Source organism: Bacillus atrophaeus, assembly GCF_039519175.1.
Lineage (GTDB): Bacteria > Bacillota > Bacilli > Bacillales > Bacillaceae > Bacillus > Bacillus atrophaeus.
Genome location: NZ_CP154443.1, coordinates 632,801 through 1,094,173 on the forward strand (window position 1 = coordinate 632,801; position 461,373 = coordinate 1,094,173).

442 protein-coding genes, 20 pseudogenes, 3 riboswitches and 1 other annotated feature (2 of these 466 only partly in view) are annotated in these 461,373 nt (G+C 43.2%); of the genes and pseudogenes, 146 read left to right on the top strand and 316 right to left on the bottom strand.

Features of this window, described 5'->3' with window-relative positions:
- Positions 1-202 carry the 5' portion of a DUF4097 family beta strand repeat-containing protein gene (locus tag AAHT65_RS03325; RefSeq protein ID WP_003326759.1) on the bottom strand. Its footprint begins 893 nt before the window's first position, so only the first 202 of its 1,095 coding nucleotides appear in the window; it begins with the start codon at positions 200-202; its stop codon lies beyond the left edge, outside the window.
- Between the two features lie 23 nt (positions 203-225).
- Complete coding sequence (locus tag AAHT65_RS03330) at positions 226-552, bottom strand: hypothetical protein (RefSeq protein WP_088118051.1); 327 nt, start codon at positions 550-552, stop codon at positions 226-228.
- Positions 553-769: 217 nt separating this feature from the next.
- On the opposite strand from AAHT65_RS03330, the gene AAHT65_RS03335 reads away from it, so the two are divergent.
- Entirely contained in the window at positions 770-1,021 is a 252-nt protein-coding gene (locus AAHT65_RS03335) for a hypothetical protein (protein ID WP_106360066.1), read from the top strand.
- 8 nt (positions 1,022-1,029) lie between these two features.
- Here AAHT65_RS03335 and uvrA read toward each other — a convergent pair whose 3' ends face one another.
- The 3 genes from uvrA to AAHT65_RS03350 all read right to left on the bottom strand — a co-directional run bounded on the left by uvrA (position 1,030) and on the right by AAHT65_RS03350 (position 6,309).
- The gene (gene uvrA / locus AAHT65_RS03340; RefSeq protein ID WP_094232850.1) at positions 1,030-3,903 is read right to left on the bottom strand and encodes an excinuclease ABC subunit UvrA; all 2,874 of its coding nucleotides are present in this window, start codon (positions 3,901-3,903) and stop codon (positions 1,030-1,032) included.
- Between the two features lie 7 nt (positions 3,904-3,910).
- A complete protein-coding gene (uvrB, locus tag AAHT65_RS03345) occupies positions 3,911-5,896 on the bottom strand; it encodes an excinuclease ABC subunit UvrB (protein ID WP_010790057.1) in 1,986 nt (661 codons plus the stop codon).
- 182 nt (positions 5,897-6,078) lie between these two features.
- Positions 6,079-6,309 carry a DUF2198 family protein gene (locus AAHT65_RS03350; protein WP_003326754.1) on the bottom strand — a complete coding sequence of 77 codons (231 nt, stop codon included), beginning with the start codon at positions 6,307-6,309 and terminating at the stop codon, positions 6,079-6,081.
- Positions 6,310-6,694: 385 nt separating this feature from the next.
- Between AAHT65_RS03350 and AAHT65_RS03355 the strand changes: the two genes are divergently transcribed.
- The 4 genes from AAHT65_RS03355 to AAHT65_RS03370 all read left to right on the top strand — a co-directional run bounded on the left by AAHT65_RS03355 (position 6,695) and on the right by AAHT65_RS03370 (position 12,679).
- On the top strand, positions 6,695-9,199 hold the full coding sequence (locus tag AAHT65_RS03355) for a PEP/pyruvate-binding domain-containing protein (RefSeq protein WP_343310979.1): 2,505 nt from the start codon (positions 6,695-6,697) through the stop codon (positions 9,197-9,199).
- A gap of 77 nt (positions 9,200-9,276) precedes the next feature.
- A complete protein-coding gene (locus AAHT65_RS03360; protein ID WP_061570790.1) occupies positions 9,277-9,846 on the top strand; it encodes a TetR/AcrR family transcriptional regulator in 570 nt (189 codons plus the stop codon).
- Between the two features lie 32 nt (positions 9,847-9,878).
- Positions 9,879-11,213, top strand: a complete 1,335-nt coding sequence (locus tag AAHT65_RS03365; protein ID WP_343310980.1) for an MFS transporter — start codon at positions 9,879-9,881, stop codon at positions 11,211-11,213.
- A 182-nt stretch (positions 11,214-11,395) separates the two neighbouring features.
- The gene (locus AAHT65_RS03370; protein WP_343310981.1) at positions 11,396-12,679 is read left to right on the top strand and encodes a BslA/BslB family hydrophobin; all 1,284 of its coding nucleotides are present in this window, start codon (positions 11,396-11,398) and stop codon (positions 12,677-12,679) included.
- A gap of 45 nt (positions 12,680-12,724) precedes the next feature.
- Here the strand turns inward: AAHT65_RS03370 and AAHT65_RS03375 are convergent, their stop codons facing one another.
- The 30 genes from AAHT65_RS03375 to degS form a co-directional block, all read right to left on the bottom strand.
- Entirely contained in the window at positions 12,725-13,924 is a 1,200-nt protein-coding gene (locus AAHT65_RS03375) for a S1C family serine protease (RefSeq protein WP_088118060.1), read from the bottom strand.
- A gap of 76 nt (positions 13,925-14,000) precedes the next feature.
- Positions 14,001-14,354, bottom strand: coding sequence for a swarming motility protein SwrAA (swrA, locus tag AAHT65_RS03380; RefSeq protein WP_042870672.1), 354 nt, complete (start codon positions 14,352-14,354; stop codon positions 14,001-14,003).
- Positions 14,355-14,742: 388 nt separating this feature from the next.
- Positions 14,743-16,194 carry a S41 family peptidase gene (locus AAHT65_RS03385; protein ID WP_343310982.1) on the bottom strand — a complete coding sequence of 484 codons (1,452 nt, stop codon included), beginning with the start codon at positions 16,192-16,194 and terminating at the stop codon, positions 14,743-14,745.
- A gap of 132 nt (positions 16,195-16,326) precedes the next feature.
- Positions 16,327-17,217, bottom strand: a complete 891-nt coding sequence (gene ftsX, locus AAHT65_RS03390) for a permease-like cell division protein FtsX (RefSeq protein WP_003326743.1) — start codon at positions 17,215-17,217, stop codon at positions 16,327-16,329.
- Positions 17,210-17,896: a cell division ATP-binding protein FtsE gene (gene ftsE / locus AAHT65_RS03395; RefSeq protein ID WP_003326742.1), complete on the bottom strand. Its 687-nt coding sequence runs from the start codon at positions 17,894-17,896 to the stop codon at positions 17,210-17,212. Before ftsE ends, ftsX begins: the two co-directional genes overlap by 8 nt.
- 224 nt (positions 17,897-18,120) lie before the next feature.
- Positions 18,121-18,459: a cytochrome c551 gene (gene cccB / locus AAHT65_RS03400; RefSeq protein WP_010790066.1), complete on the bottom strand. Its 339-nt coding sequence runs from the start codon at positions 18,457-18,459 to the stop codon at positions 18,121-18,123.
- Between the two features lie 47 nt (positions 18,460-18,506).
- The gene (locus tag AAHT65_RS03405; protein WP_003326739.1) at positions 18,507-19,355 is read right to left on the bottom strand and encodes a YitT family protein; all 849 of its coding nucleotides are present in this window, start codon (positions 19,353-19,355) and stop codon (positions 18,507-18,509) included.
- A 270-nt stretch (positions 19,356-19,625) separates the two neighbouring features.
- A protein-coding gene (prfB, locus tag AAHT65_RS03410) for a peptide chain release factor 2 (protein ID WP_099050626.1) occupies positions 19,626-20,727 on the bottom strand; the annotation gives its coding sequence in 2 pieces (ribosomal slippage) (positions 19,626-20,654 and positions 20,656-20,727; 1,101 coding nt in all).
- A gap of 78 nt (positions 20,728-20,805) precedes the next feature.
- Positions 20,806-23,331: a preprotein translocase subunit SecA gene (gene secA / locus AAHT65_RS03415; RefSeq protein ID WP_088118063.1), complete on the bottom strand. Its 2,526-nt coding sequence runs from the start codon at positions 23,329-23,331 to the stop codon at positions 20,806-20,808.
- Positions 23,332-23,503: 172 nt separating this feature from the next.
- Positions 23,504-24,070 (bottom strand): ribosome hibernation-promoting factor, HPF/YfiA family, encoded by a 567-nt coding sequence (hpf, locus tag AAHT65_RS03420; protein ID WP_003326736.1) that lies wholly within the window; start codon positions 24,068-24,070, stop codon positions 23,504-23,506.
- Positions 24,071-24,264: 194 nt separating this feature from the next.
- Positions 24,265-24,642 (bottom strand): hypothetical protein, encoded by a 378-nt coding sequence (locus AAHT65_RS03425; protein WP_343310983.1) that lies wholly within the window; start codon positions 24,640-24,642, stop codon positions 24,265-24,267.
- A 9-nt stretch (positions 24,643-24,651) separates the two neighbouring features.
- Positions 24,652-24,993 carry a flagellar protein FliT gene (locus AAHT65_RS03430; RefSeq protein ID WP_106047114.1) on the bottom strand — a complete coding sequence of 114 codons (342 nt, stop codon included), beginning with the start codon at positions 24,991-24,993 and terminating at the stop codon, positions 24,652-24,654.
- Positions 24,990-25,391, bottom strand: a complete 402-nt coding sequence (gene fliS / locus AAHT65_RS03435; protein WP_003326733.1) for a flagellar export chaperone FliS — start codon at positions 25,389-25,391, stop codon at positions 24,990-24,992. The genes AAHT65_RS03430 and fliS overlap by 4 nt, the downstream gene beginning before the upstream one ends.
- 15 nt (positions 25,392-25,406) lie before the next feature.
- Positions 25,407-26,909, bottom strand: a complete 1,503-nt coding sequence (locus tag AAHT65_RS03440; protein ID WP_258728217.1) for a flagellar hook-associated protein 2 — start codon at positions 26,907-26,909, stop codon at positions 25,407-25,409.
- Positions 26,910-26,927: 18 nt separating this feature from the next.
- Entirely contained in the window at positions 26,928-27,266 is a 339-nt protein-coding gene (gene flaG / locus AAHT65_RS03445; RefSeq protein ID WP_315915989.1) for a flagellar protein FlaG, read from the bottom strand.
- Positions 27,267-27,551: 285 nt separating this feature from the next.
- On the bottom strand, positions 27,552-28,502 hold the full coding sequence (gene hag / locus AAHT65_RS03450) for a flagellin Hag (protein WP_343310984.1): 951 nt from the start codon (positions 28,500-28,502) through the stop codon (positions 27,552-27,554).
- Positions 28,503-28,646: 144 nt separating this feature from the next.
- Positions 28,647-28,871, bottom strand: a complete 225-nt coding sequence (gene csrA / locus AAHT65_RS03455; protein ID WP_003326728.1) for a carbon storage regulator CsrA — start codon at positions 28,869-28,871, stop codon at positions 28,647-28,649.
- Positions 28,865-29,296, bottom strand: coding sequence for a flagellar assembly protein FliW (gene fliW, locus AAHT65_RS03460; protein WP_061570800.1), 432 nt, complete (start codon positions 29,294-29,296; stop codon positions 28,865-28,867). The genes csrA and fliW overlap by 7 nt, the downstream gene beginning before the upstream one ends.
- Before the next feature lie 34 nt (positions 29,297-29,330).
- The gene (locus tag AAHT65_RS03465) at positions 29,331-29,897 is read right to left on the bottom strand and encodes a DUF6470 family protein (protein ID WP_003326726.1); all 567 of its coding nucleotides are present in this window, start codon (positions 29,895-29,897) and stop codon (positions 29,331-29,333) included.
- Positions 29,898-29,944: 47 nt separating this feature from the next.
- The gene (gene flgL, locus AAHT65_RS03470; protein ID WP_088118067.1) at positions 29,945-30,841 is read right to left on the bottom strand and encodes a flagellar hook-associated protein FlgL; all 897 of its coding nucleotides are present in this window, start codon (positions 30,839-30,841) and stop codon (positions 29,945-29,947) included.
- Positions 30,842-30,852: 11 nt separating this feature from the next.
- Positions 30,853-32,376, bottom strand: coding sequence for a flagellar hook-associated protein FlgK (gene flgK / locus AAHT65_RS03475; RefSeq protein ID WP_010790079.1), 1,524 nt, complete (start codon positions 32,374-32,376; stop codon positions 30,853-30,855).
- 16 nt (positions 32,377-32,392) lie between these two features.
- A complete protein-coding gene (locus tag AAHT65_RS03480) occupies positions 32,393-32,875 on the bottom strand; it encodes a flagellar protein FlgN (protein ID WP_088118069.1) in 483 nt (160 codons plus the stop codon).
- 15 nt (positions 32,876-32,890) lie between these two features.
- Positions 32,891-33,151 (bottom strand): flagellar biosynthesis anti-sigma factor FlgM, encoded by a 261-nt coding sequence (gene flgM, locus AAHT65_RS03485; RefSeq protein WP_003326722.1) that lies wholly within the window; start codon positions 33,149-33,151, stop codon positions 32,891-32,893.
- A 79-nt stretch (positions 33,152-33,230) separates the two neighbouring features.
- Entirely contained in the window at positions 33,231-33,650 is a 420-nt protein-coding gene (locus AAHT65_RS03490) for a TIGR03826 family flagellar region protein (RefSeq protein WP_010790082.1), read from the bottom strand.
- Positions 33,651-33,721: 71 nt separating this feature from the next.
- Complete coding sequence (locus AAHT65_RS03495; RefSeq protein WP_343310985.1) at positions 33,722-34,444, bottom strand: double zinc ribbon domain-containing protein; 723 nt, start codon at positions 34,442-34,444, stop codon at positions 33,722-33,724.
- Positions 34,408-34,704 carry a late competence development ComFB family protein gene (locus tag AAHT65_RS03500; protein ID WP_010790084.1) on the bottom strand — a complete coding sequence of 99 codons (297 nt, stop codon included), beginning with the start codon at positions 34,702-34,704 and terminating at the stop codon, positions 34,408-34,410. The genes AAHT65_RS03495 and AAHT65_RS03500 overlap by 37 nt, the downstream gene beginning before the upstream one ends.
- A 56-nt stretch (positions 34,705-34,760) precedes the next feature.
- Entirely contained in the window at positions 34,761-36,158 is a 1,398-nt protein-coding gene (comFA, locus tag AAHT65_RS03505) for an ATP-dependent helicase ComFA (RefSeq protein ID WP_343310986.1), read from the bottom strand.
- 106 nt (positions 36,159-36,264) lie between these two features.
- Positions 36,265-37,107, bottom strand: a complete 843-nt coding sequence (locus tag AAHT65_RS03510) for a DegV family protein (protein ID WP_003326716.1) — start codon at positions 37,105-37,107, stop codon at positions 36,265-36,267.
- A 106-nt stretch (positions 37,108-37,213) separates the two neighbouring features.
- Complete coding sequence (gene degU / locus AAHT65_RS03515; protein ID WP_003219701.1) at positions 37,214-37,903, bottom strand: two-component system response regulator DegU; 690 nt, start codon at positions 37,901-37,903, stop codon at positions 37,214-37,216.
- A 76-nt stretch (positions 37,904-37,979) separates the two neighbouring features.
- Positions 37,980-39,143, bottom strand: a complete 1,164-nt coding sequence (gene degS, locus AAHT65_RS03520; protein WP_003326714.1) for a two-component sensor histidine kinase DegS — start codon at positions 39,141-39,143, stop codon at positions 37,980-37,982.
- 217 nt (positions 39,144-39,360) lie between these two features.
- Here degS and AAHT65_RS03525 point away from each other — a divergent pair, with 217 nt between their 5' ends.
- Positions 39,361-40,014 (top strand): YigZ family protein, encoded by a 654-nt coding sequence (locus tag AAHT65_RS03525; RefSeq protein ID WP_003326713.1) that lies wholly within the window; start codon positions 39,361-39,363, stop codon positions 40,012-40,014.
- The gene (locus tag AAHT65_RS03530) at positions 40,014-41,237 is read left to right on the top strand and encodes an LCP family protein (protein ID WP_088118072.1); all 1,224 of its coding nucleotides are present in this window, start codon (positions 40,014-40,016) and stop codon (positions 41,235-41,237) included. Before AAHT65_RS03525 ends, AAHT65_RS03530 begins: the two co-directional genes overlap by 1 nt.
- A gap of 90 nt (positions 41,238-41,327) precedes the next feature.
- Here the strand turns inward: AAHT65_RS03530 and AAHT65_RS03535 are convergent, their stop codons facing one another.
- The 12 genes from AAHT65_RS03535 to AAHT65_RS03590 form a co-directional block, all read right to left on the bottom strand.
- Positions 41,328-42,404 carry an MraY family glycosyltransferase gene (locus tag AAHT65_RS03535; RefSeq protein ID WP_063638078.1) on the bottom strand — a complete coding sequence of 359 codons (1,077 nt, stop codon included), beginning with the start codon at positions 42,402-42,404 and terminating at the stop codon, positions 41,328-41,330.
- 140 nt (positions 42,405-42,544) lie between these two features.
- On the bottom strand, positions 42,545-43,735 hold the full coding sequence (tuaH, locus tag AAHT65_RS03540) for a teichuronic acid biosynthesis protein TuaH (protein ID WP_277713963.1): 1,191 nt from the start codon (positions 43,733-43,735) through the stop codon (positions 42,545-42,547).
- A 27-nt stretch (positions 43,736-43,762) separates the two neighbouring features.
- Positions 43,763-44,521, bottom strand: coding sequence for a teichuronic acid biosynthesis protein TuaG (gene tuaG / locus AAHT65_RS03545; protein WP_063638080.1), 759 nt, complete (start codon positions 44,519-44,521; stop codon positions 43,763-43,765).
- Positions 44,522-44,544: 23 nt separating this feature from the next.
- A complete protein-coding gene (gene tuaF, locus AAHT65_RS03550; RefSeq protein WP_343310987.1) occupies positions 44,545-45,225 on the bottom strand; it encodes a teichuronic acid biosynthesis protein TuaF in 681 nt (226 codons plus the stop codon).
- Positions 45,226-45,255: 30 nt separating this feature from the next.
- Positions 45,256-46,725, bottom strand: coding sequence for a teichuronic acid biosynthesis protein TuaE (gene tuaE / locus AAHT65_RS03555; RefSeq protein WP_343310988.1), 1,470 nt, complete (start codon positions 46,723-46,725; stop codon positions 45,256-45,258).
- Between the two features lie 86 nt (positions 46,726-46,811).
- On the bottom strand, positions 46,812-48,197 hold the full coding sequence (tuaD, locus tag AAHT65_RS03560) for a UDP-glucose 6-dehydrogenase TuaD (RefSeq protein WP_343310989.1): 1,386 nt from the start codon (positions 48,195-48,197) through the stop codon (positions 46,812-46,814).
- 44 nt (positions 48,198-48,241) lie between these two features.
- The gene (tuaC, locus tag AAHT65_RS03565; protein ID WP_258728225.1) at positions 48,242-49,447 is read right to left on the bottom strand and encodes a teichuronic acid biosynthesis protein TuaC; all 1,206 of its coding nucleotides are present in this window, start codon (positions 49,445-49,447) and stop codon (positions 48,242-48,244) included.
- The gene (gene tuaB / locus AAHT65_RS03570; protein WP_343311501.1) at positions 49,444-50,892 is read right to left on the bottom strand and encodes a teichuronic acid biosynthesis protein TuaB; all 1,449 of its coding nucleotides are present in this window, start codon (positions 50,890-50,892) and stop codon (positions 49,444-49,446) included. Before tuaB ends, tuaC begins: the two co-directional genes overlap by 4 nt.
- A 51-nt stretch (positions 50,893-50,943) precedes the next feature.
- On the bottom strand, positions 50,944-51,603 hold the full coding sequence (locus AAHT65_RS03575; protein ID WP_151290141.1) for a sugar transferase: 660 nt from the start codon (positions 51,601-51,603) through the stop codon (positions 50,944-50,946).
- A gap of 220 nt (positions 51,604-51,823) precedes the next feature.
- The gene (locus tag AAHT65_RS03580; RefSeq protein ID WP_106033799.1) at positions 51,824-53,314 is read right to left on the bottom strand and encodes an N-acetylmuramoyl-L-alanine amidase; all 1,491 of its coding nucleotides are present in this window, start codon (positions 53,312-53,314) and stop codon (positions 51,824-51,826) included.
- A 43-nt stretch (positions 53,315-53,357) separates the two neighbouring features.
- Positions 53,358-55,475 carry a SpoIID/LytB domain-containing protein gene (locus AAHT65_RS03585; RefSeq protein WP_343310990.1) on the bottom strand — a complete coding sequence of 706 codons (2,118 nt, stop codon included), beginning with the start codon at positions 55,473-55,475 and terminating at the stop codon, positions 53,358-53,360.
- A gap of 31 nt (positions 55,476-55,506) precedes the next feature.
- Positions 55,507-55,806: a hypothetical protein gene (locus AAHT65_RS03590; protein WP_277713971.1), complete on the bottom strand. Its 300-nt coding sequence runs from the start codon at positions 55,804-55,806 to the stop codon at positions 55,507-55,509.
- Between the two features lie 187 nt (positions 55,807-55,993).
- On the opposite strand from AAHT65_RS03590, the gene AAHT65_RS03595 reads away from it, so the two are divergent.
- Complete coding sequence (locus AAHT65_RS03595; protein ID WP_343310991.1) at positions 55,994-56,920, top strand: LytR family transcriptional regulator; 927 nt, start codon at positions 55,994-55,996, stop codon at positions 56,918-56,920.
- Positions 56,921-56,965: 45 nt separating this feature from the next.
- Here AAHT65_RS03595 and wecB read toward each other — a convergent pair whose 3' ends face one another.
- Complete coding sequence (gene wecB / locus AAHT65_RS03600; RefSeq protein WP_315916041.1) at positions 56,966-58,108, bottom strand: non-hydrolyzing UDP-N-acetylglucosamine 2-epimerase; 1,143 nt, start codon at positions 58,106-58,108, stop codon at positions 56,966-56,968.
- A gap of 274 nt (positions 58,109-58,382) precedes the next feature.
- Between wecB and galU the strand changes: the two genes are divergently transcribed.
- Positions 58,383-59,261, top strand: coding sequence for a UTP--glucose-1-phosphate uridylyltransferase GalU (gene galU / locus AAHT65_RS03605; RefSeq protein WP_088118081.1), 879 nt, complete (start codon positions 58,383-58,385; stop codon positions 59,259-59,261).
- Between the two features lie 100 nt (positions 59,262-59,361).
- Here galU and tagH read toward each other — a convergent pair.
- The 5 genes and pseudogenes from tagH to tagD form a co-directional block, all read right to left on the bottom strand.
- A pseudogene (gene tagH, locus AAHT65_RS03610) lies at positions 59,362-60,570 on the bottom strand (teichoic acids export ABC transporter ATP-binding subunit TagH); the annotation flags it as partial.
- Positions 60,571-60,589: 19 nt separating this feature from the next.
- Positions 60,590-61,417, bottom strand: coding sequence for a teichoic acids export ABC transporter permease subunit TagG (gene tagG, locus AAHT65_RS03615; RefSeq protein WP_088118083.1), 828 nt, complete (start codon positions 61,415-61,417; stop codon positions 60,590-60,592).
- 240 nt (positions 61,418-61,657) lie between these two features.
- The gene (locus AAHT65_RS03620; protein WP_088118084.1) at positions 61,658-63,823 is read right to left on the bottom strand and encodes a CDP-glycerol glycerophosphotransferase family protein; all 2,166 of its coding nucleotides are present in this window, start codon (positions 63,821-63,823) and stop codon (positions 61,658-61,660) included.
- A gap of 103 nt (positions 63,824-63,926) precedes the next feature.
- On the bottom strand, positions 63,927-65,945 hold the full coding sequence (locus tag AAHT65_RS03625) for an alpha-glucosyltransferase N-terminal domain-containing protein (RefSeq protein WP_343310992.1): 2,019 nt from the start codon (positions 65,943-65,945) through the stop codon (positions 63,927-63,929).
- A gap of 163 nt (positions 65,946-66,108) precedes the next feature.
- Positions 66,109-66,498, bottom strand: a complete 390-nt coding sequence (gene tagD / locus AAHT65_RS03630; RefSeq protein WP_088118086.1) for a glycerol-3-phosphate cytidylyltransferase — start codon at positions 66,496-66,498, stop codon at positions 66,109-66,111.
- A 416-nt stretch (positions 66,499-66,914) separates the two neighbouring features.
- Here tagD and AAHT65_RS03635 point away from each other — a divergent pair, with 416 nt between their 5' ends.
- Positions 66,915-67,685 (top strand): WecB/TagA/CpsF family glycosyltransferase, encoded by a 771-nt coding sequence (locus AAHT65_RS03635; protein ID WP_088118087.1) that lies wholly within the window; start codon positions 66,915-66,917, stop codon positions 67,683-67,685.
- Between the two features lie 36 nt (positions 67,686-67,721).
- Positions 67,722-68,873: a CDP-glycerol glycerophosphotransferase family protein gene (locus AAHT65_RS03640; RefSeq protein ID WP_343310993.1), complete on the top strand. Its 1,152-nt coding sequence runs from the start codon at positions 67,722-67,724 to the stop codon at positions 68,871-68,873.
- A 185-nt stretch (positions 68,874-69,058) separates the two neighbouring features.
- On the opposite strand, the gene AAHT65_RS03645 is transcribed toward AAHT65_RS03640, so the two are convergent.
- A complete protein-coding gene (locus AAHT65_RS03645) occupies positions 69,059-71,701 on the bottom strand; it encodes a glucosaminidase domain-containing protein (protein ID WP_343310994.1) in 2,643 nt (880 codons plus the stop codon).
- Positions 71,702-71,846: 145 nt separating this feature from the next.
- Entirely contained in the window at positions 71,847-72,797 is a 951-nt protein-coding gene (manA, locus tag AAHT65_RS03650) for a mannose-6-phosphate isomerase, class I (protein ID WP_088118090.1), read from the bottom strand.
- 292 nt (positions 72,798-73,089) lie between these two features.
- On the opposite strand from manA, the gene AAHT65_RS03655 reads away from it, so the two are divergent.
- From AAHT65_RS03655 to AAHT65_RS03665, 3 genes are read left to right on the top strand one after another with little or no spacing between them, the layout of a single operon-like run.
- Positions 73,090-74,541: a spore germination protein gene (locus AAHT65_RS03655; RefSeq protein ID WP_343310995.1), complete on the top strand. Its 1,452-nt coding sequence runs from the start codon at positions 73,090-73,092 to the stop codon at positions 74,539-74,541.
- Positions 74,542-74,546: 5 nt separating this feature from the next.
- Entirely contained in the window at positions 74,547-75,665 is a 1,119-nt protein-coding gene (locus AAHT65_RS03660; RefSeq protein WP_088118091.1) for a spore germination protein, read from the top strand.
- Positions 75,649-76,773, top strand: a complete 1,125-nt coding sequence (locus AAHT65_RS03665; RefSeq protein WP_088118092.1) for a Ger(x)C family spore germination protein — start codon at positions 75,649-75,651, stop codon at positions 76,771-76,773. Before AAHT65_RS03660 ends, AAHT65_RS03665 begins: the two co-directional genes overlap by 17 nt.
- A 10-nt stretch (positions 76,774-76,783) precedes the next feature.
- Here the strand turns inward: AAHT65_RS03665 and AAHT65_RS03670 are convergent, their stop codons facing one another.
- Together AAHT65_RS03670 and AAHT65_RS03675 are read right to left on the bottom strand one after the other, a co-directional pair.
- A complete protein-coding gene (locus AAHT65_RS03670) occupies positions 76,784-78,187 on the bottom strand; it encodes a bifunctional glycosyltransferase family 2 protein/class I SAM-dependent methyltransferase (protein ID WP_343310996.1) in 1,404 nt (467 codons plus the stop codon).
- 135 nt (positions 78,188-78,322) lie between these two features.
- Entirely contained in the window at positions 78,323-79,699 is a 1,377-nt protein-coding gene (locus tag AAHT65_RS03675; RefSeq protein WP_088118094.1) for a sugar porter family MFS transporter, read from the bottom strand.
- A gap of 330 nt (positions 79,700-80,029) precedes the next feature.
- On the opposite strand from AAHT65_RS03675, the gene AAHT65_RS03680 reads away from it, so the two are divergent.
- Both AAHT65_RS03680 and AAHT65_RS03685 read left to right on the top strand, forming a co-directional pair.
- Positions 80,030-80,998: an LCP family protein gene (locus AAHT65_RS03680; RefSeq protein ID WP_088118095.1), complete on the top strand. Its 969-nt coding sequence runs from the start codon at positions 80,030-80,032 to the stop codon at positions 80,996-80,998.
- Between the two features lie 194 nt (positions 80,999-81,192).
- A complete protein-coding gene (locus AAHT65_RS03685; protein WP_088118096.1) occupies positions 81,193-82,050 on the top strand; it encodes a Cof-type HAD-IIB family hydrolase in 858 nt (285 codons plus the stop codon).
- 50 nt (positions 82,051-82,100) lie between these two features.
- On the opposite strand, the gene AAHT65_RS03690 is transcribed toward AAHT65_RS03685, so the two are convergent.
- From AAHT65_RS03690 to pgsB, 5 genes are all read right to left on the bottom strand, one after another.
- Entirely contained in the window at positions 82,101-83,336 is a 1,236-nt protein-coding gene (locus AAHT65_RS03690; RefSeq protein WP_088118097.1) for a C40 family peptidase, read from the bottom strand.
- Between the two features lie 179 nt (positions 83,337-83,515).
- Complete coding sequence (locus AAHT65_RS03695; RefSeq protein ID WP_003326672.1) at positions 83,516-83,680, bottom strand: hypothetical protein; 165 nt, start codon at positions 83,678-83,680, stop codon at positions 83,516-83,518.
- Between the two features lie 6 nt (positions 83,681-83,686).
- Complete coding sequence (gene pgsA, locus AAHT65_RS03700) at positions 83,687-84,835, bottom strand: capsular polyglutamate synthetase PgsA (protein WP_088118098.1); 1,149 nt, start codon at positions 84,833-84,835, stop codon at positions 83,687-83,689.
- Positions 84,836-84,853: 18 nt separating this feature from the next.
- Complete coding sequence (gene pgsC, locus AAHT65_RS03705; RefSeq protein WP_010790118.1) at positions 84,854-85,303, bottom strand: poly-gamma-glutamate biosynthesis protein PgsC; 450 nt, start codon at positions 85,301-85,303, stop codon at positions 84,854-84,856.
- Positions 85,304-85,317: 14 nt separating this feature from the next.
- Positions 85,318-86,499 carry a poly-gamma-glutamate synthase PgsB gene (pgsB, locus tag AAHT65_RS03710; protein WP_003326669.1) on the bottom strand — a complete coding sequence of 394 codons (1,182 nt, stop codon included), beginning with the start codon at positions 86,497-86,499 and terminating at the stop codon, positions 85,318-85,320.
- A gap of 753 nt (positions 86,500-87,252) precedes the next feature.
- Here pgsB and AAHT65_RS03715 point away from each other — a divergent pair.
- The 11 genes from AAHT65_RS03715 to AAHT65_RS03765 all read left to right on the top strand — a co-directional run bounded on the left by AAHT65_RS03715 (position 87,253) and on the right by AAHT65_RS03765 (position 97,909).
- Positions 87,253-88,734, top strand: coding sequence for a spore germination protein (locus AAHT65_RS03715; RefSeq protein WP_343310998.1), 1,482 nt, complete (start codon positions 87,253-87,255; stop codon positions 88,732-88,734).
- The gene (locus AAHT65_RS03720; protein WP_343310999.1) at positions 88,724-89,815 is read left to right on the top strand and encodes an endospore germination permease; all 1,092 of its coding nucleotides are present in this window, start codon (positions 88,724-88,726) and stop codon (positions 89,813-89,815) included. The genes AAHT65_RS03715 and AAHT65_RS03720 overlap by 11 nt, the downstream gene beginning before the upstream one ends.
- Positions 89,805-90,938: a Ger(x)C family spore germination protein gene (locus AAHT65_RS03725; protein WP_199679838.1), complete on the top strand. Its 1,134-nt coding sequence runs from the start codon at positions 89,805-89,807 to the stop codon at positions 90,936-90,938. Before AAHT65_RS03720 ends, AAHT65_RS03725 begins: the two co-directional genes overlap by 11 nt.
- A 109-nt stretch (positions 90,939-91,047) precedes the next feature.
- A complete protein-coding gene (locus tag AAHT65_RS03730; RefSeq protein WP_010790122.1) occupies positions 91,048-92,028 on the top strand; it encodes a LacI family DNA-binding transcriptional regulator in 981 nt (326 codons plus the stop codon).
- 3 nt (positions 92,029-92,031) lie between these two features.
- On the top strand, positions 92,032-92,913 hold the full coding sequence (gene rbsK / locus AAHT65_RS03735) for a ribokinase (protein WP_010790123.1): 882 nt from the start codon (positions 92,032-92,034) through the stop codon (positions 92,911-92,913).
- Positions 92,910-93,305 carry a D-ribose pyranase gene (rbsD, locus tag AAHT65_RS03740; RefSeq protein WP_010790124.1) on the top strand — a complete coding sequence of 132 codons (396 nt, stop codon included), beginning with the start codon at positions 92,910-92,912 and terminating at the stop codon, positions 93,303-93,305. Before rbsK ends, rbsD begins: the two co-directional genes overlap by 4 nt.
- Before the next feature lie 16 nt (positions 93,306-93,321).
- Positions 93,322-94,803, top strand: coding sequence for a sugar ABC transporter ATP-binding protein (locus AAHT65_RS03745; protein ID WP_277713983.1), 1,482 nt, complete (start codon positions 93,322-93,324; stop codon positions 94,801-94,803).
- 1 nt (position 94,804) lies between these two features.
- Positions 94,805-95,770, top strand: coding sequence for a ribose ABC transporter permease RbsC (rbsC, locus tag AAHT65_RS03750; RefSeq protein ID WP_010790126.1), 966 nt, complete (start codon positions 94,805-94,807; stop codon positions 95,768-95,770).
- An 11-nt stretch (positions 95,771-95,781) separates the two neighbouring features.
- Positions 95,782-96,699 carry a ribose ABC transporter substrate-binding protein RbsB gene (gene rbsB, locus AAHT65_RS03755; protein ID WP_343311001.1) on the top strand — a complete coding sequence of 306 codons (918 nt, stop codon included), beginning with the start codon at positions 95,782-95,784 and terminating at the stop codon, positions 96,697-96,699.
- 115 nt (positions 96,700-96,814) lie between these two features.
- On the top strand, positions 96,815-97,351 hold the full coding sequence (locus tag AAHT65_RS03760; RefSeq protein WP_343311002.1) for an SH3 domain-containing protein: 537 nt from the start codon (positions 96,815-96,817) through the stop codon (positions 97,349-97,351).
- 261 nt (positions 97,352-97,612) lie between these two features.
- Complete coding sequence (locus tag AAHT65_RS03765) at positions 97,613-97,909, top strand: DUF3892 domain-containing protein (protein ID WP_343311003.1); 297 nt, start codon at positions 97,613-97,615, stop codon at positions 97,907-97,909.
- A 39-nt stretch (positions 97,910-97,948) separates the two neighbouring features.
- Here AAHT65_RS03765 and AAHT65_RS03770 read toward each other — a convergent pair whose 3' ends face one another.
- The 3 genes from AAHT65_RS03770 to alsS all read right to left on the bottom strand — a co-directional run bounded on the left by AAHT65_RS03770 (position 97,949) and on the right by alsS (position 101,116).
- On the bottom strand, positions 97,949-98,476 hold the full coding sequence (locus AAHT65_RS03770) for an NAD(P)H-dependent oxidoreductase (RefSeq protein WP_003326655.1): 528 nt from the start codon (positions 98,474-98,476) through the stop codon (positions 97,949-97,951).
- Positions 98,477-98,571: 95 nt separating this feature from the next.
- Positions 98,572-99,339 carry an acetolactate decarboxylase gene (gene budA, locus AAHT65_RS03775; RefSeq protein ID WP_003326654.1) on the bottom strand — a complete coding sequence of 256 codons (768 nt, stop codon included), beginning with the start codon at positions 99,337-99,339 and terminating at the stop codon, positions 98,572-98,574.
- 64 nt (positions 99,340-99,403) lie between these two features.
- A complete protein-coding gene (gene alsS, locus AAHT65_RS03780) occupies positions 99,404-101,116 on the bottom strand; it encodes an acetolactate synthase AlsS (protein WP_343311004.1) in 1,713 nt (570 codons plus the stop codon).
- Positions 101,117-101,274: 158 nt separating this feature from the next.
- On the opposite strand from alsS, the gene alsR reads away from it, so the two are divergent.
- A complete protein-coding gene (gene alsR / locus AAHT65_RS03785; protein ID WP_003326652.1) occupies positions 101,275-102,171 on the top strand; it encodes an acetoin biosynthesis transcriptional regulator AlsR in 897 nt (298 codons plus the stop codon).
- Between the two features lie 70 nt (positions 102,172-102,241).
- On the opposite strand, the gene cotH is transcribed toward alsR, so the two are convergent.
- Entirely contained in the window at positions 102,242-103,333 is a 1,092-nt protein-coding gene (gene cotH, locus AAHT65_RS03790; RefSeq protein ID WP_010790132.1) for a spore coat protein CotH, read from the bottom strand.
- A gap of 140 nt (positions 103,334-103,473) precedes the next feature.
- Here cotH and cotG point away from each other — a divergent pair, with 140 nt between their 5' ends.
- The 7 genes from cotG (at position 103,474) to AAHT65_RS03825 (ending at position 109,986) form a co-directional block, all read left to right on the top strand.
- A complete protein-coding gene (cotG, locus tag AAHT65_RS03795; RefSeq protein ID WP_343311005.1) occupies positions 103,474-104,109 on the top strand; it encodes a spore coat protein CotG in 636 nt (211 codons plus the stop codon).
- A 199-nt stretch (positions 104,110-104,308) separates the two neighbouring features.
- Entirely contained in the window at positions 104,309-104,929 is a 621-nt protein-coding gene (locus AAHT65_RS03800; RefSeq protein WP_343311006.1) for a flavin reductase family protein, read from the top strand.
- Between the two features lie 259 nt (positions 104,930-105,188).
- On the top strand, positions 105,189-107,276 hold the full coding sequence (locus AAHT65_RS03805; protein ID WP_343311007.1) for a BglG family transcription antiterminator: 2,088 nt from the start codon (positions 105,189-105,191) through the stop codon (positions 107,274-107,276).
- 11 nt (positions 107,277-107,287) lie between these two features.
- Positions 107,288-107,554, top strand: coding sequence for a PTS sugar transporter subunit IIB (locus tag AAHT65_RS03810; protein ID WP_010790135.1), 267 nt, complete (start codon positions 107,288-107,290; stop codon positions 107,552-107,554).
- Positions 107,555-107,585: 31 nt separating this feature from the next.
- Positions 107,586-108,848, top strand: coding sequence for a PTS ascorbate transporter subunit IIC (locus AAHT65_RS03815; RefSeq protein ID WP_106360111.1), 1,263 nt, complete (start codon positions 107,586-107,588; stop codon positions 108,846-108,848).
- Positions 108,849-108,863: 15 nt separating this feature from the next.
- Positions 108,864-109,562, top strand: coding sequence for a D-allulose 6-phosphate 3-epimerase (gene alsE, locus AAHT65_RS03820; RefSeq protein ID WP_343311502.1), 699 nt, complete (start codon positions 108,864-108,866; stop codon positions 109,560-109,562).
- A gap of 79 nt (positions 109,563-109,641) precedes the next feature.
- Positions 109,642-109,986, top strand: coding sequence for a DUF4181 domain-containing protein (locus AAHT65_RS03825; protein ID WP_343311008.1), 345 nt, complete (start codon positions 109,642-109,644; stop codon positions 109,984-109,986).
- Positions 109,987-109,994: 8 nt separating this feature from the next.
- On the opposite strand, the gene ggt is transcribed toward AAHT65_RS03825, so the two are convergent.
- The gene (gene ggt / locus AAHT65_RS03830) at positions 109,995-111,572 is read right to left on the bottom strand and encodes a gamma-glutamyltransferase (RefSeq protein WP_343311009.1); all 1,578 of its coding nucleotides are present in this window, start codon (positions 111,570-111,572) and stop codon (positions 109,995-109,997) included.
- A 213-nt stretch (positions 111,573-111,785) separates the two neighbouring features.
- Between ggt and AAHT65_RS03835 the strand changes: the two genes are divergently transcribed.
- The 3 genes from AAHT65_RS03835 to AAHT65_RS03845 are packed head-to-tail and all read left to right on the top strand — an operon-like array spanning position 111,786 to position 113,402.
- Positions 111,786-112,262 carry an Lrp/AsnC family transcriptional regulator gene (locus AAHT65_RS03835; RefSeq protein ID WP_003326641.1) on the top strand — a complete coding sequence of 159 codons (477 nt, stop codon included), beginning with the start codon at positions 111,786-111,788 and terminating at the stop codon, positions 112,260-112,262.
- Positions 112,263-112,275: 13 nt separating this feature from the next.
- A complete protein-coding gene (locus AAHT65_RS03840) occupies positions 112,276-112,869 on the top strand; it encodes a chromate transporter (protein ID WP_061669135.1) in 594 nt (197 codons plus the stop codon).
- Positions 112,866-113,402 carry a chromate transporter gene (locus AAHT65_RS03845; protein ID WP_088118111.1) on the top strand — a complete coding sequence of 179 codons (537 nt, stop codon included), beginning with the start codon at positions 112,866-112,868 and terminating at the stop codon, positions 113,400-113,402. Before AAHT65_RS03840 ends, AAHT65_RS03845 begins: the two co-directional genes overlap by 4 nt.
- Before the next feature lie 24 nt (positions 113,403-113,426).
- On the opposite strand, the gene AAHT65_RS03850 is transcribed toward AAHT65_RS03845, so the two are convergent.
- Together AAHT65_RS03850 and AAHT65_RS03855 are read right to left on the bottom strand one after the other, a co-directional pair.
- Positions 113,427-113,660 carry a hypothetical protein gene (locus AAHT65_RS03850; protein ID WP_343311010.1) on the bottom strand — a complete coding sequence of 78 codons (234 nt, stop codon included), beginning with the start codon at positions 113,658-113,660 and terminating at the stop codon, positions 113,427-113,429.
- A complete protein-coding gene (locus AAHT65_RS03855; RefSeq protein WP_106272502.1) occupies positions 113,657-114,202 on the bottom strand; it encodes a flavodoxin family protein in 546 nt (181 codons plus the stop codon). The genes AAHT65_RS03850 and AAHT65_RS03855 overlap by 4 nt, the downstream gene beginning before the upstream one ends.
- A gap of 118 nt (positions 114,203-114,320) precedes the next feature.
- Between AAHT65_RS03855 and AAHT65_RS03860 the strand changes: the two genes are divergently transcribed.
- A complete protein-coding gene (locus tag AAHT65_RS03860; protein ID WP_106272500.1) occupies positions 114,321-115,211 on the top strand; it encodes a LysR family transcriptional regulator in 891 nt (296 codons plus the stop codon).
- An 80-nt stretch (positions 115,212-115,291) separates the two neighbouring features.
- On the opposite strand, the gene AAHT65_RS03865 is transcribed toward AAHT65_RS03860, so the two are convergent.
- Together AAHT65_RS03865 and AAHT65_RS03870 are read right to left on the bottom strand one after the other, a co-directional pair.
- Positions 115,292-115,528 carry a hypothetical protein gene (locus AAHT65_RS03865; RefSeq protein WP_327852676.1) on the bottom strand — a complete coding sequence of 79 codons (237 nt, stop codon included), beginning with the start codon at positions 115,526-115,528 and terminating at the stop codon, positions 115,292-115,294.
- A gap of 28 nt (positions 115,529-115,556) precedes the next feature.
- Positions 115,557-117,839, bottom strand: coding sequence for a beta-L-arabinofuranosidase domain-containing protein (locus tag AAHT65_RS03870; RefSeq protein WP_343311011.1), 2,283 nt, complete (start codon positions 117,837-117,839; stop codon positions 115,557-115,559).
- A 143-nt stretch (positions 117,840-117,982) separates the two neighbouring features.
- Here AAHT65_RS03870 and AAHT65_RS03875 point away from each other — a divergent pair, with 143 nt between their 5' ends.
- A complete protein-coding gene (locus AAHT65_RS03875) occupies positions 117,983-118,855 on the top strand; it encodes an AraC family transcriptional regulator (RefSeq protein WP_343311012.1) in 873 nt (290 codons plus the stop codon).
- A 227-nt stretch (positions 118,856-119,082) separates the two neighbouring features.
- Here AAHT65_RS03875 and AAHT65_RS03880 read toward each other — a convergent pair whose 3' ends face one another.
- The 7 genes and pseudogenes from AAHT65_RS03880 to AAHT65_RS03910 all read right to left on the bottom strand — a co-directional run bounded on the left by AAHT65_RS03880 (position 119,083) and on the right by AAHT65_RS03910 (position 124,372).
- A complete protein-coding gene (locus AAHT65_RS03880) occupies positions 119,083-119,436 on the bottom strand; it encodes a hypothetical protein (RefSeq protein ID WP_061669132.1) in 354 nt (117 codons plus the stop codon).
- Between the two features lie 12 nt (positions 119,437-119,448).
- Positions 119,449-120,462: pseudogene (locus AAHT65_RS03885) on the bottom strand (T7SS effector LXG polymorphic toxin); the annotation flags it as partial.
- Positions 120,463-120,670: 208 nt separating this feature from the next.
- Positions 120,671-121,207, bottom strand: coding sequence for a hypothetical protein (locus tag AAHT65_RS03890; protein ID WP_223254956.1), 537 nt, complete (start codon positions 121,205-121,207; stop codon positions 120,671-120,673).
- The gene (locus AAHT65_RS03895) at positions 121,200-121,751 is read right to left on the bottom strand and encodes an SUKH-4 family immunity protein (RefSeq protein ID WP_088118525.1); all 552 of its coding nucleotides are present in this window, start codon (positions 121,749-121,751) and stop codon (positions 121,200-121,202) included. Before AAHT65_RS03895 ends, AAHT65_RS03890 begins: the two co-directional genes overlap by 8 nt.
- A gap of 5 nt (positions 121,752-121,756) precedes the next feature.
- Positions 121,757-123,661, bottom strand: a complete 1,905-nt coding sequence (locus AAHT65_RS03900) for a T7SS effector LXG polymorphic toxin (RefSeq protein WP_343311013.1) — start codon at positions 123,659-123,661, stop codon at positions 121,757-121,759.
- Between the two features lie 18 nt (positions 123,662-123,679).
- Positions 123,680-123,940 (bottom strand): YwqI/YxiC family protein, encoded by a 261-nt coding sequence (locus AAHT65_RS03905; RefSeq protein WP_088118118.1) that lies wholly within the window; start codon positions 123,938-123,940, stop codon positions 123,680-123,682.
- Positions 123,941-123,949: 9 nt separating this feature from the next.
- Positions 123,950-124,372 (bottom strand): YwqH-like family protein, encoded by a 423-nt coding sequence (locus AAHT65_RS03910; RefSeq protein WP_035175555.1) that lies wholly within the window; start codon positions 124,370-124,372, stop codon positions 123,950-123,952.
- A 381-nt stretch (positions 124,373-124,753) separates the two neighbouring features.
- Between AAHT65_RS03910 and AAHT65_RS03915 the strand changes: the two genes are divergently transcribed.
- On the top strand, positions 124,754-125,017 hold the full coding sequence (locus AAHT65_RS03915; RefSeq protein WP_013390673.1) for a hypothetical protein: 264 nt from the start codon (positions 124,754-124,756) through the stop codon (positions 125,015-125,017).
- A gap of 87 nt (positions 125,018-125,104) precedes the next feature.
- On the opposite strand, the gene AAHT65_RS03920 is transcribed toward AAHT65_RS03915, so the two are convergent.
- The 6 genes from AAHT65_RS03920 to AAHT65_RS03945 form a co-directional block, all read right to left on the bottom strand.
- Positions 125,105-126,421: a UDP-glucose/GDP-mannose dehydrogenase family protein gene (locus AAHT65_RS03920; RefSeq protein ID WP_343311014.1), complete on the bottom strand. Its 1,317-nt coding sequence runs from the start codon at positions 126,419-126,421 to the stop codon at positions 125,105-125,107.
- A 136-nt stretch (positions 126,422-126,557) separates the two neighbouring features.
- The gene (locus AAHT65_RS03925) at positions 126,558-126,731 is read right to left on the bottom strand and encodes a hypothetical protein (protein WP_343311015.1); all 174 of its coding nucleotides are present in this window, start codon (positions 126,729-126,731) and stop codon (positions 126,558-126,560) included.
- A 90-nt stretch (positions 126,732-126,821) separates the two neighbouring features.
- Complete coding sequence (locus AAHT65_RS03930; protein WP_327853312.1) at positions 126,822-127,592, bottom strand: tyrosine-protein phosphatase; 771 nt, start codon at positions 127,590-127,592, stop codon at positions 126,822-126,824.
- 97 nt (positions 127,593-127,689) lie between these two features.
- Entirely contained in the window at positions 127,690-128,355 is a 666-nt protein-coding gene (locus tag AAHT65_RS03935) for a CpsD/CapB family tyrosine-protein kinase (RefSeq protein WP_034718218.1), read from the bottom strand.
- Between the two features lie 19 nt (positions 128,356-128,374).
- On the bottom strand, positions 128,375-129,121 hold the full coding sequence (locus AAHT65_RS03940) for a YveK family protein (protein ID WP_061669128.1): 747 nt from the start codon (positions 129,119-129,121) through the stop codon (positions 128,375-128,377).
- A 258-nt stretch (positions 129,122-129,379) separates the two neighbouring features.
- On the bottom strand, positions 129,380-129,523 hold the full coding sequence (locus AAHT65_RS03945) for a hypothetical protein (protein WP_003326621.1): 144 nt from the start codon (positions 129,521-129,523) through the stop codon (positions 129,380-129,382).
- Positions 129,524-129,728: 205 nt separating this feature from the next.
- Between AAHT65_RS03945 and AAHT65_RS03950 the strand changes: the two genes are divergently transcribed.
- Both AAHT65_RS03950 and AAHT65_RS03955 read left to right on the top strand, forming a co-directional pair.
- On the top strand, positions 129,729-131,339 hold the full coding sequence (locus AAHT65_RS03950; RefSeq protein ID WP_106272488.1) for an SWIM zinc finger family protein: 1,611 nt from the start codon (positions 129,729-129,731) through the stop codon (positions 131,337-131,339).
- Positions 131,326-134,100: a DEAD/DEAH box helicase gene (locus tag AAHT65_RS03955; protein ID WP_343311016.1), complete on the top strand. Its 2,775-nt coding sequence runs from the start codon at positions 131,326-131,328 to the stop codon at positions 134,098-134,100. Before AAHT65_RS03950 ends, AAHT65_RS03955 begins: the two co-directional genes overlap by 14 nt.
- A 122-nt stretch (positions 134,101-134,222) precedes the next feature.
- Here AAHT65_RS03955 and AAHT65_RS03960 read toward each other — a convergent pair whose 3' ends face one another.
- The 4 genes from AAHT65_RS03960 to AAHT65_RS03975 form a co-directional block, all read right to left on the bottom strand.
- Complete coding sequence (locus tag AAHT65_RS03960) at positions 134,223-135,080, bottom strand: Cof-type HAD-IIB family hydrolase (RefSeq protein ID WP_094232887.1); 858 nt, start codon at positions 135,078-135,080, stop codon at positions 134,223-134,225.
- A gap of 5 nt (positions 135,081-135,085) precedes the next feature.
- Positions 135,086-135,862, bottom strand: coding sequence for a DeoR/GlpR family DNA-binding transcription regulator (locus AAHT65_RS03965; protein WP_061570962.1), 777 nt, complete (start codon positions 135,860-135,862; stop codon positions 135,086-135,088).
- 226 nt (positions 135,863-136,088) lie between these two features.
- Entirely contained in the window at positions 136,089-136,430 is a 342-nt protein-coding gene (ssbB, locus tag AAHT65_RS03970) for a single-stranded DNA-binding protein SsbB (RefSeq protein ID WP_061570877.1), read from the bottom strand.
- Between the two features lie 77 nt (positions 136,431-136,507).
- Entirely contained in the window at positions 136,508-136,891 is a 384-nt protein-coding gene (locus AAHT65_RS03975) for a hypothetical protein (RefSeq protein WP_106044688.1), read from the bottom strand.
- 174 nt (positions 136,892-137,065) lie between these two features.
- Between AAHT65_RS03975 and AAHT65_RS03980 the strand changes: the two genes are divergently transcribed.
- Positions 137,066-137,476, top strand: a complete 411-nt coding sequence (locus AAHT65_RS03980) for a YwpF-like family protein (protein WP_061570879.1) — start codon at positions 137,066-137,068, stop codon at positions 137,474-137,476.
- 273 nt (positions 137,477-137,749) lie between these two features.
- On the opposite strand, the gene AAHT65_RS03985 is transcribed toward AAHT65_RS03980, so the two are convergent.
- The 3 genes from AAHT65_RS03985 to AAHT65_RS03995 all read right to left on the bottom strand — a co-directional run bounded on the left by AAHT65_RS03985 (position 137,750) and on the right by AAHT65_RS03995 (position 145,854).
- On the bottom strand, positions 137,750-138,409 hold the full coding sequence (locus AAHT65_RS03985; RefSeq protein ID WP_315916075.1) for a class A sortase: 660 nt from the start codon (positions 138,407-138,409) through the stop codon (positions 137,750-137,752).
- 82 nt (positions 138,410-138,491) lie between these two features.
- Positions 138,492-144,461, bottom strand: coding sequence for a SpaA isopeptide-forming pilin-related protein (locus tag AAHT65_RS03990; protein ID WP_343311018.1), 5,970 nt, complete (start codon positions 144,459-144,461; stop codon positions 138,492-138,494).
- Positions 144,462-144,777: 316 nt separating this feature from the next.
- The gene (locus AAHT65_RS03995) at positions 144,778-145,854 is read right to left on the bottom strand and encodes a response regulator (protein WP_088118127.1); all 1,077 of its coding nucleotides are present in this window, start codon (positions 145,852-145,854) and stop codon (positions 144,778-144,780) included.
- Between the two features lie 803 nt (positions 145,855-146,657).
- On the opposite strand from AAHT65_RS03995, the pseudogene AAHT65_RS04000 reads away from it, so the two are divergent.
- Together AAHT65_RS04000 and AAHT65_RS04005 are read left to right on the top strand one after the other, a co-directional pair.
- Positions 146,658-147,971: pseudogene (locus AAHT65_RS04000) on the top strand (ATP-binding protein); the annotation flags it as partial.
- Between the two features lie 177 nt (positions 147,972-148,148).
- Positions 148,149-149,126 (top strand): histidine kinase, encoded by a 978-nt coding sequence (locus AAHT65_RS04005; RefSeq protein ID WP_244205094.1) that lies wholly within the window; start codon positions 148,149-148,151, stop codon positions 149,124-149,126.
- Positions 149,127-149,186: 60 nt separating this feature from the next.
- On the opposite strand, the gene mscL is transcribed toward AAHT65_RS04005, so the two are convergent.
- Together mscL and fabZ are read right to left on the bottom strand one after the other, a co-directional pair.
- Positions 149,187-149,579, bottom strand: a complete 393-nt coding sequence (mscL, locus tag AAHT65_RS04010; RefSeq protein ID WP_088118128.1) for a large conductance mechanosensitive channel protein MscL — start codon at positions 149,577-149,579, stop codon at positions 149,187-149,189.
- A 71-nt stretch (positions 149,580-149,650) separates the two neighbouring features.
- Positions 149,651-150,076: a 3-hydroxyacyl-ACP dehydratase FabZ gene (gene fabZ / locus AAHT65_RS04015; protein ID WP_088118129.1), complete on the bottom strand. Its 426-nt coding sequence runs from the start codon at positions 150,074-150,076 to the stop codon at positions 149,651-149,653.
- 191 nt (positions 150,077-150,267) lie between these two features.
- Between fabZ and AAHT65_RS04020 the strand changes: the two genes are divergently transcribed.
- On the top strand, positions 150,268-151,332 hold the full coding sequence (locus tag AAHT65_RS04020) for a tetratricopeptide repeat protein (protein WP_003326611.1): 1,065 nt from the start codon (positions 150,268-150,270) through the stop codon (positions 151,330-151,332).
- Positions 151,333-151,358: 26 nt separating this feature from the next.
- On the opposite strand, the gene AAHT65_RS04025 is transcribed toward AAHT65_RS04020, so the two are convergent.
- From AAHT65_RS04025 to AAHT65_RS04045, 5 genes are all read right to left on the bottom strand, one after another.
- A complete protein-coding gene (locus AAHT65_RS04025; RefSeq protein ID WP_088118130.1) occupies positions 151,359-152,183 on the bottom strand; it encodes a flagellar hook-basal body protein in 825 nt (274 codons plus the stop codon).
- Between the two features lie 32 nt (positions 152,184-152,215).
- Entirely contained in the window at positions 152,216-153,031 is an 816-nt protein-coding gene (locus tag AAHT65_RS04030; RefSeq protein WP_003326609.1) for a flagellar hook-basal body protein, read from the bottom strand.
- Positions 153,032-153,188: 157 nt separating this feature from the next.
- Positions 153,189-154,190 (bottom strand): cell shape-determining protein Mbl, encoded by a 1,002-nt coding sequence (gene mbl, locus AAHT65_RS04035; protein WP_003326608.1) that lies wholly within the window; start codon positions 154,188-154,190, stop codon positions 153,189-153,191.
- A gap of 179 nt (positions 154,191-154,369) precedes the next feature.
- The gene (gene spoIIID / locus AAHT65_RS04040; protein ID WP_003221804.1) at positions 154,370-154,651 is read right to left on the bottom strand and encodes a sporulation transcriptional regulator SpoIIID; all 282 of its coding nucleotides are present in this window, start codon (positions 154,649-154,651) and stop codon (positions 154,370-154,372) included.
- A gap of 14 nt (positions 154,652-154,665) precedes the next feature.
- Positions 154,666-154,776: a protein usd gene (locus tag AAHT65_RS04045; protein ID WP_072053239.1), complete on the bottom strand. Its 111-nt coding sequence runs from the start codon at positions 154,774-154,776 to the stop codon at positions 154,666-154,668.
- Positions 154,777-155,002: 226 nt separating this feature from the next.
- Between AAHT65_RS04045 and AAHT65_RS04050 the strand changes: the two genes are divergently transcribed.
- Together AAHT65_RS04050 and AAHT65_RS04055 are read left to right on the top strand one after the other, a co-directional pair.
- Positions 155,003-155,419 carry a MarR family winged helix-turn-helix transcriptional regulator gene (locus AAHT65_RS04050; protein ID WP_003326607.1) on the top strand — a complete coding sequence of 139 codons (417 nt, stop codon included), beginning with the start codon at positions 155,003-155,005 and terminating at the stop codon, positions 155,417-155,419.
- A gap of 20 nt (positions 155,420-155,439) precedes the next feature.
- Positions 155,440-156,636 (top strand): MFS transporter, encoded by a 1,197-nt coding sequence (locus AAHT65_RS04055; RefSeq protein ID WP_003326606.1) that lies wholly within the window; start codon positions 155,440-155,442, stop codon positions 156,634-156,636.
- A 40-nt stretch (positions 156,637-156,676) separates the two neighbouring features.
- Here AAHT65_RS04055 and AAHT65_RS04060 read toward each other — a convergent pair whose 3' ends face one another.
- From AAHT65_RS04060 to AAHT65_RS04075, 4 genes are all read right to left on the bottom strand, one after another.
- Positions 156,677-158,152: an NCS1 family nucleobase:cation symporter-1 gene (locus AAHT65_RS04060; RefSeq protein ID WP_343311019.1), complete on the bottom strand. Its 1,476-nt coding sequence runs from the start codon at positions 158,150-158,152 to the stop codon at positions 156,677-156,679.
- Positions 158,153-158,311: 159 nt separating this feature from the next.
- Complete coding sequence (locus AAHT65_RS04065) at positions 158,312-159,673, bottom strand: MFS transporter (RefSeq protein WP_343311020.1); 1,362 nt, start codon at positions 159,671-159,673, stop codon at positions 158,312-158,314.
- Complete coding sequence (locus AAHT65_RS04070) at positions 159,673-160,194, bottom strand: isochorismatase family protein (RefSeq protein WP_343311021.1); 522 nt, start codon at positions 160,192-160,194, stop codon at positions 159,673-159,675. Before AAHT65_RS04070 ends, AAHT65_RS04065 begins: the two co-directional genes overlap by 1 nt.
- A gap of 219 nt (positions 160,195-160,413) precedes the next feature.
- Entirely contained in the window at positions 160,414-160,875 is a 462-nt protein-coding gene (locus tag AAHT65_RS04075; protein WP_010790174.1) for a hypothetical protein, read from the bottom strand.
- A 322-nt stretch (positions 160,876-161,197) separates the two neighbouring features.
- On the opposite strand from AAHT65_RS04075, the gene AAHT65_RS04080 reads away from it, so the two are divergent.
- Positions 161,198-162,406 carry an ammonium transporter gene (locus AAHT65_RS04080; protein ID WP_088118135.1) on the top strand — a complete coding sequence of 403 codons (1,209 nt, stop codon included), beginning with the start codon at positions 161,198-161,200 and terminating at the stop codon, positions 162,404-162,406.
- An 18-nt stretch (positions 162,407-162,424) separates the two neighbouring features.
- Complete coding sequence (locus AAHT65_RS04085; RefSeq protein ID WP_003326598.1) at positions 162,425-162,775, top strand: P-II family nitrogen regulator; 351 nt, start codon at positions 162,425-162,427, stop codon at positions 162,773-162,775.
- A gap of 45 nt (positions 162,776-162,820) precedes the next feature.
- Here AAHT65_RS04085 and ftsW read toward each other — a convergent pair whose 3' ends face one another.
- Positions 162,821-163,975: a putative lipid II flippase FtsW gene (ftsW, locus tag AAHT65_RS04090; RefSeq protein ID WP_199679864.1), complete on the bottom strand. Its 1,155-nt coding sequence runs from the start codon at positions 163,973-163,975 to the stop codon at positions 162,821-162,823.
- A 192-nt stretch (positions 163,976-164,167) separates the two neighbouring features.
- On the opposite strand from ftsW, the gene AAHT65_RS04095 reads away from it, so the two are divergent.
- Positions 164,168-164,749, top strand: a complete 582-nt coding sequence (locus tag AAHT65_RS04095; RefSeq protein ID WP_003326596.1) for an undecaprenyl-diphosphatase — start codon at positions 164,168-164,170, stop codon at positions 164,747-164,749.
- A gap of 39 nt (positions 164,750-164,788) precedes the next feature.
- Here AAHT65_RS04095 and AAHT65_RS04100 read toward each other — a convergent pair whose 3' ends face one another.
- Positions 164,789-165,211: a VanZ family protein gene (locus AAHT65_RS04100; protein ID WP_003326595.1), complete on the bottom strand. Its 423-nt coding sequence runs from the start codon at positions 165,209-165,211 to the stop codon at positions 164,789-164,791.
- 144 nt (positions 165,212-165,355) lie between these two features.
- A complete protein-coding gene (locus tag AAHT65_RS04105) occupies positions 165,356-166,261 on the bottom strand; it encodes a M23 family metallopeptidase (protein WP_094232897.1) in 906 nt (301 codons plus the stop codon).
- Between the two features lie 145 nt (positions 166,262-166,406).
- Between AAHT65_RS04105 and AAHT65_RS04110 the strand changes: the two genes are divergently transcribed.
- From AAHT65_RS04110 to pseI, 9 genes are all read left to right on the top strand, one after another.
- On the top strand, positions 166,407-166,898 hold the full coding sequence (locus tag AAHT65_RS04110) for a GNAT family N-acetyltransferase (RefSeq protein ID WP_094233227.1): 492 nt from the start codon (positions 166,407-166,409) through the stop codon (positions 166,896-166,898).
- Positions 166,895-167,425, top strand: a complete 531-nt coding sequence (locus AAHT65_RS04115) for a DUF5362 family protein (RefSeq protein ID WP_094232898.1) — start codon at positions 166,895-166,897, stop codon at positions 167,423-167,425. Before AAHT65_RS04110 ends, AAHT65_RS04115 begins: the two co-directional genes overlap by 4 nt.
- 443 nt (positions 167,426-167,868) lie before the next feature.
- Complete coding sequence (locus AAHT65_RS04120) at positions 167,869-168,873, top strand: SDR family NAD(P)-dependent oxidoreductase (RefSeq protein ID WP_094232899.1); 1,005 nt, start codon at positions 167,869-167,871, stop codon at positions 168,871-168,873.
- Positions 168,874-168,892: 19 nt separating this feature from the next.
- Positions 168,893-169,837, top strand: coding sequence for a dTDP-glucose 4,6-dehydratase (locus AAHT65_RS04125; RefSeq protein WP_063638133.1), 945 nt, complete (start codon positions 168,893-168,895; stop codon positions 169,835-169,837).
- A gap of 14 nt (positions 169,838-169,851) precedes the next feature.
- Positions 169,852-171,048 (top strand): UDP-4-amino-4,6-dideoxy-N-acetyl-beta-L-altrosamine transaminase, encoded by a 1,197-nt coding sequence (pseC, locus tag AAHT65_RS04130; RefSeq protein WP_094232900.1) that lies wholly within the window; start codon positions 169,852-169,854, stop codon positions 171,046-171,048.
- 11 nt (positions 171,049-171,059) lie between these two features.
- Positions 171,060-171,818 (top strand): cytidylyltransferase domain-containing protein, encoded by a 759-nt coding sequence (locus AAHT65_RS04135; protein WP_088118142.1) that lies wholly within the window; start codon positions 171,060-171,062, stop codon positions 171,816-171,818.
- A gap of 15 nt (positions 171,819-171,833) precedes the next feature.
- Positions 171,834-172,925 (top strand): UDP-2,4-diacetamido-2,4,6-trideoxy-beta-L-altropyranose hydrolase, encoded by a 1,092-nt coding sequence (gene pseG / locus AAHT65_RS04140; RefSeq protein WP_343311022.1) that lies wholly within the window; start codon positions 171,834-171,836, stop codon positions 172,923-172,925.
- Positions 172,926-172,940: 15 nt separating this feature from the next.
- Positions 172,941-173,531 carry a UDP-4-amino-4,6-dideoxy-N-acetyl-beta-L-altrosamine N-acetyltransferase gene (gene pseH, locus AAHT65_RS04145; protein ID WP_094232902.1) on the top strand — a complete coding sequence of 197 codons (591 nt, stop codon included), beginning with the start codon at positions 172,941-172,943 and terminating at the stop codon, positions 173,529-173,531.
- A gap of 72 nt (positions 173,532-173,603) precedes the next feature.
- Complete coding sequence (gene pseI, locus AAHT65_RS04150; RefSeq protein ID WP_088118144.1) at positions 173,604-174,653, top strand: pseudaminic acid synthase; 1,050 nt, start codon at positions 173,604-173,606, stop codon at positions 174,651-174,653.
- 373 nt (positions 174,654-175,026) lie between these two features.
- Here the strand turns inward: pseI and AAHT65_RS04155 are convergent, their stop codons facing one another.
- The gene (locus tag AAHT65_RS04155) at positions 175,027-175,473 is read right to left on the bottom strand and encodes a DUF5392 family protein (RefSeq protein ID WP_003326583.1); all 447 of its coding nucleotides are present in this window, start codon (positions 175,471-175,473) and stop codon (positions 175,027-175,029) included.
- Positions 175,474-175,716: 243 nt separating this feature from the next.
- On the opposite strand from AAHT65_RS04155, the gene cls (AAHT65_RS04160) reads away from it, so the two are divergent.
- A complete protein-coding gene (cls, locus tag AAHT65_RS04160; RefSeq protein WP_088118145.1) occupies positions 175,717-177,165 on the top strand; it encodes a cardiolipin synthase in 1,449 nt (482 codons plus the stop codon).
- Between the two features lie 54 nt (positions 177,166-177,219).
- Here cls (AAHT65_RS04160) and AAHT65_RS04165 read toward each other — a convergent pair whose 3' ends face one another.
- The gene (locus AAHT65_RS04165; RefSeq protein WP_010790188.1) at positions 177,220-177,984 is read right to left on the bottom strand and encodes a MerR family transcriptional regulator; all 765 of its coding nucleotides are present in this window, start codon (positions 177,982-177,984) and stop codon (positions 177,220-177,222) included.
- A 140-nt stretch (positions 177,985-178,124) separates the two neighbouring features.
- On the opposite strand from AAHT65_RS04165, the gene AAHT65_RS04170 reads away from it, so the two are divergent.
- Positions 178,125-178,514: a DUF5362 family protein gene (locus tag AAHT65_RS04170; RefSeq protein ID WP_010790189.1), complete on the top strand. Its 390-nt coding sequence runs from the start codon at positions 178,125-178,127 to the stop codon at positions 178,512-178,514.
- A gap of 48 nt (positions 178,515-178,562) precedes the next feature.
- Here AAHT65_RS04170 and AAHT65_RS04175 read toward each other — a convergent pair whose 3' ends face one another.
- The 17 genes from AAHT65_RS04175 to AAHT65_RS04260 all read right to left on the bottom strand — a co-directional run bounded on the left by AAHT65_RS04175 (position 178,563) and on the right by AAHT65_RS04260 (position 193,365).
- Positions 178,563-179,204, bottom strand: coding sequence for an NAD(P)-dependent oxidoreductase (locus AAHT65_RS04175; RefSeq protein ID WP_003326578.1), 642 nt, complete (start codon positions 179,202-179,204; stop codon positions 178,563-178,565).
- A gap of 68 nt (positions 179,205-179,272) precedes the next feature.
- The gene (locus tag AAHT65_RS04180; protein WP_010790190.1) at positions 179,273-179,677 is read right to left on the bottom strand and encodes an Rrf2 family transcriptional regulator; all 405 of its coding nucleotides are present in this window, start codon (positions 179,675-179,677) and stop codon (positions 179,273-179,275) included.
- Positions 179,678-179,818: 141 nt separating this feature from the next.
- Positions 179,819-181,528 carry an urease subunit alpha gene (gene ureC / locus AAHT65_RS04185; protein WP_094232903.1) on the bottom strand — a complete coding sequence of 570 codons (1,710 nt, stop codon included), beginning with the start codon at positions 181,526-181,528 and terminating at the stop codon, positions 179,819-179,821.
- The gene (gene ureB / locus AAHT65_RS04190; protein WP_094232904.1) at positions 181,525-181,899 is read right to left on the bottom strand and encodes an urease subunit beta; all 375 of its coding nucleotides are present in this window, start codon (positions 181,897-181,899) and stop codon (positions 181,525-181,527) included. Before ureB ends, ureC begins: the two co-directional genes overlap by 4 nt.
- On the bottom strand, positions 181,896-182,213 hold the full coding sequence (gene ureA / locus AAHT65_RS04195; RefSeq protein ID WP_010790192.1) for an urease subunit gamma: 318 nt from the start codon (positions 182,211-182,213) through the stop codon (positions 181,896-181,898). Before ureA ends, ureB begins: the two co-directional genes overlap by 4 nt.
- A gap of 734 nt (positions 182,214-182,947) precedes the next feature.
- Positions 182,948-183,139, bottom strand: coding sequence for a CsbD family protein (locus tag AAHT65_RS04200; RefSeq protein ID WP_003326574.1), 192 nt, complete (start codon positions 183,137-183,139; stop codon positions 182,948-182,950).
- Positions 183,140-183,211: 72 nt separating this feature from the next.
- A complete protein-coding gene (locus AAHT65_RS04205; protein ID WP_094232906.1) occupies positions 183,212-183,691 on the bottom strand; it encodes a hypothetical protein in 480 nt (159 codons plus the stop codon).
- A 239-nt stretch (positions 183,692-183,930) separates the two neighbouring features.
- A complete protein-coding gene (locus AAHT65_RS04210) occupies positions 183,931-185,064 on the bottom strand; it encodes a tetratricopeptide repeat protein (RefSeq protein WP_343311023.1) in 1,134 nt (377 codons plus the stop codon).
- A gap of 242 nt (positions 185,065-185,306) precedes the next feature.
- Positions 185,307-186,332 (bottom strand): GTP 3',8-cyclase MoaA, encoded by a 1,026-nt coding sequence (gene moaA, locus AAHT65_RS04215; RefSeq protein ID WP_094232907.1) that lies wholly within the window; start codon positions 186,330-186,332, stop codon positions 185,307-185,309.
- 15 nt (positions 186,333-186,347) lie between these two features.
- On the bottom strand, positions 186,348-187,136 hold the full coding sequence (fdhD, locus tag AAHT65_RS04220; RefSeq protein ID WP_061669104.1) for a formate dehydrogenase accessory sulfurtransferase FdhD: 789 nt from the start codon (positions 187,134-187,136) through the stop codon (positions 186,348-186,350).
- Positions 187,137-187,237: 101 nt separating this feature from the next.
- Positions 187,238-187,408, bottom strand: coding sequence for a hypothetical protein (locus tag AAHT65_RS04225; protein ID WP_003326568.1), 171 nt, complete (start codon positions 187,406-187,408; stop codon positions 187,238-187,240).
- A 111-nt stretch (positions 187,409-187,519) separates the two neighbouring features.
- On the bottom strand, positions 187,520-188,200 hold the full coding sequence (locus AAHT65_RS04230) for a vWA domain-containing protein (protein WP_061570917.1): 681 nt from the start codon (positions 188,198-188,200) through the stop codon (positions 187,520-187,522).
- A 329-nt stretch (positions 188,201-188,529) separates the two neighbouring features.
- The gene (locus AAHT65_RS04235) at positions 188,530-189,213 is read right to left on the bottom strand and encodes a vWA domain-containing protein (protein WP_003326566.1); all 684 of its coding nucleotides are present in this window, start codon (positions 189,211-189,213) and stop codon (positions 188,530-188,532) included.
- A gap of 456 nt (positions 189,214-189,669) precedes the next feature.
- Positions 189,670-190,701, bottom strand: coding sequence for a stage II sporulation protein D (gene spoIID / locus AAHT65_RS04245; protein ID WP_063638142.1), 1,032 nt, complete (start codon positions 190,699-190,701; stop codon positions 189,670-189,672).
- 213 nt (positions 190,702-190,914) lie between these two features.
- On the bottom strand, positions 190,915-192,225 hold the full coding sequence (gene murA, locus AAHT65_RS04250) for a UDP-N-acetylglucosamine 1-carboxyvinyltransferase (protein WP_003326563.1): 1,311 nt from the start codon (positions 192,223-192,225) through the stop codon (positions 190,915-190,917).
- Between the two features lie 33 nt (positions 192,226-192,258).
- Positions 192,259-192,999: a YwmB family TATA-box binding protein gene (locus tag AAHT65_RS04255; RefSeq protein WP_063638143.1), complete on the bottom strand. Its 741-nt coding sequence runs from the start codon at positions 192,997-192,999 to the stop codon at positions 192,259-192,261.
- 135 nt (positions 193,000-193,134) lie between these two features.
- On the bottom strand, positions 193,135-193,365 hold the full coding sequence (locus tag AAHT65_RS04260; protein WP_003326561.1) for a DUF1146 family protein: 231 nt from the start codon (positions 193,363-193,365) through the stop codon (positions 193,135-193,137).
- A gap of 193 nt (positions 193,366-193,558) precedes the next feature.
- On the opposite strand from AAHT65_RS04260, the gene AAHT65_RS04265 reads away from it, so the two are divergent.
- A complete protein-coding gene (locus AAHT65_RS04265; protein WP_343311024.1) occupies positions 193,559-194,029 on the top strand; it encodes a hypothetical protein in 471 nt (156 codons plus the stop codon).
- 37 nt (positions 194,030-194,066) lie between these two features.
- Here AAHT65_RS04265 and AAHT65_RS04270 read toward each other — a convergent pair whose 3' ends face one another.
- The 18 genes from AAHT65_RS04270 to spoIIR form a co-directional block, all read right to left on the bottom strand.
- Positions 194,067-194,465, bottom strand: coding sequence for a F0F1 ATP synthase subunit epsilon (locus AAHT65_RS04270; RefSeq protein WP_003326558.1), 399 nt, complete (start codon positions 194,463-194,465; stop codon positions 194,067-194,069).
- Between the two features lie 23 nt (positions 194,466-194,488).
- A complete protein-coding gene (gene atpD / locus AAHT65_RS04275) occupies positions 194,489-195,910 on the bottom strand; it encodes a F0F1 ATP synthase subunit beta (RefSeq protein ID WP_003326557.1) in 1,422 nt (473 codons plus the stop codon).
- A gap of 23 nt (positions 195,911-195,933) precedes the next feature.
- The gene (gene atpG / locus AAHT65_RS04280) at positions 195,934-196,794 is read right to left on the bottom strand and encodes an ATP synthase F1 subunit gamma (protein ID WP_003326556.1); all 861 of its coding nucleotides are present in this window, start codon (positions 196,792-196,794) and stop codon (positions 195,934-195,936) included.
- A gap of 76 nt (positions 196,795-196,870) precedes the next feature.
- Positions 196,871-198,379, bottom strand: coding sequence for a F0F1 ATP synthase subunit alpha (gene atpA, locus AAHT65_RS04285; RefSeq protein ID WP_003326555.1), 1,509 nt, complete (start codon positions 198,377-198,379; stop codon positions 196,871-196,873).
- A 16-nt stretch (positions 198,380-198,395) separates the two neighbouring features.
- A complete protein-coding gene (locus tag AAHT65_RS04290) occupies positions 198,396-198,941 on the bottom strand; it encodes a F0F1 ATP synthase subunit delta (protein WP_003326554.1) in 546 nt (181 codons plus the stop codon).
- Positions 198,938-199,456 carry a F0F1 ATP synthase subunit B gene (gene atpF / locus AAHT65_RS04295; RefSeq protein ID WP_003326553.1) on the bottom strand — a complete coding sequence of 173 codons (519 nt, stop codon included), beginning with the start codon at positions 199,454-199,456 and terminating at the stop codon, positions 198,938-198,940. Before atpF ends, AAHT65_RS04290 begins: the two co-directional genes overlap by 4 nt.
- 134 nt (positions 199,457-199,590) lie before the next feature.
- On the bottom strand, positions 199,591-199,803 hold the full coding sequence (atpE, locus tag AAHT65_RS04300; RefSeq protein ID WP_003151167.1) for a F0F1 ATP synthase subunit C: 213 nt from the start codon (positions 199,801-199,803) through the stop codon (positions 199,591-199,593).
- A gap of 45 nt (positions 199,804-199,848) precedes the next feature.
- Positions 199,849-200,583 (bottom strand): F0F1 ATP synthase subunit A, encoded by a 735-nt coding sequence (atpB, locus tag AAHT65_RS04305; RefSeq protein ID WP_010790202.1) that lies wholly within the window; start codon positions 200,581-200,583, stop codon positions 199,849-199,851.
- A gap of 7 nt (positions 200,584-200,590) precedes the next feature.
- On the bottom strand, positions 200,591-200,974 hold the full coding sequence (atpI, locus tag AAHT65_RS04310) for an ATP synthase subunit I (protein WP_003326551.1): 384 nt from the start codon (positions 200,972-200,974) through the stop codon (positions 200,591-200,593).
- A 431-nt stretch (positions 200,975-201,405) separates the two neighbouring features.
- Positions 201,406-202,035: a uracil phosphoribosyltransferase gene (gene upp, locus AAHT65_RS04315; protein ID WP_003326550.1), complete on the bottom strand. Its 630-nt coding sequence runs from the start codon at positions 202,033-202,035 to the stop codon at positions 201,406-201,408.
- A 134-nt stretch (positions 202,036-202,169) separates the two neighbouring features.
- The gene (glyA, locus tag AAHT65_RS04320; RefSeq protein ID WP_003326549.1) at positions 202,170-203,417 is read right to left on the bottom strand and encodes a serine hydroxymethyltransferase; all 1,248 of its coding nucleotides are present in this window, start codon (positions 203,415-203,417) and stop codon (positions 202,170-202,172) included.
- Positions 203,418-203,609: 192 nt separating this feature from the next.
- A complete protein-coding gene (locus tag AAHT65_RS04325; RefSeq protein WP_003326547.1) occupies positions 203,610-204,152 on the bottom strand; it encodes a TIGR01440 family protein in 543 nt (180 codons plus the stop codon).
- 12 nt (positions 204,153-204,164) lie between these two features.
- A complete protein-coding gene (rpiB, locus tag AAHT65_RS04330) occupies positions 204,165-204,614 on the bottom strand; it encodes a ribose 5-phosphate isomerase B (protein ID WP_003326546.1) in 450 nt (149 codons plus the stop codon).
- 89 nt (positions 204,615-204,703) lie between these two features.
- A complete protein-coding gene (locus AAHT65_RS04335; RefSeq protein ID WP_010790206.1) occupies positions 204,704-205,159 on the bottom strand; it encodes a low molecular weight protein arginine phosphatase in 456 nt (151 codons plus the stop codon).
- Between the two features lie 76 nt (positions 205,160-205,235).
- Positions 205,236-205,793, bottom strand: a complete 558-nt coding sequence (locus AAHT65_RS04340) for a manganese efflux pump MntP family protein (RefSeq protein ID WP_003326544.1) — start codon at positions 205,791-205,793, stop codon at positions 205,236-205,238.
- A gap of 77 nt (positions 205,794-205,870) precedes the next feature.
- A complete protein-coding gene (locus AAHT65_RS04345) occupies positions 205,871-206,911 on the bottom strand; it encodes an L-threonylcarbamoyladenylate synthase (protein WP_343311025.1) in 1,041 nt (346 codons plus the stop codon).
- Positions 206,912-207,066: 155 nt separating this feature from the next.
- The gene (locus tag AAHT65_RS04350; RefSeq protein ID WP_343311026.1) at positions 207,067-207,510 is read right to left on the bottom strand and encodes a hypothetical protein; all 444 of its coding nucleotides are present in this window, start codon (positions 207,508-207,510) and stop codon (positions 207,067-207,069) included.
- 69 nt (positions 207,511-207,579) lie between these two features.
- Positions 207,580-208,266, bottom strand: a complete 687-nt coding sequence (gene spoIIR, locus AAHT65_RS04355) for a stage II sporulation protein R (RefSeq protein WP_343311027.1) — start codon at positions 208,264-208,266, stop codon at positions 207,580-207,582.
- 165 nt (positions 208,267-208,431) lie between these two features.
- Between spoIIR and AAHT65_RS04360 the strand changes: the two genes are divergently transcribed.
- Positions 208,432-208,797 (top strand): UPF0715 family protein, encoded by a 366-nt coding sequence (locus tag AAHT65_RS04360; protein ID WP_003326540.1) that lies wholly within the window; start codon positions 208,432-208,434, stop codon positions 208,795-208,797.
- Between the two features lie 29 nt (positions 208,798-208,826).
- Here the strand turns inward: AAHT65_RS04360 and AAHT65_RS04365 are convergent, their stop codons facing one another.
- The 3 genes from AAHT65_RS04365 to prfA all read right to left on the bottom strand — a co-directional run bounded on the left by AAHT65_RS04365 (position 208,827) and on the right by prfA (position 211,236).
- Positions 208,827-209,114 carry a DUF5316 family protein gene (locus tag AAHT65_RS04365; protein WP_343311028.1) on the bottom strand — a complete coding sequence of 96 codons (288 nt, stop codon included), beginning with the start codon at positions 209,112-209,114 and terminating at the stop codon, positions 208,827-208,829.
- 183 nt (positions 209,115-209,297) lie between these two features.
- The gene (gene prmC / locus AAHT65_RS04370; RefSeq protein ID WP_343311029.1) at positions 209,298-210,164 is read right to left on the bottom strand and encodes a peptide chain release factor N(5)-glutamine methyltransferase; all 867 of its coding nucleotides are present in this window, start codon (positions 210,162-210,164) and stop codon (positions 209,298-209,300) included.
- Position 210,165: 1 nt separating this feature from the next.
- A complete protein-coding gene (gene prfA, locus AAHT65_RS04375) occupies positions 210,166-211,236 on the bottom strand; it encodes a peptide chain release factor 1 (RefSeq protein ID WP_010790211.1) in 1,071 nt (356 codons plus the stop codon).
- Between the two features lie 128 nt (positions 211,237-211,364).
- Between prfA and gloA2 the strand changes: the two genes are divergently transcribed.
- Positions 211,365-211,748: an SMU1112c/YaeR family gloxylase I-like metalloprotein gene (gloA2, locus tag AAHT65_RS04380; RefSeq protein ID WP_003326536.1), complete on the top strand. Its 384-nt coding sequence runs from the start codon at positions 211,365-211,367 to the stop codon at positions 211,746-211,748.
- A gap of 121 nt (positions 211,749-211,869) precedes the next feature.
- Complete coding sequence (racA, locus tag AAHT65_RS04385) at positions 211,870-212,430, top strand: chromosome-anchoring protein RacA (RefSeq protein ID WP_311186821.1); 561 nt, start codon at positions 211,870-211,872, stop codon at positions 212,428-212,430.
- A 34-nt stretch (positions 212,431-212,464) separates the two neighbouring features.
- Here the strand turns inward: racA and AAHT65_RS04390 are convergent, their stop codons facing one another.
- From AAHT65_RS04390 to spo0F, 11 genes and pseudogenes are all read right to left on the bottom strand, one after another.
- Positions 212,465-213,421: an AEC family transporter gene (locus AAHT65_RS04390; protein ID WP_258728291.1), complete on the bottom strand. Its 957-nt coding sequence runs from the start codon at positions 213,419-213,421 to the stop codon at positions 212,465-212,467.
- Positions 213,422-213,505: 84 nt separating this feature from the next.
- On the bottom strand, positions 213,506-215,203 hold the full coding sequence (gene malS, locus AAHT65_RS04395; RefSeq protein WP_003326532.1) for an oxaloacetate-decarboxylating malate dehydrogenase: 1,698 nt from the start codon (positions 215,201-215,203) through the stop codon (positions 213,506-213,508).
- Between the two features lie 278 nt (positions 215,204-215,481).
- The gene (locus AAHT65_RS04400; RefSeq protein ID WP_010790213.1) at positions 215,482-216,078 is read right to left on the bottom strand and encodes a thymidine kinase; all 597 of its coding nucleotides are present in this window, start codon (positions 216,076-216,078) and stop codon (positions 215,482-215,484) included.
- Between the two features lie 91 nt (positions 216,079-216,169).
- Complete coding sequence (gene rpmE, locus AAHT65_RS04405) at positions 216,170-216,370, bottom strand: 50S ribosomal protein L31 (protein WP_003326530.1); 201 nt, start codon at positions 216,368-216,370, stop codon at positions 216,170-216,172.
- Between the two features lie 128 nt (positions 216,371-216,498).
- The gene (gene rho / locus AAHT65_RS04410) at positions 216,499-217,782 is read right to left on the bottom strand and encodes a transcription termination factor Rho (RefSeq protein WP_003326529.1); all 1,284 of its coding nucleotides are present in this window, start codon (positions 217,780-217,782) and stop codon (positions 216,499-216,501) included.
- Between the two features lie 22 nt (positions 217,783-217,804).
- Positions 217,805-217,980 (bottom strand): annotated as a pseudogene (locus tag AAHT65_RS04415) (hypothetical protein).
- Positions 217,981-218,194: 214 nt separating this feature from the next.
- Positions 218,195-219,160: a class II fructose-bisphosphatase gene (gene glpX / locus AAHT65_RS04420; RefSeq protein ID WP_061572235.1), complete on the bottom strand. Its 966-nt coding sequence runs from the start codon at positions 219,158-219,160 to the stop codon at positions 218,195-218,197.
- Between the two features lie 32 nt (positions 219,161-219,192).
- Positions 219,193-220,482: a UDP-N-acetylglucosamine 1-carboxyvinyltransferase gene (locus AAHT65_RS04425; protein WP_003326527.1), complete on the bottom strand. Its 1,290-nt coding sequence runs from the start codon at positions 220,480-220,482 to the stop codon at positions 219,193-219,195.
- A gap of 356 nt (positions 220,483-220,838) precedes the next feature.
- Positions 220,839-221,477 carry a fructose-6-phosphate aldolase gene (gene fsa / locus AAHT65_RS04430; RefSeq protein WP_003326526.1) on the bottom strand — a complete coding sequence of 213 codons (639 nt, stop codon included), beginning with the start codon at positions 221,475-221,477 and terminating at the stop codon, positions 220,839-220,841.
- A 110-nt stretch (positions 221,478-221,587) separates the two neighbouring features.
- Positions 221,588-222,445, bottom strand: coding sequence for a class II fructose-bisphosphate aldolase (locus AAHT65_RS04435; RefSeq protein WP_003326525.1), 858 nt, complete (start codon positions 222,443-222,445; stop codon positions 221,588-221,590).
- Between the two features lie 180 nt (positions 222,446-222,625).
- Complete coding sequence (gene spo0F / locus AAHT65_RS04440; RefSeq protein ID WP_010790218.1) at positions 222,626-223,000, bottom strand: sporulation initiation phosphotransferase Spo0F; 375 nt, start codon at positions 222,998-223,000, stop codon at positions 222,626-222,628.
- Between the two features lie 164 nt (positions 223,001-223,164).
- Here spo0F and AAHT65_RS04445 point away from each other — a divergent pair, with 164 nt between their 5' ends.
- Positions 223,165-223,686, top strand: a complete 522-nt coding sequence (locus tag AAHT65_RS04445; RefSeq protein ID WP_010790219.1) for a DUF2529 domain-containing protein — start codon at positions 223,165-223,167, stop codon at positions 223,684-223,686.
- Between the two features lie 78 nt (positions 223,687-223,764).
- On the opposite strand, the gene pyrG is transcribed toward AAHT65_RS04445, so the two are convergent.
- The 4 genes from pyrG to AAHT65_RS04465 form a co-directional block, all read right to left on the bottom strand.
- Positions 223,765-225,372 (bottom strand): glutamine hydrolyzing CTP synthase, encoded by a 1,608-nt coding sequence (gene pyrG, locus AAHT65_RS04450; protein ID WP_106047178.1) that lies wholly within the window; start codon positions 225,370-225,372, stop codon positions 223,765-223,767.
- 274 nt (positions 225,373-225,646) lie between these two features.
- The gene (rpoE, locus tag AAHT65_RS04455; protein ID WP_010790221.1) at positions 225,647-226,180 is read right to left on the bottom strand and encodes a DNA-directed RNA polymerase subunit delta; all 534 of its coding nucleotides are present in this window, start codon (positions 226,178-226,180) and stop codon (positions 225,647-225,649) included.
- A gap of 199 nt (positions 226,181-226,379) precedes the next feature.
- Positions 226,380-227,519, bottom strand: coding sequence for an acyl-CoA dehydrogenase (locus AAHT65_RS04460; protein ID WP_003326521.1), 1,140 nt, complete (start codon positions 227,517-227,519; stop codon positions 226,380-226,382).
- On the bottom strand, positions 227,516-229,645 hold the full coding sequence (locus AAHT65_RS04465) for a (Fe-S)-binding protein (RefSeq protein WP_343311030.1): 2,130 nt from the start codon (positions 229,643-229,645) through the stop codon (positions 227,516-227,518). The genes AAHT65_RS04460 and AAHT65_RS04465 overlap by 4 nt, the downstream gene beginning before the upstream one ends.
- 150 nt (positions 229,646-229,795) lie before the next feature.
- Here AAHT65_RS04465 and cls (AAHT65_RS04470) point away from each other — a divergent pair, with 150 nt between their 5' ends.
- The 3 genes from cls (AAHT65_RS04470) (at position 229,796) to AAHT65_RS04480 (ending at position 232,350) form a co-directional block, all read left to right on the top strand.
- Positions 229,796-230,995: a cardiolipin synthase gene (gene cls / locus AAHT65_RS04470; RefSeq protein WP_343311031.1), complete on the top strand. Its 1,200-nt coding sequence runs from the start codon at positions 229,796-229,798 to the stop codon at positions 230,993-230,995.
- Positions 230,996-231,007: 12 nt separating this feature from the next.
- Positions 231,008-231,970, top strand: coding sequence for a UV DNA damage repair endonuclease UvsE (uvsE, locus tag AAHT65_RS04475; RefSeq protein WP_094232922.1), 963 nt, complete (start codon positions 231,008-231,010; stop codon positions 231,968-231,970).
- 107 nt (positions 231,971-232,077) lie between these two features.
- The gene (locus AAHT65_RS04480; protein ID WP_088118167.1) at positions 232,078-232,350 is read left to right on the top strand and encodes a hypothetical protein; all 273 of its coding nucleotides are present in this window, start codon (positions 232,078-232,080) and stop codon (positions 232,348-232,350) included.
- 65 nt (positions 232,351-232,415) lie between these two features.
- Here the strand turns inward: AAHT65_RS04480 and AAHT65_RS04485 are convergent, their stop codons facing one another.
- The 8 genes from AAHT65_RS04485 to AAHT65_RS04520 all read right to left on the bottom strand — a co-directional run bounded on the left by AAHT65_RS04485 (position 232,416) and on the right by AAHT65_RS04520 (position 243,717).
- Positions 232,416-232,940, bottom strand: coding sequence for a dihydrofolate reductase family protein (locus tag AAHT65_RS04485; RefSeq protein ID WP_343311032.1), 525 nt, complete (start codon positions 232,938-232,940; stop codon positions 232,416-232,418).
- A gap of 71 nt (positions 232,941-233,011) precedes the next feature.
- Positions 233,012-234,736 (bottom strand): ABC transporter ATP-binding protein, encoded by a 1,725-nt coding sequence (locus AAHT65_RS04490; protein WP_343311033.1) that lies wholly within the window; start codon positions 234,734-234,736, stop codon positions 233,012-233,014.
- Between the two features lie 90 nt (positions 234,737-234,826).
- Positions 234,827-236,329, bottom strand: coding sequence for a cardiolipin synthase (gene cls / locus AAHT65_RS04495; protein ID WP_343311034.1), 1,503 nt, complete (start codon positions 236,327-236,329; stop codon positions 234,827-234,829).
- Between the two features lie 363 nt (positions 236,330-236,692).
- Positions 236,693-237,385, bottom strand: coding sequence for a respiratory nitrate reductase subunit gamma (narI, locus tag AAHT65_RS04500; RefSeq protein WP_061669082.1), 693 nt, complete (start codon positions 237,383-237,385; stop codon positions 236,693-236,695).
- Positions 237,382-237,936, bottom strand: a complete 555-nt coding sequence (gene narJ, locus AAHT65_RS04505) for a nitrate reductase molybdenum cofactor assembly chaperone (RefSeq protein WP_151290083.1) — start codon at positions 237,934-237,936, stop codon at positions 237,382-237,384. The genes narI and narJ overlap by 4 nt, the downstream gene beginning before the upstream one ends.
- Positions 237,937-237,961: 25 nt before the next feature.
- Positions 237,962-239,425, bottom strand: coding sequence for a nitrate reductase subunit beta (narH, locus tag AAHT65_RS04510; protein WP_010790230.1), 1,464 nt, complete (start codon positions 239,423-239,425; stop codon positions 237,962-237,964).
- Positions 239,415-243,101 (bottom strand): nitrate reductase subunit alpha, encoded by a 3,687-nt coding sequence (locus tag AAHT65_RS04515; protein WP_343311035.1) that lies wholly within the window; start codon positions 243,099-243,101, stop codon positions 239,415-239,417. The genes narH and AAHT65_RS04515 overlap by 11 nt, the downstream gene beginning before the upstream one ends.
- A gap of 139 nt (positions 243,102-243,240) precedes the next feature.
- Complete coding sequence (locus tag AAHT65_RS04520) at positions 243,241-243,717, bottom strand: Crp/Fnr family transcriptional regulator (protein ID WP_010790232.1); 477 nt, start codon at positions 243,715-243,717, stop codon at positions 243,241-243,243.
- Between the two features lie 142 nt (positions 243,718-243,859).
- On the opposite strand from AAHT65_RS04520, the gene AAHT65_RS04525 reads away from it, so the two are divergent.
- Entirely contained in the window at positions 243,860-244,576 is a 717-nt protein-coding gene (locus AAHT65_RS04525; protein WP_343311036.1) for a YwiC-like family protein, read from the top strand.
- 42 nt (positions 244,577-244,618) lie between these two features.
- Here the strand turns inward: AAHT65_RS04525 and AAHT65_RS04530 are convergent, their stop codons facing one another.
- The 4 genes from AAHT65_RS04530 to AAHT65_RS04545 all read right to left on the bottom strand — a co-directional run bounded on the left by AAHT65_RS04530 (position 244,619) and on the right by AAHT65_RS04545 (position 248,858).
- Positions 244,619-245,335, bottom strand: coding sequence for a Crp/Fnr family transcriptional regulator (locus AAHT65_RS04530; RefSeq protein WP_003326506.1), 717 nt, complete (start codon positions 245,333-245,335; stop codon positions 244,619-244,621).
- Between the two features lie 111 nt (positions 245,336-245,446).
- Positions 245,447-246,634: a nitrate/nitrite transporter gene (locus AAHT65_RS04535; RefSeq protein WP_003326505.1), complete on the bottom strand. Its 1,188-nt coding sequence runs from the start codon at positions 246,632-246,634 to the stop codon at positions 245,447-245,449.
- 128 nt (positions 246,635-246,762) lie between these two features.
- Positions 246,763-248,433 (bottom strand): arginine--tRNA ligase, encoded by a 1,671-nt coding sequence (argS, locus tag AAHT65_RS04540; RefSeq protein WP_151290079.1) that lies wholly within the window; start codon positions 248,431-248,433, stop codon positions 246,763-246,765.
- Positions 248,430-248,858, bottom strand: a complete 429-nt coding sequence (locus AAHT65_RS04545) for a DUF1934 domain-containing protein (RefSeq protein ID WP_010790235.1) — start codon at positions 248,856-248,858, stop codon at positions 248,430-248,432. Before AAHT65_RS04545 ends, argS begins: the two co-directional genes overlap by 4 nt.
- A 312-nt stretch (positions 248,859-249,170) precedes the next feature.
- On the opposite strand from AAHT65_RS04545, the pseudogene AAHT65_RS04550 reads away from it, so the two are divergent.
- The 3 genes and pseudogenes from AAHT65_RS04550 to AAHT65_RS04560 form a co-directional block, all read left to right on the top strand.
- Positions 249,171-249,266, top strand: a pseudogene (locus AAHT65_RS04550) (subtilosin A family bacteriocin); the annotation flags it as partial.
- Positions 249,257-250,253 (top strand): annotated as a pseudogene (locus tag AAHT65_RS04555) (M16 family metallopeptidase); the annotation flags it as partial. The pseudogenes AAHT65_RS04550 and AAHT65_RS04555, both read left to right, overlap by 10 nt.
- A complete protein-coding gene (locus AAHT65_RS04560; RefSeq protein WP_343311503.1) occupies positions 250,250-250,951 on the top strand; it encodes a bacteriocin biosynthesis protein AlbG in 702 nt (233 codons plus the stop codon). The pseudogene AAHT65_RS04555 and the gene AAHT65_RS04560, both read left to right, overlap by 4 nt.
- 6 nt (positions 250,952-250,957) lie before the next feature.
- Here the strand turns inward: AAHT65_RS04560 and AAHT65_RS04565 are convergent, their stop codons facing one another.
- Together AAHT65_RS04565 and AAHT65_RS04570 are read right to left on the bottom strand one after the other, a co-directional pair.
- Positions 250,958-252,334: a YncE family protein gene (locus tag AAHT65_RS04565; RefSeq protein WP_343311037.1), complete on the bottom strand. Its 1,377-nt coding sequence runs from the start codon at positions 252,332-252,334 to the stop codon at positions 250,958-250,960.
- Positions 252,335-252,374: 40 nt separating this feature from the next.
- The gene (locus tag AAHT65_RS04570; protein WP_343311038.1) at positions 252,375-253,736 is read right to left on the bottom strand and encodes a YncE family protein; all 1,362 of its coding nucleotides are present in this window, start codon (positions 253,734-253,736) and stop codon (positions 252,375-252,377) included.
- A gap of 283 nt (positions 253,737-254,019) precedes the next feature.
- Between AAHT65_RS04570 and AAHT65_RS04575 the strand changes: the two genes are divergently transcribed.
- The 9 genes from AAHT65_RS04575 (at position 254,020) to AAHT65_RS04615 (ending at position 260,368) form a co-directional block, all read left to right on the top strand.
- The gene (locus AAHT65_RS04575; RefSeq protein ID WP_343311039.1) at positions 254,020-254,574 is read left to right on the top strand and encodes a YdhK family protein; all 555 of its coding nucleotides are present in this window, start codon (positions 254,020-254,022) and stop codon (positions 254,572-254,574) included.
- A 210-nt stretch (positions 254,575-254,784) separates the two neighbouring features.
- A complete protein-coding gene (locus AAHT65_RS04580) occupies positions 254,785-255,927 on the top strand; it encodes a tetratricopeptide repeat protein (RefSeq protein ID WP_106360166.1) in 1,143 nt (380 codons plus the stop codon).
- Entirely contained in the window at positions 255,911-256,030 is a 120-nt protein-coding gene (locus AAHT65_RS04585) for a PhrC/PhrF family phosphatase-inhibitory pheromone (protein WP_061572214.1), read from the top strand. The genes AAHT65_RS04580 and AAHT65_RS04585 overlap by 17 nt, the downstream gene beginning before the upstream one ends.
- 253 nt (positions 256,031-256,283) lie before the next feature.
- Positions 256,284-256,763 carry a hypothetical protein gene (locus AAHT65_RS04590; protein ID WP_343311040.1) on the top strand — a complete coding sequence of 160 codons (480 nt, stop codon included), beginning with the start codon at positions 256,284-256,286 and terminating at the stop codon, positions 256,761-256,763.
- A 148-nt stretch (positions 256,764-256,911) separates the two neighbouring features.
- Positions 256,912-257,700 carry a hypothetical protein gene (locus tag AAHT65_RS04595; RefSeq protein WP_088118184.1) on the top strand — a complete coding sequence of 263 codons (789 nt, stop codon included), beginning with the start codon at positions 256,912-256,914 and terminating at the stop codon, positions 257,698-257,700.
- Positions 257,687-258,361 carry a hypothetical protein gene (locus AAHT65_RS04600; protein WP_035175329.1) on the top strand — a complete coding sequence of 225 codons (675 nt, stop codon included), beginning with the start codon at positions 257,687-257,689 and terminating at the stop codon, positions 258,359-258,361. Before AAHT65_RS04595 ends, AAHT65_RS04600 begins: the two co-directional genes overlap by 14 nt.
- A gap of 9 nt (positions 258,362-258,370) precedes the next feature.
- Positions 258,371-259,168: a hypothetical protein gene (locus AAHT65_RS04605; protein ID WP_343311504.1), complete on the top strand. Its 798-nt coding sequence runs from the start codon at positions 258,371-258,373 to the stop codon at positions 259,166-259,168.
- 2 nt (positions 259,169-259,170) lie between these two features.
- Entirely contained in the window at positions 259,171-259,818 is a 648-nt protein-coding gene (locus AAHT65_RS04610; RefSeq protein WP_343311041.1) for an ABC transporter ATP-binding protein, read from the top strand.
- Positions 259,811-260,368 carry a hypothetical protein gene (locus AAHT65_RS04615; RefSeq protein ID WP_343311042.1) on the top strand — a complete coding sequence of 186 codons (558 nt, stop codon included), beginning with the start codon at positions 259,811-259,813 and terminating at the stop codon, positions 260,366-260,368. The genes AAHT65_RS04610 and AAHT65_RS04615 overlap by 8 nt, the downstream gene beginning before the upstream one ends.
- A gap of 44 nt (positions 260,369-260,412) precedes the next feature.
- On the opposite strand, the gene speB is transcribed toward AAHT65_RS04615, so the two are convergent.
- Together speB and speE are read right to left on the bottom strand one after the other, a co-directional pair.
- Positions 260,413-261,285: an agmatinase gene (gene speB / locus AAHT65_RS04620; protein ID WP_106272842.1), complete on the bottom strand. Its 873-nt coding sequence runs from the start codon at positions 261,283-261,285 to the stop codon at positions 260,413-260,415.
- A gap of 60 nt (positions 261,286-261,345) precedes the next feature.
- Positions 261,346-262,176, bottom strand: a complete 831-nt coding sequence (speE, locus tag AAHT65_RS04625) for a spermidine synthase (protein WP_003326486.1) — start codon at positions 262,174-262,176, stop codon at positions 261,346-261,348.
- Between the two features lie 204 nt (positions 262,177-262,380).
- Between speE and AAHT65_RS04630 the strand changes: the two genes are divergently transcribed.
- Positions 262,381-264,456 (top strand): transglycosylase domain-containing protein, encoded by a 2,076-nt coding sequence (locus AAHT65_RS04630; RefSeq protein ID WP_343311043.1) that lies wholly within the window; start codon positions 262,381-262,383, stop codon positions 264,454-264,456.
- Between the two features lie 71 nt (positions 264,457-264,527).
- On the opposite strand, the gene AAHT65_RS04635 is transcribed toward AAHT65_RS04630, so the two are convergent.
- From AAHT65_RS04635 to AAHT65_RS04645, 3 genes are all read right to left on the bottom strand, one after another.
- Complete coding sequence (locus tag AAHT65_RS04635; protein ID WP_343311044.1) at positions 264,528-264,674, bottom strand: hypothetical protein; 147 nt, start codon at positions 264,672-264,674, stop codon at positions 264,528-264,530.
- Between the two features lie 152 nt (positions 264,675-264,826).
- The gene (locus AAHT65_RS04640; RefSeq protein ID WP_063638171.1) at positions 264,827-265,348 is read right to left on the bottom strand and encodes a YwhD family protein; all 522 of its coding nucleotides are present in this window, start codon (positions 265,346-265,348) and stop codon (positions 264,827-264,829) included.
- A 12-nt stretch (positions 265,349-265,360) separates the two neighbouring features.
- On the bottom strand, positions 265,361-266,020 hold the full coding sequence (locus AAHT65_RS04645) for a site-2 protease family protein (RefSeq protein ID WP_003326482.1): 660 nt from the start codon (positions 266,018-266,020) through the stop codon (positions 265,361-265,363).
- A gap of 108 nt (positions 266,021-266,128) precedes the next feature.
- Between AAHT65_RS04645 and AAHT65_RS04650 the strand changes: the two genes are divergently transcribed.
- Positions 266,129-266,317 carry a 2-hydroxymuconate tautomerase gene (locus AAHT65_RS04650; protein WP_003326481.1) on the top strand — a complete coding sequence of 63 codons (189 nt, stop codon included), beginning with the start codon at positions 266,129-266,131 and terminating at the stop codon, positions 266,315-266,317.
- A gap of 49 nt (positions 266,318-266,366) precedes the next feature.
- On the opposite strand, the gene AAHT65_RS04655 is transcribed toward AAHT65_RS04650, so the two are convergent.
- Positions 266,367-266,786 (bottom strand): MarR family transcriptional regulator, encoded by a 420-nt coding sequence (locus tag AAHT65_RS04655; RefSeq protein ID WP_061669064.1) that lies wholly within the window; start codon positions 266,784-266,786, stop codon positions 266,367-266,369.
- 585 nt (positions 266,787-267,371) lie between these two features.
- On the opposite strand from AAHT65_RS04655, the gene AAHT65_RS04660 reads away from it, so the two are divergent.
- Positions 267,372-268,751 (top strand): amino acid permease, encoded by a 1,380-nt coding sequence (locus AAHT65_RS04660; protein ID WP_063638174.1) that lies wholly within the window; start codon positions 267,372-267,374, stop codon positions 268,749-268,751.
- Positions 268,752-268,853: 102 nt separating this feature from the next.
- Here the strand turns inward: AAHT65_RS04660 and AAHT65_RS04665 are convergent, their stop codons facing one another.
- The 3 genes from AAHT65_RS04665 to AAHT65_RS04675 all read right to left on the bottom strand — a co-directional run bounded on the left by AAHT65_RS04665 (position 268,854) and on the right by AAHT65_RS04675 (position 271,077).
- Positions 268,854-269,354 (bottom strand): YwgA family protein, encoded by a 501-nt coding sequence (locus AAHT65_RS04665; protein ID WP_003326477.1) that lies wholly within the window; start codon positions 269,352-269,354, stop codon positions 268,854-268,856.
- A 34-nt stretch (positions 269,355-269,388) separates the two neighbouring features.
- Positions 269,389-270,690, bottom strand: a complete 1,302-nt coding sequence (locus tag AAHT65_RS04670; protein WP_010790260.1) for an HD domain-containing protein — start codon at positions 270,688-270,690, stop codon at positions 269,389-269,391.
- 165 nt (positions 270,691-270,855) lie between these two features.
- On the bottom strand, positions 270,856-271,077 hold the full coding sequence (locus tag AAHT65_RS04675) for a DUF1450 domain-containing protein (protein WP_003326475.1): 222 nt from the start codon (positions 271,075-271,077) through the stop codon (positions 270,856-270,858).
- 237 nt (positions 271,078-271,314) lie between these two features.
- Here AAHT65_RS04675 and zapB point away from each other — a divergent pair, with 237 nt between their 5' ends.
- Complete coding sequence (zapB, locus tag AAHT65_RS04680; protein WP_268515587.1) at positions 271,315-272,088, top strand: cell division protein ZapB; 774 nt, start codon at positions 271,315-271,317, stop codon at positions 272,086-272,088.
- 78 nt (positions 272,089-272,166) lie between these two features.
- On the opposite strand, the gene AAHT65_RS04685 is transcribed toward zapB, so the two are convergent.
- The 3 genes from AAHT65_RS04685 to AAHT65_RS04695 form a co-directional block, all read right to left on the bottom strand.
- Positions 272,167-273,057, bottom strand: coding sequence for a DMT family transporter (locus AAHT65_RS04685; RefSeq protein ID WP_343311045.1), 891 nt, complete (start codon positions 273,055-273,057; stop codon positions 272,167-272,169).
- A 248-nt stretch (positions 273,058-273,305) separates the two neighbouring features.
- Positions 273,306-274,151 (bottom strand): lipoate--protein ligase family protein, encoded by an 846-nt coding sequence (locus tag AAHT65_RS04690; protein ID WP_106360175.1) that lies wholly within the window; start codon positions 274,149-274,151, stop codon positions 273,306-273,308.
- Positions 274,152-274,209: 58 nt separating this feature from the next.
- A complete protein-coding gene (locus tag AAHT65_RS04695; RefSeq protein ID WP_035175337.1) occupies positions 274,210-275,097 on the bottom strand; it encodes a LysR family transcriptional regulator in 888 nt (295 codons plus the stop codon).
- 112 nt (positions 275,098-275,209) lie between these two features.
- Here AAHT65_RS04695 and AAHT65_RS04700 point away from each other — a divergent pair, with 112 nt between their 5' ends.
- A complete protein-coding gene (locus AAHT65_RS04700) occupies positions 275,210-276,199 on the top strand; it encodes a YeiH family protein (protein ID WP_343311046.1) in 990 nt (329 codons plus the stop codon).
- A 195-nt stretch (positions 276,200-276,394) separates the two neighbouring features.
- Here the strand turns inward: AAHT65_RS04700 and pta are convergent, their stop codons facing one another.
- Positions 276,395-277,366 carry a phosphate acetyltransferase gene (gene pta / locus AAHT65_RS04705; protein ID WP_003326463.1) on the bottom strand — a complete coding sequence of 324 codons (972 nt, stop codon included), beginning with the start codon at positions 277,364-277,366 and terminating at the stop codon, positions 276,395-276,397.
- 266 nt (positions 277,367-277,632) lie between these two features.
- Here pta and hemQ point away from each other — a divergent pair, with 266 nt between their 5' ends.
- Positions 277,633-278,397 (top strand): hydrogen peroxide-dependent heme synthase, encoded by a 765-nt coding sequence (gene hemQ, locus AAHT65_RS04710; RefSeq protein WP_343311047.1) that lies wholly within the window; start codon positions 277,633-277,635, stop codon positions 278,395-278,397.
- Between the two features lie 30 nt (positions 278,398-278,427).
- On the opposite strand, the gene AAHT65_RS04715 is transcribed toward hemQ, so the two are convergent.
- The gene (locus tag AAHT65_RS04715) at positions 278,428-279,657 is read right to left on the bottom strand and encodes an MFS transporter (protein ID WP_343311048.1); all 1,230 of its coding nucleotides are present in this window, start codon (positions 279,655-279,657) and stop codon (positions 278,428-278,430) included.
- A gap of 236 nt (positions 279,658-279,893) precedes the next feature.
- Here AAHT65_RS04715 and AAHT65_RS04720 point away from each other — a divergent pair, with 236 nt between their 5' ends.
- A complete protein-coding gene (locus tag AAHT65_RS04720) occupies positions 279,894-281,099 on the top strand; it encodes a multidrug effflux MFS transporter (protein ID WP_343311049.1) in 1,206 nt (401 codons plus the stop codon).
- 37 nt (positions 281,100-281,136) lie between these two features.
- On the opposite strand, the gene bslB is transcribed toward AAHT65_RS04720, so the two are convergent.
- The 8 genes from bslB to AAHT65_RS04760 all read right to left on the bottom strand — a co-directional run bounded on the left by bslB (position 281,137) and on the right by AAHT65_RS04760 (position 288,159).
- Positions 281,137-281,598, bottom strand: coding sequence for a biofilm surface layer hydrophobin BslB (gene bslB / locus AAHT65_RS04725; RefSeq protein WP_343311050.1), 462 nt, complete (start codon positions 281,596-281,598; stop codon positions 281,137-281,139).
- A gap of 340 nt (positions 281,599-281,938) precedes the next feature.
- Complete coding sequence (locus AAHT65_RS04730; RefSeq protein WP_003326455.1) at positions 281,939-282,394, bottom strand: dTDP-4-dehydrorhamnose 3,5-epimerase family protein; 456 nt, start codon at positions 282,392-282,394, stop codon at positions 281,939-281,941.
- Positions 282,391-283,239, bottom strand: coding sequence for a dTDP-4-dehydrorhamnose reductase (rfbD, locus tag AAHT65_RS04735; protein ID WP_106360177.1), 849 nt, complete (start codon positions 283,237-283,239; stop codon positions 282,391-282,393). Before rfbD ends, AAHT65_RS04730 begins: the two co-directional genes overlap by 4 nt.
- A gap of 19 nt (positions 283,240-283,258) precedes the next feature.
- Positions 283,259-284,209 (bottom strand): dTDP-glucose 4,6-dehydratase, encoded by a 951-nt coding sequence (rfbB, locus tag AAHT65_RS04740; protein ID WP_094232949.1) that lies wholly within the window; start codon positions 284,207-284,209, stop codon positions 283,259-283,261.
- Positions 284,210-284,211: 2 nt separating this feature from the next.
- The gene (locus tag AAHT65_RS04745) at positions 284,212-284,949 is read right to left on the bottom strand and encodes a sugar phosphate nucleotidyltransferase (RefSeq protein WP_063638182.1); all 738 of its coding nucleotides are present in this window, start codon (positions 284,947-284,949) and stop codon (positions 284,212-284,214) included.
- Positions 284,950-285,034: 85 nt separating this feature from the next.
- A complete protein-coding gene (locus AAHT65_RS04750; protein ID WP_061669053.1) occupies positions 285,035-285,901 on the bottom strand; it encodes a GNAT family N-acetyltransferase in 867 nt (288 codons plus the stop codon).
- Between the two features lie 55 nt (positions 285,902-285,956).
- Positions 285,957-287,384: a CDP-glycerol glycerophosphotransferase family protein gene (locus AAHT65_RS04755; RefSeq protein ID WP_343311051.1), complete on the bottom strand. Its 1,428-nt coding sequence runs from the start codon at positions 287,382-287,384 to the stop codon at positions 285,957-285,959.
- A gap of 4 nt (positions 287,385-287,388) precedes the next feature.
- Entirely contained in the window at positions 287,389-288,159 is a 771-nt protein-coding gene (locus AAHT65_RS04760; RefSeq protein WP_088118200.1) for a glycosyltransferase family 2 protein, read from the bottom strand.
- A gap of 377 nt (positions 288,160-288,536) precedes the next feature.
- Here AAHT65_RS04760 and gerQ point away from each other — a divergent pair, with 377 nt between their 5' ends.
- Positions 288,537-289,085: a spore coat protein GerQ gene (gene gerQ, locus AAHT65_RS04765; protein ID WP_088118201.1), complete on the top strand. Its 549-nt coding sequence runs from the start codon at positions 288,537-288,539 to the stop codon at positions 289,083-289,085.
- Positions 289,086-289,129: 44 nt separating this feature from the next.
- Here gerQ and AAHT65_RS04770 read toward each other — a convergent pair whose 3' ends face one another.
- The 3 genes from AAHT65_RS04770 to AAHT65_RS04780 all read right to left on the bottom strand — a co-directional run bounded on the left by AAHT65_RS04770 (position 289,130) and on the right by AAHT65_RS04780 (position 291,219).
- Positions 289,130-289,501: a DUF423 domain-containing protein gene (locus AAHT65_RS04770; protein WP_003326444.1), complete on the bottom strand. Its 372-nt coding sequence runs from the start codon at positions 289,499-289,501 to the stop codon at positions 289,130-289,132.
- A 62-nt stretch (positions 289,502-289,563) separates the two neighbouring features.
- Positions 289,564-290,883 (bottom strand): purine/pyrimidine permease, encoded by a 1,320-nt coding sequence (locus tag AAHT65_RS04775; RefSeq protein ID WP_106272383.1) that lies wholly within the window; start codon positions 290,881-290,883, stop codon positions 289,564-289,566.
- A gap of 18 nt (positions 290,884-290,901) precedes the next feature.
- Positions 290,902-291,219, bottom strand: a complete 318-nt coding sequence (locus tag AAHT65_RS04780; RefSeq protein WP_003326442.1) for a YwdI family protein — start codon at positions 291,217-291,219, stop codon at positions 290,902-290,904.
- A 168-nt stretch (positions 291,220-291,387) separates the two neighbouring features.
- Between AAHT65_RS04780 and AAHT65_RS04785 the strand changes: the two genes are divergently transcribed.
- Positions 291,388-292,758, top strand: a complete 1,371-nt coding sequence (locus AAHT65_RS04785) for an aldehyde dehydrogenase (RefSeq protein ID WP_343311052.1) — start codon at positions 291,388-291,390, stop codon at positions 292,756-292,758.
- Positions 292,759-292,787: 29 nt separating this feature from the next.
- On the opposite strand, the gene AAHT65_RS04790 is transcribed toward AAHT65_RS04785, so the two are convergent.
- The 5 genes from AAHT65_RS04790 to AAHT65_RS04810 form a co-directional block, all read right to left on the bottom strand.
- Positions 292,788-293,468: a uracil-DNA glycosylase gene (locus AAHT65_RS04790; RefSeq protein WP_063638187.1), complete on the bottom strand. Its 681-nt coding sequence runs from the start codon at positions 293,466-293,468 to the stop codon at positions 292,788-292,790.
- A 15-nt stretch (positions 293,469-293,483) separates the two neighbouring features.
- Entirely contained in the window at positions 293,484-294,290 is an 807-nt protein-coding gene (locus tag AAHT65_RS04795; RefSeq protein WP_277714059.1) for a glycosyltransferase family 2 protein, read from the bottom strand.
- 72 nt (positions 294,291-294,362) lie between these two features.
- On the bottom strand, positions 294,363-294,899 hold the full coding sequence (locus AAHT65_RS04800; RefSeq protein WP_167375109.1) for a hypothetical protein: 537 nt from the start codon (positions 294,897-294,899) through the stop codon (positions 294,363-294,365).
- Between the two features lie 54 nt (positions 294,900-294,953).
- A complete protein-coding gene (locus AAHT65_RS04805; protein WP_343311053.1) occupies positions 294,954-295,589 on the bottom strand; it encodes a hypothetical protein in 636 nt (211 codons plus the stop codon).
- The gene (locus AAHT65_RS04810) at positions 295,582-295,920 is read right to left on the bottom strand and encodes a PadR family transcriptional regulator (protein WP_088118206.1); all 339 of its coding nucleotides are present in this window, start codon (positions 295,918-295,920) and stop codon (positions 295,582-295,584) included. Before AAHT65_RS04810 ends, AAHT65_RS04805 begins: the two co-directional genes overlap by 8 nt.
- 143 nt (positions 295,921-296,063) lie before the next feature.
- Here AAHT65_RS04810 and AAHT65_RS04815 point away from each other — a divergent pair, with 143 nt between their 5' ends.
- On the top strand, positions 296,064-296,876 hold the full coding sequence (locus AAHT65_RS04815; protein ID WP_343311054.1) for a bifunctional hydroxymethylpyrimidine kinase/phosphomethylpyrimidine kinase: 813 nt from the start codon (positions 296,064-296,066) through the stop codon (positions 296,874-296,876).
- 30 nt (positions 296,877-296,906) lie between these two features.
- On the opposite strand, the gene AAHT65_RS04820 is transcribed toward AAHT65_RS04815, so the two are convergent.
- The 4 genes from AAHT65_RS04820 to AAHT65_RS04835 form a co-directional block, all read right to left on the bottom strand.
- Positions 296,907-297,155, bottom strand: a complete 249-nt coding sequence (locus AAHT65_RS04820) for a hypothetical protein (RefSeq protein ID WP_003326431.1) — start codon at positions 297,153-297,155, stop codon at positions 296,907-296,909.
- A gap of 346 nt (positions 297,156-297,501) precedes the next feature.
- The gene (locus AAHT65_RS04825; RefSeq protein ID WP_343311055.1) at positions 297,502-298,062 is read right to left on the bottom strand and encodes a sugar O-acetyltransferase; all 561 of its coding nucleotides are present in this window, start codon (positions 298,060-298,062) and stop codon (positions 297,502-297,504) included.
- Positions 298,063-298,209: 147 nt separating this feature from the next.
- Complete coding sequence (locus AAHT65_RS04830) at positions 298,210-299,649, bottom strand: sucrose-6-phosphate hydrolase (RefSeq protein ID WP_343311057.1); 1,440 nt, start codon at positions 299,647-299,649, stop codon at positions 298,210-298,212.
- Positions 299,646-301,031, bottom strand: coding sequence for a sucrose-specific PTS transporter subunit IIBC (locus tag AAHT65_RS04835; RefSeq protein ID WP_268513959.1), 1,386 nt, complete (start codon positions 301,029-301,031; stop codon positions 299,646-299,648). The genes AAHT65_RS04830 and AAHT65_RS04835 overlap by 4 nt, the downstream gene beginning before the upstream one ends.
- Positions 301,032-301,286: 255 nt before the next feature.
- Here AAHT65_RS04835 and AAHT65_RS04840 point away from each other — a divergent pair.
- A pseudogene (locus AAHT65_RS04840) lies at positions 301,287-301,549 on the top strand (formate/nitrite transporter family protein); the annotation flags it as partial.
- Between the two features lie 44 nt (positions 301,550-301,593).
- Here the strand turns inward: AAHT65_RS04840 and AAHT65_RS04845 are convergent.
- Positions 301,594-302,424, bottom strand: a complete 831-nt coding sequence (locus AAHT65_RS04845) for a PRD domain-containing protein (RefSeq protein WP_106033709.1) — start codon at positions 302,422-302,424, stop codon at positions 301,594-301,596.
- 28 nt (positions 302,425-302,452) lie between these two features.
- Positions 302,453-302,773, bottom strand: a complete 321-nt coding sequence (locus AAHT65_RS04850; protein ID WP_010790290.1) for a hypothetical protein — start codon at positions 302,771-302,773, stop codon at positions 302,453-302,455.
- 520 nt (positions 302,774-303,293) lie between these two features.
- Between AAHT65_RS04850 and AAHT65_RS04855 the strand changes: the two genes are divergently transcribed.
- Both AAHT65_RS04855 and AAHT65_RS04860 read left to right on the top strand, forming a co-directional pair.
- Positions 303,294-305,714 carry a S8 family serine peptidase gene (locus AAHT65_RS04855; protein WP_343311059.1) on the top strand — a complete coding sequence of 807 codons (2,421 nt, stop codon included), beginning with the start codon at positions 303,294-303,296 and terminating at the stop codon, positions 305,712-305,714.
- A 103-nt stretch (positions 305,715-305,817) separates the two neighbouring features.
- Complete coding sequence (locus tag AAHT65_RS04860; protein ID WP_343311061.1) at positions 305,818-306,066, top strand: hypothetical protein; 249 nt, start codon at positions 305,818-305,820, stop codon at positions 306,064-306,066.
- Between the two features lie 3 nt (positions 306,067-306,069).
- On the opposite strand, the gene AAHT65_RS04865 is transcribed toward AAHT65_RS04860, so the two are convergent.
- From AAHT65_RS04865 to AAHT65_RS04880, 4 genes are all read right to left on the bottom strand, one after another.
- Positions 306,070-307,071 carry an LLM class flavin-dependent oxidoreductase gene (locus AAHT65_RS04865; protein ID WP_343311062.1) on the bottom strand — a complete coding sequence of 334 codons (1,002 nt, stop codon included), beginning with the start codon at positions 307,069-307,071 and terminating at the stop codon, positions 306,070-306,072.
- A gap of 344 nt (positions 307,072-307,415) precedes the next feature.
- Positions 307,416-308,165 carry an oxygen-insensitive NADPH nitroreductase gene (gene nfsA / locus AAHT65_RS04870; protein ID WP_088118214.1) on the bottom strand — a complete coding sequence of 250 codons (750 nt, stop codon included), beginning with the start codon at positions 308,163-308,165 and terminating at the stop codon, positions 307,416-307,418.
- Between the two features lie 102 nt (positions 308,166-308,267).
- Complete coding sequence (locus tag AAHT65_RS04875) at positions 308,268-309,452, bottom strand: FtsW/RodA/SpoVE family cell cycle protein (RefSeq protein ID WP_088118215.1); 1,185 nt, start codon at positions 309,450-309,452, stop codon at positions 308,268-308,270.
- A gap of 219 nt (positions 309,453-309,671) precedes the next feature.
- Positions 309,672-310,829 (bottom strand): GNAT family N-acetyltransferase, encoded by a 1,158-nt coding sequence (locus AAHT65_RS04880; RefSeq protein ID WP_343311063.1) that lies wholly within the window; start codon positions 310,827-310,829, stop codon positions 309,672-309,674.
- A gap of 253 nt (positions 310,830-311,082) precedes the next feature.
- Here AAHT65_RS04880 and ywcE point away from each other — a divergent pair, with 253 nt between their 5' ends.
- Positions 311,083-311,343 carry a spore morphogenesis/germination protein YwcE gene (gene ywcE, locus AAHT65_RS04885; RefSeq protein ID WP_010790298.1) on the top strand — a complete coding sequence of 87 codons (261 nt, stop codon included), beginning with the start codon at positions 311,083-311,085 and terminating at the stop codon, positions 311,341-311,343.
- Positions 311,344-311,392: 49 nt separating this feature from the next.
- On the opposite strand, the gene qoxD is transcribed toward ywcE, so the two are convergent.
- From qoxD to qoxA, 4 genes are read right to left on the bottom strand one after another with little or no spacing between them, the layout of a single operon-like run.
- The gene (gene qoxD / locus AAHT65_RS04890) at positions 311,393-311,761 is read right to left on the bottom strand and encodes a cytochrome aa3 quinol oxidase subunit IV (protein ID WP_010790299.1); all 369 of its coding nucleotides are present in this window, start codon (positions 311,759-311,761) and stop codon (positions 311,393-311,395) included.
- Position 311,762: 1 nt separating this feature from the next.
- Positions 311,763-312,377 (bottom strand): cytochrome aa3 quinol oxidase subunit III, encoded by a 615-nt coding sequence (qoxC, locus tag AAHT65_RS04895; RefSeq protein ID WP_003326411.1) that lies wholly within the window; start codon positions 312,375-312,377, stop codon positions 311,763-311,765.
- A 14-nt stretch (positions 312,378-312,391) separates the two neighbouring features.
- A complete protein-coding gene (gene qoxB, locus AAHT65_RS04900) occupies positions 312,392-314,341 on the bottom strand; it encodes a cytochrome aa3 quinol oxidase subunit I (RefSeq protein WP_010790300.1) in 1,950 nt (649 codons plus the stop codon).
- A gap of 27 nt (positions 314,342-314,368) precedes the next feature.
- Entirely contained in the window at positions 314,369-315,334 is a 966-nt protein-coding gene (gene qoxA / locus AAHT65_RS04905) for a cytochrome aa3 quinol oxidase subunit II (RefSeq protein ID WP_094233228.1), read from the bottom strand.
- 509 nt (positions 315,335-315,843) lie between these two features.
- Between qoxA and AAHT65_RS04910 the strand changes: the two genes are divergently transcribed.
- Entirely contained in the window at positions 315,844-316,089 is a 246-nt protein-coding gene (locus AAHT65_RS04910) for a GlsB/YeaQ/YmgE family stress response membrane protein (protein WP_003326408.1), read from the top strand.
- Positions 316,090-316,211: 122 nt separating this feature from the next.
- On the opposite strand, the gene galT is transcribed toward AAHT65_RS04910, so the two are convergent.
- The 4 genes from galT to AAHT65_RS04930 all read right to left on the bottom strand — a co-directional run bounded on the left by galT (position 316,212) and on the right by AAHT65_RS04930 (position 320,121).
- Positions 316,212-317,756, bottom strand: coding sequence for a UDP-glucose--hexose-1-phosphate uridylyltransferase (galT, locus tag AAHT65_RS04915; RefSeq protein WP_343311064.1), 1,545 nt, complete (start codon positions 317,754-317,756; stop codon positions 316,212-316,214).
- Positions 317,757-317,767: 11 nt separating this feature from the next.
- Complete coding sequence (locus tag AAHT65_RS04920) at positions 317,768-318,931, bottom strand: galactokinase (protein WP_343311065.1); 1,164 nt, start codon at positions 318,929-318,931, stop codon at positions 317,768-317,770.
- A gap of 77 nt (positions 318,932-319,008) precedes the next feature.
- Entirely contained in the window at positions 319,009-319,392 is a 384-nt protein-coding gene (locus tag AAHT65_RS04925) for a GtrA family protein (RefSeq protein WP_061572248.1), read from the bottom strand.
- Between the two features lie 84 nt (positions 319,393-319,476).
- Positions 319,477-320,121 carry a TetR/AcrR family transcriptional regulator gene (locus AAHT65_RS04930; protein WP_003326404.1) on the bottom strand — a complete coding sequence of 215 codons (645 nt, stop codon included), beginning with the start codon at positions 320,119-320,121 and terminating at the stop codon, positions 319,477-319,479.
- Between the two features lie 370 nt (positions 320,122-320,491).
- Between AAHT65_RS04930 and AAHT65_RS04935 the strand changes: the two genes are divergently transcribed.
- The 5 genes from AAHT65_RS04935 (at position 320,492) to AAHT65_RS04955 (ending at position 324,266) form a co-directional block, all read left to right on the top strand.
- Complete coding sequence (locus AAHT65_RS04935; RefSeq protein ID WP_003326403.1) at positions 320,492-320,653, top strand: anti-repressor SinI family protein; 162 nt, start codon at positions 320,492-320,494, stop codon at positions 320,651-320,653.
- 280 nt (positions 320,654-320,933) lie between these two features.
- Positions 320,934-321,623 carry a class I SAM-dependent methyltransferase gene (locus tag AAHT65_RS04940; protein WP_343311066.1) on the top strand — a complete coding sequence of 230 codons (690 nt, stop codon included), beginning with the start codon at positions 320,934-320,936 and terminating at the stop codon, positions 321,621-321,623.
- The gene (locus AAHT65_RS04945; protein WP_094232971.1) at positions 321,620-322,297 is read left to right on the top strand and encodes a glycosyltransferase family protein; all 678 of its coding nucleotides are present in this window, start codon (positions 321,620-321,622) and stop codon (positions 322,295-322,297) included. Before AAHT65_RS04940 ends, AAHT65_RS04945 begins: the two co-directional genes overlap by 4 nt.
- A gap of 116 nt (positions 322,298-322,413) precedes the next feature.
- Positions 322,414-322,728, top strand: a complete 315-nt coding sequence (locus AAHT65_RS04950) for a DUF485 domain-containing protein (protein WP_061669030.1) — start codon at positions 322,414-322,416, stop codon at positions 322,726-322,728.
- Positions 322,725-324,266 carry a solute symporter family protein gene (locus tag AAHT65_RS04955; protein ID WP_094232972.1) on the top strand — a complete coding sequence of 514 codons (1,542 nt, stop codon included), beginning with the start codon at positions 322,725-322,727 and terminating at the stop codon, positions 324,264-324,266. The genes AAHT65_RS04950 and AAHT65_RS04955 overlap by 4 nt, the downstream gene beginning before the upstream one ends.
- 50 nt (positions 324,267-324,316) lie before the next feature.
- On the opposite strand, the gene AAHT65_RS04960 is transcribed toward AAHT65_RS04955, so the two are convergent.
- From AAHT65_RS04960 to cidR, 4 genes are all read right to left on the bottom strand, one after another.
- Entirely contained in the window at positions 324,317-324,922 is a 606-nt protein-coding gene (locus AAHT65_RS04960) for a DsbA family oxidoreductase (protein WP_003326397.1), read from the bottom strand.
- 204 nt (positions 324,923-325,126) lie between these two features.
- Entirely contained in the window at positions 325,127-325,795 is a 669-nt protein-coding gene (gene thiE, locus AAHT65_RS04965; RefSeq protein WP_063638208.1) for a thiamine phosphate synthase, read from the bottom strand.
- Complete coding sequence (gene thiM / locus AAHT65_RS04970; protein WP_094232973.1) at positions 325,795-326,610, bottom strand: hydroxyethylthiazole kinase; 816 nt, start codon at positions 326,608-326,610, stop codon at positions 325,795-325,797. The genes thiE and thiM overlap by 1 nt, the downstream gene beginning before the upstream one ends.
- Before the next feature lie 6 nt (positions 326,611-326,616).
- Positions 326,617-327,522, bottom strand: a complete 906-nt coding sequence (cidR, locus tag AAHT65_RS04975; RefSeq protein ID WP_094232974.1) for a cidABC operon transcriptional activator CidR — start codon at positions 327,520-327,522, stop codon at positions 326,617-326,619.
- A gap of 107 nt (positions 327,523-327,629) precedes the next feature.
- Here cidR and AAHT65_RS04980 point away from each other — a divergent pair, with 107 nt between their 5' ends.
- Positions 327,630-328,016 carry a CidA/LrgA family holin-like protein gene (locus tag AAHT65_RS04980; protein ID WP_003326391.1) on the top strand — a complete coding sequence of 129 codons (387 nt, stop codon included), beginning with the start codon at positions 327,630-327,632 and terminating at the stop codon, positions 328,014-328,016.
- The gene (locus tag AAHT65_RS04985) at positions 327,998-328,675 is read left to right on the top strand and encodes a CidB/LrgB family autolysis modulator (protein WP_010790316.1); all 678 of its coding nucleotides are present in this window, start codon (positions 327,998-328,000) and stop codon (positions 328,673-328,675) included. The genes AAHT65_RS04980 and AAHT65_RS04985 overlap by 19 nt, the downstream gene beginning before the upstream one ends.
- Before the next feature lie 81 nt (positions 328,676-328,756).
- On the opposite strand, the gene AAHT65_RS04990 is transcribed toward AAHT65_RS04985, so the two are convergent.
- The 3 genes from AAHT65_RS04990 to AAHT65_RS05000 form a co-directional block, all read right to left on the bottom strand.
- Positions 328,757-329,398 (bottom strand): ATP-binding cassette domain-containing protein, encoded by a 642-nt coding sequence (locus AAHT65_RS04990; RefSeq protein WP_343311068.1) that lies wholly within the window; start codon positions 329,396-329,398, stop codon positions 328,757-328,759.
- Between the two features lie 12 nt (positions 329,399-329,410).
- On the bottom strand, positions 329,411-330,106 hold the full coding sequence (locus AAHT65_RS04995) for an ABC transporter permease (protein WP_343311069.1): 696 nt from the start codon (positions 330,104-330,106) through the stop codon (positions 329,411-329,413).
- A 709-nt stretch (positions 330,107-330,815) separates the two neighbouring features.
- Entirely contained in the window at positions 330,816-331,610 is a 795-nt protein-coding gene (locus AAHT65_RS05000) for an ABC transporter permease (protein ID WP_094232978.1), read from the bottom strand.
- Positions 331,611-332,086: 476 nt separating this feature from the next.
- Between AAHT65_RS05000 and AAHT65_RS05005 the strand changes: the two are divergent.
- Together AAHT65_RS05005 and AAHT65_RS05010 are read left to right on the top strand one after the other, a co-directional pair.
- A pseudogene (locus AAHT65_RS05005) lies at positions 332,087-332,293 on the top strand (LrgB family protein); the annotation flags it as partial.
- Between the two features lie 154 nt (positions 332,294-332,447).
- Complete coding sequence (locus AAHT65_RS05010; RefSeq protein WP_003326383.1) at positions 332,448-332,645, top strand: YwbE family protein; 198 nt, start codon at positions 332,448-332,450, stop codon at positions 332,643-332,645.
- Between the two features lie 36 nt (positions 332,646-332,681).
- On the opposite strand, the gene AAHT65_RS05015 is transcribed toward AAHT65_RS05010, so the two are convergent.
- Positions 332,682-333,869, bottom strand: a complete 1,188-nt coding sequence (locus AAHT65_RS05015; protein WP_094232979.1) for a class I SAM-dependent rRNA methyltransferase — start codon at positions 333,867-333,869, stop codon at positions 332,682-332,684.
- Between the two features lie 124 nt (positions 333,870-333,993).
- Between AAHT65_RS05015 and AAHT65_RS05020 the strand changes: the two genes are divergently transcribed.
- Complete coding sequence (locus AAHT65_RS05020; protein WP_003326381.1) at positions 333,994-334,377, top strand: VOC family protein; 384 nt, start codon at positions 333,994-333,996, stop codon at positions 334,375-334,377.
- 57 nt (positions 334,378-334,434) lie between these two features.
- On the opposite strand, the gene celB is transcribed toward AAHT65_RS05020, so the two are convergent.
- Positions 334,435-335,787, bottom strand: coding sequence for a PTS cellobiose transporter subunit IIC (gene celB / locus AAHT65_RS05025; protein ID WP_088118228.1), 1,353 nt, complete (start codon positions 335,785-335,787; stop codon positions 334,435-334,437).
- A 181-nt stretch (positions 335,788-335,968) separates the two neighbouring features.
- Between celB and AAHT65_RS05030 the strand changes: the two are divergent.
- The 3 genes and pseudogenes from AAHT65_RS05030 to AAHT65_RS05040 form a co-directional block, all read left to right on the top strand.
- A pseudogene (locus tag AAHT65_RS05030) lies at positions 335,969-336,066 on the top strand (hypothetical protein); the annotation flags it as partial.
- Positions 336,067-336,616: 550 nt separating this feature from the next.
- The gene (locus AAHT65_RS05035) at positions 336,617-337,987 is read left to right on the top strand and encodes a sucrose-specific PTS transporter subunit IIBC (protein ID WP_343311071.1); all 1,371 of its coding nucleotides are present in this window, start codon (positions 336,617-336,619) and stop codon (positions 337,985-337,987) included.
- Between the two features lie 51 nt (positions 337,988-338,038).
- Positions 338,039-338,881 carry a PRD domain-containing protein gene (locus tag AAHT65_RS05040; RefSeq protein WP_106033695.1) on the top strand — a complete coding sequence of 281 codons (843 nt, stop codon included), beginning with the start codon at positions 338,039-338,041 and terminating at the stop codon, positions 338,879-338,881.
- A 112-nt stretch (positions 338,882-338,993) separates the two neighbouring features.
- On the opposite strand, the gene AAHT65_RS05045 is transcribed toward AAHT65_RS05040, so the two are convergent.
- Positions 338,994-339,854, bottom strand: a complete 861-nt coding sequence (locus AAHT65_RS05045) for a glycosyltransferase family 8 protein (protein WP_010790322.1) — start codon at positions 339,852-339,854, stop codon at positions 338,994-338,996.
- Between the two features lie 115 nt (positions 339,855-339,969).
- Positions 339,970-340,689 carry a TIGR02206 family membrane protein gene (locus AAHT65_RS05050; RefSeq protein WP_343311072.1) on the bottom strand — a complete coding sequence of 240 codons (720 nt, stop codon included), beginning with the start codon at positions 340,687-340,689 and terminating at the stop codon, positions 339,970-339,972.
- A gap of 165 nt (positions 340,690-340,854) precedes the next feature.
- Here AAHT65_RS05050 and AAHT65_RS05055 point away from each other — a divergent pair, with 165 nt between their 5' ends.
- Positions 340,855-342,231: a M28 family peptidase gene (locus AAHT65_RS05055; RefSeq protein WP_343311073.1), complete on the top strand. Its 1,377-nt coding sequence runs from the start codon at positions 340,855-340,857 to the stop codon at positions 342,229-342,231.
- A 38-nt stretch (positions 342,232-342,269) separates the two neighbouring features.
- On the opposite strand, the gene AAHT65_RS05060 is transcribed toward AAHT65_RS05055, so the two are convergent.
- Complete coding sequence (locus AAHT65_RS05060; protein WP_343311074.1) at positions 342,270-343,409, bottom strand: RapJ protein; 1,140 nt, start codon at positions 343,407-343,409, stop codon at positions 342,270-342,272.
- 222 nt (positions 343,410-343,631) lie between these two features.
- Here AAHT65_RS05060 and AAHT65_RS05065 point away from each other — a divergent pair, with 222 nt between their 5' ends.
- Positions 343,632-344,075 carry a MarR family winged helix-turn-helix transcriptional regulator gene (locus AAHT65_RS05065; protein ID WP_373422334.1) on the top strand — a complete coding sequence of 148 codons (444 nt, stop codon included), beginning with the start codon at positions 343,632-343,634 and terminating at the stop codon, positions 344,073-344,075.
- Positions 344,072-344,286 (top strand) — a binding site (T-box leader). Its footprint overlaps the gene before it by 4 nt.
- A 47-nt stretch (positions 344,287-344,333) precedes the next feature.
- On the top strand, positions 344,334-345,578 hold the full coding sequence (gene tyrS, locus AAHT65_RS05070) for a tyrosine--tRNA ligase (RefSeq protein WP_343311075.1): 1,245 nt from the start codon (positions 344,334-344,336) through the stop codon (positions 345,576-345,578).
- A gap of 89 nt (positions 345,579-345,667) precedes the next feature.
- Here tyrS and AAHT65_RS05075 read toward each other — a convergent pair whose 3' ends face one another.
- From AAHT65_RS05075 to AAHT65_RS05085, 3 genes are all read right to left on the bottom strand, one after another.
- Positions 345,668-346,300 (bottom strand): GTP pyrophosphokinase, encoded by a 633-nt coding sequence (locus AAHT65_RS05075; RefSeq protein WP_003326366.1) that lies wholly within the window; start codon positions 346,298-346,300, stop codon positions 345,668-345,670.
- Positions 346,301-346,518: 218 nt separating this feature from the next.
- Positions 346,519-347,454, bottom strand: a complete 936-nt coding sequence (locus AAHT65_RS05080; RefSeq protein WP_003326364.1) for a 1,4-dihydroxy-2-naphthoate polyprenyltransferase — start codon at positions 347,452-347,454, stop codon at positions 346,519-346,521.
- A gap of 290 nt (positions 347,455-347,744) precedes the next feature.
- Positions 347,745-348,410, bottom strand: coding sequence for a potassium channel family protein (locus AAHT65_RS05085; protein WP_010790331.1), 666 nt, complete (start codon positions 348,408-348,410; stop codon positions 347,745-347,747).
- A gap of 244 nt (positions 348,411-348,654) precedes the next feature.
- Between AAHT65_RS05085 and AAHT65_RS05090 the strand changes: the two genes are divergently transcribed.
- The 6 genes from AAHT65_RS05090 to AAHT65_RS05115 all read left to right on the top strand — a co-directional run bounded on the left by AAHT65_RS05090 (position 348,655) and on the right by AAHT65_RS05115 (position 354,259).
- On the top strand, positions 348,655-348,804 hold the full coding sequence (locus AAHT65_RS05090) for a teichoic acid D-Ala incorporation-associated protein DltX (RefSeq protein ID WP_003326361.1): 150 nt from the start codon (positions 348,655-348,657) through the stop codon (positions 348,802-348,804).
- A gap of 15 nt (positions 348,805-348,819) precedes the next feature.
- Positions 348,820-350,331: a D-alanine--poly(phosphoribitol) ligase subunit DltA gene (gene dltA, locus AAHT65_RS05095; protein WP_088118237.1), complete on the top strand. Its 1,512-nt coding sequence runs from the start codon at positions 348,820-348,822 to the stop codon at positions 350,329-350,331.
- Positions 350,328-351,515: a D-alanyl-lipoteichoic acid biosynthesis protein DltB gene (gene dltB, locus AAHT65_RS05100; RefSeq protein WP_343311076.1), complete on the top strand. Its 1,188-nt coding sequence runs from the start codon at positions 350,328-350,330 to the stop codon at positions 351,513-351,515. The genes dltA and dltB overlap by 4 nt, the downstream gene beginning before the upstream one ends.
- 17 nt (positions 351,516-351,532) lie before the next feature.
- Positions 351,533-351,769 carry a D-alanine--poly(phosphoribitol) ligase subunit 2 gene (gene dltC, locus AAHT65_RS05105; RefSeq protein WP_010790335.1) on the top strand — a complete coding sequence of 79 codons (237 nt, stop codon included), beginning with the start codon at positions 351,533-351,535 and terminating at the stop codon, positions 351,767-351,769.
- A complete protein-coding gene (dltD, locus tag AAHT65_RS05110; protein ID WP_088118238.1) occupies positions 351,769-352,947 on the top strand; it encodes a D-alanyl-lipoteichoic acid biosynthesis protein DltD in 1,179 nt (392 codons plus the stop codon). The genes dltC and dltD overlap by 1 nt, the downstream gene beginning before the upstream one ends.
- Before the next feature lie 220 nt (positions 352,948-353,167).
- Positions 353,168-354,259, top strand: a complete 1,092-nt coding sequence (locus AAHT65_RS05115) for a branched-chain amino acid aminotransferase (protein WP_010790337.1) — start codon at positions 353,168-353,170, stop codon at positions 354,257-354,259.
- A 168-nt stretch (positions 354,260-354,427) separates the two neighbouring features.
- Here the strand turns inward: AAHT65_RS05115 and licH are convergent, their stop codons facing one another.
- From licH to AAHT65_RS05150, 7 genes and pseudogenes are all read right to left on the bottom strand, one after another.
- Entirely contained in the window at positions 354,428-355,756 is a 1,329-nt protein-coding gene (licH, locus tag AAHT65_RS05120) for a 6-phospho-beta-glucosidase LicH (RefSeq protein WP_003326353.1), read from the bottom strand.
- Positions 355,753-356,085 carry a PTS lichenan transporter subunit IIA gene (gene licA / locus AAHT65_RS05125; RefSeq protein WP_003326352.1) on the bottom strand — a complete coding sequence of 111 codons (333 nt, stop codon included), beginning with the start codon at positions 356,083-356,085 and terminating at the stop codon, positions 355,753-355,755. The genes licH and licA overlap by 4 nt, the downstream gene beginning before the upstream one ends.
- 18 nt (positions 356,086-356,103) lie before the next feature.
- Positions 356,104-357,462, bottom strand: a complete 1,359-nt coding sequence (gene licC, locus AAHT65_RS05130) for a PTS lichenan transporter subunit IIC (protein ID WP_003326350.1) — start codon at positions 357,460-357,462, stop codon at positions 356,104-356,106.
- Between the two features lie 15 nt (positions 357,463-357,477).
- Positions 357,478-357,786, bottom strand: coding sequence for a PTS lichenan transporter subunit IIB (gene licB / locus AAHT65_RS05135; RefSeq protein WP_003326349.1), 309 nt, complete (start codon positions 357,784-357,786; stop codon positions 357,478-357,480).
- 127 nt (positions 357,787-357,913) lie between these two features.
- Positions 357,914-359,845 carry a transcriptional regulator LicR gene (licR, locus tag AAHT65_RS05140; protein WP_343311077.1) on the bottom strand — a complete coding sequence of 644 codons (1,932 nt, stop codon included), beginning with the start codon at positions 359,843-359,845 and terminating at the stop codon, positions 357,914-357,916.
- Between the two features lie 174 nt (positions 359,846-360,019).
- A pseudogene (locus tag AAHT65_RS05145) lies at positions 360,020-360,177 on the bottom strand (hypothetical protein).
- Positions 360,178-360,208: 31 nt separating this feature from the next.
- A complete protein-coding gene (locus AAHT65_RS05150) occupies positions 360,209-360,799 on the bottom strand; it encodes a DNA-3-methyladenine glycosylase (RefSeq protein WP_343311078.1) in 591 nt (196 codons plus the stop codon).
- Between the two features lie 130 nt (positions 360,800-360,929).
- Between AAHT65_RS05150 and katX the strand changes: the two genes are divergently transcribed.
- Together katX and AAHT65_RS05160 are read left to right on the top strand one after the other, a co-directional pair.
- A complete protein-coding gene (gene katX, locus AAHT65_RS05155; protein ID WP_106360215.1) occupies positions 360,930-362,573 on the top strand; it encodes a catalase KatX in 1,644 nt (547 codons plus the stop codon).
- A gap of 111 nt (positions 362,574-362,684) precedes the next feature.
- The gene (locus AAHT65_RS05160; protein ID WP_343311079.1) at positions 362,685-363,887 is read left to right on the top strand and encodes an MFS transporter; all 1,203 of its coding nucleotides are present in this window, start codon (positions 362,685-362,687) and stop codon (positions 363,885-363,887) included.
- On the opposite strand, the gene AAHT65_RS05165 is transcribed toward AAHT65_RS05160, so the two are convergent.
- Genes AAHT65_RS05165 through sigY form a run of 6 tightly spaced genes read right to left on the bottom strand, consistent with a single transcriptional unit; the run spans position 363,884 to position 366,794 of the window.
- Entirely contained in the window at positions 363,884-364,660 is a 777-nt protein-coding gene (locus AAHT65_RS05165) for an ABC transporter permease (RefSeq protein ID WP_268485119.1), read from the bottom strand. The genes AAHT65_RS05160 and AAHT65_RS05165 overlap by 4 nt on opposite strands.
- Positions 364,657-365,547: an ABC transporter ATP-binding protein gene (locus AAHT65_RS05170; protein ID WP_268492843.1), complete on the bottom strand. Its 891-nt coding sequence runs from the start codon at positions 365,545-365,547 to the stop codon at positions 364,657-364,659. Before AAHT65_RS05170 ends, AAHT65_RS05165 begins: the two co-directional genes overlap by 4 nt.
- Positions 365,548-365,556: 9 nt before the next feature.
- Positions 365,557-365,745 (bottom strand): PLD nuclease N-terminal domain-containing protein, encoded by a 189-nt coding sequence (locus tag AAHT65_RS05175; RefSeq protein WP_003326337.1) that lies wholly within the window; start codon positions 365,743-365,745, stop codon positions 365,557-365,559.
- A gap of 2 nt (positions 365,746-365,747) precedes the next feature.
- Positions 365,748-365,948, bottom strand: a complete 201-nt coding sequence (locus AAHT65_RS05180) for a hypothetical protein (RefSeq protein WP_003326336.1) — start codon at positions 365,946-365,948, stop codon at positions 365,748-365,750.
- Positions 365,945-366,265, bottom strand: a complete 321-nt coding sequence (locus tag AAHT65_RS05185) for a YxlC family protein (RefSeq protein WP_343311080.1) — start codon at positions 366,263-366,265, stop codon at positions 365,945-365,947. The genes AAHT65_RS05180 and AAHT65_RS05185 overlap by 4 nt, the downstream gene beginning before the upstream one ends.
- Positions 366,258-366,794 (bottom strand): RNA polymerase sigma factor SigY, encoded by a 537-nt coding sequence (sigY, locus tag AAHT65_RS05190; RefSeq protein ID WP_010790349.1) that lies wholly within the window; start codon positions 366,792-366,794, stop codon positions 366,258-366,260. The genes AAHT65_RS05185 and sigY overlap by 8 nt, the downstream gene beginning before the upstream one ends.
- Before the next feature lie 243 nt (positions 366,795-367,037).
- On the opposite strand from sigY, the gene AAHT65_RS05195 reads away from it, so the two are divergent.
- The gene (locus tag AAHT65_RS05195; RefSeq protein ID WP_088118246.1) at positions 367,038-368,390 is read left to right on the top strand and encodes a purine-cytosine permease family protein; all 1,353 of its coding nucleotides are present in this window, start codon (positions 367,038-367,040) and stop codon (positions 368,388-368,390) included.
- A gap of 33 nt (positions 368,391-368,423) precedes the next feature.
- On the opposite strand, the gene AAHT65_RS05200 is transcribed toward AAHT65_RS05195, so the two are convergent.
- From AAHT65_RS05200 to cydA, 5 genes are all read right to left on the bottom strand, one after another.
- Positions 368,424-369,266 (bottom strand): NAD(P)H-hydrate dehydratase, encoded by an 843-nt coding sequence (locus AAHT65_RS05200; RefSeq protein WP_343311081.1) that lies wholly within the window; start codon positions 369,264-369,266, stop codon positions 368,424-368,426.
- A gap of 92 nt (positions 369,267-369,358) precedes the next feature.
- Positions 369,359-371,086, bottom strand: a complete 1,728-nt coding sequence (cydC, locus tag AAHT65_RS05205) for a thiol reductant ABC exporter subunit CydC (protein WP_327853379.1) — start codon at positions 371,084-371,086, stop codon at positions 369,359-369,361.
- On the bottom strand, positions 371,083-372,786 hold the full coding sequence (cydD, locus tag AAHT65_RS05210) for a thiol reductant ABC exporter subunit CydD (RefSeq protein ID WP_343311082.1): 1,704 nt from the start codon (positions 372,784-372,786) through the stop codon (positions 371,083-371,085). Before cydD ends, cydC begins: the two co-directional genes overlap by 4 nt.
- Complete coding sequence (cydB, locus tag AAHT65_RS05215) at positions 372,786-373,802, bottom strand: cytochrome d ubiquinol oxidase subunit II (RefSeq protein WP_343311083.1); 1,017 nt, start codon at positions 373,800-373,802, stop codon at positions 372,786-372,788. The genes cydD and cydB overlap by 1 nt, the downstream gene beginning before the upstream one ends.
- Complete coding sequence (cydA, locus tag AAHT65_RS05220; protein WP_088118250.1) at positions 373,786-375,192, bottom strand: cytochrome ubiquinol oxidase subunit I; 1,407 nt, start codon at positions 375,190-375,192, stop codon at positions 373,786-373,788. The genes cydB and cydA overlap by 17 nt, the downstream gene beginning before the upstream one ends.
- A 584-nt stretch (positions 375,193-375,776) precedes the next feature.
- Here cydA and AAHT65_RS05225 point away from each other — a divergent pair.
- The gene (locus AAHT65_RS05225) at positions 375,777-377,117 is read left to right on the top strand and encodes a 2-hydroxycarboxylate transporter family protein (protein WP_425524845.1); all 1,341 of its coding nucleotides are present in this window, start codon (positions 375,777-375,779) and stop codon (positions 377,115-377,117) included.
- Between the two features lie 131 nt (positions 377,118-377,248).
- Positions 377,249-377,449 (top strand): hypothetical protein, encoded by a 201-nt coding sequence (locus tag AAHT65_RS05230; RefSeq protein WP_343311085.1) that lies wholly within the window; start codon positions 377,249-377,251, stop codon positions 377,447-377,449.
- A 10-nt stretch (positions 377,450-377,459) separates the two neighbouring features.
- On the opposite strand, the gene AAHT65_RS05235 is transcribed toward AAHT65_RS05230, so the two are convergent.
- The 4 genes from AAHT65_RS05235 to AAHT65_RS05250 all read right to left on the bottom strand — a co-directional run bounded on the left by AAHT65_RS05235 (position 377,460) and on the right by AAHT65_RS05250 (position 381,592).
- Complete coding sequence (locus AAHT65_RS05235) at positions 377,460-378,308, bottom strand: polysaccharide deacetylase family protein (protein ID WP_151290043.1); 849 nt, start codon at positions 378,306-378,308, stop codon at positions 377,460-377,462.
- Between the two features lie 112 nt (positions 378,309-378,420).
- Positions 378,421-379,521: an ABC transporter ATP-binding protein gene (locus AAHT65_RS05240; RefSeq protein ID WP_010790359.1), complete on the bottom strand. Its 1,101-nt coding sequence runs from the start codon at positions 379,519-379,521 to the stop codon at positions 378,421-378,423.
- Positions 379,522-379,639: 118 nt separating this feature from the next.
- A complete protein-coding gene (locus AAHT65_RS05245) occupies positions 379,640-380,533 on the bottom strand; it encodes a PucR family transcriptional regulator (RefSeq protein WP_343311086.1) in 894 nt (297 codons plus the stop codon).
- A 222-nt stretch (positions 380,534-380,755) separates the two neighbouring features.
- Positions 380,756-381,592 carry a YitT family protein gene (locus AAHT65_RS05250; protein ID WP_003326319.1) on the bottom strand — a complete coding sequence of 279 codons (837 nt, stop codon included), beginning with the start codon at positions 381,590-381,592 and terminating at the stop codon, positions 380,756-380,758.
- Between the two features lie 69 nt (positions 381,593-381,661).
- Positions 381,662-381,764: riboswitch (guanidine-I (ykkC/yxkD leader) on the bottom strand.
- Between the two features lie 411 nt (positions 381,765-382,175).
- On the opposite strand from AAHT65_RS05250, the gene AAHT65_RS05255 reads away from it, so the two are divergent.
- Entirely contained in the window at positions 382,176-382,715 is a 540-nt protein-coding gene (locus tag AAHT65_RS05255; protein ID WP_343311505.1) for a DUF4352 domain-containing protein, read from the top strand.
- A 72-nt stretch (positions 382,716-382,787) separates the two neighbouring features.
- Here AAHT65_RS05255 and galE read toward each other — a convergent pair whose 3' ends face one another.
- Entirely contained in the window at positions 382,788-383,807 is a 1,020-nt protein-coding gene (gene galE, locus AAHT65_RS05260) for a UDP-glucose 4-epimerase GalE (protein WP_094233003.1), read from the bottom strand.
- 130 nt (positions 383,808-383,937) lie between these two features.
- Here galE and AAHT65_RS05265 point away from each other — a divergent pair.
- The 6 genes and pseudogenes from AAHT65_RS05265 to AAHT65_RS05290 form a co-directional block, all read left to right on the top strand.
- Positions 383,938-384,039: pseudogene (locus tag AAHT65_RS05265) on the top strand (DNA-binding response regulator); the annotation flags it as partial.
- A gap of 49 nt (positions 384,040-384,088) precedes the next feature.
- Entirely contained in the window at positions 384,089-385,321 is a 1,233-nt protein-coding gene (pepT, locus tag AAHT65_RS05270) for a peptidase T (RefSeq protein ID WP_061669003.1), read from the top strand.
- 364 nt (positions 385,322-385,685) lie between these two features.
- The gene (locus tag AAHT65_RS05275) at positions 385,686-385,892 is read left to right on the top strand and encodes a hypothetical protein (RefSeq protein ID WP_343311087.1); all 207 of its coding nucleotides are present in this window, start codon (positions 385,686-385,688) and stop codon (positions 385,890-385,892) included.
- Positions 385,893-386,429: 537 nt separating this feature from the next.
- Positions 386,430-386,615: a hypothetical protein gene (locus AAHT65_RS05280; protein WP_003326309.1), complete on the top strand. Its 186-nt coding sequence runs from the start codon at positions 386,430-386,432 to the stop codon at positions 386,613-386,615.
- A gap of 159 nt (positions 386,616-386,774) precedes the next feature.
- The gene (locus AAHT65_RS05285; RefSeq protein WP_208618331.1) at positions 386,775-387,251 is read left to right on the top strand and encodes an LURP-one-related/scramblase family protein; all 477 of its coding nucleotides are present in this window, start codon (positions 386,775-386,777) and stop codon (positions 387,249-387,251) included.
- An 80-nt stretch (positions 387,252-387,331) separates the two neighbouring features.
- Positions 387,332-387,418, top strand: a riboswitch (SAM riboswitch).
- A 74-nt stretch (positions 387,419-387,492) separates the two neighbouring features.
- On the top strand, positions 387,493-388,632 hold the full coding sequence (locus tag AAHT65_RS05290) for a 5-methyltetrahydropteroyltriglutamate--homocysteine S-methyltransferase (protein ID WP_343311088.1): 1,140 nt from the start codon (positions 387,493-387,495) through the stop codon (positions 388,630-388,632).
- 54 nt (positions 388,633-388,686) lie between these two features.
- Here AAHT65_RS05290 and AAHT65_RS05295 read toward each other — a convergent pair whose 3' ends face one another.
- The 6 genes and pseudogenes from AAHT65_RS05295 to AAHT65_RS05320 form a co-directional block, all read right to left on the bottom strand.
- The gene (locus AAHT65_RS05295; protein WP_063638243.1) at positions 388,687-390,084 is read right to left on the bottom strand and encodes a sigma-54 interaction domain-containing protein; all 1,398 of its coding nucleotides are present in this window, start codon (positions 390,082-390,084) and stop codon (positions 388,687-388,689) included.
- 131 nt (positions 390,085-390,215) lie between these two features.
- Entirely contained in the window at positions 390,216-391,001 is a 786-nt protein-coding gene (locus AAHT65_RS05300) for a 3-hydroxybutyrate dehydrogenase (RefSeq protein ID WP_094233007.1), read from the bottom strand.
- An 11-nt stretch (positions 391,002-391,012) separates the two neighbouring features.
- Positions 391,013-391,675 carry a 3-oxoacid CoA-transferase subunit B gene (locus tag AAHT65_RS05305; protein ID WP_010790371.1) on the bottom strand — a complete coding sequence of 221 codons (663 nt, stop codon included), beginning with the start codon at positions 391,673-391,675 and terminating at the stop codon, positions 391,013-391,015.
- Between the two features lie 17 nt (positions 391,676-391,692).
- Positions 391,693-392,397 carry a CoA transferase subunit A gene (locus AAHT65_RS05310; protein ID WP_315916154.1) on the bottom strand — a complete coding sequence of 235 codons (705 nt, stop codon included), beginning with the start codon at positions 392,395-392,397 and terminating at the stop codon, positions 391,693-391,695.
- Between the two features lie 24 nt (positions 392,398-392,421).
- On the bottom strand, positions 392,422-393,867 hold the full coding sequence (locus tag AAHT65_RS05315) for a GntP family permease (RefSeq protein WP_343311089.1): 1,446 nt from the start codon (positions 393,865-393,867) through the stop codon (positions 392,422-392,424).
- A 263-nt stretch (positions 393,868-394,130) separates the two neighbouring features.
- Positions 394,131-394,936 (bottom strand): annotated as a pseudogene (locus AAHT65_RS05320) (methyltransferase domain-containing protein).
- 629 nt (positions 394,937-395,565) lie between these two features.
- Positions 395,566-395,667, top strand: a riboswitch (purine riboswitch).
- Between the two features lie 127 nt (positions 395,668-395,794).
- On the opposite strand from AAHT65_RS05320, the gene AAHT65_RS05325 reads away from it, so the two are divergent.
- Positions 395,795-396,988 (top strand): NupC/NupG family nucleoside CNT transporter, encoded by a 1,194-nt coding sequence (locus AAHT65_RS05325; RefSeq protein ID WP_094233010.1) that lies wholly within the window; start codon positions 395,795-395,797, stop codon positions 396,986-396,988.
- A 53-nt stretch (positions 396,989-397,041) separates the two neighbouring features.
- On the opposite strand, the gene AAHT65_RS05330 is transcribed toward AAHT65_RS05325, so the two are convergent.
- The 3 genes from AAHT65_RS05330 to AAHT65_RS05340 all read right to left on the bottom strand — a co-directional run bounded on the left by AAHT65_RS05330 (position 397,042) and on the right by AAHT65_RS05340 (position 400,312).
- A complete protein-coding gene (locus AAHT65_RS05330; protein ID WP_061572099.1) occupies positions 397,042-397,719 on the bottom strand; it encodes a DUF3298 and DUF4163 domain-containing protein in 678 nt (225 codons plus the stop codon).
- Between the two features lie 149 nt (positions 397,720-397,868).
- Positions 397,869-398,156 carry a hypothetical protein gene (locus AAHT65_RS05335; RefSeq protein ID WP_315916157.1) on the bottom strand — a complete coding sequence of 96 codons (288 nt, stop codon included), beginning with the start codon at positions 398,154-398,156 and terminating at the stop codon, positions 397,869-397,871.
- A gap of 86 nt (positions 398,157-398,242) precedes the next feature.
- Positions 398,243-400,312, bottom strand: a complete 2,070-nt coding sequence (locus tag AAHT65_RS05340) for a catalase (RefSeq protein WP_343311090.1) — start codon at positions 400,310-400,312, stop codon at positions 398,243-398,245.
- Between the two features lie 276 nt (positions 400,313-400,588).
- On the opposite strand from AAHT65_RS05340, the gene citH reads away from it, so the two are divergent.
- Positions 400,589-401,875 carry a citrate transporter CitH gene (gene citH / locus AAHT65_RS05345; RefSeq protein WP_061668994.1) on the top strand — a complete coding sequence of 429 codons (1,287 nt, stop codon included), beginning with the start codon at positions 400,589-400,591 and terminating at the stop codon, positions 401,873-401,875.
- A gap of 62 nt (positions 401,876-401,937) precedes the next feature.
- On the opposite strand, the gene AAHT65_RS05350 is transcribed toward citH, so the two are convergent.
- The 3 genes from AAHT65_RS05350 to AAHT65_RS05360 all read right to left on the bottom strand — a co-directional run bounded on the left by AAHT65_RS05350 (position 401,938) and on the right by AAHT65_RS05360 (position 405,093).
- On the bottom strand, positions 401,938-403,047 hold the full coding sequence (locus AAHT65_RS05350) for a hypothetical protein (RefSeq protein ID WP_088118272.1): 1,110 nt from the start codon (positions 403,045-403,047) through the stop codon (positions 401,938-401,940).
- Between the two features lie 387 nt (positions 403,048-403,434).
- On the bottom strand, positions 403,435-404,268 hold the full coding sequence (gene licT, locus AAHT65_RS05355; protein ID WP_088118273.1) for a BglG family transcription antiterminator LicT: 834 nt from the start codon (positions 404,266-404,268) through the stop codon (positions 403,435-403,437).
- 147 nt (positions 404,269-404,415) lie between these two features.
- Positions 404,416-405,093, bottom strand: a complete 678-nt coding sequence (locus tag AAHT65_RS05360) for a hypothetical protein (protein WP_343311091.1) — start codon at positions 405,091-405,093, stop codon at positions 404,416-404,418.
- A gap of 249 nt (positions 405,094-405,342) precedes the next feature.
- Between AAHT65_RS05360 and AAHT65_RS05365 the strand changes: the two genes are divergently transcribed.
- A complete protein-coding gene (locus AAHT65_RS05365; RefSeq protein WP_343311092.1) occupies positions 405,343-406,587 on the top strand; it encodes an MFS transporter in 1,245 nt (414 codons plus the stop codon).
- Between the two features lie 165 nt (positions 406,588-406,752).
- Here the strand turns inward: AAHT65_RS05365 and AAHT65_RS05370 are convergent, their stop codons facing one another.
- Together AAHT65_RS05370 and mce are read right to left on the bottom strand one after the other, a co-directional pair.
- Positions 406,753-408,198 carry a DEAD/DEAH box helicase gene (locus tag AAHT65_RS05370; protein ID WP_061668989.1) on the bottom strand — a complete coding sequence of 482 codons (1,446 nt, stop codon included), beginning with the start codon at positions 408,196-408,198 and terminating at the stop codon, positions 406,753-406,755.
- 78 nt (positions 408,199-408,276) lie between these two features.
- Positions 408,277-408,693, bottom strand: coding sequence for a methylmalonyl-CoA epimerase (gene mce, locus AAHT65_RS05375; protein ID WP_010790387.1), 417 nt, complete (start codon positions 408,691-408,693; stop codon positions 408,277-408,279).
- A 208-nt stretch (positions 408,694-408,901) separates the two neighbouring features.
- Between mce and AAHT65_RS05380 the strand changes: the two genes are divergently transcribed.
- Positions 408,902-409,714, top strand: coding sequence for a pentapeptide repeat-containing protein (locus AAHT65_RS05380; protein WP_151290030.1), 813 nt, complete (start codon positions 408,902-408,904; stop codon positions 409,712-409,714).
- A gap of 5 nt (positions 409,715-409,719) precedes the next feature.
- Here AAHT65_RS05380 and AAHT65_RS05385 read toward each other — a convergent pair whose 3' ends face one another.
- On the bottom strand, positions 409,720-410,868 hold the full coding sequence (locus AAHT65_RS05385) for a rhamnogalacturonan acetylesterase (protein ID WP_343311093.1): 1,149 nt from the start codon (positions 410,866-410,868) through the stop codon (positions 409,720-409,722).
- Between the two features lie 164 nt (positions 410,869-411,032).
- On the opposite strand from AAHT65_RS05385, the gene AAHT65_RS05390 reads away from it, so the two are divergent.
- Both AAHT65_RS05390 and AAHT65_RS05395 read left to right on the top strand, forming a co-directional pair.
- Positions 411,033-411,368: a PadR family transcriptional regulator gene (locus AAHT65_RS05390; protein WP_268512987.1), complete on the top strand. Its 336-nt coding sequence runs from the start codon at positions 411,033-411,035 to the stop codon at positions 411,366-411,368.
- 2 nt (positions 411,369-411,370) lie between these two features.
- The gene (locus tag AAHT65_RS05395) at positions 411,371-411,892 is read left to right on the top strand and encodes a DUF2812 domain-containing protein (RefSeq protein WP_343311094.1); all 522 of its coding nucleotides are present in this window, start codon (positions 411,371-411,373) and stop codon (positions 411,890-411,892) included.
- Positions 411,893-412,105: 213 nt separating this feature from the next.
- Here AAHT65_RS05395 and AAHT65_RS05400 read toward each other — a convergent pair.
- The 19 genes and pseudogenes from AAHT65_RS05400 to AAHT65_RS05495 all read right to left on the bottom strand — a co-directional run.
- Positions 412,106-412,234, bottom strand: a pseudogene (locus AAHT65_RS05400) (hypothetical protein); the annotation flags it as partial.
- 17 nt (positions 412,235-412,251) lie between these two features.
- Positions 412,252-412,707 (bottom strand): hypothetical protein, encoded by a 456-nt coding sequence (locus AAHT65_RS05405; RefSeq protein ID WP_088118280.1) that lies wholly within the window; start codon positions 412,705-412,707, stop codon positions 412,252-412,254.
- Between the two features lie 13 nt (positions 412,708-412,720).
- The gene (locus AAHT65_RS05410) at positions 412,721-413,017 is read right to left on the bottom strand and encodes a YxiJ family protein (RefSeq protein ID WP_343311095.1); all 297 of its coding nucleotides are present in this window, start codon (positions 413,015-413,017) and stop codon (positions 412,721-412,723) included.
- A gap of 28 nt (positions 413,018-413,045) precedes the next feature.
- Positions 413,046-413,521, bottom strand: a pseudogene (locus AAHT65_RS05415) (DUF2716 domain-containing protein).
- Positions 413,522-413,543: 22 nt separating this feature from the next.
- On the bottom strand, positions 413,544-414,086 hold the full coding sequence (locus AAHT65_RS05420; protein ID WP_088118282.1) for a hypothetical protein: 543 nt from the start codon (positions 414,084-414,086) through the stop codon (positions 413,544-413,546).
- A gap of 50 nt (positions 414,087-414,136) precedes the next feature.
- Complete coding sequence (locus tag AAHT65_RS05425; RefSeq protein ID WP_088118283.1) at positions 414,137-415,021, bottom strand: hypothetical protein; 885 nt, start codon at positions 415,019-415,021, stop codon at positions 414,137-414,139.
- Between the two features lie 84 nt (positions 415,022-415,105).
- Positions 415,106-415,310, bottom strand: a pseudogene (locus tag AAHT65_RS05430) (hypothetical protein); the annotation flags it as partial.
- 147 nt (positions 415,311-415,457) lie between these two features.
- Positions 415,458-415,874: a YxiG family protein gene (locus AAHT65_RS05435; protein WP_088118284.1), complete on the bottom strand. Its 417-nt coding sequence runs from the start codon at positions 415,872-415,874 to the stop codon at positions 415,458-415,460.
- Positions 415,875-415,924: 50 nt separating this feature from the next.
- Positions 415,925-416,269 carry a hypothetical protein gene (locus AAHT65_RS05440; RefSeq protein ID WP_088118285.1) on the bottom strand — a complete coding sequence of 115 codons (345 nt, stop codon included), beginning with the start codon at positions 416,267-416,269 and terminating at the stop codon, positions 415,925-415,927.
- Between the two features lie 28 nt (positions 416,270-416,297).
- Positions 416,298-416,768 (bottom strand): YxiF family protein, encoded by a 471-nt coding sequence (locus AAHT65_RS05445; RefSeq protein WP_088118533.1) that lies wholly within the window; start codon positions 416,766-416,768, stop codon positions 416,298-416,300.
- Between the two features lie 196 nt (positions 416,769-416,964).
- Positions 416,965-417,457, bottom strand: a pseudogene (locus AAHT65_RS21590) (DUF4240 domain-containing protein).
- Between the two features lie 512 nt (positions 417,458-417,969).
- A pseudogene (locus AAHT65_RS05460) lies at positions 417,970-418,296 on the bottom strand (DNA-binding protein); the annotation flags it as partial.
- 40 nt (positions 418,297-418,336) lie between these two features.
- Positions 418,337-418,744 (bottom strand): YxiG family protein, encoded by a 408-nt coding sequence (locus AAHT65_RS05465; RefSeq protein ID WP_088118287.1) that lies wholly within the window; start codon positions 418,742-418,744, stop codon positions 418,337-418,339.
- Positions 418,745-418,885: 141 nt separating this feature from the next.
- A complete protein-coding gene (locus tag AAHT65_RS05470) occupies positions 418,886-419,287 on the bottom strand; it encodes a hypothetical protein (RefSeq protein WP_088118288.1) in 402 nt (133 codons plus the stop codon).
- Between the two features lie 11 nt (positions 419,288-419,298).
- Positions 419,299-419,703, bottom strand: a complete 405-nt coding sequence (locus AAHT65_RS05475; RefSeq protein WP_088118289.1) for a hypothetical protein — start codon at positions 419,701-419,703, stop codon at positions 419,299-419,301.
- Between the two features lie 14 nt (positions 419,704-419,717).
- A complete protein-coding gene (locus AAHT65_RS05480; protein WP_343311097.1) occupies positions 419,718-426,704 on the bottom strand; it encodes a DNRLRE domain-containing protein in 6,987 nt (2,328 codons plus the stop codon).
- Between the two features lie 198 nt (positions 426,705-426,902).
- Positions 426,903-427,985 (bottom strand): pectate lyase, encoded by a 1,083-nt coding sequence (locus tag AAHT65_RS05485; protein ID WP_343311506.1) that lies wholly within the window; start codon positions 427,983-427,985, stop codon positions 426,903-426,905.
- A gap of 170 nt (positions 427,986-428,155) precedes the next feature.
- Positions 428,156-429,085 carry a DMT family transporter gene (locus AAHT65_RS05490; RefSeq protein ID WP_061668979.1) on the bottom strand — a complete coding sequence of 310 codons (930 nt, stop codon included), beginning with the start codon at positions 429,083-429,085 and terminating at the stop codon, positions 428,156-428,158.
- A 66-nt stretch (positions 429,086-429,151) separates the two neighbouring features.
- Positions 429,152-429,895 carry an SDR family NAD(P)-dependent oxidoreductase gene (locus AAHT65_RS05495; RefSeq protein WP_277714119.1) on the bottom strand — a complete coding sequence of 248 codons (744 nt, stop codon included), beginning with the start codon at positions 429,893-429,895 and terminating at the stop codon, positions 429,152-429,154.
- 172 nt (positions 429,896-430,067) lie between these two features.
- Here AAHT65_RS05495 and AAHT65_RS05500 point away from each other — a divergent pair, with 172 nt between their 5' ends.
- The gene (locus AAHT65_RS05500) at positions 430,068-430,799 is read left to right on the top strand and encodes a 2OG-Fe dioxygenase family protein (protein ID WP_343311098.1); all 732 of its coding nucleotides are present in this window, start codon (positions 430,068-430,070) and stop codon (positions 430,797-430,799) included.
- 236 nt (positions 430,800-431,035) lie between these two features.
- Here AAHT65_RS05500 and AAHT65_RS05505 read toward each other — a convergent pair.
- The 21 genes and pseudogenes from AAHT65_RS05505 to AAHT65_RS05605 form a co-directional block, all read right to left on the bottom strand.
- Positions 431,036-431,215 (bottom strand): annotated as a pseudogene (locus AAHT65_RS05505) (EamA family transporter); the annotation flags it as partial.
- A 99-nt stretch (positions 431,216-431,314) separates the two neighbouring features.
- Complete coding sequence (locus AAHT65_RS05510) at positions 431,315-431,611, bottom strand: hypothetical protein (RefSeq protein ID WP_343311099.1); 297 nt, start codon at positions 431,609-431,611, stop codon at positions 431,315-431,317.
- Between the two features lie 659 nt (positions 431,612-432,270).
- The gene (locus AAHT65_RS05515; protein ID WP_343311100.1) at positions 432,271-432,717 is read right to left on the bottom strand and encodes a universal stress protein; all 447 of its coding nucleotides are present in this window, start codon (positions 432,715-432,717) and stop codon (positions 432,271-432,273) included.
- Between the two features lie 102 nt (positions 432,718-432,819).
- Positions 432,820-434,229: a 6-phospho-beta-glucosidase gene (locus tag AAHT65_RS05520; RefSeq protein ID WP_343311101.1), complete on the bottom strand. Its 1,410-nt coding sequence runs from the start codon at positions 434,227-434,229 to the stop codon at positions 432,820-432,822.
- 17 nt (positions 434,230-434,246) lie between these two features.
- Positions 434,247-435,329, bottom strand: a pseudogene (locus AAHT65_RS05525) (PTS glucose transporter subunit IIA).
- Between the two features lie 286 nt (positions 435,330-435,615).
- Positions 435,616-436,920, bottom strand: coding sequence for a valine--pyruvate transaminase (locus tag AAHT65_RS05530; protein WP_343311102.1), 1,305 nt, complete (start codon positions 436,918-436,920; stop codon positions 435,616-435,618).
- Between the two features lie 14 nt (positions 436,921-436,934).
- Positions 436,935-438,161, bottom strand: coding sequence for a DUF6421 family protein (locus AAHT65_RS05535; RefSeq protein ID WP_343311103.1), 1,227 nt, complete (start codon positions 438,159-438,161; stop codon positions 436,935-436,937).
- The gene (locus AAHT65_RS05540) at positions 438,142-438,738 is read right to left on the bottom strand and encodes a hypothetical protein (RefSeq protein WP_063638270.1); all 597 of its coding nucleotides are present in this window, start codon (positions 438,736-438,738) and stop codon (positions 438,142-438,144) included. The genes AAHT65_RS05535 and AAHT65_RS05540 overlap by 20 nt, the downstream gene beginning before the upstream one ends.
- A 9-nt stretch (positions 438,739-438,747) precedes the next feature.
- Positions 438,748-439,998, bottom strand: coding sequence for an ATP-grasp domain-containing protein (locus AAHT65_RS05545; RefSeq protein WP_010790417.1), 1,251 nt, complete (start codon positions 439,996-439,998; stop codon positions 438,748-438,750).
- Positions 439,955-440,887 (bottom strand): DMT family transporter, encoded by a 933-nt coding sequence (locus AAHT65_RS05550; RefSeq protein ID WP_034717682.1) that lies wholly within the window; start codon positions 440,885-440,887, stop codon positions 439,955-439,957. The genes AAHT65_RS05545 and AAHT65_RS05550 overlap by 44 nt, the downstream gene beginning before the upstream one ends.
- 791 nt (positions 440,888-441,678) lie before the next feature.
- Positions 441,679-443,100, bottom strand: a complete 1,422-nt coding sequence (locus AAHT65_RS05555) for a glycoside hydrolase family 43 protein (RefSeq protein ID WP_343311104.1) — start codon at positions 443,098-443,100, stop codon at positions 441,679-441,681.
- Positions 443,101-443,872: 772 nt separating this feature from the next.
- Positions 443,873-444,196, bottom strand: a complete 324-nt coding sequence (locus AAHT65_RS05560; RefSeq protein WP_106044516.1) for a hypothetical protein — start codon at positions 444,194-444,196, stop codon at positions 443,873-443,875.
- A 108-nt stretch (positions 444,197-444,304) separates the two neighbouring features.
- Positions 444,305-445,381 (bottom strand): serine hydrolase, encoded by a 1,077-nt coding sequence (locus AAHT65_RS05565; RefSeq protein ID WP_343311105.1) that lies wholly within the window; start codon positions 445,379-445,381, stop codon positions 444,305-444,307.
- A 61-nt stretch (positions 445,382-445,442) separates the two neighbouring features.
- Positions 445,443-445,730: a hypothetical protein gene (locus AAHT65_RS05570; protein ID WP_268507338.1), complete on the bottom strand. Its 288-nt coding sequence runs from the start codon at positions 445,728-445,730 to the stop codon at positions 445,443-445,445.
- A gap of 14 nt (positions 445,731-445,744) precedes the next feature.
- Positions 445,745-447,112 carry a DCC1-like thiol-disulfide oxidoreductase family protein gene (locus AAHT65_RS05575; RefSeq protein ID WP_343311106.1) on the bottom strand — a complete coding sequence of 456 codons (1,368 nt, stop codon included), beginning with the start codon at positions 447,110-447,112 and terminating at the stop codon, positions 445,745-445,747.
- Between the two features lie 13 nt (positions 447,113-447,125).
- Positions 447,126-447,782: a DUF5819 family protein gene (locus AAHT65_RS05580; RefSeq protein WP_088118304.1), complete on the bottom strand. Its 657-nt coding sequence runs from the start codon at positions 447,780-447,782 to the stop codon at positions 447,126-447,128.
- 141 nt (positions 447,783-447,923) lie between these two features.
- On the bottom strand, positions 447,924-449,009 hold the full coding sequence (locus AAHT65_RS05585) for a serine hydrolase (protein WP_343311107.1): 1,086 nt from the start codon (positions 449,007-449,009) through the stop codon (positions 447,924-447,926).
- Between the two features lie 257 nt (positions 449,010-449,266).
- Positions 449,267-450,547 (bottom strand): helix-turn-helix transcriptional regulator, encoded by a 1,281-nt coding sequence (locus AAHT65_RS05590; protein ID WP_343311108.1) that lies wholly within the window; start codon positions 450,545-450,547, stop codon positions 449,267-449,269.
- Positions 450,548-450,714: 167 nt separating this feature from the next.
- A complete protein-coding gene (locus AAHT65_RS05595; RefSeq protein ID WP_157763281.1) occupies positions 450,715-450,891 on the bottom strand; it encodes a hypothetical protein in 177 nt (58 codons plus the stop codon).
- 359 nt (positions 450,892-451,250) lie between these two features.
- Positions 451,251-451,439, bottom strand: coding sequence for a hypothetical protein (locus tag AAHT65_RS05600; protein WP_088118307.1), 189 nt, complete (start codon positions 451,437-451,439; stop codon positions 451,251-451,253).
- 139 nt (positions 451,440-451,578) lie between these two features.
- Positions 451,579-452,514, bottom strand: a pseudogene (locus tag AAHT65_RS05605) (thymidine phosphorylase); the annotation flags it as partial.
- Positions 452,515-452,789: 275 nt separating this feature from the next.
- Here AAHT65_RS05605 and hutP point away from each other — a divergent pair.
- The 6 genes from hutP to AAHT65_RS05635 all read left to right on the top strand — a co-directional run bounded on the left by hutP (position 452,790) and on the right by AAHT65_RS05635 (position 460,276).
- Entirely contained in the window at positions 452,790-453,236 is a 447-nt protein-coding gene (gene hutP / locus AAHT65_RS05610) for a hut operon transcriptional regulator HutP (protein ID WP_003326246.1), read from the top strand.
- A 112-nt stretch (positions 453,237-453,348) separates the two neighbouring features.
- Positions 453,349-454,869, top strand: coding sequence for a histidine ammonia-lyase (gene hutH / locus AAHT65_RS05615; RefSeq protein ID WP_268521073.1), 1,521 nt, complete (start codon positions 453,349-453,351; stop codon positions 454,867-454,869).
- 13 nt (positions 454,870-454,882) lie between these two features.
- Complete coding sequence (hutU, locus tag AAHT65_RS05620; RefSeq protein ID WP_343311109.1) at positions 454,883-456,541, top strand: urocanate hydratase; 1,659 nt, start codon at positions 454,883-454,885, stop codon at positions 456,539-456,541.
- Between the two features lie 12 nt (positions 456,542-456,553).
- A complete protein-coding gene (gene hutI, locus AAHT65_RS05625) occupies positions 456,554-457,819 on the top strand; it encodes an imidazolonepropionase (RefSeq protein ID WP_063638277.1) in 1,266 nt (421 codons plus the stop codon).
- Positions 457,812-458,786 (top strand): formimidoylglutamase, encoded by a 975-nt coding sequence (hutG, locus tag AAHT65_RS05630; RefSeq protein ID WP_106360252.1) that lies wholly within the window; start codon positions 457,812-457,814, stop codon positions 458,784-458,786. The genes hutI and hutG overlap by 8 nt, the downstream gene beginning before the upstream one ends.
- A 101-nt stretch (positions 458,787-458,887) precedes the next feature.
- A complete protein-coding gene (locus AAHT65_RS05635) occupies positions 458,888-460,276 on the top strand; it encodes an amino acid permease (protein WP_233529386.1) in 1,389 nt (462 codons plus the stop codon).
- A 46-nt stretch (positions 460,277-460,322) separates the two neighbouring features.
- Here AAHT65_RS05635 and AAHT65_RS05640 read toward each other — a convergent pair whose 3' ends face one another.
- On the bottom strand, positions 460,323-461,373 hold the 3' portion of the coding sequence (locus AAHT65_RS05640) for a pyrimidine-nucleoside phosphorylase (protein ID WP_343311110.1). 251 nt of this gene lie beyond the right edge of the window; 1,051 of the gene's 1,302 nt are visible here — the last part of the coding sequence; its start codon lies off the right edge, out of view; its stop codon occupies positions 460,323-460,325.

Below are 461,373 nucleotides of genomic sequence, written 5' to 3' on the forward strand. Positions count from 1 at the left end.
TGGCGCCGATGGATGGCTTTTGTCCTTCTTTATTTGCGGCAAATGACTCATCCGCTTCATGAACATCCGTTGATAACGAAGTGATTTTGTTTTCTTTTTCTTTATATTCGCTGTCCAGCTTTTCTATAAGGGTGAGTGCTTCCTGGGCCGTCAGTTTTCCTTCTTCCACGAGCTTCAATATTCGTTCTTTTTCTTGTTTCATATTGATCTCCTCCCCTAATTTTCTTATGCCTGGCGTAAAACCTTAATACCTTGGATGACATTCCAAATGATAATGCCGATCACAATTAAGAAATAAACAATCGCACCGCCGATCAAAAGAAATACCGGCATCATACTTTCTTCACCGGCGACAATCGCTCCGCCGATAAAAGCAGCAATGAGAAAGATCCATCCGAAAAAAGGGATAATATGAGAAACCAGAGAACGGACGGCGTGCCGCTTCGTCTCTTTCTCATCAACGACGAAATAAGCGACAATCGGCACAATAAGAGGTGCGATAAACACACTGAAATAACAAAGGGATGCTATCAATGCTTGATTACGATTCAATTCATTCACACTCCTATAATAATTGGCTGTCCGGGACCATTGGTCAGGGACCTTATCCTTAGTTATACGTATGAAAGATGTTTAGGTTTCATTTTCATTCTATGGGCATGCTTCCATTTACGCAAATTTGTTTTTACAAGTTCTGAATGTAGATTCTTTCACCTGTACCCTTTACAATATGTAAAAAAGCTGATCGTAATCAAGGAGGGTGAAAATAATGCAAAAGAAACCTGGTGATTATACAGTAACACAAGATTCACTTATAAAACTGATGCATGAACAAAAAAGAATGAACCGTGAAATGATCGCTGAGCTTGAACAAATTAACGCGCCTCTGCCCATCTCTCATGATATTCAATATATAAAAGTGCTTCTGGACAGCAGCAGCACACATATCCTTCATGATTTAATGGACTTGAGCCGGCAGCTTAAAGACGAAGACCGCCACCTGCATAAAAAAACCCTCTAAAAAGAGGGTTAAGGTGTAACGGTTTCTTTTGCTTTAATGAGCGCCTTCATCCGTTTTCTGTCACGCTCCACAACCGGTTTCAAATAATGGCCGGTATACGATTCTATTACTTCCATTACATCTTCGGGCGTTCCCGACGCTACGATCGTTCCGCCTCCCGCTCCGCCTTCCGGACCGAGATCCACAATGTAATCAGCCGTTTTGATAATATCAAGATTATGCTCGATCACAAGTACCGTATCCCCGTTGTCCACGAGACGCTGAAGCACAATCAAAAGCCGTGCGATATCATCGACATGCAGACCTGTTGTCGGCTCATCTAAAATGTACAGCGTGCGGCCGGTTGATCTCTTGTGCAGCTCGGATGCCAGCTTCACACGCTGCGCTTCTCCGCCGGATAAGGTAGTCGCGGGCTGGCCGAGTGTAATATAACCCAGTCCCACATCGAAAAGCGTCTGAAGCTTGCGTTTGATTTTCGGGATATTTTCAAAGAAAGAAAGAGCATATTCAACCGTCATATCCAGCACATCGGAAATGCTTTTCCCTTTGTAGGTGACCTCAAGTGTTTCCCGATTGTAGCGTTTTCCATGGCATACCTCGCACGGGACATACACATCCGGAAGGAAATGCATCTCAATCTTAATAATTCCGTCGCCGCGGCAGGCTTCACAGCGTCCGCCTTTTACATTAAAACTGAAACGCCCTTTTTTATAGCCGCGGACTTTCGCTTCATTCGTCTGCGCAAACACGTCGCGGATATCGTCAAACACACCGGTGTATGTTGCCGGGTTTGATCTCGGTGTCCGCCCGATCGGCGCCTGGTCAATATCAATGACCTTATCAAGATGGTCTAATCCCTTTATTTCTTTATGGCTTCCCGGCTTCGCTTTCGCTTTATGAAGCTTTTGCGCCAAAGCCTTGTGCAGAATTTCATTTACGAGTGTACTTTTTCCTGAACCGGAAACCCCCGTAACCGCTGTGAATGTTCCAAGCGGGAATTTCGCATTCGCTTTTTTCAGGTTGTTTTCCGATGCACCTTTAATTTCAATGAAGCGGCCGTCCGGTTTTCTTCTTTCAGGCGGCAGCGGGATAAATTTCTCCCCCGATAAATAACTTCCGGTTAATGAGTCTTTATCAGCCATAACCTCTTTCGGCGTGCCTGCCGAAATCACTTGCCCGCCATGAACGCCGGCGCCGGGGCCGATATCAATCAAATAATCGGCAGCCATCATCGTATCCTCATCGTGCTCAACGACAATCAGCGTGTTTCCGAGATCTCTCATATTTTTCAACGCGCTGATCAATCGGTCATTATCTCGCTGATGAAGGCCGATTGACGGCTCGTCCAAAATATAAAGCACTCCCGACAAACGCGAGCCAATTTGCGTCGCGAGCCTGATTCGCTGTGCTTCTCCTCCGGACAGCGTTCCCGCAGCACGGCTCAGCGTGAGATAATCCAGTCCGACTTTATCAAGAAAACTGAGCCGTTCGACGATTTCACGCAGAATCAAGTCCGCAATCTGCATATCTTTTTCCGAAAGGCTAAGACCTTTGAAAAATTGCAGCGCGTCTGCTATAGACAGCTCGGTAATCTTTCCGATATGCCGGCCGTCTACTAAAACGGCAAGCGCTTCTTTCTTTAAACGATAGCCTTTGCACGTCGGGCAAGGTTTTTGTGACATGTATTGCTCCATCTGTTCACGGATATAGTCTGAGCTCGTCTCTTTATAACGCCGCTCAATATTGCGCAATACACCTTCAAATTCAATATGATTTTCACGAACCTGGCCGAAGTCATTTTCGTATTTGAAATAAATCTGTTCATTGCCGCTTCCGTACAACACTTTATCCAGCAGGTGATCGGGCAATTCCTTCACCGGCACTTCCATATCAATCCCGTAGTGGCTGCATACCGCCTGAAGCAGCTGAGGATAATATTGTGAGCTGATCGGCGTCCATGGCGCGATCGCATTTTCCTTCAATGACAGGTCTTTATTCGGAATGACAAGGTCCGAATCGACCTCAAGCTTCATTCCCAGCCCGTCACAAGTAGGGCAAGCGCCAAACGGACTGTTAAACGAAAACAAGCGCGGCTCAAGCTCGCCGATTGAAAAACCGCAATGCGGGCAGGCGTGGTGCTCGCTGAACATCAGCTCTTCCTGGCCCATTACGTCTATCATGACACGGCCTTCGCCTAAACGAAGCGCTGTCTCTAATGAATCTGACAGCCGCGGGGCGACGCCTTCTTTCACTACAATCCGGTCAATGACAACTTCAATGGAGTGCTTTTTATTTTTTTCAAGCTCTATCTCTTCAGAAAGCTCGGCCATTTCGCCGTCAATCCGAACTCTGACATACCCTTGTTTTCGAATTTGCTCAAGCACTTTGACATGGGCGCCTTTTCTGCCGGACACAATCGGCGCAAGCACCTGAAGCTTCGTCCGCTCCGGATACTCCAAAATCCGGTCGACCATCTGCTCAATCGTCTGTGATGTAATTTCAATTCCATGCTCTGGGCAGTGCGGTTTTCCCACCCTTGCGTACAGCAGGCGCAGATAATCATAAATTTCTGTCACCGTCCCGACAGTTGATCTCGGGTTGCGGCTCGTGGTTTTTTGATCAATGCTGATAGCCGGGGATAAACCCTCAATCGCGTCGACATCCGGCTTATCCATCTGGCCTAAAAATTGGCGGGCATAGGCAGAAAGCGACTCCACATAGCGCCGCTGCCCCTCTGCATATATGGTGTCAAAAGCAAGGGAGGATTTACCGGAACCCGACAGTCCAGTCACCACTACGAGCTGATCTCTCGGAATGGTCACATCTATGTTTTTCAGGTTATGCGCCCTTGCTCCCTTCACCTCTATCCGGTCCATAGCCATTCTTTCATCATCCTTCCGCTTTTAGCTCTAAAAGTAAATCGCGAAGCTCCGCAGCTCTTTCAAAGTCAAGCGCCTTGGCTGCTTCCTTCATTTCAAGTTCCATTTGTTCAACGACTTTCTGGCGTTCTTTTTTCGTCATTTTCGCCAGTTTCGGCGCTGCTTTTGTTTTATATTCTTCTTTATCTTCAGCAGCCACTGTCGCGCGGATAACGTCGCGTATTTCTTTATTAATCGTTTGCGGCGTAATGCCGTGCTCCTCATTAAAACGCTCCTGCTGCTCACGGCGGCGTTTCGTTTCGTTTATAGCAATTTCCATTGATTTTGTCATTTTATCGGCATACATGATGACGCGGCCTTCCGCGTTTCTCGCCGCCCGCCCAATGGTCTGGATCAGTGAGCGTTCTGACCGGAGGAAACCTTCCTTATCCGCATCCAAAATAGCGACAAGGGATACCTCAGGAATATCAAGCCCTTCTCTCAGCAGGTTGATTCCGATAAGGACATCATGCTTGCCGAGCCGGAGATCCCGTATGATTTCAATCCGTTCCAGCGTCTTAATCTCGGAATGAAGATAATTGACCTTAATGCCGATCTCTTTCAGATAATCTGTCAGATCCTCAGACATTTTTTTCGTCAACGTGGTGATGAGCACTCTTTCATTCCGTTCGGTCCTGGCTTGAATTTCACCGATCAAATCATCAATCTGTCCTTCTATCGGACGCACCTCAATAATCGGATCAAGAAGCCCGGTCGGCCGGATAATCTGCTCGATCATTTCCGGTGTATGCTCTATTTCATAAGGGCCCGGCGTTGCTGAGACATAAACAATATTGTGCATATGCTTTTCAAATTCTTCGAAACGGAGCGGACGGTTGTCAAGCGCTGAAGGCAGACGGAATCCGTGATCCACCAGCACTTGCTTTCTCGCTTGGTCTCCGTTAAACATTCCGCGGACCTGGGGAATTGTTACGTGCGACTCATCTACAACGATCATAAAATCATCAGGGAAGTAGTCGAGAAGCGTATATGGCGTGGAACCTGCCGGACGAAGCGTCAAGTGCCTTGAATAGTTCTCGATGCCTGAGCAGAATCCCATTTCCCGCATCATTTCAAGATCATACCTTGTCCGCTGCTCCAATCGCTGCGCTTCAAGGAGTTTGCCGTTCTCATGCATGACTTTCAGCTGCTCCTCAAGCTCTTTCTCAATATTAAGAATGGCTTTTTCCATTTTTTCGGCTCGTGTGACGAAGTGGGAAGCCGGGAAAATAGCGACATGGTCGCGGTCGCCGAGGATCTCCCCGGTCAGCGCATCCACTTCTCTGATCCGTTCAATCTCATCTCCGAAAAATTCAACCCGTATACAATGCTCGTCGCGTGACGCCGGGAAAATTTCCACGACATCTCCGCGCACCCGGAACGTTCCCCGTTGGAAATCAATATCATTGCGGGCATATTGGATGTCAACAAGCTTTCTGAGCAGCTGGTTGCGTTCAATCTCCATTTCCGTCCTGAGCGAAAGCACCATTTCACGGTATTCTTCCGGTGAACCGAGACCGTATATACAAGAAACACTCGCAATGATAATGACGTCTCTGCGTTCAAAAAGAGACGATGTTGCGGAGTGTCTGAGCTTATCAATTTCATCATTAATGCTTGCGTCTTTTTCTATAAATGTATCCGTTTGAGGCACGTAAGCCTCCGGCTGATAGTAATCATAATAGCTGACAAAATACTCGACAGCGTTGTTCGGAAAAAACTCTTTGAACTCGCTGTAAAGCTGGCCTGCAAGCGTTTTGTTATGGGCAATTACAAGTGTCGGTTTGTTGACTTCTTTAATCAGGTTGGACACCGTAAATGTTTTACCCGTACCCGTCGCACCCAGAAGAGTCTGGTGTTTCTTTCCTTCTTGAATTCCTTTGACAAGCTTTTCTATAGCTTTCGGCTGATCTCCCTGGGGCTGGTATTTCGAGACTAACTCAAAGCGATCTTTCACAAATAAGCCTCCGTTTCTTTACGAAATCTTCCTATTGATATAGTAACACAATGAAGAGCAAAATCGCTAAAAATACGAACTAAAGTTCGATGGCTATTTATTTCCATCTTGATTTTCCGTATAAAAAACCTGCTTTCTTCAGGCAAAAGCAGGAATTCATCTCTTTATATATGATGGCCGTGTTATTCTTCCTTTTTTTCTGCGGCTTTTTTCGCCATGTATAACCCGCCGGCAACAAGTGACACCACATCTAACCCCACGATCAGATACGTTTCCGTATAGCCTTTTAAATAGGAGGCAAATAGCAGCGCGGCTGTAAGAGCAATTGCCACGTAATGATTAAATGTGACTCTCGTAAAAAGAACAACAAGCATAAAAGGAAAAACTAATGCAAAAACGGCTTTTGTTATCACAAAAACCCTCCTCCGATTCTTCATCTCATCTGATTATAGTAAAAAAAGAAGAATCGGACAATGATGCAATCGTTCCCTCTTTATACACCATACCCGTTTTTAGCATGCTTCAATCATCTTTTTGCAATGATTCTTCTAAACCTTCACATCAGCATAAGTGAGTCAAATAGCCCATCTTCACCTAAAACTATTATCACTCTAACCAACTTAATTATTAACTTTATTTAGGACTTATTGTGTTTGACAGCATTTTCCTTACCCTCTACAATTGGATGATAGTGCTCACTATCATTTTTGAAGACAGGCTCCAGAGTGCTTTTACTTTTTCAGGATATAAAAAAAGAAAAACATCCTGTATATCGACGGAAAGAGGGGGTTATGAAACATGTATTCAGTACTGTTTAACAAAGCTGAAGAATCCAGTCAATTGGCTGGCGCAAAGGGCATGAACCTGATTAAGATGACCAAAAACGGACTTCCCGTTCCAGACGGTTTCATCATTCAAACCAATGCCTTGGCGCGTTTTATGGAGGATAACCAGCTTCATGAAACAAAAGAAGACATTGAAAACAACATCATTAACGGCATATTCTCAGATGAACTGAAGAATGAGCTTACGGCTTCCTTTTATGAACTCAGGGAATCCTACGCGTCTGTTGCCGTCCGGTCCTCTTCCGCTTCAGAGGATTTAGAAGGCGCTTCTTTCGCAGGCCAGTATGAAACATACTTAAATGTCAAAACAGAAGATGAATTTCTCGGAAAAGTAAAGGAATGCTGGGCTTCTTTTTTCTCTGCCAGAGTCGGCCGCTATAAAGAAAAAATGAAAAATAATCATGGTAAACCGTTAATGGGCGTCGTGGTTCAAGGACTGATCGAATCTGAAGTATCAGGTGTCATTTTCAGCCGCAATCCGGTCACACACGATGACGGCGAATTATTAATCAGCGCAAGCTACGGTCTTGGTGAAGCGATTGTTTCCGGCAGCGTGACACCCGACACATTCATCGTGAATAAAGATTCATTCGCCATTCAAAAAGAGATGGGCTTAAAGGAATTGTATATGGTTTCTCAATCTGAAGGCATTGCTGAAAGAGAAACAAACGAAGAAATGCGGAATCGCTATTGCCTTAATGACGAGCACATACGGGAACTTGCTGCCTTAACGAAAAAGACCGAGGCATTGTATGGATTTCCGGTTGATCTGGAATTTGGAATCGCCGAAAACACATTATATCTTCTTCAAGCCCGCCCGATTACAACCATTGACCAAGATAAAGAAGCTGCTGAGGAAGAGCGTGATTTCATGATCACCAAGGAGGATATGAACGATTTCTGGCTGAACATGGAGTCAAACATTGAAGGACCGATCAGCCCGTTATTCTCTTCTCTTATTATTCCTGCAATGGAGCACGGGCTGAAAAAACGTTCCGAGCAATTTCCGATCGGGGTAACGATTGAAGAAGTGAAACAGTACCGGGGCCATATTTATTCGAAACAAAAAGGCGGAGACCCGACCGAAGCCGCAAAGGCTGCCGAAGCGGCTGAAGAATTGTTTCCTCATTTGGCTGAGCGGATGTACGACATTCTCAACAAAACCTTTCTGCCTTTTTATGAAACATTAGATGAACTGTCAGCAGCTTCACACACACCGGAAAGCGCGCTGAACGCCTTTAAGAAACTAAAGGCATTTTATATGGAAGCCTATGATGAACACTTCAATATCGTCTTCCCGCAATTACTCCTGAATACGAAGTTGGAAACCATGTATCAGCAAGTTCAGGGAGACACGGAGAATTCCCATTTTCATGAGATGCTGACAGGAAAAATGAACAAATCCTTGGAAACAGACCGGCATCTGTGGCTGCTTTCTAATGAAGTCAAAAAGAACGCAGCGCTGAAACAGGTATTTGAAACTCATCAAGCGGAAGAACTGCAAGAGACGCTGGCGCAAACAAGTGACGGAAAGCTTTTCTTGGATAAGGTAAATGAATTTTTGCAGGAGTATGGCTGGAGATCAGTGAAAAGCCATGATCTTATTGAACAGATCTGGGCTGAAAACCCTTATTACGCCCTGTCCCACATCCAAAATTATGTTCGCAATGGCTATCACTTTGACAATGAGTTTAACAAAACAATTGAAAAAAGAAAGCAGCTGTACAATGAATTTTTGCAGCAGATAGAAGATGAAGCCTTCCGAAAGGAATATGACCGTTATTATCAATGGATGCTGAATTCATCTGTCATCCGTGATGACCATCATTTTTATATTGATGCGATGCTTGATGCAAAGGCAAGAATCTTTCTGCTGAGAATCGGTGAAATACTCACAGACAGCGGTGTTATTGATGACAAAGAGGACCTGTGGTATTTATACGATGACGAAATCGAAAACGCCCTTTTACACCCTGTTCCGCTTCAGGCTAAAGCAGCAAAACGGAGAGAGGTATTTAAAGAGTATGAATTGGTTCACGCCCCTTCTTATCTCGGATCACCGACGGCAGAACAGCTGAAGGCTGCAGAAGACATCGTCGGCTCGGTTACCGAAGATGAAAAGAACACAGAGGATCATATTTACGGCGTTGCTGCTTCAAGCGGCATTGTAAGCGGTCCGGTTAAAGTGATCCGGGATGCCAATGAGTTTTCCCGCTTCTCACCGGGGGATGTGCTTGTTTGCAAAATGACCACACCGTTGTGGACCAGTCTGTTTCAAGATGCCAAAGCCGTCATAACAGACACAGGCGGAATTTTGTCTCATGCGGCGATTATTGCGAGAGAGTACGGATTACCTGCTGTTCTCGGCACGCGCGCAGCCACTGACAGGCTGCGGGACGGAGATGTTGTCACAGTGGACGGCACCAGCGGCAAGATCACCATCGTCAGCCACGCTTAAATGCCGGCTGCCTCTTTATTATACCGGCAGGACAGGTGTATACTTGTCCTGCCAGTATATTCGTGAGGTGAAACATATTGAGACCGACAAACCGCAGAATCCTTGATGCCGCGATGCAGCTGATTGTCAAAAATGGCTATCGCGCAACCACAACAAAAGAAATTGCAGAGAAGGCAAATGTGAGTGAAGCCACGATCTTCCGCAATTTCAAAAACAAGCAAGGATTAATGAAAGCACTCATTTCCCAGCATTCTCAAAGCATGAGCAGCATTATTGGAAAAACGACAGGTGACCCGCATAATGATTTGCTTCATATCGGAACTTGTTTGCTGGCAGAGCTTGAACGAAAAAAGGATATTTTTCATATCAGCTTTAGAGAACCGGCTATGTTTGAAGAAGTCATCAACCATGTAACACAATATCCCCAAGCCATGAAACATCTGCTTATGGACTACTTTAAGGAATTAGGGGAAAAAGGAATCATTCACAAAGGAAATGAAGAGGCGAATGCAGATGTTTTTATGTCTATCATTTTCGGCTATTTTATACACCGTCTCCAGTTAGGGCAAAGAGTGATTACACTGCCTCAGGATAAAATGATTAAACATAGCACCAATATTTTTATCGAAGGAATTTTAGCCCGTTAAACCTCTGGCAGACAAAGTAAAGGAGGATACCAATGGGTTCAAGGAAAGAATGGGCGCTGATCGTTTCTCTTTTGCTGGGAGCCATACTCGTTCCCATTAACTCAACGATGATTGCAGTTGCGCTTTCATCTATATCAAATACGTATGATGAATCACTCGCCAGCATCACGTGGGTGGTGACTGTCTATCTGATTGTCATGGCAGTTACCCAGCCGATTGCAGGAAAGCTCGGCGATATGTACGGAAACAAAACGATGTATTTATGGGGAGTCGGCCTTTTTCTCATCGCTTCCTTGGGATGCGCCCTCTCACCAAGCCTGTTATTATTAAATGTATTTCGTGCATTACAGGCTGTCGGCGGCGCGCTTCTGACGCCGAACAGCATTGCGATTATCCGGCACGTGGTCTCGGAAAAGCGTCTGCCGAAAGTATTTGGATTTTTCGGGCTCGGCGCGGGACTCGGTGCTGCTCTCGGCCCGTTTATCGGTTCGATCTTGATCGACAGCTTTAGCTGGCATTCAATCTTTTGGGTTAATATCCCGTTTCTGGCCATTGCATTATTTACGGCAATGACCATGTTTCCAAAATACAAAGAAAAAAAATCAGATGCGCCGCTGGACATTATTGGCTCTGCCTTGCTTGCCGTAAGCATTATCTCTATTATTCTGCTCACAAAGAACGCTGAATCATGGGGATATCTGATTTACGGTCTGCTGATTCTCTTGTTCGTCCCGCTTTTTTTCAGATGGGAGCTCCGAACGAAGCACCCGGTCATTGATTTGTCCTTATTTAAAAACTCAACATTCACCAATGCGAATCTATCAGTAATGTTAAGTAATTTGATGATGTATGCCGTATTGCTGATCATGCCTTTATTTATGACGAACCAGTTTGGGCTTGAAACTTCCAAAAGCGGTATGGCGCTGTCCGTGTTTTCTATTTTCATGTCGGCAAGCAACTGGGTCGGCGCTCAGCTGCATAATAAATGGGGCGCTCGAAAGGTCATCTTTCTCTCCTTTGCCATGATGGCGGGAGCCAATATTTTATTCTTATTGCTGAGTCAGTCCCATTCCATTGTATTTTTAATGGTTTCACTTATTTTAGGAGGACTCGCTTCAGGCGTCGGTTTAACAAGCATGCAGGTTTCTTCTCTATCAACAGTAGATGCTGGCATGTCCGGAACAGCCTCGGGTATCTTTTCAACCTTTCGATATTTCGGAAGCATTACTTCTTCCGCTCTTATCGGCCTGATTTCCGGATTTCATATCCTATTTATCATCTTAATCGGCGTTTCAGTCATCGGTATTTTTGTTTCTCTCGGAATTAAGCCTGCTGAAACATCCAGCGTTCAAAAAAATTCAGCGTAATCGTACGGGTTCTGAGATCATCTCAGACCCTTTTTTATTTTCTTTGTATAGTTTTTCTGCTTAATCTTTTCTATCAGAGTTGCTTTTCGATTTCCGTCTGCATAAGGTACTGTATCTGACTCGCATTCTGCCAAACTCTATTCCCAAGCTTTCAAATACGTAAAGAGAAAAGGGGAATTGATATGGTTCAGCCTCAAGAACAATTTCGGCCGCTCGCGCCTTCTTTAACAATCACTGCCGTCCAAAATGATGCGGAAGGGACAACTACCGATCTTATCCTCACGTATTCGCCTAATTCAGTGCTGTCTTTAGGCGGTGTCGTATTCAGACTACCTGAAGGGTTTACTGCGACAACAAATGATACAATCAATAATTCCGCTCTATCAGCTTCGCAAATTTCTGAAGGCGGCAGAAAAGTCACACTGCCTCTCACCCTAGATCTTCTCGGAATTGCACAGTTTATGCTGACACTTAAAAATAAAACCCTGCCGACTGAAGGGATCTATTCCTTTTCAGCAGAAAATACGGTTTTAATCATCGGCTCATTGCTTCCGGCAACGACTGAATTATATATTGAACCGGCAACCTTCGCATACGTGACCAACTTTTTAAGCAATCATATCTCCGCTATAAACCGAACCTCTAATACAGTTTCAGAATATATTCCGGCCGGCGCGGCTCCGCTTGGTATTGCCATTACCCCCAACGGAAACCTCATTTATATTTGCAACTCGGGAGAAAACAGCGTTTCCGTGATCAGAACGGTAAACAATAGCGAACTGACAAAAATACAAGTGGGTGCTGTACCGTATAGCATTGTGATCACCCCTAACGGAAACTTTGCCTATGTGGCAAACCAGCAAAGCAGCAATGTATATGTGATCAACACTCAGACTAACGCCGTCATTAAGATCATTCCCGTCGGGCTTTTGCCATCAAGCCTTGACGTATCACCTGACGGACAGTCCGTTTATGTCGTCAACACGAACAGCAACAACATCTCTGTGATCGATACGGCGACAAATACAGTAACAGCAACGATTTTAATAACAAGCAGCTCCCCGGCGGATGTCGCTTTTTCTCCTGACGGCAGCACTGCCTATGTGACAAATTTGAACAGCAACAACATCTCTATCATAGATACAAGCACAAAAACCATTTTGCAGAATGTTGGCACGGGCCAAAATCCCCTTGGGCTGACAGTTACTCCGGACGGTGAGAAAGTTTATATCTTGAATTCAAGCGGCAGTGATGTGTCTGTTTTCAATACAGCAACAAACACAATCACGGCGGCCATACCGGTGGGTTTATACCCATACAGCGCCGCATGTACGCCCGACGGCTCAAGAATCTACGTAACAAACCTGCTGAGCAACCTCATTTCCGTGATTGATACCGCCTCTGATACAGTGGTGAACACTATCACATCAGAAATTTATCCCGCAGGCATTGCCTTGCGGATCTAAAAAAACAGTCCGGCGTCAATGTTTTTCACATGACACCGGACTGTTTTATCCTTGCAAAGCAGTTATATTTTCTTCTTCTTCTTGGTTATCCTTTACGAAAAGAATTCCCAATTCGTGGTGCTCTCCTTCATAAGTCGCACGCTGATCGAAACGAATCTCCCCATTTAACCCGATGACTTCCAGCTTTACGAACGCCCTATTATTTTGGAGGGCTTCATAAAAATCAGACACGTGCTTGACGGGTGTACCATTCACCTTCGTAATAATCTCGCCGATTTTCAGCTCCAGATCCTCCGCAGGCGTATTCGGGATAATTCCGAGCACCATTAAGCCCTGATCCCGTTTGGAAAAATAAAAAGGGGCCGCATTGTCATTCACCCGCTGCTTCAGCGACAAGAATATCCGGCCGAACACCGCGGTCAGTACGGCCGCTCCCGCAAATGGCATCCACCAGATACTTGCCGCGCCAAAAGCCGTGATCACCAGACCCAGTATGGCGATCCGTTTCGCAGTAGTCTTAATGCTGATTGCCGGAAGTGATCCCTGTACCCTTTGTCCAAATCCTATGATATAAGGAATCCAGATAAAGTGGAAAGATCCTCCAGGAACTGAAAACACAGGCCACCAGGACAAATGTGATTCTAATCCGTTACCCGGTACCAGGATAAACAGCGGCAGCAGCCAAGCACGATTTGAAATCTGCTGTCCGATCGGCAGGCCCCGGCTGCTTACAACCAGAGCCGGCGATGTCTTCACATGCGCCGAACGATAAGCAGCCGCACCTTCCGTAATGACCAATAGCCCCAGCAAAACGGCTATAGCCGGCCAATTGATTTCGAAGCCTTGCGGAAACCGATTCAAAAAAGGCTCTGCCTGAAAATAGCTGAGGCCAAAGCCAATGATCATACTCACACCGACAATATAAGCAGCAGACAGCCAGTTTGCGCGTAAGACCAGCGCTGCGGCAGCCGTTACAACGGCAATGATCCCAAGCATGCCGAGCGGAACCGATATCCCGAGCCCAAACAGGATCACTGAAAGAATAATGCCGGGGATGAGCCCTTTTGTATATGTAAATTTCAGCTCATCGTAAATATCGGCAATTCTCGTATGAAATGTTTTTCGCTCCCGTTTAATCCTTGCATATCCGCAAGCAAGGCTTATGATCATGAAAAACCAGAAAAGCGGGTGTAAAAAAAACAGCCCCGCGCTTTTTAACAGTTCAATTGCCCATTCAACAGACACTTTCGTTCACCGCCTCAAGCCAAGCATTTTAATATTATTCTACCAAATTATAAATGGCTTGGATATCTTAAAAGGTTTATCTCTCCTGATTCATCCAGAGCGTCACATTAGACAGTGAGAAATCCTTTAAATAATGGTTTACCTCGACGTCCAACACACCGCCGATGAGGAGCATTGATCGTTTTATGTCTGTCAGATTGATTCCCAACCGTTTATGATTTTTCATTAAATAATTAAAATAATGCTCGGCGCATTCCTCATTAATATCGTTCACTGATTCTACATTTGTGTAATTGACTAAATATCTGCTAAAGAGCATTAGAAGACTTAGTGCTTTTGTAGCTGAAAATGTTACGTCTTGTGTTCGGTCTTTTAATTGTTCCACTAATTCATAGTATTTTTTTTCACGCACAATACTTGCCCTTTTCAATTGTGAACCCCCATTTTCTTCATACAGTTAAGCACGGACCAGTACAAACAGCGGCACTGGCGGTGCTACAAGCATTCTCGCTAACGTTATTCTTTTCAATACGATTAGTGCAGCTGTCCAAAACATGAAATAACTGTTCTTTTTAGAACCTTCTTCTATTGTAGGAATTAAACCATTAATAGACAACTTGCAAAAGTTTCATTTTAAATACATATTTTCTCGTTAGAAAGTCTCTCTCATATATTGATATCGGGCATTTGTTGTCCTTTATAAATGTTTATATGTGAAAAATTTTTAAATATCCTGTCAAAAACGCGAAAAATATGTGACTTTTTAATCATTTTCTTTTAAGTCCATAGGAATAGGAGACGGCATCTGCCGTCTCCCTTTATTTTACAAATAATGATTTTAGCGCCGTTTGCAGCTGCAAATCATTTTTTTCATCAGTTTTTTTCACGTCAATCAGCTGGTTCATTTTCTCCGCCGTTCTCTGATCAATCACTCCGGTTTTATTCAGCTTGTTTTGATCTTGAAAAGCAAGAACAGCCTTTTTCATTCCTTCACTGAAATAACCATCGTCCCTGCCCGGATCAAAGCTGAGGCCTTTTAACAGCACTTGCGCATGCTTCACGTCTTCATTGTTCATATCCAATTTGAGTGGCTGCTTTAGCTGCAGCGGGCCTGCCTCGAAGTAATCAGGCTGTTTGATAGCAATGGTCGGCTTGATTCCCTTTTTATGAATCCAGTTTCCGTTCGGTGTCAGCCATTTATAAAGCGTCAGCTTAATATTGCTGCCATCCCCCATCGGTACTGCCTGCTGAACGGTTCCTTTCCCAAATGACGTATCACCGACTACATCATAGTGCGCTGCTTCTTTTAACGCGCCGGCCAAGATTTCAGAAGCGGAAGCACTCCCTTTATCAGTAATCACATTCACGGGATATGGTTTTGTTTGCTTTAAAGTTGAGAAGTAACGTTTCTTATCGCCGTTCCGTTCCGCAATTTGAATGTAGGGCTGATCTTTAGTTACAAATTGTTTGAGAATCTCTTCAACGCTCTGTAAGTATCCGCCCGGATTACCGCGGACATCGAGGACAAGCCCTTCGATTCCTTTTTTCTCAAGCTTCTTCAGCGCCTCTGAAAAGTCCTCGGCTGTATGCTCAGAAAATGTAGAAATTGCGATATACCCAACCGAATGGCCCTGCGTTTTTTTGACGGAAGAAAAAACCGTTTCAAGCGGAATCTCTTCTCTCTTAATGTTGAAAGACAATTGCTTCTTCGTTCCCGGGCGCTGAATCTTAATAGAGACGCTGGAACCTTTCTTGCCTCTTATTTTCAGCACTGCGTCATTTAAATCCTTGCCCGACATCGCTTCCCCGTCAATGCTGATAATTTCATCATTCGGTTTCAGCCCAGCCTTTTCAGCAGGTGATTGTTTAAATGGAGAAACGATAATGATTTTGTTTTCGTCCATCCCTACTTCTGCGCCGATTCCTTCAAATGAGGAATCAAGCGAATCGGAAAACTGCTTAGCAGTCTGCTTGTCCATATAAACGGAATAAGGGTCATTTAACGTAGACAGCATGCCTTGTATGGCACCTTCCAGCAATTTTTGCCTATCAACCTTCTCTACGTATTCATTCGAAATTAAATCATACGCCTTTTCAATTTTATCCATTGCCTCGGTTCTATCAGAATCGGAGCGGTCTGACTGGGCTGCCGCTGTTACCGCTTGTGCTTGAGGCTTTTCTGCGTGAGGCATGTTCATTCCTGCGACAACGCCGGCTCCGCCAAACAGCAGACTCCCCGCTGCTATAAAAGCGATCATTTTTTGATTCATCCTTTACCTCCTCCTGTTGTGCCAGACTGTCTTTATGAAAACCTAGAGATAGTATATGTAAAGGATGGACATTTCATGTAAATCAGAGAAAAACAAAAAAGCCAGTCCGCAATTGGACTGACTTTACTATATTTATACTCGCAAGAATTTGCGGATAGAGGTCAAACTTCCCCATACTCCGATGACTGCGCCAATCAAGATCAGCACAATCGACACTTGAAACACAAACGGATTATACGGCAGAAGGGAAACAAACGAACCTTGAACCTTCGGAGCTACCCAGCTGATTAAGGATTGATACGTACTCAACACAAGGGCGATCGGAATCACCGAGCCGAATACGCCGAGCAGCAGTCCTTCAAGGAAAAACGGCCAGCGGATAAACCAGTTTGTGGCGCCTACAAGCTTCATGATTTCAATTTCTTTTCTTCTGGCGAAAATCGTAATTTTAATCGTATTGGAAATTAAGAACATAGCCGTAAACAGCAGACCGATAATAAGAGCGATCCCGATGTTTCGTGAGACGCCGACCACTTTAAACAAACGGCTGACTTCTTCTTTACCGTACGTCACCTTGTACACGTGGTCCAGTTTTTCTATTTTCTTTGCCACGTTAGGTGTATCATGCGGATCTGAAGTTTTCACGACAAACGCGTCATTCAGTGGGTTTTCCTGGTCCTGCATCGTTAAGGACTGTCCGCTGTCTCCAAAACTGTCGACCAAGCTATCAAGTTCTTTTTCCTTAGAAGAAAAACTGACGCTTTGAATACCTGAAATATCGTTGATTTGATCCTCCAGCGTGCCTTGCGCTTTCTTATCTGCTGTCAAATCTATCAACACTTTGATTTCCACTTCTTTTTCGGCGTTAGACGCCATATTGTTCAGATTAAGCATAATCACTAAAAACACGCCGACTAAAATCAGCGTTACGGTTACCGCACTGATAGACGCAAATGTCATCCACGTGTTTCTGCCGAGAGATTTAAAACTCTCACGCAAATGCCGCCCGAGAATTTTAATCATAAGAACCATACTCCCCTCTTGACTCATCACGCACAATGACACCGTCTTCGATTGCAATGACCCGTTTCTTCATGGTGTTCACGATTTCTTTATTATGTGTCGCCATTACGACAGTTGTTCCGCGGTTATTGACCTCTTCCAGCGTCTTCATGACTTCCCAAGACGTATCAGGGTCCAAGTTCCCCGTTGGTTCATCGGCAATGACAACGTCAGGATTGTTGACGATAGACCTTGCGATGGAAACACGCTGCTGCTCCCCGCCTGAGAGCTGATCCGGAAATTGTCTCGCTTTATGTTTCAGCTGCACAAGATCAAGCACCTCAAGCACCCGCTTTTTGATCACAGACGGCTGTTCGCCGATGACTTCCAAAGCAAACGCAACGTTCTCAAATACCGTCAGCTTCGGCAAAAGCTTAAAGTCCTGAAAGACTACGCCTATTTTTCGCCGCACGAAAGGAATCTCTTTTTCCTTTACAGAGGCGAGATCTTTATTGTTAATTAATATTTGGCCCTTTGTCGGCTTTTCTTCTCTGTATATCATTTTGATAAAAGTAGATTTGCCTGCTCCGCTCGGCCCTACTACATAAACAAATTCACCGGGGTGAATGGCGATTGTTATCCCGTTGATCGCTTTTACGCCGTTACGATACGCCTTATATACCTCTTTCATTTCTATCATGTAATCACCTAATCTTTTATGTCTTTTTATGCCATACGGTCATACACTTCGAATTATTTGACAGCTTTATGACCCGTTCATATGTAATAAGATGAAAAATCTGAAAGTTTCCTTTTTCAACACACTTCATTATACGTCAAATTTAGACATAATACTATTACAGTTTCTTTTCATCTGCCAAATAAAAAATCTTTGCCTCAAGATTCGGCAAAGATTTTTAGCCACTACTTTTTCTCTGACAGCCATTTGGCGATGGAAGCGGCTTCGGCATCATCAACTAGTCCGCCCGGCATATTGCCTCTTCCTTTTTCAATAATGCTTTGAATTTTGTCTTCATCGTATTTTCCGCCGACCTCTTGGAGATTAGGTCCTGAAACGCCTTCTAAATCCTTGCCGTGGCAGCCTATGCAGCTTTGCTGATAAAGCTCTTCCCCTTCAGAGGCAGAGGCTTCCGTGCTGCTGCCGGTATCTGACTTCTCTTCCTTTGAATCATTAGATCCGCAGGCAGCCAATAGAACTGACATGGTAAACACAATCATTAGTATCGCTAATTTTGATTTCATTTGTAAAAAGCAACTCCTTTACGAACTCAACCATATTATAACCCCGTTCACGCTCGTTTGAAACCCTCTCCAAGCACCTCGCTTGCATCTGTAACAATCACGAAAGCAGACTCATCAATTTGTTTGACGACTTGTTTCAGTTTTGTGAATTCGGTTTGGCCGGCTACACACATTAAAATCGGACGTTCATCATCTGTATAACCGCCGACCGCAGAAATTTTGGTGACCCCTCTGTCAATTTTCTTAAAAACCGCTTCTCTGACAGCTTCCTCATCCTTCGTAATGATCAGCGCCATTTTCGAACGGTTGAAGCCTACCTGCACCACATCAATCGTTTTACTTGATACATACACGCCAAGCATCGCAAATAGACCCTGTTCGATGTTAAACACAAGCATAGCGGCAACAACGATTAAACCGTCAATCGTCGCGAGGCATGTGCCCAAAGACAAGCCTGTATACTTATGGATGATTTGTGCGGCAAGAGCCGTGCCTCCTGTTGAGCCTTTTCCAAGATAAACAATGCCGATTCCCGTCCCGATTCCGACGCCTCCAAAAATAGCCGCCAACAATTCATTATTGGTGGCAGGCTGCAGATCCCTTGTTAAAAACACCACAAGCGGCAAAAAGATAGAACCCGCCAAAGTCTTCAGACCAAACTTTCCTCCAAGGATCACTACACCAGCGATAAATAAAGGAATGTTAAAAATCCACTGCACATAGGCAGCCTCAAAACCAAATGGCTGTAAAATCGTACTGATCCCGCTTACTCCGCCTGCCGCAATCCGGTTCGGAAGCAAGAATACGTTAAAACACACACCCGTAATAGCTGCCCCTATAAGAATATAGATATAATCACGAAAAATCTGTAATCCCTTGTTTGGCATTCCATTCATATAAATCCTCCGTTCTTTCAATTGCTTCGATAGCATTTTAATCCTTCCCGTGAAAGAAGTAAATAACACCCGAATACCGTATTAATATGCTAAAGCAGCAGCGGATCAAATGAAAAGAAGCAGGATTCTTCTAAATGCTGTCGTCCCACAATCAAAAAGCCTCCGGCTAATTTTTGAATTGGTTATATTTTCCTATTTTCATTTTCGGTGCAGCAGGCTGGTCTATTTATTCATCAAAAAAACACACCCGACTAACAGGTGTGTTTTTTCCTAAGAAAGCTTGGAGCGTAAATACGCATCTATAAATACGTCAATGTCTCCGTCCATGACCGCTTGAACGTTACCCATCTCTGTATTCGTACGATGGTCTTTTACAAGCGAATACGGATGGAAGACGTAAGAACGGATTTGGCTTCCCCAGCCGATTTCTTTTTGTTCACCGCGAATTTCGTCAAGTTCCGCCTGCTGTTCTTCAATTCTTCGCTGATAGAGCTTAGACTTTAGCATTTTCATTGCTCTGTCACGGTTTTTGATTTGTGAACGCTCAGTTTGACATGTGACAACCACATTCGTCGGCAAGTGAGTAATCCGAACGGCGGAATCCGTCGTATTGACGTGCTGGCCTCCGGCTCCGCTTGCACGATACGTATCGACTTTAATATCTTCCGTGCGGATATCAATATCAATTTCTTCGTTGAATTCCGGCATCACGTCACACGAAACAAAGGATGTGTGGCGGCGGCCGGATGAATCAAACGGAGAAATACGCACAAGACGGTGCACGCCTTTTTCCGCTTTTATATATCCATAAGCATTGTGCCCTTTAATCAGCAGCGTGACTGACTTAATTCCGGCTTCATCACCAGGGAGATAATCAAGGGTTTCAACTTTAAAACCTCTTCGCTCAGCCCATCTTGTGTACATTCGCAGAAGCATAGAACCCCAATCCTGGGACTCTGTACCGCCGGCACCCGGATGAAGTTCCAAGATGGCGTTATTTTTGTCGTACGGTTCGCTGAGAAGAAGCTGAAGTTCAAACTCATTGAATTCCTTGGCCAAAGTCTTTAATTCCTTCACCAGCTCAAGCTGAAGCTCTTCATCTGGCTCTTCCTTCAGAAGATCGTGAGTCATTTGAAGCTCTTCATGCGATTCACTCAATTTTTTATAAGAATTGACATAATCCTTCAATCCGTTTGCTTCATTAATAACCGTCTGAGCTTTTTGTTGGTCGTTCCAAAATTCCGGATCAGCCATTTGCTCATCTAGCTCAGCGATTCGAGTTTCCTTTGTTTCGAGGTCAAAGAGACCCCCTAAAGTCAGCTAAACGAGAAGCCATATTTTCAAGTTCTGCCCTGATTTCAGATAATTCCATTTCATTCACCTCATTAAAAGATCCGAGGGCGCCGGATGTGCCTCCGGCGCGCCCCGGTCATTACGCTCACGCGCGAACCTATTCAGTCCGTCCGCAGCAATTTTTATATTTTTTCCCGCTTCCGCAATGGCATGGCGCATTCCGGCCGATATCCACTACTTTACGAACAGGCGCTTTTTTTGCCTGTTTGGATTCGTCGCCGTCTTGCGGCTGGTGAGCCGTTGTTTGGCCTTGTACAACCTCTTCACGTTCAAGGTTGCTTTCAATTTCAGCTTTCATCACAAACTTCGCGACTTCATCTTCGATAGACGCGATCATATGCTCAAACATCGTAAAGCCTTCCATTTGATACTCACGAAGCGGGTTAGTCTGCGCATATGCCCGCAAATGAATACCTTGGCGAAGCTGATCCATAGCGTCAATATGATCCATCCATTTTGAATCAACCGCGCGAAGCACGATTACTTTTTCAAATTCACGCATTTGCTCAGCGCCGAAATTCTCTTCTTTTTCATTATATTTTGTCAGAATCCGATCCATAATCAGCTCATGCATCTCATCTGGCTCTTTTCCGAAAATGTCGCTCTTCTCAAGCGCGCCCTCATCAAGATAAGTGGTGTTCACCAGTTCAACAAGCCCGTCCAGCTTCCATTCCTCCGGAAGCTCTTCTTTTGGTGTGTAAGCGGCGATAGCCCGTTCAAGAGACGATTTAATCATATTCTCGACGATGTCGCGCAAGTTTTCTGAGTCAATCACTTCGAAGCGCTGCTTATAAATAACTTCACGCTGCTGGCGAAGAACATCATCGTATTGCAGGAGCTGTTTACGTGAATCAAAGTTATTTCCTTCGACACGTTTTTGTGATGATTCCACTGCGCGCGACACCATTTTGCTCTGAATCGGAGTGGAGTCGTCCATTCCGAATCGGTCAAGCATCGCCATCGTGCGTTCGGCACCGAACCTGCGCATTAATTCATCTTCCATAGAAAGATAAAATTGTGTAATACCAGGATCTCCCTGACGGCCTGAACGTCCTCGCAGCTGGTTATCAATCCGGCGCGATTCATGGCGTTCCGTACCGACGACAGCAAGTCCGCCAAGTTCCTTCACACCTTCGCCAAGTTTAATATCCGTACCGCGCCCCGCCATATTGGTGGCAATAGTGACAGCGCCTTTTTGTCCGGCTTCTTCAATAATTTGAGCTTCCCGTTCATGGTTTTTCGCGTTTAAGACTTGATGCGGAATGCCTTTGTTTTTCAAAAGCTTCGAAATTAATTCAGATGTTTCAACAGCAACAGTTCCGACCAGAACGGGCTGTCCGGTCATATAACGCTGGGCAACATCTTCTGCAACGGCCTTAAACTTTCCTTCCATTGAACGGTAAATTAAATCAGGACGGTCATCACGAACAACCGGCTGGTTTGTCGGAATCGTCACAACCTGCATATTGTATATGTTGCGGAATTCCTCTTCCTCTGTTTTTGCAGTACCGGTCATACCGGCAAGCTTTGCATACATCCGGAAGTAATTTTGGAATGTGATCGTAGCTAAGGTCATGCTTTCATTTTGGATCTCAAGCCCTTCCTTCGCTTCGATGGCCTGGTGAAGACCTTCACTATAACGGCGGCCTTTCATGAGACGGCCCGTAAAGGAATCGACGATCACAACCTGTCCGTCCTCTACCACATAGTCAACGTCCTTCTGCATGGCGGCATGCGCTTTTAAGGCTTGGTTGATATGATGGTTAAGCGCGACGTTTTTGACATCAAACAAGTTGTCAATGCCAAATGCTTTCTCGGCTTTGGTCATTCCTTCTTCAGTCAGCTGTACGCCTTTTGTTTTCACATCGTAGGTGTAATCCTTCTCAGCCTTCAGCGTACGGACAAAAGCATTAGCCTGCACATACAGCTTGGTTGATTTTGCAGCTTGTCCGGAAATAATAAGCGGTGTTCTGGCTTCATCGACAAGAATGGAATCGACCTCGTCAATTACGGCAAAGTGAAGCGGCCGCTGCACCATCTGTTCTTTGTAAAGCACCATGTTATCTCTTAAATAATCGAAACCGAGTTCATTATTTGTAGAGTACGTGATGTCAGCCGCATATGCTTCACGTTTTTCTTCTTTCGTCATGGAATTTAAATTCAAGCCGACGGACAAACCGAGAAATTCATAAATTTTTCCCATCTGCTCAGCGTCACGGCTTGCCAAGTATTCATTGACCGTCACGATGTGTACGCCTTTTCCTGATAACGCGTTTAAATAAACAGGCAGCGTGGAAGTTAATGTTTTCCCTTCCCCTGTTTTCATTTCCGCAATATTCCCGTCATGAAGAGCGACGCCCCCCATAAGCTGAACCTTAAACGGGAACATACCGGTTACGCGGCGGGAAGCTTCCCGTACGACCGCGAACGCTTCAACCAGAAGATCGTCCGGCGTCTCTCCTTTTTCAAGGCGCTCCTTAAATTCAATGGTTTTATGTTTCAATGCATCATCAGAAAGATTTTCATAATTTCCTCTGATCGCATCAATTTCATTCGCTTTTTTTTCGTATCTATTCAGCGTACGTTTTGTCGGATCAAACACTTTATTTAAAATTCCAAGCATCTATAACGCTCCTCTATCTTCACATGTCTTTTTCAGTGCATGTTTTAAATGATTTACTGGTCCATGTATACCTCTCATTATCATATCATACCTTCTGTTATTTCCAAAGAATTTGCAATTAATAATGAAGAAAAAAACCCTCCGCGAAAATCACGGAAGGCTGGTCTGCTTATTATTCGTTTGGTTCAATCAAGCCATATTTCCCATCATTTCTCCGGTATACTACGTTTGTCAGATTTGTTTCTGCATTCGTGAAAACAAAGAAACTATGGCCGAGCATGTTCATTTGTAAAATGGCTTCCTCACTGTCCATCGGTTTTAAATTAAACCGTTTTTGACGGACAATTTCCGGGCTGTCCTCGTCTATTTCATCCTGAACCGCAACGTCTGTTTCAGACGCGCTGCCGTTCGTGAATAAATGTTTTGGTGATCCTTGCTCGCGGAATTTGCGATTCACCTTTGTTTTATGCTTTCTTATTTGACGTTCCAGCTTGTTCGTTGCGAGATCAATTGCATTGTACATATCCTCGTTATGCACCTCAGACCGAAGCGCCAGATCAGTCATTGGAATGGTAACCTCAACCTTAGATTCTTTATCATTATAGAACTTCAAGTTGACGTTTACATCGGCATTCACGCTGTGTTCAAAATAACGCTCCAGCTTGCCGATCTTCTTCTCAACATGATCCTTTAACGCGGGTGTAACCTCAATATTTTCTCCTCTGATGTTATAGTTCATCAAAGAACGCCTCCCTTTTATATAAGGATATGTATCTATTTCTCTTTTACCCTTTACAATTCCTGCTGAAACGTAAATCTTGTGTGAAGATTCAGTGAACTTTGTCGAATTATAGGCGATTTGCCCGAATAGCAGCTGATCTGAGGTATATGTATATGCGGTTTAAAAGAGAAAAAGAACTGTCCTCATATCATCTAATTCATAATAAAGGGCTCCATGCATTGATGGATGGTAAGCATCCATTTTCTATAATGTATAAGAAAATGTTCTTTTAAATAAGTACAAAATTCCCGAGATGGGAAGGTGAAAGAAACCAAGTGATCAAAATCAGCGAAAACCTCGTCAAAAGCTCGAATGCATATTTCGGCGCACTTCGTCTTCAATATGCGGAGAAGAAGAGAATGCGTTGAGTCCAAATAGAAAAAAGCTTGGATCAGATCATGATAAATCCGATCCCCTTCTGTTTTCGCCAAATTTTGGTCAGCCTCAATCAAATAACAAAGTCCCTCATCAATTGTAAAAAGAAGATGGTAATAGGCTGATAAAAGCGTATAATCTTCAATTCTGTTCAAGGCACTCACCTATTTACGCTTGTCATAATAACGCCCGTCAACCGTGATGTTGTTATACGGATTTAAATACGTTGTATGTACGGCACGCTTTTTTTTCAGCTTATGCAGTTCACTTTTTAAAGACAGCTTAATTCTTTGCATTTCCTGAACAATCTGCTGATCCCACGTTAATACAAGTTTGATCTGATTTTTTTCTTCATCTGAAAGAGGAAGCGATATCTGTTTGATTAAACCTTCTCGTTTCGAAAGAAAATCTTCGATTTCTTTAACGAGTTCGTCACTTTCAGACGTCCCTTGTATATGTGTCAGCATGTTCTTCGTTTCACTGTATAACAGCTCCGTTTTCCTCATACAATTCCGCCTGATCCGTGCCGGTCTTTGCGCTCGATTTGAATCGCCTGTTTCCACGCATCACGAAAATCAGTAATGTAACCCTCAATTTCAGCCAAAATATCCTTATCACTTTGTATATTCGCTTCTACCAATTTACGGTGAATATATTCATACATCGCTCCCATTGAACCGGAAAGCTCAATGTCACGGTTAAGAGTAATATTTAATTCCTGAATAATGTTTTGTGCTTTGATGAGATTTACATTTTTGCTTTCCATATCACCCAAATGAATAGCCTGATTTGCAAGTTTTATAAATTTCAAACAGCCATTATACAACATAAGCGTCAATTCACCTGGAGTTGCGGTATTAATAGAATTTTGCTGATAAGCTGTATAAGGATTTTGGATTGCCATTTTTTACCCTCCGAATTACATAGATTGTGAAAGAAATTGCGTTAAATAGGTTGATTGCTCATTCATTTTTTGAATCGCCGTCTCCATTGCAGTGAATTTTGTATAATAGCGGTTTTCGATATTTGCGAGACGGTCCTTCAAACTTGTGATATCGGTACTGACCGTATTAAGACTTTTGCCGATTGAGAAGTTATTGTTAGTCATCGTTGAATTTCCGGCTTTGTTTTCTATGCTTTTGACTGTATTTTTTAATGAGTCATTCAAACGGTTAATAATCCCTTTTTCACCATAACTGCTGCTGCTCGAACCGCCCGCAAACAAATTAACCACACTTTGAGGATCTTCTTCTATTTTTGCTTTCAGCTTTTCTTCATTTATCTCTAAGTGTCCTCGTTTTAAATAAGTACTTGAAGTAGTAATGCCGAATTCGGTTAATTGATAGGATTTACCATCTACAGTGACGTTTGAATAGAAGTCAGTCCTCATTTGGTTTGTTCCGCCGCTTAAAATACTGTCATTTCTTAAAAGGCCGCTTTTTGCTTTTTCTTCCCACAGCTCAACCTCTTTATCTGACATCGCCTCTTTTTGATCAGATGTTAAAGGAGTATAATCTCTGTATTTTGTCTGTTGCAGCTTTTCATTGATGCCGTCAATTAATTCATTATATTTAGTAACGAAATCCTTAATTTTATTATAAATACCGTCTACATCTGTAGAAACGGAAGTTGTAATGGGACCGGTTTTTTCCGTTGTGCCCTTTAGTGTGTAAGTTACACCGTTTACAGCAAAGGTATTAGAGGTTTTTTCCATTGTAAAACCGTTGATTTTCACTTCTGCATTTTGCCCTTTTTGATCAGCAGTAAGTTTATTTTCAGCATCAAGTGTAAATCCGAGCTGATTGGACATAAAGCCCGCAGTCGTATCATCTGCTGCCTGAATACTGCCCCCTGCTCCGGTCGCTTTTGATGAGAAAGCAATGGTTTCAACATATTCAGAACCGTTATAAATTTTGTCTTTAAAAGCAGAAACCCCTAAATTTGATTTGTTAATCTTAGCAATCACCTTATCAATTGTGTCTGTACTGCTAATGCTGATATCTACAGTTTTTGCTTCAGTTTCACCTGGCGCGGTGACATTAAATGATAAACTGTAATCACCAGCCGTGTAACTTGTATAATTGGAAGATTTATATGTGGAAGAAGTCGCAAGTTTAGCTACTTCAACTGATGTTGATGTATTTTGAGCGCTGCTGGCCGCAGTAGCTGTCACAACTGCTTCATTTGAACTTGTAACTGTTTTACTATTATATACACTTGGATAAGTTAACGTATTTTGCGAAATATAATTTTGTAATTCACTTATTTTTGTATTGACTTCCCGATAGCTGTCACGCTGCCATTCAAGAAGCTGCTTTTTTTGTGTCAGTTTATCTAGCGGTACACGCTCTGTTTTCATTAAATTGCTGACGATTTCATCAACATCCATACCTGAAGCCAAACCTGTTATTCTTGTTACCATACCCAAACAACTCCTACCTTACATTGATTTATCAACTAGTAATCCTATAAACTCAGCCATAGCCGCATAAAAATCAAGCCATTGTTTTGGCGGGATTTCACGGATAACCGCTTCTGTTTTGCTGTCAACGACCTTCACATAATATTCATCTAACTTTTCATGAAGCTCGAACTTAAGATGAACTTGGGACGGCTCCAAAAGCTTGTTGGCTTTCTGTATCGTTTGTTCAACTTGTGAAGACACCCCTTGCTCCGAAGCTGCTCCGTTTATTACCGCCTCTTCATCTCGACCATTTACCATACGAGTATGATAAGCATCCCAAATAGATTCAAATGATGTAAAACGTTCAATATTCAATTTTAACCATCCCCCATTTGATGATCTACCGTTTATATCGACTAAGTTCAGTTAAATTACATGTTTTTTTGGAAAAAAACTCATGTTGATTCATAGTAAAATGATGAGTAAAAGAGTAAATAGTTCTACTCATTTTATGAAAAATTTCATTTTAACATAAGGATCGGTTTCAGAATAAAAATCATCTTAAATTGAAGACGCTGACGAAGAAGATTAATGAAAGGGGATATTTATTTCTACAAAGAAAAAGACCTTAGCAAAGCTAAGGTCTTTTTGAACGTGCTGTTATTGTAACAATTGAAGAACTGATTGCGGCTGTTGGTTCGCTTGAGCAAGCATAGCTTGAGAAGCTTGAGAAAGAATGTTGTTCTTAGTGAACTCGCTCATTTCTTTAGCCATGTCTACGTCACGGATACGAGACTCAGCAGCTGTTAAGTTTTCAGAAGAAGCACCAAGGTTATTGATTGTGTGCTCTAGACGGTTTTGAACCGCACCAAGTTTTGAACGTTGAGTTGAAACTTGTTTAGTAGCTGCGTCAATAGCAGAAAGTTGGTTCTCAAAAGAGAATTTTGCTTTGTCTTCGTCTGATAGATCAGTTCCATCTGCTGCTTTTCCAGTTAGTTTTGTAACGTCTAAGTCAGCAATTTTAAATCCTGCTACTGCGTTCCCACCAGCGTCTTTTGTATCTGCTGTTCCAAGAGATTTAACAGACATGTCCTCGATGTTTACTGTAAGAGTTTGTTGGTCGTTTGCGCCAATTTGGAATTGAAGCTGATTTCCGCTTGCAGAACTGAAATCACCATTAAGTAGGTTCTTGCCGTTAAATTGAGTACGGTCAGAGATACCTTTACTTGCTCCGTCAACGCCACCGATTTCTTCTAGTAAAGAACCGATCTCATCTTGAATTGCTCCAAGATCAGTAGTATCTTGAGTACCTGTGTTGTTAGCTTGAACAGCTAGTTCACGCACACGTTGAAGGATAGAGTGAGTTTCAGTTAATGCACCCTCTGCTGTTTGGATAAGAGAGATTCCGTCTTGAGAGTTTTTAGAAGCCATGTCCAGACCTCTGATTTGTCCTCTCATTTTTTCAGAAATCGCAAGACCAGCAGCGTCATCTCCAGCACGGTTGATGCGAAGACCTGAAGAAAGTTTCTCCATGTTTTTTTGTGAAGCATTGCTGTTTGCTGAAAGCTGGCGGTACGTGTTTAATGCCGCAATATTGTGATTAATTCTCATTTTATTGTTCCTCCCTGAATATGTTTTATAGCACGTCCTTGTGCTTATATTATGTAACGGCTGAAGCCCAATGTTCTTCCTGCCGGTTACATATTTAATATCGGACTGTACTTAAATTTATTAATACAAAAAAGAAAAAAATCCTCACTTTTTTTGTGAGGATAGCGCAGACAATAGATTGTTGGAAAAAGAAGCTGCCCGATTATTTTCTTCTTGGATCGTCAAATAGATTTCTTTTCTGTGAATATCAATATGCTTTGGAGCATCGATGCCCAATTTCACCTGATCTCCTTCAACAGCAATAATTTTCACTTCAATATCATCGCCGATTTGAATCGCTTCATTGATTTTCCGGGATAAAACTAACATGATTCTCCTCCGATCGGATGCTTTGTCGTGTATGAGGAGTTGTGTAATACTACTTGCTTTGCCAGCATATTTTTACGATTCACAATAATTGGAGCTAGCAAATTCGCTGTTGATTTCTCAAAAGGCTCTTCCATTGTTAAAATTGTCATGACTTCAACATCTTCAATATTTTCTATCTCCAAAAGCTCTGCTGCGGATTCACTAAGATCAAATTCGTAACCTTTAAAAAAGACGAACGGACTTACGACAATAAACGCAAGGTTCTCTGTTACGACTGACTGCAAGACAACGAACGGAGAGTCTTCTGAAAGCGGCAAAATGACAAACTGTTTTTCTTCTGAAAATCCAGGGAGCCCGCTTTCAAAAACAATCATTTGTTCTTCTTTAACGTTCGTTTGGCCATGGTATTTTGTTTTAATGAACATTGTTCACGATCCTTTTCATTTTTACTTTTCAACCTTACGCTTTTTTAGGATATACTACATCTATTTTTAAATCAGGATATTGCAGCATGTCAACCTTAACGTTTCCGGGCGTATAATCAATGATTGGTTTACGCGGCGCTGCCTGAATAACCGGTTTATGCGGCGTTACGTTTATATGAAGCTCCGATGGGGTGTAATCGACTTTTACTCTTGAAAGAGATGGAGTGAAATTTTTTCCCAATTCAATAGGATGATGGGCAGCGTTTCTTTTCGCCTGGGAAGCAATCGGGTTTCCTCCATTTTCAATCCTCATGAGCTCGTCTCCTTCATCTGCGGCTCTTGCTATTCCATCAAGTACATCTTGACGGCCTTTTTGTGCAGCTTCTTCTATCCTTTTAAATATATGTTTCCTGTCTAAGTCTTCCCAAGCTTTTGTTTGATCTATCGTAAGTTTTGAAGGTGTTACTGACATATCCAGTTCAGCCTCGGGCTGTTCGATTTTTAAATCCGCTTCAGGCTGCTCCATTTTTACGCTTGCCGGAATTGTTGTCAAACTAATTTTGGCAGGAATACTTTGCATGGCTAACATCGGTATCTCCATCATAATGCCTCCTAAATTGTAAAAAAAGCGGACTCATTAAGAGCCGCTTACTTTAAAAAATCAATCAATGTAGGCTGAACGATTTTCGCATTTACAGCCAGTGCTGCTCTGTGAACACTTGCCTGAGCAATAAAATCGGTTATCACTTTTTCAAGTTCTACGTCTTCATTATCAGATAATACTTTTGTAGCCGTCTCTTCCTGTGTCTCTAAGCGTGTATTGATTAATTCTAATCGGTTATATCGCGCACCAATATCAGAACGTTCGGCACTCATGCCGTCAGTAAACTGATCAATGTCTGATAAAGTTGATTTCAGATCGTCTACCGATCCTGAATTTAATGCATTTTCAAGCGATTCAAGCATTTCAAATACATTTTGACCGCTTGCTGATGTACCTCCGAAGGCCGATTTCGGATCTGAGTTCACCTTTAAAGTCATATTACTTGAAATATTGACATTGACATCATCTGCGTCAGGTATGGTATAGGTTCCATCACCATTATCCACTACCGGAGGGCTATCTGAATTAGTCCCATTAAATATATAGCGTCCATTTACCTGTGTATTGGCTATATTAAGAAGCTGTTCTTTTAGTTGATTAACTTCAACGCCTATAGATTTTAATTCAGCCTCGCCATTTTGGCCATTTTTAGCTTTAACGACCAGATCCCTTACTTTTGACAATACGTCAATACCTTCAGTAATGTTCGTTTCTGTATTTTCGAGCCAAGTGAAGGCTTGTGAAGCATTGCTTTGGTATTGTTTAACCTGGGATAACTGCGTATTATATTTTAAACTCTTCATAGCAACAATCGGATCATCAGAAGCCTTAGAGATTTTTTTACCTGATGAAACTTGAGATTGAAGTTTATCAAGCTTAGCGTAGCTTGAACCAATATAGCGCAAGGAGTTTTGCTGAATCATACCTTGTGTTACTCTCATTTACCCGTCACCTATCTTCCGCCGGCACCCATGCCGTTTATCACTTTATCAAGCATTTCATCTTGTAATGTAACCATTCGCGCGGCAGCATTGTATGCATGCTGAAATTGAATCATGTTGGTCATTTCTTCGTCTAATGAGACTGCACTCATTTGCTGGCGGTTTAAATCAGCAGCATTCAGCTGTGTTTCTGTGTTAGCCGCTAAACGGTTCGCCTCTTGTGTTTTGATGCCTAATTCGCCTATTAAACTTGCATAGTAATCTAAAACCGTGGTTTTTTTTCCGCTAATTGTTATATTACCGGTTAAAACACTTGCTAGTTTTGTGGCATTTGAATTATCGTTAGCTTCGCCGCTTAATGAAAAAGCAATGTTTTGGCCTTTTGAATTTTTAATGCTGTCAGTCACTTTAATCTTAGCGGCTGCTCCTTTTGCAGGATTAGCTTCCCCGCTGCTAAAGTCAAAGAAATCGCCGCCTTGTTCACCGCTGGCGGTTAAGCCATTTCTGTGCACCTCATTAAAAGCTTTAGCAAATTCAAGCGCCATGTTATCAAGATCAGAAAGCATTTCTGGATAAATGCCTTTTTCTTCTCCATCTGCTGTCACATACCCGTATGATTGGATAAAACCTAACAAAGAGCCGTTGCTGCTGAATGAATCTGCCTGTATCTCGGAATCCCCGATAGACACACTTTTTGCCAGACCGGTTTCTTCATCATAATTTACTTTTAACTCTGTGGCCTTGTAATCTTTCCCGTCCAAAACAGTTCCAAGAGACTGTTTGTTCTTATCAAGGATTTCGATTGATACAGTACCTTCAGATGAGGCAAGTGCATTTCCACCTGATTTATTGTAGCTGACCTTTATATCAACTAAAGATGACAATTTATCAAGAAGCACATCTCTTTGATCATACAAGCCGTTTGGAAGATTTCCCGATGGTTCGACCTGTGCAATCTGCTGATTTAAACTGTTTAATTGAGACAGCAGGGAGTTAACATCTAAGACACTGCTATCAAGTTCAGTTTTTAAATTTGACTGAACATTTGTAAGTGACTCAGAAATATGATTAAATGCACCAGCAACATCCTGTCCTTTTTGAGAAACAACAGAACGTGCGCTGTCTTCATTTGAATTGTTTGTTAATTCCTGTAATGACTTCCAAAAAGAATTAAGCACACTGCTTAAACCGCTGTCATCGGTTTCATTCATTACACCTTCCATTTGCCCGAGAGCGTTAGCCCTAGTATCATAATATCCCGAGTTGTTATTCTGTAACCGATATTGATAGTCAAGAAAGCTGTCTCTTATCCTTTCAACTGACTTCGCTTCTACACCGGTTCCTATTTGTCCCGCTACTTTTTCCGCGTTTTTTGAAACAGCAGGAAACGAGCTTGTTGCCTCTAATGAGACCCTTTGTCTTGTGTAGCCATCTGTATTTGCGTTGGCAACATTATTAGCAGTGGTGCTTAAAGCAGCCTGCTGAGCACTTAGCGCCCGCCTTGCTGTTTCAAGGCCCATAAAGGTCGATGACATGTTCAAATCCTCCGTTCTAAGCTTGTGAATCAAATAACTTTAATCGGCTTCCCGCCGGATGGTTTGCTTGAACTGATTGTCCGTAATTAATGTTATTCTCCTGGGGAACAAGCATATCAAACGTAAGGGAGATAAATTGCAATGCCTGTTTCGTAAGCTGTTTATTCAGCTCATTTATTTCCTTTAAGCCGTTAAGCTGTTCAGAAAGCGATTGAAATAACTGTTCAAGCTCGTTTTTTTCCTTACCGGAAGCCTTTTTTATGCATGCTGTAACTGTATTGTTTTTACCAAAACCCAGAAATTCAGAAGTTGCTTTCATCCGTTCTTCTTCTACTTGTCCAATTGCTTGTATATATTTTTGCTCTTTTGTCAAAATGTTAGAAAGCTCTTTTGTTTTGCCGGCCTTTAGCGCTTCGGTTTTCTCTTCAGAAAGCGTGAGCAAATGTTCATGCAGAACGCAAAGTCGCTTTAATTGTTCAATAATTGGCTTTGCTGACATCGGCTTTCTCCTTTTTTATTGCTTTTTATAAAAATTCACCATGTTTTCCGCAATGCTGTTTCCGTCCACTTTATAGGACCCGTTTTCAATCTCAGCTTTAAGCTGTGCTATTTTTTCCTGACGAGACTTAATGTCTGATGCATTTTGGAGTTCTTTTGCCTGTGAAGAAATTTCAACTTTATCTTTAGGCTGTGCAGATGTTTTTTGCACGGCTTGTTTATCGTAATTTTTTTGATATGGATTAACGGATTGTGTTCCAAATTGATTGATTTTCATAGGATTCCTCTCGCTTTCCGTTGCAGTCTTTAAACAATCTAACCCTTTTATCGACTGCGTTTTCAGTTAGTTTAGGGAATCAGCTGTTTTTGGTATTATAGGCATAGTATGTGTCTTTAGAACCATTTCCACCCTTTGATTTCGAAGCGATCTCTTGGTTCAAACGGTCCATTTGCCCCTCAATATCTGACTGGCAAGCCTTGCAGAATTTGCCTTCCCGTATTGATGTACCGCACCTTTCACAAGGATATGCCAAATTCGGAAGATGAGTGATTTGAATTCTTTTTTGTCTGATGAATTTTAAAATCAGCTCTTCTTCCACACCTGTTTTTTCGGTAATGCGGTTAAGTGTGGATTGTCGGTTTTCTTGTTTTCTTAAAAATTTATATACAGTTTCAAATGCTTTTTCTTCTTCCTTAATACACGCCTGACATACAGTTTGCAGCTTTGTTTTTAAAAATAAAGCATTGCACTTTGGACAATTCGCCAGTTCACCCATCGTTTTAACTCCTATTCTTTAATATGCCTGTTATATTTCTAAAAATTATATCGGCACAAATACAGAATGATTTAGCTTCTGATTAAAGTAAAAGAGGACACAGAGCCTGCTTTTCCTTTTTCTAATAAACAGCGGGCTGCATGGTGTAAGGTAGCGCCAGTGGTATAAAGATCATCGATTAATATGACATCCATATCTCCAACGGAATTGATTTCAGTATCAAAAACACGTTTGAAAAGGAGTCGTTCCGCTTTGTTTTTCTTGGATTGTTTTTCATTATCCAGACGGGTTAGGGAATGAATGATGGGCCGGCCTAAACATTTCGCCAGAAGCTCCGACTGGTTAAACCCGCGCTCTGCTTTCCGTTCCTCACTCAGCGGGATTGGAATGAGCACATAGCTTTTTTCAGGATAGATAGTTGAAAATTCCGATACAAAATCAGTCTTAAAAACATGCAAAAGCTCTGCGTCTCCTCTGAATTTAAAACGGGCCAGCGATTCTTTCATCATCTCATTATATAAATAAACAGAACGGTTTCGGCTTAAAAGGAAGCCTCTATCAATCCTTGATTCCCATTCGGTGCAATCGGGGCATTTTTCATTTGTGTTTTGAGGTCTGCCGCATGAAGGGCAAACCGTTCCTGCGATCCTTTGTAATTGTCTTTTGCACGGATGACAGACCTTTTCGTCCGGCTCTAATAAAAATAAAGATCTCCACGTAAGAGATTGAGAAAACTGCGAATCACACAATAAGCAGTTCAGCTTTTTTGCTCCTCCCTTTTTTTCGTCACACAATTATCGCCTGGGCCGGCTGACACGATAGCAGCCGATTCAGCCAATATAACAAGCATCGCCGTATTTTTCTGTTTATCAACAAGTTCGGCTTTGTTATACGCAATCTTTTTTTTATCTGTAACATAGCTTGGTTTCACTTGGTTTAAAGAAAGCGCCAGTACATCATTCTTGCATACTGGGCATGTGCATTTCATATGAAGCTGATCAATATAACGGTCAAGAAGCTCTTTCATCACGATTTCTTTTGAATTGACAAGCATTTTTACAGCTCCTCGTTGAATGTTTGAGTATACTGTAACATGTTTTTACAAATTAACTAGTCTATTAATTCGTTTTTTCTTGCCAATTTATTCATTTCGTTTATATGATTTCTGGCATCTATCATACTCTTTGTTTTTCCAAAGTGAAAATATATGACGTCACCCTGAGCATATTTTTTATGCCGCCCTGTCCTTCCGGCGATTTGGACGAGTGCACTCTCAGTAAATATAGGCGATTCAGCTCCCAATACGCCAGTCTGCACCATTGGAACAGTAACTCCTCTTTCTAATATGGTCGTTGTGATTAATACATCAAGCCGGCCGTCCCTGAATTGCTGCACTTTCTCTTTTCGGTTCTTATCTTCCGCATGCACACCCGCTGTCCGATATCTCATGCCGGCGAAACAGGCAGTAACCTTCTCTAAAACGGAAACAGACGGCACAAATAAAAAAACAGGTCTGCCTTCTTTCACATGCTGTTCTACCCATATTTTCACCTGTTTCGGAATTTTGCTTCCGGCTAATTTTTTTTGCCAGTTTCCGCACCAGCAAAAACGTGGTTCAGGCAATGGTTTCCGATGGTGTCTTGCGGGTATGCGAACCGATTTTAACTTCCCTATATGTGCTTTCTTTTTTAATTCTTTGGAAGGTGTTGCACTTAAATAAATGAGGGTGCTGTTTTTCTTTCTTGCTTTTTGAACAGCAAACTGGAGAGTTTGATCAGCAGAATAAGGAAAAGCATCAACTTCATCTATGATGATGACGTCAAATGCTTCTTTGTAACGTAATAGCTGATGTGTCGTTGAAATCATCAGCGGGGACAAGCTCCCTTTATCTTCACTCCCTCCGTAAAGGGCTGAGACCTTTGTGGTCTGAAAGGCGGTTTTCAGCCTTGGAGTAAGCTCTAGTACGACATCGGTGCGCGGTGTTGCAATACATACGCGAAATCCCTGATTTAACGCAAACTCAATGCCCGGGAATAATATTTCGGTTTTACCTGCGCCGCAAACAGCCCAAATAAGAAGCTCTTCCCTTTTAGTTATCGCGTCAATTAAAATATCCGCGGCTTTTTGCTGTCCAAGAGAGAGTTTACCTTCCCAAGTAAGCTTTATAGGCTGCCAGCTTGCTTCCACCTCCTTTATCCATGAATATAAGAAAATGTTCTCGCTTACTCTTCCCATCATGACACACGAACGGCAATACATTTGATTTTTTTCATCTGAGCATGACCAGTAGGAGGAAAAATACCGCTTATCATTTTGGCCGCACCTGTTACACAAATAACCCTTTTTATTTTTGATGATTGATTTTTCAGCGGAAATAAGACCATGCTCAATATGCCAGTTGATAAGTTCCTCAGAGAATGGGATTTCAGTTCTAAGCAAGTGGCGCTGATGAAGGAACTGCTGCAGATCAGCAGAGAATAAAGGTTTCTTTTTCAACTCAGTCTGCATAACGCACTGCCTCCTTGGGAAAAAGTATGCCTGACCGAAAATTCTCTGTCCAATCTAAAAAAACAGAATATAAAAAAACCTCCGCCTCTAAAACGGAGATTTCTGATTACATAAAACACCAGCCGATACCGATCGCGCCTTCGCCCAGATGCGTGCCGATAACCGCGCCAAAGTAACTGTTATAAAAATCGACGTGCGGATACTTTGCAGAAAGCTCTTTAATGATTTCATCAGCTTCTTCTTCCCTGTTGGCATGGATTACGGCCGCCTTCATCGGCAATCCTTTGCTTGCGTCTTCTTCCAAAAGCTCATATATCCGCAAAATCGCTTTTTTACGTGTTCGGATCTTTTCAAAAGGAACAATTAGCTTATTGTCAAAATGCAAAATAGGCTTTACCTTTAGAAGGCCCCCAATAAAAGCCTGTGCGCTGCTTAAACGCCCGCCTCTCTGAAGATGGGCTAAATCATCGACCATAAAATACGCCCGCTGTGTTTTTTTCATTTCATCCAGCTCTTTTATAATGTCTTCAGGAGCGTACCCGCTTTTAATCAACTGCGCTGCTTTAATTGCAAAAAAGCCTTGGACAAGACAGCTTATCTCAGAGTCAAACGGATAAACTTCAATATTATCCACCATTGCATTAGCAGAGGCCGCACTGTTGTATGTGCCGCTTATCCCGCTTGAAAGATGAATGCTAATAACGGCATCGTACGTTTTTCCAAGCTCTTCATACAAAGCAAGCAGCTCTCCAAAGGCCGGCTGTGATGTTGTGGGAAGCTCATCATGTTTTTTTACTTCCTTGTAAAAGCTACGCCAATCGATTTCTGTTTCCTCACGATAGGATTCGTTTCCGAATACAACATTAAGAGGAATCATATGTATATGATTCTGCTCTCTTATTTCTTTAGGAATATACGCGGTACTGTCTGTTACCACAGCAATCTTCATGTCTTTGTTACCTGCCTTATAGGTTACTTAATCTTTTTCGTATATAAGAATACAAATATTTTTCATTATAAAAAAGACCTGCCATAAAAGGCAAGTCTCGTTTATTCTATCTCATTTCTACCCAGCCATTTTTAATCGCGACCACAACTGCTTGCGTCCGATCGTTTACGTTCATTTTTTGCAAAATATTGCTGACATGATTTTTGACTGTTTTTTCACTGATAAATAGTGATTCGCCTATACCGCGGTTGCTTTTGCCGTCTGCAAGCATTTGCAGCACTTCACATTCCCGCCTGGTTAGAATATGTAATGGTCTCCGAATTTCCGGATAAACCTCATGCTGAGGATGGGCAGAAACTCCGCTTGTTGCAAGACGTCGAAACTCGTTTACAAGATTGTGAGTGACCTTCGGATGGAGATATGAACCGCCTTCCGCCACCACTTTAACTGCTTCGATTAAAGTATCAGCGTCCATTTCTTTCAGCAGATAACCTCTTGCGCCTGTTTTTAAGGCATGTGTCACATAATTTTCATCATCATGAATAGACAAGATAATTACTTTTGATTCTGGATACAGCTCTACAAGCTGCTTAGTAGCTTCCACACCATTTACATTCGGCATATTAATATCCATAATGACTACATCAGGATGATAGTGCTCAACAATACGAGCTGCCTCATCTCCATCGTCACCTTCTGCTACCACTTCAAAGGTAGGTTCAAAATCTAATATTCGCTTAACACCTTCACGAAATAATTGATGGTCGTCGATAATAACAATATTTACTTTAGTCACAAGCCACGCCTCCTTATGTTATTGTTCTATATAGTCTGCTATTCGGTCAATATGCCTTTTGGCTCTATTTTACAAATTATAGAGTAAGAGATAACGGAACCTTTATCATGATGAATGTCCCAAGACCTATTTTAGAGTCTATTGTAATAGTCCCCTCAAGCAAGTCTACTCTCTCTTTCATCCCAAGCAAACCAAATGATTTATTCTTTTTCTGTTTAGTATCCTTCACATCAAAGCCTTTTCCGTTATCCTTTATCATTAAGATAACAAAATCTTTTGTGACCTCAACTTTGACTGTTATTTCTTCTGATTCTGAATGCTTTAACGCGTTAGTCACTGCTTCCTGTGCGAGCCTGAAGAGCGCGACTTCAAACTGTGGCGCAATTCGCTTGTCTTCCGTATCACCAATGCACTGAAAATGTATTTTGACTTTTCCGTTGTACTCCTCGGTTGTATAAAGATATTTTCTCAGCGTGGGGATCAGACCCAAATCATCTAGAGCCATCGGTCTTAAATCATATATAATCCTTCTGACTTCGTAAAGGGCATTTCGCACATTTTGCCGCAGGTTTTTAATTTCCTGAAAACCGTCTTCAGTTCCCCGGTCGCGAAAGATCCGTTCGATTAATTCGGATCTCATCATCACATTTGCCAGCATCTGCGCGGGACCGTCATGAATTTCTCTGGAAACTCTTTTTCTTTCTTCTTCTTGGGCTTCAATAATCCTCAATCCAAAATCCTGTTTCGCCTGAGCGTCTGCAAGAAGCAACCCGACTTGCCGCAAATCTTGATTCAGATAGTTTAACACCACAGTAATTTGGCTGACTAACGATTCTGACCGTTCAATAATTTCCTGAAGGCCTAACAGCCTGCGTTCTAAATCATCCCTGCGCTCCCGCAGCTGCTTTTCACGCTGCTGAATCATTGTCAGTTCGACTTGAAGTTTATGTGCTTTTTCATAGGCATTGCGGATTTCCTCTTCACTGAATCTATGAAAATTGCGGCTGACTTCTGATAAACGGTTTCTGGCATGGCGGGTATGCACTTCTAGCTTATCACCAAGGTCAATCACTTCATATACCTGCTGTTTGATTTGTTTCAATTCTTCAACCAGCTGCTCATACTGCTGGCGGGACTGTTCCCCGATCTGAAAAACCTCGTCCTTGCTCCCGTCAACGGTCTTTAGCATCTTCATTAGAATAGAGTCCAGCACTTTGGAATCCATCTTTGTTTTATTCATAGATCTCCCTCCGTAACGGTGATGTCATATATTTTTATTATAAATGTAATTGATCTGCAATTTGTGTCGAATTATAATGAAAGAATGCGTATATTCTAGAAAAAAACATTTTTATATATTTTCTTATTCTAATAATAACAAAATACGCACAAAAATTCTAAAGCCTGTTCGAATTTGTAAAAGCAGGTATTTATGCCTGTCAGGAGGGTCAGCAAGCATGCTGCACAGCTATTTAACTGTGAAAGAAGCAGGTGAACACGAAATTGTGATTGAAAAATCACGGTTTATCTGCCATTTAAGCCGTGTTTCTTCTGAAAAAGAGGCACAGGAATTTATTCAGGATATAAAGAAACAGCACTGGAATGCCACCCATAACTGTTCTGCTTATATGATTGGCGAAACCGATCATATCCAAAAAGCGAATGACGACGGAGAGCCAAGCGGCACAGCCGGCGTGCCTATGCTTGAGGTATTGAAAAAACGCGGACTCAAGGATACTTGCGCTGTTGTAACACGGTACTTCGGAGGAATTAAGCTTGGTGCGGGCGGACTGATTCGCGCTTATGGAAAGTCAGTGTCTGAGGGTTTAAATCATATAGGAGTCGTTGAGCGGAAGCTGATGAGGATCATGCATACTTCTGTCGATTACACATGGCTCGGAAAAGTAGAAAATGAATTAAGAGAATCGCCTTATCAGCTAAAAGAAATCCATTATGCGGAACATGTCGAATTTGAGACATACGTAGAAGAGAAAGAGAAACAAGCCTTCTCTGAATGGATTACGGATTTAACAAATGGAAAAGGTGATAATACAGAAGGAGATTTGACGTATCTTGAAAAAGTCGTCAACCATCTAAAGGAGACAGAATAATGGCTGAACGTGTAAGAGTACGGGTACGTAAAAAGAAGAGTAAACGAAAGATAATTTTCAAGAGAATCTTAGTGCTGTTTGTCCTTGCCTTATTAGTTGTTGTCGGGCTGGGCGGATATAAATTATACAAAACCATCAGTGCCGCGGATGATTCGTACGACGCACTCTCACGGGGAGATAAATCAGATCTTCGGAGCGAAGTGGTTGATATGAAGAAAAAACCATTTTCCATCTTATTTATGGGAATTGAAGATTATTCGACAAAAGGCGAAAAAGGCAGATCCGATTCTCTTATCGTCGTCACTCTCGACCCAAAAAAGAAAACGATGAAAATGCTGAGTATTCCCCGGGATACACGGGTTCAGCTGCACGGTGATACGACAGGAAATAAAACGAAGATAAATGCAGCATACAGTAAAGGCGGAAAAGAAGAAACTGTTGAGACTGTTGAAGACTTCTTACAAATACCGATTGATAAATATGTAACAGTAGATTTTGACGGTTTTAAAGACGTAATTAATGAGGTTGGGGGAATTGATGTAGATGTTCCTTTCGATTTCAATGAAAAAAGTGACGTTGATAAGTCTAAAAAGATCTATTTTACTAAAGGCAAAATGCATTTAGACGGCGAGGAAGCACTTGCTTATGCACGTATGAGAAAACAAGATAAGCGCGGAGACTTTGGACGTAATGACAGACAAAAGCAGATCTTGAATGCCATCATCGATCAAATGTCTAAAGCAAGCAACATTGCAAAGATTGATAAAATTGCACAAACAGCGAGCAAAAACGTTGAAACAAATATTCGAATCACTGAAGGTTTAGCATTGCAGCAAATTTACAGCGGATTTTCCAGCAAAAACACAGAAACATTAAAAATCACCGGGTCTGATCTCTATTTAGGGGGCACGACCAGCACCAAAGGAACGTATTACTTTGAACCGGATGCAACCAACCTTGCCAATCTTCAGAAGGAGCTTCAAGATTATTTAGACTATACGCCGGAAAGCAGCAGTTCAACTGCTGACGGCACCGGCACTGATGATTCGGCCAGCTCGACATCCGGGAGTACAGGCACCGATAACTCCAGCGGCTCGACGTCCGGAACGACCGGTACTGATGATTCTACAAGCAGTTCAAGCTCAGACAGCTACAGCAATAGCAGCTCCGGCAGTTCAAGTTCCGATAGTACTACAAATTCAACAACTGGTTCTTCTTATTAAAATCATTCCCGGTCCTCTTTCGGATCGGGAATTTTTAAATCATTTACCTTTACACATTAAAAAAGCTCCGGCCTTTAGAGCCGGAGCTTTTTAATTTCTTTTGACAAGCCGTTTATAGAACTTTGTAAACGGCTTAAATTGTTCATTCACCAACCCTGTTACCTCTGCAATGATCTGCATAAATACAATCAAGGTGAAAATGATCAACAGCGAGAGCCAGATGGTGGCGCTCGTCAGTAATATCGCGCTGATGCTGAAGATAAACCCGATTAGGTATATGATGATAACCGTCATTCGGTGGGACAGCCCAAAGGCCATCAGCCGGTGATGGATATGTGATTTATCTGGCGCCGATATTGGCTGTTTATTTAAGATTCGTCTTATGATGGCAAATGTCGTGTCAAAAATCGGAACGCCTAATATAATAATCGGAATAACAATACTGAATAAGGTTACACTTTTATACAGGCCTAGCAGTGATAAGATTGAAATGACATATCCTAAAAAGAGTGATCCGGTATCTCCCATGAAAATTTTAGCCGGATGAAAGTTATAGAACAAAAATCCTAGTGTACTCGCTATAACGACGAGTGAAAGTGACAGAATCAGGATTTTTCCGCCGGACAGCGCCATAACCGCAATGGTTGACAGTCCGATAACGGATAAACCGGCTGCCAATCCGTCTAGTCCGTCAATAAGGTTCATCGCATTTGTAATGCCGACGATCCAAAATACGGTGAGCGGATATGCCATCCATCCTAATTCGAAACGCTCAGCTAGAAACGGCACTGAGAAAAACTCCATCTTCAGTCCGGTGCTCACAATCATAATTGCTACTATTATTTGAATTAAAAATTTAATTTTTGCGCTTAGTTGGTACTTATCGTCAAGAATGCCTAAAATGACAATCATAAACGCGCCGACGGTGATAGCCGTCATTCTCGTTTCATTGTATATGCCGGCTGCGGCAACACCTGCAATGACACCTATAAAGATTGCCAATCCGCCCATACGGGGCATAATTTTATCATGTACTTTTCGATTGCTGGGCTGGTCAACTGCACCTATTTTGATCGCAAGTTTTTTTACGATAGGGGTTATGATTAAAACCGTTAGCAGAGAGACAAAAAACGCAACAACAATGCGAACCATGCGTTCGTCAAGCATAAAGAAGTCTCCTTTGGTATTGAATGAAGTCTTTATTAATTGAACCGTTCTTTCCATTATACATTCTTACTAGTTATTATAACAAGCTTCATCAAAAAGAAACATGGATAATCAAAAAATGCGCATCCCCAAAAAAAGGGTTACGCATTCCTTTGAATCCCGGTGTATTGCATAATTTGTTTAAATAAACAATTCCAGTCTTGCCGGCGGGCGATTTGCCGGCGCAGCTCTTTGTATGATGCATCCCGCTCCTTTTCCAGCACTTTCTCACAAGCCTGTATAAAACTTTCGGGATCGCTGTCCTCTAGGTATTCATAAATATGAGGCTGCTGCATTTTGGACGTAGACGGGAGATTACAGCCGACTACTGCCTTGCCGGCAGCTAAAAATTCATAAAGCTTAAGCGGAAAAACCGCTTGATTATATGGCGATTTTTTGTATGGCATAATACCGATATCAACAAGCTCCATATATTCCGGCACCTTGTCAGGGTCAGCAGGTCCCGTCCAAATCACATTCGGCCGCTTCAGCAGCTCTTGGAATGCCGGATCGCCGTTTGTTGCATCCGGCCCGACAAATAAGAAAGTCCAATCCGGTTTTATAGCAGCCGTTTGCTCAATCAGCCTGAAATCAAGCTTCGGTTTAATTCCCCCTATAAAACCGAGAACCTCCCCATTTCTTCCTTTTAATATGTCTTGATCAGGCTTTTCTTTTTGCGCGGAAAACAAATCATATTCCACGCCGTTTTCCACAGTGTGGACCTTTTCACGGCGGTCTGAGAGCTTCTTATCTACTTCACGATGAAGGTAGTCAGATGAACATGTAATTGAATCAGCGCGCTGAATAATTCTCAATTCCGCTGTTTTAATGACTTTGCGTCTGAATTCCGAAAGTAAATTTGACCGGCCGCTGATAGGCGCGGCCCATAAGTCGCTGCAATCGTATATGACTTGATCCCACGAGTAAAGCTCTGACAGCAGCGGAAAACCAGGGAAGGTATACCATAAACAGCAGCGCTCTCCTTTACTTGAAGCAGAACGCAATTCTTCCAATAAAGGAGAAAGCTTGTGTTTATAAAACAAATCAGTATATCGGCCGAAGCGGAACATCTTTTTTTGGAGGAGATCTTTTACGGCAAATTGCCGGATGCCCCCTGCCAGACTTTTAAACGCCGGCTCTTGATTTTCCGGTGACGGACACACCCAAATGACTTCCTTTGTAGCGCTTTGGCCCGCTAAAAATTCAGCCAGTCTGTGCCGTCTGTATCTCAGATGATCCTGTCCCCATTCAGCCGTTGCGACGATGACATGAACTATAGATTTCGTTTCCACCTTCATCACCTTTTCTCTCTGTTACGATTACAGTCTTTTTTTCATGGCGTTTTTCGCGTACTGGACAAAACACCATGATGCCTTCATAAAGTGCAGCCGCTCGATTTCCCTGTAGACGAACCACGTTTTTTTGGCGGCTTTCCATTTGTTGCTTGAGATTGAATTATTGACAAGCCTGTATTCGGCCAGGCACTCATTCATTCCGTATGCGGTAAATCCTCTTTTCAGTAAAGAAAGCCATGTAGCCAAGTCTTGCCGCGTTCTGATGTTCGGCATTTGAATCTGTCCGGTTTGTTCCCTGTCAATCATCACCGTCAGACATCCGATAATGGTATTTTTCAAGGCATCATCATACGTCAGGCGTTCCGGCGCTTGAATATTTTTGTCAATCAGTGATCCGTCTTGCGTCATCAAGCCGTAGCCTGTAAACGAAAAGGCGCAAGAATGCTCAGACATAAAGTGAAGCTGCTTTTGCAGTTTTTCTTTCTTCCATCTGTCATCGCTGTCCAAAAACGCAACGTAACGTCCCTTTGCACGCTCTAATGCTTTGTTTCTCGCCACAGCGGCCCCGCTGTTTTCATCCAGATATATCACATGAATTCTTTCATCTTTCATTTCATATTGTTTTAGAATGTCCCGAGTTCCGTCTGTAGAGCAATCATCCGCAATGATCATTTCCCAATGCGGATGGCTTTGCTGCAATACAGATTGAATGGTGTCCTCAATATAATCACGGGCATTATAAGATGGCGTAATGACAGATACGAAAGGTTTCCAGTTGGTCATGATCACATCTCCATCGTATGATTTTAAAAGGACTCTCTGAAAAATTCAGGAATGACAATGAAAAAGAACGCAATGGTTACACCGATCAGCACACCTAGAACAGCTTTCTTTTTTGGGGACATTCCTTCACCTGATGCCTCATTTACTGTTTCAGAATCTACGATACTGGCAGCTTTTACATTAAGCTTTGTGTTTTTCAGCTCATATAAAAATCTTTCTTTATCCACCTTAGAATCTTCGCTTACATTCTCGCCATCAAGCGCGTCTATACTTTGGCTAATGACTGCTTCCCTTTTTGCAAACAGCGCTTGATCCTTTTTCAGAAAAGCAGAGGAAATGGCGTCCAAAACGGATTCCGTCCGCTCCTTCTCCCGGTCGCTATAGCTGATTGTTATTAACGAGTCAGACTCCGCGCTGATGACGAGCTTTTCTTTTACCTCAGCAAGATATTCCTCTTTTTCCTCAGGAAGAGCCTCCTTTAAAAAAGAATCGCTTTTTAAGAGAAGCGGAATTTCTTCTGTGTTGTTATAAAGCGGATTGTCATAATTCCCCGAAGCTATTGTGATTTGCGCCGCGTAGCTGCTTTTCCCTTCCATTTGCGATGGCAATAGATAACCCAGCACCCCTAAAATAAGCGGCAGCGCAATGATCCAGATACTATTCTTTTTCAAACGCCGGGCTATTCTTATCAATATATCCTTCATATAAGTCTCCCTGCTTTTCTTAGTCTATGTCTAGCGGTATACGGGTTCAGACTGCTCATGCTTTGAACGCCTCATGACATTGACAGCTGCAATGACAAGCGCCAGAAATACCCAATGAAAAAATAGATTTGAAACGGAGCTTGGGCTGATGCTGGATACTAGGAAACTGACCAGAGCCGTAATAAGTCCTTCTATGACCAGTTTTGACCAATTATCCATTTTTCTTTCATACAATTTGTAAAGCGTCCAAATCAAATACAGATAAACGGTAAGATATCCGAGCATCATGATCAAACCGAAGTTCGCCATAATTTCCACAAGCCAGTTATGCACCTCTACCACCTGATCTGTATCGTACAGAGCGTAATGCTTTAAATAGTAGGAAACATTCCCCGCGCCTACTCCGAATCCGTATGTATCAAGAACGTAATGCCAGGCGTTTTTCAAAAGATTCGCCCTTGCGACATTGGAAGGCAGCGGCTCATCAAATGAATGAGCCGTTTGCGGAGCAAGAAACAACTTCCAAAAAACAGAGAAAATCCGATTTGCAAACAAAATGGCAAAAGCAGCACAACCAACCGCCGAGAGCCAAATCGCAGCTTTTTTAAGCACAGAAGGCAGCAAAATAAAGATATAGACAGCCGCACCTGCGAAAACGCCGAGCAAGCTTGCTCTAGAGCCAGTCAAAATGATTAAATACAGTGCGCATAAGGAAAGAAGAAGCCCGATCCCCTTGAGATATCCGTTCTTGATATTTTTGGCCATCGTGAGGTAAAAAAAGAAGCTAATGGACAAAAACGTCGCAAAATCATTTTGATTAAAAAACACAGACGTGGGATAATGCTGCTTGTATTCCGGCCCGTTATAAAGCGTCGATGTCGGCAGATGGTGCAAGGTGATGTTGTTGTAAATTCCGATACCCATCAGAACTACCGTCATGACCAGCCAGATCGTATAAAAAATCAGGATGCGCTCCATCTTCTGGATATACATAACGATGAGATAAATCATAAATATCCCCATCGCCAATAACGCTAAATATTTAATCCCTTCCGTCACGGATTTAGCCCAAAGCAAGGAAATAAGCCCGTATATAAACCAAAAAGCAAAAAATAGCAAAATTCCTTTTACATTCAGCCTGTTCCATCTCTGGATATAGGTCCGATTCCGCAGCATTCCGGCAAAATGAAGACAGCCTGCGGCGATCAGCAGAATGCGGTAAAGAAATAAACTGAAAAAGCCTAGATGAACCGCAAAAAATGCATTATTTAAAAAAGTGCAGGCGATCAATAGATAGATAACAGCCATAAACAGCTGATCTCTTGTTGTAAAAGCCGTTGCAAGCGAAAGGCCGAACAGACCGATAACCAATACCGCCAGCGCTGCGGCAGTCTGGACAACCCCTAATTCCGCCCAGGCAGCTCCCAACAGTATAAAAACTCCTAATATGACAGCGGCCAGCAAGGCAAACATTTGCACCGCTGAACGTTTGATACTCACATGTGCAACCCCTTTCCTGACGTTTCAGGAACCGGCAGCCGAGCCACAGCAGCCGAAAGCATTCAAGCTGAAACCTTTTATCTTTTTTATATATTTACGCTTCTAAATTCCTTCGCCATCTCCTCAATCAGACAGGCAGGGAAATAGTGATCAAGAGATTCAGAACCTTGAACCGATGGACGGCCGATTGAATGGTAGATGTAGCCGGCAGCCCGCATCTCTTCAAGTGAAAATAGATTTCTCCCGTCAATGATGATCGGCTGTTTTAAGAGCGTTTTGGCTTTGACCAGCTCCATCTCTTTCACCTCAGGCCAATCCGTTAAGATCAGACATGCATCTGTATCGCTGATCGCGTCATACAAATTTGTACTGTACTCGATCTGTTCTCCTAGAATAGATGACGCTTCCGGAATGGCAATTGGATCGTATGCTTTTACACAGGCGCCAAGCTGCTGAAGCAGCGGAATCACATCGAGTGCGGGAGCCGAACGAACATCATTTGTATGCGGCTTGAATGCCAAACCGAGAACGGAAATGGTTCTTCCTTTTAAATCCCCCATAACGTTCAGTAACTTATCTACTATGTGAACCCGCTGTTTTTCATTTGTTTCTATGACGGCTTCAATCAGCTTAAACGGATAGCCGGCTGATTTAGCAATTTGAAGCAATGCGGTTGTATCTTTCGGGAAGCATGAACCGCCGAAGCCAATGCCCGCTTTTAAAAACTTTCTTCCGATCCGGCTGTCGAGCCCGACGCCGTCCGATACTTTTGAAACGTCCGCTCCCACCCGTTCGCAGATGTTCGCAATGTCATTGATAAACGAAATCTTTGTGGCTAAAAATGCGTTTGCCGCGTATTTAATCATTTCCGCGCTTTCCAAGTTTGTTTTGATGATAGGCGTATGGAAGGGCTGGTGCAGATCTTCAATGATAGACGCTGCTTTGTTGCTTGTTGCGCCAATGACCGCGCGCTCCATGTTCATCGTGTCGTGTATCGCCGAGCCCTCCCGAAGGAATTCAGGATTGGACACGACATCAAACGGGCACTTTCCCTTTGAGGCCTTTTGGATAATAGAATGAACAAGTTTCCCTGTCCCGACCGGCACCGTGCTTTTGTTTACGATTACTTTATAGCCGTTGAGATGTTCCCCGATCGTTTTGGCTGCGGCTTTCACATACGTTAAGTCAGCCTCGCCGGTTTTAGACATAGGCGTTCCCACAGCGATATAAATAATGTCGGCCTCTTTTACAGCGGACGGTATCTCATTTGTGAAAGACAGGCGCTGTTCTTGGACGTTCTTTTCGACTAAATCAGCAAGACCCGGCTCATATATCGGGATTACTCCGTTCTTCAGGCTTCTGATTTTTGACTCGTCAATATCACAGCAGACAACCTTATTTCCAATTTCAGCAAAACATGTTCCCGACACTAGGCCTACATACCCGGTTCCAATCACAGCAATCTTTTTCACTACCAATCATTCCTCTCTTTTGCGAAATGAACTTTTCTTACTCTTTAGCTTGGACGTTGTCGCTCTGCTTTAAACTGTTCCTCCTGAGCTTGAATGACTGCCTGGTAACGGTCACGCAAGGCCATTGCATTCTTACTCGCGTCATATTCAGTGCGGATGGTTTGATATAAGTCAGCTGAGACATCCGGCTTCCAACCATCTTGATCTGCATAAGAGACAATCGCATTCGATAAAGCAAGTGATGATTTCGGCTCAATCAGTAAATGCCTGTGATCTCCGAATAAGGAACCTGCTCCGCCTACATCCGTGCAGATGACCGGAACTTGAAGCGAGAGCGCTTCGATGACAACAGTCGGCATTCCCTCACTGTAGGAAGGAAGCACAAACATATCAGCCGCAAGAAGATATTCCTTTACCTTTTGATTCGGCACTTGGCCTGTTAGGATGATTTTGTCCTTGTGCTCAAGCATTGATTTGGCCGGTCCGTCACCTACAAAAACGGCGGTAAATCGCTCATCCAGTGAATCGGTTGCTTCCGCCAACTCGAATACGCCCTTCTCTTTGACAAGCCTGCCAATATAGACGAGCAACTTTCGATCCTGCGGCAGCCCCAGTTTTTTTCTGATTTCATGCTTTGGCATTTCGTTTTCTTGGAACCTGCCGAGCTGTATGCCGATTGGCAGGACGGTGCTGTTTACCCCTGTCAGCTTTCTTGTCTGCTCTTGCAGCTTGGGGCTTACGGCAAGGACATCTGCCGCAGATTGCACCGCAGTCCGGAAAGCTTTGTACGCTCCCTTGCTGTAATGCGGGTAGATATTGACATCACTGCCATGCAAGGTCAGCATATAGGGAATTCCCAGCGCCTGTGAGACAATAGCCGCTGTTCCGCCTGATGGCATCGCAAAGTGCGCGTGTATCAGTTCGGCATTTAAGCGGTTTTTTCTGATGGTGCGCAAGACGGAAGCTGCAATTCTTCTGTGCGGCTGCGCCCATTTTAACTGGCCCGGCAGCGCTTGATACAACGGCCGATATACCGGAATCCCTTTTCGTATTTCATATTCCGGTCTTGCATCCTTTTTACGGTATGCTTTTTTCAGCATACGCACCGGTGCCGGGTGAAAAGGCCTTGGGCATATGACGGTAATGTCAATCCCAAGCTTATAAAGCTCTTGTGCCTGAGTTTCATGAAAAACACCCTCACCCGGTTTTTGAGCGCTCGGATAAACGCTTGTAATCCATAATATTTTCATGACAAACGCCCTTTTCGTAATTTGCTTTTCATTTGCGGATACGCTTTTATTAAAAGAAACAGATAGCACAGGGCGCCTGCGCCGACAGAAATCGCCAGCCGCAGCTCAGCATTCAGGCTGAATCGCCCTCCCCCGTAGCTTGCGCCAAATGCGATGGCCGCCATTGCAGCCGTAATGAGGAGGGGCTTAGACACGGCTTGAAAATAGGCAGCCAGCTGTAATTTGATGACATATGACAAAAGCCAGCGGCCGATCATAAAATTCAAGACGCTGATAAATGCATAGACCCAAGCCACCGTCAGCAGATTACCTGTCTGCACTGCCGCATACAGCGAAACTCCGTACAGCAGCATAACCCCGAAGTCCCAATAAAACGTCAAATCCGCTCTTCCTTTCGCAAGAAGCACAGACCCATTCGGATTCATCAGCACGCGCAGGACGCCGACAATGGCAAGGACGTTCAGAACGGGAACCGCGACAAGCCATTTGTCTCCGAAAACTGTTGCAATAAATGCGTCTGATACGGACACAAGGCCGATAAGCAGCGGAAATGAGACAAGTGCCAGCATCTTTGTCATATTGAGAAAGCCTTCTCTGATCACGCTGTTTTCATGTTTGTTTTTTGCAAACACAGGAAAAGCCACTCTCGTTATAATCGGGTTAATTTTTAACACAGGCATTGTCACGATTTGATAAGCTAGATTATAAATTCCCAGCGCCTCCGCTCCGATAAAACGCCCGATTAAAATCATGTCAATATTGGAACCCAAACGGTTCACAAGCCTTGATGATAGCTGAAATGCTCCAAATGAAAAGAAATCTCCCATTCCCCGCAGATCAAAAACAAGGGAAGGACGCCACTTTTTTCGATATACAGCCCAGAATAAGATTCCTTTGCAAGACTGCAAAATGACTTGTGAAATGACATAGGCGAGTATCGCATCCATCATAAAAACTGATATCGCTAAATAACCAAAAGCCGCCACATTTGAAACAATCTCTATTTTGCTTAACGTATTAAATTGCAGATGTTTTTGAAGCATATACTGATATTGCTGTCCGACCGGAGCAATCACAAACATAATCGCCAAAATTCTAATCAGGAAGGTGAGTTCCTCCCGCTGATAAAATTCCGCAATCACGGGGCTGCATAAGTAAAGAATCACAAACAGCAAAAGGCCGGTCATGATATTGAGCCAATACAAGGTGGACATCTGACGCTTTGTGGCATCATCTTTTTGAATCAGCGCGGCGCCAAACCCCATATCAAGCACGATTTGGGCAAAAACAGCAACCGTTGTGATCATTCCGACAAGCCCGAATTCTGTTAAGGTCATCATGTTTCCGAGCAAGGCAAACTGAACGATTTGAATAATCGTGATGAATGCTGTTGATAAACTTGTCCATTTTGCGCCGCTCAAAATCTGGTTTGTAATACTTGGCATTGTTTTCCCTACTTCTTTTTTAAGCATCAGCTTGATGACACATTCAGGCCATTATCTTGCGCCATCACCTGTGCAAACCACTTTACAAGTTTTTAACATAATCTTCAATTCCAGCGTAAAGGTCAGGTTGCGGATATAATATAAGTCAAATATCAGCTTTTCCTTCGGTGTCATTTCGTAACCCCCATTTACCTGAGCCCATCCGCTTAAACCCGGCTTAACCGCCAGCCTCTGCGTAAATCCCGGGATTTCCTCTTGGAATTTTTTCGTAAACACAGGGCGTTCGGGACGCGGACCGATCATACTCATCTCGCCGCGAAGCACATTGAACAGCTGAGGCAGTTCATCAATCCGCGTTCTTCTTATAAAGGCCCCGACCCTTGTCACACGGGGATCTTGTTTCTGCGCCCACATCGCACCCGACTTCTCAGCATCTATTTTCATAGAACGAAGCTTATAAAGTTTGAAAGATTTCCCGCCTTTTCCTACGCGCTCCTGTGTATAAATCGCAGGGCCCGGCGTCTCCAGACTGATTAATATAGAAAACACAGCTATCATCGGCAGTGCTGCCACTAACCCAACCAGCGCAAACAACACATCCATCACGCGCTTAACAGCCAAATAACGAGCCGTTTTTCCCGATAAAGCACCAATACTCCCTTGCTGCTTTAAAAACTCGTAACTCACATCCATGCTTTTCTCTGCACCCACTGACACACACCTCACGATTTGTTGGGGATGTTTATGATGACCTATGCCAGTCAGTTTAGCAGACGGATGTAAACTGGTTGTAAAGGGTATGTTAAGAAGTGTGAATTACTTTTGTTTTCTGAAAACTTTTATTGGATTCAGCATATTTTACGAGTGCTTGAATTTGTTTTTTTCCGAAAAAAAGAGACACATCTGTTTTCAGATGTGTCTCTTTTTCTTTTTATCTATAATAGGAAACCGTTCCGTCATGTACCGCTTGGGCAGCCTTATCTTTATATACGGCCTGCTTCAGTTTACTTGCGTCCGCTTTGTTTGTGATAAAAGCAGTTTCAACTAGGACACTTGGCATCTTTGAATATTTGATGACGTAGAAACCCGCTGTCTTGACCCCGCGGTTTTTAGTTCCTAGTCTGCTGGCGATGTTCGGCTGAATCTGTTCAGCTAAACGTTTGCTGTTTGTTGCTTGATATGTTGAATCATAATAGGTCTCGCTTCCATTTGCAGATGAATTATCATTTGCATTTGCATGAATGCTGATGAATAAATCCGCATTAGCAGAGGCTCCTTTATTTACTCTTTCCTGTAAAGAATAAAAAGTATCATTAGATCTGGACATTACAGGAAGAGCGCCGGAGGCATTTAACTTTGAATTGATTCTTTTCGCAATATCAAGGTTCACATCTTTCTCTAAAAGGCCGTTTCCGATTGCTCCTGAATCTTGGTCTCCGTGTCCAGGGTCGATAAAGATTGTTTTACCTACTACAGGATTTTTTAACTGATTAGCAACTTTTGAACTGACAGCAGGTGTGTTTCCGATAACTGTAAAGCTTGTCATGTTTTTATTTCCGATTACTTTGCGTGCACCGGCAGATAAATTTTCACCATTTGTCAGAATAAGAGATTGTTTTTTCTTCGCTGCCAATGTAGCTCCGGCAATTGAATCAGGGTAACTGAACCCATTGCTCACATAAACATTGCTTGTTGATAAATTAAGCTTTTGAACAATATTAGCTGCTAGCTCGTACCTGTTTGAGCCGCTAATTCTTGTCGGGGACGGAAGTTTTTTATACACCGTGTTGTTGATGCTTCCTGTACCTCCCGCAACGACAGAACTGGTTATTCCTTTAGATTTAATAGCTCCCGTTGTCGCACTATTGATTGACGTTTTGTTTGTAAAAAGGATTGGATAGCCGTTTTTTGCTGCATAAGGAATAATCGCGAGTGCGTCAGCATATAAAAAACCATTTACAATAACGGCTTTTGATGCAGATTTCATTTCTTTCGCTACTTTTGCCGCTGTATCATAGCGGTTGCTTCCTGCTATTCGTTTAATACTGATTCCCATGCTTTTAATTTGATTAGCAGTATTAGAGGAAACGGCTGGCGTACCGCCCACAATAATTACATTGGTTGTCTTTAACTCTTTTAACCGAGTTTTTGTTTCGGATGATAGATTTTTAGTATTTGTATAAAGAAGCGGTGCATTCTTTTGATATGCAAGCGGCGCGGCTGAGATGGCATCAGCATAAGAAGCTCCTCCCACTATCACCGCTGTACTGGCTGTCGAATACATCTGCTTAGAAATTTGAACGGCAGTACCGTACCTATTGCTTCCACCGACTCTTTTGACCGTATTATCGGCCAATGCTGATGGTATAAACAAAACGAGTCCCAAAAAACACATGGCTAGGACTTTGAAATAAGAACGCAATTGTATTTCCTCCTTAAATGGCCTTTTATGACAGAAGCTTTGACTAGTAATTTGTCAGAGTTGTGCCGGGATAATAAAATTTCAAAATTGTACTGTATGAATCTCCAGATTCTGCGCGTGCTTTTGCTCCGTATTGACTCATTCCAATTCCGTGCCCATAGCCCTTGCCGCTGATTGTATATTTAGACGTATCTTTCTTCACAGTGACATAAGTGCTTTTAAAAGCAGATGCGCCAATCATTGTCCTCAGTTCAGTTACCGGAACCGTAATGGTTGTGCTTTTATTTGAATCATAGGAACCCGTGCTGTTCTTGACGATATAATTCACTTTTAGAGATGCGGTTTTTGCGCGCTGCCCTTGTGTCGTTCCGCTAAAACTCAAATCTTCTATACTTTTAATTTTTAAAGAAGCTGCACTTGTTTCTTTGTTTTTCATAATCCAATTCTTGATTCCCGCAAGCTGAGCAGAATTGGTTTCATTTGTTGAAGACCACCAAGAAGCAGGTTTATTTAAATCAAGTGAATTGGTGTCAAGCTGCTGTTTAGATAGCGTTAACGTCCATGTTGATTGCGGGTCTTTCGTATCTTTTTTCGCAATCAGGTAAGGTACGCTTGAGGCCCAAACTTCGTTACTGGCTTCTGTATATCCTCCGTTACTAGATGAATAAGCGGCTGTAATAAGAGAACCATTATATTTAAGCACTTTGCCCTTTGTCTGCTCTACAGCTTTAGTTGAATTCGCATTCCAGCTGTAACCTCCATATACCTGAAAAGCAGTTGTATCTGCCACAGTACTTCCGGCCTTTGTGATGGAGTATGTTCTTGCAGCCACCGATTGCGCCTTTAAAGCTTCAAGCGACCAGCTGGCAGGCATTTCATTCGGAACAACGCCTTTTAAATAGTCCTCAAACGGAATATTTTCATTTACCGGTCTAATATATTTGCTTGATTCAATAGAAAAATTGACCGTTCCAAGATACTCTTTTCCATTAAGGCTTATTCTATTGGATGTTGAGTATGTTTCCGGTTTGATCCTTAGGGAATTGCCGTACGGTTTGATATTTTCCAGATTCAATTTCCCATTGCTGATATTTAAGTTGTAATTGGTTCCGCCAGCTAAATAAAACTCATCAGCAAGTGTATTTTCGACATTAGCAGAAATTGAACTTGTGCTTCCGATAAAGTCGTATGCATATGTAGCCTTTTCTTTTGTAATTGTTTTTGCAGCTGCCGGAACAGCATCTTGTTTGATATATAAAATTTGGCTGTTTTTCTTTGCGGCCAGCGACGCGCCTACCAAAACGTCAGCATACTTTGTTCCGTTCGTCATTACGACTTTATCAGCCTTCAACTTTAATTGATTAATAATATTTGCAGTTAGTTCATATCTGGTAGACCCAGGTATCCTCTGTACAGTTGAAGTTTTTTTAATTTGATTTTCTACATTATCACTTACACTGAATGAGCTGCCGATAATCAATACTTGTTTTGGCAAATCATAGTCTGGCAGTTTATCTTTTTCAGTCAGCAATATAGGATAGCCATTTGCCGCCGCATAAGGAGCAATGGCCAAAGCGTCTTGAAATACATTTCCGGTAACCACAATGGCTTTATCATAATTACCCATCTGTTTAGCAATATTCTGAGATAAGACGTAGCGATTTTTTCCGCTTATTCTTTTAACGGCACCGTAATTTTTAAGTTTGTTCTCTACATCTTTCGAAATACTCTTTGCCCCGCCAATAACTAAAATGTTGTCTGGCGCAAATTTAGCCAGCTGTTTTTCCGTCGTTTTAGTTAGAGTGTCAGGCTGTGTAAATAGCACTGGGGCATCTAGTTTTTTTGCCAAAGGAATAACAGGAAGAGCATCAATAAATACATCACGATTGATGATAATAACCGTATTAGGGTTAGACCACTGGCTGCTGGCAGCAAGAGTAGCTGTTTCATATCGTGACGCCCCTGCAAAACGGTCTGTTACAGACACGTTATCTCCCGTGACTTTATATGATCCCGTCGGTGAAAGGGTAATGCTCGATTTATTTCCTATATAATTAGTCAGTTTCACTGAAATCTCTGAATCCGCTGCAAAAGAAACAGCTGGAATGCACAGTAACAACACAGCGAGAGAACAGCAAATCAGTTGTTTACAACATTTCAAAATTGCGGGTTCCTCCTTTTTTTAAACAGTCTTAATTTGTAGGTTCGATGTCTTTTAGCAGAAGTTGCCCTTTTTCCGTTTCTTGATACTTTACTGTTACTTTTTCGCCATCTTTCAGATTCTCAATATCACTTGCAGAATCATCAGTGATATCCAGACTTACAGGTTCGTTATCTACTGTGATTTCAATCGTGTGAGTATCCGCTTGGCCTACGTAAACTCCTTCTTTTGTTTCAATATTCTCTGCATCCTCACCTTCGCTTGCGTTTTTATCGACTCCGCAGCCTGCAAGAAGCAGTATTACGAACATAAATCCTATTATTTTCTTCATTTTTCTTCACCTCATATTTTTTATCGTCATATATTAAAATATTTTAAAGAAAAATTAAGATTACTGCGAAACTTTTTTTTGTCCTCTTCGACTATATGTAGATGTAAATTCTTCTCAAAAAAAGAGTTGTATTTATTGGAAAACTAATTCTATAATCAAATTAACTGAACAGATGGGGTGCAAATGGATGAGAAATGAACGGAGAAAAAAGAAAAAGACCATATTAATGGTCATATTGACGATCATTGGGATTTTCATTCTAGGAACAGGCAGCTACGCTTATTATTTATGGCATAAAGCAGCATCTACGGTGTCCAGTATTCATGAGGATATCAACAAATCCAAAAAACGGGATTCAGAAATAGATATAAACAAAAACGATCCGTTCTCCGTTTTAATTATGGGTGTGGATGAACGCGAGAACGATAAAGGACGGGCCGACACGCTGATTTATATGACAGTTAACCCGAAAACAAAGACCACGGATATGGTCAGTATTCCGCGTGATACATATACCGAAATCATCGGCAAAGGCACAATGGACAAAATCAACCATTCATACGCATTCGGCGGTACTCAAATGACTGTTGATACTGTTGAAAACTTCTTGAATGTCCCTGTCGATTATTTTATTAAAGTGAATATGGAAAGCTTTAAAGACGTGGTAGACACGCTTGGAGGCATCACAGTGAACAGTAAACTGGCCTTCAGTTATGACGGATATTCCTTCGGCACTGGAAAAATATCTCTAAACGGCAATGAAGCACTCGCTTACTCACGAATGAGAAAAGAGGACCCAAAAGGGGACTTTGGCCGTCAAGACCGGCAGCGCCAAGTGATTGAAGGGATTATCAATAAAGGGGCAAATATTTCTTCAGTAACGAAGTTTGGCAATATGTTTAAGGTTGTGGAGAACAACGTAAAGACGAACTTAACATTTGATGATATGTGGGATATCCAATCAGGCTACAAGGATGCCCGGACAAATGTCACACAGCATGACCTGAAGGGTGAGGGCACTAAAATTAATGGTGTCTACTATTATAAAATAAACGAAAACGCGCTATCCAGTATTACAACAGAACTAAAAGACAGTCTTGGTTTAGACAGCTAGAACAAAAAAAGAAGCTTTGCATGATTACATGCAAAGCTTCTTTTTTTATAACTCTGTAAATGAATCAGGCTGTTCATCCCGATAACCATAGTGATACAGCAGTTTCTCCGCAATTCGGCGGGATGCCTGGCCGTCACCGTAAGGATTCGAGGCCTGGGACATTCTCTCATATTCCTGACTGTCAGTTAACAGTTGTTTCGCCAGGTGATAGATTGTCTCCTCATCTGTACCCGCCAGTTTCAGCGTACCCGCTTTTACCCCTTCAGGACGTTCAGTCGTATCACGAAGCACAAGTACCGGCTTGCCAAGCGACGGCGCTTCCTCCTGAACTCCGCCGGAATCTGTTAAAATGAAGTGTGCTTTTGATGCAAAGTTATGAAAATCGATGACCTCCAATGGTTCTATCAAATGCACTCTGTCTAAATCTCCGAAGTGCTTCGCAGCCGCTTCCCGAACAGCTGGATTCAGATGAACCGGGTAAACGACTTGAACATCATGAAATTCCTCTACAATACGGCTGATCGCCTTAAACATATTTTCCATCGGCTGGCCTAAGTTCTCTCGGCGGTGAGCAGTCAGCAGAATCATTTTGTCTTCACCTAATCGGTCGAGAACGGAGTGTGAATAGCCTTCACGCACAGTCGTATTCAGAGCGTCAATCGCCGTATTTCCGGTAACAAAAATGGTCTCTGGATTTTTATTTTCCCGCAGCAGATTTTGCATCGCCTGATCGGTAGGCGCAAAGTGCAGATCAGCGATAGACCCTGTCAGCTGACGGTTCAATTCCTCAGGAAATGGAGAATATTTATTGCCTGTTCGCAGCCCCGCCTCTACATGCCCGACGGTAATCTGATGATAAAATGCTGCAAGGCTCCCGGCAAAGGTCGTGGTTGTATCGCCATGCACAAGCACAATATCAGGCTTGATTTCATTAAATAGCTTGTCCAATTTCAAGAGCGCATTAGACGTAATTTCTGACAGCGTCTGCCGCTCCTTCATAATATTCAAATCATAATCAGGTTTGATGTGAAAAGCTTCAAGCACCTGATCCAGCATTTGTCTGTGCTGGGCTGTTACTGTCACATAGGATTCTATCTCTTGATATTTCCTTAATTCGAGAACAAGCGGCGCCATTTTTATTGCTTCCGGGCGCGTTCCGAAGACTGTCATAATTTTTAGCTTTTTCATTTTCTTCACCTGTTTTCTTGCATACTGTTTTGCACTGAATCATTCGTCTTCCTATATGGTCTCATTCTACACTAAACTCTTCTGCAGTTAAAATAGATTTAATTTATAAGCTTAGGTAAAAACTTGTTTAAAACTGGTTTTTCTTATATGATTGAATGTGTTAACTATACAAAAAACGGGTATATACGAGGTAGCCTTAATAGCTAGAAATCTTCGTATAGCCATTCGAAGATTTGATGATCATATTATTTACATAAAGGAAGGTGCTACACCATTGAAAAAAGTACGTAAAGCCATTATCCCTGCTGCAGGGCTTGGAACAAGATTCCTGCCTGCCACAAAAGCAATGCCGAAAGAAATGCTTCCGATTGTCGACAAACCAACCATCCAATACATTATTGAAGAAGCGGTAGAAGCCGGTATTGAAGACATTATCATCGTAACCGGAAAAAGTAAAAGAGCGATTGAAGACCACTTTGATTTTTCACCTGAACTTGAAAGAAACCTTGAAGAAAAAGGGAAAATTGAACTGCTTGAAAAAGTCAAAAAAGCTTCTAACCTGGCAGATATTCATTACATCCGCCAAAAAGAGCCTAAGGGTCTTGGACATGCTGTTTGGTGCGCCCGTAACTTTATCGGGGACGAGCCGTTTGCCGTTTTGCTCGGGGATGATATCGTTCAGGCAGAAACACCGGGATTACGCCAGCTGATGGATGAATACGACAGAACTCTTTCTTCTATTATCGGCGTACAGCAAGTACCAGAAGAGGATACACACCGTTACGGTATTATTGATCCGCTGACAAGTGAAGGGCGCCGCTACCAGGTTAAAAACTTTGTTGAAAAACCTGCACCAGGCACAGCGCCTTCCAACCTTGCAATCTTGGGACGCTATGTGTTCACACCTGAAATCTTTATGTACTTAGAAGAGCAGCAAGTCGGCGCAGGCGGAGAAATCCAGCTGACAGATGCGATTCAAAAACTGAATGAGATCCAGCGCGTGTTTGCTTACGATTTTGAAGGAAAGCGTTACGACGTTGGTGAAAAACTCGGCTTTATCCAAACCACTCTTGAGTTTGCGATGCAAGATAAGGAACTTCGCAGCCAGTTGATTCCGTTTATGGAACAATTAATGAATAAAGGTGAAAAATAAAGTGATAAAAAAGCTATTGGAATAACATCCAATAGCTTTTTTTACATTTACCTTCAGCTACGGGCTGAAGGCTGCTCCATACGGAACATCCTTTTCATCACTTCACTTCTGTTGCAACCGTGCTTTTGTCTATAAAATAAGTGTGATTTTTGAATTTTATTTTTGCTGCTTGTTTACTTTTAGAAATGACTGTAACCTCAGTGCCTAAAGAAAGTGTAACTGATTCTTTTTCTTTCATCTGTTGATCTTTATACACAGCCGTCTTATCTTTTAGAATAAAGCCTTGTTTATTTACCTTTTTGAGGCTCTCTTTTGACTGGCCTTTGACATCGGTTTGATCCTTTTTCACTTCATTCTGCGGAATCGCCCCGAAGGTTGCAAGTGTCCGAAGCGGAGTGTTTACAAACATGGTTAGAGCTGCACATACTAGCAACACCGACAAAATTGTAATTTGAATAGTGTTAGCCAGTGATTTTTTCTTTTTCTTCTTCTCAATAGGGACTAATTCCTGCTGTTCAGGAGCAGCTTTCTTTCGCTCCGTAATTTGCTCTTTTTTATATTTGTCTTTCTCTTTTTTCGAAAGCTTATTAAACCAGTCAATAAAAGCTTTATATTCTTTTACAACTGTCTTTGTATCGTCAAACATTCTTAACTCACCGTAGTGCATCCAGGCAACACGATCACACATTTTTTCAATCTGACCAATGGAATGACTGACGAAAAAGATAGTCTTTCCCTGATTTTTAAATTCAGTGATTCGATCCACACATTTCTGATAGAACGTCTGATCTCCCACTGACAATGCTTCATCAATAATTAAAATATCAGGGTCCATATGAACGGATATCGCAAAACCGAGACGGGATTTCATTCCGCTTGAATAATTTTTTACCGGCTGACTAATGAAATCTCCAATATCAGCAAATTCAACAATACTATCGTACATGTGGTCGATCTCTTTATTGTTTAACCCCATCATTAAACACTTAAGTCTGATATTGTCGCGGCCCGTCAATGCATTATTTAAACCGGCTGAAATTGCAATAAGCGACGGCTGGCCGTTCATTTCAATTTCACCGCTTGACGGCGGGATGATTTTAGCCAGCAGGTTCGACATCGTTGATTTTCCTGACCCATTTATGCCAACAAAGCCGATCGTCTCTCCTTCATACACATCAAAGGAGACATTCCGCACAGCAAAAAAACCATTATCCTTATTCGGAAAAAACAATCCTTTGATCTTGTCCGATTGTTTTTCATACAAGTGATACTGCTTTGAAACATTTCGAAACGAAACTTTTAGTTTCATCGTACAATCTCCTTACGTATTAAAGAAAGTCAACAAACTTGTCTCTGAATTTCATATGCAGGATTGAGCCTACAGTTAATAAAAGTAATGTAAACAGCCAGAAATACAACATGTATTTTACATCTTGGAAGAACCATTGGCCATCCAAAAAGCTGTTTCGAAATCCGTCAATTATATAGAAAAGTGGATTCAGTTTAACAATCGGCAATAATTCAGGATGGTTTGTCCCAAGTTTGTCGGATATATCCCAGAATATCGGCAGCAGGAAAAACAAAAGTCTTGTCACAGCCTGAAGTAAAAACTGATAATCCCTGATCAATACGCTGATTGTCGAATTAAATAAACTGAATGCAAATAAAAATGCAATCATACAAATAAAATAATAAATATATTGTAACCAATGAAGGCCCGGATAAATACCGCATGCCAACAATACAATGACGTAAATAGCCGTCATGATAAAATAACTGACCATGTTAGCCGCGATAGCAACTGAAGGCAAGGAACTGATTGGGAAATTCATCTTGGCCACCATCTTGATCCGTTTAAAGACACTATTCGAGCCGTCTAATATGGTCGGACTGATAAAAAACCAAGGTATCAGGCCTGCAAGCATCCAGACAATAAAAGGAACTTCCCCAGCTCCTGTGGCCATTGCACCGCCTTTTCGTATCCCTAATCCAAAAACAAACCAATAGGCCAACATTTGAATGAGTGGATTTAAAAACTGCCACAGCACACCTAAATAATTCATTTGATATTTAGATTTCGTTTCGTAAGCCGCCAAACGCAAAATTAAAGGAAATGACGTTATTTGCTCTTTCAGTATTTTAACTAAAGCATTCATTTTTTATCTTCCTTAGACTTAGTTGATTTTGGGATCTTTCTGTTTAAGAAAATCGAAAGCACCGCTGATAATTGTAACAGATAATGAGTTTTTTTTCACTTCTCAGTAAGGTTCAAAAAGCTGCCGAGGCCTCGACAGCTTATAAGTGTAACATATACGAGCTTTTGTTTCTTAAATTAATCCCCCTCCAATACGAGCGTAATGAAGGGGTTTTGACATAGAGTTCATGAACTGAAAATCTTACTTTGTCCCAAAAACAGTTTTCACAACCTTCTCAGATGAACGTCCTGTCTCTAAATAACAGAATTTATTATAAAAAGGTTCAAATGAAACTGGCAGCTGGTAATTTGGAGATGAAATTTGTTTGATTGCTTCAATGGTTTCGTCTGTCGTCTTCACTAATGGTCCCGGCGCATCCTTTTCAAAGTCAAAATAGAAGCCCCTTAATTTATCGCGATATGTTTCAATATCAGGAACAAAGAAAAGCATAGGACGTTTTAAGTTTGCAAAGTCAAAGAATACGGAAGAGTAATCCGTGATCAGCAAATCAGAGATCATATACAATTCCCGAATGTCCTCGTGAGCGGAGAAATCGAAGGCAAATCCTTCAAAAGGACCTAAGTCAAAATTCTCTGCTACAAGATAGTGCATTCTTAAAATAACGATATATTCTTCACCAAGCTCTTCTCTGAGCTGATGCAGGTCCAAATCAAGGTCAAATTTGTAACGGCCTTTTGCATAAAACTGATCGTCTCTCCAAGTTGGAGCATAAAGAATGACTTTTTTGTCTTCCGGAATATCAAGTCTGTTTTTAATCGCAGATATGGTTTCCTCATTATTATCATTATGAAGAAAATCATTTCTCGGATATCCTGATTCGATCATAGTTTTATCAAATTGAAATGCCCGTGCAAATATTTCTGACGAGTATGCATTCGGAGATATCAAATAATCCCAATTAGATGCCTCTTTGATAAAGTTTCTTTTATATTTTTTCGTATTTGTCCCCGGCATATGAACTTCTTCCATATCCATTGCCAGTCTTTTTAATGGTGTCCCATGCCATGTCTGCACATAGGTTGTATGGTTTGGCTTCGGAATCCACAATGGGAGACGGCTGTTGACAATCCAGTACTCAGCTCTGGCCATTGCGAAAAGCCATTTTATCGAAAGCCTGTTGATATAAGGGATTTTCTTTTCATCAAAAGGCGCTGTATATTGTTTATTTACACTCCAGTACAATTTATATTCAGGATGGTTTTCCCGCATATACTCATAAATCGCTCTGGGGTTACAGCTGTATTGTTTCCCGTTGAAGCTTTCAAAGATAATGGTTTTGCTTTTGACCGGCATTCTGCTCGCCATAGTAAACAGTGTTTTATAAGTTTTAGTAACAAACGAATTTCTGACCTTTTTTAATTTCTTCACCTTTGATACAAATTGCTTTTTCTTTCCTTTTAAAAAGTATTTGATTCTGGTGTTTAAACTATAGTCATTAACCCTTATACATACTGTCTGTTTCTTTTTCTTTTTAAAAACTTCATAACGTATCAGGCCATTTTCAGTTTTCACAACACTGACTAAGCCTTTAAGCTTGTTTTTTCTGTCTCCGAGAACCAACGCAGTACTGTTAAAGACAATATCTGTATTATTCTCATCTGCACAGACAAACTCCAAGAACAGTCGGTAGACAAAACGTTTATCGGATGAGAATGGTATATCTTTTAAAGGGATATTCACTTGAAAATGAAAAACTTGCGGAATAAAACCGTCTTCCCTCATCCGGTCAAGCCCTTCCGCTTTTTTTTCAAGCTGCAACGGGAACTTTTCCTCAATCGGTGTTTCTCCGCCCTTTTTGATAATCAGATTCATGTCTTTCACTTGATATTGGTTTTCAGAACTAAGGTAACCGGCATAACCTTTTAAACTGATTTCTTCCGAGTTCAGCTGAATTTGATCAAACTTGATAATTTTCGCTTCTCTTTTTACTTTGACAGAAAAATTGCCCTTATCTGTTGTATAAGGCAATATGAGTAGCTCAGTCGTTTGATCAATATGATAGGCCCTCTCTATTGCATCAACTTCAGCGGAAAGGCGAACTTCCTTAGGCTGCTGTTCCTCTTCTTCAGCTTGTTCACCAACTACAACATAGAAATCATAAGTTTGTCCCATTTCAAGAGGCAATGGAAACGCATGAACATCAATTACAACATTATATTCAAATGCATCCGCCTTTTGAAGTGAGATTATGTCTTCTATTCCTGACCGTCTTTCTCTTAATTTCAAATAAAGCTTTTCACTTTCTAATAGTTCTTGTTCAGCATCTACCGAAATTGCAAGTTCTATATTACCCAAACTGTTTTTTAAGCTTTTCAAAATACATTTAACCACAGTATTTTCACTCATTACTATTGTCTGCTCCTCTGTATAAAAGCTCTTTCGCTTGACCGCTTCCTTATATAAAAGGCTTACGCCGCAATTCGCTACAATGGCGCAAACCTAATGTTCCTTACTCTTCGTCTGGTTCCGTCAATTTCCAAGAGAAATTTCCTTTTACCGTTGTATAAGGTTCTACCTTATAACCACTATCCATGAATAAAACGTTTTTTGCAAGCTCTGCCTGTTCACTGGAAAGTCTTCGCATGCTTTTAATTTTACCTTTTGTCATAAAACGAACATAAAAATCAATTACCTGAGTTTTATTCGCAGCTATTTTCTCATACTGTACATCTTGGTTCGTAATAATGAACTGATTGGTATTATGAACTGGAATTGATATAATTTCAGCTTTGTTCTTTCGGTCAAGTCCAATCAAACTCACCTGTTCTCCTGCCTCATTGTGAATTGACGAAATTTCAATTTTGGTTTGATGTTCGGATTCATTGCATAGTGTGATTGGCAATGCCTTTTGTCCAACTTTTTTAGCAAGAAGCACTTTTTCTTTACGCACTTCAATCATCCGGTTAAGAGCGTATGACCAATTTTTCATATAATTTGGTCTTGAATATTTCTCTGCCATTTTGAATGCTTGTTCTGAAAACTGTCGATGTGTCGATTCGTCTTTCATTAAAGAGATGATACCTTCGGCCAGTTTTTCAACATTATACTGCTCGATTACATATCCGTTTACACCATCGGTTACAAGACTTCTTGCTCCATAGTCATAATCGTAAGTTACAACAGGACACCCATTGCTGAGCGCCTCCATATTTGAAAGACCGAATCCCTCAAAATGAGAGGTTGATATAGTAAGCCAAGCTTTCTGAAATTCGTGATCAGGATTGTTTGTGTACCCTTTCAAATAAACGTTTTTCTGCAGATTATGATCTGCTATTTCTTTTTTGATTTTTTCGTAATCTTCTCCCGATCCGTATATATCCAGTGTAGCTTCCGGTATCTCCTTTACGACTAAACTAAACGCTTTTACAGCATGTGTGAGATTTTTCATCGCTGCCAGTCTTGAAATGATAACAGCCTTATATTTTTCACTTGGCACGCTTAATACACCCGGGTCAAGCGGTTTATCAATTGTATGCGGAGTAAAGAAAAATGTCTCTTGTTCTCCCGCTATTAAATTGAAATCTTCAATTTGCTCTTCAGTGATAAAAAAGATGGCGTCCAAATTGTACATTTGGCTGAATACTTCTTTGTAACGGCCTTTGATTTGATATTTGGTATCTCCGTAGTGTTTGTTGTGAATGATGGCAGCATAATAAGAAGACGGCGCTTTTTTCACTTTAAAAACATGTTTATCCTGCGGTCTGCTGTCCACAAGAAATAGCTTCGGTTTATCATTTTCATTCTGAAGATATTCTATCCAATACTGACGCAGTTCCGCTTCGTCTTTGATTGTTCTTTCGCCTTCTTCTGAATACCAAGTAAAATGAGTAAATTGAATGTCTTTCTTCTCGCTGTTCCATACATAGTGCTTGTCCAGATATACTTCATTCTTCTCATTAATAAATTCCTGCAGGTACATTTTATTAATTTGCACATCATAATAAGTAACAAGAGCCAGAACGCCATTTTTTTTGTATTCTTCTCTTTTTATGACTTGTTTGGCATCATTCATATAGTCAACATATCGGATCGTCTGTCCGTCTGCATAACAGGTAATCACAAGCTTATTTTTTAGCCGTCCAAATAATTTGGAAACCGTTTTCGCTATTTTACCCATGACTGCTTGTTTTTTTATTTGTTCCAACTCAAGTTTTTCATCATATAATCGCTTGGCTTTTGTTTTTTTGCTTAAGAAATCATCAAATAAATTGATAATACTGGTGTATTCTTGATCAACTTTGCCATTTTTATATAATTCGCTTATTTTATTGGGCATCTCCACATCAAATCGAAACGTCATAAAAGATGTTTTCTTTTTACTTTCTTCTCCAAACAGCTTCGAACGCAATAACAAAGACTTTGTAAGACCGCCGTAATTGTTCGGCAGACCTCCGGAGATAAAATAATACGTCATGTCAGGAATTTCTTTTTTTATATTAGTAGGTTCATTCACCACATGTAATGACAATTTCTTACTCCCTTTCGGCATTTAGAATAGGTAATCATTGAAATGAATATCATACCCGGGAAGCACCTGTGCTTAAACCGATTTAAGCATCAAAAAGTACTTCTTATTTCTAAATAAGAAGTACTTTTTTAAAATATTAAGCCAATGATATCAAAATCCTAAATTATATACCAGCAATTTCCTCTTTAATCTTTGTAGTGGAGATACCTTCAGTCCGCGGAAGATAAATAACTTCGCACTGATCTTTAAGGAAGTCAAATTTACCTTCCCAATCATCCCCCATAACAAAGACATCAATATTATGATCGGCTACATCGGTCTTTTTTTGATCCCAGCTTTTTTCTGGAATCACTTCATCGACATACCGGATGGTTTCTAATATTAATTTGCGATGCTCATAGCTGTGGTAAGCCTTTTTCTGCTTTTGTAAATTGAATTCGTCAGTTGAGATGGCAACGACTAAATAATCACCCAGCTGTTTTGCGCGTTCGAGCAACTTAATATGACCCCAATGCAATAAATCAAAAGTTCCATAAGTGATGACTTTCTTCATTTAAAGAAACTCCCCTTCCTGATTTTAAACCCTATTAAAATCACTACCATCGTTAGCGATTGAATTCAAAAAGCTTACGGCTCTGTCCTGTGCAATTCCTAATAATCGACATATTTTTTATATGCCTTCACTGATCTCTAATTATAGCACAACGCCTATGAAAGGTTAAGTCCTCATACGGAGAAAAGACATCCAAAATATGTAAGTTAGATCAAATCACGCGTGACGCCTAGTGTCTGCTTCGATACATTTATTTAATTGTAAAAATGGTCACATATTTAAATTTAATGTAAAGATATTGTTAAGTGTTTGTTTGGGATGTGTGTTAAAATATACGGTAGATTATTTTATTTTTTTAGGTCTTGTCAGACTTTTTTTATATACAAGCAATTACTGAGGGGAAAGGAGGAATCCGGATGCAAACTGAAACAATTTATCATATTCCTTATGTCAACAGTGACTTAACAGGCTTTATTGGTTATCTTGAAAAACATTATATTGATCAGCGGGTTGGTGCGGTTATTTCCACTGTTAATCCTGAAATTGGCTACGCGGCAATAAAAGACGAGGATTACTACAATGTGTTGTCTTCTTCAAATTTTATTCTGCCCGACGGAATTGGAGTTGTCATGATGTCCCGCCTGACAAACAACAGACTTCAATCTCGGATTGCCGGTTATGATGTGTTTAAAGCGCTTCTGAGTATTGCTGACAGAAAGAAAAAACGCATCTTTTTGTACGGAGCTAAAAAAGATGTTATGGCTGAGGTTGTAAAAAAGATTTCCAATGAATATTCTAATGCACAAGTTGTCGGATACTCAGACGGTTACGCGAAAGACCGGGGCAAAGTAGCAAGACAAATCGCTAAAAGCAAACCTGATATGGTATTTGTAGCTTTAGGATACCCGCATCAGGAGGAGTTTATCCATAATTATCAGCACTTGTTTCCACAAGCGATTGCGATTGGTCTCGGAGGAAGCTTTGATGTGTTTAGCGGAACAGTCAAACGGGCTCCTTCCTGGATGATCCGGTTGAATATGGAATGGCTTTACCGGTTGGTTACAAATCCTTGGCGCTGGAAAAGAATGCTTAGTATTCCCAAGTACGCTTTTGCTGTTTTACGTGAAGAAAAAGGGCAAAAAACGTATTATCCTAAGCCCGAAAAAGATCATACTAAACAGCTCTAACTGAACAAAATTAAATGTAAAGAGATTTGATATAAAATGAAAATACGATCCTTATTAGCGGTTTGCTATTCTATTTATTTATCAGCAGCCGCTTTTTTTCTACGTTGGATTAAACCAAAAAATAGTGTGACATTGCTTATATCATTTGAAGCGAACGGAAAGGCGATTTTAAAAGAGTATGAAAACGCCTGCTACTCTTTTTCTTTAAACATCCTGTACACAAAACAGGCGTCCTCTGTGGCAAAAGCCTCTCCTCAAGCGGACGCTTTTTTCTTAAATGAAAAAAATCCTTTGCACCTTATAAAGGCGGTTTACCTCATGTTCAGAAGCAAATATGTCATCGCGGACAATTACTTTTTACTGACAAGCGCGCTGAACAATCGCCCGCAAACAAAATGTATACAGGTGTGGCATGCAAACGGATCTTTGAAAAAGTTCGGTTTAGAGGATGTCACTAATAAACAGAGGTCCAAACAGGATATCAAAAGATTTAAAAAGGTTTACAGATCATTCGATTATGTAACTGTAGGATCAGAAGAGATGGGCAGGATATTCAAAAATTCTTTTGGCGTAAAAGATCATCAGTTATTAAAAATCGGTGTGCCTTTAACAGATAAGTACTATCAGACAACTGAAAAGACACAGGCGGAACACCTCAGAAGTTTTTCAAATAAAAAAATCATTCTGTATGCACCGACGTTTAGAGATTACGATATGCATTCACTGCGCCTCCCCTTTACAAAAGAAGAGCTGATAAATGAATTAAATGGCGATTATATCCTGTTTGTGAAACTTCATCCCGCTTTACGTAATAAAATAACCGTACTATCAGACGGCGAGTATGTGAAAGATGTGTCTGATTTCCGTCTTAAGGATTTATTTATTGCTTCGGATATTTTAATTACTGATTATTCTTCAGTACCTTTTGAATATGCTTTTCTAAATAAACCTATGCTGTTTTTTACATATGACTTAAAAGAATATGATGAAAAACGGGGGTTAATTGACGATTATAAAGCTGTTATTCCCGGAAAAGCCTGTATGAACAGCGGCTCGCTGCTCGAAGAAATAGCTGATCCTTCTGCTGATACAGAACAAATAAAACGATTTTCGCAGAAATGGAATCTCTACTCTAAAGGGTCTTCAAGCTATAATCTCTTGCACTTTATTGAGAAAAATATGAGGTAATAAGTAATAACACTTGCTCTTGAAACTGGAAAATTCAGTTTCGAGAGCAAGTGTTTTTTATTGCCGCCAGTGCTTAAGTACGTTGGAAAGTCCAGAAGAAGTGAATGCGGCGGGACGAAATGGCAGTGGAAGATTTTTAAAAAAATAAGAGGCTGAAGCATTAAAAGCTTCAGCCGCCTTTATCCTTACTTATAAACCGGAACATCATAATAAAGCGTATAACCATCCAGCAATGTATACAGGCTGTACATGCGGTTCACCTGTTTGTAGGCCCAGCCGATATCGGTGGCGTATTGGTGAGAAGCAGTCGGCGACCATCTCATTTTATAGAGGGTGTCCTGCTGGTAGGCTGTGTTGTGAATATAGGATGAGCCTATGAATTTTGCACCTCCTATGATCGCTGCCTGCGGTGTAAACCAGCCTTGTTCGTAGGCATATTTCGCTCCGTAGTATAACGGGTTGCTGTCATAGGCGCCGATTCCGTACATGTTGTACACGGTTTTTCCGTTATAGGTTGTTCCTGTTGCCAGGTTAGATGTACCATTGCCTGTTTCCAGAAGAGCGTGTGAAATCAGGTAAAGCTCATTAATGCCGTATTTGTTGGCTGCGTCTATGAAGGACTGGCCTTTCCCCGCAAGGATCCCTTTGTTGTAAAGCACCTTTTGGTTAACCTCTGACGCTGTCAGTCCGGCTGTTTGCGACAGCTTTAAGAACTGAAAATAGTATTTGCTGTCTAATGAGAAGTTGTCGGGATTAACGTATTGCTCTACTTCGTCACTGCTTGCGTTTCTCCAATTCATGTTGATTTTAGCCCAGCCGTTTGCCTGGCTGATGATTTTGACTCTATCGCCTTTTGTGAATTGGCCGATCACATTGGTCGGACTGACCGCCGGTGTTGATCGGATATTTAATACATCTGCCGTGACCGTTTGGGCGGCTGTGTTGATATAGGCGAGTGACACGTATGCGGCTCCGTCTGTTTGTGGGCTTACCGTCATTTGTTTTTGTACCATATCACGAAGCGAGACGTTGTAATTTGTTTTCATGATTTGCGGGCCGTTTTTGATTTTCACAATGGAAGATGTCCAGCCGTACAATTTCTTCAATTTTGCGGCTGCCGCAGAGGCAGTGTCATTTCCTGTGAATTGTTGAGTAATGCTGATCTCGTAAAGCGGATTGCTTTTGCTCGTATAGCTTGCTGAGATCTTGTTTGTCTTAAAATAATTCAGCCCTTTATTCAATGTCGTTTTGTCGCTGAGTTGCGCAGTGACAATTTTATACTGCGTATAAGCTGTCTTACCCGTTGGTGTTTTTGAACCGGATGCTTTGTTTTGTTTGAAAAAGGCGAGCACGCGATCAATGTCTTGTTGATTGAGCAATTCAGCCGTAGTGATTTGGTATTGGCTGTTTGTGGTTTTTCCCGTTTTTTGGCTGCTCGCGGGGATGCTTTTCCCTTTAAAATAAGCCAATGTCTGATTGATTTTCGTTGTATCAAGTAAAGACTCTGTCGTTATTTTGAATTGACTGTTCGTTTGTTTTTTGATGATTTGTGTTGTGGCGCTGAGATTGTTTTTCTTTAAAAAGCTCAGCCCCTTGGTGATTTTCCCTTGATCAGATGTTTCTTCCGATACAAGCCGGTATTGGTTTTCAGTTTTCTTCCCGGTTGATTTTCTGCTTGTTTTTACTTTTTTCTGTGTGAAGAAGGCAGTGCCTTTATTGGCAAGCTGCTCGCCTAAAACCGGTGCAGTCGTAATTTGATAGACTGTAGCTGACGTTGTTGTTTTGGCTGATGCAGAGGTATAGCGCCACTTTTTTTTCTTAAAGAATGCCTGAACTTTTTGTAATTCTTGTTTTGAGATGCCTTTCATATTCACGGTATACGACGTGCTTTTTCCAACTTTTTGATAGGTTCCGCTTACTCCCGTGTTTTTCTTAATTTGACTGATCGCGTTTTTCACTGTGCTCAGCCCTTTAAAGTAGCCTGATTGAACGTTATAGGCGGAAACGGTTTTTTTCTGGCTGATCGCCTTGTAGCTTCCTTTGATCCCCGTACTATGTTCAAGCTGCTTAACAAGATTTTTCGCATTGCTTTCTCCAGAGAGATCAGCTGTGGTCAAGGTATAATAAATCTCGCCTTTTGATGTTTCTTTTAATGAAGCCGTCAGACCGGTCTCTTTTTGGAACGCGGATTTCATTTGCGCTGCTTTGCCGTCTCCTTGAATGATGCCAGATTGGATTCGTGTCAAGGATATTTCATTTTTAACTGGCCGGTATGTGCTTTTGACGCCCGTCTCTTTCGCAAGTCCTTGGGCAATACCTTTGACCTTTGCTTCGCCTTCTATTTCTGAAGTAACGACATTTATATAGTTTTGTTTTACTCCTGTTGCCTTTACTGCTCCTGTTATTCCTGTTTCTTTTTTCAGCTTGGCCAGCAAGCTGTTTGCCGGCTGTTCGCCAGCTATTGCGCCCGAAGTGATGGTGACATACGGCTGTTTGCTGCCTGCCGGGCTGTATGTGCCTGTGATGCCTGTCTGTTTTGTGAGCTGCCCCAGCGCAGATTTAGCGGCGGTTTCGCTGTTTATTCCAGAAGCTGAGATTTGGTAGGCTGCGGAACTGCTTCCGGAAGCTTTGTAAAAAGCCTGCCAGCCGGTGTCCTTTTTCAGCTTACTTACGGCTTGTGATGCCTCGCTCTCGGATGCAAATTTCTGAGCCGGCTCAATCTTATAAATCGAGTTGTCGATATAGGCTGCTTGAGCAGAGCTTGCTATCGTAAAAAAGACAAGGGCAGCGGCGGACAATGACATAGATGCAAAAAATCTCTTTTTCATACCTTCTCCTCTTTCATATTCAATTGTCATCTATAAAACTAGTTTATTTATCGGCAAAGGCGAGCTATATTTACAGGTTGATAGGTTCCATTTCTGAAAAATAAAAAAAGCTTAACCTCTCAGTGAGATTAAGCTCTTGACTTGTTTAGATATGAGACACGATCAGTGTGCATGCGCCTTCTATTGTAAAGTCCGGCATGTCATCCGGCAAGAGAAAATGGTCACCCTTTTTCAGCTCGCTCGACCTTCCTTCACATGCAAGTATTCCGTTTCCTTCTATAACACTGCATAACATGAAAGGAGCATCTTGCGACAGCTCAGCGGTGCCGTTTATTTCCCATCTATATACTGAAAAATATTCTGCCTGTACAAACGTTTTAATCGTGATGCCTTTTCTGGATTCCGTTGATTCGTCTATAAAGCCGTCCACGTGGGGAACGGTTGTAACGTTGATGACTTGTCCGAGATGAAGTTCGCGTGTGTTTCCTTTTTGAACAGACCTGTCATAGTCATATACACGATAGGAAATGTCTGAACTTTGCTCGGTTTCTAATACGAGTGTCCCCTCGCCTAATGCATGAATTGTTCCGCTTGGCACATAATAAAAATCTCCCGGCCTAATTTTCATTTTGCGGAGCAGACCGTCCCAGTCGCCGCTATTAATCATGGTAACAAGCTCCGTTTTTGTCCGGGCAGTGTGCCCGTAAACAATTTCAGCATTATCCTTGCAGTCAATAATATACCAGCACTGTGTTTTGCCGAGTTCCCCGTTTTCTTTTTCTCCTGCGTAATAATCATCAGGATTGACTTGTATTGACGTCGCTTTATTGGCGTCTATCATTTTTGTAAGGAGCGGAAATCGGTCACCTTCTATTCCTCCGAACAGCTCTCTGTGATGCTCCCAAAGCTCAGCAAGTGTTTTTCCTTTATATTCGCCGCTTATCACAGTGCTTGTTCCCTTCGGATGAGCGGATATAGCCCAGCATTCTCCGGTCTTTTCTGATGGAATGTCATATCCGAATATATCGTGTAAAGCAGTGCCGCCCCAGATTTTTTCTTTATATATGGGCCGTAAAAAAATGGGTGATTGCGTCATGTTGCGTTCCCCTCCCCTTAAAAATGGCTGATATCCAATTCCCTCTGCGCCACACCGGCAAACGCCAGAAATGGCTGATCTGCTTATGTATGGCTTTATATGTATAGCTTCCCACTTCCATTATGAAGGGAATCATAAATTAGTCAATGCTCATCCGCTGCTGCGGCGTCTCAATACAGCAAGCGCTTTCATTTAAAACCTTCTTACTCAGCCATTTCCACTATAAGAATAATTCTCCTGTTTTGATGCAAATTAATATGACTGTCCGCATCTTTGTAAAGGAGATGAACACATGACCATAAACTCTGATCTTACACAAAATATAGAAGATTTGAAAAAGAAAATCGGCCAAAATGACGACATCATTTTTTATACGTTTTCTTTTGGAGATACAGGACGGAAAGCATGTTTAATTTATATTGACGGCCTGACAAAAAACGAACTGCTTGCAGAGCATATTATTTCCCCTTTGCAAACTGAGGCTAAAAAACAAAAGGATGTATTTGTTGACGATTTATCGTCCTTCTTTTTCGGCTTTAATCACATCACCATCTCTTCATTGAAAGATGTACAGAACAATATTTTTTCAGGAAAATCGGTCTTATTGGCTGATGATTACAGCGAAGGACTCGCCTTTGATACGAAAACCTTTAAAATACGCGATATTGAAGAGCCGAAGTCAGAAGTGCTTGAGCGCGGACCAAAAATCGGATTTATCGAGAAATTAAGGACAAATACAGCGCTTTTGAGGGAACGCGCGAATGATCCGAACCTTGTGATAAAGGAACTGACACTTGGAGACAGAGTAAAGAAGAAAGTGGCGGTTGCCTACATCCATGATATCGCGCCCGATTATGTTGTAAAAGAGGTCTTTAAAAGGCTGAATTCCGTACATATTGATGACTTGCCGGAATCGGGAGTATTGGAACAGCTTATTGAGGATAGTTCCATTTCCATCTTTCCCACCATTTTAAGTACAGAACGGCCCGATCGGGTTGTCGGAGGGCTGCTTGAAGGAAGGGTTTCCATTTTATTGGACGGCACACCATTTGCGTTGATCGTACCCGTTACAGTAGATGAATTTATTCATTCTCCTGAGGATTATTATGAGAGATGGTATCAGTCTTCATTGCTCAGATTGCTGCGGTATTCTTGCATCCTGCTCACCATTTATTTGCCCGGCTTGTATATATCGCTTGTCTCTTTCCATACGGGGCTTTTGCCGACGAGAATGGCGATTGCGATTGCCGGCAGCAGATTAAACGTTCCTTTCCCGCCTTTTGTAGAAGCTTTTATTATGACCTTCACGATCGAGCTGATCAGAGAAGCCGGGCTGAGACTTCCAAAACCGATTGGACAGACAATCGGACTGATCGGAGGAGTCGTAATCGGACAGGCGGCTGTTCAGGCGAATATTGTAAGCGCGCTGATGGTAATCGTTGTTTCTATAACGGCACTGGCCTCGTTTACCGTTCCGTCATATGCCTATAACTTTCCGTTACGGATTATTCGGATCATTTCTATGGTAAGCGCTGCGGTACTCGGCATGTATGGGGTCATCATGTGCTTTCTGCTGGTCCTCGGCCAATTAATGCGTCTGAAAAGCTTTGGCCAGGACTACCTTATTCCTATTCTGGCGCAGCCCGGCCAAGATTTGAAAGATACTGTCATTCGGCTTCCAACCAGATTTATGAAAAAAAGACCGACCAGAAAAGGGCCGAAAGATAAACTCAGACAAAGGTGATGGCCATGAAGCAACAGGAAGACAAGCTTACATTTATGCAGACATTCATTATGGTGAGCGGAACGATGATCGGCGCCGGGGCCTTAACGCTTCCCCGTTCAGCTGCACAATCCGATAGCCCAAGCGGCTGGATCATGATTCTTCTTCAAAGTATTATTTTTATCATTATTGGTTTGCTTTTCTTACCCTTTCTGCAAAAGAACAGCGGAAAAACTCTTTACGAACTGAATCGTGATATCACAGGCAACATTGTCGGGTCATTACTGAATCTGTTTATAAGTCTTTATTTTATTGCCATGGTCTGCTTTCAGGCCCGCCTGCTGGGCGAGGTCGTGAATTTCTTTCTTTTGAAAAATACACCGATGGAGATTATCGTATTTATTTTTCTCGCAGTCGGCATTTATCATGTGACAGGCGGCGTCTATCCGGTCTCTAAGCTATATGCCTATATTTTTCCGATCACGATTATCATTTTTCTGATGCTCCTGATGTTCAGCTTTCGGTTATTTCACCTTAATTTTCTTCGTCCCGTTTTAGAAGGCGGATATCAAAGCTATTTTTCCTTATTTCCAAAGACGCTTATATATTTCTCAGGCTTTGAAGTCATCTTTTATTTAGTGCCTTTTATGAAAGACCCTAAACAGGCTAAAAAAGCGTTGGTGTTCGGGATTGCGACTTCTGCTGTATTCTACAGCATCACACTATTCGTGGTGATCGGCTGTATGACGGTTGCCGAAGCGAAGACCTTGACGTGGCCGACGATTTCTTTAATACACGCCTTGGAGATTCAGGGTATTTTTATTGAACGGTTTGATCTCTTTTTACTGATCACTTGGACATGCCAGCAGTTCACCTGCATGCTCGGTTCTTTTCAGGGCGCGCATTTAGGTTTAAATACTCTGTTCCGTCTGAAAAATAAAAACAATGCATGGCTTATAGCTGCTTTGCTCCTCTTCACTTTCGGAGTGGCAATGTATCCTGACGATCTGAATGCTGTCATTTATTTTGGCGGGAAATTAGGTTATGTATTTTTAATCATTCTTCTGATTCCTTTTATCGTTTGGTTTGTGAGTTGGATAAAGAAAAAATGGGGGGGCAGCAGCCGCAATGAAACTTCTCTTTAAGCTGACGGTTATTTGCCTTGTGTTACAAGTGCTCAGCGGATGCTGGGACGTAAAGGAGATTGAAAAATTGTCATTTGCCAGAGGACTGGCGATTGATGAAACAAGTGATCATCAGTACAAACTGACATATCAAAACCTTCTTCCGCAAAGTGAGGACAGCCAGACGGCCGGGAAGCCCAAATTCGTAAATGTAACAGCACGGGGGAACACTATGCTTGAAGCGGTCAGTGAGATAGCTTTACAAGATCCTCCCGTTTATAGTGACCATTTAAAGGTCTTGATCTTTGGCGAAAAATTAATGACCAATCAAAATATAAACAATTTCATTAACCATTTTATTCGTGATGATGAGTTAAGACGAAGCAGCTATATATTTATAGCGAAAGGAAAAGCGGCAGATATCCTGACTGAAAGCACCCCCACCCAGCAGCAGGTGATGCCGGCTGAAAAGCTGATTGATATCACAAACCATGGCGGCTATAATGGCAAAATCATGATGCCGCTTCGCATCGGAAGAGCTTCAATCTACTGTCAAAACGGCAATAGCTTTCTCATTCAGGCTGTAACAAATAAAGGAAAAAAAGCCGTTTATGACGGAGCCGGAATCATAAAAAGCGGAGAGAATAAATTAATCGGATTTATTTCTCCCTACGAAACGCAAACCCTCAATTGGCTGATCGGAACGGTTCAAGGCGGTGTACTGCCTGCTGAGGAAAAGGGGTATCCGATTACCTTTGAAATCAAGCGTTCAAAGTCAAAAATAAAACCTGCCGTTAAAAACGGGAAACTTTCATTTTACGTTTCAGTTTTTACAAAAGGCTTGATGACAGAGAATCAAAATCCTAAAGAAAATTCATTTAACGAGAGTTATTTGAAGGAAGTTGAACGGATTTTTGAAAAAAAGCTTGAAGCCGATATGAAAAATGCGATGTATAAACTCCAGCATACGTATCGAACTGACCCTGTCTTTTTTTCTGATTACGTCCGGATTAACTTTCCTGATTACTGGAATAAAGTGAAGAATGATTGGGATGAAGTGTTTGCTGAAGCCGATTTTCATTATGATATTTCTCTTAAAATCGTGAATTTCGGAACAGCGGGAAAATAAAGTACAGATTCTATTCGGCCTTTTTTTCGGCGCGAATCAATATTTGATAAATGCTGCATTGGTCTGCCAACTGTGTAACGGGGAAACTGAGCGCTCTGGCCAGCCTGGCAATTTCATTAAAAAACAGCTGAACCTTTACATCGACATCAACTATATTATAGGTTTGTGCTTTGATTTCAAACTGCTCCGCCGGGAAAAGAGTGTGCACGGTTTGCGGTGTAAAAAAACGCAAATGAGTGCGGTCTAATATACCGGCATCTCTATAAGTCCAGTCGCCGAGCAAAAGAGGAAAGAGGGCCTCCGCATGCGATATATTCGGGATACTGCACACCATGCAGCCGGAAGGAGCTAAATATTTGGCATACGTTTGAATAACGGTCCAAGGGTCCTTTAAATGCTCCAATATATCGGCGAAAATAATCACATCAAAAAAACCTTCCGGATACGGCATTTGTGCCTGTTCAACATCTTCTTCGATTACGGCTTTATAATGGCTCCTTGCCGCTTTTGCAGCAAGCGGATGAAGCTCCACTCCGTATAACTCGCAGGACTGCCTGTTCATCAGCTCTAATCCGGTCGCTCCTGCACCGCAGCCGATATCAAGAATCCGGTTCGCTTCCGGGGGAACAAGCTGCACAATTTCTGGACGGGGATGGGTAAAATAAGTGAAGTCTGTTCCCCATTTATCTATGAAGCGCTGCCTATTGGCCGTATAAAGGTGATTGATATTGATTTCTCGATTAGCCGTAAATGTCGCGTGCCCATGGTGATGAACAAATGAGTCAAGGGCGATTTCCAGACTGTATCCGGCTTGGATGGCGCGCAGGCAAAGATCATCATCCTCAAATGACCCGTACGCAAAGCGTTCATCGAATCCGCCGATTTCGTCAATAACAGCCCGTTTGATAAGCAGGCAGAAACCCACGAGACGCAGCACCCGTTTCGTTTTGTGTTTTTCTTTTTCACAATGGGCTTTCGCAAAAGGCTCCATTTCCTCTAACGTTTGATACGCATTCGGGATCATCTGGGCGCCGCTGACATAATTGCTGACAGGCCCGACCATTCCGGTTTGATCCGATTGATCAAGCACACGCAGCATCGCGCTAAGCCAGTTTTGCGTCACCATGGTGTCATTATTGAGAAAAAGCAAGTTGTCACCCTTTGCGTCTTCGATCCCTTGATTACAGCCTTTCGCAAAACCGAGATTTGCATCATTCAAGATGGTGCGGACGGATGAAAGGCCCGCCAAATATTCCAGCGTCCCGTCAGTTGATCCATTATCTACTATTATTAATTCAATGTCCTCTTCTTGTGTATGCTTCTCGATGCTGGCCAGACATTTCTTCGTCAAATCCAGCTCGTTATATGTAAGTATAATAATACTTGTTTTCACTTGCGCCCCCGCCTTTTTCATTACTTCTTATTTAACGTATGAGGCGGATTCGATTTTTATGTAGGACACGCAGCAGTCTATAATCAAACGTTTGTTTAACATCCTATTAATAGTCAACTTAAAAAAGGACTGCCATAAATGACAGTCCTTCTCTCTTTACGTATTCACTGTTTGTTGTTTTCCTGCCGCTTTGCCACGGCCATTTCTGTCTTTTAAATCCTGTTCAATTTCTTCAAGGCTCTTTCCTTTTGTCTCTGTTACTTTAAAACGGACAAACAGGAAGGACATGATTCCGATGGCTGCGTAGATCAGGAACAGATAGCTGATTCCGATCGCTTCCATGAGAATCGGGTAGGTTAACGAAACAATCAATGTACCGACATGAAGCATCAGTGTAGAAACGCCCGTACCGATTCCGCGGACATGGAGAGGGAACAATTCAGGTAGCATCACCCACACAACAGGCCCCCAGCTGACGGCAAAAACGACGATGAATAAGCCTAAGCATATAACCGTTGTCCACGATGCGGCCGCGGTATTATCAAAGAAAAGATTGACCATCGCCAGAACGATCAAGCTGATGACCATTCCTGCGTTGCCGATTAATAACAGCGGCTTTCTCCCTACTTTGTCAATAATTTTGATGGCTATGAGTGTCATAATCACATTCACTGTTCCGATTCCGACAGTTCCCAGAATGGAAGCAGAATTTCCAAAGCCGACATTGGTAAAGGTTTTCGGCGCATAGTAAATGATGGTGTTCGTTCCGATAAACTGCTGAAGAAATGCCAGTCCGAGTCCGGCGATAAGTGCAGGGCGCACCCATGGATCAAGCAGTTCCTTCAAACCGCCTTCCTCCTGTTTTTCCGTTTCCTTAATATCTTGTATTTCTTGATCAATCCCTTTTCCGCCCCGCAGCTTCTCAAGAATCTTTCTCGCCTTATCTTCCTCGCCGTTCGTAAACAGCCAGCGCGGGCTTTCCGGCATAAACATGATTCCTACGAGCAAGAGCAGCGACGGCACAGTCGCCAAGCCGAGCATCCAGCGCCAAGCTTCGGCATCGGCAAAGATGTAATTGACGATATATGAAAGCAAAATACCAACAGTAATCATCAGCTGGTTAAGCGAAGACAGCGCCCCGCGTGTTTCTTTCGGTGCAAGTTCAGACAGATAGAGCGGCACAATTGTTGTAGATCCGCCTACTGCGAGCCCAATCACAATTCTAAAAAGCACCATGACTTCTGTATTAGGAGCGAGCGCAACTCCGAGTCCGCCTATAAAAAACAGAAGCGCGGCTGTCATGATCGCTTTCCGCCTCCCGAATCGATCCGTCAGTTTTCCTGCAAACCCTGACCCCAGCATGGCCCCGACAAGCAATGAGCTGACGACCAGCCCTTCTGTGAATGCGGTAAGGCCTAAATCATTTTTCATAAAAAGTATGGCTCCTGAAATCACTCCGGTATCATATCCATATAAAGCGCCGCCAAGAGCGCCAAAAAAATAAAGCCATATATTAGAACGGTTTTTCTTCATAAATCCTGACTCCTCTCCTCATAACTAGAACGATCGTACCAGCATGGAGTTCTTGTAGAAATCTTTTATCCTATTTTTACGGTCCTTAAACCTTGGGATCAACCGCCGCTCTCTAACATCCATATATTTACCAATTAATTTTTTAGGAGATAACGAAACATTTCCTTCTTCCTGTCGTCCAATATAGTGTGATCCGGCTGACAATTAACTACAAACATCCGCACTTTATATATAAATTTAGGAAACTTTATCGAATATTGTCTTTTTGAAATTGTACTAACACAACTTTCATGGTACGCTTCAAACAGTAAAGAAATGAGAGGTATTGATATGGAAGAACGATCCCAACGCAAGAAAAAAAAGAAACGCCTGAGAAAATGGGTTAAATTTTTAATCGTTACAATTGCTTTTTTACTCGTTATTGTCGGTGCTGCCGGCACGTATGCATATGTAAAACTCAATAACGCTTCTAAACAGGCACATGTCAGTTTGAGCCGCGGTGAACAATCTGTTAAGCGAATTAAGGAATTTGATCCCGGAAAAGACTCTTTTTCTGTATTGCTGCTAGGTATAGATGCCAGAGCGGGCAAAGGTGAAACTGTTGATCAAGCCAGAAGTGATGCAAATGTGCTGATTACCTTTAACCGCAAGGATAAAACCGCCAAAATGCTGAGCATACCGAGGGATGCTTATGTCAATATCCCTGGTCACGGCTATGATAAGTTTACACACGCTCATGCTCTCGGCGGTGTCGACTTGTCAGTTAAGACCGTTGAGGAATTGCTTGATATTCCGGTTGATTATGTCGTTGAGAGCAACTTCACAGCCTTTGAAGACGTGGTCGATGAATTAAACGGCGTAAAAGTAACAGTGGACAGTGACAGAGTCATTCAGCAAATTCAAAAAGATACAAAAGGAAAAGTTACATTGCAAAAAGGAACACACACGCTGAACGGCGAGGAAGCGTTAGCTTATGTCAGAACACGTAAAGCAGACAGCGACCTATACCGAGGACAGAGACAAATGGAAGTGCTGAAAGCCATTATTGAAAAATCTAAATCATTAAGCTCAATTCCGGCTTATGATGATATCGTGGATACGATGGGAGAAAATCTCAAAATGAATTTATCTCTTAAGGATGCGATTGGCTTGTTCCCTTTCATTACTTCTTTGAATTCGGTTGATTCTATTCAGCTGACAGGATCCGATTATGAGCCTGCGGGAGTCTATTACTTCCAGCTCAATCAAGAAAAGCTGGAAGAAGTGAAAGAGGAATTAAAAAAAGATTTGGGCGCTTAATGGAAAGCCTGACGGGGTGGTTATTTATAAACCATCCCGTTTTTTCTATTAAATACTTAATTACCCGTTGAAAAATTCGAAATTAAGGTTTAGCCTTTTACTGTCGGCTTACTTTCCAATAGTTTATGTTTCATACGAAAGCTGAACATACTACACGAAGCGGCATTTTATTCACAAGGAGGTTTTTCATACATATGAAATTAATCGCAATTGATTTAGACGGAACATTACTTACGACGGAAAGCAAAATTTCTGCAGAAAACAGAGCGGCGATTAAAAGAGCGGTTGATGCGGGGATTCTCGTGACCATTTGTACAGGGAGAGCCACTTTTGATGTCAAGGCGCTCCTGGAAGACTTGGATATTCCCATTATTGCAGCTAACGGCGGCACCGTCCATGATACAGGCTACCGTTTAATCAGCAAGACATTAATGGATCAGCAAGCTGGAAAAGACATTGCTGACTACCTTCTCTCTCAAAATATATACTTCGAGGTTTATACGGACCATCATCTGCTTTCTCCTTTTGACGGCCAATCCAAGCTTCAGGCTGAGCTCGATATTTTGAAGAGCGCAAATCCGGATGAAGATATTCATACACTGTGGCAAGGCGCCATGACTCAATTTAAGCAGTTTGGCATTAAACCTGTGCATGATATTCAATCTGTATTTGACGGAAACGAAAATGTTTACAAGCTGCTTTGTTTCTCTTTTGACATGGAAAAGCTGAAGAAAGCAAAAGAAGAACTGACGCATCATCAAAAGCTCTCCCAAACTTCATCGGGAAAACATATCATCGAGATTCTGCCCGCCTCATCCGGCAAAGGCCGTGCACTGACTGAGTTAGCCGACAGATACGGCATCGAAAAACAAGACATATATGCCATCGGCGACAGTCCGAATGACTTGTCGATGTTTGAGGTCGCCGGCCATGGAATCGCCATGGAGAACGCGATTGAAGAGCTAAAGGAAAAAAGCACATTCGTGACAAAGAGCAATGACGAAAACGGCGTGGCTTACTTTATAGATCAGCTGCTTGCCAATCAATATTAATAAGAAAAGCCTCCGGAGAAAGCTGCGGAGGCTTTTCTGTATCGCACAGGCTACTGAATTCGGACACTGCCCGCGTACTTGTCTTTCCAATAGGTGCTCGTATTCATGTTGGTGAGCGTCACACCGGTTGATAGCGTGACATGCACGACTTGGCCGTTTCCGACATAGATAGCCGGGTTCAGGCTGCTTGATTTAAAAAAGACGAGATCACCGGGCTGAAGTTCGGATTTATCAATCTTCGTTCCGGCTTTGTATTGGTTTTCCGCGTAACGGGGCAGCGTAATACCGGCCGCCTCTTGATAGACATATTGGATAAAGCCCGCTGTATCAAAGCCCGTTTTTGGCGATGTGCCACCGGCTTTATAAGGAACTTCACCAAGATAAAGCGTTGCTTCGGATACAATCGGGTTTTCTTTCGGAATCTTCAAATGTTCGAACCGCCGCACTCCTGAAAAACGTTTTTTCCAATAATCTTCTGATAAGTAAGAAATCGTTACTTTTTCAGAGCGGCTTGCTTGGATGAACCTTCCGCCTCCTGCATAGATGCCTGCATGAGATATGCCTTTTTTATATGTGTTGCTAAAATAGATTACATCGCCCGGTTTTATATTTTTCAGCGCAACCTTCTCTCCTGCCGTCCATTGCTGTTCTGCCGATCTCGGCAAATACACGTCGAGCGCTTCTTTGTAGACATATTGCACAAGCCCGGAACAGTCAAATCCCTCACTCGGTGTGCTTCCGCCAAAGACGTATGGCGTTTCTAAATACTTTGCCGCCTGTTTGACGACCGGAGTATCGACGATTTTGGGATCTGATGAGATTCGTTTTGCGCCGATGTACGACGTGCTCCAATATGTGCTTTTTTTATAATTCTCGTATGAAACGCCTTTTGTCTGTGAGCTATGAATCATTTGACCGTTTCCGACATAAAGTCCTGCATGGGTCGGATTACTTTCTCCTGCTTTTTTAAAAAACAAAATGTCCCCCGGCTTAAGGTCGTCCTGCTTCACAGCGCTCCCCACTTTCCATTGGTCATTTACAGACCTCGGCAAGTGAATGCTGTTCTGAGCGAAAATATACATAATCAGGCCGGACGGGTCAAAGCCTTCCTTCGGCTTTTCGCCTCCGTATTTATATTTATATCCTACCAGTTCCTTAGCCCGGCTGATCGCTGCGTCTTTTTTCGTGTCAGCTTCCGCAATCTCCGCCCTTGTCATAATAGGTGTCAAAAGTCCAATCATCATAGCAACAAGCAAATACTTCCTCCAGCTTGCAAAGATGTTCACTTCACATTTCTCCTCCTCTTTTTGCAGTGTTTACATCGGTATTTTTTTGGAGATGTTAAGTTACTTTTTGACGTTTTTTTGAAGGTTTTGAAATCTAGCAGAAGTTAAAAGTAGATTATAGAGGATTTGGTGTTACGAATCAAAAAAGAGAATGCCCGTTTAGGGCATTCTCTTTTTTATTACTTATTTGTTTGCGCAGTCTCTTCTTGCTGAATTTTATGGATTTCGGTGTCGATTTTTTCTTTTTCCTGATCTGTCAGCTGATCGTTGTATTTAAAGGCTGACATAAACATAAATACCATGATAATAGCGGCAAATGGCCAGCTTGCTTTAATCCATTTCATTTTTTATCACTCCGTTTTAGATTTTAATTTGTCAGTATGGTCGATATCAAACGTCAATTTTCCGTCTTCGACATCCCAGACGAAATTCGAGTCTTTTGTTAGTTCCCGAATAATCGTTTTTTCTTTCAAACCGCCTTTTTTGACCGGCGCTGGTGTTGCTTCATGGATATTGATCGGGGTGACTTCAAAATGCCCCGTACCATTTTTCTTCAAATGATACTGGACTAACGCGCTGTCCCTCGTTCTTGTCCATCCTTGGTCAAACACGAAGTTTCCGAGGCTGTAGAAAATAACGGTTCCGTTATATACTTCAATCGGCTCAAGTACGTGAGGATGATGGCCGATAATGATGTCAGCTCCCGCGTCGGACATCGCTCTTCCGAGTTCGCGCTGTCTGTCATTTGGGTCGTTGTCATATTCTTGTCCCCAGTGTGCCTGAACCACAACGATATCCGCATTTTTCTTTGCTTTTGATATCATCGGAATAAAGATCTCTGGGTCAGCCGGCAAAACGCCCGGCGTATTTTTTCTGGCTGTGAAATTTTTACCGTACACATCTGTAAAACCTAATGTCGCAATCTTAACGCCGTTTACTTCCTGATAAGAAATTCTGTTTTCAGCTTCCTTCAAGTTCGAACCGGCTCCGACTAGGTCAAGGTTTTGTTTTGAGAATTCCTCTAATGTATCCTTCATCCCCTGCACGCCGTAATCCATCGCGTGATTGTTTGCGCCCGTCAGCACGGTGAAGTTCATATCCTTCAGGACCTTCACTGAATCCTTGTTGGCTTGGAGATGAATATTTTTCTCGGCTTCTGTATAATTCTTTTTATAGGTCACCGGATTCTCAAAGTTTCCGGCTACATAGTCGGATGCTTTAAAGATCGGCTCAACATACTGAAATAAACTTTTTGTTCCTTTTTGTTCGGTTACTTTTTCAACATACCGGCCCATCATAATGTCGCCGACAAAGGAGGCTGACACCAGGTCATCGGAATACGTTTTGACTGAAGGCGTTTGTGCTTTTCCCGCCCACATAAAGACGAACATAAGGCAAAAGACAATCGGAAGTGCGATAAATACGTGCTTATTTGTTTTCTTTTTTTGCTGTTTTGTCATCTTTAGCAGCTTTTCTTGAAAGCTTAATTGTTTTTTCATCGTTTGACACACCTTACGTTAAATTAAGTAGTAAACAAACATGATAGCAAAGGTCGCTCCGCTCAGTAGCAGCGTGCTTCCGAACGTGATGGTTAATCCTTGTTTCTGAATCGTGTTGGCAATCAAACCGGGAACGATAATTCCAATTCCGCGGAATTCGGCGATTTCAAATGGCACAATCGGGTATAGAAAATCAAAAGCAATTTTTAAGACGATACCTGTAATAAGCATGGCTGCGAATTTTCTGCGTCCGTATAAAATCATGAATCTGGACAAGCCGTATTTGACGATGACATAAGTGAGAAGACTGACCAGCAAAACAAGTAAAATAAAGATCGGCTGGTTAAAAACAAGACCTAAATAACCCGGTACAACAAGACCTGCCGGCACAATGCCTGTTTTTTCCGCAAAAATCAAACTGAGTAAAACTCCCAATATAAGTGAAATGTATAAATCTGATCCGAACATGTTTACGTTTCCTCCTAGCTAACGAGCTGCTTAACCTTGTATTCTTGGATTTTTTCGATTAGCGGTTCTGCTGAACCATGAATGTTACCGACACCATATATGACACGGTTGTGCATTTTTTTCTTTAAGACTTCCATAATCTCTTCTGTCGACTTGTATTCAAGATCGTGCAGCTTATCTGCAGGTATCTTTCCTTCTTCAAAGGCTTTTACAATAGGTTCTGTCGTTTCTCCGATCAGAATCAGTTCACTTGCTTCAATATAAGGAAGAACATCATTTGCAAATTGCTGTGTCCGATCTACACGGTCCGCCCGGCAGTTCATGATGACGATGGGTTCATCGGTCGGATACCCAATTTCTTTCACACGTTTCCATATATTCAATGTAGAAGAAGCGTCGTTTGCAGCAAAGCCATTTACAAAATGACCAGGTTCACTCGGACTGATTAATGGAAGAATTCTCATTGCTCCCGGATCAGGCGGCGCATTCAGCATGCCTCTGAAAGCGGTATCTTCATCAATGCCAAGCGCTTGGGCAACACCGAGAGCGAGTGAAGCATTATCAGGAAATACCATATATTCAAACTTACGCAAATACTCGTCCGTAATTTTAGAATTATCAGCTATAATGACTTCTGTGTTTCGTTCTTTTGCTTTTTGTTTAAAGAAATCTGTATATTCACTATCTGTAATAATCAAATGGCCATTATAAGGAATCGTTGCGGTAAATGCTTCCGCGATCTCATCGAGTGTCGGTCCCATGACGTCCATATGATCCTCCAGGACATTTACGATGACTCCGATATTCGCTTGCAGCAGTTCTTCCTGAAAGATGATTTGGTAGTCAGGATTTACAGCCATGCACTCACTGACAATTGCGTTGGCCCCTCTGTCCACCGTTTCTTTCATTACTTCTTTTTGTTCCCCGATATTCGGCCCTTGCGGTTTCCGTTTAATCGGTTTTTCTTCCGGTGTATCCCAATAAATCATTCTTGCGTCCGTACCTGTTGTTTTTCCTACAGTTTTGTAACCAGCTTCCATTAAAATTCCGGTTGTCAGCCTTGTGACTGTGGATTTGCCGCGAATGCCGTTAATGTTGACTCGCACAGGCAGGGCATCAATATTTTTCTGATGTCGCCTTTTTTCTAATATTCCGATGACTACTATGACAGCACAGGCTAAAATGAGTAACCACATTGCTTATCGACATCTCCTTCTATATTTGTTGTAAATTCATTCATCAGTATATAGAATCACTATGAATTCTCAATCGGCATTATGTAACATAATCTTCCCCCAGTCTCTGAGCCAAACCTCTCTTTTGAAGGAGATATAATACCCAATTTACATTTGATATTTTTGGTAAATAACAGGACTTAGATCTTACTAGATTTTCCTTTCTTAATTACGAATGCGCTTACATTTACAACTTCATTTTTTTCTGGACTTTTATGCCTAGTGAAGAGGATTGGAATAAAGATGTACTTTGAATCTATCTTTTCCATCCCTTTCATATCAACTTTTCAAGGGTATGACGCAGGTTTGGCCTTCCTTTGACCTTGAAACGTTATTTACCTATTTTTTAAGGATAAGGTCATATAGTCATCCTTTGCGTAAGGAATAGCAGGTAGCAGTCCTATTCCAAAATGACTATGCCGCTCAGCGACGAATATAGGCTGAAGAGAGGTCCGTGTTTACTAACAAAAATAAACATTTTCTATGCAAAAAGTCTTTTTGATTTCTATTCATTTGCAGGTCTATTCACATGCTTTTGAAACAATTTTAATAAAACTTAATTTTTGTTCATGAAATCTTCATCCATAAATGTGAATGGTTTGTCAAATTTTGTGTTTTTTTCGCAAATGAAGTCACATTTACTCGATTTTATACATGAATAAAACCTGCATAGCTGTTAAAAACTACACTACGAGATCGGAAGGATGTGATAGGATGCCCGCCGACAAGAATTCATCTGATGAGAAACTCCTTTTGAAAGGCAATTTTGATTCTGCCGTTCAGACCTTAAAAGAGGAATTGATCCTGTGCGAAGATTTAAGGATTCGCATGATTGACATGAAGGATACGAAAGCTGTTTTTTTCTATCTGCAAAACGTGATTGATGAAAAAAAGCTCAACGAATTTATTATTGATTTTTATCAGCAGGACGAGTCTCCTGAATTGTATATGAAGGCCATCAGCAGCTCAGAAAAGAATGAACTTTGCGATATCATTGATGCGATTTTATCGGGGAGCGTTGTGTATTTCAGCGAACTGTCCGAACAGGCAAAACTCTTTACAGCGGGCCAAAATCCGCTCCGCTCTATCACCGAACCGGAATCGGAAAGCATCGTGCGCGGGGCTCATGACGGTTTTGTAGAGAGCTTGGATACGAATATTCAGCAGATTCGTTATCATGTTCAGGATCATAATCTGGCTATTCACTATGTAAATATCGGAGAAAAAGCCAGGTCACGGGTAGCACTGCTGTACATAGAGGATATCGCTGACCCGGAAATCGTAAAAGAAATGAAACGTCGTCTTTCATATTTAAAGATAGATAGCTTATTGACTCCCGGAATCATTGAAGAAGCGATTGAGGACAATTCCTTTTCTCTTTTCCCTCAAGTCATCAATACTGAACGGCCTGACAAAGTAAAAGCGAATATTATGGAAGGCTGCGTGATTCTGATGATGGATGGAAGCCCGTCAGCCATTATAGCCCCGATCACCTTTTTTTCCTTTTTTCAATCTCCTGATGATTACAGCACACGGTGGGTTTCCGCCAGTGTGATGAGAACCCTGCGATTTTTGGCATTTTCGATCGCCATCACATTGCCGGCTTTTTATATATCTCTGATTGCTTTTCATTTTGAGGTTATTCCTAACGATTTGATTGTCACGATGAAAAACTCAATCGTTAATATTCCGTTTCCTCCTTTGGTTGAAGCAATGATTATGGAAATTACAATTGAACTCATTCGTGAAGCAGGGGTGCGCCTTCCTAAGCCGATCAGCCAGACAATCGGCATTGTCGGCGGACTGGTCATTGGCGACGCTGTCGTCCAGGCGGGATTAATCTCTAATATGATGATTATTGTCGTAGCGGTGACAGCTGTGTCTTCTTTTGTGCTTCCTTCCTATGAAATGAGCACCACAATTCGCACGATACGTTTTCCGCTCATGTTTTTAGCCGCCTCCTTTGGTTTTATCGGAATCGGCTTTGGGTTTGGATTGATTTTGATGAATTTATGTAAGCTTGAATCTCTCGGGATTCCTTATTTATCACCGCTTTCACCGTTTCATTTTTCCGATTTAAAAGATGCCTTTATCAGGCTCCCGTCTTGGCTTTATAAGAAGCGGCCAGTTTATCTCAAACCAAAAGCTGCAACCCGCCTTAAAAACATAAGAGGATGGAAAAAAGATGAAAAATAAAAACATCAGCCAGCTGCAAGCCGTCTTTTTTATTATTCAAACCCAAGTCAGTATAGGGCTTCTCGCTTTGCCTCATATGCTGATGAAGAGAGCGGGAAGCGACGGATGGATCTCCATCCTATTATCCGGTGTTTTAATCCAAGTTACGATCAGCCTGTATATGATTTTATTTTTCCGATTTCCCGAGCTGACCTTTTATGAAATGCTGGAAAAAATGTTTGGAAAATATGTCGGAAAAGCGCTTCAGCTGATATATATATTTTATTTCATGCTCAACTGTGTTCTTATTTTATCTGTTTTTTCAAGGATTTTAGATATTTGGGTGCTGCCGCTGACGCCAAATTGGGTGATCAGTCTGATGATTGTGTTTGGATCCGTTTATATTGCAAAAGAACCGATACAAGCCATTACCAGATTCAGCTTTGTTTTGACACCGATTATGGTAGGTTTGTCTTTGCCTTTAATTTACACTCTTGGCGATGCCGATATTTCTTATATCCTTCCGATTTTTCAGGGTGATGTAAGGGATATATTCTGGGCTTCGCAGGATATGTTTGTCAGTGTGAATGGCTTTGAATCCATGCTGATTTTAGCGCCGCTTGTGAAGGGTACCGTCAGACAGCGCTATAAGATCATGACGATTGCCAATTTGTTTACGACTTTCTACTATCTATATATCACTGTGACTTGTTTTGTCATTTTCAGCCCTGAGGAAATCAATATCATTCCTGAACCTGTTTTGTATTTATTAAAAACCGTCTCATTCCGGGTAATCGAGCGGACGGACCTCATCTTTCTGACATTTTGGTTTGTCACTGTATTTGCCACACTAGCAAATGTCTTCTATCTTGCAAGTACCGGGGCAGCTAAATTATTCGGGAAACAAGATCATAAATCGTTTGTTTATATCCTCTCTGCCATCGTTTTTATGTTGTCTATCTCGGCAACGCGTACTGATCAAAGTGTGCATGTTGTCGATCAAGTCAGCCGTATCGCGGACTTTATTTTTGTCTATCTCTTCCCGGTTATTGTGGCACTCATTGCTTTTATGATGAAAAAGGGGGGACGGCATGCGCTCTAAACATGTACTAGTCATTATCATGTGTTTATGTCTGGGTGTAACCGGCTGTTGGGACCAGAACTTATTAAAAGACATAGCACTTGTTCTGACAGCCAGTCTTGACACTGATGAAAACGGAAATAACACGATGGGCATTACCTATCGAAAAGTACAGAGTTCACAGGCGGAACAGGAAACAGGCGGGACATTCATCACCACTGTGCTCAGTGCTACAGGACATACAACACGCGAGGCCCGTTTTAAATTAGATAAGCTTGTGGATCAGCGGATCGACACCTCGAAACAGCGGATATTGCTTATCGGAGAAAAAATGGCGGAAAAGCAGATGTTTCCTTATCTTGATACGTACTACAGAGATGCGAAAAGCCCTTTGCTCGCACAACCCGCTGTCGTAAAGGACGGGAAAGCAATTGAAGTGCTGCAGCTAATTGTTGACCAAAAACTGATTGTAAGCAAATTTTTGAGCAACCTTCTAAACAGCGCGAGTGAGGAATCAAACATTCAGCTTGAAAATCTGCAAACCATCCGTTCAAAAATGCTGCATACGGGTGAGGATTTTACTCTTCCTTATCTTTCTGTTCATAATGGAAAAACGATTAAAGTGGAAGGTACCGCTTTGTTCAGCAACCAGAAAAAAGTGACAGAAATACGCGGACAAGATTCGACGCTCCTGACTCTTTTGGCAGGCCATTTTAACAAATCAGCCGGCATCAACCTGAAACTCTGGGATCATTACAAACCCGATATCAAAAACTACATTTCCTTAGGAATTACAGATGCTTCGCGCTCGATTTCCTTTATAGATGCAAATCCCGATCATCTAAAAGTAAAGCTGTCATTAAAGCTGGACGCAAGAGTTGTCGAATATCCGAAGGACATGCTGGATTCAAACAAGGTAATTACAAGAATTAATCGGCAGGCTTCAAACCATTTAGAAAAAGATGCTGCCTCTATTATTAAAAAGACTCAATCTTACAAATCCGATGTCTTAGGAATAGGAAGAAAATATAAATCAAAGCATCTCGAAGAATACAGGCGATTTAATTGGAGAGACCTGTATACCTCTATCGAAATCATTCCGGATATCGAGGTTCGCATTTCTCAAATTGGCATAGTGAATTGAAAAGGAGATTCGTTCTCCTTTTTTGGTTTGCACATTTCTGTTGCCAACCTTCATTGTTCGTGATAATCTATTTTGTGTAAACGGTTACACATTGTAAGGAGGAGCTTTTGTGGCTACGATTAAGGATGTCGCCGGAGCCGCGGGTGTTTCTGTCGCGACAGTCTCCCGCGTGCTGAATGACAACGGTTATGTACATGAAGAAACAAGAACACGGGTGACGGCGGCAATGGAAAAGCTGAATTATTATCCGAATGAAGTCGCCAGATCCCTCTATAAAAGAGAATCGCGACTGATCGGACTATTGCTTCCGGATATTACAAACCCCTTTTTTCCTCAGCTTGCCCGGGGTGTTGAGGATGAATTACAGCGTGAAGGCTATCGGCTTATCTTCGGAAACAGTGATGAACATCTTGAAAAAGAGCTTGAATACCTTCAAACCTTTAAGCAAAATCAAGTCGCAGGAATGATTGCTGCCACAAACTATCCCGATCTTGCGGAATACAGCGGCATGGAACAGCCTGTGGTTTTTTTGGACCGGACACCTGAAGGCGCTCCTTCTGTATACAGCGACGGACGGACCGGGGGAAAAATCGCTGCCGAGGAAATGCTGCGCGGGAACAGTAAGTGCATCACGCTCTTCAAAGGGCCTGCCCACCTGCCGACCGCGCAAGAACGCTTTAGCGGCGCGCTCGATGTTTTACGTCACGCTGATGTGAACTTTCAGATCATCACGACAGCATCATTTTCTTTTAAGGATGCCCAAACATCGGCAAAAGAACTCTTTGCTGCTTATCCGGATACGGACGGCGTAATTGCCAGCAATGACATTGTGGCTGCGGCTGTTCTGCATGAAGCATTGCAGCAAGAAAAACGGGTCCCTGATGATATCCAGATTATCGGTTATGATGATATACCGCAAAGCGAACTCCTTTTCCCGCCGCTTTCCACGATTAGACAGCCGGCATATGACATGGGAAAGGAAGCGGCCAAGCTCCTTCTGAACATCATAAAAAAACAGCCTTTAAAAGAGACGGCAATCCAGATGCCCGTTACCTTTATCAAAAGACAAACGACTAGAAAGGGAGATTGACAAATGAGCAATATTTGCGTAATCGGCAGCTGTTCGATGGACTTAGTCGTCACATCGGATAAACGCCCGAAAGCAGGAGAAACCGTGCTTGGCACCTCATTCCAGACAGTGCCCGGCGGCAAGGGAGCGAATCAGGCGGTCGCGGCTTCCAGACTCGGCGCCCGCGTCACAATGGTCGGTAAGGTCGGGGACGATCACTACGGTAAAGCGATCATTGATAATCTGAAAGCAAACGGTGTCAGCACCGAATATATGGAACCGGTTACACATAAAGACAGCGGAACAGCTCACATCGTGCTCGCAGAAGGCGATAACAGCATTGTAGTTGTAAAAGGCGCCAATGATGAGATCACACCTGAGTATGCCAAACAGGCACTTGAACAACTTGAAAAAATCGACATCGTGCTCATTCAGCAGGAAATTCCTGAATTAACGGTAGATGAGGTTTGCAGCTATTGCCGCTCACACGATATTCCGATCATGCTGAATCCGGCTCCTGCCCGTCCGCTTAAACAGGAAACGATCGATTATGCTTCATTCCTTACGCCAAACGAACATGAAGCGGCCATTTTGTTTCCCGGCATGACAGCCTCTGAAGCACTCACACAATATCCGGCTAAGCTGTTTATTACAGAAGGCAAACAAGGCGTCCGCTACTCAGACGGCAGCAAAGAACGGCTCATCCCTTCCTTCCCTGTTGAAGCGGTTGACACAACGGGCGCGGGAGATACCTTCAACGCTGCATTTGCAGTCGCTCTTGCGGAAGGTAAAGAAATTGACGACGCTCTGCGATTCGCCAATCGCGCTGCATCCATTTCCGTCTGTAAATTCGGCGCTCAGGGCGGGATGCCGGCAAGGGAAGAAGTCGAGGAGCTGCTGTCATGAAAAAACACGGCATTTTAAACAGCCATCTCGCCAAGATTTTGGCGGACCTTGGCCACACAGACAAAATCGTCATCGCGGATGCAGGATTGCCTGTGCCTGACAGCGTCCTGAAAATTGATCTGTCCCTAAAGCCCGGTATTCCCGGCTTTAAGGACGTCACCGAACTGCTGGCAGAGGAAATGGTCGTCGAAAAAGTCACGGCAGCTTCTGAAATCAAGACAGCCAATCCGCAGATTGCGAATTTTATAGAAAACCAGTTTAAAAAACAGCCGGTTGAATATCTGTCTCACGAAGAATTCAAACAGCTGACTAAGGAAGCAAAAGCCATCATACGAACAGGCGAAGTCACGCCATACGCAAACTGCATCCTGCAGGCAGGTGTGATTTTCTAGAAAGAGGGGATAAAGAATGCAGATCGACATGAATGACATCCATAAGGCATTCGGTAAAAACCAAGTGCTCTCAGGCGTTTCTTTTAACCTAAAGCCAGGCGAGGTTCACGCGTTGATGGGAGAAAACGGCGCGGGCAAATCAACTCTCATGAACCTCCTGACAGGTCTGCACGGCCTTGATAAAGGGAGCATCAGAATCAACGGCAAGGAAACCTATTTCTCCAATCCAAAAGAAGCGGAACAAAATGGAATCGCATTCATTCACCAAGAGCTGAATATTTGGCCGGAAATGACTGTCTTAGAAAATCTTTTTATCGGAAAAGAGATGACATCAAAACTCGGAATTCTAAACACAAAGAAAATGAAAGCGCTAGCAAAAAAGCAATTTGAAAAGCTTTCCGTCTCATTATCTCTTGATCAAGAAGCCGGGAAATGTTCTGTCGGCCAGCAGCAAATGATCGAAATTGCTAAAGCGCTGATGACAAAGGCTGAAGTCATCATTATGGACGAACCGACCGCAGCCTTGACAGAACGGGAAATCAACAAGCTTTTTGAGGTTATTGCGTCCTTAAAAAAGGACGGAGTGTCTATCGTCTATATTTCGCATCGAATGGAGGAAATTTTTTCGATTTGCGACCGAATCACCATTATGCGGGACGGAAAAACAGTTGATACGACAAACATTTCGGAAACGAGCTTTGATGAAGTCGTCAAAAAAATGGTCGGCCGTGAATTGACCGATCGTTATCCTCAACGAAGACCCGAGCTCGGCGATATCGTATTAGAAGTGAGGGACGCGTCCAAAAAAGGCAGCTTCGAACATGTCAGCTTCCATGTACGTTCCGGCGAGATTGTCGGTGTCTCAGGTTTGATGGGGGCCGGACGGACAGAGATCATGAGAGCGCTGTTCGGCATTGACCGTCTGGACTCCGGGGAAATCTGGCTTGCAGGAAAGAAAACAAACATTAAAAACCCGAATGACGCAGTCAAAAAAGGGCTCGGCTTTATTACTGAGAATCGTAAAGACGAGGGGTTGTTGCTAGACACGTCTATCCGGGAAAACATAGCTCTTCCCAGTCTGACCAGCTTTTCTCCTAAAGGTGTGATCGACCAAAAACGCGAAGCCTCATTTGTCGAGCTGCTGATCAACCGACTGACCATTAAAACCGCTTCACCTGAAACCCATGCGCGCAATCTCTCAGGCGGGAATCAACAAAAAGTCGTAATTGCCAAATGGATCGGCATCGGTCCTAAGGTATTGATTTTGGACGAACCGACTAGAGGTGTTGACGTAGGAGCAAAAAGAGAAATTTATACTTTAATGAACGAACTGACCGATCGGGGAGTCGCGATTATTATGGTTTCATCCGAGCTTCCTGAAATTATCGGAATGAGTGACAGAATCATTGTCGTACATGAAGGAAAAATCAGCGGAGAAGTCGCCTCCCATGAAGCCACACAGGAACGGATTATGACACTCGCCACAGGAGGGCAGTAAGATGAAAATTGAACATACACAACAACAAAAGCGCATTCATTTTGATACAGTTATTCAAAAGCTCGTCCCTTTTCTCGGTTTATTTATACTCGTTTTGATTGTATCTATTTTAAATCCAAGCTTTCTTGAACCGTTAAATATATTAAATCTGCTGCGTCAGGTTGCCATTAATGCACTTATCGCATTTGGCATGACCTTTATCATTTTAACAGGAGGAATTGACCTGTCTGTCGGCGCCATTCTCGCCCTGTCCAGCGCGTTAGTCGCCGGCATGATTGTGTCAGGCATTGATCCGATTCTCGCCGTGATCATTGGCTGTGTCATCGGTGCTGTGCTGGGAATGATCAACGGACTTCTAATTACAAAAGGAAAAATGGCTCCATTTATCGCCACATTGGCAACCATGACTGTGTTCCGCGGGCTGACGCTTGTTTATACAGACGGAAACCCGATTACAGGTCTTGGCACAAACTATGCGTTTCAATTGTTCGGGCGCGGTTACTTTCTCGGCATTCCCGTCCCTGCGATTACGATGGTGATTGCCTTTGCCATCCTTTGGATTTTGCTTCATAAAACACCGTTCGGACGACGCACATATGCAATCGGCGGAAATGAAAAAGCAGCATTGATTTCCGGCATTAAAGTACCGCGGGTCAAAGTAATGATTTATTCACTGGCCGGCCTTTTATCAGCTCTTGCGGGCGCTATTTTGACTTCCCGCTTAAATTCAGCACAGCCGACCGCCGGAGAATCCTACGAATTGGATGCAATTGCCGCGGTGGTTCTCGGCGGAACAAGCCTTTCAGGCGGACGCGGACGCATGATCGGAACATTAATCGGGGTGTTAATCATCGGCACGTTGAATAACGGACTGAACCTGCTAGGCGTATCATCATTTTATCAAATGGTCGTTAAAGGGATCGTCATTTTAATCGCGGTATTATTAGACCGTAAGAAGTCAGCATAGGAGGGTTACACATGAAGAAGGCGTTATTGGTCATCGTATCATTATCATTGGTTTTGCTGTCCGCTTGTTCGCTTGAGCCTCCCCAATGGGCAAAGCCTTCAAACTCGGACAAAAAAAAGGAATTAAAAATCGGTTTATCCGTTTCAACCCTTAATAATCCATTCTTTGTTTCTTTAAAAAAAGGAGTAAAAAAGGAAGCGAAAAAACGGGGCATCAAAGTGATTATCGTTGATGCACAAAATGACTCTTCCAAACAGACAAATGATGTGGAAGATCTCATTCAACAAGGAGTAGACGCTCTCTTAATTAATCCGACCGACTCATCGGCCATTTCAACAGCCGTAGAATCAGCAAACTCGATTGGAATCCCTGTCGTGACGCTTGACCGTTCTGCAGAAAAAGGCAAAGTGGAGACACTGGTCGCCTCTGATAACATCAAAGGCGGAGAAATGGCCGCCGAATATATCGCTGAACAGCTTGGAGAAAACGCCAAGGTTGCCGAGCTCGAAGGCGTTCCGGGTGCTTCCGCGACAAGGGAACGCGGCTCAGGCTTCCACAATATAGCGGACAAAAAACTGGATGTCGTGACAAAGCAATCCGCAGACTTTGATCGTACCAAAGGACTGACCGTCATGGAAAACCTTCTGCAAGGACATCCTGAAATCAAGGCGGTTTTCGCCCATAATGATGAAATGGCGCTCGGCGCTCTTGAAGCCATCAACAGTTCTGGAAAAGACATTCTCGTCGTCGGCTTTGACGGCAATACGGATGCGATTTCTTCCATTAAAGCCGGGAAGCTTTCGGCAACCGTCGCCCAGCAGCCAGAACTGATCGGAAAACTGGCAACAGAAGCAGCAAACGATATCCTAAATGGGAAAAAAGTAAAAAAATCAATTTCGGCACCGTTAAAATTGGAGACACAGAAATAAGGCCATTTACGGATCAGATGATTATCTGATCCTTTTTTATGTTTAGCAGCCCACAGAAACGTGAAAAGGTATAAAAGAAACTTTTTCATTTCTCTTAGTAAAGGAGAGGGACAAGATGAAGAGAACGGTAAAAACATTGTCAGTATTTACACTCGCAGCCGGAGTGACAGCCGCCTCCGCACTTGGCGCAAGCCCTTTGCAGGCAAAACAGCCAATGAAGGCAGTGAGCATCGACGATCTATACAGCTACCCTATTGATTCATATTTGGTTTCTGCAGAAGCACTGAATGTCAGAACAAAAGCTTCGGCATCCAGCGCAAAAGCTGACACGCTTCATCTAGGCGACAGCTTAAAAATGATTTCATTTTCAAATGCTGATTGGGCAAAGGTTCATTATAAAAACGGTAAGACAGGATTTGTCTCTACTCATTATATTGTAAAAGAAGCAACGACAGTGAAAACCACAACAAAAACCAATGTTTATGCTTCTGCTGCTGGAAAAAGCACAGTAGCACTTCCAGCCAACACCAGTGTCTCCTTTTTAGGCTGGAATAAGACGAAAAATGGCGGGTTTGATTATGATTGGGTATTTGTCGATTATGGCGGTAAAACAGGTTATATCAAAACAAAAGACTTACAAATGTCAAAATAACAGAAAAGGGATTCCGTTTAATAACGCGGAATCCCTTTTATTTTCTCTAATGATGGATCGTATTGTCGCATTTCCAAAATATTTCTCAGGAAATATTGTCGTATGCCGTTTTTTCTGCTGTCTTGACCAAGCTATTATTTTCTTGACCGTACATCATTTGCGCTTTAATTGTCTTATTATTTCACCTAAGTCAATTTAATTTTTAAAAAATACATGATATGGAGAGCAATTGTTTACGTTAAACAATGGAGGTGTTGTAAGATGGATAAGTTTGAAGCTGCGTTTGAGGATTATAAATCCAGGCAAACAAACAATGATCAGACAGCAGATACATCGGGAAAAGAAGAAATTGTCGCAGTACGAAGGAATGACGATGATAATATTATTGCAGTCAAAACAAACACGGGCAGGGAGCTTGATTACCCCGCCGCCCTGGCAGAAGCGAAAGCAGGGAATCTGGCTCACACGGATGTCTTCCATAAATACGGACGCGACATCTTACGCAGTGAACCGGACGGCACAAAAGAAAATAACCTATCAGAATTACCCGAATTTTAATTTAAAAAGCCCTTGGCACATATGTGCCAGGACTTTGTTTTAAGAGAATGAATTCAGGATATGATCTGTTAATCGTTTTGCGCTGATTGCAATGTCATCGGCATTTGCATATTTTACTCCATAAAAAACATACGGCGGCAGGTACGTCATGCCGATCAAATTGCTAGTCGCTTGAAACGGCTTAAGCAGCTCGCTTAACGAATAATGGTTGCTTCCGCCCGCCTGGTATTTTTCTGCCTCGCTCCCTGTGGAAACGGCCAGCATCAACTCCTTGCCGTGCAGAGCTTTTCCTTCAGAACCATAGGCCCATCCATATGTCAGCACTAGGTCAAGCCATTTTTTCAAAAGGGGCGGAGAGCTATACCAATATAGCGGGAATTGAAAGACGATCCGGTCATATTGCTCGCACAGCTGCTGCTCTTTCACTACGTCAATCGCTTCATCCGGGTACTCCTTGTAGAGTTCTCGAACAGTGATTTGATCATGTTTTTTCAATTCTTCAACCCAAGCCTTATTGACGACAGATGTTTCCATATGAGGGTGAACAGCCAAAACCAATACTTTCATTGAATCCACACCTTTACTGTTTTGACTGTATTTTACCTAAAAACATTTAAATAGCCAAACAAAAAGAAAGCCCTGCGTTTGCGGGCTTTCTTTTTTTATTCAGGATTTCCTTCTGTCGTTTCAATATCTTTCGCAAAATCAGGGTTATCTAAATTTGCATTGAAAAAGTCTGATGTATTCGGAAGTCTCAGATTCATATTCATTTTTTGTGAAATGGTGACTGTGCATTCTTCAATGACATAGTCAAACACGTGACCGCCTGTATTGCGGCCTTCATCTATGAAATGCAGGTGGTAGCCTGATACAGCAATTCCATTTGCATAACCCGGCGTCCAAAAGCCGGCAATTGTTCCTCTGATATTATCAAAGTTAAAAACAGGCTGCGTTTTCACCGCTTCAACCATCGGCACATATGGTTTTTCCTGCAATTCCACTGTTCTTGTCTTCACCTTTTTAAATACGCCGTCTAAACGGATCGCGTAAAACAAGTTTTTGCTTGGCAGAAGACTGATGATTTCTTCTTCAAATTCTTCCCGTGTCATTTTGGCATCAATCTTATGAGTGATGTCCGGCTTAAAGAAAGTAAATGAACAAAACGGAGAACGGTCTCCATCTTGGACAGGCGTCGCTTTTCCGTCTGAACGAAGACGGTAAAACTCTCCGTCAAAACCAATCAGCTCTCCGTCAAGCTGATTAAAAGTTCCGATTCCGAAATCACCGTATTTCGGAATGTCTGCCATTTCAAAATCGCCGTCGTATACTCCGTCCAATAAAGATGTCATGGTTGATACTTGATACACCTGGCTTGCCGGCTGGCCTTTCCGGCCGCGGCTTAATACTTGCACATCACTTGCATTTTTCATATTCTCTTCACTCCTTTAATTATTGTTCTGTTCATAAGAAAACAGGTTCCTGTTGCGCAGAGTGCTAGAGAGCTTTTGTTTTCATATGTTCTTCAAATTTCTTCGGAATCATGTCGCTCGCTAAATGAACGTTGTCGCTGTAATCAACCGGGATATCGATAATGACCGGGCCTTCTGTATTTAAACCCTTTTGAAGGACATCCGACAGCTGATCCGGAGATTCAACACGCAAACCGGTTGCACCGAAGCTTTCCGCATACTTCACAATATCAACATTGCCGAAATCGACGCCTGATTTGCGGTTGTATTTTTTCATTTGCTGAAATGCCACCATGTCATATGTGCTGTCATTCCAAACGAGATGAACGATAGGCGTCTTAAGGCGAACCGCCGTTTCTAACTCCATCGCTGAGAAAAGAAAACCGCCGTCACCTGAGACAGATACCACTTTTTCTCCCGGATTGATCAATGCTGCCGCGATCGCCCACGGAAGCGCGACGCCAAGCGTCTGCATGCCGTTGCTGATCAAAAGTTTAAGCGGCTCATACGCGCGGAAATACCGGGACATCCAAATGCCGTGTGATCCGATGTCACAAGTGACAGTCACGTTATCATCTATTGCGCTGCGCAATTCTTTGATGATATGAAGCGGATGCACCCGGTCCTTCTTCTGTTCTGCCGGGACCTGTTCGCTCTCATTCAGCATGTCTTTCAACTCGCTCAGCATCATTTGGTCCCGTTTCTCTATATCAACCTTCAGGGCATCATGTTCAATATGGTGAACAGTTGACGCGATATCACCAATTAATTCAAGCTCCGGCTGGTAAGCATGATCAATATCAGCCTGAATTTCGTCAAGATGGATGATCGTCCGGTCTCCTTTTACATTCCAGAATTTCGGATCGTACTCAATCGGATCATAACCGATCGTCAGCACGACATCCGCCTGCTCAAGCAAAAGGTCGCCCGGCTGATTGCGGAATAGCCCGATACGGCCGAAATATTGGTCTTCAAGCTCTCTGGATAATGTACCCGCCGCTTGGTATGTTTCAACAAAAGGAAGTTTGACCTTTTTCAGCAGTTTGCGGACGGCTTTTACCGCTTCCGGTCTTCCGCCCTTCATTCCTACCAATATTACGGGAAGTTTCGCCGTCTGGATTTTTGCAATGGCCGCGCTGATCAATTCGTCCGGTGCCGGCCCTTGTTTCGGCGTTGGAATCCCGCGAACGTTTTTAATGTTTGTGACTTCATTCACAACATCTTGCGGAAAGCTTACAAAAGCTGCACCCGCCTGACCTGCTGATGCTTCCCTGAACGCATTTGTGACTGCTTCTGGTATATTCCCTGTATCCTGGACTTCTACACTATATTTTGTAATGGATTGAAACAAAGCCGCGTTATCCAATGATTGATGTGTCCGTTTTAACCGATCTGCCCGTATGACATTTCCCGCGAGCGCAACGACCGGATCACCTTCTGTATTTGCTGTTAACAGGCCTGTCGCTAAATTGGATGCGCCCGGACCGGACGTGACAAGGCAGACGCCCGGTTTTCCGGTTAAACGCCCGACAGCGGCAGCCATAAACGCCGCATTTTGCTCATGCCGGCATACAATCAGCTCCGGCCCTTTATCCTGTAAAGCATCAAAAACCGCATCAATTTTTGCACCCGGAATGCCAAAAACATGTGTGACACCTTGCTCCACTAAGCAATCAACAACAAGCTCCGCCCCCCGATTTTTGATAGGGGATTTTTGTTCTTTTGTTGCTTTGGTCAACACCCTCACTCCTTATTATGCAGATTAAATATAAAATTTTAAATAAATCTTGTGATATGATTCACTATACACCCTTTGGAAATTGACCTCCAATATCAATTCGACTTATGATTAATATGTTTTACGAATTAATTACCAGAGAAAGGAATGCATAATCTATGGAGCTTCGCCACCTTCAATACTTTATCGCAGTCGCTGAAGAGCTTCATTTCGGCAAAGCGGCCCTGCGCCTGAATATGACTCAGCCCCCGCTCAGCCAGCAGATCAAACAGCTTGAGAAGGAACTGGGGGTGACGTTACTGAAGCGGACAAAGAGAATTGTACAGCTGACAGCAGCCGGCGAAATTTTTTTAAAACAATGCCGGATGGCGCTGAACCAGATTGATCAGGCGATTGAAATGGCACAAAGAACCGCGCGGGGAGAACACGGGCATCTTGTCATCGGATTTGTCGGCTCAGCCACCTATGAATTTCTGCCGCCGATCATTCGGGAATATCGGAAAATGTTTCCCTCCGTCAAAATCGAACTTCAAGAAATTTCTTCGCACAGGCAAGAGGAGGAACTGTTAAAGGGGAATATTGACATCGGCATTCTTCACCCGCCCTTGGTTCATCCGGAATTACATACCGAAACAACGAAAAGCAGCCCATGCATATTGGCTTTGCCAAAACAGCATCCGCTCGCTTTAAAAACATCTATCAGCGTCAAAGATTTGGCCAATGAGCCTATCATAACCTTGGCAAAAGAAGCGTGGCCCACTTTGTATACGGATTTTATAAAGCTTTGTGAGGAGGCCGGATTCGTTCCGAACATTGTGCAGGAGGCAACCGAATACCAGATGGTGATCGGACTTGTGACAGCGGGCATCGGCATTACCATTGTCCCTTCCTCTGCCAGAAGGCTGTTTAATCTCGATGTAACTTACCGGAGCGTTAATGATTTTCAGCTCAAGGCGGAATGGATCATAGCATACAGAAAAGACAGCCAAAATCCCGTGCTGAGACAATTTGTTGATATATCGAAGGCAGTCAAAGAAGTGTCTGGGAGTATGTAACCAACTTATCTGTTACGTCAGAAAAACGAAAAAAGGCGCTCCTTCTGGAAGCCGCCCTGTTTTTTCAACATCATGATAAACGATATAATTCGCTTTTGATAAATTGCGCACGCTCTTTAATGTACTGGCAAATGACATCAGGCTCCCGGTCAAAACGCTCGATATCATCCTTTTTATATGGATCCGTCAGGACAAAAGGCCTGATTTCTTCATGCAGCGCCATAACTTTCGGTTTCATATAATCAATTGTAAAATTCGTTTGAAGCGTTTTTTCCAAAAGCTGCTGATATGCCTTGCGGAAATGAGGTTCATCGAGAATTCTGGCTGTTAGTGTATTAAATCCTTGAATCCTTACATAATCGGCAGCCATCCGCTCCCCGTGTATATCTCTTCCCCAAGTCGCATCATAGTCCCAGGGAATGACCTCAAACAGGCCGGTTTCACTGCTCCGGTACAGCGCATAGTTATGAACAAACCCATCATAATTTGAGGTGAACACAATGCCTGCAAGCCAGCGCAAATATTTTTCCACATCTATATGCTTTGTAATCTCTTCTTTAAATTGGGCTTTAGGAACTGTATTAATCTTAAAAATCATGTCCTGCAAATAGAAGTCATCCTCTTCGGTCCCCGTCTTCTTTTCATACCCAAGTTCAAGAGATGTTTTCGTTTCTTTTTCCAGATCGCTCATCAAAGAGAAATTAGCGTCATCATCAACCGCATAAAAAATGGCGCCCTTCGCTTCTTTACGCTTCGCTAAAAAATGCTCATCCACTGACTCAAGCTCAAGATAGATCCCTTCATTTTTCCCATTTATTTTCACATATACATAATTCGCTTTAGGCGACAAAGTACCCAGCTCTGAGAAAAAATCCAAGGACAGTTTATTTCTCATAAGTGAGGGATCTTTATACTCGGCATTCAAGTGAATTTCATGTGCGCCTCGGAATATTTTAGGCTGAAAAAACTCGATATGGTACGATTTTTTCTTGAAATCTCTGATATGCGATCCTCGATAAGCAATGTCAATATCAAGCCTTTTATGATTCACTTTCATCACACCCGGGACAGGATCATCGTCCCAAATATCTTTTTTAAGCTCCCGTAAATCTTTAGGATGAATAAACAGCTGATAAAGCGGTAATGTCGATTGTTTTTCCATCCGGAGACCTCCTTCCATATTTAGGCGCTATTATTTTTCAGAACTCAGCGGAACACTTATACACTTTTTACATCACTGCGTACTATGAGGTTAGTAAGGATATTAATCCTTAAGCAAATGACAAAAAGGAGGGTTTCAAAATGGGCCACTATTCCCATTCTGATATTAAAAAAGCGGTGAAATCTGCAAAAAAAGAAGGTTTAAAGGATTATTTATACCAAGAGCCGCATGGAAAAAAACGCAGCCACAAAAAGTCGTACTGTTCTCACAAGAAATCACGCAGCCATAAAAAGTCGTACTGTTCTCACAAGAAATCACGCAGCCACAAAAAGTCGTACTGTTCTCATAAGAAATCACGCAGCCACAAAAAGTCGTACTGTTCTTACAAGAAATCTCGCAGCCATAAAAAATCATTCTGTTCTCACAAGAAAAAATCTCGCAGCTACAAAAAGTCATACCGTTCACACAAGAAAAAATCTCGCAGCTACAAAAAATCTTTCTGTTCTCACAAGAAATCTCGCAGCCATAAAAAATCATTCTGTTCTCACAAGAAATCTCGCAGCCATAAAAAATCATTCTGTTCTCACAAGAAATCTCGCAGCCATAAAAAATCATTCTGTTCTCACAAGAAATCTCGCAGCCATAAGAAATCATATCGTTCACACAAACACTTCTGCTCTAAACGTTCACGCAGCTACAAAAAAGACTATTACTACAGCAAAAAAGAATTCTGGAAAGACGGCAATGTTTGGACAGTGAAAAAGAAATACAAATAGCTTTGCCATGAACTGAATACGTTATCAATAGGCTGCCGGCATACGGAAGCCTATTTTTCATTTTCCGGCTCGAATGTTTTGTTTCTCCCCCATATCAGATATATGTCACGACTCAGAATATGCAACCCTCCTTCGATTGTTTTACTTGAATGGGTTTGGTTATAATTAACACATACTAACACATAAGGTGGCTGATTTTATGTATACATTTCGAGCAGAGCAGCTCAATGCAAAAGACACTTACAAATTACTGTCAGGAGCCGTTATCCCAAGACCCGTCGCTTTTGTCACAACGCTTTCTTCCGCAAACAGAGCTGTAAATGCAGCGCCATTCAGTTTCTTTAACGTCATCAGCTCCGATCCGCCGCTTCTCGGCATTTCCGTCGCCAGGGTAGAAGGCATTCAAAAAGATACAGCAAGAAACGCAATATACAGCGGTGAATTTGTCGTACATATCAGTGATGAGGATATCATTGAAGAAATTAACAAAACCGCTGCAAGATTGAGCCCTGAGGAAAGCGAAATTGAGCAAACCGCCCTGCATACAGCAGAAAGCGCGTGTGTGTCAGTTCCCGGCATTAAAGAAGCACGCATTCGCTTTGAATGCAGATTAGAGCGGCATATCACATTTGAAAATGATAAAGGCACGATTACGACAGATCTGCTGATTGGAAGAGTCGTCTGTTTCCATTTAGATGAACGTGTATATGACAAGGAGAAAGGGTACGTCATCACCGATGAATTAAAGGCTGTCGCAAGACTGGCGGGAAATCAATATTCCAAGCTTGGAGAGGAATTTACGCTGATCCGTCCTACTTAACAAATGAAACTATTATAATAGAAAGAACTAGTCAAAAAGACCTCCAAATGGAGGTCTTTTTGTTTAGCTTACTTATATCTCTTCAACGGCTGAAATTCTAAATGCGAAAGGTATGTATTTAACTGTCTTCATGTTTGCACAAACCAATTGCACTGATTTGGTCTTATAAATTCCGGTCCTCCCCGGTACAATTTAATTAAGCACGAGCCGGATGAAGGACGGCAGACCGATATTACGTTGACATAAGGAGCTGATCATCATGCCTTTGGACCAAAGAAGTTCAGCAATTCTTTATCTGGTCATGAACACCAACTCTTATGTTACTGGCAGCGAGTTGACCGAGCATTTAAAGATTTCTCGAAGAACGCTGTATTATGACATTGAAAAAATTAACGGCTGGCTGAAGGAAACGGGATTATCACCGATTAAAAGGATGCGTTCCATGGGGTTCTACTTGGAAGACAACACAAAAAAATCCCTTTTATCAGAAATGAAAACGCTCACACATAACAGCTATGAATTTTCTCCCTCCGAACGTCAGGCAAGAGTCATCGTGCGCCTTTTAATAAGGAGCAGCCGTCATCTCCTGCAAGACTTTATCATTTTGAACAGAGTCAGCCGCAATACCGCCATACAGGATATGAAGCATATCCGGGAAAAACTGAAGACCTTCGGCATCGTACTATCTTTCACTAAGGAAAAAGGCTATTTTATGTCCGGGCTTGAACAGCAAAAACGCAAGCTGCTGGCGGAATACACGAATAAACTGATGCAAAAAAACGGCAGCAAATCCATAACCGCTGACCTTTGTCCCGACAGAACCGCCTGTGAGCCGCTTATCCGGAAGATGCGTTCCATTCTGCTGAATTGCGAAGGCCTGCTTCAAATCAAATATGCCGATCACGTGCTGAACAGCTTAAGCGTTCACTTCACCCTATTTCTTATCAGAATAAAAGCGGGAAAGGAAATTGAATTGGACCAAGCAGAACAGTACGCCATCCGGCAAACGAAGGAGTACCAGGCAGCCGTCCAAGCATTTGAAACCGCTCATCTGCCTGTGGAAGCTTTTATCCCTGACCAAGAGCTGTGTTACTTTACGACTCACCTGTTAGGAGCAAAGATCAGCCAGTTTCCCTCATCCTGTCTGACAGCGGGCGAGCTGGACATTCATGACATTGCAGACAAAATGGTCGTGGATTTTCAGCGATATGCCTGCGTGCTTTTTCAAGATCCTGAAAGCCTGAGGAAACACCTAACGCTTCACTTGAGATCTGCGTATTACAGAATCAAATACGACATCTCGAACAATGAAAGTGATGTGGCGGCCTCCATTCAAACAAAATACAGCGACATATACAATTTAACTAAAAAGGTCGTTCATCATCTCGAAAAAGAGGTCAGGCACACCATAAGCAGTGAAGAAACAGCGTTTATCGCCATGCATTTCGGCGGCTGGATGAAACGTGAAGGCGTGGTTCCCTCCAGCAGAAAAACAACCGTCATTGTCTGTCCCGGCGGAATCGGTACTTCAAAGATTTTGCAAAGCCAGATTGAGGATCTTTTGCCGAATGTTGATATTTTACGCACAGTCTCAAGCCGGGTCTATGAAACGATGGCGGTTGATGCAGACTTTCTGATTTCAACCGCACCGCTTCCTGACAGAGGCGTCCCTGTATTTATTGTCAATCCGATTTTAAATAGCCAGGAAAAAATCAGCCTGCTGAAAAAAGTGGACGCTCTTTCAGGCGCAGCCTCCCGTTTCCACCCATGCGCCCGCGATTTGATGACAATTATCGAAAAACATGCAGATGTATTTCATAAAAATGAGCTGTTACAAGAAGTTGCCGAATACTTAGGACAGCCGTACAAACACAAAAAGGAGGCGAATGATAAACCAATGCTTGCTGAATTAATGACACACCAAAACATCACAATGACCCACTCTGCCCGCAACTGGGAAGAAGCCGTCCGCCTGGCAGCAAAACCGCTTCTGGATGACGGCTCTATCACCCCTCAATATATTGAGGCTATGATCAACACGATCAAAACGCTCGGCCCCTATATTGTCATTACGCCAAAAGTAGCCATTCCCCACGCGAGACCTGAGGATGGCGTCAACAAGATCGGAATGAGCTTTTTGAGACTGAAAGAAGGCGTTTCGTTTTCAGATCAGCCCGAGCATACAGCCCAGCTGATCATCGTACTTGCGGCAATCGACAATGAAACCCATTTAAAAGCGCTCTCCCAGCTGACAAATATGCTGGGCGATCCAGAAAACATTCAATATCTAATAAACGCAGAATCGGCGGAACAAGTACTGACGCTGATTAAAAAATACTCAATATAGGAGAGATTCAGATGAAAAAAATATTGATCGTTTGCGGAAACGGACTCGGTTCAAGCTTTATTGTTGAAATGAATGTGAAAAAAATAATTGAGGAACTGAACATTGACGCAGAAGTCTCCCATACAGATCTCACTTCAAGCAAAACAGAAACAGCGGATCTGTACCTCGGCTCAACGGATATCGTGTCGAGTCTTGATGACGGCACCCGTACGGTAGCCGGCCTCAAAAACCTGCTCGATCAAAATGAAATCAAAGAAGCCATCCTGAATAACTTGTAAACAAAAAAGGCAGACAACGGGGGTGCAACGTATGATTGATTTTCTAATAAACGATTTCCTTGGAACTCCGGCTATTTTAATCGGAATTTTCGCCTTAGCCGGTCTTCTCCTGCAAAAGAAAAACGCGGCTGATACCGTGTCAGGCACACTGAAAACAGCCATGGGCTTTGTCATTCTCAGCGCCGGGGCCGCCATTGTCTCGGATTCCCTTGCCGTATTCAGCAGCATGTTCGAAAAGGCATTCCATATTAAAGGCATTGTTCCGAATACCGATGCGATTTCAGCAATTGCCCAAAAAACATTCGGAACAGAAACCGCATTAATTATGATTTTCGGAATGATTGTTAACATTCTGCTGGCACGGCTGACACCGTTCAAATATATTTTCTTGACCGGCCATCACATCCTCTACATGGCTTCGCTGATCTCTGCCGTGCTGATCACCGGCGGCGTCAGCGGCGTTCCGCTCATTGCGGCCGGGGCCATTATTCTAGGGGGGCTTATGGTTCTGTCACCAGCGATTCTTCAGCCTTATACAAAGAAGATCACCGGAAGTGACGATCTTGCCCTCGGGCATTTCGGCTCTGTCGGCTATTTTATCGCCGGTTTTCTCGGCAAGCGTGTCGGCAATACTGCCCATTCGACAGAGGACATTAAAGTCCCAAAATCATTAGGGTTTCTGCGTGATACGTCAGTCTCGATTTCATTGACGATGGCCCTTCTTTTCTTTATTGTCGCTCCATTTGCAGGGAAGGGTTACATTGAATCATCGTTAAGCGGCGGCAGCCATTATCTTGTTTATTCCTTCATGCAAGCCATTACCTTCGCTGCCGGTGTGTATATCATTTTAGCCGGCGTAAGGATGGTGATCGCGGAAATTGTGCCTGCCTTTAAAGGCATCGCCGAAAAACTTGTGAAAGGCGCCAAGCCCGCTCTCGACTGTCCGACGGTCTTTCCTTTTGCGCCAAACGCCGTAATTATCGGATTTCTATCCAGTTTTCTGGCGGGGGTTGTCTCGATTTTCCTTCTTCCGGTCTTCAGCCTCAGTGTCATTGTTCCAGGGCTTGTCCCTCATTTTTTCACAGGAGCGGCAGCCGGGGTTTATGGCAACGCGACCGGCGGAGTTCGCGGAGCCGTGATCGGAGCGTTTGCCAATGGTCTCCTTATTTCTTTTCTGCCGGCGCTTCTCTTGCCGGTTCTCGGTTCCCTCGGGTTTGAAGGAACCACATACGGTGATTCAGACTTTGGCATTATCGGCATTATCCTTGGCTGGATCATTCAACTATTCAACTAAAGCGAGGTATACATGATGAAATACCAGTTTTCGCCTTCTTTAATGTGTATGGATTTAACGAAATTCAACGAGCAGATTTCGATTTTAAACAGCCGGGCCGATATGTACCATGTTGATATCATGGACGGCCATTTCGTGAAAAACATCACGCTGTCTCCGTTTTTCATCAGCCAGCTTAGAATGATGACGGACCTCCCTATTGACGCGCACCTGATGGTCGAAAAGCCTGAAGATTTCATAGACATGACGGCTGAGGCAGGCGCAGATTATATCAGCGTGCACGCCGAGACCATTAACCGGAATGCATTCCGGCTGATCAGAAAAATCAAGGATTATGGCGCAAAGGTCGGGATCGTGCTGAACCCTGCCACACCGCTTGATTGGATCAGCCCCTACGTGCATCTGATTGATAAGCTCACGATTATGACGGTCGATCCGGGCTTTGCCGGACAGCCGTTTATCACAGAAATGACAGAAAAAATCCGTGACGCTAAAAAAAGGAGAGAGACGAATCACTATACGTATGTTATTGAAGTAGACGGCTCTTGTAATGAAAAAACCTTCCGCACGCTTGCAGAAGCGGGAAATGATATTTTTATTATCGGCAACTCGGGCTTATTTGATCTCGATGAAAATACAGAAATCGCCTGGGATAAAATGAAGAACATCTTTCAGCAGCAGACAAACACCGCTGATATAGGACACCCGGAGTAACTTCCGGGTGTTTTTTTTATGAAACTTCTGCCCTGCCGCTTCGTATAAAGAGGAAGACTTAATCGTTGGGGGTTTTTATATGAGTACGCTGCACTTTATTATTTTAATGCTGATCGCCGCGGCTTTCAGTATAGCCTTTCATTTCTATGCTAAGAAAAAACTCGGCATACATAAGCCGGGCTGGCGTTATAAGCCTGTAAACAGTACACAGAGATGTCTGGAGATTGTCCTGCTCATTAGTTATCTCATCGCGCTCATCTATTTTCCCACAGAGTATATGATTATCTTATTCTTTCTTTTGCTTAGCTCATTTCGCACCTTTATGGAATGGAAGTATGAGCCGGAAGAAAAACAATATATCTACAATCTGTTTGGCACGTGCTTGTTTCTAGTGATCTTTATTTATATGTGCATTTTCTTCTAAACGTTTCCTCAGACCCCAACCGCAGCCCCGTCTCCCCGCGGATCTGCGCCGCCTTGGAGAAAATGCTCATCATCTATCAAAATAGCTCCGGCGTGTCCCATCAGTCTGTCAAAATTACTGACGACCTCCACTACATGGCCGCTTTCTCTGAGTTTTTCTATCGTTTCCGGTTCTATCCTGCCTTCCAGCCTGAGCCCTTCATAATCCTCTCCCCACGTCCGGCCCCATACCCAGCGCGGCTCGTTGATCGCCTGCTGAGGATGCATTCCGTAATCTAGCATCCGGGTGATGATGGCCGTCTGAGTCTGCGGCTGGCCTTCACCGCCTTGCGTGCCGTACAGAATCTTCGGTTTGCCGTCCTTGCACACCATCGCCGGCATCAGCGTATGGAAGGTGCGCTTTTTTGGCTCAAGGGTATTGACATGAAGTTCATCCAATGAGAAAAATGAGCCGCGGTTTTGCAGCAGAATGCCGGTCTCTCCGGCTGTTACAGCTGATCCGAACTCAAAATACAGGCTTTGAATAAATGACACCGCGTTGCCGTCCGTATCAATAACCGCCGCATATGCAGTGTCGCTTCCCACAGGCCTGCTTGCCGCTGCTTCAGCAGTATAGCCGATCTCCGCCGCCAGCTGCTTCGCATAGCTCTTACCCAAGAGCTTCTCAAGCGGAATATCAGAAAACGCAGGATCGGTCAGCACGGCATTTCGATCAAGAAAGCTTTTTTTCAGCGCTTCTACAAGGACATGATAGTATTCAAAAGAACCGTGCTCAATTTGGCTAAAATCATAGTATTCCAGCACATTCAGTGTCATCAGCCCCGTAAAGCCTTGAGAATTCGGCGGTGTCTGATACACGCTGTACCCGCGGTAATCTGTTGACACAGGCTCCGCCCACTCGCCCCGGTGCTCCTTAAAATCAGCAAGCGTCAAAAAGCTTCCGTTATTTTGCAAATACGCAACAATTATCTGGGCGATATCTCCCTCATAAAATGCGCTTCGCCCTTTTTCAGCAATCACTTTCAAGCTGTCCGCAAGCTCTTTTTGCTTAAACCGCTCTCCCGGCACAGGAGCTTTGCCAATTCTCGTGAAAATATCAGCCGTATAAGGCATAGACGTCAGCAGCTCAAGGTTGCGATTTGTATGGCGGCATTGATCAGCAGATACAGGAAACCCATTCACAGCATACTCAAGCGCGGGCTCCAGCACATCCGCCAGCGGCATGCGTCCATACTCCTTCAGCACGGCATCCCAGCTGTCAACCATTCCCGGAACTGTAATGGCGCTCTCGATCCCCCGAAGCGGAATCGCCTTTTTTCCCTTATACACCTCTCTCGTCACGTTTTTCCCCGAACGGCCGCTTCCATTATATGCTCTCATGTCGCCCGTTTCATGATGAAAGGTCAGCCAAAAGGAATCACCGCCAAGCCCTGTCATATGCGGGTACACAACAGAAAGACAAGCACTCACCGCCACGGCGGCGTCAAATGCGTTTCCTCCTTTTTCAAGGATGCGGTTTCCCGCTTGCGATGCGAGATAATGCGGACTGACGACCATTTGCTTTGTTCCGATGATTGATTTGTTCATGCCAAGGCCCCTTTTTGAGAAATTTTCTTTAGTATAAGGAGCTTCCTTTCTGCCATCTACTGATCAGGAAGAAAAACTGACGAACTATTTACTTTTCGAAATTGAACTAACTCATTTTCATTCGTTATGAAAACAAAATAAAATTTCTTCATACGAAACGAATTTTATATGATAAAATGTTTTCTAAAAGGTTGAAGAAAGCAGGTGGAGCAAATGGGAAATGAATATCAAATTCCTAATCTCGTTGTTGATGATATAGATAAACAAATTCTGACCATTTTGCATGAGGAAGGCAGGATTTCCTATACCGATCTTGGGAAAAGGGTCGGTTTATCACGCGTCGCCGTTCAGTCACGGATTAATCAGCTCATCGAAACCGGTGTCATCGAAAAATTCACCGCCGTGATTAATCCCGCTAAAATCGGGATTCACGTCTCCGTGTTTTTTAATGTCGAGGTGGAACCGCAGTACTTAGAGGAAGTTGCCTTACAGCTTGAGGAAGAACCCGCGGTCACAAGCCTTTATCACATGACAGGGCCGAGTAAACTGCACATGCACGGAATATTTGCAAATGATCAAGAAATGGAAGAATTTCTGACAAAACGGCTGTATCCGCTGCAGGGAGTTGTCAGTGTCGATTGCCAGATGCTGATCAAACGATATAAAAGCCGTATGGGAATGAAGCTGTAAAGGGGAGAAACTGATGAAAAACCATGCTTATCGGGATATGACGGCCGCCATGGTGCGTACCGGAATATTGGGATTCGGCGGCGGGCCATCCGTCATTCCGCTGATCCGCCATGAAGCCGTTACGAAATATAAGTGGATTGATGATAATGAATTCGGAGAAATACTGGCAATCGCCAACGCGCTGCCCGGACCGATCGCGACAAAAATGGCGGCATACTTAGGCTATAAACTGAAGGGAACATGCGGTGCAATCATCGCAACAGCCGCGCATATTCTGCCGACCTGTCTCGCCATGGTTGCCTTGTTTGCGGCCGTTAACGTCTTAAGCCATTCGGCTGTTGTCGCAGGTATGATCGGCGCTGTGACGCCTGTTATCGCGGTGATGCTCGGAATCATGGCTTACGAGTTTGGACAAAAAGCGCTCAAAGGTTTCGGCTGGGTCACCGGCATCCTGTTTTTTATGATCGCTTTTACCGGCCTTCAATTTCTACAAATCAATCCTGGCATCGTCATTATCATTTTCTTAGCATACGGGGCATTTCACTTTAAACTGAAAAACAAAATATCCAATAAAAATAATAAAGACAAAGGGATGTCCGCCTCATGATCTTTTTATATATATTTCTTGCGTTTTTTATCGCAAATGTTCTGGGATACGGCGGCGGCCCTGCGTCTATTCCGCTTATGTTTGAAGAAGTCGTGAACAGATACAGCTGGCTGTCAAACGACCAATTCTCAAACATGCTCGCACTCGCAAACGCACTGCCCGGTCCGATCGCAACGAAGATCGCGGCTTATGTCGGCTACAGCGCAGGCGGATGGCCCGGATTTCTGATTGCACTGATCGCAACTGTTGTGCCGTCCGCCCTCGCACTGATTGTCCTTTTACGTATCATTCAGCGCTTCCGTCAATCGCCGGTGATCAAAGGCATGACCCTGTCCGTCCAGCCCGTCATTGCCGTGATGATGCTCATCCTCACATGGCAAATCGGAGCAGACGGCATCAAAGCCATCGGATGGATTCAATCTCTTGTGATCGCGGGCATTTCACTCCTCGCCCTTACAAAATTTAAGCTGCATCCCGCTTTTCTTATTATTGCGGCGTTTTTATACGGCGGGCTTGTGGTTCCTTATTTGTGAAAAAGCACCTGTACAGGTGCTTTTTTATTTTGGTCCGGAGATCCCGTTTGTAATGCAGACCGTTTCTTCATCTTCATCGTTTGTGACTTTATGCTTTATTTGTAAGGTGCCCCCTGCCATTCGGACAAATTGTTTATTTGTTTTACCCTTGTGCGGTTCTGTTTTAACATATGTCCATTCTGCAGATGATTGTAATTTCAAAGATAAGTATAATCCCACAGTCAGCATTCCAATGAGTATAGCTACTAGAATTTTCATATAAAATCACTTCTTTTCAATAACTGGCTGGCAGCAGACAATGCATGTTGATCGTGTAAAATATCGCCGGGCCGGTTGCCTTCTCCTAATACATAACCGCCAAAAGAAATCCCTATAAAATCGAAAATATATTCAAACTGCTGAATCAAAGGCAGTCCTTTTCTCGTGGGTTCATCTCCTCCGACTGCAATCACATATGCCATTTTGGCGGACATGCTCGTTTTAAAATCACAGTATTTCGGATCTCTCATGGTCTGTGACCACCGATCAACAAAATTTTTCAACGTTCCTGACATGCCGTACCAATAAATAGGCGTAGCGAATATAAGAATGTCGTTCGGCAAGATACGTTCAATGATTGAATCATAGTCATCTGCTGCTGCCTGAAATCCGCCTTGAGTGTGGCGCAAATCCTCAATAGGCTCAATTCGGTAATCACGCAAATTGATGTTATCCGCAGCCAATCCTTGAACAGCTTTCTCCGTGAGAAGCTCTGTATTTCCGCCCGGCCGTGTTCCTCCATTAATCACTGCAATATTCATGATCCATCGGCTCCTTTACGAATGGTTTTCTTCATCTTATAATGAACTCATCAATCGATACAGATGATTATTTCGATTACATCAATCGTTAAAACCGATTTAGAAAGGAAGATGACAGGTGGAATTGAAACAGCTGATCACCTTTAAAACGGCCGCAGAACAGATGAATTTTACCCTCACCGCTAAGATGCTGAATTACGCTCAATCCAGTGTCACGTCTCAGATAAAATCACTTGAAGCAGAAATCGGAACCCCATTGTTTGAACGGCTCGGCAAGCGGCTCTTGTTAACTGAAGCCGGCAGAACGTTTAAGTGCTACGCCGAGCAAATCATCACTTTAACCGAGGAAGCAAAAATGGCGGCAAACAAAGTAAAAGAAGCAACAGGAACATTAAAAATAGGAGCTACAGAAAGCCAGTGCACCTACCGCCTTCCATCAATCATAAAAGAATTCAAACAAACTTTCCCGCAGGTGAAGCTCATATTCAAACCCTATGTTTCCAACGAGCAAGCGAAACAACAGCTACTTCAAGGCTTGCTGGATGCGACCTTTATGATGGATGTAAACCGCCCGGATGAAGCACTTCACATCGAGTCACTGATCCCGGATGAGATTAAAATGGTAGCAGCGATCGACCATCCCTTTTCCGCTGACTCACCAGTATCACCGCAGGATCTGCAAAATGAAACCCTTTTACTGACGGAAAACGGCTGTTCCTACCGCACGCTCTTTGAGGAAACTTTAAATGAAGCGTGTGTATACCCGAACAAATTAGAATTTGTCAGCATTGAAGCGATCAAACAATGCGTGATGGCAGGACTCGGCATCGCTATACTGCCTGCAATGACAGTAAAAACAGAAATTGAAACAGGCCGGATGAAGGAACTGATGTGGAAAAACGAATGCCCCGTTTTTACTCAAATGGCGTGGCATAAGGACAAGTGGATGTCCGCTCCGCTGGAGGCTTTTATTCGGCTGACACGGAAAACATTTGAAACAAATCAATAACACACAAAAAACTTGCGACCCGGGTCAGCAAGTTTTTTTGTGTTGTACTGTGATTCAAGATCAGCAAGTCTGTAAAAGCTTTAAAAAATTGCGGCATGAGGCTTTGTGACAGTTATCTCCTCTTTTATTTCAGCTAACTGTTCCCTCTTCCATAGCCTGTATATTCGGTACAGATCCAATTGATTTAAGGAAACACAGACAGTTGATTCGACATCATTCAGATTGAACAATGCCGCAAATGTATTCCCTTTGTTATCGCTGGAGTCCCCAGCTGTCCATCCTATTGGCGGTGTCATAGCATACTGATCATCACCCATCAACGTTCGCTCCTTTTAAATAAAGTGTCTAATGAAAAGTCGCTTCCTCAATGATGATCCTTACGCCATATACTCCGCCGGCTGCCGTTCCTTCATTGGACTTAAATGTCACCGTTACGTTTTCCTTGTCTTGTGTTAATTCAAAGGGGATTTCATAACATACATCAAAAAGCTGACCGGGTTTATTTGATTTCAACTGCTGTCTGGCTATCCGTTGATGATCTATCATGATGTCAAAATCACGTTCATAGCTCTTTCCATCCACATGCAGCGTATCATCACTCCCAAAATAAGTGACAAGCAGGTACATTGTTCTTTGCGGATCTATTTTCATTTCATAACTGAAAAACCCGTCCCCTCTGCTGTCTCTCCAGCCGCTATGGACAGTATTTAAATAACCGGAATATGAATTCTCTTTTTTTAAATGATGCTCGACCTCCGGCTGTTGTTCATTTGGCTGCACTTCATCAACTGTAATTCTTCTGAGCTTCTCCTGTTTTTCTTTTTCTTCATCTTTAAAATGAAGATATTCCTCTTCATTCATGAGATACCAGTAGATGGAGTAACGCTGATGATGGAGCTCATAAAACGGCACAAGCGTGATTTCTGCATGATTCGGGTGGCCAATCGGCTCCGTTTGAAAGACGAGTGACGTATCATCTGTTCGCTTTATCCACTCTTCCATCTGTTCATCAGCCACTAAAACGGGGACATCAATTAAAGGATGATTATTTAATGCCAGATGATCATCCAGTATATCTGTGTCAGGAAAGTTAACCCTCCCCAATGCACCGGCAAGCACAACAGGTCCATACATAATCACACTTTTCTTCGGATCATCCTTCGCTTGATAGGGATGAAGATTCATGGGCAAGTCGATCTCAATGCAATCTCCTTTCAGCCAATTTCCGCGTATAACCAAGTACCCTTTTTCTACGAACGCGTCTATCGTTTCCCCATTAACCGTTGCTCTGATCGCACCACTCAACCAATAAGGAACACGGATATGCAAAGTCAACGGCTCTCCCTTTGCTTTCTTAAAAACCAGCCTGGATTTTTCGGTTACAGGAAAAGAAGTTTCCTGCGTTATGATGATATGTTTACCGGGGACTTTCATTTGTGACGGGATAAATAAATTAACATAAAGCTGTTCGTTGTCCATATAGTAAATATGTTTCGTGTATCGTGCAGGGTTTTCCATCCCGCTCCCGGTACAGCACCAAAACGACTCTTCAGGTGAACAATACACCTTAAAATGGCCCGGCTGTGTGGATACAAAATATGTTTTCATACCCGAATCGGGGTCCTGAGAGGCAAGAATGTGATTATAAAGCGCCTTTTCATAGTAATCCATATATCTGGCTTCATGAGACCAATGGAATAAATGCCCGGTCAATTTCAGCATATTATACGTATTACACGTTTCCGTCGTCATAATGCCTAATTCCTCACTGCCCTCGGCCCCAAAATGTTCTCTAATGCTGTTGCCGCCAATCGCATAGGAACGATGATGAACAACCTGTTCCCAAAAGAAAAGCGCTGCTTGCCTATACTCTTCATTACCCGTGATTTCATACAGCTTGGCTGCCCCGATCACCTTGGGTATCTGCGTATTAGCATGCTTCCCCTCAAGTTCATCATTACCCTCAGCCAAAGGCTGAAGGATGGCACGGTGGCAGAAACGTTCAGCCAATTCCAGGTACGCTTGATTTTCAGTAAGCAAATAAAGATCCGCCATGACTTCATTCATTCCGCCATGTTCGCAAATCAGCATACGTTGGAATTGTTCATCCGTAAGTTTATCCAATCCACGTTTTGCCCAGTTTGCTAACTGAATTACAATCTTAAAAGCCGTTTTATTGCCGGTTACATTGTACGTATCAATTAATCCCGCGAAAATTTTATGAATGCTGTACCACGGGACCCAGGAGCCTCCCAGACTAAAGTGATCCACCCGAAAATCTCCGCTGAAAACCTCATCAAAACACGCCCGCGGAAAACCACTGAGATATCCCTCTGCATCAAATTGCTGAATATGCTCCAATTCATTGATCACGTAGTCCAATTTGTCTTTTAGTTTTTTATCCTTCGAAGCCTGATACATTGCTGATGAGGCTGAAAGCCAATGACCAATGGAATGTCCGGCAATCTGAGTCGCTTCCCACCCTCCATAACGGGGCTTTTTAGGAGCCTGCGAAACAGCTTCATAGCACGGAGCCAGCAGACGATCTACATCTAAAAAAAGCAAAAATTCTTTGCCTTTCATCTGTGAATCATAAAATACCCCATCTAATAATGTTGTGGTTTCCATCTCCCTACCTCCACTCACTTATTATGCTTCCATTATCCAAATGTTTGAAATGCATGTGAATTCAAAATTTATACAATACATATCTTTTTTTTGGAATTCTCGTGTACACTAGTTATGAGTGCAAGATAAAAGGCGGTGTAACCATGTATGAAATAAAATTGCATTCCAATCGCTTGCCAATGATTCGTGAGATCGGTCATATGACGGATATAGAAGGGGTTTACCGTCATCCGGATCGAAATATGGATAAGGTGAATGTGTTTTTTTACGTCAAGCAGGGCGCCATTCATGTTTTTGAAGATGAAAATGAATATCGCATTCAAGCGGGTGAATATCTTTTTCTTAAAAAAAATACACCACACTGGGGTGCAGATTTTTATAAACCCGGAACCGAATGGTATTACATCCACTTTTATGATGATCACCCTTTAGATCAAGCAGAAGAAATACAAGAATTCCCCCATTTTAACAACTCAACCGTTATTCTTGACAGCGTATATTCCACACAACTGACATTTCCTAAAAGCGGCAGCTTGTCCCCTAAAGATTATGCAGAAAGACAGCTAGCCAACATCTTAAAAGCATTTGAGTCGTCTTATGTTTTCAGAACGCTGCAGGTCTGCTCATTAACATATCAGTTTTTCATTGATCTCTACAGTAACTCTATAAGCGAGAGGGAACGTTCGCGATCCTCCCGAATCATTACGCAAATCATTGAATTACTCCATCAGGACAAAAATAAAAAGCTGGCCAGCAAAGATATTGAAAGCGCTTTAGGCATGAACTATGCCTACCTTTCCACCCTTTTCAGAAAACAAACCGGAAAAAGCATCACAGCATACAAAAATGAACTGCTGATTGAACAGGCGATTGATATTTTCAAAAAAAGCAATAAAAACATAACCGAAGTAAGCAACAAGTTAGGATTTTCTAATCCTTATTATTTCAGCAGAGTGTTCAAAAGAGTCACTGGAGTGTCCCCGTCTGTATACTTAAGCCAGATATACAGGAATTAATTTTCTTGTTCGGAGGAATGTCAAATGACAAGGATAATTTCCCTTTGATTTATTGTCTGTAACTATTAAGGCTCTTATAAAACAAAACATGGTATATACTGGTTAATTCCATACATTACTTCAGATAAATTAGAGGTCTGGGTTTTCTACAACAAAAAAACTTGCGACTCAGGTTCACAAGTTTTTTGTTTTGCTATTCAATAATGCATTTTTAAATACATGTTTCACTATAATTCATTATTTGCAACTCGATTTAGTATAAGTTCTATATTTTTAACTATTTCAATGTGACTAACTGACTGAAATTCATAAACAGGCTGTTCCCAATTCTCGTCTTGTACCATGATTAGTTGATAATTACCCTCAGCATCTGCATCTGGATACCAGCCTAAATCAACCATATAGTTCTTTCTAGAGTATGTTAATTGCAATAAATCCTGTGAAAAAAATAACCACTTTTCATCTTCTGGAGCTAGATTTTTCGGATCAATTTCTCGAAAACTATTTTGATTTATAGTCCATCCTTTTGGAATTCTTAATGCTTGTAAATTTACTTCTGGCATTTTTTTTATCTTTCTCATAAAAGCCTCCTATTACTTATCTACACCGAGTTGTTTTAAATACTTATCTAATCTACTTCCAGCAATCGGATGACCATGATATTCACCACCAGAAAACTCAGCTCTGATCCAACTAGTTGGTGTACCTAGATCATAGCCAATGGTTTTTCCTGCATCATAGATAAAGTAATAATTATTATTTCCATTATCAATAATATGACCTTTTAGAAGCGCTTCTCTTTCTAAAGCTTTATTATTAACATCCGGTAAGTACTGAGCAGCTTTTCCACCTGTCATACTAAAGCGTTTTGCTTCTTCAGGTGTTTTGGCTTTTACATGTTTATGTCCATGCGGAGTGAACGAAGCATTATTAAGAATCGTTCGCAGTTCTTTACGACCATAATACCCACCATGTGCTACTTTATCGTGACTTTCAGAGATATTAGGCTTGTGAGAACTTCCCTTGCGACCACCATTACTCGCCATCTTCACAATCCCAAGATCTTTAACAGATTTCGTCCCAACATCGACACGAACTGTTGGGAACCCGAACGTAAAGCCGTTCGTAGTTACTGGACGTTCTGCGTAAACCCGGACGTTTGTTGGAACTTGGAATTGTTTTGCTTTTTCCAGGATTGTATTCGCTTTTTGAACTTTTGTATGGGTTGCAAGCGGGATGCCTTTGTCAATGTGTTTCGCCAATGCGCCTGCGCCAACTAAGCTTAAAGCCGCTTCCAGCGCTCCTTGCTTCCGCTTCTCCTCAGACACTTTATTCCCAAACATATCCCGTCCTGTAACAGCTTCTGAGAATCCGTTTGAAGCAATAAGGCCGTATGCGCCCATCTCAGACATTTTGAGAATATCTAAGGATTTGCCTGTTTTGTAGGCATCCAAAGCGTGCTCTGCCGCGATCGCGGCTTTTCCGGTTTTGTAGATGGCTTTTCCGCCTTTGAAGGCGCGGCCTGCCCAGCCGACGACCGGTATGAATCCAGCCGCGGCCATCGCTCCTGCTGTCACACGTTCTGCGGCGGAGAGTTTTTCTCTTGGACAGGGACGTAGCCCCCAGCAGGTATTTAAGCTTTATAGAACAGAAAACAATATTCTAAACATAAAAAACCTTGAAAGGCTTCAAAAGCCAATCAAGGTGAAAAATAAAACCAATCGATGCGTTTCATTCATTCTTATTAGAAACAAAATACATTAGCTTACCGTTTTGAAATAGTTTGAATACAAATCCTGTCCAAGGCTTTTACGGTTAAATATCATTATCACAGTTAATTTCTTTTACTAGGATAGCTTCGTTTCCGTACTCTTCACTATCCTCCTTTAGCCAACTGCTTTCCTCTTCTCTATATTTATAAAATCTAAGTGTCGCAAAACCTTCATCGATACTTAATACCACAACAAATTTATGCTCAGGAAATTTCTCATTTAAATGATTTTCCCAGCCATCCATAACCTGAAGCGCGTAAATTAAAATCTCTTCATCGGACAAATCACTGTAGTCTAAATAATCGTTTATGCGGAGCTCATTACAGGATGCTTCATACCCCGTTTTATCACCATACATTTTCAAAATTCTATTCCAATTTATAGTTGGACTATCAGTTAACTCATACTCTAGGTCGAGAATAAAACAATCGTCAACATTAACTATATTAGGAGATATAACATCCGTTAAATTAGATAAGTTGACTTTTTTGTATTCGTCAGATCTATAAGTCGTTCTTTTAGTCTTCATTTCAAAGGGGCCTTTAACAGGCATCAGCCTATAAAGGTAATAATTATTCATATAAATTTTCTATTTCAATATCCCAAAAGCTTCCTTCTTTTATACAATTTGAGTCTACTCTTTTGAGTTCTTCTTTCAACCACTCTATTACATATTCCGGAATGTCATTATCAAGAAAGGCATCCTCACCATTGATTTGTATAGCCTTGTCAATCATTTCTGAGAAAAGTAATATACATTCTGCAAATTGATTTATTGAAGAGTTAATAAATACTTCTTTATATTCATCACCATTATTTAGATAAACGATTCTCTCGTTATTTTCAATAATACATATTGGATCTCCAGAACCAGTGGATCCTAACAACCAATATTTTCGAAATGCTTCCGACATATCAAAGATACTCGTAATTGGTTTAAATGATGATTGAGAGGAAGTAAAATCTAAATAAGGTGGAGGTGTTTCAGGTAAGCCACCTAAAGATAAAAATCGTTTAAATTCCTCCGAAAAAGGAGTCTCTATTAGATCATCATATAAAAACTTTAATAATGGACCATTTTTATTAACATCCCAGTTTCTATTAAATTCTTCTGGTAATAACATCATTGTCACCTTCCTGATTCTTTTCTGAATGTTTCTAGTCTATTCGCAATTTGATCATCTACTCCGGTAATTCCCCATTCTTTTTCGACATTATGAATACCGCCATATCCAGGATGCAAGCTTTTAGGTAAAGCTGCTGCTTGACCTCCTTCTCCAATATGATGATGTCTCATAGGGTCTTTTAAGTAATCTGCATACTGTGGAAAATGTTTTATAAATTGCTCATCAACAACTGGAACTCTTCCTCTTTTAATCTTAGCAATATTTTCAGCACTCCAAAACTCAGGATTACTTTTAAGTAACGTGTTAAAAAATTTTTTCGCATTTCTTTCCCAGCCAGCTGCATTTGTTCCAGATTTGCCTTTCCCCTTAAAATTCATCTCTACTACAAGCCTAGGATCGATTAAATACTTATTATCGTATTTTGAAAGATCTCTACCTGTATATCCTCTAATCCGATCATATTCGCCACCATTACTCCATTTCCCCATCATCTTCACAATCCCAAGATCTTTAACAGCTTTCGTTTTCACATCTGCATGAACAATAGGGAAAGTCGCCCCATCCGGTGTGACAGTCTTATGGACGCGAATTTTTACATTCGTTGGCACTTTGAATTCTTTTACTTGGTCAAAAATCTTTTTCCCTTTTTCAGCTTTTATCACTTGTGGTGATTTTGCAAGCGGGATGCCTTTGTCAATGTGTTTCGCCAATGCACCTGCGCCAACTAAGCTTAAAGCCGCTTCCAGCGCTCCTTGCTTCCGCTTCTCCTCAGACACTTTATTCCCAAACATATCCCGTCCTGTCACAGCTTCTGAGAATCCGTTTGAAGCAATAAGGCCGTATGCGCCCATTTCTGACATTTTGAGAATGTCTAAGGATTTGCCTGTTTTGTAGGCGTCCAAAGCGTGCTCTGCCGCGATTGCAGCTTTTCCGGTTTTGTAGATGGCTTTTCCGCCTTTGAAGGCGCGGCCTGCCCAGCCGACGACCGGTATGAATCCAGCCGCGGCCATCGCTCCTGCTGTCACACGTTCTGCGGCGGAGAGTTTTTCTCCGGTAACCGGGTCAACGCCTTCCGTCGCTCTTTTATAATCATAATAGCCGGAGACTTCACCGGTAAAGGTGCAAATTCCGTCCCATGTTTTTTCGTACCACGGTTTGTTCGCTTCTTCTTCTGCTTTTTCCTGAAGCCGTCTTGCTTCGGCTTGCTGCTCTTTTGCCTCAATATAAGAGGTTCCCTGTTTCTCCACTTCGATTACGCTTTTATAGACTTCATTGCTGTGGAAGGCTTTTTTGTCATAGTACATAGGGGTTGCGCTTTTTCCGTTGCTGGTTGCCTGCATTAAAACAGAATACTTGCTGAGCACTGCGTTATCCAGAGATTCTAAATTTTGATACTCAGTTGTCAGTGATTCATCAAGTTGATCGACTGCCGTAATCGTATCCCGTCTGGTCTTCTGGGCATTGTCCATCTTATCGGCGTAATGATCAAGCGAATACATGTCCAGATCGATAATATCGCTGATGCCTGACAAAATGGAATCGATTTCCGCTTTGTGGGCGGAGACAATCTCTGACGCTTTTAGATCTCCGTTAGGCAGCTCATGATCCAAAAACGAAGTCTCTACATAAGAATCACTGAGTTCTTGATCTTTAATGTCACCTGAAATGCCTTTTAAAAACGCAATTTGAGAGGAGACAAGCGTCAGCCAGCTGTCAACGATTTCCGCTTGTCCTTGAAAGAAATCTTTAATATTGTCTGCGCCTTTTCCTTTAAAATCATCACCTAAATCAGCAACGCCTTGAAACGCTTTTTTCAGCGTGTTCAGCTGCTCTTCAAACGTTTCATATTGCTTTTTTCTCTTCTCCGCTTCATCTATTAAAGATTGTGATTCAAATACTTTGCTCATCGCACTGCCCTTTCTACGCTATTTTACGGCTATCGCCTCGTCTTGTTCCTTGAGTGAATCAACATTGTCTTTCGTATCCTCGATGTTTTTGTGCACCGCTTTCTTGTAATCTCCGAGCATGGTACGGATGTTTTCTTCTCGTTTATCATACTTTGACGTATAGTCGAGTTTGTTTTTCCCATTGGAGCCGGCGGCACCGATTGTCACATCAGCCAGCGCGTCTTTGACAGACTCCAATGTTTTGATCACTGTATCGTACTTCAGCTTAATTTCAGACATGAGAAAGAATCACCACCATTTCAGTTTATTTATTTGTTTGGCTGCTTCATCTAAGAACTCTTCTCCCTTAGCAAGCGTTTCGCCAGCAAGGTTTGCTGCGTACAATTCTCCGGTATAAAGAAGTTTATCCGCTTCAAGCCCCACAACCTTCATCTGTATGGAAGACATATACTCGTTATATTTATTATTCACAATCTTGGATGCTTCCGACTTGGCATCTTCTCTTCCCTTATCAAAATCATCCGCTTTTGTTCCTTTCCAGTGCTGTCCCAATTCCGGTTTTACAATTTCTTTAATTTCAGTAATTGCTTCTTCTTGCAGCGTGTCTATATCCTTTTTTGCTTTTTTCAGCTTTTCAATCTTGTCTTCTACGTCGGAAATTTTTCCATTAAGCGAACTTTTGATATCAGCTAAATAGCTTGCATAACTCATCTGCATCACCTCTTCATACTCAAAAAGCCTTACGGAATGCTTTGTGATGATAGGCTTTTTCACGTTTTATTTCCATATATTATATTTTAAAATAGTTACAAGGCTGCTTAAATAGGGTAAAATGCTTATTTTACCCAGCTTATATGCTCAAAACCAGCCTAAAAACAAGGTATAAAGACTTGTTTTTCCACTTGATATCCCGAAACAGACAGAGAACATTTATAAAAAGGGTGAAAGTCGCGGTACAAAAGGCGCTTGACAATAAAAACAGAGGGCTAATGAGACGGCCAGTCTCTTTTGTCTATTAGTTCTTACTCATTTGAAAAAAATGGATATTTTCATATAATAATTGAATATCATTCATTGAAATGAGGTCAACGAATGAGCATATTCAGTCCCATGATGATGTTTTTCATTGTTTTTCCATTTCTCTCCGCCATTGTATTCGGAATCTTCGGCACTCTGATATTCAAAAAGCACAGTCTTTGGTCAATGCCGCTCACTGTTTTTTTGATATTGCTCTTGTTTATGTATACCGCCGGGTCGGGGGATTCTCAATTAATCAGTTGGCTGATCATCTTTCCCCTTATTACATTTATCTGCGGGGCGATTACTTGGCTGATTTACAAACTGATTCCGGAATGAACCAGATCGCAGCAGCAATCTCAATGATATAAACGATTCATAGCCGCAAAAAAAAGAAAGTGGGACCGCAAGCTGCCAGTCTCACTTTCACTTTGTCCCGGGAACAACCGTCTTTCTCCCCACTGATACATATTCCACACCGGCCTTGACCGCTTCGTCCAGCTCATGGCAATTCCGGCCGTCAAATATAATCGCTTCTTTCATTACATCCTTATAAGCTGATAAAGAAAATTGCTTAATCTCTTCCCAATCCGTTAAAATCATTACCGCATCCGCGTCTTTTACAGCCTCTTCTATGGTTTTCGTATATGTCACCGCCTCAGGAAGCAGCCGTTTCGCATGGCTGACGGCAATCGGATCATATGCTTTGATATTGGCGTCAAGCGCAGCCAATCGGTTAGCAATAACAATGGACGGTGCGTCTCTCATGTCATCCGTATTCGGCTTAAAGGAAAGCCCTAAAAGAGCAATCGTTTTGCCCGTTACCCCGCCGAGACGGTTCAGCACCTTATCAACAAGCATCTCCTGCTGGTTGTTGTTGACTTTGATGACCGATTTCAGAATTTCAAAGTCATGCTCTACATTTCCGGCAATTTGAACTAGGGCGTTTGTGTCTTTCGGAAAACAAGAACCGCCATATCCGATGCCCGCTCTCAAAAACTGGCTTCCGATTCGTTTGTCCTGGCCCATTCCGCAGGCGACAGATTCAATATCAGCGCCAACTTTCTCACAAATATTTGATATTTCATTAATGAAGCTGATCTTCGTTGCCAAGAAAGCATTAGACGCATATTTAATCATTTCCGCACTTCTGATATCCGTTTTATAAATCGGAACGCCAAACGGGAGAAATACCTGCTCCAGAGTCTCAGCGGTCTTATCATCGTCAGCTCCGACCACGATACGGTCTCCGTGGAACGTATCTTTTATCGCCGAGCCCTCGCGCAAAAACTCCGGATTGGAAGCGATTGAAATATTCACGGGGGATACAAGGTGTTCCTCTATCTGTTTCTTTATATCATCATTTGTTCCGACAGGCACCGTGCTTTTCGTAACCACAATGGCATCTTGTTTCACATGCTCGGCAATACTTGCGGCCGCTTTTTCAATATATTCAAGATTGCTATGACCGTCGTTTTTTTGCGGTGTGCCGACGGCTATAAATATGATTTCCGACTGGGACAGTCCTTTTTTGTAGCTTGTTTCAAAGCTCAGCCGTTTTTCCGCTATATTTTTTTTCATCATTTCTTCAAGTCCGGGCTCAAAAATAGGTGAAATTCCTTTCCTCATTTCCTCGACCTTCCGTGTGTCAATATCAATACACGTCACTTGGTGGCCGATTTCTGAAAGAGAAACACCTGTCACAAGCCCGACGTAGCCTGTGCCGATCACTGTTATTTTCATTGTTTCCCTCCACCAGTTCAATTGCTGTTTTGCAGCTTATGCTATTATCTTATGAAAAAATCCTATCATGAATTCCGCAACAAGAATAAGAATATGGATGTTTGTTAAATTAATCCCTGAGGATTCATGCCCTCCATCATGCGTGATCAACTTCACGCCGCTGGCGATGGTCACATGATCGCCGACCCCAGTCACTTCGTTCTTGTGTGAAAATAACAGGCCCTTCCGGATCTTCCAGCTTAATTAAAATCACCACCGCGATAAACAATACGCTTAACAGCGAGACCCAAAACGGAGCCCATTCCCCCAATCAGCCAATATCATCCGCTAACGGCACGACAGCCTTTACCGCAATATGCAGCCTGTGTCCCCCTCCTGTTTTTCTCGCGGTGTCACTTTTTCATAACGAAAACAATCCTAAAAAATGCCTTCGTTTAACATGTACCGGGGTTTCTTTGTATATCGTTTTGTTTTGGAGCAGCAGCTCAGCGTTTTCCGTCATCATATATGTGTACTCAGCGCCTAATTTTTTACGAAGAACATCGAGCCCGTCCTGATACCGAAAATCTCTGGCTTTCAAATTATGCGCATCTGACGCTATGAAATGAACCAAGTGTGCTTCTGCCAGCTGAAGCGAGAAATTCTTTATCCGTTTCCCAAAAGCCCCCGCAAGACTGCCGGCTGTAATTTGGGCTGCCGCGCCTTTTTTCACAAGGTTATGCAGCAAGGACGGGTTTTCGTGAATTTCTCTATTTCGTTCGGGGTGGGCGATGACAGGGATATACCCCTTTACCTGCAAATCATAAAAAAGCTGTTCGGCATATCTGGGGACTTGCTCTGATGGAAACTCAATTAAAATATATTTCGTATCGTTCAGCGAAAGAAGCCGATGTGCCGTCATGTCCTCCGCCAACTCTCCGTATAATCTGATTTCTTGGCCCGGCAGGACGTTCAGCGGCACTTGTTCCCTTATTAAAAGCTCGTTCAAATGCCCGACTGCTTGTCTGACTGCCTTTGGATCGTTTTCATATTTGCCGTTTTTATGATGCGGTGTCGCAATGATTGTGGCGATTCCTTGACTGGACGCCGCTCTCGCCATCTCTAAACTTTCTGAATATTGCTTTGCCCCATCATCCATTGACGGGAGGATGTGACAATGGATATCAACCATGCGAATGTCCTCCTAATAGGATATTAGACCTACTGTTGCCCCAAAAATAAATAACGGGCAGCGCACGCTATTTATTTTTATTCTTTATGCTGCATGATCAGTTACCATAGTAGGCGTAGTACGAATTCTTTGTTATTTTCTTTCCGTTCATCACCGCTCCAAGCAGCTTGCTTTTGCATGTTGCCAGTACCTCTTTTGCTTTTGCCGCTTTTTCTTTATCAGTTTTTCCGCTCGAAACCACCATGATTGAACCATCGACATAGTTTCCTAAGATTTGAGGATCTGCCACCGCTAATAGAGGCGGTGTATCAAAAATAACCATGTCATAGCATTCATATATGTTTTCCAGCAGGTCTTCCATTCCTTTTGAAGACAGCAGCTCTGCCGGGTTCGGCGGGATGGGGCCGCTCGTCAAAATATCCAGATTGTTCTCTTCGGAAGGGTGCACAGCCTGTTCAAATGAGATTTGTTTTAACAAAATGGATGTTAACCCGTCCGCATTATCTAGCCTGAATGTGAAGTGTACGGTCGGTTTACGTAAATCTGCGTCAACTAAAAGAACTTTTTTTCCCTGTTGGGCGAAGACAACAGCGAGATTGGCAGCCGTCGTCGATTTTCCTTCTCCCGGACCGGCTGATGTGATGATCAGCGACTTCACCTGGCTGTCTATTGATGAATATTCAATATTTGTTCGAATTGTTCTGTACTGCTCTGAGTTCAACGATTTTGGCTCTGTCATCGTAATGATATTTCTTATGCTCATCAGAGAACGTAGTGTTTTTTTACGCGCCAAAACGTCCGCTCCCTCCTTTATCAGATTGAATCCCGTTGACATGTTTGTTTGCGTTCAGCCTGTTTTCTATGGTTGAAACGGTGCCCAGTATCGGAATGTCCAGCAAAGATTCGAGCTGGTCTTCTGATTTAATGGTATTGTCCAAGTATTCCAGCAGGAAGGCAAGTGCGATTCCTCCCATTAACCCGACAACAAACGCAATGGCGATGTTCAGCATAGGCCTTGGTTCCACGGGAGACGGATTGGCTGAAACTTCCGCTTTGGAAAGAATGCTTACATTGTCCACATTCATGATGGAAGTGACTTTATCCTTAAAGACAGAAGCGACATTATTGGCGATATCAGCGGCCAATTCAGCATTCTCGTCCTTTACTGTAATATTAACCACCTGGGAATCCTGCTCACTGGAAACAGTGATTTTTTCATTCAGTTCTCCGGATGACATTGAGAGATTCATCTCTTTAATCACATCATCTAATATAACCGGGCTTTTTATGATGACATTGTACGTGTTAATCAATTGCAGATTTGTCTGCACTTCATTATATTGAACCTCTTTTTGTTCGCTGTTTGATTGGTTGACCAGAATCTGTGTTGAGTTTTGGTAGACTGGTGTGAGGGCATAGAAGCTGATGACTCCGCTCAAAACTGTTGCTGCCGCAGTGATTGAGATGATGAAAAGTACGCGTTTTTTCAAGGTTATGAATATTTCTTTTAAACTAGTAGTTTCTCCCATGATACCTCCAAATCATCTGATAATTGATTCGAACTTCTGTTGCTGCCAATTTATTTTTTTCCAACTATGATTATACAACTTTGGTACAGCATTTCTAATCATTTCACATGACAAAAAACGACATTAGGTGACATCCGGTTATTTATACACCAATTTTGTAAACGCTTTAATTATTGTGCTACCAAAGCGCATACTCGGTATTACGTTTGGAAGAATCGGCTGAAATAAAAAAACCCCGCGATAATTCTCACGGAGTTCTTACGTCACATATCCATTTTTAATATAAGAAATTAAATTTTCAAGCATTTCCTTTGTAGTAATCTCGGTTGATTGTTCTCCCATGTCATGCGCATGCATCAAAATTTTCAGAAACTCTTCTTGATTTAACTTCTTGTTATTCATCGTTCGGTTCCTTTCAGCTTCCATTAAGTTGAAAACAGGATTATTATATGATGCCGGTTGTTGTTTTGCAATAGTCTAATACATCATTCGACAGTTCTAGTTTTTTATGTCCTTTTTTAGGAAAAACTTTTTCGAGCCGATGTGTTGCGATATAATAGAGGAATTGGAATCTTTTTATTAAGTGACTCGGTTAGGAGCGATAATCATGCTTCAGGATATGATTTCTAAAGACGATGTGCTGGCAGCGGCTGAACAGATCAGACAGCTTCTTCCTTATGACGAGGATAACGTTCAGCTGATGAAAAGGGCGCTTATTTTATATCGGCAGGATTCGGTCTATCGTGTAAAAGCGGAAAGCCCGACCGAAGTATCTGCTTATGTGCAGGATGTTGTGCCTGTGCGGGTCACGCTGAACTTGTTCCTTATGGTCAAAAGCGGCTGTTCATGTCCTTCTGAAAAAATCTGCCGCCATGTGCTGGCTGCTTTTTTATATGTATATGCAACATTTGAACGGGTGGGTACCTTTACTGATGATTGGCTGGAAAGGGAAAAGCTTGAGGAAAGCAAAGAGCTTGTCCGGCGGCAGTTCCAGGAAAAACTTCTTCCTAATGAAAATTCCCTTTCCAGCTGGCTCGCTTTCTTCGAGGCGGAGTTTTCTTTATGGGAAACGCGGACGCCTGAAGGAAGCCAAACCATGCAGGGACTGTACTACGGCTACTTGTCGGCACTGAAAAAACATGCCCCGAAGAAACCGGAGCTGAAAAGCTTATATCAAATCCATTCAGCGCTCGCCGTATGGCTTCATATGTTCTCATTAATTGAATCAGGGAAGATTGACCCTGAGAAGGATTTTTATTCTCTCAACCCTTACGTAGAGCAACTGATGGATACGATATACGATTCGATAGATAAACTGAAAACGTACGCCTTGTCCTTTGCGCTTGATCCTTTTTTAGAAAAAACACCGGATGTGGTCCGCAGATTATTGTTAAAAGAAGATTACTTTCAGTATGAACGGCTGCGTGTGTTCGGGGAAATCTGGAGCTCGCTGTTGTCCCGGCCAAAATGGGTGGCGCGCGAGCATGAGGTTTTAAAAAAAGAAGCAGGGAGACGGTTTTCTCCTGAGGTACAATTCGGCAAGCTGCACCTTGAATTTTTACAGAAAAATGATGAAGTGATTTTCAGGGAGGCAGAACACTTTCCGCCCGAGTCTCTGCCTTATACATTCCAATGGCTGAGTGAAATAAGTGCAAAAAAGGACTGGAAGCGCCTCAAGACATGGTATCAGCGTATCGAACCGATCGCCATCGGATATACGAAGCTTGATAAACCTTTTAAGGAAATCCGCGATGTGATCAGCGAACTGTTCTTTGTTTTAAATGTCTATGTGAAGCAAACCAATGACCATGCGCTGTTTGAGCGTTATGCCGCGGGCTGCCTTCCATATACCTTCACGGAATACAGCCATTATTTGTATGAAAAACGGCGGTTTGCCGAGTGGATAGAGATTCACAGCCTTGTCGGGTTTTCTGTGTGGGAAATGGAAAAAGAGATGATTAAGGAAATTTCAGCGAGCGACCCCGAAGCGCTCATTCCTTCCTACCACCGCGAAGTGGCCTTTTATATTGATCAGAAAAACCGCAGCGCGTATAAAGAAGCGGCACGCCATTTGAAAAAGCTCCGCACCTTATATAAAAAAGCGAAGAAACAAAAAGTATGGGATCGGTATATCAAGCAGTTAAGCGGAAATTACAGGCGCCTGCGCGCCCTTCAAGAAGAACTGCAGAAAGGAAAATTAATTGATGGCGAGTCTTAATGAAATTCTTATTCATGTCGAACAAATGGAAGATTGGGCTTTTACGCTGTCAAGCTTTGATGAAAAGGAACAGCCTCTTTCTCTCAGCCAAATGAAAAAGCATCTGTTCCAATGGCATGAGTCTTCATTTTACGGAACGTTTCTGGAAGATGTCAGCTTCATCGGCACAACGGCTGTGCTGCTTTCGCCATGGATGGCTGTAGAGCTTCTCGGTAAGAACTCGTTCAACACGTTCAGCTCCGTGCAGCTGACTGAAGAAACAGAGCCATTAATAGAAGCGGCCTCCACCATTTATGAATTTATTGCTGACGGCGATTTTCTTCCCGATTATGAAGCTTGGACAGAGGGCGTATTTCGGTGGAAGGATCGGGATGGCATTCTTGAAGGCTTCACAGCGGACTGGTTTTCAGCAGCGGTTCACGATTACATCCGATATGATGACGAATTAAACGAGAAATGGCAGAAAATCGAAGCACAATATCCGGCAGTCACCACCTTCCGCGGTCATTTTCTCGATGAAAAGGATTTTCTTGAGGGGATTGGCTGGTCTGATGATCCTTCTCCGTTTACCGTCGGCCTCCGTCTGAACGAACCTGAATTTGACGGAGATGATTGGAAAATTGAAATGTTTTTGCGTGATAAGAAAAACGGCAGCATACAGTTTTTTGACGGGCTGAAGAGCCTCAAAAAATCATGGCAGCAGTTCAGCGATAAAATCGCGCGGGAGCAGGACCGTTTTTATAAAACAGTCCCTTGGCTGTCGTTTGATTCGGGCACCACGCTTATCTCTGAAGAAGAGGCTTGGATTTTTTTATCTGAAGCAAGCGAGACGCTTGTCGATATGGGCGTCGAAATCCTTCTGCCGTCATGGTGGCAGATTGTCAGAGAAAGCAACATGATGCTGAAAGCCAAAGTATCTTCTACACCGCGCGGCGAATCATTTGTCGGTATGAATGCATTGCTTGACTTTAACTGGCGGTTTGCGACAAACGGGATTGAGCTGACGGAAGACGAATTCAATGAGCTTGTCGTAAACAACAGACGACTTGTAAATATTCGCGGACAATGGGTGAAGATTGATCCGAACTTCATTAAACAAATGAAACGGCTGATGGAGCAGGCAGAATCAGAAGGCCTTCATATGTCCGATGTGCTGTCGCGGGAGCTGATGAACCAGCAGGAACATGGCCCCGAAGACGCTGAGCTAATTGATTCGTCAGCTTTTGCCGGCATCCAATTCGAACTGTCTAAGCAGCTCAGATCATTGATTCGTAAGCTCACAGCCGCCGAAAATCTGCCTGAATATGAGGTCAGTCCCGCGTTTCAGGGCACGCTCCGCCCCTATCAAACATACGGCATGAATTGGCTGCTGTTCCTGCGGGAAAGCGGCTTCGGCGCCTGCCTTGCCGACGATATGGGATTAGGGAAAACGATTCAAATGATTGCCTATTTCATTCATATTAAAGAGAGCGGACATCAAAAGACGCCGTCTTTGATTATTGCGCCAACTTCCGTGCTCGGCAACTGGCAGAGGGAGCTGCAAACCTTTGCGCCCCAGCTTTCCGTAGCGCTGCATTACGGCCCGCGCCGCAAGAAAGGCGATGGATTTGCCGAATACTACAAAGATGCTGACGTTGTCCTTACCTCTTACGGCCTGTCTCACACAGACGCGGATGAATTGTCCTCTGTCACATGGAGCACGATTTGTCTGGATGAAGCGCAGAATATTAAAAACGCGCACACAAAACAATCGAGGGCCATCAGAAAACTCAAAGGGCATCATCATATTGCCCTCAGCGGCACACCGATGGAGAACCGCCTGACTGAGCTCTGGTCTATCTTTGATTTCATGAATAAAGGCTATCTCGGCAGTTTGACAGGCTTTCACAAACGTTATGTGCTCCCGATTGAGAAGGACCACGACGAAAAACGAATTGAACAGCTTCAGCAATTAATCAGGCCGTTTTTATTGCGGCGTACAAAACGAGATGAAGAAGTGGCGCTTAATCTTCCTGACAAACTCGAGCAAAAAGAGTTTATTCCGCTGTCAGCCGAACAGGCGTCCCTATATGAACAGCTTGTGAAAGATACATTTGAACATATGTCGTCACTGACCGGGATGCAGCGTAAAGCACTGATTCTCAGCATGCTCGGACGGCTGAAGCAAATATGCGATCACCCGGCGCTTTACTTAAAAGAAGACCAGACCGAGCTGCTGGCGGGAAGATCGGTCAAGCTTGAAAAATTGCTTGAGCTGATGACCGCGATCCGCGATCAAAACGAAAGCTGCTTAATTTTCACGCAATATATTCAAATGGGCAATATGATGAAGAAATTGCTTGAAAAAACCTTCGGTGAGCCGGTTCAATTCCTAAACGGAAGCTTGTCCAAACAAGACCGAGACTCTCTCGTCGAAAAGTTTCAAAAGAAAGAATATCCGACGCTGATATTATCGCTGAAAGCCGGCGGTACAGGATTGAACTTAACGGCCGCAAACCACGTCATCCACTATGACAGATGGTGGAATCCGGCTGTTGAAAACCAAGCCACTGACCGGGCATACCGCATCGGCCAGGAGCGATTTGTCCATGTTCATAAAATGATTACAACAGGAACAATTGAAGAAAAAATTGATATGATGCTTGAAACCAAGCAAACGCTGAATGACCAAATTATCCAAAGCGAAAACTGGATTACCGAGCTGTCCACAGATGAGCTCGAAGAATTATTCACATTAAGCGCCTCGGCGCAGGCACAATAACCACAAAAAAGCTGGCTCCTTAAAGGAGCCAGCTTTTTTCCGTTCATAGCCGTCACGCCGAATTTCACAGAATCCGTTACGCCGGTTATGTTCAGGATGCACTTTTTTTTGATAAATAAACCTCACAGCAAATGCCGAATCATATGGGCAATACCGTGTTCATCATTGGTCAGGGTTACAGCGTCGGCTATCGCTTTGATGTCCTCCCGCGCATTGCCCATCGCTACGCCTTTTCCAGCCGTCTCCAGCATGGATCTGTCATTTAAGCTGTCGCCCACGGCTGCGGTCTCATTCATTGGGATGTTAAGCCGCTTTGCCAGCCTTTCAAGCGCCTGCCCCTTGGATGCCTTTTTGGAGGAAAGCTCAAAGTTATGATCAGCAGAGCTGACAAGTGTCAGATCTTTATCATACTGGTATCTCTGCCATCCGGCCTCCAGCTTTTCTTTGAAGAAAGAAAAACCAAGAATGTTGTAAAAATCAATCTGTTTATCCTCCTCAAAGAGCTCTTGAAACGTATTGATATATGCGAAGCCCGATTGACTGTATTGCACCTCGGCTGCCTGCATAAGAACGGAAAGGTCAGCCTCTGGATTCGCACTTTTGAGCCGGTCAAGCTCAACATCAAGGAGCTGCCTGCCGTTTTGCGGCGTATAAATGGCTGAGTCTGTAAAAACCTCGTAGTAATAGTTTTCTGACTCGAGCCATGAGAGAATGTCATAAGCCCGTTTTTTATCGATTGTTTCCTGATGGTAAAGCCTGCCGTCAGGGTCGTGAATGACGGCGCCGTTCGCACTGATGACCCACGTTTTGATCCCGAGCGGTTTAAAAATTGACACGACATCAAAATAAGCGCGCCCCGTTGATACAACAACCTCAACCCCGTCCCGTTGCGCCTGCCGCAGAGCTTTTTCATTTTCTGAGCTTACTTGATGCTTACTGTTCAGCAAGGTTCCGTCTAAGTCGATCGCAATCAATTTCATGTTTATCAGCCCTTTCTTTCATCCTGGTCTGTCACGAGAAGTTCGACTCCATTAAGGTCAAGCAAGTCGCAAAACGCTCGATCCGGCAGCCGGTCTGTGATCAAGAGATCAATTTCACTCAGCTCAGCATACTGATAAAAACCGGTGCTTCCCAGCTTTGAATAATCCGCAAGAGCGATAACCTGCTTCGCCTGCTGAATCATTTTTCGTTTCACCAGCCCATCTTCTTCATGCTCGATCGTAATGCCATGTTCAGAAATACCGACAACACCGATCAGCGCTTTATCAACGTGATAGCTTGAGAGCTTTTCAATCACAGAGGCCCCGTACAAAAAACGGTGCTCCTTTTCAAGCTTGCCACCGAGAAGATAGATCTCGATACCGTCTTTGTCTGAGAGCACTTCCGCGAGATTAATGGAGTTGGTGATAACCGTACAGTCGTCTGCATTCAAGTGCTTAGCGCACGCCTGAACGGTTGTAGACGCATCTAAAATCACCCGGTCGCCATTTTGGATCAGTGATGCTGCGAGTTTGCCAATCTTGTTTTTTTCCTCGGACACTGTTTTCAGCCGGCCGGAATACCCTTGGATTTTCTGATGCACAGACGGCAGAATGGCGCCGCCTCTTGTGCGGATAATAGCATTCTGTTCCTCCAGCTTCACAAGATCCCGCCTTGCTGTATCTCTGGACACTTGAAGGAGCGTACAGATCTGCTCCGTTGTAATGCGGTTATGCTCTTTTAAATAATCCACAATCGCTACTAATCTTTCTTCTTGGTACACACCCTCATTCCTTTTCATATAACGTTATCCTTAAGCAATTATAAGTTTTTATATAATAACAATCAATATTATCAAGTAAAATTAAGTAAAGATGCATCATAAGAACCAATTTTTCCTAGATCAAACAAAAAGAAAAAACCAGTCTGGTCGACTGGTCAATACAGAGGGGATGATGCGGAGAAAGGTAATTGCGAATGGGACATAAAGCGGGAGGAGCCGGGGGATATCAATCGGCAGCTTTTTCCCGGGCTTTAGAATCCATAAAACGAACAGTGTCAGCCATCACTTCAGTTACGTACACTTTGACACCTTCCGCATTTTCATAGCTCCTTGTCTGAATCCGTCCGCTTATGCCGACGAGAGAGCCTTTTTGGCAATATAACGCCGTGTTTTCGGCCGTTTTTCTCCAAAGCGTGCAATTGACGTAATCTGCTTCAATTTCTCCTGAAGCATTTTTGAAGCTGCGGTTTACCGCGATTGTAATGTGTGTGACTGCCGCGCCTGCGGAAGTGTACCGAAGCTCAGGGTCTTTTGTTAAACGTCCGACAAGCATGACCTGATTGAACAATGCGATTCCTCCTCTCCTTGCGGTTACATGTATTGTAGACGGTGCATCGAGAAAAGAAAAACGCTTAAAATCTGATTTCAGCCTCTGTTTTTATCTTTCGTTTTCATTTTTCCCTCAGCTAAAAACAGCTTTTGCTTTTTCTCTCTAAAGAAATATGTATTTTTTAAAAACCGGAAAAACAAATTAGATGTCAACCGGTGCTGCGTATTCATACAGACATAAGAAGAGCCGTCCCATGCAAACCACTGAAAGCTGAGCTTCTTTTCCGGGAGCGACAACTGGATTTTGTACTGTTCCATCCCATCATATGTTTCGTATATAAAAGTCATCCTCTCTTTTCTATATAGATGAACCTCAAAAATATCTTTACGGCTTAACATATAAGCTTCGTTCCATTGAATCAAACGCTGATCCGCCGGAGTGCCGTCAATATAAATTTCCTTTAAATGAAATCGATTCATACACACCTCTCCGTAATCCATAGTCAGTTACAGTATAATGAAAAAATAGAAATTATTAAATGTTGTACCAGTACAAAAAAATTTTCCCCTGCATTACAGCGTTTTAACGGGAAAATGAATATGTGTTATAATTCATTTTAAGAATTCTTTGTAAGTAAATGGGGTGAGATAAAAATGAAAACCTTTAAACTGGTTGACCTGAACGTGGAACGAGTGGACAAGGAAGAAAAGTCAATTGAACAGTTTCCCCTTATTGACGGACTGATTATAAATAAAGAAGACGGCGAAAATCACTGGCTGATTGAAGCGCTTGTTCCGAAGGAGCACCTGTCTTTTTTTGACCAGCTTCAAAAAAAACAAGATGAAGTCAAAGTGTTTGTGACGATTACCAAAAAAAGCAACCGTCCCGCCCAGCTTACTGCAGCTGTGAAGAACATTGCTGAACTGGAAGAAAGCATTTCGGTTTTAATTTACGGACAAATGGTGACAAGAAAACAGCAAGGCACTGCAACCATTTTGGAATCTCTTGTGGAAGAGGGCTATACAGGAGCGAATTTGATTGAGGCGTTTAAGCAGAAGATATAAAAGAGAGTGGAAATCATCCCCTCTCTTATTTTACATTTGGAGCCATCCTGTCGATGAGTTTTTCTGATCATGGACGGAACTTATATCTTACGTGATCTAAAAAACGAAAAAACATTCGTCAACGACGATCAACGCGCGAAACAATGGACATATTAAAACAAATATATTCTACATTAGAAAAAAGACTGCCTATTATCACAAGGCAGTCTTTTTTCATTTTCTTGTAATTAAATAACGATTTGAAGCGGGAAAATAAATGGCACACACACATCTTCACATTTCGCTAATCGATCTGTCATTTGTATGACCGACAGTTTCAATTAATTTCCCTTTCACTGCGATACGTCCTTCGGTTTCCACAGCTTTGTCGCATGTGATTAATGTAATTTCTTTTTCTTTTGTATCCTGAATCACATCTGCATCTATTTCAGAAATCATTTTTATTGATGTCACAGAGTAAATATAATCTTTTTTGAAATCTGTGATCACAATTTTGGCGCCTTTTTTTATGTTGGCCAGAGGTCCGAATAAAAGACTCTTCTGCTTCAGGTGATGGCCTGCCAATGGATAGTTTCCCTCGCCCATTTTCTGATCCGGACGCATTGTTGCCGCCCCGATAAGCAAGTTTTCATTGGTGGTGCCTTTTAATATGGGGAGCTTCAGATCCACACTTTCAATGGTGATCCTGCCGATTATTGCCTTCGGATCCTGATCGAAGCCCGCCTTTATAGCTTTCGTTAGCGTAGGCGGCTGAATGGAATCGAAATCAAATTCTGCTTCTTCCTCATTATTTTCTTGCAGTTGGCCCACAGTCAATTCAGACTCATACTGGTTTTTGCTAAAGTAGGCGATGAGGCTTCCTTTTATGAAAGGAGAAAAGATAAGCAGCAGGCCGGAAAGAATAAACACCGCAATGATTATCTTTTTATACATACAGTACATTCCTTTCTAATGTGTCATGCTATGTGTTTAAAAAAGCACCTGATCAAATCTTCAAGATCAGGTGCCATCACATTTATGCCTTTCTTTGTTTCTTTCTTGAGACATGAGCCATAGCTCCTCCTGCTAAGAGAAGCAGAATGCCGATCATAACCGGCACCGTACTGTCTGTATCACCGGTTTTCGGAAGGGAATTGTCTGTTTTGGTATGGCCAGCTGTATCATCGGCTTTTGGATGTGAGTCGTCTGTTTTCACATGACCATCCGTACCATCGGTTCTTGGATGCTGTCCATCTCCCTTCACATTATCCGGTGTATCATTGCTCGGCGTTGGCGTTTTTAATTTTTGATTAGAAGCGACAATCTCAACAGGTTTTGGCTGTCCTTTTTCAATTGTGAATACAATTGGTGTTTCATCCAGTTTATAGCCATCAGGCGCCTTCGTTTCGATAAGCTGGTAGCGTCCCGGCGCAAGGCCTTTGATAGTGAATTGTCCATTTTTATTTGTTTTCCAGAATTCCGGAAGTCCTTTGCCATAGCCGTCGGTTTTTACAGGCTTGCCGCTGGCATCCAATAACTTGAATTCAGCACCCTCCAAAACGGCTTTTTTATCGTCTTGATCCACTTTTGTCAGTTTCACGTCGCCTGGTGTCAGTATGTTCTCTGCCGTGATTTCGATTGGCTTTGTTTCAGTATTGGTGATCTTGAACGATATTGGCGTTTTATCCAAACTGTAATTCACTGGCGCTTTTATTTCGACAAACTGATACTCTCCCGCTCTAAGACCGTGTACGGTAATCTGTCCTTTGTCATCAGTTGTCAGGCCGGATTTCAGAACTTTGCCGTTGGCATCTGTCAGATTGAATTCTGCTCCTTGGAGAACTTTCTCTTTATCATGTTGATCCACTTTTGTGAGAACGACACGGTTCTCGGTGTTGACAGCTGTTAATTCAACTTGTTCTGGTTGGCCGCCATGTTCAGCCTTAATGGTGAACGGCACCGGGCTTTCGGATAGGAGATAGCCGTCTGGCGCCTGTTTTTCAACAAATTGATAGCTTCCCGGAGCCAAACCGTCAACCTCAATTTTACCGCCTTCTTTTGAGACAAGGTCATCTCTTACAGTGTTTCCATTGTTGTCAACAATTTTGAAAACTGCACCGGCTAATCCTTTTTCATCTTGGTCTATTTTCGTCAACTGAACGGAGCCTTTATAGTTAACGGCTATCCCGGCATCTGCTGACTTTGGCTTTCCTTCTGCTGATTCGGAGATGGTGAACTCTTTTCTCTCCGTGTTCAGCACATAACCCTCAGGCGCTTTCGTTTCGACAAAAGCGTAGCGTCCAGGTGCGAGGCCTGAAGCTGTGACTTTTCCGTCTTTATCCGAGGTCAGCTCTTCTTGAACCGTATTTCCTTCGTCATCGACAATCTTGAAAACGGCTCCTTCAAGTTTCTGCCCTTTGGCATCTTCCTTCACCAGCTGAACGGAGCCTTTATAGTTAACGGCTATCCCGGCATCTGCTGACTCCGGCTTTCCTTCTGCTGATTCAGAGATGGTGAACTCTTTTCTCTCCGTGTTCAGCACATAACCCTCAGGCGCTTTCGTTTCGACAACGGCGTAGCGTCCAGGTGCGAGGCCTGAAGCTGTGACTTTTCCGTCTTTATCCGAGGTCAGCTCTTCTTGAACCGTATTTCCTTCGTCATCGACAATCTTGAAAACGGCTCCTTCAAGTTTCTGCCCTTTGGCATCTTCCTTCACCAGCTGAACGGAGCCTTTATAGTTAACGGCTATCCCGGCATCTGCTGACTCCGGCTTTCCTTCTGCTGATTCAGAGATGGTAAACTCTCGTTTCTCGGTGTTTAATACATATTTGTTCGGGGCTTTTGTTTCGACAAAAGCGTAGCGTCCCGGGGCAAGGCCCGAAGCCTCGACTTTTCCGTCTTTATCCGAAGTCAGCTCTTCTTGAACCGTATGGCCTTCGTCATCGATAATCTTGAAAACGGCTCCTTCGAGTTTCTGCCCTGCGGCATCTTCCTTCGTTAAATAGGCCCTTCCTTGATAATTGACCATTTCTCCCAATTCTACGTCAGACACTTGATTCTTATCATTCTTTGCGATTGAGAAATGAATCGCTTTTGTATTCACGATAAAGCCAGCAGGGGCTTTCGTTTCTGTCAGGCGGTAATAGCCCGCCGGCAAACCATTCATTTCGATTTTTCCGTTTTTATCGCTTTTGATATCCGTTTCTATCAAAGTATAGGTGCCGTTGCTCGCCTTTTTCTCCAGCTTGAAAACAGCACCAGATAAAGGTTTTTTTTGTTCGTCTTTTTTGATAAGCGTCACCTTGTTCTGTTGATTTACGACTTTGTGCAGCGCCCCTTCCTTGGAGGAATTGCTGTCTATCTTAACAGAGACTCCATTTACATAAGCATGACTGATGGTATACCCCTCCGGCGCTTTTACTTCTTTTAATACGTAAGAGCCGTAGCGAATATTTCCGAATGTAAGCTTACCATCGGCACCTGTTGTGCCGGTGCGCAGGAGCTGCTTGGCGTCTTTAGACCATAACTGAAACTCTGCTCCTCCAAGAGCTTTATCGTCCTCTCCTGTCTTAAAAATCGTCAGGCTACCTTTTTCTCCAGATCCGGAACCGTCGCCGCTTGAAATGGCAACAAAGATCGAGCTGCTGGTTTCTTGAATCTGTTCCTTCACATTTGTTCCAGAAATGGACACCTTATTTTTAACGTGCCCGTTCGTACCGGCTATGTTAATCAGAGACCGGTATTTGATCACATAGGCACGGTCAATTTGCTTATAGCTGCCTATGAATTGAAGGACAAACGATTGTTCACCTGTTGAATTGTCGGTTTTGATGTCTACCGTGTAATCTTTGTCTTTTTGAAGCTCGACATCGCCCGCGGTAAGATTTCCGCTGCTGTCTTTGACCACTCCGTTTTCATCATATTTTGCTTGATATACTTTAAAAGAATCTGCATCTAGTATTTGATTATCATCCGGCGTGTCAGTAACTTTAACGTCATCCAGCGTTGATTGGCTGGAGTTTACATTGATATTCCAATCGATGTAGCTTCCATTTTGTTTGCCGCCTTTGAAAACCAGGTTTCCTCCGTTTGCAACCGAAACAGAACCCGTCAACGTGCGGTCTGCATGACCGTCATTATAGTATGTTGCCTTGTTTGTGTACTGACTCTGATCAATGACCTGTCCTTTGAGTGATGTCTTAAACTCAATCAGATATGATACAGAATCACCTGTTTTAAGGTGTACCGTCAGAGTGCGTTCATTATTCGCAGAAGGCTCTTCGACATCATACTTGGAAGGGTCAAGCGCGTCTCCTTCTGTGATGGAACCGTTTTTATTGATCGTATAACTCTTAACCACAACGGAACCCGGCACAAATTGCTGAGGATCTGTTATGGCATCTTTTATATAAGGATTTTTCGTCGGCTCGCCATTATAATTGACGCCGATTTTCCATGTGATTTCCTTTGAAACCGCGTTGTATGAACCATTTTTGAAACCATTATTTGAAGTCTGATGATTCGGCGTAAAACCGCTTGATACCTTATTCGTGCGCTCATTGCCGTTTTGATCAGTCCATGTCGACTGAGCTGTATTCTTAACGCTTTCGTTGGAATAATCGGCATTGAAAGTTGTCGCATAAGTGATCTTAAATTGACTGTCTGTTTTTGCGTAATCCCCGATCAATGCCAAAGTAAAGCCTTTATGATCAGGTTTTTTTGTGAAAGTGTAGTCTTTGCCTTCCTGCAATGTTTTGTTATTCGTTGTGTCTTGAATCTTGAATGACCCGTCAATTAACGCCAGACCGCCGCTGTCGAATTGATCATCTAAAGTCCAATTGTTCATTGTGTAGCGGTTTTTATTAACTGTGATCGTCCAATCAACCGTCTTCTTCTCATAATCAACGTTTGAATATCCTTTGATGAGATTCTGCTGAATGGCTATTCCAGAAGCTTCTTTTGAATCCCCTGTTCCGGTCACCACGCTATTGGTGTATGTTGTAGATTTATCAATGATGACTCCGCTGTTGACCTTTGTTTGATATGTGACTTTGTAAGCGCTGGTAACGGTTTTATTAAATTTGATTTCAAAACCGCTTCCATTATCGATCAGCGTGTAATCCTCGCCTTCCTTTAAAGGCGTGCCCGCTTGCTCGCTGCCATTCTGTCCAAAGGTAATAGGAATAACCTTCAAAGAATCTTTCACGAGATGCAAATCGCCAGTTCCAAAAGAATCCTTAATGCTGGCCTTGGATTGGTCGATCTGTTTCTCACCATAGTTGTATGAAAGAGCCCAGCTGAATGTTTGAGATTCTCCATCATAGCCGGTCGATGATTTTGCGATCATTTTTCCATATTTGGCTGCAACAGTGGCTTCTGCAGAAATTGGTTCCAGATTATCTCCGCTGAATGCCGCCTTGTTCGTCAGCGTTATATTTCCGCCTCCACTCAGCTTTACACTATTGTCAATGTCGGTTTCGTACACAAGGCGGTAGGCTGAATCAATTGTCCCGTCAAATGTGACATTTCCTTTTGAATCAACACTGTAGCCGGAAGAAACTTCATTTCCTCTGCTGACAGAACCATCAATGTTCACATTGAGTTCATACACTTTAACTGAACGGTAGATTAAGCCTTCTGGAAGGCTTTCCATGAGTTTGGCATTCTTGACTTGATCCAACTTTTTATTGACATCGACCGTCCATGTTACTTTACTGGGGTTGATGGCTTTATCCAGTGCACCTGATTTGTCAATGGTTTTACTCACATTTGGTTTAAAATAAACTGTTGTTTCAGGAGTATCGGAACTCACAGGAAATGGGATCTTTTGTGTTGTCGAACCCTTTATTTTTTTCTCGTTGAACTGCGTATTGATAACCAATGTGCCTTTGACATTAGAACTTTCTTTTATCTCGCCGTTAAATGTCATCACCACATGCCCGTTCGTATCAATAGAAAATGTCCCGTATGTGTTGTCGCCGGCGCTTAACGGCAGGTTCACAATGTCATTATGCATAACAAATTCTTTAGGCAAATCAAATTCATATTTATCGCCGTCATTGATTGTTTTTCCTAAATCGTCAGGAATGGCCCAATCAATTGAAATTTTCACCGGAGAATTCGTCTTGGCGCGATTGCTCTTGTCATATGGCTCTCCGTTTTCATCCGTCAATGTCACGCCGGTTAAAATATGTTGCGTGATTTGTTTTTCTTCAGTTTGCATACTTTTGAAAGCTGATTGACTTGAGGATGACACTTTTTTTGAATTAGAGGAATCCCCGCTCTTAGAATCGGCTGACGGTTGCTGTTCTTCCTCTTTTTGATCCTTGCTGACTGAAGGTGCAGATTTGTCATCTGTCCCTTTCTGATCACCCGCAGTATCAGAAGAGTCGTTTTTCGGCTCTTCCGCCTCGGCATCTGGTGTCTCTTCTTTCTTAACAGGGATGACCACCTGCTGGGTTTTGCCTCCCCCTAGTTGAAAAAGGGCTGCTACTGTATGTTCATCGTCTTTTACATCTGCAGCAAACGCGGCAGACAGTGTAATGGTCCCCTTGGCATCTGGAGAATCCGCGGATGCAGTTGTTAATTTTACCGTCATGTTGCTGCTGCCCGCCGGTACTTGATAGCTGCCGATGACCTGATCAGCAGATTTGATCTCACCTTCTGCACCTTTATCAAATGTAAAGCTTTCAGGAATCTCCACATTGATACCTTGTTCGCTGTCTGCTTCTTTATCTTTTTTCAATGACCATTCATATGTCAGTGTCACTTCATCCCCCGGCGTTAATGCCGGCTCATTTCCTTTTGACCCGTCAACAATCTGATTCTTACCGTCCTTGACCGTCACTGAATCGAAAAATTGGCTGTCACTTGACGTTACATCCACAGCCTGTGCGGTAAGAGTATAGCTGGCGATCTGGCTGAAGAAGAAAAAGATGGCAAGGCTTATGATCATAACGATCCGCCCGCTTTTTTTCAGCCCTAAGGGAAAACTCCTCGTTCTCACCTTTTCATTCCTCCCTTTTATATCTATTTTTCACTTGCCGATTGATACGCGAGACCATAAAATCATGTCTCATGCCCCAAAATGAACTGCTCATGCCGAATGGGTTTCAGAACGAAGATTTGCCATCCGAACCAAACTACATTGTATGAAATGGAACTATACAATTTCTGTACAACAAAAAATGATTCAAGTGAATTGGAGATTTGAAGTTTCAGACATATGGCGAGGGCCTTCCCTTTAGGTGACATGTACAAAAAAACCAGTGTGCATCGAAAGGCAATCGACACGCACTGGTTTAGATAAATTTTTTGCTTATTTAATTAATCTGATCTTTCATTTGTTTGTAGCGCTGATATTCCTTTATCGCCTCTTCTACCTTTCCGTTTTTGTTAAATACCTGCATTTTGTATTGCATAATTTTATGATCGAAAGGTTCAATTTTCTCAACCTGCAGGCAAATGTCCATCGCTTGACTGTAGTTCATTTCATGCATAAAAAAATCAATCAGTTCATAAGCCTTGCCGATCCACAGTTGGGCAAGACGCGTTTTTTCCGGTTCTGCCCACAAGTATCCGTGCTCCATAAAGTAATGATTTTCGTATGACATTAACATATCTATGTGCTGGTTTAATGTAGATGCATTAAGCGGCGGAGCCTCTTTCAGTGATTTTTCCCATTCAACAACATCAATTTTTACGCCTGAAAATCGAAGAATATACCCTGTGTCGGTCTTCTCGATTGATTGGCTGAAAGGAACTTGGCCGATTAATTTCCTTATTTGGTATATGGTTGAGTAAAGCTGGGTGCTTGCTTTTGAAACATCGTAATTGGGCCAAAAAAGGTCGATTATCACGTCTTTACTGACTACACGTCCTTGATTATGAAGTAAAAAAGCATAGACTTCACGCGCCTTAGACGTTCTCCACTTGACTGGAATGTTTGTTTTGACACCCTTTAAGGTTTGATGAAACTGCAGGCTTCCAAAACATTGAATGAAAAAATACGCCTCGGTATTTTCTGCAGGTGCTTTAAGCATGTTATTCGTTCTGATACGTTCAACGGTTGTCTCCAGCCGCTTGTCATTTACAGGCTTCAGCAAGTAATCAATGGCATTCAATTCAAACGCTTTGATAGCAAACTCATTATAAGCCGTGATAAAAACGACTTGGACGTTTTCATTTAGCGATTGAATTGTTTCAGCAAGCTCAATGCCATTTATTCCGGGCATTTCAATATCAAGAAACACTGCATCTACAGCAGGGATCGCCGCATGCTCCAGAGCTTCAATCGGATCTTGAAATGCCATAATGGTTTGAAAAGCGTTTGTCCGTTCAAGCATATTCTTAAAATGAAGCAATGCCAGATGCTCATCATCAACAATTAACGCGTTCAAAAACACATCCCACCCTATATGTAAATCGAATATCAGTAAATAATTCTATTATATCATGCCAAATAGCCCCTTTATTTGAATTATTTTTCTTTCCATTGTAGTTTTGGAGAGCTTGAGATTACAATATTTACAAAGAAGTGGGAATTAGAATGATCTTATTTGAAAAGGGAGACTTGATGTTGAAAAAGAAATTTATTTTTATTTTGATTATTTCCGGTTATGCAGCTTTCTTTATTTTATTTACGGTTATGAATCACCTGTCTGGAACAACCTTTCCTGAAGCGAGAGATGGGGTTATTCATCTGGAGGATTGGAATTTTCAGAAGGATGGAAACGTACAGCTGAACGGAAAGTGGACTTTATATCCAAATCAGCTGCTGTCGCCAAAAGATATCCATTCAGCCAAAGGGAAGGACCCAATATTTGTCGATGTCCCCAGCAATGTAGAAATCGTGAAACAGGGTATCAATGTGGATTATGGCACATATAAGCTGATCATCCAATCGAATCAAGACAATCAAATGTTCGGAATCAGCACGTCTTTTATCTACAGTTCAAATCGTATCTATCTTAATGGAGAGTTAATCGGCCAAAGCGGCAGCCCTGCAAACAAACCAGATTTTACGGCGCAAAACAGACCGTATACGAGCTATTTTAAAATTCATAAGGGCGAAAATGAACTCATTTTACAATACTCAAACTTCGGAAAATCGCCGGGATGGGGGATTGCAAAACCGATTACTTTTGGAACCCAGGAGCAAATATTACGGGAAAATAAGATTTCCTTTCTTAATGATTCTGTTATGATCACGGCTTTTTTCATCACCGGATTGTATTTTCTCGGTTTTTTCCTGCAAAGAAAAAAGGATAAGCACTTATTATTTTTTGCTGTGATGTGTCTTCTTTTTTCGTTCATTATTCTTTTGATCGGAAAAGAACGGGTCATATATCTTCTCTTCCCCTCAATTTCATATGTATTGTCTAAATCTTTGACGGCAGTCACTACGGTGCTTGTCAGTATTGCTGTTTTTCTCTATCTCTATTTCGCTTACAGGGAGATTGTTTCAAAAAGATTTATACTCGCAGCGACTGTTGTCTCTGGAATCATTCTGGCCACAGATTTTTTATCCGGGCGTTTTATAGACCATGCCTCATACATATTACATTCTGTGTTAGCCGTTTCGACTCTGATTTATATTACGTATATTTTTACAATTGCTGCGATCCGCAAGATGGAAGGAAGCTTATATCTTACAATTGCATCTATATCAATGAGCTCTTTTGTCATTTTAACCACCATTTCCGCTTACAGCGGCAAAACGGCTTTTTCATTTAATTCGATTTATTCAGTGCCAACAGTCATCGCTTTGCTGGCGATTGTTCTTTTGATGGCGCAGCAATTCGCAGGCGCTTTCCGCGAAAATGAAGTCCTGACACGGAAATTGCTCAATATTGACAGGCTAAAGGATGAGTTCATTGCAAAAACATCGCATGAATTTAAAACGCCGCTGAACAGCATTATTAATATATGCCAAACCTTGCTGGCCGGCAGAAGACAAAGAACGATAGAAGAAGAGAAAGATAATATGCAGCTTGTCATACGGATGGGCTACAGGCTGTCCAATCTGGTGAATGACATCCTCGATCTAGAAAAAATAAAGCAAGGCATGCTGCAGATTCATCCGGTTCCCGTTGACATTTATACTGTGATTTGTTCCGAAATGAACTTTTACCGGCTTTTGGCTAAACATAAAAACCTCAACATTGTGAACCATATACCAGCCGGCCTTCCTATGGTACTTGCGGATGAAAACCGTTTTCGGCAAATCTTAACCAACCTTGTAGACAATGCCATAAAGTATACACCTGAGGGACAAATCACACTCTTCGCTGTCAGACTCAATAATAGGACGATCAAGATGACAGTAGCGGATACCGGAATCGGCATTCCAGAGACCGATCGCCAAACCATATTTGAATCTTTTCAGCAGGCTGAAATGAATAAAGACGACGGGGCCGGCCTGGGCTTAAGCATTGTGAAACAGCTGGTTAAGCTCCAAAACGGAGACATTTGGGTAGAATCAGAAGCGGGGAAAGGATCGGCATTCCATTTCACATTGCCTGCAGCTCAAGATGATGTTGTGCCTGAAGTAAAAGATTGGCTGCCTGAATTGCCATCCGGAAGGGATATGTCAGATATCTCTTTTAGTACGCCTTATTACTCTGAGAAAATTGATGCTGCGACGATTTTGATTGTCGATGACAATATCGAAAGCTTAAAAATTTTAAACGATATGCTCCAAGGTGTTCCTTATAACGTAATTGCAGCAAAAAACGGAAAAGAGGCATTAGAAGTGGTCTCCCGATCTAAGCTTGATTTGGTTATATTGGATCTGATGATGCCGGATATGACTGGTTTCGAAGTGTGCATGAACATTCGGGAACGATTCAGCATGGTTGACCTTCCTGTCCTGATCGTTACAGCAGCCATTATCGGCCATGACAAGTACAAAGCTTTTCATGCCGGGGCCAATGACATTTTGCAAAAACCTTATCATTACTCTGAATTTATGGCGCGTATTAAAAACCTCATTATGATGAAACATACAGCAAACCAAGCGACAAATATGGAGATGGCATTTCTGCAATCGCAAATCAAGCCACACTTTCTTTACAATGTGTTAAACACGATTATTGCTCTCAGTCATTTGGATATTGAAAAAGCGCGTGAAGTAACGGCTGAATTCACCAACTACTTACGGATGAGTTTTGATTTCCGAAACACATCGGCCATCAGTTCATTCAGAAATGAGTTTTCGATCATCAGTTCCTATCTTTCTATAGAAAAGACGCGCTTTGGCGACCGGCTGAACACCCTTTTCGATATTGATGAAGACATTGACTTTATACTTCCGCCTTTAATGATTCAGCCGCTGGTGGAAAATGCCGTCCATCACGGAATCAGCAAAAAAAGAGGCGGAGGATGGGTTAAGCTGACAGCAAAAAAACAAAGCAGGAACGAATATTACGTCCAAGTTGAAGATAACGGTGTTGGCATTGCGCCGGAAAAACAAAAAGATATCCTGTCTCAAGACTTCGATCGCAGCGTCGGACTGAAAAATATCAACCAGCGGCTCAAGCATTTCTGCGGCAGTGAATTGAACATCCGCAGCACACCGGATGCCGGCACAGCTGTATCGATGGTGATATACATTACTGAAACACCAGATTCTCCTAAACCCTTAAGCACGTCTCCAGATGCAGAACAATAGGAAATACGGGAATCCCATAGCCTATAAAAAAAGACTGCCGCATTTCAGCGGCAGTCTCTTTTATTCAGGAGACCTTGTCTGCTGCTTCAGCAAGTCCCTGATTTCTTTCAATAACTCTTCTTGCGGATCCTGCGCTTCCTCCTCGGCCTCTTCTTCTGCTTCTTTCTTACGTCTCAATTGATTCAAAGTCCGAATCATAATAAAAATAGAGAACGATATGATTAAGAAATTCACAATGGTTTGAATAAAACTGCCGTATTTGACGACCGCATCACCGAATGTAAATGACAGCCCTGAAAAATCAAGCCCTCCCAGAAGCAAGCCAACTAAAGGCATAATGATATCATTGACAAGCGATGTGACGATCTTTCCGAACGCGCCCCCTATCACAACACCAATCGCAAGGTCAACAATGTTCCCGCGCATGGCAAAGGTCTTAAACTCTTTCCACATACAATCACCTGCTTTTTTTGTTTTGAAAGAAAAAAAGACAAATGTGCCGCTGCCCATCTGTCTCTTTTCACTTACTCGCCGAGGGCAAAAGTCAGTTCAACTTCGCAAACCACTTCGCCGTCAACTTTAGCAACGCCTTTTCCGCGGCCGATTGTACCGCGCGCGCGAGTAATATCAACTTCCAGCTGAAGCTGATCGCCAGGCTTCACTTGTCTTTTAAAACGGCAATTATCAATACCGGCGAAAAATGCGAGTCTGCCTCGGTTTTCTTCTTTTATAAGCATAGCGACAGCTCCGACCTGAGCAAGAGCCTCCACGATTAATACGCCGGGCATTACCGGATATTCAGGAAAATGGCCATTAAAAAACTCTTCATTAGCTGTTACATTTTTATAGCCTGCAGCCCGTTTTCCTTCTTCCACTTCCGTAATTCTATCTACAAGCAAAAACGGATAACGGTGAGGAATAATTTCTTTAATTTGCTGAGTATCAAGCATTCTCTTGACATCTCCTTCATCGACAATAGTATGTATAGAAAGTATAAGCTGATCCATTCTGTACATTTGGAAGTATATTATGAATCAATTTCTTTTTCAACCGCGTTCAAGTGTAACCAGCTGGTAATGAGACCCGTCTGTAGTTGTGATATGATAAATAAAGATTTTACCATAAGTAAAGAGGTAGGAAAATGATTTCGAAGTTTACTGAAAAACGACTAAAGAATCTGTTAAATGAATGGTATATATCAATGGGCAAACGCCAGCTGGATCTCGCCTGCACATTCAAAGAGAAAATCGATCAGAACCTTCCCAAAATCAAAAAGAATACAAAGCTTTGGATGCATTATCAATTATTTCTGTCGCGCTTTCAGCTCCTTTTTGAAAACAGGGACGGACTGAAGGCATTATTTGATGATCTCAAAAAACAAGAAGACAACATGAGCAATGAATTAAAATATTATTTACACTTTTTTTCCGGATTATACGAAATGGTGAAAGCCGCACCCAAAAACGCTGTTTCTCATTTTAAAGAAGCTGAAAAAAACCTGCCGGCCATCCAAAATAAGTTTGAAGCCGCTGAATTTTATTACAAAACCGCCGGGGCTTATTATTTGATGAAATCGCCGCCGCTCTCTGTTCAATATGTTTCAAAAGCGATGCAGATCTATGAGCATCAATTTGGTTATATCAAAAAAGTATTAAGCTGCCAGCTTTTACTCGCGGTCAACTACATAGACCAATTACGCTATGAGGAAGCCGAACAGCTCTTTAAAGAGATTATAAAGAAAACCGCAGAAATGAATGATTATAATCTTCTGTGCCACGCTTACTATAACTTGGGATTTTTAAAGGCCACCGAAAAACAGGACAAAGAAGCTTTGGTTTATTTCAAAAAAGTTCTGAACAACAGAGAATTCGAACTGAATTCGCCTGTATCCTATCTTCACTGCATATACGAATCAGTTCGATCCTTTTTTAAAACCGGTCTCATAAGCGAAGGGAAATCCGTTTTACAAAAAGGGAAAGAATTATCTGACAAAGTGAATATAGAAACAATCAAATTGAAGCTGAACATACTGGAGGCTCTCTACACATGTGAGGAAGACCCGTATGACACCTTGCAGGAGCTGGTTTTCGAGTTGGAAAAAATAGAAGCATGGGTTGATTTGGAAGTGCTTTTAGAAGACATCGCTGGATACTACAAAAATAAGGGCGATTTCGAAAAAGCCGCATTTTTTATCATGCGCGGCTGATTGAAAACGCCCGAGTCTTTCTATGATTATCTGACGGAGTTAACCAAACCAAGCATTTGGTCACCCATTGTAATTGTCCGGCTGTTCAGCTGATAGGAGCGCTGCGAGCTGATTAAATCTGTCATTTGTTTCGAAATATCCACATTCGACATTTCAAGCGCGCCCTGCTGAATCCCGATACTTTGCCGGTTTGCGCCGTTCAGCTCTTCAAGGGCTGCTGCCGCATTCCCGTTGAGGGAGAAAAGATTATTTCCTTCCGATTTCAGCTCTTGCGGATTATTAACTTGGACAACACCGAGATTAAACTGCTGCGATGCACCTCCAGCATTGCCGGTTGAAGCCGTCAGCGTCCCGTTTTCGCTGATAGTGATCTGTTTCATTGAATCATCAATGTTGATTGGGTTTCCGTTTTCATCAAGAACCGGATATCCATCCCCCGTCACCAGTTGAAGCTGATTGTCATTCCCGGCTGCAGGGGTTAAATAAAGCGCCCCGTCTCTTGTATACTGACGATTTCCATTCACATTCACCTGGAGATACTGATAAGGAGATGTAAACGCGATGTCCAAATCACGTTCCGTTTTCTCGATGCTCCCCTGATCGGATACAAGGCGCGCATTCATGGCGGCGCCTACCCCGAGACGCAGTCCGGGCGGAGTTTTCCGCGCTTTTGCCACATTATCATTTTTTTCATCAACCTGATCGAACTGCTGTCTGACTAGCTCAGAAAAATTCGTATTCTTCGCCTTATAGCCGGTCGTACTGCTGTTTGAAAGGTTGCTGCTGATTGTATCAATCTGCTGCTGCAGTTGATTCAGCGTCGTTGAAGCCGTGAGCATTGATCTGAGCATAGTTGAAGCCCTCCGTTTTTTCTTCCGTTATCTTAAATTTTACCGATTTCATTTGCGGCTTTATCCATACTTTTGTCGTAAGCCTGAATGACCTTTTGATTCGCTTCAAAGGTTCGGTACGCTTCAGTCATTTCTGTATAGGCGCTCGTGACATCTACATTAGAAAGCTCAGAAAGGCCTTGCTTTAATGAATAAGACACTTCCGGATTGCCGGCTGCGCTCGGCAGATCATTGCCGTCGGCCGTGCTGTATAAATCATTGCCGTCCCTTTTCAAATTGCGGACATCCTCTTCCATTCTGATGTCAATCTGTCCGGCTGTCCTTCCGTTTGTGGTAACCGTGCCGTTTTCGGACACAGTGAAATTTTCATTATCCACAGTGATCGGCTGCCCGTCAGTTGATAACACAGGATTTCCGTTGATCGTCAGCTGATTATTTTCATTTAACGAAAATGTGCTGCTTTTTGAATATCTCACATCGCCGTTCGCCGTTTCTACCGGATAAAAAAGAGCCGCGTTTTCATTTGTTTCTCCATTTACAGGGAGCTGGTTTTCCACAAGCGCGATGTCTGTTGGCTGATCGGTTGATTGAAGGCTTCCTTGAGTAAAAAGAGGCTTGAGCTCCTGCATATATACGCCGGTGTTCAGAGAACCGATTTCTTTCTTCGATACTCCTCCCGGGGATTTTGCTTCTATTCTGCTTAGCAGCATGTCAGGAAATGCGCGCATAGAGCCTTGATCTTCTTTATAGCCCGACGTGTTTGCATTCGCGATATTATTAGAAAGCATTTCCGTCCGGCGCTGCTGGCTGATCATTGCGGATGTTGCGGTATATAATCCTTTTAACAAATTTTCCACCTCAAAAATCACATTTTTTCCAGTTGTCACAGAGGAACATTCGTTCTATAATTAGTTTCAGTATTTTATAATATTATCGGCGTACATTCGGATATCGTGAAGCCTTTTCAGAAAAAAACCTCATTCTTTATCAGAATGAGGTTGATCATCAGCTTAGTTTGCGTTTAGGAAGCTTGTCCATATTATCAAGCATCACACCTGTGCCGACTGCCACACAATCCATCGGGTTCTCAGCGACAAGAACGGGAACTTTAAGCTCCTCGGCTAACAGCTGATCAAGCCCGTTTAAGAGTGCGCCTCCACCTGTGATGATGACGCCGCGGTCAATAATGTCTGCGGAAAGTTCCGGCGGTGTTCTTTCAAGCACTTGTTTAGCTGCCTGCACAATAACAGCGACAGATTCGCGAAGGGCTTCTTCAACTTCTTTACTGTTTACTGTAATTGTTCTTGGAAGACCGGAAACCATGTCCCGACCGCGAATGGAGATTTCCTCTTGACGTGCGTCTGGGAAAACCGTTGCGACTTTAACCTTAATATCTTCAGCAGTACGTTCGCCAATCAGCAGCTTGTACTCGCGTTTGATATAATTTAAGATTTCCATGTCAAACTTGTCCCCAGCCATTTTAATAGAAGAGGAGGTGACAATATCGCCCATTGAAATAACTGCGATATCAGTCGTCCCGCCTCCGATGTCTACAACCATGTTACCGCTTGGCTGGAATATTTCCATACCCGCGCCGATAGCGGCAACTTTGGGTTCTTCTTCAAGAAACACATGCTTCCCGCCGCTTTTTTCAGCAGCTTCCTTAATTGCTTTTTGCTCAACAGACGTAATGTTTGTCGGGCAGCAAATGAGCATGCGCGGCTTTGAGAAAAGGCCTTTCACATTCAGTTTGTTAATAAAATGTTTCAGCATCGCTTCAGTTACTTCAAAATCTGCGATAACCCCGTCTTTCAGCGGGCGAATCGCAACAATATTCCCAGGTGTACGTCCAACCATTCGTCTTGCTTCTTCTCCAACCGCCAGCACTTTACCGCTGTTTTTGTCAAGAGCGACAACGGATGGCTCATTCAAAACTATTCCTTTACCTTTTACATGGATCAGTACATTTGCAGTACCGAGGTCAATACCAATATCCCTTGCAAACATCTATTTATATCCTCCTTGAAAATCTGTTTCACAGTAAATATCCACATTGTGCCCTAATTATATATATTATCATAAATTCTAGAAAAAAAGTTGCAGTAACATAAGTTCTTTACAAAATTTTGTGGATTTTCACTGAAGATTGTCGGAAGACAAACATAAGCTGATCAGCACTGGATATTTTACGATTGCTGAACGGGCTCTCCTTCGAGAATTTCATCTTTTTTATATTTCAGTTTTGTTGCTTCTCCTCCCCGTAAGTGCCTGATGGATTTATGATAATCGAGTATTTCCTTCACTTCGTTTGCCAAGTCAGGATTGATTTCCGGCAGACGCTCTGTTAAATCTTTGTGTACTGTACTTTTGGAAACACCAAACTCCTTCGCAATGACACGAACGGTTTTCTTCGTCTCCACGATATACTTCCCTATCTTGATTGTTCGCTCTTTGATGTAATCGTGCACACCACTCGACCTCCCTAAAATGGATGTGAGAAGTGTGAAATGAGATCCGTATTCTGTAAAGATACACTGATGATGTCGCTTCTTCGTTGTATGATATTATAAGTAGATTTTTGAAATATGCCCACGATCCCTCACCTCAAACACTCTCTTTGTTAGGTTTGTAACAGTGTATTAGCATTCATTGGGGAATATGCTAAAAACTCAATGCGGACAAGGGGTTTATGGAACTTTTTTCACTCCTCCAAACTATTTCGCCTCTCTACATTTTTTCTTTACATCCGGCCAACGCTGCTGTAAAATAAGAAAATGTATTTACTTACTTAGGTAAGTTTTTTTCAAAAGGAGAAAAAAATGTCCTACGTCAACAGACACCTCATCCACCAAATCAATCAAAGCGCCCGCCTGATTACAAAAAAAGCCAATGAACAGCTGGAACCATTCGGCCTTTTCTCATCCCAGTGGACGATTCTATATTGTTTGCGAACAATCGGACCGATGACTCAAAAAGAGATCTGGTCCTATTTAAACGTGGAAGCACCAACGGTTACGCGTACGATCAAACGCCTTGAAGAAAACGGCTGGATACAGCGTGAACAGGGCGAAGACAAACGGGAAAAACTCGTTGTCCTGACTCATGAAGCCGAGAAAAAATACGACGAAATTAATGTAAAAATGCTTGAGTTTGAGGAACAGCTGCTTGCGGAGTACGAAGATAAAGAGAAAGAAGCTTTTTCTCATTTTTTGAAGCTGTTTTTAAATAAAGGTTAAGAAAAGGAAGTGCCATACATTTGAAAAAAGCTGAACCTATTTGGACCAAAGACTTTATTATGGTTGTGCTTGTGAACTTATTTGTTTTTGTTTTCTTTTATACGTTTTTAGCCGTGCTGCCGATATATATGATTCAGGAGCTTGGCGGCACCGAATCTCAAGGAGGACTCTTAATCAGCCTGTTCCTGCTATCTGCCATTATCACCCGCCCGTTTTCCGGGCCGATTATTGAGCGGTTCGGAAAGAAAAGAATGGCCGTTATTGCCTTGGCTGTCTTTGCGCTCTCTTCTTTTCTTTATATGCCGATTCATGATTTTTATTTACTGCTCGCCTTACGATTTTTCCAAGGCATTTGGTTCAGTATATTAACGACGGTAACCGGTGCGATTGCGGCTGACATCATCCCGATGAAACGGCGTGGAGAAGGATTAGGCTATTTTGCGATGTCGATGAACCTCGCCATGGCTATCGGTCCTTTTCTCGGGCTTAGTCTGGTCAAAGTGATATCCTTCCCGGTTTTCTTCACGATTTTTGCAGTGTTTATTTCTCTGGGCTTTTTTGTTACGCTGCTCATTAAAATTCCGAAGGGGACAGAGACAGGAACGACCGTATTCCGCTTTTCCTTTTCTGACATGTTTGAGAAAGGCGCGCTTAAGATCGCGATTGTTGGGTTGTTTATTTCCTTTTGCTATTCAAGTGTGACGTCATTTTTGTCAGTCTACGCGAAATCAATCGACCTGCTTAATATCAGCGGTTATTTCTTCGTGTGTTTCGCTGTCACGATGATGCTTGCACGCCCATTTACCGGCAAACTGTTTGACAGAGTCGGACCGGGGATTGTGATTTATCCGTCAATCTTGATTTTCTCAGTCGGTTTATGCCTGCTGTCCTTCACAAACAGCGGATGGATGCTTTTATTATCAGGCGCTGTAATTGGGCTTGGATATGGCTCTATCGTCCCTTGTATGCAGACGTTAGCTATCCAAAATTCGCCCGCCCACCGCTCAGGTTTTGCAACGGCAACGTTCTTTACTTTCTTTGATACCGGGATCGCTGCGGGATCGTATGTATTCGGGCTGTTTGTTGCTTCCGCCGGTTTCCATGCCATTTATTTATCAGCGGGTCTGTTTGTCCTCGTCTCCTTGGTTCTTTACACGTGGAGCCGGAGAAAGCCTTTGAGCTTAGAAGCCGAAGGGAACGTTTCAATAGCAGATTAACCAAAAAAGAAGCCGATTCCAGCCGGCTTCTTTTTTTATATCATTTTACTTGTCTATCGTTCACAGCATATGGCACAGGAACCGCCGCGGGATAAGGCGGATGAAGGCGCATGAGAGTGATATAGGACAGAAAGGATATCAGAACGCCGACAAACCATGAAATGTCATATAAACCGGCGAGCGCCGGAACGTACATCCCAATTAAAGAAATCAGGGCCCCCAGAAATGTCGCAAGAAACGCCCGATAATTATACCCTTTGTAATATGCGTATCGTCCGGTTTCAGAATAAAGTTCATCAATAAAAAGCTGCCGTTTTCGAATGATGAAATAATCAGCCATCATGACGCCGGCGACCGGGCCGAGCATGCCGCCGATCAATCCGAGAAACGCATATACACTTGTTGCGCTCTCCATCAGTTTCCAAGGGATCGTGAACAAAGCAAGAACCGCCGTCAAATAGCTGCCCCGCCTAAAATTAATATACTTCGGCCATACATTCGCCAAATCATAGGCCGGAGACACAATATTAGCTGCCACGTTTACGGAGATTGTGGCAATGCAGAGAGTAATGACAGACAAAGCAATAACATATGGGTTATCGAATCTTGCTAAAATATCAACTACATCCCAAATAGGCTCGCCGAATGCAGCCTGCGATCCCGACGTTACAGTAATGCTCGCGAAGGCAAAAAGAGCAAATGTGCCGGGAAGCCCATAGAATTGGCCCTTGATTTGTTCCTTTTGCGTTTTGGCAAACCTTGTGAAATCGGGAATATTCAATATTAAGGTGGCCCAAATGCCAATAATGCCGGTGACTCCGGCGGCAAACGGCCAAAATGTTTCTGCAAAGGAATGAAATTTTCCAGGCTGCGAATAAATCGGTCCAAGCCCTCCCGCAATATCTACGGCCCACCATACCATACCGCCGAACACAAGATAGACTAAAGGACCCGCCCACACTTCAAATTTTTTAATAGACTCCATGCCGTGATTCAGAACGAGCAAATGGATAGCCCAAAAGAACACAAAAGAGAGTAAACCGGATGCATGAAGACCGAGCACATTCCAATCACCGCCGAGGCTCCCCCATCCCGGCCATACATTTAAGAGCAATATATGCAAAGCCGTGCTCCCCGCAAAGGTTTGGATGCCCAGCCACATGATGGCAACAAAGCCTCGCAGAAGCGCCGGTATATTCGCGCCGTATACCCCGTAAGACGCTCTGATGATGACAGGAAACGGCAGTCCGTATTTCGCCCCGGCGTGACCGTTTAACGCCAGTGCGCCAAATAAGATTAGAGAAGCTGTAATAATGATGGCAAGCACCTGCCAAGGCGAAAGGCCGATCGCTATTAATCCGCCTACTGTGGCATACGTCGGTATATTATGAATGCACCCCATCCAAATCGAGGCAAAATTCACCGCTTTCCACGTTCGCTGTTCCTGTTCTAAAGGCAGCAGATCTTTATTGCTCAGACCGGCGGCGGCCGGCTGCTTTATCTTTTCTATACTCATATGTCCCCTCCCCATTCATGTCTCTTTTTCTGACATCGCATGTCAATTAATATAACTGAAAATTGAGACAATAACATTGGACATGGTACACAAACCTTCTCTTCGGTTTTGAACAGCTTGAACAAGAAAAAGAGACAGACTGAATCGTCTGTCTCTTCTTTAGCTTGCAGCTTTCATTAGTTTTGCAAATCGGAACGCCATCAAAAGACTTACCGCTCCCACAATGATGAGGATGGTTCCCAGCATGCTGAAATGGCCGGCGGTAATTTCTTTTCCAAACAAAATGCCAAGAATCACCGATGAAAGAATGGAACCTAAGTAGCGGCAGGTTTGAAACAGCCCAGAAGAGGTTCCCGTCATATCCGGCGGACTTGTTTTCAGCATGGCAGCCTGAAGCGCGACATTCCCCAACCCGTAGCCTACTCCCAACACAGACAAGATCAAGCCTTTCCCTATCATCGGAGCCTGAATGAAAAAGGCGGTTAAAAGCACGGCCCCGGCTGTCATCAGGAAAGCCCCCGTAAGGATCGGCAGAATTTCGCCCGATTTATCAATCCATTTACCCGTAATCGGCGAAACTACAATACTCATCCCTGACATAAACAGCATGATCAATCCGCTGGTTTGAACAGATAGATGCATTTCATCCTGAAAATAACTCGGCAGCCCAAAAAATAAGCAATAGAAAAATACATTCAAAATGGTAAATTGTACATATACAGCCGACAGGCTCCGCTGCGTTTTGAATAATCGGATATCAATAAATGGATGCTGTACTTTCAACTCCCGCCATATAAATCCGCCGAGAAGCAAGAGCCCTATAACACCTTTTGCATAATGCGGCGTTGTGCTGAAAGAAAGCAAAAAAGACAGCAAAAAAATAATTCCTCCGGCAAACAAGAGAATCCCCGGCACATCGAGCCTGCGGAATATCAATTTCCAGCCGGCTCCTTCTCTTTTCTTATCTTTTGGAAACATATACATTCCAAGAAGAAAGCTGATCAAAATAAATGGCAGATTGACGATAAAAATCGCCGGCCATCCGCCCCACACAATTAAAAAACCGCCCACTGTCGGCCCTAAAGCCGTCATCGCTGACGCGAAAATCGACAATACCGCTAAAGCCGAAGCCTGCCGTTCATGAATATGGCTTCGGATCAGCCCTACTCCTGATGGGTAGATGGCGCTGCTTCCGATAGATTGAAACAGCCGCATGAACAATAAGGCCATAAAAGTCGGCGCAAAAGGCGCTCCGATCGCCGATATTGCGACAAGAATAAGTCCGAACAGAAACATATTTTTCCGGCCGAGCAAATCTCCCAGCTTCCCTGTCACCGGCTGCGCAACGGCACTTGCCAGATAAAAAGAAGAAATCAGCCAGGAAACCGTCGTAAAAGACAGATCAAATTCATGCTGAATGCTGTGAAGCGCAAGAGAAATCATTGATGAATTCAAAGGATTCAGCATGGTTCCCGAAGCAACAGCCGTTAAAAAAACAACGCGGCTTTTTTTCGAAATCATCATCTGACTTGAGTTAAAAACTCTTCCGTTGTACGAGTTTCGCCGATCCTCGGAAAGATGAACCGAAGTGTGGATTCATGCTGTTCCGCACTGAATGCAGCCATCGCATCGGTAATAACAATCTGCTGATACCCAAGCTGAAAAGCCTCTCGCGCCGTGCTTTCCACATCGATATTTGTCGCGATCCCGCAAAGAACTATGGTATCAATCCCCCATCTTCTAAGCTGCAGATCTAAATCTGTTCCAAAAAACGCGCCCCATCGCCGCTTTGTTACGGTATAATCGTTTTCTTTCACTCCTATTTCAGGAACAAACTCTGCCCAGTCTGGCGGCTGTTCACCGGAGGCCTGCTGCGGCGCGTCCGTTTCCGGCTTCAGCGCTTCTGTCCCATCATGAAACGCGACCTTCACAAAACCATTCGGAACCACTTTCCCACTCTGGTCTACCGGCACGATTCCTTTTTGTAAATCAATCAGAGCTAACGCTGTTTTTTGAAAATTTATATTGAGTGAAGTGTTCATAACTACGTCTCCTCCTGATGCGGTTATTGTTTCTCTCATTGTTTATTTTACTCTTCACCCTGCAATAAATTCTTTTATCACACATCAGACATTTTCACACATAAAAACAGCCGGATAAACGCAGCTGTTCTTATGATTTTTCTTTTTTATATTCCTTTATATAAAAATAAATGGTTGTACAAAAAAAGCTTCCGGCGAGCATCAATATCATAAAGTTTGTCATAACTTCGTCACCTTCTTATTTTCTGCCGGATGCTGAAAAAAGACAGCAAACAGCTTGCCCCGGTCAATCCACAGCAAGATGAGGCACATTATCAAAAGAACCGTACTGAGATCTTGTACACCAATGTTAAAACAATAGTTAACCATTGCAACGTTCGCAATAATCGGCAAGAACACAACCGCGCCCAATGTATATGTTCTCGGAATTAATAATAAAATGGCCGCAGCCGTTTCCCCCACTCCAATAAATATTTCATACAGACGGGAATAGCCAAAAAATTCCCATACCATGCCATACCCCTCCCCGTTCGCCATTACTGATTCAGCAGACGGTACACCAAATTGCCCGATCACTAATTTCGCCAGTCCGTACAACAAAAAGTTTAACGCCAGAAACAACCGAAATGTCGCAGGAACAGATTGCTTCAGCGTTCTCATCAGCCTGCTATTTGTCTCCATCCTTACATTCCCCTCCCAAAGTGTACTATTCATATTAATACAATTAATACACTACAAGGAATTCTATATATTGTCAATCTTCAAAAAACAGTACCAACTTATGTAAAATACAACTCTTTTTTCTGAGAGCTGCAATCCACATCATTTTTTTATAGATATAAAGATGCACTTCTAAAAGCGCCTCTTTTCCATCCCCATCAGTCACTCATAACATTCACTCAAAAAACATGTTAGAAAACCTTACATGAAAATGTTTTATCATTCTTTTTTCTCTATAATGAAGAAATATAATAATTTTCTGAAAGATACGGAGGAATGAGACATGCAAATGGGCGATACAGTATTTATGTTCTTTTGTGCTTTACTCGTGTGGCTGATGACCCCGGGTTTAGCATTATTCTATGGAGGAATGGTAAAAAGCAAGAATGTGCTCAGCACAGCGATGCACAGTTTTTCTTCCCTTGCCATCGTCTCTATTGTTTGGGTGCTGTTCGGATATACACTTGCGTTTTCTCCAGGCAACTCACTCATCGGCGGTCTGGATTGGATTGGGTTAAAAGGAGTCGGATTTGAACCGGGGGATTATAGCGAAACAATTCCTCATTCATTATTTATGATGTTTCAAATGACATTTGCCGTCCTGACGACTGCGATTATTTCAGGAGGTTTCGCAGAACGGATGCGATTCGGCGCTTTCCTCGTATTCTCATTTTTGTGGGTGTCGCTTGTTTATACACCGGTTGCTCACTGGGTTTGGGGCGGAGGCTGGATCGGCCAGCTTGGCGCTCTTGACTTTGCCGGCGGAAATGTTGTGCATATTTCTTCCGGTGTAGCCGGTCTTGTTCTGGCCATTGTGCTGGGCAAACGGAAAGACGGCACTGTCTCTTCTCCGCATAATTTAATTTACACCTTTTTAGGCGGCGCACTGATCTGGTTCGGCTGGTTCGGCTTTAATGTCGGCAGTGCGCTGACCCTTGACAGCGTAGCAATGTTCGCTTTTATTAATACAAACACAGCAGCGGCGGCTGGAATCTTCGGCTGGATTTTAGTTGAGTGGATTCTTAATAAAAAACCGACCATGCTCGGCGCGGTATCCGGAGCAATTGCAGGACTTGTCGCCATCACGCCTGCAGCCGGCTTTGTAACACCTTTCGTTTCCATTCTTATCGGATTTATTGGCGGAGCGGTTTGTTTCTGGGGGATATATTCACTTAAACAGAGATTCGGATACGACGATGCGCTTGACGCCTTCGGGTTACACGGAATCGGCGGAACATGGGGCGGCATCGCAACGGGATTATTCGCGACAACCTCAGTCAATTCAGCGGGAGCGGACGGTCTGTTTTACGGTGATCCGAGCTTGCTTTGGAAGCAGATTGTAGCGATAGCGGCAACCTATGTATTTGTATTTATTGTCACTTTCGTTATTATAAAAGTTGTAGGTCTCTTCCTTCCCCTTCGCGCAAGTGAAGAAGAAGAGTCACTTGGACTTGATTTAACGATGCATGGGGAAAAAGCATATCAAGACTAATTTGTGAGGAGTGACAGTATGAGCGGTCAAATGTTCAAAGTGGAAATTGTAACGCGTCCGGCAAATTTTGAGAAGCTGAAGCAGGAGCTGGGGAAAATCGGTGTAACGTCCCTGACATTCTCCAACGTGCACGGCTGCGGCCTCCAAAAAGCGCACACGGAGCTTTATCGCGGAGTCAAGATCGAAAGCAATGTATATGAGCGTTTGAAGGTCGAAATTGTGGTCAGCAAGGTTCCGGTTGATCAAGTGACTGAGACCGCTAAAAAGGTTCTGAAAACAGGAGAACCGGGTGACGGGAAAATCTTTGTCTATGAAATCAGTAATACAATCAACATCCGCACCGGTGAAGAAGGGCCCTCCGCTTTGTAAAAGTTATTGATAAAACACAATTCCAATATTACAAAAGAGACCTGTCTAAAAGGTCTCTTTTTTATGGCGGCCCGCGAAAGCTGCTTTTCCATTAAATTGATGTTTCGGAATAAATCCGCTGATATTCACTAAGACTCCGCATAGGAACAAGTTCATCATAAGAGATGAACCGCCATAGCTGATAAACGGCAAAGGAACACCTGTAACAGGCAAAAGCCCGCTCATCGCCCCTAGATTTAAGACGGCTTGAAACATCAATTGAAAAGTGATGCCGACAGCAAGCAGTTTGCCAAACAGGTCTGGCGTGCGGACAGCAGTCCTTACGCCCAGCAGCATAAATGAAAAGTATAAACCAAGGACAATCAGCACTCCGAGTATCCCCAGCTCTTCCGAAATAACGGCCATGATAAAATCAGTTTGGGCCTCGGGAAGATAATTCATTTTTTCAACACTGTTTCCAAGGCCTTTTCCAAAAAAGCCTCCGGATGAAATAGCATAGTAAGATTGAATAAGCTGATATCCGTCACCGTTTGCGTCATTGAACGGATTTGTAAAGGAAACCAGACGCTTCAGCCGGTACGAGGCGGAAAACGCGAGGTACCCGACGGCAGAAAAAGCCGTCAACCCAAGCAGGAGCAAGTGCCGCTTTTTCAGCCCCGCGCAAAGCAAAATAGCTCCGCAGGCGGCTAACATTAAAGAGGCCGTTCCTAAATCCGGCTCTAGTAAAGTCAGTAAAAAAACAGCGCCTAAAATGAGAAGCGGCGGCAGTACTCCTTTAAAAAACTGATGGATATAAGGCTGCTTTCTTGTATAAATGGCAGCAAAGTAAATGATCATCGCAATCTTGCACAATTCAGACGGCTGAACGACTAATGGGCCGACGCCGATCCACCTGCGTGAAAAATTGCGCTCGACTCCTATTCCCGGAATGAAAACGAGCACTAATAAGAACAAAGAACCAGCAACAAGAATCGGCGCCAGCCGTTCATATTTTTTATAGGGCGTGCAGGCTGCGATGACAAATATACATAAGCCGAGCACGATTGACGTTCTTTGCTTATGAAAAAAATAAGCCGAGTCTCCAAATTTTTGAGCCCCGATGACATCACTTGCGCTATACACCATAACAAGGCCAAATCCGCACAATAGCAAGATAACAAATATCAGCAGCAGATTGGTTTTTTTAAAATGCCCCAGCAACTGACAAAACTCCTTATGTATTGATTCATTCAAAAAAGATCCTTCAGATATTTTTCCCCCGCTACATTTGACGTATTGTAAGACAGACTCGTTTCAATATCTATACTTTTTTATTATAATTTTAGTTCCCAATTGAGTCTTTCGGGAAAAAGCTTTACACTGTTGATATAAATAATGATAAAAGGTGATTATTTGAATTACGAAATTTTTAAGTCCATCCATGGTTTATCCCATCATAGCGCTGTTCTCGATTCCATTATGGTCTTCATAACGGAATACGCTATTATTGCTTACGCGCTTATTTTATTGGCGGTCTGGCTCTTCGGGAACACAAAAGGAAGAAAAAACGTTCTGTACGCAGGGTTTACGGGAATTGCGGCTCTGATCGTCAATTATCTGATTACCCTTGTCTATTTTGAACCGCGTCCTTTCGTTGCACACACGGTTCACACTTTGATTCCGCACGCTGCGGACGCTTCTTTCCCAAGTGACCATACGACGGGTGCTTTGGCCATATCTATCGCGATGCTTTTCAGAAGCAAAAAGCTTGGCTGGCCGCTGGTCATCTTCGGGCTGTTAACCGGATTCTCAAGAATTTGGGTTGGCCATCATTACCCGGTGGATGTTCTGGGCAGTCTTGTCGTCTCGATCGTCATCGGATTCCTTCTGTTTAGATTCTCGGACATCCTTCGGCCGCTTGTCGATTTGATTGTACGGATCTATGAAGCTTTGATCAATAAGGTCACAGGAAAACCTACTGACCAAAATTTTTAGAGAAAAAAAGCCGGCGTCTGGCATCCAGACAGCCGGCTTTTAATATTTTTCATACACTTCATGTTTCCTCCGCCTAGCGAACACCAACAGCAGCCAAAAGAGGGCAATCCCGATGCTGTCAATCAGAACATCCCGAATGCAGCCATTTCTGCTGAAGAAAAGCTGGACGATTTCCGTAAAGAAAGCAAAAGCCAGTGAACCGGCGGCGGCCGTTTTTACACTGCCCCACTGTTTCATCAGCAAATAAGTCAGAACAAAGAAGGAAAACGCGTGACCCAGCTTTTGGATTGCAGCTTCAGGATCGGCTAATTCCGTAATATCAAAGGCCAGAAAGTCTGATGGATCGGGATTCGGACGAAAGCGAAATGCCACTGTTTGTGAAACAACCATGTCATGGAAGCTTTCTGTACAAGTAGAGATCAAGATAAAAATAGTCCATCCTGCGAGAATGAAAGCGTTCATTCCATCGTCCTCCCTTTTTCGGCATCTTCACATTCTTCCAGTATAAAAGGGAAAATGCGTATTTGATATACATAGACGAAGGAAAAGAGAGAAAAGTAACATAAAAAAGAAAAACGCCTATCGGAATTGATAGGCGCTGCTTCTTTAAGACTGTTCAGTGTTTTCTGTCGTGCTGCTTTCTTTTGAACCTGATTTGTCTGATGAGCCATCCGATTTATCACCGGATTTTTCAGTTGAATCATCCGTTTGTTCGCCGGATTTTTCTTCCGTCTTTTCTTCCGTCGAAGAATCATTCTTTTTTTCTGAAGACTGCTGAATGGATTCTTCTGTTTCTTCAGTGACTGCGTTTTCTTCTTCTGCCGCTTTTTCAATAGAAGAAACCGGCTTGTCCATGAAGTTTAACGGGTTCATTGCCACACCGTCTTTACGGATTTCAAAATGAACATGGTTTCCGCTTTTTTCACTGTACAGGTTTTCACCAGATTTTCCGATGACTTGATTTTGTTTAACCTTGTCACCTTGCTCAACGCCTACTTCAGAAAGAGATTGATATACCGTTGATAATCCGTCTGCATGTTCAATTTCAACCACATGTCCCAAGACCGGATCTTTTGCAGCTTTCACAACCGTACCGCTCAGAGAAGCGGAAACGTCAAATGCTTTTCCGTCTTTCTCAGCTAAGTCAATTCCTTTGCTTAGTCTGTACGTGTTATTATAGTTAACGAGTGCTGCTTCTTTCTCTTCTTTTGCGGCATCAGCTTCATAGAACTTTTTCACAACAGATACATTTTCAGAATCAACAACCGGCATTGCGACATTTTCCATTGGCTTGCCTACTTCAACTGCGTCGTCCTTGTTGTTGTCATATGCGGAATTTCCGCCGTTATCAGCCAGATTATCCTTCACATCATTTGAAACGGATTGATACCAAAGGACAGCTGTTAAAATGACGGCCGCACTGACTAAGTAAATTGCAGGGAACACCCAGCGTTTACGAAAGAACTGCTGAAGTTTTTTGACTTGAGAAGTTTTCTTTTCTTCCTCTCTCATTGTTTCATCACCTCAGCAACATTCTGAACACTTTTCTGAAAATATATACACGATGAAAAAACTTTTTTAGAAGTAGTTTGCGCAAGCGAATTTAAAAATATGTATACATCATTGAAAATTTGAGGGGGTTTCAACGAAGATGACTATGACATTGCGCCGTGCGGCAAAAAAAGATTTAGACGCTGTGGTAGCGATTTATAACTCGACTGTCGCCTCACGTATGGTGACCGCAGATACTGAACCGGTTACGCCGGAAGACCGGATGGAGTGGTTTTTAGCCCATACTGAAAAGCGGCCGCTGTATGTTGCCCAGGATGAGAACGGGACGATATCAGCCTGGATAAGCTTTGAAACATTCTACGGCCGGCCGGCCTATAATAAGACAGCCGAGATCAGCATATACATTCATGAAGGTTTCCGCGGAAAAGGGGCCGGGTCTTATTTGCTTCAAGAAGCCCTCCGCCTCGCACGGGAACTTGACATCCGGTCTCTTATGGCTTTTATCTTCGCCCATAATCAACCGAGCATCAAATTGTTCGAGAAGTTCGGATTCGAAGAGTGGGGATTGTTTCCCGGAATTGCCGAGATGGATGGAAAACGATATGATTTAAAAATTTTAGGGAGAGAGCTATCATGATTGATATTGATAAAGATGATAACCATATTGAGGATCAAAACAGCACAATTGTTGAAGATAACAGTGTCACTGAACAGGAGAGCGATAAGATAGAGGGTGAGAGCCGTCAGCTGAGCCCCGCTGCTGTCAAGTCACTTTCGGACATTGCGAAGTGGGGCAAGATCACGGGGATTTTACTGATTGTTATGGGCGCATTGTCCGCCTTATCAGCACTGATTACAATTATAGGCGCTATTCCGGGCGTATTGCTCATTATTTCAGGTGTATTTTTAATGCGTTCGGCAAAAGCAGCACAAGATGCAGGCAGCACCCTTAGCGGCAGCGCGGGCGAAAGTATGCTTGAGAATTACGGAAAATTCATCAAAATGCAATTATTTTACGCCGCTTCCAGTATCGCCGCAGGCATTATAGGGATCATTTTATTCATTTTCTTTATGGTGTTTGTCGGTATCGCCGCTTTTGAGAACTTGGATACTTATGAAGATCCGGATTCCTATTATTATGAAGATGAGCCGGTGTTTGAATAAAGGTGTGGATCTGACCTAAAAAGATAGACACGAATAGCAGAGGCATGAGTTCGGTATTGAACCGGATTCATGCCTTTTTATTATGTTCTCCTCAAATTCTCTGCGTTATCGTCATTCATCCAGGCACGCTCTTCCGTGTGACATATTTTGTATAGCATCCCTATCTTACATGTTAAAAACAATCGGGACATTTGCCATTGCCATCTCTCCATTTAAATCATAAGAGACAGACTGTTATATGATTTCTATGATGAAGCAGCTATTCCTCCCCGCCCCACAGATGTCCTGTTACAACACTGCCTTTCATTTCTATTTTTTTATGGTTTTAAAAAATAATAGTTGAATCCGATTAGGCTAGAGCAAACACAGAGTTTTGTAACAAGCATATACTTCAATAACCGACATTTTTTCATCCATTTAAGAAAAAGGAAGTGGATATACTAGTGTTTTTCAAAGATAAAAAAATACTCATAATTGGCGGAACAGGTACGATTGGAAAAAGCCTTCTAAAACAAATTCTTAAGGATCAGCCAAAGGTTGTTCGTATATTTAGCAGAGATGAATATAAACAATTTATGTTAGAAAATGAAATCGGTCCCAGAAAGGATATTAGATTTTTAATAGGAGATGTGCGAGATTATGACCGGGTGTTAAATGCAATGGACAGCATTGACTACGTCTTCCATACTGCTGCCATGAAGCATGTTCCAGCTTGCGAATATAATCCCTATGAAGCGGTCCTTACCAATATTATAGGAACCAATAATGTCATTAAAGCGGCAGTTGCCCAAAACGTGAAAAAAGTAGTGTTTACAAGTTCAGATAAAGCAATATCACCAACTAATGCATATGGAGCAACAAAACTAACAGCTGAAAGATTAATTTCCGCAGCAGAATACAGTAAGGGAAAGGCTGCGACGGTTTTTTCTTGTGTTCGGTTTGGAAATGTAATTGGTTCAAGGGGTTCCGTGGTTCCCTTGTTTATAGAACAAATCTTAACGCAAAAAAAGGTGACTGTTACGGATTTAAAGATGAATCGCTTTATGATGACACTGGATCAGGCGACGTCATTATTAATTAGCGCACTAAAGGAATCTCAGGGCGGCGAAATCTTCATATTAAAAATGCCGGTCATATCACTGCATGACTTAGTGTCAGTCGTCGTTGAAGAAACATGTAAAAAACACAATATGAATATTGATGAAATAGAAATACAAGAAATCGGGCTGCGGCCCGGAGAAAAAATGTATGAAGAGCTTATGACTTATGACGAATCCACAATGGCTTTGGAGCTGCCTGACATGTTTGTTATACCTTCAAGTTATGGGGAAAAAAATCATTATACCCAGGCGAAAAAAGCAACTGAAGGGACTTATAGTTCAAATGATCAAAAGCAGATTTCAAAAGAAGAGGTCTTTACATTATTAAAATCGCAAACATTAATTTAATCCGGGAAGGAAGATGTTCATGAATGTTCTCGTCACTGGAGGAGCAGGTTTTATCGGCAGATGGGTTGTGAAAAAATTATTAGAAGACCGTCATCAAGTATGGGTACTGGATGATTTATCGAATGGGCGTTTAGAAAATATAGAAGAGCTGAAGAACGACCCAGGTTTTATCGAATTTATCAATGGGGATATAAAGGATGTAAAAACATTAGAAGATCTTTTCTTGAAAAAATTTGATATTTGCTATCATTTGGGTGCAAGCATAAACGTACAAGATAGCATCGACGACCCGAAAACCACATTTGAAAATGACACAATTGGCACTTTTAACATTTTAGAATTATGTAAAAAGCATAATGTGAAAGTTGTTTTTATGAGTACCTGTATGGTATATGACCGGGCTGCATTTGCTGAAGGTATTAAAGAAACAGATCCTATTAAACCCGCTTCTCCTTATGCAGGATCAAAAATCGCGGCTGAAAATATGGTGCTCTCCTATTATCACGCATATGGTCTTCCTGCGGTGGTTATACGTCCGTTTAATACGTATGGGCCTTACCAAAAAACAGGCGGTGAAGGCGGAGTAATCGCTATTTTCATAAAAAACAAATTGGACGGTAAAAAGCTGCATATATATGGTGATGGAACACAAACTCGTGATCTTCTATATGTAGAGGATTGTGCTCATTTTGTTGTGCAGGCTGGTTATTCACAAAAAGCAAACGGTGAAATTATAAATGCAGGCCTTGGAAGAGATATATCTATTAATGATTTAGCAGAATTAATTGCAGGCGATAAACAAAAAATTCACCATGTAGAGCATATACATCCTCAAAGTGAAATTCCAAAATTGTTATGCAACTACGAAAAAGCAAAGAAAATTCTTAATTGGAGCCCGCAGGTCAGTTTGGAGGAAGGAATAAGAAAAACAGAAGAATGGATTAAGAGTACGAATCTCATTTAATAGGAGAATTTAAAATGACCAGTGAGAATAAATTAGCAATTACAGGCGGTAAGCCTGTCAGAGATTCTTATCTTCCATACGGCAGACAATGGTTAGATGAAGATGATATCCAATCAGTAGTTGATGTTTTACGGGGAGACTATTTGACAACGGGACCAACAATCGGCTTATTCGAAGAAAAAGTCGCAGACTATGTTGGCAGCCGCTATGGTGTTGCATTTTCCAACGGAACAGCTGCTTTGCATGCGGCCTGCTTTGCTGCGGGAATTTCACAGGGAGACGAAGTCATTACGACACCCCTCACATTTGCGGCAAGTGCCAATTGCATTCTGTACATGGGAGCCAAACCGGTTTTCGCAGATATTAACCCGCTAACATACAATATTGACCCTGATTCAATTGAAAAGCTAATCACTCCAAAAACAAAGGCCATTATACCGGTAGATTTTACAGGACAGCCGGTGAATCATGACCAGATTCAAAAAATTGCAAAAGCCAATAACTTAGTCGTTATTGAAGATGCTGCCCATGCATTAGGCGCTTCGTATAAAGGGGAAACAATCGGTTCAATCAGTGATATGACGATGTTTAGTTTCCACCCTGTTAAACATATTACAACCGGCGAGGGCGGAATGATAACAACTAATAATAGAGAATATTATGAGAAGCTGCTCCAATTCCGCAGTCACGGAATTACCCGTGATCCTAAAAAGCTAAGCCAAAACCATGGATCGTGGTACTATGAAATGCACTTTCTTGGATTCAATTATCGGATGACAGATATCCAAGCTTCATTAGGCATCAGCCAATTGCAAAAATTAGATGATTTTATTGAAAAACGGAGATATCTTGCCAGGACCTATAACGAAAAATTAAAAGCGATCTCCCACATTCATCTCCCAATTCAAGATGCAGCCTCAACTTCAAGCTGGCATCTTTACGTTATTGACTTAAAGCTTGATTCGCTTAAAGGAAATCGCGATGATATTTTCAACGCTATGCAAAAAGAAAATATAGGTGTTAACGTTCACTATATACCTGTTTATTTACACCCCTATTATCAACGTTTAGGTTACCAAGAGGGCTTATGTCCAAATGCCGAAAAGCTGTATAAAGGAATGATCACCTTGCCTCTGTTTCAATCAATGAACGAAAAAGATGCAGACGATGTTATAAAAGCATTAAAAAAAGTAGTGAATTATTATTCGTAGGAGGTGGTTAGTTGAAGGTAACGGCTATTATCCAAGCAAGGATGGGCTCCAGCAGATTGCCGGGCAAAGTGTTGAAAAAAGTGTTGAATAGACCTTTGCTGGAATATCAAATTGAAAGAATCAAAAGGGCAGCACTTATTGATGATATTGTGATCGCCACGACAACAAATGCGATAGATAAGCCCATTGTTGAGTTAAGTAAGAGATTGTCTCTTACTTATTATTGCGGGTCAGAAAACGATGTTTTATCAAGGTATTACGAAGCAGCAAAAATAAGCAACGCGGAAACTGTAGTCCGATTAACCTCTGACTGCCCTATTATTGATTATCGCGTGATTGATAAGGTAATAAAATGTTACCTGGATTCAAACGGCCAATATGATTATGTGTCTAACACCTTACAAAGAACATATCCCCGCGGAATGGATATAGAGGTTTTTTCAGCTTCTTCGTTAGAGAAAGCTTATCTCGAGTCTAGTCTTGACTACGAACGGGAACACGTAACACCCTTTATTTACCTAAACCCCGATCGATTCAACTTAGCTAATATCACCTATACAGAAAATCAGAAACAGCATAGATGGACCGTAGATACACCCGAGGATTTTTTATTAATCAGTAAAATTATTGAAAAACTTTACCCAGCTAAACCTGACTTTAGCTTAGAGGATACCTTATCATTATTGAACACGTTTCCGGAATGGTCATTACTCAATGCCCGAATAGAACAAAAAGAAATCATGAATGAAACCGACAATAAATCCAAGTGATAATGAGGTGCTGTGATGAACATTCTTTTCAGAACAGATGCTTCAATTGAAATAGGAACAGGTCATGTCATGAGGTGCCTCACGCTTGCTGATGCGCTGCGTAAAAGGGGAGCAAATATTATATTTGTTTGCCGAAACTTACAAGGTAATCTAGCTGAGGTAATCCGCGACAAGCAGTTTGATCTCATTATGCTGCCAGAACCTAAAAAGAATGTTTTCATTCCTAAAGCAACCCCGCATTCTGATTGGCTTGGTGTTCCTTGGTATGCGGACACATCTGAAACCATTCGTGCGATGAAAGACATGAACAAGGACATCTCCCTCCTTATCATTGATCACTACGCAATTGATATCAATTGGGAGATGAAAGTGAAAAAATACGTGAAAAAAATGATGGTAATTGATGACCTGGCTGATCGTTTACATGATTGTGATATTTTATTGGATCAGAATCTTTATCATGATTATAAAGACCGCTATGTCAATTTAGTCCCCCAAAGCTGCAAACAATTTTTAGGACCGGAATACGTCTTATTGCGAGACGAGTTTTATTCATTTCATCCCAGTCACAAAAACTGCGATGGAAGTGTAAAAAAGATTCTTGTCTTTTTTGGAGGCAGTGATCCCACTAATGAAACGAAAAAGGTGATTAAAGCCTTTCAGCAGCTCCCTCCCCAGGATATTGAGCTAGATATCGTGATTGGAAATACCAATACTCATAAGAAGGAAATTGAATCCATCTGTAAAAAACATACCTTTTGCAGCTTTCACTGCCAAGTGAATCATATTGCAGAATTAATGTACAATGCTGACCTGGCAATAGGTGCGGGCGGAACGACTACTTGGGAGCGCTGCTATCTCGGCCTTCCAGCCATCGTAATCACCGTCGCTGAAAATCAAGAATCGATTGTTCAAACGCTTGATCAATTAGGCGCGATTAAATATCTGGGACCTAAGGAATCAGTCAATGAATCAGATATCGTCTCAGCTATTCAAGAAATAATGAATAACCCCTTGTCATTACAACAAATGTCAAGAAAAGCCCGAATGCTGTTAGAAGGAAATATTGATCATCGCCAAAATCTCTTATTAGAAATTTTAAAGTGAGGAAGGAATAAATCTGTGTTCAAATATTCACTTAGAACATTAAAAGAAAAAGACTTAGATACAGTTCTCCGTTGGCGTAACGATGATAGAATCAGAAAATCAATGTATCATGACCAAATGATTAATGAAAAACAGCATCATCAATGGTTCAAGAAAATAAATTCATCCAAAACAGAACATTATTTTATATTTACAATTGATCATAAAGATACTGGCTTTGTAAGTTTTAAAGATGTTGACGATAAAAATAACCACTGCTATTGGGGTTTTTATATTGGAGAGGCCGAGAGTCCAAAAGGCTCTGGCTCTGTCATGGGGTTTTTAGCGTTAGAATGGGCGTTTCAACAGTTGGAGGTTGAGAAAGTATACGGAGAAGTACTTTTAAATAACGAAAAAAGCTTATCATTTCACCAAACATTTGGTTTTTGTAAAGAAGGCCATTTTCGACACCATATATTAAGAAATCATAAATATCTTGATGTGATCAGATATGGTCTCTTAAAAGAAGAATGGATTGCAGAAAAGCCGAAAGTGATCAAGAAATTGGCTGAAAGAGGAATAGATATCAACGACATTGATACAGATTTTAATGACCTTAGAATCTGAACAATCATTTCATATAGATGAATCGCATTTGTTTTACGGCCGGTATTACTGTGAATAGAAGGGAGTGCAAATATGAACGAAATCAATATAGATGGAAGAAGTATTGGCCCGCACCATCCCCCATTTATTATTGCTGAAATGTCCGGGAACCATAATCAATCGTTAGAACGTGCTTTTAAGATTATAGAAGCAGCTGCCAAAGCAGGTGCACATGCATTGAAAATACAAACATATACCGCTGACACGATGACGTTAAATATGAATACGAAAGATTTTACAATTGAGGATAACAATAGTCTGTGGTCTGGCAGTACGCTCTATACATTATATCAGCAGGCGTACACCCCATGGGAATGGCATAAACCCATTTTCGATAAATGCCGGGAGCTTGGAATGATTCCTTTGAGTACGCCCTTTGATGAATCAGCTGTCGACTTTTTGGAAGACTTGGGTGTGCCTATATATAAAATAGCCTCATTTGAAAATACTGATATCCCTCTTATCAAAAAGGTCGCTGCTACAGGTAAACCCATTATCATTTCCACTGGAATGGCTACAGTAGCAGAAATTGATGAAACAATAAGGGCTGCCAAGGAAGCAGGCTGTAAAGAATTAATACTTCTAAAATGCACAAGCACCTACCCGGCATCACCGGAAAACACCAATATTTCTACGATCCCTCATATGAAAGAATTATTTAATTGCCAAGTTGGCTTATCAGACCACACAATGGGAACAGGGGTTGCTGTCGCCAGTGTCGCCTTAGGCGCAACTGTGATTGAGAAACATTTCACTTTATCAAGAGCTGATGGCGGTGTAGATTCTGCCTTTTCACTGGAACCACATGAATTGAAAGAACTTGTCATTGAAACTGAAAGGGCGTGGCAAGCGTTAGGACAGATCACTTATGGACCAACTGACAAAGAAAAAGCTTCTCTTAAATTTCGCCGCTCTATTTATGTAAAAAAAGATATAAAAGCCGGGGAGATTTTCACAAAAGAAAATATTAAGGTAGTACGACCTGGTTATGGTTTGGAACCAAAGTACTTTGATTTAATTATCGGCAGAACAGCAAAGAAACATATTTCAGCAGGAACACCGCTGGGATGGGATTCTATATAGTCTATATATCGCTTTTTCTGTTATCATCACCAACTGTTCTAGAGCGGCACTCTAATCTCTAACTTAAATCGAATAAGCCGCATATTGCGAGTTGGAGAAAGTTCACTGACACCTTTACTTCTCCAGTACCTTCAAGTTTAAATACAAATATCAACAGCTTACTGTGCATGAGTTCGGAATGGACCCGACTCATGCCTTTTCATTTTGCTCAAGTTCTCTAAAATATCCAATTTCCTTCGTATGACACTCTATCGAATAAATGAGTCGGTCTCTTTTCACTTTAAAAAACCTCTCATTTCGTTTCTAAAGATTATATGATCATAAAAAAACTGCACCCTAATATGTTCAACAAATCGGGTTGCAGTTCAGTTGTTCAGCTCTTTTCATACAACATTTTCTTGCGTCTGTCTTCCTCTGTCAAAAACTCAACAAAACTTTTCATTGCAAATGGTTCTTCCTTGATTTGGCGTGTATATGTGTTTTTGCGTTCTTCTGAAAGGATATTGCTCTTTTTGATTCTGTTCAGCATATAAATATGGATAGTTTTTTGGATTTGTTTATGCTGGTAGCCTGCTTCTTTAAAAAACGCCAAGCCTAGCGCAGCCAATAGCGCAAAGATGCCTGCGCTGATTAGAGACTTCCGGTCTGCTGAAGCATGAAAAAGGAAAGCAGCCAAATTAAAGAGAGAGAATGCGGCAAGCGGAAAAGCAAGAAAACGGTAGATGACGGTTTTCTTCATTAAAGGCTGTACAGCCTTTTGAATTTTTTGCATTTCTGTTTTGATGAACCCCGGCATTTGTTCAATTCTTTGAAAGTTCATGTAATTCTCCCCCTTTATTTTGTCTTGCGTGACTTCACGAACGTTATCATATGTGTTTATTTTAACCCAGGTGCAAACTGGTTTTAAAGAAATCTGCCCGTACTTTCGATGAGAAATCTGGGTCATCGCTCTTTATTCTTTTAAAATGTCAGTGTTATAATTTGTAATGAGAATCAGATTGCTGTTATTCATGGAATACTAATGGCAATCATCTTGATAAATATGAATTAGCGGGGTTACAAAGTGAGTATTTCTTCCATCCTTTTAGGGCTTTTTTTCATTTTGAATATTCTTTTGGCCATCATCGTCATATTCAAAGAACGGCGGGATGCCAGCGCATCATGGGCTTGGCTGCTTGTTCTTTTCTTTATTCCCGTTTTAGGCTTTATATTATACCTATTATTCGGTCACAATCTCAGACGGAAGCATTTGTTTCAATGGGAGGATCGGAAAAAGATCGGGATCGAACAGCTGCTGAAGCATCAGCTTGAAGATTTAAAATCCAGGCAATTTCAATTCAACAACCGGGCAACCTTCGATAATAAAGATCTGATCTACATGCTTGTAATGAATAACCATGCCGTGTTCACAGAGGATAATTCAGTTGAAGTCTTAACAGACGGGCGAGATAAGTTTAAACGCCTCTTAAACGACATTTCAAAAGCAAAAGATCATATCCATTTACAATATTATATTTATAAAGGTGATGAATTAGGAAAAAAATTGCGGGATGCCCTTGTGCAAAAAGCAAAGGAAGGGGTTCAGGTCAAGGTGTTATACGATGAGCTGGGCTCCAGAACATTGCGAAAGAAGTTTTTTAAAGAGCTGCGCGAAGCGGGCGGACATGTGGAGGTCTTTTTCCCTTCAAGGTTGAGACCGATTAATTTGCGGCTGAATTACCGGAACCACCGAAAGCTTGTGATTATAGACGGGATAACAGGCTATGTCGGGGGTTTTAATGTGGGTGATGAATATCTCGGGCTGAATCCTAAATTCGGCTATTGGCGCGATACGCATATCAGGCTGCAGGGAACCGCTGTGCACGCCATCCAGACACGCTTTATTTTAGACTGGAATCAGGCGTCTCATCGTCATACCATTACCTATATGCCAAACCACTTTCCGGAATGTGAGCCGAAAGGGAACGTCGGAATGCAAATTGTGACAAGCGGGCCTGATTCTGAATGGGAGCAAATCAAATACGGTTATATCAAAATGATTTCAACCGCTAAACATTCCATTCTGATTCAAACACCCTATTTTATTCCTGACGCAAGCTTGTTGGACGCTTTAAAAATCGCCTGTCTTTCAGGCATTGACGTCAAAATCATGATTCCGAATAAACCTGATCACGCGTTTGTTTACTGGGCCACTCTTTCAAACGTCGGCGATCTCTTAAAAGCCGGGGCTTCCATATATATTTATGATAATGGCTTTATACACGCAAAAACGATTGTAGTGGATGATGAGGTCGCTTCAGTCGGCACGGCCAACATCGACGTGCGAAGCTTCAGGCTGAATTTCGAGGTGAACGCCTTCATTTATGACGTCACGATCGCAAAAAATTTGATCGCTTCTTTCAAAGAGGATCTGCTTGTCTCCAGAAAATTAACGTATGAGGAGTACCAGCAGCGTTCCTTATGGATCCGCATCAAAGAGGCAGTATCACGTCTGTTATCTCCCATTTTATAAGCGGCGCTTTCCCCGGACTTTGTGTCCGGGGATTTTTTTGAACTCACACTCAGCCTATTTTTCCGCATTGTCGCAATAAATGATAATTGCTTCGCGAAGAAAAGCGGCGAGGCCAGGTCCGTATTTGTTAATATTGTCAGTAAACCGCTGATCGCTTACATACAGATTGCCCAGTCCTCTGAAAATATCCAGTGTGCATTCATAAAAGTGCTTACTAATATGATTCCGGAAATCTTCTACTGCAGCCTGTGCTTGCGGATCACCCGGTCCGGCAGCCATTGTTCCGGCGATCCGCTCATAAATTCCATTCCATTCTGACATCATCATCGCCCACTCATCTTTCGTATAAGCGGCCATTTTTTTCTCTGTTTGATCTACAATCTCTGTTCCGTATAACGCTCTTGCTTCTTCCGTATATTTCTTTTGATGGTCTTCAATGTCCTTCATGCTGAGGCCGGCAAACAGGTCCTGCTTACTCATAATTTCTCTGCCTTCAATTGCCGCCATGGTTCTTTCCACCGTTTGAATCATATTCTCAAGCCTTAGTTTCTTCTTTAAAAGAATCTCCTTTTGAGATCGGAGCGCAGCCTCCCGATTAAATTCCGGGTGGTCTATCATTTTTTTGATTTCCTCTAAGCGAAAACCAATTTCTCTGAAAAATAAAATTTGCTGCAGCCGTTCTAGATCGGCATCACTGTACTGGCGATACCCTGACTCAGTAACCGACGCGGGTTTTAACAGCTGAATATGATCATAGTGATGAAGTGTCCGAATACTGATACCGGTCATATCGGCCACTTCCTTAACTTGATAAAGCAATTTCCTCACCTCCTTAATAAATCCTAAACTATTACGTTGCGTGAAAGTCAATGAGAAAAAACCACATTCTTTATACAAAAGCTGTCACAAATGGTGTATAAAAGAAAAGTAACGAATTTTTGTAAAGGTGTGTGAATCGATTGAAGTCTGAGCTGGTGAACAAATCCCTTTCTATCATCGCCAAATGGGGAAAGGCGACAGGAATTCTATTTATTATTATGGGCGCTTTAGCCGCGCTGTCAGGGGCCTTCTTTTTCATTATTGGCGCAGCGCCGGGCGTTTTGCAAATCATTGCGGGAGTCTTTCTCTTGCGTTCAGCAAAAGAAGCTGCCAAAATGCTTGAGCAGCTTGACGATAATGCCGAGGAAATCATGCTTGAAAATTACGCAAAATTTGTGAAAATGCAAGGGATTTATTTAATTGTCAGCATCGTGCTTTCCATTCTTGTGATGGTTGCGGTGTTCGTATTTATGATGCTGGGAATTGCTGACGGATTGTTTAATGAGTACGATTATCAATATTATGAGTAAATTGAAAAAAACCGGATCGCGGCTTGAAGCCGTGTCCGGTTTTTTTCTTTATTCCGCTTCTCCTACTGCTGTGAAGCGCTCGTTTTGATGGGAAGGATGTTCAAGCTCATCAAGAACGGCAATCGCATAGTCGGCATAGCTGATGTAGCTGTCACCTTTTGAGTTCACGATCAAATGGTCTTTCCCTTTTTTATATGATCCTGTGCGTTTTCCTTCAGCGTCAAATATCGCTGCCGGGCTGAAGAATGTCCAGGAAATAGAATCTGTGTTTTGGAGATCTTCCAGATTTTTTCCTTGGTTAGCGGCTGTCGGAACATATTCTTTCGGGAATTCCGGTGTGTCAATCAGACGTGTTGTTTTAGCTTCATCCACAAAAAGGCTTCCCGCGCCTCCAACGACAAATAATCTTGTATCTTGAGCGTCTTTACTTATGCTGATTAACGCTTTTCCTGCATCCACATGAAGGTGCTCCTGCCCCGGCGCTGCACCGAAAGCATTCACAATGACGTCAAATGGCTTTATATCAGCAGCCGTTAAATCGAACACGTCTTTTTCCAATACAGCGATTCCTTGTTCTTTCACCTTTGATGCGTTTCTTACAATTGCCGTTACGTCATGGCCCCGGTCTTTCGCTTCTTTTAAAATAAGGCTTCCTGCTTTTCCGCTTGCTCCGATAATTCCAATTTTCATAACTGATTCCTCCTATAAATTAAATTGTAACAAAATAAGTTACACGTTAGCGGTGTGAAGTCATCCCTTTATAAAAAGAGATGATTCATTACATCATTTAATGACTTGCTTGCCAGTTCATCCTCCATTGCTTTTTGCACGCTTTCAAAGGTTTCATCTAATGCGCATTGAATCCTTTTGCCGACTGGGCATTTTGGATTCGGATTATCATGAACCGCAAATAATTCTTCCTGTTTCTGAACGGCGCGATACACTTCCAATAGGGAAATGTCTGCCGGGTCCTTCTTGAGGCTGGCCCCGGGCACGCCTGCGCGCGATGTGAGAATATCAGCTTTTTTCAGCAGGCTGATCATTCTTCGGACAACAACCGGATTGGTATTCACACTATCTGCAATGATCTCTGAAGATGCTTTTTCATCCACAGAAATAATGGATAAAATATGGATGGCAACGGCAAGACGGCTGTTAATCATGTTTTTTCACCACCGTTGTAACCATTGTAGTTACATTTAATTCGTTTGTCAACATATAATATACACCAAAAGACAGCCAAACGTGCAACGTTTTTAGAAATCAAAAAAGACGGCCGAAGAGAGTCCGGCCGTTCGCTGTGATTAAAATAAGAAATATCTTTGCCCGAGCGGAACATAATCGACAGGCTGGCATGACAGCTCTTCTCCGTCAGCGAACACTTGATAGGTTTTCGGATCGACTTCGATTTTAGGCATAGCGGCATTGAGCTTCATGTCCATCTTGCTCAGCTTACGAATGTTTCGAACCGGAGAAATCATTTTTTCTAAACCGAGGCTTTCCGGCACTCCTTTATCAATCCCTGCTTGAGACATAAAAGTAATGGACGTGGAGCGGTTGGCTTTTCCGTAAGAAGCGTACATCCGGCGCATAAACACTGGCTCCGGAGTCGGAATGGACGCGTTCGGATCGCCCATTTGCGCGCGGGCGATCATGCCGCCCTTTAAGACTAATTCAGGCTTTACTCCGAAGAATACCGGGTCCCAAAGCACAAGGTCGGCTAGCTTTCCTTTTTCGACTGACCCGACTTCATGGCTGAGGCCGTGGGTAATCGCCGGATTTACTGTGTATTTCGCAATATAACGTTTGGCGCGGACGTTGTCATTGCCGTTTTCTCCGGCTAGGGCCCCGCGCTGTTTTTTCATTTTATCCGCTACCTGCCATGTCCGGATAATGACTTCACCGATCCGTCCCATCGCTTGTGAATCGGAGGACGTCATACTGATCGCGCCGATATCGTGCAGAATATCTTCCGCGGCAATTGTGGCGGCTCTTATTCTCGAATGGCTGAATGCCACATCCTCAGGCACTTTGGCGTCTAAATGATGACAAACCATCATCATATCCAGATGCTCATCCATCGTATTGACCGTGTAAGGTATGGTCGGTGTGGTGGATGACGGAAGAATATTCGCATAGGAAGCGAGTTTCATAATATCAGGGGCGTGTCCTCCTCCCGCCCCTTCAATATGGTATGTATGAATGACACGGTCCCCGATCGCCTCAAGTGTGTTTTCTAAGAAACCTGCTTCGTTAATCGTGTCAGTATGAATCGCCACCTGAATATCGGCGTCCTCGACCACCTCCATGCAGGTTTTGATGGCGCTCGGCGTCGTGCCCCAGTCTTCATGAAGCTTCAGGCCGATAGCACCCGCTTCAATTTGCTCGATAAGCGGCGCTTTGCTGGAAGCATTCCCTTTTCCTAAAAACCCGACATTAATCGGAAATTCCTCAGCGGCTTCCAGCATACGCGCCATATACCAGGCTCCGGAGGTACAGGTTGTCGCCTTGCTGCCCGTTGCCGGACCTGTTCCGCCCCCGAGAAGTGTTGTCACACCTGAAGATAGGGCGACTTCCATTTGCTGCGGACAAATAAAGTGAATATGAGTATCGACCCCTCCGGCCGTTAAAATCTTTCCTTCACCTGAAATGACTTCGGTGCCGGCTCCAATGATCATATGGGGATCGACACCGTCCATGATATCAGGGTTGCCGCTTTTTCCAACGCCTACAATACGTCCGTCCTTTATACCGACATCCGCTTTGACAATGCCGGTATAATCCAAGACGACAACGTTTGTAATGACCAAATCAAGAGCGCCGTCTTTTGCCGTTATCCGGCCGTTTTGCCCCATTCCGTCACGAATCGTTTTTCCGCCGCCGAAAACCATTTCTTCCCCGTAAATGGTGAAATCTTTTTCTACTTCTATCCATAAATCCGTATCTCCGAGTCTTATTTTATCCCCCGTTGTCGGACCGAACAGCTCAGCGTATTGCCTGCGTGTCATTTTCATCGGATAACCCCCTCCAGCCAGCCGGCTTTATTAAGGTTTGATAAGGTTTTTTCCTTTCCTCTTTCATCCATATACGTATCAGCCATTCCGTTTAGGCCTCGCACCGCTTTTCGTCCGCCAATCGAAACGAGGGTGACGGTTTTTTCTTCCCCCGGCTCTATTCGGACCGACGTTCCTGAAGGGATATCAAGGCGCATGCCGATGGCTTGTTCCCGGTTAAACGACAAGGTCCCGTTTGCTTCGGCAAAGTGAAAATGTGAACCGACCTGAATCGAACGTGATCCGTTATTTTTCACTAACAGCTCTTGTGTATCCCGCCCTTCATTAATGGTGATGGTTCCTTCTGCAATCTGAAAAGCACCCGGCTTCATGACTTCACCTCCGCAGCAATCGGCTGATGCACAGTGACAAGTTTTACGCCGTCCGGGAATGTTGCTTCCACTTGAATGCTCTCAAGCATGTCCGGCACGCCTTCCATGACGTCTTTTTCCGTTAACACATGCCGGCCGGCTTCCATCAGCTCTGCCACTCCTCTGCCGTCACGCGCGCCTTCCATGATATAACAGGTCAAATACGCGGCCGCTTCAGGATAATTCAGCAGCACCCCTCGCGCCTTCCGCTGTTTTGCCAGCTCTCCCGCTGCAAAAATGAGCAATTTCTCTTGTTCAACCGGTGTTAATTTCATCTGTTGTCCTCCTTATTGATTATTTATAAAGCGGCTGTCGCAGGAATGAATCTCCGGAACCATGCAGACAGGGCATCATCTTCCTTTCGCGGAACCTGACTCATACGATAAGATGGCGCTCAAAGCGCTTCGCCGTGTCTTCGCTGCACCTGATTCCTTCCTTGGTTCATCAACTAAAATCATTTTCGGGCTGCCTATCAGCGCTCTCGCAATTACAAGCTGCGGTTACTGCCCTCCGCTTAAATCGCCGCCTTTCCGATCAATCATCTCTTTCAAAACAGAAAATATTGAAAAATGTCTTCCCTTACCTGTTCCGTCCGGTCTTTTCTTGACAGAGGTTCTTCTCCTAATAAGAGGTTGTACCGAACGGTTAAAGAGGGGAATATACGCGATTCCTGCTTTTGCCCTTTTTTCTGTTTTCAATGTTGAACAAACGTTTGATTAAAGCGGATCTTTCCATGTCTGGCGGGGGGACAGGCCCATAATCGTTTTCAGCAAAGTAAATTTGCCGATCCCGTTTCTCCTTCAAACAGCTGCGATCCGCCTCGGGCCAACCTGGATGCTGCCTATGTTATAAAATGATGTAACTATTATATACGACAAAGACGACAATTCAATGAATTTTTAAAAAATTTAGATATATTAACCAAATGAACAATAATTTTTGTTACATTTACTACCACTTGTTGAAATGCATAAAAAAGACTGGAAACCTAAGTTTCCAGTCTAATCGTTTACTTATCTTCGCTGAGTTTATCCTTTGTCTCACCGACGCCTTTTTGAATGCTGCCTTTGGCTTTATCCTTTTTCCCTTCAGCCTGCATGTCTGCTTTGTTTGTCATGTCGCCGACTTTGTCCTTCATTTCACCTTTGGCTTTGTTTGCTCCGCCTTTTACTTTATCTTTTAAACCGTTGTCTTTACTCATGTTTTTCATCTCCTATCTTTTATTTGTGTACTTGTTATGTTCCCCTTCCTATCTGAACTAAACATTTCAATGTTAATTGTGTATTTCATATCGTTCTCCGTAACGGAGGACCTTATAGATAGCCAGCCCGTCAGACAGTTTTTTTTCTGAATACCTGACCGGCAGCAGAGCGAAAAATATATAATAGGTGGAAAAGTAGACAAATTGATAAAAAAACATATTCGGCTCCAATACACTGTTTAAGATGAGCAAGTTGACCGTGAAAATTGAGATGAAATTAAATAGACAGCCCCCTCCGTACACGAGCGCGTTCGAGAAGCGATTATCTATTTTGAGGTTTCCAAATTGGCAGAAAGAGTCTACAAAATAGATACGCCGTACCCGAATCGGCCCTATTTTAAATAATTTCTTTCCCATGCCAATATCCAAAGACGCTTTGCCGCCAAAAATAAATGCCATAAAGCTGTGCCCCGCAACATGAGTGACAGAAACAAGCGGCAGAACAATCAAGAAAGACCAAAAAAACTTCCAAATATCATTAAAACCAAACATGAAATTCCTCCTTGCCCAACTATCCTATGAGAATCGGCCGCACACAGCTTCCGCCATTTCATGCTTGAATCGAAAACAGAAACCGCAGCGTCACATCCTTTAGCATACATTGATTTGAAATACTGCTTTTAGCGGTTTTATTCCTGTTCCCCCCAAATTTAAACGTCCCGATGCGCCCAAAAAAAATAACCATCTGGATTCAGATGGTTTGCCAAAGTCTATGCTGATTCAGATGCCGGTTACACTTCATACAAACATTCTCCCTTTTGGATTTGCACTCTGGTGCTGACGGCTTTTTCATAAAATAGCATCGCTTCTTTATAGTTGTTACGCTGGCTGTGGTATTTTGCCGCCTCCAACGCAAATTCTTCTATATACACGTACAATAATTTATCTTCCATATAGTCAAACACATTTTGGAGCATATCATGATTTACCGATTCTATGTATAACGCTTGCAAAAATTTATATTTCTCCAAGCTGAACCGGTCGTTTCTTTGCTGTGCAATGGCAACTCCTTTTTCATAATATAGCATCGCATTTGGAGTGTCTTTTTTCTTAAAGAGGACGTGCGTCAAGCTGAATAATAACTTAGGAAACTGCTCCAGCTGGTTTTCTTCAAACACAGGAAGCGCCTTTTTAAAATATTCGGCAGAGCGGTCAAGCTCTTCTTTGTCAAAATAACAATTGCCGATATTGAAAAGTGCGGAGCCGATCAAACGAGGCTGTCCTTCCAATTGCGCCAGACGCAAAGCATCATCTAAGTGTTCCAGCGCTTTTTCATGTTTTTTATAATCGATGTAGTTGCCTGAAATGACAAAATGGCATTGAATTCTCCGCACTCTGTAGAACTCGTTGGATTGATAGGTTTCGAGCGCCTGAATGGCATGATTCATAGAGAAGTGCGTCTGTTTCATCATATAAAAAACTTCTGCCACTTTAAAATGGAATTCCGCTCTTTCAATTTCATCCTCTACATACGCAAGCAGCTTTTCCGCTTTCCGATAAAAGGATATGGCCGATACGTAATTATTCTGCTCAAATTCGTACATTCCCCTGAACAAATTAAAGTAGTATTCGGACAAACCTGAAATGCCGTCTGACCTGCTTTCTATTGTTTTCAGCAGTTCACAGTATTGGCCCTCAGATTCCTCACTTAAGTCCGGCTCTACATAATCCAGCATGATTTGATGGCGATAGCTGATCAACTGATAATAAAGCAATAAAAGCTGATCTTCCTCCATGTTCTGTATATCCTGATCGATCTCTTCCTTCAGTCTGATGGCATCTGCCACATTGAATGTTAATATATCCTTATACCACTTATTGATTTTCACTCCTACTTGAGACGACGGAATCTCTTTTGTGGCCATGCCCCTTTCACAACCTTTTCTATTTTCTGTTAGTACTATTTTATCATATTGTATGGCTTTAGAATCATGTGATCCTCACATATTCGGTGAATCAGCCCTACTTTATCTATAGATTTCGGTGTGTCTCCTGTTTTTCTGCTTGATGCAGTTTATTCATTTCCCATTGTTAAATAAAAAAGCTTGCCGGCAATGTCCGCTGACGGATTGCCGGTAAGCTTTTTTCTCATGATGCACGTGTTTTTTTAACCGCCGATATAAGACATTTCCACTTTCTTTTTGCCGTTCGGCTTTGAAAGCGTGCGGTCGATTGAATATTGATCAGTTCGATTTCTCCATACAGAACCGATCGCATCCGTCAGCTCTTGATCAGACAAGCCGTTTCGCACTAGCTCCCGGATATCGTAGCCGCTTGCCGCAAATAAGCATGTAAACAACTCTCCTCTTGCGGACAGCCGCGCCCGGTTACAGGAAGCGCAGAACGCGTCTGACACAGATGAAATCACGCCTATCTCGCCTGAACCGTCGAGATAACGGAATCTTGAAGCGACTTCTCCCGTGTAATTGGCTTCGATCGGTTCCACGGGCATGTTTTGTTGAATGATATCAATAAGTTCAGCCTTCGTGATAACGTCTTTTTTGTTCCATTGGTTCGTATTGCCGACATCCATAAATTCAATAAACCGAAGGATGTGGCCCTTTTCTTTAAAATAGCGGGCCATCGGCAGAATATCCTTTTCATTCACGCCTTTTTGGACGACCATATTCACCTTAATGCCCAGACCGGCCTGTTTCGCCGCCTCTATGCCTTCAAGCACCTTGCTGACCGAGACACCGCGGCCGTTAATCGCTTTGAAACGCTCGTCCTCTAAAGAATCGAGGCTGACGGTGACTCTGTGCAGTCCCGCGTTTTTCAGCTTTTCCGCATAGACCGGAAGCAGCGAGCCGTTTGTTGTCATGGCAATATCCCGGACCCCTGGAATCCGCGCAAGTTTTTTGATGAGTTCCGGCATATCCTTTCTCATGAGGGGCTCTCCTCCGGTTAGGCGGATTTTTTCCACCCCGAACCGGCTGACAAACAGCTTCGCAAGCCGCTCCAATTCTTCAAAGGAAAGCAGCTCCTCTTTTTTTAAAAACGGATAATCCGGTCCAAACAATTCAGCAGGCATACAGTACGTGCATCTGAAGTTGCAGCGGTCGGTGACAGAAATACGAAGATCTCTGAGCGGCCTGTCTCTTTTGTCTAACACCTGGCGCGTTTCTGTAATCATTAGCCAAACCCCTTTCTATATCCCGACTCGCTCAGGATGAGTATATACATTAAACGATCCGTTTCGGACAAACCCAATCGCCGTGATGTTTAGTTCTTCCGCCATTTGCAGCGCGAGTTCAGTCGGAGCGGATTTGGAAATCACAATGGATACGCCGATTTTGGCGGCTTTCAATAATACTTCTGATGATATTCTGCCGCTGAACACAATAAGCTTGTCACGGACGGACATTCCATTTAGTAAGCAATGGCCGTATAATTTATCAAGCGCATTGTGCCTTCCGATATCCGTACGCATCAATAGCAGCTGATCCGTATCACAAAGCGCGGCATTATGGACGCCGCCTGTCTCCTGGAAGGTTCCGCTTCCGCTTTGCATTTCCTTCATTAAAGCCAAACATGCCTCCGGAGATATTTTGATTTGGCTGACCGCCGTTTTCGCCGTTTTGACATCCTGCTGAAAGTAAAAATGTCGCCCTTTCCCGCAGCATGAGCCAATCACCCGCTTCGTATAGTCCTTTTGCTCTAACGTCTCCGGATGAGTGAGATCAACATATGCAAATCCGAGACTTTCATCTATTGTAAACCGTTTAATCTCTTTTTCAAATCGGATGACCCCTTCTGACGCCAAAAATCCGATAACAAGTTCCTTTACATGATCCGGCGTGCAGACCAGCGTGACAAATTCACGGCCGTTGAGCATCACAGTTAATGGATACTCCGTGACCATTTGATCCGTCCGCCTTTTCATTTCCCCATTTTCATAATGCATAATCTCCCTGACCGCTGTTACCCTATCTTTCAACTTCTTCCCCTCCACATGATCCTTCCTCTATATTTTTTCACACTCATTCCATTTTGTCGAATGTCCAATCCAAAGAAAAAAGAGCCCCCTAAAAGGACTCTTTACGTTTGTTTATGGCGGTTTTTGCTGATCATTGTGAATAAAATAACTGCGGCTATCAGAGTCAGAACGCTGACGAAAAGAAATGCCGCAAGTTTTAAAAAGATACCGAGTAATACAAATGCCACGGTGGCGAGAATAAGAATAAGTCCTATCGGTTTTAATAATCCCATACTGTCATCCCCTTTTTGTCCTATCATTCCCCCGCAGACCCTTTTTAAAACAATGTCTGAAAACCTTCATTATCTATGAAAAAAAGCGCCGCCACGGCGCCTTTTTTACCTTTATTCTTCTGTGAATTTTTGAGCTTCGTTTTCCCAAGCCTGTTCGAATTCTTCTGCGTTTTTAGCTGAGATATATTCTCCGCCGCCCGCAACGGCCGCTTGTTTCATTTCTTGATTTCCTTTTACGTCAAAGTTGAAGCCGATAATGTTCACGATCGTGTCCACATTCGCTTCACGAAGCTTTTCAATTTCTTTCGCCGGATCTCCGCCGCATGTTTCTTCACCGTCAGTGATTAGGTAAACGACATTTTTCCCTTCAGCGTTCACTTTTTGAAATTCTTCTCTCGTATCAGAAAGCGCTTTTGCAATCGGCGTCCATCCTGTAGGATTGATTTGGCTGAGGGCATTATTAAATAGCGAGCCTTCATAAGGATGCAATCCGTAAATGGTTTCCGTTGTGCTGCATGAAAGAGCCTTGCCTGACAGCTTATTGTTACCTTCATGGCCAAAGACGCGAAGCATCAGATTTGTATTTTCAGGCAGCAATTCCGCAAAAGACTTCACCGATTTTTTGGCAACGTCTATTTTGCGTTCTCCTCCTGTTTTTTGGACCATGCTTCCGCTTCCATCAAATAAAACGGCTACATTTGTGTCAGGGGTTTTCTTCTCAGCCGCAAACGACGGAGAAGCCAGTGAGACTGTCAAAAGGCCTACAATTCCAGCAGTTAACATTTTTTTCATCACGCATCTTCCTTTCTTTTTCATATTTTGTATCCAAAAACATTTTGGATTCTCCTTTATGCTAGAATACGAAAAAGTAAAAAGATATAGGGCTAGCTGCCTCTTATGTATGTTCATATCTAATTTCAAAAACGTATTGATAGAGCTGTTTTTTGGACGTTTCAACCTAAAAAGTATAGACAGGAAATGACAAGATTGATGCTTTTTACGTTTATGTGCTGTCAAGTCAGCGTTAAACTGATTCTATAATACAGGTCGCCGGTTTTTTGTTTTTGAATATTTTGTTAAAAACCCCTGAAAAAAGGAGCCTTTTTCGGCTCCCATTTTGCTTATTTCGCTAATTTAATAGATTCCGCCTTGAAAATTTGCTTAATGTCACTTTGGCTGGATGCCGGGAAGTACTCTCCGCCGCCCACTTTTGCAATGGCGTTAAGCTGCCCTTTGTAGCCTTCCTTAAAGTCAAATCCGATCACATTGACAGTAATATTATGCTTATGAAGTTCTTTTGCTGTTTTAATAGGATTGCCTCCGCAAGTTTCTTCACCATCTGTTAAAAGATAGACAACATTCTCGCCTTTTTTATCAAGCTGATCGAAAGAAGACTTCGCCTCGTTCAACGCTTTTGCAATCGGTGTCCAGCCAGTCGGCCCGATTGTGTTGAGAGAATTACGGAAGCTTTGCTCGTCAAAACCTTGAAAGCCGTATACGTTGCGAATGGCTTCACATGATTGGACTTTTCCAGAGTTTTTATTGTTTCCTTCTGATCCAAATACACTCATTTTCACTTGAGAGTCTGTCGGAAGAGATTTGGCAAACTGAAAAATTTCCTTTTTCGCCAAATTAAATTTTGATACGCCATCTATTCTTTTCGCCATGCTGCCGCTCGCATCAAGTAAGACTGCCACATTTGTATCCGGTTTTGCAGCCGGCACTTTTTGTTCTGCAGCGAAAGCAGGTGAAGCTACTGATAAAACCAAACCGACCATCATTAGTAGAGAAAATCTTTTTTTCATATCTATGCTCCTTATCATCTTTCATTCTGTGAAGGCGTTCAACGTTGAACACAACAACCTAATCGTAATCGACATACACACAGAAATAAATAGGGCGGGCTTCCCCATTCCCGCTGTTTACTTTCACATAGATATGGGCGCTTCTATTAGTGATTTCCGCCTAATGAAAGGGCTAAAAAACGAGTTTGTCCGCCTTTAGGCTTTCGTTATATGAGTCCCTCGACGCTCGATCAGAAAAATACACGGTATGTGGATGTCTTTTCCACTTTAAAGCAACAGCAGTTCGGCAGGTTCTTTCATTCATCTTATGCAAAAAGAAATCAGCTCAAAGATTTATCTCACATACGGCATGTTATATGTCTGCCATAGAATAGCCGAAGGCCCTGTAAATCTTTATCAAGCCGCAGCGGATATGATTTTTCCCATATAAAAAAAAGACGCTTGAAGCAAGCGTCTTTATTTCTTAGCCATATACTTATTTAAAAACCCGTCAGCTTCAGAAATAGCCGTACCCTGATAATAGTACTTTACAATTTCATCGGCCGTCTTTCCTTCTTTAGCCATGTAATTGGCGCCATACTGGCTCATGCCGACTCCGTGCCCGAAGCCTTTGGTTGTCACGGTAATCTTGTCTCCGCTCCGCTTCCATTCAAAATCAGCGGAATTGAGGCCGAGCTTCTCCCGTATGTCTCTTCCCTTCAGCTTCTTGCCATTAATCACTGCTGAAGCTACCTGGTGCCCCGGGGTCTCCTCGGTAATCTGCCCCACCGTGTTTTGCCCCGTTAGCTGAACGCCAAGCTTTTGCTGAAATTCGGCAACAGTAAAGGTTTTGCTGGCAAGATACTTAGGCGACTTTTTGTCCCAAGAGCTTTTCACACTTTTTAAATAAGGGATCGCACTTGTCCAATAAGCCTCAGCATTTTCAGTATAACCGTTGCTTGTGGAAAAAAAAGACGCTTCAATCGGTTTATCATCGTACGTTAAAATCTTGCCTTGCGTGCCGGCAACAGCCTCTGTAATTTTCTTCAGGTTTTGCGTGTAGCTTGATCCCCATTGCTTTTTCAGCTCGTCCTTGCTTTTATAGACTTGAAACATTTGCGTATCGTCCACAAGCGAGCCTTTTGGCGCTTTTACTGCTGAGTTTGAAACCATCAGTCTTACAATAAAAGTTCTTGCTGCAAGAGACTGAGCCTTCAATGCTTCCATTTCAAATTTTATCGGCATTTCCGAGGCGACAACTCCGATGACATACTCTTCAAGAGGAATATCTTCTACAGATTGATGCGCCGTTCGATAGACAGGAATAGAAACCGGTGACTTTTTCAATGTTTCCGCTCCTTTTGACTCCCTCTGTGAGCCTGCTGTTGGTTGTTTGACTTCTTCTGATACCGCTGCCCCTCTTTCATTTTGAAACGGTATGACAAGGAGCGTAGGGATTAAGAGAATCAATACACATAGTCCGGATAGTGTGATTACGAAAGGTTTCATATTTAGCGGCCTCCTGCTTGAGATTCGACTCTACTTCATCTTATGGGCAGGGACAAGCTAATATGACTCTCCTTTTGGACATGAACTTTTATTTGTTTTTATAGTTTTCACGTATTCTTTTTTCAGCATTTGTGCATAATGATGATAATAAACTCATTTTATAAAAGAATAAAAAAGCCAGTATGCCACTGCTGACATACTGACCCTAATCATTTATGCATTTAAGTCCGATACTGCTTCTTGGCTTTCTTGTTCAGCGGCTGATTCGTCCGTTACACGTTCGATATCCGCTCCAATACCTGCAAGCTTTTGGTGGAAGTTCACATAGCCGCGATCCAAATGTTTCAGTTCAGTTACACGAGTATGGCCTTCAGCCACTAACCCCGCAAGAATCAAAGCTGCACCCGCACGCAAGTCAGTAGCGGCAACTTCAGCTCCTTGAAGCTGAACAGGACCGTTAATAATTACAGAACGTCCTTCAATTTTAATATCACCATTCATACGGCGGAATTCTTCAGCATGCATAAAACGGTTTTCAAAAACAGTTTCCGTAATCATGCTTGTTCCGTTGGCACGAAGCAGCAGCGCCATCATTTGCGACTGCATATCCGTCGGGAATCCAGGGTGAGGCATTGTCTTAATATCAATCGGTTTCAGCTTAGCCGGACCGATAACACGCAGGCCTTCTCCTTCATCCTGTATTTTTACACCCATCTCTTCCATTTTTGCAATTAAAGAAGTAAGGTGCTCAGGAACTGCTCCTTTTACCAAAACATTTCCTTCTGTGATTGCAGCTGCAACCATAAAGGTTCCGGCTTCAATACGATCAGGAATAATATGATGTTTCACGCCGTGAAGCTTGTCGACCCCTTCAATTTTGATGGTGCCGGTGCCAGCCCCGCGGATTTTGCCGCCCATGGCGTTGATGTAGTTCGCTAAGTCAACGATTTCAGGCTCTTTTGCCACGTTTTCCAGCGTTGTAGTTCCTTTGGCTAAAGCGGCTGCCATAATCAAGTTTTCTGTCGCTCCCACACTTGGGAAATCAAGATAGATTTTTGCGCCTTGCAGACGGCCTTCTACTTCAGCTTCAATAAAGCCATTGCCTACTTTGATTTTAGCGCCCATTGCTTCAAAGCCTTTTAGATGCTGATCTATCGGTCTTGAACCAATCGCGCATCCGCCGGGCAGCGCTACTCTTGAATGACCTGTACGCGCAAGCAGCGGACCCATGACAAGCACAGATGCTCTCATTTTACGCACATATTCAAAAGGTGCTTCAGTTTGTAAAGCGTATGAAGCATTCACAGTGACTTCATTATTTTCAAAATGCACATCTGCTCCTAAATGACGCAACACTTCATTAATTGTATATACATCGGAGAGCGTAGGTACATCACAAATTACGCTTTTTTCTTCACTTGCTAACAAAGATGCAGCGATAACAGGTAAAACGGCATTTTTTGCTCCTTCAACTTTAACTGTGCCGTTTAGCTTTTGACCGCCGCGGACGATGATTTTTTCCAAGGTATTCCCCTCCGCGTCCCAATATTCTCTATATTAATATTCAGTCGTAACGATTGGTGTGCCAACCGTAACGGTATGTTTTTCGCCCATTCCCGCACTTCTAAGTGCAACTTGCAAATTCATTTTGTGTTCCGGTGTCATGATGGAATCATTCCACTCATCGGTGTATGCAGAAATAGAGACGAAATTTGGCTCAACTACATTTTCAACAGGTTTTGCTTTAAATTCCTTAACTAATTGATTTGCATTTTTTTGCAAAACAATATTCATCTTACCATCTAAATGACCCTTAAGACAAGTGAAAATAAATACTTTTTCTTGGAATATGTCGAGTGCCTGCCGTTCAAACTGTTCATATGTATCATTCCAGCTTTCCGGTGTATCAAGACTCTTTTGCTCATATAGTAAATACGATGTCGGGTTGAAGTTTTTGAGGGTAGTAACAAGCTGAAGTTTAAAAGTTGTGTTATTTTTTTGGTCAGTATATGTGCCAACAGCCTTTACGATTTGCTCTTCCTTTGCCAGTTCCCAATGATATTGACGGTATTGGGTTTTTAAATGTTGCACTTTTTTATAAAATTCTTTTTCAGACAGCGCCATATTTTTTTTCGCATGCAATGTCCATTCGTCAACTGATACATCATGGCGTTTCAGACCCTCGGCGATTTGAGCAAGCGGGCTTAACTCGCTGGCTTGAATCGAGTGAAATACTGCAATCATAAAGCTTAAAAAAACGGATAAAATAATGGCATGAATCACTTGTTTTTTCTTCATTTCGCATCTTCCTCCCCTTATCCTCCATTGTTACCGGAGATAAGGAGCGGCATACGTGGAAAAACTCGTCAAAACTCGCGGAAAATCAGGAGAGCAACTCTCCATTTATACCCGGTATTTCGACAATCAAAACCATTAAAAAAGGTATGGCAGCTGCTTTGAGTAATTGAGATAATCTAAAAAGAAGTTGCCGACTGTCGTTCCGATCGCAATGGTCAGAAGAATGATCAGAAGTCTGGCCTGAACCACTTTCCCTTTTCGGATCATCGGATCAAAATTAACGGCTTGCAGCGCCCACCAAGTAATCGCAATAAACAGCAAATGTGTCAAAATGCTGATGGCGGCCTGCTGACCCAATGCGCCCATCATTTCCCATCTCCTTTCATTCATTTCCGCACTCCGTATATCCTTTCTTATTATATAGGAAGCAGAGATAAAGATGATAACTTTTATCATTTCAGAATGTTCTGTCAGAATTTTTAACCATATCTAGGAGTAATCACCGCTTATCCGGCGGTTCTTGTGCATGGTATAATGTCTCCCGAGAGGAGCTGATAATGTGAATCATTCCTTTTTTCAGCCGGAAAAGCAATACGGTGAAGGCCTGCCGACATTTGAGCAGGAGTGGGAAGCAATCGCATTCTACTACGATTATAGACAGTCACAGCTTGAAGAACTGAGTGAATTGTGTCAGTTTCATAACATTTCTCTGACTTATACAAGAGAAAGCCTTGAAGAGCTGGAACATCTTTATTTTCAAAGTATACAAGAGCTGCTGCTCGCTGATTGGAAGCTTCCGATTGATGAATTCGAAAAAATGATCAGCATTTATATCATAGATTGCGCCATTAAGCATCATCACGACGCGGAATGGGTTGTAGCCCCATATCCGTATACAGACGGCGCGTACACAATGGGATACAGAAGAGGGAACAAAACATGGCACACAGCCAATTGCTGTGAGAACTTATATTTGCGTAAAAAAGAACATCAACCGCTGCTTGCTTTATTTGACTCTCTTATACGATAGAAAAAAATCCTTCTCAAACTGAGAAGGATTTTTTCGTTTATTTCCCTACAACATCCAATCTGTTCAAGGCTCGCTGTAAAGCAAGCTCAGCCCGACGAATGTCAGTATCATCTGATCGTGTATTCAAACGGTCTTGTGCCCGCTGTTTCGCAGCCTGGGCACGCTCTGTGTCGATACCTTCCGCTGTCTCCGCAGATTGAGCAAGAATGGTAACATGATCCGGACGGACTTCAACAAATCCGCCGCTGACAGCAACCAATTCAGTCTGACCGTCTTTTTTCAAACGGACAGCGCCGATTTTAAGCGGAGCAACAGTCGGAATATGTCCGGGTAAAATACCGAGCTCTCCGCTCTCCGCTCTTACACTCACCATTTCAATATCCGCATCATACACTGGGCCGTCGGGAGTAACGATATTGACTTTAACGGTCTTCATGCTTTTACCCTCCTAGGACCAGATTAAACTTCTACACCCATTTCTTTCGCTTTCTCAATAACTTCTTCAATACGTCCGACAAGACGGAACGCATCTTCAGGAAGGTGGTCGTACTTACCTGCTAAAATTTCTTTAAAACCTTGTACGGTTTCTTTAACAGGCACGTAAGATCCTTTCTGTCCTGTGAACTGTTCAGCCACGTGGAAGTTTTGAGATAGGAAGAATTGAATGCGGCGCGCGCGCTGAACGACAAGCTTGTCTTCGTCACTCAATTCATCCATACCGAGGATCGCAATGATATCCTGAAGCTCTTTGTAACGCTGAAGCGTTGATTGTACTTCACGGGCAACCGCATAATGCTCTTCTCCGACAATTTCAGGAGCAAGGGCGCGTGATGTAGAAGCCAACGGATCCACCGCAGGGTAGATACCCATTTCAGTTAACTTACGCTCAAGGTTCGTTGTCGCATCCAAGTGGGCGAACGTCGTTGCAGGCGCCGGGTCAGTGTAGTCATCGGCAGGCACGTAGATCGCCTGAATAGATGTAACCGATCCAACATTTGTAGACGTGATCCGCTCTTGAAGCTGACCCATTTCTGTTGCAAGCGTAGGCTGGTAACCAACCGCTGAAGGCATACGGCCGAGAAGGGCTGATACTTCAGAACCTGCTTGTGTAAAGCGGTAGATGTTATCAATAAAGAACAATACGTCCTGTCCTTGGACATCACGGAAGTGCTCTGCCATTGTAAGACCTGTAAGTGCAACACGCATACGTGCGCCAGGCGGTTCGTTCATTTGTCCGAATACCATGGCCGTTTTATTAATAACGCCTGAATCGCTCATCTCGTAGAAAAGGTCGTTTCCTTCACGAGTACGCTCTCCGACACCGGCGAATACAGAGATACCGCCGTGCTCTTGCGCGATGTTGTTGATCAATTCCTGGATCAATACGGTTTTACCTACACCGGCTCCACCGAACAATCCGATCTTACCGCCCTTAATATAAGGAGCAAGCAAATCAACAACTTTAATACCTGTTTCAAGGATTTCCACTTCTGTAGAAAGCTGATCAAATGACGGAGCTTGTCTGTGAATCGGATCTTTCTCCGTGTTTGCCGCAAGCGGTTCATTCAAATCAATATTTTCTCCGAGTACGTTAAATACACGTCCCAATGTTACATTACCAACCGGCACTGAAATAGGAGAACCTTGGTCCACCGCTTCCATTCCGCGCTGAATACCGTCTGTAGATGCCATCGCAATCGTACGTACAGTATCGTCGCCTAAATGAAGTGCGACCTCTAGCGTTAAATCGATGCCTACTTCATTTTCACCTGTTGCTGGTTGTGAAACTTTAATCGCATTATATATTTCAGGTAAGTGACCGTCTTCAAAACGTACGTCAACGACAGGTCCCATTACTTGGCTAACGCGTCCTTTCTTCATCGCTATCCCTCCTGACAAAATCTCTATTCTAAGGCAGATGCACCGCCGACAATTTCCGTAATCTCTTGAGTGATGGCTGCTTGGCGTGCACGGTTATATGACAGTGAAAGGGAATCAATAAGATCCTTCGCATTATCAGTCGCGCTTTTCATCGCCGTCATTCTCGCAGCATGCTCACTTGCTTTACTGTCAAGAAGCGCTCCGAAAATTAAGCTTTCTGCATATTGAGGAAGCAAAACCTCCAGAATCTCCTCTTCAGACGGTTCAAATTCGTATGAAGCCGTTCTTTTGCCTCCGCCGCCTAAATCAGTTAACGGCAAAAGCTTTTTCTCCGTCACTTCTTGGGAAATCGCACTGACATAATGGTTGTAGAACAAATGCAGTTCATCAAATGCTTCATCAATAAACATTTGCACCGTTTGACGCGCCAAATCTTTAATTTCAGTGAATGTGACTTCATCACCAAGTCCGGTTAATTCAGAAATAATCGGAACTCCGCGGTTCTTAAAGAAATCGCGGCCTACTCTTCCGATCACGATAACCGTATATTCATCCTTTGACTGATGGCGCTCTTGAATCGCCTGGTATGCGTTACGCAAAACAGAACTGTTAAAAGCTCCTGCAAGTCCCCGGTCAGATGTGATGACCAAATACGCAGTCCGCTTCACTTCTCTGCTGACAAGCATCGGATGATTTACACTTCCGGATCCCTGCCCAACGTTTGAAACAACCTCCTGGATCTTATCCATATAAGGAACAAACGATTTTGCATTGTTTTCAGCACGATTCAACTTTGCAGCAGATACCATTTGCATGGCTTTTGTAATCTGGCTTGTTTTTTTCGTTGACGTGATCCTTGACTTTATATCGCGTAATGAGGCCAAAGATTTCACCACCTTTTTTCTTCATCTGCGTAAAAAGAGAGAAAAAGAGAACCTTTTTCTCTCATAAACATGCCTGTTAGTTGCTTGGTGCGAATGTACGTTTGAAACCTTCGATTGCGGCAGAGAATTCTTCATCTGCCGGAAGATTTCCTGTTTGGGAAATGCCGTTAAGCAGTTCTTTATGGTTTTGATCAAGGTACATGTAGTACTCTTCTTCAAAACGGCGGATATCCGCTACAGGAATATCATCAAGATATCCTTTTGTGAGCGCATAAAGAATTGCAACCTGCTTCTCAACCGGAAGCGGTTTGTTTAGATCCTGCTTCAGAACTTCAACTGTACGCGCACCGCGGTTCAGTTTAGCCTGAGTCGCTTGATCAAGGTCTGATCCGAATTGAGCGAATGCTTCCAGCTCACGATAAGAAGCTAGATCAAGACGCAATGTACCTGCAACCTTTTTCATCGCTTTGATTTGAGCTGAACCGCCGACACGTGATACAGACAATCCGGCGTTGATTGCCGGGCGAACACCCGAGAAGAACAAATCGGATTGCAGGAAGATTTGTCCGTCTGTAATAGAAATAACGTTCGTAGGAATGTAAGCTGAAATATCTCCGGCTTGCGTTTCTACGAATGGCAAAGCTGTAATTGAACCCGCGCCTTTCGCGTCACTAAGCTTCGCTGCACGTTCAAGCAGACGTGAATGAAGATAGAATACGTCTCCAGGGAACGCTTCACGGCCCGGAGGACGGCGAAGAAGCAAGGACAGCTCACGGTAAGCAGCCGCTTGTTTAGAAAGATCATCATATACAACCAAAACGTGCTTGCCGTTATACATGAATTCTTCTCCCATTGTAACCCCTGCATACGGTGCGAGGTACAGAAGCGGAGCCGGCTGTGACGCAGATGCCGTTACAACGATTGTATAATCAAGAGCGCCGTGTTTACGCAATGTTTCTACAACGCCGCGGACTGTTGATTCTTTTTGTCCGATCGCAACATACACACAGATCATGTCTTGATCTTTTTGATTTAAAATCGTATCAATCGCTACAGATGTTTTACCTGTTTGGCGGTCTCCAATGATAAGCTCACGCTGGCCGCGGCCGATCGGAATAAGAGCATCTATCGCTTTAATACCGGTTTGAAGCGGTTCATGAACGGATTTACGATCCATTACACCAGGAGCCTGGCTTTCAATCGGACGAGTCTTGCTTGTTAAAATCGGACCAAGTCCGTCAACAGGCTGTCCTAATGGATTCACAATACGCCCGATTAATTCTTCCCCTACCGGAACTTCCATGATGCGGCCCGTTCTTTTGACCTCGTCTCCTTCACGGATTTCTGTGTAAGGTCCTAAGATAACGATACCTACGTTTGATTCTTCAAGGTTCTGAGCCATTCCCAAAACACCGTTTGAAAATTCGACAAGTTCACCGGCCATACAATTGTCAAGGCCATGTACGCGGGCAATACCGTCACCGATTTGGATGACAGTACCTACGTCATGAACTTCAATCTCAGATTGATAATTTTGAATTTGCTGCTTTATCAGCGTGCTAATCTCTTCAGCTTTGATGCTCACTTAGGTTTCACCCCTTCTATCGAATTTCACCAGCAAGTTGACGTTCAATGCGTTCAAGCTTTCCGCTTACACTGCCGTCAAAAATCCGGTTTCCAATGCGGACTTTTACGCCGCCTATTAAATCCGTCTGCACTTCATTTCTGATTCTGAGTGAAGCGACTCCGGCTTTTTTTGCAAATACTTGAGATAATGATGCAGTTTCCGCATCTGTCAGCGGTTTTACCGAGTATACAATCGCATCTTCAGTCTGGCGTACCTTGTTCGCCAGCTTCACAAACTCGTCTGTGAGATCAGGCACAATCGAAGTCCGGTGACGGTCAATCAGAAGAAAGATTGTATGCAGCACAGGCTGGGCGACAGAACCAAAAGCATTTTGAATCAGCTCTTTTTTCTTCGCAGCCGGCACTTTCGGATGGTTTAATACATCATTTAATGCTTTTTCGTTTTGGAACACTTCTTTTACAACTTTAAGCTCTTCTTCTATTTCATTGATTTGAGAGGACTCAAGCGCAATGTCGAAAAGAGCTGATGCATAGCGTTTAGAGACAGCAGATCCACTCATCGGCTTTCTCCTACCTCTTTAAGATAATCCTGAATCAATTGGTCTTGAGCTTGTTCGTCGAGTTCTTTTTCAATGACTTTCGATGCAATCATGACAGAAAGTGACGCGACTTGCTCGCGAAGAGCGGCGACCGCTTGTTCTTTTTCTTTTACGATCTCCGTTCTTGCTGCTTCTTTCAAACGCTCAGATTCTTCGCGGGCAGCCAAAATAATGGATTCTTTCTGCTGCTCTCCAAGTTTCTTCGCATTTTCGATAAGCGTTTGGGATTCTTGTCTCGCTTCTTTTAGAAGAACGCGCTGCTCATCAATAAGCTGCTTCGCTTCTTCATTTTTTTGTTCAGCGGACGTAATTTCTCCCGCAATATGGTCTTCACGTTGTTTCATTATGTTTAAAAGCGGCCCTAAAGCGAATTTCTTTAAGAGCGCTAATAGAATTAACATTGCGATCAGTTGGAACAGGATATCTCCGCCGTTAAACGAAATACCGGCTCCTAACACAAGTGGTAATTGAGACATCTACTACGGCAACTCCCTTCTGCAGGTTTTTCTTTGCTGACGGCAGCCAGTCGGCGCTTATCAGACATAAAGCAATGGCGAAGGTTCTCTTGGAATGATCTTCGCCATTTTTAGTTCATATAAGGCTTTCATGCTTAGCCAAAGAACGCTAAGAATGCGATAACGACAGCGATAATAGGAAGGGCTTCAACTAAAGCGATACCCATGAACATAAGAGTTCTAAGTTCTTTACCTGCTTCCGGCTGACGGGCAATTCCCTCTACCGTACGTGAAACAATCAAACCGTTACCAATACCTGCACCAAGTGCGCCTAAACCAATTGCAATCGCAGCTGCTATTAAATTCATGAAAAAGTTCCTCCTTTAAAATGTTATCCATTTGGATATAATGTTTTAGTGATCGTGACTAATTTTGTGAGACATGTATACCATTGTCAGCATCGTGAAGATAAACGCCTGAATGGCACCAATGAACAAGCTGAACGCCTGCCATGCAAGCATTGGAATAATCGCTCCGATTGTTCCAACCAAGCCGAGCAACACACTGTTCGAGTAGAAGCTCGTTGCCATACTCGCAAGCAGTCCGAGAAGTATTTCACCGGCAAATATGTTACCGTAAAGACGCAAGCCGAGAGTCAGCGTGTTTGCAAACTCTTCAATAATCTTCATCGGGAATAAAAGCGGAACCGGTCTTAAGTAATCCTTGCTGTATTCCTTTAATCCCTTCATCTTCACCCCATAATAATGGGTTAATGAAACAACCATAACGGCAAGAGTCAGTGTAATGGCCGGATCTGCTGTCGGTGATTTCCACCATAACTCGTGTCCGATTGTAACAGAGAACGGCAGCCCCAGCATATTTGATACAAATATGTACATCAGCAAAGTGACACCGAGGGCCAAGAAGTTAGCTCCTGTTTTCAAATCCATTGTACTGCCAATAATATTACGGACAAAATCAACAATCCATTCCATAAAATTCTGGGCTTTTCCTGGCCGGATTGAAAGCGCGCGTGTCGTAAGCAAAGCGATTAAAAACACGATCACACTCGCCACAGTAATCATAAGAACGTTTGTTAAATTGAAAGTTAAACCGAGAAACTCATAAGTTCTGTATTCATGATTCAAAGGGTTTTCACCTCTCTTCCATTGATGAACGTTTAAGCTGGATAAAGGAATCTATCATAATGACAGGGTAAATCGTCATTAATCCAATAATTACGCTTGCCATATGAACATTTTGGGGATACTTGTAAGCAATGGCCACAGCGAGAATCGCATTGCACCACCGCGCTGCGCTCCCAAGAGATCGTATGGTCTTTCCTTTTGCGACGGCTTTATCAAAAGCATTCATTCTTCTGATGAGAAGCCAAAGGTTAAACAAACTGAAACCAGTCCCGAGAATCAAGCCTAAGAATATGGTTTTATATGCTGTAAAACCGTAACCCAGTACATAGACTGCTAACATGATGAATAGATATTTTCGTTGTCTGCTGAATGTAAGATTGGGATCGTCCATCGACTATCTGTCTCCTGATGAAAAAGTAATGTGTATCTTGGATACGGCAATATCAGCGGTTAACCCTAGTAGAAGACCCTTTTTCGCTCGGAAAAAACGGTCCTGTTCGAAAAAATCATTCATCCGCCAGCATGACCTGAAGTCTTGCAAGGATGCTGTTTCGTTCGCTTTTATAAATCCTCATTAACAAGGGTTTCTAGGAGGATTTATATTGAGGACGAATACTATAATGAAAGCTATGAAAACCTTCTCATAATACCCTCGTTTAGCATACAATAGCCCCCAACATGTGTCAATCTGTTTAAAGTTAAAAAACTTTTTATAACAACAGCCTACACAGAATGTTCACAATTTCACCTATAAATGTATAAGAGCTACCCGAATATCAAAAAAATGGATAAAAAAAGAAAACCCATTTGGGTTTTCTTTCATTATTTCGTTCCGAACATTCTGTCTCCCGCATCACCAAGACCAGGGACAATATATCCTTTTTCGTTCAATTTTTCATCAAGGGCGGCTATGTAAATGTCCACATCCGAATGATGCTTTTGCAATTCTTCAACACCCTCAGGCGCTGCAACCAGACACATAAAGCGAAGATTTTTCGCCCCGCGCTTTTTGAGGCTGTTGATTGCTTCTACGGCAGAACCTCCTGTGGCAAGCATAGGGTCAACAACGATAAACTCACGCTCTTCCACATCTGAAGGAAGCTTCACATAGTATTCAACAGGTTTTAAGGTTTCTGGATCGCGGTATAAACCGACATGTCCCACTTTTGCGGCAGGAATAAGCTTCAATATACCGTCAACCATCCCAAGCCCCGCTCTCAGTATAGGGACGATTCCAAGCTTTTTCCCCGCGATGACGTTCGATCTTGCAGCTTGAACCGGTGTTCTAACGTCCACTTCCTGTAGAGGAAGATCACGTGTAATTTCAAAGGCCATAAGAGTGGCAACTTCATCCACAAGCTCTCTGAAATCCTTTGTGCCAGTTTCTACGTTTCGAATATATGTCAGCTTATGCTGAATTAAAGGATGATCAAATACATAAACCTTTCCCATGCTGTGTTTCAGCTCCTTTTTTATTGTCCCGAGTGACAATTTCACACTTCTATTGATTCTACAAAAAAAGACAGCGAGTTTCAAGAACATCGTAAAAAAACCCGTCCGGCTCATTGCCGGCGGGTTTCTGCATTTTAATAGTCTAACTCTTTATATAGAGGGAATTTTTCTGTCAAAGCGGAGACGCGCTGTCTTGCTTCTTCCAGTTTTCCTTCATCTTCGTGGTTTTTCAATGCAAGCGCGATGATGGCTCCGACTTCATCCAATGCTTCTCCGTCAAAACCGCGGCTTGTTACAGCTGCTGTTCCAAGACGGATACCGCTTGTTACGAAAGGTTTTTCCGGATCATACGGAATCGCGTTTTTATTTGATGTAATGCCGATTTCGTCAAGCACATGCTCCGCAACCTTACCGGTTAGGCCAAGGGAACGAAGATCAACAAGCACCAAGTGGTTGTCAGTTCCGCCTGATACCAATTGCACGCCTTCTTTATTTAATGAATCAGCAAGACGCTTTGCATTAGAGATGACATTTTCAGCGTATGTTTTGAAATCGTCTTTTAATACTTCACCGAAAGAAACGGCTTTCGCAGCAATAACGTGCATAAGCGGTCCGCCTTGGATTCCCGGGAAGATCGACTTATCAATCTTTTTGCCGAACTCTTCGCGGCAAAGGATCATTCCTCCGCGAGGTCCGCGAAGTGTTTTATGAGTCGTTGTCGTTACGAAATCAGCGTAAGGAACCGGGTTCGGATGAAGGCCTGCAGCTACAAGTCCTGCGATGTGAGCCATGTCCACCATCACGTAAGCGCCGACTTCATCTGCGATCTCACGGAATTTCTTAAAGTCGATCGTGCGAGGATAAGCGCTCGCTCCGGCTACGATAAGTTTAGGCTTATGCTCAAGAGCTTTTTGGCGTACATCTTCGTAATCAATATATTGAGTTTCTTTATCTACACCGTACTCTACAAAGTTGTATTGAACGCCGCTGAAGTTCACAGGGCTTCCGTGAGTTAAATGACCGCCATGGGAGAGGTTCATCCCAAGTACAGTATCGCCATGCTCCAAAATCGTGAAGTAAACAGCCATGTTTGCTTGTGCGCCTGAATGCGGCTGAACGTTTACGTGTTCCGCACCAAAGATCTCCTTCGCGCGGTCACGTGCAATGTCCTCAACGACATCTACGTGCTCACAGCCTCCATAGTAGCGTTTGCCTGGATAGCCTTCCGCATATTTATTAGTTAAGACAGATCCTTGTGCTTCCATTACTGCTTCACTTACGAAGTTTTCAGAAGCAATCAATTCGATCTTTGTCTGTTGACGTTTACGCTCATCTTTAATAGCACTAAAAACTTGTTCATCTTGCGCAGGTAAATGTTTCATCAGCGAGATCCTCTCCTATCCGTTTCCATTTCTTTATGTTTTGCCACCACTATTGTACATGGTTTTTCAGGTGAATGTAAAAGATTATTTTGAAAAAACACAATTTCTTTCTGGTAAAACCGAATGTTATTACTTCAAATCCTTATTATAGTTCGAAACCCGACCGTTTTTAGAATTGTGAAACACTTCTTATTATTCACATTCATAAACGGCCCGAACACCGCCGATCAGCTTCGGTCTTGAACGCGCCAGTGTCACATGAGCTGCGCCGAACTGGTTTTTCGAGATGCGAACGGGTACGGCCACAGGCTTGAGATGCATGCCGATGAATGTGTCGCCGACGTCTATGCCGGCATCAGCTTGAATGGTTTCCACCAAGACTGGAGATGCCATCTGTTTAAAAGCATAGGAAGCCATTGCTCCGCCGGCTTTCGGTACGGGTACGGCAGAAACAGCGGGAAGCCTGTACAGCTCAGCCGTTTCCTCTTCCACCACAAGCGCTCTGTTTAAATGCTCACAGCACTGAAAAGCGAGTCGGATTCCCGTGTTTTGCTGAAGCTCATAAAGGCCGCTGTAAATATCCTCAGCAATGCCTTCGCTTCCGGAGGTGCCGATATGCCTGCCCGCCACTTCGCTTGTACTGCAGCCCAGCACAAGAAGCTGATTCTTTTTCAGCATTGCTTTTTCCTGAAATTCAGAGAGCATCGCCGTCCATGTTTGCTTCATCTCACTCATTGAGCTGCACCCCTACAGGTTTTTCTCTTCGTAATCTGAGATTTTGCCGATCCGAGTCTGATGGCGTCCTGCGGTAAATTCAGTCGTAAGCCAAACTTTCGCAATGTCGCGCGCTAAGCCAGGGCCGATAACACGCTCCCCCATGGCGAGTACATTTGTATCATTATGTTCTCTCGTCGCTTTCGCACTGAATGTATCGTGCGCCAAAGCACAGCGGATGCCTTTGACCTTGTTGGCGGAGATGCTCATTCCAATCCCCGTCCCGCAAATCAGGATGCCTCTGTCAACTTCACCGTTTACGACTTTTTCCGCTACCGGAAAAGCATAATCCGGGTAATCGACTGATCCGCTGCCGCAGTCACATCCCATATCAATATAATCAATTTGCATTTCTTGCATTAGATTTATAATTTCGGTTCGAATTTGAACGCCGCCATGATCTGATGCTATGGCTACTTTCATCAGCTTTTCCTCCCAGCGTGTGATATTGCCTTTATTCTACTCTTTCACGGAGGTTTTGCAAATGACTTGTTTGCAGATTTTCTGACAAATTATCTGTCTTTGTTTTTCTGCAATTGTTCAGCCAGCAGATTCAATAAATCTTCCAGCTCATCTCTTGACCGCCGATAAACTTCAAGCGTTCCTCCGAAAGGGTCCGTTACATCTTCGTCAACGCCCGCCGCATACTCTTTAATGGTAAATACTTTGTCACTGTGTGAACCGAATTGATTGATGATCAGCTGTTTGTGCTGATTGGTCATCGTCAAAATGAGATCAGCCGCTTCCACATCTGCTTCCGTTAACTGTGAGGACACGTGATTGAGCGCGATGTGTTTTTCAAACAGCGCCTCTATCGCATAGGGTGATGCTTTTCCGTTTGGCGAAGCGAAGACGCCGGCAGAACGGACGGTAACATCAAGACCCTTTTTTTCTGCAATTGATTTAAAAAGCGCCTCAGCCATCGGACTGCGGCACGTGTTTCCTGTACAAACAAATATGATGTTCATCTCAGTCACCCCTTATTCTACTATTATAAATGAAGAAAAAAAGAAACGGCGATTTCGTTTCTTTTTTTTATGTATATTAAATTGGCAAAAGCAGCTTAAGGCCAAATCCGATTAATATCGCTCCTCCAAGCGCTTCACTGTAGGAGCCGAGCCATGACTGCACTTTTTTTCCGACCAGCAGCCCAACCCATGTCAGAACCATGCTGAACAAGCCAAACAGCGCAATGGTCACGATCGGTTTCGATCCATATATCCCCAGGCTCAAACCGACTGAAAAACTGTCGAGACTGACACCGATTGCAAATATCAATAAACCCGGCCCCTCAGGTGAAATCAGCCGTTCTTCCGACTGTTTAAAAGATGCCAGCATCATCTGGATCCCCAGCATTAACAGCAGGGCACCTCCGATATAGATAGCCAGCACGCCCAGAGCGCCGGATAAGAACCTGCCCGTCGCCATTCCGACGAGCGGCATGATGACGTGAAAGAGACCGATGATCAGCCCGATATGAAAAATTTGCTGTTTTCTAAGTTTGATCATACCCATCCCGAGACCGACTGAAAAAGCATCCATACCCAGCGCAAATGCCATCATGCTTAAGGTGAGCAGTTCCCCTACAAAGATACCCGCCATTACATACATAACCCCCTCGGACATGCCCGCTTGTTTAGCTTATGCGTGTCCAAAAGAGGATAGAACCCTTGTCTGTATTAGTGAATAACTTTGCCTCCGGCAGCTTTCATCAGCCTGTTCATGATGGCGTGGCCAACGCCTGTATTTGGAAATGCTTCAGCTATAATAAAATCAACCTTTACTTCATCAAAGCTCCGCAGCGCGTCATATAACGAGGCGGCTACTGTTTCAAGCTGATCTCTCCTGCCGCAGCTCTTCACAAAATCAGCTTCATAGATATCCGCGCGTTCTTCTGTGGTAAGCACGCCGACTCGTTTTCCGCTTTGCTGATATTCCCTGACAAGAGCCTGAATGCGCTCTGCATTTCCTTCGGTGACCGCAAGCGGCGCAGATGGCGCATAGTGCGTATATTTCATGCCGGGAGAAATCGGTGTCTCTTCTTTTTCAGTAAGCCCTTTATCCACAAGAACCTCACCGATTTCTTCTTCAATCTGCTCCTTGGTAATTCCGCCCGGCCGAAGCAGAACCGGCATATCTTCCGAACACGAAATCACGGTCGATTCCACGCCAAGCCCAGTGGCTCCTCCATCTATAATTCCGGCGATCCGCCCGTTTAAATCATGCTCAACATGCTCCGCTCTTGTCGGACTTGGCTTCCCGGATAAATTGGCGCTCGGTGCCGCAATCGGCAGCCCCGATGAGCGGATGAGAGCAAGCGCAAGCGGATGGTCCGGCATTCTCACCGCCACTGTTTCAAGGCCTGCCGTCACACGCGGGGAAAGCACGCCGGGTTTACACGGCAATACAAGAGTAAGCGCTCCGGGCCAAAACTGTTTCATCAGTTTCTTTGCTTTTTCCGATGCAGGTCCGGCTATGCGATCAAGCTGGCTGATGTCTGCAATATGAACGATCAGGGGATTATCACTCGGCCGTCCTTTCGCCTCATAAATTTTCATGACCGCTTCTGTGCTTTCTGCATTTGCTCCAAGTCCGTAGACGGTCTCTGTCGGAAATGCCACAACCTCATTTTGCCGCAGTAAATCAGCTGCCTGTGCAATCTGTGGGTCTTTTGTGGATAACTTATCATGTACATCCACAGTCCATCTTTTCGTTTTCATATATAACCAAACTCCTTATTCACAACAATAAAACTTTATTATCACACGTTTAATCCTTTTGAAAGTATAAAAGATGTCCTTCAATAAAACAAGCGTTATCCACAAATTGTGGACAACGCTGAGGAAGAAGTGGATAAGTATGTGTATAAATCGGCTTATGCTGATGTTTTTATCATTAAAATCGATCCCTCTGTTTGCAGAGATTCACGAAAATGATCTGAGTCATAGAGTTCTTCCGGCACACTGTCGGCTTGTGTAAACCCCATAACCTGCAGGAAATCCACTGATGAATGCTGATTAGCGATCAGGTATACGGTTTTGATTTCGTGTTTTTCACAGAGTACCTCCATGCTTTGAAACAAAGTCACAATATGGCTTTGGCTGAGCTTGTCCGATATGACGAGTGAGCGAAGAAGGCCTTTCCCCTTGCTGAAGTTCTCCATTCCCAGACAGGCGGCAATTTGTTTCGCGCTGTCTTCTAAGATGATAAACCGTGTTTTGCTTTTATTCACACCTGTGTGATTGGTACCCGCCTGCTTTAAAAACGCCTCAATCATTTCCCCGTCCTTTTCTCTCGCTGCCCGTAATTGATAAAACATGCTCTCACCCCGTTTATTACGTCTCTTTCTTTCAATCTATGAGGTGAAAATGATTTTATACCTGTTCTATCAAGAAAATAGATCAGAAAACCATTCAACAAGGAAAAACTTCACTTCTGTATCATCTTCTGTTTTGTCATCCTGCGATTTTTCTGCTTTTTCCGCTTTCGCTGTCAAATCATCAAGGGCCTTTTCTGTCTGTTCTTTTGAAGCTTCTTCCTCAGCTTTCTTATCCTCTTGTTCTTGGACGGCTTCCCCGTTTGAAAAGTCAAGGAAACATAGCGGCGGGAATAGAACACACCACCAATTGGCGCCCTCTCCCTCGCCAAGAGTAATCAAGATGGCCTCATATTCGCCTGCCGGATAAACCATATTGCCGTAGAGCTTGGTCGGAAACGAGATTTTATCAAAATCGACCGATAGCTGTTGATGAGCGCCTTCTTTTTTCATCTCCTCTTTAGCAATGTTTTTGATTTCAGGCAGCTTTGAGCGGATGAGTCTCCGTGCTTCTTCTATAGATGTAATATCCTTTACCCATTTTGTTATCTCTTTATTCACCGCGTCTCGAATATGCCGTTTTAATTCTTGGTCTTTGTCTTTGTCACTGTTTGCCAATATTCTCAGCCGGATCGCTTCATCCGGTATGACAACCGGTTCATTACTGGATGCTTGTGCGGTTTCTTCTTTTCCCAAATTCACAAGTGCTCCTGTTAATAAGAGAAATATATATACAAAGATCATAATTGTTTTCTTCATCGGTCCCCACCGTTCCTCTCCGTACTTTGATCCTCTAGCCTTATTATGGTCAAGAAGGAGAGAGTTTAAACAAACCGGGAAGAAAAAATCTAGTAAGCTTTTAATCTGCTTTTTCTTCGTTTATGATCAAATATGGTACGATATAGTTTTAATAGGAGGTTTATGATGAAATTTAGTTACGTGCTGCTTCTGTCGGCTTTTACAATGTCCGTTATCTATTCTGTCGTTTATGTTCAAGCGTTTGTGATCGCCGCTCTTGTGACGATGGCATTTTATTTTTTATTTCCTTATTTGGTTTTTGCGCTTCCGCTTCAAGTTGTGCTGAATAAAAAGCCGAAGCGGTTCAGTCCCTTATATTTGCTCTATTATCTCGCAGCGGCTTTCGTGGCCAACGGCATCATCTTTTCCGTCTTGCAATCAGCCGACCAGCCGCCCCTGCTGCAAAATAAAGCATTCTATCTATTCGGGGTTTTAACGGCTGTTGTTTATTGGTTTTGGGATTCTGTGTTGGGAGAGAAAAAAGAAGCCTGAGTATGACAGGCTTCCCTGCTCACCCACAGTTATATGAGGAAAAAAATAAGATAGCAGATGATAGTAGGCACCGCTATCCCTAAAAAGGTGAGAGCGATCTTAAAACGCGCATCTCGGCCTTCTTTTGTTTCTGAGTGATAATTGGCTCTTTGCTGCATTCCGCCGACAGCCAATCCAGATGTTATGATACTTATTGCAATGAAAATAATAGCTCCCGTTCCGAATATAGATTGAAATGACATGCTGTCCCTCAATATAAAGCCGATGCCCACCTCAATGCCCGCAAGAACAATACCCGCCGCAAAGGCCTTCTTCATTCCGCATTTCTCCTTTCATAGGAAAGGTTTCGTTTCATTGTATGAAACTGATTGGCAAAAAACCACAATTCCCCTGCTCTACTTTACATTCCTTGTTTTTTTGTAAACAAACTTCCCTTATTAAAAAAAGCTTGCAGGCTGCGTCCGTTTATTGGACATAGCCGGCAAGCTTTCGAAATAGATTTACTCAGACTTCTGAATCAACGCGCATACTGTTCTGTCTTTTCCATTAATGTCTTTCAACACTTCTACTTCCGCATTCGGGAAGGTGCGCAGAAACATCTCTTTGACCGCATCTCCCTGTTTCCAGCCGATCTCAAAGACAACAAGTGCTTTGTCATTCATCACACGCGGAATATCTTCCATAAAGCGCTTGTAGAATCTCAAACCATCTCCCCCGTCTGTCAGTGCATGAAGAGGTTCATGGAAACGAACGACATTCGATAAGTCCGCCATTTCTTCTTCCGAAATATATGGCGGGTTTGATACGATGATGTCCGCTTTTTTTCCCTCTTTAATAAATGGCTCCAGTAAATCACCTTCAAAAAAGTCGACTTTCGCCCCCAGCCGTTCTGCGTTCTCGGCTGCAATCTGCAATGCTTCTTTTGATATATCAATTGCTGAAACGGAAAAGTGTTTATTTTCAAGTGCGAGTGTGACGGCAATCGCCCCGCTCCCGGTGCCTACATCAATGACACGTAACGGTTCGCCTTCCGGAAATACCCGCTTCTGTTTTTCAAGAAGATGAAGGACAACTTCCTCAGTTTCAGGACGGGGAATCAGTACATCATCATTCACGATAAACACTCTGCCATAAAAGTCTTCTTTCCCTATGATATATTGAACGGGAACGCCTTCTTTATGCATCTCCACGTGACGTTTGAATCGGTACAGCTCGTCTTCGCTGATCGGGTCCTGCAGACTGGCGAACAGCTTGCTGCGGTCCATTCCAATATCATTCATTAACAATAGCTCCGCCGCATTCCGGTCTCTGCCCGCTTCAGTTAAATAAGAAGAAGCCCAATTCAGGGCTTCAAATATCTTCTTCATCCTATTCTTCCGCCTTTTGCAGCTTGCTGGACTGATCTTCCATGATCAGAGCATCAACAAACTCATCAAGCTTACCTTCAAGGATTTGATCAAGCTTTTGAATGGTAAGTCCGATGCGGTGGTCCGTCACACGGTTCTGCGGAAAATTGTACGTGCGGATCCGCTCTGAACGGTCACCTGTACCGACTGCAGACTTACGGGTTTGATCGTATTCCGCCTGCGCTTCCTGCTGGAACTTATCGTAAACACGCGCGCGAAGCACTTTCATGGCTTTTTCTTTGTTTTTAATCTGTGATTTCTCGTCTTGGCAAGACACCACGACACCGGTCGGCAAATGGGTCAGACGGACGGCAGACATTGTCGTATTTACACTTTGTCCCCCCGGTCCGCTTGAAGTAAACGTATCGACACGAATATCTTTTTCATGAATGTCCACTTCAACCTCTTCCGCTTCCGGAAGACAGGCTACTGTTGCCGTAGATGTATGGATGCGCCCGCCTGATTCTGTTTCAGGGACACGCTGCACACGGTGTGCGCCGTTTTCATACTTTAGTTTCGAGTAAGCGCCTTTTCCGTTGATCATAATAATGATTTCTTTATAACCGCCGGTTCCCGTTACACTCGCTTCCATGATTTCAGTTTTCCAGCCTTGAAGCTCGGCATAGCGGCTGTACATGCGGTATAAATTACCGGCAAACAGCGCCGCTTCTTCACCGCCCGCTGCTCCGCGGATCTCCATGATAACGTTTTTATCATCATTCGGATCTTTAGGAACAAGCAATAGTTTGAGCTGGTCTGTCAGGGCTTCCGTTTCATCCTGAAGCTCAGAAATCTCTTCTTTCACCATTTCCCGCATTTCGGCATCGAGCTTATCTTCAAGCATCGCCTTTGCATCAGCCAGCTGTTCTGATGCATCTCTGTAGCGTCTATATACTTCAACTGTCTCTGAAATGTCGGATTGTTCTTTTGAATATTCTCTGAGTTTATTCGGGTCATTGACGACCTCTGGATCAGATAACAGTTCATTTAATTTCTCATATCGTTCTTCGATTGACTTTAAACGGTCTAACACGGTCTTCACCTCTGTTTTCCTGTGCGTAACATTCTCATTATAGTATAGGGCTTACCGCCAGTCAAAAGCAATTCTATCCGATCAAAACATCCGCTTTGATATACTGTAAAAAAAGAGGAGGGTTTCCATTGTTCGAATCCATTCACCATATCGCTATAATATGTTCCGATTATGAAAAGTCAAAAACCTTTTACACAGAGAAGCTTGGGTTTGATATCGTTCAAGAAACGTACCGGAAAGAGCGGGATTCATATAAACTTGATCTATCCCTTGGCGGCACGTATGCCATTGAACTGTTTTCTTTCCCTGATCCGCCCGCGCGCCAGACGCATCCGGAAGCGGCAGGGTTGCGCCACCTCGCCTTCACAGTCAGAGATCTTGATCAAGCTGTGAAGAAGCTTGGTGAAAAAGGCATTGTTACGGAGCCAGTCAGAATTGATCCTTTGACAGGCAAACGATTTACTTTCTTTTCCGATCCTGACGGGCTCCCTTTGGAACTGTATGAGCGGTAACGGTTATTGAAGAAAAAAGGGAAATCACCACTTTCTTTGACGAATCTTTTCTTGTTTTGTCTAACGTGAAGGGAACCGGATCACTTAGTCGAATACCTACCTGAAAAGGAGGTATGCGATTATGAATACCAATGTGGTGGCAAGAGAACTCGGTGTATCAACCAAAACTGTCCAGCGGTGGGTCAAGCAGCTGAATCTTCCGGCAGAACGGAATGAACTTGGACACTATTCCTTTACAGAGGATGATGTGAACGTGCTGAAATCGGTTCAAAAACAAATTTCTGAGGGTGTCGCGCTCCAAGAAGTAAAAGTTCCGCGGCAGCATAAAAAGCGCTCGGGATTTATCCTGCAAAAAACGAACGGCGGTGCATCCGAACAAAGAATAGAGCAGCTGGAACAGAAGCTCTCTGCCCTTTTACAGCAAAAGCAGTCAGAGGACAAGCTTCTGGCAAGGCTGGATGAGCTTGAACGGCAGCTCAAACAGAAGGCCGACGAAGGTGTGTCGTATCAGTTGCTCCAGCACAGAAGAGAGATTGATGACTTACACGCAGATCTGCAATCTCTCGCCTCACAAACAAAGCATCTATCCGGTGCCGAGCCAATCCCCGAAACGGCTGCTTCCTCTGAAAAGACAAAAACCAGAAAAAAACCGCTCCTATCACTTTTTAAGTTTCAGACCTAATAAAAAAGCTCCCTTTTGACAGGGAGCTTTTTTTCTACGCAGTAAGCGCGATAATGATCGGCAGTGAAATCAGTGACAGAATCGCACTGATCACAAACGCCGAAGCCGTTTCTTCTTCTTGTTTCTCGAATCGTGTCGCAATCATAGCTGCTACAGCTGAACCCGGGAACGCAACAAGCAGGATGGCTTTTGTTGTTTGGTCAGCAGGCAAACCGACAGCAAGGGCGATCAAGAACATTAACGCAGGCTGAACAGCAACTTTCAGCAAGGCAATGCCAAAGGCCGGCACGCTGAGTTTAATTTTGCGGATACCAACTGTTACACCTACTGCAAAGAGCGCCACGCCCGAAGTCGTGCTTCCAAGCTGATCAAGCATCTTCACACCTAGTTCAGGAAGCGAAACACCGCAAAGGACCAGAATCATACTAGCCAGCGGAGCTGCAGCAAGCGGTTCAGAAAGACCGTGCAAAATTGATTTCCCTGTCATTTTCCAGAAACTTTCACTGTTCGCATCTTTCTTCTTCGATGACTCACCGACAGTTGCAATGATGATGGCAAGCGGGTCAAGCATCGCGTTAACCACGATACCCGTCACCGCGATCGGAATCGCAACCTCTTGAGCGCCGAACAAACTTCCCAATACAGGAATACCCATAAAGGCGAAAGTTGGCTGGGCTGAGTTCAGTGAGAAAACTGATGAATTTGTTAAATCATATTTAAAAACAAATTTACATACTAAAAGAATAACAATATAAAAACCGACGATTCCAATAATCAATGATACCATTAAAGGTACTTGTGATAAAAATTCACTTCTGGAAGTTGTTAAAATACCAGCGATAAAGTGAGCCGGAAGTGCGTATTTTGTGACTAACGTACTTACCCCTTTTGCAGACTTAGCATCATAACTTCCGAAATGACCAGCGAACCATCCCAGCACGATAACGAAAAATATCGGCGCCAGGAGGATTAAAATATCTAAGAAGCTCAAGATTTTCTCCTCCGTATCCTTGATGTCCGTATACTGCAGCTTTAGTAAAAAGCTTTCCCTCGGACAGAAATATTACTCAAAAAATTATTTTGCAATTACTTTTTTGTATTGCGGTGACCACATTGCATCAAGCACTGCTTGTCTTACATCTTCCGGATGTACATTAGCTACGCCGTCTTTGATGGCTGCTTCTGCCACATCAATCGCAACTCGGATTGAAACCTCTTGAAGATCATCAATACTTGGAAGCAATCCTGCTCCAGGTGTTTCAAAGTCGACCATTTCCGCAATCGCGTTTGCTGTTGCAGCGAACATTGCAGGTGTAATGACGCTTGCTTCGACTACAATTGAACCAAGTCCAAGTCCAGGGAACGCAAATGCGTTATTAGATTGTCCGATTTCATATGAAACGCCGTTGTATTCAACATTGTCAAACGGGCTTCCCGTTGCAACAAGCACTTTTCCGTCCGTCCATTTGAACAGATCTTCAGGCACTGCTTCAGCAAGATGAGTCGGATTTGACATAGGCATAATGACAGGGCGGTCTACATGAGAAGCCATTTCTTTTACAATATCCTCTGTAAACGCACCTGAAACCCCTGATGTACCGATTAAGATTGTCGGTTTCGCTTGGCGAACCACTTCGTCGAATGGAATTTCGCCTTTTTCATTATGTTTCCAATCTTTCACTTCTTCAGTGCTGCGAAGGTAAGGTTTTTGGAAATCAAGAATGCCTTCCATATCGTCTGTCAATAGGCCTCTGTAATCAAGTGTATAGAACGCTTTGTTGGCTTCTTCTTCAGACAATCCAGCAAGAACCATTGTGTCACGGATTTGGTCAGCGATACCGATACCCGCAGAACCCGCTCCAAAGATGACAACGCGCTGATCTTTAATAGAAGCGCCTGTTTTCTTCATAGCTGCAAGCACACCCGCAAGAGTAATCGCACCTGTACCTTGAATATCATCGTTAAATGTCAGGATTTCATGGTTATATTTTTTCATGATATTGCGTGCATTTTTGTTTCCGAAATCTTCCCAGTGAAGAAGCGCTTTAGGGAAGAACTTCAATGCAGCCTTGATATACGCATCAACGAACGCTTCATAACGTTCACCTTGAATACGCTCATGATGGTTACCGATATATAATGGATCATTAAGCAGCTTTTCATTGTTTGTTCCAACATCAAGCACAACAGGAATAACCCGGCTTGGATCAATACCCGCCGCCGCAGTGTAAACAGCCAGTTTACCGATCGCAATATTAATTCCGCCTACACCCCAGTCACCGATACCAAGGATACTTTCAGAATCTGTTGCCACGATCAAGTCAATATCGCCCGCCGTTGCATGAAGATTTTCAAACGCCTTTTCAATTCCGTCAATGTTGTCAATTGAAAGGTAAATCCCCTGCGGTCTTCTGTATTCATGGCTGTATTCTTGAATCGCTTCACCCACTGTCGGTGTATAAACAACCGGAAGCATTTCACGAAGATGATTTTGTAACAATTTATAGAAAAGAACTTCATTACGGTTTTGCAAGTCATTTAAATAAACATTTTGACGAAGACGGTCAGGCTGGGCTAAAAATTGCTCATACGCGCGTTTCGCCTGCTGGTCAAGAGAAAGTACAGTCGGCGGAAGAAGTCCGTCTAAACCAAGTTCTTGTCTTTCTTCAAGTGAAAAAGCCACACCTTTATTCAAAGTAGGAATGGACAATACTTCTTTTCCTCTGAGAGTCGTTTCCAAATGACCTTCCTGTGTTTTTTTAATGTTATTCAAGCAAATCTCCTTCTTTCTAATTGTTAATCTGGTTAAATAATAAGTCATCTACAATAAAATCGATCATGATCGTTAAACGATTTTTTGACAATTATTCGAACAATGTCTAAAAACTATTTACACTACGTAAGACATTTTATGCCTGCTATAATCAAAATTCAAGTGATGAAAATTACTTAATTTTTTATTACTCTTAATTAAGTTTTTTAACTACAATATTTGTGAAAAATAAAAAACACCGGCTTTTTCCTGCCGGTGTTTTCCACTTTATATATGAACTACTTTCCTGCATTTCCTGCTTTCTCCGGGATCTCATGATGGTGTCTGCATCTTGCTTCATATGATTCTGACGCCCCGACCAAAATGATAGGATCATCATAAGAAGCAGGCTTACCATTAATAAGGCGCTGAGTGCGGCTTGCGGGTGATCCGCAGACAGAACAGACGGCTTGAAGCTTTGTAACTGTTTCAGCCATTGCCATCAAATCAGGCACCACGCCGAACGGTTCTCCCCTGAAATCCATATCAAGACCCGCCGCAATGACACGATATCCTTTATCGGCGAGCGACGACAAGACTTCAATGATCATCCGGTCGAAAAATTGCACCTCATCAACCGCAATCACATCTGTCGTTTCACTGATGTGGTTCCATATTTCAGCAGGAGCGGCAATAACATGGCTTGTCATCGACGTTCCGTTGTGAGAGACAACGGCTTCCTCACTGTAACGGTTATCTATAGCGGGCTTAAATACTCTGACTTCCTGTTTGGCATAAGTCGCTCTCTTCACTCTTCGGATCAGCTCTTCCGATTTCCCAGAGAACATACTGCCGCAAATCAGCTCCAGCCACCCGCTTTGCTTCATTATGTACATAGGCTTCTGCTCCCCTTTCATCACCAGCGTCTATTTTAGACAACATAAAAACAGGCAAGAATTGCTTCTTGCCTGTTGATAAAATCTATTATTACTTAAGACCGTATTTTTTGTTAAAGCGATCAACACGACCATCAGCAGAAGCGAATTTTTGGCGGCCAGTGTAGAATGGGTGGCATTCAGAGCAAATCTCAACGCGTACCTCTTCTTTTACTGAGCCTGTTTCAAATTCATTTCCGCAAGCACATTTAACTGTTGCTTTTTTGAAATTAGGATGAATTCCTGTTTTCAATGTGTCCATCTCCTTCCGCCCTGAATCCCGTGTGGAAACAGAGTTATTATTTCGGAGCATTTGTCCGAAACGCACATGAGAGAATTATATCAGTGAATGACTTTTTTTGCAAATGATTTTTTGTTTTCTCAGCGTCTTGCAGATGATAGATTCGCCTGTTTCCATTCCTGATTCAAAATATCAAAAAACTCTTGATTTGTTTTTGTTTTTCTCATTTTTCTCATGAATTTCTCTGCGAAATCAGGAGAATCAGACATTGTTTTTCGAATCGACCACAAACGGTCAAGATGCTCTTTAGGCACAAGAAGCTCTTCCTTACGTGTTCCGGAACGGCGGATATCAATTGCAGGGAAGATCCGTCTTTCCGCGAGTGAACGGTCAAGGTGAAGCTCCATGTTTCCTGTTCCCTTGAACTCTTCGTAAATGACATCGTCCATACGGGAGCCTGTGTCAACAAGAGCCGTCGCCAGGATGGTTAAGCTTCCGCCCTCTTCGATATTTCTCGCAGCTCCGAAGAAACGCTTCGGACGGTGGAACGCCGCAGGGTCAATCCCTCCGGAAAGCGTTCTTCCGCTTGGCGGGATCACTAAGTTGTAGGCGCGGGCAAGCCGTGTGATGCTGTCCATAAGGATGACAACGTCTTTTTTGTGCTCAACGAGGCGCATGGCGCGCTCAAGCACAAGCTCAGCCACCTTAATATGATTTTCCGGAACTTCATCAAACGTTGAGCTGACGACATCGCCTGCCACTGAACGTTCAATATCCGTTACTTCCTCCGGTCTTTCGTCAATTAACAGCACGATCAGCTCTGCTTCCGGCTGATTCGCTGTGATGCTGTTGGCGATTTCTTTTAACAGCATCGTTTTACCGGCTTTTGGCGGCGCTACAATTAATCCGCGCTGTCCAAAACCTACAGGCGCCATCATATCCATAATTCTCGTAGATAAATAATTCGGTTTTGTTTCAAGGACCATATGACGGTCAGGATAAAGCGGCGTAAGAGCAGGGAAATGAACGCGTTCTTTCGCGGATTCCGGATCATCTCCATTTACTGCTTCAACGTGCAAAAGTCCATAATACCGTTCATTTTCTTTCGGAGGACGAACCTTGCCCGATACTTTGTCTCCGTTTCTCAAATCAAAACGGCGGATTTGAGAGGCAGAAATATAAATATCTTCCGAGCTTGGAGAGTAATTAATCGGTCTCAGGAAGCCAAAGCCCTCGGATTGGATAATCTCAAGCACACCTTCCATGAACAGAAGATCTTCCTGCTCGGCATTGGCTTTCAGAATGGCAAAGATCAATTCTTTTTTTGTCAGTTTGCTGTAGTAGGAGATTTTATAATGTCTTGCAAGTTCATAAAGTTCTTTTAACTTCATGTTTTCCAAAGAGGAAATAGATACGTCTTTCATAAAAACACCACGCTTTTCATAGTCAATGTATTGCTTGATTGCCGTACATGTTCGTTTGGCTGCTTGTTGCATCATCCGCCAAAGCACTTTCTTTTTTTAACGTAAAGGAACTTCTATCGGTAACACTTCCACCCATTATCGGCGCTTTTTTAAAAGGATTATCTTTATGAGTTTTGAAGGAAGCGAGGACAAAAACATGAGAAGATCAATATTTATATCGTCTGTATGCGGTAGAAATTAAAACTTTCCTAGTGCTTAAAAGAAGTTAATACGCAGAAAAATCGCAGCACTCTTTATTTTTACCTCATTTCAAAGGATTATTCAACTTAAATAACACTTTGACATATAAATGATAGGGTTGACTCTTTTTTGCAAAAGAAAAGCGGGATCATCTACCCGCTTTTTCTCTCTCTTATGGACGGATGACCAAATTTGGTTTTTTCTTAAGGCTGTGTCTTCCGTCAACAAATCGGACTGTGCCGGATTTTGCTCTTATAACCAAGCTTTCTGTCGTACCGACAGAGCCTTTGAATTGAACGCCTTTCAACAGCTCGCCGTCCGTGACGCCCGTAGCCGCGAAAATGGCATCGTCGCCTTTTACAAGGTCTTCCATGCGGAGGACTTTGTTTACATCTAGGCCCATTGCTTCACAGCGCGTTCTTTCTTCATCGCTTTGCGGAAGCAGCTTGCCTATGATCTCTCCACCAAGAGCTTTCAGAGCGACAGCGGAAAGCACACCTTCTGGGGCGCCGCCTGATCCAAACAAGATATCAACGCCTGTATGGTCAAAGGCAGTGTTGATGGCGCCGGCGACATCTCCGTCGTTGATGAGCTTGATTCTGGCACCGGCCTCACGAAGCTCAGAAATGATTTTTTCGTGTCTTTCACGGTTTAAGATGGTAGCAACGACATCCTCAATATCTTTGTTCTTTGCTTTCGCCACCGCTTTTAAGTTATCAATGACAGGTGCTTCGATATCAATGCAGCCTACCGCTTCAGGACCGACTGCAATCTTTTCCATATACATATCAGGAGCGTTCAGCAGGGTTCCGTGATCAGCAACCGCAATAACCGTCAGCGCGTTCCAGCCGCCGCTCGCTAAGATGTTCGTGCCTTCAAGAGGATCAACTGCCACATCGACGCGCGGGCCGTAGCCGTTGCCGAGCTTCTCGCCGATATAAAGCATTGGCGCCTCGTCCATCTCGCCTTCACCGATTACCACGGTACCTTTCATAGGAACCGTATCAAATACATCTCTCATTGCGCTTGTCGCAGCGTCATCCGCCTCGTCTTTTTTCCCCCGGCCCATCCATCTTGCAGATGCCAATGCGGCCGCTTCTGTTACACGTACCAATTCCATTGATAAACTTCTTTCCATCTCAGCACGATCCCCTCTCACAATTACACATTCTAAGAATTTTGCAACTGTTCTATCTCTTCGTCTGTCAGCCTTTCCCGCCAGATTGTGGCTCCAAGACCTTCCAGTTTCTTTTCCAGATCGCTGTAGCCTCTGTCCAAATGCTCTAAACCGGTAATTTCCGTCACGCCGTCGGCCATCAGCCCGGCGACGACAAGACAGGCGCCCGCCCTCAAATCACTGGCCTTGACTTTGGCGCCTTGCAGCTCGACAGGACCGGTAATAATGGCGGATCTTCCTTCCACCTTCATATTGGCTCCCATTCGTCTCAGCTCGTCAATATGCTTGAACCTTGCCGAGTAAATGGTGTCCGTCACGACACTTGTCCCTCTCGCCTTTGTCAAAAGCGATGTCATCGGCTGCTGCAGGTCTGTCGGAAATCCCGGGTATACAAGTGTTTTCACATCTACAGGCTTTAATTCTTTCTGGCCGCCGACAATCAATATTTGGTCGTCGCTTGTTTCAATATGAAAACCCATTTCTCTCAGCTTTGCCGTTAAGGATTCAAGATGAGTCGGAATCACATTGTCGATAATGACTTCCTTGCCCATTGACGCACCGGCGATCATAAATGTTCCGGCTTCTATTCTGTCTGGGATAATCGTATGTTTGCAGCCATGAAGCTCTTTTACGCCGTCTATCCGTATGACATTGGTTCCGGCGCCTTTAATTTTTGCGCCCATGCTGGTCAGGAGTGTGGCGACATCTATAATCTCAGGCTCCTTCGCCGCGTTTTCTATCAATGTTTTTCCTTCAGCGAGAACGGCGGCAAGCATAATATTAATGGTAGCCCCCACACTGACGACATCCAGGTAGATCCGGGCGCCTCTCAGCTTTTCAGCACGCAGATAAATCGCGCCCTGTTCATTTGTCACTTCGGCTCCAAGCGCTTCAAAGCCTTTTATATGCTGGTCAATCGGCCTCGGACCTAGATGGCAGCCTCCCGGCAGACCAATCACCGCTTGTTTGAAGCGTCCGAGCATCGCACCCATTAAATAATAAGAGGCGCGCAGTTTTTTCACTTTTCCATTAGGGAGCGGCATGCTGATCATCGAAGTGGGGTCAACAACCATTTCTCCATTTTCAAAATGGACGCTGCCGCCGATTTCTTTTAACAGATCACGCAGCGTTTCAATATCTGAAATCTCCGGAAGCCCTTCTATGGTCACTTCGGAATTTGCCAAGATGGTTGCAGGTATCAAAGCGACAGCGCTGTTTTTTGCGCCGCTTATATGTACTGTTCCATTTAACGAGTCGCCGCCGGCAATATTCAACTTTTCCATGATAGTCTCCTTCCTTAAGAAGATAGCTGCGGAGCGTAAATAAAATGGCATTTTATTCTGTCTCTGCAAATAAAAGCCCATGTCCAAAATCTAGCCAATTCGAAGAGAAAGAATACAACACAATGTGAATTATCGGGAAGAAAATAGCGAAGCTTTGCGGGGCATTGGTTTCACATGTTGTACAGAGACCCGGCCGTGTTTTAGAAATCCGGCAAAACGCAGCACGTACACCCTTCAATCCCGGCGATGCGCAAGAGCAAGAATCGCACCTTAGCGCCCAAAGGTCCGCTGTATGAGCTTATAAAAACGAAGGCTGCGGCAAACAGACAATAGCCGGCCGTTTGCCGCAATCTTCATTACTTATTCCAATCAGCCAAGAATTGTTCGATACCTTTGTCTGTCAATGGGTGCTTTGTCAGCTGATGAATGACTTTAAGCGGCATTGTGCCGATATGAGCCCCTCTTAACGCAGCCTCAGTTACGTGCTGGGCATGGCGGATGGATGCCGCAATGATCTGCGTATCTAATCCGTGCACGTCAAAGATTTGTTTGATTTCAGAGATCAGTTCAAGGCCATTGTGGCCGATATCGTCAAGACGGCCTAAGAAAGGAGAGACATAGGTTGCGCCGGCTCTTGCCGCAAGAAGCGCCTGATTCGCACTGAAAATCAGCGTGACGTTCGTTTTTATGTTCAGATCACTCAATGCTTTGACCGCTTTTAAACCGTCAGAAGTCATTGGGATTTTCACTGTGATATTAGGGGCGATCTTCGCCAATTCTTTTCCTTCTTCAATCATCTCTTCAGCGTTGAGGGAAATAACCTCTGCGCTTACTGAGCCCGGCACCACTTCAGTGATTTCGCGCAGGCGGTCGTGGAATGATACGTTCGCTTCCTTCGCTACTAAACTAGGATTTGTCGTAACACCCGCAAGAACTCCTAATTCATACGCTTCTTTAATTTCATCAATATTTGCTGTATCAATAAAAAACAACATTTTGAAGAACCTCCCTGGTTAAGAAATTTCTGAACTGTGGAACATGTTTGCGCTTTCTAACGATAGACATAAAACCGCCTGTCAAAGCTGTCAGGCGGTTATGAATTGAATTAAGCTTGGTTTGAAGAACCAAATTCACGCATTTTACCGATAACCGTTGCTTTAATCGCTTCGCGAGCAGGTCCGAGGTATTTACGCGGATCGTATTCGTTTGGCTTTTCTGCTAGTGTTTCGCGAACAGCTTTTGCAGAAGCAATTTGGTTTTCAGTGTTTACGTTGATTTTGGCTGTGCCAAGTGAAATTGATTTTTTGATGTCGTCAGTCGGAATTCCAGTACCGCCGTGAAGAACTAGCGGAAGACCAGTTGATTTACCGATCGCTTCCATTTCTTCGAAACCAAGGTTTGGTTCACCTTTGTAAGGGCCGTGAACAGAACCCAATGCAGGTGCAAGGCAGTCGATGCCAGTGCGTTCAACAAGCTCTTGGCACTCTTTAGGGTCAGCGTAGATTACGCCTTCTGCGATAACGTCATCTTCTTGTCCGCCGACTGTTCCAAGCTCAGCTTCAACAGATACGCCGTGGAAATGAGCAAGCTCAACCACTTTTGAAGTTGTTTCTACGTTCTCTTCAAACGGGTGATGAGAAGCGTCGATCATAACAGATGTGAAACCTGCATGAATCGCTTTTGCACAAGATTCAAAGCTTGAACCGTGGTCTAAGTGAATCGCAACAGGAACTGTCACATTATATTCTTCGATAAGTGCTTTCACCATAGCTACGACTGTTTTGAAGCCGCCCATGTAGCGTCCCGCACCTTCTGATACACCAAGAATAACTGGAGATTTTTCCTCTTGAGCAGCTTGTAAAATTGCTTGAGTAAACTCCAGGTTGTTTAAATTAAATTGTCCAACAGCATATCCTTTTTCTTTAGCTGTATTCAACATTTCCGTCATTGAAACTAAAGGCATGTCGAAAGTCCTCCTTATGTAGCCTGATTTGCTTCTAGCGAAAAAAGCTTTCCACCCTAGCATGACCATAAATTCTCGTCATATGTAAATTCTCAGATCGCTTTTTCTCCATCTCTAGGATACCAACTTTTCGACAAATCGGCAACATAATGGCATGATTCAATTTGTTTCTTATTTTTGTCAGTTTGATTTCAGCGGCAAATATTTTTTCACCGCGTCCCGGATTTCGTCAATATCAAAAGGCTTAGCGAAATGTGTAAGCGCACCCAAGTCTTTTGATTCCTGAATCATATCCAGCTCGCCGTATGCGGTCATGATGATCACACGGATGCTTTCGTCGATAACCTTCATTCGTTTCAGAATCTCGATTCCGTCCATACCCGGTATCTTCATATCGAGGAGAACAAGATCAGGGCGCTCCTTTGTCACGATGTCGAGCGCCTGAAGGCCGTTCGCAGCCTGAAACGTCTGATAGCCTTCTTTATTGAATACTTCATTAAGCAAAATACGAATTCCGTATTGATCATCAACGATTAAAATTTTCTCATTCATCATTTTACACCCCAATGTTATGATTTTCGTCAAAAGTAAGCAGTAGTTAATGTATTCTGTTTGATTTTCTCATTTCCTTTAATTATAATAGTCTACTTTCCGACATTTTCTGAGCAATTTCTCTTTTGTTATATACTATATTGTACGTTATAAAGGAGGCTTCACCTATGTTGAAAATATTCACAACGCAATTGACAGGCATTTTTTCACGCATTCAGGATAAGGAGTCAGAAGCAATTGAAGATGGGGCCCGGTTGCTTGCGCAGGCCGTGGTCAGCGGACATTCCATTTATTTATATGGAGCGAATGAATTGCAGGGCATTCTCCACGAAGCATCTGCCGGCAGAGAACCGTTTCCTTCAGTAAAAGTCTTTCCTGACAGCATTGAACATATAACTGAAAGCGACAGGGTGCTCATGTTTTGTTCGAGTCCGGGAACAGAGGAAGAACAGGCGCTTGCGAAAGAGCTGTATGAAAAAGGCGCCGGCGTTGTATGTGTGTCACCCGTTGTGAAGGATCAAAACGGAATTGAACAATATTGCGATGTTCATATTGATACAAAATTAAAAATGCCCCTCGTACCTGATGAGGATGGCACAAGGTTCGGATTTCCTTCTTTGATGGTAGGTCTGTACGTGTACCACGCGCTGTCTTTTACATTAAAGGAGATTCTTCAAGAGTATGCTTAGCCTATTGTACAGGCCGAATGACAGAAATACCAAATAAAAAAGACTTGCACGTTTTGACAAACGGCAAGTCTTTTTTTATTATTTCTGGTCTAAAGCTTCCACAGAGGCTCCGATAAAGTCTTTGAATAAAGATTGAGGTTTTGTCGGTCTTGATTTAAATTCAGGATGGAACTGGGATGCCACGAACCATGGGTGATCCTTCAGTTCGATGATTTCCACAAGACGTCCGTCCGGGCTTGTGCCTGAGAATACAAAACCGTTTGCTTCCATCTGCTGTCTGAATTCGTTGTTGAACTCGTAGCGGTGGCGATGGCGTTCATAAACCACTTCATCTTGATATGCTTCAAAGGCTTTTGTTCCTTCTATTAGCTTACAAGGGTAAAGGCCTAGGCGGAGCGTTCCTCCAAGGTCTTCCACATCCTTCTGTTCAGGCAGAAGGTCAATGATCGGATATGGCGTTGAAGGATCAATTTCAGCTGAATGAGCACCTTCAAGTCCTAACACGTTTCTCGCATATTCGATGGATGCGACTTGCATACCCAAGCAAATACCGAAGAAAGGAACTTTGTTTTCACGCGCGTATTTTGTCGCAATGATTTTTCCTTCCACGCCGCGATCGCCGAATCCGCCTGGAACGATGATGCCGTCTGTGCCGCTTGTCAGCTCATGGATATTGCTTTCTGTCACTTCTTCGGCATTGATCCATTTCACTTTCACATCAGCGTCAAACGCGTAACCCGCGTGGCGAAGTGACTCAACAACAGAAATATAAGCATCTTGAAGCTCTACATATTTACCCACGAGACCGATTGTCACGGTTTTAGACAAATTGCTTACTCTGTTGACAAGCTCTTTCCACTCTGACATTTCTGCATCCTTACATTCTAAGTTCATATGGTTGCAGACAAGCTTATCAAGTCCTTGTTTTTGCAGCTCAAGGGGAATGGAGTACAGGTTGTCCGCATCTTCACATTCAATAACCGCTTTCGTGTCGATGTCACAGAAAAGAGCGATCTTGTCTTTCATATCTTGTGAGATCGGCATTTCAGTGCGGACCACAATGATATTAGGCTGAATGCCTAAGCTTCTTAATTCTTTCACACTGTGCTGGGTCGGCTTTGTTTTCAATTCTCCCGCAGCTTTAATATAAGGCACGAGTGTACAGTGAATGTACATTACGTTTTCTCGTCCGATGTCACTTTTCATTTGGCGGATCGCTTCAAGGAACGGCAGGGATTCAATATCTCCTACTGTACCTCCGATTTCTGTAATGACAACATCCGCTTTTGTTTCTTTTCCTGCGCGGTAAACACGGTCTTTCAGTTCATTAGTGATATGGGGAATAACTTGAACCGTTCCGCCCAGATAGTCTCCTCTGCGCTCTTTTTTCAGAACCGTGGAGTAGATTTTACCTGTTGTTACGTTGCTGAATTTGTTTAAGTTAATGTCGATAAAACGCTCATAGTGGCCTAAGTCTAAGTCTGTCTCAGCTCCGTCATCTGTAACGAAAACCTCACCATGCTGGTATGGGCTCATTGTTCCCGGGTCGACGTTGATATACGGGTCAAATTTTTGGATTGTCACATTCAGTCCTCTGTTTTTCAGCAAACGTCCCAATGATGCGGCAACAATACCCTTTCCAAGCGAGGATACAACTCCCCCGGTTACAAAAATATATTTAGTCATTTTCGATTGCTCCTCTCTTCGGTCTAAGCTACATTCTTTAAAATGTACCGTTTTATAAAAAATCATTTAGTTTTTTTTCTTCTATTTCTAAATGATTATGCAAAGAAAATACCGTTATATCGGGGTGAAAATAAGAAAGCTCCCTTTCAATTTCTTGAAAGGGAGCGTAGCATTCGTATGAATTCCTCTTCTTTTTGAAGAGCCCAAAATACATACTACATAGTTCGACTATGAAAGTCAAGATGGTTTTATTTCGGAAAAAAGAATCCGCCTTCTACTCTTTTTTCTCCTCATCTTCATCTAAGTCTTCTTCTTCATCTTCTTCATCGTCAATCAGATCTTCATCGATGTCTAAGTCTTCTTCTTCGTCATCGTCTTCATCAATATCATCAAATTCGTCAGCCTCAAGATCCAGCTCTTCCTCAACTTCATTCAAATCGATATCATCTTCATCGACCACTTCAAATTCATCAAGGTCAAGATCTTCTTCGACAGCCTTCTTCGCTTTTTTCTTTTTCGCCTTAACGGTCGGCTGCGTTTCTTCATCCAGCTGATCATAAGGATACCAGCTGCGAAGGCCCCAAGTCTGGTCAGACAAAGCCAAGAATCGGCCGTCTATATTTAAGTCTGTATAAAACTGTGCGATCCGGTCTCCCAAATCTTCTTTTTTCACACCGAGCAATGAAGCAATTTCATTTAAAAGCTCCTGAAAAGGAACTGGTTTTTTACTGTCTGAAAACATTTCATGAGCGATTTCAACTAAAGCCATTTCCTTTAGCTGTTCCTGTGAATATTGTTTGATACCCAAGGTCAGACACTCCCTTTCTATTACTTATATGTATCTGTTTTTATCCTATAATAAAAGCGATTTTGTATTGTTCTTAAGACAAACCATACCTCTCATTATAAACAAAATAAAACAGATTATGCTACCCTAAACAGTGTTAATTTAAGATTTTTTAGCGGAGTGCCGCCTTTGGGCTGAATTGGAATGATAGAAACGTGCTTTAATTCGCGAGCATCCTTGAAATCACCAGCCTTTGAATTTCTTGGGTTCCTTCATAGATTTGAGTGATTTTCGCGTCTCGCATGTAGCGTTCAACCGGGTAATCCTTTGTATAGCCGTAGCCTCCGAAGATTTGAACGGCTTCCGTTGTAACCTTCATCGCCGTATCCCCCGCTAACAGTTTAGACATCGCGGAAGCTTTTCCATACGGAAGCCCCGAGGATTCCAGCCACGCAGCCTGATAAGTCAAAAGCCTCGAGGCTTCTATCATTGTCGCCATGTCGGCAAGCTTAAAGGCGATGGCCTGCTGCTCTGCAACAGGCTTACCGAACTGTTTTCTTTCCTTTGCATACTGAAGCGCCGCATCTAAAGCGCCTTGAGCGATACCGACGGCCTGCGCCGCAATGCCGTTCCGTCCGCCGTCAAGCGTGCTCATCGCGATCTTGAACCCTTCCCCTTCCTCGCCGAGACGGTTTTTTGCGGGCACGAGGCAGTCTTCAAAGATAATTTCTGTTGTCGGTGAGGAACGGATGCCGAGTTTTTTTTCTTTTTTGCCTATGGAAAAGCCCTCGAATCCTTTCTCAACGATAAAAGCAGTTACACTTTTTTTCCTTTGTTCAGGGTCAGTGACGGCAAAGACAATGTAAATATCAGCCGCCCCGCCGTTCGTTATAAAGATTTTCGAACCGTTTAATAAATAGTCATCTCCGATTCTTTCGGCGACGGTTTTCATTCCGCCGGCATCTGATCCCGATCCCGCTTCCGTTAAGCCGTAAGCGCCGATCTTCTCTCCGAGGGCAAGCGGTGTAAGATACGTCTGTTTTTGTTCCTCCGTCCCATAAGCATAAAGCGGCCAGCCGCAAAGAGAGGTATGAGCGGAGAGCGTCACCCCCGTTGAAGCGCAAACTTTAGAAAGCTCCTCCACCGCAATGACATAGGCAAGATAGTCGCTTCCGATCCCTCCGTATTGTTCAGGCCAAGGTATGCCCGTCAGCCCCAGATCGGCCATCTCTTGAAACAGCCCTCTGTCGAAGCGTTCTTGTTCGTCACGCTCTGCTGCTGACGGGGCTACTTCATTCTTCGCAAAGTCGCGGACCAACTTTCTAATCATTTCATGTTCATCTGATAAATTGAAATTCATAGCTTCTCCTCCGCATTCACTGGTTCACCTTGATGACTGCCAAAGACAGATTGAGCCAGAAGTTCAGCGACATCGTATGTTCCGACGCGGTCTTCTGCTTCTTTTGCTTTTGTGCCGTCGCCAAGCATCGTGAGGCAATACGGACAGCCTGAACTGATGATTGACGGGTTAACGGATAGCGCCTGTTCTGTCCTGGCGACATTGATTCTGTTGCCCGTTTCTTCCTCCATCCACATTAATCCCCCTCCGGCTCCGCAGCACATTCCGTTTTCCCGGCTGCGCTCCATTTCTGTCAGCCGGACGCCCGGGATTGCTTTTAAAATGGTTCTCGGCGGTTCATACACTTCATTGTACCTGCCCAAATAGCATGAGTCATGGAAGGTGATGGTTTCATTTACGGGATGCTTCGGTTTGAGTTTTCCGTTTTTCACCAATTCGGCCAGCACTTCGGTATGATGAAAGACCTCGCCTTGAAAGCCGAAATCAGGATATTCATTTTTAAATAAATTGTATGCGTGCGGGTCAATGGTCACGATTTTTTTCACATCATTTTTTTCAAATTCAGAAATATTTTTTTCGGCCAGCTCTTGAAATAAAAACTCATTTCCGAGGCGGCGCGGCGTATCTCCTGAATTTTTTTCTTTATTGCCGAGAATGGCAAACGAAACGCCGGCATCATTCATCAGCTTGGCGAAGGTAACGGCGATTTTTTGGCTCCGGTTGTCATATGAACCCATGGAACCGACCCAGAATAAATACTCGAATTCTCTATCTGCTTTTTTCATTTCTTTCACAGTAGGTATTTCTACGTCTGAAGCTGCGTCCCGCCAGTTTTCGCGTTCTTTGCGGTTCAAGCCCCACGGATTTCCTTGCCTTTCGATGCTTGTCATCGCCCGCTGCGCGTCACTGTCCATCTTTCCTTCAGTAAGAACCAAATAACGGCGGAGGTCGATAATTTTATCCACATGCTCGTTCATGACAGGGCACTGGTCCTCACAATTTCGGCATGTGGTGCAGGCCCAAATTTCTTCCTCTGTAATGACGTCTCCGATTAAGTCCGGACTGTATTCAGCGGCGGCAGCGGCTTCCTTTGATCCGCTTGCGGCAGAAGCGGCCGCAAGCTGGTTGCCTTTCGTGTGCTGAAACGCAAGCGCAGGCACCCACGGCGATCTCGATGTGACGGCAGCGCCTTTTTCAGTCAGATGGTCTCTCAGACGTAAGATTAAATCCATCGGCGACAGCATCTTTCCGGTGCCGGAAGCCGGGCACATATTGGTGCAGCGGCCGCATTCCACGCACGCATATAAGTCAATGAGCTGGGACTGACGGAAATCCTCAATGTTTCCCACGCCGAAACTTTCTTTTGTTTCATCAGTGAAATCAATCTTCTCAAGCTTGCCCGGCGCTGTCAGTCTGCTGAAAAAGACATTCGCGGGTCCGGCGATTAAATGTGCATGCTTAGATTGCGGCACATATACTAAAAAGCTCAGCAAAATCAACAGATGCGCCCACCAAGCAACATAGAACACCGCGGCGGCTCCGGTCTCTCCTATTCCTCCAAGCAGAGATGCAATGGCCGATGCGATCGGTTCGCTCCAAGAAAGGCTGTGATGGTGCCAGATGAGATTCATTCCGTTTCCAAGTAAAACAGTCAGCATCAGCCCGCCAATGAAGATGAGGACAAGCCCTGATTTAAACCCGCGTTTGAGTCTGACAAGCTTCTCAATGTAGCGCCTGTGAAACGCCCAGAAAACCGCAATTAAGATAAGAAAGGTGACGATTTCCTGAAAGAAAGTAAATGCAGGATATACCGGCCCAAGCGGCAATCGCCTGTCCGGAAGCAGTCCTTTTATAATAAAATCAATTGCTCCGAACTGGACGAGAATGAATCCATAGAAAAATAAAACGTGGATGATCCCGCTCTTTTTATCCTTGAGCAATTTTTTCTGGCCGAACACATTCACCCAAATACGTTCAAGCCGTTCTTTCAGCCGTTTGTCAAATTGCTCCCTTTGGCCAAGACTGATATAAGCCAGCCTTGTTTTGATCAAATAAAAAAACAGATAGACAGCGTAAGCGGTTACAAACAAAAATGCCAGTGTATTCACGATGAGAAAGCCGCTCATTCCGATTCCCCCTTTGTTCTCCTTCAGACTCTGATCCCCATTCCAAATCTGTAGGTTATCTTTATCATAAATAATGAATGAGTGTTCAGTCAATAATTAAATTTCCTTTCTCTGGGCACACTACAGTTACTTCAGGAAAGGAGTGTCTTGATGAAGGTCTTTTTTGCAATTCTTATTATTCTAATCCTCCTGTTCGCCTTGTTGCTGCTTGATATATTTTTCGGACGGGCGGCTTACAGAAAAAAAGCATATGAACCTGTTTTTTCAACGAAAAAAAGTGATATCGAACTGATCGATAACGGAAATGTTCTTTTCCAGCGTCTTATGGATGACATCCGCCAAGCCTCATCTTCTATTCATGTGTTGTTTTTTATCATGAAAAACGACGAGGTCAGCCATGACATGTATGCTTTGCTTAAGGAAAAAGCCGAAACCGGAATGCCTGTATATTTGCTGCTGGACTGGGCCGTCGGACGCACGATAAAAAAAGACACTCTGCAAACGATGAAAAGCGCCGGTGTCCGGGTTTATTTACTTAACCGGCCCGCCTTCCCTTATTTTTTCTTTCGTATGCAAAAGCGAAATCATAGAAAAATCACTGTGATTGACGGGAAAATCGGCTATGTCGGCGGATTTAATATCGCGGGTGAATATCTTGGCAAAAAAGCGAAATTCGGAAATTGGGAAGACTATCACCTGCGAATGACTGGAGAGGGCGTAGCCGACCTTCAAACGGTTTTTTTAAAGGATCTCAAGCGGAATGGCGGCAATACTGAAACAGCCTCAGATGTTTTCCCTGAGCTTCCGCAAGGGAATATCTCTCATACCATCTATGCGAGTGATGGTTTTTCTCTTGAGGAAAGCTATTTATCACACATCCGGCTTGCCAAGCAGAGCATTATCATCTGCACGCCTTATTATATTCCGAGCAAGCGGCTTCAGCAGGCGTTGTTAGAAGCAAGAAAAAACGGCGTATCGGTTACGCTTATTGTCCCTATGAAATCGGATCACCCGCTGGTCAGAGAGGCCGGCTTCACTTACTATGCTGAGCTGCTGGATGCAGGCTGCATGATTTATCGTTTTTATCAAGGATTTTATCATGTGAAAGCAATGGTCATAGATGACATCATCAGCATTATCGGCACGGCTAATTTTGATAAGCGCAGCTTTTTTTTGAATGAAGAGATGAATGTTGTCATTGAGGATGAGGCATTTACGAAAACAGTGATGGAAACCATTGAGCTGGATATCAAAAAATCTGATCCGCTGACGAAAGAACATTATAAAAAGCGTTCAATTCGGCAGAGACCGGCAGAATGGCTCGGCAAAGCGCTATCTTACTTTTTGTAAAGGAGAGATCCTATGATTTTCAGATTTGGGTACGTATCAAATGCGATGAGCCTGTGGGATGCGTCTCCGGCAAAAACGCTGACATTCACCCGTTATGCTGCGCTTTCGAAAACAGAAAGAAAGGAAGCGCTTCTTTATACAACAAAGGCCAATCTGAACAATACCCTGCGGACCATCTATTATACAATCGGCCATGACATCCCGTTATACCGTTTTTCAAGCTCAATCGTACCGCTGGCCACCCATCCCGACGTCATGTGGGATTTTGTCACTCCTTTTCAGAAAGAGTTTCGGGAGATCGGGGAGCTCGTGAAAAAACACAATCTCAGAACAAGCTTTCATCCCAACCAATTTACGCTGTTTACCAGCCCGAAAGAAACCATTACAAAAAACGCCGTGACCGATATGGCTTATCATTATCATATGCTCGAAGCGATGGATATTGCTGATCGCTCGGTTATTAATATTCACATCGGCGGAGCTTATGGAGATAAAGCCGGCGCGATTGACCGTTTTCATGAAAATATAAAACTGCTTCCGGAGGAAATAAAACAGCGGATGACGCTCGAAAACGATGATAAAACGTACACAACCGAAGAGACCTTGGCTGTCTGTGAGCAAGAAAGAGTTCCGTTCGTCTTTGATTATCATCACTTTTACGCAAATCCAACGGATGAAGCCGATCTGAATGAAGCGCTGCCCAGGATGATTAAAACGTGGAAAAGAATCGGGCTGCAGCCGAAGGTCCATCTCTCATCTCCCAAATCAGATAACGCCATTCGCAGCCACGCCGATTATGTCGATGCTAATTTTTTGCTGCCGTTGTTGGAGCGTTTCAGACAATGGGGAACAAACATTGATTTTATGATTGAGGCCAAGCAAAAAGACCGCGCGCTCCTCCGGCTTCTCGATGAATTAAGCGCAATTCGCGGAGTCAAGCGGATTGGGGGCGGAACATTGCAATGGAAATCGTGATAAAGCTTGGATATGCTCATGCAGGTTTAGCGCCTGCACATAAAGGGAACGTTCCCTGTAACAAGCGTCATCAATCGAACAGAACAATAGATGGAGGAAAAAAAACCATGAAAAACATAAAATCTCTCAAAATCGCCGCACAGGCTTTTACATTAAAAAATTTGATTCAGCTTTATCAGCTTTGCCATTCAGGAAGCCATGAACTATATATTTACTCTAAAAAAACCATGTGTAAAATTAGAGATTTGATTGAGCTGGAAACGTTTAGAATGGCTCATAAAGAAAATGAGTATTTAATTGTAATCGAAGGAAATAAAGCGGATCATATGATCGAAAAGTTCCAAGGCTTGATTGAGCCGGCAGAAAAACAAGTTCACTAATATTACATATATAAGAATAGATAAAAGCGCCAATCAACGCTTTTATCTATTCTTTTTTAATTCTCTTAGGTTGCTTCATAATGAAGCTGCGCCGCTTGTCCGAAACGCCGCATATCCGTTAAACGAAGCTTTGTCTCAGTCTGATGCTCATGGAACAGCGGAATGCCGCTTCCCAGCATGACCGGAATCATAGTCATGATAAACTCGTCTATTGCCCCTTCTTTTATCAGCGTATGAGCCAGCTCCGCCCCGCCTGCGATCCAGATGTTGGAGCCTCTCTGTTTTTTTAACCGCTGAATGAAATCTTTCATATCTTCATGAATGAATATGACATGTTCATCTGAAAAACGGTCCGGCGTTTTCGTCAGAACATAACATGTTTTATCCTTGTATGGAAAATCAGCCGCGAGGACTTTTATATGTTCGTATGTGCTGCGCCCTAAAATGACAGTATCAATGGTTTGATAAAAATCTCCGTACCCATTGTCGCCCTCTCCTTCAAAGTCATCCAGCCAGTCAATGCTGCCATCCTCTCTTGCGATAAAACCGTCTATTGAAGCGGCAATGTAGAGAATCGTTTTTCGGTTCATCTTTTTCCCTCCTAAATGTGCAGATATAAAAAGCGTATCACATGATCTGTGATACGCCTTAACAAATTCTGCTAATGCACCATTTCCCCGAACTGCGCTTGATGCAGCCTGCTGTAAATGCCTCCTGACGCGATCAATTCACTGTGGCGGCCCTGCTCGGCGATTCCGTCCTTAGTGACGACAACGATCCGGTCGGCGTGTTTAATCGTCGCCAGCCTGTGGGCGATGATAAGCGTTGTCCGTCCTTTTGACAGCTCTTGCAGCGCCTTTTGGATGGCGGCTTCTGTTTCTGTATCAAGTGCGGATGTCGCTTCGTCAAGAATAAGAATAGATGGGTTTTTCAAAAACATTCTGGCAATCGACAAACGCTGCTTTTGGCCTCCCGACAGCTTAACGCCGCGCTCGCCGATAAGCGTGTCCAAGCCTTCTGGGTAGCTGTTCACAAGCTCTTCCAGATGGGCTTGTTTGACTGCCTTCCAAATCTCCTCTTCTGACGCCCCTAATCGGCCGTAGGCGATATTTTCCCTCAGTGTTCCGGCAAACAAGAAGACATCCTGCTGGACGATGCCGATCTGCCCGCGGAGAGACGGCACTTTTATCTCTTTAATATTGATCCCGTCTATCGTAATGTCTCCTTCAACAGTCTCATAAAAACGCGGGAGCAAACTGCACAGCGTTGATTTCCCGGCACCGGACGGACCTACGAACGCCACTGTTTCTCCTGCTTTGATCGACAGGCTGACATTTTTCAAAACATTGCTGTTTTCTTCATATCCAAATGATACATTTTGATATCTGATATCCCCTTTTAACGCAGACACCTCTTTTGCTTGAGGCGAATCCTGAATATCCGGCTCTGTCTCCATCAGCTCCATATAGCTTTTAAAGCCCGCAATTCCCCTCGGATACATTTCAATGATGGCGTTAATTTTGTCAATCGGCCGGAACAGCACATTCGTTAACAGAACAAATGCCACAAATTCCCCGTACGTTAATGATCCGCGAATGACAAACCACGTTCCGCACAGAAGGACAAACAGCGTGACAAACCGTGTCAGCATATAGCTGATTGAGCCGTTTTTCGCCATGATTTTGTATGAGGACAGCTTAGTCAGGCGGAAGCGCTGATTATTTACAGCGAAGCGCTCTTTTTCAAACTCTTCGTTGCCGAACGCTTGAACGAGCCGGATGCCGCCGATATTATTTTCCACCCGCGCACTGAAATCTCCGATGTCCTTGTTCAGCATTGTGAACGCTCTGGTCATCTTTTTGTTGAAATAAAGCGCAAGCCAAATGACGACCGGCATGATGATAAACGTTAATAAAGCGAGCTGCCAGTTAATAAACAGCATAACCCCGAACGCTCCGAGAATCGTCATAATGGCGATGAACAAATCTTCAGGTCCGTGATGCGCGACTTCTCCGATGTACATTAAATCGTTCGTCAGCTTGGACATTAATTTTCCCGTCTTGTTGTTGTCATAAAATTTAAAAGACAGCTTTTGAAGATGGTCAAAAAGTGATTTTCTCATATCTGTTTCGATATTGATGCCGAGCATATGCCCCCAGTAGGTGACGATATATTGGAGGCCTGAGCTGATTGCGTATACCGCAAACAACGCAATAGAGGTCGCGATGATCAGTCCCCAATCTCTTCCCGGAAGCAATGTATCAATGAAATAATTGACGATTAAAGGAAAACTCAGCTCCATTAAGCCGCCTGCAATCGCCGAGAAAAAGTCGAGAAAGAACAAGGTTTTATATGGTTTATAGTACGCAAAAAATTGACGCAGCACACAATTTTCCCCCAATGCACGAATAATCGTTGATAAGATTTCTCAATTATACTATACACTGGTTGTTTTGAAAGATAGATTTTCTTTTTCTTACAGGACACCTGAAAATAAGCGGGCAAACGATTCTTTTGTCCGATCGGCCATTCCTCTTTTATAAAAGCCGACAGGGCTGATTTTCTCACTTTCCAGCATATCCTCTTGGAAATGGGTTTCGAGCTCCCGGATCGCTTCGTCGTCCGTGAAAAAGACGTTCACTTCAAAATTGAGCTGAAAGCTGCGCATGTCCATGTTCGCGGTGCCGACTGATGCGAGATCTCCATCAATAATCAAGACTTTTTGATGCATAAAGCCTTTTTGGTACGAATACACTTCAATGCCCTCGAGAAGAAGCTCCGGAAAATATGATCTCGACGCGTATTGTGTTAAAAAGCTGTCATTGGTCTCCGGCACCATGACACGAACCTGCACGCCTTTTGTTGCGGCGGCCTTCAGAGCGGTGCGGATCGGTTCATTCGGAACAAAATAAGGCGTTGCAATCCACACTGATTTCGACGCAGATGAAATCATTTCATAATAGAGGTCGCTCATGCTTTCCTTCATGTCAGGACCTGTCGCGACAATTTGATAAATGCCGCCGCCCTCCGCAGGGACCGGCGTATTGTATGCTTTTTGATCGATCAACACTTCATTTGATATGTATTCCCAATCAAGCATAAAGATGGCGTGAAGCGTTTGCACAATTTCTCCTTCCAGCCGCAGGTGTGTATCTCTCCAAAATCCGATGCCCTGATCTCTGCTGATATATTCTTTTCCGACATTCAATCCGCCGACAAAACCGACCTTGCCGTCTATGACCACGATTTTCCTGTGATTTCTGAAGTTGAGTTTCTGGTTGAAAAATCCGTACTTCAACGGGGAAAACGGAACGATGTCTACACCCGCTTCTTTCAGTTTGAAGATGTCCTTCCCCGCCAATTTGATGCTTCCCGCCGCGTCGTATAAAAACCGCACCTCGACACCCTGGCGCGCTTTTTCGATCATAATATCCATCATGCCATGGCCAAGCATATCTGACTTAAACATGTAGTATTCAATATGTATATAAGACTCCGCTTCACGCATCGCTTTGAAAATCTCGGGAAAGGTTTTTTCCCCGTTTTTCAGCACTTTTATATTACTTTTCGTATTAATATTCATATGAGTGGCCCTGATCGAATAAGTAAAAAATCTTTCTTGATTGTCCTTAAGCCCCTTCACTTCAGGCGTTGCCTCCTTATCAAACAGCTTGCGGAGCTTTTCTCTGTTGTACATTCTCTTTGTTTTAAAAAGCTTGCCCTTCACATAGAGCTGTCCGGAAAACAGATAGAACATGTAGCCTGCGATCGGAAAAAAGACAAGGATATGTATCCATAACAGCGTATGCTGAGATGTTCGGTTTTCAAGAATTAAGGAATAAATACTGAAAAGAATGATGCTGACATAACATAGCAAACCTCCGTAAAACTCCAGCCTGGAAACCGGAAAAAACCATATGATGTACGCCCCAATGAGCATAATGTATAAAAAGAAAAATTCCAGTCTCCTTTTGAGCATCTGTATTCTCTCCAATCTGATCCGATTACCTCCGTATTTCCTCTTATTTCTAACTTTTAAACCTTTCTATGAAAAAAAGCCCCCTCGCTCTGGGCGAAAAGGCTTATGATGATGCTTCCTGCGACTGGCCCGGACTGATGTTTTTAAGCAAGGCCAGGAAATATTACTATTTTCATATATAAAAATAACAGTATTTTTTTCTGACGAACAAACACCTTGTCAGCAAATGTCTTACATTTTTATTTTTTTATATCATGTAATGTTAGAAAAACTACTTCAGAAACCAAATGCCTGTCATTCCGCTTCGGTGCATCCTTTCCTTATACCGAAACCCCCCCTTTATCTGACTAAGGGGGGGTTCTTTTACATATGCTGCATGTTTCGTTTTGAACGTTTGCGATACACAACATAGCTGCGGGTCAGATACTTGAGCGGCAGGCTGAACACATGAACCAATCTCGTAAATGGCCACATGATAAAAACAACGTATCCCATGATGATATGAAGCTTAAACCATTGGGGGACACTCTCCATCAGGGAAGCGTCAGCCCGGAACAAAAAGATTTGCCTGAACCACGGCCCGACTGTTGTCCGGTAATCAAATCCTTTAGAATCAATGTTTAAAAACGTCGCCGCTACACCTGAAAACATCACAAACAATAACAGGAACAGCGTGAGAATATCTGATGCAGAGCTTGTTTTCCGGATTCTTTTGTCGAACAGCCTTCTAAATGTCAAAATGATGAGTCCAGTCAATGCAGTGATCCCGGCCGGCAATCCTACCCCAATCGCCATTTTGTGATAAATATGTTCTGTGACGCCAATAGCATGGTAAAAGCCTTCAGGGATTAAAATTCCCATGATATGTCCGCCAATGACAAATAACATCCCCCAATGAAAGAGAGTGCTGCCTACCGCTAGCTTTTTCTTTTCTAACAGCTCGCTTGATTTGGCGGTCCAACCAAACTGGTCATGTTGATAACGATAAATATGTCCGCCTATAAATATCGTAAACACCATGTACGGCATGATGACCCACAGGATCTGCCCGCTCATGTTCGGACAGTCCCTTCACTGCTTTCATACACGCCGATGTCTTGCAGCGCGGTCAGCAGCACATCTAACAGTGAAGCATATATACTTTGGTTTTCATTTAGACGGGATGTGAGCTCCCGCAAATTAGACAGATATTTCTCAAACACGCTCCTCGCTGCCTCGATCTCCGCAATGGCTGCGAATTCCAGCATAAGCGGCAGATAATCGGGAAGTTCTTTCTCTGTCGGGAGGAAGCCGGATTGCTGATATGTGTTTTTCAAATGAAGCAATTCAATGCCGCGTTCCCTTTGTTCACCTGAATTAAAGTAGGTGACGTACATATTCGTTTTTTTTCCAAAATCGAACGTGTATACATAATGTTCAATCAGCGCTTCTTGTGAAAAGCCGGCCGATGTCTTTAAAAAGTGAAACAGCTTCTCCCGGATTTGCTGATTTTCGATCTCGCGGATAAGATCTTGCCATTCGGGATGTTCGGTTCTCCACTCTTCATCAGGATAAGAGAGAAAATAGGAAAGCGCTGAGAAAATAATTTGCCGGTCTGTGGTGTTCATCGTGTTACACCTCATTTTTCATAGGTTATAAACAAGAGCCTGGGCCGCCTGAAAATGACAAGCCGCAGCTGCCTTGCTCAGCGTATAAGTCTGCAACTTCTTCACGGTGGCTGCTTGGAATCACAAAGCGGTCATCATATTTGGCAATCGCAAGCAGCCGATACATGTCTTCGATTTGTTCTTCTGTTAGTCCGACACTGGAAATCAATGCCGGGTCGATCGGCTTTTTCGTTTGTACCGCTCTCATGTACTGGCGCATGACAGACATTTTCTTTAATGTTGTTCGAATATGATCCGTGTCGCCCGCCGTTAATAATTGAGCTAAGTATTCAATCGGAATTCTCATTTGATCGATGGCCGGAAAAATGTCTTCCGCTGTTTGATGGCTTCCTTTTCCTTCAAAGACATTCATGATTGGACTCAGAGGCGGAATGTACCAAACCATCGGCAATGTACGGTATTCCGGGTGAAGCGGCAGCGCTATTTTCCAGTCGATGATCATTTTATAGATTGGCGATTGCTGCGCAGCTTCAATCCATTCAGCCGGGATGCCCTGTTCCTTCGCTTGTTCGGCAACAGCAGGGTCATTCGGGTCAAGGAACACTTCCAGCTGAGATTGATAGAGATCCTTCTCACTTTCAGTCGATGCCGCTTCCTCCACCTTATCCGCGTCATAAAGCATAACGCCCAAATAACGGATTCTGCCCACACATGTCTCGGAACAAATGGTCGGCAGCCCCGCTTCTAATCGCGGAAAGCAGAGGGTGCATTTTTCGGCTTTATTCGTCTGCCAGTTAAAATAGACTTTTTTATAAGGACAGGAAGAGACACAGTATCTCCATGAACGGCATGCGTTTTGATCCACCAGCACGATACCGTCTTCCTCGCGTTTATACATGGCGCCTGACGGACAAGATGAGACACACGCCGGGTTGATGCAGTGTTCACAGATGCGCGGAAGATACATCATAAAAACTTCGTCGAATTCTGTTTTGATAGACTCCTCCATCTTTTGAACATTCGGATCTTCAAGTCCCGTAATATGTCCGCCCGCCAGATCATCCTCCCAGTTTGGCCCCCACTCGATATTCATAAAGTCTCCCGTCAATGCCGATTTAGGGCGCGCCACGGGCTGGTGTTTTTTCTGCGGGCTGTTCGTTAATGTTTCATAATCATAGTTCCAAGGTTCATAGTAATCATCAATTGTTGGCTGATTCGGGTTATAGAAAAGGCTGGCAAGACGGTTGGTTTTCGGTCCTGATTTCAGCTCAAGCTTTCCTTTTTTTAATGTCCAGCCGCCTTTATATTTGTCTTGGTCCTCCCACTGCTTCGGATAGCCGATTCCAGGTTTTGTTTCAACATTATTGAAGTACATATATTCCGCTCCGGAACGGTTTGTCCACGTGTTTTTGCAGGTCACGCTGCATGTGTGGCAGCCGATGCATTTATCTAAGTTCATGACCATTCCGATTTGCGCTTTAATCTTCAAGCCAATCGACCTCCTTCAGCTTGCGGATGACCACATTCAGATCACGCTGATTCCCAGTTGGGCCGTAGTAATTAAATCCGTAGCTAAGCTGAGCATAGCCGCCGATCATTTGTGTCGGTTTAACATGAATCCTTGTCGGGCTGTTATGGGTGCCGCCGCGGTTATTCGTCAGTTTTGTGCCGGGTACGTTGATGTGGCGGTCTTGTGCATGGTGCATAAACGCCATCCCTTTAGGAATACGGTGAGAAAGAACGGCTCTCGCTACGACAACGCCATTTCGGTTGAAGCATTCAATCCAATCGTTGTCTCGGATATCTGTGTCCTCTGCATCATCTTTATTCATCCACACTGTCGGCCCTCCGCGGAATAGCGTCAGCATCGGTAATGAGTCAAAGTACATGCTGTGGACGGACCATTTGTTATGCGGCGTTAAATAATTGAGAACGATTTCTTTGCCCTCTTGATCAGGCCGTTTACTCAGAAACGGACGATGCTGGAGGATCGGTTTAAATGTCGCCATCGTTTCCCCGAACTCCATCATCAGCTCATGATCGACATAGTAAGACTGTCTGCCCGTCAGCGTCCGCCAAGGGATTAATTTTTCTACATTTGTCGTAAACGGCGAGTACCTGCGTCCTCCTTTTTCTGAGCCTGTAAATGCCGGAGACGTGATGACCGTTTTTGGCTGAGCGGTGATCTGTTCGAACGTAAAGCATTCTTCTTCCCGCTCTTCAGCCAGGTCTTTTAACTTCAGGTTTGTGATGTCTTCAAGTGATTCCCATGCTTTCACCGCAACTTTTCCATTCGAAGTGGAAGAAAGGGTTAAAATGGCTTCTGCCGCCTGCTTCGCCTCACTTATATTCGGACATCCCTTGGCGACGCTGTCCGTTGCGATTTCTCCCAGTCTCTTTTTGAGTGATTCATATTCATCAGCTATCGACCAGCTCATCCCTTTTGTTCCGCTTGGTTTTAGGGCGGCGTTAGGGCCAAGTGCGGTCATTTTATGAAAGATTTGTTTATAGTCCCGTTCAACAACATGAATGTTCGGCATCGTTTTCCCCGGAACGGCTTCGCATTCGCCTTTGCTCCAGTCATTGATTTTTCCGAAAGGCTGCGCCATTTCCTGCATAGTGTCATGGAGGAGCGGCGTCGCGACAGCTTCTTTAACCGGCTCCATCTCTACTTCTTCAGCCAAGTCGGATATGGCTTTTGATAATGCTTTAAAAATATCCCAGTCTGACTTGGATTCCCAAGGCGCTGAGATGGCCGGAGCAAAAGGATGAATAAACGGATGCATATCCGTACTGCTGAGATCATGTTTTTCATACCAAGTCGCCGCCGGAAGCACGATATCGGAATACAATGCCGTTCCAGCCATTCGAAAATCGAGATTGATTAATAAGTCGAGCTTTCCTTCCGGTGCTTGATCATGCCATTTGATTTCTTCCGGACGGATGCTGTCGCTGTCGTCATTCATCAATCCGTTTGTCGTCCCCAAGAGATGCTTAAGAAAATATTCATGCCCTTTTCCCGAACTTGAGATCAGATTCGCTCTCCATACAAAAAGATTTCTCGGGAAATTGGCTTCATCGTCAGGATCTTCAATGGCAAATTTCAGTTTTTTCTCTTGGAGCTGACCGGCCACATATGCACCAACATCTTCAGGCGTTTTTGCACCCGCTTTTTCAGCTTCCTTGTGAAGATCAATTCCGTTTTTATTAAACGTCGGGTAAGACGGGAGCCACCCTAATCTTGCCGCCAGCACATTGTAGTCGGCGTGATGCTTGTAGCGGGAGGATGCTGCGATCGGAGAAGCCAAGTCACTGATCGGCTGATCCTCGTAGCGCCACTGGTCTGTCGCAAAGTAGAAGAATGATGTGCCGTTTTGCAGCTTTGGCGCCCCCTCCCAGTCCTTTGCATTGGCAATCGTCTGCCAGCCTTCAGCTGGCCGAAGCTTTTCCTGCCCCACATAGTGAGCCCATCCGCCCCCGTTTACACCTTGGGCGCCGACTAATAAAACAAGATTTAAAACCGCCCGGTAAATCGTGTCAGAGTTGAACCAATGGTTAATTCCCGCCCCTACGATAATCATTGACCGTCCATCTGTATCGATCGCATTTTGGGCAAATTCTCTGGCAATTTTAACAACCATCTCCCTTTTGATCCCTGTCACCTGTTCTTGCCAGGCGGGTGTAAACGGCTCAGCATCATCAAACGAGGCGGCTGATTTCTGCCCGATTCCCCGATTGACGCCATAGTTTGCCAGAATTAAATCAAAAACAGTTGTGACATATACGTCTTCATTATTCAGGTTTAGTTTCTTAATGGGAAGATCGCGCTCAAGCACTCTGTTTCCCTCATTTGAGAAATACGGGATTCGAACTGTGCCGATTTCGTCTTCTATTCCGAGCACTGACAGCCTCGGTTCAATTTGTTCCCCTGTATCTTCATCTGCCATGTGCAGATTCCATTTCTTTTGGCCGTCCCATCGTGATCCCATTGTTCCTTGCGGTATCGCAAATGTGCTTGTACGTTCATTCCACACAGCAGGCTTCCACTGATCATGCTCTGTTTGCCGTCCGATGTCCTTCGCATGGAGAAAACGTCCGGCTGTATAAGCGCCATCTTCTTTTGACAAGGTGACAAAGAACGGGAAATCTGTGTATTGCTTCGCATAATCGATGAATCGCTCTGTTTCTTGATTCACGTAAAATTCTTGCAGGATGACATGCCCCATTGCCATCGCAAGCGCGCCGTCTGTTCCCTGTCGGATGCTCAGCCAGTCATCCGCAAATTTTGACGATTCCGCAAAATCCGGACTGATTGAGATGACTTTTGCTCCTTTATAGCGGGCTTCTGCCAAAAAGTGCGCATCAGGCGTCCTTGTTAACGGGACATTGGAGCCCCATGTGATGATATAGCCCGAATTGTACCAGTCACTGCTTTCCGGCACGTCTGTCTGGTCTCCCCAGATTTGCGGAGACGCTGGAGGAAGATCCGCATACCAATCATAAAAACTCAGCATAGGACCGCCTATTAAAGACATAAACCGCGAGCCTGACGCGTGGCTGATCATTGACATGGCGGGAATCGGAGAAAATCCGACGTTGCGGTCAGAGCCGTATTTCATGACTGTATATAATAGAGAAGCAGAAATCAGTTTCAGCACCTCCGGCCACTCAGCGCGCACAAAACCGCCTTTTCCTCTCGCCTGTTTATAGGACTTCGCTTTTTCCGGATGCTCAACGATAGATTTCCATGCTTCCAATGGATTTTTGTGTGTTTGCAATGCTTCCCGCCACATAGTAATCAGCACACCGCGAACGTATGGATATTTGACACGCAGCGGGCTGTAGATATACCAGGAAAAACTTGCCCCGCGGGGACAGCCCCTTGGCTCGAAGTCAGGCATATCAGGGCCGGTTGAAGGATAATTCAAATTTTGCCCTTCCCACGTGACGATGCCGTTTTTCACATAAATATTCCAGCTGCAAGATCCCGTGCAGTTGACTCCGTGGGTGGAGCGGACAACTTTATCATACTGCCATCTGTTTCTATATACATTCTCCCAATCGCGATCTTCGTATGTTGTTTGACTATGTTTATTAGAATGATGCTCAATAGGAGAGAAATAGTTTAGTCTCCTGAACAGCGGACTCATTTTCTTCTTTTTCATCGATGCTTCACTCCTTTGAGTCAGGTGATTCTCATTTCACTATATACAGAGGCAGCATCGTTCCTTGTGAACTTTGTCACATACACCCCTTATTTCACAAATGTTTCACATTCAGGATTCAAAAAAACCCGGTTCCTGGTTAGGAATCGGGAGTGACGTTTTCATCCTGAGATGTGTGCAGATAACGCAAAAATAACTGGTAGGAAAAAAAGAGATTTTCCTGAAGCATGACCAGAAAATTCGTCTGCAGCTGCGGATGATAGGTCATTATTTTTTTAAATTTGTAAAAAGGAATTTCCAACACGAGTGTGTCTTCAGATGTTTTGACTGAAATGAAAGGAGATAAAAGCAGCTCGCCATTTTGATCAATGGGGAACACATCACCTTTTTTCCAAAATGCAATGGCGCGCGATCCTTCAGGCAGTCTGCTGTCAATAAAATGAATGCTGCCTTTTAATACAATATAAACTGATTGTGAATGCAAAAAAGATGGAGACTGATCAGATGAGCAACGGATGAACTTTCCGTTATTCAGCAATGTTTCGACAATGGGCAGAGATACTTGATTAAACATTGGAAGATGTTTCAGAAATAATAAATAGTCACACTGATTCATAGGAAAGCCTCCTGTGATAAGGATAGCTTTAGTGTATCTTGATTGAATCAATACAGCAGTGATGTAATTCACAGAAATTATGATAAATGTCACTTATCGGAAGAATGATTGCTTTTATAATGAAACAGAAAGGAGTGTTTCAATGAAGGTGCTCATTCCGAAGCAGCACGGTGCATGGGCTATGCTGTTGATTCCGTTTTGCCTCGGTATGGTGAAGGGAGGTCCCGTTTTATGGCATATTCCGCTATTTACGGGCTGGCTATTTCTCTATTTGACCGTTTACCCCATTACCTTGGCGGTGAAAAAGAAAAAAACAAAAGACTATCAAAAATGGATTTTTTATTACGGCATTGCAGCTTGCTGCTCTATCATTGCCGTTGTCCTCCATAAGCCTGCGTTCATCTGGCTCGGCTTTTCTTTGTTTCCGCTGTTCCTCGTTCATGTCTATTATGCCCGCCGCAAAAACGAAAGAGCGCTTCTGAATGATATTGCGGGAGTCTTGTTCTTTAGTACAGGCGGACTTGCCAGCTGCTGGCTGGGGGCGGGAAGCCTTGACGGCTGGGCATGGTTTATTTTCGCGCAATCCAGCTTATTTTTTATCGGAAGTTCCTTTTATGTGAAGTCTATGATCCGGGAGAAAAACAACAAAACATTTGCATACTGTTCATGGGGATATCACCTGCTTCTTCCCTTTCTTTCTATAACTCTCGGAGCAAGCTGGGGGGCTCTCGCTTTTATTCCAAGCAGTTTGAGAGCATGGTTCTTACACGGAAAGGAGCGATCTATTAAGACGATCGGCATTCTTGAAATCGTGAACGCGTGCTTCTTTTTCGCAGTCATGTGTATTTTTTTAACATGATAAAACAAGGACTGAAGTTTGCAGTCCTTGTTTATTTCTTGATTAATCGATATTGCAAATATCCAGCGGGCAATTTTCGCACTCAATTTCACATCTTAAATAGTCCCGCTGATGCAAAACAATCTTTCCGGATTCCTCAATTGAAATGATTCCTTGTTTACGAAGATCACCCAGCATGCGATTGACACTCTCTCTTGCAGCCGCACAAAACTTCGCCAAATCATGGTTCGTCAGTGCAATGTTTATAAGAATTCCGTCGCTTCGTTTCACCCCATAGCTATTTGACAAACGAATGAGTGTGGAATAAAGCGCCCCTTTTTTTCCATGAAGAAGAAGGTCACGGATTTTGGACTGGATTTTTCGCAGGTGGGTGCTCATCCATTTCATAAATTCAAATGTCAAAGCACCGTTTTGAACCAATTCCTTTTCCAGTTTGTTTTTATTGATGACGAACACTTCACCGTCTGCTAACACTTTTGCACTCAGCATATATCTCGGTTCTTCTGTAAAAAGTGTTAATTCCCCGACAATATCATTTTTTTGGCAGATCCTAAGCGTCAGATCCTTGCCGTCAGACGTCAGTTTGCCGATTTCAATGAGTCCTGATTGAATCAGATAAAGCTCTTTTGCATCCATTCCTTCTTGAAACAGAAACGTGTTTTTTTCAATTTTTCTTTTTGTACTGATTGATTCCAGCAATTGATGCAGATCTTGTGAGAGAAGATCCTTATCAGATTTTCGAACAGAGAGAAAATTCATGAGCTCACCTCGAAGATAGTCACGTTGTGTATTTCTATTGTAACGTGAATCGATTTGCATCATTTTAAAAAAACTTACAATCTCGTGAATTCCCCAAACGCCGGCTTCCCATTAGTTTACGCTGTGCCCATTTCTCTCAGTGTGCGTTTTCATCCTTTCCTGCCAATACATCCAAATGACAATAACAAAGCTGGCTAAAGCAGCTTCCGAGAGCGCCATAAATCCGATTGCATATTGTCCTGTCGCTTGAAATACGCTTGCCAGGATCAGCGGCGGAAAGAATCCTCCCAATCCCCCCATGGCGGAAACAATACCGTTTGCAATTCCCGCTTGTTTTGAGAAATAAAAAGGCACCAATTTAAAAACTGTTCCGTTTCCAATTCCTGAGCAGACAGCAACTGTTAACGCCCCAAAAGCGTAAATGCCGAGACTCGGTGAGAACGACAAGATAATGCCCGATAATGTCAGACCCGCGAAGACGTACATTAACATTCTAAGCGGACTCACTTTATCTGCCAAAAATCCGCCAACAGGTCTGAGAAGCGTGGACACAGCAATAAAACCTGCCGTTCTAAACCCGGCATCCACAGGACTAAGACCAAAGTGCTGAACAAGAAAATTAGGAAGATAAATGGTAAAGGCAACGAACGCGCCAAATGTTATAAAATAAAAAAGGCTTAAGAACCACAACAGATGATTTCGGTAAACGGCTTTTATTTGAACCTTTACGGAAACTTTGACTTTTTTCTCGTTTCGATCGCCCAGGAAAAAGTGCAGCAAAGCAAATAAAGCCAGCAGGACCATATACATTTGCACCGTACTCTTCCACCCCACAGATTGAGCAACAACAGGAGCTGCAAACGTTGTGATGGCGGTTCCGATATTTCCAGCGCCGTAAATGCCGTTTATAAAACCGTGTTTTTCCTTAGGATAATACTTCGGAAGAGATGTCACCCCAATGGAGAAAACCGCTCCTCCAATCCCCAAGAAAAAACCGCCCACGGCCAAATCAAACACAGAATCTGCGATACTGATCCAAAAAACAGGAAACAAAAGCAATAGAAAGCTGATCATAAAAGTCATCCGCGCGCCAAACCTGTTCGTGTAATATCCCAAAGGAATGCGGAGAAGCGATCCCAGAATGACAGGTATGGCCGTAACCAGCGAAATGTCGCCGGCGCTCAAATTAATATCAGATGACATTTGAGAAATTAATGAAGAAATCAAAACCCAAACCATAAATCCTGCCACCAAGCTGCATGACTGTAACGATAATTGAATGTTTTGACGGTTAATCATTCGGCTTGCCCCTTTCAATGATTCAATAATCTTATCATACAAAAACTCGGTGAATAGGATTGTGAAGTACATCACACGTTTTATTAACAAAAAAGGACAAAGCCCGGGGCTTTGTCCTTTCATCTTCATTACATTTTTTCAGGAGCCGAAACGCCAATCAACTGAAGCGCATTATTCAGCGTGATTTGGGTTGCTTTCATTAAAGCTAAGCGTGCGCGGCTTTTCTCTTCATTTTCAGGATCGATTACCTTTTCCGCATTATAGAAGCTGTGCAGAGAAGATGCCAAGTCATAAATATAGTTCGTCACGCGGTGCGGAATGCGTTTTTCCGCCGCTTCCGCCACTGCTTCAGGGAAGCCGCCGATCGTTTTCAGCAAATCGTATTCTTTTTCAGAATTGACGGCGCTAAAGTCAAGATCAGCCGCAGGCGTTAATCCCTGCTCTTCTCCTTGGCGAAGCATGCTGCAGATTCTCGCGTGAGCGTATTGCGCGTAATACACCGGATTGTCATTTGAAGTGGACACCGCAAGATCCAAGTCAAAATCCATATGTGTATCGGCACTGCGCATCGCGAAGAAATAACGGACGGCGTCTAAGCCGACTTCTTCAATCAAGTCGCGCATCGTTACCGCCTTTCCTGTACGCTTGCTCATTTTCATTTTCTCGCCGTTTTTATATAGATGGACGAGCTGAATGATTTCTACTTCTAACGTTCCTTTTTGATAGCCAAGCGCCTCAATGGCCGCTTTCATCCGGGGAATATAGCCGTGGTGATCTGCGCCCCAGACGTTGATCAGCTTATCGAATCCGCGGTCTAGCTTGTCCTTATGGTAAGCGATATCAGGCAGCAAATAAGTGTAAGTGCCGTCTTTTTTAATCAAAACACGGTCTTTGTCATCGCCGAATGTTGTTGAGCGGAACCAAGTTGCGCCGTCTTCTTCATACACGTGGCCTTGTTTGCGCAGCGCTTCGAGCGCCTTGTCGATTTTTCCGTTTTCGTATAATGACGTTTCAGAATACCAGACATTAAACGGCACGCGGAAGTTTTCTAAGTCTACACGAAGCTTTTCCAACTCATACTTCAAGCCGTATTCGCGGAAGAACTTCTGTCTTTCGCTCTCTTCTTCTTTGACAAAGCGGTCGCCGTATTCTTCAGCGAGACGCTTCCCGATTGCGATAATATCCTCGCCGCGGTATCCGTCCTCAGGCATTTCTTTTTCAAGGCCGAGCGCTTCAAAGTAACGGACTTCGACAGAAAGCGCCAAGTTGTTGATCTGATTTCCCGCGTCATTGATATAATATTCGCGGCTCACATCATATCCGGCTTTAGCCAGCACATTGCACAGAGAATCGCCGACGGCTGCTCCGCGCGCATGGCCTAAATGAAGATCGCCCGTCGGATTCGCAGATACGAATTCCACTTGGATGCGCTCGCCGTTTCCGATATTTGTTTCCCCGTATGCTTCCCCCGCTTCCAATACAGATGGGATCAGCTTCGTTAAATATTGATTATCCATATAGAAATTGATAAATCCAGGGCCTGCGATATCAAGCTTTTCAATTGAAGCCTTTCCTTTATCAAAAGAAGCTACAATATCCTCAGCGATTTGGCGCGGGGCTTTTTTTGCGATTCTTGCCAGCTGCATCGCCATGTTGGTTGAATAATCACCATGTGTTTTATCTTTCGGTGTCTCTAAAATGACATTTGGAATCTGGCTTTCATCAGCCAATCCCGCTTTCAGAACGGCTGCTTTAATTTCCTCTTTCAGCACGTCCTTCATTTGTTCCGCAATGTTCATGCGTCAAGTCCTCCCTCATATGTGATCGTCATATTATGTAAATGCTGCTGTTCGTCTCCCACATGCATATCATAAGCTATGCTGATACGGCCTCTTTCTTTGCCGATGTCAGACTGAATCGATTTTGTGCTTGTAGTCAGCTCAAGCTCGCCAAATGACATTTTATATTTGGCAATGGTAGAGACTCCCGGCACAAACCGCTGATTCATTTTCACTGCGCCTGACCTCATGACAAACACTTCGCTCTCGCTTACTTTCACAATCGTTTTCACTTTGCCCAAATCGTGTTCTTCATAATAAGAAAGATACACTTTATTTTGTTTCACATGATAAGATCCGGAGGTGCGGAACTCAATGACCTCTTCTTTCCCGTCATCCGCAATCACAGATTTTACATGGAGCGTTATCGGTGTCTCTTGTTTCATACTGACACGTCCTTTTCATCATTCCACTTTGACTTGAATAGTATAATCATTCGCTATTTAAAGTTCAACTGCTTCTATCTTACCATCATTACTCATCAGATTTGAAGATAAACCTCATAAAAAGCGATTAATGGGAAGAAGAGCATTTAAATAGAAATTAATTCCGTTTTAAATGTTACATTCCCCCGAAAACTATCTAATATTTTTCACATTTTCTTCAAAATATACATATTGAAAAGGTAATTTGATAGTTTTAAGATCAAATTACATCAAAGATCTGCTAGGAAAATTAAACAAGGGAGGATTTCTATTATGAAAAAAGCTGTCATTGTAGAAAACAAAGGTTGTGCAACATGTTCAATCGGAGCTGCTTGTTTAGTGGACGGACCTATTCCAGCACTACATATACAGATACAAATTTCATGTTTACCTCTCTTCCTGATCGGCTGGAGCACACGATCCCGAAACTGCTTGATGCTTTATGGAATCCCTCCTTTGACGAGAATATTGTCGCTCAAGAAAAAAGCGTGATTAAAAGCGAAATTGAAACAGCTCATCTCAATCAACAGCTTCATTATCATTATCAGATGCTGAATTTGCTTTCTCCCGCATCTCCCGCTGCGATTTTTCCCGCGGGCAGAACGGAGGATATCGAGGCTTTAACGATCAATGATCTAATAGAAGCCTATGCAACAGGCTACCAGCCCCAGCGTATGACGATGTTTCTGATCGGCGGCTCTGAAGATACAAAAACCATTTTGCCTTCTCATCTCCGGGCTGCGCGGCCGCTCAGGCCATACTGCCAAGAGAAAATTCATGCCTGCATGCCCTCCCCTCTTACAAAATCAGAGCCTGGGTGATGCGGAGTGCTCGGGGGAAACATGGACCGGATTACATATAGGCGCACTCCCCGATAAAAACGATCTTTTTACATTGCAAATGTATTGGGACATCGTCTCCCGCGTTCTTTTTCATATAGATTCGCCGTTGTTTCAAGAAATCCGGCAAACGCGCCTCCTTAATATCCAAAGCTTATCAGCGGAAAGTCATGTGTCAGAAGATGGCGGCTTTTTGATCCTTCACAGTAAAGGGGCACATTCTTCAGCCTATATCGATGTAGCGGCATACTATGTGATGCAGCAGAAGTGTCAGGCGGAAGCTTGGCTGGAGTATGGCAAGGAATCTTTGCTGAACGCGATCATCTATGACAGTGATTATGTGCGTAAATGCTTTGAATGGGCGGCTGAATGTGAGCGGTATGATTGCTCTTTTTTCGAGCTTTACCGGCTGATTCAAAACATGACTGTACAGGATTTTTTATTTCTTATTGATACTGTGGCTTCTGCTAAAAAAGCAACCATTCATGTCTCTCAGCCAGAGGTGGTTGGACAATAAAAAAAAGCACTGTCTTCACTGTGTTATTGCTGCTTATGGTCATGGCGGCCTATTCATTTGGCTGGTTTCAAGCCAGCGCTGAAGCCGCGGGGCAATATGTACAGCTGATCAAAAATGATTATGTGCGCCTCGGCTTGCTTTCTTGTGCCGGTTCTGTGCTGATGCTGCCGGCATTTTTGTATCTTCACTATGTCACCCGATCCGTCAAAAGCATGACAGCAGCTTTTCAGAAGATAACGCAATCTCATCAAAGCTGCTGTAATTTTGAAGATCGCAAGCTGTGCAGCCGTTATGCCAGCGATGTGAAATCATTGCGCGAAAGCTACAAGGGCATCCGCCAAACGTACGTGATGGGGGCTGTATTATGCCAAGTGATCGTGTTCGGTTACATGTTTGAAGTGGTCAAGTCCATTCCATTCAGCTTCAACACACCCCCCGCTGTCACGAAGGGGCTTGCGATTGTTCTCATCATTTATTTATTGTTTTATATGAGATCATACCTGCTCCAGCTTCTCCAGAATGGGCAAACGGCTAAAAAGGCTGTCGTTCTGATATTAGCAGGAGCCGGGATATGGTGGATGCTCAGCTTTACCATGAGTGAACTGCTGTTTCTGATTATCTTGGCTGTCATCCAGCAGATAGGTTCATTTATTTATAAACGAGTCTCTTATCGCAGCTCCGCTTCTCTCGACCTGTGAAAACATCTACATCGAAATCGCAGACGGACCAGCGCCAACCGTAATGACCGCTACGGCTGTATAATCACTTGTGCGGTACACCGTCACTGTATTGGCTGCAGGCTGTGCAACATAGATATATTGATTGTCCGGTGTTACTGTGAGGTCAATGGCTCCTGGCAAAGAAACATTCGCAATGATTCTTTGCTGAGCTGTATTGACGACTGACAGGTTATCTGTAATAAACGGATCAAAATACGGCTCTAGAAGATAAGCTCGCGTACTGTCAAATGAAAATACAATTGTCCTCAGAATTTCGAACGAACGATTTAAGTCACCTCCCCTGCTCAAGGGTGACAAACTGATTTCCGTTACACCTTTCGGCCACAGTTCACCATTCATCACGTATGCAAAATTTCCAGCATAAGGGGTTTCAATTAAACTAGGATATTCAAATGTGTCAATGATACTGTCGATCAGCTGGCCGGTATTCACATCATATTTATCCACCGACCAATTAATTGTATTAGCGGTATAAACAAACTGCCCATTAGGATCAAGCGCAAAATCTGAGGCGCCGGGTACAGGGATGACATTAACCACTGATTGAAGGCTCATGTTAATCATATAAATGGAGCCGGCCGCCATCACAAACGCGAACCCGGCTGATGGATCAAATTGAATTTTTCTTGGCCCGCCTCCAACAGTGATGGTATTTATAATCGTTAATGTTTTATTATCAATCACTGAGACAAGATTCGTATTCCCATGGAGAACATACGTGTATGCTTTATCAAATGTGACACCCACATTAGTCGGCACATCAGAAAAAGGAATGGTTTTTACAACCGTGTTTAACGCTGCATCAATGACCGAAACTGTGCTGTCTCCAGTGTTGGCAGTAAACACATAAGATCGCGGCTCCGGCTCTGGCGTGAGAATTATCGTTCCGGTCACCGTCAGCGGACTTCCGTAGAAAGGCGGAACAACCAAGATGTCTTTTACTGTGATTTGGCTGAAGTCAGGGCAATCATCTGACTGATTCGTATAATAAACGACCTGATCGATGTACGCGGTATGAATAACCGACATGGACCCGTCTCCTTGTCCATATTGATTCCTCACAGGCGATACACTGACAAGAAGTGTGACGCTTCCTTGAAGCCGCACCGCATAGTTAACGCTAATATCCTCAGGTGCCGGCCCTGTCCAGATTAAACAAGGTTCACTGACACATGAAAGATTATCCGAACTCCACGTGACGGCGCCGACAGCTTCAGCAGGATCAACGACAAACCCCTCCGGAACTTCAATCGGCACTTGAAATTGCGCTTCACGGCTGACTTCTTCATCACAAAAACAGAAACAATTTTCCTGTAAAGCAGAAAGATCATTCTTTTTCATGATTTCACATCCCTTTTAGAAATGCACAATATACAGTTGGTTAAATCGCAATGTCACTCGGTGAAACGCCAAGCGATATGACAGTTTCCACAGAATAATCATCCGTGTTGTAAACAGTGATGCTTTGCTCTATAAAATGAGTTGCATACAGAAATTCGCCATTCGGGGTAAACGCAAAGTCGCTTGCCGATTGCGGAAGATTTCCTATTACGCCTGCACCACTTGGACTGACGGAATATAGATTGTGAGTGAAATCATCAAACAAATACAACCCTGATCCGCTCTTAAACATTCGATATTCACCCTCATACTCCAGCTCTTGGGTGCTACTGATCGTAAACGTATCTAAATCAATAATCGTCAAAAAATTGAGGAATTGATCTTGTTCTAATACATAGGCATACCGCTCCGGCGGCTTTGTTTCTATGGAATTTACGATAAGTTCCCGTTCAATCGTTCCTGTGACTTCACCGGTAGATAAGTCCACTTTTTGCACTAATCCAAAATCAAGAACATAGGCGAACAACCCATTGGGATCAATTGCAATATCATACCCTTCAACAGGAATAGACCTTTCTACGGCAGACGTTTCAATTCTGATCACATAAATGGCATTACCGGCGAGAACATATGCGAAATCATGTTCAGGCATAAATTTAATTGTTTCAGGCGGCTGATCTAGCGGAATGGCTGCAGTAACAGTCAATGTGCCATTATCGATGACAGAAATGACACTATTGTTGAAATGCAAAACAAACGTAGAGGCTTTATCTGGCGTAATTTCTATACCTGTTGGCTCGTATGGGAGAGAAATGGTTGTTATAACGGTATGAGTATTCGTATCAATTACGGAAACCGACTGATCATCTGGATTCGCTGTAAACGCATAAACAGGCTCCGGCTCTGGTTCCGGGGCGAGCACAATCGTTCCTGTCACCGATAAAGGACTGCCGTAAAACGGCGGGACGACAACAAGATTTTCGATCGTGATGTCACTGAAATCCGGGCAATCATCCGGTTCATCAGAGTAATAGACGACTTGATCAATCTCTACATTGTGAATGACAGAAACAGCCGCCTCCCCTTGTCCATATTGGTTTCGCACAGGTGAGACACTGACAAGAAGCGTGACGGTTCCCTGCAGGCGGACTGCAAAATGGATTTCGATCTCATCAGGCCCGGGTCCAGTCTGAATGAAGCAGCGTTCACTGACACAGGATAGGCTGTCTGCGTTCCACGTGACATTCGCTACCGCTTCAGCAGGATCAACAACAAACCCCTCTGGCACTTCTATCGGCGCTTGAAACATGGCTTCACGGCTGGCTTCTTCCTCACAAAAACATAAACAATCCTCTTGCTGTCTGACGGCTTTTTCTTTAAAAGAACGCTCAATCTTCTTCACATGCTCACTTCCTTCTCAGAAATGGCTGCTAAGCGCAGCAGTAATAGAGTATGGGGACAAAAAGGTTTTGCTTGTACAAAAGTTCTAAGCCAAAAGTGTTTTTTAAAACTGAAAACGGGTAAAAAGAAAAAGAGTTATTTACAAATTATGTTTTATAGCAGGAATGTCAGGTTATATAAAATAAAAAAAGACTTCATAAGGAGGATTTATTTATACAAGCAGCCTTATTACACTACTTATATAAGTTCCCAAGCTTCTCTGGGTAAATAAAAGGAGGATTACAATGAAAAGGAATACAACCTTGATCGGTATCGTTTCTTTGCTATTACTATTAATGCTGTCTGCATGCGGCAGCGATACTCAAGACAAAAAATCAGATCAAACGATGAATATGGACGACACACATACTCATTCTGAGTCCAGTGAGATTCCGGAAGGCCTGACAGCAGCACAGCACCCAAATTATAAAGTTGGAAGCCAAGCCATCATCAAGGCGGATCACATGAAAGGCATGAAGGGGGCCGAAGCAACCATTACAGGTGCCTATGATACGACGGCCTATGCTGTTTCCTATACACCGACAACCGGCGGATCAAGAGTGGAAAATCATAAATGGGTGATTCAAGAAGAAATAAAAAATGCCAGTGATGAAACATTAAAACCCGGAACAGACGTGATTATAGAAGCGGATCATATGAAGGGAATGAAGGGTGCAACAGGAAAAATCGATTCAGCTGAGAAAACAACTGTCTATACGGTTGATTACACCCCGACAACGGGCGGAGAAAAAGTGAAAAATCACAAGTGGGTAACAGAAAGTGAACTATCTTCAAAATAAAGGAAGAAGATGATGGTAAACTGTTAAACAAATTGGCCCTATCCAATATGTTTAACAGTTTCTTTTTATTGTGCTTTGATATGGCCGGGAGAGAGAGCGTTTCAGCTATTCGGTCACGCAAAAAAATTTGCGGTTTTTTTGCGCTTCCAAACAAAACAAAAATGATAAAATATGACATATATAGAATGATGAAGGGAGGGGTTTTCAAACGTGACAGGCGTCATATCTTCTTCCATTGGAGAAAAGATTAATGAATGGTACATGTACATACGCCGATTCAGCATACCGGATGCGGAATATTTACGAAGAGAAATCAAACAAGAGCTGGATCAAATGGAAGAAGACCAGGATATTCATTTGTATTATTCACTGATGGAATTCCGGCACAATCTGATGCTTGAGTATCTTGAACCGTTAGAAAAAATGCGGATAGAGGAACAGCCGCGACTGTCCGATTTACTGCTTGAAATCGATAAAAAACAGGCTCGTTTAACCGGACTGCTTGAATACTATTTTAATTTCTTCAGAGGTATGTATGAGCTGGACCAGCGGGAGTACTTGTCTGCTATTAAATTTTTCAAAAAAGCCGAAAGTAAGCTGATTTTTGTAAAGGATCGAATAGAAAAAGCTGAGTTTTTCTTTAAAATGTCTGAATCTTATTACTATATGAAACAAACGTATTTTTCCATGGACTATGCACGGCAGGCATATGAAATATACAAAGAGCACACGGCATATAATATTAGATTGCTTCAATGCCATTCTTTGTTTGCTACCAATTTCTTAGATCTCAAGCAATATGAGGACGCCATATCACATTTCAAAAAAGCTTATACAATGGCAGAATCCGAAAAACAGCCCCAATTAATGGGAAGAACGCTGTATAACATTGGGCTTTGCAAAAACAGCCAAGACCAGTATGAGTCAGCAATCACATATTTCAAAAGAGCCATATCTGTTTTTGAAGAAGCTAATATTCTTCCTTCTCTGCCTCAAGCTTATTTTTTGATTACACAAATTCATTATAAATTAGGAAAAATGGATAAAGCTCATGAATATCATAGTAAAGGAATTGCTTATTCTAAAGAGGCCGGAGATATCATTTACTTATCGGAGTTTGAATTTTTGAAATCTTTATACTCATCTGGCCCGGATGAAGAGGCAATTCAGAAATTCTTCGATTTTCTCGAAAGTAAAATGATGTATGCTGATCTTGAAGATTTTGCGCTTGATGTGGCAAAATATTATCATGGACGTGAAAATTTCCAAAAAGCTTCCGCGTATTTTCTGAAGGTGGAACGAGTAAGGCAGCTTATTCAAGGAGGAGTGAAGTTGTATGAAATTGAAGTCTAAAATATTACTCTCTTGTCTGGCCCTCAGCACAGTGTTTGTCGCAACGAGTATTGAAACTGCACCTGCACATCAAATGGAAGTTGCTCAGCGAGGAATGATTTAATGAATACAACCGGTTTTCACCGGTTGTTTTTTTGTTAAATAAACAATTGGGACAAAAGTTTTGTTGTTTAAATCTATAAATATTATTACTAACTAATTTTAAATTGGTTTCCTAACCCAGAAACATAAGAAACAAGATAATTTTTATTATATATAAATAAAAACCTGTTTACTTTTCCTTTTTTTTGTACTAATATACGTATGACTTAAGTCCAGTATCACTTCAATTGATGGTTAAAAATGGAGGATTTATTTTGAAAGTTCGATTTAAAAAAAGGATTAGTTTACTCATCATCATGTTTGGGCTCGCTGTTTCCTCACTGGGTGTTACACAGGCGGTTCATGCAAAAGCCAATACGTGCGATTCAAGGGTGCATTTTACTTTCAGATGGTACAGCCCTTACGACTATACAACTGCTCGAAGAAAACAAAATAGAAGCTACATGTATATGCATCTCCTAAAGAAAGATGACGGAGGTAAATTTGATGTATGGGCAGAGGCAGATAAAAACGTTCACTCTGGCGGGCGCAACTGGCACAATGTATCCGGTGGTGGGACTCACGAAGGAACAGTACACCCGGGTCATACATACTTATTTTCCAACACTGCTGTTGAAGATTACGGCAGAAATGTACCCGTAAGGTTTGGCGGTTACAGCCGCAGCAATGATTCCTTCTCAACTGATTGGAGTCCTGACAGCGTAAAACCTAAGGGAAATTACACAATCTATTAATACCTTTCTCAAAACAAAGCGATCTTACATTAAACATGTAAGATCGCTTTTTAAGGTAAGAATAATATCCACTCTTCAAGATTTTTTATTAAAATAAAACTATCCAAAACTCACACAGAGTTTTAATAAAAAAACAGGAGCCTTGCACATGATTTCTTTCTTTTTAAAGCGTTTATTAAAAAATAAAGAGATTTATTTCTCTTTATTCATTAGTATCGTTCTTATGATCGTCAGTTATCTAGGTATTCTCTTCTTTCATCAGAAGATCAATCTTCCTTATGAAATCCATAACTCACCGTTTTTATCGAATATTGCAGAAGGAAATACAACCTCAGCTCAGACTGTCTGGATTCTCATTCTTCCGTTATTAGCATCACTTCCAATGTCCGGTATGTACCGTGAAGATAAAAATACCGGATTTTTTATGAATGTTATAACAAAAACAACTAAAAAGAAATACTTCACAGTATTATTCGGGTTCAACTTTGTAATTTCGTTTTTCGTCATTATCTTACCATTATTATTAAATCTTTATTTGCTATCGATGACATATCCTTCGGTAAACCCAGACGGGATCGTCAATTACATGGACCCAATCGTTACAGGCGGAACAGACTTAGCAAACCTGTATTACGAACACTCATTAATATATACTCTTATTCTTTTTGCATTAAATGGGATGTATGGAGCTGTTCTTTCTTCCATTGGATTGGCTTTATCATTTTTTATTAAAAAGAAATATTTTGTTTATATCACACCTTTCTTAATCAATTTAATAGGCTTTACTTTACTCAACAACAATTACAATCCAATGAAATATATCGTTAACGATGGAGGGTTTTTGAGTTTAGATAAGTTTATTTATTTGAACCTTAGCGTGTTCATTGCAACTACTTTACTTTATATGTGGGGAAAAAAACGCCGTGTTTTATTATAATACTCTAAAATCAACATTAAGAATGAAGTGGCCGGGTATCATCGCCGCTTTACTGCTACAGTTAATTGCTGTTTATTTCTTTTTTTATCAAGAAAATGGTAGTAGTAATGGTTTTGTACTGGAAAATATTTTTTCCTATTGGCATCTCGTTTCTATTTTATGCCCTGCTGCCGTTGTATTTTCTGTTTTGATCTCATCCGATTACTTTTCAATTTATACTGTAATCCGAGTAAACAATGCACCTTATCTAACATTGATATACCAGTTCAAAACACTTTTATTTTCAGCAGCATACGGGATTATCATTATAGGTGAATTGTATACTTTATGTGTATTCAATAATACGGGGCTATTGTATTTGACCCCTATATCTTTTATCACTCATGTTTTTGCATTTATTTTCATTTGTTATGTTGTTTCATTTACTTTACTGTATTTGAATCAAGTCATTGTAGTTTTTCTATTCATTCTTTTATTTTTAATTGATAACCTTGTATGTAATGGTATGCTCTTTTTAAATGGTTTTGTGCTGGAATTTAGTGATTTGGCCGAATTTTTATTGATTAGATTAGGGATTATGTTGTTATTATTCGGGATTTCTATAGAATCTATAAAGCGACGTAATTATCTACAGCAGGTTGAGGAGAAAGGAGCAAACTGATTGTCTTTTATGAATATGCTGAAACGTGATATTGTAATGCGTTTCAATGAAAGTAAGATTACATACTTTGTCATAAGCTTAGCTATTGCCCTCCTTCTTTTATGCTTCCTCTGGAATAGCAAGAAGACGGGACAGCTAGGCCATCAAAGTTTTTCCGACAGCCTGACCACACTATTTCATTCGATGAATTTCTTTGATCTACATATCTTATATACACAGCATAGATTATCTATCCCTCTACAATGGATTAGTTTTCAAGTGCTGCCTTTGATGATAGTGGGTAATTTTATGTTTCGTGACATTCAAATTTCTGGAGCTTATATCCTCCCGAAACTCCCTAAAAAAGGAGTATTTATATTCAGCAAACTTTTGTCACTGTTTGTTCTGATTGTATCTATTTGGTGCGTATGGCTTTTCATATACATTATGTTATTTACCTCATTTAAAGGCTTTACAGCAGAACTAAACAGCAAGGTAGTATTATTTATGTTAATTCAAATATTAGTATCGTTTATATATGCAGTTTTGCTAGAAACTTTAACTTTCATGATATCTTTTATATCAGCATTTATTATTATTGTTGCTTATATTGTAATATCTATTTTTTTTCACAGCTCTTTGTTCATTGCTTCATTTGCTATGGCTGGAAAGTGGGCTTTTATTGATTATTCACGCATGAACGTTAACTACTCAGATGGCCGTTTTTTTCATGCCTCCGATTTTTTAATCATAGCACTCATTTTCTGTGCAGCTTGCACATTCATCAGCCTATTTTTTATTAAAAAAACAGATATTTTAGGAGAATAATTATGACGTCATATATTGAATGTAAACATATGGTCAAAAAATTAAAGGGAAATCATGTATTAAATGATATCAATTTTTCAATTAAAGAAAACGAATTTGTTGTGTTAAGAGGCCATAATGGCTCTGGAAAGACAATGATTTTAAGAGCCATTGCCGGACTGTTAACATTAACAAAAGGCGAAGTTTCTGTTAACGGTCTCGTTATCGGTAGAGATACAGATTTCTCAGAGCATACAGGTCTGTTAATTGAATACCCCAGCTTCATTCCTGTCTATTCAGGATTGCAAAATTTGAAATTCTTAGCCTCTATTAAGAAAAAAGTTTCTGATGAAGAAATAAAAGAAGTAATAAGAAAAGTTGGATTGGATCCCGAAGATAAACGTAAAGTCAAACGGTATTCTTTAGGGATGAAGCAGCGCTTAGGAATTGCTCAGGCAATAATGGAAAAACCCAAATTACTCCTATTAGATGAACCGACAAATGCCTTAGACAAAAAAGGGATTAATCTTATACTGGATATCCTAAAATCCGAAAAGGAAAACGGCACAACAATTGTAGTGGCTAGTCATGATGATACACTATGTGAAAATAGTATTGTCGACAGAATTATCGATATTAGTGAAGGTAAACTGGAGGATGCAGATGAATAAGCGTTGGATTTTCTTTATTATTTTATTAATGATAGTAACATTCAGCTGTTTTCGTTACTATACAGTGAACGCCCAAAATGATAAATACACTCCAAAAAATATTAACATTGCCGCAAACCAAACGATTGATACAAAAAAAGGAATAAAATTTCATATTCTAAAACCATTAAAGCCAGTCAAGTCAGTTGATAAAGAAACAAATTCCATAAGTTATTTATACATTTTACCTTTTAATGCTGAAAATACCTCCAATCATAAAATTACTTTAGAGGAACTTTCTCCGGATGGAAAAAACTATTTATTTTTTGGTCAGTATCAATATAATAAACAATTGATGCCTTATAATTATGATTTACCGGACAAGTATCAATTCAATACAGAGATCCCATCAGGAAAAACAGTACGCGGATATGTAGGATTAAGTTTGTATACGGATGAAAAAGTAAATTACAAAAATTTCAATCCTGAATCATCAAAAGTATCTGCTTATTATACTGTAATAGACAAATCAAATAAAAGAATTTCATATAAAATGTCTTTAAATAATTAAAAGGTTAAAAAGGGCCTGAATGTAATTCAGGCCCTTTTTCTAAACTATTTCACAAAGCCCAGCAGCATTTCACGGATCATTTTGCTCGCCGTGTTAGCGGTTTGTTCTGAATGATCGTAAATCGGAGCTACTTCCACTAAGTCGGCGCCCTTCACGTTTACTTCTGAACGCGCAATTTCATGGATGGATGCAAGCAGTTCTTTAGACGTGATGCCCCCGGCGTCAACCGTGCCTGTTCCCGGTGCATGTGCAGGGTCCAATACATCAATATCGATGGTGACATAAACCGGACGGCCTGCAAGCTCTGGAAGCACTTTTTTCAGCGGTTCAAGCACTTCAAATTTCGAAATGTGCATCCCGTTCTCCTTCGCCCATTCAAATTCTTCCTTCATGCCAGAACGGATTCCGAATGAATAGACATTGCCCGGCCCGATTAATTCAGCCGCTTTGCGGATCGGCGTGGAGTGAGAAAGCGGTTCCCCTTCATAATCAACGCGAAGGTCCGTATGCGCGTCAAAATGGATAATCGCAAGGTCGGGATATTTCTTGTACATCGCTTTGATAACAGGCCAAGACACAAGATGCTCCCCTCCCATGCCGAGCGGGAATTTGTCTTTTTCCAAAATGCTGTCCACATATTCTTCTATCAAATCAAGGCTCTTTTGCGGGTTGCCGAACGGAAGCGGGATGTCGCCGGCGTCAAAGAAATTGAGGTCGGCAAGGTCGCGGTCCAAATACGGGCTGTACTCTTCAAGACCGATTGACACCTCGCGGATTCTTCCCGGACCGAATCTTGATCCAGGACGATAGCTGACCGTCCAATCCATCGGCATGCCGTAAAGGATGGCGTCCGCCTCTTCCCAGCCCGGGCGGCTCGCGATAAATACTTTTCCTGAATAAGCTTCATCAAATCTCATCATAAAGCCCTCGCTTTCCTGTAAAAAAGCGCAAGATTCGCTCCTGCGCAATTCGTATCATTATTTAATCAGATCACTCACAAATTTCGGCAGAACAAACGCCGCTTTATGAATCTCTTTTGTGTAATATTTCGTGTCAATATCAAAGAAACGGCTCTCTTCCACTGCAAGCGGATCGTGTTTTTTTGAACCGATCGTAAATGTCCACAAGCCGCTCGGATATGTCGGGATGTTCGCAAGATACAGCTTTGTAATCGGGAAAATTTCTTTTACATCACGCTGTACGTTTGTAATCAGCTCAGGCGTAAACCAAGGGTTGTCCGTCTGCGCGACGAAAATGCCGTCCTCTTTTAACGCCTTTGCGATCCCCGCATAAAAGCCCTTGGAAAATAGATTCACAGCAGGCCCCACAGGCTCAGTAGAATCTACCATAATCACGTCATATTCATTTTCTGATTTGGCGATATGCATAAAACCGTCATCCACCTGTACATCAACGCGGGGATCTTCAAGCTTGCCCGCAATGGAAGGAAGGAATTTTTTCGAGTATTCGATGACCTTGCCGTCGATGTCTACAAGCGTCGCTTTCTTTACGCTCGGGTGCTTGAGAATTTCTCTGATGACACCGCCGTCGCCGCCGCCGACAACAAGTACGTTCTCAGGATTCGGGTGAGTGAAAAGCGGTACGTGCGCCACCATTTCATGATACACGAATTCATCTTTTTCAGAAGTCATTACCATTCCGTCAAGATAAAGCATGTTGCCGAACTCTTCAGTTTCTACCATTTCCAGATGCTGAAACTCAGTTTGTTCTGTATGTAGTGTTTTATTGACTCTCATTGTAATTCCAAAGTTTTTCGTCTGCTTCTCTGTATACCAAAGTTCGCTCAAGTGTCATCTCCCTTTCAAGGTTCGTATTTGATTTATTGTAAGCGTCTTTTCCGCTTTTATTCTCGGTTGAATTTCTCATTTTCACCTAAGGAAAAAGTATAGAGGATGGCGGGGAAAAAGTAAAGATGCGTCCCGTCGTCTATGTTTAAAACCAATCTTTTTTTCTCATAATAGTAGAAACATGAGAAAAGGGGGGTTCCGCTAATGGATGCAATGACAAATAAACGGCTGCGGCTGACCATCAAAACCGTTCGCGCCTGCGTGTTTATCGCGGTGCTGTCGGGGCTGTTCGCCGCCACTGTGTTTTTGACTGTGATTTTGATTGCCAAGTGGCAGGGCGCCCCCTCGGTTCAAGTCCCGCAATCCACGATACTGTTTGCGAATGACGGGTCGAAACTCGGAGAAACAGACTATGGCGAAAAACGCTACTGGGTTCCGCTGAAAAATATGAATCCCGCGATTCTTCAGGCAACCGTGGCGATTGAAGACCAGAATTTCTATGATCACCACGGTTTTGATTATAAGCGAATGGCCGGCGCAGCGCTTGCCGATATTAAAGCAATGGCAAAGGTTCAGGGCGCAAGCACCATTACCCAGCAATATGCGAGAAACCTGTACCTTGAGCATGATAAAACATGGAAACGCAAATGGAATGAGGCATTCTATACAATTCGTCTGGAACAAAACTATTCCAAGGACGACATATTAGAAGGCTATTTAAATACCATCTATTACGGCCACGGTGCATATGGCATCGAAGCGGCGTCCCGTCTGTATTTCGGGAAGCATGCAAAAGACATTACCGATGCGGAGGCGGCTCTTTTGGCAGGCATTCCGAAAGGCCCGTCCGATTATTCGCCATATGTGAATGAAACGAAGGCAAAGGAGCGACAGAAAACGATCCTGCGGATGATGGAAAAGCAGCGGATGATCAGCCGCAAAAAAGCAGACGAACTGATCAAAGAGCCTCTCTCCTATCAGCCTTTAAACAAACAAGCATCCAGCAAAAAAGCGCCATATTTCTATGATAATGCGATGAGAGAGCTTGAGAAAAAGCTTGGCATGACGCGGGAGCAAATTGAAACGAGCGGGTTAAACGTGTATACAACGGTGAATAAACGGCTTCAGCGCATCGCCGAGGAGACCATTACCGAAACGGTCAACGCAGGGTCAGACATCCAAATCGGATTTTCGGCAATTGATCCGGACACAGGGAAAGTTCTCGCCCTGGTCGGCGGCCGGGACTATCAAAAAAGCCCGTTTGACCGGACGACACAAGCAAAGCGCCAGCCGGCTTCAACGATCAAGCCTTTACTGTATTATAAAGCGATCCAGAGCGGGTTTACACCCGTGACATTGATGAAAAGCGAAGAAACCGAATTTCAAATTGACGCAAAAGGAGAAACCTATTCTCCAAGCAACTACAACGGGTATTATGCAAACAAACCGATTACGCTTCTTCAGGCGCTGGCGCTTTCTGACAACATTTACGCCGTGAAAACACATCTTTTTCTCGGCATGAACAAGCTTGTTTCCGCAGCCAAGGAATTCGGCATTACCGCGCCTCTTCAAGCGCTTCCGTCTTTAGCCCTCGGCACAGAACCCGTGCGCCCGATTGAGATGGTCAACGCTTATGCGATGCTGGCAAACGGCGGGAAACAAATCGAACCGACCTTTATCACGAAGGTAACTGACGCAGCCGGAAATGTGCTTTATGAAAACCCGCAGCAGCATAAACAGGTGCTGGATGAAAAAGCCGCTTTTGTCACGGCTAGTATGATGACAGGCATGTTCGACAAGGATTTAAACGGTTATACCTCGGTGACGGGCCGAACAATCACCGATCGCCTGACAAGAACCTATGCGGGAAAATCAGGCACGACAAGCGCAGACAGCTGGATGATCGGCTTCAATCCGAGGCTGGTAGCCGGTATCTGGACCGGCTATGACAAAAACAGCACCATCGACTCGGTGGAGGAAAAAAGCTACGCCAAAACGATTTGGGCGGAGTTTATGGAGGATGCGCTCAAAGGAGAACCGGAAACAGCATTCAAACCGCCGAAAGGAGTAACCGGCGTTTACATCGATCCGACAACAGGCTACACATCAGGGCCCGGCTGTGCAGCCAAGCACTATACGTATTTTATTGAAGGCACGGAGCCGTCCAATGTATGCTTCGGATCAGAACCTGTAAAACAAACAAAAGATCAAAATCCAGTCAAAGAAAAGCCCGCTTCTCCGAAAAAATGGTGGGACAAATGGCTGGGGCGGAATCATTGAGAATAACCCGGCTGCTTGTATGCCGGGTTATTCGTATGATTCATCTATTACCTTCTAAAAGTTGAGCCTTTTCAAAATGGCAGTTCGTTCACTGTTGCATAGAAATTAAGACAGTTGCCGCATTCGCCCATATCCTCAATATCTTTCTTATACTGCTTTCTCGTTTTTTCCACGTCCGCTTCAATAACCCAATCGCCGACTTTAATCGTTTGATACATGATATCTCCCCTATCAACAGCAAAAAAAAATGAAAAACCCCGAGTCTTGGTTCGGCTCGGGATTTTCCATGTCCTAGTTCTATGTCATCAGTTTACTCAAATGACCGTGAAAAAAGTGCAAATATTCATAAAGTTCACAAAAAGTTCACAAACTACTTTTCTTCTTGAAGCAATCCCGCCTTCAATTCTGATGAAGAGCGTTCCCACAAGCCTTGATCGTGATTTTTCAAAAAGGCTGCGAGCACTTGCTTCGAGCTGTCATCCATTTTATCAATGATAATGTGCCGCTTCATTGATTTATCCATGAGATTTACGTGCTCCGGCAAGGATTTGTAGCCTCTTCGGATGCCTCTGTCCACTGTCATTTCACAAGCGGTGACACCGGCATAATAAGGGCCCTCTTCTCTTCTGTCGATGGTGACCCATACAAGCCAGTACGGCTTTCCGTTCGGCACATCCTCTTTATTCGGCAAGAACTTAATTCCTTTTTCAACAACACTGCGTGCGTGCATCGCGCCGATATCAACGAATGCTTCCTTTTCCTCCACATCTACAAATACGGGAGAAATGTTATCGAGGCTGAGCGCCCCCACGCCAAAACCGCCATGTCCGTCCGTCGGATCACTTTTGATAATATTAAATCCGATTGATTTTTTCTTCTTTCCTTCTTCCATGAGTCATACCTCCTACAAAAGCGGTTGAAATATCGTTGTAAACAACTCAATAATCGAATCCCTGCCCTTACCGAGCATAGGCCAGAGCACGTAAGATCCGAGCGGGGTAATAAATAAAATTAAAAACACAATAACGCCGTAACTTTCATATTGAGAGAGCTTGACGCGCAGACGCGGCGAGACGAGATCTTCAATAATCCGATAGCCGTCCAGAGGCGGCAGCGGCAGCAGGTTAAATAAAAACAAGACAAGATTTAAATTGATCCAAATGTTGAAAAATTGGTCCAAACCAGTACTGAAAGCCGATAGCAGCTCGGCTCCGTAAGCATGCATCAACACTAACAAAAGGAAACCGATAAACGCAAGAATCAGGTTGCTGACAGGTCCTGCAATAGAGACCAGAATTCCCGCCAGACGGGGTTTTTTCAAGAGATTGCGATTCACCGGCACCGGCCGCGCCCATCCAAAGCCCATGACTAAAATTAAAATCGTTCCGAACGGATCAAGATGTTTGATCGGATTCAGTGTCAGCCGGCCTTGCTTTTTCGCTGTATCATCACCGAATAAATACGCCACATAGGCATGGGCAAGCTCGTGCATCGTAAATGCGACAATCAATGTGATCACAAGATATGGCATCAGTTCTAACGGATAATATAAAAAACGGTCCAAAGGCTGAAATCCCTCTTTCTAAAATGCAAGAATTTACTTTATTCAGTATACTATAAGAAGCCTCTCTACCTAAAGGGAGTAAACGATTTTAAGGAGGATTCAGCACTCATGCCATACGTAACCGTCAAAATGCTCGAAGGCCGTACAGATGAGCAAAAGCGCAACCTTGTCGAGAAAGTGACAGAAGCAGTAAAAGAAACAACCGGAGCGGCTGAAGAAAAAATTGTCGTCATGATTGAGGAAATGAGAAAGGATCATTATGCCATCGCCGGCAAACGCTTAAGCGATATGGAATAATCTCCTTATAAAGGCCAGTGCGTCATACACGCGCCGGCTTTTTCTTTTCCTATTGCATGATTTTCTTTATGAGTGAAAAAAATGTCTGCTTCTCTTCTTCCGTTAATCGGCCAAACATATCATCAATCAGGCTTTGCCTGTTTTCAATCATTTGAACAGCAGCCTGCCTGCCCGATTCAGAAAGCGTGATCCACACAGTGCGGCGGTCATCGTTATTTCTGGACCGTTCGATCAATCCTGCCTGTTCTAAGTGATTAAGCGCAGTCGTCGTCGCAGATGGAGACAGCGTCACTTCCTGTAAAATATCTTTAATGGTGCAACTTCCGTGTCTATAAATAATGCGGAGAATAAATCCACGAATATTATTCACAGGTTTCGGGACGGTTGCTTCATCTAATTGTTTCGTTGTTTTCAAATACTTCGTGAGAGCGTGATCAAGCAGATTGGCTTCCATTTTATCGTAATTCATGTGAGGTTCCTCATTTCCAGATCCATTCATCAGAACATCTGAATGCTTTTACTACATATTTTACTGATATCCTCCTGATAAAGTCAAAAAAGCAAGCTGATGCAGCACAACTTTTTAACTAGTTCAGGGAAATAAATTCCCTTTTATTCCAATATTTAATTCTAAAATAGAATTATTCAGAAACTAATCTATTTTACAAAGTTTTTAATTTATTCTAAAATGGTATTTATTCGGCTGCTTTTATCCCCTGCCGCTTTCAAACGTTATGGCTGACATCTCAGCCAGAGATGCTGGTTTTATAGGAGGGATTCAGGTAAAATCAATAAGTATGGCTTTTTATCGCTGACATCTGCAAAGATATCAGCGTGTTCGGCGGAGACAATATGGTGTACTCACGGCAGAAAAAGTAACTGGTGCCGGCAATGTTCGAAGACTGAATTTCATACCTTTAAGGAAATCATTTCAAAAGCAGCTGCCCGCAAACATTCGGGCAACATACAAAAAAAATGATTTAAAAACTATGTAACACGGGCAAAAGCCAAAGAATTCCTCATAGCTTTTGCTTCTTGGATGGAGGGATGCGTGTTGCGGAATATCCTGCAAAAGAAAGACATTGGTCAACTGCTTGAACAAAGCCGCAGCCAAAAAACGGCTAAAACAATGGGCGCTTTCGATTTAACCTTAATGGGAATCGGCGCTGTAATCGGAACGGGCGTAATGGTGCTCACAGGTATCACAGCCGCAAATGATGCCGGTCCTTCCGTGATTTTTTCATTTATTATAGCCGCTGTCGTGTGCAGTCTGGCAGCGCTTTGTTATGCGGAAATTGCTTCCTGCCTTCCTGTATACGGGAGTGCATATATTTATTCGTACACGACAATGGGAGAAATCATCGGCCACCTTATGGGCTGGACATTGTTATCCGTGTACATGGTGACAACTTCTGCGGTGGCGAGCGGCTGGTCCAGCTACTTTAATAATTTGTTAGGCGGTTTCCATTTATCTATACCGGATACCCTGCTGACCGTACCGAGCCAAGGAGGAACCGTCAATCTTCCTGCCATTATCATTACATTGCTGATTACGGCTGTGCTTTCGAGAGGTTCAAAGGAAAGCAAAACCTTCAATAATGTAATGGTGCTTGTGAAAATAAGTATTGTTTTATTATTTATAGTAACCGGAAGCTTTTATGTAAAGCCTGACAACTGGCATCCTTTTATGCCTTACGGTATGCAAGGCATTATCACCGGGGCTTCTGCGGTCTTTTTTGCATTTTTAGGGTTTGACGCCATCTCAGCGTCTGCTGAAGAAGTCAAAAAACCGCAGCGTAATTTGCCAATCGGCATTATCGGCTCATTGCTGGTTTGCACAATGATCTATGTACTCGTCTGCCTTGTCATGACGGGAATGGTTCCTTATTCCGAGCTGAATGTGCCGGAAGCCATGTCTTACGTGTTAGAAGCCGTACACCAAAACGCTGTGGCGGGCATTATTTCAGTGGGGGCTATCATTGGCCTGATGGCTGTTATTCTTGCCAATACATACGCCGCATCGCGAATTTCCTTCGCGATGGCAAGAGACGGAATGCTGCCGAAAGTTTTCAAAATTGTCGGCCGAAAATCAGAAGCGCCAGTCTGGAATACTTGGCTGATCGGAACATTAAGCGCCCTTGTGGCTGGATTCATTGACCTGAAAGAGCTGTCTAACCTCGCCAATATCGGCGCGCTGCTCACCTTTGCCATGGTCAGCTTATCCGTTTTGATTCTGCGCCGCACCCATAAGAATCTGAAACGCGGATTTCGTGTCCCGTTTGTTCCGGTGCTGCCTATCCTCTCCATTGTCTGCTGTTTGTTCTTAATGATCAACCTGCCGGGGAAAACGTGGCTGTATTTTCTGATCTGGATTATCGTAGGCGCGGCCGTTTACTTTTTGTATTCGTACAAGCACAGCTTATTAAGAAAATAAATGAAAACCAGCCCGCTTTACAGTGGACTGGTTTTTTTCTTGTCATAGAGAAATAAAAAAGGCAAAAGAAACGGGCGCATCCCCTGTTCTTTTGCCTTTCCATTAACAAATCTGCTTCAGTTCCTCTATGTATTGAAGCGCTTCGTCATATTCTTCGTTTGTATATTTCAGCTTGCTTTTAATGGTGAACACCTTATTTTTCTTCTCCTCAGCCTCAAGCCCGTCAAAGTACATAATCGTGGAGACAAGCTCCAGAAACCGTGATGAACGGCTGTTGACGCGGTCGATATACTCCTTCATATCGGGCATATCAAGTTCAGCGTGATGCAAGAATTCCGCCCCCGTGTCCGTCAGCGAATAACGGTATTGAAAATAACCGCCCTTTTTCTCTTTGACCTCATGCAGAAATCCGAGGTTGCACAGCTCTTCTATTTGAAGTGTCAGTTCCTCAGAATAAGGGCCGTAAAAGTGAAAATCGTATTTTTCATAAAAAGGGTACTGCATTTTCTTAGCGATATAAATCATCTTTTGCAGCTTCTTCCGCCCGACGATTTCTCCAGAATCCGAGAACACCTTCATCAGTTTTGCATGTTCTTTCAACAAATCCCCGACATCTCCTTTTTCCTTCATTACATCTCTATGTCAGTCCCAGCAGCTGCTGGATTTTCATTTTCGCTTCCCTGTTTTCTGATCCGCCGGTAATAAGGTCCATCGGAAAATACAGCTTATGGTCGGTCCGTCTTTTCCCCGAAATCGAGTCAACGATGGCTGACTGTCTGGACAATTCTTTAATTTGCCCGCTTTGCGTTAAGAGGTGAATCGGCAGACGCTCTTCTTCCTCTCCCGGCCGGTAAAAATCATACGGCAGGTCGGACGAAGAATCGACAACCAAATAATAGCCCGGGTCAATCCCCGCCTCTTTGAACAAAGCTGTCAACTCAAAGTAAGCCGTCATTTCTTCATTTGGATTAAATTCAACGTATTGGAACAGCTGGCGGTTAATAAATCTGCGGCAAAGGTCGGACAGAATCGCGTCCTCTTCTTCTTCCCAAGCCTGAAAATAGTACAGGATAATCGACTCGTCCAGCTTCAGATAATCCTCAAGCGTCAAATTCCCTTCAAAAATCGAGTAAAAATGAACCGGAGCATGCGTGAAGATATAGCCTTCCTCATGCAGCTGCTTTGCTCTGTGCAGGATTTTTGTCAAAATGACTTCGGCACTCCGGGTGACCGGGTGGAAATAGACCTGCCAGTACATTTGATAACGGCTCATAATATAATCTTCGACAGCATGCATCCCGCTCTGTTTAATCACAATCTGATCCTCGCGCGGGCGCATGACCCGAAGAATCCGCTCCATATCAAAGTGGCCATAGCTCACACCCGTGTAATAGGCGTCCCGCTGAAGGTAATCCATGCGGTCCGCGTCAATCTGACTCGAAATCAGGCTGACCACTTGCTTATTCTTATATGTTTTGGCAATGACTTCAGCGACATCCCGCGGGAAATCGGGACTTACTTTTTTGAGAACCTGGTTGACTTCCGTATCTCCCAAAATGATGTCCCTTGTAAAATCTTCATGATCAAGATGAAAGACTTTCTCAAATGAATGTGAAAACGGCCCGTGCCCCAAATCGTGGAGCAGCGCGGCGCTCAGACAGAGTTCACGCTCACTGTCATCCCATTCCGGCCGGCCTTTAAAGACATCGTCAACCATTCTTCTGACAATCTCATAGACACCGAGAGAATGGTTAAAACGGCTGTGTTCAGCTCCATGAAATGTCAAATAGGTCGTGCCGAGCTGTTTAATCCGGCGCAGCCGCTGAAATTCACGGGTCCCGATTAAATCCCATATCAGCTTGTCCCGGACATGCACATAGCGGTGCACCGGATCTTTAAACACTTTTTCTTCTGATAATTTTCCATTTGGATACGCCATCGTCATTCCCTCTTTTTTTTAGCCATGCTTCTATTATATCGGCTCTATTCTTTGAAAACATCCTTGAATTTGTCCGGCGTTTTGTTCCAGTTTACCGAAAAACGCTTTTTATGAAGCAAAAAAGCCTGACCCATGGGCCGAGGCTGTTAAAAAAACAACTTTTCGTTATTTTATTTTCTTTTTTACTTTTTCAAGCAGCTCATCCTCATTCGGAGCTGACAGCGGACGATTGTTCACAAAAGCAAACGATTTTTTCCGCCCGGGACCGCAATAAGATTGGCAGCCTACTTCCACTTTGGCATCCGGGTCCACTTCTTTTAAACGCGGCAGCAATGTTTTGATATTTGTGGCTTGGCAATCATCACACACTCGAAATTCATTAGCCATGACGTACGCTTCCCTTCATTCTATGTTCATCTATGTCAAACATTTAAATACGCTCTTAAAAAATAACATCACTCTTAATTGTACAAGGATTCGCCAATTCCCGCAAGCAGTCTTAGTAAAATCCCGCCTCATCGCGTTTTTCCTCCGTATCTCCTATTCTTTCAGCAACCTTGTATAAATATTTTCCAATCTGGACATTCTAATATCATCAAAAGAATATTTGGGGGTTGAGATCCAATGTCAAAACAACGTCAAGACGCTTGGTCAGAAGAAAATGATTTGCTGCTTGCCGAAACCGTGCTGCGGCATGTACGAGAAGGAAGCACTCAGTTGAACGCCTTTGAAGAAGTCGGCGATAAATTAAACCGCACATCTGCGGCCTGCGGGTTCAGGTGGAACGCCGTCGTCCGGCATCAATATGAAAAAGCTCTTCAGCTTGCCAAAAAACAGCGAAAACAGCGAATGAGGGCTCTCGGAAACGGCCAGCCTGCGAAAAAACGTTTATTATATCAGCCGCCGGCAGTTGAGACTGAGGCGATCAATGAACCAGCCGTACAAGAACCCGTTCAAACCGAGGCAGCGGCGCCGGAAGAGACTCAGGTTCCTGTTATGACAGGTGAACATATGCCTTATGTAGATGAAAGTTTTAAGGAAGAGTTAGCTAGTCTATCACACTTATTGTCTCCTCAATCAGCCGCACCGGAGATGACGATGGACGATGTCATCCGCTTTTTACAGGGTTATCAAGGCAACAATGAACAATCAGCGGCATTTAAGATGGAAAATGATCGTTTAAAACAGGAAAACAAAGAATTGCAAAGCAAAATCGAACAGCTTGAAACAGAGGTTCAAAAGCTTGAAAAGGATCACACAACGATCCAGGAAGACTACGAAACCCTTGTCAGAATCATGAATAGAGCAAGAAAACTAGTTTTATTTGAAGAAGATGAACATGCCTCACCATCATTTAAGATGGATCGGAACGGAAATCTAGAAAAAATGGCCGAATAGCAAAAACCCCCTTTTATATTGTGAAAAGGGGGTTTTCACCTTTTGTATTCTTTATTGTTTTATATTAAGGTGAATCTATTAAGACACATGAACGCTTCCTGCCGGTTCATGTTTACGCGGCGACACGGAGATCACCAGTAACCCTAACAGCATAAGGGCGATTCCAATCCATGAGGAAATCGTCAGCATCTCACCGATAAAGAAAACCCCCAATAACGCCGCTGTCAGCGGCTCTGCCAAGGATAACGTGACCGCAGCGGAAGCGGGGACGGCCGTCAGCCCTTTTGTAAACATAAAGTATGCCGCACATGTCGTGACGATCCCTATATAAAGGCTTACGCCGGCTCCGCGCCCTGTGAGTATCCAAGCCGTATCTTCCTGCAATAAAAGCGGTGAAAGCAACAATGCGCTGATCATAAAGATAACGGCTGCCGAGGCTTCGGGAGATTGGGTTTTAATCAGCGACTTACTGATTAACGTGTAGCCCGCAAAAGACGCGCCCGCACCCAGAGCCAGAATGACACCAGTAAGTTCAACATGAACAGCAGAACTGTCGGCGAACAACAGCCAGCATCCGGCAAGAGCCAGAACCGTAGCGGCCCACCATGACTTTTGCGGACGTTTTTTAAAAACAGCCCATTCCAAACTTCCGGCTATAACAGGGGCGCTCCCGATCGCAATGACAGTGCCCACGGCGATTCCCGTCTCTTTAACGGCGGTGAAAAAAAACGGCTGATAACAAGCCATGCAGACTGCGGCAAGAAAAACCAATCGCCACGACCAGTTCTTCACATCAAGCTTTCCGCTTATAAAAACGACCAGAAGCATTGCGCTGCCTCCTATCAACAGTCTGATTGCCCCAAAGGCCAGCGGAGTTGACTCTTCAGGGGCCAAAGCCTGCACAGTGCCTGTTGTGCCCCAAAAGAAAGCCGCCGCAAGCACAAACAAACTATAAAGATTGCCTTTCATATGTATTTCCCCTTTTTATCCTGAGATTGTTCTTTTATTTTATCGCTTTTCCGGTTTGCATTTTTGTCCGTTTGCAAGAAATAGTTATCCAAAGGAAGGAAAGGCATTGAATCACTATCAGGAATGCAACTGTCTAATGATAAAAAGACGCTTTATCAGGATATATACTCTCGCAGAAAAAAGGTCATCCAAAAAATCATATAAAAAAGCCTGGAACCATTCCAAGCTTTCAGCATTTCTCTATTTACTTAACCAAACACTTTTTCATTCCGCTCGACCATCCGGACAAGGTTTTTCTCAAACTCCAGCTCTTCATCTATTGTTAATCCTGCCGAATAGAGGTGGATGCCCAGTTGTTTTAGCTCTGTGAGTAACGACAGCATTAAATCTTGAACGGTGATATCCGTTTGCAGCAGTTCGCTTAAGGAAGCCATTGTTTCCGGGCGTATATCGGGGTAGACTCCTTTTACGTCATTCGATTTATCTTTCAGGGCGGCTTGATAAAATCGCCTGATCAGATCAGCCCGTTCGCTTCCGCTTTTATCAGCGCAAAGGTAAATCTGGACAGCAACCCCGCCGCGAAGGCGCCGTTGGGAAATGCCGGCAAATTTTTTGCCGCCGATGCTGAGGTCATAGCTTCCCGGGCAGTATGAGCCTTCAATTTCGTACGCCTCAATCTTCGCCTCATATGATTTCAGCATACGTTTCATCAGCTCGACCATCGCTTCGTAGCCTCTGTCTATGTCGATCCCCTTTTTTTGGTCTTCAAATATGAGTGAAATGTTCAGGACGCCCTCATCCAAAACGACTGCGAGACCGCCTGAGTTTCGGACAATGACGCGATAACCCTCGTTTTCTAATAATCTTACGCCGTCTTCCAAATACGGCAGCCTTGTGTCCTGAATGCCGAGAACAATGGTTTGGTGGTGCACCCAAGAACGGGCTGTCGCCGGCGATAGTCCTTTGCCAACAGACGCGCACAGCGTGTCGTCCATCGCAAATGATTGTTTTGCGTCAAAATATGGGCCGAGACTGGATTGGTCAATTATTCTCCACTTCGGCTGCATCAATAGATCAATCGGTTGCTTTGCCATCTATGTAAAACCCTTTCGTTATAGGTTTATGAATGAGACTATTATATCATTTCAGCCGTTATGATTGAAAATTGCTTTTGAGCAGGGTGATAAAGATTTCTTTGTTCTTCGTATTCTCCATAATAGGAGATTGGATGTATGAAAGCTTGCGTTTTAAAGCAAACCCTTTGACGTTGAGCACCGAAATGCTGTGATATGCCAGGTCCTTTTGCAGTACGCTTCTTGATAAAACGGACAGCCCCATTCCGCTGATAACGGCTTCTTTTACGCCTTGGTTGCTGCTGATGGTCATCATGGACTTCGGCCGCAGACCGTTTGAGGCAAGCACATGATCCAAGTATTCCCGCGTGCCTGAGCCCTTTTCTCTTGTGATCCATGCTTCGTTTTGCAAATCATTGATGGGGATGTTTTTTCTCCCGGCTAATGGGTGCTGGTTCGGCGCGGCGATACATAGTTCATCCTCCATAAAAGGCTGAATCTCCAGTTCATTCTCTCCCGTATGTCCCTCAATCAGCCCAATATCCGCTTGAAGCATCCTTACACGTTCACTCACTTCTTCTGTATTTCCGATCATTACGTCCACATTCAGCTCTGGATACGCCTTAAGCAGCTGGGCAAGAATCGGCGGCAGAATATACTCTCCGATGGTGAAGCTGGCAGCGATTTTCAACTCGCCTTTCACATAATGATGGTGCGCATATATCTCTGATTTGGCCTGATCATAAAGAAAAACCATTTGCTTTGCCCTCTGATACAAGATGTCTCCTGTCGGCGTCGTAGTAAAATGCTTCGGCGACCGGTTGAGCAGCGCGGTCTGAAACTCTTTTTCCAGGTTTTTAATATGCAGACTGACACTCGGCTGGGAAATCATCAGCTTTTGCGCCGCTTTTGTGAAATTTTTTTCTTCCACAACAGCGATGAACGTTTTCAGTTCGCCATAATACAAAGCTTCCACCTCAATCATTAATATTTTTTATCATTACAATCATTTAACTGTATTTTACTAATGATATAAACCCCTGTAAAGTGAAGCTATACCAATGAAGGAAGTGTAACCTATGCGCACCTCATTTTCTCTTATACACGGGCTGGCGCTTACCGCCGCCCTTGCCCTCTCAAGTGTTTGGGCCGTCCGGCTGCCTTTCTTATCCATGCTGGGACCCCTTGTGATCGCGATGATGCTCGGCATCATGTTTCGTTCTATTTTCGGCACAAAGAAAACATTACAGCCCGGGATTTCTTTCTCCAGTAAGCATGTTCTGAGATTGGGCATTATATTGCTCGGCATGAGGCTGAATCTGACGGATATTTATCATGCGGGCGCAAACGTATTCTTTGTCGCGGTCTTTAGTATGGCTTTTTCATTAGCCGCAGTGTATATCCTGTCCCGCTGGTTTCGCGTTGATCAAAAACTCAGCATCTTGACAGCTTGCGGGACTGCCATTTGCGGAGCTGCCGCTGTCGTTGCCATCGCCCCGCAGATTAAAGCAAATGATAACGAGACGGCAATAAGCGCAGCAGCCGTTTCTTTATTAGGCACCCTGTTTACCGTCATCTATACAGTGATTTATTCAATCATCGGGTTGGCACCCGGCGCTTTCGGCGCATTTGCCGGCGGAACTCTTCATGAGGTCGCACATGTTGTGGCTGCCGCTGCCGCCGGCGGCAGCGATGCTGTCGATATGGCGATTATCGTAAAGCTCACAAGAGTCGCCTTACTGGTGCCTGTCGCGCTGATACTCGGCATGATGACGCAGAGGAAAAAGGGAGCCGGGAAGCTTTCATTTACTTCTTTGCCGATTCCTTGGTTTATTCTTGGTTTTCTGGCGATGAGCGCTTTTCATACGTCTGGTATGATTCCGGAAGCGCAGGCGGAGCAGATTGTGAACGCTTCTTATTTTCTGATCGGTATGGCCATGGCCGGGCTTGGTTTAAAGGTGCATGTTTCCGAGTTTCAAAAAAATGGAGGGAGGGCGCTGGCAGCCGGTCTCATCGGCTCGGTTCTGTTATCATTGTTTGGTTATATGATTGTTTTCCTCCTTATATAATGAAACCGCTTTCGTTTTTAGGTGTAAGAAGTTTTCCACTTTGTCTCGGGGTGACACGAAACGTTAAAGAAGGAAAAAGCAGAGATGATGTGCTTGATGCGAAGTCAGGCGCCAGCCATTATGCAACCGCCTATCAAAAAAGCTTGCAGTCATAAAAAAGCAGCCCCGCCATGCGGGAGCTGCTGTTTTCTATTATTACAGCGCTTGAACCGCCGTAATAAGGGCAAGGTTGTAAACATCCTCTGCGTTACAGCCTCTTGAAAGGTCGTTAACAGGCATGTTTAAGCCTTGTAAAATCGGTCCTACCGCTTCAAAGTTGCCCAGACGCTGTGCGATTTTATAGCCGATGTTTCCTGCTTCAAGGCTTGGGAATACGAATACGTTCGCATCACCTTTGATTTCGGAATCCGGCGCTTTTTTCTCAGCGACAGAAGGCACAAATGCCGCGTCAAACTGGAATTCGCCGTCAAGAGTAAGCTCAGGGGCTTTTTCTTTTGCGATTTTCACCGCTTCTGCTACTTTTTCAGTCTCATCTGACTTCGCTGAGCCTTTTGTAGAGAAGCTTAGCATTGCTACCCGAGGCTCGATGTTGAACATTTTAGCCGTATTGGCGCTTTCGATTGCAATTTCAGCAAGGTCCTGGCTGTCAGGTGCAATGTTGATCGCGCAATCCGCAAATACATATTGTTCGTCGCCGCGCGCCATGATGAATACGCCGGAGGTTTTTTTCACGCCTTCTTTTGTTTTGATAATTTGAAGAGCAGGGCGCACTGTGTCTGCTGTTGAATGAGCCGCTCCGCTGACAAGCCCGTGCGCAAGACCTTTGTACACAAGCATCGTGCCAAAGTAGTTTTCGTCTAAAAGAGCTTTACGAGCTTGTTCTTCCGTTGCTTTCCCTTTTCGGCGTTCAACGAAAGCCTGTACAAGGTCTTCCATGCCTTCATATGTATGTGGATCATAAATATCAACGCCTTCAAGCGTTAAATTCAATTCTTTCGCTTTAGCTTGAATCTCATTTTCACTGCCGATCACGATTGGCTGAAGCACTTTGTTTCCGGCAAGGTTGTTTACCGCTATTAAAATACGTTCATCTAAACCTTCAGGAAATACGATTTTCACGCCTTTTCCTGCTACTTTTTCTTGCACTGTTGAAAATAAATCTGCCACAATATACCCTCCTTGAATTTGCAAAAAACGCTTTCTTTTATTAGCATACTCTTCTTCCAGCTAAATTCAAATAACCAACTTTTATTATAGCGCTTTCATTTAAAAATCTTATTTTTCTAACTAATTTAATCAACTGAAAGTCTTCTTATAGTTTCCCTCTGATTTTCAAAGATTATACGAAGAGATATTCAAGGTTTCTACACAGAAGAATCGGATAAACTATGGTATAGTGTAGGCATAATGAAGAGATATAGGAGTGAAGATAAATGAGTGAACAGCAATTGACAAATGAAGCAGCAAAAACGCTTGACGGCTGGTACGCCCTGCATGATTTCCGTACGATGGACTGGGCTTCCTGGAAACTGCTTTCAAGTGATGAACGCGAATCCATTACATATGAATTTACGGGCTTGCTTGAAAAATGGGGCGTTGCCCAAAAAGAAGGAAAAGGTTCGCAGTCTCTGTACAGCATCGTCGGCCAAAAAGCTGATTTCATGCTGATGGTTCTTCGCCCGACAATGGAAGAATTAAATGAGATTGAGCTTGAATTCAATAAATCAAGACTCGCTGAATTCACCATTCCGGCATACTCCTACGTGTCAGTCGTCGAACTGAGCAACTATTTGGCAAGCGGAGAGGGCGATCCTTACGAGAATCCGCATGTGCGTGCACGCCTTTATCCTGAACTGCCTGAATCAAAGCATGTGTGCTTCTATCCGATGGATAAAAGAAGATCAGGCAACGACAACTGGTATATGCTATCAATGGAAGAGCGCAGAAACTTAATGAGAAGCCACGGTTTAATCGGACGCAGCTATGCAGGGAAAGTGAAACAAATCATCACAGGCTCTGTCGGCTTTGACGATTATGAGTGGGGCGTTACACTGTTTAGCGACGATGTTCTTCAATTTAAAAAGCTTGTATACGAAATGCGCTTTGACGAAGTCAGCGCCCGCTACGGCGAATTCGGTTCGTTCTTTGTCGGCAACTACCTGCCAAAAGAATCACTGCCTAAATTTTTATATGTATAATCAGCTCTCCCGTCGTACGGCGGGAGTTTTTTATTGGTGCAGCGTCTCTTCCATATTCTGATCATGAGTGCTGTACCGTTTATATCCATACACACTGAGCACAAATCCGCATAGGGTGATGACGGCACAAATCAAACCGACGAAGGAATAACCGTACCGGATGTAAACAGGTCCCATAACCGCCGAGCCTAAGGTCACTGCCAAATTTGATGCCAGACTGTAGAATGCCATGATTTTCCCGCGGTGATGGTGGGAACAGTCGCTCAGAATCGTACTGAGCAGTGTTACCGTCAGGCTTTGCATTACGCCCCAGATCAATAAACCGATACATAAAAGCGGCAGTGATTTCGGTGCATACGGCAAACACGCTAATAGTATACTGAGGACAGCCATAGCGATAACAAGAGACCGCATTTTCCCGAAACGGTCCGCTGCCTTACCGGAAAAAACACTCATGGAAAAGCCGATGCCATATATCATGATAAACAGCCCCGCCACAGTATTCCCTCCCGAAAATACCTGCTGGAGATATGTCCCTAAATAAGAATACATTCCATAAAAGCCCGTCATGTTGCAAAAGGTAATCGTAATGTAGACCGGCACCCGCGGCACACGAAGCGCCTGAAGGAACGTACCGGCCGGCTGCTCTCCATTTTCTTGCCCGGCTTTTCCGCTGGCAGAGCCGCGCGCCTCATATAAAACCAAAGCCAATACAAGCAGACCCATAAAAGCGAAAATCCAAAATGTCCATCTCCAATTTAGAGAGCCGCCGATAAAAGCTCCTAATGGCACGCCAAAAATCAGCGCGAGCGACCAGCTTGAAACAATCAGTCCCATCACCTTTCCGCGATATTGATAAGGAACGCGGTCTCCTACAACCGCATAAGCGGTCGGCACAAATGCGCCTGCCGCCAGACCGGAAAGCGCGCGCCCTAAAAAGAATGTGTATAGATCCTGCGCCGCGGCGCATATGACCGTTCCGATGATAAATAAAGAGAGGCCAATCATCAAGCATAGCTCTCTCGAATATTTATCGCCGATAGGAACTAACAGCGGCGCGCCAGCTAAAATCATGATCCCGTACATACTGATAGAAAGTGCCAGCACATCAATACTTGAATGAAAGGTTTGTGCCAAATCTGGCAGCAGCGGAGAAATCACTAGTTCTTCAGATCCGGCCGCAAACACGCCCAATGTCAGAGCGAGTGCTAATAAAATCGGAAAATGGCGTTTCGTTTCAATCATATTATCGGTTTTCATATATATGGACACCTCTTCAAATACTGATTTCCATATAGTTTAGCATTGTGGAATATCTTTTCACATTCCGTTTGATAAAGTAAATTCATTTATAATTTTCAAGTGTATACCTTATTCTAAAAATATTTTTCATTCAAAAATCTTTACTCAAACACACTTCTTCTCCGCTCATTAAACATAAATGAGCATTATGGTATAGTGATAGAAATCAAATGTAATATGAGGTGGATTGTTTCATGAACAAAGTTTATACACAAGCAAAACCAATTAAGCTCGGCATGGTTTTGCTCCTCGGAACGCTGGCGTCTTTCGGGCCCCTTTCGCTCGATATGTATCTCCCCGCTCTTCCGCAGGTCGCAAATGATCTTCATACAACGGCTTCTCTCGCACAGCTAAGCCTAACCTTCTGCCTGCTGGGGCTGGCTTTAGGACAAATTGTCGTCGGACCGCTAAGTGATATGAAAGGCCGCAGGAAACCGCTGATCGTTTCGATGGTGTTTTATGCGCTCTCTTCCATTTTGTGCGCTTACAGCCCTTCCGTCACTTTTTTGATTATCATGAGATTTATCCAAGGCTTCACCGGAGCTGCCGGCATTGTCATTGCCCGTGCGTCCGCTCGTGATATGTATTCAGGGAAAGAATTGACGGCTTTCTTCTCCATGCTGATGCTGGTGAACGGGGCGGCTCCGATATTGGCGCCGATCACCGGGGGATTTGTCCTTCAATTTTCTGAATGGCCGACGGTCTTTATCATTTTAGCGATTATCGGTTTTTTCATTTTTATTGCCGTGACGGCCGCTTTGCCTGAATCACTGCCTATCGAAAAACGGACAACGGGAGGCCTGAAAGAAACCTTGCAAACCTTTCGGCTCTTGCTTGGCGACCGTTCTTTTATGGGATTTGCTTTCAGCCAGGCTTTCATTCTGACCGGCATGTTCGCTTATATTTCCGGTTCGCCGTTTGTACTGCAAAATATCTTCGGTGTTTCGGCGCAAATGTTCAGCTTTTTATTTGCGGTAAATGGCGCGGGAATTATCGCTGCCACCCAGATCACCGGGAGGCTTGCCGCAAAACGTGATGAGCGGACACTGTTCACATTCGGCCTGATGTTATCCATCATCGGAAGTATCGCACTTCTTGCTGCGCTTGCTCTGAATTTGGGCATCATCGCAGTCTGCATTGCCCTGTTTGTGATCGTGTCCTGCGTCGGGATCGTGACAACCACAGGTTTCGCATTAGCGATGCAAAAACAGGAGAAAGGCGCCGGAAGCGCAGCCGCGCTTCTCGGCCTCTTACCATTTATCGGCGGCGCGCTTGCCGCTCCCTTAGTCGGCATCGCTGGAGAAGAAAATGCATGGCCGATGGCTTTGAGCATCTTCGGCTTCGATCTTCTGGCAGTTCTTTCTTACGTTTTCCTTGTAAAAAGAAACACGCAGACATGATAGAACCCTCCAATTTTTATTGGAGGGTTCTTATTATTTAGCGCGGATCAATTACCAATTGAGTTTCAGCGTAAAAGCTGCCGATTCCCAAACCTTTTACCATATCACCTTTAATCGTGTAAGTTCCTGCGCGCGGAAGGTTTTTGCGAACCATGACTAGTTCAAATTCCGCTGCGCCTAACAAATCAAGTGTGAACGGGAGTCTGACTTTTTTCCCGTCATTTAATATCTGTGTTTCTTTCAGCGTTTTTCCATTGATCGAGTCTCTCGTATTGGCATGAAAACCGGCCGGGAAATTAAATTCTATCGTTCCGAGAGAAAGAACGGCCTTTGGTCTGTATGTCACTTCAATATCTGAAGTCGCGTATTCTTTCGTACTGTTAATGGTTTTTGCTTCGATTGATGCTGATTGCGCATTCGCATGGACAGAAGGAAGCAAGATGGATAGCAGGACAGCTGAACTGATGAATACTGAAAATAATGATGTTCTTTTTAGCATGACATTTTCCTCCTCATGATCACTATTGAAGTTGGTCAGAGCGTCCTCTGAAGAGAAAAAGAGCGTGAATCTCGTAAATTCGCGAATTACTTTTTCTTTTTCTTGAGATAAATCTAACACCATTTTCCATGGAAGTAAATGCTTTTTTAGGGATATGACAACTTGATATTGTTTGAGACATTCAGCTTAGCCGGACAAGGACCAAACGAATGATTTTTACCCTCCGGCTAGTAAAATATACAGTCTTTAATCAATACTATTTTCCTTTCAAGTTAAAGGGATTAAAAAAATCGAAGATACCTCTTGATCTTCGATTTGCGTCCGGCTATTTTGCTGTATATTATCGAAAAGTTGTGTTCCAGTTAAAACCGATTGTCTCGTCATTCCAAGGGATTCTTTTTTCATCGGGCTGATCAGGGTTATACGAGGTTGTAGTGAAATAGATAATCGTCAGCGGTGTTTCTCCAAGCACCCTATAACCGTGGGCGACTCCTTTTGGAATCAACAGAAGCATCGGATTGTCTTCTCCCATAAAGTAGACATCCGTTTCTCCTTTCGTTTCAGAATCGTCACGCAGGTCATAAAGGACAACCTGGGCGTGGCCTGTCGGGAAAAACCAGAGATCATCCTGCTTTTCATGATAATGAAACGCTTTAATTACGCCCGGATAGCTTTTTGACCATGAGGCCTGCCCGAAATGTTCAAGAAGATTCTCGTCATCCCGAACAAGCTCGGCGAAAAAACCTCTGTCATCACTATGCTTCGTCAGCTTTTTGACTTTGACTCCTTTAATCACTTCACTTCACTCCTCTCCTGTAAATAATCACGCAGTGCATCACGCCAATGCCGCGGCCGTATTCCGCGTTCATTTATCGCCTGGTGGCTTAAAACAGAGTAAGCGGGGCGCGGTGTGAGATTTCCGTATTCCTTTGTGCTCACTGGCAGAATCGTTGTGTCCAGTCCGCTTTCTTCCATAATGGCCGCGGCGAATTCATACCAGCTGCACATACCTGAGTTACTGACATGGTACACGCCCGGGGGATGGCCAAACAGCGTAATGACCGCTTCTGCTAAATCCTTTGTATAAGTCGGCGAACCGATTTGATCATTGACGACGCGCAGCTCATCTTTTGTTTCAGCAAGCTGTAGCATGGTATTGACGAAATTATGGCCTCCGCTTCCGTATACCCAGGAGGTCCTGATAATGGTGCTGCCCTTGCCGGCTAATCGAATCAGCTCCTCCCCGAGTTTTTTGCTTTTACCGTATATTGTGCTTGGTTCGGGGGTATCGTCTTCTTTGTAAGGACTTGTGCCTTTTCCGTTAAACACATAATCCGTGCTGATATGAAAATATGCCGCACCGATGCCTTCTGCCTCCAGCGCTGTATAATAGGCTCCGATCCCATTGATTAAATATGCTTTCTCCAGCTCTGTTTCACATTTGTCAACAGACGTAAACGCCGCTGTGTTGACGACAATGTCCGGCCGATAATGGCGAAAGGAATGCCGCACTGACCGATGATCAGCAATATTCATCATCGACTTCGTTAACGCGATGACCTCATATCCGGCTTGCTTCAACTGGCGGCACAGTTCTCTTCCGAGCTGTCCGCCGGCGCCGGTCACTAAAACCTTTGTCAATCGGATCACCTTCTTTTTATCATTGGCCGTTATCTGTATACCAGCGAACGGTCCGCTTAATCCCCTCTTCAAACGTAACTTCCTGACGCCAGCCCAGCTCGTTTTTCAGCTTAGAGGCATTGATCGCGTAGCGCCGGTCGTGCCCTTTCCTGTCTTCCACATGAGCAAACAGCTCCTGATCGCAGCCAAGATGCTTCAAAATGGCACTGGCAAGCTCTTTATTCGTCCGTTCATTGCCGCCGCCGATATTATAAACCTCACCGTTCGTTCCTTTTTCCAAAATCAGCTTAATCGCGCGGCAATGATCCTCGGCGAACAGCCAGTCTCTGATCTGTAATCCGTCACCGTACAGCGGAACCGGCTGGCCTTTTGCCGCGTGGCGGATGATAGTCGGAATCATTTTTTCCCGGTGCTGATAAGGACCGTAATTGTTGCTGCATCTTGTGATAATGGCCGGAAGCTGATGGGTTTTGACATAGGACTGAACGAGGAGATCTGAGCTGGCCTTGCTGGCGGAATAAGGATTATTAGGTGAAAGCGGTGTCGTTTCCGTAAATGCCGGGTCATCCGGTTCTAAATCTCCGTATACTTCATCTGTTGAAATGTGGATCAGTTTTTTTGCCTTTCCGTGCAACACAGCCTCCGCCAGCCGATACGTCCCCATGACATTGGTTGTGATGAAAGGCTCCGCCTGCGAAATGCTTCTGTCTACATGGGATTCAGCCGCGAAATGAATCACAGCGTCATAGCTCTCATCAAATGCCCGGTCAATATCCGCCTGACTGCTGATATCTCCTTTGATAAACCGAAATCGGCTGTTTCCCTTCAGCTTTTCCATTTCTTTCGGATGGCTCGCATAAGTGAGTTTATCAAAGACCGTAATGCGGGCGTCTGTCTCCTTCAGCATCAGTTTTGTAAATGTGAGCCCGATAAAGCCGGCTCCGCCTGTAATCAAAAATGATTGTGCCATGATTATTTTTCCTGTCCTTTCTGCAATGCTTGATATGCCAATGTGGAAGCAAGGTGAAGCGATTCATGAGTGCCGGCATCCACCCACCAGCCCGTTAACACATCATACGTGAGCTGGCTGTGTTCAATGTATAAATTATTCACATCAGTAATTTCAAGCTCGCCGCGCTTTGAAGGAGAGATTTGTTCAATATAGGAAAACACTTCCGCATCATACATATAAATACCGGTTACGCAAAGATTGGTCGGCGGTTTTTCAGGCTTTTCAATAATGGAACGAATCTTGTTATGCTGTTCATCAATTTCCGCAATCCCGAAGCGCTCAGGGTCATTGACTTCTTTTAACAGCACCTTCGCTCCTTTTCCCTGTTTCTCAAACCGCTCTGTAAAAGGCCGCAATGAATCTTCAAATACATTATCACCTAATAATAAGATGAAAGGCTCTTTTCCGGTAAAGCGTTTTGCATAGGATAAACCGTCTGAAATCCCTGAAGCGGCGGGCTGAACCTGATACGTAACGGAAACACCCAGCTCCTCTCCGGTTCCAATGAGTTTATGAAACTGCGGTAAATATTCTTTTTGAGTGATGAGTAAAATATCTTTAATTCCGGCTTCTTCAAGCTTCATAATCGACCAATAGATCATAGGATACGGACCTACGGGAAGCAAATGTTTATTGACCGCTTTGGTGAGCGGCATAAGGCGCGAGCCGGTTCCTCCAGCTAAAATAACACCTTTCACGTTAACACATCCTTACGTGCGTTTTTGTACCTGTATTAATGGCCAGATAGCACACCCCGGCTTATGTTCAATATGAAACCTGCCATTATTTCGCCTTCCTGCCCGGCCACAAATGGTAATAGTAGAACGATTGCGCCGCGGTAAAGCCCATTCTTTCATAAAGTCGGATTGCCCTTACGTTGTGAAGCTGCGTCCCTGCTGTTATTGTTTTATGCTGAAGGCGTTCCGATTGTTCTATGATGTCCGCCAATAAATGATAACCGATTCCTTTGCCTTCAAATCCGGGTTTTACAGCCATCAGATCAAGAACAAACTCTTCGCCCCTTGAAAGGCCTTGAAGATAGCCGATGATCTCGCCTTTTTGCTTCGCCACAATGTTTATATCCGCTCTGCCGTTTACATTATTCCGTGTCCATTCTTGAAAGATCCGGTTCGCTTCTTCATGACTGAGATAAGGATCTTGAAAATATCTGCTTTTTATAAATGCGTCCCGGGATAACCGGCAAATCTCATCCGTGTCTTCAGGCTCGGGCGCTGAAAGTTCAAACGGAGCGTCTTCCCCATATAGACAAGCTGGTTTCGTCAGCTTAATCAGACTGCCGACAAAATAAGAGGAGGGAAGCTGCTGCATGACTTGCATCGCTCCTATATCCTCCGCCGGAATCCGAACGAAAATAAAATCAGTCCCCTCCGCCTGCCGGGCCGTATAAAAGGCTTGAAACAGCAGTTTCAGCTGTCCTCTGCTGTTTGCGGCCAGCTGTTTAACGTTCATCACTTGTTTATTGAGCATTTGGCTTTCCCAAAGAGAGTCTTCATATAAAATGACACCTTGAATCTGGTTGTTCTCCAAAAGGCAGAGCGAGGACTCATATTGTTCGTCAGAGGCAAGCTGTTTGCTTTGAAGAAACGCTGCAATCATGTCTTGCGGCAAATTTTCTTTTATGGTGTACAATTAATCAATCCCTTCCATATTTTCATTTTTACACCTATTTTTAACTCCCCTCTTTTTATGCAAGATGATCCCGCCTGTAATCAACCCCCGTTTTTTCTTTCAAAAATGTTAATAAGGCGTCCGCTGACTGTTCAACCGGATAATTGGCAGCCACAAATTGAAGGCGGGCCTGCTCGGCTTTCTTATGCATATCAGGTTTTTCCAAAACCTCAGCCAACGTTTCAACCAGGTTTTCAGGCTGTTCAAAGATGAATTCTCCGAGTGATTCGTAGTAGGGGTAAGAGCGGCTCCCATTTGATCTTCCGATGAAAGCGGGCTTTTGAAACAGCATAGCTTCAAGACCGACTGTGGAGGTTTGGGTGATCGCCGCATCAACGTACGGGAGAATATCATACAAGCCCATTTCCTTTTTAATCACTTTACAGGCTTTATGTTTTTTCATCGCCGCTTGATACATGCTGAGCTTATTTTTGCCGATTTCCCACGGGTGAGGCTTGATGACAAGCTGAAGATGCTGATGGTTCATCAGCTCATTTATCACACCGGAATAGAAATCATCTGAAAAAGGCTGTGTAGCGATCAGAATTGTTTGTTTAGATGGGTGAAAGGACAGTTTCCGATGAAAGGTATCCGATTCGATCGGTTTTCTGTGAAAAATTTGGTCAAAACGAGGGTGTCCGGTTATGATGATTTGCTCCGGGCTGCAGCCTTTCTGTTTGTACCACTCTGCTTCATAAGCGCCAAATACAGCTTGATACGAGGTGAAAACAGGCAGAAACGCCTCATCTCCCATGAGTGCGCCATGCTGGAGACAAATGCTTACAGCCTTTTTCTTTTCACATGTCAATGCGAGCACTCTGCTGTAGATGTCTTCAGTGGTCCCTACCACAACGGCGGAAATCTTTTCAGTCTCAAATAAAGCGTCCACTGCATCAATCGCTTCTATAAATAAAGGAATGTCCTTAAAAAGCCGATTTTGAAATGCTTCATCTCCGAATACCGTGTGTGCCTCCAAGGCGGAAAGTATGGAGGAAGCCTTTTCGATATACGGCTGAGGGTCTCCTTTTTTGTCCGATGCCGCAAGATCAAGTTTAGAAATCACAGGCAAATCGCAATGATGCGGCAGGCTCCATCTCGCCAAAACAGCCGTTGTCGCAGGGTCAAATTGATAATAATTTTCGTCGATAAACCGCAAATGATCGAAATGCAAAATGACCTTTCCCAGAGCAGGTGCTTCATCAGCCGATTTTTTTATGCTTTGTTTTTTGATGTCAAAGAAGGGCTGAATCTGCTCTTCAGCGATGTGCTGCTCAGCCGGTCCAAAAAGCTCCGCATCAGTTTCCATGCGCTCTCTCAGTTCAGGGCTGATATATTGGTAAAAATTACTGAGCAATGCAAGCGGAATATCCTTATAGCGAAGTTTGTCAAAAAACATGACAAACTGCCGATACAGCACCCAGTAATTAGCTAAGTAAGCCGACAAGCTCTCACCCCTTTCCAAGCTTTTTTAATGATTCACGCAGATCCCGGCAGTTTTGCTGAGGCGGGAGATTCCGAACGAATTCATTTTTTTCTTCTTCAAATAACTGAAAATGAATGGACTGATCCGTAATATAGTTAAGATCAAGCTCTTCGGTTATCGGATAGAGCGGGTAAAAATGATTGACCCTCCAAAAGAAACGGGCATCCCCAATCCGGTAATACTCCGGGCTTTCATCCCAATAGGAGCCAAACGTAGCCTTGACCTTCTCCAATACTGAAAATCTGTGCATCACCGAACAATGATCGACCGCGCATGGTGCGTTCCACATCACTTGATTGGCCGGTCTGACGGTCTCTTTCACGACTTCCTGCTGCTGATTCAAATGATAGGTTTTAGAACTTGAATAAATGACATCTTTCTCAGGATGAACATCAAGTTCATGCGCCATTTTCTTCAAACGGTCCGGCATGTAGATGTTATCGTCTGTCGCATATGTGATGTATTCGCCCTCGGCTAATTCAATTGCTTGATTGATAAGCGCTGAATACCTTGTTTTCTCTGTTCTTTCTTTCACTCCGGATACATCGCTTTTGTAAAAACGGACACGAGAATCCTTCAAAAAAGGCCTGATTTCATTCAGGGTTTCTTCGTTTGAATTGTCATCCATAATCAGCAATTCAAAATCCGGAAAGGTCTGAGCAAGGATACTTTTAATGGACTTTGCCACATAATCACTTTTATTGTAGCTCGTCATAATCACAGAAACCTTTGGCACATCCTCACCTCCTTCTTGAAAACATTCACTCCTGAAACTAACGTTATCATATGTTCCATATGCTCAAGTTGCGCTAGGAATACAGACTATAATGCGAAAACGACCAAAAAAACAGCAAACACCCTCATGCAAATCAGGCTATTTTCCGCTTCCTCATGTCATTTTAGGATTCATGGCTGTCCCCTGTTCATTTTGCGCATAAACTTTGTGCCGTTTACATATGGTTGAAGAGATGAAAATTGTAACAGCGACCCAGATCGTTTTTTCATCGGAGGTGAGTCATCTAAAGCGGTCATTCCATACAATCAAAACCGATATTCGATAAGACTCGAGGCGGGAGATGATCCTTAATGGTTTTTATAAAAAGGAGGAACGAAATGAAACCGAAAAAGAATCAGTATCAGCAAATGCAAGGATTTGATATGCAGGGGTATCAGCCGCAATACGGCCCCAATCCTTATCCGCAGCAGCAAGGACAGGGTGCGCAAATGCAGGGACAGCAAGGATTCGGCTTTCCATCCCAACAGCAGCAAGGCGGAGGGTTTCCGACCCAGCAGCAGGTCGGCGGATTTCCGACTCAGCAGCAAGGCGGAGGGTTTCAAATACCGTCTCAGCAAACGGGCGGTTCTCCATCTCAAAACGTACCCGGCATGCTGCCTATTGAAGAATCGTATATCGAGAATATCCTGAGGCTGAATCGGGGAAAAACCGCCACGATTTATATGACGTTTGAAAACAGCAAGGAGTGGAACTCAAAAATATTCCGCGGGGTGATACAAGCGGCTGGGCGTGACCACATTATCATAAGCGATCCGAAAACAGGGACCCGCTACCTTCTCTTGACGATTTATCTTGATTACGTCACGTTTGATGAAGAAATTGCTTATACCTATCCATATTCGATGGCCTCCTATTCGCCTAGATAAATAAAAAGCCAATCTCTCACTCTGTGAGGATTGGCTTTTTTTCTTTATAAATATTTAACAGCCGCAACGACGATCATAATCCATGAAACGATAAACGCCACGCCGCCAAGCGGTGTAATGGCGCCGAGTATGGAAACCTGCGTCACGCTGAGAATGTACAAGCTTCCGGAAAACAGCACAATACCTGCAAACATCAGCCAGCCCGCCGCAGTGACGCTGCCGACACCTGAGAGCTTATCGGCAAGAAACGCGACAGCCAGCAGCCCAAGCGCATGGTACATATGATATTGCACGCCTGTATGCCAGACCTGAAGATATTTATCAGGAATTTTCCCTTCAAGACCGTGCGCGCCGAATGCGCCCAGCCCTACTGCGACCAATGCATTAATCGCGCCTAATATTAAAAATAATTTCATCTATTCCTCTCCTGCCTTTTCGCTAAATTGATATGTTTATCATAACGCACATGAACCAAAATTCAACGATCGTCCGACGATGACACGAGATTGTCAGATTTCCTCTTTCTCCAAAGCTGTAATTGATCTGTCCCTATCGCAACTAAAGTACCCAGGACAAGCCCGTTGCTCAATAGCGAAATAAAAATCGGGTGCATGCCCGTTAATGCGCTTTCAGGAATGAACATCACACCAACGCCGGTGAGCAGAGAAAGACCGATCACGGTACGGACCCGCTTTGTCTCCGTGTTCTCATATGAATCGAATTCAGCGAAAGCCAAACCCGCCATTGTTGAAAACACGACAAAATTCACCGCAAACCCGACAGGTGACGGCAGGCTCGCAAACGCATTCATAAAGAAAGGGATGATACTGATGATAATAATAATAGCGTTTCCTAATAAAAATGGTTTTTTAGAAGGCATTTTCGTTGTTTCAATAAAACCAGCCGCGCCTGAAATCGGCACCGGCGCAATTGCACCGGTCAAACCGCTGAGCAAATGGCTGAATGAAGCCGCGAATCCGGCCGGTCTTTCATGATGCCGCTCCGGCTTGCCTCCGAACTTTTTCACAGCCAGCTCGACGACTCGTATGCTCGCCAGCATATTAACAATAAGCAAAATGGTAATAAACAGTGACGTAATCACAAGGCCGCTGTCAAAGATCGGCTTTCCGAACGGAAACAGCGCCGGAAGCTGAAACAGACGGTCAGGCATTTGAATCGGCTTGGCGGCACCCGCGATAGCAAACAGCACCCAGCCGCCGAATAACGCCAGTAAGATTGAATATTGCTTTAAAAAAGACACCTTTGAATTGCTCATCATAAAAGTGGCTGCTACCACAACCATGGCAAGACCGAATACAAGACCGTCGACACTGTCCTTTAAATAGCCGATCCCAAGCAGTCCTTTTATAATCGGCTGACTCAGCTGCATAACTAGAAGCAGCAAATACACACCCGTGACAACAGGTGTAAATAGAACCGCCAGTCTTTCAATGACTTTACATACACTAAATATAAAGAAGAATACCGCGCTTAACAGCAGCGCGCCCTGCAATGCCCGGAGTGTATCTCCAAACGTAGCAAAGACCGTGCCCGTCAAACCGCCGTAAATTGTATAAACACCCCACCACAAGCCGGCCGGGCTTTCATTTATAGGCAGGCGGTGTCCCTTGAGACACTGAATGATCGCAGCAACCCCTAGCACAAAAAAAGTGCTTTGAATCAATCTGGCTGAATCAGAGTGATCTAATTGAAACGATTGCGCCACCGCCACCGGGACCACAATCGCCGCCGCAATCATAAAAGCCGTCCATTGCAAGGCGCCAAGAACCAATTTCAAATCAATCAACCTTTCCTGTTAAAAATCGAATAATGAATCGCCGTTTCCGTCTTCTTCGCTCTTCTCTTTTTCCTTCTTGCGATACTGGCTCAGCCCGGCGCTGCCCATCATTTTTTCCAGCAGCATCGGGTCTGCCGCAGGCGCCGCAACAGGAGACGCGGTTATAGTCGGTGAAGCTTCTGGCGAACGAGGCGTATCTGAATTGTCCATGACGACGTCGCATAAAGAACGGACGACTGCTATATGCTGTTTCAGCTCCTCATCCTGCTGCGCCGTTTTGGCCTTTTTCAGCTCCTCTTCCATCTTCTGAAGTAACGCGGATATATGAATATTCATGAAAGAATCCTCCATCTGAAAATTTCGTACTACTTGCATTTTATCAAATTCCTGACATCAATGCAGATGCGAGTTTGTTATTTTTTCTGACAAGCTTTGCGCATTTGACAATCGAAAAATCATTCTTCCATAATGAACTGACCGTCACATACAGAAAGGAGAGTCGGAATGAACAGCATTCCCTCTATCATCAGCCGGCATCAAGCGTTTTTCACAGCAGGACATACAAGATCAATTAAAGCGCGGCTTGACGCTTTACGTAACGTAAAACAAGCCATCAAAACCTATGAAGCTGATGTATTATCCGCTCTCTATCAGGATCTCCACAAATCAGGGCACGAGGCTTACATGACAGAAATCGGAATTGTTCTTAAAGAAATAAGCTTTGTCATGAAACGTCTGAGAAAATGGGCCAAGCCGAAAAAAGTAAAAACGCCATTGACCCATATCGGCTCACAAAGTGTGATGATACCCGAGCCTTATGGAACGGTTTTGGTGATTGCGCCATGGAATTATCCATTTCAACTGGCTCTTTCTCCGCTCATCGGGGCTATTGCGGCCGGAAATACAGTCATCGTAAAGCCGTCAGAATATACACCCGCCGTTTCAGCGGTTCTTTCCAGCATCATTCGCGACGTGTTTCCGTCTGGCTATGTCACCTTAGTTGAAGGCGGGCCTGATACCAGCACAGCTTTATTAAAACAGCCCTTCGACTATATTTTTTTCACCGGAAGCGTCTCCGTAGGAAAAATCGTGATGGAAGCAGCTGCTAAACAATTAATTCCCATAACATTGGAGCTTGGCGGCAAAAGCCCTTGCATCGTCCATAAGGATGCTGATATCAAGCTCGCCGCCAAACGGATCATCTTCGGGAAATTTACAAATGCAGGCCAAACATGCATTGCGCCAGACTATTTAGTCGTTCACGAGGAGATAAAATCGGAATTCGTGAACGAAATGAAGCATATAATCGGCGAATTTTTCGGTCACCAGCCGGAGCTGAATCCGGCCTACGGCAAAATCGTCAGTGAGCGCCACTTTCAGCGGCTTATCGGCTTTCTGAATGACGGCATTCCTCTGACCGGCGGCAAAGCGGATCATAAGCATCACAAAATCGCCCCAACGATTCTTGATCAAGTCAAGGATGAAGCGCCTGTGATGCAAGAAGAGATCTTCGGGCCGATTTTCCCGCTGTTTACCTACCGCAGCACCGACGAAGTCATTGCGATGGTGAACGCACGTCCAAAGCCGCTTGCCCTTTATTTATTTACAAATCATAAAACGGTCGAGCAACACATCTTAGAAAACATATCGTTCGGCGGTGGATGTATAAATGATACATTAATGCATGCGGCTACACCATATCTGCCATTCGGCGGTGTCGGAGAAAGCGGAATCGGACGCTATCACGGGTTCGACAGCTTCAACACGTTTACACATAAAAAAAGCATTTTGAAACAAACAAACCGCTTCGATCTTGCTTTCCGTTATCCTTCCTCAAAAATCGGGCTGCGTTTGATACGTAAATTATTGAAATAAAAAAGCGCAGAACACGCCTGCGCTTTTTTCTATGATAAATCTTGAATGCACCATTGAATCGGCTCTTGACCCATTTCTTCTAAAAAAGCATTCGCCCGTGAAAACGGCTTGCTTCCGAAGAATCCGTTCCTCGCCGAGAATGGGCTTGGGTGAGTCGACTCAATGATGAAATGCTTGGACGTGTCGATCCGTTCTTTTTTCATTTGCGCATGCCTGCCCCACAGAATAAAAATAACCGGCTGCTCTCTCTCATTCAGCACGTCAATGACCCGGTCTGTCAGCTGCTCCCAGCCTTTTCCCTTATGGGAGTTGGCTTGGCCGCGCCGCACCGTTAACACCGTATTTAAAAGCAGGACTCCCTGCTTCGCCCAGCTGACGAGCGAACCGTGGTTCGGTATGCTGCATCCCAGATCATCCTGAAGCTCCAAAAAGATATTTTTTAGTGAAGGCGGCTGCTTTACGCCCGGTTTCACAGAAAAACTTAAACCGTGGGCTTGGCCGGGACCGTGATAAGGATCTTGGCCAAGAATCACTATTTTTACGTGATCGTAGGCAGTATAGTGTAAAGCATTATAAATATCCTTGCTTTCCGGGAAAATCGTTTCATTTGCATATTCCCGTTTCAGCATTTCTCTCAGTTGTTGATAATATGGTTTTTCAAATTCATCTTTCAGCTGATCCCACCAGCTGTCCTCTAAAAGCTGCTTCAAGGCTGTAATCCTCCCTTATGAGCGGTGAAGTCTGGAATAAACGGGCTGCCCGTCCCAAACGATGTCGCTTGCTGCTTCACGTCTTTTCATGTCAGGCTCTTCTAACAAGACGGCGAAATTTTTTGTCGGAAGCTCCCCGAGCCCATGCTTCTCGCTCAGCCGGTCTAAATATTGTTTCCGTTTGGCGCCAAGGTCGCTGGACTGATTGTCGCCTGCGTCAGAAAACGCATAAATCACACTTGCGCAAGCAACACGCTTGACCCGGTGCTCTTTCGCCGCTCGCAAATAAAAATCCCAATCCCAATAGTTATGAACATCAGGATCAAAATACCCTAATTCATCGTGCAAAAAACGTCTGTACATACTGCCGGACGGCACATATGTGGAGAATACTCTCATGTCTTCATAGTCGGCCGTATAGGCGAATAATTTCCGTGACAGCGGATATCTCGTCCCGTTTCTTTCTTCAAATGAAACAATTTCCGCATCAGAATGGACCAGATCCGCCGTTTCCATTTCCTCCGCCATCCTCTTAAGATGGCCGGGCGTAAAGAAATCGTCATCATCACAAAGCATAATACAATCGCCCGACGCCTGTTTGACACCGGCATTTCTGGCTAATACATGCCCCGCGTTCTTTTCTAAATGGAGAACAGCAATCGGAAGTTCGGCATACAGTTCTTTTACATGATCAACCGATTCCCCCGCGTCATTTACGATAATGATTTCATATGGATTCATCGTTTGTCTAGAGATCGCCTCAAGCAATTCGCATAAGGCCGGAATTCGATTATACGTCACAATTACAATGGATATCTTCATGATGCTCTCCTTCTTAATATATTGTCATGTATTATTAAAACACAAATTCAACAAGAGAACAGTGGGCATTTCCTACCGATCAACAAAGAGCAGCGTAATTCCGATCAGCAGCAAAAGCAAGAGAACGAGATCTCCCCAGACGCGATACAGTCTTCTTTTCATATCAGCCCCTTCAGCAAATACTTGATTCCGCAATTTATATTGATAAACAGGGAGCAATACAAACGCATAAAAAGAGCACAAAAAAACAAACGCCGGAGGAACAAAACCGCATCCCGCATCATCCCAATCATAAACAATGTCCGCTACGCTTGCGCCATCTATAAAAAAGAGAGCGAACATTAAAACCAGCGGCACCAGCGAACCGATTTGAAAATCAATCCATCGCAGTTTTTGATCAAGCGCAAATTTCGCAGCCCAAAACCAGCCAAACGCATACAAAAAAAGCATCAGAAAAACGCCGAAAAACATAAAAAAAGCATCCGGGAGCCAGTCAAACAAAAAGGCAGGAAGAACAGCCGCAGCCATAGCGGCAAACATGCCAAATACAACAAAAAAGAAGATAGCTATATGAACGATTAATCCGTATAGAAACGATTGTATTTTCATTTTAATTATATTCCTCTCGGTATGTAGTATTTCTATGTAGTTTGGTGAAAAAAATTAGGCAAGACGGCGCCTGCCTAAATAACAGCCCAGCCGGCTGCATGCCGGAAAGAGCATGGTCGCAACGGCACAGGCCAATACAAAGTCCGGTGTGAGCATAGCTTGAAACAGATCAGCCGGCACAAGGCCGAACAGAAAGACAAGCATAAAACACACATTCGGCGCCATGGAAACCGATACCGTATGATTGACAAGCCTCTTCCCGCTTAAACCGAATTCCCTTCCCGCCTGATACCCAATAAACATCCAATAAAGCAGATAACCGCCTAATATCAGCCAAACAGACACGGAAATTCCGCTCCATACTGCTTTCACAAACGGATGAACGGACCATACATGGATCATGGTTAAGGCTGCACCCGCAGCAAAGAGTGATAGGTTGCAAAAGAAATGAAATAATAAAAACCCGCGGGGAGATACGGATGTTTCTTTTTTAAAGGAATGAATAATGTCAGCCGGCGATCCGACCTCGTGCCAAATACGCATCATCGCTTCCTTTTCGGTTTTCCCTTCATTCAGGTAATGAGCAAATGCCTGGCCGATATGACTTTCCAATTCCTCCATCCATTCATCACTGTCCGGCAGATCTTGCAGCCCTTTTTTGATCTCGTTTACGTAATCGTCTTTATCCATTCTGTCCTCCCCGTTTCAGCATGCGGTCCATCATCGTCGAAAACAGACTCCACTCCTTCATCCGCTCAAGAAGAACCGCTTTTCCTTCATCTGTTATGCGATAATATTTCCGATCAGGCCCCTTTGACTGCTTCTCCCAATAAGAAGAAATATAACCTTGGCGTTCAAGCTTATGAAGCGACGGATAAAGGGTGCCTTCCTTCATTTGCAGTTCATTCCCGCTTCTTTGCTCCATTTCTTTGACAAGCTCATAGCCATACATCGGCCGTTCGTTAAGCAGCGTTAAAAGTAAGATGACGGTACTGCCCTTTACAAGCTCACGATTAAACATATTCAAAACCCCTACCTAGTAATATTATGTAGCATTTTACGAAACCTCAACGTCATTGTCAATTCATTCCTGATAGGCTTCAATATTGTGATCAAGAGAAAATCTAACTATAATGAGGTATAAAACATGATGGAGGTTTACTTATGTCAATGCATAAAGCACTCACTATTGCAGGCTCGGATTCCAGCGGCGGCGCGGGGATTCAGGCTGATTTAAAAACGTTTCAAGAAAAAAACGTCTACGGAATGACAGCTTTAACGGTTATCGTGGCGATGGACCCCAAAAACAGCTGGGATCATCAGGTATTCCCGATTGATCCGGACACCATCCGCGCCCAGCTGGCGACGATTGTTGACGGGATTGGCATTGATGCGATGAAAACAGGCATGCTCCCAACCGTTGAGATTATCGAGCTGGCTGCAAAAACGATTAAAGAAAAACAGTTAAAAAATGTAGTCATTGATCCCGTGATGGTATGTAAAGGAGCGAACGAAGTTCTTTATCCTGAGCACGCTGAAGCGTTGCGTGAGCAATTGGCGCCGCTTGCGACAGTCATTACGCCAAATCTTTTTGAAGCAAGCCAGCTAAGCGGAATGGACGAATTAAAAACAGTGGAAGACATGAAGGAAGCAGCGGAAAAAATTCACGCGCTCGGCGCCCAATATGTCTTAATTACAGGAGGCGGCAAACTCAAACACGAGAAAGCCGTAGATGTTCTGTATGACGGAAAAACGGCTGAAGTTCTTGAAAGCGAAATGATCGACACGCCTTACACACACGGGGCAGGCTGCACATTCTCCGCCGCCGTCACAGCAGAGCTTGCGAAAGGAACTGAAGTGAAAGAGGCGATTTACGCGGCAAAAGAGTTTATTACAGCAGCGATTAAAGAATCGTTCCCGCTGAACCAATATATCGGACCGACGAAGCATTCTGCGATGCGCTTCACTGAAAAATAAACAAATATCCCCCTCTATTCAAGAGGGGGATTATTTCACTTTAAGATTTCTCGCCGATGATCTCAGAAACGCTTCAATAGATTGAACAAACAGCGCGTACTCCTTCATTTGTTCGTATGTAACAGTAAGCTTTTCTCTCATTTCATTATGAGGCATGGAACCTCCCAGCATCTTTTTGAGCTGAAGCAAGACCTCTTTATATTCTTCTCTCTTATCCTCTACTTGATCTGCTGCCTTTTCTAAACATTCCGGCGTTATCTTCTGTTCATTCAAATTCAAGAAAACAACTCCTTAAATATAGTAGTCTATCGTTGAAGAATAGCACAGATGGCATAGATTTCACATAAGAAAAAAGGATTATTTTTATTGACCAAGTGGCCATATCGACACGTTCTCTCCGTTTTTCCAGCGGAATTAAAAGAGACCTCCTCATTTCCCGGGAAAGGAAAATACTTTGCGCTAAGCACTTCTTCTTCATCTTTTAGAGAAAACATCGCAAATTATTATGTGAAAACAATCACAATATATACTATGGGCATTCCCTGCACAGAAGGCAGAAGACACACCATGGAAACTTAAGCATTACTTCAGGTTGAACAACTTACCTGTTGTCATATTATTATCTTTAATCAATTTGTCTAATGGCTCTTGCCGGATTACCGCCTACCACCGTATTATCAGGAACGTCTTTTATTACCACAGCGCCAGATGCGATTACGGCGTTATGTCCAATTGTTACTCCTGGGTTAATAATTGCTCTTCCGCCAATCCAAACGTTATCCCCAATTGTAACTGGTTTTCCATATTCAGCTCCACTTACCCTCTTTGCACTATCAAGGGGATGAGAAGCTGTATAAATATGAATTCCAGGCCCCATAAGACAGTTATCTCCAATATTCACCTGACAAACATCTAAAATAACACAGTCATAATTGGCAAAAAAGTTATTTCCTACATGGATATTATAACCATAGTCACAATGAAAAGGAGGCATTATAGATATATTATCGCCAGTTGAGCCAAGCAGCTTTTGTAATAGAGTATTACGGCTTTCGCTGTGTCCTTCAACTCTTTGATTATACAAACCCGTTAATTTTTGTGCGTGTTCTCTTTCTCTCACCAGTTCCTTGTCATCTGCAAAGTATAAGTCTCCGTTAAGCATCTTTTCTTTTTCAGTCTTTTGCATAATATTTATTCTCCTCATCATTCGAATCTTAATAAAATCTTTGGTCACAGACTATATTAAACAACTTTATCGTTTTTAAAATATTCCTATTACTAAATAAGCAGGCGACAAGAAAAAATTGCAGTTAAAAGTGATAAAGATTTTATTCTAATTCAGTGCCCAAACGGAAACCTTCATCCCCGTATTCCCATTTGACTTCACTGTCACCTCATGGTTTTCAAGGGAAGGAAAATATCTTGCACTGAATACCTCTTCCCCTTCGTTGATAAAGATTTCTAAAGACGACGCATCTATAAACATGTGCAGCGTATGCAAACGATTGATATGGCAATGCCTTTCTTCCGTTTTTTCGCCGTCAAAGCTTACCCGCTTCAATGTTACAAGCCCTTCATCCTTCCGAAATATAAAACGTGCCGCTTTGCGAATGTCGAATTCAAATCCTGAGAGAGTCTGGATATTCTCAATCAAAATCTCCGTTCTTTCAACGTCCTCCACCGGAAGCGCTTCGTTTGATTGATGCAATTTCACATCAATTGTTTGCTCATTGGTCCGCATTGCCTTCAGCTCAGGCAGCGGCTGTTGTATCAGTTTTTCCCCTGATAAAGTCAGCAGCCTCGGCAGCGTCATACAGTGAATCCAGTGATTCTCAATTGTCGGATGAGATGTTTCATCCTGGCCAGGAACACCCATCCACGCAAACATGATCCGCCGTCCCCGTTCATCTTCAAGGGTTTGGTGTGCATAAAAATCAAAACCGCGATCAAGCTCGGTAAAACCGCCATGCTTCATCTCGGGCTTATCATAATCAAGCCGTCCGACAAAGTATCCTGATTGATTCACATTTTGGAAATGAATGCCTTCCGCGTAAAGCCCTTGCGGTGAAACAAGCAGTACATCATGCCCCTGAAGAGAAAACAAATCAGGGCATTCCCACATATACCCGAAATCTTTAAGTCCATTGAATCCCGGACCAGTAATCGGACCAAGAAATGTCCATTCCGTCAAATTATCAGAAGTAAACAGAACCGCACTGCCTTTAAGGTTCTCCGTTTGTGCGCCAATGACCATATACCACTTGCCGTCATGCTCCCACACCTTTGGATCGCGAAAATGAGCCGTATATCCTTCAGGAAGGCGGGCGACAACCCCCTTCTTTTCAAAGTTCCGTCCATCATCAGACACAGCAAGGCATTGATAGGTTTCCCGATTCCCGTCCTGATCCCTGACATTCCCTGTGTAAAAAAGATAGAGCTGACCATCCTTTCTGAGCGCGCTGCCAGAGTAACAGCCATTTTTGTCATACCATTCGCTTGGTGCAAGCGCAATCTCTTCCCACACCCAATTCACCAGATCCGTCGTCGAATAGTGCCCCCAAAATTTAGCGCCATGCCCCGTATGAAACGGCTGCCACTGAAAAAACAAGTGATAAATCCCCTTCCAATGAATCACCCCATTCGGATCATTCAACAAACCTACCGGCGGCATAAGATGAAAATGCTGGCGGTACGGATCCATTTTGACAATATGCTCTTTTCTCTCTATCTCTTCATAAGCCCGGCGACGCAGTTCTTGATCATGTTTTGTCATTTTTTCCTCTCCTCATCCTCATTAATCTTCATTACAAATGCCGCAATAAATGCCGTTACGCCAGCAATGGACATGCCAATGAGATAGTTAGCCAGATTCCCAAATCCGAATGGCGCCGCAATCGCGATCATCGGTATTCCGGTTAGTCCGTAAGCGTTAGCAGCCACATGAGTAAGAACTACATAAGCTCCTCCCAATGCACCCCCGATCATCGCAGCAATAAACGGCTTTCGGTAACGGAGGTTGACGCCGAAAATGACAGGCTCTGTAATTCCGAGAAAAGCAGAAAACGCAGCGGGAAGAGCAATTTCTTTCGTTTTTGCCTTTTTCGCCAAAAAGAATACTGCTAGGCCTGCGCCGCCTTGCGCGACATTGGCCATTGACCAGATCGGCAGCAAATAGTTCTTTCCAAGGTCTGAAATGAGGCCGGCCTCAATCGCATGGAAGCTGTGATGAACGCCTGTCAGCACGATAAGTGAATAAGCTCCTCCAAAAAGAAGGCCCGCCATAAACCCGGCATGGTCATAAACAAAGGTTAAAACAACAGTAATGCCGGAGCCAAGCGCTCTTCCGAAAGGACCAATCGCAATAAAGGCGACAAATCCGGTCACAATCACCGTTACAAACGGCGTAACAAGCAGATCCACTGCATGAGGAACGACTTTTCTTGTCCATCTCTCCACCTTGCTCATGACGTAAACCGCTAAAAGAACGGGTATAACTGTTCCCTGATAACCGAGAAGCGCGATATCAAGCCCGAAAAGATGCATATAATCAGGTGACGCTTCCGCCAATCCCCATGGATTCAGAAGATTAGGGTGAATCATGATCCCCCCGATCACCGCTCCCAGATACGGGTTGCTGCCAAACTCTTTCGAAGCGCTGACTCCGATCAAAATCGGCAGAAAGATAAAGGCCGCGTTTGAAAACATATCGAGCAGCTGTAACAGCGCGGAATCTTCACTCATCCAATGAAAAGCATTTATCATCCCCAGTAATCCCATTAAGAGTCCGCTGGCCACGATAGCCGGGATTATCGGAACAAATATGTTAGAAAGCGTTTTCGCAAATCTCGCCGCAGGATTCAGTTTCTGTTTTGCAGCGTCCTGGTGATTCACATCCTCTTCACGTTCTAAATCAGCTTCTTTAGAAAAAGCATCATATACCTTATTCACAAGGCCTGTTCCAAAAATAATCTGATATTGCCCTGAGCTGCTGAAAGCGCCTTTAACGCCTTCAAGCTCTTCCACTTGCGCTTGATCTATTTTTTGTTCATCTTTTATCACCAAACGCAGTCTTGTGGCACAATGAGCGGCGCTAATGACATTTTCTTTTCCTCCGAGAAGCATAATAAGGCGTTTTGCAGTCTCTCTGTAATCCATCTTTTTTCTCCCCCTTTTTAAAAACAAAAAAGACCTAAAATTCGCCAACGAATAAAGGACACAGCGATCCTTTTTTCATTTACGCAAATTTTAGGTCTTGCCTGCTTTACCAGTCACAATCCCGCTTGATTTAGTTTTAGAATGCGCTTTCATCATAAAATATGATAGCGTTTTCGTCAACAGTTTTTTTAAATACCAGTCATAGGATGTTGAAGAGCAATGGACATTCCCCACACAGGAGACATGCTATGGAAAGCTTTTTTCATTCCGATGTTTCTAAAAGGAGAAGGGGCAAAGCTGTTTGCCATGATGCTCTTTGTGTTCTGTTTTTTCATTTCCGGTTATGAACACAGTATCGCAAATATATGCACCTTCGCGATCGCACTTTCCATCGACCATCCAGATACAGTAACATTGATGAGAGCTGTCAGAAACCTGATTCCGTGACGCTCGGAAATCTAACCGCGGGCGCCGCCATGATGAGATTGTTATATCATTCGCTAAATGCAGACAAATAAAAAAAACTTCCAGAGATCAGGCTCTCTGCAAGCTCAGGGGGCAGTTATTCCGAGATATTTTGAAGACGCTGGACATGCAGCGTGATATAGCCGGCCTCGGACTCCGGCAGATTCAATTGATATTCATTTTTTAAAAACTCCGCCAGCTCAAGCGCACACTGATAAGCAAAAGAATACTTTTTTTGGATGAAACAAAGCATCTCATCGTCCATGACATGAAGCGCTTCATTTGATTCCAACCGGGTGACTGCATATCGTAAATGCGTGACGAGGCGTTGATAGGAAATACTATTTTCGTCCACCTTTCGATTAAAATAGGTTTCTATTTTCTCTATCATTTCTTTAATCATTGTCGTATGTTTCAGCGCTGAATACATACTTTCCGCATCCATCTTCGCGGTATGGATGTGAAGGGCGATGTATCCTGCCTCATCATCAGGCAAAGACACACCCAATGTCTCTTTTACATGAGCGATGGCCCATAGGCCGATCTCATACTCATTTTTATAGAGCGCTTTAATCTCATGCAGCAATTTATTCTGCACAAACAAACCATCTTGAATCCTTTCGATCGCAAAGGACAAATGATCCAAAAGCGCGATATGAATGTGGTCGTTCAACGGTGCAGCGAGCTTTCCTTCCGCGTAGCTGATAATGTTTTCAGCCGCTTCTATGTGCGCCTCGGGCAGCGTTTGAAGAATCTGTTTGAACTTCTCATTCTTGTCGTGCACGACAAAGATCTTCTCGACTTTATTACTGGGAATGATATCATTTTTCCCTTTTTGAAACGCAATTCCCGGGCCCATCACAATTTTTTCCTGGCCATTCTCTTTTATGACAGCCGCATTGTTGTTTAATACCTTATCTATTTTCAAGAGGTCCTCTCTCCCGCCGAATTAGCCTTTATGAGCGGATTGTACCTCCTTTTATTCTTTGTGTAAAGATTCCCGGACCCGCTCTCTCCCGCTTTGGCGATTCCTTGAATGCATTCAGCCATCGATTCTTATTGCCGGCTGCCGCTTGCAGTTTTTCTGTTTCTCTATCATAAAGCGCCCCCGCCGAATCCGATAACGAGAATACCCCTCCGGCTTGGACTGCCGCATTCCGCTGATATGTACCTTGAATCATATTGACCGCTGCCGAAACCATTTTTCGTTCCGCCGGCGCAGCCCAGTTCATCAGAAAGACCATCCACACCTTTAAAGATACAAGCAAACGTTTCATCGCAAAACATCCCTCCGCTTCTTATTACAGGCAGCCTTTGCAGCCAGCCTGTTTTTCTTTCTTGACGCTGTCACCGGAAAAGACGGCCGATTTCTTTTCTGGCAAACTAGCGGCTCTAGCAAACTCATGACTCTATGATAGACCGAATGAAAGGAATTCTTTGTCACAATATGAGTGAAAAAACAAACTAGTTTTAAGAAGTTTTGTTGAATGCTGCTCGAAACGGAATGAAAATTAAGGAACCGATCAAAAAAATTATTCACACGTTATCCCAAAGATAAGAACAACTTAATCACAGGGTATATCCACATATCCACATTCTCTATCAATATTTTGTATAGGAACATATATTCCCAACTATATATATACACAGATTTATTAAGTTATTCACAGGGTTCTGTGTATAACTCCCTCTTTATACACAAAAAAATCCATAAATGAGCCAAATGTCACAAGGATTTTTTTGAATTTTCAAGAAATATATACTAGATATTGTTAACTATCAAAAGGGGGAAACACATTGAAAAACGGGATGATTCGCTTTTTGCTCTTGAGTTTTGTATTATTCTTTACGTTATCCACAAGTATCACAGGTGTTCAGGCCGTTCCGGCTTCGAAGGAAAAGTCGCCTGACCTGGAAAAAGCCGAAGTATTCGGTGACATTGATATGACGACCAAAAAGCAAACGACCGTTATTGTTGAGTTAAAAGAAAAATCTTTAGCCGAAGCGAAGGATGCAGGCGAAAGCCAGTCGAAAAACAAACTGAAAAACGCCCGCTCAAAAGCGAAAAGTAAAGTGGCAAAAGCGGTGAAAAACGGGAAGGTTAACCGAGAATATGAGAAGGTATTTTCAGGCTTCTCTATGAAACTTCCTGCCAATGAGATTCCAAAACTCCTTGCCGTTGAGGACGTAAAGGCCGTTTATCCGAATGTAACCTATACGACCGATCATCTGAAGAAGAAGGACATCACTATTGCCCAAGACGCCATTTCTCCGCAGATGGATGAAAGCGCGCCTTACATTGGAGCCAATGATGCATGGGATCTAGGCTACACAGGCAAAGGAGTGAAAGTCGCTGTTATTGATACAGGCGTCGAATATAACCACCCTGATCTGAAGAAGAATTTCGGGCCTTATAAAGGATATGATTTTGTAGACAATGATTACACGCCTAAAGAAACGCCGGTCGGCGACCCTAGAGGTGAAGCAACCGATCACGGAACACACGTAGCTGGGACAGTTGCTGCCAACGGAACGATTAAAGGTGTTGCGCCGGATGCCACTCTCCTTGCGTATCGTGTTCTTGGGCCTGGAGGAAGCGGCACGACTGAAAATGTGATCGCCGGTGTGGAACGCGCCGTACAAGACGGCGCTGATGTGATGAACCTCTCTCTTGGAGATACAGTGAACAGCCCGGACTGGGCCACAAGCACCGCGCTAGATTGGGCGATGTCAGAAGGAGTCGTAGCCGTCACCTCAAATGGAAACAGCGGGCCAAACGGCTGGACAGTCGGATCGCCGGGTACTTCAAGAGAGGCAATTTCGGTCGGAGCAACCCAGCTGCCGCTTAATGAATACGCCGTCACATTCGGCTCTTTCGCCTCTGCCAAAGTATTGGGCTATGACAAGGAAAACGACATGAAAGCGCTAAACCACAAAGAAGTAGAACTTGTGGAGGCGGGACTCGGCGAAGCAAAGGATTTTGAAGGAAAAGATCTGACAGGTAAAATTGCTGTTGTCAAAAGAGGAAATATTGCGTTTGTGGAAAAAGCGGACAATGCAAAAAAAGCCGGTGCAATCGGTATGATTGTGTATAACAATTATGCAGGAGAAATCGAAGCCAATGTGCCGGGTATGTCTGTACCGACAATGAAGCTTTCACTGCAAGACGGTGAAACACTCGTCAAAAATATCCAAAAAGGCGATACAAAGGCCACATTCGAATTGACTGTTTCCAAAGCGCTGGGCGAACAGGTCGCTGATTTCTCTTCCCGCGGCCCCGTCATGGATACATGGATGATTAAACCGGATATTTCCGCACCCGGCGTCAACATTGTCAGCACCATTCCGACACATGACTCTGACAACCCGTACGGATACGGATCTAAGCAAGGAACAAGTATGGCATCGCCTCATATTGCCGGTGCGGTTGCGGTAATAAAGCAGGCCAAGCCTAAATGGAGCGTCGAACAAATTAAGTCCGCCATCATGAATACAGCTGTGACATTAAAAGACGGAGATGGCAAGGTGTATCCGCATAATACCCAAGGAGCGGGCAGCGCAAGAATTATAAACACCCTTAAAGCCGACTCCATCGTTTCTCCGGGAAGCTATTCATACGGCACATTTTTGAAGGAAAAAGGAAAAGAAACGAAAAAAGAAACCCTTACAATTGAAAACCAATCCTCCATCAGAAAGTCGTACCAGCTTGAGTATTCATTTAACGGTAACGGCATTACAACGTCAGGAACAAGCCGTGTTGTCATTCCTGCCCGCCAAACCGGAAAAGCCGTTGCCAAAGTAAACGTGGATACAAAAAAAGCAAAGGCCGGTACCTATGAAGGAACGGTTACAGTAAGAGAAGGCGGAAAAACGGTCGCCAAGATTCCTACATTGTTAATCGTAAAGGAGCCTGACTATCCGCGAGTCACTTCAATTGATGTAAGTGAAGGTTCTGTACAAGGCACCTACGAGATTGAGACTTATCTTCCGGCTGGAGCCGAAGAGCTGGCATTTCTCGTATATGACCAAAATTTTGAGTTCATGGGCCAGGCAGGCATCTACAAAAACCAAGATAAAGGCTATCAGTACTTTGATTGGGATGGTAAAATCAACGGTGAAAGCAAGCTCCCGGCCGGTGAATATTATATGCTCGCCTATGCGGCTAACAAAGGCAAATCAAGTCAGGTTCTGACGCAGAAACCTTTTACTGTCGAATAATAAGAAGCCTTGCCGAGAAAGACTCGGCAGGGCTTTTTTTGTGCTACACTAATGAATGATCATACATAAGTGTCTGAAAAAAGATTTGGAGGGCGTACAAGCCATGCTTTCTTTCTTCATCTTATTATCACTCACTATGCTTTTTGTCTGTTTTATTGTTTTAACTGCGCTCTACTGCTTATCCCATCACAAAAAAGGCAGCCGCCGCCCGTTTCAAAAAGCGGCAGAAGACACGGTGGACACTCTGCTTATTCAGCCTCTGAGCTGGGCCGTGACCGCTGTCTACTTTATGACGCTTCTCATCATCGCTCCCCTTTATCACCTCAGACGCTACATGCAAACAAGGCGCTGACTCTTATTCAACAAACGCGTCACGAAGCAGACGGTAAGACTTTAGCTTGTCCGCAAATTGATTGGTGATCGTCACTGCCATAATTTCCTCTGTCCCATAAGCCTGGCTGAGGGCCAAAAGCTGTTCCTTCACCTGCTCTTTCGTGCCAACGATCATCCGGCTTCTGTTATCATCAATCCGTCTCTGCTCATAGGGTGAGTATGTATTCCCGCGGACCTTCTCATAAGAAGGCACGCCATCTAAAGGTATACCCTGCTCCCCTGCAAGCAGTGTAAAATCAAGCACCGCTGCAAGCTCTTCCGCTTTTTCCTCTGTATCGGCGCAAATGACGAAAATAGCGACTGCCGCTCGCGGCTCTTTTCCCAAGACAGATGGCTTGAACCTTCTTTTATATTGTCTGACGGTGTCTTCTCCGCCTTCTCCGTTGATAAAATGCGCAAACATGTATCCCGCTCCCGTTTCAGCAGCAAGCAGCGCGCTTTCTCCTGAGGAGCCAAGCAGCCACACATCCGGCGCAGTGGAAATATGAGGCGCCGCCGTCAGATTTGGAAAACGGTGATTGTCATCAGCTAAGTCATGCAAATACATTGTCAGCTCGCGAATTTGCTGGGGATACTGATCTGCATTGCGTTTTCCGCCATCATTCAGCCCCCATGAAGCAATCGGCATTCCGCCCGGCGCCCTGCCAAGTCCGAGATCTATTCTCCCAGGCGTAAGCCCCTCAAGCACACGGAAGTTTTCAGCAACTTTATAAGCACTGTAATGCGGCAGCATCACTCCGCCTGACCCGACACGAATACGCTTCGTTCTGGCCGCAATATGGCTGATCAAAACCTCCGGGCTAGAGCCGGCCAGCCGTTTGGAAAAATGATGCTCAGAAACCCAAAATCTCTTATATCCAAGGTCATCGGCCGCTTGCGCAAGTTCGACAGTCTGCTGTAAAGCCGTTTCCGCCGACTGACCTTCTGATACAGGAGATTGATCTAATATACTTAATGAAATCATTCCCTACCACCTCACCATCATCGTATCACTGCCCGGCCTTTTTTTCTCATAGGACGCTCACACTTTTACCTTTTAACATGGACATAATAAAATGAACATCATGCCATCAATAGGAGGAGCCGATCCAGAATGAAGAATCCACAAACCCCGCGCCAAAATCCCAGTGCCTCAAGAAATGACGGAAATTTGTTCAAAGGCGGCCTATTCGGAATCCTCTTTAGCGTCCCCCTATGGATTGTCATTTATTTGTTCATCAAATATATGATGAACATGTCTTAATTTGTCGGAATATGTTACACGTGAAACACAAAAAACCTCCCCAGCTTTTTGGAGAGGTCTTATAGTTATTGTTTATTAAAGCCTTTGTCTTTCACATATTGATTTAAATACGTACGCGGTTTTTGCTTCATGAATTGAAGAATCTGATCCGACCACGTTTCAACCCGCTGTCCATTCGTTCTTTCCTTGTAATAATTCGAAATGGTTTGGTCATACTCATCCATGTTTTTACGGAAATTCTCCTCACTCGAATCATACACATTCTCATGATATACAGCTTGCTTCGGCAGCCTTGGCTTTTTCCCTGAAGTGTTTGCCGGGTGCCCGACAACAAGACCAAATAGCGGAAGAACATGATCCGGTGTCTCTAACACCTTCGTTACTTTGTCCAGCTCATTTCGTATGCCGCCGATGTAACAAATGCCAAGCCCCATCGATTCTGCCGCAATGCTCATATTCTGAGCGGCAAGCGCTGCATCAATTATACTGACCATAAACATCTCCGTATTTTCCAGCAGCTCGGTGATGTCTTCCCCTTTTTGTTCAGCCAATGCTTTATGGCGGTACAAATCAGCACAAAAAACAAACAAATGCCCGTTATGTTCAACATACGGCTGATTGCCGGCAAGAACCGACAGTTCACGCTTCTTGTCCTGATCGGAAACCCCAATAATAGAGTAAGCCTGTACATAGCTGGACGTAGATGCCGCCTGTGCGCTCTCGACTAATGTATGAATCTCTTCTGAAGACAGAAGCTGATCGGTAAAAGACCGGATGGAACGGTGATTTAAAATGGTTTCAATTGTATTGTTCATCAAAAGAACCTCCTTCTCCTTTTATCATATCCGAAACAGAGCCATGCCAAAAGTGAAATGCTCCGCAAAAAAAAGACAGCCTGCTGACGGCTGTCTTTACATTTACGAATTAAATAGATAACTCTTATATTTAGTAAGCTGAACACTGGCATTGTAGACGATGCCGAAACCGATTAATGTGGAAAGCGTAGAACTCCCTCCATAGCTGACAAATAACAGCGGAATTCCGGTAACAGGCATAATGCCGATGTTCATCCCGATGTTTTGAAAGGTATGGATGACAATAAGAGCTGTAAACCCTACACAAAAGAAAGAAGCAAAACGGTTAAAAGAACTTATTTTATCAATGAGAACGACAAGTCTATATATTAAAAAGAAATACATAATCACGACAATGGCACAGCCCAAAAAACCAAAACTCTCGCCCAAAATAGCGAAGATAAAATCAGTCTGTCCCTCTGGAACATAAACCTTTAGATTATGGACTCCGTTACCGGTAATACCGCCTGAGCCAATTGCCATTACTGCTTGATTAACCTGCCAATGGTTATCACTGTCAGTTTCAGCTGACGAACCAGAGTCAGCAACCCAAGATGTCACCCTATTGATTTGGTAATCCTGAATCCCTATTGACTTCGCAGCATCCGGAAAATTAATCATAACTAATAAAATGAGTGAAACTAAAATAACACCGGATCCCCCAATAACAGAGATCAGTTTCCAGTTTACACCTGACATAAATACCATGACCAAAACAATAAACATACAGATTCCAGCAGTTCCTGCATCCTGCAGAAGAATTAGACCAATCGGAATAACAGCAACCCCTGCAATTTTCGCTAAAAGAATCATATCGTCCCTAAGAGTGCGTATACCTTTTGGATTAGCCTTAGAAATGACTGAAGCCAGCATCATCATTAACCCGATTTTCATAAATTCAGACGGCTGCAAGGTTACTGATCCAAATTGAAACCAGCTTTTTGCGCCGTTTTTTACTGGAGCTATGGATTCCGGGCTTATTCTTAATACAATAAGAGATAATATGCCTAATATATATATATATAAACTAAGCTTCTCTAATTGTTCTAAATCAAAATAAAGAAGTACACCAATCACAATTGCACCCAGCACATAATAAACAATTTGTTTCGTCCAAGCATTGCTGCCATATTGTCCAAACTGACCAGCAGCATAAATGGCTACCACACTAATAATAAAAAACATACCAAATATAAAAATCAAATCCCCCTGGTAAAAGGGGTTTTGCTGTTTCTTGTATCGACTCATTCTATCCCGCCTTACATTTTCATCGGAAATCACTATTGTTTATTATACATGAACCTCCTTCAAGATAATACGAGAAGGTTGTTTCCTTTTTTGATTTTTGCCCATTCATTGACGGCTTTTTATGCTACACGAAATATGACGTGTAAGGAACAGAAATGTTTCGGCTACCACAAAAGTTTTCAAACGAAATAACCCCTTCGTTGTTGAAGGGGCGTTGGTTTAAAAAAAGTCCATTAGCAGCGGAGGGCGCGGACGGATCGCTGCATCCAGTTTTTCTATTTCAGAAAGCGGGCCTGACAATTGGCCGGTTTCATACAGGAATTGGGCAGAGCGGGCGCCAAGGAAAAAGGCGCTGAAGGCTGATATGCCGCAGTACAATGTGTTCTCCGGCGCTTTTTCCCCTACAATGGAGACACCTTGCGAATTCAAGCAAAAGAGCCGCTCATTCCAATCAGCCCAAGGGTCCTTTACCTGAAAGAAAAACGGTTCTTTGATCGCCTGTTTCGGATATTGCTGCAAAAAGCCCTCCACATCAACAATTCGTGCCATACTGTATGGATAAAGTTCCTGCTTGATTCGCGGTTCGGCTATTAAGAAATCAAGCTCACTATGAGGCTCTGCGGTTATGACGGCCTCATCGAGCATCGAATCGTGCTGGCAAATAAAGTTCCACAGGCCTTTCTGTGCCTCCTGATTGAGAAAGATCATTTCTTCCACATGCATGATTCTTTTCTCCATTCTGTACACAAGATATCCACAAGGAACTTCATCTGCCGAGTGATACACGGCAATAAACTGGTTTTTGGATATCTTCGTTAACCAATGCTCTCGTGAACGTTTTAGCAATCCATTATACTGCTTTCTGTACTCGCTGTAGATTTCTTCAGCCCTTACAGCCCCATTTTCCCTGTCTAATCTTTGAATTGTTCCTGGGGTCTCCTCAAGCTGATGAAAGTGTTCTTTCTTTATCGTGAATACCTTTTGATAAAAGGAAAGCTCCCAGCCAAATTTTCTGTAAAAGGATATGAGGAACGGGTGCAGAAAGCTGATTGTTTGCTGCTGCTCTTTCATAATAGACAGCGATTCGATGATCAGCTCCTTTACCGCACCTTTTCTTCTTTTTTCAGGCCACGCGGCTACACCAGCGATTCCTCCCATCTTGAGCTCACACTGTTCCAGCATCACGGTGAAAGGAATAATGTGAAGCTTTGCCGCCAGCTTGCCTTGTTCCTTCACTCCGATAATATGATGCTGATCTAATATCTTTTTTTTCTTCTTCCGTTCCTCGTCTGAAACCGGGTAATGGAATGCATACTCTGACATACGCAAGGCTTCGTCTAAATCATCATCTGTTTCAAGCTTAACGACTCTGCTCATTTATATTCCTCCTGATTCACAAGTCTTCTCTGCCCTTATATTCGCCTAACTGCATACAAACTCCTATCCATCGAGCTTTTAAAAATAAGGCTATAGTTGCAACACAATCCGCACAAAACATGTATCAATTTCTGGAAAACATGGTATAATAAATGTAACAAAATGTTCAAAAAACGACCACAAAACAGACACAATTTCTTTCCTCTATTTCATTTTTGTAAACGCTATCACAAAATGAAAGGAGACGGGTAAAATGGACATGTTTTTTGCTTATTTACTGGTTGCTACCGCCACTCCTCTTTTTATTTGGCTTGATAACAAAAAAGTCGCACTCTCAGCTATTCCGCCAATCATTTTAATGTGGGTTTTCTTCTACTTTTACGCAACAGAAAGCCTTTCTCCACTCGGACACACTCTCATGATCGTACTGTTTGCTGTCAACGTCATTGTTGCCCATATTGCGGCCTTTATCATTTACGGACTTCCATATCTCCGCAGAAAAAGAAGCAGCTGACTGCAGCAAAAAACCCTCTTCACATGAAGAGGGTTTTTCCAATTCGTCTTTATTTATTGTGTCCGGAATGCTCTGAGTGTTCAGCGCCTCCAGGAGGATTTCCATCCATATGATCACCGTGGTGATAATGGGCAGCGAAAATCCATACAGATCCAAGCACAATAACGATTGCACCGAAGAATCCGAACAACGTGTTTCCGACCTGAATCGTGCCGTTTTCGCTCTCTCTCATGTGCATAAACATGAGGAGCTGCAAGGCTGCCTGAATAAAGGCAAATCCAAAAATAATCCAAAGTTTTGCTGATGAGCTCAAGTCCGTATACACAGCAACCCAAAGGGCAAGCAGGGTCAGAACAATAGACAACGCAAAACCTACAATGTGCTTCCATGGAAAGTGATTGTGTTCGTTAGTCGCCATCTTACAGACCCCCCAATCCCATGAGATAGACACCGGTAAAGATGAAGATCCATACAACATCTAAGAAGTGCCAGTATAAGCTTGAGATAAAGATTTTAGATGAAGTCTGCGGAGTAAGTCCGCGTTTCTTCAACTGAAGTAAAATTCCTGCAATCCAGAAAATACCGATCGTTACGTGAGTTCCGTGAGTTCCAAGCAGAACAAAGAATCCAGACCAGAACGCACTTGTACCGAGAGATGCTCCTTCATGTACATAGTGGACAAACTCATTGATCTCACAACCGACAAAGCCGGCGCCAAGAAGAAGTGTGATAATTGTCCATATGACGACGCCTTTTAAGCTTCCGCGGCGCATTTCATGAACAGCGATCCCGCAGGTAAAGCTGCTGATAAGCAGCAAGAATGTCATAATCATTACCAGGTTGACTTCAAATAGTTCTTCTGGCAAGACCCCTCCTGCTGTTCTGTTTTGAAGAACGAAGAAGGTTGCAAATAGTGTTGAGAACAACACAATTTCTGCCCCTAAAAAGATCCAAAACCCGAGGATATTCAGCCTGCCGGTTTCAGATTGGTATTCCATAGGCGCGTTAGAATTGCCGTGTTCTGCATGTTCCATAAGTCACGCCTCCTTTACTCGGAAATCTTTCTTTCCGTCTCTTTTATTTCGTCAACACTTACATAGTAGCCATTGTCATATTCGAATGAACGAAGAACCATACAGAGCAGAACTCCGATCAGGCCGATGATGCCCATCCAATACCATTCAAACACAAGTCCAAAACCGGCTATACCGAATGCAACCGACATAATAAACGGTCTGCCTGAGTTGCTAGGCATATGGATTTTCTTGAATTTGCTTTCCGGATGAATATCAACTTTGTCTTCTTTCATTTGTAAGAACGCATCCTGAGATTTGACTTCAGGAAGTACCGCAAAGTTGTAATGCGGCGGAATTGCAGATGAAGTCGCCCACTCAAGTGAACGTCCTCCGCCCCATGCATCTCCGCTGATCTCGCGAGAAGAGTAACGGAAACTGTAATAGATGTTATAGCAAAGGATTAAGAATCCGACACCCATCATGAAGGCACCCACAGTTGAGATAAAGTTCAATGTTGTCCAGCCGTCATTCGGTCCGTATGTGTAAATACGGCGAGGCATTCCTTGAAGCCCCAAGAAATATTGCGGGAAGAAACAAATATTGAACCCGATCATAAAGATCCAGAAGAACCATTTTCCGATTCTTTCGTTCAGCTTGTGGCCGAACATTTTCGGATACCAGAAAATAAATCCGGCAAAACATGCAAATACAGTACCAGCGATCAGCACATAGTGGAAGTGAGATACAAGGAAGTACGTATTATGGTACTGATAATCCGCTGCCGCCATCGCAAGCATAACCCCTGTAACCCCGCCGATAACGAAGTTCGGAATAAACGCAAGCGCCCACAGCATAGGCGTTGTAAAGCTGATCCGGCCTTTATACATCGTAAACAGCCAGTTGAATATTTTAACCCCGGTCGGAATCGAGATCGCCATTGTCGTTATCGAGAAGAAAGAGTTAACAGACGCACTGTTCCCCATTGTGAAGAAATGGTGAGTCCATACTAGGAAACTCAATACGGAAATGGCAATAATGGAACCAACCATCGCTTTGTAACCAAATAATTGTTTTCTTGAAAACTGAGAAATAATCTCTGAGAAAATACCGAATGCCGGCAAAATAACAATGTATACTTCAGGATGTCCCCAAATCCAGAACAGGTTCGCCCAAAGCATCGGCATACCGCCAGCTTCCAGTGTGAAAAAGTGTGCTCCGAACAAACGGTCAAATGATAAAAGTGCTAATGCTACTGTAAGTACAGGGAAAGCAAACACGATAATAATCATTGTGATCAGCGTCGTCCAAGTGAACATCGGCATACGCATAAGCGTCATGCCTTTCGTACGCATTTTCAGTATCGTTACCATGAAGTTGATACCCGTCATCAGCGTACCAATACCGGCAATCTGAAGTCCGAGCAGGTAGTAGTTCTCACCCGGCCCAGGGCTCATTTCATTACTTGCAAGCGGCATATAACTGGTCCAGCCTGCGTTCGGAGATCCTCCGATAACGAAAGAGATGTTGAATAGCATGGCTCCGACAAAGAATGTCCAGAAGCTTAGATTGTTCAAATAAGGAAATGCTACGTCGCGCGCACCGATTTGAAGCGGTACAACAACGTTAATAAGTCCGATTAAGAACGGCATCGCCATGAAGATGATCATGATCGTACCGTGAGTCGTAAAAATTTCATTATAGTGGTTAGAGTCTAAAAAACTGTTATTAGGAAGCGCTAACTGGGCACGCATCATCAAGCCGTCGACCCCGCCCCGGAACAGCATAACCACCGCAGCGATAATGTACATGATTCCGAGTTTTTTATGGTCAACAGTCGTTATCCATTCAGACCAAAGCCACTTCCACTTTTTAAAGTAAGTGAGCACGAAAATAAGAGCGATGGTTGTAAGTCCGATGGACACTTGTGCGCCCAGGATTAATGGGTCACCTGTTACGAAAAATTCATCCCATTTGAATTTCATGCGAGCTTCCTCCTTTCTTGATCAATATCATTCTTCTGTATCTTTAGACGTTTTGAACTCATTTTTCTTTACGTTTTCAAACGGATCTGTTTTAGAGTGCGGTGAAACGGCTTGATAGCCCAGGCGTTTGCGTGCCTCCATCGCATACTCGGCATCCTGCCCGTGATCGACGTATTTTAGGTGTGTAGATGAGAACGTTAATTTATCAACATTCTCCGGAAGCATAAGTTCATCATACTTCTCTTTTGTCAGCTTAGGAGAATCGTTTTGAGTCTTTTTCACCCAGCTGTTAAAGTCTTTTTCAGTTACTGCTTTTACATCGAACTTCTGATCGGCAAAGTGTTCACCCGTGAAGTTCGCGTTACGGCCTTCGTAAGTTCCCACTTCGTCAGCCTGTAAGTATTGATCCATCAGCATTCCCGCCATCGCGTATTTTTGTCCTCCAAGCTGAGGAATCCATAGCGAAGCCATTGAATCTGCCGATGAAATTTTGAACAATACCGGACGGTCTACAGGGATATTTAAGTAGTTGACCGTTTCAATATCCTGTTCAGGGTAACTGAATACCCATTTCCAGTCTACCGAAGTAGCGTACACAACAAGAGGCTCTTTATCCTTTGTTGCTTCAGGAGCCTTTTCTAACGAATATATCGTCTGTACGGTAGGCACAGAAAGTGCGATAACGATTAAAATTGGGATCACTGTCCAGACTACTTCTAAAAACGTGTTGCCGTGCATATCCGGCTTGTAATTTCCGTTGTCTTTGTCTTTACGGTCGCGGTATTTTACTAAGATAATGGTAAAGAGTACGAATACGACCCCGACAATAAATAACATGAATCCGATTGATAATAGGATTAAATCGCTTTGCTGATCAGCGACAGGACCTTTCGGATCTAACACGGAAATATTGCTGCATCCTCCAAGGACAAAAACAGCAGCCAACATCGCAAATAAAAGTATCGGTTTAAATGCTCTGAACAAGAAGATCACCATCCTTCCTATTGATATAATAAAGCTGAAATGCATGCTTCCTCAAAATCTTTTCTCTACCTTAGTTATGCTATCAAAATCTTCTCTTATTAGCTTTATTTTTTTCTAAAGTTCATCCTTTTTTCGAGTAAATGTCATAAATTCGACATAAATTGCTCCTACTATTTTCACACTTATCACTTAACATAAGAAGTTTTTAGATATTTCAGCATATAGGTACAGAAAGATGATGAAAAACTAATTCTGTCAAATAAAGGTTTACCACAATAAAAAACTTTGGTCAATCATAAATTTCATTTTGTTAATCTTTTCGCCTTGGAAATATTTTTCCCACTGTTTGAATAAATTCGCACGTTTACCATTTTAGCGTAAGATATTCTGAAAGAAAAGGTCGAAAACAGTCGGGATATGCTGTCAGCAGTTCAGATTTCGCCCAGCATATTCAAATGTTTAGTATAGACAAACTTGAGGAAGGATATAGGTAAATAAAAAAATAGGAAGTGTTAATGATGAGTATTATTGTTTCTTTAATTGTTGCTATTATTATCGGTTGGCTCGGAAGCCTATTTGTAAAAGGCAGTATGCCCGGCGGAATTATCGGGTCTATGATCGCTGGGCTTATCGGTGCCTGGATCGGACACGGTCTGCTTGGCACATGGGGTCCCAGCCTTGCCGGCTTCGCCATCATTCCTGCGGTGATCGGCGCAGCGATTGTTGTTTTCCTTGTCAGCTTATTAGCCAGACGCAGAGGGTAATAAATGAAAAGCCAGATCATGACAAATGATCTGGCTTTTGTGTTGCTTTTGAAAAGACAACAAGTGGAGCAGACTTTCTCATCGGGAATGCCTGCCGAATCAGCATGAAAAAAGCCTCGATCCTATGGATTGAGGCTTTTTTCAGGTACAACTCCCAAGCAGCTGATAAATCGTTTAAATGCTTTTTTCCCTTCAGGAGTCTGCTTAAATACTCCGGCGTGTTCCAAAATGCTCGCAAACACATTGCCCAGCTCTTCTTTTATGATTTGTTCCGCATTTTCATTGGTTATCGTTCGCTTTTCAAGGAGCTCCAATGACCAGTCAAGGTGTTTTACGATTAACGGATTGTTTTTTATCGCCGTTTCAGGATCGGCAGAACACAATGCTGCCGCCGTTTCTTTCATTTCTTGTTCTAAACGTCCCGGTAATATGGCAAGGCCCATCACTTCGATCAATCCGATATTTTCTTTTTTTATATGATGAACTTCCTGGTGGGGGTGAAAAATACCAAGCGGATGCTCTGCGTTTGTGCGGTTATTTCTCAGCACGATATCCAGCTCATACAGCTCCCCTCTTCGTCTTGCGATCGGTGTGACTGTGTTGTGCGGCGTGTCGTCTGTATAGGCTATAATGTCCGCCGTTTCATCAGAATAGCCTCGCCAGGCATCCAAAATGCTGTCAGCCGCTTCAGCAATCATGGCCGGATTACTGCTCTGAAGCCGCAGCACAGACATCGGCCATTTCACGATGCCCATTGTGACGCCGGGATGATTTTGCAGGGTGTACACTTCCCCCATTTCAGCTTGCGCCATCGGAAAATCATGGGCTCCGCCCTGAAAGTGGTCGTGGCTTAAAATACTGCCGCCGACTATCGGCAGATCGGCATTTGAACCGATAAAATAGTGCGGAAATTGGCTGATAAACGAAAGCAGCCTTTCAAATGTTTTCTTGCTGATCTGCATCGGTTCATGTTTATCCTTTAATACAATGCAATGCTCTTGATAATAGACATATGGCGAAAATTGCAAATACCACTGTTCGTCACCGAGTATGACAGGAATGATTCTGTGGTTTTGACGGGCGGCTTGATTTAAACTGCCTTGAAACCCGACATTTTCTTTACAAAGAACACATGGCGGATATTGGGATTGCTTCTGTTCTTTTGCTGCTGCAATCGCTTTTGGGTCCTTTTCGGGTTTTGATAAATTGATTGTCAGCTCCAGCTCGCCATACGTTGATGAAACCGGCCAATGGAGATTGTTGGCGACTCTGTCAGATCGAATATAGTACACGTCCTCAGAAAATTGATAAAATTCTTTGGTGGCCTGTTCAGGCCCGTTCAATAGCTTCGTTTCTTCAAATTGGCGGATTACTGCAGAAGGAGGGGGAACAAAGCAGCCCATGAGCTTGGCGCTCAGGAGATCCCGGTAAGTGTCAGTATTGTTTTCAATGCGACCGTTTTCCGCCGCCCACTCATAAATGGGAGAAAGCAGTTCAGGAAGGCCCTGCGGCGCCTGTTTTTTGTTTTTATTATGTACAAGTTCAGCGTTCTGTATTTCCAGCGCTTCAAACAGACGGTTTCTCGTATAATCAACATCCAAGATCGAGATCAGTTTCTTTCGCAGACCATATTGTATGAGTTCCTCAATCTGTTCAAAAATCGTCATGATCAATCCCCCTACAGTTCTCTCGCGCCTTCCCCTATGTCCGCGACGTAAAAATCAGCTTTAATTCCTGTTCTTTCTTTGTAGGCAGCTCCCGCTTTTTCAATAAAGTCTTCAACCGCCTGGTCCTTCACGATACTGATCGTACAGCCGCCAAATCCTGCTCCCGTCATTCTTGAGCCGATAACTCCTTCATGGGACCATGCCGCATACGCCAATTCATCAAGTTCGGGGCTTGTGACTTCATAATCGTTTTTCAGAGAAAGATGGGATTCTTTCATTAATGACCCAATTTCATCAAGTTTGTTTTTCTTGAACATCTCAGCGGTTCTGATCGTACGGTCATTTTCATAGACCGCGTGCTTTGCCCTGCGCCTGTTCGTTTCATTTTGGATGAGATGGGCATACGAATCAAAATCAGAGGGGCTGAGCTCACCCAATGATGCAATCTCCAGTTCTGTCTTGAGGTCTCGGAGTGCTTCTTGGCATTCCTGCCGTCTCGCATTATAGCTTGATCCCGCAAGTGATCTTTTTTTGTTCGTATTGGCGATGACTAAAGAAAGTCCTGAAACATCAAGCTTGCTATATTCATAGGACAGCGTGTCACAATTAAGGAGCATGGCGTGGCCTTTCTTTCCCATCCCGATTGCAAACTGATCCATAATCCCGCAGTTTACTCCGATAAACGTGTTTTCCGCATGTTGAGCCATTTTCACCAAATGAAGCGCATTCAACTCAGGATGAAAATAGGTTTGAAGCACAACAGCCATCAGCAGTTCAATAGAAGCAGAAGAAGAAAGCCCGGCACCGTTTGGAATATTTCCCGAAAAAGCAATATCAAAGCCATTGGAAATTGCATATCCTCTTTGCTGAAATTCAAAAATAACGCCTTTTGGATAATTAGCCCAATCGTCATCTTTGTTATAGCAGAGGTCATCAAGCTTGAATTCTTTTACGCCTGTTTCCTTAAAATTCTCCGAAAACATTCGAACCAGCCGGTCCTTTCTTTGAGAAACAGCAGCAAATGTACCGATTGTCAGAGCGCATGGAAATACGTGCCCGCCATTATAGTCAGTATGCTCTCCGATGATGTTCACTCTTCCCGGTGCGAAAAAAAACCTTAATCCGTCTTGCTTTCCGAATACACTTGCAAACGTCCCCTTAACCTCTTCCCGCATGTGCATCACCTTTCATGACTTTTATTGTTTATTTCCCGGAAAATCCCCTGTGAAACCGATAAGCTGCTGCTTTGGCTTTACACACCCTCTTCTGTCGTTTTTTTAAACACCAGCCATTTGCTTGCAATATAATTCACTACGACAATCACAACGTTATCCAGTATTTTGGCTAACGTTTCATTTGTGTGAAATTGGCTGACAAGTAAAATCATCATTCCTAAATCAATCCCGAGAGACAGCAAACGCACGCTAAAAAACGCCGTAAGCTCCCTCAGGAGGCTCCGCATATCGCTTGTTTTTTGCTGAAACACATAAATTTTATTCGTTATATAAGCGAAAAGAACAGACAAAATCCATGCGATTACCGTCGCGGTTTTGTAATCCGTATCAAGAATCTCTACCAGGATATAAAAGCTCGAGATATTCACCGCGGTTGTAAAAATGCCCATAATGATGTACATGATCATCTCTCTGTACTGCTTCATATGTTCCTCGCTTTCTTGAAATCTTTTCTATTTAGCATATCATTTTGCCTTAAAATCTGACTAGCATAATGGGGTTTTATCATCTGAATTCTTATCTGCTTTTAAAAAGACGGAAAGTGCATCAAATAAACTGCGAAATGTCACAGAAGTCCCTAACACATTTGATTGCTTGACAATTCCGTCGATCGCGGCACACATTAGTTTAGCCGTATATTCTGTATCAATACTGTCTTCAATCAGGTTTCTCTCTTTCAGCCATTGAATATAAAAGATATTTTCTTCTATCCAAAGTTCGTACAGCATGTAATAGGCTTTGTATTCCTGCAGCACTTTATAAGTGGGCATGTTTAACGCAAATGATGCAATGTCCCAAGATGGTTTGCTATTGAGGTGGCAGAACAGCAATTCAGCCGCTCTGCCGGCTGCATCCTGCAAAGTCAAAGGCCGCGCTGATATCTTTTCAATTTCATTAAGATAATCAGTAATGATCCTTTTCCTTATCTTCCGACGGTCTAAGAGATGCTTTAAGAAGTCTTCTTTTCCTTCAAAATGAACATAAAATGCTCCCTTACTAAACCCCGCCGCTTTGCTGATTTCCTCTATAGAAACCGCGTCATATGCTTTATCAATTAATAAAGTAAGGCCTGCGTCAAGAAAACGCTCAAACGTTTCTTCTCTCTTTATCTGAAATTTGTTTTTTTTCATTTTTTACTCCAGCCGTTTGATCATAACCTTATCTTACACCGGATAATTCTTTAGCGGTATTTTTTTCTCGGACAGAAGATGATATTCGGATATTGAGGGTAAATGTTAATAGGGAATATGATTTATTTTAATTTACATACTACCCAGTCAGTATTTAATTGTTTATTATTAGGATTAAGGATCTTTTATGTTTTTTGGTTATTTTAGTCAGTTTTTTAGGGATTAGGTAGGTGAATTTCCCTTCTGTTTGCGATAGCAGGACAGCAATGTGTGAAATTTGTTGCACAGATGCTAAATCGGCGCGCCGGCTTGGTCTCTATCTTATTGCACAAATGTTGCGGGAAAACATTTTATTCAATTGGAGGGTCTTATGAAAACTCATGTAGAGAAGGATTTAGACAAAGATTGGCATAGGTTAATTCAAGAAGCCAGAACCATGGGTTTACGCATTGATGATGTCAGACAATTTTTAGAATCTGAAAAAGTGGTGAAGAAGAACTCGGCACTGCACACATACATCCGCCACGACTAACGTTAAAAGGCGGATCTTTTATCCATGATCTAATATATGATTTCTACTCTATTAGCCGATCTGAGTTTTCACATAAGCCCTTCCTTCGGCAAGGTTCTGATTCATCTATGAATGAACCGGCTTGATGGACAAGCATTGGTTATTCTCGGAGCAGCTCCCCATAATATCTTTAATAGACGCCCCGCTTGTTTGTGTACCTCCGTCAGGCTGACAGCCGGTATACGATCACCTCTTGGCACATATCATGAGCAATAACTGCCATTTAAGAGGTGATACCCAAATGAATTCAGATTTCCTTCCCTTTTATGACCAAAAGAAAAAGGACTATTACGAGGGGCTCAACCCCTATCTGCTGAAAAAAATAAACGGCCATTGGAAGACGGTGCTGGATGTCGGTTGCGGCACGGGAAATTTAGGTGAAGCGCTGCAAGATCAAGGCATTACGGTTTATGGTATTGAGGCATTTCCCGATGCAGCCCAACAAGCGGAGAACAAGCTGGCACATGTCTTATGCGGAGATATTGAAAGACTGACGCTTCCTTATGACCCGGAGCAATTTGACTGCATATTATTCGGCGATGTTTTGGAGCACCTTGTCAATCCGTGGTCAGTGCTGGAAAATCTTCGCCCTCACTTAAAAAAAGATGGCACTGTGCTTGCCTGTGTGCCGAATGTCGGGCACATCTCTGTAGTGTTGGAACTGTTGGCGGGAAAATGGACGTATACAAAAGCCGGCTTGATGGATCAAACTCATTTACGCTTTTTCACGCTTCATGAGCTTTACGCTTTATTTACGGAGAGCGGCTATACCATCAAATCAATTGAAACGATTCGCGTTGATCACCCTTCTTATCACAATGCAGTTGAGGCATTGCACCGGGTGTGCGTTCAGCTCGGCATTCGGCAAGATTTTTTGACTGAGGCGGCTGCTTACCAATATGTCATTGAAGCCGGGAGAAAAGAAGAATGAACCAATCGTCTGTCTTATTTGTTGTCTGCGTAAACGATGAGGCGCTTTACAGCCAATGCATCCGCCATATTCTGCATCTTGCCGTGCCTCCTTCATACTCCTATGATATTCTGCCTGTACGCGGTTCAACTAGTATGGCATCCTCTTATAATCTCGCTTTGGATCATCCTTCCAAATACAAAGTTTACCTGCATCAAGATACATTTATTATTCATCGGGATTTCCTGAATGATGTGCTCCAGCTTTTTCAACAAAATAAAGAGCTGGGGCTGCTTGGTGTGACCGGATGTGAGACAATGCCTTCAAACGGAATATGGTGGGAAAGTGAGCGGAAGGCCGGAAAAGTGATTGAGTATAGAGCGGGCTGCTTTTCTACTCTGCAATTCGAAAGCAGCGGCAGCGAAAACCATTCGTTTACGCCGGCTGAGGCTGTTGACGGTTTATTAATCGCTACCCAATATGATCTAAAATGGCGGGATGACCTGTTTGAGGGATTTCATTTTTACGACTCCTCCCAATCCATTGAGTTTCAAAAACATGGTTATCAAATCGGCATTGCCCGGCAGGAAGAACCTTGGTGCCTTCATTATTGCGGCGATTCATTTGACGCAGAAGCGTATGAAAAAGACAGAAAGATATTTGTCAGGCATTATATCACAAACAGTCCTCGCTAGCAGACTGTTGATTTTTTGTTTTTCGGCGGTGATATTGACGAATAAATCAAACTTTCAGCTCATACCTATTGATGTACCTTTGTCCTTGCTTCATCCCCATTAAAAGGAGGAAAGCCATGTCTGACCGGGAAATCAATTACAAGCAAATTGCTGAATCGCCGTCTTTTCAAACCTTTTTAAAACAGAAACGCGCATTTATTGTACCCGTTACGATCTTCTTTTTTGTATTTTACTTTTTTCTGCCTGTCTTAACGTCTTATTTTACTTTTTTGAACAAACCGGCTATAGGGGCTGTATCTTGGGCTTGGCTGTTTGCCATGGCTCAGTTTGTCATGACCTGGACGCTCAGCACATTGTATTCCAGAAAGGCAGCTCAGTTCGATCGTTTTGCAAGCGCTTTACAATCAGAGCTGAAAGGTGAAAAATCATGAATCCGACCGCTTTTATTTTGTTTTTGCTGATTGTAGGGCTGACGCTTGTCATTACGTATTTTGCCGCGAAGCAGACGAAAACGACAAGTGAGTTTTATACCGCGGGGGGCGGGCTGTCCGGTGTTCAAAATGGACTGGCGATTGCCGGAGATTATATGTCGGCTGCGTCTTTTCTCGGTATTGCCGGAATGATTGCGCTGAATGGCTTTGATGGATTTTTTTACAGCATCGGGTTTCTTGTCGCTTACCTCGTCGTACTGTATATTGTCGCCGAGCCGCTTCGAAACCTCGGCAAATACACGATGGCCGATATGATCGCGGCTCGGTTTAAACAGAAAAAAATCCGCGGTGTTGCCGCCCTTAATACGATTGCGATCTCTACGTTCTATATGATCGCCCAGCTCGTGGGAGCGGGCGCGCTGATCAAGCTGCTGCTTGGAATTGATTATACGGTCGCTGTACTGATTGTCGGAGTGCTCATGACCATTTACGTCGTGTTTGGCGGGATGATTGCAACAAGCTGGGTGCAAATTATTAAAGCCGTTTTGCTCATGGCCGGAACACTTGTCATTTCGATCATCGTTTTTTCTAAATTCGGCTTTAATCTCAATACAATGTTTGAACAAATGAAGACCGCCACACCGCTCGGCGCCGATTTTTTAAATCCCGGCAACAAGTATAAAGTGCCGCTTGAGACATTGTCTTTAAATTTGGCACTCGTTTTGGGAACGGCTGGGCTGCCCCATATTTTAATACGGTTTTATACCGTCAAGGATGCAAAAACCGCACGTACGTCTGTTGTATCGGCAACATGGATCATTGGCATTTTTTACATCATGACAGTCTTTCTCGGATTTGGGTCGGCCGCTTTTGTCGGATTTGACGCCATTACAGCAGCGGATCAAGCCGGGAACATGGCCGCTCCGCTTCTCGCCAAGGCGCTTGGAGGAGACTTTTTGTTTGCGTTTGTCTCAGCGATCGCCTTCGCCACCATTTTGGCGGTGGTAACAGGGCTCGTGCTGTCTGCTGCCTCAGCCTTCGCCCACGATATTTACAGCCAAATTATCAGAAAAGGGAACGCGACTGAGAAAGAGCAGATGAAAGCGGCCAGATGGGCTTCTGTAGCCGTGTCTGTTCTCTCTATCATTCTTGCGATTTTCGCACAGTCGCTGAATGTCGCGTTTCTTGTCGCCCTGGCTTTTGCAGTCGCCGCTAGCGCGAATCTGCCGCTGATTGTGTTCACTGTCTTCTGGAAACGATTCAACGCGGCAGGCGCTTTATGGGGAAGCCTTACAGGACTTTTGAGTGCGCTCATCCTTGTATCAATGAGTCCGAGTGTATGGGACCCGGCGGGAGGAGCGATTTTTATCGGCGACCCGCTGATTCCGCTTTCTAATCCGGGAATCATCTCCATTCCGCTCGGCTTCCTCGGTGCGTGGCTCGGAACGTTGCTTTCGTCTAAAAACAAGACAGATGAAGATACGTTTGCAGAAATTCAGGTGAAGGCCCACACCGGAATTCATATGAATCAGAAATAGCAAAAGCTCTCTAAACGGTTGTTTAGAGAGCTTTTTTCCATAGGACAGCCTCAGCTCATTTTATTGGATTCTTGCTCAATTATTTTTTCAAACATTTCTTTACTTGCGGCGCCTGGAATTTTTTCGTCCCCAATGATAAAGGTGGGGACAGCTGTGATGTCAGCTTCTTCGTAAGCGTGCTGAAGAGCTTTTTGTTGTGTGCCCTGATATGTTCTCGATTCGAGTGCGGCTTTGAACCGTTCGCCGTCTAACCCGACTTCCTCAGCAAGCTTCGTGAGGACTTCAATGTCTCCGATATTTTGTTCTTCCTGAAAAAATGCGGTAAACACTCTTGTGTTATATTCATGCCCTTTATTGTGTTCCTTAGCAAAGTGAAACCCTTCAAATGCCAAATCTGTGTATGGATGCGGTGATACATTTGGGAACTTGATGTCTACTCCCAGCTTCTGCGCCATCGGTTCAATAGAAGTTTTCCACATCTGCTGCTTGGCAGGATCATTCACCGGGTCTAATTGAGGGGCCGGGCTTGGACGCAGTTCAAACGGGAGCCACTCCACTTCGACATCCTTTCCTTTGATGGCTTCTTCAAAGGAAGCCTTCCCTACATAACAGAATGGGCATACATAATCTGAATATACTTTAATGTGTACAGTCATGGTTGTCTCCTTTCAATTTATATCTATCATAAACTGTAACTAAAAAAGTTACAACTAGTTTTTTTAAAAAATAGAAGCCGAAGAAACTTCCTTTTTTGACAGGCGGTTTTTATGGCATGCAAAAAGGGCTGCTTGTAAGGCGGCAGCCCTCAGATTTCAAAAATAGCCGGCCGAATTTTTCCGGTTCGTCCTTTATAACTTTGCTTAGCTGGTGGGCTTCTGCTTTTGAATCACTTGATAAAAATGCCGCGCGGACTCTTCCGGATCTTGGGCCATACTGATGGCGCTGATCATGCTCACACCATCTGCGCCCGCCTCAATGACAGGAGCGGCGTTTTCTAACGTGATGCCCCCAATGCCGACTATTGGGATGCTGAGTCCTTGCCGCCGAACCGCTTCAATCAGAGAAACGCCCTGCACTGCTTTTGTATCCTTTTTCGTTTCTGTCGGGTATACCGGTCCCATACCGACATAGTCTGCGCCGTCTGCCTCGGCCTGCTTGACCTCAGACATCGTATGGGCGGAAACGCCAAGAATCATATCGCCTATGGCGGCCCTGACCTCTTTTGCATCTGCGTCATCCTGCCCGATATGAACGCCGTCTGCCTTGAGTTTTACTGCTAGTTCGACATCGTCGTTTACGATAAACGGGACACCGGCTTTTCGGCAGGCGGACTGCATTTTTTCAGCAAATGCAAGCTGATCGGCGCCGATTAGAGCGTTACTGCCTTTTTCCCGAAATTGAAACAGAGTGACGCCGCCTTTTAATGCTTTTTGCACAACTGACAGCGGTTCGGCCTCTGTATTATTTGATCCCATAATGAAGTAAACCGATAATAAGTCCTTCATCATTTCCCGAGAAATACGTGTCATCAGTCTGTCACCCTTTCTATTGATGCAAGCTCAATGATCTCTTTTTCTGAAAGTGAATAAAGCTGGTTCAGCAGCTCAATCTGGAAGCTTCCCGGCCCTTGGTGTGATGTATGCCTTGCAGCCAGTTCGGCCGCGGCGCCATATGAGGCAATGGCCGATACCGCCGCCTTCAATGTGTCTTTTTCCACCGCGCAAAAAGCGCCGATGATCGAAGTGAGCAGACAGCCTGCACCTGTCACTTTCGTTAACAGCCTGTGGCCGTTACGAACGGTATATACGTTTGATGTGTCTGCGATCGTGTCTATTTCACCGGTAATGGCGATGACTGTATTCAGCTCTTGAGCCGCTGTTTTGGCCAGCCCGATCGTGTCGCCTCCGCCTTCTCCGGCGTCTACGCCTTTTATCATCCAATTCTCAACACCGACGGTATTTGCTATTTCGGCCGCATTCCCCCTAATGGCGGAAAGACGGACCTCACTGATGATGTCGCGGGCAGATTTGGTGCGAAACGGCGTGGCTCCCGCTCCGACGGGATCAAGAATAACCGGCACGCCATGTTCGTTCGCTGACTTCCCTGCAAGTATCATCGCTTCCACCGATTCCTTACTGAGCGTCCCAATATTTAAGACGAGAGCTCCAGCGATTTTCGCCATGTCTGCCGCCTCTTCTTTAGCGTAGGCCATAACGGGAGACGCGCCCAGAGCGAGCAGGCCGTTGGCGGTGAAATTCGTAACGACATTGTTGGTTATGCTGTGGACAAGCGGGCTTGTTTGCTTAACAGTTACTAAGTGTTTTGCTGCTGTTTGTGCATCCAATTTACATCATCCTTTTCTCTCTTTTTTAGGGCCCCATAAATATGATTTCGTGTGCTCAAGCCAAGCTCTTGCCGCAAAGGGCAAATAGCGGTCCTTTCTCCAGATAATCGCGAGGTGCCAAGGAATGACCGGATCAACTAGCGGTATTACTTTCACCTTCTCAGGATCAAGGCCCCGGCAGATTCGTTCCGGCAGCAGCCCAATACCAAGATTAGCGGACACCATTTCGCTGATAAAGTCCCATTGTGATGTTTCATAAATGATATGGGGACGGAAACCGGCCTTTATACATTCCATCATAATTCGGTTATGAAGGACAAAATCCTCCCTAAAGAAGATGAAGTGCTCATCCTTCAGATCGCTTAAACTGCTTTCTTCCTCAGACGCCAAGCGGTGAGTCGGATGAACGACAAGCATCAAGGTTTCCTTTACAATGGTAAAGGAATGGAACATATCCTCGCTTGCGGGAAGAACTACGACCCCAATATCGAGAGAGCCGTCCCCTACCCCTTCCTGCACTTTAATTGATCCGTCCTCGACAAGCTGAAAGGTCACGTTAGGATAATTCACACGAAAATCGCCGAGTACTCTCGGAAAGAACCCTGATCCGATCATCGGCGGCAAACCAATGCGCACATGCCCCTTCTTGATCTCCATAATATCATTAAGCTCTGACGTTAAGTTTTGAAATGATTTAATGATTTCTTGAGCTTGTACATACATACTTTGGCCTGCATCAGTCATTTCAACCTGTCTGCCGTTCCGATAGAAAAGCTCGATTCCAAGCTCCGCTTCAAGATTCTTAATCATTTTTGAAATGGTCGGCTGGGATACGTATAATGACTGCGAAGCCTTCGTAAAGCTCTTTAACCGTGCAACTTCTAAGAAATATGTCAGATGGCGGATATCCATTTGCTTCAGTCCTTTCTATAGACAAAAGGAATAGTTAGTATTCAACATATGTATTTTACCTATAGTATAGCCTCGTGTATACTCATTATATAAAGGGAGGCATCAATATGAAAAAAATGTTGCTTACCGTTATTCAAATCGCTCTGTTATTTATATTTGCGCGCCTGATGAACTTGCTGACAGCGGTTCTGCATATAAATATTCCCGGCAGTATAATCGGGATTGTGATTCTTTTCACATTACTTCATTTTAAAATCATCAAACTTGAATGGATAGAGCTTGGTGCAGTGTGGCTTCTTGGGGAGCTGCTTTTATTTTTTATCCCCTCTGCCGTCGGAGTGATTGAATACGGAGACATCATGTCAAAATTCGGTGTAAGTATTTTGCTTGTTGTGGTGATCAGCACGTTTGTCGTGATGGTATCTACAGGAACGCTTACACAGCTTATCGCGAAAAGAAAGGAGAGAAAAAATACGTGTTCATCGGAATTATAAGTTTGTTTTTAACGGTTTTGGTGTATATGGGGGCGAAAAAGGTATATGCCCGCCATCCGAAAGTTTATACATCACCGTTGTTAGTGACGCCCGCTGTTTTAGTCGGATTGCTGCTGCTTGTGAATGTCCCGTACGAGACATATAATCTTGGCGGTGAAATGCTGACCGATATGCTTCAGCCGGCAACTGTCGCGTTCGCTATTCCGCTTTATAAATATTTCCCGATTTTAAAAAAATACGCCGTTGAAATTATTTTGAATGTGGCAGTCGGTTCTTGCATCGCCATTATTTCAACAGCTCTTATCGCAAAATGGCTTCACCTCGGCACAGGCTTAATTGACAGTCTTGTCCCGAGATCAGTGACAACGCCGATTGCGATGAACGTTTCGGAAATGATCGGCGGAATGCCCGCGGTAACCGCTGTGTTTGTCATTTTGACAGCCTTGTTAGGAACCATCATCGGCCCGATGGTCATCCGCTATTTCCGCATCGACAATGAAATCGCAAGAGGCGTTTTGCTTGGCACAAGCGCACACGGGGCGGGAACGTCTAAAGCATTTGAATTAAGCTCCGTGTCAGGTACCATTTCCAGCGTATCAATGATTCTCGCGGCGATTATGACGCTTTGCGCTGCACCGTTTTTGCTTTCATTTATGTAAGAGATTCACAAATAAATATAAAAAACACCATTTCTGAGTTAATAAGAGAAGTGGTGTTTTATTCTTTATAATTAATCAATATTACTTAGAAATAGTTACGCGCCCCTCTTTCACTTCATATATTTGATCACTAATTAATTCTAGAAAATATTTATCGTGACTTGAAATAAGAATTAACTTGTTTCTTTTTTTATATTCATTCAAAAATGTCTTAATTCTTTCAATCGTTGCTTCATCCAGTGCATTTGTTGGTTCATCAAGTATCAACAGATCTGGATTTTCCATTATAGCTTGCCCTATAGCTAATCGTTGTTTCATCCCCAATGAGAACTTCTTATATTTTCTTGAGTCATTCTTGTCCAAACCCACAACATTTAAGGCATGATTTATATCCATGTCTGTCGCTTGCTTTTTGATAGATGCAAGTACTTTTAAGTTTTGTTTACCAGTTAAATGAGGGATAAATTCTGGATTTTCAATAACAATTCCCATGCTCTCTGGAAACGAAATATCCTTATGTAAAATACTTTGGTTTACAGTTATAACCCCTTTTTCAGGCACCAGGAGCCCTGAAATAACTCTGAAAAGCATTGATTTTCCTGAACCGTTAGCACCTCTAAACCCATAAATGTTTCCTGATTCCAACTGCATCGAAACATTGTTTACTACCATGTTGGAATTCAGCGTTTTTATTACATTCTCTAATTTTATTGTATAAGACATATTGTTCTCCCTTTAGAAAAAGTTTTGACGACTTATTCTCCTTATCGCTAAAATCATCCAAAAAATCATAATAAGAAAAAAGAAAATTAAATAACTATCACGAACATAATCTGCATGCATTTGAAACGCATAACTGACAAAAGAATAGCTGCCTGGAATAAAAGGAATGTTTACCCACACAGGCAGTATCAACAATCCATATACTATGATGAAGGACAGAATGGGTTTTACTTTTAAAGTAAATACAGACTGACATATACCACAAATCACAAATGTTAAGAAGACTGTAAAAAATGTGTAGATTGTATCATTGTTGTAGTTAAAACTTCCATGTCCAATAAAAACTGCTATATGCACTAATAAAATCAGTAACAGACAATAACTGCAACTTAATAATATAGTGTAAAGTAGTTTACCAAATAACCAACGTTCTCTTGATGAACATCTAGTAAGGGTAAGAGAAAGCATGTTACTTCGTTGATAATATAAATAATTACCGTTTAATAACAAGTAAAAACCGCAAATAAAGAAATAAGGGAAAGGTAAAGAAAAAACTCTATTTCCCATTATTGACTCCCAAACTGAATTAATATTAATCATTTGCAGGCTATGGACAATCAGAAGCAGCAACAAAATATTAACAACAATCCAAATTATCCATGCCCATTTATTTTGTCTCCAAACATTTTTCATATCATATAAATACATTCGTTGTTATCTCCTCAACATTTGAAAAGATTTTGTTAATTTAACGCAAATTAAAGTCAGAAAAATAATTACAAACAAAAGATACAATCTGTCATAAAACAACTTATAAAGTGAATAATCAAAGGTAGAAGATATAGCTTGAATGAATAAAATAGAAAAAGAGTCGTACATATCATTGAATAAAATCATAAGTACAATAACCGAACCAATTAAAGTTCCATAAACAGGGAGCTTTAATTCGAACATTAAAATAATTAATTGCACAATAATTAAGATCATTAACCAACCTAAAAGCAAATATATTATTTGCATCACTTCATCCTCATTAACAATCTGAAGACTATTCATAAACATACCGGGTTTTAAAATCACTGCCGTAAGGATTGTGGTTAATATTGTTAATACTAAAAACGCAATAGTTCTTAACAAAATAAGCATTGATAGAAATCGAAAAAAAATCTTTCTGTTATTGAAACGGGAAACAACATAATTTGAAAAATGCCAGCTATTCATATTTAATAAAAAAATACACACTGTCATGAAACTCGTAGGTGAGCCCAATATATTTGAAAGTATCCTTATAAAGCTAATGTTTGTTACTTCGTTTAATGTATTATTATAAAATACACTAATATTCAACAACATCAGGGCTATAAGAGTAAATAAAATCCTTGTATGATTTATTTTTAGCAAATAATACAAAAAATTATTACTGAGCATATTTTTTCATTCCAATAAAACAGCCTATTAAAGATAATATTAAAACGAAAGATGATACTGCAAAAACATAAAATACTGAAATTCCTGTAATCGATTGAATAGGATTCATTAATAATATCGGTGATAACTGCGGATAAAAAATTTCAAATACAGGTTCTAAAACTAAAACAATTAAAAATGGAGACAAATATGCTAGATACCTATTCTTTAAGAAACTAGACAGACATACTCCCAGAATTGCAAAAGATCCTGCATAATAAAACAAAATTAATATATATATTAACATGTACATATTTGGATGATACTTCACAAGCTGATGGAACATATGATAGTTTTCAACATATTGTCCACTTGTTAAATTACCCCCAAACATTATTGTCATTAGTACAAATGATAATATAAATGGAAAAACAAACAAGAAACCACCACTAACAAATGCTGCTATCAATTTTGCTCCAAAATACTTGATTACAGAACTGCGAGTTATAACAAATTGAAAATAACCGCTTTTCTTTTCTTCTAATACACTTGTGCTATACGGTAAACAAGAAATTAAAGCAAATAAAAAGATTAACATCCCACTAATAGCCGAATCATTTGTACCTAGCCAGAAATATAGCGAAAAGCTCAAATGCGCTTTATCAAAAAAAGGAAGAGTAAATTTTTGATAGACAGACACAAAAATATCTATTGCAAAAAGGACAATCATAATTAATAAGGAGAATTTGTATTTATTCGATCCAAAAACATCTATGATATTATTTCTTAACAGTTTATAAAACAAAAAAAAACCTCCAATTCAAATAACCAGAAAGAATAAAATTCTTTCTAGTTATTAGGAAAATTCTATCTATCTGTGACTATCAGGACTCCAAACTCCTTTTGCAGAAATAACTACAGTGTTTGGAGTACCTCTGACTTCTCCAGCTACTCTCACAGAAGTCTTACCATTTTTCTCGTATGCAACATTTGGAATGTTCTTATGTTGACCGCTCGTAATATCTCTGAAGTGACCGCCTGATACAGTATCTTTTTTATCTTTATCAACAACCCATAAACGTAATGTGCGATATTACCTATCTAAGAGTTTTTTTGATATACCGAAGAATCATTATACTTGGTTCTTGCTGACGTATATGCATTAACATGGTACCTAATAACTCCTTTTTATTAGATAGATAAGGATTATATACAAATAGTTTCCATTAGTCAAATAGTCATTTGTATTTTTTTCTTCTTTCAATGGAATCCCTTCCCTAGACGATAGATGGCCCGATGGTCATCCGCTATTTCCGCATTGACAACGAAATCGCAAGAGGCGTTTTGCTTGGCACAAGCGCACACGGAGCCGGAACGTCTAAAGCATTTGAATTAAGCTCCGTGTCAGGTACCATTTCCAGCGTATCAATGATTCTCGCGGCGATTATGACGCTTTGCGCTGCGCCGTTTTTGCTTTCATTTATGTAGAAAAACGACTGTCCGCTTATAATGGGACAGTCATTTTTTTAGCTTTCCGTCATGTGCTTCGCTATTTTTCATCATTATCTTTATAAGCATTGATATACTATAATGAATACGAAGAAAAAAAGCGCAATGCAGCGCAGAAGAACGGATGTGTCTAATGAACGGCCAGCAGCGAAGCAATATCTCCAAAGGCTTGGAGGTTGATATCGTCCTAAAAGCAGACCAAAGAACCGGAAAGCTGACAAGGGGCGTAGTGAAAGACATATTGACGAAATCAAGCTTTCACCCGCATGGGATTAAAGTTCGGCTTGAAGATGGCAGTGTCGGCCGCGTCCAGCATATTATTTCAACCTAAAAAAAGCTGCTCTTGAACTGAGCAGCTTTTTTATCGTTATTTTTTTTGAAGAAAGACAACCTTCAAATAATTTCCTTCTTTAAACGCCGGAATCGTTTTGAAGTCCTCAGGCAGTGTATACTCTTCCAAAATGGTATAGCGTTCATTTGTTTCTTTGAACGCGGCGTCGATAAAGCCTTTAAATTTCTTCATTCCGAAGGCGCTGCTGTTCGTGGATGCCACAATTACGCCCTTATCCGCCGTGATCGCTATTGTTTCTTTCAGAAGATTTTTGTAATCCTTAGCCGCGCTGAATGTATGCTTTTTCGTACGGGCAAAGGAAGGCGGATCGAGAATAATCAGATCAAAGCGCAGGTGTTTTTTTGCCGCATATGAGAAATATTTAAAGACGTCCATTACTTTAATGTCGTGGGCCTCATAATCGAGTTTGTTCACACTGAATTGCTCAATCGTTTTCGCCAAGCTGCGGTTGGCGACATCAACGCTTGTTGTTTTGTCCGCTCCGCCAAGCGCCGCCGCGACTGAAAATGCCCCTGTATAAGAGAACGTGTTTAAAACGGTCTTCCCGTCTGCATAGCGGTCTCTGATCGCCTTCCGCACATGCCTCTGGTCTAAAAAGATGCCGGTCATGGCGCCATCGTTTAAATCGACCGCAAATTGAATGCCGTTTTCCTTCACTATAATTGGAAACTCGCCTTTTTCGCCTTTGACAAAGTCATCATCCTCGACATATTGTCCTGCCGTATCGAAGCGTTTTTTCTCGTAAATTGCCTTATAATCAATATCCAGCTCGTCCAAAGCGGCAATCAGCTTTTGTTTAAAAGTATAAATGCCTTGGCTGTACCATTGAAGCAGCAAGTATCCGTCATAATAGTCAATGGTGACACCGCCGACCCCGTCGCCTTCGCCATTGAAGATGCGAAAAGCCGTCGTATCAGCTGCAGCAAAGAGATGGTCCCTTTCCTGTACGGCCTTTGTTAATTTGCGCAGAAAAAAAGCCCGGTCGGTTTGGTCCTCTTTATTGCGGGACAGCACCCAGCCGACTCCCTTATTTTGCAGGCCGTAATAGCCCCGTGCGAGAAACTCGCCGCTTTCCGTTACGATATCAACAAGATCGCCTTCTTTTACGTGCGCCGCGCTGCCGGCGAGGGCTTCTTTTTCAATGAGCGGATAGCCTTTTTTTATTTTTGCAGCGAATGCTTTTTTTAGAGTGAGTAGCTTCATATATATGTCCTTCCTCTTTCTGTTTGCTTTTTCTTATCGTACCACAAAACCTCAAGATGTCTGCATTGACAGAAAGGAAAGGTTTTTCTACGATAGACAAAAAGAGTTACTCAGGAGGATCATCATGGCGACAAAAAGAATTGACCACACGGGCATCATGGTAAAGGACATCAATACATCCATTTCGTTTTATGAAGAAGTACTCGGCATGAAATTGAAGGATCGTATCACCCACACAAACGGTGTAATTGAACTTGCCTTTCTTGGATTTCAAGATGGCCCGGAAACAGAAATCGAGTTGATCCAAGGTTATAGCAGCGAGCTTCCATCTGAAGGAAAGGTGCATCATATCGCCTTATTAACGGATGACATCGCAGCCGAATTTACAAAAGCGCAGAGAATGGAAGCCACATTCATTGATGAAGAGATTACTACACTTCCAAACGGATACCGTTATTTTTATATCGAAGGGCCCGACCGCGAGTGGATTGAGTTTTTCCAAAGATAAAGAAAAGACAGGCAAAGCAAGTGATCCGCTTGCTTTTGCCTGTCTTTTTCTAAGCGCTTACATATCAAGAGGCGTTTCTTTTGTTTCAGAAGCGGTTTGGTCGGCCTCACTTTCTTCTTTCCATTTTTGAAAATCCCACATTCTAAAGAACGGATAGTAGATGACAAAGGTAATCAGCAAATTCACAAGCTGCATGACGGAGCCGGAAATTTTGCCTCCTGTCGCAAGATACCCCGATATAAGCGGCGGCATTGTCCATGGAACGGCAATTCCCGCGGGCTTTGCCACCAAGCCGGTGCTCATGCCGATATAAGTCGCTGTAATTGTAATCAGCGGCGTGACGATGAAAGGCACAATTAACAGAGGGTTCATGACAATCGGCATTCCAAATATAATCGGTTCGTTGATATTAAATAAGGCGGGGCCGATTCCCAATCTACCAAGCTGCTTCATCTGTTTGCTGCGAGACCGAACAAGCATTGTCAGCACCAGTGCCAGCGTGGCGCCGCTGCCGCCGACATTGATCCAGATTTGGAAAAACTGCGTGGTAAAAATGCTCGGCAGCGCTTCTCCCGCCTGAAAAGCAAGGCGGTTGACATCCATTGCCCCGTACCAAATCGGCGCCATGACGCCGCCAATGATGGAAGCGCCGTGAATTCCGCATGACCAGAGAAGCATTTGCACAAATTCTGCGACAAGGCTTCCTCCAAGACTGCCGCCAAGGATTGAGAGCGGTGTTCCAAGCAGATCGCCTACGACATTGTGCAGGCTTTCAAACGGCGTCATTTCAATCAGAAGGCGCGCAAGCCACACAAGAAAAATGATGATAAAGCCTGGAATCAGCGCGACAAATGATTTGCTGACAGCCGGCGGTACACCGTCAGGCATATTAAATACGATATTTTTTTGAATGATGTACCGATATACTTCCGTGGAAAATAAGGCAATAATCATGGCGACAAACAGTCCCTTACTGCCAAGCAATGTAATCGGAATTCCGCCTCCAACGAGAATGGACTCCGTTGATCCGTCCGGCGTAAACGGCACTTCAAACGGTGTTGCTAATAAAAAAGCCGCAATAGAAATCGCCCCGGACGAAAGTGCATCCACCCCGTAGCTTTCCGCCAGCCGATAAGCAATGCCAAAGGCGGCAATCATCGCCATAATATCAAATGAGGCGTTTACCGGATAGGCGAGTTTAACCGCCCACTGATCCCCGAATATACTCGCCATAAAATCGGCATAACCCGGAATCGGAAGGCTTGTTAGGATTAAAAAGACTGATCCGATAATAATCAGCGGCATCGTAAGAACAATTCCGTCACGCAAGGCGCTTAAATGTCGCTGCCCGGCAATTTTCCCTGCCACAGGCATGACTTTTCCTTCCATAAACTCATTGAATCCATTCATATTAAAAGCCCCCTTTTCATTTTTCTGTGTGAACAGCCTTGCTGTATTTTCTTTATCATATTTTGAAAACGCTTACAATTGCATATGGAATTTTTCCGCTTTTAACGGAAAAAAAATACATATGCGCTTTCGGAGTAAAGTGAATTCCTCTTTTTTCATGAGCAGTGACTCAACATTTTTCATAGAGACATCAGCTCAATCTGCGGTCAATCAATTAAAAGCATCCAATGAAAAAACAAAACTGAAAAAGCGGCGAACCATATTAAACCAAAGAAATAAAACAAAAATCCTTTAGGGCCCGCCTGACAGCCTTAAAGGATTTTTCCTCTTGTTTCATGATTGATATATAGGTTTTTTATACTATTGATATGAAGTCACGAACAGAATAGAATGGGAGATAGAGATCATAAAATAGGCTGGGATTGTTACTGGTGAAGCAGGCAAGACCTAAAATGTGTAAAAGGGAGACGTATGCCCATTTAGTGCTGTTTATGCGCTTTTCGGCTGCTTCCTTTGCATATTTTAGGTCTTTTTTTATCATATTTTCCTTCCTGCTTTGAGGAACACCACGCAATCCGAAATCTGTAAAATCTTTCTTGAATATCGGCTCTAGCAGAAACACACTGTTTCAGCCGCCGGCAGGCGAAATCCTTTAAAAGCGGCTCTCTGTACGATGTCTTGCCGCCCGATTCACTGACGCGGGTATTTTTAGACCAAGCATGCAAGAAGAGAAAACGCGAAAATCATTTTGCCTGTCTTCTTTTCATTTGATAGGATATAACAGGTGAAATGCATAGTAACAGTTTTGCATAATAGGAGGTTATAATTGTTGCATAAAGACATTGCAAAAGAATTATTACCTCTGGCAGGAGGAAAAGAAAATATTATCAATATCACCCATTGTACAACTCGGCTGCGCTTCGAAGTCCGAGACGAGACAAAAATAGATATCGCTGCGATTGAGAACATGCAGAGTGTACAAGGGACGTTTTTCAGATATGGATTATTCCAAATTATTTTCGGAGCGGGGATTGTTAATAAAATATATAAAGAAGTCATCCAGCTATGCCAGGAGGATCAGACGGAGCAGCCTATTACAGCAAATCACGAAATGAATGTGATCACGAGGTTTGCCAAGACGTTATCCGACATCTTTGTCCCCATTATTCCCGCGATCGTAGCAAGCGGTTTGCTTATGGGGCTTATCGGGATGATCAAAGTGTTCAACTGGATTTCTCCGCATAGCCCATTTCTCAAAATGCTCGACATCTTTTCGAGCTCGGCTTTTATTATATTGCCGATATTGGTTGGTTTCAGCGCGGCAAAACAGTTCGGAAGCAACCCATTTGTAGGAGCGGTTATAGGAGGAATCCTTACTCACCCTGATTTGCTTGACCCTTCGATGCTTGGCAGTCAAACGCCCGAGGCTTTACATTTGTTTGGCATGCATGTTCCTTTAATGGGCTATCAGGGGACAATCATCCCCATTCTTTTATCTGTTTATATCATGAGTAAAATTGAGAAACTATTAAAGAAGCTGATACCGGACTCTCTTGATCTTGTGATTATCCCTTTTATTACGGTAATGGTGACAGGGTTTATCGCACTCACGGTGATGGGACCTGCGGCAACATTCATCGGTCATATCATTACTTTTCTTTTAGATTTCGTGTATCAATATGCCGGAACTGCGGCCGGGTTTTTATTCGGAGGGCTATATTCATTAATTGTTCTCTCCGGTTTACATCATAGTTTCTATGTGTTTGAGGCATCTTTGCTTGCAGATCCTAAAATCGGCGTTAACTTTTTGCTGCCAATCTGGTCTATGGCGAATGTGGCTCAGGGCGGAGCAGGATTAGCTGTTTTTTTCAAAACCAAAAATGCCAATTTGAAAAAAATATCAATTCCAGCTTCCCTTTCAGCTTTCTTGGGTATAATTGAACCCATTGTGTTTGGCGTTAACTTAAAGCTGGTCAGGCCGTTTATCGGGGCATCCATCGGCGGGGCGATGGGCGGCGCGTATGTTGCCGCTATGCATGTCGTTTCAAATTCATACGGCTTAACCGGTATCCCGATGATTTCGATTATTCTGCCGCTCGGCGTAACGAATTTCGTTCATTATATGATCGGTTTTTCGATTGCAGCGGTCTCAGCTTTCATTGCTACTTTAATTCTGGGGTTTAAAGAAGAGAAAGAATGAGCATTCTATTCCATTTTCATTCATAAAACGGGGGATGAAAGGAAGGCAGCTATGAAAATCAAAAGAATCTTAAATAATAATGCGTTAGTGGTCAAAGATCAAGACGGAGAAAAAATCCTCCTCGGATCTGGAATCGCCTTTGAAAAAAGAAAAAATGATATTGTAGATAAATCCAAGATTGAAAAAACATTCGTCATGAAAAACTCATCAGAATCCCAACAGTTTGAAGAGATTTTAGAAACATTGCCTGAAGATCATATTCAAGTCTCTGAGGACATCATTTCGCACGCGGAAAAAGAACTCGACATCAAAATCAATGAACGGATTCATGTCGCTTTCTCTGATCACTTATCATTTGCCATCGAGCGTTTGAGCAAAGGAATGGTCATTAAAAATCCGCTGCTTAATGAAATTAAAGTTCTTTACACTAAAGAATTCCAAATCGGCCTCTGGGCTCAGACGTTAATTAAAGAAAAGCTCAACATTGACATTCCTGAAGACGAAGTCGGCAACATTGCCCTGCATCTTCATACGGCGAGAACGAGTGCCGGGAGTATGACACAAACGCTTGATATTACGACGATGATACGGGATATTATAGGAATGATTGAAGCAAAACTAGACATCAGCATTGTAGAGGATACCATCTCATACGAGCGGCTTGTCACCCATCTTCGCTTTGCGATCCAGCATATAAAAGCGGGAGAAACATTTTATGAATTAGATTCAGAAATGATGGCTCTCATTAAAAAGAAATTCAAGAAAGCTTTTTTATGCGCCCGGCAGGCAGGAGAATTTATCAAAAGCGAGTATGGGTTTGAATTTCCGGAAAAAGAATTATGCTATATCGCGATGCATATTCAAAGATACTATAATCGATCTGTTTCGTTGTAAAGCACAAACAAAACGCTTTTGAAGCCAAGTTTTAGCCTCAAAAGCGTTTTGTTATTTGTATCAGCTTGTCGTACTGTCGTATTCATCGTGTATTTTTTCAATATTGAAAATCTTATTGATTCATTGCCGTCTGGCTTATAGTGCTCCACTTCGTATAGGACATATAGTGGAAGTACAGATCACGATAAGGATGAGTTGTATTGGAGTTCCATGGCTTGTTTCCTCCGCAAAAGTGCACGATGGCCGGGTTCGCTCTCGTTTCCATGTAACGTTTTCGGTCAAGAAGAGTCGGCGGGGTTTTTTCTTTTAATAGAATATGAGTTTGCGCGTTCCACCGCGGATGAAGTTCTTGCCACTGATCACATAAAATCGCATTAAGTGCATCTTGGTCATGAAAGACGAGAAAATCTTCCGAACTGTTTTCATTAATAAAATTGATCACTTTTTCAGAAATATTCTGCTTTCTCCACGGTTCAAAATCAATAATCATAATGCCTGAATTGAAATACTTAGCAGTGTCGCTGATATTCATTTTTTTCAGGCGCTCATGCTGGCCCGCGTCCTCTACAGCGGCCACAATTGCCGGGGAAATATCCATGTCCCACAGAACTGAAATATCCTCTAGTACAATTGCGTCACAATCAACATAAATCATCCGTTTCACGCTTTCATCCTGAATTAAATCGGGAATCGAGATTCGATAATAAGCCGCCTTTGTAATATGGCTGCTTTCCACCGCATGCTGATACTGGTTGGCGTCAACCTCTAAAAATTCAATCGGCACTCCGAATTTCATTGTTGTTTGTTCTAATCTTTTTTTATTGCCGGGTTCGATCCCGCCATCTATCACATATAATTTCACGTCTCTGTTTTGATTCATATTAGTCAATAAAGAAACGAACATCCCACCTAAATGACGAGCATAATTATCATCAGCGCATGATACGATATGCATGGTTTCATCTTTCTTCAATGGTATTCATCTCCCTTTGTTTTGTATAGGTTACATTCCCTTTTTTAAAAGTTTAAACACAATTCCCTGAAAAATTTTGAAAGAGAATGTGCTATACAAAAAGCGAGACATACAATTATATGATTGTTTTGAGCCTGTGATAGAGCCAATAGATAATTAAAAAACTGATGATCATCACGGCCTCTGCTGAGGCAATATACCACGGCCAAGGACCAAGTACGTCCAAAAGAGATGACTCACTGGGTTTTTTCATGAGATACAAATAATTGGAGCCAATCCAGCAATTGATAAAGTAAACGCAAACCCCGTACACATTCACAATGAGGACCGTTATCCATAGAGAGCGCATCTTCAGTTTCCAATTTTCAACAAACGCCATAAATAAACAAGATAAAAAAACAGACCCATGAGACATAAAAAAGATGAGGGAACGGAAGTGCGGAAATGAATACATACCGAGATTCGGCGTCAGCATGGCTTGCAGCGAGCTCCCCAAGCCGGCAAAAATCAAAAACGAAAACATCTTTTTGCTTCTTGTGAGCAGCATGGCCGCGCAAAGATATACCGATAAGTCACTGAGCTCGAGAGGCAGAGAAGTCCGCACAGACCAGGTTCCGTAATAAAGCCTCCATATGTGGTAGCTGATTTGTGATGCAAGCAGAAGAAACGCAAGCAAATAACGAATCACTCTGCCTGAAGAAGGCCGTTTAAGCCTTCGGCTGACAAAAAAAAGGCAGACACCCAGTCCCCCTATTATCAACAGGGTCACCAGATGTTCGATTGAGAAAAGATGAAAAGGATCGTGCTTGTATGAAGGCTGAATATATGTTTGCAAGTGGACACCCCATTTCCGCCATTTTTCTTTATTCTGTGATCCTTTGGAACTCCATATACCTTATAAAACGAATTAAGTCTTTCGGATGATTTTTCTTTCATCTTGCAGGAGATTCCCTTCGTGTCCCGAATAGTTTGTCATTCGAATAAAAAGGGAGGCACCAATATGAAAATGAAGTTTCTTCCATTGGCTTTAACCGCTTTTCTGACTGTCGGCACAGTCATTTCACCGATCACCCCTGCTGCCCGCACTGCGCAAGCGGCAGATACGGTGAAAAAGGAACACAACATAGCGCATTCTTTTAAATCAGAACGCGCCTATGCAACGGTTTCACAACTTAGCGAGAAGATCGGCCCAAGGGTTGCAGGCACAGCGGCAGAAAAAAAGAGCGCCCTTTTGCTTGCCGCTGCTTTCAAAAAACAAAAGCTTGATGTCAGTGTTCAAACATTTGGTATACCCGATCGCCTTGAGGGCGCTCTCACCGCAAACGACCATGACATCCCTCTTCGCGCCGCCTCAGGTTCTGTGCCTACTCCAAATGAGGGACTGACTGCGCCTCTGTTTGATGCCGGGCTGGGTTACCCCGAAGATTTTACGGCTGATTCTGAAGGGAAAATTGCACTCATTTCCAGAGGAGAGCTGACCTTTTATGAAAAAGCGAAAAACGCAGCCGCCGCGGGAGCCAAAGCTGTGATTATTTACAATAACGCGGACAGCACTGTTCCGTTCACTCCAAATTTAAGCGGCCATACTGTTGATATTCCCGTGGTCGGCATTAAAAAAGAAGATGGAACCGCTCTTTTAACCCAAAAAGAAGCGACCCTTCAGCTAAAGGCATTCACTAACCAAACCTCCCAAAACATCATCGGTGTCAGAAAGCCAAAACATGTGAAAAATCCGGGCATTGTGTATGTAACCGCCCACTACGACAGCGTTCCGTCTTCACCCGGCGCAAATGATAACGCGTCAGGAACATCCGTGATGCTGGAAATGGCCCGGATTTTAAAAAAGATTCCGTCTGATAAAGAAATACGTTTCATCGCTTTCGGAGCTGAAGAACTCGGGCTGCTCGGCTCAAACGAATATGTAAATCGGCTGTCAGAACAAGAGGCCGGACGCAGTATCGTTAATTTCAATTTGGACATGGTCGGCACCAGCTGGGAAAGTGCGACCGAGCTTTATGTCAACACGGTTGACGGAGCGTCAAATCTAGTGTGGCAATCAAGTAAAGCTGCCGCCGGAAAACTAGGCTTTAATCATTTATCTCTGAAGAAAGGCGGGTCCTCTGACCATGTACCATTCCACGGAGCTGGCATCGACTCGGCGAACTTCATATGGGGCGATCCTGAAACAGGCGAAGTGGAACCGTGGTATCACACACCAAATGACAGCATTAAACACGTCAGCAAAGAACGGCTTCAGCAGGCGGGGGAAATCGTCACAGCCTCTCTTTACCACGTCATGAAAAAAGAGACAAAGCACAGTGAGACCAAGAAGAAAAAACAGGTGGAGGCGAAAGACAAGTTTGAAGACTTTAAATAAAAGATCGGGCGGCGCGTAATGCGCCGCCCGATCATCATTTATAACGCTGCAGTTTTAAAAACGATATTTTCCTGCATCAATTTTTGCACTTCAATGGCTTTGTTATAGAAAAAAACAGCGTCTTGATGCTGTTCACGTTTATGATAAACAGCCGCGGTTTCCCACGCAAGCTCCTCCAGAACAGCGTATAATTTCCTTAATTCAAGTTCATGAAAAGCATTGACTACCAGAATGGGATCATTTTTTATGTAAAGACCATTTATCGTTTGAAAAGCAGAAAGCGCTGCTTGATTATTTGTGTCCTTAGCAAGCTGCAACCCTTGTTCAAACAGAACGGCTGCCTCTTGAACCAATCCCTGTCTAAAACGTATATGAGTCAGGCCAAGAATTGATTTCAGTTTAAAAGACCGTGTCTGGCCGGCATCAGAAACTGCGGCTGCCTGCTGAAAAAATGACACCGCTTCCTCCAGCTTGTTTTCTTTGGCAGAGCATTTCCCCAGATAATAAAACGAAGCAGCCTTCAAGCGCGATTTACCCAATTCATCCGCTTGACGCAAGACGCTTTGAAGGTGCTCCACCGCTTTGTCAAACTGCGAGACACGCATCAGATTTCTCGCGAAAATAAACGCACATTCCGCTCTTCTTATGCCATATAATTCAAACTGTTTATAAATGTCCATGGCTTGATTGGCATAGTTCATCGAAAAAAACGTTTGATGCAAATCACAATAGATCTCGGCCAATTTATAATAAAATTCAGCTTTCTCAATTTTATCCTCTACTACATAAAGCATAGACTCCGCCTTTTGATAAGAAGCAATCGCATCCATAATTTCTCTGTTTCTATACTCGTACATCCCTCGAAAGAAATAATAATAATAATCAAGGAGACCTGTGAGTTTTTGCTGATTTGCCTCGATTTGCTCTAAAAGCTCAGATAACGAACGATCTGCTTCTATCGATCCTTCCGGCAAAAAAACGCTAAGCATCAATTCATGCCTGAATTCAAGCAAGGAAAAATAGAGAAGGAGGTCTTGATTTTCTTCCATCACATCAAGCTCTTCTTTGACGGCAAGCTTTAATGCCTCTGCTTCCGAGACCTCAAATTCACGAATCAACCTATACCATTGGTTCAGCTTATTACCTACAATTGCAGACGGAATCTTTTGTTCATGCAAGACCCACCCCACCCTTCATCTTACATTTTTATTCTATATTAACACATTCAGTAAAATATTAGCGAACAAATGAAGTGCTTGCAGGCAACTTGAATGTCTGTTACAATTCGTTTCATAGCTAATGATTCTGACATTTCAAGGAGCAGCATACTATTGGAAAGAAAACACAAGAATTCTCACCTGAGTGAAGCAGAACAAGACACGCTGAAGCAGCTTAAACAAATGCCAATTGCGTCTCTTCATACGGAAGCAGCCTCAGTTGCCACAACTCTTTACCGTTCAGCTCAGCAGCTTCGTTTAAAAATGGAAAAGGAAGTCCTTTCCTCTTATAAACTGTCCTGGACAGCTTTTTCGATTCTTTATGATTTATGGGTGTGGGATAAGCTTGAAACGAGAAAGCTCGCGCAGCTGTCAGGCATTTCAACAGCCACAGCAAGCAATGTCACCAACACACTCGAGAAAAAGAAGCTTTGCTTTAGAAGCACGGACAAAAGAGACCGCAGACTTGTGTTTGTGACCATTACGGAAGCGGGCAAAAAAGCGATTGAAGAGCTTTATCCCGACTTTCATAAAGGGGAAATAGAGCTGGTTGCGGGTTTAAGCAACGACGAGCAAAAAACGCTTTCTGCGCTGCTAAAAAAAGTAGCTGACAATCTAACAACATAACAGCAACGATGGGAACCCAGTAGCAGATTGCCTCCCTGTGACAGAGAGCCGGCGGAAGGTGCGAGCCGGTACAAAGGCAGCTGTGAATTACCTCCCTGAGCTTTCTTTGTGAACAGAAGTAGCAAAGGACGGGAAACCGTTATCTGGTTTGAGCGGAAGACTGAGGTCTTCAATTAGGGTGGTACCGCGTGCATACAGCCACGTCCCTTTTCGGGATGTGGCTTTTTTGCGTTGAATAAAATAAGAGGAGGAACAGCTATGGAAACGATACACCTGACAGCTTCACAGCAAAAAGAGGTAGAACGGCAGCTGGATTTATATATGACAGGAGCTCAGGAAGTCATCCCGCCGGAAGAATTAAGAACGAAAATCGCAAAATCGGTAGCAACAGGCATGCCTTTAAAAATCAAGCTTGGGTTAGACCCATCGGCGCCGGACGTCCACTTAGGGCATACCGTCGTTTTAAACAAACTGCGCCAATTTCAAGAAAACGGCCATATCGTGCAGCTCCTGATCGGAGACTTCACGGGGAAAATCGGTGATCCGACGGGGAAATCAACCGCAAGAAAACAACTGACAGATGAAGAGGTTCAGCATAATGCCGAAACATACTTTGAACAGTTCGGAAAAGTGCTGGACAAAGAAAAAGTAGAGCTGCATTACAATTCGAAATGGCTGAAAGAGCTGAATTTAGAAGACGTCATTGAGTTAGCAGGGAAAATAACTGTCGCCCGCCTCATGGAGCGGGATGATTTTGAAGAAAGAATCGCGATGCAAAAACCGATCTCCCTGCACGAATTTTTCTATCCATTAATGCAAGGCTACGATTCAGTCGTCTTAGAAAGCGATATTGAACTCGGCGGTACCGACCAGCATTTCAACGTTCTGATGGGCCGGCATTTTCAAGAACGCTATAAAAAAGAAAAACAAGTCGTCATCCTTATGCCGCTTTTGGAAGGATTAGACGGCGTCGAAAAAATGTCTAAATCCAAGCACAACTACATCGGCATTGATGAGAATCCGAATGATATGTACGGAAAAACAATGTCACTGCCGGACAGTTTGATGAAAAAATACATCCACCTTGCAACCGATTTAGAGCTTGAAGAAAAAAAACGGCTGGTGAAAGACTTAGAGACCGGAGCCCTCCATCCAAGAGACGCAAAAATGTTCTTAGGTAAAACCATTGTCAGAATGTATCATGGAGAAGAAGCAGCCGAAGCGGCCGAGCAGCAATTCAAACGGGTCTTTCAGCAAAACAGCCTGCCCGAAGACATCGCAACGGTACATTGGAAAGGTGATCAAACAACACCTATTATAGATTTACTTGTGACATTAGAACTTCTTCCGTCCAAGAGTGAGGCGCGCCGCATGATTCAAAACGGCGGGGTTAAAATAAACGGAGAAAAAGCAGAAAATATTCATGCAGACATTCAAGTTCTGCCTCAGATGACCATCCAAGTCGGCAAACGAAAATTTGTAAGATTAACAGTCAGCGAATAACCCAAAAAAGGCCTGGAGTCGTACCTCCGGCCTTTTTTGCCATTTCATGATGGACCAGCTGACAGCCTGTGTCCAAGCCAAGCGCCCCGTTAATCCACTTCATTCTTAATCCCAAGCATCTTTTCATCTAAATAATGGGCAATTTCCGCCGCTTCTTTCAGCTCATCTGTCAAATGCTTCGGGACATCGTTATTTAATTTATAGTAAATTTTATGCTCAAGACTGGCCCAAAAATCCATGGCGATCGTGCGAATCTGAATCTCAGCCTTCACATATTCCACCCGATTGGTTAAATACACCGGAATTTCAATGATTAAATGCAGGCTTCGATAGCCGTTCGCTTTCGGATTTTTAATATAATCTTTTACTTTTACAATGTTTAAATCCTCATGCTGCTTCAGCACTTCGGCAATATTATAAATATCGGAAATAAATGAACAAATGATACGCACGCCGGCGATATCATGGATATGCTCCTTCATTTCATGCGTCGTAATCTCGCATCCTTTGCGCATCAGCTTATTCACTATGCTCTCAAAGCTTTTCACACGTGATTTGGTATGTTCAATCGGGTTATGCCCGTGAATCAGGTTATATTCCTGGCTGATGATTGAGAACTTTGTATCAAGTTCATCTAACGCAAATTTATATACTAATAATTCATTTTTCCAATCTTCCATGACTGTTTTTAAATCATCCATATTTGTCGTAGTTAAATCCATCATTGTCATCTCCTTTGAACGGATGCATCATCCTGTCCATGTACTAGACGGACTTACCGGCAGCGGGGTTTTATGATTTTTTTTACAAAACGACTTCGAATATGACAGATTGCTGAACAAGATGTCCGCCTTTTTAACACTTGTCCGTCTGCGCTTAGCTCCGATAATGAAGAAAAAAGCTTACAAGAATACCGTTTTCCTGTAAGCTTTTTCCCTTTTTATTTAAAATAACTGATCAGTAATCCGATAGACAGCAGAAATCCGAAGAATGTATTCGTCTGCGCTGTTGATTTCATTGCCACGATCATGTTCATCGGCAGTTCTTTCTTAACAAAGCCTTTAATCGCCTGCACCGGTTTTGGCACACTTAGAAAGACCAAAAAGAGCCATGGGCTTGTGTCTCCCATAATAACCAATCCGACAATCCAAATATAAGCGACAGCAAAGGAAGCGGCTAATAGGATGACGGCCCCCTTATGCCCCATCAGGATGGCCAATGTTTTACGGCCGCCTTTTTTGTCTTCTTCTATATCGCGGATGTTGTTTGACAGGTTGATCGCACCGACAAGAATAGCGATAGGAATCGAGATCAGAATGCTTTGTGTGTTAATCATATCAGTCTGAATGAAAAAAGAGATAAGGACAAAAACAGATCCCATACATATGCCTGAAAACAATTCGCCGAACGGGGTGTACGCAATCGGAAGCGGCCCGCCTGTGTACAAATAACCTACAGCCATACCGACAAGTCCGATAACAGCCAGCCACCAGCTGCTGCTCATACAGATATACACTCCGAGCAGAATGGCGATTCCATATGATCCCAAGGCTAACTGCAAAATCGTCTTCGGCTTCATTCCGTGTCTTACAATCGCTCCACCGATCCCGACAGAATCCTCTGTGTCTAATCCTCGTTTAAAATCGTAGTATTCATTAAATAAGTTCGTGGCAATCTGAATCCATAAGCAAGAAAACAGCATTGCGATAAACAGCAATATATCAACCTTCACATAAAACATCGCCAATACCGTTCCGAGCAATACGGGTACAAACGATGCCGTTAATGTATGAGGACGGGTTAATTGCCAGAGAATGTGCCCCAGACTTTCTTTTTCCGGCGCTTTCCGGCCTCCACCCTTATTTTTTTCGTTCATCTTCCTCTTCCTTTCTATTAAAAGGCTTACGTTTTCCAGCCGTCAGTCGTGATGAAAATGAGACATGGATGCCATCAAATGGCAGGTTATATGATGTTTCTGCTCCCTTATCTATCATAATAACTTCTCTCATATTTCACAAGACGCTAAAGGGCATGATAAAGAGCTCTATTTTGCCATAAAAAGCAGCGGCAGACCGCCCGCTCCCCCTTTATTAAGCCTCCCGCGTCCGGAAAGCAAAAAGAATTTTTTTAAATACAATACTTTTTCTATAAGTTAAAAAGCTGCGCTTACATTCCTTCGTCCTCAAACCGCTGAATATCACGTTTACGCCCCAAGACCACAAAGCAATTGTTTTCTTCTATCCTTGTTTCCGGGTTCGGAGCGACTTCTACCTTGCCTTCCTTATTAACGGCTAAAATCGTGCACCCATATTTCGCACGGACATCAAGCTCCAGAATGGTTTTGTCATGAAGCTTGCGCGTCGCTCTCAATTCGACAACGCTGTAATCTTCGGACAACTCAATGTAATCAAGAATTTTTTCGTCGGCAAGGCGCTGTGCGACTCGAACGCCCATATCTTTTTCCGGATGAATGATACGATCTGCGCCTACCTTTTCCAGCACTTTATGATGATAGTGGTTTTGCGCTTTTACCCACACATTTTTGATGTTCATTTCTTTTAAAAACAAGGTTGTTAAAATACTGGTTTGGATATCGGCTCCGATTGCCACGATTACATATTCAAAGTTGCGGATGCCAAGCGCTTTCAGTACATTGTCTTCAGCTGCGTTTGCGTGGATAGTCTGGGTAGAGTATGGCGCATATGCATTTACCTTGTCCTCATTCATATCGATTGCAAGAACTTCATGCCCCATCTTATAAAGCTCCTTGCAGATGCTTCCGCCAAAACGCCCCAGCCCGATGATGGCAAACTGCTTTTTCTTTTTTCCCATGCATCTTCTCCTTACTTTCGGCGAATCGGGTGTATTGACCTTGAATTTGCCGCCTTTTTTCATTATTATTGTGCAGGCGGCGATATTACATTCGTCTGGCTTTAACTTTAAAAAAATGACCGATTCGTGTTAAGCAAATGTTAAGGTAAAATAGATAGGGATTTTATTAAATTTATGAAACTTTTTGCTTATCCGCTCGTCATATACTGTTGTAATTGTTGAAAAAAGGGGAAAGGATTTTTATATGATGCAATTGATGAAAAAGCTGTATGAAAACACAGCCGTAAAGTGGATTGGTTATACGTGTTTTTATTTGCTGATACTGTTGCTTTTATTTTTTATTTATGGTTTTCACACCGCGAATACCGGTTCTTATATTTACAACGACTTCTAATTGGAGAGAATAACAATGAAATTATTAAATGCTATTCAGAAACATGCGGAACTTAAGCCGCAAACCGCTGCTTTCCATTCCCAAGGACGGTCTCTCACTTATCAGGAATTGTGGGAGTCATCTGACCGGGCAGCCGCCTCCATCCAGAAAAGCATGGCAGGCCAACCAGAAGCACCTGTCTTGGTGTACGGCCATATGGAACCAGAAATGGCTGTTTCCTTTTTAGGAAGCGTAAAAGCGGGGCACCCTTATATCCCCGTGGACACGTCTATTCCTGCTGATCGTATTTTAAAAATAATCGAAAACTCGGGCGCTGAACTGTTGATTAACGTTTCAGGACTTCCGCTTGATACCGGCAGCCATTTGATCAAAACAGTGTCGCCGGAAGAGCTGCTGTCAAACGGAGAAGGCCCGATCAGCCGTGACCATTGGGTCAAAGAACATGAAACGTTCTATATTATTTATACCTCTGGCAGTACAGGGAATCCAAAGGGTGTGCAGATTTCTGCCAGAAACCTGCAAAGCTTCACTAATTGGATTTGTGCGGATTTTCCGATTGGAGAGGGAAAAACGTTTTTAAATCAAGCACCATTTTCGTTTGATTTATCTGTAATGGACTTATATCCGTGCCTTCAATCCGGAGGAACATTACACTGTGTAACGAAGGATGCCGTCAACAAGCCGAAGATTCTGTTTGAAGAGCTAAAGCAGTCAGGCCTGAACGTTTGGACATCAACTCCTTCCTTTGCACAAGTGTGCTTGATGGACCCTGCGTTTACAGAGGAGCTTCTGCCTGAAGCAAAGGTTTTCATGTTTTGCGGAGAAGCCCTTCCAACGTCTGTGGCCCAAGCGCTGCTGGAACGTTTCCCTCAGGCAAAGGTCTTTAATACGTACGGACCGACTGAAGCGACTGTCGCAGTGACTTCCGTGGAAATTACCCCTGAAGTCATTGAACAAAATGAATTTCTTCCTGTCGGCTTTGAAAAACCTGATATGGACATTCTCATTATGGATGAACAAGGGAATAAGCTTCCAGACGGAGAAAAAGGAGAAATCATCATTTCCGGGCCGAGTGTAAGCAAAGGCTATCTTGGTGAACCTGAACTGACGGACAACGTGTTCTTTTTCCATGAAGGACAGCCGGCATACCGAACTGGAGACGCCGGTTATAAAGAAAATGGTCAGATTTTCTGCCAAGGACGCCTTGATTTCCAGATCAAACTTCATGGCTATAGAATGGAGCTGGAGGAAATTGAGTTTCATGTACGGCAGTCTCAATATGTGCGTTCCGCTGTCGTCATCCCGTATCAGCCTAACGGAACAGTTGAATATCTCATTGCCGCGATTGTTCCGGATGATCACGAATTCCAGAAAGAATTCCAGCTGACAAGCGCCATTAAAAAAGAGCTTGCAACGTTTTTGCCGGCTTATATGATTCCGAGAAAATTCATCTATCAAGATCATATTCACATGACGGCAAACGGAAAAATTGACCGGAAGCGCATTGGCGAAGAGGTTCTTGTATGACGCCTTACAGTTCGTTTTTGTTCTTTATTATTCTTGGAATCCTTCTTCTGCCGACCATCATCTTAGGTCTCAACGGAAAAAGGTTCCAAGCGTACAACATGTTGATATCGATTCTTGTATTGGCTTTGATTTTTTCTCACGACTTACACGGCGTTATCGCGTTGTGTCTGTTTACCTTATGGCAGGTGCTTCTGATCAGAGGCTACTTGGCTTATAGGATGAAAGCAAACAGCGGCTTTGTCTTTTGTATGGCTGTCATCGCTTCGATTCTGCCGCTGTTCTTATCGAAGGTGATACCGTTTTTCTCGGAACCGCACGGCCATCATCCGCCGCACAATGTGATCAGCTTTTTAGGGATTTCTTATTTAACCTTTAAAGGCGTCCAGCTGATCATGGAGACGCGCGACGGATTAATTAAGGAAAAACCGCCGCTCCACCGGCTGCTTTATTTCATTCTGTTTTTCCCGACCATTTCTTCCGGTCCGATTGACAGGTACCGCAGATTTGCAAAGGATGAACAGAAAGCATGGACGAAAAAAGAATACGCGGACTTATTGTATATTGGGATTCACAAAATTTTCATCGGGTTTCTGTACAAATTTATTATCGGGTATGCTATTAATACGTATTTCATTATGAACCTGCCTGCGATCACGCATAATAAGATTCTCGGAAACCTGTTATACATGTATGGCTACAGCCTGTACTTATTCTTTGATTTTGCAGGCTACACGATGTTTGCCGTTGGTGTAAGCTATATAATGGGCATCAAGTCACCGGAGAACTTCAACAAACCGTTTCTCAGCAAAAACATTAAAGATTTCTGGAACCGCTGGCACATGTCATTGTCTTTCTGGTTCAGAGATTATGTCTTTATGAGGTTTGTATTTTGGATGACAAAGAAAAAATGGATTAAAAACCGAATGGCCGTCTCGAACATCGGGTACTTCCTGCTGTTTATGCTGATGGGAATTTGGCATGGCCTCGCGCCGCAATACTTAATCTACGGGCTTTATCATGCCCTGCTTATGACTTGTTATAACTTTTTCGAGAAATGGAATAAAAAATACAAGTGGCTTCCGTCCAACCGCTGGACAACCGCTTTAGCCATTGTCATCACATTCCATTTTGTTTGCTTTGGATTTTATATCTTTTCAGGAAAATTATTTCTTCACCACCATTAAAGGAGACTGATGTAGACATGGATTTTAAACAAGAGGTATTAGACGTTATAGCTGAGGTTTGCCAAGAGGATATCGTAAAAGAGAATCCTGATATTGAAATTTTTGAAGAAGGCCTGCTTGATTCTTTCGGAACAGTTGAACTGCTGCTTGCGATTGAAAACCGTTTTGAGATTACCGTGCCGATCACTGAGTTTGACCGTGATGAATGGAATACGCCGAACAATATTGTGAACAAGCTGACTGAGTTGAGATAATGAAAAAGCGTTTTTTTGGGCCAATTATTTTGGCGTTTATCCTATTCGTGGGAGCCATTGCAGTTCCGGCTTCGTGGCTCACGCGTTTCATCCCGGACAAACGAGTCGAAGAATCAGCAACTGCCTTGAATCCGAATATGTTTCAAGGCCTTTATCTGCAAAATAAAATGCTTGAAGAACAGAAGTATTTGCCGATTTACGGATCTTCTGAACTTTCACGGCTGGATAAGTTTCATCCGTCTAATTATTTTCAAGTAAACAACCAAGGGTTCACTCCCTACCTTATAGGGAAAGGCGGCTCACAATCCTTGATTCACGCTATAAATTTCGCCGCGCATGCTGACCAGCTGAAGGGTAAAAAACTCGTGTTTATCGTATCTCCGCAATGGTTTACCAAACATGGGTCTGATGAACAGCATTTTGCGCCAAACTATTCAGCGCTGCAAGGCCTTGATTTGGCGTTTAATGATACGATCGACCCTGCTGTCAAGAAGCAAATGATGAAACGTATGCTGCACTATAAAGCCGTCACAAACGATGCTGTTCTTTCTGAGCTGTACCAAGCCATGCTGGAAGGCCAAACATGGAAGGTGAACCTTCTGAAGCCGGCTGCAAAATCGTATTACAGCCTCCTTCAAAAGAAAGACCTTTATTATTCGATGGCCGAATCAGAGGGTCCAAAACGGCATGTATCAGAATCAGTGAAGGATAAGCCATGGTCTGTGCTGAAACAAGAGGCTGATAAAATGGGTGAGGATCATTCACGTTCAAATGTGTTCCATATAGATGATCCGTCATACCGGAAATTAAAGCATAAGGTTCCGAAATTTAAAGACAGAAACAAGCACAGAACCTATGCAAAATCGCCGGAATTCGGTGATTTTGAACTGATGCTCGATATCTTGAAAGACGCCGGCGCTGAACCGATGTTTGTTTCGATTCCGGTAAACGGCAAGTGGTATGACTATACCGGCTTCCCGAAAAACGGCCGCACCGATTATTATAAAAAGGTGAAAAAACAAATCGAAGCGAAGGGCTTTCAGGTCGCAGACTTATCAGGCCACGAATATGACCCATATTTTATGAAAGATACCATCCATATCGGCTGGAAGGGCTGGGTTTACGTCGATAAAGCGATTGAAGAGTTTTACAAAACCGGAAAAGTCTCTTCTTTATAAGAATCCACGCTGCATATTTTCATGCTGGATTTGAGATAGTAAAACGAAATGGCAGGCAAATGAACGCGCAGGAGAGGAACATTTCTCCTGCTTTTTTTGATAACTTTTCACAAATTTGAGTAAACCTATTGCGAATATTTGGGGAAGGTATACAATAGAATATAAATTATTTTCAAACAAGTTTGACTTTACAAACAATATAACTGCAGGGAGATTGACCATGACTAAACAAACGATTCGTGTTGAATTAACTTCAGCCAAAAAACCAAAACCAGACCCCAATCAGCTTGCATTCGGAAGAGTATTTACTGACCATATGTTTGTAATGGATTATGCTGCTGATCAAGGCTGGTTCGACCCGAGAATTATTCCTTATCAAGCCGTTTCACTGGACCCGGCCGCTATGGTATATCACTATGGCCAAACGGTTTTTGAAGGCTTAAAGGCTTATGTGACAAATAGTGATCAGGTCTTGCTTTTCAGACCGGATAAAAATATGGAACGGCTCAATAAATCAAACGATCGAATTTGCATTCCTCAAATTGATGAAGAACAGGTCCTTGAAGGCTTAAAGCAGCTCATCGCAATTGATAAAGACTGGATTCCGAAAGCAGAAGGCACGTCCTTGTATATCCGTCCGTTTATCATTGCAACCGAACCTTTCCTTGGCGTGGCGGCGTCCCATACATACAAGCTGTTTATCATTCTGTCTCCGGTCGGCTCTTATTACAAAGAAGGCATCAAGCCTGTCAAAATTGCCGTGGAAAGCGAATTTGTCCGCGCGGTAAGAGGCGGAACAGGAAATGCAAAAACAGCCGGAAACTATGCCTCAAGCTTAAAAGCACAGCAGATCGCGGAGGAAAAAGGCTTTTCACAGGTTCTTTGGCTGGATGGCATTGAGAAAAAATACATTGAAGAAGTCGGCAGCATGAACATCTTCTTCAAAATTAACGGCGAAATCATCACGCCTATGCTGAACGGAAGCATTTTGGAGGGAATCACCCGCAATTCCGTCCTCAACCTGCTTGAGCATTGGGGAGTGCCGGTAACAGAACGGAAAATCTCCGTTGATGAAGTGATCCAGGCACACAAAGACGGTATTCTTGAAGAAGCGTTCGGCACAGGAACGGCTGCCGTTATTTCTCCGGTAGGCGAATTGATCTGGCAGGATGAAAACCTCGTTATCAATCACGGTGAAACAGGAGAAATCGCCAAGAAATTATATGACACGATCACAGGCATTCAAAAAGGCACTGAGCCTGATCCATTTGGCTGGACAACAGAAGTCGCGTCACTAAGTGAAAGCAAATAACTGCTCCATGACCCAGAAATGAACCTCCCGTTGTTTTTTGGGTTTTTGTTTGCCTGGAAACTTCCGCGTGTTCGTTCCTTAGAGAAAACTCCGGTGTTGTGTCCGTTTTAGAAGGTCCGTATTTCATATCAGCCAAAAAGGTCCGGCTGCGCGCCGGACCTTTTCTCATTACGCTTCAATTGATCTAAAGAACTGAGGCAGGTGCTCTTTATGGGCCTCAAGCATTTCATCCAGAATCTCTTTCGCCACAGTGTCCGACGGAACAAGCGGGTTGATCGTCATGGCGAGGAGCGCTGTTTGGTAGTCTCCTGTCACAGCGGCTTCTGCGGCGACGCGTTCAAATGATTTAATTTGCTGAACCAGTCCTCTGACGGAAACCGGCAAATCGCCGACTGCAATTGGCTTCGGTCCGTTTTTCGTCATGACGCAGTTCACTTCAACGGCTGAATCGTCAGGAATGCTTGCGATTGCCCCATTATTGATCGTATTCACAGGCTGAATGTCGTGTTTATCATTATAAATAGAACTGATCAAGTTGCAGGCAGCATCGCTATAATAAGCGCCTCCCCGTTTTTCCAGCTGCGGCGGTTTAATCGCAAGGTTTGGATCTTTATAAAGTTCAAACAGCTCTTTTTCTACCTGCTGCACAACTTCCGCCCTGGTTCCTTCTGTTTGGGACGCTTCCACTTCATGCTCAAGCATTTCCTTCGTTTTGAAGTAGTAACGGTGGTATCCGCATGGAATCAAATCAAGCGCTTTAATAAACTCAGGCTCCCAGTTGGCGCCGGAAATATTTTTCATCGTCATCGCATTTTTCGGATCTCCCATCGCTTCGATGACCTGATCCTTCACACTGACACCATCCAAGAAGACATCTAATCCGAAGACCATGTGGTTCAATCCCGCAAATTGGACTTCAATCCGGCTGACATCTACATCCAATGCTTTGGCAACGCCCATTTTCATGCCGATCGGAACATTACATAAGCCGACGACTTTCTTGAGATTCGAGTAGCGAAGGAGCGCTTCAGTCACCATGCCTGCCGGATTTGTAAAGTTAACAAGCCAGGCATTCGGGCAAAGCTCTTCGATATCCTTTGCGATCTCAAGAATCACAGGGATAGTGCGCAGTCCTTTAAATAATCCGCCCGGACCATTTGTTTCCTGTCCAATGACACCGTATTTCAATGGGATTCGTTCATCCTTGGCACGCGCCTGCAACAAACCGACGCGGAACTGAGTGGTGACAAAGTCGGCATCTTTCAGCGCTTCTCTCCGATCAAGTGTCAGATGAATGTCAATCGGCACTCCTGCTTTTTCAATCATTCGCTTTGCGAGCGTGCCGACAATGTTCAGTTTTTCTTCTCCTGCCGGTATATCAACGAGCCACAATTCTCTGACCGGAAGCTCATCATACCGTTTGATTAATCCTTCCACCAGCTCGGGTGTATAGCTTGATCCTCCGCCTATCGTTACGATTTTCAATCCTTTTGTCATATACTCGCTCCCCTTTGTACGGTGATTTTCTCATAAAGATCAATCATTTCAGCGGCCAAATCCTTCACAGTCATCGCGTTCATTAAATGATCCTGCGCATGAACCATCAGCAGCGACATCTCTGTTTTTTTCCCGCCCGCTTCATTTTGAATTAATTCGGTTTGAAAATGATGGGCTTTTTGCAATTCATCAGCTGACTCCTGAAGCTTTTTCAGCGCTTCTGCTCTGTCACCGTTTTTAGCGGCGGCTATCGCTTCCATTGCCGAGCTTCTGCCGTTGCCTCCATGAAGAATAATTTGAAAGATGATTTGTTCCATATTTTCATTCACACGTTTCACTTCCTTTCTTTACAAAACCGCTTCTTTGTCTTCCGGGATTGAAGGTGCTTGAGCCTGCTCGAGCTCACTTTCTTCTCTCAGCTTTTGTTTATCCCACATTCTGAAGAATGGGTAATAGACGACAAACGAAACGGCAATGTTAATGGCCTGCATGACCGCACCCGAGATTTTTCCGCCGGTTGCCAGATAGCCTGAGAAGATCGGCGGCATGGTCCAAGGAACGGCAATTCCGGCCGGTTTAGCGACAAGGCCTGTGCTCATGCCGATGTATGTCAGTGTCAGTGTGACTAGAGGGGTGATGATAAACGGAATGAGAAGCATCGGATTCATGACAATCGGCATTCCGAAGATGATCGGTTCATTAATATTGAAGATGGCCGGACCGACTGCAAGCTTGCCGAGCTGCTTCATTTGCTTACTTCTGGCCCGCAAAAACATCGTGATGACAAGAGCGAGCGTGGCGCCGCTTCCGCCGATATTAATCCAGATTTCGAAAAATTGCTGAGTGAAGATGTTCGGAAGTGCTTCCCCTGCCTGAAATGCGACCCGGTTGGCATCCATGGCTCCGTACCAAATTGGCGCCATGACGCCCCCGACAATATTCGCTCCGTGCAGGCCGCAAGCCCACAAGAGCATTTTGACGGCTTCGGCGACAAGGCTTCCGCCGAGGCTGCCCCCAAGTATGGAAAGCGGTGTCCCCAGTAAAACGCTTACAACATTATGAAGGCTTTCAAACGGAGTCGCTTCAACAATCAGACGCGCTCCCCAAATGAGGAAGATAACAGCAAAACCCGGAATTAAAGCGATAAATGATTTGCTGACCGCCGGAGGAACGCCATCCGGCATTTTAAATACCATATTGCGCTGAATAATCAGACGGTAAATCTCTGTGGAGACCATCGCGATAATCATCGCGACGAACAACCCTTTACTTCCCATCAAGGATAAAGGAATACCGCCGCTGACCAGTATTTCTTTTGTCGATCCGTCCGGTATGAACGGCACTTGGTACGGCGTCGCTAAAAGAAAAGCCGCCAGGGATATCGCTCCCGCCGACAAGGCATCGACACCATACTTTTCCGCCAGCCGGTAGGCAATCCCGAACGCGGCGACAAGCCCCATGATTTCAAATGTGGCGTCAACCGGGTAGGATAATTTCTCAGCCCAAGAACTGCCGAATGTTTTCGTCATGAATTCCGCGTATCCCGGAATCGGCAGGTTGCCGATGATGAGGAAAAAAGATCCAATGATAATCAGCGGCATCGTAAGAATGATTCCGTCACGAAGCGCTTGCAAGTGGCGCTGTGCTGCGATTCTTCCGGCGATTGGCATGACCTTTTCTTCTAATAATTGGTTGACTTTATTCACATGTTCCGCCCCTCTCTATGACGCATTTCCAAGCTGTTCTGCCGATTTCAGCACCTCAGCCCCGTTGCATGTGCCATAATGGACGGTATTAATGACATCTACCGGAACTCCTTTCGATTCTCCTAGTTTTTTCAGCTGCGGAAGCATGTAACGGACTTGCGGACCAAGCAGCAAAACATCCGCTTTATCAATATGATTTTTTACAGAGTCACCTGAAACAGCCCAAATTGTATACTCTTTTCCTTGTTCCTTTGCACTTTTCTCCATTTTGCTCACAAGCAAGCTAGTAGACATACCTGCTGCACAAACTAGTAATATATTCATGTAAAAGGCCCCCTAAGAGTTTGATGGTTTGTATTGTCTTGCTGTTGATATCATCATATTATGAAATCGCTTTCATATACACTCAGGCTTTTTCCGCTGACAGCGGAAAAATGTTATTTCCAGGCCTTTATCGGATCGTTTTTTTACGAAATATCTCCAAAAACTCCTTGTATGTACGACTTTTTAATAACTGGCTGACAGCCGCAGGATCATCCAGTATGCTGCCGAGCAGCTTATACATGCTTTGCAAATCCGCTTTATTCTCTTTTTCCACACACAGCAGACAGACAAATTGCACGCGTTTATTTTCCCAGTCAATCGGTTTTTTCAGCGTGCAGACAGCCCAGAATGTAGATTCGGTCTGCGGAATTAGAGGATGCGGAATGGCGACAAGATTTCCGAAGCACGTTGGAGAAATGGCTTCTCTTTCAAAAATCGAATCTATGATTCCGTCCTCCGCAAAGCCATGTTCAACAGCTTTTTGCCCTAAAAATCGAATCACGTCTTCCTTTGATTGAAGATTCTGATGTAAAAAGACAAGCTCTTTTTTGATATACCGGCTGTCCGGTTCTTTCTCGCCGTCCAATTTGGATTCGATTTTGGCAAAGTCATTGCCGCCTAGTATCGTGTTTACTTTCAGAACGGGGACGGGCAGTTCCCTTTTAATCGGAATTGTACTGACGACAAAATCAACTGATTCATAGGATATTTGATCAAGACTATAGTATTCTGCCGTCCCGAGAATATCGAGCCTTTTCCCAAAGTGCGAACGAAGCTTTTCTCTCAGAAGCTGGGCGCTGCCGGCTCCTGATGCACAGACGATGATACAGCGCTTTGGGGGGCTTTCGGTTTTTCTTCGTTCTATCGCAGCCCCAAAGTGGAGGGCCAAATAACCGATTTCATTTTCGTGGATCTCAATCCCCGTTTTATCCTTGATGACCACCCCTGCGATAATTCCAGCTTCAAAAGCAAGAGGATAATTCTCTTTGATGGCTGATAGCATTGGATTCCGGAGATTCATCCCATACCGATTACGGTTGACTGCCGGTTTTAAATGCAGCGCCAGCCCCATCCTCAGCTCCTGATCGTGCATGATACCTAAAGTTAACTCTTCCTCAACCGTTTCAATGATAGAGGCAGCCAGCTTACTTGTTTCTTGATCTATGAATCCTGTATACTCTGTATCTCCATTTTGAGACTGTGTCATTCGTTTTGTTCCCAACAAGTGAATGGCTATATAGGCTGTTTCACTTTCCGGGAAAGTTACAGACAGCTCTGATTCAAGCTCTTCCACAATTGTTTGAGCGGCTTTGTATTCTTTTTGAAGCAAGATATTTTCCATATCTTCAGGAAAAAGAGATACATAGTTTCCTGTTCGTATCCGTTTACATGCAATGGCGATATGAATGATAAGGTTGTTCAGCCCGAGATTGGACAATGGGATTTGAACATTGTTCACTTTTTTCATGATGACTGATCGGATGGCGGCGATTTCTTCTTTTGGCAAAATATCAGCCTTTTCATTCAGATAATCAATCTCAGTTTCTCTTTCATCTACAATGTATTCGGCCATACAGTATCGCATCCGGACTTCATCGCCGCGAAGCTTAAAACCGTAATTCGGGCGTGTTTCCAAAACAATGTCGTAAGGAAGCAGCCGTTTCTTGGCTTCTTTCAGATCCGTTTGCAAGGTCGATTTGCTGATGAACAGCTCCTCTGCCAGACTGTCGAGTTTAAGATAGTGCTCTGTCAGCAGCAGCCGTTTCATTAAGTAGCTGATTCTCTCCTCCGGAAAGACGGGAAGGCCTTTATTTTGCTGAAATACGTCCTGAAGAAGCCCTCTGAATTTCTGTTCGTTTTGGATATGCAGCTGATAGCCTGAACCTCTGACTGAATGAACAACGGCGCCCTGTTGGGCAAGGATGTCTTGTAATTCCTTTATGTCATTGCGGACCGTCCGCGATGTCACTTTGAGATTTGCCGCGATGACTGAGCTTGTAACCGGAGCATCAGCAGCCATAAGCAAGCGTAAAATTTCACGAAGCCGCCCATGAAGCATGAGAAAAACCTCCTATCAGAGTAGATGCGGGCATGAAGAATAGGCAGAAAGAATGGTGAAGGAAAACGAGTAAATGTACATAAATTCTATAATGGGGATGGATGCAAGTCAATGAACAGAGGAAATACCGGGATGGGTGATGAAGGAGGACAGACCCATAAAAAAACAGCCGGATCAGCCGGCTGTATGGGATGCGGACATATGCTTTTGTTTAGACGCTTTTCGATCTTTCATGATTTTTCTGACGATCGGATAAATGATCGGCGCCCATTTCACAACGTTTTTGAACAATTTTTTCACGATTGAACTCTCCCTTCCTTTTTATCAATAATTCCCCGCATTGCCTAGTGGTTAAACATGGAATCATCGCGAGACATAGCGGTTTCCCGTTACCCAAAAACGCCACGGATAGTCCCGCGCCTCACCGCTGTTTTCAATCCCGATACGCGGACCTGTCGATATCTCCTCCGGCGTATACCCTTTTTCAATATACAGAGGCTGTTCAGTGATCAGGCGGCCGTAGTCATTCATGGTCACCCCGATCGCTTTTGTCAGCTTTCCGGGACCGTTAGTCCACTCCCTTGGACGCCGGCCAGGCCTTCTTTGCTCCATTAAAAACTGGCCTTCATGAGGCTCAATGGCTCTGATTAACACAGCTTGGGGAATATCCGCTGTTGCGGCGACAACATTCATTAATGTATGGGTATGCATGACATACGTATACACCCGTCCCGCTTCCCCGAACATGATCTCGGTACGTTTCGTCCGCCGATTGTTAAAACTGTGGGCCGCTCTGTCTTCTGCGCCCATATAGGCCTCTGTTTCCACAATATAACCTGAAGCTATGCCTTCGTCTGTTTCCTTCACTAATAAACAGCCGAGAAGAGACGGGGCAAGCTCAAGCGCTGTTTTTTGATAAAAATCTATAGGCATCGGATGTCTTTCTCTATTCACAAGTTACGTCTCCTTTTCCCCATTTTGCTGTACACTGTACCATTCCCGAAACAGATGAAAAAAAACGAACAGTTTTAAAAACTTTCCATATAGGGCATATTGTTACCGTTCTAAAAGGAGGGGTCAACCAATGAAAGATGACAATCAGCATGAGTATCACGGTACAAATGTCGAAGGCAGTGAAGATGAGCTTTCTCACAAGACCACTGGAAAAAGCGAGTCTGAAGAAACCTTGACGAACAGACAGGGGCATCCCGTTACTGACAATCAAAATGTCAGAACAGTCGGCAACAGAGGCCCGACAACGCTGGAAAATTACGATTTTCTAGAAAAAATCAGCCACTTTGACCGTGAAAGAATTCCTGAACGTGTCGTCCATGCAAGAGGCGCGGGCGCTCACGGGTATTTTGAAGCTTACGGAGGTTTTGGAGACGAGCCGATTTCGAAGTACACACGGGCAAAGCTTTTTCAAGAAAAGGGTAAGAAAACGCCGGCATTTGTTCGTTTTTCAACAGTCAATCATGGAAAACACTCACCCGAGACATTACGGGATCCGCGCGGTTTTGCCGTTAAGCTGTATACCGAAGACGGAAACTGGGATCTGGTCGGGAACAACTTAAAAATCTTTTTTATCCGTGATCCGCTCAAATTCCCGGATCTTGTTCACGCCTTTCAGCCTGATCCCGTGACCAATATCCAAGATGGTGAACGTATTTTCGACTTTATTTCTCAATCTCCTGAAGCGACACATATGATCACATTCTTATTTTCGCCTTGGGGCATTCCCGCTAACTACCGGCATATGCAAGGCTCAGGCGTTCATGCATACAAATGGGTGAATGAAGAAGGCAAGGCTGTTCTCGTCAAATACCACTTTGAACCGAAGCAGGGCATTCGCAATCTGACGCAGAAAGAAGCAGAAGAGATTCAAGGGAAAAACTTCAACCATGCGACACAGGACTTGTATGAAGCGATTGAAAATGGCGATTATCCGGAATGGGAAGTTTACGCCCAAATCATGAGCGATGATGAGCATCCGGAGCTTGACTTTGATCCGCTTGATCCGACAAAGCTGTGGTATAAAGACGACTTCCCATGGAAGCCGATCGGCAAATTGGTGTTAAACAAAAATCCTGAAAACTACCATGCTGAAGTAGAGCAGGCTTCATTTGGAACAGGCGTGCTTGTGGACGGCCTTGATTTTTCTGATGATAAATTGCTTCAGGGACGGACGTTTGCCTATTCGGACACCCAGCGTTATCGGGTTGGTGCGAACTACTTGCAGCTGCCGATCAACTCACCGAAAAAACACGTCGCGACCAATCAGCAAGGCGGGCAAATGCAATATCGGGTGGACATCGGCGAAGGACAAAACCCGCATGTCAACTATGAGCCATCCATCATGGGCGGATTGAACGAAGCGCCGAAGCAGGCGAAAGACCATACGCCTCATGTCGAAGGCGACTTAAAGCGGGAAGCAATCGAGAGAACCAACAATTTCGGACAGGCCGGGGAAACGTACCGGAGATTTTCTGAATTTGAACGCAATGAATTGATTACAAATCTGGTCAATACCTTATCGACATGCAAGAAAGACATTCAGGACCAAATGATCGAGAATTTCACAAAAGCCGATCCAGATTACGGAAATCGAGTTGCTGAAGGGCTGAAAAAAGCCGCGGAAAACAACAGCAACGGACCGATCGGCACGACAGAAACCGCTCAAGCCGCTCAGCAGGCTGAAAAAGAAAGCCATCCGTCTGATCCGTATTAACCTAAAAAACAGGACCGTTACCGGCCCTGTTTTTTTATACCTGTTTTGTACCTTAATGTTGTAACGCTTTCATAAAGTATGATGTACTTTAAATGGAAAGGAATGAGAGTGATGGAAATACAGCAAACACTGATTCATGAGAAAAAAACAATGAGCGCGCGGGACCATGCTGTGTTTTTATGTATGGTGTTCTGTTTTTGGTTCGCCGGCTATATATACGTTCCAGTCTTTGGCCTTTATTTAGAAGATAAAAGCTTTTCTTACGGGGCGATCGGAATCATCCTCGGAAGCTATGGCGTGACACAGATTCTCCTGCGTTTTCCGCTCGGTCTGCTTGCGGATTTCCTTTTCAGCCTTCGCAAGCAATTGCTGATCACCGGTTTTTTATTCTCTTTGATCAGCAGTCTGCTTTTTTTATATTTTGATTCATTCATAATGGTGTTGACCGCCCGGCTCTTCGCAGGCATCACAGCGTCAATGTGGGTGATGGCAACGATTATATATGCTCAGTATTTCAATCATGACAACGCGTCGAAGGCGATGGGGATTATGCAATTTTTCACCGTGATGCCTCAGTTTATCAGCATTGTGTTTTGCGGCTTTGCGGCAGCCCATTTAGGCAGGCATGTACCATTTTGGATGGCGTTAGCCGCGTCTGTTGCAGGGCTTATCATCTGCTATTTTATAAAAGACCCCTCATCTTCGCCGGGAACACGAGAAACCATTTCCATCTCGCAATCTATCAAAGAAACGCTGGTTCTGCCGAAGCTGAAAACGCTCACAACGCTTTCTTTAACGGCTCACGCTATTCTATTTATGACCGTTTTTGGTTTTACCCCGATCTATACAAATCGGCTCGGGATGAACGATATCGAGCTGCTATGGGTGATGAGCTCCTTTTTCCTCCCACATGCAGCTGCGACTTTAAGTCTTGCAGTCTTTCATTTTACCAAACATAACATTCGCCGAACGCTGATTACCTGTTTTGCCGTTACGGGGATCTGCTTATGCTGCATTCCCCTCTCGGTCTCATTACTTTCGATTTGTTTCACCCACGCTGTCATCGGGCTGGCGCTGGGTTTCGTGTTTCCTTTGCTGCTGGGTCAGGCCGTGGATATCAGTTCAGCTCGTTTAAAGATGTCAGTCATGGGGTTTTATCAATCATTTTACGCACTCGGTATTTTTATCGGTCCGATGCTTGCCGGAAAAATTGCACAAACATTCGGTTTGAATGACGTGTTCATCGCTGCCGGCATCTTGGCGTTCGCCGCCCTTGGTATAATACTCATAAAAAGAAATCATATGATAGATTAATATGTTTTATATCGCCGAAAACACCAGACGGATAAAGCGGCGAGCACTACAATACACAAGACGGAAGCCGCAAGTGTCCAGCCAAAGAAGTCGCCCCATTCCCCATGCAGCAGCATATGATCCGCCTGCGTTCTCAATACAGACGGCAGCCAAACCGTATGATCTGGGGAGAGGGACACTGCCAAAGACACTGCAGCCACCAATCCTATTCCGGCCGCGGCGGCTGCTCCGATTGAACGAAATACGGTACTGCCTAACAAACCGGCGGTCATGACGAAGACAACCCAGAGGGAATACACGCCAAGACTGGATAAAAACCGGGTGGAGTCCGTACCGTCAAACAGCATATGTACGTAGTAATAGGCGAGGCCATATCCAGCCGCAAAAGAACCTGCCCCGATCACACTATGAACGATCCATTTGCTTAGTATATAGTAAACAGCCGGTACAGGCCGAGACATGATGAGAGCGAGGACGCCTTGATTTCGTTCATTCGCCACGCTGCCCATCACGCTGAAAATCAATAATGCCGTTCCAAGTACGCTGAACTGGGACAGCGTGCTGATCATCACTTCATTTCCCGAAGGCATGGTAAAGTTTATGGCTACGCCGTCGGGTAAATTCCCCGCGTTTTCGATGATTTCAGGCATATAATATAAGCTGAGCGGCTGCGTTAATCCGACAATCATCATGGCGATTGGAAGCCATATCAGCCTGCCGCTTTTCAGCGCTTCAAACCATTCCTTTTTTAAAAGAACCATACAAGTCTTCATTGCGAATGCACCACCTTGATGTATACGTCTTCAAGCGATTCCGATTTTTGTTCAAAATGAGTAACCGTCATTCCCCTGTCTAAACAATTCCGCAGCAGCGTACCGCTGAAAGCTGTATCTTGAAGTTCAAAAACAGCTTGGGACCCATTTTTGTAGACAACATCTGAAACAAAAGGCAGGTCCTCCAGCCAGCCTTTAAGTTCTTCTTTAACGGCTAGGACGAAAACGTTCGTTTGATACTGATCTTTCAGTTGCTGCAGGGCGCCTTGCCAAGAAATCGAGCCCTCTTTTAAAATTACGACTTGATCGCAAACCTGTTCTGCGTCATGAAGAACATGTGTAGAAAATAAAACAGCCATATGCTTCTTCAGCTCCTTCATCATCTCAAGAACCTCCATGCGGCCTGTCGGGTCCAAGGCGGACACCGGCTCATCCAAAATCAAAAGCTTCGGTTTATGAAGGAGAGCCTGTGCAAGTCCGAGCCTTTGCTTCATTCCTCCTGAAAACCCGCCGATTTTTTTGTCTGCCGCTTCCCCAAGACCGACAAATTCCAGCATAGGGGCTATTTCCTTAAGACACTCTTCTTTTGAAAGGCCGGAGAGCTTCCCGGCAAAGGATAAAAACTCTTTTGCGGTCATCCACGAATAAAAAGATGGATATTGAGGAAGATAGCCGATCTGGCGCCGATCTATCTTGTGCTTGCCTAACATTTCAATGTCTCCTGAGGTTGGTGTTAAAAGCCCCGCCAGCATTTGCAGCGTTGTCGTTTTCCCCGCCCCATTCGGACCTAGCAGAGCAACACATTCATTTTCTTTTACGCCAAAACTGATATTCCGCACAGCTTGATGCTGCTGATATGTTTTTGTAAGACGGTTAATTGTCAGCATGCCATTCTCCTATCTCTGTTTTCTTCCTACAGTAAAAAATAAAATCGGGCCGATAATATTGAGACAAATAATGACTGCAGCCCACATCCATTTCGGCCCATTTGTTTCTTTTTCTCTTACACAAGTGATGAGCGCAAACACTGCCAGAACAGCCTGCAATACGATCAGCGGAAGAATCATTTCCCAAGAAATACTCATCGTTACAGCCTCCTTTTTTTTCGATCAGGTTTGATAACAAAAAAGTAATAACAAAGAATAGGCAGCGGTGCTGTAATAAGTCCGATAAGACCCCACATCCATGCCAATCGCCCTCTTTTCTTCGCATCAACAAATAAAAAGATTCCCTGAGACAAAACGACCAGATAAGCAAACACAACAATGAATATCTCATTTTGGCTCATCTGCGCTTCACCTCTATTACAGGGGGCTGTCTTTTTTTCTCAGCCATGACCAGAACCGGAAGGCTGAGAAACGCACATGCTTGTAAGAAAATAAAGACCGCCGGAATTTGAGAAACAGCTAAGGCAAAGATACTCACCACAGCCAGCGCACAAAATAGAAACGCGATACCTTCTTTGAGAATGGATTTTCTTCGGACTTCTTTAAAATGCGATAACTGCTGAAGCAATTCTTTCTGATCGGGAACGGTGGGTTCTGCACTCTGGTCAATTTTATCGAGCTCTGTTTGCAAATGTGCGGAAAGCTTCTCTTTATTCATCGGCCCACTCCTTTCTGATTCGGTGTAATCCTTTATGCACCCTTGACTTCACTGTCCCTTCCTTTATGTGAAGAATCACCGCGATTTCCGAATAGGTATAACCGTAATAATGCCTCAACAAAACCGGTGTACGAAGATCGGGGGCAAGCCTCGAGAATGCCTCAAGCGTCTCGCTCCACTCATTTCCTTTAGCAGAAATATCCCATTTCAGTTTGCGTACCGTTTCGTCTGTAAATGTTTGCTGCCGCCGCTTTTCTCTCTTTCTCTTTTTTTGGTGATCAAGGTACAGCCTTGTGGCAATGGAAATCAGCCATGTAGAAAACTTTGACCTTCCCTGAAAGCTGTGCAAATGCATATATCCTTTCAGAAAGGTTTCTTGAAGCAAATCTTCACTGACATCGGGATTGAGTGAAAGCTTCAATAGATACTTATATAAGAATGTGTAATGGTGCTGGAAAAGGGTTGTAAATGCAGCGTCATCCCCTTCTTTAGCCTGCTGAATCAATTGCTGTTCATCTGGTAGCTCCAAAGGTTGCCGGCCCCCTTTTCTTGTCGTTCTGTCTTATGAGACGACATCAATTATCAGATCGTTCATTTTTTTATCATTTATTTCTTAGTATCGCCATTTATGATTTTACCGGTATTTTCCGCTGACCGTTATTTGTAAACGGCGGGGCAGTCTGTTAAGCTAAGACTTTATGTCAAACAACTTACCTATTGATATATCAAATTAAGCAAAACAATATTTTAAAAACATATGGGGGACTGTCTAGTGAAAGTTGAAAGGCGAACGATTGAACACATTCCGAAAGAAGAAAGACATGGAAAGGCTAAAGATTTATTTCCCGTTTGGTTCGGGGCAAATATGCATATTACAACATTAGTAACCGGCACTCTGCCCGTGGCGATGGGGCTTAATCTATTTTGGAGTGTCGCTGCCATTATTTGCGGAACCTTGATCGGCGCTATCTTTATGGCTTCCCATTCTGCGCAAGGCCCTCAGCTCGGCATCCCGCAAATGATTCAAAGCCGTGCCCAATTTGGGGTGATCGGAGCAATTCTTCCTCTCTTTTTAGTTATGTTTATCTACTTAGGTTTCTTTGCGAGCAGCACGATCCTCGCAGCCAGCACTTTAAGCAGCTTTGTACCGATTCCCGGAACATGGAGTATTATCGGTTTAAGTGCCGTTTGCTTTTTACTCACCATTTACGGCCATGATCTGATTCACAAAATGCAAAAAATTCTCTCCTGGACTTCTTTTGCCGTATTTCTCGCTGCGACTATCATTATTTTTCAATTGCCGATTCCGGCAGGCAGCTGGGTTCCCGGTGCTTTAAACCTGCCTGTTTTTTTGGTCGCAATCAGCGCTGTGGCCACATGGCAGCTCGCATACGCACCTTATGTCGCTGATTATTCGCGATATCTGCCCGTGAAAACGCCGGCCTCCAAAACGTTTTGGTACAGCTATGCCGGCACCTCGGTAAGTTCAATCTGGATGATGGTTCTCGGCGCGCTGCTGACAACGTCACTTCCTGACTTCACCACAAACTCAGGAAACCAGATTGTTCAGCTGTTTGGACCTTTTTCATTCATTATGCTGATTATCGTTTTGTTTGGACAAATGGCGATCAATGTCTTTAACCTGTACGGCGCATTTATGTCTACTACCACAACACTTGAGCCGTTTCTCAAAATGAAGGTCACCCCAAAAACCAGGATTATTATGATCCTGTGTGTGACAATCGCAGGTACGGTGTTAAGCCTGCTCGGGCAAAGCAATTTCATGGAGCTGTTCTTGAATTTCATCTTTTTTATTAGTTATTTCCTAATTCCGTGGACGGCGATCAACTTGGTTGATTATTACTTCGTCCGTCACGGGAAATACCATGTCAAAGCGATGTTTGATGTAAACGGACAGTACGGAAAAGTGAACTGGATCACTTCGTCAGCCTTTGTTCTGTCGATCTTGCTGGAAATTCCATTTATCAATACATCCTTTTACATCGGCCCGCTGGCGGAAATGTTTGGCGGAGGAGATATCGCTTGGGTTGTCGGCTTAGCTGTGCCTTCTGTTCTTTATTATGTTCTCATGAAATCCCGGTTGAAAAAACAAGCCGCTTATTAAAAAAAAGCTGTCTTCCAATGAAGACAGCTTTTTTTATTCAAATCGTTTCCATACACGAGGCAATAGGGCGGACAGTTCATGCGCCAGCAGCGTATGAGGCGAGTGCTCTTCGGTCCATAGTTCGGCGCATATACCATGAAGGTATACCGCATTCAATACGGCGTGCTTTGCCTCCCGGTGGCAGCACAGCATTCCCAGCATCATTCCTGTCAGCGTGTCGCCTGTTCCGCCTTTAGCCAGCGCCGCATTTCCCGCCGCGTTGTACCAGCATTCTCCGTCAGGAAACGCCACGATGGTATGTCTGCCTTTTAAAACAATTGTTGTTTGCAGCTGATGCGCCCATTCTTTCGCATAACCCGCTCTGTCCTTTTCCAAATCTTCTATTGAAACGCCTGTCATTCTGGAGAATTCTCCGGGATGCGGTGTTACAATGATCGGAGCTTTGCGCTTTGGATAAGAACGCTTTGTGAGGGCTCCGGCGTCGAGAATGACGGGGCAATCCGCAGCGATCACATGATCAACGGCCCGCTGAACGTCTTTCGTTTGCGGCATGCCCGATCCAATCGCCGCCGCCCGATAAGATTCCTCGAGCGGCGATTGTGCGGCTTTTTCCCATCCGTTACGCCAATATGTCGCCTCGGGCAAAACCGGAACAATCAGCGGAATCACACTTTCTGACGTGCCGATGACAAGCTTGCCGAGACCGCTGCGCATGGCCCCCAGTCCTGAGAGAAGAGCCGCGCCCGGCATGTCATCGCTTCCCGCCAGCAGCAAAGCCGTTCCGAATGTGCCTTTGTGGCTTGAGGCATCTCTTTTTGGCAGTGTCTCCCTCACGTGTTCTTCCGTCCATTCACGTACCTGCTCTTGATTACTCATCTTCATACCTCCTCTGGCATCTACTACATATATTCCAAACAATGCCGCTTTTTAAACAAAAAAAAAGACAACCTCTTCAAAAGAAGCTGTCTCTATCTTACAGGAACATCAAGGTGATAAAGTCTGCGGTACCGTTCATTACCCGCCAGCAATTCCTCATGCGTCCCTTCCATTTCTGCTTTGCCGTTTTCGAGAAATACAACCTTATCAGCCGCTTCAACACCTGCCAAGTGGTGAGTAATCCACAGAATGGTTTTACCCTTCAGCACGCCGAATATCGTATCAAGAAGCTCTCTTTCCGTAATCGGATCAAGGCCGACAGTCGGCTCATCGAGAATAATAATCGGCGTGTCCTGAAGCAATATACGGGCGAGTGCAATCCGCTGACGTTCTCCTCCGGAAAAGCGGATTCCCGTTTCTTGGACAGACGTGTCGTAGCCATCAGGCAGCGATTCAATGTAATCGTGAAGCTGTACCTGACGTGCGGCCCGCCGGACATCCTCATCACTCGCCTGTCCGTTTCCAAGCCTGATATTGTTCAAGATGCTGGTATCAAACAGGTGAGGCTTTTGATTTAACACGGAAACGGCTTCCGCGATCTGGTCATCAAGCGACGCTGTTTCCATTCCATTTAGCGTCACCTTGCCGGAATCGGGGGTCAAAGCCCCTTCAATAAGTGCCAGCGATGTTGATTTGCCTGATCCGCTCCTGCCAAGCAGCGCCATTTTTTCGCCTTGGCGAAGCGTAAAGGAGAATTGGTTCAGCACCTGTGAGCTGTCATCATAAGAAAACGCCACATGATCAAAGCGGAGTGTCACATCGTTCAGATCAAGTTTCTCCGCTGCCGGTGCAATTCGCGCTGTCTCTGTCTGAGGCGCCGTCTTGTTCATCCTTCTAACAGAGTCTTGATAACCGGGCACTTCTGTCAGCGCATCGGAAAGCGGCAAAAAGGCTTCCGTCAGCGGAAAAATGACAAGCACAAAGGCCGCGATCATTGTTCTGGCAAGCTCCCCGTCCGCATTCTGTCCGGCTGTCCAAAACAGCATGAGCAAAATGAGGCCCGCGACAAGACATTGGGCGGCAAAATCCCGCCATCTCGTAAAGCGCTGCCTTTTCTGTTCTATCTCAAACCATGCGTTTTCTTCTTTTTCATATGACTCAACAAATGAATGCTGACGGCCGCTGAACATCCAGTCGCTTACACCCAAGACAGCATCGGTAAGCCTGCTGTACAGCGCATTCCGGCCGCTCTTCAGCCTTGTGTTTTTTGCTTTTGTCACAAGCAGCGACACAACCGGAAACAGCACGACAAGCACAAATAAATAAATGGCCATCAGCGCTGCAAAAGGCCAAGAAAAGAACCCGAGCGCAATAATAGACACAGCGTATAACAGCAAGGCTGAAATCGCGGGGAAAACGGTTTTCAAAAAAGCGTCCTGCAAATGTTCAATATCCTCAGCCAATATCCCGAGCATGTCACCCGTGCGAAAGCGTGAACGCAGCATCAAAGCGCCCGGCTCAAGCATGTTGTAAAGGCGGACTCGCATATCAGACACGATTTTTAAAATGATATGATGGCCGACAAGCCGTTCCGCATAACGGGAGACAGAACGCGCAATGCCAAAGGTGCGGACGGCTACGATCGGCACATAAATGAGCAGGATATTCTCAGGCCTTGTTGCGGCTTTAGAGATTAAAAATCCTGATGTGAACATGAGAAAAGCGGCGGAAAAAATCGTAACCGCGCCCAAACATACCACAAGGACAAACAAGCGGGCATTTTGCTTGATATACGGCCGTATCCATTCTTCTTTCTTCATGCTCTTTCCCCCAGTTGTGCCTTCACGAGTTTGGTGTACACACCGTTTTTCGCCAGCAATTCATCGTGAGTCCCGATTTCAGCAACCTTGCCGCCGTCCAGCACGATAATTTCATCCATATCGAGCATCCAGTGGAGCCTGTGTGTCGCGAGAAACACAAGCTTATCCTCAAACAAATCAAGCATTGTTTCTTTGATTTCATACTCTGTTTCGATATCAAGATGAGCGGTCGGTTCATCTAATAACAGAATCGGACGGTTTCCTAAAAAGGCCCGGGCCAGTGCAACCCGCTGAGCCTGGCCGCCGCTGAGTGATCTGCCGCCTTCACCGATCCGTCCCTCAAGCCCCCCAGGAAGAAGACCGGCAAGCTCAGAAAGCCCCGCTGATGCCGCGGCACGCGCCGCTTCCCCTGAAGAAGCATCTGGATGATAAAACCGGATATTGTTCATTAATGTATCATCAAAAATATACGGGTGCTGCGGAATATATAAGAGGTTCTTCTGCCAATCGTCCGCCTGCAAATGGGAACGTGGTGACCCTTTGACCTCAATTGTACCGCCATCGGTCTCCAAAAAGCCGCCTAATACATCAATCAGTGTTGATTTCCCCGCACCGCTCGCTCCAATGATCCCAATTTTCTTTTTCCCTTTAATAGAAAAATTGATATCCGATAATGTCTGGTGAACAGACACGCCAGACAGGACCAGCTCATCTTGATCAGACCATTTTCCAAGCTCAAGAGGCGCCTCTTGTTTAAACCCGGGCTGCGCCAAAACGGCTTGAATCGCCTTGCCGGCTTCTTGCCCGTTTAAGGTTGCATGATAATCATTTCCTACCTCTCGCACAGGAAGAAAGTATTCCGGCGCGAGGATTAAAGCAGTCAGCGCGGGACCGAGAAGAATGTGCCCTTCAATGAGACGCAGGCCGAGAAACACAGCCACTGTCGCCACCGACAGCATTGTAAAAAAATCGAGGGCAAAAGAGGATAAAAACGCCACCCGAAGCGTGCTCATCGTTGCTTTTCGATACCGTTCACTGACATGGAAAATGTTTTTGCTATGCGACCTGCTCAGTCCTAAAAACCGCAAAGTCTCTAATCCGCGAAGCGAATCAACAAAGTGATTGGATAAGGTCTGATACGATTTCCACTGCCGGTCTGCTTTCTTTTGCGCCACAAGGCCGAGAAGAATCATGAAGATGATCAAAATCGGCAGGGCGAGGATTAAAATAACGGCAGACGTCCTGTCTTGAAAAAAAACATAAATCACAACAGCCGCAGGCACGACAGCCATGCTGACCATTTTCGGCAAAAACAGCTCAAGATACCGGCGAAATTGGCTGATTCCCTCCATCGCTAACGTCACCATTTGCCCTGTCCCTTCTTTCCTCACAAACCGAGGGCCTAGGCGGAATAATTGGTCGAGAAAGCTTTTTCTGAGATCAGCACCTGTCTGCGCCGCATATTGATACACGATTTTCTGACGGACAAGGGTCACGGCATGACGAGCCAGAAACGCCAACAGGAAGAAGCCGAAAACCGGATACAAAGCGGTAATCCGCTTTCCGTTAAACAGTCCGGTTACCGCTTCACTCAGCCATTCTGCCTGCATAATAATGGCGGCTGTTTGAATCAGAGTCAAAACCGTAATCATTGTGAGAATCCGCTTCATTCCTTTATAAAGAAACAGGTCTTTTCCCATTAATAAATCATAGGCTCCTTATGACTGACGCGCTTCCGGAAAACATAATAGCTCCAGATCTGACTGCCGATGACAAACGGCAAAAGGGTTAAAGCTGCAAATGTCATGACTTTAAGCGAGTAATCACCGGAAGAAGCGTTAGCTACTGTTAAATCATACGTGCTTTGCAGAGAGCTGACCATGACACGCGGGAACAATGAGATAAAAATCAAGGCTACCGTTATGGCAAGCCCGGCACCAGTCATCGCAAATGTCCAGCCATCCTTTTTCTTGCGGATAAATACCGCCGCAAGCATGTGACAGATCACAATCAGCACGACAAGAGGTACGGTTATTTCGCCCCGGCGTGTAAACATATCAGTTTCATAGGCGGACAGCGCTGCAAAGGCAAGCACTGCGACAAGTACCGCTCCCATTACCTTTTTCGCCATTTGACGCGCCCGGTCTTGCAAATCACTTACCGTGCGCAGCGTAATAAACATCAATCCGTGCAGGAAGCAAAGAAGCGTCACGGTCACACCGCCAAGAACTGAATACACATTAATATAATCTGAAAATCCAGCGTGCATATTCATATCCGCATCGATCGGCATACCTCGGAATAAGCTTGTAAATAAAACACCTAACACAAACGGCGGGATCAGACTGCCAAAGAAAACAACCCAGTCCCAGACTTTCACCCATTTCGAATGATCGACCTTGCCGCGGAATTCAAATGCGACACCGCGGCCCATCAAAGCAAGCAGGACAATCACAAACGGAATGTAATAACCGCTCAGCATTGTGGCATACCAATTGGGAAATGCTGCAAATATCGCTCCCGCACCTGTCAAAAGCCACACTTCATTCGCGTCCCAGAACGGGCCTATCGTGTTAATCAGCACTCTGCGCTCTATTTCATTATTCCCTAGAAAACGGGTAGACATGCCGACACCAAAATCAAAGCCTTCCAAAAAGAAAAATCCGACAAACAATACGGCAACCAGTATAAACCAAAGATCATGAAGAGATGCCATGGTATACCTCCTGACTAAATGGATCCGTGGTTACCGGAACATCTTTATGATCATCATGCTCCGCACCTTTTTTAATTTCACGAACAAACAAAAATACAAGTAAAGCCCCAAGAATCAAGTACATCACACCGAACGAAATGATAGAGAATAGTAGAGAGCCTGACGTTACATTAGGCGACACGGATTGAGCCGTCGTCATTAATCCCATGACCGTCCAAGGCTGACGCCCGATTTCTGTCATAATCCAGCCCGCGGAGTTTGCAATAAACGGGAAGGAAATCAATGCGATCATGATGCGCAAATACCATTTGCTGTTTTCCAGCTTTTTGCGGCGGTTTAGCCAAAGGCCGCCTAACGCAGCAAGAATCATGATAACACCTGCTCCAACCATAATGCGGAAGCTCCAGAACGTCGTTTTGACAGGCGGAATATAGTCGCCTTTTCCGTACACTTTTTCGTACTCTGCCTGAAGTGTTTTCATCCCTTTGACACTGCCGCTGAATTTTTGATAAGCCAGATAGCTCAATGCGTAAGGAACTTTGATTTCATTTGAGCTCTTTTCATTTTTCGTATCAATTGTGGCAAAGGCCGTCCAAGCAGCAGGGTCGCCGCTGTCTTCCCAAAGCCCTTCACTGGCAGCCATTTTCATTGGCTGTGACTCCATCAAATGTTCAGCCTGCATGTGTCCGCTTAAGGAGACGCCAAGTCCTGCGCAAAGGCCGACAATCATTGCAAGTTTGAAAGATTGTTTAAAGAATGGCACTTCTTTTTTCTTCAATAGTTTAAAAGCACTCACACCTGCGATAAAGAAAGCGCCTGTCGCAAGCGCGCCGAAAATCACGTGCGGGAATTCAACCCAAAGCTGCGGGTTCGTAATCAGCGCACCAAAATCATTCATCTCCGCACGGCCATTTTTAATCGTAAAGCCGACCGGCTCCTGCATAAAGGAGTTGGCTGTCAAAATCCAAAAAGATGACATGATCGTACCGAAGGACACAAGCCAAATACAGAGAAGGTGTACCTTTTTAGATAAACGATCCCAGCCGAAAATCCACAAACCGATAAAGATAGATTCCATAAAAAACGCTAATAACGCTTCAATCGCAAGCGGCGCGCCAAAGACATCTCCGACAAAACGGGAATAATCAGACCAGTTCAACCCGAACTGAAATTCTTGCAAAATCCCAGTCACAACACCGACCGCAAAATTTATTAAAAACAGATGTCCCCAAAACTTAGCCATTTTGAGGTAACTCTCTTGTTTTTTCACAACATAAAGAGTCTCCATTAATGCAACCATGAAAACAAGCCCGATTGACATTGGAACAAACAAGAAGTGAAACAAAGTCGTTGATGCAAATTGAAAACGGGCCAAAACTAATTCACTCATGCGGTAATCCTCCATTCCTGTTTTAAAATAGTATTGCTCAATGTTTCACAAATCAGGTTATGATATTGATCACCATTTCACAAAATAGACTAAAATATTGTTCAACATTTCACAAATTCGTCAAATCATGTTCCCATTGATTGCTAATGTAATAGTTTAAGCAATCTTCACATGGTTCATAATAAGTACTTTACAACGATTTGCTTCAAAAAAAAAGACCAATATACCTAAAAAACGGTTTATTTTGTGACTGATTATTGTCTAATTTGTAGCTGATTTATGACTAAGGCTAGGAAAAATGACCCTCTATTATCGTACATCAACTCAGAAAATCACGCGAATAAAATGCTCCTTTCACTGCAAAAATGATGGTAAACCAGCTTTCCGATGATGTTTTCCGCTTTCTCATCGAACCGCGGCAGCCTCTGTTTTCTCATATCATCCAATTTGAGTCGGCCGCCCCTTTACTTGTATCCATCCAAACTTTTTTAACAGGGATAGTAAATTTCTATTATATGAATAATTTAAATTTTTCAGTATACTTAATATAGTTAACATTTTTTCTGCAAAGAGAATGGGGGATTATGATGGGAGTTCCAAAGTTGCAAACGGATTCACTACAAGGGGTGCAAAAAGAAAATCACTTTGCCAGAGCAATGAATATAAAAATCGGCATTATACCATTGCCGGTTTATGTCTTGCTATTGGTTTTAATTACTGTGTTTGTCATGACTCATAATGTGAAAAGCGACATTTTATCGTCTATCGCCATCATGAGTTTTTTCGGATTCACTTTCGCCCAAATCGGAAAATCTATCCCGATTGTCCGATCAATAGGAGGCCCGGCAATTCTCGCTACTTTTATACCGTCCGCTGTCGTCTACTATCATCTGCTTCCAAAAGATGTTATTTCTTCAACAACAGAATTTACTGAAAACTCAAACTTCCTTTATTTATTTATTGCCGGCATCGTTGTCGGAAGTATTCTGGGCATGAAAAGGGAGGTCTTAATCAAAGCTTTCGTCAAAATCTTTATTCCGCTTATTGCCGGCTCTATTGTCGCTGCCTGCGTAGGATTAGCTGTCGGAACACTGCTCGGCCTTGGATTTCAGCATACGCTGCTGTACGTCGTTATTCCGATTATGGCGGGTGGTGTCGGAGAAGGCGCTATTCCTCTATCAATCGGATATTCAGACATCATGCCGATGTCTCAAGGGGAAGCGTTTGCACTCGTCCTGCCTTCTATCATGCTCGGAAGCCTTTGCGCGATTGTCTTAGCCGGAATGTTAAATGTCATCGGTAAGAAAAAACCGGAATGGACGGGAAACGGAAAAGTAGACCGATCTGATCAACAGTCAACCAACCTTGATCAAGAGGACAAAGGCGAACAGCTTTTTAACCTTTCTCTCGTTGCGTCAGGCGGTATTCTTGCTGTTTCTTTATATCTGGTCGGAATGCTGGCTCATGACTTCTTCGGGTTTCCCGCTCCGGTCGCTATGCTGGTGTTAGCCGTTCTGATTAAACTTTTCAAACTGGTTCCGGCATCGATAGAAAATGGAGCCTTTGGCGTTTCCCGCTTTTTTTCAACGGCCGTCACCTACCCGTTATTATTCGCGATCGGCGTTTCAATGACACCGTGGGACAAGCTGGTTGCCGCCTTCAATCTCAGCAATATCATTACAATCTTATCAGTTGTCATCACGATGATGACTGTTGGGTTTTTCACCGGCAAATGGCTGAATATGTACCCAATCGAAACCGCTATTATTAATGCTTGCCATTCAGGACAAGGCGGAACCGGTGACGTAGCGATACTCAGCGCGGCCGAACGTCTTGAACTCATGCCGTTCGCCCAAGTCTCGACCCGAATCGGCGGAGCGATCACCGTGTCTCTGACCTTATTGCTGCTGCACCAATTTTATTGATTATTTCCTAGAAAATAAAGAAGCAAGTTCTTCTGCATGCAGAGGAATTTGCTTCTTTTTATGTTCGTTGCGGCTGAAACTTTTTGGCCCGCGCTTCGTATTACAGAAACCACATAAAAGGAGGTTCCTGTATGATTTATATCATCATATCCAGTTTATTAATCAGTTACATCATCTATTGCCTCGTTAATCCAAAGCCTTCAAAAACGAAAACACGTCGAGCAGACAATGGATTTTGGGACACATCCAGCGGTTATACACACCATTCCGGCTGTAACGGGGGCGGTTTTTCAAGCGATTCCGGATGTGATGGGGGCGGCGGATGTGATTAAACACCGTCTTTTACTTCACAGATTGTTCAAGAAGCGATCCAAAAGCTTCCGCTGACATTCCCGGGGAAATACGCACACGATGAAGCGAGTACAGTCCCTGATCTCTTGATGCTGCACCTGGCTCTGTCGTTACGCCCATTTGATAGCCGGTTTCTTCAGCTTTTTTCAACGTATCTTCATTATAGCGCCCCACAGGATAGCTGATGATCGACGTTTTCTGATGAAACATGTGATCAAACAACTTCTTTGAATCAGCCATCTCACTGTGCTGCTGTTCAGCAGTCAGCCCGTTCAGCTCTAAATGATGAATGGTATGGCTTTCTATGGACACGCCGTTTTCCGCCATTTCCTTCATTTGGCCTTCTGTAAGGTGATGTTTATGCCCGATGGATGTGCCGATCATAAAAATCGTAGCCCTCATTCCGTATTTCTTTAACACCGGATACGCCTTAGTGTAATTATCCGTATACCCGTCATCAAATGTAATCAGCACACATTTTTCACTCGGTTTCTTATCCTCCGTCAGCATGATATACGCTTCTTCAGGCGACAGCGTTTGATAGCCGTTGTCATGCAGCCATTTCATATGGGCTTGGAATTCCTCGCGCGGAACCCGGAGACTGTTTCCTGTTGAAATACTGTGATACATCAAAATTGGCAATTTCGCCTTTCCTTTTGTTTTCAACCAATCGGACGTATCCCTTTTCCCTTGTGGAATATCCTCTGTTTCTTTCATTGCTTCTGATGTTTTCTGTACAGCTTTTGGCACAGATTGCTCCGCATTTGCCTCTTGTTCTGAACAAGCCGCAAGAACAAACAATCCGGCAAAAAGCCACAAGCTCAAAACCAACCGCTTCATTTTCTTCCCGCTTTCTGTCTATTTCATACTCTTCTTATCGGTTTGTTTTTATAGTTTTTTTAGATTCATATCAAAAAACCAGACACGTTTTTCATGTCTGGTTTTGCAAACGCTATGATCGAATTCTGACTTCGGTCTCACCGTCAAAAAAATGCGCCTTATTCATATCAAACGCAACCGTCAGCTCATCACCGGTCTGTATATCGAGCCGGGCGTCGATACGCGCTATAAAATCTTGGTTGTCTATCTGCGAATAGATCATTATCTCTGAACCAAGCAATTCGGCAACATTGATTTTTGCTTTTATGGAAGAGTGCTTATACGATTCAACGACTATCAGTTCGTCATGAATATCTTCGGGCCGGATGCCGAAAATAATGTCTTTTCCGATGTACCCGTTCTCCCGCAAAGCTTTCATTTTCCCTTCCGGCACACTGAGAACGGCAGAACCGATATGCACAGCACCGTCAGTTAGCTTCCCTTTGAAAAAGTTCATCGCGGGAGAACCGATAAAACCGCCGACAAACACGTTTTCCGGGTTTTCATATACTTCCTTCGGGCTACCGATCTGCTGAATTTTTCCGTCCTTCATGACCACGATCCGGGTTGCCATTGTCAGTGCTTCAGTCTGGTCGTGCGTGACATAAATCGTAGTGGTTTGCAGGCGTTGGTGAAGCTTTATAATTTCTGCTCTCATTTGCACCCGCAGCTTGGCATCGAGGTTAGATAAAGGCTCATCCATCAAAAAAACTTTTGCGTCCCTGACGATCGCCCTCCCCAACGCGACCCGCTGCCGCTGGCCGCCTGATAGCGCTTTAGGCTTGCGGTGCAAATAATCCTCCAGCCCTAAGATTTTGGCTGCTTCCTCTACACGCTTTTTAATTTCCGGTTTAGGCATTTTTCGGAGCTTCAGCCCGAAAGCGATATTATCGTAAACGGTCATATGCGGATAGAGCGCGTAGTTTTGAAACACCATGGCAATATCCCGGTCCTTCGGCGCGACATCATTTACTCTTTTGTCCCCTATATAAAAATCCCCTTGTGAAATTTCCTCCAGACCGGCAACCATCCGCAATGTAGTCGATTTGCCGCAGCCGGAAGGCCCGACAAACACGATAAATTCTTTATCCTGGATATGAAGATTGAAGTCATCAACAGCCGCATCCTGTTGATCGTAATATTTATAAATGTGCTCCATCCGCAATTCAGCCATTCTTTCTTCCTCCTTTGTTGTAAACGCTTTCTTAAAATAAATTGTAACAGCGTTCTTCCATGGCTGAAATGGACATTGTTCATAAAATCCCTCGTCTATTTTTGTGCATATTTACAGTTTATTCTGACACTTCATTTTGCAGACAAATAAAATAGGCAAGCAGAGCGCCTTTATACTTTTTAATATCAATCCCCGACCGCTCAATAAATTTATCAATCCGATATTGCAGACTATTGCGGTGCAGATGCAGTTTTTTCGCTGTTAATGTCACGTTTGAGTTGTTTTCAATAAACAGCTTGATCGTTTTTCTCAGCTCAGGTTCATTTTCAAATAATAGCTCGGCTTCTTCACAAAGCAGTGATTTCAGTTGTTCCTTTTCTTCTTCTAATAATAAAAAAGGGAACATGATATCAAACGTCACACTCTGAACCTGCGGCAGCCGCTTTTCAGCAAATAGAAAATACGTTTGTTCACGGGCATAATGTTTTCGTAAGCACTCATCTGTTTCATAAAACCTTCCGGCGTAAAAACGGACACTGAAGTAGAAATCACTTTCAAGAACCCTGGCGAGCGACTCCAGTTCGTCTTTCCCGGCCGCCGCTTCACTTTCCTGTTCGACAATCACGCCTCTGTCCTCATGCATCCAGACGATCACAAAAGACACCGGCCAAAAGTGGCGCATCGCTTCCGCAAATGACGCCCGTTCTGTTTTGCCAATCAAATGAAAATGAATGAACCTTGTCCTCTTTGTGATATTCGGGGGCACTTCTCCTTTCGAGAATAGAAACGCAAACCACTTGTTTTCTTCTGGCGATTTGAACGACATGTGATCCGCCTCTTCCGCTAGCGTTAAAAATGACTGGAGCAGCAACGTCTCCTTTTGGCTGATCTCCGTTTTTGGGATCGAGATATATTTCTGACTGTTTTCATCAAAAAAACATAGGCAGTCTTCCTTTGTACAAAGCTTGTCAGACACAATCGAACCGGGATAAATAGCCAGCAGCGACTTCATATGGTCTCCTCCCCTATGTAAGGATATGTATTTTCAGTATAAGGCGAAATACACATGTTCTCCAGCTTCTTTTTCGCATGAGATGGCCCTCTTTCGTTTACTGCAACGGCAATAAAGAGGATATGCATGAATTGAGACGAAATGGATTTCGATACAGAAGCAATACCGCACATATCCGTTCTAAACAAATAGATCCCTCTGCATCTGCGCAGAGGGACCTCCTTATTTTGAAATATCCACAAACCCTTCACCAAACACATCGCGCACGTCATGAACGATCACAAACGCTTTTTTGTCACAGCTTCTGATGATTTTCTTCAGCATAGAAAGCTCCTGTTTATTAATGACGATGTACAAAATTTCTTTTGACTGGCCCGTATAGTTCCCCTTTCCTGACAAAATAGTGACGCCCCGGTCCATCAGCTTATTGACCTGCTCTGCTATTTCACCTTTATTTTCCGAAATGACAGTAATCGCTTTTTTTGTATTCAGGCCTTCAATAATGAAGTCCATCACTTTCGTTCCGATGTACAGCATCACAATCGTAAACATCATTTTTTCCGCACCAATAATAAAATAAGAGCTGAAGACAACGATTAAATCGAAAAAGAGCAGCGCGTAACTGATATTCCAATCTAAATATTTATTAGCAATTCTGGCCAGAATCGCAGAACCGGCTGTTGTGCCGCCGACCCGAATGATCATGCCGATCCCGACACCCGCAAACACTCCTGCGAAAATTGTGTTAATGATCAGCTCATCAGACGGTGTGCTCCACCCGTGTGTCAAATGCAGAAAAAGCGAGTTTGCTGCCACGGCGATAATCGTATAAACCGTAGTTTTCCCGTCGAGAAATTTATATCCGATCAATAGCAGAAAAGCGTTTAATATAAAGTTTGTCACCCCGGGAGACCATTGAAACACATAGTACAAAATCAGCGTAATCCCAGTAACGCCGCCTTCCCCAAGGTCATTGGGAATCGCGAATAAATTCACAGCAAGCGCGAAGAAAAAAGCGCCAATCACAAGCATCAGCACATCAAGCATTTTCTTTTTCATCACAAAACACTCCTCCTTCAGATAGTATCAACAAAAAAACCCAGGAGTACGCTCTCACAAAAGAGCAGAAACTCCTGGGCTTTTATCCCACCGTGTCATAACAGCCAGACTGTTATGTGTTTTCTCTCGGTCCAGACCAATTTTGCATTGCGGAACCCTAGAAAACCACTTTTTTCAGTATATATTCTTGTTCACCTTCCAGCATTATAAGGGACTTACCGCCTTCAATCAAGTGTTATTTGCAAAAGAATGACAATCACTTAAACAAATTGAGACATGTACGCTAAAAATAGAAAAAAAGTATTATTTATTAAACAAATAGATGACAAAGCCGATACTATAAAAAGTCTTCACTTTACAAGAAAAAAGATCTATAAAATGTCGAAAAAATATATAATTTTATATTTTTGTATTGACTAGGTGTAAATATATAGGCATTATAGTACATATGTTTTAAACAGTTACTTACATAGGAGGAAAAATCATGGCAGGTAAACTAGCACCTTGTAAAGCTTGCAGTCAAGAGATTGCAAAGGGAGTAAAGAAGTGTCCGAATTGCGGTAAGGATCAGCGTAACTTTTTTATGAGACATAAAATTATCACGTTTATTCTTGCAGTTGTCGTCATTATTATTATTTCAAACCTGGGCGGCGGCGGAAGCTCTGAAGCATCAACTAAAACAGGCAGCAGCAGTCAGGAAGAAAAAGAGAAAACTTATAATGTTGGCGATACAGTAAAAACAGAAAAAACTGAAGTATCCGTGACTAAAGTAGAAGAACGTGATTCAGTAGGTTCACAGTTTATTGAAAAAAAAGCAACCGATGGCGGAGTTTTAGTTGCCGTTCAATACACGATCAAAAACGTATCCAAAAAGCCGTTAAGCTCATTTTCGATCCCAACTATTAAACTAGTCGATTCAGAAGGAACAGAGTATGATTCAGATATTGACGCTACTGGAAGTTACGCTGCAGAAACAAAAGTGAATAACTCCAAAATCCTTAGTAAATTAAATCCAAATATTAAAGAGACTGGTGTCAAAGCATTTGAAATTGACAAGGACGCCTATTCAACAGGAACTTGGTCACTTAAATTCAGCAATGACGTTGTAGTTAAAATTAAATAATGACAAATAGGGTGCCAAAAAGGCACCCTATTTTTATTAAAAAAGACCTCCTCAAAAGAGAAGGCCTCCATCTTATTTAACCACCTTGTACCCATTCACATTCAAAGACTGCCATCTCCATGAATCGGCACACATTTCTTCCAATCCTCTTTTCGCTTCCCAATCTAATTCTTTCTTGGCTTTTGACGGGTCTGCAAAGCATGTCGCGATGTCTCCCGGGCGACGGTCGGCGAATCGGTACGGCACGTCTTTCCCTGACACCTTTTCAAAAGCTTTGACCATTTCAAGCACGCTGTAGCCTGTTCCCGTACCTAGGTTGTAGGCATCGGCGCCTGTGGAGTTCAATACTTTTTCAAGCGCTTTGACATGGCCTTCCGCTAGATCGACGACATGGATGTAATCCCGAACGCCCGTGCCGTCTTTGGTCGGATAGTCGTTGCCGAATACGCTTAATTGATCCAGATTGCCGACGGCTACCTGCGCCACATAAGGCATTAAGTTATTCGGGATACCGTTAGGGTCCTCCCCGATACGTCCGCTTGGATGCGCGCCAAATGGGTTAAAGTAACGCAGCAAAGCAACGCTCCATTCCGCATCAGCCTTATGCACATCACGCAAAATCTGTTCCAGCATTAACTTTGTCTGCCCGTAAGGATTCGTCGCACCCAATGGGAAATCTTCAGTAATCGGTGAGGTTTCCGGCACACCGTAAACTGTCGCTGACGAACTGAACACGATTTTCTTTACTCCGTATTTCTCCATGACTTCGCATAAAATAAAGGTTCCGGTCAAATTGTTATGATAGTATTTGAGCGGGATCGCAACAGATTCCCCGACAGCTTTTAATCCTGCAAAATGGATAACGGCTTCAATATGATTTTCTGCAAAAACAGTATCTACCGCTTCACGATCAAGCAGATCCGCTTCATAGAAAGTCAAATCTTTTCCGGTAATCTCCCGCACCCGATTCAACGCTTCCGCCGAGCTATTTGAAAGGTTGTCCAAAACAACGATATCATAGCCGCTATTCAATAATTCCACACATGTATGACTGCCGATATAGCCTGCTCCGCCTGTTACAAGTATCGCCATGATTTATAGCCTCCCTATTGGATGAATTGTAATCATTATATAGTTTTTTGAAACGGGTCACATCGCTTTTCCAAAAGTTTAATAGTTTCTTCATGGTTTCTTCATATTTCACAACCTGCCCCTATACTTTTCCACCGTAAAAACCCACGTCCATCGCATTTTGCAAAAATGCGATGCACAAGACCGGACACAGGCTGTCGTTTTTGTAATAAGGAACGGAATCGTAAAATAGCATTGCCTCATCCCGCCGTGATAAAATAAGAAAAAGGAGATGATTGGAAATGAAGAATGAAATCATTGAACGGTTCACTACATATGTAAAGGTCGACACGCAATCCAATGAAAACAATGACACATGCCCATCCACCCCCGGACAGCTGACATTGGCGAACATGCTCGTTGAGGAACTCAAGTCAATCGGCATGGAAGAGGCCGCCATCGATGAGAACGGCTACGTCATGGCAACCCTTCCGTCCAATACAGAAAAAAACGTACCGACAATCGGATTTCTGGCTCATGTTGATACCGCAACGGACTTTACCGGCAAGCATGTAAATCCGCAGATTGTTGAAGACTACGATGGAAAAGACATTGTCCTGAATGAAGAATTGCAAGTCATCCTGTCACCCGATCAATTTCCGGAGCTCCCCGGCTATAAAGGCCATACATTGATCACAACAGACGGCACAACGCTTCTCGGCGCCGACAACAAAGCCGGCATTGCCGAAATTATGACTGCCATGGATTACCTCATCAAACACCCGGAAATCAAACACGGAACCATCAGAGTGGCTTTCACGCCTGACGAAGAAATCGGCAGAGGCCCACATAAATTTGACGTCAAACGGTTCAATTCGTCCTTCGCCTACACAGTAGACGGCGGCCCGCTCGGTGAATTGGAATACGAAAGCTTTAACGCAGCAGCTGCGAAAATTACCGTGAAAGGCAACAACGTCCACCCCGGCACAGCCAAAGGAAAAATGATAAACTCCGCTAAAATTGCAATGGAGCTGAATCGGATGCTTCCGGAAGAAGAAGCGCCAGAATCAACAGAAGGCTACGAGGGCTTCTATCACCTGCTTTCTATCCAAGGTGATGTAGAAGAAACAAAACTTCATTACATCATTAGAGACTTCGACAAGGAAGGCTTCAACAATAGAAAAGCAGAGATGGAACGCATTGTCAGTGACTTGAGAAACCAATACGGAAAAGATCGAATCATTCTCGACATGAACGACCAATACTACAACATGAGGGAAAAAATCGAACCTGTCAAAGAAATCGTTGACACCGCCCGGCAAGCGATGGAAAACTTGGGCATCGAGCCGAAAATCTCCCCGATCCGAGGCGGAACAGACGGGTCTCAGCTTTCCTACATGGGCCTCCCGACACCTAATATCTTCACAGGCGGAGAAAATTTCCACGGGAAATTCGAATATATTTCTGCTGAAAACATGGTGAAGGCTGTGAATGTCATTGTGGAAATTGTAAAGCTGTTTGAAGAACAAGCATAAGTCAGTATCGAAAAACCAAAGCGATTTGTTCGTTTTGGTTTTTTATTGCAAAAAAATGAAACTTGTATCGGTGTCCTCCCGTAAATAAAGTATCAACAATATAAGAGGAGTGAAGGACGATGACAAGAGGCACTGTCGCAAAAGACCTTAAGAAAAAAATGATAATAGCCAAAACATTTAAGATGAAAACAAAAGGAAACCCATTTAAAAAAATCAGGAGACTGTTTAAACGATTATTCTAAAGTCTTATTATCGAAAAAAGTTCTTAGCCTTATCGAATCCCTCCTATTCCCGCTGAACTATACCACTTTGTAAGCAAGCATCATTACATATATCTACATTTTAAACGGAGGAAATCATATGTTTGACGCTGTTATTTTACCTTTTAAAGAGAGAATTGGCTGCAGAAGCAGTTTCTATTTCTTCAACTGATGAGGCGAAAACAGAATTCAAAAAAATAATGGACGATCATGGCAGGTTTTATCTTATTGACGTTGGGTTATTCACGCAATTTGCTTTTCGCGGCTTTGAATTTGCTCCTAGGAATTCAAGCTCTCTTTTAATCTTTTAAATAAAACAGAAAAGTTTTTTTTAAAGGCTTAAAGTTTGTATGGTTACAGTGATTAGTTTTCTGCTCATTTTTTTAATGCAATAAATCATAAGATAAACAGATTTTGCAACGCGGTGCATCTCCAAATCCTGCGAAACAACATTCAATGTCAAAAACCTCAGCGATATATGTATAACGGCCTGAAACTTGGAAACAATGCGGATGTTCTCCAAATCGGGTTTTTTTGCATACCGGCCTAGAAATTGGGGTATAAACCAATCAAGCGTGTCCCATCGGTCCCCAATCAAAAATGGTTAATTTGAATTATTTAAAAACAGGGTAAAAGTCATGTAAACTTATTTATTTTCCAGTCGATAGAATCTATATAGACAATATGACACAAGACTTTCAACTCAACCCCTAGGAAATGTCAGTATTTTATTTCCAAATTGTTTTTCACGCAATTATTTTTTTCGAAAAGTTATAATTTTTTGAATACTTTTCACTCTTTTATTCGTACAATAAGTAACACCAAAACTTTTTTGGGAGGTATGTAACATGATTCTATCTATTATCATTGCGTTATGCGGTTATCTGCTTTATTCATTCAGCAAGGACAATCGACGCAAAACACAAAAGACAAGTCCTCTGGCCACAGCACCTGCTCCTGTATCTGCTTCTGCGCCTAACAATTTAATCGACTTGGACGCCATCCGTCAAAAACGGCAGCTTCCGCTTTCATAAAACATATATTCAAGGCTGCGGGGAACATTTCTGCAGCCTTGATCTTTTTTTATATCGTTCTCCCTTGGCTCCGCCCCCTTGCTTTTTTCTCCTTCTTAAATGAAACTTTTCACCGCCAGCTTCCGTAAAGATACAAGATCATCAAAAAGGAGACTTCTTATAGTGGACTTATATATGAAAGAACGGATTTTTTCATTTAAGGATCAATTTAAGGTATATGACCAAAACGAGAACGAGGTGTACCGGGTCGAAGGGAGTTTCTTTTCATTTGGAGATCAGTTACAGATTACAGATATGGACGGAAATCCGATCGCTGAAATTGATCAAAAACTTATGTCTTTTCTGCCCCGGTATGAGATTTCAATAAACGGTGAAACGGTTTGCGAGGTGACGAAAAAATTAACATTTTTCAAGCCGAAGTTTGAGATATCAAAGCTCGATTGGACCATTGACGGTGATTTGTGGAATCAGGACTTTCAAGTGACGGACGGTAAAGATAGTCGGATGTCAGTCAGTAAAAAGTGGCTAAGCTGGGGTGATTCCTACCATTTGCAGATTCCGAATGAAGAGGATCACGTGCTTTGTCTCGCAATCGCAATTGTGCTGGATATGGTGTTATTTGAAGATGAAAATTAAGAAATTCCCCAAAAAATATTGACAATTTAATAAAAAATAATAATATTAAGATTATTGAAAACAATTTCATATAACGATTTTCCTTATCAAGAGAGGTGGAGGGACTGGCCCGATGATACCCGGCAACCGCTGTTTAACAGAATGGTGCTAAATCCTGTAGATAAGGTTGAGATTGTGAACTCAAGCTCTTCCTTACTAAAGGGAGAGCTTTTTACTTTAAAACGGAAAGAAGGAATAATCTATGTCACAGCAAGCAGCTTCAACAGAACAACATCAATCTCTTCAGCGGAAAAAGCCGCCATTTCGCGCGGATCAAGTCGGAAGCCTTTTGCGTTCAGAGCCAGTGAAGAAAGCGCGTCTCCAGAAGGCAGCCGGTGATATTACCGCAGAACAGCTTCGCCAAATTGAAAACGATGAAATTATCCGAATCGTTAAAAAACAAAAAGAAACCGGGATGAAGGTCGTGACGGATGGTGAATTCCGCCGTGCGTGGTGGCATTTCGATTTTCTTGAGAACTTGGACGGCGTAGAAGGCTTTAAGCCGGAAAGCGGCATCCAATTCCACAATGTCAAAACAAAGCCCCGCGGGATCAAAGTGACCGGAGATATAGACTTTACGAACCATCCGATGCTGGAAGATTATAAATTTCTGCATAGTATCGCCGGCGACGCGACACCGAAAATGACAATTCCAAGTCCGAATATGCTGTTTTTTAGAGGGAAAGTGGAAAAAGATTCATATCAAAATGATTACGAAGCGTTCCAGCATGATTTGTCGCTCGCCTATAAAAAAGCGATTCAAGCTTTTTACGATGCAGGCTGCCGTTATCTTCAGCTTGATGACACGGCGTGGGCGGTCTTCTTATCGGAACAAGGGAAAAAGCAAATTGAGGCATTCGGCAAAACACCTGACGAGCTGCGACAGTTGTTTGCAAAATCAATTAATGATGCAGTTGCCGACCGTCCGGATGATTTGACTGTCACCATGCACATTTGCCGCGGCAACTTCCAATCAACTTGGACGGCTGAAGGCGGTTATGACGCAGCGGCAGAAACGATTTTTGACGGTTTAAATCTTGACGGGCTTTTCTTAGAATATGATGATTCCCGCTCTGGCGGCTTTGAACCGCTCCGTTATGTAAAGCGTCCTGACCTTCAGCTTGTCTTAGGCTTGGTGACTTCGAAATATGGAGAATTGGAAAACCCGGATGTTATCAAACGCCGGATTGAAGAAGCGTCACGCTATGTTGGTTTAAATCAGCTCTCACTCAGCCCGCAGTGCGGTTTTGCCTCCACAGAAGAAGGAAACCTGCTGACGGAAGAGCAGCAATGGGCTAAATTGCGCCATGTTGTGGAGATTGCAAAGGATGTTTGGAAGTAATATAAAGTGAAAAAGACACACATCAATTGTGTGTCTTTTTTAGTGGGTATCAAACTAATCAATCTGATATGCTTTGCATTTCTCGTACAGACTTGTTTTCCCAATCCGCAACAGCTTTGCAGCCTCCGCTTTATTTCCGCAGCTTATCACAAGCGCTTCTGTTATCGCCTTCTTTTCCGCCTCTGCGATTGCCTCCTTTAAAGGTTTGACCGCTTGATTTTTGCCTGTTTTCAATGGACGGCGCTGCCTTTCTTCTCCATCCGGTTTGCGTGGCAGATTCAGGTGTTCCGGACCAATCAGCCTCCCATCCAGTACGTTGACCGCCCGTTCCAGCACATTTTCCAATTCTCTTATATTCCCCGGCCAGGAATAGCACTGCAATTCTTCTATAGCTCCGTCGGAAAGCTCTAGTCCATAACGGTCAAACTTCCGCTCCAGTTTCTTGACTAACAGTCTGGCGATCGGAACGATATCCTCTAACCGTTCTTTTAAAGAGGGAATCTGGATGTTAATCACATTCAGCCGGTAATATAGATCCTGACGAAACTTCCCTTCTTGCACCATTTGCTCCAGATCGCGATGTGTCGCCGCAATTACGCGCACATCGATCGGTATCGGACTTCTGCCGCCGATTCGTTCAATTTCCTTCTCCTGCAGGACACGCAGCAGCTTGCTTTGCATTTGTAACGGCAGATCCCCGATTTCATCAAGAAAAATGCTTCCTTGATGAGCCAGTTCAAACTTTCCTTTTTTCCCGCCTTTTTTCGCTCCCGTAAATGAGCCTTCTTCATAGCCGAAAATTTCGGATTCAAATAAGTGTTCAGGGATAGAAGCACAGTTTACTCGCAGGAAGGGAGCGTACCGGCGACGGCTGTTTTGGTGAATGGCGTGGGCAAACAGCTCTTTTCCGGTCCCGGATTCACCCAAAAGCAAGACGGCTGACTGGCTGTCAGAAACCCGCTCCGCAAGCGTTTTTGCTTCCATAAAGGGACGGCTGTTCCCGATTAAATCACCAAAATGATATTTGCTGTACAGCTCTTTTTCATATTTGTTTTTATAATATTTGAGCTCCTCCAAAAGAGGCTTGATTTTCTTGGAGTAGTCCATCCATTCTTGAGGATTGCGGAACATGACTGTACCAACCGCTCCAACAAGCTGCTGATTCACATACAGCGGGTATCTGTTCGCAATCATTTCGCTTCCGTTAATCGGATGAATGGCCGCTACCTCTGTCTGCCCCGTTTTCGCCACAATGTGCATTCTTGAATTTTCAATGATATCCTGAACAGGTTTTCCGAGTGCTTCTTGCTCTCTTGTTTTCAGAAATTCGCAGTACGCCGCATTGATGTAGAGGATTTTCCCCTCATGATCCACCACAACGATACATTCCGCTGCAAGATTGATGATTTCATCGAGCCATTCATAAGGCAATGTTTTAATAGTATGTTTCATCGCACCCCGTCCCTTTTATATCAAAGAACTGTATTTCTTTCCGCCGCCTTGCCGGAAAAAGGAAATGTAAGCACTTTCATATATTGTTATCATAAACGAGGCCTTTCCATGAAATCAAGAGAAGCTTATGTTTATTGAGCGGTATAACCGCCATCAAGCACAACGGCCTGGCCGGTGACTCCTTTCGCTTTGTCGCTGGCCAAAAATACCGCATAATCAGCAATTTCCTTAACTGAAAGAAGACGTTTTTGCGGCACTAGCGGGAAAATGACATCCTCCAGTACGCGTTCATACGGAACATTCCTTGTTTCTGAAAGGTCCTTCAGCTGGCTGCGGACAAGCTGGGTGTCCACATATCCCGGACAAAGCGCATTGACCGTGATTCCGTCAGACGCACCTTCAAGGGCCCCCACCTTCGTTAAGCCGATTACGCCATGCTTCGCGCTGTTGTAGGCCGCCTTGCCGGAAAAACCGATTAATCCGTTAACGGATGCCATATTAAGGATTCTTCCGAATTGCTGTTTCTTCATAATGGGAAAAGCATGCTTCATTGCGATAAAAGGCGCGGTCAGCATGACACGAATGAGCCCTTCAAAACGGTCTGTGGGAAATTCCTCAATGGGGGCGACGTGCTGAATGCCCGCATTATTAACCAGAATATCCAGACGCCCGAATTGTTTCTCAATCGTTTGCAGTGTATCAGCTATTTGCTCTTCATTTGTCACATCGCATGCCATGCTTACCGCTTCAAAGCCTTCCTCTTTCAGCTTCGCAGCCGCTTCTTCTCCCGTCTGTTCATTTACATCAGATATGATGACGGCGGCTCCTTCGCGGGCGAATTCCTTCGCTATTTCAAATCCGATTCCTCCGGCGGCTCCTGTCACAAGAGCCACTTTTTCAGTAAGTAATGACTTCATCACGCGCCTCCTTATTCTTGTCGGACTCCATTCTTGAACGACTGGCTGACGGTAAATTCAGCTTCCGTTTTTTCATAAACCTCCTCCATAGACACGCCTTCCTGCAGTTCGGCCAGTGTCATTTGTCCATCGTGAAAATCGAATACTGCCAAATCTGTGATCAGCCGATGGACAACTTGTTTGCCCGTCAGCGGCAGCGTACATTCCTTTTTGACTTTAGATTCTCCATATTTATTGACGTGCTCCATGATGACAACAATCCGTTTTGCTCCGTTGACCAAATCCATGGCGCCGCCCATTCCTTTGATCATTTTCCCGGGAATCATCCAGTTCGCCAAATCCCCTTGTTCGGATACCTCCATCCCGCCGAGGATCGCTAAATCAATATGACCGCCTCGAATCATGGCAAAGGATTCGGCGCTGTCAAAATACGATGCCCCCTTCACCTCAGTAATGGTTTCTTTCCCCGCATTGATCAGATCCGGGTCCTCCGTTCCTTCCAGCGGGTAAGGCCCGATCCCAAGCAAGCCATTTTCCGACTGAAGCAAAACGTTATAATCACTCGGTATCTCATTGGCTACAAGCGTCGGCATCCCTATCCCCAGATTCACATTCATTCCGTCCTTAATCTCCATTACAGCCCGTTTTATCATTCGTTTTCTGGCATCTCTCATTCTATCAGCCTCCTTTATCATGCTTGTTGTTGAACGGTGCGGCGCTCAATCCGCTTTTCATCAGTCGTGCCGAGCAGCACATGCTGCACAAAGATACCTGGTGTATGAATATGATCCGGATCAATCTCTCCGACATCAACGATTTCTTCTGCTTCCGCAATCGTTACCTTGCCTGCCATTGCAGCGAGCGGATTGAAGTTTCTCGCCGTCTTTCTGAACACAAGGTTGCCCAGCGGATCGGCTTTCCACGCTTTTACAATGGCGGCGTCCCCTGTGATCCCTTTCTCCAATAGATAGGTTCGTCCGTCAAATGTTTTATGTTCCTTTCCCTCGGCGACCGTTGTTCCGACTCCCGCAGCAGTATAAAATCCCGGGATGCCCGCGCCGCCCGCCCGAATTCTTTCGGCCAGCGTTCCTTGGGGAACCAATTCGACTTCCAGCTCTCCGCTTAAAAATTGCCGTTCAAAGATTTTGTTTTCTCCCACATAGGATGCGACCATTTTTTTGATCTGCTGATTCGCAAGCAGCAGGCCTAATCCCCAGTCATCGACGCCGCAGTTATTGCTGACAACGGTTAAGTCTTTTACCCCGCTGTCCCTGATCGCAAGAATTAATTGCTCTGGGATTCCGCACAGGCCGAAACCTCCTGCGATGAGAGTGTCTCCATCCTTGATCAAATCGGCAGCTTCCTTATACGACTCCATTACTTTTCCCTTCCCCATACTCACTTCCCCTTTCTTTTTTGTTTACACAAGGCCCGTCAGACTGTAAATGGCGATGATCACAAACACTGCGATTGTTTTGATGATGGTGATCGCAAAGATATCCTTATATGATTGGCGATGGGTTAATCCGGTAACCGCCAGCAGCGTAATGACGGCGCCATTATGCGGAAGAGTGTCCATCCCGCCGGACGCCATTGAGATCACCCGGTGCATGACCTCCGGCGGAATGTGAAATGTATTGATCGCTTCCACATATTTTTCTGACATCGCGCTTAAAGCAATGCCCATTCCGCCTGATGCCGATCCTGTAATCCCAGCCAGCGTTGTGGTCGTCACCGCTCCATTGACAAGCGGATCAGTAAACGTCTGCGATATGCCATTGCTGACCATTTTGAAACCCGGCAGCGCCGCAATGACACCGCCAAATCCGTATTCGGCTCCTGTATTCATCGAAGCCAGCAAGGCGCCCCCGATCCCCTCATTCAGCCCTTCCTTGAAATTGACGAGCACTTTTTTCCAATCGAACAAAATCGTTGTGATAATGCCGATCAGCAGCGCCAGTTCCACTGACCAGATGGCAACGACGGAGGAAAGCTCAATTTTTCCAAACGCCTCCAAGCCGATGGACGCAAAATCAAATCCATTGGGATACCATTGAGGAAACCACATGGTGAAGCATTTGTTCATTACCCCGACAAGGATAAGCGGAATAAAGGCGAGCACTTGTCTCGTGATACAGGTTTCTGTCTTTGGCGACAAAGCTGGCGTGTTTTTCTCAGCAGCCAGATCTGAGGATTCCTTTGCAGCAGAAATTTCCGATTGGAATCCTGCATAGCCCTCCCCTGTTTTCTCAGCTTTTTTGCGCCGGGATTCTAAATAAAGCATCCCAGCAGCCAACACAAATGCAGCGCCAATCAGTCCGAGCCAGGGAGCCGCATAAATGTCTGTTTTAAAAAACGTCGTCGGGATGACATTCTGAATCTGCGGCGTACCCGGCAGCGCATCCATCGTAAAGGTGAAGGCGCCCAGAGCAATCGTTCCCGGTATCAGGCGCTTCGGGATATCAGCCTCCTTAAATAAGTTCTTAGCGAATGGATAGACGGCAAAAACCACGACGAAGAGGCTGACACCGCTGTACGTTAAAATCGCACCCATTAAGACGATGGCGAGAATAGCTCTTTTCGCCCCCACAAGCCTGACGATCGTTTTTGCAATCGACTCAGCGAGCCCGGACATTTCAACAACCTTTCCAAAAATGGCCCCAAGAAGAAAGACTGGAAAATACAGCTTAATGAATCCTACCATTTTCTCCATAAATATATTCGAGAAGAAAGGAAGTACGAAGCTTGGATCTGTCAGCAGCACAGCAAACAGCGCACAAATCGGAGCAAACAAAATCACGGAAAAACCCCGATAAGCCACAAACATCAGCAAGCCTAATGCCAAAAGAATAATAATAATGTCCACAAACACCCCTCTTTTCTGTATATAGATAGTAAGCGCTTACAATAACCTTTTTCGCCTAATATTAAAGCAAAAACTGTGCCAGTTTTACGTCGATGGCCAAACGTTTACTATTTTCACAGCTTTATTGGGTTGCGCTCCGATCTTTATTCCGCTGTATGTTCCGCATTTTCGGAAAATGGGCGAAAACCATTCCGGAATATCGGAAATTTCCGTATTTACGGAATGAAAAGGCAGCCCCGTTCTATGGACTGCCTCTTTTTCACCTACATCTGTTTGCTTCCGACTAAGATATCTGCATCAACCGTTATATCGGCTGATTCTTTTTGCAGGAACTGATTGATTTTCACCTTAGAACTTGACCATGTTAAAGGAGTCATTTGAACGAGTGATTCAAGGGCTGGTTGGCTGAGGTTCTTTGTATAACGCAGCCTCTCTTGATTCACAACTTGATGATTCTGAATGAAACGGTCAATCATTCCTGTATTCGAGTACGTATGCTTCTCTGTATCTGCAAAGAAATATTGCCTGAGCTCTTTTAAATAATCACGTTGAGGCAAAACCTTTATCATGAGTCCGCCTTCATTCAGGAGCCTGCTGCATTCCGCATAATTGGAGGGCGAAAAAATGGAAAGGATCACATCAAATTGCCTGTCTTGAAACGGCGTATCAGCCAAATCAGCTACCGCCCAAATCTTATCATCTAAATTCTTGGAGGCCGTCAGGATCCCTTCCTTCGAGATATCAATACCGGCTGCTGTCACGGGTTTCCCGAGTTCAAAACTTATGCGGTCGGACAGCGCAGATAAATGCGAGCCTTCTCCGCATCCCATATCCAAGATCGTTAATGACTCTTTACGGGCTTGCCGGCTGATGATGATATTGGCTATCGCCTGAAGAAGAGGAGCGAAAAAATCGCTTTCTGACATCAGCTTCCTTCTCGCTTCGAAAAGTTCCGTTCCATAACGGCTTTTTACCGGTTTCTTCAGGAAATTGACATACCCTTGCTTCGTCAAATCAAACGTATGCCTGTGATGGTACATACTAAACTCTTACATTCCCATAGCTTCATTGGAGAACTGCATATCGGACATTTAAATATAGATTCACATTTACTTATATATGCCGCTCGTTTTAATTTTTTACTGATTGCAGACAAAAAAACACCTCATTCATTCGTTTTTAGATAAATGAAAAAGGCATAGACAAATAAACCCGCGCCATATCGTGAAAAAAAATATGACTCGGATGAAAATCATCTATACCTCTTACTATCTGTAACGAATGAATTGGATAATCATAGAGGAGGTGCTCCTTTGCATTTTAAAGTTAGGCGCTAAGCCCAAATTTATCATAGCAAGCTCTTAAATTAAACTCAATCATCAAGAAACAGGAACCAGAGATCCTCTATAACAGTCTGACTTCCAAATTCTTCACTGAGAAGCAGGTCGGTTAATCACTCGGCCGTATCATCAGGTGTTTGTCATCTGCCTTCTTCCGCCAGTTGAATGAATTGGTCAGCATACGGAAAGTTTTCTTTTTTGACTGAACGGCTTTTTCACTTCATCACAAAGTCATTTCAGCATAACAATCTCAAACGTTTTCCCTTTATTTTCTCCGGTTATAGATTAATAATTTATTATTTTGAAAATACCCAAAAAGGTTGATTTTAAAAAATTGAAAGGATAAAATACTGCTATCATCTTAGAAAAAAGACATTCTTGTATATAATCAGTAATAAGGTCTGATTGTTTCTACCTAGTAACCGTAAAAAACTAGACTACAAGGGAGTTTGAATAAATTCGAACGAGTTGAAAAGGACAAGTTCTTTTCTGTTTGCTCTTATTTTTCACGCTTTCTGCATTTCCAGAATTTGTGATGAATAAGAGCTTTTTTTGTTTCCATAATAAACTTCATAGGAGTTGCTATCATGTACTTTTTATTAAATCTTGTCGGTCTTATTGTGATTATGGCAATCGTTTTCCTATGTTCCCCGCAGAAAAAGAAAATCAAGTGGCGTCCGATCATTACACTGATTGTTCTGGAATTGCTCATTACTTGGTTTATGCTGGGAACAAAAATCGGCAGCTGGGTCATCGGACAAATTGGAAATTTCTTCACGTGGCTGATTTCTTGCGCCAGCGACGGTATCGCATTTGCTTTCCCTTCTGTGATGGCAAATGAAACGGTAGACTTTTTCTTCAGCGCACTTCTTCCAATTATTTTCATTGTGACATTTTTTGATATTTTAACATACTTCGGCATTTTGCCTTGGCTGATTGATAAAATTGGCTGGGTGATATCCAAAGCTTCTCGCTTGCCGAAATTAGAAAGCTTTTTCTCCATTCAAATGATGTTTTTAGGAAATACAGAAGCACTGGCGGTTATTCGCCAGCAGCTCGCCGTCTTAAACGGCAACCGCCTGCTCACATTCGGATTAATGAGCATGAGCAGCATCAGCGGCTCCATTATTGGATCTTACCTTTCCATGGTTCCCGCGACATATGTGTTTACAGCGATTCCTTTAAACTGCTTAAACGCACTGGTTATCGCAAACCTGCTGAACCCTGTGCATGTTCCTGAAGATGAAGACATCATCTATACACCGCCGAAAGAAGAGAAGAAAGACTTTTTCTCTACGATTTCTAACAGCATGCTTGTCGGAATGAACATGGTCATCGTGATCTTGGCAATGGTCATCGGGTATGTGGCCTTAACTTCGGCGGTAAATGGAATTCTCGGCGTTTTTGTTCACGGTCTGACGATCCAGACGATTTTTGCTTACCTCTTCAGTCCTTTCGCGTTTCTATTTGGATTGCCAGTACACGACGCGATGTATGTCGCCCAGCTGATGGGGATGAAATTGGCAACGAATGAGTTTGTCGCGATGATTGACCTGAAACAGAATCTCGATACGCTTCCGCCTCATACCATTGCGGTGGCGACGACATTCCTGACGTCATTTGCCAACTTCAGCACAGTCGGTATGATCTACGGAACGTACAACTCGATCCTTGACGGTGAAAAATCCACCATTATCGGAAAAAACGTATGGAAGCTGCTCGTCAGCGGAATCGCGGTATCCTTATTAAGCGCTGCGATTGTCGGATTGTTTGTGTGGTAAATGAAAAGCCATATCACCTATGCGGGTGATATGGCTTTTTTTATATGAATACTCTATTGAAAAACAGAGTAAGGCACTCGCACGTCCCGGATTCCAGCGGCGTATGGCCCTAATTCATACTGTTGGAATACTATGGCGATTCCCTCTGTTGTGAAGTAAAACGGAGTGTCTTTCGTAAGAACGATATCCTTCTTCTTCACGTTCGGATCAAATAGGGTATCATGGTTTTTGATATAGTGATACAGATACTCTTTCGTTTTATCCATTTTGGCTTTTGAATTCAGCACACCGTTCAGTGTTACTCGTTTACCGGCTTGAAGGTCATAGTTGAAAGATTGAACTGCGGTTAAACCGTGGGCGCCTCCTGAATAAATATAATTTTCCGTCTGGATGCTCAGCTTGCCGGCATTGTTATATTTCACTTCAAACGCAGTTTGGTATTCGGTTTTGTAGCCTTGTTTTTCCCCGTCTTTTTTATTTTTTACATATTCTTGATGTGAGGCTTGGATATAGTTTTTAAACTCTTGATTGATTTTCTTTTCGAAAGACGCATTGCCTGTGTTTTTCACCTGGGGATACGTTAATTCCTTGATGTTTTTGTACGTATGGCTGGTGACGGACGGTTTTTTCGCTTGCGCCGCTTGTGCCGAAGGGGCTGCCCCGCCTGCGAACATCGCCATGAACAGCATAACCGTAATCACTGCGGCGGATGCTTTCAAACATTTGTTCATTTCTTTTGCCTCCTTTATTTTTTTCCTTTTTATGTTTCCCTTTTTTAGAAAAGGTACACTTTATAGACCCGCGAAGCTGAAAAGAAGTTTCTAGGTCTAAATGAGTAATTTTTCGCACAAAAAAGAGACACAGATGACTCCGTGTCTCTTTATGGTCTTGCGGCAATCGCTTCTTGAACAGCCTCAGCCAAATCAGAGTTGCCGAACATTTCAAGAACGGCGAGGACGGACTGATCCGGAACGCGTTCTGATTCAGCTTTCGGCACGACCAGTTCATCAACGGTTTTTTTCAGGCTTTCATTCAATTTTTGCTGCGGATACGCTTTTTGGTATAGCTCCAAGGGATCAAGGTCGTTATTTACACACCATTGGGCAAATACTAAAATCATCATATTTTCATCGCGTTCGTAATACTCGGCGAGCTGTTTTTCGTTCATTTTTTCTGCTCCTTACACAAAAGTATCTTGTTCTAAAGATACCTTAGCCTGAGTGCAGTGTAAATATGAATGCATTGAGATTGGAATTATACCTGTCTATTCCAATGACGATGCTCTGCAATCGCCTCAATAAACGCCTGATTGAAGCGTGCCAGGTCTTTTTCGTCTTTGGCTGTTACGAGACCCGGTTCTTCCGTTGAACCAGCCGCAAGGGCAAGCAGCTCCACTCCCTCGTTCGCCGCTCCGATTGCTTTGTAGTGGCTGTAGGCTTCATTAATGAAACCTTTTGCCGCTTTTTGTGTTTGGGCGGTGCTTTGCTTGCCGCCTGCGACATAGACCGCGTCATACAAGACCGAATCAGTTGTCAGGAAGGTCGCGGTGACTTCGAGTTCCCGGCCGTCTTCGCTTGTGACTGTTCCTAAGGTTTGGCTGATGATATCCGCTCGGATACCCGCCTGTTTCAGTGCATCCAATACTTGCTGCACTTCATCGCCATGGAAGCCGTTTTCCACGAGAACGGCGACCTGTCTGGATACCGGTGTTTTGACCGTATTGGCCTGACTTAAAGCGGGAGAATGAAACGATTCGTTTGATTCCTTGTTTTTATCTGGCGGCGTTGCACCAAGGCCTTCCGCGATATGTTCTGCAAGCGTGGCGTCGACATTGGCGAACAAGTCTACAACCTGCTGCTGCACATCCTTGCTCTTCACCTTTCCGACTTCAAAACAAAATGCAGAAATGATATGCTGCTTCTCAACCGGGGACATGCTGTTCCAGAACAGCTTCGCCTGTGAGAAGTAATCTTCGAAACTCTCACTGCGCTGGCGGACTTTTCTGCCTTCCACTTTCTCTTGATAATGGACGTATCCGCCTTCTTCCTCTGTCGCCGGCGACGGATCATTGTTTTGAAGAGAGTTTTTATGGTAAGCGACAGGCCCTTTGTTAATCGTCATTCGGTGATAGCCGTCATACTGATTGTTATGGAACGGACATACAGGGCGGTTGATCGGAATCTCATGGAAGTTCGGTCCGCCAAGACGGATCAGCTGTGTATCCGTATATGAGAAAAGTCGTCCCTGCAGGAGCGGATCGTTCGAAAAGTCGATGCCTGGCACGACATTGCCCGGATGGAACGCTACCTGCTCTGTTTCTGCAAACACATTGTCTTGGTTGCGGTTCAGCGTCATTTTACCAATGAGCTTCACCGGCACAATTTCTTCAGGCCAGAGCTTAGTCGGATCGAGAATATCAAAGTCAAACTTAAATTCATCCTCTTCGTCGATCATTTGCACGCCAAGCTCGTATTCAACAATGCCTCCGTTTTCAATTGTTTCCCAAAGGTCACGACGATGGAAATCGGTGTCTTTTCCGGCGATTTTCTGTGCCTCGTCCCAAACGAGAGAGTGGACACCGAGCACAGGCTTCCAATGGAATTTCACAAAACGTGCTTTCCCTTGCTCATTTACAAAACGGAATGTGTGAACGCCGAAGCCCTCCATCATTCGGTAACTGCGGGGAATGCCTCTGTCTGACATCGTCCACATTACCATGTGGGCGGATTCCGGGTTATTGGCGACAAAATCCCAAAACGTATCATGGGCTGTCGCGGCCTGCGGCATCTCATTGTGAGGTTCAGGCTTAAACGCATGCACCAAATCCGGAAACTTAATGGCATCCTGAATGAAGAAAACCGGAATGTTGTTTCCTACCAGGTCGTAGTTGCCTTCCTCTGTATAAAATTTCGTCGCAAAGCCTCTGGCGTCACGGACTGTGTCGCCTGAACCCTTTGAGCCCGCAACCGTAGAAAACCGGACAAATACTGGCGTTTTCACCGAAGGGTCCTGAAGAAATTTCGCCCGTGTGAATTCTGTCATCGGCTCGTATACCTGAAAATAACCATGTACGCCATACCCGCGCGCGTGCACAATCCGTTCAGGAATCCGTTCATGGTCAAAGTGGGTCATCTTTTCCCGAAAATGAAAATCCTCCATCAGAGTAGGACCGCGGACACCCGCTTTTAAGGAATGTTCATCCTCGGATACACGCAGCCCCTGGTTTGTGGTCATTTTTTTCCCTCTGTTATCCATTCGGTACTGCTCTAACTGCTCGTCCTTGCTGTGTTCATTGACGCCCTTATGTTCGTGGTCTTTGCTCATGTTTTGTTCCCCCTGATTTTCATCATTCCATATTCAAAAATATCTACTGTACGATTACCCTTTCACCGCTTCGTATAAACTACTTCCAGATCTTTTCTGGGATGAATGTCAGCCATCCTGATTCACTGGCATATATACATCATTTGGTTCATACATAAATAGGACAACATGTTTTTGAATGGCATGTTAAAAAGAGACCAAGCACTGGAAGTCTGATTGACCACATTATGGTAAGCGCTTTCTTTTTCTGAAAAACATGATCAGGGGGGATTGTCCATGCTCGCGATGTTAGGATTTTTAATGATCTTCGTCTTTATGTATTTGATTATGTCTAATCGGGTCTCAGCTCTTATCGCTCTGATTACGGTTCCGATTGTTTTTGCGCTTATCGGCGGATTTGCCAAAGACCTTGGCGATATGATGCTGGATGGGGTTACATCCATTGCGCCGACAGGCATTATGCTATTATTTGCGATTTTATATTTTGGCATCATGATTGATTCAGGATTGTTTGACCCTCTGATTACTAAAATCTTAACAGTTGTAAAAGGGGACCCTTTAAAAATTGTGGTCGGCACAGCCGTTTTGACAATGGCGATTTCGTTAGACGGCGACGGAACGACGACATACATGATCACAATTGCCGCGATGCTTCCTCTTTATAAACGGCTTGGCATGAATCGCCTTATTTTAGCGGGGGTCGCGATGCTTGGCTCCGGCGTGATGAATATTATTCCGTGGGGCGGACCCACCGCGAGGGTATTGACCTCTCTTAAGCTGGAAACATCAGAAGTCTTCACTCCTCTGATTCCGGCCATGATCGCCGGATTAATATGGGTTTTGGCTGTTGCTTATTACCTTGGGAAAAAGGAGCGGAACAGGCTCGGTATTATCGAGCTGGACCATCAGCCAGACGCAGCAGCGGGCATCGAGTTATCTCCATTCAAACGGCCGGGGTTACTGTGGTTTAATCTCTTGCTGACGATCGGTTTAATGGTCGCTTTATTGACAAACCTGCTTCCGCTTCCCATCCTTTTTATGACTGCATTCGCTGTCGCTCTCATGATCAATTATCCAAACCTGAAATTACAGCAGGAACGTATCGCCGCCCACGCTGGAAATGCCTTGGCCGTTGTTTCCATGGTTTTTGCTGCCGGGATTTTTACCGGGATCCTTTCGGGCACAGAAATGGTAGACGCTATGGCGCATTCTCTTGTTTCACTCATCCCGGAGTCCATGGGGCCGCACCTGCCTTTGATTACCGCCATCACAAGTATGCCGTTTACTTTTTTTATGTCTAATGACGCTTACTATTTTGGGGTTCTCCCAATTATTGCTGAAGCGGCGTCCGCTTATGGAATAGATGCCGCTGAAATCGGAAGGGCTTCCTTGCTTGGGCAGCCTGTTCACCTGCTGAGCCCACTCGTTCCATCTACTTATCTCTTAGTGGGAATGGCGGGCGTGAGTTTCGGCGATCATCAAAAATTCACTTTAAAATGGGCTATCGGCACAACTGTTGTCATGACGATTGCCGCATTGGTGATTGGCATCATTTCCCTGTAAAAAAAGAGGCTGTTCAACAGGTATTAATATCCGTTGAACAGCCTCTTTACATTGTTAGTTTCCTAGTTCATGTATTGAATTGTCGGTATCTTCTCCACACCTGAAGCATAGTAGTAATTTAACACACTAAAGAAGTCAATGGCTTTCCCCGTTTTCAAATCTACTATGAGAATATGATCCCCATAATTATTCAAATCATCTGTGTCAAGCCGCCTCGGAGTTGTTTTTCCAAGTGTATCTGCAAACGAATCTTGATACCCCTGGCCTGTCTTGTAAGCCGATACATGGTGCATAAATAATGTATTTACATCTAAATAGACCATGATGGCTGAACTAGAACTCGCATAGCTTGAACTGTAGGTGATAGGGGCGGAGATATTCTTAACTTTCACACTGGAAATAGAGTGAGTGCGCTGATTATATCCGTCGCCATAAGAAAAATAGAATACTCTTTCCCAGCTGAATGAAGCTGTTTTTGTTTCCTCATTATACATATATGTTCCGTTCGCATAAATTGAGCCATCTTCATATCCTGCTACAAATTGCTGTAAAGTCGAAGTCACGGACTTTACTGATGTGAAATTTGCCGGATTTTTGGCATTCAGCTGAATATGATACTTGTCTCCCGTGGCGCCATTAGAAGCCACTCTGATTAAATAATCACCTGCAGGCAGCTCTTTCAAAACAACTAAGTCTCCTGCAGACTTTATAATGTTGGATGGAGTTGCTTGGCCGGTATCCCAGTCTACAACATACAACTGCAAATAATAATCCGTATTATCTGACAGCACCCTAGTCAGAAGCGTGTTATCAGATGTTGTGCTAAAAAGCCATAAATCATCCGGGTTGCTGTCACTAAGAGAAGATTCATTATTAAAAACTTGATCATCAGAGCTATTTACTGAACTGGCTGCAAAGTTTTTTTCTTTAGAAGGTTTAGTTACTTTTAACGGTTTTTCCCCCGTTTTAAGTTCGAGAGTTTCTGTCTGATTTAAAGAGATGTCTTCCGTTTCATTTTCCTTTTTCAATTGTTCTTGTTTCTTTAAAATAGACTTTTCATGTAACAAGCTTTTGGCAGAGGCAGCGTCTGTCCATATAAAAAGGCTGGAAACTGATAATAATAGGGTCCAGATCAATGCCGACCTCCATAAATTCCCTCTCTTTTTCACCATATACTCCATCTCCTTCTCCTTTTATATGAAGTATATCGGTTAATAACTAGAATTGTATACCTTTTATGGATTTTTTTCCAAAAAGTTCACATCTCCGTCGCCATCCGGTATGATTCTTGTTCAGGTACCTTATAATCGGGAGTGGAGGTGCTCCAAAAAAGTTCTCTGGAAATGCCGCGACTTTGTGATAGTTCATCTGTTTGGAAAATAAAAAAACCTAAACCACTACAAGGACAGCAACGAACACCTGCGCTAATAGTCATTTAGGTTTTGCCTGCTTATCAGTAACAATCCTAACATTGAGATATTTAGTTTTACATAAAAACTGCCATACAAGCCTTCTGATGTCAACGCTTTCATTTTATAAAATAACTCATCCTTTTTTCATTACGTTTGTTTCACGACTCTTTCAATATGAATCGTCAGGTACAGCAATTCCTCGCTTGTCAGCTCATGATCATATTCCTTTTGTATATATTGCTTGATTTTCTCAGTGCATTTATAAGCGCGATGATACTTTTTCTTTACTGTTTCGAATAAGAAATCATCACTGCTTTCCATATATGTTCCGTTAAACAGCCTTTGCGCGAAAAACTTCAAATGGGTGACGAAGCGATAATAATACAAAGATTCCTCGTCAAACTCGATATTAAAATGGTATTTAACAATACTTAATATTTCTTGCATGACTTTCGTAATACTGATGATATTCGGCATTTCTTCATTTAACTCCGCATTTACGATATGCAGCGCGATAAAGCCTGCCTCGTCCTCAGGCAAAGAGATTCCCGTCTTTTTTTCCACCATCAATAAAGCTTCTTTGCCAATGGAAAACTCCTCTTTATAGAGCCTTTTTGTCTCCCATAACAAAGCGTTTTTTATATCTAAACCTTTTTTATGGCGTTCTATCGCGAAATTAATATGATCAGTCAGCGAAACATATATACTGTCGTTGATTTTTTTGCCCAGCCGCATTTTGGCATAGCTTATAATTTCTTCGGACACTTCCATACACTCAAGCGGAATTTCATATAAAAGAGTTTTGAATTTTTCCGATACATCTTTGTTTTCCAGGGTGAAAATTTTCTCGATGCGGCCTTCGTCCACTTTATCGCCGGCCTTTTTTTGAAAAGCGATGCCTCTGCCCATGATGACCGACTCTTTATCGTGTTCATTGATCACACTGACCACGTTATTATTATATACCTTGGCTATTTTCACTACATGTCCCTCCCATCTAATTATCTATAGATTTTCTCATAAAACATGTTACATCTTGATTGTACATTCTTTTTTGACTAGGTCAATATCTTTAGAGTAAGCACCTGTTTTCATAAAAAAGCTGAGGATATCCTCAGCTCTGGTACTCTAGTAGATGTCAGTCAACATCGTCTGCCGGCCGCCGTTCGTACGAAGGAGGTGATCGAGATGCTTGCGGAACGATGTATCATCGACTCCCTGTTTATCGGCGATTTTATCCATTAGGTTTCCCGTATCAATACTGTTTTGGGTGTACTGTTTCTTTAGCTGATCAAGCTGTTTTCTCGTTTTCCGGGCGTTTTTTGGCGTGACATTATTAATTAAAGCAATCATTTGGTCTGTGATATCGAAAAAGGCTTCTCTCTTTTGGATGAGCTGCTCATTTTCTTTGCGGCTTTTCTCTCTGAGCCGTGATTTTTCAAGGAGAGCAACAGCCTCTTTGTTTTGCTTATGTAATTCGTCTTTTTCTAATTTAACAGTTTTAAGGCTTTTTTTGGCGCTTTCTGATTCTTCCTTTGTCATGGTGCTGCGGACAAAGTACTCCGGATTGCCGATGCCGTAATCAAACTTCTCCGTCACCTGCATGACGGAGCTGAAGATGATCGCCAGCTGCATCTCGCTGTCATATTCGTCAAAATCCCGCTGTTTCTTATGTCCCAGCGGTTTTATGAGGTGTTTTTCTGATGGTGTCTGAACCTGCTTTTTTGGTTCCTGCGTATGGTTTTCACTAGCGCTTATCACAAGGACAGCGATCAGCAGGCTCACTATTAAGCCTAGTTGCTTCATGATCGTGTCTCCTCTCTGCTTGCCAGAAGAATTTTTTGTAAAATTGTAGTTAAATCGTACCAAATATATCTTATAGGAGCAATGACCAAAAGAATCATTTGGCCCTTTAGCATTGCGGGAGTAAACATCCTGAAGCAAGCATATGATGAGAAAACGGTAAATATTTTGTAAAACATCATGAATATTCCATAAGAGACACTCGTTTTCTCGTACAATAAGACTATCATTATCGGGAGAGGATGCTGGTTTATGAAGCGTTTTACGAAAGAAGAGAACAGCTGGGTTCTATATGATTGGGCAAATTCTGCTTATTCTATTATTATCACAACTGCCGTGTTTCCGTTATTTTATAAAGCGGCTGCCGAGAGCTCAGGAGTCAGCTCCGCTCATTCTACTGCGTATTTAGGCTACACAATCGCCATTTCAACATTTATTTTGGCTATGCTCGGACCCATTTTGGGAGCCATTGCTGATTACAAAGGATGTAAAAAACAGTTTTTTATTTTCTTTTTCACGTTAGGAGTTTCATGCACCGCTCTGCTCGCTTTTATCCCAAGTGAACACTGGCTGCTTTTATTATTATGTTACACCGTTTCCACCATTGGCTTTGCCGGTGCGAATGTGTTTTATGATGCGTTTCTTGTCGATGTGACGCCGGAGGAACGGATGAATCTGGTATCCGCCCGCGGCTTCGGTTTAGGATATATCGGCAGCGCGATCCCGTTCATTCTCAGCATTGCAGTGATCTTGTGTGCACAGACAGGGATGATTCCCCTCACCGTCTCAGCCGCAAGCCAAATTGCCTTCCTGATTACAGCTGTATGGTGGGGCCTCTTTTCCATTCCTTTACTAAAAAATGTACACCAGCGTTATTACATAGAAAGAGAACCTCAACTCATTGCGAACAGCTTCAAGCGCCTCGGCAAAACATTAAAGCATATCAAGCAATACAGGGCGCTATTTCTATTCCTTCTCGCCTATTTTTTCTATATTGACGGCGTGGGAACAATTATTACCATGTCCACCTCATATGGATCAGATTTGGGTATCAGTTCAGCTAACTTGCTGATCATCCTATTCGTCACTCAGGTTGTCGCAGCGCCCTTTGCCATTTTATATGGAAAGCTTGCAGAGATATTCACAGGTAAAACGATGCTGTACGCCGGCATTGTTGTCTATATGGTCGTTTGTATTTACGCTTATTTTCTGGAAACGACGCTTGATTTCTGGATATTAGCCATGCTTGTAGCCACATCGCAAGGCGGGATCCAAGCATTAAGCCGCTCCTATTTCGCAAAGCTCGTCCCGAAAAAACACGCCAACGAATTCTTCGGCTTTTATAACATCTTCGGAAAGTTTGCCTCCATTATGGGTCCGCTGCTCGTTGCCATTACCGCCCAGTTAACCGGCGACTCATCCAGCGCGGTATTCAGCTTGATTGTTTTGTTTGTGGCCGGGATTATCATTCTGGCGTTTGTCCCTGAGAATGCGTGACGAAGCTTTAAGCCAGACCTATGTCGATTGACGGACCGCGTGTCTGGTTTGAATTTATCGCCCAGGAAGATGTCGCTTACAGAGACAAGCTGGCGGATTACGGCAGAGAATTTACTAATTGATTTAAAAATGGCCTGTCCCCCTTTGGGTCTAGGCCATTTCCTTTTATTTATTCGCTTTATTGACTTTCAGCAATTTCCCTTTTACAGTCGTTTTCTTCATGACCTTTAAGACAAGCGGGCCTTTGCCGTTTAAGATATCAACATATGAGACATTGTCCTGTATCGTGATAATCCCGATATCGTCCGCTGTCACACCATCAATTTTGGCAATCGTTCCTACAAAATCAACCGCTCTGATTTTCTTTTTCTTTCCGCCGTTAAAATACAGCTTCATAATATCCTTATTTAGCTGCTCACTCTTATCCTTTTTAACCGTCGGCCGGTCATTCAATTTTTCAATAAATGCCGGTTTCTTTCTGGAGACTTCTTCCCTGGAAGGAGCCTCGGCTTGCGGAATTTCAAATCCGATATAGGCCTCAATTTCAGCTAAAAATCTCTTTTCATACGGCGTGACAAATGTGATCGCTTTTCCTTGGTTGCCTGCGCGTCCCGTTCTTCCCGTCCGATGCACATAACTTTCTTTCTCAAGAGGCAGATCATAGTTGATGACGTGGGTGATATTTTCAATGTCGATGCCTCTTGCTGCCACATCAGTCGCCGCTAAATATCTGAACTCGCCTCTTTTGAATTCGTTCATGACATCAAATCGGTCTTCCTGAACCATGCCGCCGTGAATCTTGTCGCAAGGGTAGTCCAAAGCATCCAATTCTTCAGACAGCTTGTCCACATTCTCTTTTGTCCGGCAGAATATGATACAGCTGTCCGGATTCTCTGTCACGAGAACGTCTTTGAGAAGGGAGAATTTATGTTCTTCTCTGACTTCAATAACCGAATGGTCAATATGTTTTGTGGTCAGGCCGGCGGCTTTGATTTCAATGTGCTCCGGGTTCTTCATGTACTTGCGTGAAAGCTGTTCTACGTCTTCAGGAAGTGTTGCTGAAAACAGCATGGTCATTCGGTCGCGCGGCAAATGCTTAATAATCGCCTCTACCTGCTCAATGAATCCCATATTCAGCATTTCATCGGCTTCATCAATCACCAGATACTTCAGACGTTCTAAAGGAAACGTTCCTTTTTCTATATGGTCCAGCACACGTCCCGGCGTCCCGACGACGATATGGGTTTTTTGCTTCAGTTCGGCTTTTTGTTTGTCAAAAGGGGACTTCCCAAAAACAGCCGCCGCCTTCATTCGCTTAAAACGGCCGATATTTGTGATATCCTCCTTCACTTGAACCGCGAGTTCACGGGTCGGCGTCAAGATCAGCGCCTGCGGCTTATTCTCGTCCCAATCCGCCATTTCACAAATCGGAATGCCAAACGCCGCCGTCTTCCCGCTTCCCGTCTGTGATTTCACGACAAGATCCTTTTTTTCAAGGGCTTGAGGCATTACCTTTTGTTGTACTTCTGTCGGGCTCATGTAGCCTAAGCCTTCCAACGCCCTTACAATTTCAGCGCTTAATGTATAGTCTTTAAAACTTATTTTACTCATTGATTAACTCCCTCTATGGTGCTTCTATGACACATATTTTCATTATACTCTAATTGGCTGAAGCGTATGTGTTTGATGTTAAAAGCTTGTTTTTTCCAGATAATCACAGAATTCAGTAATCACGCCTTCTGAATGTCTCGGATTCATATAAATCAGCCGTCTTCCGAGATGGGTTGTCCGATAGGTGTGTTCTAAAAAAGTCATCCCTTTTTCTTTCAGCTCGGAAATAGACTTGTCCAAATCAGGCACACGATAGGCGATGTGATGAACGCCTTTTCCTTTTTGCTTTAAAAAAGCGGCAATCGGACTGGATGGACTTGTCGGTGAAAGAAGCTCAATCACATCCTGTCCGGTCTTTATCACGGCGACATGTGTTTCTACACCTGGTGCCGGATTGGAATACCTATCTGTTAATTCGGCGCCGAGAATATCTGTGTAAAATGAGATGGCTCCGTCAAGATCTCTTACCGCAATTCCAATATGGTCAATATGCATGTTATCCCCCTGGCGATCTGTATTACTGTTTATTATAAAGGAGTTAGTGATATAAAATGCTGCTTTCTTTAAAAATGTAAAATGCGTTATTTTCCTTTATCAACTGACGCGGCAGGTTTGTGAAAAAACAATAGGGCCTCATAAATATATGAGTTATAATTGTACGATAAAAAAGTATTGCTAAAATGCCAAAGGGAAGTGTTTTACTGTGGAAAGCTTTTTACAGTCTGACTGTGACAATTGTTTTGGTTTATGTTGTGTCGCTTTGCCGTATGCAAAGTCTGCTGACTTTGCGTTTAATAAAGATGGCGGGGAACCATGCCGTAATTTGCTCTCAGATCATCAATGCAACATACATGACCAGCTAAGAGAAAAGGGTTTTCGCGGCTGTGTTTCCTATGAGTGCTTTGGAGCCGGCCAACATGTTTCACAACACATATATAACGGGGATGGCTGGCGTCATAATCCAAAACAAGCAAGTGAAATATTCGCTGTATATCCTATTGTCCAGCAATTGCATGAGATGCTCAGCTATCTCAGTCAAGCTTTAGATTTAAAAGAAACACAGTTGATCCAGACTGAAATAAAAAACATTTATCATAAAACGATAACGATGACAAATCTTCCTCCTAAAGAAATATTAGAGCTAGACATACCTTCGCATAGAGAAATTGTCAATAAAATACTCGTTATGACAAGTGAATTAGTCCGTAAAGACTTTATTCAGAATCAGCAAAATACAAAGACCCTAAAAGGACTAGATTATTTAGGGGCTAATTTAAAAGGTGTAAACCTGCAGGGTGCGAATTTAAGAGGCGTACTTTTCATAGCAACAAATCTAAGAAATGCCGATTTAAGGAAAGCTGATTTTATAGGTGCAGATTTACGAGATGCAGATTTAAGCGGCGCAAACTTAACTGGCGCTATATTTCTTACTCAGTCTCAAATCAATTCAGCAAAAGGCAATAGACAAACTAAACTGCCTTTTTATATAAATACCCCGGAGCATTGGCTGAGTTAATGACGCTAAAATCCGTTCACTCCTAGTTTTTTCAATTCCTGAGCAACAATGCGCGCAAGTTCACCGGCGCCTGCGCGGTTCGGATGCAGCGTATCTCCGTCCATATAAAGCGCGAGCGTTTTTTCCGGCCCTATGGATGTAAAATAAGAGGAGCTGAGAACGTTGAGATCAATCAGCGCTGTCTGTTCTTCTTTTGCCAACGCCAAAATAGACGCTCTGTACCACCTGTTTAAGGCGGTATGTTCACCTGCTGCGTTGAAATCAGTCGCTCTGCCCTGCGGTGCCGATAAAATGACCTCAGCCCCTTTTGCCTTCACCTGCCGCACCATGTCCCGCATGATTTCTTTAAATTCCGCTTCTGTTTCATTGTTTTTTGGATTCGTGTCATTAATGCCAAGCTGCAGAATAAAATAATCACCCGGTTTGATATATTTCAGAATGGCCTCTAATTGCCCGTTATCCCGAAAACCTCTGGCAAACTGACCGCCGGACGCCATATTCCTCACCTGAAAAGCATTCTTTTTCATGAATTGCGGCAGCATCTGCCCCCAGCCCGCCTGCTTGCTGCTGTTGAGCGGATAATAATTGCATACCGTCGAATCGCCGCCGACATAGATGGTTCGGTTCGTCACCGGCTGATCAGACAATTTTTTGATCTTCAGGGCGCTGAGCGTAAAATCCGTCCCCGCCTTGCCTTCAGTCACCAGCAGATTCAGCTGCCCATCGGTGACAGGGATTTGGAACGTATCCTCCGCGCCGTCTCCCGTCATATTGATGACCTGATACACACCCTCCGCTGCCACGCTTGCCCTCGCCGTATTGCCTAGCGTCACCTTCACCTCATAAAGGCCGTTCGGAAGATCAATATTAAACGTGTTGTCGCTTTTCGTCCCATACGCCAAAAATTGGACCGCATCACTTTTCACGCCAGTCCCGGATGCCGCCACATCCTTCATATGTTCCGGTGTTTGAAAACCGTAGCCCTTTGACGAGTTATAACGGTCAGACGCCTTTACACCAATGTAATCAGGCTCAACCGAACCGCTCCCAAAGTCAAACTGATACACCTTTTGCTCCGCTGCCTTTATACTTTCTATTTTGCCGAAACACAACATCAACATCATCACAAAACCCGCCGCTATCCATTTTTTCATTAAGAATCCCCCTACTTGAAAACGCATTCATTAATGCATACTCGGTGATTGTTTCTTTATGATGACTGAATTCAGAAAAAAATTGCATTGACAAAACAAAAGGAAGATTTTATTATATCAATAAGTGATATATCATTAATTGATATAAGAAATGAGGTGACCACTTGCCAAAGCAACGTCCGCAGGAAATGGATCAGCTCACCGATCCAGCCTATTATATTGTCTTAACATTGCTGGAGCCAAAACACGGATATTCGATCATGCAGGAGATTGAGGAAATGACCGATGACTCCTTTACGATCGGCCCAGCTACCTTATATACATTGTTAAAGAAATTATTGCAGGAAGAGATCATTGAGCTTGTCAACAACGACAACCCGCGCCGCAAAGTGTACCAGGCAACCCTGCACGGCCAAGAATTACTCAAAAAAGAAATTCAGCGCAGAAAGGTGATGGCTGAACACGGCGAACGCGCTTTTCAACAATTGAAAGGGGATTAATCATGAAACAGAAAAAATATATGATGTCCGAAGGCTTGGCTTTTTCAGAAGAAAAAGATATGAAGAAACTCAGTGATATGGCCAGCAAAGGCTGGGTGCTCGATTCATTTGCTTTTATGGGGTATAAGCTTAAAAAAGCTGCGCCGCGAAATCTGATCTACAGTATTGATTATCATGATGTTGGGGAAGAAAGCTTGGCGGATTACACCGAGATGTTTGAAGCGGCCGGATGGGAACGTGTTTGCTCTTCACAAGGCATGCATATCTTTTCGGCTGAGCCTGGGACTTCTCCGATATACAGTGATCAATCCACCATGAGTGAGAAATATAAAAGAAGCGAAAAAGACGTTCGAAACGTCACCTGCACCTTGAGTTTCCTGACTCTCTGGTCAATTGCACTCCATTATTTGACCGGATTAACAAATTGGGTTCCTTTGGCTTTTCTCATTTTGACTTTCCCGTTTCTCGTGACATATGCGGCAACAAAAGCAAGAACGCTTGGAAAGTGGGGAAAATCAGTGTGACTTCTTGTCACACTTGATTACATCCCATCCTCCGCAATAGAAACTCATTTGGTTCTCTTGATCATAAACATAATAACGGAGCCTTTCCCATTGATCGTCAGTCGGTGAAATGTCCAATTCAACCCATTCGACGGATTCAAGGTCGTCCAGTCTCGATGCACTGATGTCATCAAACCGTAAATGGATTTCACAGGTTTGAGCTGAGAGTTTTAATTCAAACACAGGAATTTGAATGTAACGATCATCTTCTTTCATATAGAAAGAAAACTCTTTTAATGTAAATGGACCTGTATCCGTGTGAGAAAGATGCTGTTTCATTTTCTCGTATTGTGTGATATTCATATGGATTCCTCCTACTTTTATGTTTCATCGCCAACCATATAGATCTCCGCAGCATCGAATTCAAACCACATGATCCGTTCGCCCGAGTCCGTCAGGCATTGGAGTTTCCCTTCGGAAAAATAGCTGTTATCTGGTTGAGGATCAGTGATCAGAAAAACATCATCATTGATAGAAGCTAACAGAAATAGAAAACCTGCAATGTCCCGGTCTGCTTCATGTAATACGCAGTGGAAATGGAATTTCCTTTTCGCCAGCTTCATTACCTTGTAAGCATGACCTTTGAAATACTCTGACAGGTCTTCTATAAATGAACCAGTTGTTATCACCTGTATCATGATTCGCTCATAGGCAAGCCCTTGCCAAAAACGATAAAAAGACTCAGCATCTTCAAGTTCGCATGACATAACGGTTTGGTCAGGCTTAAGCTCGATCATGTCCAAATTGCCGATACTGCTTATAGAGGTTTTTTCCATAAAATCCTCCTTATCAGTTGGTTAGCGCAGCGCAAATCTCTTGTCTGACTTGCTCATACAAGAGAATGTGATGATACAGATCGGTATCGTTTTTGATCATATCCGGCGGGATGTCAGGATACAGCTCAAAAAAGCTTTTCTCCAACGAATGCCGCTGATGCCGGGGCATCCTTTTATTCGCCAACACATAACCCAAACTGCCATCAACAAGCAAAAAAAACTCATATATTTCCGCTTCAAAGCCATACAATTCATCAGGATACGGCTGTTCTTCAAGCTCTCGCTGCCTCTTTTTCAGCTTTTGAAACATGCTGATTACCTCCCTCCGACACATGAACTCATCTATTTGGAAACAGGATAGGCGGATATTTATCTATCGCCTTCAATAACTCTTCACCAAACACAGTGATTGTACATTTCCAGGAATCACCCAAAAGCCACCAAGAAAAGCCCTGATGAAAAAAGAAATAATAGTCTCCATCTGGAAATATCGGAACAGGCCAATCGCCAAATTCATCCTTCGGCATTGCCTGATGAGGACTAAAGGTATGCTGCCAATCTAATGCGTATATCACATCCCGATTTCCAGTACATGATTGAAATGCTTTTAAAATCGAAGTCTCTAAATCATTCAGCACTCTGACCACCTCATCATTACTGGCTTTACTGCTCATCCCGCCCGATCCATATCAAACACTTGATATGGATCGGGCGGGATGATGTGATGAAATCTGCTTCCGGGCTTCCATTTTACAAGCTTGTTCACATGTGACCAGATTTGTTTTGTATGACTTAAAGCGTGGCAATTCATCATGATCTCATCCTTACATATCATGCTATTGGATATCCTGCTTATAAACACCAGAAGAGGTCACTGCGTAAACAGCGTTACTTGTCAGTTTCAGCTGTTGAAAGTCTAGGGCTTCACCGTTCGAGTCACAGCAAGTTATCTCTTCCATCTCTTGACTCACATCGGTAGAAATCAAATAAAGAGACGGCTTAAGGTCTGCTCTGTAACAGTTGACCGTCCCGATCCAAAGCTGTTGTTTTTCATCCAAAAGACAGCAGGAAACCCCTGAAGGCAGAGAAAATGCACTATTTTCTTTTCCGTCTGCTAAAAAAACCTTTACCTTCGGCTCATACGATTCGTAATAAACGAAAACATAGCCATTTGCACATTGTTGGAAGAGCTGAATATCGCTGCATGTAATCTGCTCTTTCTCTTTAAAATCCCGAACATCGCCAGTAGGATCAAAGATTGATATGGTAATATCACCTTTCACACCTTTTCCAATGTAAACACGTCCCTGTGCATCGGCATGGAAAAAACAATCTTGAGTGTCCGTATTGGTGATTTTATTCATGTTTAATTTTTTCATTGGTTATGCTCCTAGGTTTTTAAAAATTTGCATATCAAATGAACAAAAATTTAAAGGGTCACATTTATAAGCTGTTTATTATTTAACAGAAAAAGATTATGATGATGATCAATTCCTACACACTTATCTTTATATACAGCTACTTGGGCAAAACATAGATCTTCACCAGTATTTTCATTCAACATCTTATGTTCTGCAAAGCTTTGCATATCATCTGTCTTAACTGCTTTTTTTATATGATATAAGTCATCCCAAATGAATAGGTAAAGATACGAGCCGTTTTGGATACAGGAATGAAACTCTATTTCAGACTTATATTGTCCTAACATTTCTCCCGATAATTTCAGTTTTTGTAAATAGTCTTCTCCCATCGATCTGTAATGCAAATAGATGGCATCTTCACTTACAAAAGTAGAATAATATTGGTCAATCACATAAGAACTAATACCATCGGAGTTCAATTCATATTCCCCATTTTTTAAAATAAATTTATTAATTCCTCTTGAGCTTATTTCCTGATCAACGCATGAAAATATGCCCGTTTCATCATACCCGACCCATAGATTCTTATTTTGATCTATCATCATTGAATTAATGTATCGCCCCGCAAAAAAAGATTGATAGAATCCTTTGAGCGGACTCCACACATATATGTTAGGTTCAACGTTTCTTGTTCCATCCTCGTACTCTTTATCTATTAAAAACAAAAATGAATCATCAACTTTTTGTACATTTATAACTTGCTTTTTGGTTTGTACGCTATAGCTGTTTAAGAATCGGCCATCAGTGTTTGAATAAAGAGAAATATGATTGACGTATCCATGATCATTTCGTTCCTGCTGGGTCAATACAATGAATTCTGAATCACTCATTGATAATAATATTTTGCCTTTCTCTGTTACTCTGTGTAATCCTTTAAAAATTAAATCAGACATATATGCCACCTTTCAAAAAGCTATTCGACAAAATCTCTTAAATATTCCCTTTTGCAAGTCGACTATTTTAAAAAAGGAAGCTTCTTGATTTCCCATTATCAACGTTCCAATTCCAGATATCAGCAATTTATATTCACTTTCTAATAAAACAGCGGAAAAATCGCGAACGATCGCTTTCTTATTTTCCAACAACTCAAATATGGATAAAATAAAATGAATCATCGTCCATTTCTTGATACCTTCTCGGTGTTAGTTCAAGTTCAAGACAATCGTCTCTAATCTTGGCCATACTACCTCCTTGTTTTATATGAGGGTTATTATAATAAACCTTTATTTCCTTTTCATGCTGTTTGAAATCGTGATGCCATCGCCGTTTACATATTGTCCGGCCCCTGTTAATTCGTAAAAGGCTGACAACCTTTCTTATGTGAGGTGTTTATTTATGATTTGAATGATATGCATAAAACGATTGATCATCAATGCAAACTGTTTCAGCTTCTATCGCAATTAACATGCTGTTCATATTAATAAGAAAATTAGCGTTTGAATGATAGTGTTCATTTTTAGAATTCGAAAGATTTCCGACTCCTTCCGGGTGATAACTGAACTCAAATACTTGCCAATTATATTCTTCCGGAACAATTTTTTCTAATCTCATGTTACCAACATCTGCACTATAATAAGTAGATGCCACATTTTGGAATAATATCTTATGCGTATATTCACCTTCACCTTCAAAAACCTTGATATTAAGTGAGAGCTCTTTTTTAAACACATTAAAATCTAAATGAAGGACACTGCACCCCTCATCTATATAATCAACCCAATCATTAATTGTTTTGTACATTGTCATCTCCTACCTCGTTTTAATCAATAACGCCTTGCAACAAGCAGAAAAACTAATTACTCCGTATATTGTTTGATCCAATCATTTAAATCATCTGTTGAATGCAAATAAGCTTCAGAAGAATTTTTCAAATCAATCCCGCTTAGAAGGATTAACATATCCCAGACTCTATCGTCTTCTACCTCGGGATCATCAGTATAAATATAAGTGCCCGCCCAATCTGACACTTCTTCTCTTGTTGTTTGTCCATTTAAGACACTTTTGATTTTATTTGTGCATTCCATTAGCTTTGGCCCGCTCAATTTGATCACCACGTATTCAAGTATTAAATGATTTATTAATAGTATGCAAAGCACCGTACTGATTGTTAGATATTGAAGTTTTTTCCACAAAGGATACATTCCAAAAGAATTCCTCCTAGGAAAGCATCTACCAATAAACAAGCTCGCATCCGTATTCCGTGTGCAATATACATAAACCAAACTGACACTCGGGCTCAACCAAAATAAAACTATGATTGAGAAGCCATTCGTCGAACTCAATACATTCTAATAAGCCGTCAAGGTGCTCGAGACATTTTCCGAAGGTACAAACTAACGCACCAATTTCGTTGCTGTATTGATGAAACAGCAGAACGTCCCTGTCATCATAGGCAACATAGGACTGAGATGTTTTCAAGATCAGATGTTTCGCTTCCGTTTTTCCGAGAGCATCAACCTCACGGGTATTGGCTTGTATTGAATTTGATAAAACCAGCTCAAGCAACTGCTTACTTTTCGCCAGATCAGCAAAACGATAAGTGAAGCCTCTTTCTGCACAAGGGACTAGTTTTTCTTTGATTTCACTCTTCAACAAACGTCTTTTATTCTCGGCGAGTTTGTCGATTAATTTTTTTTGCACGGACCGCATTCCCTCCGCCGTCAATGTCTCAAGTTCTTTTAGATTGATTAATATTCTCTTGTTTTCTTCATCATTCATCATCCAGAATTGTTCTAAAAAAAGCTTGTATCGCTTATTGATACAAGCTTTATATTCTACTATTTAAAACTCACCCAGCGGGTTATCCTCAAAACGCTCCCACAGTTTTGGAAACCTTTCAGGCAAATCTTCTTCTTCCCAATCCAATCTCATCTGATTCGGCAGGCCCCTTTTGTTCAAGCGCATCTAAAAGCTCGTCGTGTACTTCATCATCCCATTCATCGTCGCCAGTCTTCATATATGTCAACGCCTCGATTGCCACTGACAGCAAGTCTTCATTTTGCGGATAGCCTTCCTCATCAATCGTTTCCTCCGTGATGTATGCTGCCAAATACTCGTGATCATGCAGCACTTCTTCGAATGTCTCTTTGCCCTGGGCAATCAGCCATCCGTGGAAATAATCAAATGTATCGTCCGAGCAACCGTCCATTAAGATATGCTGCAGCCCATAGTGAGGACAGATAGCTTTTTTGCATGAATGTCTGAAGCATAAATTCAAAATCAACGATCTCATTGATATCTTTTTTCAATAATGCATCACGCAGCCACTCATTAGGTTCTTCCTGGCTGCCAGCATGGTCAATAAGCTGGCAAAAAGATGTTTCATTCATTTGGTTTTTCCCTCTCTGATATCCCTCTTATAGATCCCCGAATCTGATATTGCATAAATAGCATTACTTGTCAGTTTCAGCTGTTGTATCGACAGCTCTCGCCCGTCTGGATCACAGCACTTCACCTCTTGCACCGGCAGACTGACATCAGCCGGGATGAGGGACAGTGAATGCTCATCTCTGCATACCCAAAACCCATCATTTGAAATGGCAAGCTGGTCATATACCCCAGAATAATCTTTATCAGAAATAATCCACACTCGTTTCACGTCCATCTCATCAAACGCAGCAATGACTGTATAAGAGTAATACAGCATGTAGATCAGTCCATCTTTTTCTGCAAGTGCATAGCAGTCATCTACCACGGGCGCATATATTTCTGAAAGCTGTTGATCAATGTGAGTTTCCTTTAGTTGTCCGTCTAAAGTGAAGCACAGCACACTTTTTCCATTGGTGTTTTCATCACCATAAATTCCTTCATCACTTAAACCCACCCAAAGGTTTTGTTTCTCATCCAAAAGACAGCAGGAAACTCCAGAAGGCAAGTGAAAAACACTTTTCTCCCTTCCCTCTTCTAAAAAAACCTTTACTTTCGGCTCATACGATTCGTAATAAACGAAGACATAGCAATTTACACATTGTTGAAAGAGCAGAAAATCACTGTATGCAATCTGTTCTTTCACTTTAAAATCCCGAACACCACCAGAAGGATCATAGATTGAAATGGTGTGATCACCTTTCACCCCTTTTCCGATGTATACACGTCCCTGTGCATCGACATGGAAAAAATAATCTTGGGTGTTCATATTGATGATTTTATTAAATTGTAATTTTTTCATTGGTTATGCTCCCAAGTTAGAAAGGATGTGATATGTTTTGTTACTCATTAACCTTATACGCAAAAAATTGTTTTGAATCAAAAGAAACAGTCTCAGCCTCTACAGCTATCAATCTTCTGTTTATGTCAATGAGAAAATTAGCATTGGATTGATACTCTGGTATTATAGGATTTGATAGGTTTCCGATTCCTTCCGGGTGATAACTAATCTCGAAAATTTGCCAATTGAACTCCTCCGGTACAATCTTTTCCAATCTGATATCATCATCACCTCCATTAAAATAAACAGAAGCTACATTTTGAAATATAATATTATTCGAATATTCAGCTTTATTTTGAACAACTTGAATATCAAGTAAGAGTTCTTTTTTAAAGAACTGATAATCGACCTTTAAAACATTGCAACCCCCGTCAATGTAATCTATCCATTGTTCAATTGTTTTGTACATTCTTCCTCTCCTGACTAATCTCTGTTTATATACCAACAAATCCTTATATAAAAGGGGCTTGATGATAATCATAAATTCTCCAAATTTAAAAAAAGCAAGCCTGTACTTAATTAATCAGTACAGGCTATATTGTTCACACCTTTATTTATACATATAAAAATCAATAAATTTAGTAAGTTTATTTCTAAATGATGTGATTTCCTCATTATAGAGTTGCAACTCTTTGAAAATTTCCTCCTCATAGTCAATTTCAAAATATATAAATTTCATTGTTAAATGGTTATGTTGATTATTAATAGTTAATCTAAGTCTTCCATCCAAAGAAACTAATTCTTTTTTTGAAGTGCTATAGATAAATTCCAGCCAATCTTTGAAGAACCTAAGATTTAACTCAATTTCCTTTATCTCAACTAAAAGGTTTTCTTCTGATATTGTTAAGCAACTTATAAAATGGTATCCTCCATCAAATTCATCTGATTGATCGACCTGTAAAATTCTAAATTCAATTTTAGAAAAATTATTATTGGTAGTGAGACTGTTCAATATATCCCTCCTTAAAAAACAGATAGAAAGTCGTTAATATTATTTTTTAATAGATTTACCAAATAAGAATCCGCCTTTTGTTTAAAATTAAGAACAGATAACCTATTACCTAGAATCCCTTCTAAAATGATTTCGATTTCAAAAGATTCATTCAAATCTTTAACTGAAATTGTAAAGTTTTCTTTTTCATCTTTTAAAATACAATTATTAATCTTCCCATTTAATAACTCCACTAGATCATTTTCAAATATTTTCAAAACAAATTGAGTGTAACAAATATTTTCAAGGAGTAAACATATATTTAGAGAGTTATATTTTATTTCGCAGATAAATTTGGTATTTTCCCTCTTTTCATTAAAATCTTTTAATTCAATAGAGAGTTTGTAAGGCTCCATCTCGATTAAAAGCAAATTCAAAATAACAATCCCCTTCACCTTTTCTTTTTATAGTAGTCTTGATAATGATAATGTCTTACTCTCTTGGTTCTCTTATTGTAAACGACTTTAAAACTATATTTTTTACCATTCTTATACATCGTCGAATAATAAGCACTATACCCTCTAGCACCATCTCGTTTTCTTTTTCCATATACAATAGTACTAGCTATATGATGCCTAGGAACATATCTATTATTTTTAGCATGTTTATATGCAGTGGAATCATATTTAAATTTCTTCGCTATTCTTTTAGTTTTCTTTGCCCTATATATATTTCTTATACTCCTGTAGGCTCTTTTGGCAAGTTTGAATCTACCTCCACCTACAAAACCGAATGCTGCAGCTTTAGCAACACCTCGCCAGCCCTTTCCAGACTTATATGCTTTATAAGCATCATAAGCCGCAAATCCAGCATTAATCGCAAGCCAAACCCAATGCCCGTCCGGATCAACATTCATCACCGGGTTATTATTTCCATAAGCATACCCATTCTGATCCAATGAATCTCCGTCGCTGCCCGGGTCTGGGTCAAGTGATAGGAACACGCCGTTTCTTGGCTCGTAGTAGCGTGCCATGAGATAGTACAGGCCGGTTTCTTCGTCGTATTGGTAGCCTGCGTAGCGGTAGCGGTTGTCTTTTACTTCATCGTTTGCTTCGGTTTTTGTTGGATTTCCCCATGCGTCGTATTGATATTTGGCAACGGTTTTTCCAGTGCTGTCTGATATCGCGATGACGTCACCGTGTGCGTTGTAGTGATAGAAATATTTCTTGCCATTCTCTGTGTAGGATAACAGTTGGCCGCTGTCACCGTACGTGTATGATTTTGTGACCTTGTTGTCTGCGTCAGTTTCATACAAGACATTCAGGCTGTCTCCGTCGTAGAAGTAGTTCGTGACTTTTCCGTTGACGGTTTTTTGGATTCTGTTTCCTTTTTCGTCATACTTATATGTCGCGAACGGCTTGTCTTCGCCTTTTTTTGTAACGGCGGTCAGGTTATCTTCCGCATCCCACGTATATGTGAATTTGCCATCAGATGTGCGGTTGCCGTTTTTATCGTAAGACATGCTTTCATCATTGACTTTTGTCAGCTGGTTCATGATGTTAAAGGAAGCGTTCACCGTTTTGCTTGATCCGTCTTTTACAGTTGTAACGGTTTTCCGGTTCCCGAATCCATCATATGTGTATTCAATGACAGTACCGTCTTCATGGGTTTCTTTGACAAGCTGGTTCAGCTTTCCATACTCATATTGCACCTTGCCGCTTGCTGAGCTATTTATCGTTGTACGATTGCCGTTTGCATCGTATTCATAGCTTTCCGTCAGAATGCTTCCGCCGTTTTTGTCGCCGATATGCAGCGAGCTTACAAGGTTTCTTTCGTCATATGAAAAACTTGTTCCGCCGCCGTTGCCCGTAATAAAGGTTTGGACATTGCCATTTTCATCATAATCAAATGAATATGAAGATGTACTGTCTTTCATCTCAATCATTTGATCCAGTTTGTTATACGTAAATTGATTCGTTCCTTTTTGGTCCCCATGAGTCCACGAGAAGGTTTTCAGCTTATCGGAGTCACTAGGATATGTCCAAGTTTGGCTGCCGCCGCGGTCTGTCAGTTCGGTTAAGCGGTTTTTGTTGTCAAATGTCCGTTTCTTTGTGGTGTTCTGCTCTTTATTGATGACCGACGTTTCATTTCCATTTTTGTCATACGTGAAATTGTATTTTTCTGTACCGTTATACGATTTTGATTTCACCCGGTCTGTTCCATCATAAGAAAGAGACACTTCGTTGCCATTCGGTGAAATGGTTTTGGTCAGATTGCTGTTGGCATCATATTCACTTGCTAGCACATTGCCCAGAGGGTCAGTTGTTTTGACAAGCTTGCCCATGACATCATATTCGTATTGATAGGTTTGATCTGCTCCCGCCCGAATGGTTTTGCTTACCTCATTGCCTTCCTTATCATAGCTGTGAAGGATAGACGTGCCGTTGGAGAGCGTCATGTTTGTCAATTGGTCTGCCTGATCATACGTATAGGTTGTTTTTTCACCTTTTGCATCCGTTTCAGCCGTTTTCTTACCAGTTTCATCGTAATCAGTCGAAGTGGAGAAACCTAGTTCGTCCTCTTCCTTGGTCACATAGTTTCCATTGCTGTCATACGTGCTTTTTGTTAGAAGGCTTCCTTCAATCAGACGGATATCATCAAACCACGCTGTTCCTGTCGCGCTCTTTTGGAACAGTATGCTGATATCGACTTTATTAATCGGCTTTGTTTTTGGTATAACAACAGCTGCGCGGTTCCATTCCTGTGTTCCAGAAGGGAATTTCGCATTGTATACGCCTGTGCTGCCGTCCGCATAAGTGACATTAGCCTGCAAAGAATAGTCTTTTTCATCTGTGAACTTGACACTGCTTGCTTTCGACATGCCTGTCAGTGTGAGATAAACCGGTTTGTCGTTTGCGCTTTGCCCTAAGACAACGGTTTGTTTTGTTACTGATCCGGCTTGGGACGCACTGGTCCGGGCAGTTTTTAATGATACTTCATCATTAAAGCCTTCATCAGAATCAACGGATGCCCCGCTTGCGCTCCAGTTTTCCGTTGCTGATGTGAAACTGCTGTTTTGAACTGGGTTATAGCTTGACGATACTTCGCCTTTTTCCAGCTGAACTTCATCAAACCATGCTTTTCCTTTGCCATCTTTATCTTTATGATCCACTTCCATATACACAACAGCTTTTCCTGCATTCGCAGGAGTCGTAAAAGTGATTTGCCGTTTTGTCCAGTCATTTTTTCCTGCTAATGCACTGTATTCATTGTGAATCCATTGAATGCGTTTTTGATCTTTGTCTCGCAAATCAATGTTAAAGTAGGCTCTTGATTTCGCTAGATCTGTTTTGACTTTCCCGCTTAATGTATAGGTTGTATTCGGCTCCAGCTCAACTGTTTGTGTTGCTGACGAATATCCGTGATCTGTTCCGGCAGACGTTGATTGGCTCAAGACTTCCAATGCCTTTGATCCGGAAAGAACCCCGCTTTTATCGGCGATGACTGAGATTTTGCCGCTGTCTTTAGATGCGGTCAGATTCCAGCCGGATTTTTGTGCTTCAAAGCTTCCATCATTCAGGATATTGGTTGAGGCTGATAAATCTTTGCTGGATTGAATCTGATTTCCGTATTTATCATAAACAGCTGCTGAAGATGATTTTCCGCTCTGATCGGTTTCGGATACAGCATCCAGTCCGTCATAGGCAATATCCGTGACATTCCCCTCAGTATCCTTCATCTTTGTAACATCGTTGTTTTTGTTGTATTCGTATGTCTCAGTTCCATATGCGTCTTTAACCGACGTAACGTTGCCGTCTTTGTCATATTGATAGCTTTCCGTTGCTTTTCCGGTGCCGACGTCGTTTGGATCTACATCTTCTATGACATTGTTGCCTTCGTATTTTGTATTCGTTGTAATTTTTAACCCTTCCGCATCATCAATGACCTGAATCGGATTTCCGGCTTCATTATAGCCGTACTGTACTTTCCGGCCATTTGGCTGTGTCATGAGAAGCGTCTTTTTATCAGCATCATAGCTATAGACATATGTTTCTTTTTTAGCGTTGATCGCTTTATCGAGACGGTGCCCGCTATACTGATATTCGGTAAAGACAGGCTTTGCTTCGGTACTGTTGGCTGAATACTGTTTGACAAGGCGTCCTTCGCCATCATAGTCATAGCTTGTGACAGTCCCATCTGTATCCGTGACTTTCTTCAGCAAATCATTTTCATATGAGTAGGTTACTTTCTTATTCTTAGGTCCGGTGATGGAAGTCACATGGCCATTTTCATCATATGTGAATGTGAGCTTGCGGCCTGATGCATCTGTAATGGCTGTCAGTTGATTCTTGTCATTATAAGTGTAGACGGTTGCATTGTTATGGCCATCCACTACCTTTTGAAGCTTGCCGCCTTTTTTATTGAAATAAGCGTTTGTTTGGTCCTTTGTTTTTAATATGAACTGATCAGTTGTTTCTGTTAATTCAAGATAGACACCGGTCGGCGGCTGATACGTGCCATCGGCTTTTTTAGTAAAGCGATGTGTAGTAGCGTCTTCATCAATATACATTGCCCCGCCGTCCGTCGAGATGACAGATGTTTCTGCATCAGCATACCAGCCTTGTCCAAATAAGTGATCGGAGCTGTCAAGACTGTTGTAGGTTCTCGATAAGCCAAGCCCCGGCCCGCGCCCGTCAATTGACAGATCTTCTTCATTCACAATGACATTTCCTGTCGCACCATTTAACTGGCCGCTTGGGATATCAATGATAGACCAGTATTCTTCTGTTCCAAGGAATTCTGCGCCTTCATGGAACGTTGGGTTAAAGGGTGCTGTCGGGATCGTTTCACCATTCGCATCATAGGCGGAAAGAGTGAAGGAATAATTCTTCTTCCCTTTGTAATTTCCATTTGCATTGTTATAGACAGGTGACGGGTCAAGTGCCAATTCACGGCCTTTTCCGTCTGTATGCAGCTTGTAGCTTCCGGCTTTTATTTCCTCAGAAGTCGGCCAAATGTTTTTATTTTGGGTTGTCCAATGATCCACGTTACCAACATCATAGGACTGATATTCTTTGCCGTTATAGATATTAATTTTATAGCCTTTCGCATTTTGAACCTTTTCCCATATCAAATTCACATAACCGGTTTGGCTTGATTTTGTGTTTGTATACACATAACCCGATAAGTTCTTTGGTTTAGCGATATCAGGAAGTGTCGGGTTGGCAGCCGGTGATGCAATGGCTTCGCCGTCTTTGTTATAGGCGATCAATTTAAACGAGTAATTTTTTTTGACTCCGTCTCCTCCGGCGTTTTTATAGGTTGGTCCAGGATTGATCGGCAGCTCTGCTCCATTTCCGTCCTTTAGGTGGAGAGCATATTTTCCCGCTTTAATTTCTGCACTTGTCGGCCAGATCTTTTTTCCCTTGGTGGTCCAAGACGTCTGATTTCCGAGATCAAGTGTCTCAAAGCCTTTCCCATTGAACACCTGAACTTTATAGCCGGTTGCACCTGATACAGCTTTCCAAGAAAGATCGAAGTATCCTGTGGCATTCCCATTATTAAAGCCCTTTGTTGACGGTGCTTGTGCTTTTCCTACATTAGGGATAACAGGCTTTGCCGGTGCGGACATCGCTCCTTCTCCCTGATCAAAGATCGCGCTGACCCCGATCCAATAGTTTTTGCTTGTGGCATAGCTTCCGCCGGAGTTCTTATACACTGGAGATGGATCTAGCGCTAATTCAGTTCCGCCTTTTCCATCAAGGTGAAGCTTGTACTTACCGGATGAAATTTCTGCACTTGTCGGCCAAATGTTTTTCCCTTTTGTGCTCCAGGATGTCGTGTTGCCGACTGAGATCGCTTGATATTCTTTCCCATTATAAATCCATACCTTATAGCCTTTTGCACCCTCGGCCTTTTTCCAGCTGATATTGAAAAAACCAGTGCCGTTCCCGTTATTGTATGCTTTAACAGCAGGTGTGCTCGCCTTCGGGATGGTGTATGTCACTTCAATATAAGGCTTATTGTTTGTGTTCGCTGAGGAAATCAGTTTTTTCCAGTATTCCTTACCATTTCCGTTTGCATGAAGCTTAAATCCATAGTTGGACCCGCCGGAGTTCCATGACTTGACAGCGGCGGTCACATCGTAACTCGCCCACTGTCCTTTATGGACGTCGGCTTTTCCGATATTTTTAGATGCGGGTTTCGTGTTCCAAGTTACTTTTGCATTATCATAATCGCTATTGACTGTATCCAGCCAAAGACCGGTTGCCTTTGTTCCATAATAGGAATGGGCGACGTATGTTTTTAATGTAGCTTTGCTGACTGTCATATTTTGAATTGGTTTTAAATTATTAAATTTCATGAACGCATAGTTTGTGCCTGTTGTTTTGTCGTAATAACCCGTTTTCAGTACATAGGCCTTCAGATTAGCATCCCATTTCTGTGAAGATGCCGAATAGTTGGTCGTCGGGTAGGCACTCATGACAAACGTATCTGATGAAACAGATAGAGAAGTTGATGGATCAATTGAGACCGGATATACCCGTTCAGGATCTTTAAGCCAATTCTCGTCCGCTGTCAGATGAAGCAAGTATCCTTCATCATTTTTCTCCAGTTTGTAACTGACGTTATCTGAACGGCTAACCTCACCGGATCGTTCATCAAGTTTCGAATCTGTCATAAAGGGTTTAGGTACATAGAAAATGATTTTCCCCTTTTCATCAGTAAACTCAATGGAGCCGTCTTCTTGTTCTTTTGCTTTTAAATCGGTTTTCAATTGAAAAGTAAACGTGTTATATCCTTCATATTTATGAAGCACAAGATCTTCTTTAATATTTTCATTGAATGTGAATGTTTGTAAGTCAATGTTCGGATAAACATTCGGGTACGTAAGCTCATTGCTTTCTGTTTTCACATTTGCTGAGGTATCTGTCGGAGAAACTGAAGGTTGTTTTTGGCCTTTGGCTTCTTTCAATGAGTATGTAACCTTATGATCATCATATTCAAAAGTGGCATACAGCCCATTTTTCATTTGTTTTAGAAAATTCGAATCCAGAACAGTATTTTCCGTCTCTACTTTTTTATTGGAATCGGCTTTCAATTCAGGCGAAACGTCTTCCCAGTCGGCATCCGGAGTGTCTTTAGTATGAATAGAATCTAAATAGACTTCCTGTTTGTAGACGCCGTCCCCTTCATAAAAAAGTTTTGTATTTTCAGTTCTTTCGGATGGAATCTCGCCATCTTTGTTGATCTCATTCTTATCAAATGGCAGCGGTTCTTCCGTTTGTTCTGGTAGAGTTGATTCTTCCGGATCTGCTGTTGGCACAGTATTTGTATTTTCTGCCGCAAAAACATTCACCGGCATCATCGAAATGAGCAACGATGCTGTCAGGACGCTTGCTATCCAGCTTTTCCACTTACTTTTTCCTGCTTTCATGTCTTCTCCCCTTCTCTTTGTAATATCAACTTCATAATAGTAATATTATTGAAATATTTATTCAATATTCTTCTATTTATTTAAGGTTAATTTAAAGAAAGGGGGTTATTAGACCTATATTCATTAATATCATTCTTTATTGAAACCTGCAGTTCTCACAAAAAAACCGACACCCCAGAAGGTGTCGGCTTGCTTATTTTATGGATAAACCAATGCTGAGTTCTGTGCGCCTGCATAAGATTGCGCGTAGTTTTTCGCGTTTTGGGCTGTCATGGCTGAGTAGCTGTAGTTTGTCCTCGGGTTCCAGCCGGTCAGCGGGGATTTTGGGGCTGTGAGGGCCGGGAATGAGCCGACGTCTTTGAATTGCGCCGTGCCGTAGTCATCAATCATTCCGCCTTTTTCGTTCCCATTTCCGAAGTAGTTGGCTTCCGAATATACGGTTGCGTTTGTGTGAATGGTGAAGCCTAGGTTGAAGTTGGTCATATAGTTATTTTTGGCATGAAAGTAGCCGTATCTCATGAGTCCCGGCGCGCGTACATAGACGTTATTAAAATAGTTGTTAGCGATCGTCATGTGGGGGTATCCGATATAATTTTTTCCTTGGCTGTCATCGTTTGGATAGCCGAGGATAAGCCCGTACCGATGGTCCGTGAATTTAGAGTTGGACAGCGTGACAAAATCAGCTTTTGCCCCTACATAAAGCAGTTTCCCTAAATCATCGTGGCTGTTGGGATTGTAGCTGTGCCCTTCAAAGGTTACATGGTCAATCCAGTAATTTTGCCCATGCGCTATGTACATAGGGATGTCGTTATTTCCGGTAATTGAAGCACTATGTCCGATAATGAGATTTTTGAAAATGACATTATTCGAGCTAGAGCCTGTTGTTATATAAATATTGGTCAATCTATGGCTGACGTATGAGCCGACAATGGTTTTATTTGCGCCGACCGTCACAGTGGCTTTTCCGGATGAGGAGATATCGCCAGTAATGACGACTGTCTTGCGGTCAGTGCCTGAGACATGGGTTCTTAAGTCGTTGAGGTTATTGACGTAGACGACAGAACCGCCCTGGCCTCCTGATACTGCGGATTTCGACTTGCCATTATGGTCTTTTGCGTTTCCGGCAAACCCTGTGAGTCCCTGTATCACATCGGGGTAATTCGCTGCCGCTTTTGCCGGCTGCGGAGCGGAACTTGTGAAGGCCAAACAAAGTGCAAGTCCCACAGATATAAAGAAAGTAAGATAATGTATTTTTTTGTCATCATAAATAACTCCTTCCATCATTATGAAAATGATATAATAAGAAAAATTATACATTTACATCATTTCAATCACATGATCTAATGGTATCATTTTACATTATGATAATAGAAGGTAAGAGCTGCTCTTTTGCATGTGAAGCAGCACAAAAAAGCCAGCAGATTGTCATCACATGCTGGCTGCAACCTTTTTTATATTGAGCTCTCTGCCTTCTTAGCTTCTGCTTTTGCCGGCCGCTGCTTTTTGACAAGGGTCAGCGCCATTCCGGCAAAAATCAAGACAATGCCAAGTGTTTGGAAAAGATCAGGGCGAAAACCGGTGAACGCGGTGTCCAAAATAATCGCGACAGCCGGATCAAGAAAGACGATAACCGAAATAAATTTGGTGGACAGAAACCGCAGGCTGTCAAAAAACAGCAAGTAGACGATCCCGGTATGAATAATCCCCGTCGATACCACCATGGTCCAATTACCTTGTGATAGATGAGAAAATAGTCCAAAGTGTATAAATGGAATTAACAGCACAACGCCCAATCCCGTTTGCAAAAAGGTCGTGGCATAGGGACTGAGATTGTTAATGCCCTTCCCAAGTAATGTCGTAAAAGCGTAAAATAACGCGGCAAGCACCGCCCAAATAATTCCGGACCCCATCAGCTGGCTGAATGACATATCCTTATTGATGCCTGAAATTAATGCGGTTCCGAAAAAACAGATGATAATCGAGCTGACAGAAATCACATTTAATTTTTCCCGGTAGATGACGCTTCCGAGCAGCAGGACGAGCACCGGCGCCAGATGATAAACGGAAATGGCAATGGTTACGGACGTTTCTTCAAATGATTTAAATAAAAATACCCAGTTAAACACGAGGAAGAAGCCGCAGGCCAGCGTTTGAATCACTTCTCTCCTGCTCCACTTTTCGGTTTTAAACTGCCCCGTAACAAGCCAGCATACGCCTAAAAACAGGGTTGCGCACAGGCATCGGACAAAGACCAATTCAAAAGATGGCAGATTGGTATGTTCAGAAAAAAAGCCGATAGAACCGAAAATCACCATGGAGATGACCATTTTCAGCACGGCTGTTGATTTTTGTTTTGGTGTGATTGAGAGATCTTGCTGCATCAAACGTATTCTACCTCCAGTTATGTATTGGAAAAGCACCCCAACTGCAAGGTGCTTTTCCTTTTATTATAGTTTCTTGCCCGCCGTCCAACCGCCGTCAATAACAAAGTTAGAGCCTGAAATAAAGTGCGCCTCATCAGAAGCTAAATACTTCATACAGGAAACGATATCACTCGGCTGCCCCCACGTATGGAGGGCATGGTTATCTTTGATTAGCTGAACCATTTCATCGTCTTGAAAATACTCTTCCGTCAGCTCTGTTTGGATGACCCCCGGTGAAATGCTGTTCACCCTGATTCCCTTTGATCCGAATTCCATAGCGAGCTGCTTCGTCAGTCCGATGACCGCATGCTTGGAAGACACATAGGCAGCCCGCGCAGGCTCTGCCATCAGCCCGGACACAGAGGCGATATTGATAATACAGCCTTGTTTTCCACACTTAGACCACAGCCTTGCCGCATCCCGGGAAAGAATAAAGGCTGCCGTCAGATTAATGTCTATGACTTTTTTGAATGATTCTGCTGATAACTCAAGAACAGGGGTAATTTCCCTTATCCCTGCCGCATTGATTAAGATGTCCGGAATCAGTTGGCTTTGTTCAAGCTTTGGTATCAAAGATTCCGCTTGCTGGACATCAGACAAGTCAGCTTCTTCCATGTGAAAGCCGCTGTTTACAATAAATTCTGACATTTTATTCGTATGAATATCTGCTCCAACAACCTGAAATCCGTCGGCTAGAAATTGCTTCACCGCCGCAAAGCCGATTCCGCTGTTTGCCCCAGTAATCATTATATTCTTTTTTTTCGCCATTTTACATTCTGCCCTTTTCCATTTTGTTAATTTGCAATAATCTGAATACTATAATTATAGTTTGACAATCTATTACAAATATTTTAAAGTAGATTAAACCCTCTATTTTCCACATTTTCTATCATACAGGATTTTGCAGAAAAAATCATCTACTTTTTAAGGAGAGATCAGTATGGTTCAGGTTTCAGACGTGAAAAAACAGGTAAAACCCGACATTTTTAACTATGCTTCTTTTTTATCGGAAAACGGTTATTCGTATATTCCAGCAGATTTCTACCAGCAGAAAACGGAAAACACCGCAGTCCGCGAATTACAGACTACATATGATGCTTTGAAAGCAGATCCTAAAGGAGGAGGCCGTTATAGAGCGCACTCCCGGTATATTCTGGCCCCTAACTCCGACACCCTTGAATTAGACCCCGATAATGGATATTTTCAATCAAAAGAATATAATTATGATGACGGAGGAACCGTCAGACAATTCGAGAAAATATCAGATGAGTTTCTGTTGCATCCAGTGACGCAGTATATGATTAATACAAATGTAGAAATTGCCCGCCAAACCGATTTAGTAGATTGGGAGAAAGAAGTGATTGTCGGGCTCCATCAAATCAGATATCATGTGACACCTGACGCGCCGTCATACAGTTCTCCCATTTGGCTGCACCGCGATGATGAACCGCTTGTATTCGTCCATTTGTTTAAACTGAGCGAGGATGCCATCGGCGGGGATAACTTGATTGCTCCGTCTGTCAAGCAAATTGATAAAGTGCTGCGGCTGACGAACCCTCTTGAAACGATCGCTCTCGGGCAAAAAGTCTTTCATGCGGTAACACCAGTCGGCACTGCCAATGAAGATGGCGCACATCGCGATATATTATTGGTTACATTTTCTAATAGATAAAAAAAGCGCCCGAGAGGTGCTCAGCTTAAAGAGAAAGTGGGGGTTTTGAAGTTGTATGTCAAAGAAACCCTCATTTTCTTATTTATTATTGTCTCAAGACACAATATATGCGGGTTAAATGGTGAAATTAATCCAGTATATTGTGTGGTTGAAATTCAAAAAAGGCTGTCGAGAGTTTCTCGACAGCCTGAGCGCCCTTTATGGCCTTTACATGTTTTCTTTCGTGATTGAAATTCTTCTTCTAAATCCTTTTCTTCAGCAGCTACATCCGCCTTCCCCTGCCTCCTCACAAGCGTTAAAGCCATACCCGCAAAGATCATTACAATGCCGAGTGTCTGTTAAAGATCCGGGCGGAACCCTGTAAACACGGTGTCGAGTACGATCACGACAGCGGGGTCGAGGAAGACAATGATTGCATTTATAACTAGAATTCAAAGGGTAAGAACCTGTTACTGCCGATTGTGCATAACTTCTAAGCTCTTTCCCTTAAACTATATTATAGCGAATGAAGTCATTTATTTGATTTTAAAGTATGGAACTACAATAAATAAAGATGCCAGTAAGACCAAAGCAATAATTATGGCTATATATATGCTTTTTATTAAAACGCCAAAAACCATAAGTAACAAAGGCATAAATATAGTGAATACTCCAATTATAAATAGTATAATTCCCATCCTTTTTGATAACTTTTCCTTATCACCTAAAAAAGTGAAGTCATTGTAATTTATTAATAGGGCTAATAATTTTTTCACACCAATTAAATAGGCGAATAATAAACATATAATCCCGCCAATAATATAGTTTATCAATCTCTTTCACCCTTTATAATAGTTTCTAAAAATTGTTTTGAATCAAATCCTAACTCTGCATCGACTTGTTTTTTTATTTCTGTTTGATTGTCTAAAAAGAAAACTGTTTATTTTTCTTTACACTTTTTACTAAGTTTATTATTGTTTGTTTTTGTTGTTCAAATAATTCAGGATCTTTTATTAATTATTTTATATAATTGTTCTTCTTAAAGATTTCCAACTCATGCTCATTTTCCATAATTAACTTCATAATTGGATGATTATCATCTACCTCTTCAATATCACCAAGAGTGCTTGCCGAATTTAACCAATCTAAAGTTTTCAGGAAACTTTGTTCATCAATATTTGGAGATCGAACTATTATTTCATATCGAATCTCCTGTATATTTGCTAATGCCTATTATACATATATTTACATAAGAGAAAAATAGTTTTGAAATAAAAAAAGAGAGCTTCTTAGCTCCCTCTAATTAGGATTTAATTTCTCATATAAACTTCTACAGTTTTTCCCTGTTTAATTATTATAAAACGTCCACTCTTCTGTATTTTAATCGGTAACTCCTTCTATACAAACTTTTCCGATGGTTATAAGATATCTTAATTTAAAGATTGCAAGCGGGTTTTTCTCAATTTTAACAATTAAACCCAATCACTTTTTTCTAACGAACAATTAAAACCGGACAAGGTGATAATTGAGACACTTTATGGCTGACGCTTCCAAGCATCATTTCTTTCAGTCCGCTGATGCCCCGGCTTCCGACGATGATCAGGCTGACGCCTTTCTCTTTTGCGTTATTTAAAATCTCGTGTGCCGGCTCTCCCTGTGCGTAGATGATTTCGGCTTGAACGCCGCTCTCGGCTGATTTCGCTTTTGCGTTCTCAAGGATGTGTAAGCCTTCTTTTTTGACTTCTTGCCTGATTTCATCAATAAAATGTTCTGGTACATAGACAATCCCGGTCAGAGAAGAAGTCGCTACGACGGCTTCTCTCCCCACATGAAGGATGCTTAGTTCTGCCTGCTGTTCTTTTGCCAGATGCACTGCGGCATCAAGGGCTTTTGCACTCATTTCTGACCCGTCAATTGCAACTAACATTTTGTTAAACATACGCTTCCCGCCTTTCGGACAGTGGGTGGTTCATCTTTCTCCTTTATTGTCCGCCTGCTGTCTGTTATTGTCAATTGCCGTGTATGTTTTTTCATAAAGTTGTCAGAGACTCTCTCCGTTCGTTGCGATCACCTGCTGATACCAGCTGAAGCTCTTCTTTTTGATTCGCTTACATGTGCCATTTCCGTCATTGTCACGATCGACATAGATATAGCCGTACCGTTTTTTCATCTCAGCGGTTGAGGCACTGATCAGATCAATTGGGCCCCATGACGTATAACCGATTAATTCCACGCCGTCTGCGATGGCTTCTTTCGCTTCCATTAAATGATCGCGCAAATAGTTGATTCGGTAGTCATCCTGAATCGTGCCGTCTTCTTCGATCTGATCAACAGCGCCCAGTCCGTTTTCAACGATGAAAAGCGGTTTTTGGTAACGGTCATATAACGTATTCAGCGTAATTCTGAGTCCTTTCGGGTCAATCTGCCAGCCCCATTCTGATGATTTGAGATATGGATTTTTCACGCCGCCCAGCAGATTGCCCCCTGATTTCGCAAGATCCTCAGGGTCGGTGCTTGCTGTCATGGACATGTAATAGCTGAAGCCGATATAATCAACCGTATGTTCCTTCAGAAGCTTCTCATCCCCGGGATGCATCTCTATTGAAATATCATTCTCTTTAAAGAAGCGTTTCATATAGCCTGGGTAAGCACCTCTTGCTTGTACGTCTGAGAAGAAAAGTGTGCTTCTTTCCTTTTCAAGCGCAGCCAGCACATCCTCCGGCTTTGGCGTCATCGGATAGGTTGTTGTGGCGGCAATCATACAGCCGATTTGTGAATCAGATATAATTTCATGTCCCGCCTTAACCGCCAGCGCGCTTGCCACGAATTGGTGGTGAGCCGCTTGGTACATTGCGTTTTTCTTATTTTCTCCTTCTTGAAACACAAGACCGCCGCCTGTGAACGGAGCATGAAGCACAACGTTGATTTCATTAAACGTCATCCAATACTTCACTTTGTCTTTATAACGATTCAAAACCGTTCGGGCATAGCGCTCATAAAACTCAACCACTTTACGGTTTTTCCAGCCGCCGTAGTTTTTCACAAGGCCAAGCGGCATTTCATAGTGAGAAATGGTGATGACAGGTTCGATATTGTGTTTTTTCAGTTCATCAAAGACATTGTCGTAAAATTGCAGTCCTTCTTCATTTGGTTCTTCTTCATCACCGTTTGGAAAAATTCTTGTCCAGGCAATGGAAGTGCGGAAAGCTTTAAAACCCATCTCAGCGAATAAAGCGATATCCTCTTTATAGCGATGGTAAAAATCAATGCCGGCATGATAAAGGTTTAACGCATCCTTAGATTCATCAAACGGGGACATGATGCCGTTTGGTGAGACGTCCGCCGTGGAAAGTCCCTTGCCGCCTTGGTTATAGGCTCCCTCAACTTGGTTGGCGGCAACTGCGCCGCCCCATAAAAATCCTTCTGGAAATCTTTTTTCATGTGCACTCATGTTTTTTCACCTCATATTTAGGATAACGCCAGTAGCGCTTCATTTGTTTTGACTGTGCCGCTTTCTTTCACTGCTGTGACTGCATATTGATCTGTGTTGGTGATAATAACCGGGGTGATGACATCGTACCCGGCCGCTTGTTATACCGATCGCGTGTTTTGTTTTAAATACAGTCGTGATAATGCCGGACACCGGAGCTGCGGCTAGCCCTTCTTCCGGCACAATCGCAAACCCTTTTCCCATAATTTCTGCAGAAAACATACTATCATTGAATTCGCTTAACGCTTTGACTTCTCCTTTAACCGGACTGTGAATCATCTCACCGTCTACTTTCATCTCCGGTGCCGTTTCATTGCTTCCATCCGCCTGTACATCCTCAAAGCCGATAAGATGCGCCGCAGCCGTACCCGCTGCGAAAAGAAATCACAAGTCCTATCACCGCATACAAAAACGTTGGTCCGATGAATTCCGGAATGCTTGGAAGACCGGCATTTCCGCCGACAATATAAGAAGCAACGCCCGTCACACCGTAAAATGCTCCGCCTATTAAAGCAGCCGCAAACGGTCTTTTCAGTCTCATATTCACCCCGTACATCGCAGGCTCCGTGATGCCCATTAAAGTAGTAATGCTTGTCGGGCAGCCGCCACATACGGATTGCTTCCAAATTTTCTCGCCACGCTCACCGCAAGCAGCATCGGCAAGAAGTAGAATGCGCCGTCCCCTATAGCTGTGAGAATGGTGTGTGCCTGGCTTGTCTCCGCCATCCATCCAAATGTCACCGCTAACGCGAGAAGCCCTTTAATCATCCCCGCTCTGGCAACTGCCGGCAAAATCAGTGTAAAGACTCCGGAAACGACATCAAAAAGGGCACTCAGCACATTCTTTTTCTGTCCTGATGCTCCTTCGGCACGTTATTTCCGATAATGATTTGGAATTGTTCGCCGCTGATGTTCGTCCATCTGCTCCAAACGGCTCCAGTCCGCTTTGTCATTGTCATGAAGGTTGAAACGCAGCCTTGTCATACAATGGATCACACTCTGGATGTTCTCCTCACAGCCGACAAGTTGTAATATTCTTTTGATACTTTATGATAGTCCATGTGTATACCTCCTATTTTTGGGGGGATGAGCTGGATGGAAGGCGGCCGCCTTTCTCCAGCTTTTTTGATATGAGTCAGAACATAAAATGCCGCATCACCTCCAACATTGAAATAAAAAAACCTAAATACGCAGTTTACGAGAGTCGCCCCTCACACGACATAATTTAGGTTTTGCCTGTTTACACAGTAGCAATCCTAGAGAATTGCTGTATTGGTTGTAGCGGTTTTGACGATGTCGGCGCTTTCATAGTAAAAAAGATGACGTTTCTCACATCATCTGTTCCTGTCAAATCATCTTCAAGCTTTCTTTATGGGCGTCATATATACTTGATACCACAGTGGCTAACGTCTCAATTCCTTTTCTCATTTCTTCGTCTGAAACAGTCAGGCTGATTCTGATACAGCGCTGTTCATGGTCTGTTCGCTTGCTTGTATTATGGAAAAAAGAAGAGCCCGGAACAACAATGACATAATGCGCTTTCAATGTTTCATATAACTCCATGTCACCGACCGGCAAGTCTTCAAACCAGATCCATGCGTATAGCGATCCTTCTCCTTTGTGTAAAAACCACTTTTTATCATGAGGCATGGCGTTCATCAGCGCTTCTTCGAGCACCGCAAATTTTTTCTTATAATAGGGCCTGATAGATGTCTTGGATACTGACATAAGGCTTCCGTCATTAATGGCGGCGGCCACCATGCATTGGCCCAACCTAGATGAATGAATGGAGGCATTCGATTGAAAAGCTTCCATGACTTGAATAAAAGCGGCAGATCCAATCGCAATCCCAACCCTTTCCCCGGCGAGGCCTGTCTTGGAAATACTCAGGCAGTGAATAATAGATTCATGAAACACCGGCTCCATCTCAACAAAATTGATAGCCGGAAATGGCGGCGCATAGGCAGAATCAATAAGACACGGAATGTTCAGCTCTCCGCAGACCTTTGATATTGCCTCAACATCCCCCTCTGAAAGAATATTTCCGCATGGATTGTTTGGCCGTGACAGAACCACAGCCCCGATATCCGGGTCGTTGTACATTTTTTCCAAAAACGCCTCTTTGTCTAATTCATAGCGAAATGTGTGGTCATCCAGCTTAGACACGATTGGCGAAATGCCCTCTATCATCGTCTCGTCCAGCGCCACACCGCTATAACCGGAGTAATCAGGAAGCATCGGAATCAATGCCTTTTTCAGTTTAGAGTCTGCTCCAACTCCGCAAAAAGCATTAATGGCAAGAAAAAACAAATTCTGGCTGCCGGCAGTGATCAGCACGTTTGACCGTTCAAGTGTGAGGCCGTATTCGTTATTAAAGAATCGAACGACACTCTCAATCAGTTCATCTGTTCCGTAGCTTGACCCATACTGGCTGATAATCGAAGGAAATGCTTCATCCAGAAGCAGTTCTTTCAGCTTAGACTCCCACACTGCCGTCACTTCCGGCAGAATGCTTGGGTTCCCCACACTCAGATTCGTATATTGGTCAGAGCCGGAGGCGAGCACCTCCTGTATGTCTCCCATAATGGCCCTGACTCCGACTTTCCGGCTCATTTTTTGTCCGATTTGACTTAGCTTTAGATTCAATTCCATTCCAGCTTTCTTTATTAATCTTGGTTAAATACTAAGTAAGGCGTCTCAATGGCGGCATTGCGGCTGTAAATGACATATTGTTCAGGAATGCTGAAGCGGTCGCCCTCAGCACCCGGCGGCAGGAAGTGTCTCACAAATTGCTCGGCCTGCTTTTTATAGACCAAATCATCCTCAATTTCTTCCAGCTCTTCTATTTCGGCAACCAGTGTTTTCAGATCATTGATACATAGCTCAAGATTGAGAGACAGAGGCTTGGTTTGCCCTTTTTGGATCGACTGGCTGTTATCCATCAGCCAGCTGAATAAGAAAAACCCTGTGCCAGAATCAAAGTTTTGCGCGGCATTATGCTGGCTCGGATAACGCAGAAGCCGTTCAAATAAGACAAATTCGATAATTTCTTCCCAATACGGAAATTTGCGCTCAAATAAAGTGATGATCGTCTGGCAATCTACTTTAATTTCTTCTAAGATACCGGCAAAAAAGTTCATTTTCGCTTGGATATGTTTGTTAAAAGGCTTATTTCCGCAGTGGTGATAATAGTCGTGCAGATAGCCCCACAGCACCCTCGCTTCATATGTATCTTCAGGATTAATATCAGATGACTTGAATGTCATATTTTCAAATATATTACGCGCTCTGATCAGCGTATCATCATTGTAAATTTGATAAAATTTATTAAAGTAGAAAATCGCAAACGTTTGAGAAGTAATTTTCTCGCGTGTTTTGACGTTCTCCGGGAAAAACACGATACATTTTTCTTCGGTGAATCCCTTTGACCCTGCTAAGAGCTTTAATGATTGGCAGCCATTTTGCGGATGCGGCAGCTCTTCTTCAATCGGAATCATCATATCCGGCTCCTCTCGGCTCGCTAAAAAGGCTTCAAAAAAACTGCCTTTCTTATGCGGTCCGTTTGGCGTCACAATCGGCGCCAGAAAAAAGGTCGTCTCATGATTATTCGGCGGACGGTATGCTGTCAGTGTACGGTCAAAATACGGCGTTTCGTTCAGACCGCGGCTGAACCAGTCAGATACATCCTGTTCAAACGCTTCCCCGACCTCTTCCAGCTTCAGTGATTGCCAGATCGTTTTCGCGTCTTTTACCAGTTCAACAAGAAGCTGCTTTGCCCGGTCCTCATTTTTTTCAATCTGTCCTTTGAAATGCTGGTACTGCTGAATTTGGTGTACAAGAGGAACAATTTTTGTTTTTACCGTTTCAATTAGATCATTCGTGACTGTCAGCATAGTCATCCTCCATATCAGGTTTATTCTTTAACCCGTGAATCGTAAAGCACATCGGCACTTCGCCAAAGTCTTTTACAACATGTAAGTGGTTCTCCGCAGCGGCTTTGAGTGTGGTAATGCAGGCATCTGTATGGCCCGACGAACAATCCAGCGCGGCTTGTGAATTGCTGTTGACTAATTGGACATTATCGCTGAAAAGCTTTGCCAAATGAGCCGGCGCAGGATGGGAAGCAATTGTTCCGATATCCTTATGGCCGATGTCCTGTTTGGCGGCAAGAACCATGCTATAGGTAGGCATCACAAAGCTATCGATAATTTCCATATCAAGCAGATTTTCAAAAACGACATTGTGTAAAAGCGGATAGACAGCACACCCCAAAAGTACTGAATGTTCCGTCTCCTTCACATGCACCAGCGCTTCCTCAAGAGTGCCGTACAGCCGTACCTCACCCTCCAGACCCTGATTTTCAAGCCAAAGATAACCGGCTTTTTCACAATTAGTGCCTTCGGGACCTAACGTATGGACAATTGTCTTTTGTAGCGTAACTGATTTCTTTTCTTCCGCGGTTACAATCATTTTGGCCTCCTATTGATAAAGAATCGTTAGTTCTTTATCCAACATTTGATAATACCGGTCACAGTCCTCATATGAATCATGGCTCGTCAATATAAATCCCGGATAACCGGAAAAATGCGGATACGGCAAAATGTCTGCGCCTGCTTCAATGAACTGGAATACTCGTTTCACCTCAGACTGGCGCTTAATGTCTTCCAGACCGGAAACCTCCACAAACGTACCTGATCCCTGCACAGGAATAATGTAGTTGCCGACTGTTTTTGATGCCGTAATCGGACCGCCCAACACATCCTCAAACAACAGCCCAAACGCATTTCGAATGATCAGTTCCATAAAATTAATGCCTGTGCTCTCTTTCACAATAAAGTGGGAAATGCCCGAACCGCCTATGCGGGGGGCTACTTCAATCACAAAAGGCTTCCCGCTTTGATCGAGACGAAGTTCTGTATGAGCCGCGCCATTGTCTATGCCAAGAGCGGATATCGCCTTCCGCACCTCTTCTGTGATCGCAAGACGGCTTTCCTCTTCTAAACGGGCGGGCGCAATATAGACGCCCTCTTCAAAGAACGGCCCCTTACAATCTCCTTTATAACCGATGGAAAGCACATGAACCTTCCCCTGAATGGACATTGTTTCAATCACAAATTCAGGCCCGTCAATAAATTGCTCGACAATGATGCCGCTATTGCCTTGAATAAATTTTCCTAAGTCTCCTTGATTAATCGCTTCTACCTTGCTGATCGCTTCCTTCAATTGATCCTGATCATTTACTCTGACAACCCCTTGGCTTGAAAAGCCGTTAATCGGTTTGACAACGAGAGGGTATCTCAGCCCGCCTGCATCAATATCAGCCGCTGAACTTATTTCATAAAAGAAAGGGGTGTTCAGCTGATGCCGTTTCAATACTTGACGTGTCGCATATTTATTACGGCAAATGGCGATGACCTGTGAAGGCAAATGGCGAAGCCCGAGCTCCTCGGCCGCCTTTGCCGTGAAGTTTAAGGCCGGTTCAAAAAGCGTTAAGATTCCGTCAAAATGGTCGTCTTCATTTGCTTTTTTGACGATTTCCATGGAAGACGCTTCGTCTTGAAAAATAGGAAGAGGAATACACCGCTCAACTGCCGGGAGATGTCCCGGATGCTCCTCAGCCGCAGGATAAAAAAAAGTGATCCTTACACCTAAGCTTTCGGCTTCTTCAAAGATAAAAGGCAATTGTTTATTTTGACACATGATTGCTAAGTGTTTTTGTAACGTTGTCATCCTTCTTAATCCTTTCTCTTCTCAGGTTGATACACATCACACCAGTTATGACAAAAAACGTTCCGATATAGATATTCAGATTTAAGGCTTCTTGTAAAAAGATAAAACCGATATATAAAGCAATGACCGGCGAAATAAATAAGTGCGACGTTGCTTTTGAGATATGCCAATGCTTCAAGAGGTAGATATTGATCCAAAAACCTAAAACGGAGCCCACAATAGCCAAATACAGAACAGCATACAAACTGACGCTTGAAAACGTCCGAGTGCCATCTTCTATCAATAAACTGCTGATTAATAAAATAAGCCCCCCGCTTAACATCGATATTGAATTAAAACTCAGAACAGGGAGCGACCGAATTCTTTTTTGAACTTGAATGGTAATAAACGCAGAACCGACCATCGCACACAAAATCACAGCCATCGCTACAATTTCAATGACATTTACTTGAATAAACAGCTGATTTCCAAACACAATCGTCATCCCGATAACGGCCAGCACTATGCCCCACTTCTGCAAGGCTGTCGCGGGCGTTCCCTTCACAATTCGATTGATCACCAGGGCAAAAACAGAAATACTTGCAGCTAAAATAGATACTAAGCCGCTTGGCAAATACTGAGAAGCCCAGTAAACTGAACCAAAAGGGATGGAAAAATACATAATGCCGTTTAACACCGCTAAAACAACCAATTCTTTCGTCACGACAAATTGCTTGCGAATCAAAAGAAAAGCGGCAATCAAGACACTCGCGATCAAAAACCGCATCCCCGCCGACCAAAACGGCAAACTGTCCTGCAACCCCGCCTTCTGCACAGCCCACGTCGTTCCTCCTATTAAACACGCAAGACAAAAAAGCAAATATACACGATACTTTAAGAGATTAGACATAAGACCCCTTCACCTTTTCACCCTGATTGTGTAGTCAATGACACTCAAAAGTAAGTTAATATTTATCAGAAAATAATCAATTTTCCACCTATTATTAATAAGCAATACTATAACTTTTTTACAACATTCAGTCAATATAAATTTTACATAGATGTAAGAAAAAGAAAAAAAGAACGGATTGGGTGCCGTTCTTTTATTAAACCTTACATTAAAATTATTTTAAATACTCTACTTCTATTCGGTCTATTTTTTACCGATTAAACACGCGTAATCTTCGAAATAATCATCTTCATCCATTATCTCAATCACAGAATCTATAGATTTATCCTTTAAAATACCGCTGATGTACTAACTATAAGTAATGTCAATGCGTTCTAACTCCCCTATCACTTAGCGCCAAATCGGCTTTTCATCAAATGTAACGCCATCATTTCTCCAAGCATGCGGCTATACCTCTTGTTTCTATCATACTATTTTCATATTATATGATGGGTCGTATTAGATAAACAGATAAAAGGGGTCGTTTACAAAAAGAAAAAATGATGTAAAAAGTAATGAAAAACTCAACGAGTTTACAAGATGAAAGAATTCTTGGCACGGATATTATTGAAGAGAACCCGTACTCATAAACATTTCTTGCGAATATTCTATTTTATTCCAAATAATTCATATCTATAGAAAAATACAATTTCCTGCATAGTATAGAGTACTTTTATATTTTATGATCCATCCAAAAAATCCTTTTTCTTAAGAAAGGATTTTTTTGGATTGCATAAGTTAAATTTGTTTATCTAGCTCTTCACTCCCCAAACCGCTTCCCCGTTACCACTCAACACACTAAACGTCATCACATTCTTCTCTCTCACAGAATCCCACTGCCGCACAAACACTCCATCATATTTCACGCCGTCTAACGTGATTTCCGCTTCATTCTTCCCAGTCTTCTCCCAAGTCCCGGTCATTTCCCCGGAAATGGTGTGGTTTTTGTTGAGCTGGATGTTGATGGTTTTTTTGATGTCTGCTGAGATATCTTTTCCATGCTGAATGATTTGGTATTTTCCTGTGACATCCTTTTGCTTTACTTTCTCCAGCTTTTCTCCCGCATACCGATACGGTGCTGCAATCGGCCAGCCGTCTTTGTTCATGAACAGTTGGTGGACTCTGACTTCGTGTTCTTCGCCTCTGTCCGGAAAGCGGGTGTGGAAGATTAAATAGGAACGGCCTGTTTTTTCGTCATAATAGGCTGAGTTGTGGCCTGGCGAGACGTATCCTGTTCCTTTTTCGTTTTGTGTGGCGAATGAGTAGCTGCCCATGAGTTTAACGCCGTACGGTTCGATGGATTTGTCGTCGAAGAAGGTGCCATCTTTTCCTTTAACGTCAATCATGTTATGGCCTTCTGCATCGTAGTACGGACCGTCTGGTTTTTTGGAGCGGACGACGCGCATGTTGTAGCCGCCTGTTGCGTCAAGTCCTCCGAATGATAGATACATGTAGTAGTATTTTGTGTCTGGATTGTATAGAATGTACGGGCCTTCGATTCGGCTGTGGTTGCCGCCGAGCAGTTTCTTCCCGTAACCTTGGTTCGGAAGCGGGAAGCCAGTTTTCGGATTCATTTCCAGGATGAAAATGCCGCCTGAGTAAGAACCGTACACCATCCACAGCTTGCCGTCCTTGTCGAAAAAGGTATGGGGGTCTACGACGTTCGGATGTTTTGTCGCGTCATATGGAGTGCCGTCATTGCTTGTGCCTTCCATGCCTGATTTCAGAAAGATGCCTTTGTTTTTGTAGGGGCCTTCGATGTTGTCAGCGACGGCAACACCCATGGCCGATCTTGGTGAATCTCCGCGGCAGGCGTTGTAGTACATGTAGTATTTGCCGTCTGCCAGCTGCGTGACGTCCGCGGCCCACAAGGTGTCGGATTGCGCCCATTCGAAGGTTTCTTTTAATTCTTCATACACATTCGGGATGAGAGGGTTCTTGTTAGTTACACTTGTGGTCAGCTGCTGCCATTGCATGAGGTTCTTTGATTTGGCGGAGGCTAAATGGGAGCCGAATACGTAAAAGGTGCCGTTCGTCTCAATGACGGAAGGATCATGGACGCTGACTTCTTTAAAGACGGGTTTTTCTGCCTTTTGTGCATGGGCATCGTTTGGCAGGGTGAAAGCCATGAGAAGAGCAACAAGAAAACATACACGAAACAATCGGTTGAACATCTGAACAGTTCGCCTCTCTTTTTTATTAGATTTTTAAACGCTTACATTTTATGAAGGAACACCAGCCATTTAGGAAGACCGGCTGTTTTCATATTCAAACGGGTCCCCACTATTCTCTTACATTGTCCATGATCTCCATCACAAGCTGATGGTTTGGCTGCCTGTTTGATGCAGGAATGCATTTTGCATATCCTTTACTTCATAGTTCAACCCTTTTGCGGTTTCTCCTTCTTCATCACCTCTGTTTTTCCATTCGCATACGTAATAAGTGCTTTGTTCGGCCTTGTAAAAGCGTCGACTGTGATAATGCCTTCTCTAACCAAACAAAAAGTTTATGAAAAAGTACGAGTTCTCTAGATGAACACTTTAACAAATATATGAACCCGGAAGAACATCTTTTAACTTATCGTACAACGAACAAAAGACGGTAATCACAATTATGCCTGTGACCCAAGACTTTGTGAATTTTGTCCATGCCTCAATAGTTGTACATAGCAGAGATCATCGAAAGATGCTTCAGCAGCAAATCTGGGGATTATCTAGACGAAGTTGCAGGATCACCAGATTTTTCACATTAAAAACAACAAAAAAAAGAGACTGGAATGTTGAATCTCTAGCCTCTTTTTGTTTCGCCGTTTTACGGGTGGATACTAACTTTCTCTTTTGGTTCAGTTTCTAACATTTGATATTCAAGGATTCGATATAGTAACCGTCGATTTAAACTCTTTTTCCAAAGTAGTAACTTAAAAGTCACTAGAAGCTATTATCTTGCTTATCGGTCAAATATGACTTCCATCTCTTCAGGAGTAGACTTGTCGGTTTGCTCCTCTGCTCCACCGACTAACCACATTCCTACTTTATCAGCTGCACTGATTCCTGCATCATAAGCTGCTTTTGCGGCCGATCCAATAACTTTTGCACCATTCCATAAAGCTTTAAGTTTATATGGCTCAACAGTTCCTTGTTCGTTTGCCACAACGATCTTTTTTTGATAGTCAGTATTATTAGCAGCAGCGTTAGCAGACGAATATGTACCTGCCGATATAAGAATTGTAGCTCCAAGTACGACGCCCATTACTTTTTTGTTCAATTTCACTTTAATCACCCCCTTTCAAGTAATATATTACCATTAAAAAACAAAATAGGGTATTGAGAAATATGAAGAATATTACAAAAAACAATTGGTGATTAAACCTTATTTTAATTAAGTTTTCACCCTATTAGCTTTCAAGTGTAGTTCCTTGTCTAAAAGCTTTTGTATAAATTCATCAATATTATGGTCGATCTTCTGATATTCCTCATAGTCTAAATCTTTTGTAAAAAACACAATCTCCGTCGTATTACCTTCTTTATCTTTAGCAAGTATTGTTTTATTAATTGTATTCAGTGTTCTCCCGTCTTTTCCACCGATGTACATTTCTTTGTTTGTTTTAATAGCTAGTAGTCTTAAAAGTTCCTTTTTAAATTTAAATTTATCCTTGTTAATATGACCCAATAAATCTGAATATACTTTTGCGCTTGATTTAGGAAGGTACCTTGTCATAATTTCTTGTTCTTCTAATGTAGGCTGATAATTTTTGTAATTTGGAAATTTACCTTTCTCATTCAGTTTTCGAATAGAATATACAAGATTAGTATATTCTTCATAATTAAGTTTTGTGATCCTGTCACTTGTTTCTTTAAAAGAGGAATCCTTATACTTCCACTTCATGTAGTAGTGGGTCAGTTCACTTAAGCCAATAGGATACAGTTTATCATGAGGTTTATAGTTATTGCTTATAGTATTATTAACGTTTTCTAATCCAAGTTTGTCCAGCAGGAAGTCAGTATTCGGGTTTGAACTATGGGTAAAAAGACTTCTTACAATTTCCTCCAACGCAATAGTCTTTGTTTTTTCTCCTTTAATTGTTTTAATTTTATTTAACCACTTCTTTTGATTATCATTTTCTCTTTTAATGAACACATAGTCTTCTAATTTTTTTAAGGGTATCTGTTCCTTAGGATTGATTATCTCTTTGTCCACCTGCCTTAAGAACTCTATAGCAATCATAATCTTATATACGCTTGCTAGCGGCATGCTATTATTCTCTGAGATGCTGATAACTTCTTCTCCATTTTCAACCAGAATAAAACTCGCCTTTTCTGGATTTTCATTGATGAAATTTACTATGTACTGAACATCACTGGCTTTAAAATAGTAGAATGCACATCCCGCTAATATAAGAAGAACAACAAGGATACTGCTGATAGCAATAAGAACACGTTTGACAAATTTGCTCATATTTCCTCCGTAGAAAAAGAAGCGTCAGCTATACGCATTCGCTTCCAGGTTATCTGATTTATTAATGGTCGAACAGCACTTCTAGTTCATCTTTATTCAGGTCATATTCCTTCTTGGTGCTTGCAGTGCTCCACTGATCAGCAGCCCATGCGCTTGTAAATTGTTTTGCAACAAATTTTCCCCCTGCAAATATCCATTTTCCAACTGCCTGAGGTCTCACTTCTTCTTTCTGATCGTTAACAACTTTTTTGCTATCTGAGCTTGCTGTAGCAGAAGCAGAAGTTGAACTGTAGAAAGCGGTAACAATTAAAGCAGCACCTAGCGCCACACCTAAAATTTTTTGTTTCATTATGAACAGCACTCCTATACATTTTGATTTTTGTTGTTGATAAAGCAATCATTATTACATTTGCCGGCTGGGACAATTTTTCGATTAGAAGCAATGTAATCATATACTCGCTGCCCCAAGCCAAACATCTTACCTAAATAAAGCACTGGGAGAATCGGCCACAGTGGCAACAGTCTCTTTGCAATTTGAATAAAGGCAAAGATTCCTTCCTTCACTGAACTTTTTGAACTTTTACTGTGCATTCGTTTTTCAAGTTTTTTTAAATTCAATTGATATTCGTCTCTCACCCCTTCTTCTCTAAAAGAAATGTATTTTATCAAACCAAAATAATCCATTCGTTTCAGACGATTTACACTGTTAATGCAGAAAGGACACCATCCGTCATAAAAAACAGTGACTTTAAAGGATTGGACTGTAGTTGATTTTCCTATTTTTTTTCGCATGATAAATCTTAGGAATACACTTAAACGATGGTGCTTTCGCTTGATAAATGTGTAGAATTGAACATATTCTCGATCGGATATCATAATGAGATCAGCTATGATCATAATTAGCGAAAAGGTAACCAGACCCATGGCGAGGCCTATACCAGCATGGAAAGATACCATCAGGAATACAGCAATATATTTGGTTTTCAGGTTAAACAATAGAAAGGGAAATGCTAATTTAACCATGATCGCAGCATACGCTGTAAAAACTAAAAGGTAATCGTTTCCTAAGAAAAATTCACGTAGTTGTGGATTGGAAAAGAGATCTACTTGAAGGATATAAAAAATAGCCGTGCCGCTGTTCCACATTTCCCCCATAACTTGATATAAGCCCGAAGCCATATACACAATGCTAACTTGAATAACACAGGCAAGAACTGCAAAGTTGTGGAAAATCATTTTTATTTTAAAGAATGATGTATCCTTCTTCTTTAGATAACTGCCTTTAAACTTTTGTGCATCTACTGAAAAATAAGCAGTAGTGTTTGCAAAAAGAAGATAAAACAAAAATAAATACATCAGATTATCTCCACCATCTGATAGAAAGTGGCTACACTGAATAAGCGAATACGTAAAAAGGTAATTAAAGAATCCCGTTACTCTTCCCATAAAACCAATAGTATATAGGAAAGCAATTATTGCCCCTAAATGGAAGAGCAAATCAAAATATATTCGTGAATCATTCAGAGCATAGAGACTATAAATTCCTCTGTTTGAACCAAGCAAACCTTCGCTGCTCCATAAAAAATAACGCTGGGAGTAGTGCAGTACATAATTGTACAAAATAATAATTCCAAATCCTATTCTTAGCAGACTGGCTCCTTTTAAGTAATTCTCTCTGCATGAAAAATCAAAGAATCTCTCCGGCAATGCTTTTATCTGAAAGGCAGACAACTCCTTCACTCCTTTATAAGATCGGTACTACATCTTCAATAATTTCTTTTTCTTTAAATTGCTTTACCACATTCCAGAGGTTTTCCACTCTGTTGTCCCGCTTCGAAAAAGGCGTGTTCTCCTGCCTTAAAATTCGCAGTTCAATGTTAACTATCCTTTTATCAGGAAACAGGTATTTTGCATAAGAACTACCGAAACGATAAAGTATGGCCTCATTTTGCTGAAATTTTTCGTCTCGTTGCTTATCCAGCTTTTTGATTTTTTCTTCCTCTCTCTCAGATTCTTCCAACTTTTTTCGGTAATCGATGACTAACTCATCTTCTGAAGTGAGTTCTGAAATAATTCCAGTAGAAATTCGGGCCATTCTGTTCAGAGGACTAAAGTAATTCTTATGCATTTCTTCAATCATGGGAGTTGTAATATCAATCCAATCAGATTTACTCTCTCCCTCAAATCCGACCTTAACTTGAATGCTTTCATTATGTGAAACCGGATCTGGCGCAAATAAGTGCCAGTTTTGAACAAAAAGAGGTTCCATATATTCACTAATTTCTTTTTTATACTTGTTGGAAATTGGATTCATTGGCATGACATTTAAAATAACAATCATGAAGTGGAATATAAGCACACCGGATAGAAGTATAGGAACAAGAAACATGACTTTTTTCAAGGCAAACGGCTACCTTCTTTCATTCATTTATATATCTTATTCTATCATAAATAGGAAAATATGGTATTGATAAAAATTTGGTGATTTAAGACTTTTTTCGCTAGATTTTAAAGCGTTTTTCTAAACATATTGTGCTTTTGATTATTTATTAATTAGTTTTTTTCTAAAGGATTCGTCTGTTAAAGTGTTAAGGACAAATTGATTGAAATTAAGCTGTAATCGTTTGGCTGTTAATGCATTTAAATTATTAGAGAAGAAAACAAGCTCTGTTTGATTTCCATCCTTATCTGTAGAAAAAGAAGCATAAGTGAACACAAATAAAGTGGAACCTCCTTTAAAGCCGCCTCTCTCTATCCACTTCCTGTTATTCACATTAGAAAACAGAGCATATCCTAGTAGTTCTTCTAAATAATTTTGCATATCATGATTGAATTGTTTTCTGCAATTGATCATTCTCATTACCTTTAGATAATCAGACGCTGATCCTGCCGGCAAGCGTTCAGACCAGACTTTCTGAAACTCATATTCAAGGTAAACTTTTTCCATAAATTCGTGCTTTTCCTCATTTTTAAGGTGCTCATGAATCGTAAGAGAATAATCTATATATTCTTTTTCAGGCATCTCTATCAAACGTTTTAATAACTGATCTTTCTTTTTAATCTTTTCTATTTGACTAATATAGGAAGGTATATACAAAGATGATACGATTGGAAATATCATAGTATGATGACTAAGATTTAAAGTTTCTGGAACTTCATTAATGGATTTCAAACCTAAATAGTCCATAAGAAACTCTGTATTGGCATTTGAACTAAAGGCTATCATTCCGATAGCAATCTCTTTAAGTGTATAGGAAGGCTTATCATTAAATTTTTCGATCCATAGCTTGTGTGCTCCTCCATCAGTTCCCTCTAGATAATACTTAAGAAGCTTTTCATTAGGTATGGATGTATTTACATCAATGATATTTTCACTTGCCTGCCTCGTGAATTCGATTGCCACTATTATTTTTACTGTGCTGGCCAAAGGCATGGTAATGTTCGGATTAATAGAGATCAACTCAGTTTGGTTTCTTGTAATGATCAGAGAAACATCCTTATTTTCTTTCCTTTTTTTTGCATAGTCTATTGCAACAAAAGGATTATTGGTTACCTTTTTAAAATAAAGGACTATTACTACTCCAATGGTTAAAATAAGGACTCCAATAATAATAGTAAATTCAAACAAATATGAAAGTCCTCCCTTTTATCTGTACTTTCTAATATACAAGACATACTTATTTTCCTCACTTTAATGCAATTACTGGATTAAGTTATCTTTACTACTGCGATGTTATAAAGTTGGCATAACAGTTAGTTTGGATCTGGATGATCTACTAATAGTATAGAATGATCAATAATTATCTCAATTAATGACAGAATCTCTGTAACCGTTAACATACCTTTGGTTAAGATAACCAGCAGACAATTTCTCATAAAACTCATTTATATAACCCCTTTCTTCAAGGACAACAGTCTATAAGCTTTTTGGTAATATTCACTGCTTTTTTTATACTTTCTTTCTTTTTCAAACATGCCAGCTGTAATATAAAGAATTTTGCTCAAATAGATAACATTATTTATCTTTTCAAAATAGGGAATGACTTCTTCTTCAAGGAGTGTAATCAGTTCTTCGATTTCCCCCTCAAATTTTAGTTTTTCTACTTTTGCCTTATAGTAGTATTCTTTTGATAGATTATATGTAGAATAATAGGTAATAACCTTATTATATATTTTATAAGCTTTTTCTTTTTCATTAAGCTTCAAATGTTCCTCAGAAAGATGAAGCAGTGTATTTAAATAGGAATTCTCATTTACCTCTTTAAATAAAAGACTTTCTTCATAAAATCTAATAGCATTTCGATTGTTTCCTTTTTGTGATTCTAGGTATGCTAAGTTGTGTAAACCTTTCGCACACAGATAATAATATTTGTTTGATTTACACATAGTAATAATTGTGTTAAATTTCTCCTTTGCTTCAATGTATCGTTCTTGTCTTGTCAGGTTAATTCCGATAATTAAATCACATTCAATAATACGGTTATATTTTAATTGCTGGGTAAACAGGTGCTTTGCATTTTCTGCATAATAAATAGCCATTGAGATATCGTGGAGTTGACTATTGGCAAAAGCCAGGTGATAGTAAAGTTCGGGAAGTGGATTGGCTTTTTGTGATATAAATCCCTGTTCAGCCTCTAAAAATAAGTTTTTTGCCAGAAAATAATTAGATTTCAAGCAATATAAAATTCCTTTGAAATAGGTGAAATAATTCCAGACCTGAACAGACATATTCTTTCGAATCTTTTGTAAACTCAATATCTTCTTTGAAGCAGCGTCAATATCTTTGACATATAAAGCATCTCTGATTTCTAACAACTGAACAAAATTCGAAAGATCCGGCGGTAGTCTTTTCTTCTGATAATTTCTCGCCTTCTTTTTGTAAGAATTAATTAGCTGGTTATCTTTGATAATAATAGACTCATACCACTGTTCAACAACGTGGATTAGTTCCTTGTACTCGCTTTGTACCTTCTCAATTTCAATCTCAAGTCTATTTAATAGGTGATTGAGAATATCTTTACTCGGACTAATCTTATTATTTTCCAGCTTGCTTAAATAGGGAATCGAGCAAATAGATTTTGAAAGCTGATCTTGAGTCAGTCTCTTTTCAATTCTATGTAAGAAAATGAGCCGACCAAAGTTAATAGGTGGTATAGTAATTTTCATGTCTCCAGCCTCTTTAAGCATAAATTTAGTTTTTACCTTAATCTGCACCATTCAAAAGGTTAACTCACACCTTATTAACAAATAATAACTTTACTTTAAATGTATGTCAATTTTTCAAAAAGCACCAAGAGGTCCTAAATACCTCTTGGTGCTAGTTTTGTACGATATTAGTCTTTCTGGGGTTTTGAGTAGGTAGGAACCAAAAGAATACCCAGTATAAACATCACAAAAGATAATCTACGAACCAAATCATAATATTCACCAGATTTAAAAAACATCACATTTATTACCATAGCAATTGCACCGATAACTACCATTATTTTTCCAAGTGTTTTCCTAGACAAATCTTCCCCTCCTCTTTTTCAACTAGTACAAACATGTTTTTCTAACAATCAACTTTGCCTAGATATAAATGTGAAAAGGTCCTCGAACTATGCAATGCCTTTTTCACATCATAACCAAAATTTTAGATGCTGTTTTATGTTAACTTCCTATATGAAGTTTCATAATTTAGGTACGATTTACACTTATGAAAGGTTCCAAAGAAAAATCTCTTTTTCTCAAAAAGACATTAAGAAACATAAATGAAACAAACAGCTTTTCATGTGTACGTTCTCACTCATTCCTAAAATGTAAAACGCTTTTATTCCACTGCATTTCATCTTATGATAGAATGACATCGATATGGATAAACACCGGCCCTTTAGGAAGACCGGATGTTTTCATATTCAAACGGGTAGGTGATTTCCCACTGTTCTCTTACATTGTCCATGATCTCCATCACATCTCTTGAGAAGCTGATGGTTTGGATGCCTGTTTGATGCAGGAATGCATTTTGCATACCCTTTACTTCATAGTTCAACCCTTTTGCGGTTTCTCCTTCTTCAATCACCTCTGTTTTTCCATTGGCGTACGTAGTTTCTTAATGATTCTACTTCTTATTAAGTTAAATTTTTCAAAATAAAACACTACTCAATTGTCTATAAAACAAAACAATTGAGTAGTGTTTACAGAATTTATTTTATTTTTCCTTACTCCGTAATCAGCGTATGAATCAGCTTCGGCACCTCTACCTCCGCTGCGATGCAGATGTTGGCATATACTTTTACGATCACTTCATCGACGTTCTCGCGGTTGGCATAGAGCGTGACAAGTGGTTCGCTTTTTTCTACCTTGTCGCCGACCTTTTTGCGGAGCATGATGCCGACAGCTAAATCAATTTAGTCTTCTTTTGTGGCGCGTCCGGCACCTAACAGCATCGCTGCGACACCGATTTCGGAGACGACACCCGCTTCTTTTGCTGGCACATCAATGTGATAAGCCGCTTGCGGAAGCTTAGACGGATCGTCAACAATCGAGCTGTCACTGCCTTGTTTTTTCAAGAAATCTTTGAACTTCTCAAGCGCTTTGCTGTTTTTCATAACCTCTTCCAGCTTGGGTCTAATGTACCTGCTTTTTTCGCAAACACGACCATTTGGCTGCCGAGTGTTAAGACAAGCCCATTAAGGTCTTCAGGGCCTTCGCCTTTGAGCGTGTCAATCGCTTCTTTCACTTCAAGCGTATTTCCGATCGCAAAGCCGAGCGGCTGGGACATATCAGAGATAACAGCCATCGTTTGGCGGCCGACTTTGTTGCCGATTCATACCATTGCTTTCGCGAGTTCAGCGGCATCTTCTCCCGTTTTCACGTCAAGCACGATCGCGTCCGCACTGGCAGCGATTTTTTTGCTCATAATGGAGCTAGCGATAAGCGGGATGGAATTCACCGTGCCCGTTACATCACGCAGGGCGTACAGTTTTTTATCTGCCGGCGTTAAATTTCCGCTTTGGCCGATGACGGCAACCTTGTCGCGATTCACAAGATTGATAAAGTCTTGTTTCGAAAGTTCCACGTGAAAGAAACCCTTCAATAGCTTCCAGTTTGTCAATTGTTCCTCCCGTATGTCCAAGACCGCGGCCGGAGTTTTTCAAATTCAAACGGATAGGTGATTCCAGCGCGGCTATTGTAAGCTCCGCATGAACTTTAGAAACGGTAAAGATCAGAATGGTGTCAATCTCGGGGTCATGGATCAGGTCTTTGATGCTGCGGACTTTTGGAATGTTGTATGGTGAAGCTTCTATATCACATTACCAATCTGCCATGCTAAAGAATGTAAAAAAACTTTTGACTTCTGCGAAATAAACACTTAATATAAAACTCAGTTACTAGTTATCAGAATATTTCAGAATCGAGTGATTCATATATGACATTACACAAAGAACGCCGCATCGGCCGACTGTCTGTTCTTCTTCTGCTCAATGAGTCTGAAGAAAGCAAGCGGGTCGGGGAGCTTGAGCGAGATGGCTGGAAAGTCTGTCTCGGGAAGGTAGGCTCAATGGATGCGCATAAGGTAGTAGCCGCAATTGAAACCGCTTCCAAAAAAGGCGGTGTCATTCAGTCAGAGGGTTATCGTGAATCGCATGCGCTTTATCATGCGACGATGGAGGCCTTACATGGTGTGACAAGGGGTGAGATGCTGCTTGGATCGCTGCTTCGGACGGTCGGTTTGAGATTCGCCGTTCTGAGAGGAAATCCTTATGAAAGTGAAGCGGAAGGTGATTGGATTGCCGTCTCGCTTTACGGAACGATCGGAGCGCCGATTAAGGGACTTGAGCATGAGACATTCGGCGTAGGAATTAATCACATATGAAACAGCCCATAGATCTTAGACGATAGGGGGCTATGCGTGAAATCAGATTTTCACAGCATAGCCCCTTTTTGTATGGGCGCTTTATCAAAGTAAAGACAAAGGAGTTGGGTTTATGGTGACATTAGACGGTTCCTCACTGACAACGGCGGACGTAGCTCGTGTGCTGTTTGATTTTGAAGAGGCAGCGGCTTCCGCAGAAAGCATGGAGCGTGTGAAAAAGAGCAGAGCAGCAGTGGAACGGATTGTTCAGAAAGAAAAAACAATCTATGGCATTACCACCGGTTTTGGAAAATTCAGTGATGTATTGATTCAAAAAGAAGACGCGGCGGCCCTGCAGCTGAATTTAATTCTTTCTCATGCCTGCGGAGTCGGCGAACCTTTTCCAGAGTCTGTTTCAAGGGCTATGCTGCTTTTACGCGCGAATGCACTGTTAAAAGGTTTTTCCGGTGTACGTGCTGAGCTGATTGAACATTTGCTGGCGTTTTTAAATAAACGTGTCCATCCGGTCATTCCCCAGCAGGGATCACTTGGAGCGAGCGGGGATTTGGCTCCGCTTTCTCATCTGGCGCTTGCGCTGATCGGGCAAGGAGAGGTCTTTTTTGAAGGAGAACGGATGCCGACGATGCAGGCGTTGAAAAAAGCTGGTATTCAGCCGGTCACGCTGACGTCAAAAGAAGGGCTTGCCTTGATTAACGGCACACAGGCCATGACCGCTATGGGCGTCGTCTCTTACATTGAAGCTGAAAAACTAGCCTTTCAATCAGAGCGCATTGCCAGTTTAACGATTGAAGGGCTTCGCGGAATTATGGATGCGTTTGATGAAGATATTCACTCAGCCCGCGGCTATCAGGAACAGATTGATGTGGCAGAACGAATCCGCTTTTACCTGTCAGACAGCAAACTGACGACATCTCAAGGCGAATTGCGGGTGCAGGACGCATATTCACTGCGCTGTATTCCGCAGGTGCACGGTGCGACATGGCAGACGTTAGGCTATGTTAAAGAAAAATTAGAGATTGAGATGAACGCGGCCACAGATAACCCGCTCATTTTCAATGACGGTGACAAAATCATTTCAGGCGGAAACTTTCACGGACAGCCGATCGCCTTTGCAATGGATTTTCTAAAGATTGCAACAGCAGAGCTCGCTAATATTGCGGAGCGCAGAATAGAACGGCTTGTGAATCCGCAGCTGAATGATCTGCCGCCATTCTTAAGCCCTCAGCCCGGCTTGCAATCCGGCGCGATGATTATGCAGTATGCCGCGGCCTCTCTTGTTTCTGAAAATAAAACACTGGCCCATCCCGCGAGTGTGGATTCTATTCCGTCATCCGCCAACCAAGAAGACCACGTCAGCATGGGAACCATCGCTTCAAGGCATGCTTATCAAGTCATTGCCAATACGAGAAGAGTGATTGCGATTGAAGCGATTTGCGCGTTGCAGGCTGTCGAATACAGAGGCATAGAAAACGCAGCCTCTTATACAAAACAGCTTTTTCACGAAATGAGAAAAGTCGTGCCATCCATTCAGCAAGACCGTGTCTTTGCTTATGACATTGAGCATTTGAATGATTGGCTGAAGAAGGAATCTTTTTTGCCAGATCAACAGAATCAAGAACTGATGACAAACTAAGGGGGACGAACTTATGACTGATGTAAAAAAATCAATCCGGTCCAACCGGGGAACAGAGCTTGAATGTTTAGGATGGGAACAAGAAGCGGTGCTGCGCATGCTTCGAAATAATCTCGATCCGGATGTCGCTGAGAAACCAGAAGACCTCATTGTTTATGGCGGGATCGGCAAAGCCGCGCGGGATTGGGACGCTTTTCACGCGATAGAACGTTCTTTGAAAACGTTAAAAAATGACGAAACACTGCTCGTTCAATCCGGAAAGCCCGTCGGCATGTTCCGTACCCATCCGCAGGCCCCGCGCGTGCTTTTGGCTAATTCTGTTCTTGTCCCGAAATGGGCGAATTGGGAGCATTTTCACGAGCTTGAGAAAAAAGGCTTAATGATGTACGGACAGATGACGGCGGGAAGCTGGATTTACATTGGCTCACAAGGCATTTTGCAAGGAACCTATGAAACTTTTGCAGAGCTTGCGAGACAGCATTTCGGAGGAAGCTTGAAAGGGACATTGACGCTGACAGCCGGACTTGGCGGGATGGGAGGCGCCCAGCCGCTGTCTGTCACGATGAATGACGGAGTTGTGATCGCTGTTGAGGTTGATGAAAAACGCATCGACAAGCGAATTGAAACAAAATATTGTGATCGAAAAACAGCCTCCATTGAAGAAGCCTTGGCGTGGGCAGAAGAGGCAAAGCAAGCAGGTAAGCCTCTGTCCATCGCCCTTCTCGGGAACGCGGCAGAGGTTCACCATACCCTTCTGAACCGCGGCGTCACCATTGATATTGTCACCGATCAGACGTCTGCCCATGATCCGTTAATCGGTTATGTCCCTGAAGGTTATTCGCTTGATGATGCCGATCACTTGCGGCAAGAAAATCCAGGCCTTTACGTGCGCCTCTCTAAGCAAAGTATGAAAAAACATGTGGAAGCCATGCTGGCATTTCAACAAAAGGGCTCCATTGTATTTGATTACGGCAACAATATCCGGCAAGTGGCAAAAGATGAAGGACTGGATCAGGCTTTTGATTTTCCGGGGTTTGTTCCGGCATACATCCGCCCCTTATTTTGTGAGGGAAAAGGACCGTTCCGCTGGGCGGCACTTTCCGGCGACCCGGAAGACATTTACCGGACTGATGCGTTATTGAAAGAACTGTTCCCGCAAAATGAAGCGCTGCACCGCTGGATCAATATGGCCCAGGAAAAAGTCGCATTCCAAGGCTTACCGTCGCGTATTTGCTGGCTTGGATACGGAGAACGGAAAAAGATGGGCCTTGCCATTAACGAGTTGGTTCGAAATGGGGAACTAAAAGCGCCTGTCGTCATCGGAAGAGACCATTTGGACTGCGGGTCTGTTGCCTCTCCAAACCGAGAAACAGAAGCGATGAAAGACGGGAGTGACGCTGTCGGCGATTGGGCTGTTCTCAATGCACTTGTGAACACGGCTGCAGGTGCAAGCTGGGTTTCCTTCCATCATGGCGGCGGCGTCGGAATGGGATATTCTCTTCATGCCGGTATGGTGGCGGTAGCCGATGGAAGTGAGCTCGCCGACGAACGGCTCGCCCGGGTCTTAACAAGTGATCCTGGAATGGGCATTATCCGCCATGCGGACGCGGGATATGAGCGTGCCGTGGAAGTAGCGAAAAAACAGGACATTATCGTGCCGATGCAAAAATAAAGGAGTGATGACATGGCAAAACAAATTGATACGATTCTCATCAACATTGGACAGCTTTTAACGATGGAAAGCAGCGGTCCCCGCACGGGTAAGAGCATGCAGGATCTTCATGTGATAGAGGACGCTGTCGTCGGCATCGACAATCAGAAAATTGTATTTGCCGGAAAAAAAGGGGCTGAAGCCGAATACGCGGCAGCCGACATCATTGACTGCGGGGGAAGGCTTGTTACGCCGGGACTTGTCGATCCGCATACCCACCTTGTGTTTGGAGGGTCTCGGGAAAAAGAGTTGAATCTTAAGATTCAGGGCATGTCTTATTTGGACATTCTGGCGCAGGGCGGCGGTATTTTGTCCACTGTCAAACATACCAGGGAGGCTTCGGAGGAAGAGCTGCTGCAAAAAGGGCATTTTCACCTGAAAAGAATGCTGTCCTACGGCACAACGACAGCTGAAGTGAAAAGCGGCTACGGCTTGGAGAAAGAAACAGAGTTCAAACAATTGCGCGTGGCAAAAAAACTGCATGAGAGCCAGCCAATTGACCTTGTTTCCACGTTCATGGGGGCTCATGCCATTCCTCCTGAAGATAAGGACAGCCCTGATGAATTTTTGGATCGGATGCTGGAGCTCTTGCCGGAAATAAAAGAGAAAGAGCTCGCTGCATTTGCTGATATTTTTACAGAAACGGGCGTTTTTACAGTCAGCCAATCCCGCCGTTATTTAAAAAAAGCGGCTGAAGCGGGGTTTGGATTAAAAATCCACGCTGATGAAATTGATCCGCTGGGCGGTGCTGAATTGGCAGCTGAGCTTAGAGCTGTCTCAGCCGATCATTTGGTGGGCGCCTCAGATGAAGGCATACAGCAAATGGCTGAATCAGGAACCATCGCCGTCCTCTTGCCTGGCACAACGTTTTACCTTGGCAAACACACATATGCCAGAGCAAGAGACATGATTGATGCGGGTGTACGTGTCAGCTTGGCAACGGACTTTAACCCAGGCAGCTCACCGACTGAGAATATCCAGCTGATCATGTCGATTGCCGCGCTTCATCTGAAAATGACCGCTGAAGAAATATGGCATGCGGTAACAGTCAATGCCGCATATGCTATTGGAAAAGGAGAAGAAGCGGGACAGCTCAAAACCGGACGCACAGCCGATCTCGTCATCTGGGAAGCGCCGAATTACATGTACATCCCGTATCACTATGGAGTAAATCACGTGCATCAAGTCATAAAAGACGGCAAATTGGTTATCAGCAGGGAGGGAGCGGTTCTTGGGTAAATATCCTTTTCTCAAAGAGGCCGGCTCACCGTTCAAAGATCGAGATGTAACCAAAATGAGTGACCTGACGAAAAAATGGGACGGCCAGGTCATTAAGGGGCCGGCGCTGATAGGCGTCCCCCTTTCTAAATCATCCATCAGCCATTCCGGAGCTTCTTTTGCCCCCGGCACAATCCGCCAGGCTCTAGGCAGTACATCCGCCTATTCTGCGGAGCTTGGAGGACATGTCATATCAGACCTTCTTTATGACCTGGGGGATATCGATATTCATGTGACTGATATTGTAAAATCACACGAGCAAATCTATCACACTATGAATGAACTGCTTACTGATCACCCTGATTGGGTGCCGCTTATACTTGGGGGAGATAATTCCATCAGCTATTCCACCATAAAAGCAATCGCACAATTGAAAGGGACAACAGCCGTTTTTCAATTTGATGCCCATCATGACGTTCGTAATACGGAAGACGGAGGGCCGACAAACGGCACTCCCTTCCGCCGGCTATTGGATGAAGACATCATTGAAGGCCAAAACCTGATTCAGCTGGGCATCAGAGAATTCAGCAACAGCTTGTCGTATGAAGAATACGCCAAGAAACATAACGTGGACATACATACGATGGGAATGATTCGTGAAAAAGGGCTTGTCCCAACCATTAAAAACGTCTTGGACACCGTTAAAAGAAGAACAGACTCAATTTTCATATCGGTTGATATGGATGTCTTGGACCAATCCCATGCACCGGGCTGTCCGGCGATCGGTCCCGGGGGCTTATATACCGACGAATTACTTCAAGCTGTCAGGTATATAGCACAAGATCCGCGTGTTGCCGGGATTGAAATCGTTGAGGTCGATCCTACCCTCGATTTTCGAGACATGACCAGCAGAGCCGCAGCGCACGTGATGCTGCATGCGTTAAAAGGAATTAAGCTCGCCCGTCAACATGATCTCCGGCAGATATAAATGGCTGCCGGAGCATTCTTCTGTAAGACAAACTTCATTCAAAAGGAGGAATCCGAATAGTGGATCTTCATAAAAGCAGCGGCCAGCAATTGAAACGCACAATGAAAAGCAGGCACTTATTTATGATTTCATTGGGAGGTGTCATTGGGACAGGGCTTTTTCTCAGTACGGGGTATACGCTAAGCCAAGCCGGTCCCGGCGGTACGATCCTCGCTTACTTAATCGGCGGCTTGATGATGTATCTTGTGATGCAGTGTCTCGGTGAATTATCGGTTGCCATGCCGGTGACCGGTTCCTTTCAAAAGTACGCCACAACATTCATCGGGCCTTCTACAGGCTTTATGGTCGGCATCATGTACTGGGTGAATTGGGTGGTCACGGTAGGTTCAGAGTTTACCGCTTCCGGCATCCTCATGCAGCGCTGGTTTCCTGATAGCAGCGTTTGGATGTGGAGTACGATTTTTGCGGCTATTCTTTTCGCAGCCAATGCGTTTTCAGTCAAATTATTCGCTGAAACAGAATTTTGGTTTTCCAGTGTAAAAATCGTCACCATCCTTTTATTTATCATTTTAGGAGGCGCCGCCATGTTTGGCTTGATCTCATTAAACGGGACGGCTGAAGCTCCTATGTTTTCAAATTTCACAGGTCATGGAGGATTGTTTCCGAATGGCTTTCTCGCTGTATTTATCGCCATGATATCTGTGAGCTTTGCCTTTTCAGGAACAGAATTGATCGGGATTACGGCAGGAGAAACCGCAAACCCAGAAAAAGACATACCGCGATCGATTCGAAATGTTGCTTGGAGAACAGTTATTTTTTTCATAGGCGCCATCTTCGTCTTATCCGGGCTGATTTCATGGAAAGAAGCCGGAGTGATTGAAAGCCCGTTTGTGGCAGTATTTTCGGAAATCGGCATACCTTACGCCGCAGATATTATGAATTTTGTTATTCTAACAGCCTTACTGTCCGTGGCAAATTCAGGCCTGTACGCCTCAACCCGTATGCTGTGGTCTTTAGCTAATGAAAACATGATCAGCTCCCGTTTTAAAAAAATCACAAAGAAAGGCATTCCTCTTAATGCCCTAATGATCAGCATGGCCGTATCCTGTTTATCTCTGATTTCAAGTATTGTGGCGCCTGGAACGGTATATGTGGTGCTGGTAGCGATTGCCGGATTTGCAGGTGTCGTTGTATGGATGAGCATCGCGATGTCGCAAATATTATTCCGAAAAAACTTCCTTAAAAAAGGGGGGAATGTAAACGATTTAATCTTTCGCACACCGCTTTATCCTCTCGTTCCCATCGCCGCTCTTATCTTATGTTTTGCTTCTTGTATAGGTCTCGCTTTTGATCCCAACCAGAGAATCGCACTCTTTTGCGGAATCCCGTGTATTCTCCTATGCTATCTCATCCACTTTTTCAAAAAAAGAACTCTCAATCAAACAAAAGAAGCTGGACAAGAAGAATATCCGATTGATGAAATTCTTTAATAAAAACAGCACATCCCATTAGAACGGGATGTGCTGTTTTTTATTCTTATTCTGTAATCAACGTATGGATCAGCTTCGGTGCCTCTCCTTTTTCCGAGATCCGTATGTTCTCATAGATTTTCTCCGTCACTTGATCGACGTTCTCGCGGTTGGCATAGAGTGTTACCAGCGCTTCGCCTTTTTCAACCTTGTCGCCGACTTTTTTGCGGAGCATAATACCGACGGCCAGGTCGATGTCATCTTCTTTTGTGGCGCGTCCTGCACCTAACAGCATCGCTGCGACGCCGATTTCGTCCGCGACGATTTCGGAGACGACACCCGCTTCTTTCGCAGGAACGTCAATCTTGTAAGCAGCCTGCGGCAATTTTGACGGATCATCAACAACTGAGCTGTCGCCGCCTTGGTTTTTGAGAAAGTCTTTGAATTTTTCAAGGGCTTTGCCGTTTTTCATGACTTTTATCAGTTTTTCTCTTGCTTCATCCAACGTAGCGGCTTTTTTCGCCAAGACGACCATTTGGCTGCCGAGTGTTAAGACAAGCTCGTGAAGGTCTTCAGGGCCTTCGCCTTTGAGCGTGTCAATCGCTTCTTTCACTTCAAGCGCATTTCCAATCGCAAAACCGAGCGGCTGGGACATATCAGAGATAACAGCCATCGTTTGGCGGCCGACTTTGTTACCAATCCGAACCATCGCTTTTGCGAGGTTCACGGCATCTTCATCCGTTTTCATGAATGCGCCTGCGCCAGTTTTGACATCAAGAACGATGGCATCGGCTCCGGCAGCGATTTTTTTACTCATGATTGAGCTGGAAATTAAAGGAATGGAATTAACTGTTCCTGTCACATCTCGAAGGGCATATAGTTTTTTATCAGCAGGTGTTAAATTGCCGCTTTGGCCGATGACAGCAACCTTGTCGCGGTTCACAAGCTTAATAAATTCGTCCTTTGACAGTTCCACGTGAAACCCTTCAATGGCTTCCAGTTTGTCAATTGTTCCTCCGGTATGTCCAAGACCGCGGCCAGACATTTTTGCAACCGGCACATCGAGTGCCGCGACAAGCGGTGCAAGCACAAGTGTTGTCGTGTCGCCAACGCCTCCT

Coding starts and splice junctions, on each gene's coding strand:
- AAHT65_RS04125 (WP_063638133.1), top strand. CDS start 168,893: ATGAATGTTCTCGTCACTGGAGGAGCAGGTTTTATCGGCAGATGGGTT.
- tuaF (WP_343310987.1), bottom strand. CDS start 45,225: ATGAAGGATATATTGATAAGAATAGCCCGGCGTTTGAAAAAGAATAGT.
- AAHT65_RS05075 (WP_003326366.1), bottom strand. CDS start 346,300: ATGGATTTAACTACGACAAATATGGATGATTTAAAAACAGTCATGGAA.
- AAHT65_RS03905 (WP_088118118.1), bottom strand. CDS start 123,940: ATGTCTGAAATTAAGCTGAAGTACGATACAGTGATCAAAACATTGGAG.
- AAHT65_RS04980 (WP_003326391.1), top strand. CDS start 327,630: ATGAAAAAAATGTTGCTTACCGTTATTCAAATCGCTCTGTTATTTATA.
- licR (WP_343311077.1), bottom strand. CDS start 359,845: ATGCTTCATGGGCGGCTTCGTGAAATTTTACGCTTGCTTATGGCTGCT.
- AAHT65_RS03665 (WP_088118092.1), top strand. CDS start 75,649: ATGAAACTTCTCTTTAAGCTGACGGTTATTTGCCTTGTGTTACAAGTG.
- AAHT65_RS04880 (WP_343311063.1), bottom strand. CDS start 310,829: ATGAGCAGAGTCGTTAAGCTTGAAACAGATGATGATTTAGACGAAGCC.
- flgM (WP_003326722.1), bottom strand. CDS start 33,151: ATGAAAATCAATCAATTTGGAACACAATCCGTTAATCCATATCAAAAA.
- AAHT65_RS04825 (WP_343311055.1), bottom strand. CDS start 298,062: ATGCAAAAGACTGAAAAAGAAAAGATGCTTAACGGAGACTTATACTTT.
- AAHT65_RS04435 (WP_003326525.1), bottom strand. CDS start 222,445: ATGCCTTTAGTTTCAATGACGGAAATGTTGAATACAGCTAAAGAAAAA.
- AAHT65_RS03945 (WP_003326621.1), bottom strand. CDS start 129,523: ATGAATAACAAGAAGTTAAATCAAGAAGAGTTTCTGAAAATTTTGATG.
- AAHT65_RS03635 (WP_088118087.1), top strand. CDS start 66,915: ATGCAAACTGAAACAATTTATCATATTCCTTATGTCAACAGTGACTTA.
- AAHT65_RS03660 (WP_088118091.1), top strand. CDS start 74,547: ATGAAGCAACAGGAAGACAAGCTTACATTTATGCAGACATTCATTATG.
- AAHT65_RS03430 (WP_106047114.1), bottom strand. CDS start 24,993: ATGAGGAAAACGGAGCTGTTATACAGTGAAACGAAGAACATGCTGACA.
- AAHT65_RS04945 (WP_094232971.1), top strand. CDS start 321,620: ATGAACCAATCGTCTGTCTTATTTGTTGTCTGCGTAAACGATGAGGCG.
- qoxC (WP_003326411.1), bottom strand. CDS start 312,377: ATGGAACATGCAGAACACGGCAATTCTAACGCGCCTATGGAATACCAA.
- ftsE (WP_003326742.1), bottom strand. CDS start 17,896: ATGATAGAAATGAAAGAGGTATATAAGGCGTATCGTAACGGCGTAAAA.
- AAHT65_RS04950 (WP_061669030.1), top strand. CDS start 322,414: ATGTCTGACCGGGAAATCAATTACAAGCAAATTGCTGAATCGCCGTCT.
- secA (WP_088118063.1), bottom strand. CDS start 23,331: ATGCTTGGAATTTTAAATAAAGTGTTTGATCCGACAAAACGTACGCTG.
- AAHT65_RS05340 (WP_343311090.1), bottom strand. CDS start 400,312: ATGAGCAAAGACCACGAACATAAGGGCGTCAATGAACACAGCAAGGAC.
- AAHT65_RS04345 (WP_343311025.1), bottom strand. CDS start 206,911: ATGAAAACGAAAAGATGGACTGTGGATGTACATGATAAGTTATCCACA.
- AAHT65_RS04990 (WP_343311068.1), bottom strand. CDS start 329,398: ATGTCTTATACAATAAAATTAGAGAATGTAATAAAAACGCTGAATTCC.
- AAHT65_RS03765 (WP_343311003.1), top strand. CDS start 97,613: ATGGATAAGTTTGAAGCTGCGTTTGAGGATTATAAATCCAGGCAAACA.
- AAHT65_RS04800 (WP_167375109.1), bottom strand. CDS start 294,899: ATGAAAATACAATCGTTTCTATACGGATTAATCGTTCATATAGCTATC.
- AAHT65_RS03815 (WP_106360111.1), top strand. CDS start 107,586: ATGATTGATTTTCTAATAAACGATTTCCTTGGAACTCCGGCTATTTTA.
- pgsC (WP_010790118.1), bottom strand. CDS start 85,303: ATGTTCGGATCAGATTTATACATTTCACTTATATTGGGAGTTTTACTC.
- katX (WP_106360215.1), top strand. CDS start 360,930: ATGAAAGATGACAATCAGCATGAGTATCACGGTACAAATGTCGAAGGC.
- AAHT65_RS05080 (WP_003326364.1), bottom strand. CDS start 347,454: ATGAACGAAAAAAATAAGGGTGGAGGCCGGAAAGCGCCGGAAAAAGAA.
- AAHT65_RS04005 (WP_244205094.1), top strand. CDS start 148,149: ATGCTCCAAGGTGTTCCTTATAACGTAATTGCAGCAAAAAACGGAAAA.
- AAHT65_RS03385 (WP_343310982.1), bottom strand. CDS start 16,194: ATGAATCAAAAAATGATCGCTTTTATAGCAGCGGGGAGTCTGCTGTTT.
- AAHT65_RS05495 (WP_277714119.1), bottom strand. CDS start 429,895: ATGGCGAAAAAAAAGAATATAATGATTACTGGGGCAAACAGCGGAATC.
- AAHT65_RS05015 (WP_094232979.1), bottom strand. CDS start 333,869: ATGAAGCTACTCACTCTAAAAAAAGCATTCGCTGCAAAAATAAAAAAA.
- spoIID (WP_063638142.1), bottom strand. CDS start 190,701: ATGAAACCTTTCGTAATCACACTATCCGGACTATGTGTATTGATTCTC.
- ureA (WP_010790192.1), bottom strand. CDS start 182,213: ATGAAATTAACACCGGTTGAACAAGAGAAATTGCTCATTTTTGCAGCG.
- licB (WP_003326349.1), bottom strand. CDS start 357,786: ATGAATATATTACTAGTTTGTGCAGCAGGTATGTCTACTAGCTTGCTT.
- tyrS (WP_343311075.1), top strand. CDS start 344,334: ATGGAAACGATACACCTGACAGCTTCACAGCAAAAAGAGGTAGAACGG.
- AAHT65_RS05165 (WP_268485119.1), bottom strand. CDS start 364,660: ATGAAGACTTGTATGGTTCTTTTAAAAAAGGAATGGTTTGAAGCGCTG.
- AAHT65_RS05055 (WP_343311073.1), top strand. CDS start 340,855: ATGAAAATGAAGTTTCTTCCATTGGCTTTAACCGCTTTTCTGACTGTC.
- nfsA (WP_088118214.1), bottom strand. CDS start 308,165: ATGAACAATACAATTGAAACCATTTTAAATCACCGTTCCATCCGGTCT.
- AAHT65_RS03685 (WP_088118096.1), top strand. CDS start 81,193: ATGAAATTAATCGCAATTGATTTAGACGGAACATTACTTACGACGGAA.
- AAHT65_RS03655 (WP_343310995.1), top strand. CDS start 73,090: ATGACCATAAACTCTGATCTTACACAAAATATAGAAGATTTGAAAAAG.
- AAHT65_RS04530 (WP_003326506.1), bottom strand. CDS start 245,335: ATGAATTTTCTCTCTGTTCGAAAATCTGATAAGGATCTTCTCTCACAA.
- AAHT65_RS04670 (WP_010790260.1), bottom strand. CDS start 270,690: ATGGCGTATCCAAATGGAAAATTATCAGAAGAAAAAGTGTTTAAAGAT.
- AAHT65_RS05230 (WP_343311085.1), top strand. CDS start 377,249: ATGATTTATATCATCATATCCAGTTTATTAATCAGTTACATCATCTAT.
- AAHT65_RS04595 (WP_088118184.1), top strand. CDS start 256,912: ATGATTTCTTTCTTTTTAAAGCGTTTATTAAAAAATAAAGAGATTTAT.
- AAHT65_RS05385 (WP_343311093.1), bottom strand. CDS start 410,868: ATGAAAAAATGGATAGCGGCGGGTTTTGTGATGATGTTGATGTTGTGT.
- AAHT65_RS03800 (WP_343311006.1), top strand. CDS start 104,309: ATGTATACATTTCGAGCAGAGCAGCTCAATGCAAAAGACACTTACAAA.
- rbsB (WP_343311001.1), top strand. CDS start 95,782: ATGAAGAAGGCGTTATTGGTCATCGTATCATTATCATTGGTTTTGCTG.
- AAHT65_RS05250 (WP_003326319.1), bottom strand. CDS start 381,592: ATGAAAAAGAAAATGCTTGATGTGCTGATGCTTGTGATTGGCGCTTTT.
- flgK (WP_010790079.1), bottom strand. CDS start 32,376: ATGTCATCGACCTTTATGGGCCTTGAAACAGCAAGGCGGGCGCTAAGT.
- uvrA (WP_094232850.1), bottom strand. CDS start 3,903: ATGGCTATGGACCGGATAGAGGTGAAGGGAGCAAGGGCGCATAACCTG.
- AAHT65_RS05515 (WP_343311100.1), bottom strand. CDS start 432,717: ATGTTTAACAAAATGTTAGTTGCAATTGACGGGTCAGAAATGAGTGCA.
- AAHT65_RS04200 (WP_003326574.1), bottom strand. CDS start 183,139: ATGAGTAAAGACAACGGTTTAAAAGATAAAGTAAAAGGCGGAGCAAAC.
- AAHT65_RS04340 (WP_003326544.1), bottom strand. CDS start 205,793: ATGGCGGGTATCTTTGTAGGGGAACTGCTCACCTTAAGCATGATGGCA.
- AAHT65_RS04085 (WP_003326598.1), top strand. CDS start 162,425: ATGAGCGGTCAAATGTTCAAAGTGGAAATTGTAACGCGTCCGGCAAAT.
- racA (WP_311186821.1), top strand. CDS start 211,870: ATGAATACCAATGTGGTGGCAAGAGAACTCGGTGTATCAACCAAAACT.
- csrA (WP_003326728.1), bottom strand. CDS start 28,871: ATGTTAGTTTTATCCCGGAAAATCAATGAAGCGATTCAAATCGGCGAT.
- AAHT65_RS04910 (WP_003326408.1), top strand. CDS start 315,844: ATGAGTATTATTGTTTCTTTAATTGTTGCTATTATTATCGGTTGGCTC.
- AAHT65_RS04715 (WP_343311048.1), bottom strand. CDS start 279,657: ATGAAAACCGATAATATGATTGAAACGAAACGCCATTTTCCGATTTTA.
- AAHT65_RS04575 (WP_343311039.1), top strand. CDS start 254,020: ATGAAAAGGAATACAACCTTGATCGGTATCGTTTCTTTGCTATTACTA.
- AAHT65_RS04325 (WP_003326547.1), bottom strand. CDS start 204,152: ATGAGTGAGATGAAGCAAACATGGACGGCGATGCTCTCTGAATTTCAG.
- AAHT65_RS04655 (WP_061669064.1), bottom strand. CDS start 266,786: ATGAATTACGATAAAATGGAAGCCAATCTGCTTGATCACGCTCTCACG.
- AAHT65_RS04960 (WP_003326397.1), bottom strand. CDS start 324,922: ATGACTGTACACATTAAAGTATATTCAGATTATGTATGCCCATTCTGT.
- AAHT65_RS04225 (WP_003326568.1), bottom strand. CDS start 187,408: ATGGGATTATTAAAACCGATAGGACTTATTCTTATTCTCGCCACCGTG.
- AAHT65_RS04075 (WP_010790174.1), bottom strand. CDS start 160,875: ATGGAGACAAATAGCAGGCTGATGAGAACGCTGAAGCAATCTGTTCCT.
- AAHT65_RS05245 (WP_343311086.1), bottom strand. CDS start 380,533: ATGAAGTCGCTGCTGGCTATTTATCCCGGTTCGATTGTGTCTGACAAG.
- AAHT65_RS03880 (WP_061669132.1), bottom strand. CDS start 119,436: ATGAGAAAGATAAAAAAAATGCCAGAAGTAAATTTACAAGCATTAAGA.
- AAHT65_RS04565 (WP_343311037.1), bottom strand. CDS start 252,334: ATGAAAAAGAATGATCTTTCTGCTTTACAGGAAAATTGTTTCTGTTTT.
- rbsK (WP_010790123.1), top strand. CDS start 92,032: ATGAGCAATATTTGCGTAATCGGCAGCTGTTCGATGGACTTAGTCGTC.
- AAHT65_RS03865 (WP_327852676.1), bottom strand. CDS start 115,528: ATGGGTGATGATCAGTATGCTATGACACCGCCAATAGGATGGACAGCT.
- AAHT65_RS04920 (WP_343311065.1), bottom strand. CDS start 318,931: ATGCGGGAAGAGGTTAAGGGGACGTTTGCAAGTGTATTCGGAAAGCAA.
- AAHT65_RS05040 (WP_106033695.1), top strand. CDS start 338,039: ATGAAAATCAAAAGAATCTTAAATAATAATGCGTTAGTGGTCAAAGAT.
- narI (WP_061669082.1), bottom strand. CDS start 237,385: ATGAGCGGGCAGATCCTGTGGGTCATCATGCCGTACATGGTGTTTACG.
- AAHT65_RS05500 (WP_343311098.1), top strand. CDS start 430,068: ATGGTTCAGGTTTCAGACGTGAAAAAACAGGTAAAACCCGACATTTTT.
- rbsD (WP_010790124.1), top strand. CDS start 92,910: ATGAAAAAACACGGCATTTTAAACAGCCATCTCGCCAAGATTTTGGCG.
- comFA (WP_343310986.1), bottom strand. CDS start 36,158: ATGCAGACTGAGTTGAAAAAGAAACCTTTATTCTCTGCTGATCTGCAG.
- AAHT65_RS05300 (WP_094233007.1), bottom strand. CDS start 391,001: ATGAAGTCATTACTTACTGAAAAAGTGGCTCTTGTGACAGGAGCCGCC.
- AAHT65_RS05185 (WP_343311080.1), bottom strand. CDS start 366,265: ATGAATAAAGAGAAGCTTTCCGCACATTTGCAAACAGAGCTCGATAAA.
- AAHT65_RS04630 (WP_343311043.1), top strand. CDS start 262,381: ATGGATGCAATGACAAATAAACGGCTGCGGCTGACCATCAAAACCGTT.
- AAHT65_RS04815 (WP_343311054.1), top strand. CDS start 296,064: ATGTCAATGCATAAAGCACTCACTATTGCAGGCTCGGATTCCAGCGGC.
- moaA (WP_094232907.1), bottom strand. CDS start 186,332: ATGATTACAGAAACGCGCCAGGTGTTAGACAAAAGAGACAGGCCGCTC.
- rbsC (WP_010790126.1), top strand. CDS start 94,805: ATGAAAATTGAACATACACAACAACAAAAGCGCATTCATTTTGATACA.
- AAHT65_RS03975 (WP_106044688.1), bottom strand. CDS start 136,891: ATGAATCGATTTCATTTAAAGGAAATTTATATTGACGGCACTCCGGCG.
- ureC (WP_094232903.1), bottom strand. CDS start 181,528: ATGAAAATGACACGCAGGCAATACGCTGAGCTGTTCGGTCCGACAACG.
- AAHT65_RS04070 (WP_343311021.1), bottom strand. CDS start 160,194: ATGAACACTTCACTCAATATAAATTTTCAAAAAACAGCGTTAGCTCTG.
- AAHT65_RS05295 (WP_063638243.1), bottom strand. CDS start 390,084: ATGAAACATACTATTAAAACATTGCCTTATGAATGGCTCGATGAAATC.
- AAHT65_RS03490 (WP_010790082.1), bottom strand. CDS start 33,650: ATGGGTGAACTGGCGAATTGTCCAAAGTGCAATGCTTTATTTTTAAAA.
- AAHT65_RS03895 (WP_088118525.1), bottom strand. CDS start 121,751: ATGTTATTACCAGAAGAATTTAATAGAAACTGGGATGTTAATAAAAAT.
- AAHT65_RS04685 (WP_343311045.1), bottom strand. CDS start 273,057: ATGAAAGGCAATCTTTATAGTTTGTTTGTGCTTGCGGCGGCTTTCTTT.
- AAHT65_RS04080 (WP_088118135.1), top strand. CDS start 161,198: ATGCAAATGGGCGATACAGTATTTATGTTCTTTTGTGCTTTACTCGTG.
- pgsB (WP_003326669.1), bottom strand. CDS start 86,499: ATGTGGTTACTCATTTTAGCCTGTGCTGTCATAGTAGTCATCGGAATA.
- AAHT65_RS04935 (WP_003326403.1), top strand. CDS start 320,492: ATGAAAACTCATGTAGAGAAGGATTTAGACAAAGATTGGCATAGGTTA.
- AAHT65_RS03370 (WP_343310981.1), top strand. CDS start 11,396: ATGGTTCAGCCTCAAGAACAATTTCGGCCGCTCGCGCCTTCTTTAACA.
- AAHT65_RS04515 (WP_343311035.1), bottom strand. CDS start 243,101: ATGAAAAAGAAGAAAATGAGTCCGCTGTTCAGGAGACTAAACTATTTC.
- rfbB (WP_094232949.1), bottom strand. CDS start 284,209: ATGGCACAATCATTTTTGATTACAGGCGGAGCCGGCTTTATCGGGCTC.
- hag (WP_343310984.1), bottom strand. CDS start 28,502: ATGAGAATTAATCACAATATTGCGGCATTAAACACGTACCGCCAGCTT.
- AAHT65_RS04690 (WP_106360175.1), bottom strand. CDS start 274,151: ATGGCAAAGCAACCGATTGATCTATTGATGCAGCCGAAGTGGAGAATA.
- AAHT65_RS03725 (WP_199679838.1), top strand. CDS start 89,805: ATGCGCTCTAAACATGTACTAGTCATTATCATGTGTTTATGTCTGGGT.
- AAHT65_RS03590 (WP_277713971.1), bottom strand. CDS start 55,806: ATGAAGAAAATAATAGGATTTATGTTCGTAATACTGCTTCTTGCAGGC.
- AAHT65_RS03745 (WP_277713983.1), top strand. CDS start 93,322: ATGCAGATCGACATGAATGACATCCATAAGGCATTCGGTAAAAACCAA.
- speB (WP_106272842.1), bottom strand. CDS start 261,285: ATGAGATTTGATGAAGCTTATTCAGGAAAAGTATTTATCGCGAGCCGC.
- mbl (WP_003326608.1), bottom strand. CDS start 154,190: ATGTTTGCAAGGGATATTGGTATTGACCTCGGTACTGCAAATGTACTG.
- bslB (WP_343311050.1), bottom strand. CDS start 281,598: ATGCTAAAAAGAACATCATTATTTTCAGTATTCATCAGTTCAGCTGTC.
- AAHT65_RS04335 (WP_010790206.1), bottom strand. CDS start 205,159: ATGAACATCATATTTGTTTGTACAGGAAACACGTGCCGCAGTCCGATG.
- uvsE (WP_094232922.1), top strand. CDS start 231,008: ATGATTTTCAGATTTGGGTACGTATCAAATGCGATGAGCCTGTGGGAT.
- AAHT65_RS03870 (WP_343311011.1), bottom strand. CDS start 117,839: ATGGAAACCACAACATTATTAGATGGGGTATTTTATGATTCACAGATG.
- galE (WP_094233003.1), bottom strand. CDS start 383,807: ATGGCGATACTTGTAACAGGCGGAGCAGGCTATATCGGCAGTCATACA.
- hutP (WP_003326246.1), top strand. CDS start 452,790: ATGACATTACACAAAGAACGCCGCATCGGCCGACTGTCTGTTCTTCTT.
- AAHT65_RS04780 (WP_003326442.1), bottom strand. CDS start 291,219: ATGAATATTCATATATCCGCGTTACTTCAGAAGATGGAAGAGGAGCTG.
- AAHT65_RS04545 (WP_010790235.1), bottom strand. CDS start 248,858: ATGAAACAAGAGACACCGATAACGCTCCATGTAAAATCTGTGATTGCG.
- AAHT65_RS05350 (WP_088118272.1), bottom strand. CDS start 403,047: ATGGTGAAAAAGAGAGGGAATTTATGGAGGTCGGCATTGATCTGGACC.
- ureB (WP_094232904.1), bottom strand. CDS start 181,899: ATGAAGCCGGGTGCTTTTCAGATTGCAGAAGGAACCATCACCATTAAT.
- AAHT65_RS04350 (WP_343311026.1), bottom strand. CDS start 207,510: ATGTTTTATCAATTACGGGCAGCGAGAGAAAAGGACGGGGAAATGATT.
- AAHT65_RS04770 (WP_003326444.1), bottom strand. CDS start 289,501: ATGAAATTATTTTTAATATTAGGCGCGATTAATGCATTGGTCGCAGTA.
- AAHT65_RS04065 (WP_343311020.1), bottom strand. CDS start 159,673: ATGATTTCGAAAAAAAGCCGCGTTGTTTTTTTAACGGCTGTTGCTTCG.
- spoIIR (WP_343311027.1), bottom strand. CDS start 208,266: ATGAAGAAAACAATTATGATCTTTGTATATATATTTCTCTTATTAACA.
- AAHT65_RS04050 (WP_003326607.1), top strand. CDS start 155,003: ATGTCCTACGTCAACAGACACCTCATCCACCAAATCAATCAAAGCGCC.
- atpE (WP_003151167.1), bottom strand. CDS start 199,803: ATGAATTTAATAGCAGCTGCGATTGCAATTGGTTTAGGCGCACTTGGT.
- AAHT65_RS04830 (WP_343311057.1), bottom strand. CDS start 299,649: ATGACAAAACATGATCAAGAACTGCGTCGCCGGGCTTATGAAGAGATA.
- pgsA (WP_088118098.1), bottom strand. CDS start 84,835: ATGAAAAAACAATTAAGCTTTCAAGAAAAGCTGCTAAAGATGACAAAA.
- fabZ (WP_088118129.1), bottom strand. CDS start 150,076: ATGCTTGATACTCAGCAAATTAAAGAAATTATTCCTCACCGTTATCCG.
- AAHT65_RS03940 (WP_061669128.1), bottom strand. CDS start 129,121: ATGGGAGAAACTACTAGTTTAAAAGAAATATTCATAACCTTGAAAAAA.
- AAHT65_RS04115 (WP_094232898.1), top strand. CDS start 166,895: ATGATTGATATTGATAAAGATGATAACCATATTGAGGATCAAAACAGC.
- AAHT65_RS04615 (WP_343311042.1), top strand. CDS start 259,811: ATGAATAAGCGTTGGATTTTCTTTATTATTTTATTAATGATAGTAACA.
- AAHT65_RS05370 (WP_061668989.1), bottom strand. CDS start 408,198: ATGAGTAAAATAAGTTTTAAAGACTATACATTAAGCGCTGAAATTGTA.
- AAHT65_RS05520 (WP_343311101.1), bottom strand. CDS start 434,229: ATGAGTGCACATGAAAAAAGATTTCCAGAAGGATTTTTATGGGGCGGC.
- AAHT65_RS05485 (WP_343311506.1), bottom strand. CDS start 427,985: ATGGAAGGAGTTATTTATGATGACAAAAAAATACATTATCTTACTTTC.
- AAHT65_RS04400 (WP_010790213.1), bottom strand. CDS start 216,078: ATGTACATAATGAAGCAAAGCGGGTGGCTGGAGCTGATTTGCGGCAGT.
- fliW (WP_061570800.1), bottom strand. CDS start 29,296: ATGTTCATTAAAACAAAATACCATGGCCAAACGAACGTTAAAGAAGAA.
- AAHT65_RS03530 (WP_088118072.1), top strand. CDS start 40,014: ATGGCTGAACGTGTAAGAGTACGGGTACGTAAAAAGAAGAGTAAACGA.
- AAHT65_RS04720 (WP_343311049.1), top strand. CDS start 279,894: ATGAACAAAGTTTATACACAAGCAAAACCAATTAAGCTCGGCATGGTT.
- AAHT65_RS04930 (WP_003326404.1), bottom strand. CDS start 320,121: ATGAAAAAAAACAAATTTCAGATAAAGAGAGAAGAAACGTTTGAGCGT.
- thiE (WP_063638208.1), bottom strand. CDS start 325,795: ATGACACGTATTTCTCGGGAAATGATGAAGGACTTATTATCGGTTTAC.
- AAHT65_RS04235 (WP_003326566.1), bottom strand. CDS start 189,213: ATGAAAAAAAGATTTTCTCTACTAATGATGGTCGGTTTGGTTTTATCA.
- AAHT65_RS04110 (WP_094233227.1), top strand. CDS start 166,407: ATGACATTGCGCCGTGCGGCAAAAAAAGATTTAGACGCTGTGGTAGCG.
- AAHT65_RS03480 (WP_088118069.1), bottom strand. CDS start 32,875: ATGTCAGCAAAGCCAATTATTGAACAATTAAAGCGACTTTGCGTTCTG.
- AAHT65_RS05085 (WP_010790331.1), bottom strand. CDS start 348,410: ATGGGAAAAAAGAAAAAGCAGTTTGCCATCATCGGGCTGGGGCGTTTT.
- cydB (WP_343311083.1), bottom strand. CDS start 373,802: ATGGCATCTCTTCATGATCTTTGGTTTATACTGGTTGCCGTATTGTTT.
- AAHT65_RS05090 (WP_003326361.1), top strand. CDS start 348,655: ATGATGCAATTGATGAAAAAGCTGTATGAAAACACAGCCGTAAAGTGG.
- AAHT65_RS05530 (WP_343311102.1), bottom strand. CDS start 436,920: ATGGAATTGAATCTAAAGCTAAGTCAAATCGGACAAAAAATGAGCCGG.
- licH (WP_003326353.1), bottom strand. CDS start 355,756: ATGACAAAAGGATTGAAAATCGTAACGATAGGCGGAGGATCAAGCTAT.
- AAHT65_RS03355 (WP_343310979.1), top strand. CDS start 6,695: ATGTATTCAGTACTGTTTAACAAAGCTGAAGAATCCAGTCAATTGGCT.
- AAHT65_RS03440 (WP_258728217.1), bottom strand. CDS start 26,909: ATGGTAACAAGAATAACAGGTTTGGCTTCAGGTATGGATGTTGATGAA.
- budA (WP_003326654.1), bottom strand. CDS start 99,339: ATGAAAAATGCAAGTGATGTGCAAGTATTAAGCCGCGGCCGGAAAGGC.
- tagD (WP_088118086.1), bottom strand. CDS start 66,498: ATGAAGAAAGTCATCACTTATGGAACTTTTGATTTATTGCATTGGGGT.
- mscL (WP_088118128.1), bottom strand. CDS start 149,579: ATGTGGAAAGAGTTTAAGACCTTTGCCATGCGCGGGAACATTGTTGAC.
- AAHT65_RS04605 (WP_343311504.1), top strand. CDS start 258,371: ATGAATATGCTGAAACGTGATATTGTAATGCGTTTCAATGAAAGTAAG.
- AAHT65_RS05335 (WP_315916157.1), bottom strand. CDS start 398,156: ATGAACGAAAAACAGCTCGCCGAGTATTACGAACGCGATGAAAATATG.
- dltB (WP_343311076.1), top strand. CDS start 350,328: ATGACGCCTTACAGTTCGTTTTTGTTCTTTATTATTCTTGGAATCCTT.
- cydA (WP_088118250.1), bottom strand. CDS start 375,192: ATGAGTGAATTAGTTTTGGCCCGTTTTCAATTTGCATCAACGACTTTG.
- pepT (WP_061669003.1), top strand. CDS start 384,089: ATGAAGAATGAAATCATTGAACGGTTCACTACATATGTAAAGGTCGAC.
- AAHT65_RS04940 (WP_343311066.1), top strand. CDS start 320,934: ATGAATTCAGATTTCCTTCCCTTTTATGACCAAAAGAAAAAGGACTAT.
- AAHT65_RS04365 (WP_343311028.1), bottom strand. CDS start 209,114: ATGAAGAAGGCCTTTGCGGCGGGTATTGTTCTTGCGGGCATTGAGGTG.
- AAHT65_RS03915 (WP_013390673.1), top strand. CDS start 124,754: ATGAGCATATTCAGTCCCATGATGATGTTTTTCATTGTTTTTCCATTT.
- AAHT65_RS05590 (WP_343311108.1), bottom strand. CDS start 450,547: ATGAAAATTACTATACCACCTATTAACTTTGGTCGGCTCATTTTCTTA.
- zapB (WP_268515587.1), top strand. CDS start 271,315: ATGTCAAAACAACGTCAAGACGCTTGGTCAGAAGAAAATGATTTGCTG.
- prmC (WP_343311029.1), bottom strand. CDS start 210,164: ATGAAGAAGATATTTGAAGCCCTGAATTGGGCTTCTTCTTATTTAACT.
- AAHT65_RS05635 (WP_233529386.1), top strand. CDS start 458,888: ATGAAAAGCAGGCACTTATTTATGATTTCATTGGGAGGTGTCATTGGG.
- AAHT65_RS03985 (WP_315916075.1), bottom strand. CDS start 138,409: ATGTATAAAAAGATAATCATTGCGGTGTTTATTCTTTCCGGCCTGCTG.
- AAHT65_RS05065 (WP_373422334.1), top strand. CDS start 343,632: ATGCCAATTGCGTCTCTTCATACGGAAGCAGCCTCAGTTGCCACAACT.
- AAHT65_RS04700 (WP_343311046.1), top strand. CDS start 275,210: ATGCGCACCTCATTTTCTCTTATACACGGGCTGGCGCTTACCGCCGCC.
- AAHT65_RS05255 (WP_343311505.1), top strand. CDS start 382,176: ATGAGACATAAAATTATCACGTTTATTCTTGCAGTTGTCGTCATTATT.
- AAHT65_RS05490 (WP_061668979.1), bottom strand. CDS start 429,085: ATGCAGCAAGATCTCTCAATCACACCAAAACAAAAATCAACAGCCGTG.
- AAHT65_RS05225 (WP_425524845.1), top strand. CDS start 375,777: ATGATGGGAGTTCCAAAGTTGCAAACGGATTCACTACAAGGGGTGCAA.
- AAHT65_RS05310 (WP_315916154.1), bottom strand. CDS start 392,397: ATGGGGAAGGGAAAAGTAATGGAGTCGTATAAGGAAGCTGCCGATTTG.
- dltD (WP_088118238.1), top strand. CDS start 351,769: ATGAAAAAGCGTTTTTTTGGGCCAATTATTTTGGCGTTTATCCTATTC.
- AAHT65_RS04460 (WP_003326521.1), bottom strand. CDS start 227,519: ATGAATTTCAATTTATCAGATGAACATGAAATGATTAGAAAGTTGGTC.
- AAHT65_RS03695 (WP_003326672.1), bottom strand. CDS start 83,680: ATGAAATGGATTAAAGCAAGCTGGCCATTTGCCGCTATTATCATGGTA.
- AAHT65_RS04865 (WP_343311062.1), bottom strand. CDS start 307,071: ATGATTTCATTAAGTATATTAGATCAATCTCCTGTATCAGAAGGTCAG.
- AAHT65_RS03825 (WP_343311008.1), top strand. CDS start 109,642: ATGAGTACGCTGCACTTTATTATTTTAATGCTGATCGCCGCGGCTTTC.
- AAHT65_RS04585 (WP_061572214.1), top strand. CDS start 255,911: ATGAAATTGAAGTCTAAAATATTACTCTCTTGTCTGGCCCTCAGCACA.
- AAHT65_RS04480 (WP_088118167.1), top strand. CDS start 232,078: ATGAAAAACATAAAATCTCTCAAAATCGCCGCACAGGCTTTTACATTA.
- AAHT65_RS05420 (WP_088118282.1), bottom strand. CDS start 414,086: ATGAAAAAATTAAACATGAATAAAATCACCAATACGGACACTCAAGAT.
- AAHT65_RS04520 (WP_010790232.1), bottom strand. CDS start 243,717: ATGAATCAGTGTGACTATTTATTATTTCTGAAACATCTTCCAATGTTT.
- AAHT65_RS04175 (WP_003326578.1), bottom strand. CDS start 179,204: ATGAAAATTGGAATTATCGGAGCAAGCGGAAAAGCAGGAAGCCTTATT.
- AAHT65_RS03910 (WP_035175555.1), bottom strand. CDS start 124,372: ATGAGTTATGCAAGCTATTTAGCTGATATCAAAAGTTCGCTTAATGGA.
- hutH (WP_268521073.1), top strand. CDS start 453,349: ATGGTGACATTAGACGGTTCCTCACTGACAACGGCGGACGTAGCTCGT.
- AAHT65_RS03500 (WP_010790084.1), bottom strand. CDS start 34,704: ATGCTTGTCAATTCAAAAGAAATCGTGATGAAAGAGCTTCTTGACCGT.
- AAHT65_RS04955 (WP_094232972.1), top strand. CDS start 322,725: ATGAATCCGACCGCTTTTATTTTGTTTTTGCTGATTGTAGGGCTGACG.
- hutI (WP_063638277.1), top strand. CDS start 456,554: ATGGCAAAACAAATTGATACGATTCTCATCAACATTGGACAGCTTTTA.
- AAHT65_RS05200 (WP_343311081.1), bottom strand. CDS start 369,266: ATGAGTAATCAAGAGCAGGTACGTGAATGGACGGAAGAACACGTGAGG.
- AAHT65_RS03465 (WP_003326726.1), bottom strand. CDS start 29,897: ATGGAGATACCGATGTTAGCCATGCAAAGTATTCCTGCCAAAATTAGT.
- AAHT65_RS03845 (WP_088118111.1), top strand. CDS start 112,866: ATGATCTTTTTATATATATTTCTTGCGTTTTTTATCGCAAATGTTCTG.
- AAHT65_RS04100 (WP_003326595.1), bottom strand. CDS start 165,211: ATGAACGCTTTCATTCTCGCAGGATGGACTATTTTTATCTTGATCTCT.
- AAHT65_RS04205 (WP_094232906.1), bottom strand. CDS start 183,691: ATGTTTGGTTTTAATGATATTTGGAAGTTTTTTTGGTCTTTCTTGATT.
- AAHT65_RS05160 (WP_343311079.1), top strand. CDS start 362,685: ATGGAAATACAGCAAACACTGATTCATGAGAAAAAAACAATGAGCGCG.
- AAHT65_RS05480 (WP_343311097.1), bottom strand. CDS start 426,704: ATGAAAGCAGGAAAAAGTAAGTGGAAAAGCTGGATAGCAAGCGTCCTG.
- alsR (WP_003326652.1), top strand. CDS start 101,275: ATGGAGCTTCGCCACCTTCAATACTTTATCGCAGTCGCTGAAGAGCTT.
- tagG (WP_088118083.1), bottom strand. CDS start 61,417: ATGAATGCTTTAGTTAAAATACTGAAAGAGCAAATAACGTCATTTCCT.
- AAHT65_RS04360 (WP_003326540.1), top strand. CDS start 208,432: ATGAAATTTAGTTACGTGCTGCTTCTGTCGGCTTTTACAATGTCCGTT.
- hutU (WP_343311109.1), top strand. CDS start 454,883: ATGACTGATGTAAAAAAATCAATCCGGTCCAACCGGGGAACAGAGCTT.
- AAHT65_RS05020 (WP_003326381.1), top strand. CDS start 333,994: ATGGCGACAAAAAGAATTGACCACACGGGCATCATGGTAAAGGACATC.
- AAHT65_RS03980 (WP_061570879.1), top strand. CDS start 137,066: ATGAAAACCTTTAAACTGGTTGACCTGAACGTGGAACGAGTGGACAAG.
- AAHT65_RS04785 (WP_343311052.1), top strand. CDS start 291,388: ATGAACAGCATTCCCTCTATCATCAGCCGGCATCAAGCGTTTTTCACA.
- celB (WP_088118228.1), bottom strand. CDS start 335,787: ATGAATGGATTCAATGAGTTTATGGAAGGAAAAGTCATGCCTGTGGCA.
- AAHT65_RS04795 (WP_277714059.1), bottom strand. CDS start 294,290: ATGAAGATATCCATTGTAATTGTGACGTATAATCGAATTCCGGCCTTA.
- ftsX (WP_003326743.1), bottom strand. CDS start 17,217: ATGATTAAAATTCTCGGGCGGCATTTGCGTGAGAGTTTTAAATCTCTC.
- fsa (WP_003326526.1), bottom strand. CDS start 221,477: ATGTTGTTTTTTATTGATACAGCAAATATTGATGAAATTAAAGAAGCG.
- cls (WP_343311031.1), top strand. CDS start 229,796: ATGAAGGTCTTTTTTGCAATTCTTATTATTCTAATCCTCCTGTTCGCC.
- pseC (WP_094232900.1), top strand. CDS start 169,852: ATGACCAGTGAGAATAAATTAGCAATTACAGGCGGTAAGCCTGTCAGA.
- AAHT65_RS03640 (WP_343310993.1), top strand. CDS start 67,722: ATGAAAATACGATCCTTATTAGCGGTTTGCTATTCTATTTATTTATCA.
- AAHT65_RS05180 (WP_003326336.1), bottom strand. CDS start 365,948: ATGAGCCAAAATGAGATATTCATTGTTGTGTTTGCTTATCTGGTCGTT.
- AAHT65_RS05240 (WP_010790359.1), bottom strand. CDS start 379,521: ATGGCTGAATTGCGGATGGAGCACATTTATAAATATTACGATCAACAG.
- AAHT65_RS03855 (WP_106272502.1), bottom strand. CDS start 114,202: ATGAATATTGCAGTGATTAATGGAGGAACACGGCCGGGCGGAAATACA.
- AAHT65_RS03875 (WP_343311012.1), top strand. CDS start 117,983: ATGTATGAAATAAAATTGCATTCCAATCGCTTGCCAATGATTCGTGAG.
- argS (WP_151290079.1), bottom strand. CDS start 248,433: ATGAACATTGCGGAACAAATGAAGGACGTGCTGAAAGAGGAAATTAAA.
- AAHT65_RS05290 (WP_343311088.1), top strand. CDS start 387,493: ATGTCACAGCAAGCAGCTTCAACAGAACAACATCAATCTCTTCAGCGG.
- AAHT65_RS03645 (WP_343310994.1), bottom strand. CDS start 71,701: ATGAAAAAGAGATTTTTTGCATCTATGTCATTGTCCGCCGCTGCCCTT.
- tuaB (WP_343311501.1), bottom strand. CDS start 50,892: ATGCCAAGTATTACAAACCAGATTTTGAGCGGCGCAAAATGGACAAGT.
- flgL (WP_088118067.1), bottom strand. CDS start 30,841: ATGAGAGTAACACAAGGTATGATTCAGCAAAACTCCTTGCGCTATATT.
- AAHT65_RS05395 (WP_343311094.1), top strand. CDS start 411,371: ATGAAACAGAAAAAATATATGATGTCCGAAGGCTTGGCTTTTTCAGAA.
- AAHT65_RS03835 (WP_003326641.1), top strand. CDS start 111,786: ATGGGAAATGAATATCAAATTCCTAATCTCGTTGTTGATGATATAGAT.
- AAHT65_RS03335 (WP_106360066.1), top strand. CDS start 770: ATGCAAAAGAAACCTGGTGATTATACAGTAACACAAGATTCACTTATA.
- manA (WP_088118090.1), bottom strand. CDS start 72,797: ATGACGCAATCACCCATTTTTTTACGGCCCATATATAAAGAAAAAATC.
- AAHT65_RS03365 (WP_343310980.1), top strand. CDS start 9,879: ATGGGTTCAAGGAAAGAATGGGCGCTGATCGTTTCTCTTTTGCTGGGA.
- AAHT65_RS04060 (WP_343311019.1), bottom strand. CDS start 158,152: ATGAGTATAGAAAAGATAAAGCAGCCGGCCGCCGCCGGTCTGAGCAAT.
- wecB (WP_315916041.1), bottom strand. CDS start 58,108: ATGAAAAAGCTAAAAATTATGACAGTCTTCGGAACGCGCCCGGAAGCA.
- ywcE (WP_010790298.1), top strand. CDS start 311,083: ATGGACATGTTTTTTGCTTATTTACTGGTTGCTACCGCCACTCCTCTT.
- AAHT65_RS03760 (WP_343311002.1), top strand. CDS start 96,815: ATGAAGAGAACGGTAAAAACATTGTCAGTATTTACACTCGCAGCCGGA.
- AAHT65_RS03900 (WP_343311013.1), bottom strand. CDS start 123,661: ATGAGCAAAGTATTTGAATCACAATCTTTAATAGATGAAGCGGAGAAG.
- AAHT65_RS05440 (WP_088118285.1), bottom strand. CDS start 416,269: ATGTATCCTTTGTGGAAAAAACTTCAATATCTAACAATCAGTACGGTG.
- AAHT65_RS03715 (WP_343310998.1), top strand. CDS start 87,253: ATGCCCGCCGACAAGAATTCATCTGATGAGAAACTCCTTTTGAAAGGC.
- AAHT65_RS05540 (WP_063638270.1), bottom strand. CDS start 438,738: ATGATTGTAACCGCGGAAGAAAAGAAATCAGTTACGCTACAAAAGACA.
- narJ (WP_151290083.1), bottom strand. CDS start 237,936: ATGAACACCACAGACCGGCAAATTATTTTCTCAGCGCTTTCCTATTTT.
- AAHT65_RS05555 (WP_343311104.1), bottom strand. CDS start 443,100: ATGTTCAACCGATTGTTTCGTGTATGTTTTCTTGTTGCTCTTCTCATG.
- AAHT65_RS03805 (WP_343311007.1), top strand. CDS start 105,189: ATGCCTTTGGACCAAAGAAGTTCAGCAATTCTTTATCTGGTCATGAAC.
- AAHT65_RS05570 (WP_268507338.1), bottom strand. CDS start 445,730: ATGAAACAAAAAATTTTAGGTGTGGCGCTAGGTGCTGCTTTAATTGTT.
- AAHT65_RS05410 (WP_343311095.1), bottom strand. CDS start 413,017: ATGTTTCAAAAGCTGAAAAAGAGGCAGCGAGAGCTTGAAGAACAGCCG.
- atpF (WP_003326553.1), bottom strand. CDS start 199,456: ATGTCTCAATTACCACTTGTGTTAGGAGCCGGTATTTCGTTTAACGGC.
- AAHT65_RS04835 (WP_268513959.1), bottom strand. CDS start 301,031: ATGGATTACAGAGAGACTGCAAAACGCCTTATTATGCTTCTCGGAGGA.
- galT (WP_343311064.1), bottom strand. CDS start 317,756: ATGACGATTTTTGAACAGATTGAGGAACTCATACAATATGGTCTGCGA.
- AAHT65_RS03510 (WP_003326716.1), bottom strand. CDS start 37,107: ATGAAGATTGCTGTGGTAACAGACAGTACCGCGTATATTCCTAAAGAA.
- AAHT65_RS05405 (WP_088118280.1), bottom strand. CDS start 412,707: ATGGAAAAAACCTCTATAAGCAGTATCGGCAATTTGGACATGATCGAG.
- glpX (WP_061572235.1), bottom strand. CDS start 219,160: ATGGAAAGAAGTTTATCAATGGAATTGGTACGTGTAACAGAAGCGGCC.
- AAHT65_RS03890 (WP_223254956.1), bottom strand. CDS start 121,207: ATGAATAATTATTACCTTTATAGGCTGATGCCTGTTAAAGGCCCCTTT.
- ggt (WP_343311009.1), bottom strand. CDS start 111,572: ATGAACAAATCAATCATCGGAACAAAGCAAATGGTCGTCAGTCCGCAT.
- pseG (WP_343311022.1), top strand. CDS start 171,834: ATGAACATTCTTTTCAGAACAGATGCTTCAATTGAAATAGGAACAGGT.
- AAHT65_RS04925 (WP_061572248.1), bottom strand. CDS start 319,392: ATGTACATCATTATGGGCATTTTTACAACCGCGGTGAATATCTCGAGC.
- AAHT65_RS04485 (WP_343311032.1), bottom strand. CDS start 232,940: ATGAACCGAAAAACGATTCTCTACATTGCCGCTTCAATAGACGGTTTT.
- qoxD (WP_010790299.1), bottom strand. CDS start 311,761: ATGGCGACTAACGAACACAATCACTTTCCATGGAAGCACATTGTAGGT.
- AAHT65_RS03920 (WP_343311014.1), bottom strand. CDS start 126,421: ATGAAAATAACAGTGATCGGCACAGGCTACGTCGGGCTTGTGACAGGT.
- citH (WP_061668994.1), top strand. CDS start 400,589: ATGCTCGCGATGTTAGGATTTTTAATGATCTTCGTCTTTATGTATTTG.
- AAHT65_RS04640 (WP_063638171.1), bottom strand. CDS start 265,348: ATGGAAGAAGGAAAGAAGAAAAAATCAATCGGATTTAATATTATCAAA.
- AAHT65_RS05545 (WP_010790417.1), bottom strand. CDS start 439,998: ATGACAACGTTACAAAAACACTTAGCAATCATGTGTCAAAATAAACAA.
- AAHT65_RS03525 (WP_003326713.1), top strand. CDS start 39,361: ATGCTGCACAGCTATTTAACTGTGAAAGAAGCAGGTGAACACGAAATT.
- AAHT65_RS05465 (WP_088118287.1), bottom strand. CDS start 418,744: ATGTACAAAACAATTGAACAATGGATAGATTACATTGACGGGGGTTGC.
- cotH (WP_010790132.1), bottom strand. CDS start 103,333: ATGGAAAAACAATCGACATTACCGCTTTATCAGCTGTTTATTCATCCT.
- rho (WP_003326529.1), bottom strand. CDS start 217,782: ATGAAAGACGTATCTATTTCCTCTTTGGAAAACATGAAGTTAAAAGAA.
- AAHT65_RS04180 (WP_010790190.1), bottom strand. CDS start 179,677: ATGATTAACAGCCGTCTTGCCGTTGCCATCCATATTTTATCCATTATT.
- pseI (WP_088118144.1), top strand. CDS start 173,604: ATGAACGAAATCAATATAGATGGAAGAAGTATTGGCCCGCACCATCCC.
- AAHT65_RS03955 (WP_343311016.1), top strand. CDS start 131,326: ATGGCGAGTCTTAATGAAATTCTTATTCATGTCGAACAAATGGAAGAT.
- AAHT65_RS03840 (WP_061669135.1), top strand. CDS start 112,276: ATGAAAAACCATGCTTATCGGGATATGACGGCCGCCATGGTGCGTACC.
- AAHT65_RS05235 (WP_151290043.1), bottom strand. CDS start 378,308: ATGAAGCGGTTGGTTTTGAGCTTGTGGCTTTTTGCCGGATTGTTTGTT.
- cotG (WP_343311005.1), top strand. CDS start 103,474: ATGGGCCACTATTCCCATTCTGATATTAAAAAAGCGGTGAAATCTGCA.
- AAHT65_RS05330 (WP_061572099.1), bottom strand. CDS start 397,719: ATGAACAAATGTTTGAAAGCATCCGCCGCAGTGATTACGGTTATGCTG.
- AAHT65_RS04155 (WP_003326583.1), bottom strand. CDS start 175,473: ATGAACTTTCAAAGAATTGAACAAATGCCGGGGTTCATCAAAACAGAA.
- AAHT65_RS04860 (WP_343311061.1), top strand. CDS start 305,818: ATGCTTTCTTTCTTCATCTTATTATCACTCACTATGCTTTTTGTCTGT.
- AAHT65_RS04465 (WP_343311030.1), bottom strand. CDS start 229,645: ATGAGCGGCTTTCTCATCGTGAATACACTGGCATTTTTGTTTGTAACC.
- AAHT65_RS04525 (WP_343311036.1), top strand. CDS start 243,860: ATGAAGGTGCTCATTCCGAAGCAGCACGGTGCATGGGCTATGCTGTTG.
- alsE (WP_343311502.1), top strand. CDS start 108,864: ATGAAATACCAGTTTTCGCCTTCTTTAATGTGTATGGATTTAACGAAA.
- AAHT65_RS05360 (WP_343311091.1), bottom strand. CDS start 405,093: ATGAAGCAACTAGGCTTAATAGTGAGCCTGCTGATCGCTGTCCTTGTG.
- AAHT65_RS04650 (WP_003326481.1), top strand. CDS start 266,129: ATGCCATACGTAACCGTCAAAATGCTCGAAGGCCGTACAGATGAGCAA.
- AAHT65_RS03810 (WP_010790135.1), top strand. CDS start 107,288: ATGAAAAAAATATTGATCGTTTGCGGAAACGGACTCGGTTCAAGCTTT.
- AAHT65_RS03850 (WP_343311010.1), bottom strand. CDS start 113,660: ATGAAAATTCTAGTAGCTATACTCATTGGAATGCTGACTGTGGGATTA.
- gerQ (WP_088118201.1), top strand. CDS start 288,537: ATGAAACCGAAAAAGAATCAGTATCAGCAAATGCAAGGATTTGATATG.
- tuaC (WP_258728225.1), bottom strand. CDS start 49,447: ATGAAAATATTATGGATTACAAGCGTTTATCCGAGCGCTCAAAAACCG.
- AAHT65_RS05425 (WP_088118283.1), bottom strand. CDS start 415,021: ATGTCTGATTTAATTTTTAAAGGATTACACAGAGTAACAGAGAAAGGC.
- AAHT65_RS05550 (WP_034717682.1), bottom strand. CDS start 440,887: ATGTCTAATCTCTTAAAGTATCGTGTATATTTGCTTTTTTGTCTTGCG.
- AAHT65_RS03535 (WP_063638078.1), bottom strand. CDS start 42,404: ATGCTTGACGAACGCATGGTTCGCATTGTTGTTGCGTTTTTTGTCTCT.
- AAHT65_RS04995 (WP_343311069.1), bottom strand. CDS start 330,106: ATGTATTTATATGATATGAAAAATGTTTGGAGACAAAATAAATGGGCA.
- AAHT65_RS03930 (WP_327853312.1), bottom strand. CDS start 127,592: ATGGTTGATATCCATTGTCACATCCTCCCGTCAATGGATGATGGGGCA.
- AAHT65_RS04255 (WP_063638143.1), bottom strand. CDS start 192,999: ATGAAGAAAAAACAAGTGATTCATGCCATTATTTTATCCGTTTTTTTA.
- AAHT65_RS04425 (WP_003326527.1), bottom strand. CDS start 220,482: ATGGAAAAGTTGAATATTGCCGGCGGCGACTCGTTAAATGGAACAGTA.
- AAHT65_RS03595 (WP_343310991.1), top strand. CDS start 55,994: ATGAGAAATGAACGGAGAAAAAAGAAAAAGACCATATTAATGGTCATA.
- cydD (WP_343311082.1), bottom strand. CDS start 372,786: ATGGGAAAAGACCTGTTTCTTTATAAAGGAATGAAGCGGATTCTCACA.
- AAHT65_RS05010 (WP_003326383.1), top strand. CDS start 332,448: ATGAACGGCCAGCAGCGAAGCAATATCTCCAAAGGCTTGGAGGTTGAT.
- AAHT65_RS04445 (WP_010790219.1), top strand. CDS start 223,165: ATGTTGAAAATATTCACAACGCAATTGACAGGCATTTTTTCACGCATT.
- AAHT65_RS04675 (WP_003326475.1), bottom strand. CDS start 271,077: ATGGCTAATGAATTTCGAGTGTGTGATGATTGCCAAGCCACAAATATC.
- AAHT65_RS05435 (WP_088118284.1), bottom strand. CDS start 415,874: ATGACAATGTACAAAACAATTAATGATTGGGTTGATTATATAGATGAG.
- AAHT65_RS04810 (WP_088118206.1), bottom strand. CDS start 295,920: ATGTTTAATCGTGAGCTTGTAAAGGGCAGTACCGTCATCTTACTTTTA.
- AAHT65_RS04610 (WP_343311041.1), top strand. CDS start 259,171: ATGACGTCATATATTGAATGTAAACATATGGTCAAAAAATTAAAGGGA.
- AAHT65_RS04020 (WP_003326611.1), top strand. CDS start 150,268: ATGATTTCGAAGTTTACTGAAAAACGACTAAAGAATCTGTTAAATGAA.
- AAHT65_RS03935 (WP_034718218.1), bottom strand. CDS start 128,355: ATGAGCATAAGAAATATCATTACGATGACAGAGCCAAAATCGTTGAAC.
- AAHT65_RS04805 (WP_343311053.1), bottom strand. CDS start 295,589: ATGGATAAAGACGATTACGTAAACGAGATCAAAAAAGGGCTGCAAGAT.
- AAHT65_RS04535 (WP_003326505.1), bottom strand. CDS start 246,634: ATGATTAACCGTCAAAACATTCAATTATCGTTACAGTCATGCAGCTTG.
- pyrG (WP_106047178.1), bottom strand. CDS start 225,372: ATGACTAAATATATTTTTGTAACCGGGGGAGTTGTATCCTCGCTTGGA.
- AAHT65_RS04230 (WP_061570917.1), bottom strand. CDS start 188,200: ATGAAAAAAATGTTAACTGCTGGAATTGTAGGCCTTTTGACAGTCTCA.
- rpiB (WP_003326546.1), bottom strand. CDS start 204,614: ATGAAAGTAGCCATAGCATCAGATCATGGCGGCGTTCAAATTCGAACC.
- AAHT65_RS03720 (WP_343310999.1), top strand. CDS start 88,724: ATGAAAAATAAAAACATCAGCCAGCTGCAAGCCGTCTTTTTTATTATT.
- AAHT65_RS05565 (WP_343311105.1), bottom strand. CDS start 445,381: ATGAGCAAATTTGTCAAACGTGTTCTTATTGCTATCAGCAGTATCCTT.
- AAHT65_RS05305 (WP_010790371.1), bottom strand. CDS start 391,675: ATGAGAGATGCCAGAAAACGAATGATAAAACGGGCTGTAATGGAGATT.
- AAHT65_RS04635 (WP_343311044.1), bottom strand. CDS start 264,674: ATGTATCAAACGATTAAAGTCGGCGATTGGGTTATTGAAGCGGACGTG.
- atpI (WP_003326551.1), bottom strand. CDS start 200,974: ATGGACGATCCCAATCTTACATTCAGCAGACAACGAAAATATCTATTC.
- fliS (WP_003326733.1), bottom strand. CDS start 25,391: ATGGCAATCCAAAATCCTTATACAGCTTATCAGCAAAATTCTATTAAT.
- upp (WP_003326550.1), bottom strand. CDS start 202,035: ATGGGAAAGGTTTATGTATTTGATCATCCTTTAATTCAGCATAAGCTG.
- glyA (WP_003326549.1), bottom strand. CDS start 203,417: ATGAAACATTTACCTGCGCAAGATGAACAAGTTTTTAGTGCTATTAAA.
- AAHT65_RS05365 (WP_343311092.1), top strand. CDS start 405,343: ATGAAGCGTTTTACGAAAGAAGAGAACAGCTGGGTTCTATATGATTGG.
- AAHT65_RS03620 (WP_088118084.1), bottom strand. CDS start 63,823: ATGAGTGAAAATACTGTGGTTAAATGTATTTTGAAAAGCTTAAAAAAC.
- qoxB (WP_010790300.1), bottom strand. CDS start 314,341: ATGAAATTCAAATGGGATGAATTTTTCGTAACAGGTGACCCATTAATC.
- AAHT65_RS03950 (WP_106272488.1), top strand. CDS start 129,729: ATGCTTCAGGATATGATTTCTAAAGACGATGTGCTGGCAGCGGCTGAA.
- dltC (WP_010790335.1), top strand. CDS start 351,533: ATGGATTTTAAACAAGAGGTATTAGACGTTATAGCTGAGGTTTGCCAA.
- AAHT65_RS03680 (WP_088118095.1), top strand. CDS start 80,030: ATGGAAGAACGATCCCAACGCAAGAAAAAAAAGAAACGCCTGAGAAAA.
- degS (WP_003326714.1), bottom strand. CDS start 39,143: ATGAATAAAACAAAGATGGATTCCAAAGTGCTGGACTCTATTCTAATG.
- AAHT65_RS05170 (WP_268492843.1), bottom strand. CDS start 365,547: ATGCTGACAATTAACCGTCTTACAAAAACATATCAGCAGCATCAAGCT.
- spo0F (WP_010790218.1), bottom strand. CDS start 223,000: ATGATGAATGAGAAAATTTTAATCGTTGATGATCAATACGGAATTCGT.
- dltA (WP_088118237.1), top strand. CDS start 348,820: ATGAAATTATTAAATGCTATTCAGAAACATGCGGAACTTAAGCCGCAA.
- AAHT65_RS05115 (WP_010790337.1), top strand. CDS start 353,168: ATGACTAAACAAACGATTCGTGTTGAATTAACTTCAGCCAAAAAACCA.
- AAHT65_RS03670 (WP_343310996.1), bottom strand. CDS start 78,187: ATGAAAAAGGCGGGGGCGCAAGTGAAAACAAGTATTATTATACTTACA.
- tuaG (WP_063638080.1), bottom strand. CDS start 44,521: ATGACCAACTGGAAACCTTTCGTATCTGTCATTACGCCATCTTATAAT.
- hpf (WP_003326736.1), bottom strand. CDS start 24,070: ATGAACTATAACATCAGAGGAGAAAATATTGAGGTTACACCCGCGTTA.
- mce (WP_010790387.1), bottom strand. CDS start 408,693: ATGCATATTGACCATATTGGAATTGCGGTAAGAGATCTTGACGGAGCC.
- AAHT65_RS04025 (WP_088118130.1), bottom strand. CDS start 152,183: ATGCTCAGATCAATGCTCACGGCTTCAACGACGCTGAATCAACTGCAG.
- AAHT65_RS03405 (WP_003326739.1), bottom strand. CDS start 19,355: ATGAATGGAATGCCAAACAAGGGATTACAGATTTTTCGTGATTATATC.
- cccB (WP_010790066.1), bottom strand. CDS start 18,459: ATGAAATCAAAATTAGCGATACTAATGATTGTGTTTACCATGTCAGTT.
- cidR (WP_094232974.1), bottom strand. CDS start 327,522: ATGGATATCCGCCATCTGACATATTTCTTAGAAGTTGCACGGTTAAAG.
- AAHT65_RS05175 (WP_003326337.1), bottom strand. CDS start 365,745: ATGAGTATTTCTTGGGAAATGATTCTTCCGCTGATCGTATTGCAGGCT.
- AAHT65_RS05325 (WP_094233010.1), top strand. CDS start 395,795: ATGTACTTTTTATTAAATCTTGTCGGTCTTATTGTGATTATGGCAATC.
- AAHT65_RS04270 (WP_003326558.1), bottom strand. CDS start 194,465: ATGAAGACCGTTAAAGTCAATATCGTTACTCCCGACGGCCCAGTGTAT.
- AAHT65_RS03675 (WP_088118094.1), bottom strand. CDS start 79,699: ATGAAGAAAAACCGTTCTAATATATGGCTTTATTTTTTTGGCGCTCTT.
- AAHT65_RS04260 (WP_003326561.1), bottom strand. CDS start 193,365: ATGGGCGCATTGGGTCAGCAGGCCGCCATCAGCATTTTGACACATTTG.
- AAHT65_RS04210 (WP_343311023.1), bottom strand. CDS start 185,064: ATGGCCACAAAAGAGATTCCGTCGTCTCAAGTAGGAGTGAAAATCAAT.
- AAHT65_RS04290 (WP_003326554.1), bottom strand. CDS start 198,941: ATGAGTGGATCTGCTGTCTCTAAACGCTATGCATCAGCTCTTTTCGAC.
- cydC (WP_327853379.1), bottom strand. CDS start 371,086: ATGAAGAAAGAAGAATGGATACGGCCGTATATCAAGCAAAATGCCCGC.
- hemQ (WP_343311047.1), top strand. CDS start 277,633: ATGAGTGAACAGCAATTGACAAATGAAGCAGCAAAAACGCTTGACGGC.
- AAHT65_RS05535 (WP_343311103.1), bottom strand. CDS start 438,161: ATGCTGACAGTCACGAATGATCTAATTGAAACGGTAAAAACAAAAATT.
- AAHT65_RS03960 (WP_094232887.1), bottom strand. CDS start 135,080: ATGAAATTGATTGCGATCGACTTAGACGGAACCTTGCTGAACAGTAAG.
- AAHT65_RS04875 (WP_088118215.1), bottom strand. CDS start 309,452: ATGAGTCGATACAAGAAACAGCAAAACCCCTTTTACCAGGGGGATTTG.
- AAHT65_RS04850 (WP_010790290.1), bottom strand. CDS start 302,773: ATGAAACGTTTGCTTGTATCTTTAAAGGTGTGGATGGTCTTTCTGATG.
- AAHT65_RS04105 (WP_094232897.1), bottom strand. CDS start 166,261: ATGAGAGAGGAAGAAAAGAAAACTTCTCAAGTCAAAAAACTTCAGCAG.
- atpD (WP_003326557.1), bottom strand. CDS start 195,910: ATGAAGAAAGGACGCGTTAGCCAAGTAATGGGACCTGTCGTTGACGTA.
- AAHT65_RS03770 (WP_003326655.1), bottom strand. CDS start 98,476: ATGAAAGTATTGGTTTTGGCTGTTCACCCTCATATGGAAACATCTGTC.
- AAHT65_RS05280 (WP_003326309.1), top strand. CDS start 386,430: ATGATTCTATCTATTATCATTGCGTTATGCGGTTATCTGCTTTATTCA.
- cls (WP_343311034.1), bottom strand. CDS start 236,329: ATGCTCAAAAGGAGACTGGAATTTTTCTTTTTATACATTATGCTCATT.